Source organism: Mucilaginibacter sp. PAMB04168 (assembly GCF_039634365.2).
In the GTDB taxonomy this organism is placed as follows: Bacteria; Bacteroidota; Bacteroidia; order Sphingobacteriales; family Sphingobacteriaceae; genus Mucilaginibacter.
In genome coordinates this window covers 2,941,245-3,402,617 of sequence record NZ_CP155079.2, presented here as the reverse complement: position 1 = coordinate 3,402,617, position 461,373 = coordinate 2,941,245, and the positions used below count along the sequence as shown (strand labels likewise).

395 protein-coding genes, 3 tRNA genes, 3 rRNA genes and 1 other RNA gene (2 of these 402 running past the window's edge) are annotated in these 461,373 nt (G+C 42.6%); 208 read left to right on the top strand and 194 right to left on the bottom strand.

Features of this window, described 5'->3' with window-relative positions; genetic code table 11:
• Positions 1-639, top strand: the 3' portion of a protein-coding gene (locus ABDD94_RS14485) for a sensor protein KdpD (RefSeq protein ID WP_345952833.1). 495 nt of this gene lie to the left of the window's left edge; only the last 639 of its 1,134 coding nucleotides appear in the window; its start codon lies off the left edge, out of view; it ends in the stop codon at positions 637-639.
• The gene (locus ABDD94_RS14480) at positions 636-2,384 is read left to right on the top strand and encodes an ATP-binding protein (RefSeq protein ID WP_345952832.1); all 1,749 of its coding nucleotides are present in this window, start codon (positions 636-638) and stop codon (positions 2,382-2,384) included. The genes ABDD94_RS14485 and ABDD94_RS14480 overlap by 4 nt, the downstream gene beginning before the upstream one ends.
• Positions 2,385-2,439: 55 nt before the next feature.
• Here ABDD94_RS14480 and ABDD94_RS14475 read toward each other — a convergent pair whose 3' ends face one another.
• From ABDD94_RS14475 to pfkA, 3 genes are all read right to left on the bottom strand, one after another.
• The gene (locus ABDD94_RS14475; protein WP_345952831.1) at positions 2,440-4,020 is read right to left on the bottom strand and encodes a Na+/H+ antiporter; all 1,581 of its coding nucleotides are present in this window, start codon (positions 4,018-4,020) and stop codon (positions 2,440-2,442) included.
• 128 nt (positions 4,021-4,148) lie between these two features.
• Positions 4,149-5,594 carry an NAD(P)/FAD-dependent oxidoreductase gene (locus ABDD94_RS14470; protein ID WP_345952830.1) on the bottom strand — a complete coding sequence of 482 codons (1,446 nt, stop codon included), beginning with the start codon at positions 5,592-5,594 and terminating at the stop codon, positions 4,149-4,151.
• 120 nt (positions 5,595-5,714) lie between these two features.
• Positions 5,715-6,689: a 6-phosphofructokinase gene (gene pfkA, locus ABDD94_RS14465; protein WP_345951374.1), complete on the bottom strand. Its 975-nt coding sequence runs from the start codon at positions 6,687-6,689 to the stop codon at positions 5,715-5,717.
• A gap of 505 nt (positions 6,690-7,194) precedes the next feature.
• Here pfkA and ABDD94_RS14460 point away from each other — a divergent pair.
• Positions 7,195-7,659 carry a response regulator gene (locus tag ABDD94_RS14460; protein WP_345951375.1) on the top strand — a complete coding sequence of 155 codons (465 nt, stop codon included), beginning with the start codon at positions 7,195-7,197 and terminating at the stop codon, positions 7,657-7,659.
• 3 nt (positions 7,660-7,662) lie between these two features.
• Here ABDD94_RS14460 and ABDD94_RS14455 read toward each other — a convergent pair whose 3' ends face one another.
• From ABDD94_RS14455 to ABDD94_RS14425, 7 genes are all read right to left on the bottom strand, one after another.
• Positions 7,663-8,064, bottom strand: a complete 402-nt coding sequence (locus tag ABDD94_RS14455) for a response regulator (RefSeq protein WP_345952829.1) — start codon at positions 8,062-8,064, stop codon at positions 7,663-7,665.
• 5 nt (positions 8,065-8,069) lie between these two features.
• The gene (locus ABDD94_RS14450; protein ID WP_345951377.1) at positions 8,070-9,134 is read right to left on the bottom strand and encodes a hybrid sensor histidine kinase/response regulator; all 1,065 of its coding nucleotides are present in this window, start codon (positions 9,132-9,134) and stop codon (positions 8,070-8,072) included.
• Between the two features lie 117 nt (positions 9,135-9,251).
• Positions 9,252-11,426, bottom strand: a complete 2,175-nt coding sequence (locus tag ABDD94_RS14445) for a 7TM diverse intracellular signaling domain-containing protein (RefSeq protein WP_345952828.1) — start codon at positions 11,424-11,426, stop codon at positions 9,252-9,254.
• 17 nt (positions 11,427-11,443) lie between these two features.
• Positions 11,444-13,753 carry an Rv1355c family protein gene (locus ABDD94_RS14440; protein ID WP_345952827.1) on the bottom strand — a complete coding sequence of 770 codons (2,310 nt, stop codon included), beginning with the start codon at positions 13,751-13,753 and terminating at the stop codon, positions 11,444-11,446.
• 95 nt (positions 13,754-13,848) lie between these two features.
• Complete coding sequence (locus tag ABDD94_RS14435; protein ID WP_345951380.1) at positions 13,849-14,658, bottom strand: hypothetical protein; 810 nt, start codon at positions 14,656-14,658, stop codon at positions 13,849-13,851.
• Positions 14,659-15,260: 602 nt separating this feature from the next.
• On the bottom strand, positions 15,261-16,583 hold the full coding sequence (locus tag ABDD94_RS14430) for a HAMP domain-containing sensor histidine kinase (protein ID WP_345952826.1): 1,323 nt from the start codon (positions 16,581-16,583) through the stop codon (positions 15,261-15,263).
• Between the two features lie 121 nt (positions 16,584-16,704).
• Positions 16,705-19,716, bottom strand: a complete 3,012-nt coding sequence (locus tag ABDD94_RS14425; protein WP_345952825.1) for a DUF2723 domain-containing protein — start codon at positions 19,714-19,716, stop codon at positions 16,705-16,707.
• Between the two features lie 460 nt (positions 19,717-20,176).
• Between ABDD94_RS14425 and ABDD94_RS14420 the strand changes: the two genes are divergently transcribed.
• From ABDD94_RS14420 to ABDD94_RS14385, 8 genes are all read left to right on the top strand, one after another.
• Positions 20,177-20,250, top strand: a tRNA-Pro gene (locus ABDD94_RS14420).
• A gap of 471 nt (positions 20,251-20,721) precedes the next feature.
• Positions 20,722-21,843, top strand: coding sequence for an SPFH domain-containing protein (locus ABDD94_RS14415; protein WP_345951383.1), 1,122 nt, complete (start codon positions 20,722-20,724; stop codon positions 21,841-21,843).
• A 12-nt stretch (positions 21,844-21,855) separates the two neighbouring features.
• Positions 21,856-23,031 (top strand): hypothetical protein, encoded by a 1,176-nt coding sequence (locus ABDD94_RS14410; RefSeq protein WP_345952824.1) that lies wholly within the window; start codon positions 21,856-21,858, stop codon positions 23,029-23,031.
• Between the two features lie 439 nt (positions 23,032-23,470).
• Positions 23,471-24,175, top strand: coding sequence for an RNA polymerase sigma-70 factor (locus ABDD94_RS14405; RefSeq protein ID WP_345952823.1), 705 nt, complete (start codon positions 23,471-23,473; stop codon positions 24,173-24,175).
• A gap of 44 nt (positions 24,176-24,219) precedes the next feature.
• Positions 24,220-25,395, top strand: coding sequence for a FecR domain-containing protein (locus tag ABDD94_RS14400; RefSeq protein ID WP_345952822.1), 1,176 nt, complete (start codon positions 24,220-24,222; stop codon positions 25,393-25,395).
• A 210-nt stretch (positions 25,396-25,605) separates the two neighbouring features.
• Positions 25,606-29,142 (top strand): SusC/RagA family TonB-linked outer membrane protein, encoded by a 3,537-nt coding sequence (locus ABDD94_RS14395; protein ID WP_345952821.1) that lies wholly within the window; start codon positions 25,606-25,608, stop codon positions 29,140-29,142.
• A gap of 14 nt (positions 29,143-29,156) precedes the next feature.
• Positions 29,157-30,524, top strand: coding sequence for a RagB/SusD family nutrient uptake outer membrane protein (locus tag ABDD94_RS14390; protein WP_345952820.1), 1,368 nt, complete (start codon positions 29,157-29,159; stop codon positions 30,522-30,524).
• A 9-nt stretch (positions 30,525-30,533) separates the two neighbouring features.
• Positions 30,534-33,074, top strand: a complete 2,541-nt coding sequence (locus tag ABDD94_RS14385; protein WP_345952819.1) for a zinc-dependent metalloprotease — start codon at positions 30,534-30,536, stop codon at positions 33,072-33,074.
• Positions 33,075-33,294: 220 nt separating this feature from the next.
• Here ABDD94_RS14385 and ABDD94_RS14380 read toward each other — a convergent pair whose 3' ends face one another.
• The gene (locus tag ABDD94_RS14380; protein ID WP_345951390.1) at positions 33,295-34,254 is read right to left on the bottom strand and encodes a manganese catalase family protein; all 960 of its coding nucleotides are present in this window, start codon (positions 34,252-34,254) and stop codon (positions 33,295-33,297) included.
• 329 nt (positions 34,255-34,583) lie between these two features.
• Between ABDD94_RS14380 and ABDD94_RS14375 the strand changes: the two genes are divergently transcribed.
• From ABDD94_RS14375 to ABDD94_RS14335, 9 genes are all read left to right on the top strand, one after another.
• On the top strand, positions 34,584-38,999 hold the full coding sequence (locus tag ABDD94_RS14375) for a two-component regulator propeller domain-containing protein (RefSeq protein WP_345952818.1): 4,416 nt from the start codon (positions 34,584-34,586) through the stop codon (positions 38,997-38,999).
• 286 nt (positions 39,000-39,285) lie between these two features.
• Positions 39,286-41,478 carry a fasciclin domain-containing protein gene (locus ABDD94_RS14370; protein WP_345952817.1) on the top strand — a complete coding sequence of 731 codons (2,193 nt, stop codon included), beginning with the start codon at positions 39,286-39,288 and terminating at the stop codon, positions 41,476-41,478.
• Between the two features lie 82 nt (positions 41,479-41,560).
• Positions 41,561-44,818, top strand: a complete 3,258-nt coding sequence (locus tag ABDD94_RS14365; RefSeq protein ID WP_345952816.1) for a SusC/RagA family TonB-linked outer membrane protein — start codon at positions 41,561-41,563, stop codon at positions 44,816-44,818.
• Between the two features lie 21 nt (positions 44,819-44,839).
• Positions 44,840-46,318: a RagB/SusD family nutrient uptake outer membrane protein gene (locus ABDD94_RS14360; protein WP_345951394.1), complete on the top strand. Its 1,479-nt coding sequence runs from the start codon at positions 44,840-44,842 to the stop codon at positions 46,316-46,318.
• 21 nt (positions 46,319-46,339) lie between these two features.
• Positions 46,340-48,094 carry a fasciclin domain-containing protein gene (locus ABDD94_RS14355; RefSeq protein WP_345951395.1) on the top strand — a complete coding sequence of 585 codons (1,755 nt, stop codon included), beginning with the start codon at positions 46,340-46,342 and terminating at the stop codon, positions 48,092-48,094.
• A gap of 10 nt (positions 48,095-48,104) precedes the next feature.
• Positions 48,105-49,535: a fasciclin domain-containing protein gene (locus tag ABDD94_RS14350; RefSeq protein ID WP_345952815.1), complete on the top strand. Its 1,431-nt coding sequence runs from the start codon at positions 48,105-48,107 to the stop codon at positions 49,533-49,535.
• Between the two features lie 33 nt (positions 49,536-49,568).
• Complete coding sequence (locus ABDD94_RS14345; protein WP_345952814.1) at positions 49,569-52,751, top strand: SusC/RagA family TonB-linked outer membrane protein; 3,183 nt, start codon at positions 49,569-49,571, stop codon at positions 52,749-52,751.
• A gap of 12 nt (positions 52,752-52,763) precedes the next feature.
• Positions 52,764-54,455: a RagB/SusD family nutrient uptake outer membrane protein gene (locus tag ABDD94_RS14340; RefSeq protein WP_345952813.1), complete on the top strand. Its 1,692-nt coding sequence runs from the start codon at positions 52,764-52,766 to the stop codon at positions 54,453-54,455.
• A 26-nt stretch (positions 54,456-54,481) separates the two neighbouring features.
• Positions 54,482-55,774 carry a hypothetical protein gene (locus ABDD94_RS14335; RefSeq protein WP_345952812.1) on the top strand — a complete coding sequence of 431 codons (1,293 nt, stop codon included), beginning with the start codon at positions 54,482-54,484 and terminating at the stop codon, positions 55,772-55,774.
• Positions 55,775-55,881: 107 nt separating this feature from the next.
• Here ABDD94_RS14335 and ABDD94_RS14330 read toward each other — a convergent pair whose 3' ends face one another.
• Positions 55,882-56,865: an SDR family oxidoreductase gene (locus ABDD94_RS14330; RefSeq protein WP_345952811.1), complete on the bottom strand. Its 984-nt coding sequence runs from the start codon at positions 56,863-56,865 to the stop codon at positions 55,882-55,884.
• A 223-nt stretch (positions 56,866-57,088) separates the two neighbouring features.
• On the opposite strand from ABDD94_RS14330, the gene ABDD94_RS14325 reads away from it, so the two are divergent.
• The 5 genes from ABDD94_RS14325 to ABDD94_RS14305 all read left to right on the top strand — a co-directional run bounded on the left by ABDD94_RS14325 (position 57,089) and on the right by ABDD94_RS14305 (position 63,440).
• On the top strand, positions 57,089-57,853 hold the full coding sequence (locus ABDD94_RS14325) for an SDR family oxidoreductase (protein ID WP_345952810.1): 765 nt from the start codon (positions 57,089-57,091) through the stop codon (positions 57,851-57,853).
• An 89-nt stretch (positions 57,854-57,942) separates the two neighbouring features.
• Entirely contained in the window at positions 57,943-58,614 is a 672-nt protein-coding gene (locus ABDD94_RS14320) for a MarR family winged helix-turn-helix transcriptional regulator (protein ID WP_345951402.1), read from the top strand.
• Between the two features lie 72 nt (positions 58,615-58,686).
• Positions 58,687-59,532, top strand: coding sequence for a 4-hydroxy-3-methylbut-2-enyl diphosphate reductase (locus ABDD94_RS14315; protein WP_345952809.1), 846 nt, complete (start codon positions 58,687-58,689; stop codon positions 59,530-59,532).
• Between the two features lie 73 nt (positions 59,533-59,605).
• Complete coding sequence (locus ABDD94_RS14310; protein ID WP_345952808.1) at positions 59,606-60,511, top strand: DUF1338 domain-containing protein; 906 nt, start codon at positions 59,606-59,608, stop codon at positions 60,509-60,511.
• A 4-nt stretch (positions 60,512-60,515) separates the two neighbouring features.
• Positions 60,516-63,440: an FAD-linked oxidase C-terminal domain-containing protein gene (locus ABDD94_RS14305; protein WP_345955988.1), complete on the top strand. Its 2,925-nt coding sequence runs from the start codon at positions 60,516-60,518 to the stop codon at positions 63,438-63,440.
• 55 nt (positions 63,441-63,495) lie between these two features.
• Here the strand turns inward: ABDD94_RS14305 and ABDD94_RS14300 are convergent, their stop codons facing one another.
• A complete protein-coding gene (locus tag ABDD94_RS14300) occupies positions 63,496-64,638 on the bottom strand; it encodes a putative sensor domain DACNV-containing protein (RefSeq protein WP_345952807.1) in 1,143 nt (380 codons plus the stop codon).
• Positions 64,639-65,157: 519 nt separating this feature from the next.
• Here ABDD94_RS14300 and ABDD94_RS14295 point away from each other — a divergent pair.
• The 5 genes from ABDD94_RS14295 to ABDD94_RS14275 all read left to right on the top strand — a co-directional run bounded on the left by ABDD94_RS14295 (position 65,158) and on the right by ABDD94_RS14275 (position 70,354).
• Positions 65,158-66,711 carry a serine hydrolase gene (locus ABDD94_RS14295; RefSeq protein ID WP_345952806.1) on the top strand — a complete coding sequence of 518 codons (1,554 nt, stop codon included), beginning with the start codon at positions 65,158-65,160 and terminating at the stop codon, positions 66,709-66,711.
• 37 nt (positions 66,712-66,748) lie between these two features.
• On the top strand, positions 66,749-67,615 hold the full coding sequence (locus tag ABDD94_RS14290) for a polysaccharide lyase (protein WP_345952805.1): 867 nt from the start codon (positions 66,749-66,751) through the stop codon (positions 67,613-67,615).
• Between the two features lie 67 nt (positions 67,616-67,682).
• Positions 67,683-68,537: a polysaccharide lyase gene (locus tag ABDD94_RS14285; RefSeq protein WP_345952804.1), complete on the top strand. Its 855-nt coding sequence runs from the start codon at positions 67,683-67,685 to the stop codon at positions 68,535-68,537.
• 328 nt (positions 68,538-68,865) lie between these two features.
• Positions 68,866-69,435 carry a 5'-nucleotidase gene (locus tag ABDD94_RS14280; RefSeq protein ID WP_345952803.1) on the top strand — a complete coding sequence of 190 codons (570 nt, stop codon included), beginning with the start codon at positions 68,866-68,868 and terminating at the stop codon, positions 69,433-69,435.
• Positions 69,413-70,354, top strand: coding sequence for a metallophosphatase (locus ABDD94_RS14275; protein ID WP_345952802.1), 942 nt, complete (start codon positions 69,413-69,415; stop codon positions 70,352-70,354). Before ABDD94_RS14280 ends, ABDD94_RS14275 begins: the two co-directional genes overlap by 23 nt.
• Before the next feature lie 104 nt (positions 70,355-70,458).
• On the opposite strand, the gene ABDD94_RS14270 is transcribed toward ABDD94_RS14275, so the two are convergent.
• The 5 genes from ABDD94_RS14270 to ABDD94_RS14250 all read right to left on the bottom strand — a co-directional run bounded on the left by ABDD94_RS14270 (position 70,459) and on the right by ABDD94_RS14250 (position 74,894).
• The gene (locus tag ABDD94_RS14270) at positions 70,459-71,223 is read right to left on the bottom strand and encodes an SDR family oxidoreductase (RefSeq protein WP_345952801.1); all 765 of its coding nucleotides are present in this window, start codon (positions 71,221-71,223) and stop codon (positions 70,459-70,461) included.
• Between the two features lie 78 nt (positions 71,224-71,301).
• Positions 71,302-71,685 carry an AraC family transcriptional regulator gene (locus tag ABDD94_RS14265; protein ID WP_345952800.1) on the bottom strand — a complete coding sequence of 128 codons (384 nt, stop codon included), beginning with the start codon at positions 71,683-71,685 and terminating at the stop codon, positions 71,302-71,304.
• Positions 71,686-71,732: 47 nt separating this feature from the next.
• Positions 71,733-72,164, bottom strand: a complete 432-nt coding sequence (locus ABDD94_RS14260; RefSeq protein ID WP_345952799.1) for a hypothetical protein — start codon at positions 72,162-72,164, stop codon at positions 71,733-71,735.
• 82 nt (positions 72,165-72,246) lie between these two features.
• Complete coding sequence (locus ABDD94_RS14255) at positions 72,247-72,663, bottom strand: response regulator (protein WP_345951415.1); 417 nt, start codon at positions 72,661-72,663, stop codon at positions 72,247-72,249.
• Positions 72,663-74,894: an ATP-binding protein gene (locus ABDD94_RS14250; RefSeq protein ID WP_345952798.1), complete on the bottom strand. Its 2,232-nt coding sequence runs from the start codon at positions 74,892-74,894 to the stop codon at positions 72,663-72,665. The genes ABDD94_RS14255 and ABDD94_RS14250 overlap by 1 nt, the downstream gene beginning before the upstream one ends.
• Positions 74,895-75,168: 274 nt before the next feature.
• Here ABDD94_RS14250 and ABDD94_RS14245 point away from each other — a divergent pair, with 274 nt between their 5' ends.
• Positions 75,169-77,040 carry a PAS domain S-box protein gene (locus tag ABDD94_RS14245; protein WP_345952797.1) on the top strand — a complete coding sequence of 624 codons (1,872 nt, stop codon included), beginning with the start codon at positions 75,169-75,171 and terminating at the stop codon, positions 77,038-77,040.
• 102 nt (positions 77,041-77,142) lie between these two features.
• On the top strand, positions 77,143-77,517 hold the full coding sequence (locus ABDD94_RS14240; RefSeq protein ID WP_345951418.1) for a YtxH domain-containing protein: 375 nt from the start codon (positions 77,143-77,145) through the stop codon (positions 77,515-77,517).
• 73 nt (positions 77,518-77,590) lie between these two features.
• On the opposite strand, the gene ABDD94_RS14235 is transcribed toward ABDD94_RS14240, so the two are convergent.
• Complete coding sequence (locus ABDD94_RS14235) at positions 77,591-78,097, bottom strand: DUF892 family protein (protein ID WP_345952796.1); 507 nt, start codon at positions 78,095-78,097, stop codon at positions 77,591-77,593.
• A gap of 124 nt (positions 78,098-78,221) precedes the next feature.
• On the opposite strand from ABDD94_RS14235, the gene ABDD94_RS14230 reads away from it, so the two are divergent.
• Positions 78,222-78,542: a hypothetical protein gene (locus ABDD94_RS14230; protein ID WP_345952795.1), complete on the top strand. Its 321-nt coding sequence runs from the start codon at positions 78,222-78,224 to the stop codon at positions 78,540-78,542.
• Between the two features lie 74 nt (positions 78,543-78,616).
• Here the strand turns inward: ABDD94_RS14230 and rpoN are convergent, their stop codons facing one another.
• Complete coding sequence (gene rpoN, locus ABDD94_RS14225; protein WP_345951421.1) at positions 78,617-80,089, bottom strand: RNA polymerase factor sigma-54; 1,473 nt, start codon at positions 80,087-80,089, stop codon at positions 78,617-78,619.
• A 165-nt stretch (positions 80,090-80,254) separates the two neighbouring features.
• Between rpoN and mscL the strand changes: the two genes are divergently transcribed.
• Positions 80,255-80,644, top strand: coding sequence for a large-conductance mechanosensitive channel protein MscL (gene mscL / locus ABDD94_RS14220; RefSeq protein ID WP_345952794.1), 390 nt, complete (start codon positions 80,255-80,257; stop codon positions 80,642-80,644).
• On the opposite strand, the gene ABDD94_RS14215 is transcribed toward mscL, so the two are convergent.
• Entirely contained in the window at positions 80,645-81,508 is an 864-nt protein-coding gene (locus ABDD94_RS14215; RefSeq protein WP_345951423.1) for a ChaN family lipoprotein, read from the bottom strand. It abuts the gene before it with no gap.
• Positions 81,509-81,648: 140 nt separating this feature from the next.
• Between ABDD94_RS14215 and rpmH the strand changes: the two genes are divergently transcribed.
• From rpmH to tsaB, 4 genes are all read left to right on the top strand, one after another.
• Positions 81,649-81,807 (top strand): 50S ribosomal protein L34, encoded by a 159-nt coding sequence (rpmH, locus tag ABDD94_RS14210; RefSeq protein ID WP_158827814.1) that lies wholly within the window; start codon positions 81,649-81,651, stop codon positions 81,805-81,807.
• Between the two features lie 72 nt (positions 81,808-81,879).
• Entirely contained in the window at positions 81,880-82,281 is a 402-nt protein-coding gene (rnpA, locus tag ABDD94_RS14205; RefSeq protein WP_345951424.1) for a ribonuclease P protein component, read from the top strand.
• Positions 82,256-82,498, top strand: a complete 243-nt coding sequence (yidD, locus tag ABDD94_RS14200; RefSeq protein WP_345951425.1) for a membrane protein insertion efficiency factor YidD — start codon at positions 82,256-82,258, stop codon at positions 82,496-82,498. Before rnpA ends, yidD begins: the two co-directional genes overlap by 26 nt.
• Positions 82,499-82,507: 9 nt before the next feature.
• Positions 82,508-83,194 carry a tRNA (adenosine(37)-N6)-threonylcarbamoyltransferase complex dimerization subunit type 1 TsaB gene (gene tsaB, locus ABDD94_RS14195; protein WP_345951426.1) on the top strand — a complete coding sequence of 229 codons (687 nt, stop codon included), beginning with the start codon at positions 82,508-82,510 and terminating at the stop codon, positions 83,192-83,194.
• Between the two features lie 2 nt (positions 83,195-83,196).
• On the opposite strand, the gene ABDD94_RS14190 is transcribed toward tsaB, so the two are convergent.
• Positions 83,197-84,639: a DUF5723 family protein gene (locus ABDD94_RS14190; protein WP_345951427.1), complete on the bottom strand. Its 1,443-nt coding sequence runs from the start codon at positions 84,637-84,639 to the stop codon at positions 83,197-83,199.
• 84 nt (positions 84,640-84,723) lie between these two features.
• A complete protein-coding gene (locus tag ABDD94_RS14185; protein WP_345952793.1) occupies positions 84,724-86,310 on the bottom strand; it encodes a hypothetical protein in 1,587 nt (528 codons plus the stop codon).
• Between the two features lie 90 nt (positions 86,311-86,400).
• Between ABDD94_RS14185 and ABDD94_RS14180 the strand changes: the two genes are divergently transcribed.
• Together ABDD94_RS14180 and priA are read left to right on the top strand one after the other, a co-directional pair.
• Positions 86,401-86,787, top strand: a complete 387-nt coding sequence (locus ABDD94_RS14180; protein ID WP_345951429.1) for a DUF423 domain-containing protein — start codon at positions 86,401-86,403, stop codon at positions 86,785-86,787.
• Positions 86,788-86,790: 3 nt separating this feature from the next.
• On the top strand, positions 86,791-89,277 hold the full coding sequence (gene priA, locus ABDD94_RS14175) for a primosomal protein N' (protein ID WP_345952792.1): 2,487 nt from the start codon (positions 86,791-86,793) through the stop codon (positions 89,275-89,277).
• Between the two features lie 6 nt (positions 89,278-89,283).
• Here the strand turns inward: priA and ABDD94_RS14170 are convergent, their stop codons facing one another.
• Positions 89,284-89,616: a hypothetical protein gene (locus tag ABDD94_RS14170; RefSeq protein ID WP_345952791.1), complete on the bottom strand. Its 333-nt coding sequence runs from the start codon at positions 89,614-89,616 to the stop codon at positions 89,284-89,286.
• A gap of 206 nt (positions 89,617-89,822) precedes the next feature.
• Here ABDD94_RS14170 and ABDD94_RS14165 point away from each other — a divergent pair, with 206 nt between their 5' ends.
• Positions 89,823-90,479 (top strand): protein-L-isoaspartate(D-aspartate) O-methyltransferase, encoded by a 657-nt coding sequence (locus tag ABDD94_RS14165; RefSeq protein ID WP_345951432.1) that lies wholly within the window; start codon positions 89,823-89,825, stop codon positions 90,477-90,479.
• 87 nt (positions 90,480-90,566) lie between these two features.
• Here the strand turns inward: ABDD94_RS14165 and smpB are convergent, their stop codons facing one another.
• Genes smpB through ABDD94_RS14150 form a run of 3 tightly spaced genes read right to left on the bottom strand, consistent with a single transcriptional unit; the run spans position 90,567 to position 93,573 of the window.
• On the bottom strand, positions 90,567-91,016 hold the full coding sequence (gene smpB / locus ABDD94_RS14160; protein WP_345952790.1) for an SsrA-binding protein SmpB: 450 nt from the start codon (positions 91,014-91,016) through the stop codon (positions 90,567-90,569).
• Between the two features lie 26 nt (positions 91,017-91,042).
• Positions 91,043-92,926: an Nramp family divalent metal transporter gene (locus ABDD94_RS14155; protein WP_345952789.1), complete on the bottom strand. Its 1,884-nt coding sequence runs from the start codon at positions 92,924-92,926 to the stop codon at positions 91,043-91,045.
• Positions 92,923-93,573: a metal-dependent transcriptional regulator gene (locus ABDD94_RS14150; RefSeq protein ID WP_345952788.1), complete on the bottom strand. Its 651-nt coding sequence runs from the start codon at positions 93,571-93,573 to the stop codon at positions 92,923-92,925. Before ABDD94_RS14150 ends, ABDD94_RS14155 begins: the two co-directional genes overlap by 4 nt.
• 121 nt (positions 93,574-93,694) lie before the next feature.
• Here ABDD94_RS14150 and ABDD94_RS14145 point away from each other — a divergent pair, with 121 nt between their 5' ends.
• Complete coding sequence (locus tag ABDD94_RS14145) at positions 93,695-94,165, top strand: Lrp/AsnC family transcriptional regulator (protein WP_345951436.1); 471 nt, start codon at positions 93,695-93,697, stop codon at positions 94,163-94,165.
• 102 nt (positions 94,166-94,267) lie between these two features.
• Here the strand turns inward: ABDD94_RS14145 and ung are convergent, their stop codons facing one another.
• Complete coding sequence (ung, locus tag ABDD94_RS14140) at positions 94,268-94,945, bottom strand: uracil-DNA glycosylase (RefSeq protein WP_345952787.1); 678 nt, start codon at positions 94,943-94,945, stop codon at positions 94,268-94,270.
• Between the two features lie 77 nt (positions 94,946-95,022).
• Here ung and ABDD94_RS14135 point away from each other — a divergent pair, with 77 nt between their 5' ends.
• A complete protein-coding gene (locus tag ABDD94_RS14135) occupies positions 95,023-95,574 on the top strand; it encodes a DUF2892 domain-containing protein (RefSeq protein ID WP_345952786.1) in 552 nt (183 codons plus the stop codon).
• A gap of 51 nt (positions 95,575-95,625) precedes the next feature.
• Here the strand turns inward: ABDD94_RS14135 and ABDD94_RS14130 are convergent, their stop codons facing one another.
• The 10 genes from ABDD94_RS14130 to ABDD94_RS14085 form a co-directional block, all read right to left on the bottom strand.
• A complete protein-coding gene (locus ABDD94_RS14130; RefSeq protein WP_345952785.1) occupies positions 95,626-95,832 on the bottom strand; it encodes a hypothetical protein in 207 nt (68 codons plus the stop codon).
• A 125-nt stretch (positions 95,833-95,957) separates the two neighbouring features.
• Entirely contained in the window at positions 95,958-96,272 is a 315-nt protein-coding gene (locus ABDD94_RS14125; protein WP_345952784.1) for a hypothetical protein, read from the bottom strand.
• 11 nt (positions 96,273-96,283) lie between these two features.
• Positions 96,284-98,008, bottom strand: a complete 1,725-nt coding sequence (gene lysS, locus ABDD94_RS14120; protein ID WP_345952783.1) for a lysine--tRNA ligase — start codon at positions 98,006-98,008, stop codon at positions 96,284-96,286.
• A 155-nt stretch (positions 98,009-98,163) separates the two neighbouring features.
• Complete coding sequence (locus ABDD94_RS14115) at positions 98,164-98,889, bottom strand: DUF4397 domain-containing protein (RefSeq protein WP_345951441.1); 726 nt, start codon at positions 98,887-98,889, stop codon at positions 98,164-98,166.
• A gap of 127 nt (positions 98,890-99,016) precedes the next feature.
• Positions 99,017-99,817: a sterol desaturase family protein gene (locus ABDD94_RS14110; RefSeq protein ID WP_345952782.1), complete on the bottom strand. Its 801-nt coding sequence runs from the start codon at positions 99,815-99,817 to the stop codon at positions 99,017-99,019.
• A gap of 64 nt (positions 99,818-99,881) precedes the next feature.
• Entirely contained in the window at positions 99,882-100,475 is a 594-nt protein-coding gene (locus ABDD94_RS14105; protein WP_345952781.1) for a Crp/Fnr family transcriptional regulator, read from the bottom strand.
• Positions 100,476-100,515: 40 nt separating this feature from the next.
• Positions 100,516-102,429 (bottom strand): long-chain fatty acid--CoA ligase, encoded by a 1,914-nt coding sequence (locus ABDD94_RS14100; RefSeq protein WP_345952780.1) that lies wholly within the window; start codon positions 102,427-102,429, stop codon positions 100,516-100,518.
• 253 nt (positions 102,430-102,682) lie between these two features.
• Entirely contained in the window at positions 102,683-103,009 is a 327-nt protein-coding gene (locus ABDD94_RS14095; RefSeq protein ID WP_345951445.1) for an iron-sulfur cluster assembly accessory protein, read from the bottom strand.
• Positions 103,010-103,103: 94 nt separating this feature from the next.
• A complete protein-coding gene (gene iscU / locus ABDD94_RS14090) occupies positions 103,104-103,517 on the bottom strand; it encodes a Fe-S cluster assembly scaffold IscU (protein ID WP_345952779.1) in 414 nt (137 codons plus the stop codon).
• A gap of 116 nt (positions 103,518-103,633) precedes the next feature.
• A complete protein-coding gene (locus ABDD94_RS14085) occupies positions 103,634-104,845 on the bottom strand; it encodes an IscS subfamily cysteine desulfurase (protein WP_345951447.1) in 1,212 nt (403 codons plus the stop codon).
• 259 nt (positions 104,846-105,104) lie between these two features.
• On the opposite strand from ABDD94_RS14085, the gene ABDD94_RS14080 reads away from it, so the two are divergent.
• The 4 genes from ABDD94_RS14080 (at position 105,105) to prmA (ending at position 108,305) form a co-directional block, all read left to right on the top strand.
• Entirely contained in the window at positions 105,105-105,353 is a 249-nt protein-coding gene (locus ABDD94_RS14080; protein WP_345951448.1) for a type B 50S ribosomal protein L31, read from the top strand.
• A 64-nt stretch (positions 105,354-105,417) separates the two neighbouring features.
• Positions 105,418-106,599 (top strand): putative sugar nucleotidyl transferase, encoded by a 1,182-nt coding sequence (locus ABDD94_RS14075; protein ID WP_345952778.1) that lies wholly within the window; start codon positions 105,418-105,420, stop codon positions 106,597-106,599.
• 4 nt (positions 106,600-106,603) lie between these two features.
• On the top strand, positions 106,604-107,368 hold the full coding sequence (gene tpiA / locus ABDD94_RS14070) for a triose-phosphate isomerase (RefSeq protein WP_345952777.1): 765 nt from the start codon (positions 106,604-106,606) through the stop codon (positions 107,366-107,368).
• Between the two features lie 97 nt (positions 107,369-107,465).
• Positions 107,466-108,305: a 50S ribosomal protein L11 methyltransferase gene (prmA, locus tag ABDD94_RS14065; protein ID WP_345952776.1), complete on the top strand. Its 840-nt coding sequence runs from the start codon at positions 107,466-107,468 to the stop codon at positions 108,303-108,305.
• 69 nt (positions 108,306-108,374) lie between these two features.
• Here the strand turns inward: prmA and ABDD94_RS14060 are convergent, their stop codons facing one another.
• Both ABDD94_RS14060 and ABDD94_RS14055 read right to left on the bottom strand, forming a co-directional pair.
• On the bottom strand, positions 108,375-109,019 hold the full coding sequence (locus ABDD94_RS14060) for an NAD(P)-dependent oxidoreductase (protein ID WP_345952775.1): 645 nt from the start codon (positions 109,017-109,019) through the stop codon (positions 108,375-108,377).
• A 44-nt stretch (positions 109,020-109,063) separates the two neighbouring features.
• Positions 109,064-109,471, bottom strand: a complete 408-nt coding sequence (locus tag ABDD94_RS14055) for an Rrf2 family transcriptional regulator (RefSeq protein ID WP_345952774.1) — start codon at positions 109,469-109,471, stop codon at positions 109,064-109,066.
• A 201-nt stretch (positions 109,472-109,672) separates the two neighbouring features.
• Here ABDD94_RS14055 and ABDD94_RS14050 point away from each other — a divergent pair, with 201 nt between their 5' ends.
• From ABDD94_RS14050 to ABDD94_RS14040, 3 genes are all read left to right on the top strand, one after another.
• Positions 109,673-111,031 carry a Mur ligase family protein gene (locus ABDD94_RS14050; protein WP_345952773.1) on the top strand — a complete coding sequence of 453 codons (1,359 nt, stop codon included), beginning with the start codon at positions 109,673-109,675 and terminating at the stop codon, positions 111,029-111,031.
• 76 nt (positions 111,032-111,107) lie between these two features.
• Complete coding sequence (locus tag ABDD94_RS14045) at positions 111,108-111,449, top strand: helix-turn-helix transcriptional regulator (RefSeq protein WP_345951455.1); 342 nt, start codon at positions 111,108-111,110, stop codon at positions 111,447-111,449.
• Positions 111,415-112,230 (top strand): DUF1570 domain-containing protein, encoded by an 816-nt coding sequence (locus ABDD94_RS14040; protein ID WP_345952772.1) that lies wholly within the window; start codon positions 111,415-111,417, stop codon positions 112,228-112,230. Before ABDD94_RS14045 ends, ABDD94_RS14040 begins: the two co-directional genes overlap by 35 nt.
• Here the strand turns inward: ABDD94_RS14040 and ABDD94_RS14035 are convergent.
• From ABDD94_RS14035 to scpB, 3 genes are all read right to left on the bottom strand, one after another.
• Positions 112,211-113,344, bottom strand: a complete 1,134-nt coding sequence (locus ABDD94_RS14035; protein WP_345952771.1) for a GNAT family N-acetyltransferase — start codon at positions 113,342-113,344, stop codon at positions 112,211-112,213. The two genes, ABDD94_RS14040 and ABDD94_RS14035, sit on opposite strands and share 20 nt — an antisense overlap.
• Before the next feature lie 78 nt (positions 113,345-113,422).
• On the bottom strand, positions 113,423-113,617 hold the full coding sequence (locus ABDD94_RS14030) for a hypothetical protein (RefSeq protein WP_345951458.1): 195 nt from the start codon (positions 113,615-113,617) through the stop codon (positions 113,423-113,425).
• Between the two features lie 120 nt (positions 113,618-113,737).
• Positions 113,738-114,298, bottom strand: a complete 561-nt coding sequence (gene scpB, locus ABDD94_RS14025; protein WP_345952770.1) for an SMC-Scp complex subunit ScpB — start codon at positions 114,296-114,298, stop codon at positions 113,738-113,740.
• Positions 114,299-114,398: 100 nt separating this feature from the next.
• On the opposite strand from scpB, the gene ABDD94_RS14020 reads away from it, so the two are divergent.
• Positions 114,399-115,094 carry a ferritin-like domain-containing protein gene (locus ABDD94_RS14020; RefSeq protein WP_345952769.1) on the top strand — a complete coding sequence of 232 codons (696 nt, stop codon included), beginning with the start codon at positions 114,399-114,401 and terminating at the stop codon, positions 115,092-115,094.
• Positions 115,095-115,120: 26 nt separating this feature from the next.
• The gene (locus tag ABDD94_RS14015; protein ID WP_345952768.1) at positions 115,121-116,020 is read left to right on the top strand and encodes a ferritin-like domain-containing protein; all 900 of its coding nucleotides are present in this window, start codon (positions 115,121-115,123) and stop codon (positions 116,018-116,020) included.
• Positions 116,021-116,086: 66 nt separating this feature from the next.
• On the opposite strand, the gene mqnC is transcribed toward ABDD94_RS14015, so the two are convergent.
• Both mqnC and ABDD94_RS14005 read right to left on the bottom strand, forming a co-directional pair.
• Entirely contained in the window at positions 116,087-117,211 is a 1,125-nt protein-coding gene (gene mqnC / locus ABDD94_RS14010) for a cyclic dehypoxanthinyl futalosine synthase (RefSeq protein ID WP_345952767.1), read from the bottom strand.
• Positions 117,212-117,292: 81 nt separating this feature from the next.
• Positions 117,293-118,672 (bottom strand): ATP-binding cassette domain-containing protein, encoded by a 1,380-nt coding sequence (locus ABDD94_RS14005; RefSeq protein ID WP_345952766.1) that lies wholly within the window; start codon positions 118,670-118,672, stop codon positions 117,293-117,295.
• 162 nt (positions 118,673-118,834) lie between these two features.
• Here ABDD94_RS14005 and ABDD94_RS14000 point away from each other — a divergent pair, with 162 nt between their 5' ends.
• The 5 genes from ABDD94_RS14000 (at position 118,835) to ABDD94_RS13980 (ending at position 121,869) form a co-directional block, all read left to right on the top strand.
• Positions 118,835-119,332, top strand: coding sequence for a hypothetical protein (locus ABDD94_RS14000; RefSeq protein WP_345952765.1), 498 nt, complete (start codon positions 118,835-118,837; stop codon positions 119,330-119,332).
• Positions 119,333-119,418: 86 nt separating this feature from the next.
• Positions 119,419-120,594 (top strand): alpha/beta hydrolase, encoded by a 1,176-nt coding sequence (locus tag ABDD94_RS13995; protein ID WP_345952764.1) that lies wholly within the window; start codon positions 119,419-119,421, stop codon positions 120,592-120,594.
• Positions 120,595-120,686: 92 nt separating this feature from the next.
• Positions 120,687-120,854: a hypothetical protein gene (locus ABDD94_RS13990; protein WP_345951466.1), complete on the top strand. Its 168-nt coding sequence runs from the start codon at positions 120,687-120,689 to the stop codon at positions 120,852-120,854.
• A gap of 73 nt (positions 120,855-120,927) precedes the next feature.
• Positions 120,928-121,392, top strand: coding sequence for a PA2169 family four-helix-bundle protein (locus tag ABDD94_RS13985; RefSeq protein WP_345951467.1), 465 nt, complete (start codon positions 120,928-120,930; stop codon positions 121,390-121,392).
• 162 nt (positions 121,393-121,554) lie between these two features.
• Positions 121,555-121,869: a hypothetical protein gene (locus ABDD94_RS13980; RefSeq protein ID WP_345951468.1), complete on the top strand. Its 315-nt coding sequence runs from the start codon at positions 121,555-121,557 to the stop codon at positions 121,867-121,869.
• A 159-nt stretch (positions 121,870-122,028) separates the two neighbouring features.
• Here the strand turns inward: ABDD94_RS13980 and ABDD94_RS13975 are convergent, their stop codons facing one another.
• From ABDD94_RS13975 to ABDD94_RS13965, 3 genes are all read right to left on the bottom strand, one after another.
• A complete protein-coding gene (locus tag ABDD94_RS13975; protein WP_345951469.1) occupies positions 122,029-122,229 on the bottom strand; it encodes a hypothetical protein in 201 nt (66 codons plus the stop codon).
• Between the two features lie 119 nt (positions 122,230-122,348).
• Positions 122,349-122,627 carry a hypothetical protein gene (locus ABDD94_RS13970; protein ID WP_345952763.1) on the bottom strand — a complete coding sequence of 93 codons (279 nt, stop codon included), beginning with the start codon at positions 122,625-122,627 and terminating at the stop codon, positions 122,349-122,351.
• Between the two features lie 66 nt (positions 122,628-122,693).
• Positions 122,694-122,879, bottom strand: coding sequence for a hypothetical protein (locus ABDD94_RS13965; protein WP_345951471.1), 186 nt, complete (start codon positions 122,877-122,879; stop codon positions 122,694-122,696).
• Positions 122,880-123,004: 125 nt separating this feature from the next.
• Between ABDD94_RS13965 and ABDD94_RS13960 the strand changes: the two genes are divergently transcribed.
• Complete coding sequence (locus ABDD94_RS13960; RefSeq protein WP_345951472.1) at positions 123,005-123,574, top strand: sigma-70 family RNA polymerase sigma factor; 570 nt, start codon at positions 123,005-123,007, stop codon at positions 123,572-123,574.
• 10 nt (positions 123,575-123,584) lie between these two features.
• Positions 123,585-124,688 carry a S1C family serine protease gene (locus tag ABDD94_RS13955; RefSeq protein ID WP_345952762.1) on the top strand — a complete coding sequence of 368 codons (1,104 nt, stop codon included), beginning with the start codon at positions 123,585-123,587 and terminating at the stop codon, positions 124,686-124,688.
• Between the two features lie 90 nt (positions 124,689-124,778).
• Here ABDD94_RS13955 and ABDD94_RS13950 read toward each other — a convergent pair whose 3' ends face one another.
• A complete protein-coding gene (locus ABDD94_RS13950; RefSeq protein WP_345952761.1) occupies positions 124,779-125,342 on the bottom strand; it encodes a YqgE/AlgH family protein in 564 nt (187 codons plus the stop codon).
• A 97-nt stretch (positions 125,343-125,439) separates the two neighbouring features.
• Between ABDD94_RS13950 and pdxH the strand changes: the two genes are divergently transcribed.
• Genes pdxH through ABDD94_RS13935 form a run of 3 tightly spaced genes read left to right on the top strand, consistent with a single transcriptional unit; the run spans position 125,440 to position 127,798 of the window.
• Positions 125,440-126,087: a pyridoxamine 5'-phosphate oxidase gene (pdxH, locus tag ABDD94_RS13945; protein WP_345952760.1), complete on the top strand. Its 648-nt coding sequence runs from the start codon at positions 125,440-125,442 to the stop codon at positions 126,085-126,087.
• Positions 126,084-126,581, top strand: a complete 498-nt coding sequence (locus ABDD94_RS13940; protein ID WP_345952759.1) for an NADH-quinone oxidoreductase subunit C — start codon at positions 126,084-126,086, stop codon at positions 126,579-126,581. The genes pdxH and ABDD94_RS13940 overlap by 4 nt, the downstream gene beginning before the upstream one ends.
• 32 nt (positions 126,582-126,613) lie before the next feature.
• A complete protein-coding gene (locus ABDD94_RS13935; protein WP_345951477.1) occupies positions 126,614-127,798 on the top strand; it encodes an NADH-quinone oxidoreductase subunit D in 1,185 nt (394 codons plus the stop codon).
• Positions 127,799-127,858: 60 nt separating this feature from the next.
• Here the strand turns inward: ABDD94_RS13935 and purE are convergent, their stop codons facing one another.
• Together purE and ABDD94_RS13925 are read right to left on the bottom strand one after the other, a co-directional pair.
• On the bottom strand, positions 127,859-128,377 hold the full coding sequence (purE, locus tag ABDD94_RS13930) for a 5-(carboxyamino)imidazole ribonucleotide mutase (protein WP_345952758.1): 519 nt from the start codon (positions 128,375-128,377) through the stop codon (positions 127,859-127,861).
• A 13-nt stretch (positions 128,378-128,390) separates the two neighbouring features.
• Entirely contained in the window at positions 128,391-129,530 is a 1,140-nt protein-coding gene (locus tag ABDD94_RS13925; RefSeq protein ID WP_345951479.1) for a 5-(carboxyamino)imidazole ribonucleotide synthase, read from the bottom strand.
• Between the two features lie 301 nt (positions 129,531-129,831).
• Between ABDD94_RS13925 and ABDD94_RS13920 the strand changes: the two genes are divergently transcribed.
• Positions 129,832-130,659: an alpha/beta hydrolase gene (locus tag ABDD94_RS13920; protein ID WP_345952757.1), complete on the top strand. Its 828-nt coding sequence runs from the start codon at positions 129,832-129,834 to the stop codon at positions 130,657-130,659.
• Between the two features lie 78 nt (positions 130,660-130,737).
• On the opposite strand, the gene ABDD94_RS13915 is transcribed toward ABDD94_RS13920, so the two are convergent.
• The 3 genes from ABDD94_RS13915 to ABDD94_RS13905 all read right to left on the bottom strand — a co-directional run bounded on the left by ABDD94_RS13915 (position 130,738) and on the right by ABDD94_RS13905 (position 132,730).
• Positions 130,738-131,505, bottom strand: a complete 768-nt coding sequence (locus ABDD94_RS13915) for a hypothetical protein (protein ID WP_345952756.1) — start codon at positions 131,503-131,505, stop codon at positions 130,738-130,740.
• A gap of 147 nt (positions 131,506-131,652) precedes the next feature.
• Entirely contained in the window at positions 131,653-132,132 is a 480-nt protein-coding gene (locus tag ABDD94_RS13910; RefSeq protein ID WP_345951482.1) for an NADH-quinone oxidoreductase subunit B family protein, read from the bottom strand.
• Complete coding sequence (locus tag ABDD94_RS13905; RefSeq protein WP_345952755.1) at positions 132,113-132,730, bottom strand: NADH-quinone oxidoreductase subunit A; 618 nt, start codon at positions 132,728-132,730, stop codon at positions 132,113-132,115. Before ABDD94_RS13905 ends, ABDD94_RS13910 begins: the two co-directional genes overlap by 20 nt.
• Here ABDD94_RS13905 and ABDD94_RS13900 point away from each other — a divergent pair.
• The gene (locus ABDD94_RS13900; protein WP_345952754.1) at positions 132,729-133,943 is read left to right on the top strand and encodes an NAD(P)/FAD-dependent oxidoreductase; all 1,215 of its coding nucleotides are present in this window, start codon (positions 132,729-132,731) and stop codon (positions 133,941-133,943) included. The two genes, ABDD94_RS13905 and ABDD94_RS13900, sit on opposite strands and share 2 nt — an antisense overlap.
• A 61-nt stretch (positions 133,944-134,004) precedes the next feature.
• The gene (locus tag ABDD94_RS13895; RefSeq protein ID WP_345952753.1) at positions 134,005-135,228 is read left to right on the top strand and encodes a glycosyltransferase family 87 protein; all 1,224 of its coding nucleotides are present in this window, start codon (positions 134,005-134,007) and stop codon (positions 135,226-135,228) included.
• On the opposite strand, the gene ABDD94_RS13890 is transcribed toward ABDD94_RS13895, so the two are convergent.
• Both ABDD94_RS13890 and ABDD94_RS13885 read right to left on the bottom strand, forming a co-directional pair.
• Positions 135,225-135,902 carry a hypothetical protein gene (locus tag ABDD94_RS13890; protein ID WP_345952752.1) on the bottom strand — a complete coding sequence of 226 codons (678 nt, stop codon included), beginning with the start codon at positions 135,900-135,902 and terminating at the stop codon, positions 135,225-135,227. The genes ABDD94_RS13895 and ABDD94_RS13890 overlap by 4 nt on opposite strands.
• A 6-nt stretch (positions 135,903-135,908) precedes the next feature.
• Positions 135,909-136,541, bottom strand: coding sequence for a hypothetical protein (locus ABDD94_RS13885; RefSeq protein WP_345952751.1), 633 nt, complete (start codon positions 136,539-136,541; stop codon positions 135,909-135,911).
• Positions 136,542-136,581: 40 nt separating this feature from the next.
• On the opposite strand from ABDD94_RS13885, the gene ABDD94_RS13880 reads away from it, so the two are divergent.
• The gene (locus ABDD94_RS13880; protein WP_345952750.1) at positions 136,582-137,598 is read left to right on the top strand and encodes a GntG family PLP-dependent aldolase; all 1,017 of its coding nucleotides are present in this window, start codon (positions 136,582-136,584) and stop codon (positions 137,596-137,598) included.
• A gap of 84 nt (positions 137,599-137,682) precedes the next feature.
• On the opposite strand, the gene ABDD94_RS13875 is transcribed toward ABDD94_RS13880, so the two are convergent.
• Both ABDD94_RS13875 and ABDD94_RS13870 read right to left on the bottom strand, forming a co-directional pair.
• Positions 137,683-138,696, bottom strand: coding sequence for an aldo/keto reductase (locus ABDD94_RS13875; RefSeq protein WP_345951489.1), 1,014 nt, complete (start codon positions 138,694-138,696; stop codon positions 137,683-137,685).
• A 94-nt stretch (positions 138,697-138,790) separates the two neighbouring features.
• Positions 138,791-139,372: a hypothetical protein gene (locus ABDD94_RS13870; protein WP_345952749.1), complete on the bottom strand. Its 582-nt coding sequence runs from the start codon at positions 139,370-139,372 to the stop codon at positions 138,791-138,793.
• A gap of 66 nt (positions 139,373-139,438) precedes the next feature.
• Here ABDD94_RS13870 and ABDD94_RS13865 point away from each other — a divergent pair, with 66 nt between their 5' ends.
• A complete protein-coding gene (locus ABDD94_RS13865; RefSeq protein ID WP_345952748.1) occupies positions 139,439-140,524 on the top strand; it encodes a DNA topoisomerase IB in 1,086 nt (361 codons plus the stop codon).
• Between the two features lie 36 nt (positions 140,525-140,560).
• Here ABDD94_RS13865 and ABDD94_RS13860 read toward each other — a convergent pair whose 3' ends face one another.
• Positions 140,561-142,378, bottom strand: a complete 1,818-nt coding sequence (locus ABDD94_RS13860; protein WP_345952747.1) for a M56 family metallopeptidase — start codon at positions 142,376-142,378, stop codon at positions 140,561-140,563.
• Between the two features lie 4 nt (positions 142,379-142,382).
• A complete protein-coding gene (locus tag ABDD94_RS13855) occupies positions 142,383-142,745 on the bottom strand; it encodes a BlaI/MecI/CopY family transcriptional regulator (protein WP_345952746.1) in 363 nt (120 codons plus the stop codon).
• A 219-nt stretch (positions 142,746-142,964) separates the two neighbouring features.
• On the opposite strand from ABDD94_RS13855, the gene ABDD94_RS13850 reads away from it, so the two are divergent.
• Entirely contained in the window at positions 142,965-143,813 is an 849-nt protein-coding gene (locus tag ABDD94_RS13850) for an SDR family NAD(P)-dependent oxidoreductase (RefSeq protein ID WP_345952745.1), read from the top strand.
• A gap of 90 nt (positions 143,814-143,903) precedes the next feature.
• Entirely contained in the window at positions 143,904-144,395 is a 492-nt protein-coding gene (locus tag ABDD94_RS13845; RefSeq protein ID WP_345951495.1) for a c-type cytochrome, read from the top strand.
• A gap of 11 nt (positions 144,396-144,406) precedes the next feature.
• Here the strand turns inward: ABDD94_RS13845 and ABDD94_RS13840 are convergent, their stop codons facing one another.
• The 5 genes from ABDD94_RS13840 to ABDD94_RS13820 all read right to left on the bottom strand — a co-directional run bounded on the left by ABDD94_RS13840 (position 144,407) and on the right by ABDD94_RS13820 (position 147,703).
• Positions 144,407-144,874 (bottom strand): NUDIX domain-containing protein, encoded by a 468-nt coding sequence (locus ABDD94_RS13840; RefSeq protein WP_345952744.1) that lies wholly within the window; start codon positions 144,872-144,874, stop codon positions 144,407-144,409.
• Between the two features lie 374 nt (positions 144,875-145,248).
• On the bottom strand, positions 145,249-145,857 hold the full coding sequence (locus ABDD94_RS13835; protein ID WP_345952743.1) for an alpha-ketoglutarate-dependent dioxygenase AlkB: 609 nt from the start codon (positions 145,855-145,857) through the stop codon (positions 145,249-145,251).
• A gap of 6 nt (positions 145,858-145,863) precedes the next feature.
• Positions 145,864-146,577 carry a 2OG-Fe(II) oxygenase gene (locus ABDD94_RS13830; RefSeq protein ID WP_345952742.1) on the bottom strand — a complete coding sequence of 238 codons (714 nt, stop codon included), beginning with the start codon at positions 146,575-146,577 and terminating at the stop codon, positions 145,864-145,866.
• A 3-nt stretch (positions 146,578-146,580) separates the two neighbouring features.
• Positions 146,581-146,847, bottom strand: coding sequence for an Ada metal-binding domain-containing protein (locus ABDD94_RS13825; RefSeq protein WP_345952741.1), 267 nt, complete (start codon positions 146,845-146,847; stop codon positions 146,581-146,583).
• Between the two features lies 1 nt (position 146,848).
• Complete coding sequence (locus ABDD94_RS13820) at positions 146,849-147,703, bottom strand: methylated-DNA--[protein]-cysteine S-methyltransferase (RefSeq protein ID WP_345952740.1); 855 nt, start codon at positions 147,701-147,703, stop codon at positions 146,849-146,851.
• 177 nt (positions 147,704-147,880) lie between these two features.
• Between ABDD94_RS13820 and ABDD94_RS13815 the strand changes: the two genes are divergently transcribed.
• Entirely contained in the window at positions 147,881-148,465 is a 585-nt protein-coding gene (locus ABDD94_RS13815; RefSeq protein WP_345952738.1) for a riboflavin synthase, read from the top strand.
• Here ABDD94_RS13815 and ABDD94_RS13810 read toward each other — a convergent pair.
• A complete protein-coding gene (locus ABDD94_RS13810) occupies positions 148,462-149,616 on the bottom strand; it encodes a hypothetical protein (RefSeq protein WP_345952737.1) in 1,155 nt (384 codons plus the stop codon). The two genes, ABDD94_RS13815 and ABDD94_RS13810, sit on opposite strands and share 4 nt — an antisense overlap.
• A gap of 96 nt (positions 149,617-149,712) precedes the next feature.
• On the opposite strand from ABDD94_RS13810, the gene ABDD94_RS13805 reads away from it, so the two are divergent.
• Positions 149,713-150,003, top strand: a complete 291-nt coding sequence (locus tag ABDD94_RS13805) for a hypothetical protein (RefSeq protein ID WP_345951504.1) — start codon at positions 149,713-149,715, stop codon at positions 150,001-150,003.
• Positions 150,004-150,055: 52 nt separating this feature from the next.
• Here the strand turns inward: ABDD94_RS13805 and hscA are convergent, their stop codons facing one another.
• Positions 150,056-151,912, bottom strand: coding sequence for a Fe-S protein assembly chaperone HscA (hscA, locus tag ABDD94_RS13800; protein WP_345952736.1), 1,857 nt, complete (start codon positions 151,910-151,912; stop codon positions 150,056-150,058).
• 111 nt (positions 151,913-152,023) lie between these two features.
• Here hscA and ABDD94_RS13795 point away from each other — a divergent pair, with 111 nt between their 5' ends.
• Entirely contained in the window at positions 152,024-154,858 is a 2,835-nt protein-coding gene (locus ABDD94_RS13795) for a hypothetical protein (protein WP_345952735.1), read from the top strand.
• Here the strand turns inward: ABDD94_RS13795 and ABDD94_RS13790 are convergent.
• From ABDD94_RS13790 to ABDD94_RS13755, 8 genes are all read right to left on the bottom strand, one after another.
• A complete protein-coding gene (locus tag ABDD94_RS13790) occupies positions 154,844-155,611 on the bottom strand; it encodes a copper homeostasis protein CutC (protein WP_345952734.1) in 768 nt (255 codons plus the stop codon). The two genes, ABDD94_RS13795 and ABDD94_RS13790, sit on opposite strands and share 15 nt — an antisense overlap.
• 98 nt (positions 155,612-155,709) lie before the next feature.
• The gene (locus tag ABDD94_RS13785; protein ID WP_345952733.1) at positions 155,710-156,717 is read right to left on the bottom strand and encodes a N(4)-(beta-N-acetylglucosaminyl)-L-asparaginase; all 1,008 of its coding nucleotides are present in this window, start codon (positions 156,715-156,717) and stop codon (positions 155,710-155,712) included.
• Positions 156,718-156,753: 36 nt separating this feature from the next.
• Complete coding sequence (locus tag ABDD94_RS13780) at positions 156,754-158,088, bottom strand: dihydroorotase (protein ID WP_345952732.1); 1,335 nt, start codon at positions 158,086-158,088, stop codon at positions 156,754-156,756.
• A gap of 351 nt (positions 158,089-158,439) precedes the next feature.
• A complete protein-coding gene (locus tag ABDD94_RS13775) occupies positions 158,440-159,240 on the bottom strand; it encodes a murein L,D-transpeptidase catalytic domain family protein (protein ID WP_345952731.1) in 801 nt (266 codons plus the stop codon).
• A gap of 172 nt (positions 159,241-159,412) precedes the next feature.
• Positions 159,413-159,997 carry a nitroreductase gene (locus ABDD94_RS13770; RefSeq protein ID WP_345951511.1) on the bottom strand — a complete coding sequence of 195 codons (585 nt, stop codon included), beginning with the start codon at positions 159,995-159,997 and terminating at the stop codon, positions 159,413-159,415.
• A gap of 269 nt (positions 159,998-160,266) precedes the next feature.
• On the bottom strand, positions 160,267-161,115 hold the full coding sequence (locus ABDD94_RS13765) for an NAD(P)-dependent oxidoreductase (RefSeq protein WP_345952730.1): 849 nt from the start codon (positions 161,113-161,115) through the stop codon (positions 160,267-160,269).
• Positions 161,116-161,307: 192 nt separating this feature from the next.
• Complete coding sequence (locus ABDD94_RS13760) at positions 161,308-162,048, bottom strand: TlpA disulfide reductase family protein (RefSeq protein WP_345952729.1); 741 nt, start codon at positions 162,046-162,048, stop codon at positions 161,308-161,310.
• Positions 162,049-162,116: 68 nt separating this feature from the next.
• A complete protein-coding gene (locus ABDD94_RS13755; protein WP_345951514.1) occupies positions 162,117-164,546 on the bottom strand; it encodes a thiamine pyrophosphate-dependent enzyme in 2,430 nt (809 codons plus the stop codon).
• Positions 164,547-164,694: 148 nt separating this feature from the next.
• Here ABDD94_RS13755 and ABDD94_RS13750 point away from each other — a divergent pair, with 148 nt between their 5' ends.
• Both ABDD94_RS13750 and ABDD94_RS13745 read left to right on the top strand, forming a co-directional pair.
• A complete protein-coding gene (locus ABDD94_RS13750) occupies positions 164,695-165,093 on the top strand; it encodes a DUF1573 domain-containing protein (RefSeq protein ID WP_345951515.1) in 399 nt (132 codons plus the stop codon).
• Positions 165,094-165,176: 83 nt separating this feature from the next.
• Positions 165,177-166,385 carry a pyridoxal phosphate-dependent aminotransferase gene (locus tag ABDD94_RS13745; RefSeq protein ID WP_345952728.1) on the top strand — a complete coding sequence of 403 codons (1,209 nt, stop codon included), beginning with the start codon at positions 165,177-165,179 and terminating at the stop codon, positions 166,383-166,385.
• 86 nt (positions 166,386-166,471) lie between these two features.
• On the opposite strand, the gene ssb (ABDD94_RS13740) is transcribed toward ABDD94_RS13745, so the two are convergent.
• A complete protein-coding gene (ssb, locus tag ABDD94_RS13740) occupies positions 166,472-166,828 on the bottom strand; it encodes a single-stranded DNA-binding protein (RefSeq protein ID WP_345952727.1) in 357 nt (118 codons plus the stop codon).
• A 101-nt stretch (positions 166,829-166,929) separates the two neighbouring features.
• A complete protein-coding gene (locus ABDD94_RS13735; protein ID WP_345952726.1) occupies positions 166,930-168,027 on the bottom strand; it encodes a glycosyltransferase in 1,098 nt (365 codons plus the stop codon).
• Positions 168,028-168,763: 736 nt separating this feature from the next.
• Here ABDD94_RS13735 and ssb (ABDD94_RS13730) point away from each other — a divergent pair.
• Both ssb (ABDD94_RS13730) and ABDD94_RS13725 read left to right on the top strand, forming a co-directional pair.
• On the top strand, positions 168,764-169,117 hold the full coding sequence (gene ssb / locus ABDD94_RS13730; protein ID WP_345952725.1) for a single-stranded DNA-binding protein: 354 nt from the start codon (positions 168,764-168,766) through the stop codon (positions 169,115-169,117).
• Between the two features lie 213 nt (positions 169,118-169,330).
• On the top strand, positions 169,331-170,050 hold the full coding sequence (locus tag ABDD94_RS13725; RefSeq protein WP_345952724.1) for a helix-turn-helix transcriptional regulator: 720 nt from the start codon (positions 169,331-169,333) through the stop codon (positions 170,048-170,050).
• Positions 170,051-170,056: 6 nt separating this feature from the next.
• On the opposite strand, the gene ABDD94_RS13720 is transcribed toward ABDD94_RS13725, so the two are convergent.
• The 3 genes from ABDD94_RS13720 to ABDD94_RS13710 all read right to left on the bottom strand — a co-directional run bounded on the left by ABDD94_RS13720 (position 170,057) and on the right by ABDD94_RS13710 (position 172,195).
• Positions 170,057-170,893, bottom strand: coding sequence for an N-acetylmuramoyl-L-alanine amidase (locus ABDD94_RS13720; protein ID WP_345952723.1), 837 nt, complete (start codon positions 170,891-170,893; stop codon positions 170,057-170,059).
• A gap of 331 nt (positions 170,894-171,224) precedes the next feature.
• Entirely contained in the window at positions 171,225-171,596 is a 372-nt protein-coding gene (locus ABDD94_RS13715; RefSeq protein WP_345952722.1) for a helix-turn-helix transcriptional regulator, read from the bottom strand.
• A gap of 77 nt (positions 171,597-171,673) precedes the next feature.
• On the bottom strand, positions 171,674-172,195 hold the full coding sequence (locus tag ABDD94_RS13710) for a UpxY family transcription antiterminator (RefSeq protein ID WP_345951523.1): 522 nt from the start codon (positions 172,193-172,195) through the stop codon (positions 171,674-171,676).
• A gap of 838 nt (positions 172,196-173,033) precedes the next feature.
• On the opposite strand from ABDD94_RS13710, the gene ABDD94_RS13705 reads away from it, so the two are divergent.
• From ABDD94_RS13705 to ABDD94_RS13580, 26 genes are all read left to right on the top strand, one after another.
• Complete coding sequence (locus tag ABDD94_RS13705) at positions 173,034-173,822, top strand: polysaccharide biosynthesis/export family protein (protein ID WP_345951524.1); 789 nt, start codon at positions 173,034-173,036, stop codon at positions 173,820-173,822.
• A gap of 9 nt (positions 173,823-173,831) precedes the next feature.
• Positions 173,832-176,198 carry a polysaccharide biosynthesis tyrosine autokinase gene (locus ABDD94_RS13700; protein WP_345952721.1) on the top strand — a complete coding sequence of 789 codons (2,367 nt, stop codon included), beginning with the start codon at positions 173,832-173,834 and terminating at the stop codon, positions 176,196-176,198.
• A 23-nt stretch (positions 176,199-176,221) separates the two neighbouring features.
• The gene (locus tag ABDD94_RS13695; RefSeq protein ID WP_345951526.1) at positions 176,222-177,070 is read left to right on the top strand and encodes a hypothetical protein; all 849 of its coding nucleotides are present in this window, start codon (positions 176,222-176,224) and stop codon (positions 177,068-177,070) included.
• Between the two features lies 1 nt (position 177,071).
• Entirely contained in the window at positions 177,072-178,376 is a 1,305-nt protein-coding gene (locus ABDD94_RS13690; RefSeq protein ID WP_345952720.1) for an oligosaccharide flippase family protein, read from the top strand.
• A gap of 21 nt (positions 178,377-178,397) precedes the next feature.
• A complete protein-coding gene (locus ABDD94_RS13685; RefSeq protein ID WP_345952719.1) occupies positions 178,398-179,354 on the top strand; it encodes a hypothetical protein in 957 nt (318 codons plus the stop codon).
• 13 nt (positions 179,355-179,367) lie between these two features.
• Entirely contained in the window at positions 179,368-180,861 is a 1,494-nt protein-coding gene (locus ABDD94_RS13680) for an O-antigen ligase family protein (RefSeq protein ID WP_345952718.1), read from the top strand.
• 37 nt (positions 180,862-180,898) lie between these two features.
• Positions 180,899-181,741 (top strand): alpha-1,2-fucosyltransferase, encoded by an 843-nt coding sequence (locus ABDD94_RS13675; RefSeq protein ID WP_345952717.1) that lies wholly within the window; start codon positions 180,899-180,901, stop codon positions 181,739-181,741.
• An 83-nt stretch (positions 181,742-181,824) separates the two neighbouring features.
• The gene (locus ABDD94_RS13670; protein WP_345952716.1) at positions 181,825-182,991 is read left to right on the top strand and encodes a glycosyltransferase family 4 protein; all 1,167 of its coding nucleotides are present in this window, start codon (positions 181,825-181,827) and stop codon (positions 182,989-182,991) included.
• Positions 182,988-184,073 (top strand): glycosyltransferase, encoded by a 1,086-nt coding sequence (locus tag ABDD94_RS13665; protein ID WP_345952715.1) that lies wholly within the window; start codon positions 182,988-182,990, stop codon positions 184,071-184,073. The genes ABDD94_RS13670 and ABDD94_RS13665 overlap by 4 nt, the downstream gene beginning before the upstream one ends.
• Before the next feature lie 64 nt (positions 184,074-184,137).
• The gene (locus tag ABDD94_RS13660; RefSeq protein ID WP_345951533.1) at positions 184,138-184,536 is read left to right on the top strand and encodes a hypothetical protein; all 399 of its coding nucleotides are present in this window, start codon (positions 184,138-184,140) and stop codon (positions 184,534-184,536) included.
• Between the two features lie 45 nt (positions 184,537-184,581).
• On the top strand, positions 184,582-185,436 hold the full coding sequence (locus tag ABDD94_RS13655) for a glycosyltransferase family 2 protein (RefSeq protein WP_345952714.1): 855 nt from the start codon (positions 184,582-184,584) through the stop codon (positions 185,434-185,436).
• 24 nt (positions 185,437-185,460) lie between these two features.
• Positions 185,461-186,540 (top strand): acyltransferase, encoded by a 1,080-nt coding sequence (locus ABDD94_RS13650; protein WP_345952713.1) that lies wholly within the window; start codon positions 185,461-185,463, stop codon positions 186,538-186,540.
• A 106-nt stretch (positions 186,541-186,646) separates the two neighbouring features.
• Positions 186,647-187,732 (top strand): glycosyltransferase family 4 protein, encoded by a 1,086-nt coding sequence (locus tag ABDD94_RS13645; RefSeq protein ID WP_345952712.1) that lies wholly within the window; start codon positions 186,647-186,649, stop codon positions 187,730-187,732.
• A gap of 53 nt (positions 187,733-187,785) precedes the next feature.
• Positions 187,786-188,946, top strand: a complete 1,161-nt coding sequence (locus tag ABDD94_RS13640) for a glycosyltransferase (protein ID WP_345952711.1) — start codon at positions 187,786-187,788, stop codon at positions 188,944-188,946.
• A 52-nt stretch (positions 188,947-188,998) separates the two neighbouring features.
• On the top strand, positions 188,999-189,832 hold the full coding sequence (locus ABDD94_RS13635) for a phytanoyl-CoA dioxygenase family protein (RefSeq protein ID WP_345952710.1): 834 nt from the start codon (positions 188,999-189,001) through the stop codon (positions 189,830-189,832).
• 128 nt (positions 189,833-189,960) lie between these two features.
• The gene (locus ABDD94_RS13630; RefSeq protein ID WP_345952709.1) at positions 189,961-190,752 is read left to right on the top strand and encodes a WecB/TagA/CpsF family glycosyltransferase; all 792 of its coding nucleotides are present in this window, start codon (positions 189,961-189,963) and stop codon (positions 190,750-190,752) included.
• A 120-nt stretch (positions 190,753-190,872) separates the two neighbouring features.
• Entirely contained in the window at positions 190,873-191,988 is a 1,116-nt protein-coding gene (gene gmd / locus ABDD94_RS13625) for a GDP-mannose 4,6-dehydratase (RefSeq protein WP_345952708.1), read from the top strand.
• Between the two features lie 9 nt (positions 191,989-191,997).
• A complete protein-coding gene (locus ABDD94_RS13620) occupies positions 191,998-192,948 on the top strand; it encodes a GDP-L-fucose synthase (protein WP_345952707.1) in 951 nt (316 codons plus the stop codon).
• Positions 192,949-193,022: 74 nt separating this feature from the next.
• Positions 193,023-194,414: an undecaprenyl-phosphate glucose phosphotransferase gene (locus ABDD94_RS13615; protein ID WP_345952706.1), complete on the top strand. Its 1,392-nt coding sequence runs from the start codon at positions 193,023-193,025 to the stop codon at positions 194,412-194,414.
• A gap of 121 nt (positions 194,415-194,535) precedes the next feature.
• Positions 194,536-195,711 carry an acyltransferase gene (locus ABDD94_RS13610; RefSeq protein ID WP_345952705.1) on the top strand — a complete coding sequence of 392 codons (1,176 nt, stop codon included), beginning with the start codon at positions 194,536-194,538 and terminating at the stop codon, positions 195,709-195,711.
• 125 nt (positions 195,712-195,836) lie between these two features.
• Positions 195,837-196,298 carry a hypothetical protein gene (locus tag ABDD94_RS13605; RefSeq protein WP_345951544.1) on the top strand — a complete coding sequence of 154 codons (462 nt, stop codon included), beginning with the start codon at positions 195,837-195,839 and terminating at the stop codon, positions 196,296-196,298.
• 163 nt (positions 196,299-196,461) lie between these two features.
• Positions 196,462-197,298 carry a glucose-1-phosphate cytidylyltransferase gene (gene rfbF / locus ABDD94_RS13600; protein WP_345951545.1) on the top strand — a complete coding sequence of 279 codons (837 nt, stop codon included), beginning with the start codon at positions 196,462-196,464 and terminating at the stop codon, positions 197,296-197,298.
• 1 nt (position 197,299) lies between these two features.
• Entirely contained in the window at positions 197,300-198,385 is a 1,086-nt protein-coding gene (locus ABDD94_RS13595) for an SDR family oxidoreductase (protein WP_345952704.1), read from the top strand.
• Positions 198,386-198,387: 2 nt separating this feature from the next.
• Positions 198,388-198,942 (top strand): dTDP-4-dehydrorhamnose 3,5-epimerase, encoded by a 555-nt coding sequence (gene rfbC / locus ABDD94_RS13590; RefSeq protein ID WP_345951547.1) that lies wholly within the window; start codon positions 198,388-198,390, stop codon positions 198,940-198,942.
• A gap of 33 nt (positions 198,943-198,975) precedes the next feature.
• Positions 198,976-200,295, top strand: coding sequence for a Gfo/Idh/MocA family oxidoreductase (locus ABDD94_RS13585; protein WP_345952703.1), 1,320 nt, complete (start codon positions 198,976-198,978; stop codon positions 200,293-200,295).
• Between the two features lie 431 nt (positions 200,296-200,726).
• Positions 200,727-201,977 (top strand): class I SAM-dependent methyltransferase, encoded by a 1,251-nt coding sequence (locus ABDD94_RS13580; RefSeq protein ID WP_345952702.1) that lies wholly within the window; start codon positions 200,727-200,729, stop codon positions 201,975-201,977.
• A 302-nt stretch (positions 201,978-202,279) separates the two neighbouring features.
• Here the strand turns inward: ABDD94_RS13580 and ABDD94_RS13575 are convergent, their stop codons facing one another.
• Positions 202,280-202,657 carry a hypothetical protein gene (locus ABDD94_RS13575; RefSeq protein WP_345952701.1) on the bottom strand — a complete coding sequence of 126 codons (378 nt, stop codon included), beginning with the start codon at positions 202,655-202,657 and terminating at the stop codon, positions 202,280-202,282.
• Positions 202,658-202,662: 5 nt separating this feature from the next.
• The gene (locus ABDD94_RS13570; protein WP_345952700.1) at positions 202,663-203,376 is read right to left on the bottom strand and encodes a RibD family protein; all 714 of its coding nucleotides are present in this window, start codon (positions 203,374-203,376) and stop codon (positions 202,663-202,665) included.
• Between the two features lie 115 nt (positions 203,377-203,491).
• On the opposite strand from ABDD94_RS13570, the gene ABDD94_RS13565 reads away from it, so the two are divergent.
• Positions 203,492-203,878 (top strand): response regulator, encoded by a 387-nt coding sequence (locus ABDD94_RS13565; protein ID WP_345951552.1) that lies wholly within the window; start codon positions 203,492-203,494, stop codon positions 203,876-203,878.
• 76 nt (positions 203,879-203,954) lie between these two features.
• On the opposite strand, the gene ABDD94_RS13560 is transcribed toward ABDD94_RS13565, so the two are convergent.
• On the bottom strand, positions 203,955-205,022 hold the full coding sequence (locus ABDD94_RS13560; RefSeq protein ID WP_345952699.1) for a PAS domain-containing protein: 1,068 nt from the start codon (positions 205,020-205,022) through the stop codon (positions 203,955-203,957).
• Between the two features lie 877 nt (positions 205,023-205,899).
• Here ABDD94_RS13560 and ABDD94_RS13555 point away from each other — a divergent pair.
• From ABDD94_RS13555 to ABDD94_RS13520, 8 genes are all read left to right on the top strand, one after another.
• Positions 205,900-207,420, top strand: a 16S ribosomal RNA gene (locus tag ABDD94_RS13555).
• 178 nt (positions 207,421-207,598) lie between these two features.
• A tRNA-Ile gene (locus ABDD94_RS13550) sits at positions 207,599-207,673 on the top strand.
• A 21-nt stretch (positions 207,674-207,694) separates the two neighbouring features.
• A tRNA-Ala gene (locus ABDD94_RS13545) sits at positions 207,695-207,768 on the top strand.
• A 242-nt stretch (positions 207,769-208,010) separates the two neighbouring features.
• Positions 208,011-210,893 (top strand): 23S ribosomal RNA (locus tag ABDD94_RS13540).
• A gap of 155 nt (positions 210,894-211,048) precedes the next feature.
• A 5S ribosomal RNA gene (gene rrf, locus ABDD94_RS13535) occupies positions 211,049-211,160 on the top strand.
• Together the 16S, 23S and 5S rRNA genes with 2 tRNA genes alongside form the textbook arrangement of a ribosomal RNA operon.
• Positions 211,161-211,564: 404 nt before the next feature.
• Positions 211,565-211,921, top strand: a complete 357-nt coding sequence (locus ABDD94_RS13530) for an isomerase (protein WP_345952698.1) — start codon at positions 211,565-211,567, stop codon at positions 211,919-211,921.
• Between the two features lie 10 nt (positions 211,922-211,931).
• Positions 211,932-212,285: a DUF1330 domain-containing protein gene (locus ABDD94_RS13525; protein ID WP_345952697.1), complete on the top strand. Its 354-nt coding sequence runs from the start codon at positions 211,932-211,934 to the stop codon at positions 212,283-212,285.
• Positions 212,286-212,301: 16 nt separating this feature from the next.
• Positions 212,302-212,877 carry a Crp/Fnr family transcriptional regulator gene (locus ABDD94_RS13520; RefSeq protein WP_345952696.1) on the top strand — a complete coding sequence of 192 codons (576 nt, stop codon included), beginning with the start codon at positions 212,302-212,304 and terminating at the stop codon, positions 212,875-212,877.
• A gap of 36 nt (positions 212,878-212,913) precedes the next feature.
• Here the strand turns inward: ABDD94_RS13520 and ABDD94_RS13515 are convergent, their stop codons facing one another.
• Both ABDD94_RS13515 and ABDD94_RS13510 read right to left on the bottom strand, forming a co-directional pair.
• Positions 212,914-213,822 carry an AraC family transcriptional regulator gene (locus ABDD94_RS13515; RefSeq protein ID WP_345952695.1) on the bottom strand — a complete coding sequence of 303 codons (909 nt, stop codon included), beginning with the start codon at positions 213,820-213,822 and terminating at the stop codon, positions 212,914-212,916.
• 48 nt (positions 213,823-213,870) lie between these two features.
• A complete protein-coding gene (locus ABDD94_RS13510) occupies positions 213,871-214,611 on the bottom strand; it encodes an SDR family oxidoreductase (RefSeq protein WP_345952694.1) in 741 nt (246 codons plus the stop codon).
• A gap of 223 nt (positions 214,612-214,834) precedes the next feature.
• Here ABDD94_RS13510 and ABDD94_RS13505 point away from each other — a divergent pair, with 223 nt between their 5' ends.
• Both ABDD94_RS13505 and ABDD94_RS13500 read left to right on the top strand, forming a co-directional pair.
• Positions 214,835-215,602: an SDR family NAD(P)-dependent oxidoreductase gene (locus tag ABDD94_RS13505; RefSeq protein ID WP_345952693.1), complete on the top strand. Its 768-nt coding sequence runs from the start codon at positions 214,835-214,837 to the stop codon at positions 215,600-215,602.
• A 95-nt stretch (positions 215,603-215,697) separates the two neighbouring features.
• Positions 215,698-216,615: a helix-turn-helix transcriptional regulator gene (locus tag ABDD94_RS13500; RefSeq protein ID WP_345952692.1), complete on the top strand. Its 918-nt coding sequence runs from the start codon at positions 215,698-215,700 to the stop codon at positions 216,613-216,615.
• Positions 216,616-216,734: 119 nt separating this feature from the next.
• Here ABDD94_RS13500 and ABDD94_RS13495 read toward each other — a convergent pair whose 3' ends face one another.
• From ABDD94_RS13495 to ABDD94_RS13460, 8 genes are all read right to left on the bottom strand, one after another.
• On the bottom strand, positions 216,735-217,085 hold the full coding sequence (locus ABDD94_RS13495; RefSeq protein WP_345952691.1) for a nuclear transport factor 2 family protein: 351 nt from the start codon (positions 217,083-217,085) through the stop codon (positions 216,735-216,737).
• Positions 217,063-217,656 carry a DUF1572 domain-containing protein gene (locus ABDD94_RS13490; RefSeq protein ID WP_345952690.1) on the bottom strand — a complete coding sequence of 198 codons (594 nt, stop codon included), beginning with the start codon at positions 217,654-217,656 and terminating at the stop codon, positions 217,063-217,065. The genes ABDD94_RS13495 and ABDD94_RS13490 overlap by 23 nt, the downstream gene beginning before the upstream one ends.
• 84 nt (positions 217,657-217,740) lie before the next feature.
• The gene (locus ABDD94_RS13485; RefSeq protein ID WP_345952689.1) at positions 217,741-218,661 is read right to left on the bottom strand and encodes a ketopantoate reductase C-terminal domain-containing protein; all 921 of its coding nucleotides are present in this window, start codon (positions 218,659-218,661) and stop codon (positions 217,741-217,743) included.
• Between the two features lies 1 nt (position 218,662).
• Entirely contained in the window at positions 218,663-219,202 is a 540-nt protein-coding gene (locus tag ABDD94_RS13480) for a YbhB/YbcL family Raf kinase inhibitor-like protein (protein WP_345952688.1), read from the bottom strand.
• Between the two features lie 73 nt (positions 219,203-219,275).
• Positions 219,276-220,112 carry an AraC family transcriptional regulator gene (locus ABDD94_RS13475; protein ID WP_345952687.1) on the bottom strand — a complete coding sequence of 279 codons (837 nt, stop codon included), beginning with the start codon at positions 220,110-220,112 and terminating at the stop codon, positions 219,276-219,278.
• Positions 220,113-220,252: 140 nt separating this feature from the next.
• Positions 220,253-220,984 (bottom strand): TonB-dependent receptor, encoded by a 732-nt coding sequence (locus tag ABDD94_RS13470; protein ID WP_345955987.1) that lies wholly within the window; start codon positions 220,982-220,984, stop codon positions 220,253-220,255.
• A gap of 345 nt (positions 220,985-221,329) precedes the next feature.
• Positions 221,330-222,157 (bottom strand): AraC family transcriptional regulator, encoded by an 828-nt coding sequence (locus tag ABDD94_RS13465; RefSeq protein ID WP_345952686.1) that lies wholly within the window; start codon positions 222,155-222,157, stop codon positions 221,330-221,332.
• 24 nt (positions 222,158-222,181) lie between these two features.
• Positions 222,182-223,195 (bottom strand): SDR family NAD(P)-dependent oxidoreductase, encoded by a 1,014-nt coding sequence (locus ABDD94_RS13460; RefSeq protein ID WP_345952685.1) that lies wholly within the window; start codon positions 223,193-223,195, stop codon positions 222,182-222,184.
• A 465-nt stretch (positions 223,196-223,660) separates the two neighbouring features.
• Here ABDD94_RS13460 and ABDD94_RS13455 point away from each other — a divergent pair, with 465 nt between their 5' ends.
• From ABDD94_RS13455 to ABDD94_RS13430, 6 genes are all read left to right on the top strand, one after another.
• Complete coding sequence (locus tag ABDD94_RS13455) at positions 223,661-225,076, top strand: alpha/beta hydrolase (RefSeq protein WP_345952684.1); 1,416 nt, start codon at positions 223,661-223,663, stop codon at positions 225,074-225,076.
• Positions 225,073-226,110 carry a histidine kinase gene (locus ABDD94_RS13450; RefSeq protein ID WP_345952683.1) on the top strand — a complete coding sequence of 346 codons (1,038 nt, stop codon included), beginning with the start codon at positions 225,073-225,075 and terminating at the stop codon, positions 226,108-226,110. Before ABDD94_RS13455 ends, ABDD94_RS13450 begins: the two co-directional genes overlap by 4 nt.
• Positions 226,107-226,829: a LytTR family DNA-binding domain-containing protein gene (locus ABDD94_RS13445; RefSeq protein ID WP_345952682.1), complete on the top strand. Its 723-nt coding sequence runs from the start codon at positions 226,107-226,109 to the stop codon at positions 226,827-226,829. The genes ABDD94_RS13450 and ABDD94_RS13445 overlap by 4 nt, the downstream gene beginning before the upstream one ends.
• A gap of 551 nt (positions 226,830-227,380) precedes the next feature.
• Positions 227,381-228,364 (top strand): AraC family transcriptional regulator, encoded by a 984-nt coding sequence (locus ABDD94_RS13440; RefSeq protein ID WP_345952681.1) that lies wholly within the window; start codon positions 227,381-227,383, stop codon positions 228,362-228,364.
• A gap of 79 nt (positions 228,365-228,443) precedes the next feature.
• Positions 228,444-229,508 (top strand): alkene reductase, encoded by a 1,065-nt coding sequence (locus tag ABDD94_RS13435; RefSeq protein ID WP_345952680.1) that lies wholly within the window; start codon positions 228,444-228,446, stop codon positions 229,506-229,508.
• Positions 229,509-229,535: 27 nt separating this feature from the next.
• Positions 229,536-230,423: an NAD(P)H-binding protein gene (locus ABDD94_RS13430; protein WP_345952679.1), complete on the top strand. Its 888-nt coding sequence runs from the start codon at positions 229,536-229,538 to the stop codon at positions 230,421-230,423.
• Between the two features lie 334 nt (positions 230,424-230,757).
• On the opposite strand, the gene ABDD94_RS13425 is transcribed toward ABDD94_RS13430, so the two are convergent.
• The 5 genes from ABDD94_RS13425 to ABDD94_RS13405 are packed head-to-tail and all read right to left on the bottom strand — an operon-like array spanning position 230,758 to position 233,418.
• Entirely contained in the window at positions 230,758-231,390 is a 633-nt protein-coding gene (locus ABDD94_RS13425; protein ID WP_345952678.1) for an NAD(P)H-dependent oxidoreductase, read from the bottom strand.
• A gap of 57 nt (positions 231,391-231,447) precedes the next feature.
• Positions 231,448-231,870, bottom strand: a complete 423-nt coding sequence (locus ABDD94_RS13420; protein ID WP_345951575.1) for an organic hydroperoxide resistance protein — start codon at positions 231,868-231,870, stop codon at positions 231,448-231,450.
• 25 nt (positions 231,871-231,895) lie between these two features.
• Complete coding sequence (locus tag ABDD94_RS13415) at positions 231,896-232,573, bottom strand: type 1 glutamine amidotransferase domain-containing protein (RefSeq protein ID WP_345952677.1); 678 nt, start codon at positions 232,571-232,573, stop codon at positions 231,896-231,898.
• 26 nt (positions 232,574-232,599) lie between these two features.
• A complete protein-coding gene (locus ABDD94_RS13410; RefSeq protein ID WP_345952676.1) occupies positions 232,600-232,998 on the bottom strand; it encodes a DoxX family membrane protein in 399 nt (132 codons plus the stop codon).
• The gene (locus ABDD94_RS13405; RefSeq protein ID WP_345952675.1) at positions 232,999-233,418 is read right to left on the bottom strand and encodes a MarR family transcriptional regulator; all 420 of its coding nucleotides are present in this window, start codon (positions 233,416-233,418) and stop codon (positions 232,999-233,001) included. It abuts the gene before it with no gap.
• A 186-nt stretch (positions 233,419-233,604) separates the two neighbouring features.
• Between ABDD94_RS13405 and uvrA the strand changes: the two genes are divergently transcribed.
• A complete protein-coding gene (gene uvrA, locus ABDD94_RS13400) occupies positions 233,605-236,130 on the top strand; it encodes an excinuclease ABC subunit UvrA (RefSeq protein WP_345952674.1) in 2,526 nt (841 codons plus the stop codon).
• Here the strand turns inward: uvrA and ABDD94_RS13395 are convergent.
• A complete protein-coding gene (locus tag ABDD94_RS13395; protein ID WP_345952673.1) occupies positions 236,122-237,093 on the bottom strand; it encodes an AraC family transcriptional regulator in 972 nt (323 codons plus the stop codon). The two genes, uvrA and ABDD94_RS13395, sit on opposite strands and share 9 nt — an antisense overlap.
• A gap of 99 nt (positions 237,094-237,192) precedes the next feature.
• On the opposite strand from ABDD94_RS13395, the gene ABDD94_RS13390 reads away from it, so the two are divergent.
• On the top strand, positions 237,193-238,302 hold the full coding sequence (locus ABDD94_RS13390) for an FAD-dependent monooxygenase (protein WP_345952672.1): 1,110 nt from the start codon (positions 237,193-237,195) through the stop codon (positions 238,300-238,302).
• Between the two features lie 85 nt (positions 238,303-238,387).
• Here ABDD94_RS13390 and ABDD94_RS13385 read toward each other — a convergent pair whose 3' ends face one another.
• Both ABDD94_RS13385 and ABDD94_RS13380 read right to left on the bottom strand, forming a co-directional pair.
• Positions 238,388-239,164 carry an SDR family oxidoreductase gene (locus ABDD94_RS13385; RefSeq protein ID WP_345952671.1) on the bottom strand — a complete coding sequence of 259 codons (777 nt, stop codon included), beginning with the start codon at positions 239,162-239,164 and terminating at the stop codon, positions 238,388-238,390.
• Positions 239,165-239,215: 51 nt separating this feature from the next.
• Positions 239,216-239,794: a TetR/AcrR family transcriptional regulator gene (locus tag ABDD94_RS13380; protein ID WP_345952670.1), complete on the bottom strand. Its 579-nt coding sequence runs from the start codon at positions 239,792-239,794 to the stop codon at positions 239,216-239,218.
• Between the two features lie 340 nt (positions 239,795-240,134).
• On the opposite strand from ABDD94_RS13380, the gene ABDD94_RS13375 reads away from it, so the two are divergent.
• Positions 240,135-241,064 carry an alpha/beta fold hydrolase gene (locus ABDD94_RS13375; RefSeq protein WP_345952669.1) on the top strand — a complete coding sequence of 310 codons (930 nt, stop codon included), beginning with the start codon at positions 240,135-240,137 and terminating at the stop codon, positions 241,062-241,064.
• Positions 241,065-241,073: 9 nt separating this feature from the next.
• Entirely contained in the window at positions 241,074-241,988 is a 915-nt protein-coding gene (locus ABDD94_RS13370) for an AraC family transcriptional regulator (protein WP_345952668.1), read from the top strand.
• A gap of 666 nt (positions 241,989-242,654) precedes the next feature.
• On the opposite strand, the gene ABDD94_RS13365 is transcribed toward ABDD94_RS13370, so the two are convergent.
• Genes ABDD94_RS13365 through ABDD94_RS13355 form a run of 3 tightly spaced genes read right to left on the bottom strand, consistent with a single transcriptional unit; the run spans position 242,655 to position 244,492 of the window.
• Positions 242,655-243,389 carry a response regulator gene (locus ABDD94_RS13365; protein ID WP_345952667.1) on the bottom strand — a complete coding sequence of 245 codons (735 nt, stop codon included), beginning with the start codon at positions 243,387-243,389 and terminating at the stop codon, positions 242,655-242,657.
• Positions 243,352-244,314: a histidine kinase gene (locus ABDD94_RS13360; protein WP_345952666.1), complete on the bottom strand. Its 963-nt coding sequence runs from the start codon at positions 244,312-244,314 to the stop codon at positions 243,352-243,354. Before ABDD94_RS13360 ends, ABDD94_RS13365 begins: the two co-directional genes overlap by 38 nt.
• The gene (locus tag ABDD94_RS13355; protein WP_345952665.1) at positions 244,295-244,492 is read right to left on the bottom strand and encodes a hypothetical protein; all 198 of its coding nucleotides are present in this window, start codon (positions 244,490-244,492) and stop codon (positions 244,295-244,297) included. The genes ABDD94_RS13360 and ABDD94_RS13355 overlap by 20 nt, the downstream gene beginning before the upstream one ends.
• Before the next feature lie 259 nt (positions 244,493-244,751).
• On the opposite strand from ABDD94_RS13355, the gene ABDD94_RS13350 reads away from it, so the two are divergent.
• From ABDD94_RS13350 to ABDD94_RS13300, 11 genes are all read left to right on the top strand, one after another.
• A complete protein-coding gene (locus ABDD94_RS13350) occupies positions 244,752-245,210 on the top strand; it encodes a nuclear transport factor 2 family protein (protein ID WP_345952664.1) in 459 nt (152 codons plus the stop codon).
• A gap of 19 nt (positions 245,211-245,229) precedes the next feature.
• A complete protein-coding gene (locus ABDD94_RS13345; protein WP_345952663.1) occupies positions 245,230-245,667 on the top strand; it encodes a nuclear transport factor 2 family protein in 438 nt (145 codons plus the stop codon).
• 28 nt (positions 245,668-245,695) lie between these two features.
• Positions 245,696-246,526 carry a hypothetical protein gene (locus ABDD94_RS13340; RefSeq protein ID WP_345952662.1) on the top strand — a complete coding sequence of 277 codons (831 nt, stop codon included), beginning with the start codon at positions 245,696-245,698 and terminating at the stop codon, positions 246,524-246,526.
• A gap of 513 nt (positions 246,527-247,039) precedes the next feature.
• On the top strand, positions 247,040-247,387 hold the full coding sequence (locus ABDD94_RS13335) for a hypothetical protein (protein WP_345952661.1): 348 nt from the start codon (positions 247,040-247,042) through the stop codon (positions 247,385-247,387).
• A 256-nt stretch (positions 247,388-247,643) separates the two neighbouring features.
• The gene (locus ABDD94_RS13330) at positions 247,644-250,058 is read left to right on the top strand and encodes a TonB-dependent receptor (RefSeq protein ID WP_345952660.1); all 2,415 of its coding nucleotides are present in this window, start codon (positions 247,644-247,646) and stop codon (positions 250,056-250,058) included.
• A gap of 28 nt (positions 250,059-250,086) precedes the next feature.
• Entirely contained in the window at positions 250,087-251,022 is a 936-nt protein-coding gene (locus ABDD94_RS13325) for a DUF4625 domain-containing protein (protein WP_345952659.1), read from the top strand.
• A 13-nt stretch (positions 251,023-251,035) separates the two neighbouring features.
• Positions 251,036-251,515 carry a DUF4625 domain-containing protein gene (locus ABDD94_RS13320; RefSeq protein WP_345952658.1) on the top strand — a complete coding sequence of 160 codons (480 nt, stop codon included), beginning with the start codon at positions 251,036-251,038 and terminating at the stop codon, positions 251,513-251,515.
• Between the two features lie 31 nt (positions 251,516-251,546).
• On the top strand, positions 251,547-252,236 hold the full coding sequence (locus tag ABDD94_RS13315; RefSeq protein ID WP_345952657.1) for a hypothetical protein: 690 nt from the start codon (positions 251,547-251,549) through the stop codon (positions 252,234-252,236).
• An 11-nt stretch (positions 252,237-252,247) separates the two neighbouring features.
• Positions 252,248-252,961, top strand: a complete 714-nt coding sequence (locus ABDD94_RS13310) for a DUF4625 domain-containing protein (protein WP_345952656.1) — start codon at positions 252,248-252,250, stop codon at positions 252,959-252,961.
• A 24-nt stretch (positions 252,962-252,985) separates the two neighbouring features.
• Complete coding sequence (locus ABDD94_RS13305; RefSeq protein ID WP_345952655.1) at positions 252,986-253,549, top strand: redoxin domain-containing protein; 564 nt, start codon at positions 252,986-252,988, stop codon at positions 253,547-253,549.
• Positions 253,550-253,745: 196 nt separating this feature from the next.
• Positions 253,746-254,984, top strand: coding sequence for a hypothetical protein (locus ABDD94_RS13300; protein WP_345952654.1), 1,239 nt, complete (start codon positions 253,746-253,748; stop codon positions 254,982-254,984).
• A gap of 244 nt (positions 254,985-255,228) precedes the next feature.
• Here ABDD94_RS13300 and ssrA read toward each other — a convergent pair.
• Positions 255,229-255,596: a transfer-messenger RNA gene (gene ssrA / locus ABDD94_RS13295) on the bottom strand.
• A 245-nt stretch (positions 255,597-255,841) separates the two neighbouring features.
• Complete coding sequence (locus ABDD94_RS13290) at positions 255,842-256,975, bottom strand: glycosyltransferase family 1 protein (protein ID WP_345952653.1); 1,134 nt, start codon at positions 256,973-256,975, stop codon at positions 255,842-255,844.
• Between the two features lie 279 nt (positions 256,976-257,254).
• On the opposite strand from ABDD94_RS13290, the gene ABDD94_RS13285 reads away from it, so the two are divergent.
• The 3 genes from ABDD94_RS13285 to ABDD94_RS13275 all read left to right on the top strand — a co-directional run bounded on the left by ABDD94_RS13285 (position 257,255) and on the right by ABDD94_RS13275 (position 261,239).
• On the top strand, positions 257,255-257,515 hold the full coding sequence (locus ABDD94_RS13285) for a hypothetical protein (protein ID WP_345952652.1): 261 nt from the start codon (positions 257,255-257,257) through the stop codon (positions 257,513-257,515).
• A gap of 193 nt (positions 257,516-257,708) precedes the next feature.
• The gene (locus ABDD94_RS13280; RefSeq protein ID WP_345952651.1) at positions 257,709-258,590 is read left to right on the top strand and encodes a manganese catalase family protein; all 882 of its coding nucleotides are present in this window, start codon (positions 257,709-257,711) and stop codon (positions 258,588-258,590) included.
• 777 nt (positions 258,591-259,367) lie between these two features.
• The gene (locus ABDD94_RS13275) at positions 259,368-261,239 is read left to right on the top strand and encodes a sugar-binding domain-containing protein (RefSeq protein WP_345951602.1); all 1,872 of its coding nucleotides are present in this window, start codon (positions 259,368-259,370) and stop codon (positions 261,237-261,239) included.
• A 42-nt stretch (positions 261,240-261,281) separates the two neighbouring features.
• On the opposite strand, the gene ABDD94_RS13270 is transcribed toward ABDD94_RS13275, so the two are convergent.
• Complete coding sequence (locus ABDD94_RS13270) at positions 261,282-261,932, bottom strand: response regulator transcription factor (RefSeq protein ID WP_345952650.1); 651 nt, start codon at positions 261,930-261,932, stop codon at positions 261,282-261,284.
• A 499-nt stretch (positions 261,933-262,431) separates the two neighbouring features.
• On the opposite strand from ABDD94_RS13270, the gene ABDD94_RS13265 reads away from it, so the two are divergent.
• Together ABDD94_RS13265 and ABDD94_RS13260 are read left to right on the top strand one after the other, a co-directional pair.
• Positions 262,432-263,907: a flippase gene (locus ABDD94_RS13265; RefSeq protein ID WP_345952649.1), complete on the top strand. Its 1,476-nt coding sequence runs from the start codon at positions 262,432-262,434 to the stop codon at positions 263,905-263,907.
• Complete coding sequence (locus tag ABDD94_RS13260) at positions 263,900-264,838, top strand: glycosyltransferase family A protein (RefSeq protein WP_345952648.1); 939 nt, start codon at positions 263,900-263,902, stop codon at positions 264,836-264,838. Before ABDD94_RS13265 ends, ABDD94_RS13260 begins: the two co-directional genes overlap by 8 nt.
• Before the next feature lie 4 nt (positions 264,839-264,842).
• On the opposite strand, the gene ABDD94_RS13255 is transcribed toward ABDD94_RS13260, so the two are convergent.
• The 11 genes from ABDD94_RS13255 to ABDD94_RS13205 form a co-directional block, all read right to left on the bottom strand.
• A complete protein-coding gene (locus ABDD94_RS13255) occupies positions 264,843-266,480 on the bottom strand; it encodes a hypothetical protein (RefSeq protein WP_352432871.1) in 1,638 nt (545 codons plus the stop codon).
• 52 nt (positions 266,481-266,532) lie between these two features.
• A complete protein-coding gene (locus ABDD94_RS13250; protein ID WP_345952646.1) occupies positions 266,533-267,435 on the bottom strand; it encodes a beta-1,6-N-acetylglucosaminyltransferase in 903 nt (300 codons plus the stop codon).
• Between the two features lie 48 nt (positions 267,436-267,483).
• Positions 267,484-268,728, bottom strand: a complete 1,245-nt coding sequence (locus tag ABDD94_RS13245; RefSeq protein ID WP_345952645.1) for a glycosyltransferase — start codon at positions 268,726-268,728, stop codon at positions 267,484-267,486.
• Complete coding sequence (locus tag ABDD94_RS13240; RefSeq protein ID WP_345952644.1) at positions 268,725-270,206, bottom strand: O-antigen ligase family protein; 1,482 nt, start codon at positions 270,204-270,206, stop codon at positions 268,725-268,727. Before ABDD94_RS13240 ends, ABDD94_RS13245 begins: the two co-directional genes overlap by 4 nt.
• 157 nt (positions 270,207-270,363) lie before the next feature.
• Positions 270,364-272,646 (bottom strand): Wzz/FepE/Etk N-terminal domain-containing protein, encoded by a 2,283-nt coding sequence (locus ABDD94_RS13235; RefSeq protein ID WP_345952643.1) that lies wholly within the window; start codon positions 272,644-272,646, stop codon positions 270,364-270,366.
• On the bottom strand, positions 272,646-273,329 hold the full coding sequence (locus tag ABDD94_RS13230) for a TolC family protein (RefSeq protein WP_345951611.1): 684 nt from the start codon (positions 273,327-273,329) through the stop codon (positions 272,646-272,648). The genes ABDD94_RS13235 and ABDD94_RS13230 overlap by 1 nt, the downstream gene beginning before the upstream one ends.
• A 19-nt stretch (positions 273,330-273,348) precedes the next feature.
• The gene (locus ABDD94_RS13225) at positions 273,349-274,458 is read right to left on the bottom strand and encodes a sugar transferase (protein ID WP_345952642.1); all 1,110 of its coding nucleotides are present in this window, start codon (positions 274,456-274,458) and stop codon (positions 273,349-273,351) included.
• Positions 274,433-274,858: a response regulator gene (locus ABDD94_RS13220; protein WP_345951613.1), complete on the bottom strand. Its 426-nt coding sequence runs from the start codon at positions 274,856-274,858 to the stop codon at positions 274,433-274,435. The genes ABDD94_RS13225 and ABDD94_RS13220 overlap by 26 nt, the downstream gene beginning before the upstream one ends.
• A gap of 828 nt (positions 274,859-275,686) precedes the next feature.
• Complete coding sequence (gene ssb / locus ABDD94_RS13215; RefSeq protein ID WP_345951614.1) at positions 275,687-276,022, bottom strand: single-stranded DNA-binding protein; 336 nt, start codon at positions 276,020-276,022, stop codon at positions 275,687-275,689.
• Positions 276,023-276,192: 170 nt separating this feature from the next.
• Positions 276,193-277,626: a L,D-transpeptidase family protein gene (locus ABDD94_RS13210; RefSeq protein WP_345952641.1), complete on the bottom strand. Its 1,434-nt coding sequence runs from the start codon at positions 277,624-277,626 to the stop codon at positions 276,193-276,195.
• Positions 277,627-277,805: 179 nt separating this feature from the next.
• Entirely contained in the window at positions 277,806-279,383 is a 1,578-nt protein-coding gene (locus ABDD94_RS13205; RefSeq protein WP_345952640.1) for a PQQ-dependent sugar dehydrogenase, read from the bottom strand.
• Positions 279,384-279,466: 83 nt separating this feature from the next.
• Between ABDD94_RS13205 and ABDD94_RS13200 the strand changes: the two genes are divergently transcribed.
• Entirely contained in the window at positions 279,467-279,982 is a 516-nt protein-coding gene (locus tag ABDD94_RS13200; RefSeq protein WP_345952639.1) for a DinB family protein, read from the top strand.
• Here ABDD94_RS13200 and ABDD94_RS13195 read toward each other — a convergent pair.
• From ABDD94_RS13195 to ABDD94_RS13160, 8 genes are all read right to left on the bottom strand, one after another.
• Positions 279,976-280,617 carry an HAD family hydrolase gene (locus ABDD94_RS13195; RefSeq protein WP_345952638.1) on the bottom strand — a complete coding sequence of 214 codons (642 nt, stop codon included), beginning with the start codon at positions 280,615-280,617 and terminating at the stop codon, positions 279,976-279,978. The two genes, ABDD94_RS13200 and ABDD94_RS13195, sit on opposite strands and share 7 nt — an antisense overlap.
• A 79-nt stretch (positions 280,618-280,696) precedes the next feature.
• Positions 280,697-281,932, bottom strand: a complete 1,236-nt coding sequence (locus tag ABDD94_RS13190; protein WP_345952637.1) for an MFS transporter — start codon at positions 281,930-281,932, stop codon at positions 280,697-280,699.
• A 120-nt stretch (positions 281,933-282,052) separates the two neighbouring features.
• Positions 282,053-283,360 (bottom strand): UDP-N-acetylglucosamine 1-carboxyvinyltransferase, encoded by a 1,308-nt coding sequence (gene murA, locus ABDD94_RS13185; RefSeq protein ID WP_345952636.1) that lies wholly within the window; start codon positions 283,358-283,360, stop codon positions 282,053-282,055.
• Between the two features lie 223 nt (positions 283,361-283,583).
• The gene (locus ABDD94_RS13180) at positions 283,584-284,321 is read right to left on the bottom strand and encodes a DUF4290 domain-containing protein (protein ID WP_345951621.1); all 738 of its coding nucleotides are present in this window, start codon (positions 284,319-284,321) and stop codon (positions 283,584-283,586) included.
• Between the two features lie 178 nt (positions 284,322-284,499).
• On the bottom strand, positions 284,500-285,846 hold the full coding sequence (locus ABDD94_RS13175; protein WP_345955986.1) for a deoxyguanosinetriphosphate triphosphohydrolase: 1,347 nt from the start codon (positions 285,844-285,846) through the stop codon (positions 284,500-284,502).
• Between the two features lie 116 nt (positions 285,847-285,962).
• Positions 285,963-287,336 carry a dipeptidase gene (locus ABDD94_RS13170; protein ID WP_345952635.1) on the bottom strand — a complete coding sequence of 458 codons (1,374 nt, stop codon included), beginning with the start codon at positions 287,334-287,336 and terminating at the stop codon, positions 285,963-285,965.
• Positions 287,337-287,641: 305 nt separating this feature from the next.
• Positions 287,642-287,848, bottom strand: coding sequence for a hypothetical protein (locus ABDD94_RS13165; protein ID WP_345952634.1), 207 nt, complete (start codon positions 287,846-287,848; stop codon positions 287,642-287,644).
• Between the two features lie 36 nt (positions 287,849-287,884).
• Positions 287,885-288,088: a hypothetical protein gene (locus tag ABDD94_RS13160; protein ID WP_345951624.1), complete on the bottom strand. Its 204-nt coding sequence runs from the start codon at positions 288,086-288,088 to the stop codon at positions 287,885-287,887.
• Between the two features lie 170 nt (positions 288,089-288,258).
• On the opposite strand from ABDD94_RS13160, the gene ABDD94_RS13155 reads away from it, so the two are divergent.
• Positions 288,259-289,716: a tetratricopeptide repeat protein gene (locus ABDD94_RS13155; protein WP_345952633.1), complete on the top strand. Its 1,458-nt coding sequence runs from the start codon at positions 288,259-288,261 to the stop codon at positions 289,714-289,716.
• A 25-nt stretch (positions 289,717-289,741) separates the two neighbouring features.
• Here ABDD94_RS13155 and ABDD94_RS13150 read toward each other — a convergent pair whose 3' ends face one another.
• The 3 genes from ABDD94_RS13150 to ABDD94_RS13140 all read right to left on the bottom strand — a co-directional run bounded on the left by ABDD94_RS13150 (position 289,742) and on the right by ABDD94_RS13140 (position 293,228).
• Complete coding sequence (locus tag ABDD94_RS13150) at positions 289,742-290,041, bottom strand: hypothetical protein (RefSeq protein ID WP_345951626.1); 300 nt, start codon at positions 290,039-290,041, stop codon at positions 289,742-289,744.
• Between the two features lie 208 nt (positions 290,042-290,249).
• A complete protein-coding gene (locus tag ABDD94_RS13145; RefSeq protein ID WP_345951627.1) occupies positions 290,250-290,618 on the bottom strand; it encodes a helix-turn-helix transcriptional regulator in 369 nt (122 codons plus the stop codon).
• A gap of 339 nt (positions 290,619-290,957) precedes the next feature.
• Complete coding sequence (locus ABDD94_RS13140; protein ID WP_345952632.1) at positions 290,958-293,228, bottom strand: UvrD-helicase domain-containing protein; 2,271 nt, start codon at positions 293,226-293,228, stop codon at positions 290,958-290,960.
• Between the two features lie 217 nt (positions 293,229-293,445).
• Between ABDD94_RS13140 and ABDD94_RS13135 the strand changes: the two genes are divergently transcribed.
• The 3 genes from ABDD94_RS13135 to ABDD94_RS13125 all read left to right on the top strand — a co-directional run bounded on the left by ABDD94_RS13135 (position 293,446) and on the right by ABDD94_RS13125 (position 297,018).
• Positions 293,446-294,354, top strand: a complete 909-nt coding sequence (locus tag ABDD94_RS13135) for an SDR family oxidoreductase (protein WP_345952631.1) — start codon at positions 293,446-293,448, stop codon at positions 294,352-294,354.
• Positions 294,355-294,478: 124 nt separating this feature from the next.
• Positions 294,479-296,494 (top strand): thioredoxin domain-containing protein, encoded by a 2,016-nt coding sequence (locus ABDD94_RS13130; protein WP_345952630.1) that lies wholly within the window; start codon positions 294,479-294,481, stop codon positions 296,492-296,494.
• 23 nt (positions 296,495-296,517) lie between these two features.
• Positions 296,518-297,018 (top strand): peptidylprolyl isomerase, encoded by a 501-nt coding sequence (locus tag ABDD94_RS13125; protein WP_345952629.1) that lies wholly within the window; start codon positions 296,518-296,520, stop codon positions 297,016-297,018.
• Between the two features lie 51 nt (positions 297,019-297,069).
• On the opposite strand, the gene ABDD94_RS13120 is transcribed toward ABDD94_RS13125, so the two are convergent.
• Positions 297,070-297,717, bottom strand: a complete 648-nt coding sequence (locus ABDD94_RS13120; protein ID WP_345952628.1) for a hypothetical protein — start codon at positions 297,715-297,717, stop codon at positions 297,070-297,072.
• Positions 297,718-298,114: 397 nt separating this feature from the next.
• Between ABDD94_RS13120 and ABDD94_RS13115 the strand changes: the two genes are divergently transcribed.
• On the top strand, positions 298,115-298,951 hold the full coding sequence (locus ABDD94_RS13115; RefSeq protein WP_345952627.1) for a hypothetical protein: 837 nt from the start codon (positions 298,115-298,117) through the stop codon (positions 298,949-298,951).
• Between the two features lie 28 nt (positions 298,952-298,979).
• The gene (locus ABDD94_RS13110; protein ID WP_345952626.1) at positions 298,980-301,814 is read left to right on the top strand and encodes a TonB-dependent receptor; all 2,835 of its coding nucleotides are present in this window, start codon (positions 298,980-298,982) and stop codon (positions 301,812-301,814) included.
• Between the two features lie 54 nt (positions 301,815-301,868).
• Here ABDD94_RS13110 and ABDD94_RS13105 read toward each other — a convergent pair whose 3' ends face one another.
• Entirely contained in the window at positions 301,869-302,087 is a 219-nt protein-coding gene (locus ABDD94_RS13105; protein ID WP_345951635.1) for a hypothetical protein, read from the bottom strand.
• Positions 302,088-302,200: 113 nt separating this feature from the next.
• Between ABDD94_RS13105 and ABDD94_RS13100 the strand changes: the two genes are divergently transcribed.
• Complete coding sequence (locus ABDD94_RS13100) at positions 302,201-303,256, top strand: fatty acid desaturase (RefSeq protein ID WP_345952625.1); 1,056 nt, start codon at positions 302,201-302,203, stop codon at positions 303,254-303,256.
• 98 nt (positions 303,257-303,354) lie between these two features.
• On the opposite strand, the gene treY is transcribed toward ABDD94_RS13100, so the two are convergent.
• Genes treY through glgX form a run of 3 tightly spaced genes read right to left on the bottom strand, consistent with a single transcriptional unit; the run spans position 303,355 to position 311,537 of the window.
• A complete protein-coding gene (treY, locus tag ABDD94_RS13095) occupies positions 303,355-307,587 on the bottom strand; it encodes a malto-oligosyltrehalose synthase (protein ID WP_345952624.1) in 4,233 nt (1,410 codons plus the stop codon).
• Entirely contained in the window at positions 307,580-309,421 is a 1,842-nt protein-coding gene (gene treZ, locus ABDD94_RS13090; RefSeq protein WP_345952623.1) for a malto-oligosyltrehalose trehalohydrolase, read from the bottom strand. Before treZ ends, treY begins: the two co-directional genes overlap by 8 nt.
• Positions 309,405-311,537 (bottom strand): glycogen debranching protein GlgX, encoded by a 2,133-nt coding sequence (gene glgX, locus ABDD94_RS13085; RefSeq protein WP_345952622.1) that lies wholly within the window; start codon positions 311,535-311,537, stop codon positions 309,405-309,407. Before glgX ends, treZ begins: the two co-directional genes overlap by 17 nt.
• Positions 311,538-311,919: 382 nt before the next feature.
• On the opposite strand from glgX, the gene ABDD94_RS13080 reads away from it, so the two are divergent.
• The 4 genes from ABDD94_RS13080 (at position 311,920) to ABDD94_RS13065 (ending at position 317,422) form a co-directional block, all read left to right on the top strand.
• Entirely contained in the window at positions 311,920-313,431 is a 1,512-nt protein-coding gene (locus ABDD94_RS13080) for an FGGY family carbohydrate kinase (protein ID WP_345952621.1), read from the top strand.
• Positions 313,432-313,560: 129 nt separating this feature from the next.
• Positions 313,561-314,892: a xylose isomerase gene (gene xylA, locus ABDD94_RS13075; protein WP_345952620.1), complete on the top strand. Its 1,332-nt coding sequence runs from the start codon at positions 313,561-313,563 to the stop codon at positions 314,890-314,892.
• 50 nt (positions 314,893-314,942) lie between these two features.
• Entirely contained in the window at positions 314,943-316,613 is a 1,671-nt protein-coding gene (locus ABDD94_RS13070) for a sodium/solute symporter (RefSeq protein WP_345952619.1), read from the top strand.
• A 125-nt stretch (positions 316,614-316,738) separates the two neighbouring features.
• The gene (locus ABDD94_RS13065; RefSeq protein ID WP_345952618.1) at positions 316,739-317,422 is read left to right on the top strand and encodes a hypothetical protein; all 684 of its coding nucleotides are present in this window, start codon (positions 316,739-316,741) and stop codon (positions 317,420-317,422) included.
• Positions 317,423-317,430: 8 nt separating this feature from the next.
• On the opposite strand, the gene ABDD94_RS13060 is transcribed toward ABDD94_RS13065, so the two are convergent.
• The 3 genes from ABDD94_RS13060 to ABDD94_RS13050 all read right to left on the bottom strand — a co-directional run bounded on the left by ABDD94_RS13060 (position 317,431) and on the right by ABDD94_RS13050 (position 321,993).
• Entirely contained in the window at positions 317,431-318,579 is a 1,149-nt protein-coding gene (locus ABDD94_RS13060) for an MFS transporter (protein ID WP_345952617.1), read from the bottom strand.
• A 185-nt stretch (positions 318,580-318,764) separates the two neighbouring features.
• Complete coding sequence (locus ABDD94_RS13055; RefSeq protein WP_345952616.1) at positions 318,765-320,930, bottom strand: alpha-glucuronidase family glycosyl hydrolase; 2,166 nt, start codon at positions 320,928-320,930, stop codon at positions 318,765-318,767.
• Between the two features lie 4 nt (positions 320,931-320,934).
• Positions 320,935-321,993, bottom strand: a complete 1,059-nt coding sequence (locus ABDD94_RS13050) for a LacI family DNA-binding transcriptional regulator (RefSeq protein WP_345952615.1) — start codon at positions 321,991-321,993, stop codon at positions 320,935-320,937.
• A 468-nt stretch (positions 321,994-322,461) separates the two neighbouring features.
• On the opposite strand from ABDD94_RS13050, the gene uxuA (ABDD94_RS13045) reads away from it, so the two are divergent.
• A complete protein-coding gene (gene uxuA, locus ABDD94_RS13045; protein WP_345952614.1) occupies positions 322,462-323,658 on the top strand; it encodes a mannonate dehydratase in 1,197 nt (398 codons plus the stop codon).
• A gap of 123 nt (positions 323,659-323,781) precedes the next feature.
• On the opposite strand, the gene ABDD94_RS13040 is transcribed toward uxuA (ABDD94_RS13045), so the two are convergent.
• The 10 genes from ABDD94_RS13040 to ABDD94_RS12995 all read right to left on the bottom strand — a co-directional run bounded on the left by ABDD94_RS13040 (position 323,782) and on the right by ABDD94_RS12995 (position 334,802).
• Positions 323,782-324,738: a transketolase C-terminal domain-containing protein gene (locus ABDD94_RS13040; RefSeq protein ID WP_345952613.1), complete on the bottom strand. Its 957-nt coding sequence runs from the start codon at positions 324,736-324,738 to the stop codon at positions 323,782-323,784.
• 94 nt (positions 324,739-324,832) lie between these two features.
• Positions 324,833-325,678 carry a transketolase gene (locus tag ABDD94_RS13035; protein ID WP_345952612.1) on the bottom strand — a complete coding sequence of 282 codons (846 nt, stop codon included), beginning with the start codon at positions 325,676-325,678 and terminating at the stop codon, positions 324,833-324,835.
• A 122-nt stretch (positions 325,679-325,800) separates the two neighbouring features.
• Complete coding sequence (fsa, locus tag ABDD94_RS13030) at positions 325,801-326,478, bottom strand: fructose-6-phosphate aldolase (RefSeq protein WP_345951650.1); 678 nt, start codon at positions 326,476-326,478, stop codon at positions 325,801-325,803.
• A gap of 283 nt (positions 326,479-326,761) precedes the next feature.
• The gene (locus tag ABDD94_RS13025; RefSeq protein ID WP_345952611.1) at positions 326,762-329,659 is read right to left on the bottom strand and encodes a glycosyl hydrolase 115 family protein; all 2,898 of its coding nucleotides are present in this window, start codon (positions 329,657-329,659) and stop codon (positions 326,762-326,764) included.
• 20 nt (positions 329,660-329,679) lie between these two features.
• Positions 329,680-330,774: an endo-1,4-beta-xylanase gene (locus ABDD94_RS13020; RefSeq protein ID WP_345952610.1), complete on the bottom strand. Its 1,095-nt coding sequence runs from the start codon at positions 330,772-330,774 to the stop codon at positions 329,680-329,682.
• Between the two features lie 102 nt (positions 330,775-330,876).
• Positions 330,877-332,121 (bottom strand): BamA/TamA family outer membrane protein, encoded by a 1,245-nt coding sequence (locus tag ABDD94_RS13015; RefSeq protein ID WP_345952609.1) that lies wholly within the window; start codon positions 332,119-332,121, stop codon positions 330,877-330,879.
• A 91-nt stretch (positions 332,122-332,212) separates the two neighbouring features.
• Positions 332,213-332,785 carry an NUDIX domain-containing protein gene (locus ABDD94_RS13010; protein WP_345952608.1) on the bottom strand — a complete coding sequence of 191 codons (573 nt, stop codon included), beginning with the start codon at positions 332,783-332,785 and terminating at the stop codon, positions 332,213-332,215.
• A 120-nt stretch (positions 332,786-332,905) separates the two neighbouring features.
• On the bottom strand, positions 332,906-333,223 hold the full coding sequence (locus ABDD94_RS13005; protein WP_345952607.1) for a glycine zipper domain-containing protein: 318 nt from the start codon (positions 333,221-333,223) through the stop codon (positions 332,906-332,908).
• Between the two features lie 94 nt (positions 333,224-333,317).
• Entirely contained in the window at positions 333,318-334,058 is a 741-nt protein-coding gene (locus tag ABDD94_RS13000) for a metallophosphoesterase (protein WP_345952606.1), read from the bottom strand.
• Between the two features lie 6 nt (positions 334,059-334,064).
• Positions 334,065-334,802: a nucleotidyltransferase gene (locus ABDD94_RS12995; RefSeq protein WP_345951657.1), complete on the bottom strand. Its 738-nt coding sequence runs from the start codon at positions 334,800-334,802 to the stop codon at positions 334,065-334,067.
• A 202-nt stretch (positions 334,803-335,004) separates the two neighbouring features.
• On the opposite strand from ABDD94_RS12995, the gene ABDD94_RS12990 reads away from it, so the two are divergent.
• The 4 genes from ABDD94_RS12990 to ABDD94_RS12975 all read left to right on the top strand — a co-directional run bounded on the left by ABDD94_RS12990 (position 335,005) and on the right by ABDD94_RS12975 (position 338,149).
• Positions 335,005-335,496 (top strand): hypothetical protein, encoded by a 492-nt coding sequence (locus tag ABDD94_RS12990; protein ID WP_345951658.1) that lies wholly within the window; start codon positions 335,005-335,007, stop codon positions 335,494-335,496.
• A 12-nt stretch (positions 335,497-335,508) separates the two neighbouring features.
• Positions 335,509-335,961: a YetF domain-containing protein gene (locus ABDD94_RS12985; RefSeq protein WP_345952605.1), complete on the top strand. Its 453-nt coding sequence runs from the start codon at positions 335,509-335,511 to the stop codon at positions 335,959-335,961.
• 137 nt (positions 335,962-336,098) lie between these two features.
• Positions 336,099-337,637, top strand: a complete 1,539-nt coding sequence (locus ABDD94_RS12980) for an alpha-L-arabinofuranosidase C-terminal domain-containing protein (RefSeq protein ID WP_345952604.1) — start codon at positions 336,099-336,101, stop codon at positions 337,635-337,637.
• A gap of 59 nt (positions 337,638-337,696) precedes the next feature.
• Positions 337,697-338,149: a 3-oxoacyl-ACP synthase gene (locus tag ABDD94_RS12975; RefSeq protein WP_345952603.1), complete on the top strand. Its 453-nt coding sequence runs from the start codon at positions 337,697-337,699 to the stop codon at positions 338,147-338,149.
• Between the two features lie 49 nt (positions 338,150-338,198).
• Here ABDD94_RS12975 and fmt read toward each other — a convergent pair whose 3' ends face one another.
• Positions 338,199-339,116, bottom strand: a complete 918-nt coding sequence (fmt, locus tag ABDD94_RS12970; protein ID WP_345952602.1) for a methionyl-tRNA formyltransferase — start codon at positions 339,114-339,116, stop codon at positions 338,199-338,201.
• A 90-nt stretch (positions 339,117-339,206) separates the two neighbouring features.
• Positions 339,207-340,409 carry a DUF1343 domain-containing protein gene (locus ABDD94_RS12965; protein ID WP_345952601.1) on the bottom strand — a complete coding sequence of 401 codons (1,203 nt, stop codon included), beginning with the start codon at positions 340,407-340,409 and terminating at the stop codon, positions 339,207-339,209.
• A gap of 145 nt (positions 340,410-340,554) precedes the next feature.
• Here ABDD94_RS12965 and ABDD94_RS12960 point away from each other — a divergent pair, with 145 nt between their 5' ends.
• Positions 340,555-341,775, top strand: coding sequence for an FtsX-like permease family protein (locus ABDD94_RS12960; RefSeq protein WP_345952600.1), 1,221 nt, complete (start codon positions 340,555-340,557; stop codon positions 341,773-341,775).
• Between the two features lie 2 nt (positions 341,776-341,777).
• Here ABDD94_RS12960 and ABDD94_RS12955 read toward each other — a convergent pair whose 3' ends face one another.
• The 6 genes from ABDD94_RS12955 to ABDD94_RS12930 form a co-directional block, all read right to left on the bottom strand.
• On the bottom strand, positions 341,778-343,253 hold the full coding sequence (locus ABDD94_RS12955; protein WP_345952599.1) for a hypothetical protein: 1,476 nt from the start codon (positions 343,251-343,253) through the stop codon (positions 341,778-341,780).
• Positions 343,246-343,800, bottom strand: a complete 555-nt coding sequence (locus tag ABDD94_RS12950; RefSeq protein ID WP_345951666.1) for an RNA polymerase sigma factor — start codon at positions 343,798-343,800, stop codon at positions 343,246-343,248. The genes ABDD94_RS12955 and ABDD94_RS12950 overlap by 8 nt, the downstream gene beginning before the upstream one ends.
• Positions 343,801-343,848: 48 nt before the next feature.
• On the bottom strand, positions 343,849-344,286 hold the full coding sequence (locus tag ABDD94_RS12945) for a hypothetical protein (protein ID WP_345952598.1): 438 nt from the start codon (positions 344,284-344,286) through the stop codon (positions 343,849-343,851).
• Between the two features lie 66 nt (positions 344,287-344,352).
• Entirely contained in the window at positions 344,353-345,156 is an 804-nt protein-coding gene (gene mazG / locus ABDD94_RS12940) for a nucleoside triphosphate pyrophosphohydrolase (protein ID WP_345952597.1), read from the bottom strand.
• Positions 345,157-345,267: 111 nt separating this feature from the next.
• On the bottom strand, positions 345,268-345,948 hold the full coding sequence (gene mnmD, locus ABDD94_RS12935) for a tRNA (5-methylaminomethyl-2-thiouridine)(34)-methyltransferase MnmD (RefSeq protein WP_345952596.1): 681 nt from the start codon (positions 345,946-345,948) through the stop codon (positions 345,268-345,270).
• A 54-nt stretch (positions 345,949-346,002) separates the two neighbouring features.
• Complete coding sequence (locus tag ABDD94_RS12930) at positions 346,003-347,355, bottom strand: rhodanese-like domain-containing protein (RefSeq protein WP_345952595.1); 1,353 nt, start codon at positions 347,353-347,355, stop codon at positions 346,003-346,005.
• Positions 347,356-347,582: 227 nt separating this feature from the next.
• Between ABDD94_RS12930 and ABDD94_RS12925 the strand changes: the two genes are divergently transcribed.
• The 3 genes from ABDD94_RS12925 to ABDD94_RS12915 all read left to right on the top strand — a co-directional run bounded on the left by ABDD94_RS12925 (position 347,583) and on the right by ABDD94_RS12915 (position 351,978).
• Positions 347,583-348,095 (top strand): hypothetical protein, encoded by a 513-nt coding sequence (locus ABDD94_RS12925; protein WP_345952594.1) that lies wholly within the window; start codon positions 347,583-347,585, stop codon positions 348,093-348,095.
• A gap of 187 nt (positions 348,096-348,282) precedes the next feature.
• Positions 348,283-349,665, top strand: a complete 1,383-nt coding sequence (locus ABDD94_RS12920; RefSeq protein WP_345952593.1) for an exonuclease domain-containing protein — start codon at positions 348,283-348,285, stop codon at positions 349,663-349,665.
• A gap of 246 nt (positions 349,666-349,911) precedes the next feature.
• A complete protein-coding gene (locus tag ABDD94_RS12915) occupies positions 349,912-351,978 on the top strand; it encodes a M13 family metallopeptidase (RefSeq protein ID WP_345952592.1) in 2,067 nt (688 codons plus the stop codon).
• A 389-nt stretch (positions 351,979-352,367) separates the two neighbouring features.
• Here ABDD94_RS12915 and ABDD94_RS12910 read toward each other — a convergent pair whose 3' ends face one another.
• Together ABDD94_RS12910 and ABDD94_RS12905 are read right to left on the bottom strand one after the other, a co-directional pair.
• Complete coding sequence (locus tag ABDD94_RS12910; RefSeq protein WP_345952591.1) at positions 352,368-353,177, bottom strand: DUF4249 domain-containing protein; 810 nt, start codon at positions 353,175-353,177, stop codon at positions 352,368-352,370.
• Between the two features lie 12 nt (positions 353,178-353,189).
• The gene (locus ABDD94_RS12905) at positions 353,190-355,526 is read right to left on the bottom strand and encodes a TonB-dependent receptor (RefSeq protein ID WP_345952590.1); all 2,337 of its coding nucleotides are present in this window, start codon (positions 355,524-355,526) and stop codon (positions 353,190-353,192) included.
• A gap of 172 nt (positions 355,527-355,698) precedes the next feature.
• Here ABDD94_RS12905 and ABDD94_RS12900 point away from each other — a divergent pair, with 172 nt between their 5' ends.
• Both ABDD94_RS12900 and ABDD94_RS12895 read left to right on the top strand, forming a co-directional pair.
• The gene (locus ABDD94_RS12900) at positions 355,699-356,553 is read left to right on the top strand and encodes a pirin family protein (protein ID WP_345952589.1); all 855 of its coding nucleotides are present in this window, start codon (positions 355,699-355,701) and stop codon (positions 356,551-356,553) included.
• Between the two features lie 190 nt (positions 356,554-356,743).
• Complete coding sequence (locus tag ABDD94_RS12895) at positions 356,744-357,736, top strand: SDR family oxidoreductase (protein ID WP_345952588.1); 993 nt, start codon at positions 356,744-356,746, stop codon at positions 357,734-357,736.
• A 2-nt stretch (positions 357,737-357,738) separates the two neighbouring features.
• Here the strand turns inward: ABDD94_RS12895 and ABDD94_RS12890 are convergent, their stop codons facing one another.
• Complete coding sequence (locus ABDD94_RS12890) at positions 357,739-357,972, bottom strand: hypothetical protein (protein ID WP_345952587.1); 234 nt, start codon at positions 357,970-357,972, stop codon at positions 357,739-357,741.
• Positions 357,973-358,113: 141 nt separating this feature from the next.
• Here ABDD94_RS12890 and ABDD94_RS12885 point away from each other — a divergent pair, with 141 nt between their 5' ends.
• Positions 358,114-358,758 carry a DUF47 family protein gene (locus ABDD94_RS12885; RefSeq protein WP_345951679.1) on the top strand — a complete coding sequence of 215 codons (645 nt, stop codon included), beginning with the start codon at positions 358,114-358,116 and terminating at the stop codon, positions 358,756-358,758.
• 104 nt (positions 358,759-358,862) lie between these two features.
• On the opposite strand, the gene ABDD94_RS12880 is transcribed toward ABDD94_RS12885, so the two are convergent.
• Positions 358,863-359,948 (bottom strand): DUF3810 domain-containing protein, encoded by a 1,086-nt coding sequence (locus ABDD94_RS12880; protein ID WP_345952585.1) that lies wholly within the window; start codon positions 359,946-359,948, stop codon positions 358,863-358,865.
• Between the two features lie 49 nt (positions 359,949-359,997).
• Positions 359,998-360,201, bottom strand: coding sequence for a hypothetical protein (locus ABDD94_RS12875; RefSeq protein WP_345951681.1), 204 nt, complete (start codon positions 360,199-360,201; stop codon positions 359,998-360,000).
• A gap of 222 nt (positions 360,202-360,423) precedes the next feature.
• Between ABDD94_RS12875 and ABDD94_RS12870 the strand changes: the two genes are divergently transcribed.
• Positions 360,424-361,332, top strand: coding sequence for a hypothetical protein (locus tag ABDD94_RS12870; RefSeq protein ID WP_345952584.1), 909 nt, complete (start codon positions 360,424-360,426; stop codon positions 361,330-361,332).
• Between the two features lie 91 nt (positions 361,333-361,423).
• Positions 361,424-362,122 (top strand): DsbA family oxidoreductase, encoded by a 699-nt coding sequence (locus ABDD94_RS12865; protein ID WP_345952583.1) that lies wholly within the window; start codon positions 361,424-361,426, stop codon positions 362,120-362,122.
• Positions 362,123-362,192: 70 nt separating this feature from the next.
• Here ABDD94_RS12865 and ABDD94_RS12860 read toward each other — a convergent pair whose 3' ends face one another.
• From ABDD94_RS12860 to ABDD94_RS12850, 3 genes are all read right to left on the bottom strand, one after another.
• On the bottom strand, positions 362,193-363,200 hold the full coding sequence (locus ABDD94_RS12860; protein ID WP_345951684.1) for a fatty acid desaturase: 1,008 nt from the start codon (positions 363,198-363,200) through the stop codon (positions 362,193-362,195).
• A 180-nt stretch (positions 363,201-363,380) separates the two neighbouring features.
• Positions 363,381-364,169 carry an alpha/beta hydrolase gene (locus ABDD94_RS12855; RefSeq protein WP_345952582.1) on the bottom strand — a complete coding sequence of 263 codons (789 nt, stop codon included), beginning with the start codon at positions 364,167-364,169 and terminating at the stop codon, positions 363,381-363,383.
• Between the two features lie 120 nt (positions 364,170-364,289).
• Positions 364,290-365,342 (bottom strand): NAD-dependent epimerase, encoded by a 1,053-nt coding sequence (locus tag ABDD94_RS12850; protein ID WP_345952581.1) that lies wholly within the window; start codon positions 365,340-365,342, stop codon positions 364,290-364,292.
• Positions 365,343-365,503: 161 nt separating this feature from the next.
• On the opposite strand from ABDD94_RS12850, the gene ABDD94_RS12845 reads away from it, so the two are divergent.
• From ABDD94_RS12845 to ABDD94_RS12830, 4 genes are all read left to right on the top strand, one after another.
• Positions 365,504-366,982, top strand: a complete 1,479-nt coding sequence (locus tag ABDD94_RS12845; RefSeq protein ID WP_345952580.1) for a M28 family peptidase — start codon at positions 365,504-365,506, stop codon at positions 366,980-366,982.
• A gap of 139 nt (positions 366,983-367,121) precedes the next feature.
• Positions 367,122-368,459 carry a cytochrome ubiquinol oxidase subunit I gene (locus ABDD94_RS12840; RefSeq protein ID WP_345952579.1) on the top strand — a complete coding sequence of 446 codons (1,338 nt, stop codon included), beginning with the start codon at positions 367,122-367,124 and terminating at the stop codon, positions 368,457-368,459.
• Positions 368,460-368,461: 2 nt separating this feature from the next.
• Positions 368,462-369,490, top strand: a complete 1,029-nt coding sequence (locus tag ABDD94_RS12835; RefSeq protein WP_345952578.1) for a cytochrome d ubiquinol oxidase subunit II — start codon at positions 368,462-368,464, stop codon at positions 369,488-369,490.
• Positions 369,491-369,576: 86 nt separating this feature from the next.
• Positions 369,577-370,683 carry a spore photoproduct lyase family protein gene (locus ABDD94_RS12830; protein WP_345952577.1) on the top strand — a complete coding sequence of 369 codons (1,107 nt, stop codon included), beginning with the start codon at positions 369,577-369,579 and terminating at the stop codon, positions 370,681-370,683.
• 186 nt (positions 370,684-370,869) lie between these two features.
• On the opposite strand, the gene ABDD94_RS12825 is transcribed toward ABDD94_RS12830, so the two are convergent.
• Entirely contained in the window at positions 370,870-372,369 is a 1,500-nt protein-coding gene (locus ABDD94_RS12825; RefSeq protein ID WP_345952576.1) for a malate:quinone oxidoreductase, read from the bottom strand.
• Between the two features lie 450 nt (positions 372,370-372,819).
• On the opposite strand from ABDD94_RS12825, the gene ABDD94_RS12820 reads away from it, so the two are divergent.
• Entirely contained in the window at positions 372,820-373,179 is a 360-nt protein-coding gene (locus ABDD94_RS12820) for a hypothetical protein (protein ID WP_345952575.1), read from the top strand.
• Between the two features lie 45 nt (positions 373,180-373,224).
• Here ABDD94_RS12820 and ABDD94_RS12815 read toward each other — a convergent pair whose 3' ends face one another.
• A complete protein-coding gene (locus tag ABDD94_RS12815) occupies positions 373,225-373,890 on the bottom strand; it encodes a phosphatase PAP2-related protein (RefSeq protein WP_345952574.1) in 666 nt (221 codons plus the stop codon).
• Positions 373,891-374,034: 144 nt separating this feature from the next.
• Between ABDD94_RS12815 and ABDD94_RS12810 the strand changes: the two genes are divergently transcribed.
• Entirely contained in the window at positions 374,035-374,982 is a 948-nt protein-coding gene (locus ABDD94_RS12810) for a Smr/MutS family protein (protein ID WP_345952573.1), read from the top strand.
• Between the two features lie 100 nt (positions 374,983-375,082).
• A complete protein-coding gene (fabF, locus tag ABDD94_RS12805) occupies positions 375,083-376,324 on the top strand; it encodes a beta-ketoacyl-ACP synthase II (protein WP_345952572.1) in 1,242 nt (413 codons plus the stop codon).
• Here fabF and pbpC read toward each other — a convergent pair.
• Positions 376,321-378,783, bottom strand: a complete 2,463-nt coding sequence (pbpC, locus tag ABDD94_RS12800) for a penicillin-binding protein 1C (protein ID WP_345952571.1) — start codon at positions 378,781-378,783, stop codon at positions 376,321-376,323. The two genes, fabF and pbpC, sit on opposite strands and share 4 nt — an antisense overlap.
• Positions 378,784-378,845: 62 nt before the next feature.
• Complete coding sequence (locus tag ABDD94_RS12795) at positions 378,846-384,452, bottom strand: MG2 domain-containing protein (RefSeq protein ID WP_345952570.1); 5,607 nt, start codon at positions 384,450-384,452, stop codon at positions 378,846-378,848.
• 807 nt (positions 384,453-385,259) lie between these two features.
• On the opposite strand from ABDD94_RS12795, the gene ABDD94_RS12790 reads away from it, so the two are divergent.
• From ABDD94_RS12790 to ABDD94_RS12760, 7 genes are all read left to right on the top strand, one after another.
• On the top strand, positions 385,260-388,481 hold the full coding sequence (locus tag ABDD94_RS12790) for a TonB-dependent receptor (RefSeq protein ID WP_352432870.1): 3,222 nt from the start codon (positions 385,260-385,262) through the stop codon (positions 388,479-388,481).
• Between the two features lie 13 nt (positions 388,482-388,494).
• Positions 388,495-390,144: a RagB/SusD family nutrient uptake outer membrane protein gene (locus ABDD94_RS12785; protein ID WP_345952568.1), complete on the top strand. Its 1,650-nt coding sequence runs from the start codon at positions 388,495-388,497 to the stop codon at positions 390,142-390,144.
• Positions 390,145-390,155: 11 nt separating this feature from the next.
• Positions 390,156-391,007: a hypothetical protein gene (locus tag ABDD94_RS12780; protein ID WP_345951700.1), complete on the top strand. Its 852-nt coding sequence runs from the start codon at positions 390,156-390,158 to the stop codon at positions 391,005-391,007.
• A 98-nt stretch (positions 391,008-391,105) separates the two neighbouring features.
• Complete coding sequence (locus ABDD94_RS12775; protein ID WP_345951701.1) at positions 391,106-393,346, top strand: glycoside hydrolase family 3 N-terminal domain-containing protein; 2,241 nt, start codon at positions 391,106-391,108, stop codon at positions 393,344-393,346.
• A gap of 26 nt (positions 393,347-393,372) precedes the next feature.
• Complete coding sequence (locus ABDD94_RS12770; RefSeq protein WP_345952567.1) at positions 393,373-394,461, top strand: alginate lyase family protein; 1,089 nt, start codon at positions 393,373-393,375, stop codon at positions 394,459-394,461.
• A gap of 9 nt (positions 394,462-394,470) precedes the next feature.
• Positions 394,471-395,646, top strand: coding sequence for an alginate lyase family protein (locus ABDD94_RS12765; RefSeq protein ID WP_345952566.1), 1,176 nt, complete (start codon positions 394,471-394,473; stop codon positions 395,644-395,646).
• 2 nt (positions 395,647-395,648) lie between these two features.
• Positions 395,649-396,848 (top strand): glycoside hydrolase family 88 protein, encoded by a 1,200-nt coding sequence (locus ABDD94_RS12760; protein WP_345952565.1) that lies wholly within the window; start codon positions 395,649-395,651, stop codon positions 396,846-396,848.
• Between the two features lie 68 nt (positions 396,849-396,916).
• Here ABDD94_RS12760 and uxuA (ABDD94_RS12755) read toward each other — a convergent pair whose 3' ends face one another.
• The 4 genes from uxuA (ABDD94_RS12755) to ABDD94_RS12740 form a co-directional block, all read right to left on the bottom strand.
• Complete coding sequence (gene uxuA, locus ABDD94_RS12755; RefSeq protein ID WP_345952564.1) at positions 396,917-398,104, bottom strand: mannonate dehydratase; 1,188 nt, start codon at positions 398,102-398,104, stop codon at positions 396,917-396,919.
• A 22-nt stretch (positions 398,105-398,126) separates the two neighbouring features.
• Positions 398,127-400,592, bottom strand: coding sequence for a glycoside hydrolase family 2 TIM barrel-domain containing protein (locus tag ABDD94_RS12750; protein ID WP_352432869.1), 2,466 nt, complete (start codon positions 400,590-400,592; stop codon positions 398,127-398,129).
• Between the two features lie 323 nt (positions 400,593-400,915).
• Positions 400,916-402,865, bottom strand: coding sequence for a 7TM diverse intracellular signaling domain-containing protein (locus ABDD94_RS12745; RefSeq protein ID WP_345952562.1), 1,950 nt, complete (start codon positions 402,863-402,865; stop codon positions 400,916-400,918).
• 192 nt (positions 402,866-403,057) lie between these two features.
• Positions 403,058-404,230, bottom strand: a complete 1,173-nt coding sequence (locus ABDD94_RS12740) for a chondroitinase-B domain-containing protein (RefSeq protein WP_345952561.1) — start codon at positions 404,228-404,230, stop codon at positions 403,058-403,060.
• Positions 404,231-404,588: 358 nt separating this feature from the next.
• Between ABDD94_RS12740 and ABDD94_RS12735 the strand changes: the two genes are divergently transcribed.
• Entirely contained in the window at positions 404,589-406,361 is a 1,773-nt protein-coding gene (locus ABDD94_RS12735) for a cellulase family glycosylhydrolase (RefSeq protein WP_345952560.1), read from the top strand.
• Between the two features lie 104 nt (positions 406,362-406,465).
• Here the strand turns inward: ABDD94_RS12735 and ABDD94_RS12730 are convergent, their stop codons facing one another.
• Positions 406,466-408,844 (bottom strand): ABC transporter permease, encoded by a 2,379-nt coding sequence (locus ABDD94_RS12730; RefSeq protein ID WP_345952559.1) that lies wholly within the window; start codon positions 408,842-408,844, stop codon positions 406,466-406,468.
• 145 nt (positions 408,845-408,989) lie between these two features.
• Positions 408,990-410,072, bottom strand: a complete 1,083-nt coding sequence (locus ABDD94_RS12725; protein WP_345952558.1) for an acyltransferase — start codon at positions 410,070-410,072, stop codon at positions 408,990-408,992.
• Positions 410,073-410,250: 178 nt separating this feature from the next.
• Between ABDD94_RS12725 and ABDD94_RS12720 the strand changes: the two genes are divergently transcribed.
• The 9 genes from ABDD94_RS12720 to ABDD94_RS12680 all read left to right on the top strand — a co-directional run bounded on the left by ABDD94_RS12720 (position 410,251) and on the right by ABDD94_RS12680 (position 420,096).
• Positions 410,251-411,594, top strand: coding sequence for a DEAD/DEAH box helicase (locus ABDD94_RS12720; RefSeq protein ID WP_345952557.1), 1,344 nt, complete (start codon positions 410,251-410,253; stop codon positions 411,592-411,594).
• 3 nt (positions 411,595-411,597) lie between these two features.
• Complete coding sequence (locus ABDD94_RS12715; RefSeq protein ID WP_345951713.1) at positions 411,598-411,870, top strand: hypothetical protein; 273 nt, start codon at positions 411,598-411,600, stop codon at positions 411,868-411,870.
• A 5-nt stretch (positions 411,871-411,875) separates the two neighbouring features.
• The gene (gene gldC / locus ABDD94_RS12710) at positions 411,876-412,205 is read left to right on the top strand and encodes a gliding motility protein GldC (protein ID WP_345952556.1); all 330 of its coding nucleotides are present in this window, start codon (positions 411,876-411,878) and stop codon (positions 412,203-412,205) included.
• Between the two features lie 118 nt (positions 412,206-412,323).
• The gene (locus ABDD94_RS12705) at positions 412,324-412,740 is read left to right on the top strand and encodes a hypothetical protein (RefSeq protein ID WP_345952555.1); all 417 of its coding nucleotides are present in this window, start codon (positions 412,324-412,326) and stop codon (positions 412,738-412,740) included.
• Positions 412,741-412,819: 79 nt separating this feature from the next.
• On the top strand, positions 412,820-413,143 hold the full coding sequence (locus ABDD94_RS12700; protein WP_345951716.1) for a DMT family protein: 324 nt from the start codon (positions 412,820-412,822) through the stop codon (positions 413,141-413,143).
• 138 nt (positions 413,144-413,281) lie between these two features.
• Positions 413,282-416,719, top strand: coding sequence for a response regulator (locus ABDD94_RS12695; protein WP_345952554.1), 3,438 nt, complete (start codon positions 413,282-413,284; stop codon positions 416,717-416,719).
• A 3-nt stretch (positions 416,720-416,722) separates the two neighbouring features.
• Positions 416,723-417,562 carry a protein-glutamate O-methyltransferase CheR gene (locus ABDD94_RS12690; RefSeq protein ID WP_345951718.1) on the top strand — a complete coding sequence of 280 codons (840 nt, stop codon included), beginning with the start codon at positions 416,723-416,725 and terminating at the stop codon, positions 417,560-417,562.
• The gene (locus ABDD94_RS12685; protein WP_345951719.1) at positions 417,552-418,139 is read left to right on the top strand and encodes a chemotaxis protein CheB; all 588 of its coding nucleotides are present in this window, start codon (positions 417,552-417,554) and stop codon (positions 418,137-418,139) included. The genes ABDD94_RS12690 and ABDD94_RS12685 overlap by 11 nt, the downstream gene beginning before the upstream one ends.
• A gap of 31 nt (positions 418,140-418,170) precedes the next feature.
• A complete protein-coding gene (locus tag ABDD94_RS12680; protein ID WP_345952553.1) occupies positions 418,171-420,096 on the top strand; it encodes a response regulator in 1,926 nt (641 codons plus the stop codon).
• A gap of 10 nt (positions 420,097-420,106) precedes the next feature.
• On the opposite strand, the gene ABDD94_RS12675 is transcribed toward ABDD94_RS12680, so the two are convergent.
• Positions 420,107-420,646, bottom strand: a complete 540-nt coding sequence (locus ABDD94_RS12675; protein WP_345952552.1) for a methylated-DNA--[protein]-cysteine S-methyltransferase — start codon at positions 420,644-420,646, stop codon at positions 420,107-420,109.
• 44 nt (positions 420,647-420,690) lie between these two features.
• Between ABDD94_RS12675 and ABDD94_RS12670 the strand changes: the two genes are divergently transcribed.
• From ABDD94_RS12670 to ABDD94_RS12610, 13 genes are all read left to right on the top strand, one after another.
• Positions 420,691-421,374, top strand: coding sequence for a heme exporter protein CcmB (locus tag ABDD94_RS12670; protein WP_345952101.1), 684 nt, complete (start codon positions 420,691-420,693; stop codon positions 421,372-421,374).
• Positions 421,375-421,450: 76 nt separating this feature from the next.
• Positions 421,451-422,656 (top strand): carboxypeptidase-like regulatory domain-containing protein, encoded by a 1,206-nt coding sequence (locus ABDD94_RS12665; protein WP_345952551.1) that lies wholly within the window; start codon positions 421,451-421,453, stop codon positions 422,654-422,656.
• A gap of 88 nt (positions 422,657-422,744) precedes the next feature.
• A complete protein-coding gene (ccsA, locus tag ABDD94_RS12660; protein ID WP_345952102.1) occupies positions 422,745-423,407 on the top strand; it encodes a cytochrome c biogenesis protein CcsA in 663 nt (220 codons plus the stop codon).
• 4 nt (positions 423,408-423,411) lie between these two features.
• A complete protein-coding gene (locus ABDD94_RS12655; protein ID WP_345951723.1) occupies positions 423,412-423,615 on the top strand; it encodes a CcmD family protein in 204 nt (67 codons plus the stop codon).
• Positions 423,616-423,709: 94 nt separating this feature from the next.
• Positions 423,710-425,143: a Glu/Leu/Phe/Val dehydrogenase gene (locus tag ABDD94_RS12650; RefSeq protein ID WP_345952550.1), complete on the top strand. Its 1,434-nt coding sequence runs from the start codon at positions 423,710-423,712 to the stop codon at positions 425,141-425,143.
• A 286-nt stretch (positions 425,144-425,429) separates the two neighbouring features.
• Positions 425,430-425,840, top strand: a complete 411-nt coding sequence (locus tag ABDD94_RS12645) for a cytochrome c maturation protein CcmE (RefSeq protein WP_345951725.1) — start codon at positions 425,430-425,432, stop codon at positions 425,838-425,840.
• 9 nt (positions 425,841-425,849) lie between these two features.
• Positions 425,850-428,366 (top strand): cytochrome c biogenesis protein CcsA, encoded by a 2,517-nt coding sequence (ccsA, locus tag ABDD94_RS12640; protein WP_345952549.1) that lies wholly within the window; start codon positions 425,850-425,852, stop codon positions 428,364-428,366.
• A 26-nt stretch (positions 428,367-428,392) separates the two neighbouring features.
• Complete coding sequence (locus ABDD94_RS12635; RefSeq protein WP_345952548.1) at positions 428,393-429,127, top strand: phytanoyl-CoA dioxygenase family protein; 735 nt, start codon at positions 428,393-428,395, stop codon at positions 429,125-429,127.
• Positions 429,128-429,130: 3 nt separating this feature from the next.
• Positions 429,131-429,913, top strand: a complete 783-nt coding sequence (locus ABDD94_RS12630) for a DUF2520 domain-containing protein (protein ID WP_345952547.1) — start codon at positions 429,131-429,133, stop codon at positions 429,911-429,913.
• 19 nt (positions 429,914-429,932) lie between these two features.
• Positions 429,933-430,265 carry a 2Fe-2S iron-sulfur cluster-binding protein gene (locus tag ABDD94_RS12625; protein WP_345951729.1) on the top strand — a complete coding sequence of 111 codons (333 nt, stop codon included), beginning with the start codon at positions 429,933-429,935 and terminating at the stop codon, positions 430,263-430,265.
• A gap of 89 nt (positions 430,266-430,354) precedes the next feature.
• Entirely contained in the window at positions 430,355-430,597 is a 243-nt protein-coding gene (gene iscX, locus ABDD94_RS12620) for a Fe-S cluster assembly protein IscX (protein WP_345951730.1), read from the top strand.
• A 66-nt stretch (positions 430,598-430,663) separates the two neighbouring features.
• Positions 430,664-431,176, top strand: coding sequence for an HAD-IIIA family hydrolase (locus ABDD94_RS12615; protein ID WP_345951731.1), 513 nt, complete (start codon positions 430,664-430,666; stop codon positions 431,174-431,176).
• Positions 431,177-431,255: 79 nt separating this feature from the next.
• Positions 431,256-431,831, top strand: coding sequence for a Maf family nucleotide pyrophosphatase (locus tag ABDD94_RS12610; RefSeq protein ID WP_345952546.1), 576 nt, complete (start codon positions 431,256-431,258; stop codon positions 431,829-431,831).
• A gap of 44 nt (positions 431,832-431,875) precedes the next feature.
• Here the strand turns inward: ABDD94_RS12610 and ABDD94_RS12605 are convergent, their stop codons facing one another.
• The 8 genes from ABDD94_RS12605 to ABDD94_RS12570 form a co-directional block, all read right to left on the bottom strand.
• Positions 431,876-432,805: an exopolyphosphatase gene (locus ABDD94_RS12605; RefSeq protein ID WP_345952545.1), complete on the bottom strand. Its 930-nt coding sequence runs from the start codon at positions 432,803-432,805 to the stop codon at positions 431,876-431,878.
• A 71-nt stretch (positions 432,806-432,876) separates the two neighbouring features.
• Positions 432,877-434,127: an ABC transporter permease gene (locus ABDD94_RS12600; protein WP_345952544.1), complete on the bottom strand. Its 1,251-nt coding sequence runs from the start codon at positions 434,125-434,127 to the stop codon at positions 432,877-432,879.
• A gap of 3 nt (positions 434,128-434,130) precedes the next feature.
• Complete coding sequence (locus ABDD94_RS12595; protein WP_345952543.1) at positions 434,131-435,039, bottom strand: ABC transporter ATP-binding protein; 909 nt, start codon at positions 435,037-435,039, stop codon at positions 434,131-434,133.
• A gap of 189 nt (positions 435,040-435,228) precedes the next feature.
• Positions 435,229-436,398, bottom strand: a complete 1,170-nt coding sequence (gene dnaJ / locus ABDD94_RS12590; protein ID WP_345951736.1) for a molecular chaperone DnaJ — start codon at positions 436,396-436,398, stop codon at positions 435,229-435,231.
• A 113-nt stretch (positions 436,399-436,511) separates the two neighbouring features.
• The gene (locus ABDD94_RS12585) at positions 436,512-437,108 is read right to left on the bottom strand and encodes a nucleotide exchange factor GrpE (RefSeq protein WP_345955985.1); all 597 of its coding nucleotides are present in this window, start codon (positions 437,106-437,108) and stop codon (positions 436,512-436,514) included.
• A 238-nt stretch (positions 437,109-437,346) separates the two neighbouring features.
• Positions 437,347-438,030 (bottom strand): ATP-binding cassette domain-containing protein, encoded by a 684-nt coding sequence (locus ABDD94_RS12580; protein WP_345951738.1) that lies wholly within the window; start codon positions 438,028-438,030, stop codon positions 437,347-437,349.
• Between the two features lie 6 nt (positions 438,031-438,036).
• The gene (locus ABDD94_RS12575) at positions 438,037-438,240 is read right to left on the bottom strand and encodes a fructose-6-phosphate aldolase (protein ID WP_169610682.1); all 204 of its coding nucleotides are present in this window, start codon (positions 438,238-438,240) and stop codon (positions 438,037-438,039) included.
• A gap of 21 nt (positions 438,241-438,261) precedes the next feature.
• Positions 438,262-439,284 carry an acyl-CoA reductase gene (locus ABDD94_RS12570; protein WP_345952542.1) on the bottom strand — a complete coding sequence of 341 codons (1,023 nt, stop codon included), beginning with the start codon at positions 439,282-439,284 and terminating at the stop codon, positions 438,262-438,264.
• Positions 439,285-439,392: 108 nt separating this feature from the next.
• On the opposite strand from ABDD94_RS12570, the gene ABDD94_RS12565 reads away from it, so the two are divergent.
• Positions 439,393-439,746, top strand: a complete 354-nt coding sequence (locus tag ABDD94_RS12565; RefSeq protein WP_345951740.1) for a 4Fe-4S dicluster domain-containing protein — start codon at positions 439,393-439,395, stop codon at positions 439,744-439,746.
• Between the two features lie 82 nt (positions 439,747-439,828).
• Positions 439,829-440,590 carry a C40 family peptidase gene (locus ABDD94_RS12560; protein WP_345952541.1) on the top strand — a complete coding sequence of 254 codons (762 nt, stop codon included), beginning with the start codon at positions 439,829-439,831 and terminating at the stop codon, positions 440,588-440,590.
• Here ABDD94_RS12560 and ABDD94_RS12555 read toward each other — a convergent pair whose 3' ends face one another.
• The 10 genes from ABDD94_RS12555 to ABDD94_RS12510 all read right to left on the bottom strand — a co-directional run bounded on the left by ABDD94_RS12555 (position 440,591) and on the right by ABDD94_RS12510 (position 449,843).
• Complete coding sequence (locus tag ABDD94_RS12555) at positions 440,591-441,493, bottom strand: WD40 repeat domain-containing protein (protein WP_345952540.1); 903 nt, start codon at positions 441,491-441,493, stop codon at positions 440,591-440,593. It lies immediately after the preceding gene.
• Between the two features lie 91 nt (positions 441,494-441,584).
• The gene (gene hisIE, locus ABDD94_RS12550) at positions 441,585-442,175 is read right to left on the bottom strand and encodes a bifunctional phosphoribosyl-AMP cyclohydrolase/phosphoribosyl-ATP diphosphatase HisIE (RefSeq protein WP_345952539.1); all 591 of its coding nucleotides are present in this window, start codon (positions 442,173-442,175) and stop codon (positions 441,585-441,587) included.
• Between the two features lie 110 nt (positions 442,176-442,285).
• Positions 442,286-443,047 carry an imidazole glycerol phosphate synthase subunit HisF gene (hisF, locus tag ABDD94_RS12545; RefSeq protein WP_345952538.1) on the bottom strand — a complete coding sequence of 254 codons (762 nt, stop codon included), beginning with the start codon at positions 443,045-443,047 and terminating at the stop codon, positions 442,286-442,288.
• 173 nt (positions 443,048-443,220) lie between these two features.
• Positions 443,221-443,970, bottom strand: coding sequence for a 1-(5-phosphoribosyl)-5-[(5-phosphoribosylamino)methylideneamino] imidazole-4-carboxamide isomerase (locus ABDD94_RS12540; protein ID WP_345952537.1), 750 nt, complete (start codon positions 443,968-443,970; stop codon positions 443,221-443,223).
• Positions 443,971-443,974: 4 nt separating this feature from the next.
• Positions 443,975-444,631, bottom strand: coding sequence for an imidazole glycerol phosphate synthase subunit HisH (hisH, locus tag ABDD94_RS12535; protein ID WP_345952536.1), 657 nt, complete (start codon positions 444,629-444,631; stop codon positions 443,975-443,977).
• Between the two features lie 23 nt (positions 444,632-444,654).
• Positions 444,655-445,803: a bifunctional histidinol-phosphatase/imidazoleglycerol-phosphate dehydratase HisB gene (gene hisB, locus ABDD94_RS12530; RefSeq protein WP_345952535.1), complete on the bottom strand. Its 1,149-nt coding sequence runs from the start codon at positions 445,801-445,803 to the stop codon at positions 444,655-444,657.
• Positions 445,800-446,855: a histidinol-phosphate transaminase gene (hisC, locus tag ABDD94_RS12525; protein ID WP_345952534.1), complete on the bottom strand. Its 1,056-nt coding sequence runs from the start codon at positions 446,853-446,855 to the stop codon at positions 445,800-445,802. Before hisC ends, hisB begins: the two co-directional genes overlap by 4 nt.
• Before the next feature lie 37 nt (positions 446,856-446,892).
• Positions 446,893-448,191, bottom strand: coding sequence for a histidinol dehydrogenase (gene hisD, locus ABDD94_RS12520; RefSeq protein ID WP_345952533.1), 1,299 nt, complete (start codon positions 448,189-448,191; stop codon positions 446,893-446,895).
• Between the two features lie 40 nt (positions 448,192-448,231).
• On the bottom strand, positions 448,232-449,083 hold the full coding sequence (hisG, locus tag ABDD94_RS12515) for an ATP phosphoribosyltransferase (protein WP_345952532.1): 852 nt from the start codon (positions 449,081-449,083) through the stop codon (positions 448,232-448,234).
• Positions 449,084-449,348: 265 nt separating this feature from the next.
• On the bottom strand, positions 449,349-449,843 hold the full coding sequence (locus ABDD94_RS12510) for an HAD family hydrolase (RefSeq protein ID WP_345952531.1): 495 nt from the start codon (positions 449,841-449,843) through the stop codon (positions 449,349-449,351).
• A 227-nt stretch (positions 449,844-450,070) separates the two neighbouring features.
• Here ABDD94_RS12510 and gltB point away from each other — a divergent pair, with 227 nt between their 5' ends.
• A complete protein-coding gene (gene gltB, locus ABDD94_RS12505) occupies positions 450,071-454,597 on the top strand; it encodes a glutamate synthase large subunit (RefSeq protein ID WP_345952530.1) in 4,527 nt (1,508 codons plus the stop codon).
• A gap of 3 nt (positions 454,598-454,600) precedes the next feature.
• The gene (locus tag ABDD94_RS12500; RefSeq protein ID WP_345952529.1) at positions 454,601-456,073 is read left to right on the top strand and encodes a glutamate synthase subunit beta; all 1,473 of its coding nucleotides are present in this window, start codon (positions 454,601-454,603) and stop codon (positions 456,071-456,073) included.
• A 178-nt stretch (positions 456,074-456,251) separates the two neighbouring features.
• Here ABDD94_RS12500 and ctlX read toward each other — a convergent pair whose 3' ends face one another.
• Both ctlX and ABDD94_RS12490 read right to left on the bottom strand, forming a co-directional pair.
• Positions 456,252-457,172 carry a citrulline utilization hydrolase CtlX gene (gene ctlX / locus ABDD94_RS12495; protein ID WP_345952528.1) on the bottom strand — a complete coding sequence of 307 codons (921 nt, stop codon included), beginning with the start codon at positions 457,170-457,172 and terminating at the stop codon, positions 456,252-456,254.
• 125 nt (positions 457,173-457,297) lie between these two features.
• Positions 457,298-458,746 (bottom strand): arginine deiminase family protein, encoded by a 1,449-nt coding sequence (locus ABDD94_RS12490; protein WP_345952527.1) that lies wholly within the window; start codon positions 458,744-458,746, stop codon positions 457,298-457,300.
• A gap of 88 nt (positions 458,747-458,834) precedes the next feature.
• Between ABDD94_RS12490 and argS the strand changes: the two genes are divergently transcribed.
• Together argS and ABDD94_RS12480 are read left to right on the top strand one after the other, a co-directional pair.
• Complete coding sequence (gene argS / locus ABDD94_RS12485; RefSeq protein ID WP_345952526.1) at positions 458,835-460,598, top strand: arginine--tRNA ligase; 1,764 nt, start codon at positions 458,835-458,837, stop codon at positions 460,596-460,598.
• A 271-nt stretch (positions 460,599-460,869) separates the two neighbouring features.
• Positions 460,870-461,373: the 5' end (the start) of a SusC/RagA family TonB-linked outer membrane protein gene (locus ABDD94_RS12480; RefSeq protein WP_345952525.1), read on the top strand. The gene runs 2,574 nt beyond the window's last position; only the first 504 of its 3,078 coding nucleotides appear in the window; it begins with the start codon at positions 460,870-460,872; its stop codon lies beyond the right edge, outside the window.

The following is a 461,373-nucleotide window of genomic DNA, read 5'->3' as shown; positions in this document are numbered from 1 at the left end:
CGCATCCCCGATAAGATATTGCAACTGGCTGATGAGATTGTAAACATTGACCTTACCGCCGACGAACTCATAGACCGGCTTAAGGAAGGGAAAATTTACGAGCAGGGCAAGATAGCACTGGCATTGCAGAACTTTTTTCAGAGCGATAAGATATTGCAGTTGCGCGAGATGGCATTGAAAGAAGTAGCACATCACCTGGAACGTAAAATTGACAACGAAATACCTAAGCAGATCAAACTCCGCCCCGAGAAATTTTTGGCCTGTATTTCGTCAAACTCAGTTACGGCCAAAATAGTGATCCGCAAAACCGCCAGGCTGGCTTCTTACTACCGGTCGCCCTGGGTGGTATTGTACGTGCAAAGCAGCAGCGAAAGTCTCGACAAAATTAAGCTCGACAAGCAGCGGCATTTAATTAATAACTTTAAACTGGCTACCGAATTAGGCGCCGAGGTGGTGAAAATTAAAAGCGACCAGATCACCCAAACCATTATGCAAATAGCCGAAGAGCGCGAAGTAACCACCATTTGTATTGGCAAGCCGCACTTAAGCTTATTTCAGGTAATTTTACGCACTGCAGTGTTTAACGAGCTGCTTAAAAAAATAGCCGCTACAGAAACCGATTTAGTGATACTCTCATGAAAATTAAAACCAAACTCAGACTAGGATTCGGCTTTTTGTTTGTCGTGGTCCTGTTCTTTGGTGCTATCTCCCTTTATTATATTCAGGATATCTCCAACAATGCCAAAGTAATTTTAAAAGACAATTATGAAACCCTGAGCTACACCCGCGAGATGCGTACCCTGCTGGATGAGAACAACTTGCCCCTTGCACCAGCAGTTGCAGCGCAGTTTGATAAGCAGTTGGGTAAAGAGGAACACAATGTAACCGAGAAAGGCGAGCAGCAAGCGGTAGCCCAACTACGCGTAGCTTTTGATCAGCTTAACCACCAACACACGCCCCTTAATCAGCAAGTGGCCCAAAGAGAGGTCCGTTCGCATTTACGGCAAATTGAGTTGTTAAACATGCAGGCTATTGTGCGCAAAAATGACGCTGCAAGGGCATCGGTAAACCAGGCTAGTTTAATGCTGGGTATTGCCGGTGCCTTTACTTTTCTGGTACTATTTAGTTTTAGTGTTAATTTCCCGGGTTTTATTGCCAACCCTTTGCGTGCACTGCTGGAGGGTATCCGCGAGATTAGCGAGCGTAATTACAGCAAACGATTGCATTTTGACCAGGGCGATGAGTTTGCCGAAGTGGCCGGCGCCTTTAACAACATGGCGGCCCGGCTCAATGAGTGGGAAAACAGCAACCTGGCCACCGTTTTATCCGAAAAGCGGCGAATCGAAACCATCATTGAGCAAATGCAGGATGCCATTGTAGGTGTAGACGAAAAGCAGGAGGTGTTATTTATGAATGATACGGCGCGCAAAGTACTCAACATTACTGAGGATAAGGTGATTGGCCAAAACACCCAAAAGCTGGTTCAGAACAACGACCTGTTTCGGTCTATCATCACAAATGATTCGGCTGTTAAGGCACTGAAGATTGTGCTCGATAGCAAGGAATTGCATTTTCAGCTGCAAAGCCGTGATATCTTTGTGCCTAACCTGGATAAGCAGAGTGATGCAATTAAAATTGCTACCAAATCGGCTGGCAAAGTTTATGTGTTGCGCAATATTACCGAGTTTAAGGAGCGTGATGAGGCTAAGACAAACTTTATTGCAACCATATCGCATGAGCTAAAAACGCCGATATCTTCTATTAAGATGAGCCTAAAATTGCTGAAGGACGAAAGGGTAGGAGCCATGAACACTGAACAACAGCAACTGGTAGAACACATTGCCGATGATAGCGCCCGTTTGCTCAAAATTACCAGCGAATTGCTGGAGCTATCGCAAGTTGAAACCGGAAACATTCAATTAAATTTTGTGCCGGTTGACCCAATGCAGATAGTGGATTATGCAATTAATTCGGTCAATTTTCAGGCGGGGCAAAAGGGGATAGCTATAGATGTGGTTAGCGATGGGCATTTACCCAAAGTGCAGGCTGATGTAGAAAAAACGGCCTGGGTGCTGGTTAACTTTTTATCAAACGCATTGCGATACAGTGCCGAAAAATCGAAGATCATCGTCAAGTTGGCCGTAGGTCATAAACAAGTTGAGTTTTCGGTGCGCGATTTCGGTAAGGGTATAGATGAGCAGTACCAGAAGCGCTTGTTCGATCGTTATTTTCAGGTACCTACAGATGGACAGAATAAATCGGGATCGGGCCTGGGGCTTGCCATATCAAAAGACTTTATAGAAGCGCAGCAAGGTAAAATATGGGTTGAAAGCGCTATAGGTGAAGGTAGTAGGTTTGTTTTTAGTTTGCCAGCTTCCTATTAATGATAGTAGTTCTTTTACCATTTACAGCAATGGGGGCCGTTTTACTTTGATAGTGTTAAAGCGACCTGATTTTTTCTTCCTCAATATCAATCAAGCGCAAATGCTTCCTGATTATGTCTTCGTCAAAATGCTCATCGTGATCGTTCTTTTGAATGAGCCAGTTCCGTTGCTTATCCAGCAGGTCCAGGTAAATAGACCTGTATTCCAATGAAATAGCCACTTCAGCATCATCGTTAACCTTACCTTGCCATTTGGCTGCCATTTGCTGTAGTAAAGGCGAATTTTCCCATTGCCCGGTGTACTTACTGTCAAGGTGTTGCAAGGCATGTTTGGCCAGTTCGCGGTGTATGTAGTTTTCGGCTTCGCCTTCGGGTGGGTAGTCATGAAAGTCAGGTATTTTGATTCTTTTGATCAGCGCAGGCAAAGTAAGACCCTGAAGCAGTAATGTACCCAGGATAACAACAAAAGTAATGAACAGAATGAGGCTCCGCTGCGGAAACGCAGCGCCATTGCTCATTTGCACTGGTATGGATAAGGCGGCCGCAAGTGAAACTACTCCACGCATGCCGGTCCATCCCAATATTAACGGCGTTTGAAAACCGGGGTTGCGTGGGTCTGCAACTTTGATAAAATTTCTGGCAATCAGCGTTACAAACACCGCACCGTAGGCAGACATAATTCTGGTTACAATAAGTACGCCTGTAACCAGCAAGCCGTAACCAATAGCTCCAGAGATACTGGCCCCTTCCTGCTTAAGCCCGGCCGTAATTTCGGGCAGTTCGAGCCCTATCAGTAAAAAAACAAGTCCGTTAAGTACAAAGGCTAAGCTCTCCCATACGTTTACGCCCCTTAAACGAGAGCTGCCGCTTAAAAACGAATGCCGGTTGCTGGACAGCAGCAAGCCGCCGCTTACCACAGCCAACACGCCCGAGCTATGTATTTCCTCGGCAATAATGTACATTACGTAAGGCGTTACCAGGGTTAAAACAGTATCGATATTGGCATTGGTAGGTAAATGCCGGTGTGCCTTCATAAACAACCAGCCTACAATCAAACCTACACCTAAACCACCCAGTAGCATCCAGCCAAAACTCAAAGCGGCGCTGTACCAAATGAACTGGCCGGTAGCCAATGCAATCATGGCAAAACGAAAAATGATTAATGACGAAGCATCGTTAAGTAAACTCTCACCTTCCAAAATAGAGGACACCCGTTTGGGTACCTTTACAAATTTTATAATAGCGCCAGCGCTTACAGCATCAGGTGGCGACACAATGCCGCCCAGCAAAAAGCCGAGAGCGAGTGAAAACCCGGGAATGAACCGGTTGGCTATAAACGCAACAGACAAGGCCGTTAAAAAAACAACCACAAATGCAAAACTACCTACAATGCGCCGCCAGCGCCAAAGTTCTTTCCAGGAAATAGCCCAGGCAGCCTCATATAGCAGCGGCGGCAGGAAAACGACAAAAATCAAGTCGGGATTCATGCGCACAGCCGGCATAAACGGCATAAAACTAATGCCCAACCCAGCAACAACTAACACTACCGGATAGGCTACCTTTACCTTATCTGCAATCATCACCAGTATAACAATGGCAATAACAAGACTTATATAGAAAGGGAACTGCTCTGTCATGAACTAAAAGTAGCATTATCTGCTCAAATCTTGCTTATATCATACCGTAACTTAATGCCTTATGCGTCTTTTCATCGCGTCACGGTCTGGCACTTACAATACTCGAAGTATTTTTTTCTGGCTTATTATTATGGGGTGATGATATGAAACAGATCCTTCAAGACCCTTTTGGCTGCATGGTAACCACACATACCATGCACACCACCACCAGGTGGAGTGGATGAAGAGCAGATATACAAACCCTTTGCCGAGGTTTTGTAAGGAGACCAGCGCAAAGCAGGGCGGGTAAACAATTGTGCTATATTTAACCTGCCGCCGTTAATATCGCCGCCTATATAGTTGGCGTTATGTTCTTCGATTTGTTGTGTGTTGAATGTGTGCCGGGCTAAAACGCGGTCGCGAAAGCCAGGTGCGAAGCGTTCTACCTGCTGTTCTATACTAACCGTCATATCTTTAGTGGAACCGTTTGGTACGTGGCAGTAAGCCCAGGCCGTGTGCTTGCCCTCGGGCGCCCGGGTATTGTCAAATAAACTTTGCTGGGCCAGCAGTACATAAGGCTTGTCCGCATGCCTGCCTTTAGCCGATGCATTTTCGGCCATAACAATTTCCTCAAGCGTGCCTCCTAAATGTATAGTTCCGGCTTTGCGGCACTCCTGAGCCTTAAATGGGATGGGAGCGTCCAGCGCCCAATCTATCTTAAAAACGCCATCTCCGTAACGGTAGCGTTCTAACTGCCACTTGTAAAGTGACGAAAATTGATGACCAGCTATTTGCAAAAGCTGTTTAGGTGTTACATCAAACAGCACGGCATGTGCTGATGGTAACTGTGCCAGCGAAGTAACATGGTTACCGGTTTGTATGTTACCGCCTAACGATAAGAAATAACCGGCCAATGCATTAGCGATAGCTTGCGAGCCGCCCCTTGGAATAGGCCACCCGCCCAAATGGCCATTAGCCAGCAGTACCAAAGCAACAGCCGATGTGGCTAGATTGCCCAATGGCTGTATGGCATGGGCAGCCATGCCGGCAAATAGTGCCCGTGCCTCTGCAGTTTTAAAGTTTTTAGCTAGCAGAGTGGCCGGTTGCAAGGCCAATAAACCAAACCGGGCAAAGTCAAGCGGGTGCTTAGGGAATTGAAGAGGCCCTAATATATTAGGCGATAAACCAGCCCAGCTTTTTACAAGAGGCGCTAATAGTTTGAGATAAGTATTTTGATCGGCCTTCAGCAGTGCTGCCGTTTCATGTATGGAGCGTTTAAGCACAGCTGCTTTACCGTTATCAAAAGGATGTGCGGCATCTATTTCAGGCAAAACATACTGCAGACCATGTTGCTGAAGTGGCAGCGTTTTAAAAAATGGTGAACCCAGCGCTAAAGGATGAATGGCTGAGCAAATATCATGCTTGAAACCGGGTAATGTAAGCTCTGCAGTGCGCAAACCGCCTCCTATAGTGCTTTTGCTTTCTACTACTAAAACCTGGAGGCCGTGTTGCTGTAATAAGATGGCCGCAGAAAGGCCGTTAGGCCCTGAACCTACCACAATGGCATCGTAATCCCGCTTTTCCAGTTTTTTCATATACTGCCCAATAGAGGAGCCGGGCCAAAGTTACAATTACCTTGAGCCTCTGTACAATTTAAGTTAGGGCATCTGTAATTTGCAGGCCTTAGGTACAAATGTCTCCGGTAAGCGGCTATATCAGGCCAGCACGTCAATGATCTTCAGCATGTTTAAGTCCAGTTCTGAAGGTTGTAAAATAGCTTCTTTTAAGGGTACATATACAATGTCATGGTGCCTTACGCCAACCATCTCCTGGCTTCGACCCTGAAGCAAGCCTTCAACTGCTGCAACTCCAAAGCGGCTTGCCAATACCCTGTCTGTACAACTGGGGTGGCCACCACGCTGCATATGGCCTAAAACTGAAACCCGAGTATCATACTGAGGAAATCTCTCTTTAATTATACGTCCTATCTCAAATCCTCCGCCTATTTCCTGGCCTTCAGCAACAATTAAAATTTTAGAGCTTTTATGATGACGCGAATCTTCCAGTTTTTGAAAAACAGGCTCCAGGTTGTTCTTAATTTCAGGCAACATTACCGCCTCTGCGCCAGCAGCAATACCTGCCCGCATGGCTATCATACCTGAGTCGCGGCCCATTACCTCTACAATAAACAAGCGGTCATGAGATTCGGCTGTGTCCCTGATCTGGTCAACAGACTTTAACACCGTATTTAACGCCGTATCATAACCTATTGTAAAATCTGTTCCTTTCAAATCGTTATCTATAGTAGCCGGTATGCCTATAACCGGAACATCAAACAGTTCACTGAACATATTAGCACCGGTAAAAGTGCCATCGCCGCCAATAGCAACCAGCGCATCGATACCAAAGCGCTTTAGCTGTTTGTAAGCCTTTTGCTTTCCCGCTTCGGTTCTAAACTCTTCGCTTCTGGCTGTTTTAAGTATAGTGCCCCCGCGATGGATAATATTACCAACCGATTTTGGCGTCATAGCGTGCATATCGCCGGTAATCATCCCCTCATAACCCAAACGAATACCTGTAACTTCTATTTTATTAAACAGGGCTGTTTTAACCACAGCACGGATGGCTGCATTCATGCCGGGCGCATCGCCCCCGGAGGTGTAAACCCCTATATTTGAAATGTTATTCATTTTACTGTTCTTAAAATTGGCGGCTTAATGGCCCCTGCAAAACTTATGCATTGGACCTGTTGCTTTGAAAACCAGCCATGCTCTGTGCACCGGCGAAAGATAGGAAATCTTAGTGTATACCTGACACTTAGATTTGAAAAAATATTTTTATGTATAAACGTAAGTAAACAGTGCGGTAAATAACCAACGCAACAATGTGCAGGCCGCAATGGCGGTAAAATATCTTGTCACTTACTTCTATAATAAACCCTTAAAAGTTATGCTACAAAGCACCAAATATGCGCTCTGGCCTATAACATATTTTAACTAAAACACGTAAGCAGATGTAATCTTAATAAGAAAAGTTGAAAACTACTTTTTGTAAACAGCACTGTCTTTGCTATCTTTATGATAACCAATTAGTAAGCTTACAACAGTTTCAAAACCGATACCACTTACATCTTATCAAATGAATGTTTGGGGTTTTATTAAGTTACTTTAACTTTGCTTTGAATTTATACGTGTTATGTCGTCCGAAAAAATTTCAGTATTATATGTAGATGATGAGGAAAATAATTTGTTTTCCTTTAAAGCGACCTTTAGAATAAAGTACCAGGTTTGGACTGCCATTAGCGGTGACGAAGCCTTGAAAATACTTGCGGCGCGTAAAATTCAAATCATCATAACCGATCAGCGTATGCCCGAAATGACCGGCGTTGAGTTTTTAGAGAAAGTGTTAGAAATTTATCCGGCACCTATGCGCATTCTTTTAACCGGTTATGCCGATATGGGAGCGGTAGTAGATGCGGTAAACAAGGGCAAGATATTTCATTATTTAGCAAAGCCCTGGAATGAGGAAGAACTGGATATGACAATCAATCGTGCTTACGAAAAATATCTGGAGAACGATCAGCTAAAGGAAATGAACGAGAAGCTTGAAGATTCTAACAACCAGCTGGAGTTTTTACTAAGGCAGAAACTGCTGTCTTAAGCATTAGGCTTCGACGTCGGTTCGCGCCAAAAGTGCGTAAAGTTTTTCTTTAGTAATGGGTTTGTCGATAAAGCTTTCTACAGATTTATAACTTGAAAGCCTGGCTATATCGCCAGGATTTCTAGTGCTGGAAAGGACAACGATCCTATACTTATCCTTTATGTCGGAAGGAAGCTTTTCAAATGCTTCAATAAATTCAAATCCATTCATCATCGGCATATTAATATCCAGCACAATCAGTCCAAACACATAATCCTCTTCGGTAACTTTTTTAAGGGCATCTAATGCTTTTTGGGCACTACGGTATATTTTAAAGTTGAAGTTGCTATCTATGTGCTGAATTATTTTCTGAATAATGAAGCAATCAAGTTCACTATCATCAATAATTATGAATGCTGGTTTCATGCCGATTAAATTGAGGGGATAACAACCTTAAATGTAGTGCCCTTATCCATAATCGAATTAACTTCTATATGCCCATTTAATTTTAACAAGGCGCTTTTAGCATTATATAAGCCAAAGCCCGATCCTGACCCTTGTGCAGTTGCACGATAGAATAAGTTGAATATTTCTCCTATATGGTTGCCTAATATACCAATTCCGGTATCCATAATGGTTATAGTGGCTACCCCTTTTTTAACTTCGATATGTAAATTTACCGCTTTTTCTGTCTTGTTCTTATCCTGGTACTTAAAGGCATTGGAAAGAAGATTATTTAAAATAAGCTTCAATGGTCTGTCATCACTTCTAAACGGCTCGCTTTGGTTTACGGTAACTTTAAAATCTATATTATCTAAAGTTGAAATGACGTTATAAAATGCCTGTAGTTCTTCTACTAATAATTTAAAGTCAACATCCTTTAATTTAAGCTCTCCTCTCTGAATCGCATAATAGTCGTGCATACTTACAATGTACGTATCCAGTTTCTTTAAGGATTTTTCCATCAATACCAGCATCTCCTTCATTTCATCGATACTGTCAATCTCCCGCACCACATTAATGGCACCTAACAAACCCGCTATTGGGCCCCTGATGTCATGACTCACGCTATAAGCAAACTTATTCAGTTCATTATAAGCGGTATTGAGTTCCTCGTTCTTTACCGAGAGCATTGAGCTGGCCAGGTAAAACTTGTTAGCCTCTTCAATAGCCGAAAGTAAGTCGGCCTCATTCCACGGTTTGTTTAAGTACCTGAATATATTGCCTTTATTAATGGCATTAATAATGGAGTCGACATCCGTGTAAGCGGTTAAGAGGATGCGGATAGGATGGGGGTGAGTAGGTCTGATACTCTCAAAAAACTCTACACCAGTCATTCCGGGCATCCGTTGATCACAAAATATGACCCTGATGTCTGGATTTTTATCAAGAATACCTGCCGCCAATTTTACATCAACAGTGGTAAACACCTGATAGCTCATACGTAGCGATGCTTTGAAACCAACAAGGTTATCCTGCTCATCGTCGATGTACAAAATCTTAATTTTTTCTGAATTCGGGATCAATGCCTGAGAAATTTTATTGAAAGATAATATCGTAGGGAAGAAGGCTATATTATTATAAATAACCTCTTTGTACGAATATAGTTTACATTAGGTTTGTCTCGGATCAAAATTTATTGGTATAACCAGTGTAAACTCTGTGCCCTCATTCAAAACACTCTCAACCCGTATTTGTCCCTGATGCTTTTTAATGGTGTTATAGGCAATAGACATACCCAAACCAGTGCCTTCGCCTACGTCTTTTGTGGTAAAAAACGGATCAAACATTTTTCGTTGTGTTTCAACGCTCATGCCGGTACCATTGTCTTTTATCTTGATGTAAACATTTTGCTGATCGTGTGTAGTAATGATTTCTAACTTGCCATCTGCACTGTCTCCAAATCTTTTCTTCACCGCATAAACTGCGTTTGAAATGATATTAAGGAATACCTGGTTTAGCTTACCGGCATAGCATTCAATAAACGGCAAGTCACCGTACTGTTTTTCAACCCTTATTTTTCCTATTAAATTGTTGGCAATAACCAGTGTCGAATCAAGACCCTCATTAACATCTGCACGCTTCAGGTCGTCTTCATCCAGGCGCGAAAAAATTCGGAGACCTTTAACAATTTCGGCAGTGCGGTTGGCACCCTCCGTAATTCCTTTCATCAGGTGGTTGATCTCAAGCGTCAGGTAATCAAAATCCAACTCGTCTTTGTAATCCTGTATCTGCTTTTGTTTTTCAGCTATGGGTAATTCTGATATGCCAATTTCCTCAACTGTTTTCAGCGTATCCAATACCATTTCAATATCGCGCCTTAAAGGGTTGATGTTGGATGTGACAAAGTTGATAGGGTTGTTGATCTCGTGCGCAATGCCCGCCGTTAACTGACCAAGTGAGGCCATTTTTTCGGCTTCAACTAACTGGGTTTGTGCTTGTTTCAGTTCTTCCAGGGTTTGGTTGAGCTCTTGGTTCGATTGCCGGAGCTCCAGGGTGCGTTCGCTTACCCGTGCTTCTAATACTACATTTTGCTCGCGTACAATGCGTTCGTTTTCCTTTACCGCTAATAGCGTCTCTTCCTGCGATTTTTCTTTTTCGGCTTTGAAAATATTGATCTTATCGGCGAGTGCTAAAGAAAGCAGCGTAATCTCGAATGCGGTACCCACCTGCATAGTATAATTGGTGTATACATTGTACGGTAACACGCCCAGATTGCGCAGCACGAACAGCACCAGACCACCCAAAAATATAGTCCAGGCCAGCAGGAAAAAGCGAGCCGGACGATATCCCTGCGCGGATGTGATTAAGGCTGCCGCATATATACTGCCTGTAACGCATAAAGCAGAAATGTCAATCATCCGATAACTGGCGTGATTGTACCCAAGCAGTCTTAAAACGATGGCAGTGCTGTAAAGAATTATTACGACACCCAAAAATTTATGAAGCTTGGGCGTGCGCTGCTTGGTATGCAAGAACTTGCTTACAAACAATACGGCTGCCACACCGGCAAGGCCCGGAAAAACAACTATCGCTTTTTTGAAAAGCCAGGGGTGGTTGTAAAACAAGTAATGAAAAGTATAGCCCGATAAGGTAGTTTGGGTAAGGCCAATAAAGGTTGTATACAAAACGTAATACAGGTAGCTTACATCTTTGGTAGACAGATAGACAAACAAATTGTACAATATCATCACTAGTATAAGTCCTATCAGGATACCCCAAAAGAGGTTCTTAGCCAATAAAGATTCGGCTGTTTGCTGCTCGGTGCTTAAAATTAATGGCAATATCATCTGCTCGCTGCTTTCTACTTTAATGTAGTAAGTGGCCGCGCTGTCTTTTGGCAAATTGATGTCGAAAATAAAATCCTGATGTTTGTATTTCCTTTTATAGAACCCTGATGTGTCTGTGAACCGCGTAAGTTTATAGGTGTGATTTTCAGGATGGTAAAAATCACACACACTCAACGTAGGATACTCTAGCGACAGTAAGAGGTGATTGTACGCTGATTGATTTTTGATAGAAAACCGTAACCAGAAACTCGACTTACTTAACTTAAGGTTAGGGACTTCATTGCCAGAAGCTGCAAAGTTTTTATTTGTTAATACCTCGTTGATGGTTAAACGGTTGGTAGAATCCTCCAATATCGCAACATGCTCTCCAAGCACTACATTACCACCGTTTTTGTAAATTACCGGCTGCTGCGCTACCGCTTTATGCACAAAAGCTACATGTGCCAATATTAAAACGCAGATGTATCTGATAAGCTTAACACGTATATCTGTATTCATTGCTGTATTTGGTGCAATTAATCAATAAAAAGAGTTTGATGAATAGGCAGTCTGAAACTCTTTAAATCTGGTTCGTTCGCAATAGCTATTTTTGTTAAAAATACCTCGGCCTGGTTATTGTCTATACCGGTTAGCGCTATAAAGCGCTCCCTTAGTTGTTGTAGTTCCTGCTGGTTTTGCTCACTCAAGCCTTCGCCATTACCATATACTATCCTCGGGAAAATATATAATGGGGATATAACCGGATGTACAGCTATGTTGAGTTGGGTAGCAGCCAGCCAAAAACGCTCCATAGCCCGGCCACCATCAAAAAAGCTTTGCAGGCCGTGTTGCGGTAGCGTAATAAAACAAAGGGCTGATGCTGCCGCTACTGTACGGGTTGCCAGCATATCCAGTGCCTTGCCACCACCAAAATCATTAATGGATTGCACAACCTCTGCGCCTTTAATAACGCCTAATGCAGCAAGCTGCGAGTTGCTCAATCCTAACGTCTTAACATCAATGCCATCTTTTGTGGCTTCGGCATCTTCACTTGTCCAGCGCATTTCGTGGTGTACAAAATCATGGTGGCCTTCTTTGTTCAGTAAACGTATCCGATCACAGGCCCCTATAATTTCCCCAAGCTCGCGTAGGGTATCGGCTTCGGTAAAGCAATGCAGCTTTGCACCAGGGATAGATTCGGTTAGTAGTGATAATTGATCGAAGATGGGCTGCTGCAGTTCTACACGGCCGGCAAGGTTACGGTTGGTGTGCCTTGTAAAAATACTGCCTTGCAGCGGTGTCAGCAGGTCCGCCTGTTGCTCGTTAATGGCAGGTCCGAAGCTAATGGCGGCTACCAGCCGCTCACTGTTGTTATTGGGCATGAAATGAAGATGAGGCTGCAAACCCATGCTGAGTGCCTGAATGTTTAAATTCTCATAAGCGGCACCGAAACTAATAAATGAAGCCATCTTCCTAAAATCGCCAAAGGAGTAGGAGCGGTGTTCATCGTGGTACAAAAACAATGTTCCGTTGGTGTAAAGCCACTTCCATGGCTGGTCGTTCCCCGTTGAGGGAGCAGCACAGGCGGCCTGCACCAAAGTTTCTATAGTGTGAGCATCAGGCTTAATAGCTTGCGCATTATGATAAGTTGCCGGCGTTTGCTGAGCCAGCAGTTTCATCTCACCAACTGCAAGGGGTGTAAAAGGGTTACTGCGTACATAAGCTGGTGATGCAGTTTTTTTATCGGCTACCAATTCCTCCAGATCAACATAATAACGGCCCGACTCATGAAATTCATTTAACAAGATACGGCGGCAAACATCTGTTGTAAGTGCACCACCCAATACCACCGATGATGCCAGCTGAGGCCATGTGTTAATGGATTGCTGTACCTCCATCATTGAAACCTTCATACGGGTTGATATGGTTTCGGCACCTACCATTTTTAAAATGTAAGGTATTTTGTCCTCGTTTGAGAGGCTTTTTATATTATTGGGATCTAAGCCCTCGGTTAAACCATGGAGGATAGGGCGGTCAGGTTCCAGGTCAAAGCGCTCCACATCCAGCATGCCGCGGTCGTTCGTATCCATTACCACCGGTATGTTCAGTTCACGCGCTTTAAAGCGGCTTTCTATTTTAATGTCTAGCCCATCGCATACTTCAATGAAAAGGTCAAGCTTGCCATCGCCGGTAAAAAAAGCGTCAATATTACCTTGATGTAACCCTTCGTGAAAAAGCTTTACCTTTAGGAATGGGTCTATCTCTGCAATTTCACGTGCGGCAATAACGGTTTTATTTAAACCCATATTATGAACGCCGGTACGCAGGCGATTAAGATTACTTAATTCTGCCGTATCAAAATCTGCAAGCCGTAATTCGCCGCAGGTACGCTCCATAGCTAACGTTAGTGCAATAGACTGACCGACCGACAGACCGACTATGCCGATCTTTTTCTCTCTTAACTGCTGCTGCTCCTGCTGGGTAATTTTGAGCTGGTTCCGGTTAGTTCTTACTTCAATAAACTCTTCTTCTTCAACTAAATGCACCAGGCTTCGGCTCCAGGGATAAAAAACCCATAGTCCGTAATCTTCCAAAGGTCGGCCTGCTAAATGCGCCTCAATTAAATTTCTATAATCATCCGGACCGATCTTCGCTGCGGGGTTCCTGCTTTTTATAAGCTCTTGAAGCTGGGTTTGGATGGAGTCGTGTATGCGTAAAACCCTGCCTTGTGCCAGCAGGTCATTAAGCTGTGATTTTTGATCCTCGTAAGCACAATTAAAAAATTGAGGCTGATAGACCAGGTTGTCTTCAGGAGATGTGTAGAGTGTGGAGTAGTTGTTGATCATAATAAACGTAGAGCCATTATACGACTGCTACCAGGAAAACGTTTTAACAATCGGCAAATTGTTAATCGTGTTGCTGTTTATTACTGGCCGTTCAACTACAAAATCTCCGGATCGTCGTCATTAAGTTTAATCTGCGAATAGGTTTTTTGAGCGTTGGCTATAACGGAGCTTAAATCCCACTGCTGTAAATTTGGTATTTCAATTTCGTAATGGATAGTAATCTCCTTTTTTCTGAGTACTTCGGTGCGGATAATATTCAGGTTTTCCCTTATTTTAAGAATCGCTGCCTTGTCTTCCTCATAAGCTCTGGCTAGCGTAGGTACATCTTTTAATACCATTGTAGTGGCTACGAGGTCTAGTTTAGGATAATAAAATGTACCATTATTACCAACGGTAGGTTCAATTTCCATGCCTACGGCCTCACCAGGGGGGATGGTATAAGGTGCGCACAACGCAAAAAGCGATTGGATGCCAATTTGATAAGAAATAGCTACGGCCGTACGTATCAAAAAAATGCTGCCAATGCCGTATCCCGCAATTTCGCGGGAGTTCCACAGGCCGCATAATTCGCCTGTTCCGTGTTGTGCAAAGTGCCAAACTAAATCAAATATGCTCGGGTCCATGCGCCCTGTAGCCTGTTCAATAGGTAAAAGCTGCGATCCTCCGGCTACATGTACCCGTGCGCCGCCGTAAACTTTTTTCCCGTCTAATGATTCAACAACCATTACAAAAGCTGCCGGGTTTTCGGTCCATTCGTCTTTTGACGATGTGACTTTGGTTACACCTATACTTGTTAAGACGTGCGTATGTCCTTCAATAAACAGTCGGCAGGTTTCAGGCTCGTCAATGGCTCTAAAAGCACGTAGTCTTACTTCAGGATTCTCTTTATTTAAACTCGATTCCATTTAACCAATAGTTATAAATAGTGCACTTAACAGCTAATATAGGGGTACAAATTAAGCAGTAAAAGTAAAATCAAAGCTATAAAGATGCAAGACAATAAAGCAGCCCGCATTTTAATAAGCGCATAAAAACAGGTTATAAATGTACCAGATGAGAAGTGCATCAATTTAACACATTAATCTACAGGATGTTCGTTAATTCTTAGTCATAAATTATTTTACATTATTAACAGATACTTAATGGCAATTTTAGCTGATCAGAATGCGTAACAGGTGCAATTACAGCGTATTTTGTGTTGGTTTTTGAATTGAGAACACTTGTAGCAGGCAAATTCAATGCATGATGTGCTTAATTGTTTGTCAGTATCAATACTTGTAGGTTTGTGACAAGTTTAAAAATCTTACGCGTTACAGTAATGATTGCCGTGCCGAAAATTACAATAGAATAAGTGTTAAGCCATGGCATGGGCACTACCAAGCAAACCGGTATCTTTTGTTTTGACACCGAATGTGGTGATGGGTAACGCGCTTGGGTAATTATGGAAGAGGGGGGGCTACGGAATAAAAATACCGGTAGCAATAAGCATGCTTACCAGCAACCAACGTTAAATAACCGCTAAGTTTAACTGTGATACAGGTAATTCTATAAAAAAGCTAACGCCGCTTACCGAGTCGCATTCAAACCAAACTTCGCCGTTTTGTACCTCGGCAAATTCCCGGCATAATACCAGGCCTAATCCAACGCCTTTTTCGTCAGCTGTCCCCCTGGTCGATTCGCCGTTCAGGTAAAATATCTGGTTGGACAGCTTTGCTGGTTTGCCATTACCGCTATCTTTAATCTGGATTAACGCGTACTGATCATCCTGTTTTGCACTCACAGTGATGTGGCCACCGGGCGCTGTAAACTTTATAGCGTTATTAATAAGGTTGCGTACCATAAGTTGCAGCATATCGCCATTGGCAAGTACTTGTAGCTCATGATCAATCGACACCTCAATTTTTATCTTCTTGTTTTCGGCAATATGCGTAAAGAGTAACAATTGTGGCAGCAGTAACTCATGCACCGCTATGTCTGATAACTTAAACTTCAAGCCTTCCATTTGCGATTTGGACCACGACAATACATTATTCATCATATCTAATGTACTGCGGGTGGAATAGAGCAGTTTCTTTTGAATATCATGCTGTTCTTTGGCACTCAAGTCAACCTCTGTAAGCAACTCTAAATAATTTTGGACATTGGTGAGCGGTGCTCTTAAATCATGCGAAATGATAGAAAATAATTTGTTCTTTTCTTCATTGAGCAACTTCATCACGGCAGTCTTATGTTCTGCTGATTTACGTTCAGCCTCATAGTTGCGTCTGATAAAGTAATAATTAAACAAAGCAACGGCTACAACAACTACGTAGGCCGATGTTATGTCGGTGAACCTTGACAATTCGCTTCGGTAAGTATAAGGCACCCAATGGGGGTTGGTGTATTGTATGTAATGCAGCCACAGAACAATGGCTATATTACTGATGATTAGATACCAGTAATGCCTAACCGGAATAACGGCTATCATAACCGACATGGTGACCACAAAAAACAGGTCGGTAGGTCCGTTGATACCCGAATTTAGAAAGAAATTGCTTATAAACAGCGCGTTGCCGCTTGCACAGAAGAGTATTAACGATGCTGAACGATTTTTACGGAACCTTGAGAGGTAATAAATCAACGTAAACATAGCAAAGCTCGCTGCGCTCAACAAAGCTATGCGCTTTAAGCCTACAATGTAATTAAACGGAATGTTATAGCCAAGCGCCAGTATAATAAACAAACATATAGAGTGAAAAACGCGTGTTGTTAGATCGAACTCCGTAACAGAACCGGTTAACCAACGCCATAATGGTGTTAGCTTTCGTTTAAATTTGATAAAGGGTCTCAAAAGTCTTGCTGTGGTGAAGTTAAGAAATTATTCACCTTTTATCATACTAGAAAAGCTAAATTAAGTAAAAAGAAAAGCCTGTAAGTTTAACTTACAGGCTTTTTAATTATGGCATTAAATATCATTGCTGCATGAGTGCAGCAAACTTGTTTTGGTATTCGGTAAGGTGTTTTTGCAAGCGGTTGTTCACAGCTAACTGTTTGTGTTTATTGCCTAACATTGCCATTTCATTAAGTAATGACACGCCCATTTGCACATCATGTAGATTTACAGTATCAGCGTCCTGTTTTAATTGGTGGTAGTTGTAATCTAATATATCCTTTATATAGCTATCAACGCTGGTAAGTATCTTATTCGCCAGTTTAAAATCTTTTAAATAGCAGGCGGTGTCTGCTATGTAAAACTTGCGGGCAGCAACATTCATATAGGGATAAAGGTCGGGCATAACCTGGTCGTACTTATGTAGTGCTTTCACGGCAAGCTCGGGCCGGCCTTCGTTAACCAGGTTTTGGCTCAAGTTCATAAAGGTGGTAGCTATAAATGGGTAAAATAATGCGGTCGACTGCTGGTCTAAGTATCGTGCATGTTTCATGTTTCCCCATTTAAATTTGTTCATCACATTGTTGTACATGACCATGGTATTGGTTTTATCTTTGTACTGCTCAGTAGCTGTATCACGTTTTAGTGGTAACAGACGATACGCAAAGCCTTCATTGTACAAATATGGTCGTAGCCCTAAAATGCTTTCATCTGGTGCCGAGTTGGTGAAGTAAACAGGCCTCTTCCAGTGGTTATGTACCAAAATGTCTATCATAGCCAAGTGGTCTTTGGTTAAAAAGTTACCTGGAAATTTCCATTCCATTGCACTTGCAATCTGGTTGCGCTGACCGGCAGGTACGGTGGCAGATTTTATCACCTCATCAGCATTAATGCTCAGTTTGAAATTTTTTGTTGGCAGGTAATTACTGGTAGTCCCATTTTCATACTGGAGCTTAGCTGCGCTGTCGTCAGAAGTGATGAAGTCGAATATTTCTTTCAGTTCTACCGAGTCGGGTATTTTAGCGTCCTGAAAAGTTAAGTAATCGCGCACGCCATCTTTAAACTTATCGTTGTTCATGGTTATGGGCAACGGTGCCGATTTATTCATTTGCTTTTTCATTTGCCGTATATACCAGTCGGTACCGAATAAGCTGAGGTTTACCAACCTCACATCGGGCCGTATGCCTTCTACCTCCTGAGCATACCACAACGAATAGGTGTCGTTATCACCGTATGTAAACAGGATGGCATTAGGTGCGCAGGAATTAAGGTAATTGCTAGCCATGTCATGCGCCGTTGTTTTGGTCGACCGGTCATGGGCGCTCCATTCCTGGGTGGCCATTAAAACGGGTGCTGCCAGTAAGCATATTCCTGTTGCTGCTAGGGTGGCATACCTTACATTAATCTTTTGCTTTAAAAATTGTACTATGCCTATAACACCCAGTCCAATCCATATAGCAAATGCGTAGAACGACCCCACATAAGAATAATCACGCTCGCGCGGCTGAATGCTGGGTTGGTTCACATATAAAACAATGGCAATGCCCATAAAAAAGTAAAGGAGGGCTATTACAGATGCATCGTTTTTACTGCGTTTAAAGTGGTAAAACATACCAAACAAACCAATAATAAGCGGCAACGCATAAAGCGGCGTGTAGGTAACATTTTGGGTGATGCTTTTTGGCAAATGTTTGCCGTCAAACCAACCCGACGTCCAGTTGCCATCCAGATCAGCAGTACTTGCTTGGCCATCCTGGTCGTTGTAGCGGCCAACAAAGTTCCACAAGAAGTAACGAAAATACATTTGATATAGCTGCCAGCTAAACATAAACTTCAGGTTGTCACTAAAATTTGGCGATTGTCCTTCGCCCAAACGTAACCACTGTTTATAAAACTGCGGATCATTATCATTGCTGCTGTAAATACGTGGCAGGATGGTGTTACGGTCATAGACAAGGGATTGCTTTTTACCGACCACCTCGTATTGTGTTTTCCCTTTACGGTATATGGTAGCACCTTCTTTTTGCTCAATGGCTTGCGAGTCGAAGTATGGGCCGTACACCAGGGGCGGAGCAATGTATTGCTCGCGGTTTAAATAGCTTTGTAATTTAAAAGCATTATCCGGATGACTGTTGTTTAGATTGGTGCCGGCGTGAGCCCTGATCGGTATCATAGCAAACGATCCATACCCCAGGTAAATAAAAGTAAGGCAAACCAGTGCCAGGTTAAGAGCCGGTTTGTTTTTACGGATGCTGTAGAAAAGTCCGGTAACCAGCAGGCTTATCAAGGTAATTAAGAAAACGAATACACCGCTGCCAAAACCCATTCTCAAGCTGTTCACAAAGAACAGATCAAAGTAAGCAGCAATTTTAACCGTATATTGAATAATTCCAAACTGTACAAGGGCAAGTAAAGCCACACCGGTAAATAAGGCAATGAGGGTGCCTTTAATACTCGTTTGCGAAGAGCGCCTGAAGTAATACACCATGGTTAGCGCCGGTATGGTAAGCAGGTTGAGCAAATGGATACCAATAGACAATCCCATTACATAGGCTATCAAAACAAGATAACGGTCGGCACCGGGTTCATCGGCGCGTGCTTCCCACTTCAAAATTGCCCAAAACACCACCGACACGCACAAAGCTGCTTGTGCAAATACAATTGTTTCCACTGCAGAGTACCAAAAGGTGTCAGTAAATGTAAAAGCCAGCGCCCCCACCACGCCAGCGCACATAACAAGCAGTTGGTTGTTTCCGGTTGGTATTTCCCCCCGTTTAACTAATAGCTTTCGCGCCAGTGCGGTTATTGTCCAAAACAAGAACATAACTGTAGCAGCACTTGCCAATGCCGAAGCCATGTTGGTGAAGTAAGGCACTTTGGCATTATTGCCCATTGAAAGGAGGGAGAAAGCTTTGCCAATCATGGCAAATAGGGGGTAGCCTGGCTGGTGCGATACCTGCAAGCGGAAAGCACAGGAAATAAATTCGCCGCAGTCCCAAAAACTTACGGAAGGTTCGAGGGTAAGGATGTAGGTGGTTGCCGCAATAGCAAAGCATGCCCAGCCTAAAAGATTGTTGATCCGGTTGTAATGCATGAGATAATTAGTAAAGGTGTTACCATATTGTAATAAGCACCAAGGTCAGCGTAAATACTTAAAATGCCATGAACCTTAACATTCTTTAACATTGAGGTATTTATCCGCTACCATAATTTTTAAAAAAAAAATTATGATAGCGGATGTATGCTGTTTACTAAGCGTTATGTCTGTCTATCAGTTGTGTACAACTTTTGAAATTTGTAGCCGCCCAATTTAACAGCCATATACACCTTGGCAATAGAATTAAATAATTTGCAAATGAAGTGAATGACGTTATATTTGCAGCAGATTTACGGTAAAGACGATCTAAGTCTTATTAAAAATAAGAAGACTTAAAATTAATTTGTTGTAAATCAATCGCATAATTAAGCTGCTTTTTAAAGTAGCGTGAAAACGCGAAAGTTCTTTAAAAAATATTTGCAAACGTGTTTTAAAATCTTACCTTTGCAAACCCTTTCGGGATGTAGCGTAGCCCGGTATCGCGCCACATTTGGGATGTGGAGGCCGCAGGTTCGAATCCTGCCATCCCGACAGATAGCGATATCAAACCAAATCAAAACCCTGTAAATCATCGGATTTACAGGGTTTTGTGCTTTATAGCACTTTCCTCAAACACCAAAGTAAACCAAAGTTTTCCGTTTATATTTCCCCTATCCGAACACCTGTTGGGGTTTTTTACCTTTAAAGGTGTTCCGGGGTGTTGTATTTCTAGTATGCTGGTTAAGGCCATTGAGGCTGCTTATGCGGAAGGGCTGATTTATCGAGGCAATTAAGATGACCATAAATAATCATAGATTGAATTATCACTCCCGTTATTCCCAACACCTAAGCAAGGATTAATTCTTATAAATATTGATTAAAAAATTTTCTGTTTGTTTGCTGCTATACAGAGTATTATATACCGACTGGAAAGGCAAATTTATAATTTTCCGAAGATATTTGTTTTATGGGCGTTAATCAGCATTTTAGCACCTGCACATTTTTGTACTTAATTACCAAAACATGGGACTTTTAAGCAACTTATTCAGTGAGTTTATTGATATAATTGAGTGGGTGGATAATACCAAAGACACACTCGTATGGAAGTTTGAGCGGCATAACAACGCCATCAAGATGGGTGCTAAGCTGACCGTTCGGGAGTCCCAGGTAGCGATCTTTCTAAATGAAGGAAAAATTGCGGACGTCTTCAAACCGGGCATGTATGAACTGACTACCCAGAACCTGCCCATACTTTCTACCCTGCAAGGGTGGAAGTACGGCTTAGAAAGTCCGTTCAAAGTAGATGTGTTTTTTGTGAGTACACGGCAGTTCACTAATCAAAAATGGGGCACTAAAAATCCCGTTATGATTAGGGATGCTGAATTTGGCCCGGTACGCCTCCGCGCCTTTGGTACTTTCAGCTTCCGAATAAATAACGCAGTCACTTTCTTGCAGGAAGTAGCAGCTACCAACCCTGATTTTAGCGTAGAGGACATCAACGAGCAGTTGCGCAACACTATTGTATCAAGGGGCATGGATGAAGTTGCTGCCTCCAAAATACCGGTCTTGGATCTGGCTGCCAATTATGACGAGGTATCGCAACTTATTAAAAATAAAATACAGGATGACTATGGCCGTTTAGGCCTTGAACTCACTACGCTTCTGGTAGAAAATATTTCACTGCCGCCCGAAGTAGAAACAGCGCTTGACAAGCGGAGTCAAATGGGCATCATCGGTAATCTGGGTGCATATTCACAGTTTCAGGCAGCTAATGCGATTGAAAAATCTGCCGAGAATACGATAGGCGGCAACCTGGGTGCTGCCGGGATGGGTTTGGGTGTGGGCGCTGCCATAATGGGACAGGTGGGTCAAATCTTTCAGCCTAACCACTTCGATGCCACCGGCAATAATGATGCAGGTGCTCCGCCACCGTTGCCGAAGATGGGTGAGTTTTTTATTGCAATTGACGGAAAATCAGATGGCCCACATGATTTGGCTGCGCTTACCCAAATGGCAGCAACGCAAAAAATCAGCGCCACTACCATGGTCTGGAAGAAGGGTATGGCCTCATGGATGGCAGCAGGTAACGCGCCCGAACTAGCCGATCTGTTTAATAATATGCCGCCTCCAATACCCCAAGCCTGATAATTCGAGTATATGAATTCGACAAGTGAGGCTGTTGCCCATGGTTCGCTGAAATGCAACGGCTGTGGCGCTGTACTGCATTACGTGCCCGGTACGCGGGAACTCCAATGCGCATATTGCGGGGAAAGTAATCCTATTATATCTGCTGTTCCGCATACTGCTATTACCGCTATTGAATATACTTCGTTTCTGAAAGCGGTTAACGAACTGCCTCAAGCCACTGACATTAAAATTGTAAAGTGTAGCAGTTGTGGTTCCGAAACAAATTTTAGCGGCAATGAAGCGGCAGGCAAGTGTGGCTTTTGTGCCTCTCCACTAATTATTCAGTTGGGTAAGGGTTATCATTCGTTAAAGCCTCATTACATTTTGCCGTTCAGGCTGAATGAGCAGGAGGCCGGGCAAAAGTTCAGAGACTGGCTGGCGGATCTTTGGTTTGCCCCCAACGATATTGTAAAGGAAGCGAAGGCAAATGTATCCTTGAAAGGTATTTACCTGCCATACTGGACCTACGACTGTAACACCGTTAGTCAATATACCGGTGAGCGTGGTGAATATTATTATACCAAAGAATCGTATACTGTAACTGTAAACGGTAAAACCGAAACCCGTACCCGCGAGGTAAGGCATACGCGCTGGTACAGCGCTAGCGGAACTGTGTATTGCGACTTTGAGGATGTTACTATACCGGCCAGCAAGTCTTTGCCGGCAGAAACGCTGGAAGCGCTTAATCCATGGGATTTTGCAGACCTTCAAATTTATGATGAGCGCTACCTGAGCGGGCTTAGCGCAGAAACTTTCCAGATAAAACCGGACGACGGGTTAGAGGCCGCAAAGATAGTGATGGATTCAACAATTGAGTCAGCCATACGGAATGATATCGGCGGAGATGAACAGCGCATTTTCGGTTATCAAAATCAGTACCTTAACCTGGCCATCAAGTATGTACTGTTGCCGGTTTGGGTGAGCGCATACACTTATGATCGCAAAGTGTTTCAGTTCTCGGTCAATGCCTGCACCGGCGAGGTGATCGGCAAGCGTCCCTATAGCGCCATAAAGATCATTCTGGCAGTGATCTTGGGTTTGATAGTAGTTGCTGCAATTATCTTGTTCATTGCGTATGTTAAAGCACAGAACGAAATGCGCGAAACAGAAGCAGCGTTGCAGTCAATCGGCATGCTTTGTTTGTAGATGCTGCCGAACCGCTTTAGCCGTTTATCGGCTTACGCGGAAATACGTTAGCGTAGCTGCCTCCCTCTAACAGAAGATGCTTATAATATCAGATAAGGCGCTAACTGTTCGACTTGGGTAAAGGATTGTATGCTGATCATTGGCAGTCCGGGTGATTGAAATTTAATGGGTGCCATCATGCAGTATATACTGGGTTTATGTCATTGCCCGCTCAGCAATTTCCCCAATCATTACTATTTCTAGTTACAGTCATGTAGCTAATTAGCCTGATTGTTGTCACATATCAATATTTCAAGCTATTTGCAGACAGAAGCAATCAAAATCTAGACAAACTTGCTGCTTAAATTTCCTGTAAAACAATTTTATTGTTAGCTTTAAACTCTGTCTATTTACCGATGAAAAATATGCTTGAGTTAGTGATTGATTTAATTAGGTAATAATGATGGTTATAAAAAGCCCAAACTGGTGGACTTTATTTGATTTGTTATTTGCCGGTTCATACCGGTTAATGTCAGAGCAAAGCGATTATTTCAATTCAAATCTCATACATAAATTTAAAGCTGGCGATGAAGCCGCATTTAAGCTGGTTTTTGACCAAAACTTTAAAAAGCTGTATGTCTTTGCTTTCAAAATGCTCAAAAGCCGCGAGCATGCAGAGGAAGTTGTTAATGATGCTTTTCTAAATGTATGGTCAAACCGTGATAGGATGGACGATTCGTTGTCGATTACACCTTATCTGTTTACGGTAACCAAGCGGCTTGCACTCAACGCACTCAGGCAAACTGCAAGCTCGCAGAAAGCAATTGACAATCTTTGGAACCGAATAGAGAATATTTCTAACCAAACGGAAGAAGCTATTTTACTGAACGACTTGCAGCGCTTTACAGAGAGTAAAATAGCGATTCTGCCTCCTCAGCAACAACAGATCTTTAAATTAAGTAGAAACGAGGGATTGAGTTACGAAGAAATTGCGGAACAGCTGGGCATTTCTAAAAATACGGTAAGAAATCACCTGTCATCAGCGTTAAAAACGTTGCGCAAGCACTTAATCGATCCAAACATTTTCATTTTGGCAAGTTTTTTTGGCTTCTTTGAAAAAAATCCTAATATTTTTCACATCTCACTAGTACATCTTAGGTTTTAAAGTGTAATGTTAGTATTAAGGCTTTGTTAAGGCCGTATTAATACATGACAGATAAAACTATTGCCAACTTACTTGAGCAGTTTGCAGACAACACCATAAGTCGCGAAGATTTTCAAATCTTAATCCATCACTTTAAGCTATCAGGTAATGATGAGGAGATATGGTCTGCCATGGAAAAAATTTGGCAGGATTTAAAGACAGATGAATTTGCTTATCCAGACGAGGCAAAAAGTGCATTTTACCAACGTTTAGTAGCCAACAAAAAGTTCAGGCAATCATCCAAGCTTAGATCTATAACACCCTGGTATAGGTATGCAGCGGCAGCTGTGCTAGTCTTAATAGGGGCGACGGGTTTGTACCTGTTAAAGCACACTTCTGAAAATAGCGTTGCCAAACGTTATAAAAATGATATAAAACCCGGCTACACTCAGGCCACACTAACACTGGCCAACGGCCGGATAATTGATTTAAGCCGAACCAATGACAAAGCTGTGGCCCAGGAACAGGGGGTTATTATTAAAAAAACAGCTGATGGCGCATTACTATACGATTTTCAGTCTCGTGGTTCTGCTGTCGGTACCGACACTGCAGTAAACATTTTAAAAACACCCAAAGGAGGGCAGTTTCAAGTTACGCTTTCGGATGGCAGCCATGTTTGGCTGAACACAGCTTCAGCATTAACCTTCCCGGTAAGATTTAAAGGAACCGAACGCGCCGTAAAACTCACGGGTGAAGCTTATTTCGAAGTGGCCAAAAATGAAAAAAGCCCTTTTAGGGTCATTACAGCTAACCAGCAAATTAAAGTACTGGGAACTCATTTTGATGTAAATGCTTATGATGATGAACCTGTTAGTAGTACCACCTTGTTGGAAGGCCGTGTTAAGATTATTACACCAGCGCATAGTATAAATATTAAGCCAGGCCAGCAAGCTGTATTAGCCAATAATCACATTGATGTGCAACCTGCAGATATGGAAGAGGCAATGGCATGGAAAAACGGCTTGTTCTTATACAATCAACAAAGCTTAGAAACTATTATGAGGCAGGTTTCAAGGTGGTATAACGTAGAGGTTGTATTTGAGGACAAGGAGTTGAAAAAACAGCTATTTAGCGGGGCTTTATCACGCTTTAAGAATATATCCGAACTGCTTGAGGTTTTGGAAACAACCGGTTCTGTTCACTTTAAAATTGAAGGAAGGAGAGTAACTGCTATGCAATAAGTTTTATCCAGCCTGATAAACACATAAAAAAGCCGGGAATGGTGGAACATCCCCGGCCAAAATGATCAGTGTTTAGCCGAGACATATTCACACATTCAACTAAATCACTAACAAACAAATGTAATGAAATTTCAAGATCTAAATAGATCGGGGCATTCCGCCTGCAATAACATCTCAGTCATTCGCATCGTGAAACTTACTGTATTTTTTATGACTGCCTTCCTTATCCAGGTTAGCGCCGCCGGATTTGCACAGAAGGTCACTTTCGTCAAACAAAACGCTTCTTTCAAAGAATTGTTTACAGAAATTCGAAAACAGACAGGGTATAATGTTTTTTGGCAAGACAGCAAAGTAAATGAGCAGCAAAAACTCAATGTGAATTATAAAGGAGAAACACTGCAAAAAGTACTTGACCAAACACTCATACCCCATGCGCTTACTTATACCATTGTGAACAAAACGGTAGTGATAAAGCCGCAGGAGAAAACCTTGCTCCAAAAGGTAGTGAGCTTATTGAGCAACATTGATGCTAATGGCAAAGTGCTAGATGCCGAGACGGGTTTACCTCTAACAAACGTGAATGTGACACTTAAAGGCACCACGCGCCGGGTTTTTACTAATGAGAAAGGTACATTCCTTTTCAAAGACATAAAGGATAACGATGTGCTGGTTTTCTCTTACATAGGCTATGCTAATATTGAAAAGACTGCATCTGAAACTATGGTGGTCCAGCTGTCGCCTAAGCCGCAAAATCTGGAGGACGTAGTGGTATCTACCGGTTATCAGCAAGTACGCAAAGGAGCTACAACCGGCTCATACAGCGTATTAACGGATAAAGATATTGAGGCTACCCCAAGCGTAAACCTGTTGGAACGTATGGTAGGTAAAGTGCCCGGTGTGCGTTTCGATGTGCGTAACAATACTATTCAGATGCGCAGCACAAATAGCTTATCAAGTGGTAACACTCCGCCTTTGATAGTGATCGATGGTTTTCCGGCGGCGAATCAAAACCTGGTGACTATCAGCACAGGATTTGCTGATAACAGCGCTAACCCTAATAGACCCAACAGTCCAACAACGGTTACAAAGCCCAATACATCGGTTAATGCTGTAATGAACACCATCAACCCGAACGATATCGAGAGCATTACATTTTTGAAAGATGCGGCGGCTGCATCTATCTGGGGCGCTTCTGCGGCCAACGGCGTTATTGTAATTACTACCAAAAGAGGCCAGCGTTCGGCGCCAACCATCAACTACAACACTACGTTAAGTACTTCGGCTACTGCAAACTTTTCGAATGCAAAAGCCATGACAAATGCCGAGTATATTGACTTGGAACAGGAAATGTTCGACAAGAACTTTTTTACCGACCCCAATTCAAATAGGAGGGCTGGCCCCGTAACCGAAGCGCAGGAATGGATGTTTAGGGTAAAAAGAGGTACCGCCACTGTTGCTCAACGCGACTCAGCACTAAACGTGTTAGGCAACCGCTCAAACCGCGACCAACTGCGCGAATATCTGCTGCAACGTGCAACAACCCAGCAGCACAACCTGTCAATATCTGGCGGCGGTATCAATAGCAGCTATTATTTATCAGCTAACTATTCAAAGGACGTTCCTGTTTATCGCAGTAATTACGGCCAAACGTACTCGCTTACCTCTAACTTAAACAATGATTTCCTGAACCGTCACATCATGGTGGCTACCAACATTAACTATGTAAATTCAAAAAGCCAGATAAACGGAGCTGCAAGTCAGGCCCTAAGTACAGGTTCTAGGGGTTTTGCGCCTTATGAAATGCTGGTTAATGCCAACGGGAATGCGATCAGCAAACCAATTGCCTATAACCAGCGCACAGCTGATAGTTTACAACGCATAGGTTACCTGCCATTTGGTTATAACGCTATAGATGAGCTGAATTATAACAACACCATCTTATCCAAAAATTCGCTGCGCTTAGGCACTTCCATTAAGGGCATAATTACCTCATGGCTGACGTTAAGTGTTCAAGGGCAGTTCCAAAAGGTATTAACGAATGAATACTATCTGCAAAATCAAAACAGTTATGATACACGCTTGCTAATTAACAATGGTACTACTTATACAGGCGCCATTGCAACATATGGTGTACCTAAAGGCGGTATTTACAAAACAACCAATGGCACTTACGATGATTACAGCGTTCGCGGTCAGCTAAATATTAACAAAAGCTGGAAAGATCACCACATTGATTTTTTAGGTGGTACCGAGATCAGGCAGTATAAATATAATGGTGGTCAGCAAACCCGCTATGGATACAATGAAGAAACATCAACCTCGGTAGCGGTTAACCCAACCGTTTCTTATGCTACCCTTTTTGGCGGCTCATCAAGTCTCGGCTATTCTGACGGTACCCTTTTTAAAGACACCAAACGCTATCTTTCCTATTTTGGTTTAGCTACCTACTCTTTCCAAAACAAGTATTACGCCAGCGGTAGTATTCGTTTTGATGATTACACTAACCAGGGCCTTGACCGTCGGCAACGTGCTATTCCACTGTACTCGGCAGGCTTACGCTGGAATGCCAAACGTGAAGATTTTTTGAAAGATGTGAGCTGGATAAGCAGCCTTAACGTGCGTGCTACTCTAGGTACAGGTGGTTCTATTCCAAACACAGGCAACTCTTATGCAGTTGTAAGTCTTGGTTCAAACGATTCTTATACCGGTCAGCCAACTGCCTCTATTGTAGTGCCGGCCAACAGCCAGCTTACCTGGGAAACTTCTCGCACTATCAATGAAGGGATTGATGTTGGTTTTTTTAATGATAGGTTGTCATTATCAGCAGATGTTTATCAGAAACGCAACTATAATTTGCTGGTTAATCTACCTTATAATGCTACCTACGGTTATACTTCATTACAGTATAATGCGGGTAATGCTAAAGGCCGCGGCGTAGAATTCATGGTTACCGGCGTGCCTGTTGCTACGAAAGATTGGAACTGGAATTCATCGTTCAACTTCTCCTACGCCACCAATACGATTACCGATCAGCGCTTGAAAAGTACTTTCGGCATAGCTGGTTTAAGTCAGGTTACTGATGGTTATCCCAGCGATAACATTTTTGTATATCGTTGGGCCGGGTTGGACAATAAAGGCCTGTCGCGCATTTATGGTGCTGATGGGGCCATTTTAAACGTTAACGGTTCGCGCAGCGTAACCAACGCCGACCTGATTTATGGCGGACGTACAACTCCGCCTTACTTTGGCGGCTGGACTAATACCGTGCGTTATCAAAATCTTACCCTTATCGTGAGGGCCAGCTACAGCCTTGGTTATAAGTTCCTGATGAAAGATATTAATGCCGAATCGTTCCCAACCGGCACCAGCTACTCTGGGCTTGTTGCCAACAGCGCCCGTTTGGTAAACCGTTGGCGTAACCCAGGTGATGAAGCTAACACTAACATTCCCGGCTTAGGTAACAACACCTTTAACAACGTGCCCTGGTTTGTTAATTCAGATTATAATTTGAGAGATGCCGGCAATGTACGCTTGCAACAGCTGTCCCTTAACTATAACCTGCCACAGACAATACTTCGTAAGGCACCTTTTCTTAAAGCAGTTAATGTGGGCTTCTCGGTTACTAACCTGGGTCTTATCTGGCGGGCCAATAAAGATGGTGTAGATCCGGATTACCAGGTAACCGGCCAGTATACCAACCTGCCGCCAAGTGCAACCTACCTGTTCAATCTCAATGTTTCACTCTAACGCTAATCATTATCATGAATAAAGTTAATTTATTGATTTTAAGCTGCCTGTTGCTTTGTGCCAGCGCCTGCCGTAAATATGTGGAAATTCCGCCCGAGTCGGTAAGGGCCTTAAAATACACATCTGATTATCAAGCGCTATTAAATGCAGGCTTAACCATTGAGCCTGGTTACTACTATCCCGTTTTAATGGCCGATGATTATGGCGTTGAAGACAATACCTGGTACACTCGCCTAACCCCAAGTGCCGCTGCAAATGCCTATATCTGGGCCGATAAAATATATACCTCTACAGAAGAAGATATTGACTGGAGCAATCTGTATAAAAGCATCAATATTTTTAATACGGTTGTGGCCGGCGTTATGACTAGCGAACAAGGTACCGACGATCAAAAGAAAGCCATTGAGGCCTGGGCCATGGTGCATCGTGCTTATGCCTATTTTACGCTGGTAAACATGTACGGCAAGCAATATGATGCGGCTACTTCTGCCTCAGATCCGGGTGTGCCGTTACTACTAACGCCCAACCTGTTTGCTGACCTTACCCGTGCATCGGTAAAACAGGTGTATGATCAGGTTAGAGCAGATTTGATGAATGCGTTGCCCTACCTGCCTGATGTGCCAATTTATAATGTCAACCCATCAAAAATGGCGGTTTATGCGCTAATGGCCCGCCTATGCCTTAACACACGCGAGTTTGCCGAAGCTGAGCGTTATGCTAACCTTGCGCTTTCATTAAAAAACGGCTTGCTGGACCTGAATAATTACCTAGCAGCAAACCCAGTGTTGCCACTTAAACTGGCCAACCCCGAAGAGATGTTTTTTAAACGTACTAGTCAGTTCATTACTAACCTTCCGCTTAACCCTAATTCTGTAAGCTTATACGATCCTAAAGACCTGCGCTATGTGGTTTTCACTAGAGACGCTGCTTTAATAGGCGGAACGAACTTTACAGTAGGGAGGGGGCTATTCCGTCAGCGTTTACTTTCCGACGGGCTTTATATTGGCCCGAGCGTGCCCGAAATGCTGTTGATTAAAGCTGAGTGCGAAGCGCGTGCCGGCAACACCGCCAATGCAATGGATGCCGTGAATACGCTGCGTAAAAAGCGCTTTAAGCCTGCCGAATATTATGACCTGGCTGCTGCTAACGCCAACGCCGCTTTACATGTGGTAATTGATGAGCGTCAGCGCGAATTTATGGGCCGCGGTTACCGCTGGTTTGATCAGCGCCGTTTGAGTAAAGATGCTGGTTTTATTTCAACTGTTACCCGCAAATTTAAAGATGCCACCTATACACTTGAGCCTGGTAGTAACCGGTATACCTTCCCAATTGCCGAAAAGTATATTTTATTAAACCCTGAAATTACACAGAATCCGAGATAACAAACTACAATGAATTTTAACAAAAACATGCTTCTCGTGGCATTTGCAACTGGCACGGTATTACTTGCGCCGGCTTGTAGATTGCTGCATAAAAAGAAGGCGGCGCCCGTACGCCCGCTAACAGCTGTAGATGCAGCGCAAAGACGGGCTGATAGTCTGAAAAGAGCAACGGCCCTAAAACCTTATGCAACTATAGTAACTAAGGGCACCAAAACAAACCGAGGATTTATAACTGTACATAAAACCGATGCAAAATATTATTTTGAAGTTCCTAAGAATATATTAGGCCGGGAAATTCTTACTGTAAGCCGCATTTCCAAAGCATCATCAGACATGCGAAATGGAAGTATGGGCTACGCAGGTGATCAAATTGGCGAAAGTGTTTATACTTTTGAAAAAGGGCCAGACAATAAACTGTTTATGCGCCGCCAGTCATTCAGGGAATACGCAAAGGATAGTACGTCTAGTATGTACGCAAGCGTAGTAAAGAATAATGTGAGTACCATTATGGCAGCTTTTCCAGTGGTTTCATATACGCCCGATTCAACAGCTATGGTGGTAGATGTTACCGAGTTTTTAAATACGGATAATGACGTAATTTATTTCCAAAGAAAAGAATTCAAAGATAAAGCTGGTATGGGCGGGCAGCAAAACGACAAAAGCTATGTCGATTACATCCACACCTTCCCAACCAATGTTGAAATCCATACGGTTAAAACCTATGCCGCCGGGATGAATCCAACCAATTCAAGTTACACGGTAGAGTTAAATACCTCGCTGGTATTACTCCCCATTAAAGCTATGCGCCCCAGGCTGCAGGATGAGCGGGTAGGATATTTTACCACGTCTTTCAGAGACTTTGACGTAAAGCCACAAGGTGTAGGCACTACCACTTATATTAAAAGATGGCGTTTAAATCCGAAGCCAGGCGACGAAGAAAAATATAAGCGGGGCGAACTGGTTGAGCCTGAAAAACCTATTGTGTTTTACATAGACCCGGTAACACCACGCAAATGGATACCTTATTTAATGCAAGGCGTTAACGACTGGCAAAAGGCCTTTGAAGCAGCCGGTTTTAAAAATGCAGTGATAGCTAAAGAAGCACCCACCAAGGCACAAGATAGCACCTGGAGCATTGATGATGCCAATCACTCGGCAATCATTTACCGGCCATCTGTTGTAGCCAATGCAATGGGTCCAAGCATTTCAGACCCACGTAGCGGCGAAATTATCGAAAGTCACATTTTCTGGTATCACAATGTAATGTCGCTTTTACAGCAGTGGTACAGATTACAGACCGGCGCTGTTGATGCACGTGTGCGCAAGCCCGAATTGGATGATAAGCTGATGGGGTCACTTATCCGCTTCGTTTCATCGCACGAAGTTGGCCATACGCTGGGGTTATTACACAATTTCGGTTCCAGTTCAACTGTACCGGTCGAGAACTTACGTAACAAAGCATGGGTGGAGGCACACGGTCATACCCCATCAATCATGGATTATGCACGGTTTAATTATGTGGCCCAACCCGAAGATAATATTGGTGAAAAGGGTTTGTTCCCACGCATAGGCGACTATGACAGATGGGCTATTAAATTTGGCTATACCTGGCGTCCCGAATTCGCTAATGAGGCAGAAGAACATAAAAGCATGGTTAAGGTGGTAACCGACTCGTTGGCTAAAAATCATCGCTTATGGTTTGGTAACGAGATGGAACCATTTGACCCCCGTTCACAAAACGAGGACCTAGGCAACAATTCGGTATTAGCAAGCGAATATGGTATTAAGAACCTTAAACGCATTGTGCCCCAGTTAAAACAATGGCTCAATAAACCGGAAGAAGACCAGGAAAATCTCCTTGAAGGATATAACGGCGTATGGGGGCAATTGTCGATGTACATCGGTCATGTGATAAAGAACGTGGGCGGCACTTACCATACCGTGCGTTTAAATGGCGAACATTTGCCAAGCTACGAACCGGTACCTTACAATCGTCAAAAACAAGCTGTAGCTTTTTTGAACAGACAGGTGTTTAACACACCTACGTGGCTTAATACTCCTGATCTGCAGTCATCTTTTGCTTTAAGCTTTCCGTTAGAGTTGAGCCGTTTGCAAGAGAATGCACTGAATTCGCTGATTACACGTATGCGGTTAAGTCATATGTACACCGACCAACTGGAAAGCAAAGTTAAAGTTTACACTTTAAATAACTTGCTGACAGATCTTCGTCAAGGTATATTTAAAGAGGTGTATGCTGGTGGAAATGTTGATGTTTACCGCCGTACTGTGCAAAAGCTGTACATATATCGGTTAACCGAACAGGCGTTTCTTGCAAATGAGATGAGCACCATTTTTATGGGAAACACGTATCATTTCACGATAACTGATATTAATGCTATGCTAAAAGCCGAGTTGCAGCAATTGCAATCCTTGTTTAGGCAAAGGTCAAAAGCAACAAAACTTAACCAACTGACGCGTTTGCATTTACAGGAAATGGATGCAATGATCACTAAGAAGTTTGCTGCCGATAGGACAGGCCTTGTAAAATAACAAATGACTTAATTAAAAAGCTACCTTATTTATAACAAGGTAGCTTTTTTCATGTAGTGTTAGCGAGGGGCAATCTATTCAATGCAGATTAGCGCTTGTATCCATATTATAACTTTGCCCCATTTTTAACTCATTCCCTTTTTAATTGGAAATCATTTCAGCAAGGCAGCTAAAATAAATTATGCAATAACAAAAAAGGAGGCGAAAGCCTCCTTTTTTGTTATTGTTTCTTTTTTCGTGGGTTTGGTCCCGCTTTTTCTTCCATATTTTTTAGGGTTTTCTCCTTAAACTCATTTAAGGCGTCAGCTAAATCCTGCATTTCCGGATCAAGTCCAGGTGCAAATTCTTCTGGTCTTTCTGGTGCCACCGGTATATCGTAAGAGTTGTCGGGTTCTTTTTTAGTAACCAGTTCTGTGCCATCGTTAGCAGGCGCACTGCCACTAAATATTTTCTCCATCTCCGAAGAATCTAAACGGAAGTGGTATTGCTCACGGTGTAATCCTGCATCCAATAGTTTTTTTACTTCCGGGTACTGAGACGAGTCAAATTTTGGAACTGGTAATACCTTAGCCCAATCTACACCCAGTGTTTCTAGCGCTTTAGCGAAAGCCATTTGGTGTGCCTCGTCACGAACGATCAGGAACGAGACGGTTGCACGTAGTGTTTTGTTTGAAGACATCTGGTAGATGCGGGATTTTTGCAAACGACCCGTAGCCTCTAATACCAGGTTGTCCATCAGGTCGAGCACTAGGTTGCCGTGGTTATGTACATAAGATCCGCTCCATGGATTGCCGGCAGCATCAACAGGTAATGCCCCTTGTGCACCATGAATAAAGTGATGCGGGTTTTTAGCAAGTTTACCGATATCAAGCGTTGCTTCGCCACCTTTACCCGGGGTGTCAAATTTGTCTCCATTGTAACCCGGTGCACCGTCAAGCAGTTGAGCGATGGTTTTAGAAATCAGCTCTACGTGGCTAATCTCTTCAATGCCTATACCCTGAATAAGATCGAGGTAAGGAATGCCGTCGCCCCTAAAGTTGAAACTTTGAAACAGAAACTGCATCATGGTACGCATTTCACCAAACTGCCCGCCTAGGCCCTCTTGTAAAGCATTAGCAGCGGCCGGATCTGGTTCGTCGGCAACGATAGGGTTGATTAATTTTTGAAGGTGGTAAAACATATAATAATAGCTAAGTTAAATGATCAATACGTTGTCGAAGTTTTAATATTAACCAGAAATTAATAATATTGTTTGTTTTATAATATAGTTTTAAGATATATAAAAAAATTATCCTTTGTATTAAACTGGGTTGTTTCGTAGTTATACATTCCGGCCTCTGGTTTAGGTTATATTTTGCATTCCGGCCTAAATGATTTCACTTCATAATATAATTTACTGTGCGGAAGTTGGAGTGGTTAAACAATTTCCTTTTGTTTGCTGGCTTACGTAAATATTGTCGATATTTACGTTTTAAACCAATTATAAACTTTTCTTGCTACGGTGTTGTAATGCTTAAACGGATAGCAATCTGCTCTAATGCCTTAGTTTTACTTATTGCGATAGGTGCGCTGTTTTTTAGCGCACAGGCGCAGCCGCATTATAATTTAAAGCATTACTCTACAGAAGAGGGCCTGTCACATGACAGGGTATCCTGCATTATGAAGGACCGCCAAGGATTTATGTGGTTTGGCACATGGGATGGCATTAACCGGTTTGACGGGCATAATTTTGTTACTTACAAGGGCAGGGCAGGAGATAGTTCAAACCTGGAAAATAATAAAATCAGAATTATAGTTGAAGATAAGCAGGGCTACCTTTGGGTGAAAACTTTCGATAACAAAATTTACCGCTTTGATAAAAAGACCGAAGGCTTTTTATCAATTCCGGAGCGCGGGTCGCCTGCATACCTGGGTAAGTTATTGGTTGATCGCATCGTACCTGTTTCAAATGGAGACACCTGGCTGTTAACTGCAAGGCAAGGTGTGCTTTGTGCGTTTGCAAAGAAGCATGGACACGGTATGCCCCTGGTTAAATCGTATCATCAAAAAGCTATCGGCCAGTTTAAAATCCCAAGTAACCGCGTAGCTTTTTTTTATGAAGACAAAAATCACTTGATTTGGCTAGGCACCTCCAAGGGTGTAATTTGCCTGAGTAAAACAACCGCCGGCGAATACCAAAAAGTAAACTTAGTTAATAAACAGGGCATGCTGGGTAGTCAGTATGCGTTCACCTGCATAAGGTTTTATGAAAATGAGATATATTTTGGTACAACACAAGGCGTGGTGCTGGTTTATGACATTAAAACCAAGTCGGTAAAAACGTTACGCATAGTATCGGGCACGCCCATAAACGATATTTTGGTTAGTAAGAATAAACTTTACCTAACCACTAGTGGCAGGGGCCTGATTGAGTATAACCTAACTGAACAAAGTCTTAGCTATCATGTACCCGGCTTTGCCACGCTACGCAAAATTTATAAGGATAAAACAGGGCTGTTATGGCTTGAACCGGGCAACGGTGTAGTTAAATTCGACCCACAGCATGCCACGTTTAAGTGGTTCACGCAAAAAAAGGATGCTGAAGCATTAACTATTCATACTACTTACCAGGTGTTTGAAGATGCTTACAACATGTTGTGGGTTTGTATGGCCGGAGGTGGATTTGGTTACTATGATCAACGAGCTGACGAGGTCAAGTATTTTCATGACGAACCGGGCAAGCCAGATCAGCAATTTTCAAACGTAGTAACTGCACTATACCAAGATCCAGCTGGCATCATGTGGTTTAGCGGATATGATAGGGGAATAAACAAGCTTATTTTACAACCCCACGTTTTTAAGCACAACGTGATGTACCCTAATGCCACAGCCAAAACAGAAAATGAGGTGAGGGCACTGTGCGAAGACCATACTGGCCGGTTATGGGTAGGTACTAAAGCAGGGGAGGTAATTTTATATAAAAACGGCGTGAGGCAAGGCAATCCCTTTGTTAACCTGCAGCCAAAAGCCATCGGCAAAGTATATACAATTTTTGAAAGCCGGAACCATACCATATGGCTTGGCACAAAAGGAAGTGGTTTGATTGAAGCGCATCCATTACCAAACGACTCCTTGCATTATGAAACAACCCGGTATGTTGCTGATAAAAATACCCCCAATAGCATAAGCAGTAACACCATTTATACAGTGTATGAAGATAAGAACGGGCGCATTTGGGTGGGTACGTTTGGCGGTGGTTTAAACCTGCTTCAGCGGGCAGGCAGCAAAACCCTTTTTAAAAATGCCAATAATGCCTTCAAAAATTATTCGGCTGCCAGGGCAAATGGTATAAGGCATATCCAGGAAGACATTAAGGGAAATATCTGGATTGCAACCACCAACGGATTGGTGATATTTAATCCGAATAACGGTATAAATTATTTTCGTTTTCGGAGGTATACAAAGGTTCGGGGAGATGAGAACTCCTTAGGCGGCAATGACGTGCAATTTATTCACCGCGATAGAGCAGGCACAATGTGGCTCGGCACTTTCGGCGGCGGTCTGCAAAAAGCAATCACCAACTTTAGCACAAGCCAAAAGGTTAAATTTAAAGTTTATACCACAGCTAACGGCCTACCCAATGATATCATACTCAGTATGAGCAGCGACAATAAGCAACGGCTTTGGATTGCAACCGAAAACGGTTTATCGGAATTTAACCCGGCTACCGAAACTTTTAAAAACTATAACAGTGATGATGGTTTGCCCAAAACTCAATTTTCAGAGTCGGCTTTTATAAAGTCGAAGTCGGGAGATCTTTATCTGGGGTGTATAAGTGGGTATATTAACTTCAACCCAATGGCTGTTGGAACCATAAAACAAAGTGCAAACATTGCATTGACCAGGTTTCAGGTTTTTAATAAGGATATTTTGCCGGGCGCGCCCGATTCTATCTTGAGATATGCGATTGACCAGACCAACGATATTCGGTTAGCTTATAACCAAAATTTGATAAGTATAAATTATACTGTACTTAATTATAAAACTGCGCACAAAGTATGGTACGCCTACAAACTTGAAGGATACGATAAACAATGGAACCTGGTGAAAAATGCACGCCAGGCAACTTACACCAACTTGCCGCCCGGTAAGTATGTTTTTAGAGTGAAGAGTGTTAGTGGCTACTTATTTAACAACACCCCTCAAAAAAGCGTAGCTATCAACATATTGCCACCACCCTGGAAAACGTGGTGGGCTTACTGCATTTACCTAATAATTGGAGCGGCATTAATGGAAACCGCACGGCGAATCATCCTAACCATGGTGAAATTGCGTAACCGTATAGTAGTAGAGCAAAAGGTTGCCGAATTAAAGCTGGGCTTTTTTACCAATATATCGCACGAACTGCGTACACCATTAACACTCATCGTAAATCCCCTTAAGGCAATTGCCCATCAGGAGACCTTAACAGCAAAAGGTAGAGAGCATATTAATTTGGCTACCAAAAATGCCGATCGTATGGTTAGGTTTATTAACCAGCTTCTTGATTTCAGAAAGCTACAAAGCGGTAAAATCCGTTTAAAAATTGCTGAGACAGATGTTGTAGCCCTGGTTAAAAATACAACTACCTATTTTACAGAACTTGCACATGAAAAAGGCATAAGCTTCAATTTTCAAACGCATGCGCCGTTTTATTACACCTGGGTTGATGAAGATAAGATAGACATAGTTATTTATAATTTACTGGCCAACGCATTCAAATACACGCCGGAGGGTAAAGCTATCAACGTACTTCTGGAGCCCGATATTCATACAGGCCATTTATGTATTAAGATAATTGATGAAGGCACGGGCGTGCCTGAAGATAAGCTTAAGCAAATTTTTGAGCTTTACTACGAAGCGGCTAATAATTTAGGCCAGCCAACTAAAGGAACGGGAATAGGTTTGGCCTTTTCCAAAGAGCTTATCAGCGGCCACCATGGAACAATAAGTGCGGCTAACAATCCCGCCGGGGGCATGACATTTACCGTGAGATTGAAATCGGGCAAAGCTCATTTTGCTGATGATGATGTTGACTTTGTTACACCGCTTGCACCGGCACCAAACAACTTGGTTAGTGAACCTGACACCACAATGTTAAGTGGCGGTGAAACGGTAGTTCAGAATGAGACACATCCTTTGGTCTTAATAGTTGAAGATAATACGGAGTTGCGTAAGTTTTTGGCAGATCAGTTAGGCCGTTATTACCGCGTAGCGACCGCCGCCGACGGCGTAATTGGCTTACAGAAAGCCACAGAACTCATTCCGGAATTAATTATAAGTGATGTAATGATGCCTAATATGGATGGCATTGCTATGTTGGATGCTATTAAACACAATATGATTACCAGCCATATACCGGTGGTGCTGCTTACGGCAAAATCGTCGGTAGAGCATCAGATCGAAGGGATGCGTTATGGCGCTGATTTTTATGTTACTAAACCTTTTAACACTGAATACCTGTTGGTACTGGTTGAAAACTTGATTAAACAACGTAAGCAGCTTGTTGATGGTTTATTAGGCAGCAAAAACCTTATTCAACTCTCGCCCGGCGAAATATTGATCACCTCGAAAGATGAACAGTTGTTGAAACAAGTTATTGAAACGGTTGAAAAAGGCATGGCAGACCCTGAATTCAATATTGATGATGTAGCCCGAACTGTTGGCTTAGGAAGAACCACTTTTTACAAAAAAATGAAAAGCTTTACCGGCTTGGCTCCGGTTGAGTTTGTAAAAGAGATGCGTTTAAAACGCAGTAAGCAACTCATCGATTCTGGTGAGTATACTATGGCCGAAATAGCTTATCAGGTGGGCTTCAGCAGCTCAGGATATTTTAGCACTTGCTTTAAAGAAAAGTATAATCAATCTCCATCGCAGTATTTAAAGTCTATCAAACAACTGCATTGATAACAGAGCGAACAAGAGGGCTAAATGCTCATTAAAAGTGCTTTTTAACGAATTTTAGAAGCATTTTGTCAATTTTTAAAACCTTTGGAACCTCCTCCATTAGTAGGTTTGCTTTACAATTATAACCAGCATATCTCCCGGTTTATTAAAAGTTCAGGGTTTATAGGCGTCAAAGCCTATGTCTGACCTTTAGTTGCCCTCCGGGAATAAATGCTCATTTTTTTTAGTATTCATGGAAAGCTGTCTGCCTTACAAAGGGTTGGCAATTCACTATTAATGCATTTATATGAGGAGAATTTTACAAAGTGCATCTGTTTTTATATTAAGCCTTGTTATTTTAACGGGTTGCAGTAAAAAGGAGTTCAACGAGCGGTACGATCGTCCGGAAACCCTGGCCGATCCTATTTACCAGCAGCTGCAGCAGCGCGGAAATTTTACCAGCTTACTGGTTTGTATTGAAAAAGCTGGATATAAGGACATTCTAAGTAAAGCCGGGTTTTGGACAATGTTTGCTCCAAATGATGCCGCTTTCGCTGCGTACTTTAAAGAGAAAGGTATTAGCAGCGCGGCTGATATTGATGCGGCAACTGCCCAAAAGATAGTGAAGTACGCCCTTGTGTTTAACGCTTTTAAAACAGACCGCTTACCTGATTTTCAATCAAGTGCGGGCTGGATGCCTAATACAGCATTCAAACGTCGCACGGCCTATTATGATGGTCCGCAGCCCATAAATTACAACGGTAAAGATATTTTGTATTTAAACTCTAACCGCAATAACCGTGGTAGCACAACCTACTTTAGCGTAACCGATAATAACAACAAGTACGTACCTTACTTACTTGACCGGTTCCTGGCACCCAAAAATCTTACCTCTGCCGATTACAATTACTTCTATAATCAGAACCCTTACATCGGCTTCAACGTAGCCGATGCGCAAGTGGTAAATAGCAACATTATTGCCGAGAATGGAGTAATTCATGAAATTAACCGGGTCATATTGCCCTTGCCTAATATTGATCAGTACCTTGCTGCCACTCCACAGTACAGCAAGTTCAAATCGCTGTTTGATAGTTATATGGTGTCATACCTGATTAGTGAGGCTGCAACGGCAAAAAATCTGGAAAATACCGGTAAACAACAGGACATATACATCAAAACGTATGATGCTGGACTGGCCTACTCACCGAATAACGAAAATTATCTTAAACTGGATGATAACGACGGTCAAATGGAAGGCTACTCCATGTTTGCACCTACCAATGATGCATTGGATGCCTATATAAAAAATGTGTTGCTTGAATATTATCCGTCACTTGACGCCTTACCGAAGGATATACTGTTCGACTTTTTAAACGCGCACATGTTTTTAACTACCGTGTGGCCGAGCAAGTTTGCTACAACAACAAACGGGCAGGGACAAGGCGCATTGTTTAATAGTGCTACCGACGTGGTTGATAAAAAGTTATTGAGTAACGGTGTATTTTATGGAACCAATAAAGTACAGAACGCCAACGTGTTCAGCACTGTTTTTGGCCGAGCTTATTTGAATCCCAATTACTCGTTGATGACCAGGGCCTTAACAGCCTCGCTCAAAACCAACATTATCAATACCAGTTTCAAGTACACACTTTTTCTAACTTCTGATGCCACCATACGTGCCTTAGGGTTCACTTATGATTTGGATGCTAATACCTGGCGTTATACACCGCCGGGTGGAGGTACAGCACTATCCGGCTCATCGGCGTTAGATAAACTGAACCGCATTATTAACACCCAGGTTGTACGTTCGGATGAGCAGAGTTTAGGTGGTAATGGCATTTTAGAAACTTACGGCGGCGAGTATATCAGGTATAGCAATAACACAGTTTACTCTGCGGGTACCCGCGATGCTGGTGTTACGTTAAATGTAACCGGAACGCGCAAAGCGGAAAATGGTACCGTATATTTTATTGATGGGCTATTATCAGAACCCAGCCTTTCGGTAGGTAAACACCTCGAAGCATTAGCTGCACCTGCTGGCTCCAACTACAAAAAGTTTGTAGATTATGTTAAAAACTCCACCATATATAACACTAGTAATGGTGAAATATTAGGTATTACTGCCGGTTCGTTCTATACAGTGTTGGCCCCAACCAATGCCGCCATAGATGCTGCTGTGGCACAGGGATACTTGCCTGCCTCTATAACACCCACCGATCAGCCGGGTAAGGATAAGGTAGCCAATTTTATCCGCTATCATATTATACAAAAAGCAACCATTGTACCCGACGGAAAAAAAGACGGCGGTTATTTAACGCTGTTACAGAGAAGCAACGGCGACCCCACATCGGTTACCGTTACCAATGTTGGCGTAAATAACATGCAGGTAAAGGACATGTTGGGTGGTTCGGCCAGCGTAGTGCCGGCAAGTAGTAATAACCTCTCAAACCGTACGGTTATACACCTTTTAAACACATTCCTGAAATTCAACGCCAATTAATAACTGGCAAACCTATAACCAATTACAATAGATATGCACCGGTTAATATGCCGGTGCATTAACCTGAATAAAAATATAGTTAATGGAAAAAATATTTACCCATCTTTTTTTCTTCTGCTCCATATTTACAGCGGCTTTGGTATGTAGCACCACCGTTAACGCGCAAACTACTGCTGCCCCTGTAACAACTCTGCGTGGAAAGGTAACTGATAAAAAGGACCGCGCGCCACTGGTAGGGGTAACCGTAGTTGAAGTAGATAAAGAAAAACGTACCATTGGCGGCGTTACTACCGACATTGGCGGCAACTTTGCGTTGCGGGTTAAAAGTCCGCAAAACAGGATATCAGTCTCTTTAATAGGCTACAAAACCGTTGTGCTGGATATAAACAACCGCACAACTGTTACTGTACAACTTGAGCAAAGCACAAACACACTAGCCGATGTAGCTATCACCGCTAACAGGACATCGAGCAATGGTTTGCTGCAAATAGATCAGCGCAACTCAACAACTGCTGTTGCCAAATTAAGTGCTAAAGATATTGAAGAGCTTTCGGCATCCTCTATCGATCAGGCTATACAGGGGCGTTTACCGGGTGTAGACATTGCCGCAAACTCAGGCGATCCGGGTGCAGGTATGCAGATACGTATCCGCGGAACCTCTACCATTAATGGTTCAACCAATCCACTTATTGTATTGGATGGTATGCCTTATGAAACCAACATACCTTCCGATTTTAATTTTGGTACGGCCGATGAACAGGGCTACGCCTCCTTACTTAACATTGCACCATCGGATATTCAGGATATATCTGTATTAAAAGATGCTGCTGCAACAGCCGTTTGGGGATCCAGAGCGGCAAATGGTGTGTTAATTATAAACACTAAACGGGGTAGAGTTGGAGCTCCGCAGGTTACTTACACCGTTAAGGCAACCGCTTCAAGGCAACCCAACGCCATACCCATGCTTTCCGGCGATCAATATTCCCAATTAATACCCGAGGAAGTAATGAACCGTACCGGTACGCCGCTGAATACTGAAACGGTTAAAGAGTTTTTATACGACCCCAGCGACCGTTATTACTACAACAACTACAGCAACAATACTAACTGGATTAATGCTATAACACGTACCGGTTATATGCAGGATCATTCCTTGTCATTATCTGGTGGTGGAGAGAAGGCGCGTTATTTTGCCTCAGTAAGTTACCTTAACCAAAAGGGCACAACTATTGGTACAGGCCTAAACCGTATAACAACCCGCCTTAACCTTGATTACAACGTATCAGACCGAATTCGGTTCCGTACTGATGTTTCTTACACGCGTTCAAATACAGACCGGGTTTATGATGACGATACCCGCAGCATTGCTTACCAGAAAATGCCTAACATGAGTATTTATGAGTTCAATAGTGCGGGTAATAACACAGGTAATTATTTATCGCCTATACAAAATATACAGGGCAGTTATCCGGGCACCTTTAACCCGGTAGCCATGCTAAACGCTGGTAAAAACAACGTAATTGGCCAGCGTATAGTGCCGCACTTTAACCTGCAGTATGATATACTGCCCAGCTTATTCAGAGCTACTTTTGATGTACAGTTTGACATCAACAATACTAAAAACAAAACCTTTTTACCTCAGATAGCTACCGGTCGCCCTATAAGCGATGTAAATGTGAATAATGCTTTTGATGGTGATGCAGATCAGTTTGGCATTATTACCAAAACTAACTTCATATATACTCCCCGTTTAAACGATAAGCACAGCTTAATGGGGCTGGTATCTTTTATCACCAACGACAATAAGACAACTACATTACAAGCACAATCATCAAACTCAGCATCGGTAAATCTTCAAGATCCGTCGGTAGATGGTCGTGTGCGCAATCTGAGTTCTGGCTTTACACAATCGCGCAGTTTGGCCGCATTGATGAATGCGCAGTATGGGTTTCTGGACCGCTATATTGTTAATATGGCTTTACGTGCCGACGGTAACTCTAAATTCGGTCCTGAAAATCGCTGGGGTTTGTTTCCATCCGTATCCACACGGTGGAGAATATCCGGCGAACCTTTTATGAAAAAGTTAACGGTTTTTGATGATCTGAGCTTACGTTTAAGCTATGGAAAGAGCGGTAATGATCCTAAAAACAATTATTCGTTCTATAACATCTATGGAAATTATGCTTATGATTATTTAGGCTCATCGGCTGTTTATTCGCAAAATATCGAATTACGCAACCTGCGTTATGAGACAGTAACTGGTCAGGATATAGGTTTAACCTTTGCCATGCTGAAAAATCGCATCAACGTAGATGTGGATGTGTATCGTAACCGTACCACCGATTTGTTCTTTAACGGGCTAAGATTGCCTGGTATATCTGGCTTCGGCAATATAAACCTCAACGTGGGGACCATGGATAACCAGGGTTGGGAGATAAACTTAGGTGCTGTGGCGGTAAAAAGCAAAAAAGTTATTGTTGAAATGAACTTTAACATTGCCAATAACACTAACGTTATACGTAGCATATCAGAATTTTACCCGAGTACTAAGGGCGACATTACCACCAACGGGCAGTATAAAACGTTACTGCAAACCAATAATCCATTCGGGTCTTTTTATGGGTTCCGCTTTAAAGGGGTATACAAAGATCAGGCCGCTACCACAGCCATTAATGCAAACGGACAACCTATAGTAGGCCTGGACGGGCAGCCGCTGCAAATGCGCTTTAATTATCCGGCAACCGACTACCTTTTTAAACCCGGCGATGCTATATACGAAGATGTGAACCATGATGGTAACATTAATTACCAGGACGTAGTTTACCTGGGTAACGGTAACCCTAAGTTTACCGGTGGTTTTGGGCCAACAATTACCTATAAGGGCAACTTGAAAATTAACGCTTTCTTCAGTTTCAGAACCGGTTACCAGCTCGTTAACGGCACCCGCATGCTTACCAGTAACATGTACAATTTTAACAATCAAAGTACCGAGGTATTGCAAAGATGGCGTAACGAAGGCGATGTAACTAATGTTCCGCGGGCGTTATGGAATGATGGATATAACTGGCTAGGCTCGGACCGGTATGTGGAAGACGGCTCTTTTATACGCTTACGCTCGGTAACAGTTAGGTATAATTTAACCAAAAACCTCCTTAACCGAATTGGCATACGTAGTGCAAGCATTTACGTAACCGGCGAAAACCTGATAACCTTTACCAAATACACTGGTCAGGATCCTGAAGTTTCTGTAAAAGGCAGTGATCCGTTCAGGGTAGCTACCGATAATTCGATGACGCCGCCAACCCGCAATTTTGTAACGGGTTTAGTGGTAGGTTTTTAAGTATGAATGATAAGTACTGGCATGAATAAAAAAATTAAATATCCGGTTATATTATTGCTGTTGATGCTTTGCTCCACATCATGTAATAAGTACCTGTCGCTTGAGCCACAGGATGGCATCATCCGGCAAAACTTTTGGAAGACAAAGGAGCAGCTCAAGGCTGCGGTTATGGGCTGTTATGCTGCAATGCTGACTGATCCGCTAGTAGAAGACTTGTTTTTATGGGGCGAATTGAGAGCTGATATGCTTTCACCCGGCTCGGGCATCAGGAACCCAGAACTAAATGTGATTAACGTTAACATTACCTCTACCAATACCATAACCGATTGGTCTGTAATATATAAAGCGATAAACAATTGCAACACGGTATTGGATTTTGCTCCGCAGGTTATGGAGTCAGATAACACACTCACCCAAGCCACTTTAAACGGTTATATGGGCGAGGCGCTGGCTTTACGCGGCCTGCTATACTTTTACCTGGCCCGCAGTTTTGGCGATGTGCCACTCAAACTCAAATCCACAACCAGTGATGATGATGTGTTGCAGATAGCCAAAAGTACGCAGCAGGAAGTGTTTAACCAGGTTTTAGCCGATTTAAAACAGGCCGAACAATATGTTGCAACAACCTACGGTAACCGTAACGACGATAAGGGGCGGATAACAAGGTACACGGTAAACGCTACCCTGGCTGATCTTTATTTATGGATGGACAGGTATGACGATTGCGTTAAAGCTTGCGATTACATTATCAATTCAAATCAGTTCATCTTAATACCCGGCGATAACAACTGGTTTACAACCCTTTTCTTTCAGGGCAACTCCAATGAAAGTTTGTTTGAGCTGCAGTTTAGCCAAAATAAACTTAACCCGTTTAACGACATGCTGGCTGTGGCAAATAAACGCTTTAGGGCTGCACTAAAAGTAGCTCCCGAGCTTTACACTGTCGATAATATTGATATTACCAATCAGGACATACGCGGTAACGGTGCGTCAGTAAGATTTAATGATGGTAGCATTTACAAGTATCAGGGCATAAGCGGCAGCTCAACCCGTACCTCGGCTACTTCATATGCACACTGGTTTGTTTACCGCTATGCTGATGTATTGCTTATGAAAGCTGAGGCGCTTAATCAGTTAAATAACGGACAAGGCGCGCTGGACATTATTCAGATTATACGTGAAAGGGGCAATGCGCTGCCAACATCGGCAGCTATTGTGCAGCCCGACGACAAATCGGGTATAACCGATTATTTGCTTAATGAGCGTGCCCGTGAGTTTGCCTATGAAGGTAAACGCTGGTATGATTTGCTCCGCAACGCCCGCCGCAATAACTACGAAAGAATTGACCTGTTGCTTGATATCGTAAGCACAACAGCCAGCCCGGAATATCAGCAGGCAGCTATTGTTAAATACCGCGATAAACGCAGCCATTATTTCCCCATCTTTTTGGGAGAGTTGCAAACTAACAAAGCCTTGGTTCAAAATCCTTTTTATCAATAAGTACTACTAAATAAAGTGTTTATGAAGACATTAATAAAGCACAAATGGATAGCATCAATAACCCTGGTTTGGATATTGATAACCGTTTTGTCGGCCTGTAAACGCGAGGAATTTACAGTGAGCACAACCGGCGATGTAAACATAACCGAATACCTGAAGAACAACCCTGGCAGCTTCTCTCTATTGTCTAAAATATTAGAGATAACAGGCAGCGATAACTCCTTGGGCGGCTATGGAACTTATACCCTGTTTGCTCCAAATAATGAGGCAATAACCAAGTATCTTGCCGAGATTGGCAAAGCCTCTGTAGAGCAGGTTGGTGTTGAGGACTTGAAGGACCTAGTTAAGTTTCACCTCATTAGAGATACCATTACCACCGACAAGTTTACCGATGGTAAATTACGTACCGTAACCATGTATGGTCAGTCTCTACTAACAGGAGCACAAAACATAAATGGGGTAACAACGCTAACCATAAACAGGCAGGCTACACTTTTGCAGGCCAACATACGTACAGGTAATGGCATCATCCATGTTATTGATAGGGTACTAAAACCGTCGAGACTTACGCTGGCGCAAACTATTGAACAAAACCCGGCCTACTCCATATTTACCGAGGCATTAAAGGCAACCAAGCTGTACGACACGTTGAATATACTGCCAACCAATAACCCCGACACCACAAGGCGGTTCCTGACCGTACTGGCCGAATCGGATGCGGTGTTAAAGGCAGCCGGTATAAGTTCATACAGTGCTCTGAAGGCTAAATACAGTAACACCGGTAATCCGCAACTGGCAAATGATAGCCTGCATCTTTTCATTAACTATCACATCTTGCCTGGCTTAAAATATTTACCGGATATTTTCAATGCATCTTCACACACTACATTGTCGCCGCTTGATGTAGTTACTTCCAAGCTTGTTAACAAGAGCGTCTTAATTAATGACGACACCTTTAATGGCATCTACGAGCCAGGTGCTGCTATTGATAGGGCATCGAGCGATAATACCACATCAAATGGCGTGCTGCATTTTATGGCTAGTCATTACGCCATAAAGGTAAGATTTCCAATACCGGTATACTGGGAGGTAACCGACCAGCCTGAATTTAAAGCGCTTACTGGTGTCTATCGTGTTACTAATAAGAACAGTCCTAGTTATTCGAACGGCGATTTGAAGGATATAAGCTGGCAAACCGGTTCTGTAAGTTATCGGGTGGCACCAGAGGCACGTCAGTTTTACGTGTATAATAACGATTATTTGTTTATAGCTGCGTTAAGAACTGCCGCAACCGCCAACAGCTTTGTTGAATTTAAAACACCATTGCTGGTTAAAGGCCGGTATAAGGTGTGGGTAAGCTTTGTAAGACGCGGTGGTGGCAGAGGCGTTTCAGTATTGTTCGATGGACAACCTTTGTCGCGGGTGCTTAACCTGACCGAAAGCTTGCCTGCCCAAGTGTTAGTGGGTAACAAATGGACGTACCCTGCCGGCACAACTCCGGAGTCACTGGAGGCATTGGGTAAAAAAATGACTTTCGGGGGTAATGTACCTTATTACAACAACCCCGCCCAAACTATTGATTACTATCGTGACAGCTACGCTTTATTGGCTGGTACGATTGACGTGACCAAAACCGACCGTCATTTGCTAAGGCTGCAAGCAGTAGCCGATGTATCTGGTGACGTACAGATAGATATGATCCACTTCATTCCCGAAAATATGGACCAGCTTTATCCAAAGTTTAACCCCGATGGCTCAATAGTTTATAAACAGTAACAAGCCTAGCATGACATTAAAAAACTTATTCAGATTTATAGCATCAATTATATTCATTGCAACGCTGGCAGCCTGCAATAAATATAATGAGCAAACTAAAGCTAACAGCGAGGCTTTGGAGCAATCGCTTGCGCAGCTAATACAGCAAACGCCATCCATTAGCCGTTTTAATGAGCTTTTAGTAAAAACCGGATATGACAAGTTGCTGGCTACATCAAAAATGTACACGGTTTGGGCTCCGGATAATCAAACACTGCAATCGCTTGATGCTGCTATTACAAACGATGGTGAACGCCTGAAGCAATTTGTAGGTAATCACATTGTTAATCTGGCTTACTATACTAACAGCCCCAATCCAAGCCTGCGTATTAAAACGCTCAATGGTAAGTATATCAAACTTACATCAACGCAGTTTGAAGATGCTACTATTACACAAGGCAATCAGTATGTTGGTAATGGTGTACTGCACATTATTAATAAAATAGTGTTACCTAAACCTAATGTTTGGGAATACATTACCGGCACAGCGTATAAACAGAAAGATTATATAAAAGCGTTAGACTTTACCGCAATTGATTCTTCTAAAGCGGTGCAAACCGGCCTTGATCCGGCTACCGGAAAGCCCATTTACCAGGCGGGCACAGGGTTGATTACCAAGAACTATTTGTTTGACCGCGTTGGCGATCTGCGTAATGAGGATCAGGAATACACATTTATTTTGCTAACCGATGATGCACTCGACGCCGAAAAAAATAAAATTAAGCCTTATGTGCAAAGCACAACAGAGGCCGAAACAGATAAGCTCAGCTCTTTGCATGTGATAAAGGATCTGGTAATAAAAGGTGTTTATGCCCCTCAAGACTTACCTGCTACGCTTGTATCTGCCGATGGGGTAGTTGTGCCCATTAATAAAAATGCTATACTCGAAACGCGCGTTACCAGCAATGGCATAGTGTATGTAATGAGTGAGGCAAATGTAAAGCTCTCTGATAAGATCAGACTGGTAAAGCGGGAAGGAGAAAAACCTGACGGCTTTAGCCGAAACGACAAAAGTGGTAACATAGCTTATCGGCTAAGGGTAAACCCCAACAACGGGCAGCAGTTTAATGACATTTATATTTTTAACCACAAAATACCGCTGTTTAATGTAAGATATAACCTGAAAGAGCTTTACAAGGTTAAATACAAGGTGTACTGGGTAGCTCCGAATGATGTACAAACATTAACATTTAAACAGCGCTTTGCGGTAAACGATCCAAACTCAACTGCGTTTGCCGAAACACAGGTCAACTTAAAAGACTATAGTGAAATTTATGTGGGTGATTATTCTCCGGCAACATTTGGCGGCATAACAGCCTATGTTATAGCGGCCAACAATGGCGTAGATCAAACCAACTCTATAAACCTCGATTATTTCATACTGGTGCCGCAAATACCCTAACTAATTGATAAGATTTTTATACAACCTATAAACATGCGCATATTTACCAAAATACCTGTATTGGCTATATGCGGCACACTGTGCTTGTGTACGGCAGCTTATGCCCAGCAAACCAGCGCTCCGCAGACAGCTACTGCAGTTAAAAATAAGAATATAACCGGGTTAGAAGTAACTGGTCAGGTTACCGACGCTGCAACTAAAAAACCGCTGCCCGGCATAAATGTAGTTATTGAAGATGTATCGGCAGCAATTACCGATGACAGGGGTAATTTTAAAATTACCGCACCTTCGCGCAATAGCTTGCTTCAGGTATCGGGCCAGGGTTACCAGTACAAAGAAGTGTCTGTAAATAACCGTAAAACCATTAACGTAGCACTTTATGAGGATAGTTTTGCCTCGGTTTATGATCAGGTAACACTTCCATTCAGGCAGGTAGCAAAATCGCAGATCAACTATTCGGTTGCTTCTGTTAATACCGACGGCAGCTGGAACCGCCCTAAAGAAACGCCGGATAATTTTTTGCAGGGGCAGGTAAGCGGCCTCAATGTAACACGGCGTTCGGGAACGCCAGGGGTTGGCGCGAATCTTTTTTTACATGGTTTTAACTCTTTAAATGCCAGTAACCAACCATTATATGTAATTGACGGAATGATATATGATGCCAGTACTTATGGTAACTCTATCATAAGTGGTCATGTTACTAATCCACTTTCTAATATCGACATTAAAGATATTGATAACATAACTGTTGTAAAGGATGGTGCCTCTTATTATGGAAGCCGGGGCGCAAACGGCATAGTATTCATCAATACAGCGCATGCAAAAGAGCTAAGCACACGTATAGACTTTGCTGTTTATGGTGGCATGAATTTTACTCCCAAAAATGTCCCGCTTCTAAAAAGCAATGATTACCGCTTGTACTTATCTGATGTTTTGAGGAGTGCCGGGCAAACCGATGCGCAAATTCAAGCGCAACCCTACATGAATGATAATCCGGCTACCAACCCGGCCTATTATCAGTATCATAACGAAACAGATTGGCAAAAGAAGGTATTCAGCACCAGCTACAGCCAAAATTATTACCTTAAAGTAACCGGTGGCGATAATATAGCTAAGTATGCGCTATCGGTAGGCTACTTAAACAATAGTGGTATTATTGACAGTACCAGCCTGCTGCGTTACAGCACCCGTTTTAATGCCGATTTAAACTTAACAGCCAAGCTAACGGCTAATACTAACTTGTCATTTTCATCGTCCGAACAAAACCTGCGCGATCAGGGATTAAGTACTTCTAACCCTATGTTGGTTAGCTTGGTAAAAGCGCCGTTCTTGTCAATTAACCAGATATCTGAAACCGGCGTACAATCGCCCAATTTGGCCGATGTTGATGTGTTTAACGTAAGCAATCCGGTCTCGTTAATTAAGAACGCACAGCAAACCAACAAGTACTACCGGTTCTTCGGCTCTGTAAAATTCAATTACCAATTTAATAAACATCACAGCCTGAGTTCTTTAACTGGCTTGGTTTATGATAAAGTGCGTGAAAATACCTTTATACCACGGTTAGGTGTAGCACCAGACACGCTTAGAAACGCGGTAGCTTACAGTCGCCTGGGTGCATCTATTCAGCGTTATAATTCATTTTATAATGACACCTGGTACAGCTACAAAAGGTCATTTACCGGTGAGCACGATCTTATGTTTAACGCCGGATTCCGGTATCATGATAGTGAAAGCGAGCAGGATTATGCCCAGGGATATAACTCGCCAACAGATGATTTTGTAAGCATAGGCACCGGTGTAAGCAGTTTACGCCGTCTTAGCGGAGATTATGGAAAATGGCGATGGCTAAACACTTACGCAGCAGCTAATTATAGTTTTCAGCACAAGTACTTCGTCTCGGCTAATCTTTCAATTGATGGCTCATCACGCTTCGGTAAGGAAATTCCGGGGGCGTTAAGTATAGCCGGCAACAAGTATGCGGTACTGCCATCAGTAGCGGCTGGCTGGCTCGTCTCGTCGGAAGAGTTTATGTCGGGTTTGAGCGCCGTTGATTTGTTTAAGGTGAGAGTGAGCTACGGCTTAACCGGTAATGATGATATTGGCAATTACAGTACCAAATCTTATTACGTTTCACAAAACTTGTTGGGCTCACAAGGTTTAGTACTGGGCAATATTGCCAACTCGCAACTACAGTGGGAGTTGAGCAAAAAAGCCAATTTGGGTTTGGATATTGCTCTATTTAATGAGCGTCTGTCTTTAAGCATTGATGCTTACCATAACGTAACATCAAAAATGATAACCTTTGACCCGGTTAGCAGTGCTGCGGGTATGCGCTATGTAATAGCTAATAGCGGTGGCATGCGCACCAACGGAGTAGATCTGGCTTTAAATAGCCGCATTATTAACAGCGCCATTAAGCTCGATGTGGGTGTTAACCTGTCAACCTATAGTAATCGCATTACAGCCTTACCATCTAACAACACTGTTACCAACTATGGCGGTGCTACAGTTGTTACGCAAATAGGGCAGCCTGCTGCTATGTTTTATGGCTATAAAACCAGTGGGATATACGCGTCAAATGCAGAGGCTGCAACCGCAAATTTAAGTATAAGAGGCACCGATGGTGGTTTAATTCCTTTTAGAGGGGGAGATGTGCGTTTTGTTGATGCCAATGGCGACCGCGTTATTGATGATAACGACCGGACTATAATCGGGAACCCTAACCCCGACTTTTTTGGAAGCTTTAATGGGCGTTTAAGCTATAAAAATATATCTATAGCTGCATTATTTACGTTCAGCAGCGGTAATCAGCTTTATAACGGCCCAAGAGCTATCCTGCAGTCACTGTCATCACCAGCCAATCAGTTTGCAAACGTTATAAACCGTTGGCGTTTTGACGGGCAGGCAACCGACGTACCGAGGGCAGCCTACAGGGACCCTATGGGTAACGCCCGCTTTTCGGACCGGTTTATTGAAGACGGCTCGTACCTGCGCTTAAGAACACTGGCTATAAACTATAACCTGCCGGTTAAACCTAAGTTCATGAAGTACGCAACCATTTATTTAACAGCCGATAATTTATTTACGGTTACTAAGTATTTAGGCTACGATCCGGAATTCAGCGGATCGGGTAGCGCCTTAGCACAAGGTATTGATACGGCTTTAGAACCCAACTTCAGATCGGCGCAATTAGGCGTACGTATTGGACTTTAATAAGAACACAACATGAAACTTAAAATATCTTCTGTTATAAAAAGTGCAGCGTTAGTTGTATTGTTGTCGGGCTCATACTCATGCCGCAATATGTATGATGTAGAGCCTCAAAACCAAATTGAGTACAAAAACACATTTCAGAATATATACGATGCCGACGCAGCCGTTATTGGCATATACGGTAAAATGCTTGGGCTGGCCAGGCAGTATGAAGTACTCAATGAGTTACGTGCCGATTTAATGGACGTAACCCCTAATGCAGGTGCCGAACTGCAGCAAATTAACACGCACAGCGTTCAGGCGGGTAATACTTATGCCGACCCGCAGCCTTTTTATACCGTTATACTCAACTGTAACGATGTAATGAAGAACTTGAAAGTAATGTACGATACTAAAAAGCTAACCAGCAACGATTTTAACCAGCGTTGGAGTGATGTTGCCGCCCTGCGTTCGTGGTTATACTTTCAGTTGGGTTTACAGTTTGGCGAGGTGCCCTATGTTACAGAGAGCCTGGCTAATGCGGCCGATGTGAAGGATGAAAGTAAATATCCGAAGTTAAAGCTCGATGCATTAGTAAAAACACTTATTGCCTTTATGGAGGCATTACCGTATAAAGATCCTTACCCGGCAGCCAACTCACTGGTTACTCAAATAGACGGCTATCCATCAAAGATTTTCTTTATCAACAAGAAATGTTTACTGGGCGATTTGTATTTGTGGAATAACGACTATCATAATGCTGCAGTAGTTTATAAACAAGTACTGGAAACATCGACACCTGCAGGACCGAGTGATAGTTACAATTACTTTAATACCTACACGCTTAATAGCGGCTCAGACAATGATGCTGTTACGGCAAGCGCCTGGCAAACATTTTTCTCGCGCTCTACACAAGATCGTGAATATCAAACCGAGTGGATATGGTCTATGGTGTTCGACAAAAACTTTGCTCCGGAAAATCCATTTGTTGATCTTTTTGCAAATTCAGGCGGCAGGTACTTGGTTAAACCATCACAAACAGCAATTGATAATTGGAACGCCCAGCAGCAAAGTGACGGCACACCATTTGATTTAAGAGGACCTAACAATACATATAGGATTATAAATGGACAGCCGGTAATTGTTAAATTTTTATACAACTACTTAAGCACGTCTACAGGCTTGCCTATAAACCAGCTTGAAAAAAATGGCAAATGGTTCTTGTATCGTACGGCAACCCTGCACTTGCGTTATGCAGAAGCCGCTAACCGCGATGGTCAAACCAAAATTGCCTGGGCGCTGGTAAATGCTGGTATAAAAAGCGCGTATGATGATTTAACGCAGCCTGATGCAACTAAACGAAGAATAACGCTATTGCCTGAGCCTTATGCGTTTGATGCACGCAAACTTGATGCGCCCTCAATTCGTGGAAAGTATCACCGCAATTTGGGTATTCGTGCGCGTGTTAACACCACGCTGCTTAACGTAAACCTGCAACAGGATATGCTCGGCATGGAAGACAAGCTAATGGAGGAAGCCGCCCTGGAGTTAGCGTACGAGGGTAACCGGTGGCAAGATCTGATGCGTATAGCGCAACGCCGTAACAATCCGGCTTTCCTGGCCGATAAGGTATACAATAAGCTTTTGAAAGATGGCAACCCTGCAGCTTCGGCGGTAAGGGCGCGCCTGATGAATACAAGCAACTGGTTTTTACCTTTTAAATAACAAAAACAAAAATTAACTTCTCTAATATGTTTTCAATACCATCTCTAAAATTAAGCCTTCAAAAAGCAGCGCAAGGTATTTGTGCAACCATTGCTTTAGGGGTATGCCTTGCATCAACTACGGTTGAGGCGCAACAGCTGGCTTTTCCGGGTGCCGAAGGTTTTGGCCGCTTTGCAACCGGCGGGAGGGGAGGCAGCGTATATCACGTTACTAATTTAAATGATAAAGGCGAAGGTTCTTTCCGCGATGCAGTTAGCAAACCCAGCCGTATTGTGGTGTTTGATGTAACTGGTGTAATCAAAATTACCGATAAAATAGCCGCCGCATCCAAAATTACTATTGCCGGACAAACCGCACCGGGACAAGGGATTGTAGTTTACGGCAACGGTGTGTCATTTTCAGACAGTACCATTGTGCGTTATATGCGTTTTAGAGGCAGCATCAACATGCCACGCGGCGCCTGCACTGTAGTGGCTGATGATTGTAAAGATGTAATATTTGATCACGTAAGTATTGAGTGGGGAAGATGGGATAATTTGCACATCAAAAACAGCTCAAACATCACATTACAATACTGTCTCGTAGGTGAAGCCATTGACCCGCAAAGATTCGGAGCCTTGTTCGAGAACCCAACTAATGTAACCGTGCACCACTGTTTGTGGATTGACAACCAAAGCCGTAACCCCAAAGGTAAGGCCGGTTTAGAGTATGTGAACAACGTGGTGTATAATTGGGGAGTAAACGGATTTGTAGGCGGGCACTCAGCTGCTGTGCACACACAAGATATTATAAATAATTACTTTATTGCCGGTCCTAATTCAGGCCATGCTTTTATTGGCATGTTTTCGGCAACTGATAAGGTTTACCATAAGGGTAACTATGTAGATATGAACAAAGACGGCAAACTGAATGGCCGTTTAACAGTAGACTCAGATTTTGTAAAACGTGGCTTAACCATGTTGCCGCGCTCTACTTACAAAGCCAATGTCAAAGCCGAAAGTGCCACAGAGGCTTACCAAAAAGTATTGGCCGAAGCAGGCGCATCCCTGTCACGTGATGCCGTCGATACACGCATTATTGGCTACCTCCGGAGTTTAGGCAAGTTGGGCATTATATTTAAAAGCGAAGTTGATGCCGGCGGCCAGCCGGAATTACCTGTTGCGCAAAAGTTAGCCGACACAAACGGCAACGGTATACCCGATAAATGGGAGTCGACTCACCTAAGTGATACAGCTAACCTGGCAGATACCAGTAAAGTAGGCAAAGACGGCTATACGCTAATAGAAAAGTACGTAAACGAATTAGCTAAAATCAGATAGTTGATAGTAAGTAATATGATTTAAAAAACTTCAAACCTCATTACATATCAAAAGAAAGCCTGCAGAGGAATAATCTACAGGCTTTTCTTTTGTTACTTAAATATCAATTATTTCTTTAAGCCAATAACCAGTGCGCTTGTAAGCAAGCCGGCCAATAAAGCTCCTGCTAAATACTTACGGTGTGCTCGTGGCTTCCCGGGTAGTCCAAAACCGCCATGCGTGCTCATTCCATACTTTACGGTGGTAAACAAGTTGCCATCCGTTAAAGGAAGGTTATCGGCTACTTTGAAATATCTCCGCATTACAAATCCGGTAGCTTTAGCCGTAAGCTCCGGAAATAAGGCGTGTGATAATTTAAGCAAAAGCGACAAGCTCCCTACATAAGTATTAGACCGTGGATCTTTGATCACGTTTGCCATGGTTTGAGCAAGCCGCTTCGGATCGTAAACAGGTGGCGCAGGCCTCAGCACCTTGCCTGTGTAATTACCTGCATGATGAATGCCGGGTGTGTCCAAGAAAGCCGGGAACAGATCACAAACATGAATATCAGGCCATGCCGTCAATTCGGCCTTAAGCGCCTCTGAAAAGCCTCTTAAGCCAAATTTGCTTGCAGTATAACCAGCTCCAAAAGGCACTGGTAAAAATCCGCCGATAGAGATGTTATTAATAATAGTGCCCTGTTGCTGTGCTTTGAAAATAGGTAATATGGCATGGGCTCCATTCATGTAGCCCAACAAATTAGTTTCGATAATTTGCTGATGCACTTCCATTGGTGTTTTATCAAAATCGCCGGCTGCTAACACGCCGGCATTATTTATCCAAACGTCTACTTTGCCTTGCCACGCTTGTGCCGCGTTGGCCAGGTTTATCATGGCTTTGGCATCAGTTACATCTACGGGCACAACCAGGGTTTGTGCGCCTAATTGCCTGCACTCGTCTGATAGTTCATTTAATGCATTTTCATTACGGGCAGCTAAAACCAAATTAGGACTAAATGGAGCAAACTCAAGCGCAGCTGCACGGCCGGCACCACTTGATGCCCCTGTTATAACAATTGTCTTACCTGTTAAATGGTTGTTTTGTAGTTCCATCTTTTTTTAACCATTGGTAACACTAAGTGTTTTGCATAACAATCACCATCATTGCCTATAAGTCAGGAAGCAATAAGGGGCAGACCTGCCAGTAAAGTGATAAATAGGCGAAATAATCAAACAAAAAAGTTTTATGCATATCACAAAATGATACCTTTGAAGCTGTGCATATTACACAGATGTGTTAAATGCTTAATGAGTATTACACTAATAACAACTACAGATGTTTAGTTTAAGAGATAAAATCGCTGTTGTAACCGGCGGTGGTAGTGGTATAGGAAAAGCCATATCCAAATTATTTGCACAGCAAGGTGCAACCGTTCATGTCATAGAACTTAATGCTGATGCGGCGCAGCAAACGATTGATGAAATACAGTCATCTGGCGGGCATGCTTTTGCGCATAGCGGCGATGTAACTAATCAACAACAGATACTACAGGTCTTCCAATCTATAAGTAAAATAGATGTTTTAGTTAATAATGCAGGTATTGCCCATGTTGGCAACGTTGAAAAAACCGAAGAGGCCGATTTTGAAAGGGTATATAATGTTAACGTAAAAGGTGCATATAATTGCCTGTATGCAGTTGTGCCGATTATGAAAAGCAACGGAGGTGGTGTTATCGTTAGTATGGCTTCCATTGCATCATCTGTGGGTATTGCCGATCGTTTTGCCTATTCTATGAGTAAAGGTGCAATTCATGCCATGAGCATGTCTGTAGCACGCGATTACCTGGGTGATAACATACGTAGCAACAGCATATCGCCGGCCAGAGTTCATACACCATTTGTTGATGGCTTTATTGCAAAGAACTATGCTGGTCGTGAGGCAGAGATGTTTGAAAAGCTATCGCAAAGCCAACCTATAGGCCGTATGGCTAAGCCCGAAGAGGTAGCCGCCTTAGCGCTTTATTTATGTTCTGACGAGGCCGGCTTTATAACAGGATGTGATTATCCTATTGATGGAGGCTTTATTAAATTAAATAACTAGTTCTGCCTATAACAATATGGTTAAGAAGACAGTATAACGCTGTATTCCTTTTAACTTAAACAAAATGAACATAATATGGTTCAATTGACATGAAATCGTACGGACTGGTACACCAATTATTGAACCTTGTTGAACAGTTTGAAAAGGAGAGTAACGGATCGGAAATATCGATGCAGGGCTTTGCTGGTTTCTTAGTTAATCATTTGCAAGATTCGGCTCCGAACGAAACAACACCAGATATTCGCTTTGGTGAAAATGAGAAAGAGGCTCAATCACAGGCTTATCAAATTGATAATAGCATTGCACGCTTGTTTATTTACATGAGCCGCTATGCCAAATATTATATCAAAAAGGCTTTAGAAGGCACTCCTTTGCAAACAGGTGAAGACTTTACCTGTCTTGCCATTCTGCTTACTCACGATAATATGTCTAAAGGCGATCTGATTAGCCGTAACTTGCAGGAGAAGACATCAGGCACAGAAGTAATCAGACGTTTAATTACAGCCGGGTTAGTTGAGCAGTGGAACGATGACAAAGATAAGCGGGGAAAACGTATTTGCATTACTGATGCCGGACGCGAGTTACTTTATGATGTGTTTAAAGAAATGAACAACGTGGGTAAAATAGTTACAGGCGAACTAAACTTGTCCGAAAAACTGGTTTTGCAACACCTGCTACAAAAATTGGAATCGTTCCACTATCATCATCACGAAAAGAAGACCATCAATTCAAAGAGGGATTTGCAAGAATTCAACAGTTAAGCGGTTAGTACAATATTTAACTTCTTCAAACAGTTTTGGTTCAAAGTTGTATTTATTATAACTTTGAATACTATGCTGAACTTATCAGTTGATATTGATGCCAATTCTGGTTTTTGTTTTGGAGTTGTTTACGCCATTGAGATGGCCGAACAAATTTTAGAAGAACAGGGTTATCTTTATTGCCTGGGCGATATTGTGCACAACGACGAAGAAGTGCAGCGCTTGCAGCACAAAGGTTTACGGATAATTGATAACGATTCATTCAGCGTATTGCGTAACGAGAAAGTGCTGATACGTGCACATGGCGAGCCCCCTTCTACTTATCAGTTGGCCTTGGCTAATAACATACAGCTCATAGATGCATCATGCCCTGTGGTGCTTAAACTGCAAAACCGAATTAAACGAAGTTATGACAACGGGGAGCCGATATTTATATTCGGTAAAGAAGGCCATGCCGAGGTAATTGGGTTAAAGGGTCAAACCAACAACAATGCCGTGGTTTTTGGTAGTTACACAGAACTGCAAACAGAGCTTCTCCCAGCGCAGATTACCTTATACAGCCAAACTACTAAAAGCACTGCAGAACTTTATAACATCAAAGATACCCTGGAGGCATCCGGAGCAAAGGTAGACTTAAAAGATACTATTTGCAGACAGGTATCCAATCGTGATCTGGAACTGCGGGAATTTGCTGCCCATTATGATACGGTTATCTTCGTTTCAGGAAAAAAATCATCTAATGGCAAAATGCTTTACCAGGTTTGCAAAGAGGCTAATTCAAAAACCCATTTTGTTTCAGGATTAAGCGACTTGCAGCCGGAATGGTTTAAGCAAAATGACCGTGTTGGCATTTGCGGTGCAACATCTAGCCCTATGTGGCTTATGGAAGAAGTAAGGGACCGGATAATCAATCTTTAGCAACTGGAATTTTACTTGCAGAAGTTTGTATAAAGGGCGTTATTTGAGCAATAATCCTTTAGCTAAACAACTTATGTATTTTGGTGACGAAACTCCGCTGAATATATTTCTTAATATTCTTTTTGAGCGCTATAGTAACAAGGTACCTGCGGTAAATAAAATTACGAATTCCCTCGTTGCGCAAGACGTAGTCCAATCACAGGACGAGATTGTAAACGATCATATTGCCTTTCGTACATTAGGCGTTCCACATTTGGGTATACAGTCTTTCGAAAAGATATTTCTGCATCATGGCTATCAAAAAAGAGATTATTATTATTTTGAAGGTAAAAAGCTGAATGCTTACTGGTATGCGCCACCCGCCGATAAGTATCCCCGCATTTTTATGAGCGAGTTAGTTGTAGATCAACTATCAGAACACGCGCAGCAAATCATTCACCAATATACCGACTCCATAATTGCCGATCCTGTCGATTCAGTTAACTTAAACGACGGAGCGCAGATTGGCGAGTTTCTGCATCAATCACTTTGGGCATTGCCAACCAAAGCAGACTACGAAAACCTATTGCAAGAAAGCGAGTATGCAGCCTGGGTAATTTATAACCGCTATTACCTTAACCATTATACGATAAGTGTACATGCCTTAAAAGAGGGCTATAACCGGCTCGAAGAATTCGATGCGTTTGTGGAGAGTTTAGGAATAAAATTAAATACTGCGGGTGGAAAAGTCAAAATTAGTGGTGATGGCCTACTGAAACAAAGTAGTACGGTAGCCGAAATGCAGGATGCCTTATTTGCTGACGGGCAAACCATGAGTATTGCGGGCAGCTATGTGGAGTTTGCCGAACGTCTTCCTTTGCCTGAATTTGCGCATTTAAAACCGGATGAATTGTTGACCCGGCACCGCCGCGACGGTTTTGAGACGAACAATGCAGATAAAATTTTTGAAAGCACTTACACAGGGCAAACCAAGGCTTAGCAGTATGGATAAAAAGCTGCAGCAATTGGCCGGGCAGCTAGAGGGAGAGCTGTTTTGTGATGATACTATGCGTGTTCTGTACGCTACAGACGCTTCTGCTTATGCGGAAATGCCTTTGGCTGTGGCTATGCCTGCTAGTGTTGTTGATATAAGAAGGCTGATTGAATTTGCCCGAACTGAAGGTACTTCTCTTATTCCACGTACGGCTGGTACATCGCTTGCAGGTCAGGTTGTGGGTAAGGGTATAGTAGTAGATGTATCTAAACACTTCACTAAAATTCTCGAAATAAATGCTGCTGAACGTTGGGTGCGCGTTGAGCCAGGTGTGGTGCGTGATGAACTTAATCTGTTCTTAAAGCCTTATAATCTATTTTTTGGACCTGAGACCTCTACGGCTAACCGAGCTATGATAGGAGGAATGGTAGGGAATAACTCCTGTGGATCAAACTCTATCATTTACCGGAGTACTCGTGAACATACTATTGAGATAAAGGCGTTATTAAGCGATAGTTCGGAGGTTGAATTTAAAGCTTTGTCTTTTGATGACTTTATTTCAAAATGCGCTGGAGATACGTTGGAAGCCAGAGTGTACCAAGGTATACGCAGCCAACTAAGTAATTATGAGAATCAAGTAGAAATTAGAAGTGAGTTTCCGAAGCAAAGCATAGCACGGCGTAACACGGGCTATGCAATAGATATAATGCTGCAAAGTGCGCCCTTTACAGCAGGTGGCGAAGATTTTAATTTTTGCAAGCTACTGGCCGGTTCAGAAGGCACACTGGCATTTATAACCGAGATCAAACTAAACCTTGAGCCATTGCCGCCCCGGGAGAATGGTTTGCTGTGTGTGCATTTCAATTCTGTTAACGAAGCTTTACGAGCAAACCTCATTGCTTTAAAGTATCGCCCCAGCGCAAGTGAACTAATAGACCATTACATTCTGGAATGTACCAAAGATAACATAGAACAAAGCCAGAACCGCTTTTTTGTTAAAGGTGATCCTGGTGCTATACTCGTTATAGAATATGCGCGAGAAACACGCGATGAAGTTTTAGCTATAGCGTCCCAGGTAGAGGCCGAAATGCGGGCGGCTGGTCTGGGTTATCATTTTCCGCTATTATTTGGAACCGATACGCAACGCATTTGGACCTTAAGAAAGGCCGGCCTGGGCTTATTAAGTAACTTGCCCGGTGATGAAAAGGCTGTTCCGGTTATAGAAGATACTGCTGTAGATGTACAGGATTTGCCAGCCTACATTCAGGACTTTAACGAAATTTTAAAAAAGTACGGCTTGTATGCCGTGCATTATGCACATGCCGGGTCGGGTGAACTGCATTTAAGGCCTATAATCAACTTAAAAACTGCCGAAGGAAATCGTCTGTTTAGGGTGATTGCACAGGAAATTGCAGCCTTAGTGAAAAAATATAAAGGTTCATTAAGCGGCGAACATGGCGACGGACGCCTTCGCGGCGAATTCGTAGAGCAGATGATAGGCAGACGCAATTATGAGTTATTGCGAGAAATTAAAAGCACCTGGGATCCAAATAATCTCTTTAACCCTGGTAAGATAGTGGACACACCGCCCATGAACACTATGCTACGTTACCAACCCGGGCAGCAGAGCCCGGCATTCCGAACGGTATTTCGCTACCCCAATCAGGATGTACTGCAACATGCCGAGCAATGCAACGGATCGGGAGATTGCCGCAAATCGCATTTAATAGGGGGTACGATGTGTCCGTCGTACATGGCCACCTTAAACGAAAAAGATACCACACGCGCGAGGGCCAATATATTAAGGACATTTTTGACTAATTCTGACAAACCTAATCGCTTTGACCATGAGGAGATCAAAGAGGTAATGGACCTTTGCATTAGCTGTAAAGGCTGCAAATCTGAATGTCCCTCTAATGTGGACATGGCTAAGCTTAAGGCTGAGTTTTTGCAGCACTATCAGGATGCCAATGGTGTTCCTTTCCGTTCCCGGTTAATAGCAAACTATGCCGCATCCGCTAGATTAGGTTCGGTTGTGCCTGGCTTATATAATTTTATAATGACGAATGCGTTAACAGCTAGGTTGGTTAAATCCTTAGCCGGCTTTGCGCAAAAACGTTCAATACCAACGCTTGGTAAGTTAACGCTGAAAAAATGGTTTGCTCAGCATAAAGGCAGCAACTCATTTGCTAGTAAAAAAACCATAGGCAGGGTATACCTTTTTTGCGATGAGTTTACGAATTATCAGGATACCGACATTGGCGTTAAAGCCATTATGTTACTGGAGCGCTTAGGTTACGAGGTGATACTACCGCAACATACTGAAAGCGGAAGAGCACACTTATCAAAAGGTTTACTACGAGAGGCTAAGAAGATAGCACATATTAACGTTCAGATCCTTAGTAAGTTAATTTCAGCAGATGAGCCTTTGATTGGGATCGAACCATCGGCCATACTTACTTTTCGTGACGAGTACGTTGATCTGATAGATGATGATCTTTTACCGGCTGCTAAACATCTCGCATCAAACAGTTTCCTAATAGACGAGTTTATTGCTGCAGAGATAATTAAGGGGAATATAAAGCAAAAGAGCTTTACCAACGCACAGCAGTTAATTAAGCTGCATGGCCATTGCCAGCAAAAGGCTTGGTCGGCCTTAGGCGCTACAAGTCGGATATTGTCTTTTCCCAAACATTATACCGTAGAAACGATACCTTCCGGTTGCTGCGGAATGGCAGGCTCGTTCGGGTATGAGAAAGAACATTACAACATTTCTATGCAAATCGGCGAACTGATTTTGTTGCCAACGGTTCGTAAGCAGCCGCACGATGTAATCATAGCGGCCCCTGGTACCAGTTGCCGTCATCAAATAAAGGATGGAACAGGCCGAAGAGCATTACACCCGGTAGAAATACTTTATAATGCCTTGCTATAACCTGCATCACTTCATTAAACCTTATTTCGTAGATAGTTGCCGTGGCAGATTTAGCTTATAATAGTAAAACGTCAATGCGGTGAGCATGAACCATCTTTAACTTTTCTGACCATGCGAATACCGTGAACTGGCCATCCTGCGAGGCCACCAGGGCAACCGCATCATGCTGGTCGTGTACAAATTGTGCTGCAGCAAGATGACGTGTGCCGCCATTTTGTGCCGGATGAATGCGTGTGGCTTGGGCGCCTGCTATAGGTTCGGTAAGTATAATTTCTTCAACAGGTACGCTGGTGGCAGAGCGGGCCACTTTAGCACCAAATGCTAACAGATCATAATGTTGTGTAATCACAGTTGCGCCATCAACCGCTGTAAATCCGCCAATAATATCAATGGCTTGCAGCAGGGCTTCTTTCCATTCAAACTTATTACGCTCCTGCTCTTTTTGCAGCATCAAATCGGCAATTACGGTATAAGGCGGCGTTACAGCATATTTAATGGGATGAACGATAGATTCGTGCCAGCCAGTTGATGCGCGCGGAACAATCAAGACCAATCCGCCGCGGCGATGTATACGTATGGATGATGCCAACTGTACCAGCACATTAAATTTTTCGCCCATAAACGAAGGCAGGGACATATTCATCAGCGAGGCATGCAAAGCAGGACAATCTGCAATGCCCATTGATTTTTCGTCGAGCACCTTAATCTGATCGCCATGTAAAACGGCAATATTTACAAACTTGCCAAAGCCTGCCAGGCGGCGGTGTTTAATAACCAGTAACCCCGGTTCAACCACTTCCAGCACAAAGCAAATTCCCGGTACCGTGTGTGTAGTGCCCCAAATGTACAACTCGTCGTTTTCGTGCCATACGCCCAGGTGAATGCCCGGTTGCTCTACAGCTGGGGCCAGTTTAACCAAATTATGTGGTGTAAGCCTTAGGCGGTCACCAAATACCAGGGGCTTGCCAGCCTGTTCTGGTTTTAACAAAGCCATGGAGATACTTACCGAACGGCCTTCCTCCCGGCGCAAACTGGCCCAAAAAGCAGTGTCAATAACAGCTTCGATAATGTTTGCGCTGCAAGCTGTGGCCAGATCCTGCTCGCCTAGTTCCTGAGCCTGAGACAAATGCTCGGCAAAATGAACTTCAATGGTTTCGGCTACCATTCGCGCTGCCAGATAGGAGGGTTCGGAAAACATAAGGTTGACGAATTTTGAAACAATGATAGTGATGAAGCGCGGGATAACAAAAGATATAACGCAATGCTTATGTAAAATAAAACGCCTGTCCCGTAATCGAGGCTATGGCGAATAGCATTAAAGGGGGCTAATCAACTTGAACCTGCAGATTTAACAAAAATTTTATATTGTTTTTTTAACGTATCGCTAAGTAATGTACTTGCATTTGGCAAAGGTCAATTTGAAGTTATAATTAAATCAATAACGCTTTGTCTGTTTGCTATTGAAGCGTATCATCGTTGGCTCAACTGTCTGATTTTTAGTATTTTGTTGGTGTTTTAATATTGACAGTAAGATAAATTCTCCCTTAATTTGGTCTAACCAATTAGTCAAAGCACACGCCTTATTTAACTATTATTTGAATTGCAACGCAATGGCTTATTGCTGCACTGTGCAAACCAATAGCTTAATTAAAGGATCTGCTACTTTAAGGGTATAACCTTTTAAACCAATTTTTAACCTCTCAACAACCTGATTTGTATGACCACAAAAGTGAATAAGTATGCCATTTTGGAACGTAACATTTTTTTTGTGTTTAACCTACTGGTTGCAGTTTTAAGCAGCCAGTGCACAAAGCCGCAACTGAAGACTGAGGAGCCGTTTGCTAAAGCCCGCACACAGCAAGTCGATCAGTTAATTAAAACCTTTCAAAGCGACTTTTCTATACCAGGAATTTCCCTGGCTATGGTTAGCGGCGATTCTGTTTATTGTACTACTATGGGGGGTGCTAACGCTGCAAACAAGCCTTTTACAGTAAATACGCCCTTTTTAGCAGGTAGCATCTCAGAACCTATGTTGGCTACTGCCGTATTAAAACTGGCCGATGATGGAAAGCTCGACCTTGATGAACCGATAGTAAATTACTTACCATACTTTAAAATGGGGGGAAACAGTTATCAGAAAATAACCATCCGGCATTTGCTAACCCACACATCTGGCATACCCCATTACAACATTATGTGGGATATGCCCAATTATAACCCCAATGCGTTGGAGGTGACCACTCGAAGCATTGGTAGCCAACTCCCTGAATTTAAGGAACCCGGTACACAGGTAAAACGTTCGCCTTACAACTACGATATACTGGCAGATGTAATTTGCAAAGTAACTCACAAGCCGTTTGAGGATTATATGAAGACTAATGTATTTGGAGCCTTAGGGATGAAAAGTTCATCCTTTATTAAGGTTAAAGGTACAGCTATGCCGTTTAAAACAAGTAACTGGCTTACTCACACCACAAAGCAGGATACGCTTTACCCTTATAACCGGGAGAACGGTGGCAGCGGCGGTTTCCATACTACCGCAACGGATATAGCCAGCTGGATGTTTACCTTGCTAAACAAAGGCCGTGCTAGAAGAGCTGAATTATTCGGTTCGGGTTTTTACGATGAAGTATTATCAACCCGGTTTAAAACAGGTAAAAGTACTGCTATCGGGTATGGGTGGGAAATTACAGAAGAAAAAGGCCAGCGTATTTTTCTAAAGGGTAGCCAGTACGGTGGCTTCAGCAATTTGGTTGTGCTAATACCCGAAAAGAGGATCGGCGTGGCTGTAAGCAGTAACATAGCGGGTGAATTTAACCCTGCTAATTTGGGTAAACTTGTTGCACAATGGCTCACCGGTAGCGCCTTAACACAGCCCAAAATGCCCATAAGCCTGGCTATGAGCAAAGCACTTGCCCGTACCGGCGAGATAAGTGATGCTTTTAAAACTTTTTCTGCCTTGAAAAAAACAGAGCCTAACAGCTATGATTTTAGTGCACAGGCCTTAACACAATTCGGCATTAACCTTTTGCACCGTGTGCATAATAAGCAACAAGCGCTGCAGGCATTTCAATTCTGTGTGCAGCAATATCCTAATTCTGCGTTTGCCTACCTCAATTTGGCAGAGGCTTATGTTGTTGCTAAAGACGCTCGCAATACTCGCTTAGCCATCAGTAAGGCACAAGTGTTGCCCGACGATTCGGGCTCAAAAGCCAGTTACCTGTCATACCTGAAAGAGAACCTTGAGATTTTAGAGGAAAAGAAAAGCTAATCAAGTACTCAACCAATCCACATAAAACCAATCAATTATGAATTTTAAGAAAAACATGACCAGAATGCTGGCAGCTACCTTATTGTTGCCTGCAGTGTTTAGTGCCTGCAAAAAGGAAACGGGCAATGTGCAGCAAGAAGCCATTGTTGACAATGATGCCGTTGCAACACAAGCCATTTACGCCAGCAAATCAACCAGTTTTGCCCGCCCGGATGGTACTTATTCGCAATCGTCTGCCGAAGCTGATATGGGGCAGTTAGCCAGCGGCACCTGGAAAAATGCCGACATTTTTAGCGAGCAGGCCCGCATTCGTATCCCTGCCAATTCATTATCTAACGGTAACATCGTCAATATCGACGTATCTGACGGTACAGAGTACGAACTAACTTTCAGAGTAAGGTTCGGGCCGAATTTTTACTGGAGCCGTGGTGGTAAACTTGGTTTTGGTTTTCACATTGGTAACGGCTTTACCGGCTGTAACAAGGCTGATGACGGCACCGGCGGTACTGCACGCTTAATGTGGTACAATCCTAACGGTACAAAAACCAGCAGCAGCAGCGATGCTCCATATTTCCGCCCGTATGTCTACTATAAAGATATGCCTGAAAACTGCGGTAACAATTTTGGCAAGCAAAGTAAAACCCTGAATAAAAATCAGTGGTATACGGTCAGGATCAGAGTTAAGAGTAACTCAGGAACCAGCACCAACGGCAGTGTACTGTACCAAATTGATGGTGTAACCTTACTAAGCCAAACCTTGCGGTGGACAACTGATGATAATTACCGCAAAATTAAAAACATTACGTTCCACACGTTCCGCGGCGGTAGTGAAGAATACTGGGAAGCTACTACTGATGGTTTAATCTACTATGATGATTTAAGCTATACCCGCATAGCCAGTTAAATACTGATTTAAAGGGTTGCTGTGGTTGAGGGCAACCCTTTGTTTTTAAAACAATATAAATAAATATATGCTTCGCAATCTTACTCATACACTTGTTACAATGTTGGTTGCCAACGCACTATTGTCGTGCGGTAAACAAAAGCCAATTGCCCCGTCAAACCAAAATAACGGTGTTTTACCGCCGCAAGTTACCGTGGCTTCAAAATCAGTAAACTGGAACTCTAATGCCGATGGTGTTTATACCGTTGCCTCCGCAAAGAGCGACATGGGCGATATCATTGGCACTTGGCGCAATGCTGATATCTTTAGTAATACAGTAAAAATTAAAATTCCTTCAAACACCTTATCGAGCGGAAATATTGTAAATATTGATGTTGCCGATGGAACGGAATACGAATTAAGCTTTAAGGTTCGTTTCGGATCTACATTTGAATGGAGCAGGGGAGGGAAAGTAGGATTTGGCTTTCATATTGGAAATGGATTTACCGGTTGCAATAAAGCCGATGATGGTACCGGCGGTACGGCGCGTTTAATGTGGTATAACCCCAATGGTACTAAAACCAGTAATAGCGTTAATGATGCACCGTATTTTCGTCCGTATGTTTACTATAAAGACATGCCCGAAGACTGTGGCAATAGCTTTGGTAAACAGAGTGTAAGACTCAATAAAAATCAGTGGTACACGGTTAAAATAAGGGTGAAAAGTAATTCAGGTACCGCTACTGATGGTAACGTGCTTTATGAAATTGATGGCGTGCCACTGCTAAGCCAGGCTATTAGATGGACAACCAATGACGCATACCGGAAGATTAAAGAAATTACCTTTCATACTTTTAGAGGCGGGAGTGATGAATATTGGCAATCCACAACCGATGGTGATATTTATTATGACGATCTGACCTGGACAAAGATAGCCGACTAATTACCGCGCTAACAGCAACTAAAGTGGGCTGAAATTAGCATGACATTCATTATAACAATCTTGTTCATATTAGTGAGTTTAGGACGCTAAGGGTATATTTGTGGTGCAGATGCTGATGTAAGGCACCTGCTAAATTATTTCTTATATGCTTTTAAAGCCTCACCAGCTTTTTCTTTTTCTCCTGCCTTTTTTTAGCTGGGTTTCCTGCCAGTCACATTATCAACTGGTAAAAAGTAATCGTTCAGAATACAATATAAATGATCGTCTTGCCGTAGATTCTGGCGTTATAAAAACTTATTTGCCATACAAGCAAAAAATGGATGCGCAGATGAATCGTGTAATAGGTCAAAGTGCACAGGCGCTTACTAAAAGCGATGACCCCGAAACTTTGTTGGGTAATTTCTATGCTGATGCTGTATTAGCAGAGGCTAAAAAGATTGAGCCGAATATTGATTTTGCCGTTCCGACTACAAAAGGAGGGCTGCGCAACGATTTAGCCCAGGGCAATATCAACTTGAGTACCATGTTCGAGATGATGCCGTTTGAAAACGAATTGGTTACGTTGAAATTAAAAGGGACTGATGTAGAAGCACTGCTTAATTTTATCGCTGTAACTAATGGACAGCCGGTTAGTGCTATAAGGCTTAAGATAAAAGATAAACAGCCCGTTAATGTGCTGGTTAAAGGCCAGCCATTCGACCGTATGAAAACATACATTGTGCTAACCTCGGATTACTTAGCTAATGGTGGTGATAACATTGCTGGATTTAGTACCCCACTGGAAAGAAAGGTACTCGGCTTACGTGTACGGGATGCTTTAATTAATTATGTAAAACTGCAAACTGCAGCAGGCAAAACTGTTAACGCTCAATTAGATGGACGAGTTACAAAATTATAATCGCCGAAAGTTTCTTAAAACCACAAGCTTGTTAGGGGCTTCTGCCGCCTTGAGCGCATACTCGTTTGATGCCTTGGCCGCCGGCGACTTGCAGCATCTTACTATATTACACACCAACGATGTGCATAGTCGTATTGAGCCTTTCCCAATGGATGGATCCCGTAACCAGGGCTTAGGTGGTGCAGCCCGGCGGGCTGCACTGATTAAAAAGATCAGAGCAGAGCATGAAAACGTATTGTTGCTTGATGCAGGCGATATTTTTCAAGGCACGCCATATTTTAATTTATTTGGCGGTGAGCTGGAGCTAAAGCTTATGAGCGATATGGGTTATGATGCAGCCACTATGGGTAACCATGATTTTGATAACGGCATAGACGGGTTTTACAAGCAATTGCCTAATGCTAACTTCCCGATACTGATGAGTAACTACGATTTCAGCAATACTGTTATGCACCAATCAACTAAGCCCTATAAAATATTTAATAAAAAAGGTTTAAAAATTGGGGTGTTTGGTTTAGGTATTGAATTGGCCGGATTGGTTGACCCGCGAAACTATAAAGAAACAGTTTATCTGGACCCAATCAAAAAAGGAAATGAGATGGCCTCACTGTTGAAAAAGGATTTAAAATGCGACCTGGTTGTCTGTTTATCGCATTTAGGTTATCAATATAAAGAGAATAAAGTTTCTGATCAGGTGTTGGCCAAAAGCACCCGCAATATCGATTTAATTATAGGTGGGCATACGCATACATTTTTAGACCAGCCCGAAGATGTACAAAACCTTGATGGCCATATCACTACTATTAACCAAGTAGGCTGGGCCGGCATAAACCTGGGCCGAATTGATTACTACTTCGAGAAACGTTCGGGTAAGAAATCTAAAGCAGCGTTTCAGTATAGTATATCAAATACAATATAATGCTTTATTAACAATAAGTCGTAAATACTTGCTTCGAATTTGTTGTGCGAACATAACAAAAAGCAGGGCGCATAGGCACCCTGCTTTTTTGCTTCTGAAGCTTATTATAAAAACATACCGCCTGATGCTTCGAGGCGCTGGGCGTTTACCCATTTGGCATCATCACTGCATAAAAAGGCAACTACGCTGCCAATGTCATCAGCTTTACCTACACGGCCTAAAGCTGTTTGCGAAGCAATGAAATTATTGAGCTGATCATTGTCGCGTACAACACCACCTCCAAAGTCGGTTTCTATAGCACCCGGAGCCACCGCGTTCACCCTAATGCCTCGGCTGCCTAATTCTTTAGCCTGGTACTTGGTAAGCGTTTCTATAGCACCCTTCATGGCTGCGTAAGCCGCGTAACCAGGTAAAGTAAAACGCGCTAAACCGGTTGAAATATTTACAATGCCACCACCGTTGGCCAACAACCCTAATGCTTTTTGAGTAAGAAAGAAAACTCCTTTAAACTGAATATTAAGCAGGGTGTCAAATTGCTCTTCAGTAGTTTCGGCAAATGGTACATGTATGCCTATACCTGCATTGTTGACAAGGTAATTAAAACTGTCGGTAGCAAAGGTTTGCTGCAAGGCGCTGCCAACCTCAGCAAAAAATGAATCGAAGCTTTTTACATCAGCAACATTGAGCTGTAGCGCTATTGCTTTTCGTCCAAGTAACTCAATCTCTTTTACTGTATCCAGCGCTTCCTCTTGTTTACTGTTATAGGTAAGAATAATATCTAACCCTTTTTGTGCAAGGCTTAGTGCCATGTTTTTGCCCAGGCCACGGCTACCACCGGTAACCAAGGCTATTTTATTGGTGTTTATCATAAGTGTTGTTCAGTATTTGTTGACAAGACAAAGTTAGCCTGGCTACGCTGACAAAAAAGGTGTACTCTTCAGAATCTGTCAGGCAGTTAATCTTACTTTCTTGCGGTATTGTAAAGGCGTAATGCCAGCCATACCTTTAAAAAATTTGGTAAAATTAGTCGGGTCGTTATAAGCAAACTTATAGCCTATCTCTGCAACAGATAAGTTGGTTTCCTGCAACATTTTCTGCGCTTCCAGCAGCAAGCGCTCTTCCATAAAATCGCAAGGGGATTTGCCGGTAGTGAGTTTGATTGTATTAGTAAGGTGGCCCGGAGCAATAAATAGCAGGCTGGCAAATTTGCTTGCCGAATAGCGCTCCTGAACCTGGCCACTCATTAGGGCGCTAATATGCTCCTCAAACAACTGCAGGAAATCCTTGGTGATTTCATCTTTCCGAGTAAGTAATTTAGCAGGGATAGGCACGTAATAAACTATGGTAATTAATGGCTGTACAATACTTGTTTTCTTGCTTACAAGCTATCTATATCAACCTGGTCTGGGCCGTTAAGTTTGGCAACATGGCATGCACATTTACCGCCAGATATTTTAAATGCTACCTTAATTATCTTATCATCGCTACGGGTAATTTGTAACTGCAGGTCGGTGCCTCTTTCGGCAAATTCCTTGCGGTGACTATCGTCGGCTACAATTAGGGTATTGGTATTTTCGCTGGTGTTAGGCAATTCGGCGTTGTTCTTGATTTCTTTGCCTGTAGCGGTCTCAATAATTTTGTACGACTTGAAGCTAACTTCTTTACCAGATGTGCTGATCAGTTTAACCGGTATCATCTGAAACTCCTCGGTGCACATTATATCGGCACAGCCGTTGTTCGAATTTTGCTTTTGTGATTTACAAGCGGTAATTGCAAACAGGCATAACAGTATTAAGCGTATATCTTTCATAGATCGGAAATTTAAAAGGCCAACCAATGGTCAGCCTTTTTATGTATACTTTAAAAGAATGCTTTTTGTTTGCAATAGCAGCTTAAGCAACACAATTGGTTTTAATCCAAAATTGGTGCATGGCGCCCAGGCACTTAATCAGGTTGTTGTATCCAAGCGGCTTGGTTACATAGGCGTTTGCCCCAAAATCCAGCGATGCCCTAATATCTTTCGGATTGTCGGACGTTGAAAACATGATGGTAGGTACGTAGCGTAAGGCCGTACTTTCCCTGATTTTTCGGAGTAACTCCAGGCCAGAGAGACCAGGCAAATTCAAATCAATCAGTATCAATCGGGGCGGGGCTTTATCCTCCACTAATTTATCAAGTGTAGACAAGGCAAGAGCGCCATCCTCGATGGTGTGCATAACGGTTTGTTGATCTATTTGACTCAAAGCACGCTCAACAACGTCGATAAAATCTTCATTGTCTTCGATATATAAAATGTCAGGTGCTCCCATTATAGGTTTTTTCTAAATGCTATATAAAATACCGTGCCAACACCCAGCTCACTCTCCATCCAAATACGGGCGTTATGTTTTTCAATTATACGTTTAACAATGGCTAAGCCTACGCCTGTACCCTCGTAGTTTCGCACATTGTCCATGCGCTTAAACAGATCAAAGATACGGTTATAGTAATTTATATCAATTCCAACGCCGTTGTCAGTGATCGAGTATATCACTTCCGTCTGGGTTTCTTTTCCTTCAACCTTTACGTGTGGAGGGGCCGAACGGCTGGAATATTTAATGGCGTTATTTAATAAATTTGCGAAAACTTGCGTAACCATGGTTCTATCGCCATAGACAGACGGTGTGTTTCCAACCTCAAAAACTAAATTGTGGGTATTAAATGCTACAACTAAATCATTTTTTAAATCATTGATGATACTCGCCATTTCCAAGTCAGTATTCTGTAACTCTGCACGGCCAACGCGCGAGTAATTTAACACTTCTTTAATAAGGAAATTGAGTTTGTCGGCACCGCCAATTACTTTGTTCAGAATGCGTTTAGCATCTTCATCTAAACTGGAGTTCGATTCCAACAACAGTTCCGAATAGTTTTTTATAGTTGATAAAGGCGTACGCAAGTCATGGGAAATTGTAAAACTGAAAGTATCCAATTCCTCATACGCCTGTTTCAGTTTCTCATTAAGTATCCTAATCTCGTTTGCCTGGCGGTTTATGGCAAAAACCACCTCATCACGTAGCTTAAGTACATTGCTAATTTCCGCCTTGCTCCATCGTTGTGAGGTGTGTTTAACTGTTTCTTCCCACACGTCAAATGATCGCCTTGGTGACAAGCTCATCAAACCATCCTCATTAATTTCAACAGGTTTGTTGGGATTACCAGCCCAGTTAACAGTAGATATCTGTTCGGGCTTTAGCCATACAATCATTTCACCTAATTCTTTAGAAAGCGTGCACGCTAGTGCACCGCTGGCAACCGTGCTAAAAGCCTTGGCTGGTTGGTAAACGTCAGGTAATTTATGCGTATGGTATATGCGGTCTTCCATATTGGTTTTAAGCCAATCTACCAATGGTGTCATTTGTTCGGTGCTTGGAGTTACGCCAAGCATAATCAACTGATCTTCGAATGCCAGTACGGCGCCGCTGGCATCAGTTACATCTAAAATACTGGTGGTATGCTTGGTTATGGCATCGGCAACATTGCCGCCTTTGCGCAATATGCCCGTAAGTTCATCGTACGCAGCTTTATACTGGTTATTTTTACTGCTGTTCTCTTCGTCTTGTTTATATTCAAGCGCCGATGAAATTATCTGCCCGATTAACTTGGATGCTTCACGTGCTTTGAAATTGATGAAACGCGGTGTATAATTATGGCAGGCAATTAAACCCCACAGTTCATCCTGGTAAAGTAATGAAATGCTAAAGCTTGATGCCACACCCATATTTTTGAGGTACTGAATATGTATAGGCGAAACCGCACGCAGGGCCGAATGCGTAAGGTTTAAGGCTAATGTTTCGCCCTCGGTTGCAAGGGTTAAAATTGCAGAAGCTTCAGCATTTACATCCGTAATGATACGGGTTAAATTTACTTTATAAAGTTCGCGTGCTTGCTTAGGAATATCGGTTGCAGGGTAGTGCAAACCTATGAATGGTTCAAGGTGCTCCTCTTTCACTTCTGCAATTACCTCGCCATGTCCATCATCTAAAAACTTATAAATCATCACCCTGTCATAGCCAATCAGATTTTTAATTTGCTCGGCCGCGTTATCAAGTAAATGTTTTAAGCTTTTGCCGGTCAGCATTTCTGAAACCGATCTACCTATAGTCTTTTGAATATCAAACTCAGTAGCGGTACTGTCAGGCTCAAACTCGAGCAAATAATTAGTGCCAGCTTGCGATAAGATGAGATTAAAGCTCTCGTTGCTTATGCTGAGCCGGTAAGGATTAATGGTTTCAAAAGACTTAGTATGCTTGCCCAGCAGCAGCAGTTGAGTTATAAATCCTGCGTCTTCCTGGCTTAATAACAGCCTTTCAAGATCAGCGATTTTTTTCCCTAACAGGCTGTTCGCATCTGTTGCTAAAAACTTTGAAATATTTTCACTGACGTAGTTAATAGCAAAGCTGCTGTCAACAGCTACTAAAAAGCCATGTGCCTGTACTTTGCCCGGAATGTGAATGGGCTCTCTATCGCAATTGGTTAAATCTACCTGGTAGTTAGTCATCGGGTTGTAATATGGGCCATGATGCCAGTGGCCTATCACAACCTGTAAGTATCAGTTTGGTTTGCGCGAACATATGATATTCGAACATTACCTAAAAGGCAAAATTATTAAATAGATATAGATTAACCTCGATTTTTTCTTAAAATTCTCGTTGTTCTTCAAAATTGTTACTTCCTGTACTTTGCCAACTTGTGAAAAGTGAAACTCATACAATTTGGAAAATTAAGCTTGCTATTTCGCAATTAAATCTGGAAATTAGATTAACATCTATTATATGCTATCCGAAACAGAAGAGACCGGTTTTTCTGCCGGCAGCTTTTATCAGTCAGATAACCAACTCAGGCAAGCATTTATGCAGGCTCCTGGTGCGCTAGCTATTTTGCGCGGACCTGAGAGTTTATGTGAATTTAACAACCTTTTGTTTCAGAAGATATGTGGAGGCAGAGACCTGTTAAACAAACCCTTACGGCAGGCATGGCATGACCCGGAAGGGGGCGAATGGTTCCGGATGTTAGAAGAGGTGTATAAAACCGGCGAAACCGCTCATACATATGAGTATGCGGTAACAGCAGACTGGGACAGTGATGGTAATTTATCTGAACGCTTCTTCGACTTTGCATGCTCTCCTCATAGAAGTGCCGGAAATGATATTGACGGATTAATCTTATTTGGGCATGATGTTACCGTTAAGGTACAAGCACGGCAGCAATTTGCAGAACAACAACTACTATTCAAAGATATAACTGATGCAGCCGCAACAGCGTTGTGGACTGTTGACACCAAAGGCGATATAATTTTTGTAAACCAAACCTGGATTGACTGGACCGGCGAACCGTACGATGTTCACCTGGGCCGCGGCTGGATTGAGTTTGTAGTACCGCAAGACCGTGAGCAGGTCATCAATAATTTTAGGCGGGATGTTAACCTTAAAAGCCAGTATCAGGTTGATTTTAGGGTTTTAAGAAAGGATGGATGTACCCAGTGGGTAGCGGCAACAGGAAAACCGCGTTATTTATCAAATGGTGAATTTGCAGGTTATGTAGGCTCATGTATGGATATCACGGAGCGTAAAAAATCTGAGCAAATGCTTAGAGACAGCGAGGAGCGTTTCAGAAACATTGCCGACTCTGCTCCGGTACTCATCTGGATGACGGGTGTTGATAAACGTACTACTTTTTTGAATAAGAACTGGACGCAATTTGCCAACGTGGCCGAGTTGCTGTCAGATAATGGGCATCTGCAGAGCAGCCTTATGCATCCTAACGATAAGGAAATGGTTATAACCAGCTACAACCAGGCGTTTGATAACCGCGAAGAATTTTACCTGGAGTACCGGATGAAGAGTGGCGAAGACTTCAGGTGGATTGGTATGAAGGGAGTTCCGCGGATCAATGCTGGTGTGTTTGAAGGCTATATAGGCTCGGGTATGGATATTACCGACATGAAAGAACATGAGCAAGTTAAAAACGATTTTATCGGCATGGCCAGTCACGAGCTAAAAACACCAATTACATCAATAAAGGCGTATATACAACTGTTACTTTCCATTTATAAAGATCGTAGTGAGGATGAATTTCTGTTGAAATCCTTAAACACCGTTAATAAGCAAATTAATAAGCTAACACGTTTAATTACCGATTTACTTGACGTGTCGAAAATGGAAAGCGGCAGGCTAAGCCTTAATTGCGAGCCGTTTGTGTTAAATGATGTTTTAAACGAAACGATAGAGGAAGTGCAGCATACAGCCACACACCATGACATCGTTTTTACGCCAGCGCCATCTTATACCGTTAACGCCGACCGCGACCGTATTGCCCAGGTAGTGACCAATTTTTTGACTAATGCCATCAAATACTCGCCCGAAAGTGACCGTATAGATGTTAAAGTAAGCGCTACTGAGCATGAAGTAAAGATTGCGGTTCAGGATTATGGCATAGGGATTAATCCGGAGGAGCAAGCAAAAATATTTAACCGGTTTTACCGGGTTGAAGGGAAAAATGAGCAAACGTTCTCTGGCTTTGGAATTGGCCTGTATGTAGCTGCCGAAATCATTAAAAGGCACAGCGGGCATGTTTGGGTTCAAAGTGAAAAAAGCAATGGCTCTGCCTTCTACTTTTCGTTACCGTTGTACAGATATGAGGCTTAGCTTGTTGCTAATCTGCCTAATTACACTTTTTTGCAAATTATTTAAACAGTAGTGTTCATAAAACGTTATGCATTTATATCATCTGCTAAAAAGAACAAAGACATGAAAGATCAAACTAAAATTATTGCAGCACTTTTAGTAGGTGCTGCAGCTGGTGCAGCAATAGGTTTACTGTTAGCGCCTGAGAGTGGCTCAGAGTTGCGCGAAGACATTGCCGATTACGTAAATGACTTAGTTGAAAAAACTAAAGACAAAGCCAAAATTACCGGTGATGACCTAAAAGAATATGGCAATACACTGGTTGATAAAGCAAAGTCAAAATTTAACGGCGTATTGGGTAACTTATCAGACTACAAAGACGAGGCTGAAGCTAAGTTTGATGATGCAAAATCATATGCAAGTGATTCTGTTGACAGAGCCAAATCAGCCTTCAAAGGTGAAGCTGACGATCTGAACACTTCAGTTCAAAACGCATAATTTAAAGCAATTTATATAAACTAAAAAAGCCTTTAGCTTAACGCTAAAGGCTTTTTTAGTTTATCAGTAAGCGTTAACGTCTAACATATTCGTCCGCAATCATCGCAAATAGTTTGTCGTTATCTATCGCTTCATCAAAGCTTTCAAGCAGTAGTTGTTCCGCTTCTTTATAATTTAGTGCGGCGGCCAATACTTTTAACAGCCTGTATGAGGTTAAATTAATATGCTCTAAAAGCTGCAAATAGAGTATAATATCCACATCATTGATCAGGTTGGTATCAGCACCATAATCCTGTGGTTCAAAAGCATCTTTAAATACAGCAATTATAGGAACGCAATTTTCGTTAGCAGGCTGTTCATCAATAAGCACATATATTTCTTGCAGCCGCTTCACTTGGTTGCAAATATCTTCCCAAGTCTCATGTATAGCTAATTGTAGCTTACGAAGAGAGGATATACCGATTAGATTAGGAACATGTTCCTGTAGGTATTTTTTGCCGAAATAAACTCTGTTTAAGTGATGCACAAAGTGCAGTTTGAGCATCTCGGGGCTTGTTGAGTTGGCGAGGTTGAGTTCCATATAGTAAAGTAACTCATTAAAATGCGGCTTAGCAATTAGTTTAGTGAAAATTAATCTATAATTAATATTACGATTGCTTCATCATTTTCAGAAAACCATCCGGAACCAAGTTTGTATTTTAAACATGCAACAAGAAAATTTCGACGAGCTTGACTTCAACGAGCAAAACAGCGAAGAGTCATTTAAAATTGAAGTTGATTTTTATGATACTGGCGATTTAAGCAACATGTTAGTCATACCTTGTAATGATACTTACATTGTTGTGGCTAACGACGAGCATTTGTGTACGCTGGTTCACACATGTAAAGAAATTGAATGCTGGGAACAGCAAGATGGCGCTTTGGATGACGACCTGGTTGAACGAATTGGTGCCGCCATACAAAGTGTGCGCCCTGAAGCATTCAACAACGACAGCCAGGAAGAGCCTGATTTTGATAAAGAGTAATTAAATAAGAATTGGAGAGAAGTTAAAAGGACCTGGTTTTGCCAGGTCATCAATTCTGCTTCCAGTTTATACTCTTAAAGTTCCTTACGCAGGCGGGCTACTGGTATATTCATTTGCTCACGATATTTAGCTACGGTGCGGCGGGCAATGTTATAGCCCCTTTCTTTTAATATATCGGTAAGTTTTTCATCGGCCAGTGGGTGGCGTTTATCTTCGCCACCAATACACTCTTCCAAAATCTTCTTAACCTCTTTATTGGATACCTCTTCGCCGCTTTCAGTTTGGATAGCTTCAGAAAAGAAAGACTTAAGCAGGTAAGTTCCATGTTCGGTTTGCACGTACTTAGAGTTTGCCACGCGCGATACCGTAGAAATATCCATACCGATACGGTCTGCAATATCTTTTAATATCATAGGGCGCAAATTCTTTTCATCGCCGGTTAAAAAGAATTCATACTGATACTGCATAATAGCGTTCATTGTTTTTAACAATGTTTGCTGCCGTTGCTTAATAGCATCTATGAACCACTTGGCTGAGTCGAGTTTTTGCTTTACAAACTGTACCGCCTCTTTCATTTTTTTATCGCGCTGCGAAGCCTTATCATAATGCTCAAACATTTCCTGGTAAGAGCGGCTTACACGCAACTCGGGAGCGTTCTTGGCATTAAGGGTAAGTATCAGCACGCCATCATTATTGCTGATATGGAAATCAGGAATAACTTGCTGTTGTTTGGTATTAACCTCATTAGAGTCGCCCGGTTTAGGGTTGAGCTTCAAAATTTCGTTAACAACGCCACGTAACTCAATAGAGTTCATGTTCAACGATTTCTCCAGCTTGTCGTAGTGCTTGCGGGTAAACTCGTCCAAATAGTGCTCAACTACCAGTATGGCTTTAACAATAATAGGATCAGTAACGTCTTTGCGCCGTAACTGAATGAGCAAACACTCCTGCAAACTGCGTGCACCAACGCCCGGAGGATCGAAGCTTTGAATCACTTTTAACATTTCTTCCACTTCTTCATCCTCGGCCATTACATTTTGTGAAAATGCCAGGTCATCAGTTAGCGACATGATAGGGCGGCGTAAATAACCATCATCATCTAAACTGCCTATAATTTGCTGCCCTATACGGAAATCTTTATCGCTCAATGGTACTAAATCCAATTGCGATTGCAGGTTTTCGAAAAATGAGCTTTGTATAGCTATAGGCATTTCCTTACGTTCCTCGTCGTCATCACCGTTTTGGTCATATCGGGAGCCGTAATCGTTTACGTTGTCGTCCTGCAGGTAGTCGTCAATATTAAACTCATCATACTCATTGCTTTCTTCGTTGCCTGAGTAATCTTCATCTGGGTCGCGGTCGGGATATTGTTCTTCCGGCTCGCTCATATTAGTTAAGCTTAAATCTTCAAGAGCCGGATTTTCTTCTAATTCTTCCTTAATACGGGTATCGAGCGATACCGTAGGTACTTGCAACAGCTTAATAAACTGAATTTGCTGCGGTGAAAGCTTTTGTAAGAGTTTTTGTTGAAGATTCTGTTTTAACATAATATAGACTACGCCAAAAATACATCAATAGGCGTTATTAAACAAAAAGTAAGTTTATAGATTAATGGGTAAATATCAAAAGCGGGGTTTTGTTTGTGCTGACATTGAATTTTGATATGCTAATATTATTGTAAATTAGCCTGCGTACAACTAATTATTCGCCTTATGTCGATTTTAAAAGAGTTTAAAGAGTTTGCCGTTAAAGGCAATGTGTTAGATTTAGCTGTTGCAGTAGTTATAGGCGCCGCTTTTTTAAAAATTGTTAGCTCGCTTGTGGAGGATATAATTACTCCGGCTATATTAACGCCGGCACTAAAAGTGGCTAATTTATCAAACCTGGGCCAGTTGGTGGTGCCCGGTACGGCCATTAAGTACGGCAATTTCTTGTCACAAATTATTTCTTTCGTTATCGTTGCCTTTGCTTTATTTTTATTTATAAAAGCAATCAACAGGTTCAAAAAGAAAGAAGCTGTGGCGCCCACAGTGGTTCCGGCACCAAGCAAAGAAGAGGTTTTATTAACTGAGATAAGAGATATTCTGGCTCGTAAGGCTTAACTAAAAGCTTTTCTGCAATTTAATGTCGGTTACAATTATATAATTGTTGGCTTTGTTGTATTTGCTCCAGTCAACCGTTTCTATATTGTCAATAGCATATGCCGCCACGTTTATTATGCGTGCTGTTGGTGCATACTTTTTAAGTTTTTCTACAGCGCCTAACTTATCCTCGCTGTGAAAGCCTCCATTGATTTGCATAATTTTGCAGCCGGCGTGTGCCTTAAGATGCTTGGTAATTGACCAGGCCATTGTGGCATCCCAAAGGTTTTGTGATTGGTACACTTGCATGCCCGGCATCCCGTGCCCTCCCATTAAAGCGGCAAACTTTTTAGCGTAGGCACCAGTTGCTGTATCAACAGGCAGGGGAGGAAGCCAAGTTTTTGCGGTGGAGCTCAAATCGTTTAAGCTGTTTAAGCCCAAGCGGGTTACCCGGTTGGTATATCGGCCGGGTGAGTTAGCAGCAATAACAGGTATGTGCTGCTGTTTAGCCAATTCTACCATCGGGCGGTAGTCTGTGTAATTAGGCCATGCACGTGCGTCGCTAATCATATTTTTTTCGCGTATCAAACCGTTGAGGTATTCATTTAGCACAGGCTGTGTATCTGTCTCAAACATCTCGAGCGATAAAGTAGCTTTGCCTGGATATTTTTCAATAAGTTTGGTAAACAACGCTAGCTCTAATGTGTGGCCAACCGAATCGTTATGTTCTTCACCATAAAACAACACATCCGCGTTAGCCATCTCCTTTGCAATATCATCAAGCGTGGCCAGCTTTTGTGTAGTGGTGTTAAACACTTTGTAGTTGTTTTGCGCTGGCGCCAGAAAGGGTATAAGTAGCAGTACATATACAAGACCTAATTTCATAATTACCTGTTTAGAATCGTAATTTACTGCCAATAAGCCATAATTTTAAATAGTAATAATTATATTTGATAACTAACAGAAAAACACTAAATTTGCGCTCCCGTTTTTTAGGAATATAACGAATATAAGAATATACAATCATGAAAAGAACGTTTCAGCCGTCTCAACGTAAAAGAAGAAACAAACACGGTTTCCGTGAGCGCATGGCAACTGCTAACGGCAGAAGGATATTAGCAGCCAGAAGAGCAAAAGGCAGAAAGAGATTATCAGTGTCTGACGAGCGTCGTCATAAGGCATAATACAGGTTGCTTGCTCCTATAACTGGGGTTGGTGCCGTTATTTATTAATCTCCGGTTAACCATATAAGCAATATGTATACTTTTAAAAAGGAAGAGCGGCTATGCAATAAAAGGCTTTTAGATGAGCTTTTTCGTAGCGGCTCTTCCTTTTTGTGTTATCCATTCCGTGTATCATGGTTGCAGGCATCAGTACAGCAGCCGGCTACTGTGCAGGTTGTTTTTGCAGTATCTAAGAAGCGCTATCGCCGTGCGGTTGATCGGAATTTGATTAAGAGGCGCATGCGTGAGGTGTACCGGCTACACAAACAACTGTTACTCTACCAACCGTTGCAAGAGCAAGGCACGCAAATCCTTTTATCCCTTAACTACATTGGTAAAGAGATAAACGATTTTACTTTTATGGATAAAAAGATGGTTAAACTATTGTCGCAACTGTGCGAGCAGGCTTATGCAAACCATCCTAAAGCTGTTTAATAACGTTATAAGCCGGTTATTTATCCTGCTCATAAGAGGTTATCAAATTGTGCTTTCGCCAATATTGGGCGCATCTTGCCGCTACACGCCTACCTGTTCGCATTATGGTTTGCAGGCTATAAAAAAACATGGTCCCTTTAAAGGTGGTTGGCTTACAATAAAGCGTATAATCCGTTGTAATCCTTGGGGAGGCCATGGGCATGATCCGGTACCTTAACTAAAACCAATGAGTTTAATTCTTCAAATAGAAACAGCCACTACAGCGTGTTCGGTAGCGTTAGTGGATAATGGAAATGTTTTAGCGTTAAAAGAACTCAACCAGCGAAACGTACACGCCGAAGTAATTACAATATTTATTGAAGACGTCTTCAAAACGGCCCAAAAAACTTACCAGGATATTGATGCCGTTGCAGTAAGCAGTGGGCCCGGTTCATACACGGGTTTACGGATAGGTGTATCAACAGCCAAAGGTATGTGCTATGCTTTGGATAAACCATTGATTGCTGTTGAAACTTTACAAGCTATGGCTGATGGTATGGCTAAGCAGGTAACGGATAAAAGCCTGTTATTATGCCCTATGATTGACGCCCGACGAATGGAGGTTTATACGGCCTTATTTGATGTTAACGGAAACCGTTTGCAAAATACCACTGCAGAAATTATTGATGAAAATAGTTTTGCTACTGTGCTGGCGAGTCAAAAAGTACTATTTTTTGGAGATGGTGCAGCTAAGTGCCAGTCCGTTTTAGAAGCACACGGCAACGCTTTATTTCATACCAACTTTATAAATTCTGCCGCTCATTTGGCATTCCGTGCAGGTGCAGCCTTTGAAGCTAGGCTGTTTGAGGACGTTGCTTACTTTGAGCCTTTTTATTTGAAGGAGTTTATTGCCGGCAAAAAGGCAGGTGCTTAAGCTTATTTATTAAACCACCGGTTCCAGGCCTGGCCAAGCGGTCCTTGTTCTGCTCCGTTGTAATGGTATCCTTCGCCCTTCCAGCGTTCTATAAGTTTACCAAACTTAAAGGAGAAGCCAAAGTAGATATTTCCACCCGAATGTGACATCGGTTTGAGTATAGCATCCTCGTTTTTTCCGCTTGCACTATTAAGGTTCATTGTTTTGCCGAGTTGCTCGCTGCCAACAAAAATCTCAAAGTTCGGTGATTTATACATGAATTGAAGGCCTAGATCAAAGCGCTTTTCTTCATTGGAAATACCGCTTAAAGAGGCACCAAATCCACCGAAATCTATTTGATTCACCAATGCGAGGGCAGTGCCAGATCCGTAAAGTTGCTTAGAAACTATAGCCGTAGGTAAATAGGTAGTTTTACCAAACATGAATTTCTTAGCCATCGAAAATTCGGCCCTACCCACAATAGGTTTAACAAAAGGTTTTTGTTCTGGTAATCGTTCTACTAATTTAGTTAAAGCATTGCTCACATTTTTTTCGCGTTGCGGTGTAGATAGACCCTCGATACGTGCAGGTGGTACACCATTGCCAAAGGTATAAGTTGTTGCGTCGCCTCCCCATCTTATAAAGCCAAGGTCTTTAATATTACCCTGCATAATGATGCCGGCTAAGCCTGTATACGTAGCACCTAAACCAATAGCTGCGCCTGGATTATTTATATTAGGAAGCAAATCCCGTTTTCGAAAGGTGCCAAGCTCATAAGTGCTTTGAAATGTACCGGCTAATGCGAGGACGGCAGCATCTTGTTGCCGGAAAAAGTCTATGTTCGATTGCGTAATGTTGATTTTGTTGTAAGCTATTCCTGATAAAGCACTTAACTTAACGCCAACTGCAAATGTTTGCGTTACCTTTTCACGGTAGGTGATACTAAACTGATGATAGGCTTCATAGAAGGCCTTGCTGTTAAATATATTTGCATAGCTTATAACAGGAGAGGGGTTGTTTCCAATAAAGGGGCCGGCTCCGTTAAAAAGGGCCATCGTTTCATCGGTAACCATACCGCGTCCATAACCCTTAACTTGCCATGACACGCCAACTTCCTGTTTGCCGCTTAAACTGGTAAACATTTTAAGCATTCCAATATACCCGTTAACATTAGCCATTACATTGTTATTCTGGTTTTGGCCTACAGTAATCGCTTCACTATTATATCGGCCCAAAAAAAGTCTCGATTTTAAGGTGTATTGACCGTTACCTTGTAAAAACGCATTTACACTTATGTTGGGTAACAAACTAAAAGCAAACTGCCGGCTCGAGTCGGGTATAAAAGCAGCCTGCGATGGGTTTTCAAAAGAGTCGTACAACGTGCCGGTATTATAGTGGGCAAAACGTTGAGCGTAACTTTTAGTACTTATGCCAATTAATAGTAAACCAATTAAAAACTTATTCATTCAGACGTTAAAGCAAGTATTAGTAGCATAGACGCAGAATATTGCCTTTTATTACAGCGCCAGCCACAAATTGTAAAAATAATGTTACCTGGATAAAGAAACGCTGTCGGGCGTGTTTAGTTTGAAACAAAGGTTGGTGTAATATTGATTTTCAGAAGCAGAAAGTTGATAGGATGCGGCGTAATAATCTTTTAGTCCGGGCTGCTGCTGGTAAGCTTTTGCATATGGCGATTTAAGCGTGCGCTTAAAAACGTAGCCGGCATTCTTAAAGTGCACGAAGTAACTTACATTACAACGTTGCGCCAACAAGTTGTTAAAAGCCACATAGTCGGCACTGTTGTTTAAAAATTCATTGTTCAGATAATTCTGTTTAAAGTTGGCTAAATCATGCGACGAGTTAGCCAGTACCAGATAATTATCTAAAATTATAAAATAGGGCCGGCGAAACGGTGTTAGGGCATCGCCTAATAAAAATAAGAAAACCTGGTTATAATTAAGCTGCCCGCTTTCCTCATCTGGTGTGAGTGTACTAATGTTGTTAAGGTATGGCCTAAGTGCTGTACCGTTTTTCACTTTAATAATGGCTAGCTTTTCTTGAAAACGGGTGGTAATTACGGCAAACTCATTATCGAGTAAATTGTCAAATTCCTTGTTGAATTGCACGCCGGTTTCGTTCTTTATCTTTTTAAAAAGCGATGATTTGTCTGCTTCTAAACCTGCCTTGTGTTGCCAGCTATTCAACAACTTTTTAAATAACTTTACATCCGGTGTTGCATAGCTACAGCCATAGGCAGTTGTGGAGGGAAACAAATTCTTCAGGTCCATTGCAACCGGGGCCATCTTTCTGAAAATGTCAACATAACTAATGTGCTGAGCGCTTTTAAACGTTGTAAACCCATTAAACATTAAGGCGTCGCTCTTATAATTTAGGCTTAAAGTAGCGGTAGCGGGGAGCATAGGCAAACCCTTCCAAAAATCTACATTTTCTCCTTTGTATAATTGGTTAAGTAAAGGTCCAACTTGCTTGTAATTGACGTAAAGGGTGCCTAAAGAAGTTGCATTTTGCTGATCAGGTAATAAAACAAATTGGCTTGTTTGCTCATTAGCAGCATACTTCAAGCTTTCCTCTACTAGGTCTTTCGAAAAACTACCCAGCCAAATACCACTACCTTTGTTAGCCAGATAAAAGTCTGAATCAAGCGAATCGGTTTTTAGTGCATAGCCTGCTTTTTTACCAAATTTAACAGCTTTTAATTTAACGTTGGGCTGGTGCACTGCCTGTGCTATAACATTATTGCCTAGCTCTGTTGTGGTAGATATGGTTATTAAAAATGCCAGGCTGTCATCACGTTGTGGGTGTATGGAGACGAAGATATTTTGATCAGAAAAGAAAGGCTTTAACAAATTGTTGCCCAATACAGATTGACGTAGCGCGTGTAACTGCGCCATTTTGTTTTTGCCTGTTACAGCACTAAATAGGCTGCTTTTTTGGTAAATGTCATAAAAGCTGTCATCATTGTTAAACTCAAAAATTAAGGCTGCTGACGGCGGTATGGTATTGATTACTTGAGTGGCTCGTTGACCCGGCGGGTTCAGGTGTTTAAAATATGCAACTGTTACCACCGCGGTTGCTATCAATAAAAGTATGGTGATGATAATCAGTTTCTTCATAATGCTTTACAATAGGCAAATGTAGATTTTTACCTTGTGCCAATAAAGGAATACTTGCAATTGGTTAATTTAGCATGAATTTACATCTGAATGAATAAAAGAATAATTGTTACTGCAGCGTTATTAGGCGCACTGGCTGTTATTACGGGCGCTTTTGGCGCCCATGGATTGAAGGCCCGGCTCGAACCACAGCAACTGCAAGTATGGGGTACTGCCGTTCAGTATCATTTTTACCATGTTTTTGCGTTATTGTTTCTGGCAGCATTTAACCGCAGCAATAATAATTTTACCTATGCCAGTTACTGGCTGTTTACGTTGGGTATATTATTTTTTTCCGGTTCATTATACTTGCTGGCCTGTAATAGTATACTGCAATGGAGCTGGCTCCACGTGTTGGGGCCAATCACACCAGTAGGCGGACTGTTGTTTATAGCCGGCTGGATTACACTGGCATTAGGCGCCGGGAAAGAAAAATAAATCATGTTAGAATTTGCTGAAACACACCACACCGACCGTGTTACTCTTTTTGCAGAGGTAATACTGCCGCTGGCTATTTCTAAAAATTACACGTACCGTGTGCCATTTGAACTTAATGATGCCGTTGCCATAGGTAAACGGGTGGTAGTACAGTTTGGTAAAAGCAAATTATACACTGCGATAATTAAAGAGATTACAAACGAAGCGCCTGGTAGGTATGAGGCCAAATATCTAATGGATGTGTTAGATAAAGAGCCTGTTGTTACGCCACAGCAGTTGGAATTTTGGAAGTGGCTGGCCGATTATTATTTATGCAACATAGGCGAAGTGATGGCTGCGGCGCTACCATCGGCCCTAAAGCTGGCCAGTGAAACCCGCATTATGCTCAACCCCGACGAACATGTTGACCGTTCTCAATTGCATGATAAGGAATTTTTAATTGTAGATGCACTTGACCTGCAACCTGTGCTCACGGTAAGTGATATTGTAAAGCTGCTGGGCCAAAAAACGGTAATGCCGGTGCTCAAATCCATGTTTGATAAGAACATCATCCACATATCGGAAGAGGTGAGTGAGCGTTATAAACCCCGTAAGCGTACTTACATCCGATTAAATCCGATTTACGATGATCCGGACCAGTTGAAGGCCTTGTTTGTACAACTCGAACGCCGGGCACCTAAACAGGCAGATGCCGTTTTAGCTTACATCAAATTGTCGCGCGAGAAAAAGCTGGTATCTAAAAACGACCTTACTGATGCAAGTGATGCAAGTTCATCTATCATTAAAGCATTAACAGATAAGCAGATATTGATAGCAGAAGATAAAAATGTAAGCCGGCTTTATTATGAAGATTATGAATCATTTGCAACCTTCAACTTAAATGAGGCACAGCAAGGGGCGTTAGAAGATATACAACAGCAATTTCATGAAAAGGAAGTGATATTACTGCATGGTGTGACATCATCCGGGAAAACGCAAATATATATCAGGCTGGTAGAAGAAGCTATACGGGCCGGCAAACAGGTTTTATATCTATTACCAGAGATTGCCTTAACCACGCACGTTATTGAGCGTTTACGTAAATATTTCGGTAATGATATAGGTGTTTACCATTCCCGTTTTAATGACAATGAACGCGTAGAGGTGTGGCAAAAGGTACTAAAGCATGAATACAAAGTGGTACTTGGCGCACGTTCATCGGTATTTTTGCCGTTTGATAATTTGGGCCTTATTATCATTGATGAAGAGCACGAAACTTCTTACAAGCAGTTTGAGCCAGCTCCGCGGTACAATGCTCGCGATGCCGCCATTTATCTGGCGGGCCGTTATCAAGCTAAAGTATTGTTGGGGTCGGCCACACCATCATTCGAATCTTACTTTAATGCCCGTACTAAAAAGTATGGTTTGGCCGAGTTAACAGAACGCTTTGGTGGCGTAAGCCTGCCGCAAATTGAGGTTGTGAGTATTACAGAGGAAACCAAGCGCAAAACCATGCAATCGCACTTTACGAGTGTGCTGATGAAGGATATGCAAAATGCTATAGCCAATAAAGAACAGGTTATTCTTTTCCAGAACAGGCGCGGTTACGCACCTGTATTGGTTTGCCGTGTTTGCGCCTTTACACCGCGTTGTATCAATTGTGATGTAAGTTTAACTTACCATAAAAGTAGTAGCCACTTACATTGCCATTATTGTGGTTATAAAGAGGAATCACTCAATACCTGCCCGGCATGCGGTTCAACCCACTTGGAGTATAAAGGCTTTGGTACGGAAAAAATAGAAGACGAGCTGCAGGTTTTGCTACCCGATGCACGCATAGCCCGTATGGACCTGGACACTACCCGCACACGCAATGCTTACCAAAACATGCTGAACGACCTTGAGGAAAAACGTATAGACATACTGGTAGGTACGCAAATGGTGGCCAAGGGACTGGATTTTTCCGATGTAACCGTTATTGGTATCATCAATGCAGATAGTTTGCTAAAGTATCCTGATTATCGTGCCAACGAGCGTAGTTTTCAGATGTTGGCACAGGTGAGTGGAAGAGCCGGAAGACGGGGCAAGCAAGGTAAGGTGGTTATACAAACATACAATCCGCATCACCGGGTTGTTGACCAAGTAATACGGAATGATTATAAGGAACTTTATTTGACTGAGATAGAGGAACGTAAGAGCTTTAAGTATCCGCCGTTTTATCGCATCATACAAATGGACGTAAAACACAAAGATGCGGAACGATTATTTCATCAGGCCGAGTACCTGGCTAATGAACTTCGTAAGCACTTTGGCGACCGTGTGATAGGGCCAGAGTTTCCGTTGATAAGCCGGATACGTAACTTTTATATCAAATCTATCATGCTAAAATTCGAGAAGGACAGTGTTTCTATTGCTAAGGTTAAAACCGTAATTCGCGATGTGATTTTGCAGTTTCAGACTACCAAATTAAGTAAAGGGTGCTTGGTACAGCCCAATGTAGATCCTTACTAAGGCGGGCTATCTTTTAATATCGTACAAATGGATAAAATTCGGACCACTGTTGTTAAAACCACATTGAAATTTAGCTTCTGATATAGTGTAAATAATTTTTACTTGAATATTATTCAGTTTAAAAGCCTCAGGCAAATTATCGGGGCTGTAAGTTGTTCCGTTTGTTCTGATCAGCCATCCACAACCATCCAGGGCCGGGCTTCCACTATCAATAATGGTTGCAGTGGCTTCCAAGCGATCGTCTTCAATTTCTTCACAATCGTGTTTATTGCAAGCTATTGTTGATATGATCAACAGACAAGCCGCGAACCACGCTTTTGTTGGTGCAAATTTTGTCATTTAGTTATTGTTTAAATAAGTACGTGCAGCATTGCATAAATGCAACAACGTTGATTGTTATCAAATTGTGAAGTTTAGCTTCGATGCCAAACATCTTAGAACAATTTTTTACTGTGCTTACACCCAATAGCTTAAACGCCAATCACGCCCAAACTTTTTACAGTATCATCAAAAAGCGCCCGTTTTAACGTAGATTTGCAGAACAAATGGCTTACAAGTTTATTGATAATTACCGCGAGAAGGGTGCCCGTAAAAGGTTGGTTGAAGTTTTAAAAAAGAAGGGTATTGAAGATGAACAAGTGTTGGCCGCTATTGGTAAAGTACCCCGCCATTTCTTTTTTGATGAAACCTTTTGGAATCAGGCTTACAAAGATATTGCCTTTCCGATAGGGGCGGGGCAAACTATTTCACAGCCCTATACCGTAGCTTACCAGTCTGAGTTATTGCATATTCATAAAGGGCAAAAGGTGCTGGAAATAGGCACCGGCTGTGGTTATCAAACCTGCGTATTGATGGAATTAGGTGCGCAGGTTTATACCATTGAGCGGCAGGAGAAACTTTATGAGCGTACCATACAGGTGTTGCCATACATGGGTTACAAACCGCATTTCTTTTTAGGCGATGGCTCTAAGGGCATTGAAGCCCATGCACCTTATGATAAAATTATTGTTACTGCAGGTGCACCCACGGTGCCCGAAATTTTGTTGCGACAATTAAATGTGGGCGGCTTACTGGTTATTCCGGTTGGCGACGAGAACGAGCAAAAAATGGTAACTATTTTAAAAGTAGCTGAAAATGACTACGAAAAGGTAGTATTGGATACCTTTAGATTTGTACCACTGGTAGGCGACAAGGCATGGTAAGCATTTAATAGGTAAACGATGTTATGCCGACCCCGGTGTAGTACTGTATATATAATAACTTCCCATCACACCCTTCCTAAATCAAGGTTATCTTTTCATTACCCGGCTTAATTCAATCTTGGTGTCGCGCTCCTTCATGGTTTCGCGTTTGTCGTAAGTCTTCTTTCCCTGGGCCAGGCCAATTTTTAATTTGGCGAAGCCGCGCTCACTGATAAACAGGGCAAGTGGTACTATAGTAAATCCTTTTTCTTCAGATCGGGTACGAAGTTTTTTTAGCTCTTTTTTATTCAGCAGCAAAACCCTGTCGCGCTTGGCCTCGTGGTTATAAAATGAGCCGTGCGAGTATTCGGATATGTGCAGGTTGCGAACGTACAACTGGTCGCTGATGAATGTACAAAAGGCATCGTTTAGATTAGCCTTTCCATCACGGATAGATTTAATTTCGGTACCCAGCAATTTTATGCCGGCAGTATACTCGTCGAGTATATGATATTCAAAATACGCTTTTTTATTTTTTATATAGAGTTGTTCGTTCATGATGGCTGAGCATGCAAATATGCAAATTATTTTTTGGCTGGTTTTACCACCAGCACAGGCACATTTACCAGGTGCCTTACCGTATCAACAGTAGTGCCATAAATTAAATCTTTCATGGCCTTATGGCCGTGCGATCCCATTACCAAAAAGTCAACACTTTCGTCGCGTACAACCTTGGCTATGGCGTTTGCCCTATTTCCATAACCAATTCGCGTTACCGATTGGTAGCCTAATTGCTCAAGCGCCGTTACGTATTGTTCCATATTGGCAAAATCGCTTTGGGTTTCATAATCCATTACTTGTGTGCCGTGATAACGGGCGCCTGCAGTTTCAACAACATGTATAAGCGTATACATAGCCTTTTTGCCGCCTTGCGTTATGGCGTGCTTTATGGCTATTTGGTCATTGTTCGAAAAATCTATAGCAATGCCAATGCGGTTGTAGCTCACCTCATCCAACTCCTGGATAGCTACTGCGATGCCGTGCGGCACGGCAGCTGTGCTTTTTGTTGTTTTGCTAATTAATGGCTTGATGAATACATACAGCAGTAAGACGCCTACAGCTATAGCTATAGGAGTAATTACGTAATGCACAATATAGCGGGATTGGGGGTTGGCATCACTCCACTTATTAATTTCTTCAATAACCAAGCGTGCATTTAAACCTACGATCAAAATTGCAAATATCCAGGCCAATATTTTTATCCACGGCTTTATCACAAACTTGCCCATGGTTTGCTTGTCTGAAGTAAAATGTATCAGTGGTATTACGGCAAAGCCGAGCTGTAAGCTCAAAACCACCTGACTTAAAACCAGCAAACGACCTAGTCCGTTCTCGCCGGCGTACAGCAAGGTGAGGTATGCCGGTAGTATAGCCAGCAAACGGGTCAGCAAACGGCGCAACCAAGGCGCTATGCGCAGATTGAGGTGGCCTTCCATTATAATTTGGCCTGCCAGCGTGCCGGTTACAGTTGAGCTTTGACCAGCCGCAATTAAGGCAATGGCAAACAGTTTAGGTGCCATTGAGCCAAAGATATTACTTAACAATTTGTGCGCATCCTGAATTTCGGCAACCTGATGGTAGCCGTTACGGAAAAATGCACTGGCTGCTAAAATCAATATGGCTGCGTTTACAAAAAAGGCAAGATTTAAAGCTATAGTTGTATCCCAAAAGTTAAATTTTAAGGCACTGCGTATACCAGCGTCACTCCGGTCTATTTTTCTGGTTTGCACCAGGGACGAATGTAGATACAAGTTGTGTGGCATTACTGTTGCGCCGATAATACCAATTGCAATGTATAACGCATCGTGATTTAGGGGGGATGGAATAAAGCCCTTGGCTAGTTCCGGCAAATCGGGCTTTACAATAATCATCTCTATAAGAAACGAAAACCCAACAATAAAAATCAGCGAAACAATGAAACCTTCAAGCCGTCGCATACCTTTGTTGAGCAGGAAAAGTAGCAGTATCGTATCCAGCATGGTGATAGATACACCCCAAATAAGCGGCAGGCCAAATAACAACTGCAAGCCAATGGCCATACCAATAATTTCGGCCAGATCACATGCTATAATAGCAATCTGAGCCAAAACGTATAAACAGAAATTTATAAATCGTGGATAGGTGTTTTTTGAGGCCTGGGCTATATCCAAACCTCTTACAATGCCTAACCGCGCGCTTAATGATTGTAGCAACAGCGCAATTAGGTTCGACATCAAAAGCACCCACACCAATTTATAACCAAACTGGCTACCCGCCTGTAAATCGGTTGCCCAATTGCCCGGGTCCATATAACCTACACTAATCAGGTAAGCGGGGCCAATGAAAGCCAGTATTTTACGCCAGCCGGTTTTATTTTGGGTTTCAACCGAACTGTGTACGCTGCTGAGCGATTCACTGTTAGTACTCATATAATTATTAATAAATTTTTAGCCACTTCATGGCTTATATTAAATTCCTTGTTGTTTGTATGTAATTGCACCGAAAGGTCATAATCTGTAACTTCCTTTACAGTTATAGTTTGGCCAATTGTAAGCTGTGTCTTTTCCAGATACTGCAAAAAAGCAGGGGAGTGGTTGGCTACACCTGCAATGGTGCCGCTTTGATCCTTACAAAGCACTAACATTGGCTGCATTTGCTGCTGGATTATCCGGCCGTCTGCATCTGGTATTGGGTCGCCATGCGGATCAAATTGCGGACATCCCATAAACTCATCCAGCCTGTCAATTAATTTTGTCGAAGTAATATGCTCCAGTTCCTCGGCCATTTCGTGTACTTCATCCCATTTAAAGTTTAATTTTTCTACTAAAAAATATTCCCACAGGCGGTGCTTGCGTACAACAGCTAATGCAACCTGCTCACCACTTTCGGTTAAACTAACGCCTTGGTAGCGTGTGTAGTTGATGAGCTTTTTATCAGCCAGCTTTTTAAGCATATCTGTAACAGAGGCAGCTTTGGTGCCAAGCACCGCCGCAATATCATTTGTTGTAGCGCTTTGTGTGCGTACAAGTAAATGATAAATGCTTTTTATATAGTTTTCTTCTGTAAATGAGTGCATTTATACAAATCTAATATTAAATTTAGGCTTGTCTAAATTTTAAAACTTATAAAATTAACTTTTGTTTATCAAACTGAATAAAAAATTTTATTTTGTGCTGTACTGATATATCTTTGCAAACATGGGTGCTGAATTAGATAAGATAGACTTACAAATACTTAAAATACTTCAAGAGAACGGACGTATCACCAACCTGCAACTATCCAACGAAATTGGGTTATCGCCGGCACCTACCTTAGAACGTGTACGTAAGCTGGAGAATGCGGAATACATTAAAAGCTACCATGCGTTAGTAGATGAAGAGAAACTGGGATTAGGCATAAAAACGTTTATACAGGTCTCTCTGGACTTTCATAAAAGCAACACAATAGATGTTTTTTTAAAAGAAATTCAGAAAATAAAAGAGGTAACGGAGTGTCACCATGTGACCGGGCAATGCGATTTTTTGCTGAAAGTGTATGTACGCGATATAAAGCTTTACGAGCAATTAATTATGGATAAGATAAGCCGCATACCCGTAGTAAAAACATTCCAAACTATGATGATTATGTCGACCAGTAAGAAAGAGCCTACTGTGCCTTTAGAATATTAGTAATTTAAATTTACAAGTAAAAACTGAAACGGCTGCATGTATAACACTTGCAGCCGTTCTCGTTTAAATAAAACCTTACTTTACAGTGCCTGGCTTTATAGTTCAGTCAATTTGCCAGTCGATAGGTGTTTTTCCGTCGGAAGTCAGTATACCATTTGTTTTTGAGAAATGATGACAGCCAAAAAAGCCGTTATCGGCAGAGTAGGGCGATGGGTGAGCAGCTTTAAGCACATGATGCCTTTCGGTATTAATAAGCTCGGTTTTTGCTTGTGCAAATTTGCCCCATAGCAAAAATACAATGCCTTCTTTCTGTTCCGAGATGGTACGAATTACCGTATCAGTAAAAATCTCCCAGCCTTTCTTTTGATGTGAACCTGGTTTGCCCGCCTGTACAGTAAGTGTGGCGTTCAACAGCAATATACCTTGGTTGGCCCATTTGGTAAGATCGCCATGATTAGGAATTGTAAAGCCCGGGATATCCGTAGCTAACTCTTTGTAAATGTTTTTGAGGGATGGCGGCACTGTTATGCCTTTTTGTACGGCGAATGACAGACCAAAGGCCTGATTTGCCCCATGATATGGATCCTGGCCTAAAATAACTGCTTTTAATTTGTTAAAAGGCGTATGGTTGAAGGCATTAAAAATATCGCTTCCTTTAGGATATACTTTATGGCCGGCATCTTTCTCCTGTTTTAAAAATTCTTTGAGCTTAATCATATAGTCTTTCTCAAACTCATTATGAAGTACTTTTAGCCAGGATGGTTCCAATTCTATTGCCATATAAATATTTGTGCGGTTAATTGCTTAAACGTATAAATAAACGGATATTTGCACTTTAATACAACAAAGTACAAACGATGTCTAATATTGTTCGGTTAATAATAGCCTGTGTGGTAATGGGTGCAGGCGTTACCCTGTGTGCCTTTGGTTTTTGGGGCTGGGGCATTTTGGTGTTCCTGATTGGTGGTTTGGTATTACTTACTTTCTTTTTTAACGAAAATATGCTGGTTGCCCAGTATTACCTGCGCAAAGAGAATTCTGAAGAAGCTGAAAAGTGGTTAATGAAGATTACTGATTACGAAAAACAATTATTTAAAGGACAACATGGTTACTATAACCTTTTAATAGGTCTAATAGAATCTCGCAAGGCGCCTTTAAAATCAGAGAAATACTTTAAGAAAGCTATATCATTAGGTATGACCATGTCGCACAATATAGCGCTGGCCAAATTAAGTTTGGCTGGCATATCAATGGCTAAACGTAACAAACGTGAGGCGCAGCAATACCTGCAGGAAGCTGCTAAAGAAGACAAAAATAAATTGCTGGCAGAGCAAATCAAAATGATGAAGGGCCAGATGGCTCAAATGGATAAGCAACAAGTACAGCGTGGCGGTTACCGCAACTTTTAATTAGTTTACAAGAATAAAAAAAGGCTTGAATGATAAACATTCAGGCCTTTTTTATTTTTCATCGATGCTGCCAAAGTAGTTGGGCTCGGCGTTGCGGTAGCTCGGTTGTATATTACGGTCGGGCATTATAAAGCTATCATCAGATGGGTTCGAAAATTCAACCAGTTTCAGCAAAGAACGTACAAAGGATACATTAAACTTTTTACGGTCTAGCTTAATTAAAAATTCTTGTTCTGTTATTTCAAGTGTAGAGTTCATATAATTCTCATTTTTATAAAAGTAAATGAGTATTATGAACACGAAGTTATTGTTATTTTAAGTTTTGGTTAAGGATGTGTCTTAAATAGAAAAGACTGTAGTAATGCAGCCTTTTCTATTATTTATTAATGTGAAAAGCATTTATACTTTAAGTAGGGCATGTGGCGAATGGTCATCCAATACTCTTCCCTGATATCCTCATCAATTAGAACAGGACGTTGAGCGTAAAGTGAATCACAACCGTTCTTTTTGCACCCGCTAATCCAATATGCTTCACCCGTTTCCTCTTCAATGCAATTGTATTTATACCCAATTACCTTTATAAAGCTTTTGCCACCATAGTACATCGAGCGGCCTGTCTTAGAAAATTTTACTTTTCCAATCCGGGCATTGCCAGTTACATCGCCGGCTTTTCTTTCAATGTACATAATGTGGGTCATAGTTATAATGATTATTCAAACCAAGCCATTACACTTTCTTTTGATGGTATGGTTAAATCAAGCTTTAACTTTTTGCGCATGCCGCCTAAATCGTTGAATACCTTGTTAGGATTGGCTGCCTTTAAGTCCTCAACAGTGTTAAAGCCCATCTTATTGATAACCGGTACCCACTCGGCCGGAACGCCTATGTTTACAAAATCATCTATAGTAACCACTTTAGCTTTTTTCTCGGGGCGCATTTGCGGAAAGAACAAAACTTCCTGAATAGTGCTTTGATTAGTCATTAGCATCACCAGGCGGTCTATACCTATACCCAAACCCGACGTTGGCGGCATGCCGTACTCCAGCGAGCGAAGGAAGTCTTCGTCCATCGCCATAGCCTCCTCATCACCACGGCCGGCTAACAGTAGCTGCTCTTCGAAGCGCTCACGCTGATCTATAGGGTCATTCAATTCACTGTAAGCATTAGCAATTTCTTTACCATTTATAAATAGCTCAAAACGCTCTACCAAGCCGTCTTGGGTACGGTGTTTTTTTGCCAACGGCGTCATTTCAATCGGGTAGTCGGTTATATAGGTAGGCTGTATCAGATTTGCCTCCACTTTGGCACCAAAAATCTCATCAATTAATTTGCCTTTACCCATCGTAGCATCTACCTCAATAGCCAAATCGCGACAGGTTTGACGCAATTGTGGCTCATCCATTTGAGATACGTCTATATCCGTATACTTCAAAATTGATTCATACATAGATAATTTCTCGTAAGGACCAGCAAAGTTTATATCATTACTGCCTACTTTTACAATTGGTGTTCCATGTACTGCAACAGCCACTTTTTCCAGGCACTCTTCTACCATCGCCATCATCCATATATAATCTTTGTAGGCTACGTAAATTTCCATAGCGGTATATTCCGGGTTGTGGGTACGGTCCATACCCTCGTTACGGAACATTTTGCCAAACTCGTACACACCATCAAAGCCAGCTACTATCAGTCTTTTCAAATACAATTCATTAGCTATGCGCAAGTAAAGGGGCATATCCAACGTGTTGTGATGCGTGTTGAACGGACGAGCTGCTGCGCCGCCGTGTATGGCTTGTAAAATAGGAGTTTCTACCTCCATCCAACCTTGCTCGTTAAAGTAATTACGCATGGTGCTTACCACTTTTGAGCGGTTGATGAAGATCTGTTTGTACTCGGGGTTAACTGTCAAATCCACATAACGCTGGCGGTAGCGTAGCTCAGGGTCTGTAAAGCCATCGTAGATGTTACCGTCATCATCACGTTTTACAACCGGAAGCGGTTTTAATGATTTGGCTAATACGTTTAATTCCTGTACGTGTACAGAAATCTCGCCGGTTTGAGTTAAAAAAACATAACCTTTAATGCCAATGTAATCGCCAATATCCAACAGTTTTTTAAATACGGTATTGTAAAGCGTTTTATCCTCACCAGGGCATATGTCATCGCGCTTAATGTAAACCTGTAAGCGGCCGGTCGAATCCTGTATTTCAGCAAAAGAAGCGCTGCCCATAATGCGGCGCGTCATGATACGGCCTGCAATGGTTACTTCTTTATATTTATCAGGGTTAGTGTTAAAGTTGGTAATAATGTCATTTGCCCACGCGTTCACAGGGTAGGCCTCGGCAGGATAAGGGTTTATACCCAGCGCCCTAAGCTCCTGTAAAGACTTGCGACGTAATATTTCTTGCTCAGATAAAGCTGCAATACTCATAATAATAAACGGTATTTTTAAAGCTGCAAAGATAGGGATTTTTACTCAGTGGTTTACAGCGAATAGGTATACATGGTAGGTGCGGATAGGCAGGAAAAAAGAAAGGCTAATCATTTTTAAAATGATTAGCCTTTCAGAAGGTTAGCGCAACGCTGTTATTGGTTATAATAGGCGTTGGTTTGTATTTGAGCAGTAAGCTTTTTAGCATCGGTGGCCGCAGCCAAACCTTGTAACCATACTGTATAAACGGCATTTGATTTTAAGTTTGCGTTGGGTATAGATGCTAATACTGTATTTGTGCCTGTTTGGCGGATCTCAAGCGTGTACGTGCCATTGCCTTGAACAGGTACAAACGTCGAGAAGCCTTTGTAAGCTTTATTGTTTACTAACACTGCACCATCTTTAATGGCCAGATCAACAGCTGGGGCAGTTGGGCTTACGTTCACCAAACGAATAGCAGCCTGACCTGCAGCCGGCTTTTCAATAGCGTCTTGTAACAAAACAAAATCTGGTGTCGCAGTTAAATTGGTTAAGTATAACGTGTACGCCCTGTCAACATTCAGGGTCATCGTATCCGACTTAATTTTAGTCTGCGTGCCAGCTACGTAAAAAGAGGCAGTTCTTTTACCGGTGTAAGCGTTAATGTAGTCGAGCCCGTTGCCATAGCTAATAGGGTAATTATTGCCACGGTTCTGATCTAGATAAAAATCAAGCGGCTGAGAATCGGGTGAGGCGTTAATTACCGAAATTAAGGCGGACTTAGGTGCTACGTAACCGTCATTATCATTGTCTTTTAAACAGGAAGTAAGTGTTGTTGACACTAAAAACAAAAGGCCTAAAATCTTCACACTCCCTTTAACCATTTGTGTAATGTTTTTCATTGCTGTACGTATTAATTAAACTTTATAAAACCTTTACGCAGGGTTTTATAAAAACGCTACTGGCGGTTAAAAATTTTAATCATCATTACTTTAAAGGCGGTAAATTTGACTGAAGATACAGGTATGATTAAGCTTCTGACTGGTCGGCTGCCTGTTGCAAATTAGTGCCAAATCGATTTTGCTGAATGCGGTCGTATTCCTTCACATAATCCGGGTGTTCTGTACCCATCAACCTATCCCACACACGAAAATATAAGCCGTAATTTCCTTTAAACTTGCTGTGATGTAAATTGTGGTGAACCGAAGTGTTAAGCACCTCGAACAAAAATGAATTACGCAATTGTTTAGGGGCAATCTCATAGCCAAGGTGGCCGTAAACGTTGATCATAAAACCAATTACCGTAAAAAGCATTACTGTAAGCGGATGAACGGGTATCAGGAAGATGATTATGAACAAAACAGCACCTTCTGTCCAAGCCTCAATAAAGTGGAATGAATAGGACGACCATGGCGAAGGATTAGTTGATTGATGGTGAACTAAATGTGCTAACTTAAAAAGCTTTTTATGGTGTAATAAACGGTGCATCCAGTAAAAATAGGTGTCATGAATAACCAAACTAATGACAAGACTGGCGGTTATCCACCAAGAAGGATAAGCATTTAAATCGGTGTAAATAAGCGTGTGGTTTTTTAGTGGGGTGTAAAGGGCCAGATATCCGATAACAACCAGCACAGCTGTGGTTTGCATAGAGTGCAGTATCTCCCGCTTAAAATCTTTTATATCTGCCTCCCGTTTTTGAATCTTGTTATTGGCAAACCAGTTGGTTAAAAATTTATAGAACACAAAAAACGGCACACCCGCAATTACAAAGTAGCGGACAGCCGATACGCTGAATATTTTAATGAATATTTCTAAAATAGGGTGCATAACAATAATTCTTTCGAACTCAAAATTACACAGCGGTTAATAACCGGCAATTAACAAAAGATAATTATCGTTTATGGGTTTGTGCAATTCGCTTGCGGATGCGGCTTAGTGATACTGGTGTTACGCCAAGTAGGGTAGCCAGATATTTGTTATGTACCCGGTTGAAAATATTAGGCTTTTCTTTCATCAATTGCAAATATCTCTCCTCGGGCGTATACAGTACAAATGACTCCATTCTTTCCAACGCTTCGGCCAGCATACGCAATAAAAATAAATTGCGATGAGATGAAAGCTTAGGGTTATTATCTAGAATCGCCTGTATGCGCTCATAATCAAACTCCAGTAACGACGTGTCTTCAAGTGCCTCGTAAATGAAGCGGGAAGGCTGATTGAGGATGATATTATCATGGGAGGCTACAAACTGGTTTTCCCAACGCAACATTAGCGTAATATCATCACCATTTTCCTTAATACAATAAGCGCGTATTAAACCACTACGTATTAAGCCGAGCTTTTTAGAGGCAGCGCCTTGCTCAATGTATACATTACCAGCTTTTAAATTACGAGAATGAGCCATTTTAAACAGCTCATTCAGGTCGGATAAACTCAGACCTTTAAAAATGCCGAGATAGAACTTTATGTCTTCGGGTGTGAGCATGTGCTAATTAGTAACCATTACCTGTTAATGTATTGGTTAATTAATCTGCATCAACTTCCTGCATGTACATCTCATCAATGGCCTGAGCGTATTTTTTCTCGATTACCTTGCGTTTAGCTTTTAAGGTTACAGTCATTTCGCCCTCTTCCATACTAAAAGGATTACGCTTTACTTTGAAGCTTTTAATGCGCTCAAATTTGGCCAGATCATTACTTAGCTTACGTATGTCCTGATTAATCCAGTCGATAATTTGCTTGTCATCAACAAAAGCTTCGGACTGCTCAAACCAGGCTTCGTTCAAGTTAAACGTCTCCTGCAATAGCTCTTTTGGCGGAACAATAATGGCAGTTACATACTCGCGGCGGTCGCCCACTAAAAATATCTGCTCTATTTTAGGGCTTTTTAGATAGGTGTTTTCTACCGGTGTGGGATATATGTTTTTACCGTAAGCATTAATGAGCATATTTTTTAGGCGGTCGGTAATTTGTAGATAACCTTTGTAAAACCGGCCAATATCGCCGCTGTGAAACCATCCATCTGCATCAATTGCAGCCTTGGTTTCTTCTGGCTTGTTCCAATAACCTTTCATTACAGCTACACCACGGATAATAATTTCACCCTCTTCCGAAATAAGGGTAGGATCCATAGAAGTATGCGTTTGTACAGTATAAATTTTTCCTGTTTCGATGTTTTGAATGGCGATTTCTGACCCTGGTAAAACTAAACCGGCCGTGCCATACACCTGGCGGTCAAACTCTGTAACACATACCGGCCCGGTGGTTTCCGTAAGTCCGTAACCTTCCAAAACAGGTATACCCACATTGCCAAAAAACTCGCCTACATTTTTAGGTAAAGCGCCACCACCAGAGATCAGGAACTTTAGGCGGCCGCCGGTTTTTTCTTTAATTTTGCTAAATACCAGTTTATCGGCCAGTTTATACTGGTTACGTAATATTAAACCAGGCTGTATTCCTTTTTCAAAAGTCTCCCGGCGTTGCTTGCCAATTTCAAATGCCCAATTAAAGATTTTGGTTTTTATGCCACCGGCTGTTGTACCGTTTTTCATGGCCTTATCATGTATACGCTCCAACAAACGAGGCACACAATTCATAATAGTAGGTTTAACTTCTATCATGTTCTTGGCCAGTAGCTCTAAGCTTTGCGCAAACGCTATTGTACAACCAGCACCCATGCATATATAATAAGTGGCGGCGCGCTCAAAAACGTGGGAGAGGGGCAGGAAAGACAAAAAAGTATCGTGTTTATCAACAATTGATATTTGCTCCAGGCCAGCCCAAACGGTTTGCACAAAGTTGCTGTGCATCAGCATAACACCTTTAGGTGTGCCTGTTGTTCCTGAAGTGTATATCAGGCACGATAAGTCTGACGGCAGGATAGCTTCACGGGCAATATCAATCGTTGTGCTATATTGGTTAACAATCTGTAAGCCTTCTTTGATCAAGTTATCGAAACTGATGACGCCGGCATTCAAATTTACCTTGTCGGTATACTTTTCATAGTCATCAAAAGCAGGTATAATACGGAGCAGGGTAGGGCAGTTATTAGCAACCTTTATAATTTTCCTTAATAAAAAAGGATTACCTACTAGTATGGCTTTCATGCCCGAATCATTGATGATGTATTCGGTTTCTGCTTCGGTTAGCGTTGGATATATGGAGGCATTAACAGCTCCTATTTGCTGAAGTGCCTGGTCAAAATAAATGTAATCTGGCCCATTTTCAATCACCAAACCTAAACGATCACCTTTCTGAATTCCCATATTCAGGAACCAGGCCGATATAGCGTCAATATTTTCGATAGCTTCGCGATAAGAAATTTCCACCCAAGTATCTTTTACTTTATGGGTAAGAAAAGTATGCGTGTCGGGATGCAGGTTGGCTACAATATTACGAATGAGTGCAGGAACAGTAGTGGGTTTTTTAACCGTATCCATTAAGTTTAAATTTGGCTTATATTAGTTTAACAAACTTAGGCAAATAACCATAAATACAAAAGCACGCTAATGCCTAATTGTTTGCATCATTACATGAACATTATGGTTAGTAATTTACTTAGGCGTATCAGTATTTAACTACAGTTACCAACATTGATTTATAGCCTGGATGGAGCGCGTTAAGCGATCTGGTAGATGATCATAAAAAAAGGCGCCTAGCGGCGCCTAAATATTCTATTTAACAGTATAATAATTACACCGAGAAGCTTTCGCCGCAACCGCAGGTGCGGCTGGCATTAGGGTTAATAAAATTAAAGCCCTTGCCATTCAGCCCGTCCGAAAAATCGAGCTCAGTACCTGCCAGGTATAAAAAAGATTTCATATCCAAAGCTATGCGGATGCCTCTGTCTTCGAAAAATTGGTCGCCCTTTTTCTCTTCGTTGTCAAAGTCCATATTATATGATAAACCCGAACAGCCACCGCCCTGAACCGAAACCCGTAAAAAATACGAGGCATCAAGCCCGGCATCCTGCATCAAGTTATCAATTTTGCTTTTTGCTTTATCTGTTATGGTAACCATATTTATTATATTAGAGCCAAAAGTCGAGAAACAATAACCAGGTAGAAAAAGTTGAAAATCTTTTTTCCTTGATTTTGTTTCTTACCCTCAAAAATTAATGATGTGATTTTTCAAGCTCAATAGGAGCTAAGCCGTTTTTAATACGGTAATCGTTAATAGCGGCTTTGATAGCGTCTTCGGCCAGTACCGAACAGTGTATTTTAACCGGTGGTAATGCAAGTTCCTCTACAATGTCCATGTTGTCGATAGCCATTGCATCATCGATGCTTTTACCTTTCAACCATTCGGTTGCCAGTGATGAAGAGGCAATTGCCGAACCGCAGCCAAAGGTTTTAAATTTAGCATCAGTGATTACGTTGTTGTCATCTACTTCAATTTGCAAACGCATTACGTCGCCGCACTCAGGAGCACCTACTAAGCCAGTACCTACTTTAGTACTGCTTTTATCTAATGTACCTACGTTGCGCGGGTTAGTGTAATGGTCAATTACTTTATCTGAATAAGCCATAGCTTTATGTGTTTAGTTATCAGTTATAGTGTTTTGCCGCGTTTGGGTTGCCGGCTATTTATTATCGTCTAAATGTATGCCAAAGTAATGAGTACAATACTCATTCGCACACTTGCTTAGTGTTCAGCCCACTCAATTGAGTTAAGGTCTATACCTTCTTTAAACATCTCCCACAGCGGAGAAAGCTCACGAAGGTGATTAACAGCCTTTTTGGTCACCTCAATAGCATAATCAACTTCTTCTTCGGTAGTGAAACGACCTAAACCGAAGCGGATTGAGGAATGCGCCAAATCGTCAGACAAGCCTAAGCTTTTTAATACATATGATGGCTCTAATGAAGCTGAAGTACAAGCTGAACCAGATGATACAGCTAAGTCTTTCATTGCCATCATTAAACCTTCGCCTTCAACATATTTAAAAGAAATGTTAGCTACGTGCGGTAAGCGATGTTCCTGGTTGCCGTTAACATAGCTTTCTTCAAGCACGGTTAAAGCAGCTTGCAGCTTATTGCGCAATGCTGATAAACGTGCTGCTTCTGCTTCCATTTCGTTGTAAGCTATTTCGCAGGCTTTACCTAGACCAACAATACCAGGTACATTTAAGGTGCCTGAACGCATACCGCGTTCGTGACCACCACCATCCATTTGGGCGGTAACTTTAACACGTGGACCTTTACGGCGTACGTATAAAGCACCTACACCTTTAGGGCCGTACATTTTATGTGCTGACAGCGCAAGCAGGTCAATACCATCACGGTTTACATCAACCGATATTTTACCTACAGCTTGTGTAGCATCTGTCATAAACAAAGCACCATATTTATGAGCTATGTCAGCAATTGCTTTAACCGGTTGTATTACACCAATCTCGTTATTGCCGTACATAATTGAAACCAAAATGGTTTCTTTGGTCATAGCAGCTTCTAGCTGCGCAAGGTCAACCAACCCGTCTTCTTTAACCGGTAAGTAAGTAACCTTGCCGCCTAGTTTTTCAACGTGTTTGCAGGCATCAAGCACAGCCTTGTGCTCAGTTACAGCGGTAATGATATGGTTGCCTTTATCTTTATACATCTCAAACACCCCTTTAATAGCCAGGTTATCTGACTCGGTAGCGCCTGATGTGAAGATGATCTCTTTTTCGTTTGCGCCAATTATTTTGGCCACCTGCTCGCGAGCGTAATCTACGCCCTCTTCAGCCACCCAGCCAAAATGGTGATTGCGGCTGGCCGCGTTACCAAATTTTTGGGTAAAGTAAGGAATCATCGCTTCCAGCACCCGTGGATCCATAGGCGTGGTTGCGTTGTTATCTAAATATATAGGAAGGTTCATATCCGTTTTATTAATAGTACAAAGATAAGTAAATGTTTTATAGTAAAGTTATACTAAACAGGTAGAGTACGTCATGTTTTTGCCATTTTAGAGCAGTTAATTTATCTGAAATAAATATGTTTTTGATGGTTAGTTAATTTTAACGCCGTTGCTGATTTAAAAAGGGCCATCAAATAATGTTGAAAATTAATTAAGTAGCGTATTTTTATAAGTGAAATATTTACTATATTTGCACCTCTTTTGAAAGGAAAGTATATAAATGAAAAAAGATCTGCATCCAGCAAACTATAGATTAGTGGTTTTTAAAGATATGTCTAACGACTACTCTTTCATCACTAAATCATGCATTGATACCCGTGAAACCGTAAAATGGGAAGACGGCAATGAGTACCCATTGGTGAAATTAGAAATTTCGCACACCTCGCATCCATTCTATACCGGTAAAATGAAACTGGTTGACACTGCAGGTCGTATCGATAAATTCCGTACGCGTTACAACAAAAAGTAATAGCTTTAGAAACAAATATTTGAAAGTCTCCCATTACATCGGGAGACTTTTTTATTTTTGGCCCATGGCTATCATTTTGTTCGACGATAATGCACATTATACTTTACGGCCGTTAACGTTCACCCGGCCGGTAGCCAATTTACGCATAGGTATTTTAACCATTGCCGAGAAATGGGCCAAGTACCTCAACGCCGACTATTCTTATCTTACTCTACCTTACCTGCAAGGCAAGTTTCCTGTAAACATCTCAGCTCATAACGTCTTTATCAATGGTTCCGTGTGCCCAGATGAGGATCTGGTGGAAGCCATTGACAAATTGCAAACAGGTGAAGGTTTATACCATGCCGATTCCCTGATAGCGGTTAAACTAAATGAAGGCGATGCACGCATGTTTACCCTCGACATGCGTTTGGACCGCATAGTGCAGTATGATACTTCTTTTGTTCAGCTGCGATATCCGGAAGATATTTTTAGGAAGAACGATACAGAACTACGGCGCGATTTTAAGCTGCTAACCAAAGGGCGTAGTAGCGCAGCCATTAGTAATAGTAACACTGTTATAGGCAACGACTTTTTTGCTGAGGAAGATGCCGTGGCCGAGTGCTCAACGTTTAACACGAAAAACGGCCCTATATACCTCGGCAGGACTACAGAGGTTTGGGAAGGAACGCATATACGCGGTGCATTAGCATTATGTAACGACTCGCAGATAAAAATGGGTGCCAAAATATACGGCGCAACTACAATTGGTCCAAAATGCAGAGTAGGGGGCGAGATTAACAATGCAGTATTGTGGGGGCATTCTTCGAAAGGGCATGAGGGGTACCTGGGTAATGCAGTGCTGGGCGAGTGGTGTAACATTGGCGCAGATTCTAACAATTCAAATCTTAAGAATAATTATACTGAAGTGAAGCTATGGGATTATACAACCCATCACTTCCGTAAAACAGGTTTGCAGTTTTGCGGCTTGGTAATGGCCGACCATTCGAAATGTGGCATCAATACTATGTTTAATACCGGTACCGTAGTAGGTGTAAGTGCTAACGTTTTCGGCGCCGGCTACCCCCGGAACTTTGTACCTGACTTTGCCTGGGGAGGAGCCCACGGCTTCGAGGTTTACAAAATGGATAAGGTTTTTGAGACCGTAAAACTGGTTTATGACCGTCGGAATAAAGAGCTTGATGAGGTAGAAAAGCAGTTACTGCTGGATATATTTAACTTAACCCAACCATACAGAATATTTTAAAATTATGAGAAAAAAAATAGTTGCCGGCAATTGGAAAATGAACCTTGATTATAACGAAGGCTTAGCTTTGTTTTCTGAAATTGTAAACATGGTAAAAGACGAAGTGACCGGCTCACAGCAGGCGGTTATCTGCTCACCGTATATTCATTTAAACAGCTTAGCACAATTAGCTAAAGGGTATGATAAAGTGGCCATAGGAGCGCAAAACGCTCATCAAAATGAATCGGGTGCCTACACGGGCGAGATATCCGCTAAAATGGTAAAATCAACCGGTGCGACTTATGTGATTTTAGGTCACTCGGAGCGTCGTCAGTACTTTGGCGAAGATAATAAGTTGCTTTCTGTAAAGGCAGATACCGCTTTAAAAAACGGCTTAAAACCTGTTTTTTGTATTGGCGAAACATTGGATGAGCGTGAAGCCGAGCAGCATTTTGACATTATTAAAACACAGTTGCAGGAAGGGATTTTTCACTTGCCTACTGAACAATTTGAGCAAGTGGTTTTAGCTTATGAACCCGTTTGGGCAATTGGTACAGGTAAAACTGCAAGTGCTGAGCAGGCGCAGGAAGTACATGCTTTTATTCGTGAAGAAATTGCTAACACTTATAACCAGGAAGTGGCAGATAACACCACCATTTTATACGGCGGCAGTTGCAATCCTAAGAATGCAGCTGAGTTGTTTGCCCAACCCGACATTGACGGTGGCCTGATTGGCGGCGCTTCTCTAAAATCACGCGACTTTTTAGATATCGTAAAAGTGTTTAATTAGTCAGGGCACTTGAGATATGAGATTTGAGTGTTTAAACAAAACGTTAAAGTTCAAGTTGAGCACTCATCTCTATTTCTAACATATTATATCTAAACAGATGAATTATTACGAGCTGTTATTTACCGTAATGAGTGCGGAAAATCATCATCAGGATTTACTTATTGATGAACTGGCCGACTTGGGCTTTGATACATTTGAGGAGACTGATTTTGGTTTTAAGGCCTATATACCTTCAGAGGACTTTGACAAGGCGCAGGTGGATGACCGGTTATCGTTTTATAACGATATGGTTTCGTTTTCGTACGAGGTGAACCTGATACCGCAAAAAAACTGGAACGAGGTATGGGAAAGTAATTTTAAGCCCATTACCGTAGGCGATCAAATTTACGTACGCGCTACTTTCCATGAGGCTAAGCCGGAGTTTCCTTACGAAATCATTATAGATCCGAAGATGGCTTTCGGTACCGGTCACCATGATACCACTTGCCTGATGATGTCAAGTATGCTGGAAACCGATTTTACCGGTAAAAGCGTGCTTGACATGGGCTGCGGTACCGGTATATTAGCTATACTGGCGAGCAAACTAGGAGCAGGTAAGTTAACTGCAATAGACTATGATATGCTGTGCTACAAAAGTACTTTTGAGAACACGGCACTCAATCATGTAAAAGGTGTGCATGTCATTTGCGGCTCAAAAGAAGATATACCAGACGAAGAGTTTGATATTATATTGGCCAATATAAACCGTAATATTTTAATCGATCAGATGCCACGCTATAGTGAAGTGCTTAAAGCTGGCGGACAGATCTTTTTCAGCGGCTTTTATCAATCACCTGATCTGGACATTATAAAAGAAGAAGCACACCAATGCGGCTTTCAATATCAAGGTCATAAAGTAAGTAACGAATGGGTTGCGGCTAAATTTGTGAAAGCATAATTCAGCGTTATGTATTTCAAACGGAGGCGGGTTTACTAAATGCCCCGTCTCCGCTTGATTAGCAATTAGTTAGTACCCCAAAGTAAACCGCTTTTTTACAAACCGGTTTTGCTCCACTTCATCTAATAATGCTACGGCTAAATCATCAACCGATATATCGTTTTTACCGGCTTCGTTAAATACGGGTGTATCAGTACCTAAACGGTACACGCCTGTGCGGTTTCCGGGGTGCAGGTTTATAGCTGGGCTTAAAAAGGTCCAGTCGAGTTCCTGTTCATTTTTAAGTTCGGTTAAGTAATCACGGGCCGATGTTGCACCTGGTTTATACTCAGCCGGAAAGTTAGGGGTATCTACTAACTGTACACCTGGTTCAATTTCCAGACTTCCGGCCCCTCCTACAAATATATAGCGCTTTATGCCTGCCTTTTTAGTGGCCTCCTGTATGGATCTGGCACCATTTAAGAAATCGTTATACAGGTTAGGGTTAGTCCATCCTGCATTAAAGGTGCTTATAACCACATCATGGCCAACCATTAAGTTGGCTAAGATATCTGTGTCTGTCACATCAACCGACTGCTTTGTCAGCATTTCGTTTTCAATGTCAAGTTTTTCCGGCTGACGCGCAAAGGCAGTAACCTCGTGCCCGCGGCTTAGCGCTTCATTTACTACTTTAGGGCCAACAAAGCCAGTTGCTCCAATAATTGCAATCTTCATGTTTAATGTAATTTAAATTGTTACAGTTTTGTTTAAAAAATATATTATTTAAAATTTTTATAGAATTCCTCAAGTGATGTTTTGTTCAGTTGCTTTACCAATAACTCGCTTAAGCTGTTGTCTAAATGGTTCAGGTGCGCGCTTATTTGCCGGCCTACAGGGCATTTTGGGTTAGGAATATTACGGGCTTTGCCTAATACCTGCGCTTGTTGCACTGCTTCATATACATCCGCCATAGAAATAGCGTTAGCAGGTTTCCCTAAGCTGTAGCCACCGTTTTTACCTTCTTTGCTGGCTACAAGTCCGGCGTTACGCAAAGTGCTTAGTTCCTTGCGTATTAGTACCGGGTTAACATTTACGCTGCCTGCTATATATTCAGAAGACAGCATAGCGTCTCCGGCTGAATGTAAAAGGGTGAGTATGTGGACCGCTATCTGGAATCTTCCGTTCATCTGTAATGCTTATTATTACAGTACAATGGTAGGATAATTTTGAGTAGGGTGAAAGCTTTTCCTTAATAATGACAATAAGTAAACAATTGCTGATTATTGTCATTTAAGATCTTTATGATGAAATTGCGTATATCGTAATAATCACAAATAGCTGATTTTTGCTTTTCTTTGCACCCGGTTGCTCAATTGCTAACAATTTACATGAAAGTACATTTTATAGCCATAGGTGGCAGTGCTATGCATAACCTGGCTATCGCCTTACATAAAAAGGGATTTATCGTATCAGGCTCGGATGATGCCATTTACGAACCATCAGTGTCGCGGCTATCCAGGTACGGTTTGTTGCCAGAGCAAAATGGCTGGTATCCTGAAAAAATTACACCCGATTTGGACGCAGTGATTTTAGGAATGCACGCCCGGCCAGATAATCCAGAACTATTGGAAGCGCAGCAAAAGGGCCTCAAGATTTTTTCGTACCCAGAATATGTGTATGAACAATCTAAAGACAAACTGCGTGTGGTGGTAGGAGGAAGCCATGGAAAAACAACTATTACCTCAATGATTTTGCACGCTTTGCAAGCTGCCGGTAAAGATTTTGACTACCTGGTAGGCGCGCAATTGCAAGGTTTTGATACAATGGTGAAACTAAGCGATGCGCCACTTATCGTTATTGAAGGCGATGAATATCTTTCGTCGCCTATAGACCGCCGCCCCAAGTTTCATTTATATAAAGCCAACTTGGCCGTTTTGAGCGGCATAGCGTGGGATCACATCAATGTGTTTCCTACATTCGAAAATTATACAGAGCAGTTTGAAATATTTATTCAAACTATGGTTCCTGGAGGCACTGTTTTTTACGCCGGTAACGATGAAGCCTTGCAAAAAGTAATTGCAGCTAACACGTCAAAAATCAACAAGATAAAATACCAATTACCACAATACGAAGTTGTTAATGGCATAACCATTATTACTTATAAAGAAAAGCAATACCCGTTAGAAGTATTTGGTGAACACAATCTGCTCAATATAGAAGCCGCCCGTAACATATGCGGAGAGTTGGGTATAAGTACTGATGATTTTTACAGCAGTATGGTAACCTTTAAAGGAGCCGCACGCAGGTTGGAGTTGCTCGGAAAAAATGAAGCAACCAACATTTATAAAGATTTTGCACATTCTCCGTCAAAGTTAAAGGCTACCATAAATGCAGTTAAATCGCAGTTTCCGGACCGTAAGCTCATTGCCTGTATGGAGCTGCATACATTTAGCAGCTTAAATAAGGAATTTTTGCATGAGTACGCAGGTTGTATGAATGAGGCCGACCATGCCATTGTTTTTATTGATGCACACACGTTTATTCAAAAAAAGATGGAACCTTATGGCGAAGATTTCGTAAAAGAAGCATTCGACATGCCTACGCTTCAATTTTATAATCAGCCGGAGGTTTTAGAGGCTTTTTTACAACAACAGGATTATACCGATAAAAACTTGTTATTAATGAGCTCCGGAAACTTTGGAGGTGTTGATTTAAACGATTTAGCTGTGAAAATATTAAATAAATGAACTTGGATTTTTAATATTTAAATATTTTATTGTAACTTTATTAACTATTGAGAAATCCTTATCCAAAAACAAAAAAATGAAAACACTGGGCAAAAAAATTAGATTATTAAGACATCAAAAAGGTTGGAGTCAGGAAGATGTGGCCAAGAGGCTAGACATCTCGATCCCTGCATTTTCAAAAATTGAAACAGGTATCACAGATATCAACCTATCGCGATTAGAGCAAATAGCTAATTTGTTTGAAATGTCAGTGGTTCAGTTACTTACATTTAACGATGCCGAGTACGAACAAAAATATGTAAACGAGCTGGAGAACGTTAATAAAAAGTTAATGGATAGAGAGACGGAAGTTATTGACCTTCAGAAGAAAGTAATAGAGCTGTTTGAGGAGCTTAGACAGACCAAAGCAACTGCTTAATTATTTAACGGCCAGTAAAGATTTTAACAGATTTTCACTGGCCGTAACACTTTTATTCCTTTTTCTCTCATTAGCCGCCCAAGCCCAAAAAATCTCCATCAATACAATAGGCGGCAAGTTATCTCAGCAAGATACCATTTCGCTTAGCCGCTTGATAAAATATCAGGCTAACATCTACAACGGCTTATTCGCCAAGTCCATACCCGACTCTTTACCTGTTGTTATAAATCTGTTCAGTAAGCGTAGCCAGTTTAATCAGGCAAAAAAAGAAGCTAATGTAACTGTTACGCACACCGGGTTTTACAGTCCTGCTACTAAGGAGTGTTTCGTATTTAAAGGTGAAGGTTTTCAGCACGTCATTAATCATGAGGTCAGTCACCTTTTTATGCACTTTCAGAATGTAAAACGAATGCCAAGGTGGGTAGACGAAGGTTTGGCTGAGTTTTTTGAAGAGATATATGTAGGTGATAACGGTGCCATTTACATAAATGCGCAACCCGGCCGCTTACAACGCATGAAGGAATACGTGCGAGACGGAAAGCTTGACCTGTATGATTTTCTTAGCGAACAAACCAATGCAGGCTGGAATAAGAAAGAAGAACTAACTTTTCGTTATGACGTTGCTTATGCTTTGGTTTACTATATTGTTAAAACGAATCCGCAGTTTATAAACCATATCTTCAGTGCACTGCAGGATGATAAATCATCAGTTGATGCCTTAGGTTTGGTGTACAGCAATCTGGAAATATTGCAGAACCGGCTTAAGCTTTATTATCGTTAAATAAGCAGCGCATAGTTGCATGCTTTTTTCCGAATACGCCGCCCATCGCCTCATGCAAGGCAATCATCTTATCGTTAAAATCGCCCACCCACGAAAGTTCCATCTCGTCGTATTGATTAAGCGGCAGTACGTATTCTTTTAGTTTGATGAATAAAACAGATTCAAGGCCATGTTTCTGAAACTTTGTTTTGGTACCCATTACAATTGCACGCATACGGTTAACACCCTTCCATTTATAATATAAAAACTTCAGTTTGCCTATCAGGTCTAACTTTCCATTCAGGGTTTTTATCATTTGGTTGGCGTCAGGCAATACAACAACGAACGCAGCCGGCTCATTATCTACGTAAGCAAACCAAATAAGATTTTCGTCCATAATCACCTTCATCTTCCGGAAGCTCTCTAAAATAGTGGCACGTTCTATAGGCACAAAGTTTTCAAAGTCTTTCCAGGCGTCATTATAAATCTCCATAAAATCTGCCGCAAAGCGGTCAATTTGAGATGCTTTTAAGTGTTTAAAAGTATAACCCGGTTTTTGAGCTACCCAATTAGCAATTTTGGTAAAGCGTTCGGGGAAGGGCTTGTGTGCACTGATGTGATTGGTTATCTGTTCGTACAGTGTTTTAAAACCATAGTTGTCAAAATACTGCTTATAGTAAGGCGGGTTATAGTTCATGCCGTACGACTGTGGTACAAAGCCATCAATCAGTAAGCCCCAGAACATGTCGTTTTCGCCAAAGTTGATAGGGCCATCCATTGCTTGCATGCCGTTTTGCTGTAGCCAATTTTTGGCCGTGTCAAACAGTAAAACAGCTGCTTTTTCATTTTCAATACATTCAAAAAATCCCATGCCGCCGGTGGGTTGCTCATAATTAAAAGCCTTTTTGTTATTAATAAAAGCGGCAACCCGCCCGGCGGGCTTTCCATCATCATCTGTCAGGATCCAGCGGCAGGCTTTTCCGAAATTAAAGAAAACGTTTTTAGACGGATCAAACACTGCTTCAATATCGTTATCAAGCGGACATATCCAGTGGGAATCATGCTGATAAATGTAACGTGCGGTATCTAAAAAAGCCTGACGTGTTTGTTTGTTGCTAACTTCAGTTATGGTCATGAAATATTTAAAAGGCAGATAAAATAAAAAAGCATCCGATTTAAGCCGGATGCTAAATATAAAGCTTAATTATACAGATTAATAATCGTCGTCTTCATCGTCATAACGGTTTGCGCCGTCGTAATCTAAATCATCTAACGGTTCGTCATTAAAGTCGTTATCAAAATCATCTTCGTCATCAAATCTTTTTTGCTCTGCCGGCTTTTCGGCGGTGTTAACAGCGGCACTTTTAAAAGAAGCGCTATTGCTTACGGTTTTTTTTGGCGTTTGCATGATGAATGGTAATTAGTGGTTTTTGTTTCTAAATCCAGTAGTTTAAAATTAGCGTTTATCACAATTGCTGTACATCAAAAATAATTAAAAAACAGTTTCGTTAAAAATTAGCCCCGAAATTTATTCCTGCTGATTACCAATAGTATTTGCCGGGTCGTTTAGTTCGTTCATAGCGGGCAGGTCTTTCAAACTGTTTATTCCCATGTAATCGGCAAACAGGTTACTCGTAGCGTACAATAGGGGCTTGCCCACGGTTTCGGCTTTCCCGGTAATAGTAATTAGCTCCTTTTCCAGTAACTTCTGAATTGAATAATCGCAATTAACGCCTCGTATCTGCTCAACTTCCAGCTTAGTAACCGGCTGCTTGTAGGCAATAATAGCTAAAGTTTCTAAAGCCGCCTGGCTAAGCTTTTTCTTGGAGCGTTGCAGCTGTAACTGGCTAATAACCGGGTGAAACATTTTTTTTGTTAGAAATTGATAACCGTTATTAATCTTAACCAGTTCAATAGCAAAAGCATCAGCCTCATACTTTTTGGTAACATTGCTGATAGCCTTTATCACTGCCGATTCGTCGATCTCTGTGTTTAAAGCTGCCTGCAAGCAATACATGATTTCTTCCATGCGGATGCCTTGCTCCGATGCGAAAATTAACGCTTCAATATTCTGTTCAAATTGTGCCACCTCAGCAAATGTAAAAGAAAACGTGTAGTTGTGAGAACCGTAAAACTAAAACCTGCGTACGTTGTAGTAACTGTAATCTAATAATAAACATTTTTTACTTATGAAAACAACAACACAAGAAACCTTTGTGGCTGATTCAAGAATGGCCAGACGGTCGTTCCTGAAGTATGCGGGCGCTGGCGCTGTAGCAGCCGGTGTGCTGGCAACTGCAGCATCATGCCAAAAACATGGTGGCGTAGTAAGCGACCCTCAAGTAGTAGATTTAGGTACCGGTGATATTGCCGTTTTAAATTATGCTTATGCTTTAGAGCAATTGGAAGCAGCATTTTATAAGCGAGTTATAGACTCAAAGTATTCTGGCATGAACGCCGATGAAACGGCTTTACTGACCGATATTCGCGATCACGAAGTTATCCACGCAGCATTTTTTAAAGCTGCCCTTGGTGGTAATGCTATACCAGATTTAACAGCAAATTTCGCTACTATCAACTTCAACGACAGAACCGCAGTGTTAACGGCTGCCAAAACTTTTGAAGATTTAGGTGTAGCTGCTTACAACGGCGCTGGTGCTTTAATTCAAACAACCGAATATTTGGTGTTAGCGGGTAAAATTGTATCAGTTGAAGCTCGTCATGCTGCTTTAATTCGCAACCTGTTAAACCAAAACCTGGCTGATGAAAGCATTTTAGATTTAAGCACTGGTTTGGAAAAACATAAAGCTCCAAGTCAGGTATTGCCAATAGCAAATTCCTTTATTACTGGTAAACCACTATCTGCTCCTGCATTAGGCGCTTAATTATCACCTATCAAAAACAAACGAAAATGGATTTTTTAAATTTATTTAACGAGATACAAGCAGCCGACCCAGAATTTGCCGACAGAATTAGTCCGCGCAGAGCTGCCATAAGAAATATTACAAGCTTTGGTTCAAAAGTAGCGGTTGCTGCTTTGCCATTTGCTTTTAGTACACTGTTCAAAAAAGCCTATGGCCAAACAGCTATTCCATCAGTAACCGATGTATTAAACTTTGCCTTAACTGCTGAGTTAACAGAGGCTTGCTTTTACAACACCGCAATAGCAAGAAACATTGTTCCGGCTGGTACAGCGCGTGATGCGATTACGCTAATTAGAAACGACGAAAATAATCACGTTAAGTTTCTTAAAGATCAGTTGAAAACAGCCATCAGCCCAGAAAATGCTGCACGTGTAACCGACCCGATTCTTGTTGGTAACACAAACGCGTTTTTTGACTACTCTGGCGGAAAAAGCACAGCAGGTACGGGTCCGTTTTCTTCAGTGTTTACTGATTACGACGTGTTTTTAGCGGTTGCGCAAGCTTTTGAGGATACCGGTGTGAGAGCTTACAAAGGCCAGGCTGGATTTTTGAAAGGTAACGCGGTAGTTTTAACTGCAGCTTTAGACATCCATTCTGTTGAAGCGCGTCATGCTTCATACCTGCGTCGTCTACGTATGTTGCGTCCCTCAGGTGTACCAACAACTTTCCGTCCATGGGTTACTCAGGATGGTACAACAGCAAGTGGAATTTCTGTAGCTCCGTCAGTAGTTAACTTAATTTATCAAAATGAAGCTAACGTGTCACAAGGAGGAAAAGATTTAACCACTATTTCTGGTGTCACTGTAAAAGCAGCAACCGAATCATTTGATGAGCCGTTGACTAAAGAACAGACATTAGCAATTTTAAGCAACTTTGTAATTAAATAGGTTATAAATAGCTTGTTAAGCAAAAAGCAACTCAATTAGAGTTGCTTTTTTTTATTGCTGTAGCTTTTAGTAATTTATTACCTGTTCTTCCAATTGCTCAGGCATTTCTCGCCATTCATACTTTTGATTGCGTAATTGTGGCTCGAAACCGGCTTCTTTAATTGAGTTTTGTATGCCTTGTGCCGTAAAACGGTGAGGCGCACCAGCGGCTGATACTACGTTCTCCTCAATCATAATCGAGCCAAAGTCGTTAGCTCCGGCGTGCAAACAAAGCTGCGCCACCTGCTTGCCTACAGTAAGCCATGAGGCCTGGATGTTTTTAACGTTAGGTAACATAATACGGCTTAGCGCTATCATACGTAAGTATTCATCACCGGTAACGTTGTTGGTAATGCCACGTACTTTTCTCAGCAAAGTGCCGTCATCCTGAAAAGGCCAGGGAATAAAGGCGGTAAAGCCATAGTGGCCTTCCGGCTTTTCGGCCTGTACTTCGCGTATCCAAACCAAGTGCTCAAAGCGCTCGTAGATGGTTTCCACATGGCCAAACATCATTGTAGCCGACGTAGGTAAATTAACTTTATGTGCAGCACGCATCACATCCAGCCATTCCTGACCGCCGCATTTGCCTTTTGAGATTAAACGGCGTACGCGGTCGTTTAAAATTTCGGCCCCGGCGCCGGGTAGGGAGTCAAGTCCAGCCGCTTTCATTGCCGTTAAAACGTCAATATGGCTCATGCTTTCCAACTTAGCCACGTGTGCAATTTCGGGCGGGCCTAATGAATGCAATTTTAATGCAGGGTATAACTCCTTCAACTTTGCAAACAGTTCGGTATAAAAAGACAGGCCCAGGTCGGGATGGTGGCCGCCTTGCAGTAAAAGCTGGTCGCCGCCTAAGCGAAACGTTTCTTCTATCTTTTGCTTGTAGGTTTCAAGGTCGGTAATGTAACTGTCTTCATGGCCCGGACGGCGAAAGAAATTACAAAACTTACAGTTGGCTATACAAACATTAGTTGTATTAACATTACGATCAATTTGCCAGGTAACCTTACCATGCGGAACCTGAACTTTACGCAGCTCATTAGCCACATACATCAGCTCTGGGGTAGAGGCATTGTGATACAGATAAACGCCTTCATCAATACTCAAAAAATCGAAGTTGAGAGCGCGTTGTAACAGATCGGCAGTATTCATGCACAAAGATAACCTGTATTTATGACAAAGCCAATTACGGCCAACTGTACCCAATAATATGATAGAATACTGATACTGGTTTTAGCTTTTAACAACCTTTCCTTTGTCAAGTTTAAGTGTTTGATTAATGCACAATGGTAATTCATTCAGATAATGTGTGACATAAATCAGCGTAACGCCGGTAGCCTCAACAATAGCATCAACCAGTTGATTAAAAAGTACTCGTTGCTGCTGATCTAAACCCTGGCAAGGCTCATCCAAAATCAATAAGTAAGGATTTTTAATAACAGCTCTTGCCAGCAGGCATAAACGCTGGGCGCTGGCTGGCAAGTTTTTGAGTAGCTGCGTGGCATATTGGTCTATGTTCAGGGCTTTAAGCCACTGCAAAGCCTTTTCAGCTTTGGCCGCACTACTTGGCCTAAACAAGCCTTGGGTATCATAAAAACCCGATTCTATTACTTGTAGGGCCGATTGATCGGCTGGGAAATATTGGTATAGCTCGGGTGAAAGAAATCCTATATTCTGCTTAATATCCCAAATGCTTTCGCCAGTACCGCGTTTTTTGTCGAACAAAACTATGTCATTAGCGTAAGCTTGCGGGTTGTCACCATTTATCAAACTCAATAGCGTTGATTTGCCAGCTCCGTTATGGCCAAACAATGCCCACTTTTCGCCTGGTCTAACAAGCCAGTCAACATCGTTCAAAATAACGTGTTTATCGTATTTGACGTTTACATGGCTCATTTTGATAATCCATTCAAACGGCGCTTCAACATAGCCCGAAGTTAGCGCCTCTATGGCCTCCGGTTTGATTGTAAGGGTTGGTTTGGTCATTAAAGGACTGAACTCCTCTACCGGCATGGTCTGAGTTATGGTGCCATGTTCCAAAACTGCTACATGTGTAATAGGGGTAGGTATTTCTTGTCCGCTTCCCGACATTACAATGGTAATGCCTGTTTCAATAATTTTAGTTAAAATGCCACTGAAGCTGCGTTGTGTTTGCTGATCCAATCCCGATAGTGGGTCGTCCAGTAATAATACTTTGGGTTGGGCAAGCAATGCCGAAGCAATTCTTAATCGCTTGGTTTCGCCGTTTGATAGTTTGATGAGCTCTTTACTTAACAGATGTTCGAGTTGGAACAAGGATACCACTTTGTCAACGGTCCAATGTGTTGAACCCAGTAGGGTAGGCTGCTTGCTTTCCAGGTATTCAGCTACAATGAGCGCTTGGTCAGAGTCTGATGAATTATAGCGTTGCTGGTAATAGAGATTGCTGCTTGTGTTGGTTTTATCTTTAAAATGATGTTTGGAGGTAACGAGCGTTATCCTGTTCTTAACATCGGGCCCGTAATTTAGTATACCGGCCGTTGGCGGCATAACACCTGCAATAGCGTTAAGCAGCACTGTTTTACCAGAGCCGCTCTGGCCTACTAACAACCAATGCTCACTCGGTTTAACCATAAAGCCGACGTTATTAAGTAATAAATGCTGTCGGTTTTTAATACTAATATTTTGAAGAGACAGAATAGACATATACAAAGCTTGTGTTGCAATATTAAAAATTATAACGCAGGTACGAACAAAAACGCACCTTTAAACCTTTTACTTACAAAATTGCTGCTTATGAAATTATTACATGCGTTGATAGGCGGTTTTGCCGGTGCTTGCGCTGTTACGGTCTTACATCAGGTAATTAAAAAGAATGATGAAGATGCTCCCCGTATGGATTTGCTGGGAATGGAATCTATAACCAAATTGCTACAAAAAGCAGGTGTTGAGCCACCTGAGGGCGACAAGCTTTATTATATGACCATGGGTGGAGATATAGTAAGCAACACCATTTTTTATAGCTTAACAGGCGTAGGCGACAAAAAAACCTGGCTTAAAGGGACAGCCCTTGGCCTGGCCGCTGGTTTAGGCGCAGTGTTACTGCCAAAACCACTTGGACTTAACGAAAAGCACAGTAACCGGACCGCGCAAACACAGTTGTTGTCGGTCTTGTATTACTTTACAGGAGGCTTAGTATCATCAGCCATAATAAAGCTGTTAGATAGAAAGAATGCAGGGGTATTACAACAGGTAGCTAGCAAAGTGAAAGAGCAGCACATTGTAAAACTATAGTGTTTTAAGACTATCAGGGTGTTGATCAACAAATTAAGAATTGATTGGTTGATAAGGTGTACATTAACAATACATCTACAATACTTATGAAAAAAACTAATTTTAAAAGCAGCCTCGTTATGAAGGGGCTTTTTTTATGCGGCATTGCAGTGGTTTCGGCCTGCAGCAACCCCAAGAGCAGTAGCGAAAGCACTACAACAGTAACCGACAGCTCTACAACTACGGTTACCCAAGCGATGGGTGACAGTACACAAAGTGCAAATTTGGATAGTGTTAAACCAAAAGGGCCTAAGCCTGCTTGGGGGCCTGATATTAAACCTCAGATGGCCGTTGTGCTGGAGAAGCTGGCTAGCTATGGTGATAAACCTATTCCACAATTAACGGCCGCACAGGCCCGTAAAAACCACACCGCTACCGACGCTGTAATGGATGTGATGAAAGATTATAACATTGCTACACCTGCAATGAAAGTTGATACCGTAGGTAAAGATATACCCGTAACAGGTGGTAACATTCATTTACGCGTATATACACCGCAAGGCGCCAATGGCCCGTTACCGGTTATTGTATATTATCATGGCGGTGGTTTTGTAATTGCTAACATTGATGTGTATGACGCTTCTGCCAAATCGCTGGCCGATCAAACTAAAGCTGTTGTTGTATCAGTTGCTTATCGTTTAGCGCCGGAACATAAGTTTCCAACCGCTCATAACGACTCATTTGAAGCCTATCAATGGGTAGTTAAAAACGCAGCGTCTATTAAAGGCAATCCGGAAAAAATTGCTGTAGTTGGAGAGAGCGCCGGCGGAAATCTGGCAACTAACATGGCAATTATGGCCCGTGATAAAAAGGTGCAAGCCCCCGTGCATGTGGTAAGTGTTTACCCAATTGCAAGTGCCGACATGTTTAGCCCGTCATATAACAAATATATTCAGGCAAGGCCACTTGATAAAAGCATGATGATGTGGTTCACGAAAAATTATACCAACACTGTGGCCGAAGCAAAAGACCCCAGATTAAACCTGGTTGCTGCTAACCTGAAAGGCTTGCCGCCGTTTACTATTATTAACGCCGAGTTAGACCCTCTTTTAAGTGATGGCGAAAAGTTGGAAAGTAAACTTAAAGCAGCAGGGGTAACGGTTGACCGTAAGGTGTATAACGGTGTTACGCACGAGTTTTTTGGTATGGCAGCGTTAGTACCCGATGCTAAGGAGGCCCAGGCTTATGCTGTGAGCCAGTTAAAAAGCGCCTTTAATAAGTAAAAAAGCTTTTTTATAACGCTTTATACAAACCTGCAAAACAAAAATTGCAGGTTTTTTATTTAATAAGCATCTATCTATTTAAAACATTTATCATGAAAAAATTAAATCTGTTATTATTAACTGCCTTGGTTATGACTTTGAGCAGTTGCGATGCCATAGCCGGTATATTTAAAGCTGGTGCTTATGTAGGCATCATTGCCGTAATTATTGTTATCGCCATCATTTGGTGGATACTTTCTTTATTCAGAGGCAGGTCATAGTAACCATTTCACAAGCAATAGTAAAGTTAAAACAAACGCATTTATAATTTATTAAAAAGCAAAAGCCGAAACGATGGAATACACAGAGCAAACCGTAGAGATATTAAACGACTTAGTGAAGATTCATAACGACCGTATACAGGGTTATGAACGCGCTATTAAAGAAACACCTGAAGAGGATGCTGATTTGAAAAAGCTTTTTACAAGCTTTATTGGCGATAGTCACCAATTTAAGTTAGCCATAGCTACCGAAGTACAAACTTATGCACGCGATGTAGAAAACACTACATCGAGCAGTGGTGATATACACCGTACCTGGATTAATGTTAAGGCGTTCTTTACAGGCCATAATCCTAAAAGTGTGCTTGAAGAATGTGAGTTTGGTGAGGATGCTACGCAGAAGGCTTATAAATCTGCCACAGAAAACGAGCACCTGCCGGCTTACTTAATAGATTTGCTTACCGAACAGAACATTACTTTAAAGGCAGCGCACGATAAGGTGAAAGCCTTGCGTGATGCTAAAAGAGCCGAGCAATAAAATAGAGCCAATCCAATCAATCATTAAAGCATGCTGATTTGTTTTCGGCATGCTTTTTTGTTACTGTTAAGCCGCATAAGCGAAGGCATCTTTGTATATTGGCAGCAGAAAACAACATTCAGCTTTTAAAGCTGTTAAACAATCACTACAACAAGCATATTGATGAAAAAAGTAATTTTATTTATGATGCTTGCCGGCAGCGTTTCTGTGTTCGAAGCGTGCAACGTCGGCAATGCCAGCAAAGATGCTGCTGACTCGGTAAAGGATATAAATAACTACGATGTGTCGAACAAAGATACCTCTAAAACAGTAACCAGCACAGGCGGAGCTACTTTGTTAGATTACTCCGGCTCAGGTGGTATGACCATCCCTAAAGGCAAGCCTAGTGCGCGCACTACTATGGCTGCACCAACAGCTGCAGCACCTACGCCGGTTGCCGCAACCGACACAGCAAAAAAAGATTCCACAAAGAAATAAAGTCTTCCGGAGAAGTAAAGCTTCCTAAAAAGAACAATTGAATAATCCTTGCCATTAAATTGGTGAGGATTTTTTTTGAGTGCTAATACGGGAAATTTAAGCAAATAAAAAACCCCAATGCTTAATGCACTGGGGTTTTTTATTTGCTTAAAGCAGAAATTACATTTTTTTAGTAGTATCGGCAGCAGCAGTATCAACAGCAGCAGTATCAGTAACAGTTGAATCAACTTTTACAGTTGTGTCAACAGCAGCAGCAGTAGTATCAGAATCAGCAGATGAACCTGAACCAGAACCTTTACAAGCAACCATTGATACAGAGATAGCAAGGGCTAAAAAGCCGAATTTGAATGCATTTTTCATTTTAATTTCTTTTAATAAGTGATTAATAGTTTCTCTTTAATACCGGTAATTGCAAAAGGTAACCCGCTTAATTGAAAAAAAATTAAAAAAGTTTTTCAACCGCTATAAAACCCTCAGTATTACTGCTTTTTACTTACTGTTTTTTTAACAACAGTTTTTTTGGTGATGGTTTTACTAACAGTATCACCTGCTGCTGCAGTTGCCGACGAATCGCCAAGAGCAGATGTGTCAACTTTCGTTGAATCGACCTTGTAAGTTGTGTCGGTGGTGGATTGTGCAGATGATGACGAATCAACCAATGTTGTGTCGCCGGTATTTTTGTTGCCATTTGCATCGCAAGCTACCAGCATATTGGCCAAAGCTACCAGGGCCAATACAATTTTTAAATTTTTTTTCATGGGTATAAAATTTGAGTTGTGTTAGCAAGATTCTCAAATAGTGAGTATCTTCAAGATTTCACGTGTTTATTTGGTTGAATCAGTAGTAGCAGTATCCGGACTTGTGCTCATGGTATCAACGGTGACAGAAGTACCAGTATCACTTGGATGGTTTGCAACCGAATCGGTAGTGCCTTTAGGTGTACCGCTTTGGCATGAGGTTAAGGCTGCAATTACCACTGCTAAGCCCAAAGCTTTCATTGTGTTCTTCATAGTTGTAGTTGTTTTTATTTACCCTTAATCCGGGCTGTGCAAGAAAGGTAACCCATAATTTTATTTGCTTAATTATTTTTTTTTATCAATAATGGGTTACAATTTCGCATAAACAGTATTAAATAGTGAGTAAAGCGTTAAATAGTTCAGCACCAACAGATAGTGAAGTAGTGTTCGGAATCTTAAACAATTCAGAAACTATCTTGAAACGACTGTACGTGGCTTATTTCCCGATGGTGTTGCAGCTAATCATTAATAATAATGGCACGGCCGATGATGCAAAAGATGTTTATCAGGAGGCCATCATTGTTCTTTATAACAAAGTTAAAAGCGGAAAATTTGAGCTTAGCAGCAAATTGAAAACCTTTTTATACTCGGTTTGTCGTAAACTTTGGCTTAAAAGGTTACACCAAATGAGCCGTTACGGTGGTGATATAAAAGATTTTCAGGAGCACCTGGTGATGGAAGATGACAGCGAACTGCATACCGAAAAGGATATTCAGTTTGCCAAGATGGAAGGTGCACTCAAGCTGTTAGGTGAGCCGTGTAAAACTATTATTGAAGATTTTTACATTCACAACCATTCCATGCAGGATATATGTGAAAGGTTTGGATATACAAATGCAGATAACGCCAAAACTCAAAAATACAAATGCCTGCAACGGCTGAAAAAGTTATTTTTTCAGCAAACATAAGCGTAATACGATGAGTGAGTTACAACTAACAGAATTAATAGAGCGGTACCTTAACGGTGAGCTGAACGACGAGGAAAAGCAACGTTTTGAAGCTTTGCGTCGCGAAAATGCCACCGTTGATAGCCGTATTACTGATCATGCCCACTTTGTTGGTTTGATTAAGCAATATGGCGAGCGTGTTGAGCTGGAAAAACGATTAAACGCTATACACCACGAAATTGATGTGCATACGCTTACTGAAGAGTTAACTGTTCATCCAAACTGGGTGGTTAAAATGTGGCGCAACCATCATTCAAAAATATCGGTGGCTGCCTCTATCGCTATATTTGCAATTTTAAGCACACTCTACCTGAGCGGTTATTTTAATAAGCCAACTACCAATTTCACAGCCCTGCGTCGCGAAATGCAAAGCATAAAGCGCACAGCCGAAAATGCTGAGCGCAGCAATAAAGCCTTACTGCATGATATTAAATCGGGTAAGCGGGTGGTTAGTGCAGGTACCTTTGCGGGTTCGGGTTTTGCTTTAACATCAAACGGCTACATTATTACCAATTTCCATGTGATCCGCAATGCCGACTCTGTATATGTTCAAAATTCAGCCGGCGATTCTTATCATACAAAGCTAATTTTTACTGAACCAGCATACGATATAGCTGTACTTAAAATCGATGATTCGGCTTTTACTGCCTTAGGCAACATACCCTATAATTTTCGCAAGGGCCGGAGTGATGTAGGAGAAGACCTTTATACCGTTGGTTTTCCTGGCGACTCATTGGTGTTAGGCCGTGGCTATTTAAGCTCTGCAAATGGCTTAAATGGTGATACAGTGGCTTACCAGGTTTCATTGCCGGTTAATCCGGGCAACAGCGGCGGCCCAGTGCTTGATGGAAAAGGGAATATTATAGGTATCATAAGCGGTAAGCAAACCCAGGTGGAAGGCGCTGCTTACGCCATTAAATCAAAATACCTGTTTAAAATTGCCCGCGAAATAACTAAAGATTCTACTAACAATAAGATAACCTTAAACAGCAAGAGCAGTTTAACTGGCTTAAACCAGTCTCAGCAGTTTAAAAAGCTTAAGGATTATGTATTTATGGTGAAGGTGTACAATTAATTACATCGTTTATTAAAATAAAAAGGGCCCTTCTTTATTCTGAGAAGGCCCTTTTTTTATTTAAGCTTTTTGAGTGTTACTTATATCTACTTAGTTCAGTGTTGGGTTCTCCGGAAAATTAGCGATGTGGGCATAGCGCTGTCCCAGGCTTATTACTACCTCGCGCCATAAATTTTGCTCATCATGCGTAAAAAGAATTTCAGGGTTAAATTTATTAGCCACAATCCAGGTGTCTTCCAGTATCTCAGCGTCTAGCTGGCCGGTTGTCCAGCCCGAGTAGCCGGCAAAAAACTTAATCTCATCTTCAGTAATTTGGTAGGTGGAGAGCAGTTCCTTCACCTGTTCAAAGCTTCCACCCCAATATATGCCGTCCCAAATTTCAACGCCGCCTTCAATTTTATCGGGGCAACGGTGTATAAAGTGCAGGGTGTTGTTGGCCACTGGTCCGCCTACATAAACCGGCATTTCTGAGTAAGCAACATCAGGTAACACATCCCCAAGTTTATACTCACTGAGCTGGTTAAGTACATAACCCAATGTGCCTTCTTCGGAATGTTCAGCCAGCAGTATAACCGAACGCTTAAAATTAGGATCCATCATAAAAGGTTCAGAAATTAACAGGCGGCCTGATGCGGGTGTTATAGTACTTAACATAGTTTACAATTTATTAAGATAACATGAACAGTTGAAATATGTTCATTTTAGCATTTCACTGATAAATGATTAATAGCAATTAGTAAGTTTGCATAAAATGGACAAAATAGATTTACAAAACCTAAGGCAGGACTACCGCGCCAGTACTTTATCTGAAGCTGCCGTTAAAGGTAACCCCCTAAAGCAGTTTGAAAGCTGGTTTAATGATGCAGTTGCTGCCGAAATACACGAGCCCAACGCTATGACGCTGGCCACTGCAACTACTAACGGATTACCCTCGGCCCGTATTGTGCTGCTTAAAGGTGTTGATGAACAAGGGTTTTCGTTTTATACCAACTACCTGAGCCGTAAAGGCAAAGAAATTGCGAAAAACCCACATGCAGCACTGGTGTTTTTCTGGGGCCCGCTCGAACGGCAGGTGCGCATTGAAGGTACACTCGAAAAGCTGAGCAAGGAAAAATCTGAACAATATTTTCATTCCCGTCCGTTTGGTAGTCAGATTGGTGCTGTGGCATCGCCGCAAAGCCAGGAAATACCTAACCGCGGAAGTTTGGAAAGTAAATGGCAGCAGTTGGAGAAAGAATATGAAGGTAAAGAAGTGCCTAAGCCTGCTTATTGGGGTGGCTATATATTAAAACCTCAGCTGGTAGAGTTTTGGCAAGGTGGGTCGAGCCGTTTGCATGACCGTATTTTGTACAAGAAAGCTGGCAAAAGCGACTGGAAAATTGTGAGATTAGCGCCATGATGTTTGAAGAAGTTAAACAACTGCTCGTTGAGCGTTTAGGCAATAATGTAATTATTGGTGAAGAAGTGGGCGGTTTACAGCCTGCCCTAATAATTGCGCCTGAACGTATTGTAGATGTTTGCCTTGAGCTTCGTAACAATCCGGCAACCTATTTCGATTACTTATCGTGCCTTTCTGGCGTGGATTATGGCATAACGGCTAATCGCTTTGGGGTAGTGTACCACTTGGCTTCCATACCGTACCAAACACAACTAACGCTAAAGATAAGTAAAGAACACGGCCGCGAAATTGAAGACTTACCAGTATTTCCCAGCGTTTCATCAGTTTACCGCACTGCCGACTGGCATGAGCGTGAGGCTTATGATTTGTTAGGAATTTTCTTTGAAAATCACCCTGATTTAAGGCGCATTTTACTGCCCGATGATTGGGAGGGTTATCCGGTTAGGAAAGATTACAAAGCGGCCGAATATTATAAAGGCATAAAAATAGATTGATTTCGACTTTTGGAGGTTGAAAATCCACAATCATGAAAAACGACGCACTCGAACGTTACCATCATAAAATAGCTCAGGCGGCCACACAGGATATGATTCTGAATATGGGGCCTCAGCACCCGTCTACACATGGGGTGTTACGGTTGGAACTGATTACCGATGGTGAGATTGTTAAAGAGGTGATACCGCATGCCGGTTACCTGCACCGGTGCTTTGAAAAGCACGCCGAATCGCTTACCTACCAGCAAACCATTCCGTTTACCGACCGTATGGATTACCTGGCCTCTATGAATAATAGCCACGTTTGGGTAATGGGCGTTGAGCGCATGATGGGCATTGATAAAGACATACCCAAGCGGGTAGAGTATATACGCGTTCTGGTATGCGAACTTAACCGCATTGCAGCGCACTTGATTGCTATTGGTACTTACGGAATAGATATTGGCGCTTTTACGCCTTTTTTGTGGTGTTTTAGAGATCGTGAGCACATCATGGGAATGCTGGAATGGGCGTCGGGCTCACGTATGCTATATAATTATATATGGATTGGTGGTTTATTTTTTGATTTGCCGGTGGGCTTTGAAGAGCGATGCCGCGAATTTGTTGACTACTTTAAACCTAAAATGGTTGAGCTTAACGGATTGTTGACCGATAACCAAATCTTTATTAGTCGTACAGCTAATGTGGGGATCTTACCACTCGACGTTGCGATAAATTACGGCTGCTCCGGGCCGATGTTACGCGGATCGGGGTTGAAGTGGGATTTAAGACGGATTGATAATTATTCAGTTTATCCTGAAATAGATTTTGACATACCTGCCGGGACCGGTGAAATGGGTACCAAAGGTGATTGCTGGGACCGTTATAAAGTACGTGTTGATGAGATAGAAGAGTCGCTGAAAATCATTGAGCAATGCCTTGATCGTCTGCAAAAAGAACTTAAGCGTACCCCCGACTTTGACCCAAGGGCAAAGCTGCCACGTAAAATAATTCCGAAAGCTCAGGACTATTACATGCGTGGCGAGGGCTCTAAAGGCGAATTAGGCTATTACTTTATTGCAGACGGTAAGTCGGAAGTGCCATTTCGTGTAAAAGCACGGGGTCCGAGCTTTAACAATTTGCACGTATTATCCGAAATATCTAAAGGTGTAATGATCGCAGACCTTATTGCTATTGTAGGTTCGATAGATTTTGTACTAGGCGAAGTTGATAGGTAACAGGTTGCGGTCCATACGCATTAGTTATATGACAGTGTTTAAAGCAATTTCAACCATTACCTAATCGTCGTACCCTGAAGGGTAGCCTTGTTGTTTCATCTCCAAAGCCGAGTTGGTTACCTTCTTGGCCAAATCCTGTTTATAAGCTATTAATCGGTGCCCAAGCTCTTCATCTGCAGTAGAAAGTATTTGTGCGGCCAATAATCCCGCATTTTTGGCTGCATTGAGCGCTACAGTAGCCACCGGAATGCCATTTGGCATCTGCAGGATGGAAAGTACAGAATCCCAACCATCAATAGAGTTGCTGGATTTAACCGGCACACCAATAACAGGCAGATGCGTTAACGAGGCTACCATGCCGGGTAAATGGGCTGCACCGCCTGCACCGGCAATCACCACTTTTAATCCGCGGCCTGCGGCCGATTTAGCGTATTCAAACAACCTGTCGGGCGTGCGGTGTGCCGACACTACGGTTATTTCATATTCTACACCTAGTTCGCTTAATACATCGGCAGCATCTTGCATAATATTAAGGTCAGACTTGCTGCCCATGATGATGCCTATTTTAAATTGGTTCATTCTTTAAATAAGTTTAGCTGATCACCTTCAGTGTTTGCTGAACGTAACGTGCCTTTTCAATAGCTTTTTCGCGGTCTGTGTCTACTATGGTAACGTGGCCCATTTTACGGAATGGCTTGGTTAGCGCCTTGCCGTATAAATGGATGTACACCCCAGGGCATTTCAACGCTTTCTCAATACCTTGATATATAGCAGGCCCTTCGTACCCTTCTTCCCCCAAAACATTTATCATAATGGCATTGCTCAGGCTGTCGGTATTGCCGAGAGGCTGGTTAAATATGGCTCGCAGGTGCTGTTCAAATTGCGATACCGTGTTGCCCTCAATAGTTTGGTGGCCGCTGTTATGCGGACGCGGTGCCAATTCATTCACCAGTATTTTGCCGTTTTTGTCTAAAAACATTTCAACAGCTAATAAGCCTACAATTTTTAGGCTTTCGGCAATTCTTTTAGCAATTTCAGCTGCATCCTGCTGCACTTCAAATGGCAGCGTTGAAGGGGATATCAAAAACTCTACGAGGTTGGCTTGTGGGTTAAACTCCATTTCTACCAATGGGAAAGTGCTCAACTCGCCGTTTTCGTTACGAGCCACAATTACCGCAATTTCTTTTTCAAAATCAACCCAACGCTCTATAAGACTAGGCTGCGTAAACGCATTGGCCAGGTATGACTCATCAACCACCTTGTAAACACCCTTGCCGTCATAACCATCACGGCGTAACTTTTGTATATAAGGAAAGGGGATGCTAGCTTGCTGCAAGTCTTTTGCCGATGAGATGATCTGAAATTCGGCTGTCGGAATGTCGTTCTCTTTAAAGAACTGCTTTTGTAAGCCCTTATCCTGTATCAATCGGATAACGCGGGGTTGCGGATATACAATTACACCTTCACGTTCCAACTGCTCAAGCGCATCAACGTTTACCTTTTCAATTTCGATGGTAAGCAGATCAACCTTTTTTCCAAAATTGTATACGGTTTCATAGTCGCTTAGTGAGCCAACTACAAATTCGTCACATAATTTACGGCAAGGTGCCTCCCGGTCTGGATCCAACACTTTTACCGTAACGTTATAGTTTATAGCTTGCTGTATCAGCATGCGGCCCAGTTGTCCACCACCTAAAATGCCAAGCTTTAAATCACCATAAAATGCTTTCATATTTCGATGTACAATTTTACCCCAAATCTTTCAAAAAGCCTAAATCATTTTAACCAAATCATTCCACAGGTCTAGGTTTGTAATCTGGAATTCTATTTGATAAACCTGCAGGTAATAGCTGCTGTGCAAATTAATTACAAACTTTGTACGGCTCTTTCTTATTATAACCTTAAAATTAATTTTAAGTTAATAGCTAGAATAAATGAATAACTCAAAAAGCCAACAAGAATATTATCATAAAGGGCAAAGTATTCAGAGCAGATTATTGCGGTTTATTTTAAGAGCCTTAAACATAAAAGGCATGCTTAGCAAAACGACTGATGTTTTCTCCAGCAATCGCTTGCATAAGATAAATATGCCTGACCCGCCTAAAAGCACTTTGAAAGATATTGATTTAAAAATTACAGAAATTGACGGACGAAAAGTTTATACCCTCAGCCCGAAAAAAAATAAAGCAGATAAATATATCTTGTTTTTTCATGGTGGAGCTTATGTTATCAATTTTACGCTGTATCACTGGCGTATGCTGGCTCAACTTGTGAGAGAAACAGGATTTACCATTACCGCACCCGATTACCCGTTGCTGCCCGATTATACGTACAAAGAGCGTATTGCAATGGCGCAAAAGCTTTATAATAGTCTTTTAAATCATGCGTCTCCACGCAATATCTTTTTTATGGGCGATTCGTCTGGCGGAAACTTAGCCTTATCATTAGCGCAAAAGCTCCTGTACGACGGAATATCCCAACCAAGGCATATTGTATTGCTATCGCCATGGCTCGATGTGTCAATGAGTAATCCGAAAATTAAGGAGGTTGACAAACGGGACCCTTATCTGGCAACCAATGGCGACCAATTAGGCCGTATGCACGCTGGAGACCGTGATATGAAAGACTACTTAGTGAGCCCTATGTATGGGCCGGTTAAAGGTTTAGTCGAAATAAGCTTATTTACCGGTACGGATGAAATTCTGAATCCCGATGCCCATAAGTTTAAGGATTTAGCAAATACGCAAGGGGTAACTATCAACTTTTATGAGTATGAACATATGATTCACGACTGGATATTATTTCCTATACCGGAGGCTAAAAAAGCTTTTAAGCAAGTTATAGCAATTATAAAAAGATAATGAGATGATAGGTGTTAATTCATAAAAAAAGCCGCTTTCCTTAAGAAAAGCGGCTTTTTTTGATATTGTAATATTTAATTAGTCGTTATAAGCAACTTTAGGTGTGCTTGCCGTAGTTGAAGAATAAAACAACGCTTTGTTAGTTGACTCTGCAAATATTAAGCACTCGCGGAATCCGCGGCCACTAACAGCTAAAGTGCTGGCGCTACCCTTCATTAACGGAGAAAGTATAACCTGATAGCTTTGGAACGGCTGGGTGTATTGTTTGCCCATTGTAGCCCAGGCAGCGTTCATGTTTAACTGCTGGCCTTGTTCTTTAATAATCTTAGTGTACAGGTTATTATGCTCTGCATAAAAGCTGCGGAAGTTTGTTTTCTCTATAAAATCTTCAATAGCACCAACATAACGTCTAAAATCAACACGGTTTAAATCAACACGGTATTCGGTTTTAAGAACCATATTATTATGCTTATTAAATTTGTAAGCATAAAGGCCGTTACGGAAGTGGGAAAAATTATTACCGTTAGCTAATAAATCACTGTTCAGTAATTTTACAGCTTTGTGGTTTTTGAATGCAGCAAACTGCTTCATAACGTCTTTATAGTAAGCGCTCTCTTTATTAATAAGGGTAGTGTCATTACTACCTGTTTCCGTTAAAGATAAAAGGATATAGCCTAATTCGCCAGTTTCCGGTATTTGAGCAGTAACTTGGTTGGTATTTGCTTTGATGTGTTTAGAGCTGTAATGTCCGGCGAGATCGTTGTAGCTTTTACAGCCGGTGCTAAGCATTACGGCAGCACCCAATAACATCGCACAAACCATAGGGGCTTTGTAAAATAATTTCATATCAATAGTTGTTTTAGTCCTTAGACGTAATTAGGGGATGAATAGTTACGTTAAGTAATAATATTATGATATAAAAATAAGATAAATATTTAATATCTATAAGAAGGTAGAAAGTTATTTTTTAAATTAATTATTAATTAACGCTACTTAGACAGTAATTAAAGATTCCCCTTCAATTTTCTTTTGCAGTTCTATTATCGCGCCTATTAAAGCCTCCGGGCGGGGCGGGCATCCCTGCACATATACGTCTACCGGAATAATACGATCAACGCCTTTAACAACATGGTAACCATGTTGCCAATAGGGGCCCCCGCAGTTGGAGCATGATCCCATTGATATGACATAGCGTGGCTCGGGCATTTGCTCATATAAACGTTTAATGCGTTCGGCCATTTTAAAGGTTACCGTTCCGGCAATAATAATAACATCTGCCTGGCGGGCCGAGGGGCGTGGAAACACGCCCATGCGGTCAACATCATAAGTTGAGGCATACATGCCCATCATTTCAATGGCGCAGCAAGCTATGCCGAAGCTTAGCGGCCAAATAGATGATAGACGCGCCCAGTTAAGCAGATCATTTAATTTAGTGACAATTACACCACCCTCTTCATTCATTTCCTGACTCATCTGTGGTTTTTTTAAATGATGGTTTAAATATAGGCTTTCGGGCAACCGGTGCAGAAGTGCTTGCAAAAGTAGCAGTAACCAAAACCGGCTCCGGTTCAGCCGAAAAGCTTTTTACTTTGAACGTTTTTTGCTGCTCATTTAGTGCGTCATAAACAGCTAATGGTATAACGGTATTTACCTCAGGAATAACCGGTTTAGGCTTAATCCATTCCAGATCGCCTTTGCGCCACACGTATAGCAAACCCAATATTAGTATCCCGGCAAAAACAAACATTTCTATCAGCGTAAATACGCCCCATCTGGCATCGGCGGCAATCAGATCGGCGTTGGCATATATGGTACACCACGGGAAAATAAATACCATTTCTACATCAAAAAGCAAAAATATGAGCGCTATAACATAAAAGCGGGTATTAAAAGGAATCCATGCGCTGCCTACCGGTTCTTCGCCGCACTCGTATGAGGTAAGCTTTTCGGGGTTGGGTTTGTTGGGTGAAATAAGCTTACTTAAAAACAAAGTCATGCCAACCAGCACAAAGCCGATAATCAGGAAGATAAATATCTTTCCAAATTCCGATATTTGCGAAACCTCATTCATGTCTGCAAATTTAACAAAACAAACAACTTTTGATGCTATAATTATAGGTGCCGGTGCCTGTGGTTTAATGTGTGCTGTTCAGGCTGGTTTTTTAGGCAAGCGTACCTTGATACTGGAAAAGAACAACCGGGCAGGAGCTAAGATATTGATAAGTGGCGGCGGCCGTTGTAATTATACAAATTTGCACACCTCTGCCCAGCAGTTTATTTCTGCTAATCCGCACTTCTGCAAATCGGCGTTTGCCCAGTGGACGGTTGATGATACTATCAGCTTTTTTGAAGCTTACGGCATACAGGGCCAGGAAAAAACCCTGGGGCAACTTTTTCCTACAACTAACAAGGCAAAGGATATAGTTGAAGTGTTTACCCAACTATGCCAGGATTTAGATCAGCCTGTTTGGCTTAACACCAATGTAAACGCTGTTGAACAGAGCGACGAAGGTTTTACTGTGAGCTATGAGCGCGACGGAAAATTGGGCAGATTAACGGCGCCTAAGGTGGTAATTACTACCGGTGGCTTACCTGTACAAAAACTGGGAGCAACAGATTTTGGAATGCGCATTGCCCGGCAATTTGGGATGAACGTTGTAAAACCAATGCCTGCACTGGTTCCTCTTACTATTACGGGTAAAGACCGGCCATGGTATGAGCAGTTATCGGGTAACAGTATTTTTTGCAGCGTCTCTAACGACAAGATAAGCTTCGAAGAAAATATACTCTTTACGCACTGGGGATTAAGCGGTCCTGCCATATTACAGCTTTCCTCTTACTGGCAGGCAGGTGAGGTGTTTTATATAGACCTGTTACCGCATCGGGATGTGGCGGAGCTTATTCAGAACGAGCGACTCATAAATCCGAAGAAAACGCTGGGCTTATTACTGGCTGGCTTGTACACCCGCAAGTTCGCCGATGCGTTGAGCGGACAATTGCCCGTTCAGAAAAATTTGGCATCTTTAAGTAAGGAAGACCTGGATGCAATTAAACAACAGATACATCACTTTAAAGTGAAACCGGCCGGCGACAAAGGTTACGACAAAGCAGAAGTGATGCGGGGCGGTATTGACACCAATGAATTGTCATCGAAAACAATGGAAGCTAAGAAGGTGCCGGGCCTTTTCTTTGGCGGCGAGTGTGTGGATGTAACCGGTTGGTTAGGAGGCTATAATTTTCAGTGGGCATGGGCTTGCGGGTTTGTTATAGCACAAAACTTATAGTGGTTTCTATTATTTTGTAAATAATTATCTTAAATGTATTTTTGTAACTCCCCTGTTACAAATGATTAAAAGATTAAACCTAACAAACAGTTACAAACCTGTTGTTTTCCTGTGGCTTGCCGTAAGTATCTTTTGTTGGCAGTACAAGTACTTTAATAACCGTTACAACAATTACAGCATCTTTGACGGAGTATACCATCATACCGTCGCGCAAACCAACTTATATGCGCCTTATCCCGCCGAGTATTACGATACTAATCACTATGGGCCATTTTTTAGTTTAGTGGTAGCGCCTTTTGCGGTGTTACCTACAGGCTTAGGCTTTTTTTTATGGAACCTGATGAACGCTGGCGTTCTGATCTGGGCCGTTACGCTTTTGCCCTTGGCAAATAAGCGTAAGATACTGCTATTGTTGCTTTGCTCAATCGAGTTTGCTAATACGCAACACTCTATTCAATTTAATCCGGTAATTGCGGCTTTCTTAATATTCAGCTTTTACTTTTTAGAGAAGAAGCGCGAAGAATGGGCTACGCTATTTATTGTGATTGGTGCTTTAATTAAGCTGTACCCTATAATTGGACTGGCTTTCTTCATGTTCTCGAAAAGGAAAGGAGCATTTGCATTGTGGTGTGTTATATGGGCAATTGTGGGTGTGTGCTTACCTATGCTTATTTCAAGTCCGCATTTTATTTTGCAGTCACACCTGGACTGGTATCACTCATTGAGCGACAAAAACATAGTGAACATTGGCTTAAATTCGGCTCAGGACCTTTCGGTTATGGGCGTTGTAAGGCGTATCACCAGTAACCTAACTATTCCTAATATTCCATTTTTAGCTGTAGGAGCTATTACCCTGGGATTAGCTGTTTTAAGGGTTAAACAATTTAGTTACCAAAGCTTTAAGCTACAAGTGCTCGCTTTGTGTTTAATGATTGTTGTATTGTTTAGTACAGGTTCTGAACCGCCTACTTACATAATAGCCATTATTGGCGCTATGATTTATTTATTGGCACAGCAAAGTCCGTTCAGTAACGGTAATCTGGCGTTTATTATACTAATTGCGTTGCTGGCCGGTTTAGCTTCTACCGATGCCATACCGGCGTTTATACGTAAGCCCTATGTAAGCCGCTACGCCATGAAGGTTTGGCCTTATATAGCCCTATGGGCTAAAATGGTTTATGAACTCTTGATGTCTGATTTTGGCAATAAGGAAAAGCAGCTTAAAGCTGCTAATATTCTACATCCTATTGGTACGCCAGAACAGCCTTTGCAAACTGCCAGTTAGTTTTTGTGTGATGTTTTTACATCCTTGTAGTACTTAATAAGATTATCCATCTTATTGATGCTGAATTTGCCTTTCTGAATGGCCTCTACAACCTGTGGCTCATCACCCATTATGTCGCTCATAACATCAACAAAATTCATGGGGGTAACCTGGCTCATTTCACCCACGCTGGCACCAAAGTAATAGGTGATTCGGGTGCTGTAGCCGCCATTACCGCCTCCGCCGCCCAAGCTTATGCCAACACCGCCACCGCCATAGCCGCCGGTACCAAAGCCTCCAGAAAAGCTCGGGCTCAGTTTAAAACCGCCACCTCCACTGCTGCCCCCCTGGTAAACATATAGCTTTAAGGGTTCATCCAGTTCTACCCGTACAAAATCCAATTCGGCTTTTGGCCACGTTTCATAAGAGGGGGGATGGGCTACAATAAAGCTGTCTTTACCGGCTACGTAGTACTTAATATCGCTGGCACTTAATTTTATTTCGTTGGCTTTGGGATTGTCTTTATAGATAATAAATCCCTCGTTTTTTATAGGGCCTTTGCCGGTTTGGCCGGTCTGTATTAGTCCGGGTACCTTGTTGCCCTTGGTATCAAAAAAATAGCCAGGCTGCCACTTTTGAGCAAAAGCAGACAGATTTAGTAATAGTGCAGCTGTAAAGGTTAGATTGCGAAACATAGTTAATTAATGATACACGTCATCGTCAGGTGGTACTGGCATTTTGCCCGTACGGTAATATACCAGTAAATCCTGCATATCTTCCAAACGGAGTATTTTACTCTTTATTTTATCTTGAATATCGGGTTTGTTAGCCATAACCAGGCTCATCATTTCAATAAAGTTCTTTTTGGTTAGCAAGGTTAAATTTTCAACATTGGAGCCAACATAATATTCCAGGTTAGTACTACTACCATAGCCCGCAGGTACAGCGCCGAAGCCCATGCTACCTCCACCTAAACGTAAAGAACCATTGCTTACTAACAACTTATACAATTTTACATTTTCGTTAGCTAACACTTGCAATACAGGCGCAAAATGAGTTTCCTTGGATTTTGATACCACAAAGCTGTCGGTGCCAAATGTAAAAGCTCTAATATTTTGCGTGCTAATTTTTGCCTCATCCGTATGTTCGTTGGGTTTAAACCGAATGAAATTTTGCTTTGGTGATTTCGCATTAACGATATACCAGGAAATTAACCCGTTTTTTTTCTTATTAAGCGTGTCGTAATAACTACCGGATTTCCAATCGCGGAACAACTGCGCTTTACTTGGCACTGTAACAGTCAAAATACACAATAGCAGCAAAATTGTACGCATAAGATTTAGATATTTGAAACGAATATAGTATTAAAATAAAATGATGACTGTTGATTTACGAAGCGACACCGTAACCAAACCAACGCCAGGTATGCTCGAAGCCATGTGGAGCGCTAAGGTTGGTGATGACGTTTTTGGCGAGGATGAGAGTGTGAATGAATTGGAAGCCAAAGCTGCCGCCATGTTCGGCATGGAAGCCGCAATTTTTTGCCCGTCGGGTACCATGACCAACCAAATCGCAATAAAGTGTTTTACGCAACCGCTCGATGAACTGATTGCCGACCAAACTGCGCATGTGTATCGTTATGAGGGCGGGGGGATTGCTTTCAACTCTGCCGTTTCTACCCGTTTGCTGAACGGTTACCGTGGCATATTAACAGCTGAAATGATAGAGCCTGAAATTAACGCCGTAGGCAACATACACTATCCTAACACCAGTTTAGTTGTACTGGAAAATACAGTAAATAAAGGAGGCGGGAGCTGCTATACATTGGATCAGATTGAACCTATTGCAGCGTTGTGCAAACGCCGCAACTTGAAATTGCATTTAGATGGCGCCCGGATATTTAATGCGCTGGCACATACTGGTGATAAAGCTGTTGATTATGGTAAGTATTTTGATGGTATATCGGTTTGCTTGTCTAAGGGATTAGGTACACCGGTAGGCTCGGTATTGCTGGCCAGTAAGAACACCATTACTTATGCACGCCGTATACGCAAGGTGTTAGGCGGTGGTATGCGGCAGGCCGGCTTTTTAGCAGCAGCCGGTAGCTATGCTTTAGACCATCACGTAGAGCGTTTGAAAATAGACCATATACATGCTCAGATACTGGCCGACGAATTGGCTAAATGTACATGGGTAACCAATGTGATGCCGACCGAAACCAATATAGTATTATTTGATACAGAAGGGCCGGCGGATGCCGTTGTAGCCAAACTACTTTCAAAAGGCATTAAGGCAGGCTGTACCGATACCAAACGTATCCGCTTTGTAACTCACCTAGATATACACCCTGAGCAGATTGAGTATACCGTTCAGGTGTTGAAGAACCTTTAGCCAGTAAGTTTGTGTAAGGCCCGCTAGTTGGTAAGTTGGCAGATAGATGCTGACTTACCAACTAGCGGACTTATTAACTCACAATTATCTATCAGCTCCCTGTCTTTCAACCATCCAGCCCGGATATTCTTTGTTGAGGGCGCTTACTTCATCAATCTTTTTCAGGTCATCAGCCGAGAGTTCAAGCCCGGTTGATTTGATATTGTCGTGGAGTTGATCGATCCGCTTTGCACCGATGATAGTGCTCGTAATGCCTGGTTGCTGCCTTACCCATGCCAGTGCTACTGTAGCAGCAGAGGCATCATAACGCTTGCCAATTTCGCTTATCACGTCAATAATGTCATACGTTTTTTCCTTGTTAATGGGCGGGAAGTCGAAGGTTGCCCGGCGGCCGTCACCCGTCTTTTCATCATCCCTGGTATACTTGCCCGAAAGGAAACCTCCTGCAAGTGGGCTCCATGGCATTACTGCCAAATTTTGGTCTTGCGCTAATGGCAATATTTCCCGCTCAATATCTCTGCCTGCTAACGAGTAAAAGTATTGCAAGCCAGCAAATTTATTCCAGCCATGCTTTTCGGCAATACCCTGTGCTTTCATTACCATCCATGCTGGCCAGTTACAGCAGGCTATGTAACGTACTTTGCCGCTTAGTACAACATCGTTTAAGGCCCGCATGGTTTCTTCAACCGGAGTGCGTTGATCTACGCCATGCACATATAGAATATCTATATGATCTAACTGTAAACGTTGCAGACTTTCATCAACAGAATTAAAAATATGATAACGTGAAAGACCTACGTTGTTGATACCATCGCCCATTTTACCGCGAACCTTGGTGGCAATCACCAGATCGTTACGGCTGAGGCCTAAATCTACAATAGACTGGCCAAGCAGCTTCTCAGATTCGCCGAAAGAATACACGTTGGCCGTATCTATAAAGTTAATGCCGGCGTCAATCACCGTCTTCATCAACTCGTTTACCTCTTGCTGTTGTATTTTACCTATGGCTTCCCAAATACCCTTTCCGCCAAAGGTCATGGTACCAAAGCAAATCTCGGAAACCAGCAGCCCGGTTCCGCCTAAAAAGTTGTACTTCATGTTAGTGTTGTTTAGAAATTTTAACTACAGCGGCAGCGCTTTTGTTTATGTAGCATGGTCAGCCAATAGTCATACCTCAACACCAGTGCATGCCTTAGCCATACACGAAATAAACAGTCTTTGTGCCACGTTCCTTAGCGTACTCTAAAAAGCGTTTAAAGTTCCGCAGGTCATGTCCAAGATTGTTGTCAATGTAGCCATCGCCCAGGTCGGTATTAAAGTCAGAAAAGTAGAAGTTTCTGTTTAGAATATCTTCTTCATTTACATCGGGTAAAAGTAACGCCGGTATATCGGCTACGGTTGATAGCTTCTCTATTAATTGTGTTATCAATACGCTAACTTTATCAATATTTCCCCTTAAAGCGCTCCTTCGTGCTTCTACTTTTTGTAAAATCTCTTCTCTTTCAATATCCGACTTTGCATATTCAAGCAGAAATTGAATTTCGCTTTCATCCCCATAATTATTCATGTCATACAGCGGAGAAATATCTGTTCCGGCCATTCTTGCTATTTGATCCAGTTCGGGCTCACCTTCTATCAGGTCTCTTCTGGACATTAAATCACAAAAAGTCCTGCTTAAGCTGTGCCGTTTAAAGTTATTGTCATCCTGGTCGTAATAAGTTGCGTCGAAGACATCAACAGGGTTATCTACGTGGATGTGAATGTCTAAGCCCATAGTTATTTATTGCATGTGTAGGCTAATATAAAAACATTAATGATGTTTCTTGTTTTATATGGTATAATGAACCGCCTCCTTAAAAAACTTGAAAAAATTGGCCGCGACCCAAAGATAACTGCTAAGGCAGCGGGGTTAAGATACGTGTCTGACACCTCGCCGGGTTATACACGCAAACCCTCAGGCAAGGGCTTCGCTTTTTATGACGCGGATGGGGGGCTGGTAAAAGATAAAGAACTTATACAAAGATTTAACAAGCTCATTATTCCGCCGGCTTATACCAAAGTTTGGATATCTCCTTACGAGAACAGCCACTTGCAGTTTACCGGTACTGATGCTGCCGGCCGCAAGCAATATCGTTACCATGCCGATTGGAATAAAATCCGTAACCAATCTAAATATCACCGCCTGCAGGCGTTTGCCGCTCATTTACCGGCTATTCGCCAGCAGGTTGATCAGGATTTGCTGCGCCGTAATCTGGATCATGATAAAGTTTTAGCGCTGGTTGTTAGGTTAATGGAACTAACCAGTATACGTATAGGCAACGAGTCGTACAAAAAGCTGTATGGCTCTTACGGTTTAACCACCATGCAGGATAAGCATGTAAAGGTAGATGGGTCCAAAATCAATTTTGAGTTTAAAGGCAAAAAAGGAGTTTATCATAAGATAGACTTGCAAAGCAAAAGACTGGCCCGTTTGGTTAAGCAATGCCGTGATATACCCGGTAAGGAGTTGTTTCAGTATTATGATGATGAAGGAAAACGCTGTACCATCGATTCGGGTGATGTAAACGGTTACTTGAAGCAAATTACCGGCGAGGATTTTACTGCCAAAGATTTTCGTACCTGGGCTGGCAGTGTAAGCGCTCTATATGCCTTTAAGGAAGCGGGCGAATTTGAAAACCAGACCCAATGCAAAAAAAATATCATCAGTGTGCTGGACGAAGTAGCCATTAACCTGGGCAACACCCGCACGGTATGTAAAAAGTATTACGTGCACCCAACCGTAATTAAAAGTTACGAGGAGGGCACGCTTTTTAAATACATCCAGAACCTGGACGAGGATAAGGATATCAGGGCTTCGGAGCTTAATACTGCAGAGAAAGCCTTGCTCGAGATACTGGAAAAAGAAAAGCTGGCCGAGGCCAGCTGATCTATAAAGAACGGGAAACTATATTAACACAAAAAATTATTTCTTCGGGGTGCTCTTGGTGCTTTCTTGAGTAGTTATTTTTATAATCCCATACGATGCTTTTGCTCCGTATTGCGTGGTAATAGCAGAATCTTTAATTATATCAATACTCTTAATACTGTTGGGGCTTAAGCCTTTCATGTCCTCATTAGTGGCTTCTTTGCCATTAATTAAAATTAACGGATTGGCAGCGGAGTTTGGGTTTTTAAAAGATAAGGTTAGTGGCTCACGCGAGCGGGGGGTAGCGTATCCCACAACGGCTACTTCTTTTAACTGGCCTTTGGGCGATGACTTATGAAGACTGTCGAGCATTTTTTGGGAGGCAGCAGACGTCACACGTGTAAGGCTTAGTCTGCTGGTGTCATGTTTCGTAGTTACACCTATAACGCCGGCTGTTCTGGTTGCTGAACCGCTATTGTAAGAGCTTTTTAAAATAGCAGAATTCGGGCTGGTGACTTTTTCCAGCATCTCTTTCGTTTCAGGGTTATTAATGCCGTCTTTGGTTACAATAAGTACAGCTCCGTTTTTTGCCTTTTCGCCAAACAGGCTGGTTGCTGCTGTACCGTGAAGCACATTAACGCTATGGATAGCATTGGGGTTAAGGCTGCCCAGAGCTGTTTTAGAAGAGATAGGCTTACCGTTTATGAGGTAATAGGCCGAATCGACTCCAACGGAACCTATAACAAGTTTGCCCTTTACTTTTGGCGTGTCATTGCTAATGTTTATTTGATTAACTACATCATTAAAGTTGGTATCAACCGTCTGGTTAAGCTCTGTTCTGTAGCCCTTAAGTTCCGAGGTGTTAGTGCGTATGGTTACCGGTTTAAGTACTGGCTTAATAACAATCTGGTTGCTTGCCGTTGCATGAGTTGTGGCTTCAGTTGCTATTGCTATAATTTTGTTAGATGCTGCTTTGACAGCATGATAACCTTTTCTTATGAGTGCAGCCTTAGATGTTCCAAAGGCTAATAACAGCACTAACACAGCTGGTGCTATAAAGCTATAGCGGGTGAGGCTAAAAGCCGAAGATCTTTTTGAGTTCATCATCATAATTCTTTTTTTAATTGTTGAAATATTGAAGTGGTTCACCATGGCATTAGGAGAGGTGTCGAAACTGGCGTATAGTAAACTGTATTGGTAACTTTTTACGTCAGTGCCTTTTTGCAGTACATTGCGGTCGGTAATAAATTCAAGGTTCTCGCTTACCGCTTTTTTCATTAACCATACGCCTGGGTTAAACCAGTAAAACATCAAGCTCAGTTCTGCTAATAAGATATCCAGCGTATGCCATTGCTTAATGTGCACTTGCTCATGAGCAATAATTGAATGCAGTTCTTCGGCGGCATGATGCCTTGGGTTGATAAATATACTTTGCCAAAAAGAGAAGGGATTAACCTCATCTGCAATAACTCTTACCTTTTGGTTATATAAGTTAGCTGGTTTAGAATTGTGGTAAATGCGGTAAAGCGACAAAAATTGGATTGCTAAACGCAAAGCCATAACAGATACGCCAATCCAAAAAACTACAATCACCCATTCCCAATAATTGGCATGTGCAATAGGTTTTGCCAATACTGCTGCACGGCTGTTTAGGTTAATTACAACAATCTGCAACGGTTCCACCAGTTTTTGGTGGTGCTGCATCATGTTGCTCAAATCAATTTGCGGGTAAATGCTTGAAAATAAGATTGCCGTTATGAGGTAAACGCGGTTTAATGTATAAAAAGTTAGTTTACGTAGCACAGCATAATAGCCAAGGCAAAACAGCAGCAGGGCAATATTCACTTTAAGTAGATATATTAACAATGCAGGCATGGCGTTACTTTTTATGATTTTCAATTAGTTTTATAATCTCTTGTAATTCATCGGCGCTTATCTTTTGGTCTTTTGCAAAAAATGTAACCAATTCTTTATAGGAGTTTTTAAAGTAATTATTTACAAACCCGCTCATAAAGCGCTTCTTGTAATCTTCTTCCTTTATTAAGGCCGAGTATTGATAGCTATTGCCAATCTTTTCACCTTTCACAAATCCTTTGCGTTCTAAATTTTTTACAGTGGAGGCAAGGGTAGTATAAGGCGGCTTTGGTTCGGGCATGGCATCCAAAAAGTCTTTAATGAAACCTTTTGTGTTTTGCCATATCACCTGCATGGCGTCCTCTTCTTGCTGCGTTAATTTTTCCATCTTTCTACGATAACTTCGTAAATCTACGAAAGTTTCGTAAATAAAGAAAATTATTTTAAAATATATTGTGGCTTATAAACACTTTCATCGCGTAATGGGTCATAAGTTGGTAGATTAATTAGAAGCAGGCCAGGCCGTAAATGGTATAATTTACCATGGAGAAACAATTGCAGTTCTAAATCTTAATAACTTAGCAACTTGTAATTCAAATAAAATAAAATGCCTTTTAGAACAACAGTTATTACGGGTGCAACATCGGGTATAGGTAAAGAAACTGCTTTAGCACTGGCTAAAATAGACCATGCGTTGTACCTGTTGGTACGTAATGTTGACAAAGGCGAGGCCCTAAAAAAGGAACTGGTAGCACAATCCGGCAACCGTAGTATTTTTGTAGTGCACTGCAATTTGGCAGATATGGAGTCTGTACAGCGGGCGGCTACCGAGTTAAAGGGAAAGCTTTTTGCTATCAATACGTTAATCAACAATGCTGGTGGTATTAACCAAACCCGTAAGTTAAGTAAAGACGGTTATGAGTTAACTTTTGCTATGAACCACCTGGGGCACTTTTTGCTAACGATGAGCCTGATGCCTTTGTTACAAAAAGGGCAGGCCCGCATTGTTAATATCAGCTCAGAGGCGCACAAAATTGCAAGACCGCAGTTGTTAAACGATTTTCAGTTCGAACGCGATTACTCATCGTTTAAGGCTTATGGTTTGGCCAAGCTGTGTAATATTTATTTCACTAAATCGCTTGCTGAAAAATATGTTCAGGCTGGCATAACTGCATACGCTGTACACCCGGGCATTGTAAGCACGGGCTTTGGCACTGAGCTGGGTGGATTTGGTAAAGTGCTGATGATGCTGGCTAAGCCTTTTATGATTACACCACGGCAAGGTGCAGAAACCAGCATTTACCTGGCCGGCGCTGCAAAATTAAATCCTAAATTAAGCGGTCAGTACTTTAAAAAAGGCAGTGTGGCACAAACTAATCTGGCGGCACAAAATGCATCAGCACGTAACAAGCTATGGCAGATTAGCGAGCAGTTAGCGGCACCTTTTTTAATATAAGCGTAACAATGTTGTAACATGTAATAATGTCATGGTTTTGTAAATAAGTTTTATTATCTATGCTTACTCAACCATAACGCTAATTAATATATGCTACTGAACAGAAAGCTCATCGTCACTATTGGCTTAGTATCTGCCGTAATTTTCGTCTCTACCACATCTATGCAGCAGCAGTCGAAAACTGTTGATGAAAAAAAGTTTCAGAATCTCAAAGTTCTGCCGAAAGACATTTCAGAAAAAGAGCTGCACAACGTAATGGACGAGTGGGGCGCGGCTTTGGGCGTACGGTGCAATTTCTGCCATTCGCGTAACGAAGAAACCAAGAAAATGGATTGGGCGCTTGATGGTAAACCCGAGAAACAAATGGCCCGCGAGATGTACCGCATGACAGCCAACATTAACAAAAAATATTTTAAAGCCGGCAAGGATTCACTAGGACGCATTATGGAAATGGGGGTTAACTGTAATACCTGTCATAAAGGGTCAGCACATCCCGAAGTAAAGGCCGCTCACGTTGCCCGCATGCCGCGCCAGCAAGGTGCACCTGCTACACCGCAACCTGCCGCAACACCAGCGCAATAAACTTTTCAATTTTAGCTTTGGTTGAATAGCAACTCTGTTAGCTCTTCAATCAAAGCTGCTTGTGCCCCGATAATTTTTTCTTTTGCTTCTTCAGCCGTAAACCAGGCCGCCTTGTCAATTTCGGGTACCGTAATCCATTTGCCCGATTTGTAGGGATATTCCATTTTGAAGGTATTGCTCACTGCTACTTTATGGTCAATGTCACCCTTAACTGCCCAGGCCTGCACCAGCTTGCCACCTTTTTGTTTAATGGTTTGCAAAGGTGTAAACGTACCCTGTACAGGTTGACCTGTCTCTTCCTCAAACTCGCGCTTGGCAGCAGTTAGTGCATCTTCATGCTCATCAAATTCTCCTTTCGGGATGCTCCATACACCAACATCCTTATTTACAAAGTAAGGGCCCCCGGGATGTACCAGGAATACCTCTAACTGATGGTCAACCAATCTGTACAATAATATTCCTGCGCTTTTTCGAACCATAGTTATTAAGCTGTGATGTAAGTTGCATTTTCATATTCGTGCCGATGAATAGACTTATACTACTAATAGTGTTAAGATATGTTAAAGATTAACCTACAGGAAAATTAGCATTTATCTTTATATCGTGATCCAAGCAAATGGGACATGAGAACACAACGGTTATCACCATAATATGTTTAGCTTACCTTTTAGTTAATATAGTAGTGTGTAAAATCATAATCAACAACCAGCAAATTTCCTTTGCTACGTTGAATTCTTATTATTGATCATAACCCATTTGAAAAGTTTAGTAAGACTTTCGCCCTACATACCTAATCACAATCTACAACGCTAAAAGGCTGTTTCAAACAGCCTTTTTTTATTAATTTAAAACGTTAATGACTGATAGTGCGAAAAGTAAGATTAATTCTTGGTTGCTTAACTTTGGTGGTCTTTGGCAAAGCGTGCAACCAGTTGGTTTGTGTAGCGCCTTTCATAACCAGTAGGCTGCCGGCTTGTAAAATAACAGCAGTAGTGTACTTGCTGATTTTGTGCTTAAAAGCAAACTTACGCTCCGCGCCTAAGCTTAGCGATGCTATAGTGGTATTTTGTCCAAGAGACTTTTCATCATCGCTATGCCATGCCATACCTTCGTTACCATCGTGGTAAAGGTTAAGCAGGCACGAGTTAAACTGGTGATTGCTGTGTTGCTCAACCAATGCTTTTAATTCCAGCAGTTGGGGTGTCCATATCAACGCTTGTTTGGTGGTATTAGAGTAGGTATAAGCATAGTTTTCATCACCGTACCAGGCTGCCTTGCGCTTGGTGATAAAGTGTTTTCCGAAAATGATAGCTTCGTCATTCTTCCAGGCAATAGTGCTTAAAAAAGCGTCTAAATAAAAATTTGCTTGATTAAGGTTTAAGATAGGGCCATAATAATTCACCTCCCCATCATAAGGCAGTAAATTAGTTCTAATATCAATATCGGCACTAAACAAATCCATTTTACATTAACTCAAAGCATCATGAAAAATTATGCCAAGCGTATACCGTTCGCCGGTATTTACTGTGCTTACGCCATGTTTCATGTTTACACGGTAATAGCCTTTGGTGCCTTTAACCGGCCGAAAGCTAGTGGTGAAAATAAGCATATCGCCACGTTTAGGCTGTAAAACTATAGCTCTTGATTGAGCACGTGGTATTTGTTCTGTAAGAACAAATACGCCGCCGGTGTAATCGGTGCCGGGTTCATTCAAAAAAAGTACTGCCTGCATAGGGAAGTAAATGTCGCCGTATAAATCCTGATGCAGTGTATTAAAGCCACCCGGACCATACTTCAAAATAAGTGCTGTTGGTTTTGTTTGATCTGCCTTGTGACACCGTCGCTTCAACTCATCATGTGTTAACGGATAAATGATGCCGGTGCCCAAAACATCCATCCATAAGTTGGCAACTTTAGCCAGATAGGGATAAGCAGCTTGTCTGATTTTAGTAATCAGGTCAGGCAAAGGATAGTTGAAGTATTTGTATTCACCCAGCCCAAAACGGTAACGTTCCATTACTACGGTTTTACGGTAGGCGCTGGTGTCTCCGTAATTTACAATAAGCTGTTGGCATTGTTCGGCGCTCAATATGTTTTTTACAACGGCATAACCAGTAGTGTTCAGGCTGTTGGCTATAAATTCCCAATCCTTGCTTTGCAAGTTATATTCAATGCTATTCATCACTTATTTATCAGAAGATATTTTCCATTGTCTGTATTTTTCAGGCATGCAGTTTCCGCAGGGGCGGTAGCCTGCCTTGAGAGCTTCCTGTTCGTTCTGGAAAAACACTCTGTTTTCGGCTTTCATCAGTTTACCGGATGCACACGAAAGTGTACCATATACCTTGTTCTTAGTGTAGCCTGCTAAACTGACTTCGTTAGAATTAATTAAGGTATAAAGTCTCCTGGTACGCGCGTAAACTGTAATGCCTAATTCAGTATGCCGGTACATATTAGCCAGCTACAACTAACAACTTTGCTGCTTCCCAGCCAATTATGGCATTTTTGCGCACGCTTCCCCAATGGTACTGCCCAATCTCACCGGTTGAGCGTATCACTCTGTGGCAGGGAATAAGGAATGCCACCGGGTTATTTCCCACAGCCGAACCTACCGCACGGCAGGCATTAGGGTTATTAAGAATGCTGGCCAGGCCAGCGTAGGTAGATAGGCCACCCATTGGCACCTTAAGTAAAGCTTCCCATACCTTAAGTTGAAATGCGGTACCTTTTAAATGTAGTTTAACATTATCAAGTTGGCTCCAGTCTTGCGTAAAGATTTGCAACGCGTTCTGCTGTATCTGATCAAGCAATTGATGGTAAGTAGCATTTGGGAAATTGTGGCGAAGCTTGGCCAAAGCATCCGGCTCCGGCTCATCAACAAAGGCCATATAACAAACTCCTTTTGGTGTTGCGGCTGCCAGTAAGGTTCCGAACGGACTTTCGGTAAAGCTGTAATTAATATGCAGCTGCTCACCGCCATTTTTATATTCGCCGGGTGTCATGCCTTCTATCTTAACAAATAGATCATGCAGCCTGCCTGTGCCCGACAAGCCGGCTTCAAAAGCCGCATTGAAAAGCGAAGTTTGCTTTTCGCGCAAGATGGATTTGGCATGCTCAATGCTCAAGTACTGCAAAAACTGTTTTGGACTTATCCCGGCCCAGTCCTTAAACATGCGCTGAAAATGGAAAGGGCTTAAGTGTACATGTGCGGCCGCCTCATCCAGCGTGGGCTGGCGTTTATAATTGAGCTTTAAATACTCAATGGCCTGCGCTATCCTTTTGTAATCTATTTCGTTCTGCGTTTCCATGTTATGCTAATCTTTCTACAAAAGTAGCCCGCCTGCCAGTGCCACAAAACCCGATTCTTGCTGTAATTTGTTAACGTTACAGTAATGATAATGATTTACAACTGATAAACGCACCAAACATTATACTTAGTTTTGCTGCTTAACAATATCCCTCCGGCAGGAGGATTAGGGGGTTAAATGTTTACCGGAATTATAGAGACCTTAGGCCGCGTGGCCGAACTTAAGCATGAACAAGGCAATGTTCATCTTACCATAGAATCTGAAATATCAGCCGAGCTAAAAATCGACCAATCGGTAGCGCATAACGGCGTTTGTCTTACGGTGGTAGCTGTAGACGGAAACCGGCACACGGTTACTGCTATTGAAGAAACGCTGAACAAAACCAACATTGGTCAGCTTGAATTAGGTGGCTTGGTAAATTTAGAACGTTGTATGCAAATGAACGCTCGTTTAGACGGCCACATTGTACAAGGGCATGTGGACCAAACCGCTGTTTGCACTATGTACAAGGCGCTTGAAGGTAGTTGGGAATACACTTTTCAGTACGATACCACCAAGGGTAATGTAACAGTGGAAAAAGGTTCTATATGTATAAATGGCATCAGTTTAACCGTTGTTAACTCAAAGGATGACAGCTTTTCTGTTGCTATTATACCCTATACTTATGAGCATACCAACTTGCAAAGTGTGCGCGAAGGTTCGGTTGTAAACCTGGAGTTTGATATTATAGGCAAATACGTGGCCCGCTTAATGCAGCGCTAAAGTCGGCTGGCTAAGGCGCTGATACGGCTCTTGGTATAATCTACATACACCTGCTGCACAGCCGGCGGATTAGTGCCTAAGTACCGTTTGTAGTACCTTACCGCCTTGGCCTTGTCTTTCAAATCGCTATCATATAAGGTAGCTAACGAGTAAAGGAGCAGTGGCCGTTCCTCAAACTGCAAACCCTTCTCGTAGCTGTACACTGCTTTTTTAAACCGCTTATGTTCCTGGTAACTGCCAGCCATTTCTCCGTAATAGGTTGGTATGGCAGGTGATATGCCTTCGGTAATGGCCCGCTCAAAGTATACAATAGACTTCGGATAGTTTTTAAGGGCTTTGTAACTTAATGCCATATAATAAAAGGAAGTTTCTGTTTGCTGTATATCTTCCATCCCAGCCAGCGTTTCGAGGCAACACATGTAGTTTTTAAGTTTATAGTACGCTTGCCCTAGCTTAAGCGCGGTAGGGTAGGTGCCGTCGCCCAGTTGCAACAGTTTCATGCCCACTTTAACAGTTTCAGCCCAGTTTGATTGTGCATGTACCAGCTTCAGAAGGCTTTGTAGCAGCACCACATTTTCAGGATCAGCAGTTATAGCCGTGTTTAACACAGCCTGGGCCAGTGCATATTTTTTTACGTTCACATACCAGTTGCTCAAGTCCGACGCCACATCGGCGTCGTCTCCGTTAACCGCGTTAGCTTTGCTTAGGTATTTGACATAGCCGGTAGTGTCATTATTGCGTGAGCTAATATCGGCCATTTGTTTGAGGACATAAAAGTTGGTTGAATCGACCGAAATAATATGCAAATAGTAGGTTTGAGCCTTTTGCAGGTTGCCCCTTCGCAAATTGATGCCCGCTATACTATTCAAAACGGAAAGCTTGGTAGTATCTAATTGAAACAGGCGTTGATAATAGGCTTCGGCCTCAACCAATTTGCCCGCCATTTGCGTGGTGTAAGCCAAATTACGTAATGCATTAGGATCGCTTACAGGTTCCTTATAAACGCTTTTTAGATAGGTTGCCGCTTCAACATATTTTTGCGCCTGGTAGTATTCCAGCAGTGTACGGTCACTTACTGTGCTGAATTGTGCTGCTGCTGACGAGCTAACAGCTAATAGAGAAACAAATATGAGGAAGAATTTAGTGGTCATACATCTGATTAATATCAACTAAGTTATTAGTTAATATTCACACATCAAACTTTTTTTAAAAATTATGCTTGTAAGTAAATACTAAAACATACTCAAATGGATAAGATCAGAAAGTTTGAACTAATGGAAAAGATTGTCCATGAGTTAGAGGACCTAAAAAATAGCCAGCAGGCTATCATACAAAAATTAGGGAAAATTGAAGTGGACAATATAGATTTGGGCGACAAACGGCTCGAGAAAGATTTGCCCGATATGCACCAGCGTGTTGCCGACAATCTGGATACAATTGCGTCTATTCTGGAAGATTTTGCTGATCAAACCAGCGATTACAACAGCAAGAATAATATTCAGGCGCTCAAAGAGCAAGAAGCAATCGATAAACTGTAAAAAAGAAAAGCCCTCAATTATGAGGGCTTTTTATTATTGTGCTTGTAGATTATTAATCGATGCTTTTGCCCTTCATGGCCGTACTAATGGCTTGATCCATCACACGCTCTGCATAGGGGCGGGTTAGCTCATTAAGTTCATCAACCTTTTTCAGTATCAGATCCTTATCGCCGCTGGTCAAAACTTCTTTAAGTGCTTGTATATGCTGATGGGTACTGGCCACTTCTGCAATGCTGAGTAACTCGCCATGTTTTTCAATAAAGCGTTCAGCAGTATATACCATCTGCTCGCCCTCGGTACGAGCTTCAATCACCATACGTTGACTAACATCGTCTTTAGCATGGGTGATGCTATCCATTAACATTTGTTCTACCTGCTCATTAGTAATACCGTAAGCCGGCGTTACCTCTACTTCTTGCTTGGTACCCGAGCGTAACTCGATAGCCTGAACTTTTAAAATTCCATCAGCATTCAGCAAAAAGTTGATGTCGACTTTTGGAAAGCCTGCCGGCATAGCAGGAATGCCCTTTAAATCGAACTCAGCCAATTTCCGGTTCTCTTTCACCAAATCGCGCTCACCTTGGAAAACTGATATTTTCATATTCACCTGTCCGTCAACCGAGGTTGTATACTGTCGGCCAGCTTTGGTGGGCACCTTAGAGTTTCGTGGGATAATTACATCCATCAGGCCGCCCATGGTTTCAATACCGAGTGAAAGGGGCGTAACGTCCAGTAACAGTATATCTTTGCGATTACCGGCCAATATATCAGCTTGTATAGCAGCACCCAAAGCTACCACCTCGTCCGGGTTCATCTCGTTATGCACGGGTTTGCCAAAAAATTCGGCTACTTTGTTTTGTACGAGTGCAGTACGGGTTGAGCCGCCTACCATAATCACTTCATCGATATCAGCTGTAGTTAAGTTGGCATCTTTCAATGCGTTGGTACAGGCTGTTATGGTTTGCGCAACTTTAGGAGTAATTAGTTCTTCAAATGTATTGCGATCAATGGTACACCAAATGTCGCCTATTTTTTCATTGAACAAACTTTGATGGGCAAATGCTTTTTTTGCCTCTTCGGCTTTCAAGCGCAGTTGTTGTGTGAGTTCGCGGTTATTGGCCAGTTCATTTTTATCAAGCTGGTTTTTTTCAATCCAGTACTGCAATATGGCGCGGTCAAAATCATCGCCACCTAAAAACGTATCGCCATTAGTGGAAAGCACTTCAAATATACCGTTCTGTATTTGCAGTATAGATACATCAAACGTGCCGCCGCCTAAATCATAAACTGCAATAGTTTTGGTCTCTTCAGGGTTTAAGCCAATGCCATAAGCTAAACTTGCCGCTGTTGGTTCGTTTACAATGCGTAATACATCTAAGCCTGCCAATTTGCCGGCATCACGCGTGGCCTGGCGCTGCGAGTCATTAAAATAAGCAGGTACGGTAATTACAGCTCGGTTAACTGGTGTTTTCAACGCATGTTCGGCACGTTCTTTCAGCTCCTTAAGTATAAGCCCCGATAGCTCTATAGGTGTGTAAAAGCGGTCGCCCACTTTAACCTTAACCAGGCTTTCGCTGTTGTCATCAATTACTTTATAAGAAAAGAAATCCTTATAATTTTCAATATCGTTATAAGAACGGCCTAATAACCGTTTCACTGAAAATATAGTGTTTTGCGGATCGGTTATCAAATAGTTTTTAGCTTCGTTACCTACCGTTATGCTTCCGGCAGTATCAAAGTGCAATACAGAGGGTACCAACACACCTTTGCCGGCATCATTAATCACCTTCGGGTTTTTATCCGGATCAATAAAGGCTACCAACGAATTGGTAGTACCCAAATCTATACCTACAATAATATCTTCCTTTTGTAACGAACCTGTAGCCAGGTTAATGGAAACTTTAGCCATAGTACTTGCTTAACAAGCGGCAAATGTAGGTAGTTTTAGCTTAACCCATGTCATGCTTATGTGAATTGCTTTGCATTGCTTAACCAATATTTTCTGTATATTTTCAGCACAATGTTTAAGCCTACTTTTTGGGGCGTGCTAACCACAAGCCTATTGTTATTTACCGGTGCTGTGAAAGCGCAGCAGTTTGGTGGTAATCCGCCATCTGTAAAATGGAAAGAGATTAACACGCCTGCCGCGCGGGTTATCTATCCTGTGGGAATGGATTCGGCCGGGCAGCGGGTAAACAGTATCATACAGCAGGCCAATAACGCTATAAAGCCAACTATTGGCTTTAAGCAAAGGCAAATTAATATAGTATTACAAAACCAGCTTATAAATACCAATGGCTATGTGGGCCTGGCGCCGTTTAGGAGTGAGTTTTATTTGACGCCGGCGCAAAACAGTTTTGGCTTAGGCACCATACTGCCGGTAGATCAGCTCACCTTGCATGAGTTTAGGCACGTACAGCAATATAATAACTCCGATGTTGGACTTACCCGCTTACTGCATACTCTTTTTGGCGAAGGCGGACAGGTGCTCGCTTATGGCCTTGCTGTGCCTAACTGGTTTGCCGAGGGAGATGCCGTATATAACGAAACTCTTTTAACTACGCAGGGGCGCGGGCGTTTACCTTATTTTTTTAACGGCTACCGAAGCTTGTGGGCTGCAGGCAAGAACTATAGCTGGATGAAGCTGCGCAATGGTTCTTATCGTGACTATGTACCCGATTGGTACCCGCTGGGCTACATGCTTATCTCGTACGGGCGGGACAGTTATGGTAGTGATATATGGCGGAAAGTTAATCATGACGCCGCTGCTTACAAGTCGTTAATTTATCCTTTTCAAAACGCGCTTAAAAAGCATACCGGTCAGGAGTATATTGCTTTTCGTACGGCAGCTTTAAATCATTTTAAATCGCAGTTGCTTACACCCGGGTTGCAAAAAGGTGCGCAGCAGTATAAAAACAGTCAGCACTTTATAGGTAACCAGGAGTTTCCGGCTTTTGCAAATGATAACACTGTAATTTACCGGAGATCATCCTATACGCAACGGCCAGCGTTTGTGATGCGCAAAGGTGACAATGAGCGTATAATCCGCCTGAGTGACTTTACCGTTGACAGTTATTTCCATTACAATAACGGACAGATTGTATATGCCTCCCGCCGGCCGGATGCACGCTGGAGTTACCGGGAATATAATGAACTGAAAGTTATCGATGTAAAAACAGGCTCACAACGGCAACTCACTGCCAAAACAAAATATTTTGCACCAGCCTTTAATGCCGATAATAGCCGCATTGTAGCTGTCGATGTACCAGCATCGGGTAGGTATAGCTTACATATCCTAAACGCCAATAATGGCAAGCTCATTACAGCAGTACCTAATCCGGCAAACCTCTTATATACGTATCCTAAGTTTTACAACAATGACCAAATCATATCGGCCGTACGAAGGCAAGATGGAAAGACATCAATTGCCCTGGTTAATATTAGCTCAGGTAAGGTTGATGAGCTTACAACTGCTGATATGGCACCGAAAGCTTTCCCGGTTGTTAGAGGCGACACCGTTTATTTTTCGGCTACATCAGGTATCAACGATAAGCTGTTTGCGCTAACTATAAACAACCGCAAACTGTATGAGATGCAAGGTGACTCTTTGATGAACTACATTGGTAATTACCAGCCTGCTGTAGGAAACAAAAAGCTGGCTTGGATTAGTTTCAGTGCATTTGGCTACCAGTTACATCAGGCAGACAAAAAGAATTTGGCATTTAACCCGGTTGATGCTTTGCCGCCCTTACCGGATTTTCAGGTGGCTTCGTTGAAACAGGATTCAAGCACTAATTTGCTGGCGTCAATCCATACGCAGGTATTGCCCGCCAAAAAGTATCCAAAGTTTACGCGGCCTTTTAACTTTCACAGCCTGGTGCCGTACTTGGACGACCCGGAGTATTCGTTCTCCTTATTGGGAGAAAACATCCTAAACACTTTTCAAAGTGAACTATCGTTCAATTATAACCGAAACGAGGGTTATAAGCAGTTCGGTTTCAACACAATTTATGGCGCGCTGTTCCCTTACCTGTTTGGCAGTGTAAATTACACACTCGATAGGCGGGACTTTGGCTTCGATCAAAATCGGAATGCTGTAGAAGTGAACTGGAACGAGACCAATTTGCAAGCTGGTTTGCAAATACCTCTAAGTTTTGCTGGCGGACGTAATACTACGCGGTTTACCTATACCAGCAGTATTAACTACAGTATTAATGACGTTAAGCAGGTTGCGTTTAAAAATGCTTTGCCGAACAATACTTATTTAAATAACTCTATAACCATCAGCAATCAGGTTGCTAAGCCGTACCAGCTTATAAATCCGCAGTTGGCTCAAAGCCTAACGCTAACTTACCGTAATACCATCAACAATTTAGGTGCGCATCAGTTGCTGGCATCGGGCACCTTTTACTTTCCGGGCTTGGTCAAAACACACAGCCTCGTTTTTAACGTGGCCCACCAGCGGCGCGACCGCAACTATAGCATTTTTTCGAACCAGCTGCCTTTTTCCAGAGGGTACACTTCCGACAACCTATACAGGTTATACAAAGCTGGGGTAAACTATCATTTCCCGATAGCTTATCCAGATGCCGGTGTTGCCAACCTGGTTTACCTTATGCGTTTAAGAGGGAACTTGTTTTATGATTATACACATGGTAAGGATTTTTACCGGAGCGGCGCTGCGTTTAAGGCTGATTTTAGGTCGGCAGGGGCAGAGCTTTATTTTGATACACAATGGTTTAATGAAAGCTCCATAACTTTTGGTTTACGGTATACCTATTTGCTTGATAACGATATTTTTGGTGGTAGGGGGCGCAATCGCTTCACACTGATATTGCCGTTAAGTATCTTTTGAGCCGAGGCAGGCTTCATTGGCTTTTTGTATGATGTTACGTACACGATCCGCATCAGTTTCGTCTATACCATACTCACTGGCAGACGTTCCCATAATGATTTGAGTGTTACGGTAAACCATAGCGCTATCACGGCGTACACGGGCTGAGGAATGTATTTCGGAAGCGCCGGTAAAATGAACCAGGTCTGCTGCGTTGTACTCACTCACGCCACCACCTGGAATGATGTCTATACGGCCATTTGCCCGTTGAATAAGCTGAGCTATTTTGCTGGCGCCTTCCATAGCACTGGTTTTACCGCCTGATGTTAAAATGTAGTCGAACCCTAACTCAATAATGTCTTCCATAGCAGCAAAAACATCGGCGCATAAGTCAATAGCACGATGAAAAGTAGTGCGCATACCTGCTTTTTTCGCCATTTGCACCAGCTCGGCGCATCGGGGTTTGTCAACGGTGCCGTCGGCGTTCAAAATTCCAATTACTACCGCATCACAGCCATTTTGCCCGCAAAATTCCAGATCTGCTTTTATAATTTCGAACTCGTGCCTGGTATATAAAAAATCGCCCGCCCGCGGACGCAGCAGCACATGAATTGGAATTTGAAGAAGTTGACGAGTAATTTTAATGTGTCCGTAAGAAGGAGTAGTGCCGCCTTCGTGCAGGTTATCGCACAATTCTATGCGTTTGGCACCACCCTCTTGTGCTGCAATTGCCGATTGTACAGAGTTGGCGCAAACTTCGAGCGATATAGTCATGATATAAGTAAGTATCGTGTTTACGGTAAGCTAAGTCAAATAGGTTGTCGAAATATTTTATTGAATCCTCAACATAATTAAAATAGAAAGCATGCCATTTAGTAAAAGCTTTTCCCGTCAATTAAAAGATCTTGTTTTTCTTTATCGCAAACTGCAAAAGAAAAACCCTTTTGAATGGCATAGGCGCCATACTCGCCTTTTTTATTAATTGCCAAGAACCCAACCTGTATTTGTTTAGCTGTGTCGGGTTTCTTTTTAATAATGCGCTGTACGGCCTCTTTACAGGCAGCTTCGGGCGAGTAGCCCTGGCGCATAAGTTCGACTACCAAAAAGCTGCCTACGTTACGAATTACTTCTTCACCAACGCCGGTGGAGGTTGCGCCACCCACTTCATTATCTACGTATAAGCCAGCGCCAATGATGGGGCTGTCGCCCACACGGCCATGCATTTTGAAAGCCATACCGCTAGTAGTGCACGCGCCTGAGATGTTCCCTTTGGCATCAATTGCCAGCATGCCTATGGTATCGTGGTTATACTGATTACCGGGTAAGCCTTTGCTATTTTCGATATTGATAATAGGTTTGTACTCGGCTTTTTTGAGCCACTGTTTCCAGGCTCTTTCCGATTCAGGCAGCAATAATTTTTCTTTTTTAAAGCCTTGTTCAACCGCAAACTGGGTGGCACCTTCGCCAACCAGAAATACGTGCGGAGTTTTTTCCATTACCAATCGTGCTATTGTAATGGGGTGCGCAATGTATTCCATGGCTGCCACGGCGCCGCAGTTGCCGTTTTCGTCCATAATGCAGGCGTCCAGCGTAACATGGCCGTCACGGTCGGGATAACCCGATCGACCAACGGTGTGGTTAGTTAAGTCGGCTTCCGGTATCTTAACACCGGCCTCTACAGCATCCAATGCCCGACCGCCTTTAGAAAGTGTTTTCCAGGCCTCCTTATTTGCATCAACGCCAAAGCCCCAGGTAGAGATAACAATGGGATAGCCGGCGGCTTGCGGTGGGGCTAAGGGTTTTGCCGCAGCAATTTTATCTAACAATGACAAAGATGCTCCTGTGGCGGAGAGCTTCACAAACTTACGGCGGTTATACATAGGGGCTGAAGTAGTTGAAAGTGGTTAATATAGCAATTAACGTATAAATGTTAACCTTTGGCCAGGTAATGTCTCGTTAAAATTACCGTCGGTATAAGCCAAATGGCCCGATACCAACGTATGCCTGATAGAGGCTGGAAACGTTGTTCCTTCAAATGGGCTCCAACCGCATTTGTATAGGATGTTTTGTTTGGCAACCTGCCATGGCTTGTTCAAATCAACCAAGACAAGGTCGGCCCAATAGCCTTCACGGATGAACCCGCGCTTTTCAATCTGGAACAAGGTAGCCACATTGTGGGCTGTTTTCTCGGCTACTTGCTCTAAAGTGATTTTGCCTTGTTTATACATGGCCAACAGGGCCGGTAACGCGTGCTGCACCAGCGGGCCACCCGAAGGGGCTTGCAGGTAAGGTTGTGCTTTTTCATCGGCGGTGTGCGGTGCATGGTCGGTTGCTATTACATCTATACGGCCATCCAGTACGGCTTGTAATATGGCATCACGATCCTGCGCGGTTTTAACGGCTGGGTTCCACTTAATAAGGTTGCCTTTCGTGGCATAGTCCCCGTCACTAAACCAAAGGTGGTGTACACAGGCCTCAGCGGTTATCTTCTTGTCTTTAAGCGGTATTGTATTGTCAAACAGCTCAGTTTCCTTAGCTGTGGAAATATGTAGGATATGTAATCGTGCACCATGCTTTTTAGCCAGCTCTATGGCCATAGATGATGACAAGTAGCAAGCCTCAGCGCTGCGTATCTTGGGATGATATTCAATGGTGATGTTCTCGCCCATTAACTGTTTGAAATGCGCCAGGTTGTCTTTAATGGTCTGTTCGTCTTCGCAATGTGCAGCAATTAACATGGGCGATTGTGAAAACAGGTTCTCGAGTGTTTTAGGATTATCCACCAGCATATTACCGGTTGATGAACCCATAAAAACTTTAACACCACATACATTCAATACATCGGTCTGCAACACCTCGTCCAGGTTATCGTTAGAGGCGCCCATATAGAACGAGTAATTGGCCAATGATTTTTGGGCTGCTATATCATATTTATCTTGCAATAGTTGCTGTGTTATGGTGTTGGGCACAGTGTTGGGCATTTCCATAAAGGAAGTAATGCCACCTGCCACCGCAGCTCGCGATTCGGTATAAATATTGCCTTTAGCGGTCAACCCCGGTTCGCGGAAGTGCACCTGGTCATCAATACAGCCGGGTAGGAGGTAGAGCCCTTCGGCGTTAATCTCTTGGGTAGCCGCAGTATTGATGGTAGCATCAATGCGTTCAATATGGCCGTCTTTAACCAGCACATCGGCAACAGTTTGCCGGTTTTCGTTTACTATAGTTGCAGATTTAATAAGGATGGAAGACATGGCGTAAAGGTAACAACAAATGCGCACATGTAGTGAGTGAGTGCTGAAGCAGAATCCTGAGGTCCTAATAATCAAACCCCTCTTTCATCTGGTGCGCGGCTGTTGTAAAACATTCCCACAGTCAGTATTGTAAAAAGTTATTTAGCTTTTTGTTAGTAAGGTGAATGTTGTTAAGTGGCTTACTTACTGAAAGTTAATTTTTCGGAATCTCATTCAAGAGATTTAAGATAGAACTTGCGAACGCCCCTCTTGTAACTGGTTTTATGGTGAGTAGCGAAGATTGGGCGAACACACTAACAAAAAAAAGGCGCTCATGATTTTCATGAGCGCCTTTTTTTGTTAATTATTTTCTTATAAACCTGCTTTGGTAATGGCCATCGAGCTATCGGCAGGGTTGGCAAAATCAGCCACAAAATTTTCGTTCAGGTATTTGGATGTGTAGCCGTTTACATCGGCGTTTACGTAAAGCATGTTTTTGCCTTTTATTAAATCAATAATTTTATTTGATACCTCAGGCGATACTGCAGGGCAACCAAAGCTGCGGCCTAAACGGCCTAATTGTTTAATGGTGTTCTCGCAAACATAATCGGCAGCATGTAATACAACAGCGCGGGAGCGGGCATGTGAGTTAAATCCGGAATCCATGCCATCCAGGCGTAACGAACGGCCATGTTTACCGTAATATACGTCGTCGGTTACATAAAAGCCCAAACTGCTCTGGTGCGATTCATTACGATCCGAAAACTGAGTGGGCATATCTCCGCCGCTACCTTGTCCGTGAGCTACCCATGTGTTTAGCAACAGTTGTTTTTTAACCAAATCAACTATCCACATTCGTTTCTGAGTGCTTGCCTTATTGAAATCAACAATGGCAACCACGCTGCTTGATGTTGCCAGCTTACGGTTTTGCTTTAAATTATAGTATCCGGTAACCGCCTTTTGAAAAACAGGGTAATCTAACCCTGTGGTTTTTAAACCTGCAGATTGATAAATGTCAGATACGTAGCCTGCATAAGCACTGGTTACAGCGTTTGCTTTGGCTTCTTTTTTAGTTAATACAACTGCTTTTTTTACTGTAGCCGAACGCGAGCTCAAAATAGCGCTGGTTAAAATAACAAGCAAAGTGATGGCTAACCAAAATCTTCTTTTCATATGTCCGTTGATAGTTTTAATCATGGTAGTGCTTAAAAAGTCAACAGGCTTAAGTTGGAGGTTATAATTGTTTGTGATGTATTACAAATATAATCGAAACGCAGCCTTAATACGTCATCGTATTTTCATTTATATTAACCGGCGGTTAAGCAAAATGTTTAAAAATGAGTGCTTATTGCACCCACTTTACTTTTTCCTCCAGTGGTGTTTTACGTACGCCTTCGGGTTTTGTTTCGCTATAACCAAGGTACAGTATACCTAACACCTGGTCTTCGGCACCTAAACCCAAGTACTCTTTCATAATAGGTTTTAAAGTAGCACCTCCAGTGCTCCAAAAAGAGCCAATGTTTAAAGATGCTGCGGCTAACAAAATGTTTTGTATGGCACATGATGCCGCTGCAACCTCTTCCACAACCGGAATTTTAGACAACTCGCTGCGGTGCATAATAGCTACTACTACGTGCGATACATTGTTGCCCAGATTAGCCAGGTTAGTGTACGTAGCGGGGTTGAAGTTTCCGGCCTGTTCAGCAGCCTGCTTGTATAATTCGGCGTGTTGTTGAGTAAAGGTTAAAGGGTTTTCATATACCACAAAGCGCCATGGCTCAGTATAAGCATGGGTAGGGGCCCAATCGGCCAGTTCTAACAAGGCGGCTACCTGAGCATTGGGTATTTTCTGACCATTCATCGTACCTGGTTTAATGGTACGACGGTTTTTAATGGTTTCGGCTATAATAGTGAAATTTTGATCGCTCATAAAAATTCAATTTTGCTGTAAGGCAGCAAAAATAAGCGAATAAATGAAAAGCATAACACCTTTTATGGAAAGTACAAAATTTAATGGCACAGCTAAAGTGCTGACCCAAATATTGAGGAAATACGGCAGGCCTAAGAGATAACCAGTTCAGCATGTTTTTACAGAACAGGCTATTACGCGCAGATCATACTGGCACTGCCATAGGTAGGAGTCTGCTGAGAATCATGACGCAGCAGTCTGTTTCAGTTATCCGCAAGCAACCCTGCCTGTTAAGAGCCATTGTTTAATAAAGAGTTGAAGGTATACTTAGGGGTATAACCCAGCATAGTTTTAGCCTTATCGGTCACATACACCCGGTCAATGCTTTCCGGAAATTTCCATCCATTTTTTTTATAAAAGTCTTCGGCTTCTGGGTAGTGTTTTAGGATTATTTCGGTAGGGTTATGCTTCAACGTTATCAGTTCATTCTTCGAGAATGATGAACTGCTTGCTATATTAAAGACTTCGAATTCTTGGAAAGTATGCTGTAAAGCTAAATATAAAGCTTCTGCGCTATCACGTTCGTCCAGACCGCGATAAAGTCGGTGATTAGCCTCCAGGTTAGCTTCTTCGGGCAAAAAGCGGCCAACCCTGTATGCGGATGCTTGTACGCCCTCTCTGTAAAAGAAATCTTTGCACAACTGTTCAGCGGTCTGTTTGGTAATGTCATAAATATCGCGCGGTTGTTCGATCAATAATTCATCAACCCACACCGCCTGGTGAGGGCTAACCATCGCGTTGCCGTATATTGATGTTGTGCTGATATACAAAAATTTATTGATGCCCTGCTTGGTACAAGCGTTCAACAAATTGAGCGTTCCGTAAATATTGGTGTCTATAAATGCTTCCCTGGAGTAACCCAGATCATAGTGTCGGCCATGAATGGCTGCGGTATGGATAATAGCATCTATATGGCGTGTTGCCTCATGTACTTGTTCTTTAAGGTTTACATTTAGTAAAATGTCAGTCTTGACGCCAGGAACCAAGTCGGCACCAATTGCGTTATATCCGGCAGCTTTTAAACGTTGCATCACCACCGTACCCAATTTGCCTGATGAACCGGTGACTAAAATGTTCATTTCTTAACTTTTATAAGTGTATTTGGAAGCCAACAATATCTTGTGCTTTGCAAGGATAGTTGTGTTTAGCGCCAATTTAATTCTAGCATACATTACATATCTTTTCTAGGTGAGTAGGCTAAAGTTATTATTTGAAAAGGCGTATCTCTGTTTTGGGATAACAATTCTTTGTTTGGGAGGGCCTTAATGAAGTTACTGTTGTAATACTGCCTTTATGGTGCTCTTAAAAGATGGTAGCGTTGTTTGCCCCGTGCCAGTGGCTGAGTAGCGGATGATATGGCTTTTATCGGCCACCACGTATGATGGCATGTGATTAAGCTGGTAAGCATTGTATGCAGCGCTTGCCTGATTTAAAAATTGGGCGTATAAAAGGGGCTTCTCTTTCAGCTTGGCTTGTGCTACTTGCTTGCTGTCTCTGCTTATGGCTAAAACCACCAGCTCTTCTGGATTATGTATCTGTTTCAGAAAATCGTTAATATCGGCAAAACTTTCGGTGCAGGGCGGGCAGCCTGCACTCCAGAATATTAAAACGATTACCTTATTGTTCAGCTCGGCAGGTTTCATTACCTGCAATAACGGCATTACGTCCAGTTCCATGCCCTCCTGCAATTGCGGACTTTTAATAATAGTGAACTTCTTCATCATTGTGTACTGCCTGTTCTGCTCTTCAACGCTCAGGCGTTTTAAAAACTTTTTAGCAGCCGGGTCGCCAGGCATGCCGCCCTTAATTGTAACGGTATACTCGCCTGAGTTAAGTAGCCGCAGGTATTGATAATAATGTAAAGCCTTACCTTGCTCATCATAAACAACCTCGTTGGTATCCAAGCGTGTGCTGCTTTGAATGGTGCGTGTATAAGTACGGCGTACGGTATCCTGACCATAGGCACAAACAGTCATCATTGTTACCATACATAAAATGCTAAATACTTTCATGTGTGTTTGGCAGTAGGGTTATAATAAAAAAGGCCCTTATTTTAAGAAGGGCCTGTGCATTGTTTATTTTAATAAATAGCCGGATACTTAGCCGGGTTGGTGTCATGCATCATGGCATATACTACCTCTATTATGTCATCAACCGATGGTTTGGTGAAATAGTCGCCATCTGAGCCATAAGGGGGGCGGTGGGCCTTGGCGCATAGGGTTTTTGGTGCTGCATCCAGGTAATTATAACCGCCCTGGTTTTCCAATATATTTTGCAGTATATAAGCTGAGCCACCGCCCGGAACGTCTTCATCTACCACCAAAAGCCTGTTGGTTTTTTGCAATGACTTTACGCAGGCTTTATCCAGGTCAAAAGGGTAGAGGGTTTGCGGGTCAACCACTTCTATGTTAATGCCCAAGGTTTGCAGCTCAACAGCGGCTTCTTCCACAATACGCAACGTAGAGCCGTAAGATACTACTGTTACATCGGTACCATTTACTAAAACTTCCGCCTTACCCAGCGGCACGGTAAAATCGCCTATGTTTAACGGCAATTTTTCTTTTAAGCGATAGCCGTTCAGGCTCTCGATTACCATAGCCGGTTCATCACCCTGCAACAGGGTATTGTACATGCCGGCAGCCTGTGTCATATTGCGTGGAACACAAATGTGTATGCCGCGCAGGTTAGCCAGTAATGCGGCCATTGGTGATCCCGAATGCCATATACCTTCCAGCCGGTGCCCGCGTGTGCGTATAATGAGCGGCGCTTTTTGACCACCGCGGGTACGGTAGCTTAAGCTGGCTAAATCATCACTCAATACGGTTATAGCCCAAATCCAGTAATCGAGGTACTGAATTTCGGCAATTGGTTTAAGTCCGCGCATAGCCAGTCCCATACCCTGGCCAATGATGGTTGCCTCACGTATGCCGGTATCGGTGATGCGCAGGTCGCCGTATTTGGCTTGCAAGCCGGCAAAACCCTGGTTTACATCGCCAATGGCGCCAACATCTTCGCCAAATGCTACAATACGTTCATCACGCTCAAAAGCGGCGTCAAAGCAGGCATTTAGTATTTCGCGCCCGTCGAGCAGTTTTGCATCGGGCGAGAATTTAGCCGGTACCTCGGGCACATGCAGCGGAGATAGTGGGGTATCGGTAAACAGTTTAGAATTGAAACGCTCGCGGTTCAGCTCGTTCTCGCCGTTCAGCCAGTCAATCAAAGACTGCCTTTCGGGTGTGGTTTCGCGAGTGGTTAAACGAAGCACTTTGCGTACAGAGTTCACAATATCGCGCCGCCCCGGATCAACGCAGGCGCGCAAGCCGGTTGCAATAGCCGAAAGTTGTTGCACGCTGGAGTGCTGGGCAAGCTGTTCGATCAAAGCTGCGGCTTCTTCCAGTTCAGCCTTTATTTCGGCAGATAATTCGTTCCAGGCTTCGCGCTGACAGTTACGCACGTGCTTTTTAGCGGCCTCTTCTAACTCATCAAGTTCCTGATCATTTATAATGGCCGAATTGATCATCCATTTGCGCATTTGCAGCAGGCAATCGTGCTCAGCTTCCCAGGCCAAACGTTCGGCCGGTTTATAACGCTCATGCGAGCCCGAGGTGGAATGACCCTGCGGCTGGGTTATTTCGGTAACGTGTATAAGTACCGGTACGTGTTGTGTACGGCAAAGCTCAATGGCTATGGTATAAGTTTCGCACAGGGCAGGGTAATCCCAGCCGCGTACTTTAAATATTTCGTACCCGTTGGTGCCGTCTTCGCGCTGAAAACCTTTTAGCGCTTCGGATATGTCTTCTTTTGTGGTTTGCAAACTTGCAGGTACAGAAATAGCATAGGCATCATCCCAAATGGAGATAGCCATAGGCACTTGCAATACACCGGCTGCGTTGAAGGTTTCTAAAAATATACCTTCGGAAGTTGAGCCGTTGCCAATAGTACCAAAAGCAACCTCGTTACCATTAACTGAAAATTGCTTTAGCTCTTCGAGCTCCTTATTTTGACGATATAGTTTCGAAGCATAAGCCAAACCCAGCAAGCGGGGCATATGGCCGCCGGTAGTCGATATGTCGGCCGAGCAATTCATGGTTTCGGCCTGGTTTACCCAGGTGCCGTCGGGGTTGGCAAAGCGGGTGGCGTAATGGCAATTCATTTGCCTGCCTGCCGATGCCGGATCCTTTTCAATATCGGGGTGGGCATATAACTGCGCAAAAAATTCTTTAAGCGTGCTCATGCCGGTGGCAAACATAAAAGTCTGGTCGCGGTAGTAGCCGGCGCGCCAGTCGCCTTTTTTAAAGGCCTTAGCCATTGCCAGCTGCGCTACTTCCTTTCCATCTCCAAAAATCCCGAACTTGGCTTTTCCGGTTAACACCTCGCGGCGGCCCAGCAAGCTTGCCTGCCTGCTTTCATAGCCAATACGATAGTCTTCAATAACAATTTTTTTAAAATCGTTAAAGCTCAACTCGTGTTCCGTAAAATTGCCCGTAGCCGGTAGTGTGCTTTCTGGCATACATAATTTGTTTAGGCGGTAAAAATAAAAAATAATTGCATAGCTAATATGCGTAAAGCCCCTGCCTATTGTAACTTTTAAAACTATGCACGATTTTTGTTACTTGTTAAACTATTAAATTATATTTGTGTCTATAACCACAACACATATGAAAAAGATAATCATACTATTTGCCGTAATTCTGGGTTTGGGTATTACTGCATTTGCTCAGGACAGTCAAAAGGCTGAGTTTAAATTTAACGAAGAAAAACACGATTTCGGTAAAATTGCCAAAGGCAAACCGGTTACTACAGTTTTTTCTTTCACTAATGTAGGCGTTGAGCCGCTTATTTTGACGGATGTTAGACCAACCTGCGGCTGTACCATTGCCGATTATACCAAAGCACCGGTTAAAAAAGGTGAGAAGGGTACTATCTCCATCACTTACAATGCTGCAGTTGCTTCTCCATTCAGTAAAACCATTGTGGTTACCTCAAATGCCAAAACACCGGTAAAAAATCTGATCATTTTAGGTGAAGTGGTAGAGAGCGTTACCAACAGTAAATAATACATTATTACATAGTTTTAATAGCAGAGGCGCAAATTTTTGCGCCTCTGCTTGTTTACGGCCCTTTTTTGTAATTTTGCCCAATGCCAAGTATCTCTTTAAAGGGGCAGCATATGCCGGCCTCGCCCATACGTAAACTCACGCCATTTGCCGAAAAGGCTAAACAGGAAGGTAAAATAGTATACCATCTGAACATTGGTCAGCCGGATATTGAAACGCCCGAGGGCATGTTGAATGCGGTTAAGAACATCGACTTTAAAGTTTGGGCTTATACCGCATCTGAAGGTACGTTATCTTACCGAAAAAAACTTACCGAATACTATAACAAGCTCAACTACAGTATAGCTCCCGAGAACATTATTGTAACCACCGGTGGCTCGGAGGCTATTACTATTGCCATGATGGCCTGCCTTAACCCGGGCGACGAGGTGATTATTCCGGAGCCGTTTTATGCCAATTACAACGGTTTTGCCTGTCAGAGCGATATTGTGGTGAAGCCCATTTTGTCTTATATCGAGAATGGTTTTGCGCTCCCGTCTATTGCGGAGTTCGAGAAACTGATTACAGATAAGACTAAGGCAATCATCATTTGCAATCCTAATAATCCTACCGGTTATTTATACTCTAACGAGGAGATGCAAGCGTTGAAGGAATTGGTATTGAAGTATGATCTTTACTTGTTTTCGGACGAGGCCTACCGTGAGTTTTGTTATGATGGACGGGAATTTACTTCGCCCATGCACCTGAGCGGGCTAGAAGAGAACGTAATTGTGATGGATACTGTAAGTAAGCGCTACAGCGCCTGTGGAGCACGTTTAGGTTGCTTGATTACCAAAAACAAAGAAGTACTTAAGGCAGGTTTAAAATTTGCCCAAGCGCGCTTAAGTCCGGGTTTGGTAGAGCAAATAGCCGGAGAGGCTGCTGTGGATACACCCGATGCTTACTTTGAAACCGTAAATGAGGAATATACCCACCGACGCGATGTATTGGTAAATGCACTGAACCAAATGGACGGTGTGTTTTGTCCTAACCCGGGTGGTGCATTTTATGTAGTGGCTAAATTCCCGATTGATAATGCCGACAAGTTTTGCCAGTGGATGCTGGAGAGCTTTAGTCACAATAACGCAACCGTAATGATGGCCCCTGCAACCGGCTTTTATAGCACACCAGGTGCCGGCCAAAACGAGGTGCGCATGGCTTATGTACTTAACCGTGCCGATTTACAAAGCGCCATGATTTGCTTACAAGAAGCCCTAAAAGTTTACCCGGGCAGGGTAGAGGTGCAAGCGTAACAGAGAATTCACGACGCACGACTGCACAATTTTTACTACAAATAAATAAAAGCCACCTTTAGAGTGGCTTTTATTTATTTGTGAGGCTATTCTTCAGCTATCTCAGCAAGGTCTGTGGTTTTGCTGAGCGCCACAAAGTTTTCGGTCATAATTTCGGTAACAGCTTTTCTAACACCTGCTTTGTCCACAAAAGACCGGGTACGTAACTTGCCCTCAATGTAAACAAGGTCGCCTTTATGGAGCAACCTGCCGGCGCTCTCGGCCATTCCGCGCCACATTACAATATTGTGCCATTCGGTTACTTCAACCCGCTCACCATCCTTAGTTTGCATTTCTGTTGTTGCTAACGGAAAGCTTGATACGGTAATATTGTCGGCCAGGCGCCTTAAATCGGGGTTCTCACCCAAATGCCCTATTAAAATTACTTTATTTATTCCTGACATGTTGCCTTTTGCTGATGACGATAAATCTTATTAGTAAACAAAATGCAAGTGCCTGCAGAGGTGTGCATCAAAACACTTAAAGTAGTGTTTTTCAAAGGTGATTAATATGATGCTGTTGGTGTACTGTATTGCGGCGTTTTAGACACTGCCCTTAATGTAGTTGCCACATCGTAGGCCAGTGAATCGAGATTATAATGCTGTTCAACAAACCTTCTGGCCTTCCTTCCCATTTCTGCAGCGACCTCCTTGTTTTCCGATAAATAGTTTACGGCTTTTATACAGTCATCACTATTGCCGTATCCAATTTTAATTCCGAGCCCTTCTTTTTCAACATCAATAGGAAAGTATGGGTTATTGGAAGTGATTACTGCTTTTCCCAAAGCCATTGCTTCATATAAAGAGGTAAGGCCAACCGTATAGTTATGCTCGTTAGTACAAATGATTGTACAAAAGCTGTGATAGATCTCTTTAGATAGAAAGTTGTTTTGTGTTGCCAACCCATCTACAATTGATACTTTGATATTCGGTGCATCTTTACAGGCATCGGCCAATATTTGCTCATTGTTCATGTTGCCGTGCTGCCTTGTAGTGTAAATTCTCAACTTAGAGTTTGGCAGCTTTTCAAACGCCTTAATTAACGTCGGGAAGTCGCGGTTCTCTCTACCTGTAGAGCAGAAATAAGCTTCGTTTGCTGCGTTTGAGCTTTCCTGCTCTTTATTTATAATATTGTCATAATACTTTAAATCAGGTCCCCATTTTAGGCAGGTAAGTTTGTCGGGTGCTATTACGCCAGCTGCTTCAGACTCATTTACATGTTTTTCGGTAAACATCAGCATTTTATCAAAACCGCGGTAGTAAAACTGGAGCAGTTTTTTAACTATAAACTTATCTGTATTTTTCAGTGCACGGTGCTGCCATACCACTATCGGCTTGCTATACAGTCCCATACTTCTGAGCAGTACCAACAGTTCGAGTCCGTTAGCAGTTGCAGCGTACAGAGCATCGTAAGGTTTACTGGTGAAAATCAACTTTAAAGCAAGTTTCATTCCCCTGATCAGTCTGTTACCCATGGATGAGTCTTCGCAAATTGAAACATTGATGTTGTGCTTTTCCAATTCTGTTGCACCATAAAAATAGTGGTGTGGCAGGTTATCAATATCAGATGGCTTAAAAAAGCGATGGTAAAATTTAATGTTCATTGAGGGGTTCGATGTAATGGTTAACGTAATAGCATAAATGGAATGTAAGGCGGCAATTGTAAGACAAAAACGGCCCAAGTTTTTATATGAAGTTAGTGCGTTGAATCGTTCAACTTTTCGTTTGTAAAGTACTCTTTAACCAGTAGCAGCAGCGCCGTCACAACTGTATAAAACATTTTCATAACCGAAATGACTTTTCTAACGCCATTACTTCAAATTAAAGCAATAAGCTTATCACTCAGGTATACAGTTTAATTCACAATATACTTATGTGGGCCTTATACAGAGCACTTTGTGGGTAACAACCATAACACTTTACTACTTTAATTGATGTGATGCGCGAGGTGCATATAATTAAATTACTACCTATAATATTTCGCAGCACATGTATTGGGCCACTTAAATGTTTAGCAGATATTATTACCTGTAAGTACACAAGCTCATAAGGTATAGTACATAGTGTGTTTGCCTATTATGAAAAACTTGCTTGGTTTGAGTTGAACCTGTGTGTAGCTAAGCGAGAATATACATTATATCTGTACACATATTATTCGCAAGTACCTTAACCTATAACAACGTGTGTAGTTTAAGCTGTATTTTGTTCCATATACAAGTATAGCTTACTATATGTAAAAGCACAGCCGGATAGCCGGTATGATACGAAGAAGTCTTAATTACTATTATATGCAGATATCTAAAAACAATACTTCACTATTTAAATGCGATAATAACAGAAATGTATAGGAACGCAGGAATAAACCGGGTCTTTCTTACCGGTGTCATTGAAAATGATGTAAACTTGGACATGTTAAGAAATAACCCTGATAACATATATTTTTCGATACTTACATCAGAAACATTTGTTAAAAACGGCAAACAGGTTGAACACCTTGAGCATCACAAGATCGTAATGCCTACCTACATTGCCAAACCTGATCTTCAGTATTTTAAGAAAGGCGCATTAATATCTATTGAGGGAAAAATGACTACCTACTTATTTACTGATGACGAAAATATTAAAAGATACAATGTGGAAATATTGGTTACCCGATACCACTGGTTAACAGGGCTGAATGTAAATAAAAACTAAAAGTACGAGCTGATACTCTATACGTTACACTGTCAAAGTACCCGCTGAGTTGTCTTATTGGCAACTTTAAATAAGCGCAATCCTTTTGGACAGATATACCCGCACGATTTTTACGATCCTTAATTTTATAATTTGTTGACCTTGATTGTTGGCCAATAGATTATGGTTTATGCCGAAGCGATATGTTAAGATTTGTATCTGTCACAATTGTTTATGAAAGCGCATACGCAATCAGAACACATTAATAACTGCCGCGCGCAGTTACATGTTTTGGGGGTGAATATTAACAAAAACATACTGCGTATAGAAGACGTAGGAGATTATATTCCGGGTAGTATTATGGTTCAGGACTTTGGTATAATGGCCAATACCTACATGAACAAAAATGGTTGTGACTTTTTAAGGCATAGCAGCGAAGAATTGCGGAATTTGGGAAGTGGTTACTTTAGCCGTTTTTTTCCGGCACAAGAGATTGAAATTTTAAAGGAAGATCTCAAACACTTTATTGCTCTTAGAGATTACAACAAGTCGCAATCAGTTTTTCAGCGTGTAAGACCGGATAGTGACACGGATTATAAATGGTATTTAACTACTTCGAAATTATATCCCATTCAAGACCTGGCAGAATCACCTAAGCTTATTCATATAGCGGTTGAAGCTGATTCATTAAGCTTTGCAGGCAAGAAGTTAGGAAACTTAATTGCTGATGATATTTTTGTACGACGGAATTACCACCTGTTCAATTTGTTAACCGCTCGCGAAAAGGAAATTATTTGTTTAATAGCAAAGGGTGTAAGCAGTATGGTGATTGCCGACACGCTTTTTTTGTCGATACACACAGTAAACAATCACCGAAAGAATATTATACATAAGCTAGGGATTACCTCACTTTCGCAGTTAGTTAAGTTTGCCGTCTCTTTTGGAATAATATAAGTAATGTTAGCTATTTACTCCTTGCTCCAAAACAATAAATCGGGAAGCAATCCAACCTTCTAAGTCCATGATTCCATTCACCGATTTTAGAACTTCTACAAAGCTCCAGTTGGCGTTTGTTTTTAGCACCCTCACTGGTGTGCCACCAGGTACAGGTGGGGCAACAGTGGCAAAAGCAGTGCCTGCGCCGGCTCGTATGTTTACATCGGCTGAGGTTACAAAATCTTCATCAAAATCATTTTCTCTGCCCATAACCTTGGACTTGAAACTGGCCATTGGAAATGCCGGGCCTGGATCCGACTTACGTATGGGGGCAATGTCCTCATGGCCTACCACATCTTTTAAATTATAAGTTTTAACCAGTAAAGCCGATATTTCTATTGCTGCCTTTAATTGTTTCTCGGTGTAATCATGCCATGCGGCCTTGCTGCTCTCATTTTTATGGATTGCTATAACCACCTCGTCATCGGGTACCCTTTTGGCATCAACCGGGCATATCCATTTTCCTATGCTTTTTGTTAAACGCCCGCCATTTACCATTTCAATGCCAATTGAAAACTGATTCAGCCCTACTAACCCTTTCCATTGACTTTTGCCGGCATGCCATGTAATAACATTAAACGGAGCAAACTGTGTAACAGTGCCATCACGGGCAATAAGTAAATGGGCCGAAGCCTTAGCTAAAGTGCTTTGGAACCAGCTAACGGTAGACAAGGTTGTAGTTGCTGCCGTGTAGTGCATTACAAGGTATTGAGGGGTGTAAATACCACCATGATTAGGTGTGGCTTTGAACGTAACAGGTGTGTCATCATCGTTAACAAGCAGGTGATCTATTATTTTCATCGTTTTTAAATTTTAGGATGATAGAATAGTAAGCAGTACAATGAGGCATTCTGCCGTACTGAAAAAGGGCCTTTATTAGCAAAGGCCCTTTTAAATAAAGATAAATGATTGAAATGTGTATGTGCAATAGCTACTAGTAGCTATTATGTTGCTTGAGGAGAGGCAGACTTATAAGGTAGAGCGTTGTATTGCAACGTTAAGTTTAAATCTACAATGGCAAGGAAGCAGAATAAAACGCCAACCTTTGCCAAGGACAAGCTTGAGTGCTGAGGCTTAGCAACAAAAATATAGGAACAGCATAGTACATGGTTTTGAACTAGCTGTGTACAAATTAATGGCGGGCATTAACTTGTATACTTTGCGTAAGCAATTCATTGTATTTTTCAAGTAATACAATATACTTATCTTTCCATTGTTTGTCAAAAGTAGGCTCCGTCTGCACCTCATCATGTGCCATTTGCACGGGAGCGTTATCACTTAAATAACCAAATTCGTTAGCCCTGAACAGTTCAGGGAATTCGGTTGAAAAATCATAGTTTAGCACGCCGCCTATCCTGAACACGATATCGGTTTTCAAACGCTTTTTATTGAACCAGTTGTATACAGAGCGTCTGTTTACATTCATCAGGCGTGCAAGTTCACTTATGCTGTAACCATCTCGCCTTATTACTTTTTCCACTATCTGACCGTAATGCTTATTCATATATGTACCTAAGGAAATAACTGTTGACATAATAATTTTATTAATTGCAGAGTTTGTTTTTATAGTGAGGCATCAGCTTAATTAATGCTTTTTTGATCGACTTTGATGACTACTGCACATCCCAGTTTTTCAAGCACCATCAGCACTGATTTGCCTTGAATTTGCAATATCTCGCCTTGGCAATCAACCAATGGCCCTTCGTTAATTTTAACCACATCACCAACCGAATAGCGTCCAACGCCTATCGTTTCTAAATTGGAGTGGGAGGCCAGTAAGGTATGTATGCGGTTAATCTCCTGATCTTCTAACACTACAGGTTTGTTGCAGTGCTTAACAAAGTTTACAACACCTGGCGTTTGTTGTACACTGTCATGTTCAAAATGGTTAATATGGACAAACAGATAGGAGTTAAAGAGTGGGGTTTCAACAATCTTAGTCCGGTCGCTCCAGTTGCTTTTTACCTTTATTAAAGGGCAAAAACTGGTAACTCCCTGGTTTTCGAGTAGCCTGTTAGCTTTTTTTTCCCACTTAGAGCGGGTGTAAACAACCATCCAGCGCTTCGCCGCAGATGATCTTGCGTTAGGTTGTGTTGTTATCATAGTGTATAATTAATTATTAAGTAGCGGTACAAACAAGTAAACTATAAAATGCAGTTGTAACTATCAGCTAAATACAGCCATCTGTTATGCTGTATTATAATCCTTTTTCAGTTCAATAACTTATCTCCCGGTTATTCAATGTGTATATATGTATAAGCGCATGAGAAAAACTGAGCATTTATATATCGAACAGATATGTTTTCTTATTAATTAATAAAACATTTGCTTGGATTATATCGTAAAATTATACTTAGAGATTTATACCGTCATGCAACAAATCGCCTAATCTTTAAATATTTGTTATTATTTTTTTCGTTACAGTTATTTATGGCTCTAAAGGCCATTTCTAAGACGAAATTTTTATTGAAAATTTTTAAGCGACACGCTTTTTTTATCACTTCTATACAACAGGCCGTTAAAAGGTTCGCATTTTATACGGTCTTTGTCACAAATCACACCTCAATTGCGTTTAGTTCGTGAGGTGTAAAGTATTATTACCGTATTATTTGTGGAATCACGCATTTTTTTCTCAGTCAACTGCGCTGTTTCCCAAGTTTCGTATCTCGTTTCCCAGTTGATTTCACGTTTAACGTACATCCATCTTAGCGCTATTTTATTTGCTACTGGCTTGCCTTATGTTTGTCGGTAAGTAATCAGTGCGCAGCTTTAGTTTTAAAAAGCGTTAGCATTTAAAGATTACTTCTTCAACAAAAAATAGCCGGTGTGACCGGAGTGGCGAAGCTATTCTCGATTGCAAAAAAACACCCTCTACGCCTAAGGTTATCAGGCTCAAATCAAAGTATCCATCTTTTATTCAGTTACATAAACAAATATTATCGTGATAAAATCAATCTTCCAGCTCAGAGGAGTAATTTCTGTTGTGCTCATTTCTATTATGGTGGCTTACTCTTCCTGTAACTCATACAAGAAGATCCCGTACTTTCAAAATTTAGATAAATCGAGAAATACGAAACAAAGCATAACTAATTACACACCACTCACCATCCAGCCGGCCGACATTCTGGGTATTAACATCAGCAGTTCCAACCCCGAAGCAAGCGCTGTATTTAATTACAATCTATCTTCTATTAATGGTACCTCTAACGTTAGCTCCAATAACCCGGTAATAGGATATTTGGTAAACACACAAGGCGAAATAGTTTTGCCACTGTTAGGCAGTATAAAGGTTGCTGGAAGCACCGTATCGCAGCTTGAGGTGAGACTCAAGAAAGAGCTTACACCTTTTCTTAAATACTGTATAGTTAATGTGCGGATGATCAACTTCAAAATCTCAGTGATAGGCGATGTTGAGCACCCGGGTGTTTTTCAAATACCGAGTGAGCGCGTAACACTTAATGAAGCCATTGGTTTAGCCGGCGACTTGAACATCACAGCATTACGTAAAGTACTATTGATTAGAGAAATTAACGGCGAACGTGAGTTTATACCAATCGATCTTACTTCAAAAGATATATTTGATTCACCCTATTATTACTTAAAAAGTAATGATGTGATCTACGTGCAACCTGGTAAAAACAAGTTTGCCAGCGTAGATAATAATTACCGCACCATTAGTTTAGTATTATCGGCACTCTCTATTATAGCCATTATACTCACACGTAAATAAAATACCCATATGAATAACGAAAAAATTGTTATTGCTCCGTTTGAGTATACGCAGGATAGCGCCAAAACGAACTCGTTTAAGGTAACGTTCAACAAGTACTTTTATCACTGGCCATTATTTGTGCTGGGTGTAGCGTTGGCGTTGGTTTGTGCTTTCTTTTATACCAAGTATACAGATCCTATTTATACCATAACAGCCAAGCTGCTCATTGAGGAAAATAAGGAACAGAATTCGGTTGATAAGATGATGCAAAAAATGGACGTTTTTGAATCATCGAAGGTGATCGACAACGAGAGCGAAATACTGCAGTCCAGAAACCTTATTGCACGAGTAATTAAAGACTTAAATCTTTATGCAACTTATAGTAAACCATCAAAGTTCAGGGATGTAGATATTTATAGCAGCACACCTGTTCATTTAGTAGTAACTAAGCAAACCAGCGATAAGTTTGCTAAGTCGCTTGCTATACATATCAAAAATCAGAACGAGTTTGTGTTAAAGAACTCCATCGGAGGCAACAAGACGTTTAAATTTACAGACAATATCAAAAACAAGTTTGGTATATGGCACCTGAATAAGACGGCTAATCTTAATAAATACATTGGTAAAGATATAATTGTAGGTATTAGAGACACCGAGCAGGTAATAAACGGTTATGTTAACAAAATTAAATCAAGCCGGTTAAATAAGCTGGCCTCCGTTATTGAATTGTCTTTACAAGACAATGTATTGCAAAGAGGAAGAGATATACTGATCCACACAGTGTCTTCTTACAATGATCAATCAGTTAGGCAGAAGAAACGCGCTGCCGAAAATGCTTTATTATTTATAGATGGCAGGCTAAAGGATGTTACACGTGAGCTTTCGTCGGTTGAGAAAGACTTTGAAGGATTCAGGAGTGACAAAGGCTTAATTGATGTATCATCAGAAGCTAAGCTCTATTTAGATAACGTAAAAAATAACGATACACAACTAAATGAAATTGCCTTACAGCTTGACATTATAGGTGGCGTTGAACGCTACGTAAAATCATCAATGAGCGTAAACAGCGCGCCTGCCACTATCGGTATATCTGATCCGGGTTTGAGTGGCTTGATACGCCAGTTAATGGATTTGCAAGTACAGCGCGATAAAATGCTGGCTACAACACCTGAACGTAATCCTATTTTTGAAGCCGTAGATAAACAAATTGCCTCAACCAAGTCGTCAATCCTAAACAACATTTCAGGGATAAAGGCATCTTTAAAGGCAAGCCAGCGTCAACTTTTATCAAACAGCAATCGCTTTGAGTCGTCTATAAAGAATATTCCGGGGCAAGAGCGCCAGTTTATTAACATTAAGCGCCAGCAAACCAACAAGGAAAACTTATACGTATACCTGCTGCAAAAACGTGAGGAAGCGGCGCTGAGTTATGCATCCACTATTAATGATAGCCGGTTAATTGATTACAATTACGTAGTGTCATCAAGCAAACGCATCATTTATATCATTGCGTTTATGCTGGGCATCTTTATACCCCTTGGTGTAATTTATTGCCGCGATAGTTTAAATGATCGGATAAACACCCGCGATGATATTGCGAGTAAAACAACGGTGCCTGTTTTAGGTGAGCTTGTTTTTCATGAGGGTAAGCAAGCTATGGTTATTGGCGGCAAAGACGATAACTTTGTAATTGGCGAACAGTTTAGGCTGTTAAGAACAAATCTTCATTTTGCGCACGCCACCCGGCAAAGAGGCAGGGTTACCATGCTTACTTCAAGTATTGCAAATGAAGGTAAAAGCTTTGTAACCAGTAACTTGGGCGCCACCTTGGCTGCGTCGGGCCGTAAAACTATTATACTGGAGCTCGATTTACGTAAGCCTCAGATATATAAAAACTTTAAACTGGCTGTTAACCACAAGGGCTTAAGCGACTATATTAATGGAACTGCGAGTGTTGATGAAATTATCCAGCCCTCAAATTATGATGACAACCTGTTTGTCATAACTGCCGGAACATCGACCTTTAATCCTTCAGAAATGCTGGAGCAAGAGCAGATAGATGTGTTATTGGATGAACTGCGCAGTAGTTACGATGATATTTTATTGGATACTCCACCCATAAATATTGTTACCGACGCCATGGTATTATCGCGTGTTAGTGATGTTACCCTTTATGTAATCAGGCAGGGTTTGACCAAGTCATGGGAATTAGACGTTACCGAAAAACTGTTCAAACAGCAGCAGGTGCCTAAAATGAATATCATATTCAATGGTATACGTAAAGATAAGTACAGCTATACTTATAATCAGGGATACTCGAGCTACGGTTACGGTAAATATGCTACCGAGTACGCTTCTGGCAGTACGATGAAATCCTTTTTAAGAAGATTCTAACTTCAGCCTTAAACAGAATTGATATGAAGTTGCTCTTAGTGCGGCCTGTAGGTGGCATAGCCAACCGCATGCGTGTACTCGAATCAGCGTACAAGTTTTCAAAAGCTGCCTCTTTAAAGCTTGTAGTTCTTTGGGAGAGAAACGGCAATCTGAATGCGAAATATTCGGAGTGTTTTGAACCAGTGCCCAACATGACTGTGATTGAATTGAATCTGCATGGCAGTAATTCTTTTGCAAAAGTAAAACGCAGGCTGCTAACAATTGCAATTGACGGAGTGGTAAACACGTTAACCAGCTTTTCGGTAACAGATGTAGCTATCGAAAATGAAATTAGGCAACATGGATGGGGGCAGGGTGCCTTAAACAGCTATTTTGACAATCTGGTTCATAACCACAGCGGCATTTATATAGATACATGCTACGAGTTTTATACCGATAGTAGTAACTTTCAGGTACAGATTGCCCAAAGTATACAGCGTGAGAGCCAGCAGATTTTATTGAATCTGAGCTCGGTTACAGGAGTACACATCAGGAGGTCAGATAACATTAATGCTATCGAAAAATCGCCACTGGATGCCTTTGTCAATGAAATAAGCTGCACAATTGCTATCAATCCCGAAGCAAAGTTCTATCTGTCTACAGATTCGCAAGAGGTTACTAATATCCTTACCGCTATGTTTCCCGGCAATATCATAACCGGCATATCGGTAAGAACCCGCGACTCGAAAGCAGGGATCATAGCAGCGCTAACAGATCTGTGCTGTTTAAGTATGTGCCGCGAGATTTGGGGATCGCATGATAGTAGTTTCTCGGGCAGGGCTGCCAAAATAAATAACATACCGCTACGCATTATCTTACAATATGCCGAATAACATGCCCGAAGCATTCATTAGTTCCAAGCTCCTTTTTCTAAGAAATTTAATTTTAAATCAAAATGTCATCAATAAGATCAGGTCAACCGGCATTTATTTGCTGGTACCTATCATAAACTTTGGCGTTTCGTTCATCACATCGCCAATTTTTGCGAAGCATTTATCGGCCGAAGAATATGGTTACTATGGCTATTATTCAACGCTGGCTTCGTTCCTGCTGGTTTTTTCCAGCCTGTCATTGCAAACGTACTATATGTCGGTCTTTTTTAAAGAGACCGAAGAACAGCGCAGAGCTATACAAACCACGCTTATTATATTTACGCTGGTTTGGAACCTCCTGTTTTTTCCAATTGCTTACCTGGGTATTTATGTTTACTTAAAGTATTCGCACTCACAAATACCTTTTTACCCATTTGCGTTACTAGCGCTCGCTACCAGTGTAGTGGGCATATTTAAAGGCTTTGTCCAGGTAAATTACCGTTTGGGTAATCAGCCAGTAAAATATCTGCTTATTGTAGCCGGCTACAGAGTGTTGGGCATATTACTGTCTTTATACTTCATTATATCGGCAGATATGGGTTTAAAGGGCCGTATGCTGGGCGTATTTGTAGTCGAGATATTGTTCTTCATCATTTCTTTGTATACTATATTGAAAGGGCAAAGCTTAAGGCTCGATAAGGCAACGGTAAAGATAGCCATGCGCAAAGTGCTGCCTTTAATACCGGCTTCCTTTTTGTTTTGGCCGCTAATGAGTTTTGATAACATTGCTGTTGAAAAACTTAACCAGCCTGTGCAAATGGGTTTGTACAACATAGGTAAAGGCATTGCTAATTACTTATTCATAGCTCTACAATCCTTTTTTCAGGCATTTGAACCCGATATTTATAAATATGCTTCTACCTACAATATAAAAGGCCTTAAAAAAACGGGTATGATGGTTGTGGCACTTGTCATTGTTACCACCATTGTTTTTGTATTTGTATCGCCGTACTTAATGCATTATTTAACGGCCGGTAGATTTACCGAGGCAATCCGGTACTCCAACATATTAGCCATTACGTATGGCTTAATCATTATATACTCGCTTTTAGATGCCATTATTTTAGCATGGCAAAAGACCAAGATTAATTTGGCCTTAAATATACTGGGCGCAACTTTAAGCATTACAACTTACACATTGGCCGCTTACTATTTCAGGCAAACAGGTGTTGCTATGGCCACAGCTTTTACACACCTGGTACTGGTGACTGTGCTGCTCTTCTTTATCGCAAAAAAGCTCAGGGAGCACCGTTTAGCACAATTATAACTATACGCTACTATTTAAATTATGAGAGAGCAACCGTTCGATATTCCTGTTCTATTAATCACATTTAACAGGCCGGATTCTGCTTTACAAGTGTTTGAGAGGATTAAAGAACTGCAACCAAGTAAACTCTACGTTTTTTCTGACGCTGCACGTGATGGAAGAGATGAGGAAGCAAAGGCTGTACAAAAGTGCAGGTCTATTTTTGACGAAGAGAACATTACATGGGATTGTAAAATAGAAAAGTGGTTTTGTGATTCGAATATGGGTTGTGGCAGGGCGGTGAGCTCTGCAATAAGCTGGATGTTCAAGACGGAGCAAAGCGGTATTATACTCGAGGATGATTGCCTGCCCGATATAACCTTTTTTAAGTATTGCGCCCATATGCTAAATAAATATGCTAACAATACTGCAGTAATGCATGTCGCCGGTACTCGCTGGAACGATGAGTTTGAAACTGGCGCCTCCAGTTATTTTTTTAGCCGAATTGGACATGTGTGGGGTTGGGCTACCTGGAAACGTGCATGGGACCTGTATGATTTTGAAATGCAGACCTGGAACCCAGTAAAAGACGGGCAGATGCTCTACCAGCAGTTAAAAAGCCGGGTTCAGGCCCAATTCTGGATCGATAATTTCCAGCGTATGTATCAGAAAGATACTTTCGCTAAAGATACCTGGGACTACCAATGGCAATATACCTTGTTTAAACATCAGGGCTTGTCGGTTGTACCTTGGGGCAACCTCATTACCAATATAGGCATTGAGGGGGCACATGCTGATAATAGTGAAGATCAAAGTTCATTTTATCGCAAAACTATCCCTTGGGGTAACGTAATAGATATATCGGCCAACCAGCCAGTTAAAGCCAACGCCGATTTTGATTCTTATCACATAGCACATTATTTTTTAAAAGCCAATACACCTATCCTGCGTTTAAAATGGCATCTGAAAAGCCTTTATCATTTAACCAGGACTTACTAAATTTTGTTATCATATGGTAATTAAACTACCCGCGTGGTTCTTTGACAATACGGTTAACCCTAAAGAGCATGAATCTGTTATACATGTTGGTGCAAAGGTGTTTGGCGTTTGCTTTTTAGGTACGCTTTGTTTAACAGCATATTCGCCTGTTGTAAATCTGGCCGCTTTCGGCGCTATAGTTCTTGTGTTTTTGAACACATTGCTTAAGAAGGATAATTTCTCCTTACTGATACAGCTGTTTTTTGCTAACCATTATGTTTTCGGTAATGATAAAGGCGGCGTTTTTAATATTGCTGCGTTACTTGCTTTAGGCTTTTTTGGTCTTTCAGGACATCAGGTGTTTAAAGGAACATCCTCCTTTAGCCGCTCTTTTAAAGGTTTGCTGTTAATACTTTTTGCCTTTCAGTTGCTTAGCTTAACGGCTAATGTACATGCGAGCATACTAGGCAAATTAGGTGGTTTAATGAGTTTCTCGGGCATCATATTGCTTATATATCAACTCTCAAAAATTCCGGTTCGTAAATCAGACATAATCAGATTTGTTACCATTCTGTTCTTTTTCAGTATGTTCGAGCTTGTTGTATCGCTTAACCAAAAATATGGGTTAATCGGCTTGTCAACACCGCTTTTGCCAATGGAAAAGAATATTGAGTATGAGAACGATATATTCAGATGCGTGGGCACTTTCGTGAACTTTGAAGCATATGCTGAGTACTCACTTTCAATGGTTGCTTTGCTGCTGCCGGGTATTATATCCGGATCGTTTAGAGAGGTTAGCAAAAAATTCTATTACATGACTGTTGGTATCACCATTATGTCAGTGTTATCAATCATCTTAACCGTAACCCGTTCTTCATTATTTCTGTTGCCGTTTGTAATCTTAGTGATATTGCTTAGCCAGTATAAACGGATGAAATTGAAAGCAATCGTGCCTTATTTGCTGATTATAGCATTGGGTGTTGGTATTAATTTCAAAATTAAAATATTCGATATTTCATCTTTTATTGAGCGTAGCCAGGAGATGAAGATAAAAAGCGTATCTGACGTAGCCTCAGGTAATGAAATAAGCAGAGGCGGACTGTTTGCTTATGCTTTTGAAAAAATCAAGCGGTCGAAGGGATTGATAGGAGAGGGGTATTTTGCTCACCCTGATGACTATAACACTGCTCACTTTGGCGTTCCGAATCCGCCAATTGGAGATTACCATAATTTGTATTTGAGCATTGCTGTGTTTTGGGGAATACCCGGGGCTGTAGCTTTCATCCTGATATTTATTCTCACCATATACCGGGGCATTATTGCACGGCGTATTAAAAACATAGCACCATTTGATGCTGATTTGCTGTTGGGTTTCACCACGCTGTTCTTGTTCTTCCTGCTCAATCAATATAAGATCATTTTTTTGCGGGAGTCTAATTACACAGTTGTTATTTTGATTTTGCTGGTTATTTATAATGGTATTATCCGAAAAGTGAAATCGCCTGATCTGGAGCTGATCATTAAATAACGATAGCGTTTGCTGTTCTTTAACGTACTTATTTAGCATGACTAAGAAAATATATTACTTGCCTAATTTTGGTCAGTTAGGTAATCAGCTGGCTATATTGGCGCATCTGATTGCATTTGCCAACAAGTACGATTACCAAATCATTTATCCATATTCAGAACAGCTTAAAAAGTGTCTGGACGATCAAAAAATTAAAAACACACGGCTTACTTTTAGCAAAACTTTAGGTAAAAAGTGGTTCTCATACTGTGTTATAAAGTTCATTAAATACCTCACCTTTAATCGCAACCTGCAGTTCTTGGGAGCGCTTGTGATTAATAAACGGTATGTGATTGATGAGCAGGAGGCCGGTAAAAGCTTTCCTTACTCAATTTTTATAACCGATTGGATGTTCAGGTTTTATGCCGGAGTGGAAGATCAACAAGACGAGATCAAGAATGTGCTTTCATTCCATGGACAGCACTCGTCGCGCCCACACAGCTTTATACAAAATATACACCATGAACTTGCACCTGCCGCCCTGGTTGGTATCCATGTACGCCGCGGTGATTACGCCACCTGGCACGGTGGTAAATTTTACTTCGATTTGAGTTTTTATTATGCTCAAATGGTGCAGATAGCTGCGCAAATCAGCAACTGTGTATTCATCATATGTTCTAACGAAAAAATAGCATTTGACAATACGCATGATCTGCACCTGGTTTACGCCAAAGGTTCGGACATTGAAGATTTGTGTGTGCTATCCAGTTGCGACTATATTATTGGTCCGCCAAGTACATTTTCGGGTTGGGCTGCATTCTTAGGCCGAAGGCCAATATTTTTTATGCAGAATAACAAAGACACGGTTTCTATGGATAAGTTCTTCACTTATCAGGTATAAAACGTACCACAGCAAATAGAAAGCAGTACTGCATACTGCGAATCTAATTAAGAAAACCTTTTTACTAACTATATACAGATATAATGAAAATTGGAATCTGCGGACCCATATTTTTGCCCCTCTTAGCGAAGCATTTAGCGTCAGACAGTGTAATTGATATTAAAGGTATGGGCGGCACACCCGTTAACCATCAAATTACAGCCTTGTTAGAAAAAGGATTTGAAGTACATGTTTATTCCATTACTCCTGAACTGAACGTAGGCGAAGAGCGGGAATGGCACGGCGAAAAACTACACGTTTATGTAGGTTGTTCGCGCAAAAGGGCCCGGCATTGCTGTAAAGATCTTTTTCAGGCCGAACGAAGGTATCTAAAAAATGCCATCCTGAAATCAAAGCCTGATATTGTACATGCGCACTGGCAATACGAATGGGGCTGGGCTGCTTTAGATTCAGGAGTGCCTACGCTTTTAACATGTCATGATTCGCCTATTGAAGTGCTGAAGTCGCAAACAGATCTGTATCGTTTAATCAGGCTTGTTGTAGCTGCAATATGCCTCAGAAAGGCTAAACATTTAACTGCTGTATCACCATACACGGCAAAGGGTTTAACTTTCTTTACAAAACTAAAGGCCGCCGTAATACCCAATTTTGAGCCGGCCGGCGTTTTTTCACTTTATGATGCCAATAAAACTGTAGGTAACGAAATAAATGTTACGATGATTAACAACGGCTTTCATAAACGGAAAAACGTGGCCAAGGGCGTCAAAGCATTTGTAGAATACAGCAAAAAACACCCGAATGCACAATTGAATTTATACGGCACCGAACACGGCATCGGTGAGGATGCATATAAATGGTGTGAGGAAAACAACATTAAGGGTAATATTCATTTCCATGGCGAAAAACCATTTGCTGAATTAATGACTGCCTTATCTGAAGCGCATATTTTCATGCATACCTCGCTTGAAGAATCTTGCCCTATGGTATTAATTGAAGCTATGGCCATGGGCATCCCGGTAATTGCCGGCGAAGAAGCAGGTGGGATACCCTGGATGCTGGAAAATGGCGGTGGTAAACTGGTAGACATCAATAATGAACATAAGATAGCAGCCGAACTGTTACACCTGTCATCACCCGAATTTAACCACAAGGTATCGAACACGGCCCGCGAAGTAGCCTTAAAAATGTTCTCTACAGAAGTGGTCATCAATCAGTATTTAACAGCCTATAAAGAAGTACTAAGCGCATGAAAGTGTTACACATACTTGCCGAACTGCAATTTTCAGGAGCTGAGTTAATGTTGCACACTGCTTCTGAAAAGTTTGAAGCTTCCGGCCTTGAAATAACCATTTTAGCTACCGGGCAAGTGGAAGGTATTTACGCCGATTATTTCAGAAAGCTGGGTTGGACGGTTGTGCATATTCCGTTTAAGAAGAGTCTGTCTTTTTTCTCAAAGCTTTATTCGCTCATTAAAAACGGCGGTTTTGATGTAGTACACATACATACCGAAGGTGCATTTATATACAAAGCCTTTATTACCAATTGGGCAGGCGTAAAAAAGGTTGTAGCCACTGTACATAACAACTTTTTGTTTACCGGATACCTGCAACGTCGGCGGCGGTTTCACCACCTCCTTGCTTTGAAGCTCCTAAAAGTGAAGTTTATTTCTATAAGCGAGAGCGTTAAGGAAACAGAGAAAGTTATTTACAATACCAATACAACACTTATTCACAACTGGATAAACGTTGACAGTTTTAGCAAAACCAGGCAGTTAGACAATCAGGCTGCCGGTCACGGCAGAAATGTGTACCCCATAAAGATCATAAGCGTAGGTAAGTGCCTTTTTGAGAAACAGCATCAAAAAGTGCTGGAACTGGTAAAGGTGTTGATTGACAAAGGCGTCGATTGCCACTATACGCACATTGGTTGCGGTGAGCTTGAAGATAAAGAGAAAACGTGGGCTTATGAGAACGGTCTGCGCGAACATGTAACATTTATTAGCCATACCCATAACGTTGCTCAATTCCTGTCGGGCTGTAATTATTACGTCATGCCTTCCTTATTTGAAGGTGTTGGTAACGCCTGCCTGGAGGCAATGGCTGCCGGCCTGCTGTGTATTGTAAATGATGCTCCGGGGTTGAACACCCTGATAAAAAATGATCACACCGGCATCATTACCGATTTCTCGGATGTAAGCCTGGTTGCCAGCCAAATTATGGCAATAAGCCAGGACGAAGAGCGATATAATCATCTAACCACTAACGCCCAGCAATATGTAGCTCAAAAGCATGGCGTAGCCAATGTAGAGCAGATGATAGAAATGTACTATTGAGGTAATTCCGTTCTGCGTTAAACTTTCACCCTTGCCAATTTTAATCACTTAAACATTAAAGAATATGAAAACGATCTCGACTAAAAAATTGATTCCGTCATTTATGCTGGCCGCTTTGCTCACACTATTTGTCATAAACGCTCAGGCGCAAAATTTGACAGCTACAAACCTGCACACCGGCAAGGCTCTGAACATTTCTAGAGATAAAATAACAGGCACAGACAGTGTAGCCACTTTGGACACTATGCTTTGTATGTTTCACCAGGTTATGACTAACAGTGCTCATCTTTCATGGCGCAAAGGTTATATCGTGCTTGAGAACGACAAGATCATGATCGGCAATGTATCATATCCTACACTTAACGCTTCGCATCTTACCGGCTTAATACAAAACAAGTTTTTATCAAGTAACAGAAAAAAAGTAGTAAAAAGCCAGGTAATACAGGTAGTGCTATTACAATAACAGCATTTTAACCGTATCTCCTGAGCGTATCATTCCTTACCAATAATGACAAAGATTGCTGTATTACTCACCACTTTTAACCGTAAAGACAAGACTATTACTTGCCTGCAAAGTCTGAAAGTGCAAAAACTGCCTGCTGATGTACACATCGACATATATTTAACCGATGATGCCTCGGCCGACGATACGGTGGATGCTGTAAAGGGAATATTTCCGGATAGTTATATTCTGCATGGAACTGGCCAATTGTTTTGGGCAGGCGGTATGAGGAACTCATGGAATGAAGCCCGAAAAGGTAACTATGACTATTACCTGCTCCTGAATGATGACACTACGCTAATTGATAATGCTGTTGCCAACCTGTTGGCTTGCAGCAAAGAAGTTTTAGCCCAAAAGCAAACGCATTGCGTATGCATTGGAAGTACCCAGGACGTTTTCACTGGCGGAATTTCATATGGTGGTAAAAAGCTCACCTCCAAGTACTACCTTAAAAGTGCTTTGGTGTATGATAATGACGACTATCAAAAATGCGATTTAGGTAATGCGAACATTATGCTTGTACCTGATGCCATTGTGAAGTCTGTAGGTATTCTGTCAGATCATTATACGCATGGTATTGCCGATTATGATTACACACTTAAGGTTAAGAAGGCCGGCTTTGAGGTAATAGTGGCACCAGCGGTTTTAGGCTACTGCACGGATGATCACGGCAAAAGCTGGAAATCGCAAACATCGCGGTTATCAGATCGCATTAAATACTTAAAAAGCCCGAAGGGATTAGCTTACAAAGAATATTTGCTGTTCATAAAAACCCATTTTCCGCTTTATTATCCTTTTGCGTTTACAAAATTGTGGATGAAAACCTTACTGCCCGTTCTGTGGCAGGTTTTCAAAAAATAGACATTGCACCTATACACTTTTAGCATGGTAAAAATATCTGCAACAATTGATAGCGTACAAGTAATGCGTGCCTTTGCCGCTGTCTCTGTGTTATTTTTTCATGGTACGCACATCATTGATAACAAGCTTAATTTCCTCTTCTTAAATAACTTCTTCGATGCAGGTTATTCAGGAGTAGACGTTTTTTTCGTAATCAGTGGCTTCATTATATTGCATACCTGCATGGGTAAAGATTTTAACGCGTTTACGTTTCTAAAAAAACGTTTTGTAAGGATATACCCTGTGTACTGGGTAGTTACTCTGGCTGTTATCATCGCATACCAAATAGCGCCCGAAGGTGTGCAGCCTTATAAAGAAGATTGGCGTATCATTTTAGGCTCATTGGCTTTAGTGCCGCAAAAGATTTACATCATCGGCATAGCCTGGACACTCACTTTTGAGTTATTGTTCTACGTTGTATTTGCTGTTGCTTATTCTATAGGAAAGAAGTTTTTGTTTGCCGTGTTATTTGTTTGGGCTGCTGTAATACTTGCTTTGTACGCAGCAGATGTAAAACCAGCAAGTGTTGCACTAAACATGTTGGTTAACCCCATTATTATTGAATTTTTCTTCGGTTGCCTAATCGCTTACTTTTACAACCGTTATCGTGAATTTAAGTACCACTACATACTATCAACGATTGGCTTTATATGGTTTGCTGTTAATTGGGTGATATACTGGACGGCCAAAAACAATGATGCCGATGCATTTAGCACCTACATCAGTCGTGTTTACCTTTTTGGCGTGCCTGCAGCAATTTTAATCAGCGGGATTGTTTTTTACAAAAAATCCATTGCTCCCTTGTTTGTTTACATAGGCAATGCGTCATACTCATTATACCTAATACACGGAACCGTAATTTCTATACTGATAAAGATCCTATTCGTATTAAAGATACAAACTTACTTTGCCAACAACATCGGTTCAGTTGCCATCTTACTTGCAACCGTTCTTATTGGTTGTGCTTTTTACCGCTTTGTAGAGGCGCCTATCATCGGCTTATTTAAAAGTAAAAAAGGAGATAAGCCTGCAAGTGCAACCTCGGTAACATCAGCAACTGTTTAACGATCTATAGCCCTAGGCTAATCTGCTATTAGCACATCCGCTTGTACAAATAAGGGGGGCCTTACTGTCGTACTCTGCTTTCGGCATTTCTATTATACCATCAATCATGACCAATGAATCTAAAACGGGCGTGGTGTATTTAACTAATATACCAGCACCGTACAGGGAAAAAATGCATGAGATACTTTCTGCAAGTACTCAAATTAAATACACTGTTTTTTATTGCTCGGAGTTAGAACCTAACAGGCAATGGAAATTTGATAAAGGCAATTATCAGATGGTATATCTGAGCAATACAGCCGATAAAATGATACATAATAATGTTAGTGTTATCAAATTCCTCAATCAGCACAATCCGGATGTGGTCATATCAACCGGCTTCAATCCGACCATGTTGTATGGCTTTTTATGGTGCATGATCAAGGGCAAAAAATTTATACCGTTTACCGATGGTACCTATAATTCAGAGAAAAGCTTGTCTGCAGTTCACAAACTGGTACGCCGAATCGTTTTTAAATTCTCAGCTTCTTTTATAGGAGCTAGTGCCGGTAGTTCCAAGCTGTATGAAAGCTATGAGATACCAAAGAAAAAAGTATTTACATCCTGTCTTTGTATCGAAAACGGCGATTTTAACTCAAATACCGAGCAGAAGAAATATGACCTGATGTTTTCGGGCCAATTAATTGAGCGAAAAATGCCTATGTTTTTTGCAGAAGTAGCCCGGCAGGTAAAGGAGAAGATGGGTAAGTGCACTGTACTAATCTTAGGCGACGGGCCGCTTAGGAATAATCTGATATCCTTATTAATAAAATACGGAGTTGATTATGATTACGCTGGCTTTGTACAACCCAAACGCCTGCCATGGTACTATGCTCAGTCTAAAATATTTCTTTTCCCTACACTTAATGATCCGTGGGGTATTGTTGCCAATGAGGCTTGTGCATCGGGTTTGCCCGTAATTACCTGTGAAAACGCAGGAGTAGCTAATGATTTAATACTTCATGATGTTAACGGATACGTATTGCCGTTAGACACAGATACATGGGTAAAGCATATTTGCGACTTACTGCAAACGCCCTCTAAACTAAAAAAGTTTTCTATAAACGCTGCCGAGAAAGTGCAGCACTATAACCACCAGCTGTCTGCCGAAGGTATACTGGCATCGGTAAATTTTGCTATAGCAGGAAACTGAAGCAGAAACTGCTGGCAAGAGAATTACATCCGGATTAACTCCAAAACACACATATGCGCATTTTATTGATTCATTGTGCCTACCATTACCTGGGAGGCGAAGATGTTACGGTTGCCAAAGAACTCGATTTGCTGCGCTCAAAGGGCAATGAGGTAGAGCTTTTGCTTTTTTCAAATAACTCGGTACCGCTGTTTAATTTGCTGCAGTTGCCGTTCAATATCAAATCATACCTCGCAACAGAGAAAAAAATCAGCGAGTTTAAGCCAGATATTGTTCACATTCACAACTTGCATTTTACAGGATCTACATCGGTACTGTATGCAGTAAAGAAGCGTGCCGCAGTAGTTTACACGCTGCACAACTATCGCTTAATATGCCCGTCGGGTACGCTTTTTAGCAAAGGTAAGTTGTACCTGCGCAGTCTTAAAACAACATTTCCGTTAAATGCGGTTTTTAATAGGGTTTATAAAGGCTCGGCACTGTTAACCATGTGGTTATCAGCTACCATATGGCTAAACCATACCTTAGGCGTGTGGAAATTGGTTAACCGTTTTATTGTGTTGACCGACTATTCTAAAAAACTAATAGAAGAAAGTCAGTTATCAGTTAAACAAGCTCAACTGGTTATTAAGCCCAACTTTACGGAGCATAACGAATCGGCTCATAGTATCAGAAACAATGAGTTTTTATACGTAGGGCGCCTGAGTGATGAAAAGGGTATACAGGTATTAATGGATGCCTTTACTAATTCGTCACTTTCATTAAACATCATCGGCGATGGTCCTTATAAAGAACAGGTGTTAGCGGCAACAAAAGTGAATGCTAATATCAAATACATTGGCTTTCAGGATAAAGAAAATATTTCAAAAGCCATGAGCGAATGTACCGCTTTAATATTCCCATCAATATGGTACGAAACTTTTGGGCTTACTATTATCGAAGCTTTTGCGGTATCAACCCCGGTTATTGCTGCTAATATTGGTGCTGCATCCTCTCTTATAAGCCATGGTGTAAACGGGCTTCATTTTGAACCTGGCAATGCCGAAAGCCTGAGGAAAACTATAAACCTTTGGGATAAATATGCAGAGAGCGAGAAACATAAGTTTCGCGAAAATGCCGTCAACACGTACATGAAATATTATACGCCCGACAATAACTACGAACAACTGATCGATATTTATAATCAGGCAATTAGCGAAAATCAAAGCTCTTGATACACCATTATTATTGGCCGCCCGAAATGTACTCACACTAATTAATTCAGTCATGTCGTACTTAGATGATATCCTGGAACAAGGGTACGCGGGCCCATATCCGCTACTAAAAAAAGGGGAAGGCGAACGTTTATTCCCGTTAGACAATATATCACTCGAGCTGCAATACTCAGAAAACAGACAGCGGCATGTAACCAACCAAACAATAGCCAGCGTTGCGCTTCGCGATGAGATATTAGAAAAAATGAAGCCCCTGCTTGGTGATAATATCTTGCTGTCTGGCAGTCAGTTGATAGGCCATGCGGATAAAGCACACGATTGGCATGTTGACGTTGAACATACAGGTTGGGAAGGGCTGACCGTATGGATAGGCTTAAGCAGTGCAGAGTGTAAGAAATGTATAAAAGTTATTTCGTCATCTCACAAGTTTAAGCTGACCCCTCAGGACCTTAGGCACCGAGGTGTTGATATTTATAATGACAGTGAAGTGTTGGCTTCTGCCCAAGAGATTTCTGCTGATGCAAAGCTTGTTGAGATTGACTTGTTTGAAGGAGAATTCATTATTCTTGACAGCCTTACATGGCACGCTTCCGGCAACATTTCTAATTTTAGAAGACACGCACTCGTTCTAAGATACCGCAATACAAATTTGCAGCAAAGACCGCCAAGCGGTTTTCAGTCCAATTCTGTGAATATAGACGAACACATTAAAAAGCTCATACTAATTAATAGTGAAAGGTTTGATGTGATGAACTTTACTTCTACAAAAAGAGTTGCCGAACACCATAGAGGATTACTTAAACATTTAGCAAAATACCTGTTTAGATACCTGCAGGCAAAAAACTTTATCGCGCTTTTAAAATCTCAAGCAGCAAGGTTATTATAAGCCATTTGTACCAGGGTCTCGGTTTAGAGACCATTAAGGCAGTTGGCTTTTTATAAGAACACTGTAAGCCTTCTTATTCCCTTAACCGTTGTCAATAAACACCTATTATAAACCTAACAAATATTGCTATGAATAATTCTTCCACTCCTTGCATGGGTTATCCGCTATTTAATGGTTCCTTGATGGATCTTTCTTTTCAAGATAAGACTATTGTAAATACGATAAATCAATATTCATTTTGCATTGCAGAAGAGGACGATGAGTTTAAAGAAGCTTTAATGGGATCGGACATGTTATTGCCCGACGGAGTAGGGATGGTTTTCGCATCGTTCTTTCTAGAAAATGTAAAAATCCAAAAGATTGCTGGTGCTGATTTACACCAGCATTTACTGACTAAACTTAACGAGGAATGCGGCTCATGCTTTTACCTTGGATCTTCTGAAGCTACGCTGAAGAAAATCGAGGACCGCATTCAAAAGGAGTACCCTAACATAAGTGTACATACTTACGCTCCGCCCTATAAGGCGGTGTTTGATGAACAAGACAGCGAAAAAATGATTGCTGCGGTTAATCAGCATGCTCCTGATGTTTTGTTTATTGGTATGACTGCACCGAAGCAGGAGAAGTGGATACACACCAACAAGCAGCTGCTTAATACAAAGGTAATAGGCTCGATAGGAGCAGTGTTCGACTTTTATGCAGGTACCGTTAAACGCCCCGCCAGAATGTGGATATCGTTAGGTTTGGAATGGTTTGGCCGTCTTATTTTGGAGCCTCGCAGGATGTGGAGAAGGTACTTATACTACGGGCCGGTATTCACAATGCATTTGCTGGGCAAAAAAATAAAGCTGGCTAACAGATACAAAAGAGTTTTCAGCTCAGGAACTAACGTTTCTAAACATCCTTTATCTAAACATTAATGAGCCAACACAGGTGCTTAACCCACCAAAGCACCGATACGATTTTTGACGCCTCGGCTGTAGTATTTGCTTGCGGCGCTTTATACAACATTCTCAAAAAATAAAAATCCCCTATAATTTATGAAAAAGAAAGCGCTGATAACAGGCATTACAGGTCAGGACGGAGCCTACCTAACGGAGTTACTATTGGAAAAAGGCTATGAGGTACACGGCATCAAACGCCGTTCATCGTTGTTCAACACCGATAGGATAGACCACCTGTACCAGGATCCGCATGAACCACATCCCAGCCTGGTTTTGCACTACGGCGATTTGTCTGACTCCACCAACCTGATCCGCATCATCCAGCAGGTACAGCCCGATGAGATCTATAACCTGGGTGCGATGAGCCATGTTAAGGTAAGCTTTGATACGCCCGAGTATACAGCCAATGCCGATGGTATAGGCACCCTGCGTTTACTGGAGGCTATCCGTATTTTAGGATTAGAGAAAAAGACCCGCATCTACCAGGCTTCCACCTCCGAGCTTTACGGTTTGGTACAAGCCGTTCCGCAAAGTGAAACCACGCCTTTCTATCCCAGAAGCCCTTATGCCGTAGCCAAGCTGTATGCTTACTGGATTACGGTCAACTACCGGGAAGCCTACGGCATTTATGCCTGTAACGGCATCCTGTTCAACCATGAGAGCCCGCTCAGGGGCGAGACCTTCGTAACGCGTAAGATCACCCGTGCGGTAGCCAAGATAGCCATGGGTTTGCAAGACAAGCTTTACCTGGGTAACCTGGATGCACAGCGCGACTGGGGACATGCCAAAGACTATGTGGAGGCAATGTACCTGATCCTGCAGCAGGAAACACCTGAAGACTTTGTTATTGCCACCGGTGTAACCACTTATGTACGCGACTTTGTGCGCATGGCTTTTGCCGAAGTGGGTATCGAGGTTGAATTCAAAGGCGAAGGTGTGGAGGAAAAAGGTTACGTGGTAAGCTGCTCAAACCCAGACTACCAGTTGCCTGAAGGCCTTGAAGTAGTTTGTGTAGATCCTAAGTATTTCCGTCCTACGGAGGTAGAATTACTGATTGGCGATCCAATTAAATCAATGACCAAGCTAGGCTGGAAACCGAAGTATGACCTGCAAGGTTTGGTGGCTGAGATGGTGGCTATGGACGTAGACCTGTTCCAACGTGAAAAACTACTGAAAGACTCAGGCTACGTTATCAAAAACCAATACGAATAATTTAAGCATATGCAAAAAGCATCAAAAATTTTTATAGCGGGCCATAGAGGCATGGTAGGATCTGCCATCCATCGTAAATTAGAAAAGGAAGGGTTCACTAACATTGTTACCCGTACATCGTCCGAGTTAGATCTCAGACGGCAGGGTGATGTTGAAGCGTTTTTTGAAGAGCAACAGTTTGACTACGTATTTTTAGCGGCCGCAAAAGTGGGTGGCATAGTAGCCAATAACATTTACCGCGCCGATTTTTTATACGAAAATCTGCAAATTCAAAATAACGTTATTCATAGCGCATACGTTACCGGCGTAAAGAAACTCCTTTTTTTAGGATCGAGCTGTATTTATCCAAAGCTTGCTCCGCAGCCGTTGAGTGAAGATAGCTTACTGACTGGTCCGCTCGAGATCACTAACGAGCCTTATGCCATTGCGAAAATAGCAGGCGTAAAAATGTGCGATGCGTACCGGGCTCAATATCAGTGCAACTTCATATCGGCAATGCCCACTAATTTGTATGGGCTTAATGACAACTACCATCCTGAAAATTCGCACGTGTTACCAGCTATGATCCGCAGGTTTCATGAGGCTAAACAAAACGATGCTCAGTCAGTAACCATATGGGGTTCTGGCACACCCAAACGCGAGTTTTTATTTGCCGATGACCTGGCGGATGCCTGCTACTATCTGATGGAAAATTACAATGAGCCTGGTGTTATCAATATAGGCGTGGGAGAGGATCTGTCTATCAAAGAACTCGCCGAAATGATCAAGGAAATTGTAGGTTTTGAAGGAGACATCACCTATGATACTTCCAAGCCCGACGGTACCCCCCGTAAACTCATGGACGTATCCAAACTTGCCAACAGCGGGTGGAAGCATACTGTTGAGTTGCCAGATGGTATCAGGGTAGCGTACAACGACTTTTTAAGCAAATATCAGCAACCGCAAGCACTTGAGGCTTAGCGGTTGCTAAATGCAATACATTGAACAGTTGGATAGTAGATAATTGAATTGCTTACAATTTAAATTCAAATTTAATGCAGAACCGTTATTTATACTCACTACGTATTATCTTAGCTGCTGTTGATTTTGTATGTATTAACATTGCTTTTATAATTGCTTACCACATTACCGTTTCAATACACTACAATTTTTCGGCCGACTATTATTTGCAACTATTATTTGTAAATAACCTGCTGTGGGTTTTAAATGCAAACTTTATGCATTTATACCACAAAAAAACAGTTTACAGCTCCAAATTACTATTTGCCTTAAGGTGGAAATGTGGCTTGGTACACCTTACTTTTTTTGCAGCTTACATACTAATAACCAGCCAGGTAAAGGTTTCTGTTGCGCTTTATTTGCTGTTTTATTTACTGCTAAACATACACTTATTGTGCAGTCAGCTTACGTACCGTTTAGTAGAGCCCATATTAAAGCTGAAATTTAGGTTTAAAAAACCGATAGCCTTAGTTGGTATATCTGAAACGAGTGATCAACTAGCTAATTTTTTGCGTAGAACTCACGCCAGGTACGATTTAAAAAGCTTTTTAGACCAGCATGATTGCCTAATAGTCAACGAAACTCCAATGAGTTTGGTAGCAACATGTGAGCAAATTAAAAATGCAGCTGATAATGGCATAAACGATGTCTATGTAGCAGTATCGCCAGAGAAGACAAGTGAAATAGATACGTTATTGGTGGAAGCGCATAACCAATGCGTTAGGTTAAAACTGGTTCCGCATTTTAACGAATCACTTCCACAGCTTCAACGATACAACCACATCAGTAATCTGTCGGTTATAAACGCCAACACCGAACCATTTGAGGAAATGAACAGCCGTTTTGTTAAACGGGTGTTTGATTTGGTTTTTAGCGCTCTTGTAATTGTTTTTATTCTGAGCTGGCTGTATCCGTTATTAGCTATTATAATTAAAATACAAAGTCCCGGTCCTGTGTTGTTCAGGCAGTTGCGAAGCGGAAAAAATAACCGTGAATTTTGGTGTTATAAGTTTCGCAGTATGAGGGTTAATGACGAGGCTGACCATAAACAAGCCAGCAGAGACGACAGTCGGGTAACTGCCATAGGCAAATTTATGCGCAGAACCAGTTTGGATGAGTTTCCGCAATTTTTTAACGTATTACTTGGTAATATGAGCATTGTGGGGCCGCGGCCACATATGGTTAAACATACGCAGCACTACCGCAATGTAATAGACAAGTATATGGTTAGGCACTACCTCAAACCTGGTATAACCGGATGGGCGCAGGTAAATGGCTTCAGAGGCGAAACGCGTGAAACCGAATCAATGGCTAAGCGGGTAGAGCATGATATATGGTACCTGGAAAACTGGTCCGTAAGTCTTGATCTTAGGATTATTTTTTATACCGTAGCCAATATTTTTAAAAGCGAACAAAATGCTTTTTAGCATGTCCACAAAGTTGCTTTTTCTATCGAGATTAAATAGAGTTGCCTGATACAAAAATGCGGTTTATGCATTACTGTACCCAATAAGGTAACCTCATAACAGTCAAATACAAATAAATATCATGTTGAATACCTTAGGTGAAGTACAAGCAGCACCTCATGAAGGCAGGATCAAAACACTTGATTCTATGCGCGGATTAGCGTCGCTCACAGTGTTGCTGGGCCATGTTTTGGCTAGTATTTTCCCAAATGGTAATTTTTGGCTTGACAAAACTCCTTTGCACATTATAAGCTCGTCGCATGAGGCTGTTGTGTTTTTCTTTTTGCTAAGCGGCTATGTGCTAACTTACCAGTATGCAAACAAAAGTTTTGAGTACAAGTCTTTCCTCATTGGGAGGGTAGCTCGTATATATATTCCGTACATAGTAGCGGTATTATTAAGCTTAGTGCTCTACACATTTTTTAAAGACAATGCACCTGTGCATTACAACAACTTTTTGAAGTCGCAGTGGCAATTTACTTACTCAAACAGTTTATTAGTTGACCATATACTTTTGGTCGGAAACTTTAAAACCGATACTATAAATACCGTTATTTGGTCATTGGTGCATGAAATGAGGGTGGCCATCTTATTTCCGGTGTTGTTACTGATCTTAAAGCTTAACTGGCGTATCGTAATTTGCCTTAGTTTGTTGGTAAGTGTGTTAGCTGGTTTTGCAATAGTACATGGTGTTAATCCTTCGGCTGGTTACAACAATAGTTATGTGTACACCTGTCATTATTTCTCCATGTTTTTAATAGGGGCATTGCTAGCCCGTTACCAATCGTTTATCATTAGTAGGTATCGGTCTATACCCAAGCTAATAAGGAATGCTATGTTAGTTACAGCTTTGCTAGTTTACACTACATCGCACCTAACTTTCAGTGTACTGCATGTGTTGGGAGCTGGTGCCATACTCAAATACAGTTTCCTGATTAGTGACTGGTTAACCAGTATCGCTTCTTTTTATTTAATGGTGGCAGCTATTGCTGTTGCCGGTACAAAACATTGGGTAGAGTCAAAGCCGCTGGTAAAACTTGGTAAGGTATCTTACAGTTTATACCTCGTTCATTTACCCGTGTTGTACGTAGTATACAAATTGATGCCGACAGCGCCTTTTGAGCTTGCTTTAGGTATTGGTACGGTGCTTTCGCTTTATTTATCAACCATTTTTAATAAGTTGGTAGAGTTGCCTGCCGCCAAACTCGGCAAAAAGGCAATCCATTTGCTATCCAGGTACACTATAAGGGTTGCTTAAAGGCAGTCTCACTGCCTTTAAGTCTATACTATAGCCCAATTATAATGCTTTGATATCGCTAGCCGCTCAGGCTGCGCCCCAATCATTGCAGATACAGCCGATCTCCTTAACCTTAAATAGCCAAAATGAAAACGTTGATTTTAGTACTGATTGCTAATTTATTTGCGGGTATTTGCCTGGCGCAAACCGTGCTATATAAAAAAGATGGTATTGCAGTTTTGTATAAAAATGAAACCCTTAAAAAAGTTTATTGCAGCGATGCCAAAAAAGACATTTACCTGGTGGAGTCTTCGGTTTATATATTAAATGCCACCGGAAGGAGCGCTTACTTCAGTGGGGCTGTATTTACACCAGAAGAAGCAATGATAAGTGGAAACTGTGTATCACAGGGCGATGTAGATTCTTTAGGCGAATATTTAACTTATTTTGATGCCGCCTTGGTAAAAGGTAAAAATAAAATAGTTAAGGTTTCCCGATCGTGGGTTTTAACCCCCGATTATACACCCGACTGGAGCATTAGCAAGATCGATTTCGGTAAAATTGAGCCCTATAGCTTTGTAAATAAATCAGGGCTTAAAAATCTATAGTAAGTGGCCGACCCAGTTGTTTCAAATCCCTTTAAAGCATATAATAATACAGTTAATATCCGCTGTATTACTTCAAAATATAATTGCGCTCACAGCGCTCTATCCTGAAAGCCCATACATTCTTATACAGAAAACCATTTATAAAACCACTTAACCTTAAATTATGAAAGCAGTAATACTTGCGGGAGGTTTAGGAACAAGAATAAGCGAAGAAACAGGCGTCCTTCCCAAACCCATGGTCACTATTGGTGGCAAGCCAATACTCTGGCACATCATGAAAATCTATTCTTACCATGGCATTAACGATTTTATTATTTGCACCGGCTATAAAGCCCACGTTATAAAAGAATATTTTGCCCAGTACTGCCTCAATAATTCAGATGTGACATTTGATATGGCTGCAAATACAGTGCAGGTGCACAACAACAAAACGGAGCCATGGCGTGTAACAGTTGTATACACCGGACATAACACGCTTACCGGCGGTAGGCTGAAAAGAATCAGAGATTATGTGGGCGACGAAACCTTCTGTATGACTTATGGCGATGGCGTAAGCAACATAAATATTGCTGAATCAATACAATTTCACAAAGCACAAGGCAGATTAGCGACGTTAACCGCCGTGCAGCAGCCCGGCAGATTTGGAGTTTTTAACCTGCAGCCCGGCGAAAACCAGATTAACCGTTTTCATGAAAAGCCCAATCACTCTGATATGCCCTGGATTAACGGAGGTTACTTTGTTTTGGAGCCTGAAGTGTTTGATTACATACCAGCAGAAGATGTGATGTGGGAACATGAACCGCTTGAATATCTTGCTCAGCATCACGAGTTATCGGCTTATCGGCATACCGGTTTCTGGCAACCTATGGATACTTTAAGAGACAAATCCATCTTGGAGGAACTTTGGCAATCTGGTAAAGCCCCTTGGTTCCATATGCTTAAAGCCCAAATGCAAAAAGTTTTCTATTTAACATTAGTCTTAGATACAATCCTTAACTAAAATGAAAATACTGATTACAGGTAACATGGGCTATATCGGTCCCGCTGTGGTAAGTCAGCTGCGGGAAACCTATCCGAGTGCAATGTTAATTGGATGTGATATGGGATATTTTGGTTCTTGTTTAACTAACACAACCACATTACCCGAAAATAAATTGGATATGCAGGTATTTGGCGATGTAAGGAAATTGTCGCCGGAGGTTTTGCATAATGTAGATGTAATTGTCCACTTGGCAGCCATCTCTAATGACCCAATGGGTACCCGATACGAAGAAGTGACTATGGATGTGAACCATAAGTCTAGCGTTGCCATAGCTAAGGCGGCAAAAGCTGCTGGTGTGAAGGCATTCATATTTGCGTCGAGCTGCAGCATGTACGGCGCTGCAGAAGGCGGCCCCCGAACCGAGCAATCGGCACTAAATCCACTCACTGCATATGCACGTTCAAAAGCGCTGACCGAGCAGGACTTGAAACCCTTAGCCGATGACAGTTTCACTGTTACATGCCTGCGCTTTGCCACTGCTTGTGGCATGAGCAGCCGTTTGAGGTTAGATTTAGTATTAAATGATTTTGTGGCCGGAGCTGTAGCGGGAGGCAAAATAAGTATTTTGAGTGATGGCAGCCCTTGGAGACCACTGATACATATCAAAGATATGGCCCGTGCAATTGATTGGGCTGTGAGTAGAAATCCGGATAGCAGCGGAACGTTTTTAGCTGTTAATGCCGGTTGCAATGAGTGGAACTACCAGGTAAGACAAATTGCGTATACAGTTGCAGAAGTAATTCCTGAAACTACAGTAACCTTTAATCCGGATACACTGCCAGATAAAAGATCTTATAAGGTAGATTTTAATTTATTTAAGTTGTTAGCGCCCCATCATCAGCCGCGTTATACACTTCAACAAACGATACAAGAGCTGCATGAGGGATTACTTGCCATGAACTTTGCTGATAATAATTTTAGAAACTCATTATCAATGAGGTTGAAGGTCCTAACGCATCTTCAGGATCAGGATCTGATAAATCACAAACTGGAATGGACCTGCAAGACAGCTGAATCTTCATCATCTAAAGTTAAAGCAGCTTAATTATGATTTTTACTGAAACGAAATTAAAAGGTGCATTTGTAGTAGATATAAATCGTTTGGAGGATGAACGTGGTTTTTTTGCACGGTCGTACTGTAAAACCGAGTTTGAAGCACATGCTTTGAATACAAACCTGGTGCAATCTAACGTCAGCTTCAACAAAATAAGCGGCACCTTACGTGGCATGCACATGCAGAATGAGCCTCATGCCGAGACCAAGCTTGTGAGATGTACAAGCGGTTCGATATTCGATGTTATAGTAGATCTGCGTCCCGAATCAAACACTTTTAAGGAATGGATAGGGGTGGAATTAAGTGCAGAGAATTACCGTATGCTTTACGTACCCGAAGGTTTTGCGCACGGTTTTTTAACCCTTGAAGATTGTACAGCGGTTGCTTATCAGGTAACCCAGTTTTACCACAACACTGCCGAACGGGCCTACCGTTGGGATGATCCTGCATTCGGTATTTCCTGGCCCTTTAAGCCGGTACTCGTTTCGGAGAAAGACAAGGCTCATGCACGGTTTGATGAGAGGGTACTCGCATGGGGTTCACAATAGAATTCCATCAGTTATTAAAAATACAAGGTTTAAATGATAATAGTTGATACGGCGCTGGCAAAGCGCCAGGCCGAAAACAACCCTATAAAGGTTGCTATGGTTGGGGCCGGTTTTATGGCCAAGGGCATAGCGCTCCAAATTTGTAATTATTCGCCCGGTATAGTGCTGGTAGCAATCTCAAACCGTAATCCGGAAAAAGCGAAGCAGATTTACGAGCAAGCAGGCGTATTGGATGCACAGGAGGTAAATACAGTATCGGAGCTGGAAGCAAATGTACGTAACGGCGTATGCAGCACAACCGATAATGCTATGTTGCTTTGCCAGGCCGAAGGCATTGATGCTATAATAGAAGTTACAGGAGCCGTAGAATTTGGTGTTAACGTGGCGTTATGCGCTATCGAGAACAAAAAGCATTTGATTTTGATGGATGCCGAAGTGGACGGAACCGTTGGCCCGATACTTAAAGTATATGCCGACAAAGCCGGCGTGGTGTACACCAATGCCGATGGCGACCAGCCCGGTGTTCAAATGAATTTATACCGGTTTGTAAAGTCCATAGGGGTGAAGCCCATTTTATGCGGCAATATCAAGGGGCTTCATGATCCGTACCGTAACCCAACTACACAAGAGGGCTTTGCCAAAAAATGGGGGCAAAAACCAGCAATGGTTTCTTCATTTGCCGATGGTAGCAAAATTTCGTTTGAACAGGCCATTGTAGCTAATGGTACTGGTATGCAGGTTGCCAGGCGCGGTATGCTTGGCCCTACAGTACCAACTGGCACCCCGCTAAAGGATATTGCGAATGTTTACCCCATTGAAAAACTACTGGAAGGTGCGGGTATTGTGGATTATGTTGTTGGCGCTGAGCCTGGTCCGGGTGTATTTGTTTTAGGAACACATGATGATCCGGTACAACGTCATTATCTTAACTTGTATAAATTGGGTGAAGGCCCGTTGTACTTGTTTTATACGCCTTACCATTTATGCCATTTCGAAGTTCCGCAAACGGTTGCACGGGCTGTACTTTTTAACGACGCTGCCTTAACACCTATTGGAAAGCCTTACGTGGAAGTTGTGGCCGCTGCAAAACAGGATCTGAAAGCCGGTGATATAATTGACGGAATAGGACATTATATGACATACGGTTTATGTGAAAATGCTGATGTCGTGGAACTGGAGGACTTGCTACCAATAGGTGTAGCAGAGAATTGCATATTAAAAAACGATGTGCCTAAAGATCGGGTTCTTACTTACAAAGATGTTATTCTACCTGTCGGCAGAACTGTTGACCGACTTAGAAGCGAACAGAAAAAATACTTCCAACATGAATTAATAAATCATGTTAACAGCTAAAAGTTAACAGCATGGGCATGAGTTGTTATGAATGCCGAACGTGTTAGTAACAAATGCTTGATCTTAATACGTTGTGGATTTGTAATGATCTCTTCTCACATATGCTCAATCTATTACACAATGAATTAAAAGGGCAATAATTTTCAAATATGTATGTAATTTTAGGTAGCCAAGACATGGGTAATAATTTTTCAGCCCCATGCTCTTCCTAAAACCAATTAGTTCGAATAGCCTTTAAAGTCTTTCAATACATTTCCGCCTCCATGGGTTAATAAGTGATTAGCTCGAATACCTCAGTAACTTTATACGAAGACGTCATATTTAGCTGGAATCGCAAAAAGGTTTCCCTATTTTGATAAGCCTTTCTGCAGTGTAGTTTTATTTGAATGGTTAAGTAATCCTTATTTGTTTAACAACAAACAATCCAAATCATGAAATGCAGATTTTGTAAAACAAAGCTTTCACACGTTTTTATCGATCTTCAGCAATCCCCTGCTTCTAACTCGTTTCTTACACAAGAGCAGCTTGGCCAGCCCGAAGCGTTTTATCCACTAAAGGTATACACTTGTCACCATTGTTTTTTAGTGCAAATAGCAGAGTACAAAAAATTTGACACCATATTTGATAATCAGTATGTCTACTTCTCTTCATATTCGTCCAGCTGGTTAAAGCATGCAGAGCAATATACAGAGAGCATGATTGACCGATTTGGATTTAACGCTGCTTCTCAGGTTGTTGAAATTGCTTCGAATGATGGGTATCTGCTGCAGTATTTTAAAGAACACAACATACCTGTTTTAGGTATCGAACCAACCGGCAACACTGCCCAGGTAGCCATAAGTAAAGGCATTGAAACTATTATAGAGTTTTTTGGGACAGAGCTGGCCCGAGAGATGGTAAAAGATGGAAGAAAAGCCGATTTGTTGATTGGAAATAACGTATTGGCACATGTGCCCAACATATTAGACTTTGTTGCCGGATTGAAGTTGGTTTTAAAAGACGACGGCGTGCTTACCATGGAGTTTCCTCACCTCATGCAGTTGGTTGAAAACAATCAATTCGACACCATATATCATGAGCATTTTTCCTACTTGTCGTTTCATACCGTAAAGCAAATATTTGAATCGCAGGGATTTGAATTGTTTGATGTGGATGAGATACCAACCCATGGAGGCTCATTGAGGATCTATGCCAAGCACAATTATGATAAAAGCAAGGCAATATCAGCCAACGTCCGTACGCTGCTACAAAAGGAAGCGAGTAAAGGCATGACCACGCTTGAGTATTATAATAATTTCCAGGAGAAAGCCATTAGGGCGAAAAGCCTGTTCAATAACTTTTTGTTGCAGCAGAAAATTGCCGGTAAAACAGTTGCCGGTTACGGTGCAGCAGCAAAAGGAAACACGTTTCTAAATTATTGCGGCGTAGGCGATAATCAAATATCCTTTGTAGTTGATGCCAATCCGTATAAGCAAAACAAATATCTGCCGGCCAGCCACATCAAGGTTGTCGACGAAAATTATCTGGAAGATCAGAAACCCAATTATATTGTGATCTTCCCATGGAATATAAAAGAAGAGATTGTAAAAAACTTAAGTTATGTTGAACGGTGGAACTGCAAGTTTGTAGTGGCCATACCATTTCTAACAATATTAGATGAAGTGCAGTCAATGCTGATTTAACCTATATAAGCAGATCTTTAAGCACAATCTTCCGCATTTACTTAAAAATACCCACCACCAATTCTCAAGTGAAAACATATCGTCTTGACGCTTGATACTATTAGCCGAGTACGCGAGCAGGGGAGGTAGTGCTGTCTATAAAGCATACGGTAGCCCCGTTTCGGCAATTATGCGATAACATAGTCCTCGTTGCTGCCATCCGGAAAGATATTACCTAGTTAAACAATAGTACCACTTTTCAGGGTGTCAATGTGTCGGTTCGAGTTACGATTTAACAAGAAATCCGGGCTTGCGCAAAAAGATCAAAATTCGTCGGCTGTGCTTCTGCTGTCCACATAAGGGGAGCCTTTAAAATGAATTACCTGGTTAGCAGCATTTATGGCAAAGGTCCATTCAGATGTCTGATCCTCTTTCTCAGTTTTTATGTCTTCGCAACCAAATGTAAAATTGATATCCAGCACCACTCTAAAACTGCCTTCACCCGAATTGCGGTCATAAATCACCCTGTCGAATTTCATGGAAGTAACCTCAGGCGATCCACTAAAACGATACTCACGTTGAATCTCATACTTAAGCTCGTTATAGGGCGAGGAGCTTTGAGCAAACAGGTCGGCTAGATACTTAGCCATGTTTGTATCTGCATCAGGTAAAGTGATAATGTTAACGTCGAAGCCGTTCATGGTTTTTATTTATCGTCTTTCTTTTTAAACCGGTACTTTAACCATATTACATCATTTTCCAATTGTTCAGCTTTTTGAAGTTGCATTAAAGCGGCCGGACTTTTCTGCAAGAACTCACTTACCTCAAATGTTGTGGGCGATTTTAGCGTACCGTCTGCAATTGGGAGCAGTAATAAGCTTAGCTCATCAATCAATCCTGCGTTTAATAAAGAACCGTTCAAATGGCCTCCGCCTTCTGCCATCAGCGTTTTTATAGGGAACAATTCTCCCAGTTGATCTAACGCCAACTCGAAATCAAGTTCTTTCTCGCCCGCAAAAATGTACGAAATGCTTTTTCGTTGCAGGTAGTACAGATATTCATCGCTAACCTTTTCTGTAAGTACTTGAACAATATGGTCGCCTCCGGTTGTGTTGCTGTCCCATCCTAATTTTCCATGGGCATCTATTGCTATGGCAAATGAAGTCGCGTTCTTATCCCCAATAAATGATATTCTGGAAATAGGTTGGTCGGGCGTTATAAGCTCGGGTTTAACTCCTCCCGAAAAATCTCTCTCCATTGTCACACGACCACACATCCAGGCCTCGCTTTCAAAAGTATCGTGATATTTCTCAAAAAAGCCTGAATAAGTGTCAATAAGTTGTTGATCTCCCCAATTGGCCGAGATAATCCTACCATCCACGGTAGACATCATGTGGCAAATTACATATGGTTTTTTCATTTGTTTAGTGCGTATTAGTGCTAACAACACGGCTCATGTATTACTTGTGTGTATGACGAAGTAATATTTTTATCTTTGCATACAATTTTCCTAATTAAATACGAGCGGTTAAACCATGGCAAAGAAACGTATACTTTTAATTGAAGACAGTGACGACATCCAGGCAATTGTACAACTTATACTTGAAGACGAAGGTTACGAAGTAGTTGCAGCAAACCCACGCCCTGTAACTGAATGGATAAATGACAATGCCGATTTAATTGTATTAGATGAATGGATTAATGAACAGGAAGGCCATATGCTTTGCCGTGAGATAAAAAAGATGCAGATACTGAAGCATGTGCCGGTTATTATTTTTTCGACTGCACCCAACATTGAAGCCATTGTAGAAACCTGTGGAGCCGAAGGCTTTGTACGTAAGCCATTTGATATTGATGACTTGTTAAAAGAAATTAACCGCTGCCTTTATAAAAAAGGTTCATCTAAAGTTACGCTTATATAAACAATAGATTATGGCCGCTTATAATAGGTGGTTAAATTAACGGTTACTTGTTCCAACATATAGCAACCAATCAATTTTAGTTAGAGCTTTTACCATCAAAATTATCAGCCTCGCTTTTTGCCACAATCTCCCGGATAATGCAGTCCAGATCGGCAGCAGATTTATTTAAGCACGATAATAGTCTGCTTCTTGTACACTCCTCGGTTTCCGGCTCATTAAATAAATTTATTAGTCCCATAATTCGGGCAACGGGAGCCCGAACCAAATGTGCCTGCGTCCAGGCGATTTCCTTAAGCTGTACGTTTTGTGCTTCAATTTGTCGCACATACTGCGTGCTTTCGGTAACATCTCGTAATACACCAATCATCCGCACCGCCTGGTTTACTTCATTCCGTATAATGTAACCGTTCTCTTCCACGTAAGCATAATCGCCATTAAGCCTTTTTAGCCGGTAAGCTGCTTTCCAATTATTTTGACTGCTGGCAAGCAATGCCTCATGCAAGTCCTTTTCTAATAAAGTAACATCTGCCGGATGCACCAGGCTCGACCACTTAGACAGTGGAAAATTTGCAACTTCCTCATAGCCAAATAGGCGAAAAAAAGCATCACCCCATCCAATATGGTCGTTTTCTATATCCCAGTCATAAATAACATCGTTGGTTGCTTTGTTAACATAAGCGTAAAGTTCATTGCTTAGTTTAAGTTGCTGGTGCTTTTGCCTTAGTTCTATTTCAGCTATATGCAGCGCTGTAATATCTACAGACCCTTGTACAATATACTGTACCGTTTCATCATCATTTAATAGGGGGTAGGTGTCTACACTCCAATATCGGGCAGCAATCGGATTGTCTTCACACAAAGAAAGATCATACCTATGCTTTTCTATCCGGTGTGGCTTTTTGTGTTGTAATACATAGGTAAACGCATTCCGTATATTCATAGTCCGGCTACCGTCATCCTCGTTATTGGGCGGAAACGCCTCGAAAAAACCTTGCCCAATCAGGTAGGAGCGAGTGGTACCCGTGCCAGCTAAAAAAGCATCGTTTACTGCTTCAATGGTAAAACGGGGTTCATCAGGCCGTAAAATAAGGCTTGCAGTAGGTAAGAAATTGTAAAATGATGCGATGTCTACCAGAGTATCCATTAATTATAGCACAAAAAAGAGGTTGATGCTAAGTTTTATAACTGCCTGGTTATACGGAAAATTCCGGCGAAGGTTATGATATAGATATCTTATTATATATATAAGGATAGATTATGTAATAAACAGAATGGGATGTGCTTTATAAGATCAAAAACTAATGACCGACTTTACTGAAAGCAGCGTTTTAGAAAAAGAAAGGGGTTGAAGGGTAGGGAGTTAAGGGGGATGTAACACAAAAAGAGAAGAAAGGTTTTATAAAAAGGAAAAAAGCGCTACCTTTGCAACCCGCAAACGAAGGAATGCGGTCAGTACATTGAAAAAGGGCGAAGGGATGTTGAAGCATTGAAAGATGCGTCAGCAGGAGATCAGGAGAGAGGCGGATAGCCAATCGGGGCATCACAAAAAACTTTAAAAAAAGTTTTGGGGATGTCAAAAAGATTTCTACCTTTGCACTCCCAATCGCAATGATCGGGAATAGATTGAAAAGCGGCACAGGGATAAGAAAAACGGCGAAAAGCGGTTTAAGGAGTCTCAAAAAAATTTAGAAATAAATTTTGGAGAAATCAAAAACTTAGTTACCTTTGCACTCCCAAACGGAACGAAAGCGAAAGCGGACGGAAAGCGAGGGGAAACAAAAAGCAAAATCACTCATCGCTAGGATGAGCAGATATAAAAAGCGGAACCGTGACGGGGAAGCGATAAAGTTCTTTTAAGAAGTAACATGTAGCGTAGCGGGAGCGATAACTTAAGGTTATCGACTCTATCAAAAAAAAGAAAACCTTTCGAAATTGGAGTTACACTGAATACTGTATAAAGATATACAAATAATCAGATTTCTATTTTGAGTAATAGGGTCTGGATACAAACAAAACATTTTACAATGGAGAGTTTGATCCTGGCTCAGGATGAACGCTAGCGGCAGGCCTAATACATGCAAGTCGGACGGGATTGGGGAGCTTGCTCCCCATGAGAGTGGCGCACGGGTGCGTAACACGTATGTAACCTACCGTTGTCAGGGGGATAGCCTCTCGAAAGAGAGATTAACACCGCATAAAATCACAGTGCAGCATTGCATAATGATCAAATATTTATAGGACAACGATGGGCATGCGGGACATTAGCTAGTTGGCGGGGTAACGGCCCACCAAGGCGACGATGTCTAGGGGATCTGAGAGGATGACCCCCCACACTGGTACTGAGACACGGACCAGACTCCTACGGGAGGCAGCAGTAAGGAATATTGGTCAATGGAGGCAACTCTGAACCAGCCATGCCGCGTGCAGGAAGACGGCCCTACGGGTTGTAAACTGCTTTTGTACCGGAATAAACCTTTCTTCGTGAAGAGAGCTGAATGTACGGTAAGAATAAGGATCGGCTAACTCCGTGCCAGCAGCCGCGGTAATACGGAGGATCCAAGCGTTATCCGGATTTATTGGGTTTAAAGGGTGCGTAGGTGGCCTATTAAGTCAGGGGTGAAAGACGGTAGCTTAACTATCGCAGTGCCTTTGATACTGATGGGCTTGAATACAGTTGAAGTAGGCGGAATGTGACAAGTAGCGGTGAAATGCATAGATATGTCACAGAACACCGATTGCGAAGGCAGCTTACTAAAGTGTGATTGACACTGAGGCACGAAAGCGTGGGGATCAAACAGGATTAGATACCCTGGTAGTCCACGCCCTAAACGATGAATACTCGATGTTGGCGATATACGGTCAGCGTCTAAGCGAAAGCGTTAAGTATTCCACCTGGGGAGTACGCCCGCAAGGGTGAAACTCAAAGGAATTGACGGGGGCCCGCACAAGCGGAGGAGCATGTGGTTTAATTCGATGATACGCGAGGAACCTTACCCGGGCTTGAAAGTTAGTGAATGATCCAGAGACGGATCAGTCCTTCGGGACACGAAACTAGGTGCTGCATGGCTGTCGTCAGCTCGTGCCGTGAGGTGTTGGGTTAAGTCCCGCAACGAGCGCAACCCCTATGTTTAGTTGCCAGCATTTAAGGTGGGGACTCTAAACAGACTGCCTACGCAAGTAGAGAGGAAGGAGGGGACGACGTCAAGTCATCATGGCCCTTACGTCCGGGGCTACACACGTGCTACAATGGATGGTACAGAGGGCTGCTACCTGGCAACAGGATGCCAATCTCTAAAAGCCATTCACAGTTCGGATCGGGGTCTGCAACTCGACCCCGTGAAGTTGGATTCGCTAGTAATCGCGTATCAGCAATGACGCGGTGAATACGTTCCCGGGCCTTGTACACACCGCCCGTCAAGCCATGGAAGCTGGGGGTACCTGAAGTATGTAACCGCAAGGAGCGTCCTAGGGTAAAACCGGTAACTGGGGCTAAGTCGTAACAAGGTAGCCGTACCGGAAGGTGCGGCTGGAATACCTCCTTTCTGGAGCAGTATTCAGTACCAAGTAACACGAGCCGAAAAAGAGAGGTAAGTAAAAAGACAGAATCCTGCTACGCACATGTATTTCTTAAGATTAGAAGAAAAAAGAAGAAACCCAGAAAAGAAAAGCCATATCAGTACTATATAGGTAATATATAGAGTGGCTGTAACCATTAAACAAAGTCTCGTAGCTCAGTTTGGTTAGAGCACTACACTGATAATGTAGGGGTCAGCAGTTCAAATCTGCTCGAGACTACTACAAAGGGAAATCTTTTATGGGGAATTAGCTCAGCTGGCTAGAGCACCTGCCTTGCACGCAGGGGGTCAACGGTTCGAATCCGTTATTCTCCACACAGATGTGATAAGCAAATGAGCAATCATCTGCCTATCTAATTCGAAAGTTCTTTGACATATTGGAAGAAGTAATTGTAAAACTGAGAAAACAACAGTGAAGGACGTTGTGAGTAAGAGTAGAAAGTACAAGGTAAAAAGTAAAAAGGCTTTCGGGTCTTGATACTGTATACTAACTACCGGATACTGCTAAAACAACTCTAAATAAAGCATACCATGCCGAGCAAAAGCGGCATGTGTAGAAGAAAGTAAGAAAGGGCACACGGGGGATGCCTTGGCTCTCAGAGGCGATGAAGGACGTGATAAGCTGCGATAAGCTACGGGGATTAGCAAATATGAATTGATCCGTAGATTTCCGAATGGGGAAACCTAATCCATTGAAGATGGATTGCAATAATGCGCAAACCTGCTGAACTGAAACATCTAAGTAAGCAGAGGAAGAGAAAACAATAGTGATTTCCTGAGTAGTGGCGAGCGAAAGGGAAACAGCCCAAACCCACCATGTTACGGCATAGTGGGGGTTGTAGGACTACGATGTGGTATATTAAACTGAAGCGGAAGGGCATGGGAAGGCCCGCCATAGAGCATGAGAGCTGCGTACGCGTAAGGAATAATAACCTAGTAGAATCCTGAGTACTGCGGGGTCGGAGACGCCCTGTAGGAATCTGCCGGCACCATCCGGTAAGGCTAAATACTACTGAGAGACCGATAGTGAACCAGTACCGTGAGGGAAAGGTGAAAAGAACCCCGAACAGGGGAGTGAAATAGAACCTGAAACCGTGTGCTTACAAGCGGTCGGAGCAGACTTGTTCTGTGACGGCGTGCCTTTTGCATAATGAGCCTACGAGTTACTCTTCTCTGGCAAGGTTAAGTGTTTAAGACACGAAGCCGAAGCGAAAGCGAGTCTGAATAGGGCGTGCAGTCAGAGGAGGTAGACGCGAAACCTTGTGATCTACCCATGGACAGGTTGAAGGTGCCGTAACAGGTACTGGAGGACCGAACCGATAAACGTTGAAAAGTTTCCGGATGATTTGTGGGTAGGGGTGAAAGGCTAATCAAACTGGGAAATAGCTCGTACTCCCCGAAATGTTTTTAGGAACAGCGTGGCGGTAAAGTTATACAGAGGTAGAGCTACTGATTGGGTGCGGGGGAGTCAAATCCTACCAAATCCAGACAAACTCCGAATGCTGAATAATATACGCTGCAGTGAGGCTCTGGGTGCTAAGGTCCAGGGCCGAGAGGGAAAGAACCCAGACCATCAGCTAAGGTCCCCAAATTACTATTAAGTTGAACTAACGAGGTCCGACTGCACAGACAGCTAGGATGTTGGCTTGGAAGCAGCCATTCATTTAAAGAGTGCGTAACAGCTCACTAGTCGAGCGGTCGGGCATGGATAATAAACGGGCATTAAATAGTATACCGAAGCTATGGATTGTATATTTATATACACTGGTAGGGGAGCATTCTATCGCCGGCGAAGCATGACACGACAAGTGCATGTGGAGGTTATAGAAAAGCAAATGTAGGCATAAGTAACGATAAGGCGGGAGAGAAACCCGCCCACCGAAAGACTAAGGTTTCCTGATCAACGCTAATCGGATCAGGGTTAGTCGGGGCCTAAGGATAATCCGAGTGGAGATTCCGATGGACAACTGGTTAATATTCCAGTACTTTTGATAACTGCGATGCAGTGACGGAGTAGTGACACATCCGCGTTCTGACGGAATAGAACGTTAAAGGCCGTAGGTATAGGCGATGTAGTAAAGTACGCATTGTTTGCTGAAAGCTGATAGTACACAAAGCCTTCGGGTGGCGTGATAGTGATGGTAATCAGACTTCCAAGAAAACCTGCTAAGCTTCAGGTTATCAAAACCCGTACCGTAAACCGACACAGGTAGTCGAGGAGAGAATCCTAAGGTGCTCGAGTGATTCATGGCTAAGGAACTCGGCAAAATGGCCCTGTAACTTCGGGAGAAGGGGCGCTGTCAGCAATGGCAGCCGCAGTGAAAAGGCCCAGGCGACTGTTTAACAAAAACACATGGCTTTGCAAAATCGAAAGATGACGTATAAGGCCTGACACCTGCCCGGTGCCGGAAGGTTAAGAGGGGATGTTAGTCGCAAGGCGAAGCATTGAATCGAAGCCCCGGTAAACGGCGGCCGTAACTATAACGGTCCTAAGGTAGCGAAATTCCTTGTCGGGTAAGTTCCGACCTGCACGAATGGTGTAACGATCTGGGCGCTGTCTCAGCCATGAGCTCGGTGAAATTGTGGTATCGGTGAAGACGCCGGTTACCCGCAACGGGACGGAAAGACCCCATGCACCTTCACTACAACTTAACATTGATATCGGATACAGGATGTGTAGGATAGGTGGGAGACTGTGATCCGGCTTCGCTAGGAGTCGGTTAGTCAACGTTGAAATACCACCCTTTCTGTATTTGGTGTCTAACTCTGCACGGCAGAGGACATTGTTTGGCGGGTAGTTTGACTGGGGTGGTCGCCTCCAAAAAGGTAACGGAGGCTTTCAAAGGTAAGCTCAGTACGCTTGGTAACCGTACGTGGAGTGCAATAGCATAAGCTTGCTTGACTGTGAGGCAGACAAGCCGAGCAGGGTCGAAAGACGGATATAGTGATCCGGTGGTTCTGCATGGAAGGGCCATCGCTCAAAGGATAAAAGGTACGCTGGGGATAACAGGCTGATCTCCCCCAAGAGCTCATATCGACGGGGAGGTTTGGCACCTCGATGTCGGCTCGTCACATCCTGGGGCTGGAGAAGGTCCCAAGGGTTCGGCTGTTCGCCGATTAAAGTGGCACGCGAGCTGGGTTCAGAACGTCGCGAGACAGTTCGGTCCCTATCTGTTGTGGGCGTTGGAAGTTTGAGTGGGGCTGACCTTAGTACGAGAGGACCGGGTTGGACTAACCTCTAGTGAATCTGTTATGGCGCCAGCTGTACTGCAGAGTAGCTACGTTGGGAATAGATAAGCGCTGAAAGCATCTAAGTGCGAAACTAGCCACAAGATGAGACTTCCATTGAGGGTCGTAGTAGACTACTACGTTGATAGGTTACAGGTGTAAAGGTGGTGACATCATAGCCGAGTAATACTAATTGCCCGAAGCTTTCTTCGTCAACAGATAAGTGGTGTGATCTTTCCGGTCACACCACACCATCAAAAACAACATGTGCTGTTGTTTACTCAGAACTAACATTACTTCTTTCAATTATTGTCATTGTTTAAGGTAGTCCGTTTAATAAAGGGCTGCTAAAAAACATTAAAAATATTCAGGTGCCTATATCGGCGGTGTCCACCTCTTCCCATTCCGAACAGAGAAGTTAAGCCCGCCAGAGCCAATGGTACTGCAGTAAAATGTGGGAGAGTAGGTCGGCGCCAAACCTTTTCAGTTAACCCCCTGTAACTAATCATTACAGGGGTTTTCTGCTTTTATAACCCGCCTAACACGCCTCGCTGATTGTTTCAAAACAGCCTCCACTCAACTTATTCCCCGCTTACACCATAGCTTCCCAGCCTTCCAGGCAGCATGTTCAACCCTATAGATTGTCTGCAGTACAGCAGCACGGAGATAAGGGCAAACGGATATAGTCAATCACTGCGTTGTGGACTTAACTTAATGGAGCTAAGCTTAATGATACGTTCCGCTGTTTAAACTTTTGTGGTGAAACGCTAAAAAATAAAACTGTTCGCGAACAATCATTAAAGCCTACAATTTAAAGGCACTATCATTCAAACTCTTCAACTACCTAAACTTTTTTCCGGCACAGGCCCCCGACCTTTGCTTTATGGAAAACATCAAAAGTATCGAAGAAACCATTCTCACTTACACGAGTGCATGGAATGAGACCAAACATGAAGCCATCCTGGAGAAGATCAGCAAGTGCTGGGCGCCGGAGGGCACTTATACTGATCGCTTAACGGATACCATTGCCGGACCAAACGCGATCACCGACCTGATCATTAGTTCGTACAGACAGATGGGGCCAAGAAAGTTTCAGGTACTGACTGAGCCGCAAATACATCATCAAAGCGGCCGATTCCGTTGGCTGGCCATCCGTCCCGAAGGATACCCGGTTGAGGGTATGGATTACTTTGAATTTGATAGCGAGAACCGCATTACCCGCATCGTAGGCTTTTTTTAAACAGGAGATCATGATTATCACATTACCGAATACTGAACCGGGCCAAGGGCCTGTGTTGATGCTGAACATGATCAGGTTTAAGGATAAGAAGGTCTACTTTGAACAGTATATACCGGCATTTAACCAAGTGGTGCAGCAACTGGGTATTGAAGGTGTTAACGTAAAGTTGGTGAGCGAGGTCGTCGCCAATATTATGGCCGACCAAGACGAGCAATGGGACGAAATAGTATTGGTGGAATATCCCAGTGCTGAAGCATTCGTAACTATTGCGCAGAGCGAAATCTATCACCAGATAGCTAACCCGCTTCGTGAGGCTGGAACAGCGGAGTTGAAATTGTTCATGACGAGCAAAACTGACTTTTAAGAATTATACTTGCTACATGTCTGAGTTGATCCTGTCCAACTTTGCTTTACATATAGCACTTGCACCTGATGAACAGGAGCAAGTGCTTGCCTTATTGCAAATTAAGAAAGTGGCCAAACGCAGCATCATGCTGCGCCCCGGCGAGATCGAACGGCATATCTATTTTGTTAACGAGGGTTGCCTGCGCATGTACCATACCGATAAGGATGGGCAGGAACATAACCTTTGCTTTTACCCCGAAAATTGGTGGGCTTGCGATATTGTAAGTTTTTTTAAAGCGAAACGGGCCACCAACTCCATCCAGGCATTGGAAGATACGGAAGTGTGTTACTTTAGCTTGCCTGCACTCGAACGATTATTCACCGAGGTGCCCAGGTTCGAGCGTTTTTTCCGCATCCTCACGCAAAATGGATTTGATATGTTCCAGCGGCGGGTTACTTCAAACCTGTCAAAAACCGCCGAGCAGCGTTACCGCGAATTCCGCAGGCATTACCCGGGACTCGAACAGCGCATATCCCAAAAGCATATTGCTAGTTACCTCGGCATAACCGCGGCGTTCCTAAGTATGATGCGCAAAGAAAAAGATTTGTGACTTAAACCTGTTGACTTGCAAATAACCGCTTTGAATTTAGTTTAGCTGGTCATGCCGGAACTGTACGGGCGAAACACTGGTGCGCTGTTTAAATAATTTATTAAATGACTGTGGATGCTCAAATCCTAATTGGTAAGCGATTTCTGCTGTGGTCAAATTGGTTTGATTCAATAATACTTTTGCTTTCTCAATCAGCGCCAAATGAATATGCTGCTGGGGGGTTTTACCGGTGAGTGTTTTAAGCATATCTGAAAGGTAGCGCTGTGACACATTCAAATGCGCTGCGATATCCTGTGGTGAAGGTAGACCGTTGATCAACGGATCTGTACCGTTAAAATGTTCGTTCAACCAAATGTTCATGCGGCCGATCAGGTCATGGTGCATGTTCTTCCGCGTCAGAAACTGTCGGTTATAGAAACGGTCACTATGGTTGAGCAACAATTCGAGTTGTGATACTAGTACATTCTCGCTGTACTGATCAACAGAGTTATCCAGTTCAATTGCGATAGCCTTGAAAAGCGTTTCCATAATCTGCTTTTCTTTCTCAGACAGGAACAATGCCTCAGCTACTGCATAATCAAAGAATCCATAGTTGTGAATACCGTTTGCCAGTGAATGACCGTCTAACATTCCAGGATGAAAATATAACGCGTAACCCTCATAGTCCTCGGGATTGGCAGTCATTTGTACAACTTGGCCCGGTGCTAAGAAAGCCATGCCACCTTCTTTAAAATCATAGGTGCCCGGCCCGTATTTAACACTACCATGAAAATCTTTTTTGAAAGTGATCTTGTAAAAGTCGAGCATGAACCAGCTGCCGGCGTCACGCAGGTCAATCTTTACCTGATCATAGTTGACTAGGGTCATCATCGGATGTGCAGGCGGATTTAAACTCAGCCTGCGCATCAGGTCGCTTATGTTGTTAAATTTTAACGGCTTGTCCATTCAGGCTTTGTATTTTGTCATCTTAGCAATCACTATAAAGATACTGGTTTAACCTTGAACGGACGGGCGGATAACAATATCACTTATGTCAACATTGTCTGGTTGCTTAATGGCGTAGGCTATGGCATTTGCAACGGCTTCGGCAGGGATGGCCATCTGATCTGCATTCTGCTGAATGGTGTCCCTAATTTCCTCGTTCTTTATGTTACTCGCAAATTCGGTAGCCACATAACCCGGCGAGATACCGGTTACCCGCCAGCGGCCCTGCGATTCCTGGCGTAATGCTTCGGTAATAGTACGTACCGCATTTTTGGTACCGGCGTAAACGCCCATGGTGGGTACAATGCTGATACCAGCGGTTGAGATCACATTGATGATGTGTCCGGTACCCTGTCCCTTAAAAATGGGCAATGCCGCAGCGATACCATACAAGGTGCCTTTTAAGTTAACGTCGATCATTTGTTCCCAGCCTTCCACATCCAGGTCTTCCATCTTGTATAATTGGCTGATCCCTGCATTGTTAATCATGACATCAAGCCTGCCAAACTTCTCTACAGCTAATGCCGTCAGTTTAACGAGATCTTTACGGTTGGTCACGTCTATTTCCAAAAAGGCAGCTTTACCGCCGTTTTGGTCAATAATTTCAACAATCGTTTTAAGCCGGTCTGCCCGGCGAGCGCCCAAAACTAATTTTGCACCCTGGGCGGCCAATAACTCTGCAGTTGCTTTGCCTATACCGCTGCTGGCGCCGGTTATTGCGATTACTTTATTCTGAATTCCGTTGTTCATAAGCATCTTATATAAAGCAAATTTCAAAAAACGGATAGAGCTTCGTGTAGCCGAAATTGCCAGATGTGTAGTCGTTTTGGTGAAGTGCGCAAAGATTTACCTTTTATGGTAATGATGTTGATGAACTCCTCGTTTTTCATTTAGGTTACAAATGTCCTTGATTTGGTTACAGTGTGGCCACAATGAATACCCACCTTTGCTTATATCTTATTCATTTCTTCTTATGGAAAATCAAACAACATCAACAGAACAACCCGTTGCACTGGTAACGGGGGCCAACCAGGGTGTGGGCAACGAGATTGCAAAAGCGCTAGTTGCTAATGGTTATGTGGTTTACCTGGGTTCCCGTAAATTGGAGAACGGTGAAAAGGCAGCCGCCGAAATAGGCGAGAATGCGAAAGCAATTCAACTGGACGTTACGGATCAGCAAACTATCAATGCAGCAGTGGAACGTATCGAAAAGGAATATGGCCGGCTGGACCTGCTGGTCAATAACGCTGGTATCGCGCATGCTGGTGAGCCCGGCCGTACGGTGGAAGAGGTTATGGCATCCGGTAGGGCAGTTAATGTGTCATTAGATGAAGTGCGCACCGTGTGGGAAACTAACGTGTTCGGCGTTATCGCCGTTACCCAGGCTGCTTTGCCTTTGTTGCGCAAGTCATCAGCGGCACGCATCGTTAATGTATCAAGCGGGCTAGGTTCATTGACCTGGATATCTGACCCGGCATGTTGGGCAAGAGAGAATTTCGGCATTGTCTATGCCGCCTCCAAGACCGCCCTGAATGCTGTTACGCTGGCTTTTGCCTTGGAGTTGGAAAAAGAAGGCATCAAGGTGAACGCTACCAGCCCCGGCTATACAGCTACCGCGTTAAATAATTTTCAGGGTACGGACAGTTTGGAAGTTGGCTCACGTGAACCGATACGGGTAGCCCTGCAAACAGACGGCCCTACCGGCAGCTTTACCGGCCCTGAAGGTCCGTTGCCTTGGTAGTACTGCTTAAGGGTAGCGCGTAAACGTACATCTATCTACTTTAAATATGACCGGTAGCTGAAATAGGCTCCGGTCGTATTTTATTATCTTACAGCATGAAAAACAACACATCAAAAGTTGTTAAACTGAAATCGATCACTGAGATACACCGTATGCTCGACATTCCGGGACCGGCTCATCCCTTAATTACTCTGCTAGATACCAGGGAAGAGCAGATTAACCTGAGCCGGCTGCCAGTAAGCTACGTAACTACGCTTTACAAGATTTCTTTTGTAAATAAGTTAGGCGGTAAATTCAGGTATGGACAGGGCTATTATGACTTTGATGAAGGAAGCATGGTTTTCACTGCTCCTAATCAAGTTGTAGGTAGTACGGCGATTTACAAGGGAAACGAGGGCTATTCACTAATCTTACATCAGGATTTTCTGCAGGGCTATCCGCTTGCCTCAAAGATTAAACAATATGGATTCTTCTCTTACTCCTCGAATGAAGCCCTGCACCTCTCGGAGCAGGAAAGAACTACGGTGTCGGCAATCTTTACAATCATTCAGGAAGAACTGAACAGTCGCATAGATGATTACAGCCATGAAGTGGTAATTGCGCAGATCGAGTTGCTGTTAAGCTATGCCAAGCGGTTTTACAAGCGTCAGTTCCTTACGCGGCAGGCAGCCACCAGCAACCTGCTCCAGCAGGTAGAACACAAACTCGATACTTACTTCAAGGAAGGCGGGCCCGTTAATCACGGTGTGCCAACTGTACAACAACTGGCTGAGCAGTTAAACTATACGCCAAACTATTTAAGTGATATGCTCCGTTCGCTCACCGGTTTGAACGCACAGCAGCATATTCATGAAAAGTTGATCGAGCGGTCAAAAGAATTGCTGACTACTACCAACCTCACTGTAAGTGAAGTGGCCTTTCAGTTAGGCTTTGAGCATTCCCAATCTTTTAGCAGGTTGTTCAAGATAAAAACACTGGTATCACCTTTGCAGTTCAGATCATCTTTTAATTAATCATTTAAGATTTTCGTTCGAAGGTACTCTGTAACGACTTAATTACCGGTGCTGGCTTAAACGAACATTAGTGTTTTTAATGAAAAGTGTTTTTACCGTTGTACCGAACAGTGAGTGGTTTAATAATGGCACATTACGCAGGCGGCTTTTGATTGTTCATTTAACTGCATTAATTCGGACGCCAGCTTTTTATTTACGCTTTGATAGTGAATTACGAGCGAATTAATACCGCAAAGCACATGGTGGAGTTGAAAGCTAAGGCTGGGGTAGGCAGTTAAACCTATCTGGAAATATTGCTGTAATAAGGATTTGCCATTGATCTTGCCGTTGCTGTCAAAACCGAGCTGGATAATCATCGGAGAATAAAATTCAACATCATCGGCATAGTGTTCCATGATCTGATCAATGTTATGACTGTTCCAGGCGCCTATCCATTGCCTGGCAAACTCATTTGCCTGTTGCTGTGTCATCGTTTTGCTTTCCATCGCTTAGTATCTCGTCTGTAAAATGTTGCCGTCTTTTTGGCTTACTGAATTTATCGGTGTTATAGCCTACCGATTTACCCCTTGGTATCGACAATGAAGTCCATTGGCCGGCAAGCTTTTTTCCGATGAAAACGATTTGACCAATATGATATGGATAATGTGCAAGTTGCCGGTTAATGGCTTCCAGTACGGAGTGGCCCTGGTTACGGATGTAAATAATTTTTTCCAGATCGCCGGGTTGTAATGCGTAAAGTGCATCCAGGAGCGTTTGCCACCCCTCGTTCCAGCAATTCAGCATGTCACTTCGTGATATCATGTCATTGTTAAACTCTGCGTCGCGATTGCGCCACGGTTTCTCACCGTCTGTGGTCAAAAGGTCCGTCCACCGGCTTAGCATATTTCCCGATAGGTGCTTAACGATAACAGCAATGCTGTTACTTTCCACATTGGCCTGCCAAAACAGTTGATCATCGGTCAACTGCTCAAATGTTTTTTCACCAAGCATTTTGTAATATTCAAACTGCTTAATGGCGCTTTGCAGGTATTCATTGTTCATATATAAGTATTTTAAAAAAGCAATTTAGTTTTTTTACGGCTATAGCTAAAGTGAAAAAGGTGCTGATGAACTGTCGAAGTTGCTTCAGCGATTTAAAATTGACTTAAGCGCTGTGAGCTCACCCAGCGTGCGGGTGATGTTCACCTTGTTTTCAAGACCACCTGAAAGCGCAATGGCTGCAACTTCCACGTTTAAACTTTCTATTTCGGTTGGCCGTTTATTACGGATATCCTGCAAAGTTGAAATAATCTGTCCGTCAGCAGCGCGGCTTACCAATAGAAAGGCCGCTCTCACTTCTTCAATCTTGAGTTCTATTCCTGAATGGGCACTTACTTCAATACACTCTTTAATGATGCGGTCTGCTATCTGCATGGCCGCCGGCTCCCGATGAAAAACACCGTTATCCGTCTCCAGCAAAGGACAAACAGAATTAAAAATGCAGTTAATGATGACTTTTTGCCAAACAAACTTGTTAATCTGAGCTTCGAACCGAAAAGGAAACCACGATGTATGCAGACGCTCCACGATATGAGCACTAAGATCCTGGTTGCCTGCAACTATCCCTATCGGACAAGCAGCTACCGGCCGGAAGCGTAGTTCGCTCTCGCCTTCAAATTGGCTGGTTACCATTAATATACAGCGATATAATTGGGTAAACCCTTTGTTTACGAAAGCACGTTCAACGTTCAGGCCGTTTTGAAGTAAGATCACCGGTGCATTCAGGGCGAAATTCGCCAGCTTTCGGGCGATCATTTCATTCACGAACGATTTACTACACACTATGAAGATGCCGTGGGCCATATCAAGCGAACTGAACGTTTTAATCGTCACATTGGCAAACAATCTACCGTTATTAGGAAGGTTCAATCTGATAGTTTCCGTTTTGTCTGGCTCGCCGTCTACACTGGTTCTAATTAATACGGCATCTTTCCCGGCGTTCAGCAGGCATACAGCAAGTGCTTTACCTATTGCACCGGATCCTACGATATGTATACGCCCGGCCATCCTATTTTTTACAGTAAATGATCAGCGATGCTTTTGCAATTGCCGCCTTATTTAACATAAAGCCAGTTAGTGCAGCCGTAGCATTTGATGGTGCAGCCAGCTTATTGGTGTTTAACGCATAAACGGTTATCAGATACCGATGTGGTGTATCACCATCGGGACAAGGGCCCTGGTAACCGGGTGCACCAGTATCGTTTTGGCTTTGCAGACTACCGGTGGGGGATACTTTCAGGTCAGGGCTACCGGCACCTTGCTTTAACTGGTTAACCGAAGCAGGTATGTTGATGACCACCCAATGCCAGAACCCGCTGCCCGTAGGTGCGTCGGGATCATACATGGTAACGGCAAAGCTTTTGGTTCCGGCCGGCGCGTTGAACCAGTGTAGTTCCGGAGAACGGTTAGCACCGTTACAACCAAAATTGCCCGCCACAAATTCGTTTGTGAACTGCCCGCCAAGATCTTTACTGGCCAGTGTAAATGTTTGTGCAAAAAGACTGCTATAAATGGCAACCGAGAAAATGAAAGCCATGATTTTTTTCATGGCTCAAATATCGGCGCTAATGGTACCGACCGGTTATTGCGAAAAGTTCAAAGCTTTTTGCAAAAAGTTCAGATTACGACGAGCTGCGGTAATGCGATGGTGTAACCCCAAACTTCTTTTTGAATGCTGTAGTAAAGTTAGATAAATGCTGGTATCCATAGTCCAGGTAAAGTTCGCTTGCTAATCTTCCTTTTAATAGTTCCTTGCCTGCAATTTCCAATTTACGATCACGGATGTACTGCTGCGGCGGCAAGCCGTACGTTTTTATGAAATCGCGCCTAAAGGATGAAAGACTACGGTTTGCGAGGAAGGCAAGTTCGTCAATACTAAGTTCTTTGAACAAGTTTTGTTCGATGAGGTCCATTAGCGACAAATTATGCTGATCATTAAACAGGGAAGTGAGCAGTTCGGGATGAAGATCATATAAAGCGGTCAGCAATTCGTGGACTTTAATACTACCTAATTCTGAAGAAAGTTTTCGACCTATGGTAATCAGTGCCTTCAGGCTTCGTATATATTCATCAATATAACTATCGACGTCAAAATGTATGTAAGGGACAAGATTTGTTTTGCGGTTGTTCTTTTGTTGCCGGGACGATATGAACTCTTTACCCAACGTGGCCGGAAAAAATATAATGATACTGTTATAGGGTTCATTTGAATCGCTGTGTTCGGCTATAATAGAATGCCCTTCAGGTATCAGCATTCCCTGTCCTGATTTTAAAATGGTGCTTCCCTCCGCACGGTAAATTTGCTTTTGCCCGTTTTGGACAAAACTGAAGGCATACTGCTTAAAAAGCACACGGTTTCTGAACGGACCGCCCATATCCTTGTAATCTACAAATCGCACCTCACCAGCGGTAATTTGCGGTTGGTTTATGGTAACGTCAGGCACCTGAAAAATTTCCATATGGTTACGTACAGACAAGATTTTACTTAGAACGGCAAAATAATAAAAACAGTCATTACCATTAGATTTGTAAGCCAATTAATGCAACAATAGCTACAATACTGGCTACGCTTATAGTGCAACTTCCATAAGTGAAACGATTAAAACTCCTTATCTCCAAATTCGCTGTTCGGCAGCTTTGCTTTTCCGGTAAATTTGTTAAGATTCAAGCTGAAATTAAGCAGGAATACGTTCGTTTCGTAAATGTAGTTGGTTGTAGTATAAAAGTCGCGTCTCCTGGTGGTGATGCGCTGTTTGTTTGAGGTATTCCAGCCCAGATCCATATTCTGCCATTGAAGCGTGGCAGCGAAACGGCCGTTTAGGAACGTTTTTTTAAGGGACGTATTGGGCACCAAGAACCGTGAATCTTCACCTTGGGCCGTTGCCCTGCGCGATAGATAATTAACATTACCTTGCAGGTTCCAGGCGGCACCGAGCTTAAAGTTAGTGTTGGCGTTAACAGAATACACCCAATTAGCATTGGAGACGTAAGAGCTTACACCAACTATGTTAAGCGTACCATTAATCTTATAATTATAAACGTTGCTGCCCAAGTATAAGCTCCACCATTTTAGCGGTTGCACATTGGTTCCAATCTTCAACCCGATAGATCTTGCCCGATCTGCATTAGTAAGCACACGGTTCAGAATGGTATCGGCATATACGCTGTTTACCCGCTGGATAGGATTTTTGATGTTTTGATAATACAGCGTTGTAAAGAATGAACCTTTAGTGAATGTTCTGATTAGCCCCAATTCCGCCAGGTCTACAAACTCTGGCTTCAGGTCCGGGTCACCTTGTTCAAGGGTTTCCGAGTGTTCGCGTTCAGGTATGTGGTTCAGCTCAAAGTTAGTAGGGTAACCGCTTCCCAGCTTACCCTTACCTATGGTGTCAACCCGTCCAACATAATGCCCTTAACGGAAGCGTTCTGCCCAAACAGTGCTGATGTGGATAGTATGCAAATAATGCAATTAATAGTGTACCCCTTATGACGGTAGTGACAGAAATTTACTTGATGCGGCAGCATGCCCGAGAACTTTAAGCGAAAACTGGAAACTACCAGCTTTTTAAAAACCTACGCGTAGCACTTCACTACTGTGAAAGGAAGTAGTTTTAATTAATTAAAAGGCGTAAAGTGGAACAGGCGTCTATTATCCGTCATGACTTCTTTCAAGTTATCACGATCGTGTTCCGTCACCACCTAAAAGCAGCTGATTGGGTGGAACGCCGTACTTCTTTTTGAAAATAAATGAAAAATGAGATAAATCTTCAAAGCCAACTTCAAGATAAACCTCGGTAGGTTTCCTCTTCTTTTCAGTTAGATGATAGTACGCGAGCTCGAGCCTTTTTTCAGTTAGCCATTTTTGCGGTGTTGTGTTAAAAAGCTTTTTGAAATCTCGGTTAAAGGTTGATAAGCTGCGCCCGGTAAGATAGCCCAATTTTTCGAGCGACATGTTGAACATGAAGTTGCGCTGCATAAAACTAATGAGGTCAACCTTGCCTGGCACGTCGAAATTGGCCAGTACGCTGTCAACCCCCGGATCTATCATCCGCAGGATGCTGATAGCTTCGGTGATCTTTAACGAGGCCAGGCTCTCAGGAAATGCACCTTTCACATCAAAATAAGGGATTAACGAGGCGAGGCAGCTTTTCAATAAGGGATGGTTACTGAAGCTGTATATCTTTTGTTCAGGCTGTGACGCCTTTTTAACGTCGGCATGTTCATAGAATTTCTTCAACCGTTCGGTGGAAAGATGCATTACCACCGTTTTATGCGGCTGTCCGTTTTTCGGATAATTGATGATGGTTGCCAGCTGGTTTCTCGGGATTAGAAAAATATCTCCAGTCTTAAAAAAGAAGGTGGTGTCCCATTGAATGATCTTTGTTTCACCGGAAATGAACCAAACGAGCATATGATCATCAAACATCAGGTCTGATTTAAACAGCGTGTCTTCATATGACGAAAGCTTAATCTCTTGGGTAAGGTATCTGGATATATGTTCCATTTTGATAAAGTTATCAAATCAAGATTAAATTACCTTAAAGTCGATGCCCGTCATTTCACGGCTGAGGTCCCAAAGCCTCTTGGCATTGCTTTCATCCAGCGAGTAAGGCTGCACGCCTCTTGTCCCTAAACCATTATTTTGACCGAAGTTTCCGAGGTCTAATTCGGCGATGTCGCAGTCCTCGCAATACACCCCACCAATGTTATCCAGTAAAGGACTGGTAGCACACCACACCGTAGTGGCGGCACCTTGCTGAATGGTTTTTAATCTGGCCAGAATTTCAGGACGCATGTTGCCAAGTTCGTCAAAGAAGCCCATTTGCTTATATAATTCCATATCAGCATCCCTGGCCAGTTCTGTGCCTGCAATAGAACCAGGATGCAGGGAATATGCTCTGACATTGAATGATCTGGCGCGATTGTCCAATTCAAGCGCAAACAGATTGCTAGCTGTTTTTGATTGTCCGTACCCCAAAAGTGTCTGGTATTCTCTGTGCTCGAAATTAGGGTCATCAAAATGGAAAGGGGCCATCTGGTGACCGTAAGAAGATACATTGACTACTCTTGCACCATTGGCCTTCTTCAGCGCCGGCCATAGCCTTGCCACAAGTTGGTATTGTCCCAAATAATTTGTCGCCAGTTGTGATTCAATGCCGCGGCTGTCTCTTTGTAAAGGCACCCACATTATTCCGGCGTTATTAATAAGCAGGTGCAGCAGTCTGCCAGAAGCAAGGAATTTTTCAGCAAATGCGTCGATGGTATCAGGATTGATCAAATCCATTGCCTCTATTTCTACATTTGGAATACCACGCAAATTTTTCCTGGCTTTTTCTGTATCCCTTGCCGGTACGATCACGGTTGCGCCCGCTTCTGCAAGTACCCTTGTCGTTTCTAGACCAATGCCTGTATTGCCGCCTGTTACGATGGCTATCCTGCCGTTAAGGTCAATGCCATTGATCACTTCGCTTGCTGTCGTTGTTCCGTTAAATCCCGATTCTATCGGTTTCTGTAATAAGCCCTGATAATTATTCTTTTCCATTTTATTATGATTAAATGTATGGAACAAATGTAGGCGGATCGGAAAAGGCGGATTTTGTTTAGACGGTCAATTTACTTTGTTGAGAGCGTCAAATGACTAAGTACTACGGAAATTTAATAGAGAAAGTGCAATCATCAATCAAAAAAGTATTCTATTCCTTTACCCCGTCAATGAAATATTTAGCGATCATATTATGTGTCTACATGACCGTGCTCATGAGCTACAATTTAGAAAATTTGCCTTTTGCTGTTGCATAGGTCGTAGTACACGGCCGATTATCAAACAAAACCTATTGATCAGTTTGGGATGGAAGCGGTACTCATGCGCTTAACTAGCTAGATTCAGGCTTGCCATTACATATTGTCCTAAAAAATACGACCACTCATCATTTTATCGGACCGTTCAACATAATTCCCTAACAGGTGACGCCCGATTCGAGCATATTTGGCTCAAATATTAAAATAAATGAAAAAAATACTATCAACCTGCCTCGTAATTTTCGGTGCAATGTTTACACATGCGCAAACCATTACCGGCACCTGGTACGGTACGTTAAAAATACCTGGTTCGCCGCTTCATGTGGTCTTTCATATTAAGCAGAATGGTGGCGGGTTTTCAACCACAATGGATAGCCCAGATCAGGGAGCGTCTGGGATAGCTACCGACAAAACATCACTAATTGAAAACCAACTCACCATTGAAGCTCTTAAGTTTGCAATGAGTTACACCGGCCGGTTTAAGGCAGATAGCAATAAGATAACCGGCACTTTCACACAAGGGGCATCAAGCTTTCCGTTGGAATTAACAACAAGCAAGCCTGTCGACAATAAGGCCGCACCTGCCAGGCGTCCGCAGGACCCTGAATTATTTCCTTACCGCCAGGAAGAAGTTACTTTTAAAAATCAAAAAGCCGGAAACGTTCTAGCCGGAACGTTGACCCTGCCCCCGGGCGCTAAGCCCAAAAAGGTAGTGATCCTCATCAGTGGCTCCGGTCCGCAGGACCGCAATGAGGAAGTAGCACAGTTTAATCATCGTCCCTTCCTGGTTTGGAGCGATTGGCTGACCAGGAAAGGTATCGCGGTATTGCGATACGATGACAGGGGCATTGGGAAATCAACCGGCAGGTTTAATTTAGCTACCAGCGCGGATTTTGCGGATGATGTTGAAGCGGCCATTGCCTATTTGCAGTCCAGGCCCGACCTTAAAGGCACCGCTATAGGTTTAATGGGGCATAGCGAGGGGGGGATGATTGCGCCCATGGTTGCAGCGCGCAATCCGGTGGTAAAATTTGTGGTTTTACTGGCAGCGCCGGGTGTACCCATCACTGAGCTCATGGTGCAACAAAGCAAGGACCAGATGCGCTTATCAAGCGCTCCCGACAATGTCATTAAACAATCAATATCCAGCAATACAAAATTATTTGCGGCGATGAACCGATATAAGAATCTTCCTGATGCTGCGTTCAAAATTAAAATGGACACGGTGATCTACCAACAATTACGGGCCACACCCAAAGATGCGCTTGGTGGCCAAAGCATAGAAGAAATTGTAAAAAGAACAGCTAGCCAGCTATATGCGCCGTGGTTCCGCTATTTTATATCCTACCGCCCAGCCAGCAACCTGGAAAAACTGCGTTGCCCGGTACTGGCGCTCAACGGGACACTGGATATGCAGGTGCAAAGTGCTGCAAATCTCGCCGGCATTAAAGCTGCGCTGACAAAAGGTGGGAACAAACACTTTGAAATAGTACCTTTAGCCGGCTTAAATCATCTTTTGCAGCAGGCTACCACCGGTGCCGGAAGCGAATATGCTCAGATCGATGAAACAGTTAACCTGTCTGCATTGACCAAGGCGAGCGACTGGATAAATCAAGTGAAATGATCAAACACAAACGATCCTGGTTCTGGCCGGTTCAAATTACCTCCTGGTTACTCGTAGGTTTTTTAAACTGGCTCGTCCAGTATTCCAGCGGGTCGTTCAGTAACTTAAATTTGTATCTGAACCTAGCTGGCATGTGTGCCGGCGGTTTCCTGGTAACCAGCCTTTACCGTGTATATTTTAAAAAACGCAAAGCAAACCTCGAGATAGATGCTCCCAAGCTGATTGCTTTTTTATTTGCATCGGCTTTTGTGCAGGCATTAGGGTGGCTCTTCATTCTCATCCTGATGATGCTGGCTTTCCTTGGGCAAAGGACAATTGCCATAGCACCGATCTTGTTTCAGATTGTTCCGCTGATGGGCATCATGTTGGCCTGGGATTCGGTTTATCTCGGTTATTACCTCATCAGGCGTTATCATTCAACGGAAGTGGAGAAGTGGCAACTGGAGGCTGAAGTGCGGCAAGCGCAGCTTGGAACGTTAAGGGCGCAGATTAATCCCCATTTTTTGTTTAATGCGCTGAACAACATACGGGCCCTGATCCTTGAAGATCCGCACCTAGCCAGGCAAACCCTCACCCGGTTTTCGGAGATTTTCAGACATGCTCTTCAGCACACAGACGGCCGGGAGATAAGTTTAACCGAAGAAGTAAATATACTTACCCAGTATCTTGAACTGATTAAAATACAGTACGAAGAAAGGTTAACCTATGAAATTCAAGTAGATGAAGATTGCCTGGGAGAGTCAATCCCTCCCATGATATTGCAATTATTAGTTGAAAACGCTATCAAACATGGCATTGCTTTGCAAAGCAGGGGAGGCCACATCCTGATTGATGTTCGCCATGAAAATGATGAGCTTATACTGGTTATAAAAAACACGGGTACCCTGATCGAAAGAAACCGGTTGGAAGAAAATCTCGGTATCGGTTTGCAGAATATAAAAGAACGGCTTCGGCTGCTCTACGCAGAAAATGCAACATTGCACATTGAAGAGCTGCCACCTAATGTTGTGGTCACTATAAAAATTCAAAAATGATTAAAGCAGTCATTGTAGAAGATTCAAGGTTAGCCCGTATAGAGATCAAAGAATTGCTGCGGGCGCATAATGATGTCCTGTTGGTTGGGGAAGCTGATTCGGCCGACAAAGCTTTAGAGTTGATCCGGCTGGTGAAGCCAGACCTGGTTTTTCTCGATATCCATCTGCCGGGCGCAAGCGGCTTCGAAATCCTCGAAAGGCTTGAACATTTACCGGCGGTGATCTTCACTACTGCGTTCGAGCACTATGCTTTTCAGTCTTATGATTACCATGCTATTGATTATTTGTTAAAGCCCATTGTTCCGGAGCGACTGGCAAGGGCTATACGGAAAGCGTGCACGCATTTTGGCGTCAACACCACTTCTCCGGCAGGGGATGACTTACAGCACCGCATCTTTATTAAGGATCAGCACAAAACCTGGCTGGTGCCACTAGGTAATGTACGTTTGTTTGAATCAAAAGGAAACTATGTCCAGGTTTTCTTCGATGATCAAAACCCGCTTATGCTGCGGTCGCTCCAGCAACTCGAAGATACCCTTGATCCGAAACAATTCATGCGGATAAACCGTCAGCAAATCATCAACCTGAAGCATATCTTGAAAGTGGGCCGGACCTTTGGCAACCGGCTTAAGGTGACACTCAGCGATGGGGCCACAGCTGAGGTGTCACGAAGACAGGTTGCTAAATTTAGGGAGAGGGTTGAACTGGATAAAAATTAACGCTTTGCACGGAAATGAAATATGAACTCTTAGCAGAAAATTCACTTTGAGAAATTAGTAGACAGCCTTGAATGGCTTTCCTTTAGATCCGCTGAAATATTTTATGGCGTAAGTCTCCAAAATTTCCCATCAGGTTTTAATCCGTAAATGGTTATTGAGCTTTTACCTGCGGGTCTGTGATATTAAGCCATTCAATATTTGCTGACTTCGATCGACCTGCTCGTTGCTTGCAATTGTACTTCAATATCAGTAAAAGCAATACTGTATCATGGCTGTGTTCAAGACGTTTGTTCATCGTTCAACCGGCATGTACAATAATAGTTTCTGCTGTATCAGGTCTATAATCTTCCTTGTAACAAAAAGATAGCGTCGGAAACATCATCTTTATTATCGATAATGAACTATCCGTTTTCATCAACAAAATCTGCCGGCGACCGTACTTAACCACAACATTTTTACGGAACATATCTTTCCTTGTCATAACGTAACCTTAATATTCACACTTGCATTAGCTATTATCTTTGTATTTTTAAAGGCAAACCATACGCACATTGATCTTCAGCTTTAACGCTACACCGGATTTCGACTTCATGATCTACTTCGCGCGGCACATCGGCGCAACAGTAGAGAATGACCTGATGCTTATTCCTGCACAATTAGGGGATGGATCTATCCGCAAACTTTCGTTTGGGCCAGAATTTAAAATCACCCAGCACCATTATGTGCTGAAAGAGGACCTGATCATCAAGCGCAATGCTTCGGGTCAGGGAAATGAATTGATCACAATTTTCTTTTATAGTAACGAACAACCGCTGGGTATCAGTTATGGTACCGATCCACATATTCAGTTCTCCGAGCGGGACGAATCGGCGATTCAGGTCACCTCCAACGATCTGAATTCTACCATTCGCTTTCCGGCAGGTTATATGATCCATTACATGGTCATTGCTGTTTCTCCGGCATACTTGAAAAGCCTGCTCGCCTTAAAGGAGCAGAACACTACTATTGAAACCATTACAGGCAGTGGAAATTCGTTTCTTTTCCTGGAAAAGATGACGGCAGAGATCCGCCTGCTACAAAAGAATTTAGGTGCAGTGGATATAAGTAATAGTTTAAGCCAATTTTATATGCACGTTAAGGTGCAGGAGCTGCTCTACCTGTTATTTGAAAGATTATCAAAACGCGAAAGCATACCGCACAAGAACATCAACAGCGCCGATGCTGCCAGGTTGCTGCATATCCGAAATGAGGTGTTAAGTGACCTAAGCACGCCACCTGTACTGTCTGAACTAGCCGGGATCGCCGCCATGAGTGAAACTAAGCTAAAACAGCTCTTTAAACAGGCCTTTGGCGATACCATCTATAATTATTTTCAACAGGCGCGCATGGAGGAAGCGGCTTTCTTGCTTAAACAGGGCAAGCGCTCGGTTGCCGAAGTTGGTTACGAGTTAGGTTTTACCAATCTCAGTCATTTCAGCCGCTTGTTTGAAAGGTATTACGGCCTAAAGCCGAAAAGATACGGTTCTACCGGATAGGACTGTTTTTATGTCTTCTGCTGCTATTATGAGGCGGCAGTTAGCGGCAACTTTGTAGTGTAAACAAACACACTGCAAAATGAAAAAGTTATTCAAGCCTTATAACAAAGGCGCCTTACAATTAAAGAACCATGTGGTGATGGCACCCATGACCCGTAGCCGTGCCATCAATAACATTCCCAATCAATTAATGGCTACTTACTATAAGCAGCGGTCTGGTGCCGGACTTATAGTTACTGAAGGTACATCACCCAGCCCCGAGGGTTTAGGCTATCCCCGCATTCCGGGAATTTTTAACGATGCCCAGGTGGAAGGTTGGAAACTGGTGACCGAAGCCGTGCACGAAGGCGGTTCTAAAATATTTTTGCAACTGATGCATACCGGCAGAATAGCTCATAGCTCTAATTTGCCAGAGGGACATCATGTGGTGGGTTTGTCAACGGTTAAAGCAACAGGCGAAATTTATACCGATACCGGTATGTTGGAGTACTCCGCCCCAACAGCCCTGGATAAAGAAGGTATTGGCCGTATAATAAACGACCATGTGAAAGCAGCTGAAAATGCCATAGCGGCAGGTTTTGATGGTGTGGAATTACACGGCGCGCATGGCTATCTATTGGAGCAATCTTTAAATCCGCACATCAATAACCGGACGGATAATTATAGCGGATCCACAGAGAACCGCAGCCGCCTTACATTGGAGATTGTACAAAAAATAGTAGCTTCTATTGGAGCAGATAAGGTCGGGCTGCGCATATCACCGTTTTTAACATCCAACGATATGCCTGCCTATGAAGAAGCCGAAGTACATGAAACTTACGTTCACCTAGCCCGGAAAGTAAACCAGTTGGGCATCGCATACCTGCACATTTCAAATAATCCAGGCATTCCGGAAAAAACACATCAGGATATCCGTAAGTCCTTCGCCAATACTATTATCTATTGCAATGGATTTACGGCAGAAACTGCTGAAGCCAAATTACAGGAAGAATCAGCAGATCTGGTCGCTTTTGGCAGAAGCTTTTTGGCCAATCCTGATTTTATGAGGAGGATCGAGAAAAACGCCCCCCTAAATGAGCCGGATTATAATACACTTTATACTCCCGGCGAAGAAGGCTACACGGATTATCCCGAATTAAATTAATTATCAACTACTAATAAAACATAAAAAATGAAAATTACAACCACAGGGTCATTAGGAAATGTAGCTCAACCATTAGTAAGAAAGCTGATCGCAGCCGGACACGAAGTAACCGTGATCAGCACCAAAGATGATCGTACAAGCGAAATTGAGGCTTTGGGGGCAAAGGCTGCGGTCGGCTCTATAAGCGATGAACTATTTTTGACTGAGGCCTTTAAAGGTGCAGACGCCGTATATACCATGATGCCGCCATCAATGGGGCCGGGTAACATGATAGAGAACATAGCTAAAGCGGGGCAGGCTTATGCAAATGCTATTAAAGCGGCAGGCGTAACGCGCGTGGTTATGCTGAGCAGCGTTGGCGCAGACGCTGCTCAGGGTACCGGCCCGGTACAAGGTGTACACCGTGTAGAGAGGATATTACAGGGTTTAGACGGCGTAAATGTAACTATTTTGAGGTCAGGATTTTTCTTCATTAACTTTTTGAGAGATATACCTTTGATCAAAAGCCAGGGCATCTTCGGTAACAATTATGACGGTGACGACCAGCTAGCCCTTACACATCCAGAGGATCTTTCGACAGCCCTTGCGGATGAGTTACAAGCTAAAGGAAACGGCTTTGAAGTGAAGTACGTGGTAAGTGATGTTTCGACGGGAGCAGAGATAGCACGAGTATTTGGTCAGGCTATCGGAAAACCTGAAATGGTTTGGACAAATATTCCTGATGAACAACTAAAACAGGGCATGCTTGCCGGAGGATTACCCGAGGAACTAGTGGGGCTAATTGTTGAAATGGGACAAGGTGTAAGGGCAGGTATAATCACCAGAGACTTTTTTGCCAGCGGTGCTAATGTGACCGGGCAGATCAAACTGGAAAAGTTTGCTGAAGAGTTCAAAGCTGCGTATTTACGCAATTAAATTCAGTTGATCTATATCAACAATGCATAGTGAAAGCAAATAATCTATTTGAAGCCTTAAGAGATAAATACGTTGGACGTTACCTGAAATATACAAAAACTGCTTACCGGGACCGCTTTATGTAGAACACAAGGCAGATTATTTTCCAGCACGTGCCCAATGGTTCCTGCAACTTGGCCTTCATTCAAAGGGCAGAGGGGCAAGGCGTTCAACTCCTGTGTCTTAATACGCTATTAAAGATAGATCATCATCGTTTATAAAGATAAACCGGCTTTCAATTAAGGATTGATTCTTGATTTCTATCAAAGAATCAATCCTTTATAACAGGCAAAAATCACTTGTACTCGATGACAAATTCTTCAACCGGATTGCGTACTTTTTTCATCGGTGCTAACCAATCCGTTTCATCACGGTATCCTAAATATAATAAGGTTACACTTTTTAACCCTAACGATTTAAGGTCAAGCAATTCATCAACCAGGGCATTGTCAAAACCTTCTGCAGGAGTGCTGTCAATCTTTAGTTCGGCAGCTTGCGCAATGGCCATTGAAAACCCGATGTATGACTGCCGGGCAGTGTGCACAAAGTTCTCCTCCGGAGTTTCGTTCAGATAAATATTTTTGATCTTATCTGTATAGCTGTTAAATCTTCCACGCGGCAGCCCTCTTTCGTCGGTAATGCGATCGTAAATAGTATCTATACGCTCAGCGGTATACCTATCCCAGGCAGCAAAAACCAGCACATGCGAACAATCTACCATTGCCTCTTGGTTAAGCGAACTTGGCGCAAGTTTTTCCTTGATCTCCTGGCTTGAAACTACCAGCACCCGAAACTGCTGCAAGCCCGAAGAAGTAGGTGCCAACCGTGCGGCTTCTACAATTTTGTCTATATCTTCCTGGCTTACTTTTTTACTAGGATCGTATTTCTTAGTGGCATATCGCCACTTTAAATCTTCTATTAATGACATTAGATAACAATTTTATAAACAACGGGCCTAAGTAATTTTAAGCCCGCTGTTGGATTTTTAAATATTGGTAACCGCTAATTTTACCTCGATATTACCACGGGTGGCATTTGAGTATGGGCACACCTGATGTGCTTTGGTTACCAATTCATTCGCCTTGTCCAGATCGATATCCTTAATGTTTACATCTAGTTCAACAGCTAAACCGAAACCTCCGGCATCATTTTGCCCTATACTTACTTTAGCGGTTACGGTGGTGCCACCTGTGGAAACCTTCTCCTGTTTGATCACCAAATTCAATGCACTATCAAAACAGGCGGCATAACCTGCAGCGAACAATTGTTCGGGATTAGTATAGTCATCATTGGCGCCGCCAAGTGCTTTAGGCATTCTAACCTCCAGGTCTAATACGCCGTTACTGCTTTTTACATGGCCATTACGGCCTCCGGTAGCGGTTGCATCCGCGGTATATAACGTTTTCATTTTTTGTAATTTTTACAGTTGATAATTATTTTAAACGGGTGATCATTTTTTCGGCAACACTTTCAGACGAGGCCGGATTTTGCCCGGTAATCAATAAACCGTCTTCAACCACATATATGCCCCAGTCATCAACCTTGCTATAGTTAGCGCCTAAATTTTGCAGTTCAGTTTCAACTAAAAAGGGCACCACATCGGTTAATTTAACCGCAGCTTCTTCTGTGTTTGAAAATCCGGTTACTTTTTTGCCTTTTACAAACGATTCGCCATTGTCAAACTTTACGTTCTTGAACGCGCCCGGCGCATGGCAAACCGCGCCTACTAATTTGCCGCTATTGTAAAAATCCAAAATCAGTTGTGCTGATCTTGGGTCGTTAGCCAGATCCCAAAGCGGACCGTGGCCGCCTGGATAAAAAACGGCATCAAAATCAGACGCGTTCACATCAGTAAGCTTGTGGGTGTGGGCAATAACATCCTGCACTTTGGCATCATCATAATAGCGTTTAGTAGCATCGGTTTGTGCTGAGGGTGCTTCGCTGTTAGGGTCAATAGGTGCCTGCCCGCCTTTAGGTGTGGCAACTACTACCTCGTAACCTGCATCAGTAAACTTATAATATGGCGCGGCAAATTCTTCAACCCAAAAACCTGTTTTGTGGCCTGTATTGCCCAATTCATCGTGTGAGGTAACTACAAATAAAATTTTCATTGTTTAGTTTTTTAATGATATAACTATTAATTTTTCTTTTTGAGCGCATTGGTACTCCAAAGCGCCCACAGGATAAGGACAGGCTGAAAAAACAATCGTATTAACCTTGCCTTATCGGTATCAAGGCCAAATGCATCAACTTTATTAATGTACTGTGAAATGTTGCCCGGGAAGATCAGCACAAAGAACACGGCGGCAATTATGCCCACCCATTTTTTGTTTTTAACCATAAAAATGAGCGCCAGGCCCAAACTAATTTCTACTATTCCTGATAGGATAACGGTCAGATCTGGATTAACAGGAAGCCATTTGGGCACCTGTGCTAAAAATTCAGAGCGGTTGAAAGTAAGATGGCTTACACCGGCGAAGGTTAGAAAAGCACCCAGTAAGATCCGGGCAACATTTTGAGTTTTGGAGGTATGCATTTATTTACTTAAAACTTTATTTAAAAGTGCTTTTAGTTGCAGAAGTTCATCGATAGACATATTGGTACATTTAAGCAACTCCAATGGGATGTGCTTCGCTCTTTCTTTCAGTTGAATACCTGAGGTGGTCAAAGAGATCATAACGATACGCTCGTCTTGTTTACTTCTAATCCTGCTTACTATTCCCTTTTGTTCCATCCTTTTTAAAAGCGGCGTAAGCGTTCCGGTGTCCAAGTATAGCTTTTCGCCCAGTTGATTTACGGTTTGCTGCTTATGTTCCCATAGTACCATTAATACCAGATATTGTGGGTAGGTAATATCTAGCTCAGCCAGCAAGGGCCTGTATAAATTGGTCAGATTTCTTGAAAACGCATATGCCGGAAAACAGATCTGATTTTCGAGTTTAAGTAAATCTTCCATGCTTCTTAAACGTCGCTTCTAAATAAATGTTTTGCACAATATAATTTTGTCCAATATATTCAGCTCAAAGTAATTTGCTACGGGTAGCAAAGTAATATTCGTTTGGAGAGCGGAAGGCGGAATGCCGTATTTTTAAGCGCTGGGACTAGGCTGCAAACTTAGCAACCCATTTACCGTTTAAAAGCAATGGCTAAACCCAATAAAGACTTTCCTGGCTTCGTTAAGGTGCGTGGCGCACGTGAGCATAATCTTAAGAATGTCGATCTTGACATTCCACGTAATGCCTTAGTGGTATTTACCGGCATTTCCGGTTCGGGCAAATCTTCCCTGGCTTTCGGAACGCTATATGCCGAGGCGCAGCGGCGCTACCTCGAATCGGTTTCACCCTACGCCCGGCGTCTGTTCAATCAAATGGCTATCCCCGAGGTGGACGAAATTGAGGGACTGCCGCCTGCTGTTGCCTTGCAGCAACAGCGCGGGGCCGTTAGCACCCGCTCGTCGGTGGGTAGCGTCACCACCTTATCTAACTTACTGCGCATGCTGTATTCACGTGCCGGAGATTATCCTGATGGGCAGGGCATCATTTATGCAGAGTCTTTTTCGCCTAATACACCAGAAGGTGCCTGTACCGAATGCCATGGCTTAGGCCGTGTTTATGAGATCACCGAAAAGACGATGGTTCCCGATGATACGCTTACCATCCGTGAAAAAGCCATCGCTGCCTGGCCCTCGGCTTGGCAGGGGCAAAACCAGCGGGATATCCTGACCACTATGGGTTATGATATTGATGTGCCATGGAAGGACATCCCCAAAAAGGACCGGGAATGGATCCTGTTTACAGAAGAACAGCCCGTAGTACCGGTTTATTCCGGCTATTCGCACGAGGAGATCAAACGCTTTATAAGGAACAAACGTCAGCCGGATTACATGGGCACTTTTACCGGTGCCCGCCGGTATGTGCGACACACGTTTGCCAACTCCCAGAGCGCACTGATGAAGAAGCGTGTAAGCCAGTATATGATCAGCAGCGAATGCCCGCTTTGTAAGGGTAAGCGTCTGCGCCAGGAATCCTTATCGGTAAAGTTTGCGGGTTATGATATTGCCGAACTGTCACGGCTTGCACTGGATAAGCTGGCAACAATATTCGCACCTTATGGAACCGGCGAAGCCGCAGCATTAAAAAAGATCCAGTCAGTTTCTCCCGAAAAAGTTGAGGTAGCTAAACGCATAGCCGAAGACTTGGTTGCACGGCTGCAAGTAATGCTGGACCTGGGCTTGGGTTACCTAACCATTGAAAGAAGCACCCCAACCTTGTCTCCAGGTGAGTTACAACGACTGCGACTGGCAACACAGGTACGCTCCAATCTGTTCGGGGTAGTTTATGTTTTGGACGAACCTTCAGCCGGGCTTCACCCTGCGGATACCGAGGCTCTTTTACGGGCATTGGATAAACTGAAAGCTGCAGGTAATTCTTTGTTCGTAGTTGAACATGAGATCGATGTGATCCGCCATGCAGACTGGATAGTTGATGTTGGCCCGGCCGCGGGCGAGCAAGGCGGACATATCTTATATAGCGGAGTGCCCGAAGGTTTACGGGAGGTGAAAGAATCTCTAACCAGGCATTATATATATAATAACGTTAATAAGAAAAGTATTGGGCCAAGAACACCGAAAGACTGGCTGAAGCTGGAAGGCATCACCCGAAACAACCTCTCCGACTTGAACGCAGCCTTTCCATTAGGCGTATTAACGAGTGTGACCGGTGTATCCGGTTCAGGTAAAAGCAGCCTGGTAAGCCAGGTACTGGTAGAACTGGTAGCAGAACAGTTAGGCTTAAAAATTGAATTGACCGATGATACAGAGGGAGACCCGCTTGAACAAACAGAAGTACAGACGCTGGGCGGCCGGATCATTAGTGGAATGAAAGGCATTAAAAGGTTAGTGGTGGTGGACCAAAAGCCTATTGGCCGTACCCCGCGATCTAACCTGGCCACCTATACTGGCTTGTTCGACCATGTACGCAAATTATTTGCAGCTACAAAGGCGGCCAAATCCCGTAAGTTCGATGCAGGGCAATTTTCCTTTAACGTGGCCAAGGGCCGTTGTCCGCATTGCGAAGGGGAGGGGATGGTGATGGTTGAACTGTTGTTCCTGCCGAGTGTTTATACACCTTGTCCAACTTGCGGCGGTACCCGCTACAACCCCAAAACGCTGGAAGTAAAATATAAAGACAAGAATATTGCCGAGGTTTTGGGACTGACCGTTAGCGAGGCCGCAACCTTTTTTGATGAGGAGCCGGCTATCAGCAGGGCACTTGATGTAGTTGTTGAAGTTGGCTTGGGGTATCTGCGGCTGGGTCAGCCAGCTACCGAGCTGAGTGGTGGTGAGGCGCAGCGCATTAAACTGGCAACGGAACTACAGCGAGCCCAGCATGGCCAAACCCTTTACATCTTAGATGAACCTACCACTGGCCTGCATCCATCTGATGTGGAACGTTTGCTTACTCAGTTAAACCGGTTGGTTGATGCCGGAAATACGGTAATCCTGGTAGAGCATGATATGGACGTTATTGCAGCCAGTGATTGGGTGATCGATATTGGACCAGGTGCTGGTGATGCCGGTGGTCGTATTGTAGGGGAGGGCAGGCCAGCAGACATCGTTAAGAATCAGCAGAGCCGGACAGCGCCCTATCTTGCCAAACACTTACTTTAAGGCGTTCATTGTGCTTTGAATGTATTTTTTAGGCTTTTTACCCATATGCTTTTCAAACACTTTGGTAAAATGCCCAAGGTTTTCAAATCCCATTTCGTAGCCCGCTTCTGATACCGAAAATCTTTCTTCGCGCATCAGCCGCGCGGCTTCTTTCATGCGTAAATGCTGGTAATAGTCATAAATACCCATGCCAAATACCTGTGTAAAAATTTTGCGTAGCTTCAATTCGTTCATGCCTGCAATTTGCTTTAAGATATCGATGCTTTTGGGCTCACTTAGGGAAGAAACAATCTTGTCGCGAACGAGATAAATAGCTTCGACGTCCTTCGCGCTCAGTTTTACACCCTTTGCACCATCGCGCTTTTTTAAACTGGTGAACAAATGGTAAAGCAATTCCATCGCCTTTGTTTTGTAATAAAAACTCTTCATGGCACCCGGCTCTTCCTTTTTTACAATATCGTTTACTGTGCGTAGAATATCATCTGTCATCAATTCTTCTATCCAGAAATTATTGGCGCTGTCAAAAAGGTAATTAAAATGCTCTGCTTCTTCCTTTAAAAAGTTTATCAGATACCCGGCGCTGATGCTGATAGAGACATGAGAAACATGGGTGTTCTTCTTAAAATCTAAAGATTGACGGAGGGTATATGGGAAGATGCGTACATAAGGCGGTTCCATTGGCACCGTGTTTCTCTGCTTATTTGATCCGTTATCTGCGTTGCTCTCAAAAATGTTGTGGAAGACAATGCCTATACCATCTAATATATCCGATTGTCCCGTTACACGGGTAAAGTCGTCTAATACGTAAAACGAGCCAAAGTGCATGGCCATCTCGGGTAAAAAAGTAAGCCCTTTAAACAACGTAACCTGAACGTGTTGCAACACATCTTCCAAAACCACCCCTAATTTATTTGTGAACTCGAGTATGCTCTTGGGATTATCAGCAGTGATGTTCAAATTCATCTTTTCGATTAAAAATATTAGTTTATGGAATATTTTACTTGTAAAGCTACAATTAGTTTTGCCTTATCAACGATGTGTTATTACAAAATAATTGAAGCAATGAAAAAACAAGTCTTAATATCCGGAGCCAGCTTTGCGGGGTTAACGCTGGCCTATTGGTTAAATAAATTTGGTTACGGCGTAACTGTAGTAGAATTAGGCAAAGACCTGAGAACAGCCGGGTCACCGATTGATGTACGTGGCGACGCCCTAAACGTAGCGATAGAAATGGGCATCTATGACCAAATAAAAGCCAATGAGTTTATACACACCGATGAGATTGTGGATGCAGAGGATCAAACACTTGCCAGGTTTGCCATTAATAGTTTGCCGGAGTATTTGGGTGATATTGAAATACACCGTGGCGACCTCGTGAAAATTATTTATGAGTCCATCGCAAAAAATGAGGTGCAGATAGTTTTTGGCAATAGTATATCCAAATTAACCCAGCATGATGATCGTGTGGAAGTATCCTTCGAAAACGGCGAAAGCAATGCTTACGACTATGTATTCGGCGCCGATGGTACCCATTCTACTGTGAGGAGGCTTGTATTCGGTCCCGAAAATGACTTTAAGAAATTTTTGGGAGTTTACTTTGCATTTGCTGCTGCGGATCATATCCAAACCGGTCGGCCAAAATCTACGGGTATTGTGTATCGCGAACTGGGTAAGCAGGCAGTGATCTTTCAGTTTAAAGATGCGGCGAATGCCATCCTTGTATTCCGTGCACCCAAACTCGATTGGCATTACCGTGATCGCGAGCGGCCAAAGCAAATTTTAAGGGAATACTTTGCAGGAAACACCAATTGGAAGATGCCGGAAATATTAGAAGCCATGCTTAAAGCCAATGATCTTTATTTTGATGAGGCCTGCCAGATCCAAATGCCAACCTGGACAAAAGGTAGGGTGGCATTGATTGGCGATGCCGCTTATGCGCCAAGCTTTTTCACCGGCATGGGTACCAGTTTGGCTATGCAGGGCGCAACGTTATTGGCCAAAGAGCTGCACGCCAACGAAGATCACCAAATTGCGTTTAAAAAGTATAACGAAGTCTTCAGGCCGTTTGTAGAAAGTGTTCATGCGCGTGTGGACAGTTCGCTACGGGTACAGTTGCCCGAAACGCTGGAGGAGCTACAGGCATCTTTTGAGGCTTGGACTAATCGACAGTAGTGATTAATAAGGTCCGGTCATTACGACCGGACCTTATTATATACTTCGAAAATTTGTGAAGACTTCGAATTTGGTTTAAGGTTGGCTATCCTACCACAGGTAACGAACCGCCATCAATAGCGTATATAGTTCCTGTCAGGTAAGCAGCAGATGGTGACACCAAAAAGTGCACTAGTTGAGCCACTTCTACCGGCTCGGCCATACGGCCCATCGGTATTCCGCCGGTTTGTGCCATCAGTTGTTTCATTCCCTCTTCCGGTGTAATTCCAGCTGAAGTTGCGTAGTCGTTCAAGAATTTGACCATCGGTTCTGTTCTGGTAGCGCCAGGTGAGACCGTAAGCACCCGTATGCCTTTGTCGGCCAGTTCGGTGGCCAAAGCTTTACTGTAACTGTTCAGCGCGGCTTTCGAAACAGCATAAGCCAAGTTCAGGTTCCATAATGCTTGTTTACCGGCAACAGATGATATATGTATGATCACGCCGCTTTTTTGTTCTATCATTTGTGGTAGCAATATTCTGTCGAGCCTGATGGCAGAGATCAGATTCAGATCCAACTCCTGTTGCCAGTGTGCATCGGTAAGTGTGCTATGCCCGCCACCTGGTGTGGTTAGCCCGCCTACGTTATTGATCAATATATCAATGCCGCCAAAAGTATTTTTTATTTCGTTAGCAAGCGCCGTTACCTGATCTGCATTTGTTAGGTCCGCCGCGATAAAGTGATGAGTTGTATCCTCGGGCTTCGCTCGGGCACTAATAATAACTGTTGCACCTACTTGTGCTAATTGGTCGGCAATTGCTTTACCGATACCTTTTGTACCACCGGTTACAAGTGCTCTTTTTCCTTTCAAATCTTTTAATTCCATGTTGCTGTTGTGTAAATTCTGAAACATTTGTTTCAGAATGGGTTAAAAAAATTATTTGGTTAATTGTTTAATAAAGTATTCCGCCATGCGCTTGATCTTGACCGGGTCTTTGTGCAGGATGTAAGATTCGTACCAGCCCGTCCAAGTGCTGTTGAAATAATCGGCCAGCAAAGCCGGATCTTCATCATTGCGGATCTCGCCTTTATCCATCGCTTTTTGGATGAGGTCATGTAAAAACTGGTAAGAACGCTGATCATCAGCTACCAATATCTGCTTAACGCGCTCGTCATTCGTAGCTACCTCAAACGCACTTTTCACCGCCATGCAGCCATCTTCACCGTTTATAATGATATTTACTGCTTCATGAATGTAATCTACTAACACTGACAATGGCGACCTTTTACTCATTAAGCGCTTGTCCCAATCCTGTTTCCTGATATTGGTGTAGTGCTGCACACAACGCACAAATAGTTCCTGCTTGTCGCCAATGGTGTTATAAAGGCTGCTGCTGTTGATCTGCATGGCATCGGTAAGGTCGCGTAGCGAGGTAGCATTATAGCCTTTCTTCCAGAAAACTTCCATTGCTTTCTGGATCGCTACAGCTTCGTTAAATTCTACATTCCTGGCCATGAGGTTACAAAGGTACTCAAATCTGAAACAAGTGTTTCAGATTTGAGTCATAATCATGGGATTGTCAGCCTGCTTTGCGAATGTCTCAAGGAGATTTGATTAGTAAGATCGGTCATCTTCGCGGTGAATAGTTTTAATCGTGTCTCTGTAAGTAATAGAAGCAAAACACGGCAAGTGTGTTCAGACCTTGTATCGTTGGTAATGCCGTCACTGTCGCTTTAACATTCTTCACCTGGCCATCGCTACCTTTTCCGGAGTTTGGCTAAGTAATGCCCCGATTTCACTACGCCCGGGAGCTGAAAGCTGATGACCTTTGACTATATCAAAAAATTAATAAAAAATGAAACAGTCACAAACTCCAATCATCAGTTTTAGTCCCGTTGTGTTACTTGTCTCCGGCCGTCACGTGGACCTGGAAATGAAAGTTTCGGCTCCGGCCAGCGGAAACAACCTGCCGGTTATTCTTCTTTCGCATGGGCATGGTGCGTCTAACTTTCTTTCATCTTACCGAGGTTATGGCCCTGTTGCTGATTTTTTTGCCGCACAAGGGTTTGTGGTCATCCAACCTACGCATCAAAATTCTAAAGCACTTGGGCTTCCCGCATCCCTTCCCGAAGCACCCTTGTTTTGGAGTTCGCGGCCGGCCGACCTAAAATTTATCCTGGATCATCTGGACCAAATCATAGCCACTGTACCCGGTTTAGCCGGTAGGGTTGATCAGGAAAACATTGCGGCTATTGGCCATTCATTAGGCGGCCATACGGTTGCTATGCTGGCCGGTATGGAAGTTACTGACCCTTTAACCGGCAACATTGTGAATTTAACCGAACCGCGGATAAAAGCGCCCGTAATGATTGGCCTGCCTGGCGGTCCGGAAGGATTGACCGGCGCAGTGAGGCATCATTATCCGGTATTGGCAGCTTCTAATTTTGGCTCGATGACTTTACCGGCGCTTATTGTAAACGGCGACAAAGACAAAAACCCGATGTTCTCTGATCTGGACAACTGGCGTGCCGACGCTTATTACCAAAGCCCGGGCCCGAAGGATCTGCTGACTGTGTTTGGCGCCGAGCACATCTTTGGTGGCATATCAGGGTATGATGCCCTTGAGGCAAGTGATGAAAATCCCGAGCGTGTTGCCTTTGTATGTGAAAGCATTTTGGCATATATTCGGAGTGCATTTGATACGAACGACGCAAGTTGGGAGGACGCCAAGAAAAGCCTTAACGGTGTACAGGGAGCATTTGGCAGCATTGAAAGTAAATTATAAATAGACAATATGAAGGATGAAATGTCTAATCATAGATTCGATTCTTTATCAAGGTTGCATAAGGCGCTGGACATGCCGGTGCCTATGCACCCCCTGGTAAGTTTGATCAATAACGCCACAGGTAACGTTCCGTTGGAAAGGCTTCCGGACCCGCACATATTAAATTTTTACAAGATCTCTTATAAGATGAATCTCCAGGGAAAGTTCAAATATGGGCAGCATTACTACGATTTCGATGAGGGGGGAATGTTTTTCGTATCGCCGAACCAGATCACAGGAGGCCATGAACCACTCAGTGATCAATCAGGTTATACTTTACTTTTTCACCCGGATTTTTTATTGGGTTACGAACTTGGCAGGAAGATTAAAGCGTATGGATTTTTTTCCTATTCTACCCATGAAGCTTTACATCTGTCCGAAAAGGAAAAATCCATTGTCATTTCTGTTTTTCAAAGTATTGAAGAAGAATTAAAAGGCAGAATTGATAATTTCAGCCAGGATGTTGTAATCTCTCAGATCGAATTGCTGCTGAATCACTCCAACCGGTTCTACAGCCGGCAATTCATTACCCGTAAGGCGGTAAGCAGTGATTTGCTTCAAAGGGCAGAAGAGATTTTGCAAACCTACTTCCAGTCACCACACACCGCCAAGCACGGACTTCCGACTGTTCAATTTCTTTCAGCGCAATTAAACGTCAGTGCCAGTTATTTAAGTGATATGCTACGATCACTTACCGGGCAAAATACACAACAACACATTCATAACTACTTGATCGAGAAGGCAAAGGAGCAGTTATCGACGAGCCAGGCTTCGATAAGCGAGATAGCCTATCAACTAGGATTCGAACATCCCCAGTCCTTTAGTAAACTCTTCAAGCTCAAAACCAATATGTCGCCTTTGGACTTTCGACGTTCTTTCAATTAAGCATACCGAGATATACGATCATCCTTAACAAACTATAGCGAATGTTAGATTACTTAACAAGCATTGGTTAGTAAACTAAAAGCAGATACCAGAAATCAAAAAGGATAGTGGGAAAATTTTGAATTTCAAATTAGGGCCACTACAAGTGGGCAAACAATGTAAAGATGACTACGATTTTGATCTGAAATTTCAATACCAACTTCATTCGCATTGACAATTCTGTTTATTTAGGAAACCGCCATATTGTAACTGGCGGTTTCCTGCCGACAGAAATTACTATTGCAATAGACCGGTAATTACCCGGTCACTTTTAAAGAATCAATGAAACCATCCTTTAGTCCATAAAGCTCGCGATGTTGAGGTTCACATTACAATAATACCGATGTTTGGCTGAAAATAGCAAAACACGACTGAACCAGATAAGGTGTTTAGGATCAAGAATATGACGAGGCAGAGATCATCTTACTGAGTTTGGCTATGCACTCACACCGCTGACCGGTCTGTAGGCCTTCGAGCGATGGACACCTGGATCGGCTACGAAAGGTCATTTTTTAAGTTGTTCTAAGTGAAAGGCAGTTTTTTCCTAAAACCAAGAAGTATAATATCAGATCTATGAAATGTGCGTAATGATTAAGCTTTTATAATTTTCTTGAAATCCCGAATGTGTCAGCCGTTAGCTTCTGCCAAAATATTCAATACCTGCAACCGGTAAATCTTACCAATAGGAATCACGTTGTTTGAAATGGTTATTTCATCTTGGGTATAAGAATCTATCTTATCGAGTGCTACCAAATAAGAACGATGGACTCTTATAAATGAGGACGATGGAAGCATAGCCTCAAGCGAAGTTATCGCGTATTTGGTAATGACCGGTTCTTTAGTTGTGTTTATTCTTACATAATCCTTTAAGCTCTCAATGTATTGAATATCCTTCAGCATGACCTTCGTCATTTTACGGTCAGCTCGAAAGTACAGGAAAGCTTGATCCGCAGTATCCTGATTTTTACCTGATGTTTGGATTCCATAGCGGGCCTCCTGCTCGGGCAGCGCTTTGAATACCGCTTTTAGGAGACGTTCAAAACGTATAGGCTTGACCAGGTAATCTGTAACATCTAATTCAAAGGCCTTGACCGCGTATTGTTCAAAAGCGGTCGTCAGGATGATCTTTGGCGGATTAACCAATGTGCCGACCAAATCCAGCCCTGTGATCTGTGGCATCTGGATATCCAAGAACAACAGATCGATATGGTGTTGTTTGAGCTTGCTGATGGCCTGCACTGCATTACCGCATTCCCCGATGAGGTCAAGCATCGGTATCTGCGTAATATAACGTCGCAATACTTCTCTCGCAGGCGGCTCGTCATCAATGATGAGGCAGTTGTATTTTTTGATCGGTTCCATGATAAACAGTTTCGACCCCCTCAGCAAAGCCGGTTGCCAACGTGATCCTCAAGTTAACAATGTACATCTCTTCTTCATCATTGATCACCAGTTCATGTTGACCGGGATACAATAGCTCCAGACGTTTACGAACATTGGCGATTCCGATTCCCGGGTTCAGGTTTTTGCCGGTGACCGGTTTTCCATTGATCAGTTTCATGGAAAGTTCGTCGTTGTCAAGTGAGATTGTAAGACTGATCCAGGGGCTCTCCGTTACCTGGCTTGCACCGTGTTTGAAGGCATTTTCGATGAAGGGCAAAAGCATTAAGGGAGCAATAAAATGGTCAGTTGCTTTCGGCATCTGAACGGATATATCTAAACCCTGGTCATACCGTGCTGATTCCAGCGCGAAATAATCTTTGATCATTTTCAGCTCTTTATCAAGCGGCACTAATGGTTGGCTGCAATCATAAAGGATATAGCGAAGTAATTGAGATAGTCCCATGATCATTCCCGATGCCTTTTCAGAAACTTCTTGTGTGAACGAGTATATATTATTGAGTGTATTGAATAGAAAATGCGGATGCAACTGCGCCTTTAACATTTGCAGCTCGGCATTTGCTTTCTCCTTCTCCAGCATGAGTGCGGCTTGTTGCCTTTCATAAAAGCACTTCATTAGCTTGATCGCAGCGGCTACACCGCCTACTGTGATACTACCCCGTAGACCGGCGAGCAGAGCTACGCCGAATTGCACATAAAATGCCGGATGAGGCTCACGTGCAATAATTAGTGAAATCTTATCCGCATTGAGATGACGTATGTAGTCGATCACTGTCATAGACAAGGCCGCTGACAGAGCCGCGGTTAGAAACACCAACACAATCGCGCTTAAAGTAGCCCAGGCATACTTTCCAGGCAACACCAGCTTAGGAATTACTAGATACATCAGCGTGTAAGCTAAAAATATACTTGGGATCAAATACATCAAGGTTTCTGGTGATGTAATAATGAGCCGGTGCAGAAAGGGCTGTCGCTGCAACGCTGGTGATGGCGAGAACGAATACAGCATTAGCTGAAACAGGAACCAGAGCAGCCAAAAGCACCAATGCCGTGAAAGGCGCCATTTAGCGCTATTGGAATAAATGAATGGTATCTGCTGCATCGAACTTCATTATCACACTAAGATACATATTGGCTATCAAAGCCTGCTATCATAGCTCACTTATTCGACAAACGTAATTAAGCAGCCCACCAAATCATTTCGTCGACGACGAAATGATTTGATCGACAAAGATCAAGTGTATGTTTTCGTAATGGCTACGTCGGGCTACTTTCTCAATTGCGTATTACTAACGCCGGTAGATTTGAATAAAAACGATCACTATGAAAGCATTATTCACCTTAATTTTTTTGACCTCCTTATCGCTTGGTGTGTTCGCACAGACCGATACAACCAGCTATCCAAAGGAGCGCCAGGAGATCCGGCAACTTCTGGGTACCCAGGGACCCGGAACAAACTTAGATTGCGCAGACATGATCGCCGTTGGGCCCAAAGGCGACATTTCTTTTACTCGTCAACAGTGGATTGAAGCGCAGAAAAAAGAAAAGCTGGTGTTTAAGTCCGTTAGACCAGTACCTGGTAACGAATTCATCCGCATTTATGAAGGCACCACCGCCGTGGTCAACCTGCTGATCAACGTAAATATCGTTGTTGATGGCCGTGATCTGAATATCAAGGTCCGCCGTTTAGAAGTATATCACAAGACCGCTGGTAATTGGTGCCGTGTGGCCGGCCAGGGTACGCAGGTAGACGAGAACTTATTTCCGGTAAACAGTAAATAAACTAAATACGACCAGGATCATGAAAGTAAGCATCTTGACTTTTTCGCTATTACTCGCCATAAAATTCACGTTAGCTCAAAGTACCGAGAACGAGATCCGCAAGCTGGATCAACTGGAAGCACAAGCAACCATTAGTGGCGATACCCTTACCCTCAAAAAGCTGTGGTCACCCGGTTTTGTGGTGAATAACCCTGCGAATGCAATTGTAAACGTTACGCAAATACGGCAGCTGATGAAGGAAGGTAAGATCGCCTATACAACTTTCAGCCGTGTCATAGAAAAGATAACGATCACCGGCCCGGTGGCGGTAACAATGGGCTATGAAGAAAATGAGCCCGAGAAAGCAACGGATAACGCTGGGAGAAAAGTAACTCGCCGGTACACGAATGTCTGGCTAAAAGAAAAGGAAGGCTGGCGAATCATTGCCCGACAGGCGACCATCATTGATGTAAAGTAGCAAAGGTTTGACCATAATTTTCTCCACTATGAAAAAAACAATTCACCTGCTGATAGCTCTATTAGTATTGCACCTACTTTTGTTAAGTATAGGTTGCAAAAAAGATAAAACACAGAAAGATCCGGATAAAAACACAACAGGCTTGTACGGCTTTTCAAACACAGAATATACCGGCTTGGCGAACGTTGGCAATCATTATTTCCCCAGACCGCTTTCTTTAAGATTTGGAGAGGGTAACGATGTAACGGCCTGGTCGCATTTGACACTTACCGTATGGCGCCGTGGCGATGTTCACGGAAAGATAACAAAGGTCGAAGAGGGTGCTCAGGGGCAGACCTCGGTGACGATCTTATTCGACCTGCCCGGCGATGAACAATTCAATTCGCCTCAGGTGTATACAATTTCTGCCGACAAGAAAAGCATCACCGGTGGCTCTTCACCGATCATTTCCATGGTCGATATGAAACTCTTTCCCAAAGATGCACCCAGCATTGTTGGTACTTGGGCACAGCCTGATCATCCTGAATGGTTTCCTGACGTAAACGCCATTGCATTCCTTCAAAATGGGAAAACCATTTATACGCAGGGTGGCAAAGCTCTGTACTACGTATATGACGAGGGGATCCGGTGGGAAGAGAAATATAAGCAGGACGGCTCGCGTATTACGTTCACTGGCGTTAATCCGGATGTTGCCAGGCCGTTAATTACATCTATTCCGTATTATGGTGTACTTTCCAGCGATGGAAAGATACTATACGTTGATGCCTACGAGTTTTCTGCGGCCCGGGTATCAACTGCATTAAGTACATTTCCATGGTATGGTCCGAAAGGTGTTACACCATGGTTGATCAGGCAATAGTCTAATTGGATCGGTGTGGGCAGAGTTGTTCAAACCAGTTGTTCTATTATAGGCATGGCTTTATATTGGCGCTACTGCGTTCGGCTATTTGTTGATCCCGCAAATAAAATAAAACTAAAAACCTTCCATTGCCAATTTTAGAATGATCATAAGCTTTAAGTTCCAAAGAAGGCGCATATCAGGAAACACCAGCAATCCGAGCAGTTAATCTTAAAGAAACGATTATGAACTACCAACGGATAAAGTCAAACATAAAGTTACTCGCATACAATCTATGGTTAAATATGTAATACTTTTTGTTATTTAAATTAAGGAGTTATGGCAAAAGTTGTCTAACGATTTAACACGACAATTTTAGTCGTTTTTGGATTGACCTTCAACATATTAACTCTAAAATTTTTCAATTAAATTATGCTTTACAAGAACATATTTTTACGAAATTTTTAAAATTTCTGAATCAAAATTAATTTGATTTCTTGTTTTCAATTAAATAAATGCCAACTTTGTGTAATTGTGAAACAAGAAAAGACAACCATAATGACCCAATGCTGCCGGATGATGTCCTGCTTGCTGGTCATTGTTTTTCTTGGTATTTCAGTTGGGCAACTTTTCCACAGTCACAAATCAGGTATTAAGACAGAGCAGTCTGCGGATGAAGATGCCAGTTATCTTACGGAAAAGTGTAAAGTGTGCGAGTTTTACGCGCATAAACACAGCAAAGTAATCAATCTTTCTTATCCACCCGTATTTACAGTACCCATTCCTGAACCGGTAACCTATACCAGTCATTACTTTATCGGGAATTACAAATTCACACTTCAGGGCTTTACAAACAAAGGTCCGCCTGCTGCTACCTGCTAAGTACAGGTATGCCCCAAACCTAAGTATTATTTAACGTATTTAGCCTTGAGCTGACAGTGCGTTATTGTACCTTGAGGTACGGTTGTTTTACTATCTGTCTTCGCATTCCCCCTTACGCCTGACTGGCATCAGGCTTCCAATTTCACATTGATTTTTCATCGCATGCCCCCAGCGGTTATGCCCATTTTTCTACGTTTTGAATTTGATCGTCTCCTGTCTTGGTGGCTGGTTGCGCCGTAATCAATCCGGCCTTTTCGTGTGCATTACCTTAGGTTTCGTACTGATAGGGCAATCATCTATTGCACAACAGTCCCGTCTTACCGGCAAAGTGCTGGATCATCATGGCCATGCCTTGCCCGGTGCGCATGTAACGCTGGTCAATGTACAATTAAGCACCGTAACCGATCCATCAGGGCAATTCAGCTTCCAGATGGTGCGCGCGGACGACTATACAATCAAAGTCTCTCATGTGGGCTATCGAGAGGTCGTTCGCCAGCTCTCGGTATCTGACCTGAACGCGCCCTTAGACATCAAAATCTACCCGCTTAATCAGGCCTTGGATGAGGTGACAGTTGTAGATAAGCATGTTGAAGCGCGTAAGCAGACGGAATCGCTGAACGTTGAAATAGTCGATCAGCGCTTCATCCAACGTAACCTCGGTGGCAGTTTGATGTCAACGTTATCACGCTTGCCCGGCGTTAAAACAATCGGTATCGGGTCGGGACAGTCAAAACCGCTTATTCGCGGCCTTGGCTTCAACCGTGTAGTTGTCGTGGATAAGGGCATCAAACACGAAGGGCAACAATGGGGAGCCGACCATGGCCTGGAGATCGACCAGTTTGCAGTTGGCGAAATAGAACTGATCAAAGGTGCCGCCTCCTTCATATACGGATCGGACGCTATTGCCGGCGTTGTCGATCTGAAACCAGTACCACCGCCGCCACCTTACACGGTGGGCGGCTCTGTGGACCTGATCGGTAAGACCAACAATCAGCTTTGGGGAAACACGGTCAATATCTTCGGCCGCAGCAAACGATGGTTCTTCGACTCCCGGTTCACTTACCAGAATTACGGCGATTACCGCGTACCTATCGACAGGATCTATGTTTACGACTATGCCGTTGACCTGTATAAGAACCAACTGCGCAATACGGCGGGTAGGGAAACCGGATTGCATTTCAACACCGGTTACTTAGGAGATCGTCTTCGCTCCATTTTTTACCTCAGTAACACCTTCAGCAACAGCGGCTTTTTTGCCAATGCTCACGGTCTGGAGCCGAGGATGGTGAATACCGCATTACATGATGCTTCCTCGCGGGATATTCAAATGCCCAGTCAGCAAGTAAACCATTTTAAGATCATCAACCGCACTTACTACCAAACCGGCGATCATATGCTGGAAACGGAACTAGGTTACCAGCACAATTTTCGTCAGGAGTTTAGCCAGTACGTCAATCACGGCTACATGCCGCCGGTATATCCGGATACCATGCGAATACCCGCCAATCTGGAAAGAGAGTATGATAAGCACGTCTATTCAGCCAATCTTCGTGACCGCATCAGCTTCGGCAAACATGAGCTAACCATTGGATTGAACGGTGAACACCAGGATAACGCCATTAATGGATGGACGTTTTTGGTGCCGGGTTATAAGCAGACAACAGCGGGAGGCTTCGTGTACAACAAAATGAAACTAAGTGAGCAGCTTCTTCTACATGGGGCAATTCGTTATGATCATGGAAGCGTTCGGATGTTTAAGTATACCGACTGGTTTGAATCTCCGGTAACGGAGAATGGGGTAACAACCTTGAAAAAATTAGTCAGGGCAAACGACCTGACCAGGAACTTCAACAGCTTTGTTTGGTCCTTGGGGTTAAATTACAACGCAGACCAATTTTCACTTAAATTTAATATCGGCAAGAGCTTTCGGATGCCGATCACCAAGGAGTTTGGCGCGAACGGCGTGAACTATCATTATTTCAGTTATGAACGTGGTGAACCAACATTGAACCCGGAACGATCCTATCAGGCTGATCTGTCTGTAGGTTGGAACAAAGCGAAATGGTCTGTACAGATCAGTCCTTTCTATAACTATTTTCCGAACTACATTTACCTGAACCCAACGCCCGATCACAGTCCGGGTGCAGGTGGTGGAAATCAGATATTTCAATATGCCCAAAGCCGTGTAGTGCGGTACGGCGGGGAACTTCAGGTGAAATATCAATTCCTGAAACATTTGAGCACCGAAATACTGGCTGAATACCTATACGCGAAACAGCTTTCAGGTGCCAAGAAGGGCTTTACGCTGCCATTTTCGCCACCGCCGTCTGCGCTCTTTAATGTCACTTGGTCGCCAAAATTAAACACCCGTTTACAAGGCACTTACCTGTCGTTAGACTATCGCATCACCGCTGCACAGAATAACATTGTACCGCCTGAAAAAAAGACAGCTGACTACCGAGTGATCAACCTGCAGGCCGGAACGAAACTACACTTATACAAACAGCCTGTGGTGATCAGTCTGCAAGCGCAAAACCTGCTGAATACCCGGTACCTGAACCATACCAGTTTTTACCGGCTCATTGAGCTTCCTGAAGCCGGCAGAAATATCATCCTTTCACTTAAAGTGCCTTTCTTGATTAAATCGTCACAGCCCAAGCAAGCAATTTAAAAATCAAATGATACAACAAAAACTACCAATGATGAGATCCACGAAGATCATGGCCGCAGTGCTGCTATTGATGGCGACTTTTTCGGCCTGTAAGAAAGACAAAAACGAAGAGCCCGAGCTGGCTAAGCCAACCATAGACCATATTGAGGTTGGTCTAAACAACAACGAACTGGGCGTCATTGACAAAGACTTCCATTTCAATGCTGAGGTGCTGGCTGCCACTAAGATCGAAAATGTACAGATCAAGATCATGCCAAGGGCCGGAGAAACTTATAGCAAAGCTTGGAAGCATGAGATCACATGGGACCAGTATAAAGATGCAAAGAACGCCACAGTGCATAAACACTTCAATATACCGGCGGACGCGGCCGAAGGCAAGTACGATTTCCTCATTGTCGTTAACGATCAAAACGGGACCAAATTAGAGGTCAAGAAAGCCATTACAATCTACTTGGCGGCTAATGTGCCGGTAAATCCAAACGCCGGTATATTCAATATTTTTTCTAACGACGCCCGTTATTTCAGAAATGGGCAATTTACTGTCGCTGGAACAAAGCTTAAGAAAGGCGATGTGATCAAATCTCAGGTAACCATCACTGATGTAAAAGGCGATGGCAAAATGTACATCCTGATGATCAACAAAAAACATAATCATCGCCCCGAGGCGATAGATAAGATCGACTTCAGCAAAGCGATTGTTTACGATGTCTTAGAGCATAAAGGCTGGGACAAATCTGACTCGTTTTCCAACTCCACAGTTGATCCGGTAACCTTCCTGCCCATCCGCATATTTCCGGCGTTTACCATCGGAGCAACCGTGGACAACAACACACCTACAGCCAACCCCATCAGTGGAGCTAAAGCCTGGGAAAGCGGCACGTATTACTTCGGCGTAATCTATAAGAACACCACCTACAACATTGGCTACTTCCAGTATATCGAGGTGCCGGTGGAGATAAATTAACTATTAATAAAGAATGAGAAAAGAACTACTCGGAGGCCTTATGCTCCTCATTTTGAGCATTAGTGCCTGTAAAAAAGACGGAACACAGGAAGCGATTGACACCGAATATCCGATAATTAATGTGACCGGCACCAGTGCATTTCCCAAACAATGCAGCACCGTAAAGCGCGGTGAGAAATTTACGTTCAGGGCGCTGCTCAGTGATAATATTCAGCTCGGATCAGTAAGTGTAGACATTCATCACAACTTCGATCACCATACGCATAGTACAGAAGTAGAAAGCTGCAACATGGATGCGATCAAAACGCCCGTAAAGCCTTTCCTGCTTATCCAAGCTTATCCTATACCCACCGGTCAGAAAACCTACGAGGTGCAGCAGGAGATCACCGTACCTGCCAACATAGATCCGGGTGATTACCATTTCATGATCCGCCTTACCGATAAGGAAGGCTGGCAGACCATTAAAGGCTTAAGCATCAAGATCACAAACTAGAACAATGAACATTAATATAACAAACCATAAAATGAAATTCCTCCAAAGAACCGTTCTCGCGCTTACCGCTTGCCTGCTCATTTTTAGCAGCTGTAAAAAAAATAACGATGAAGCGCCAGCGCCAGCTAAGCCGTTTGCGATCACCGATAACTTTATAGCCGGAACACTAACTTCAAGAAGCGGAACTAAGTCTACCAGCGTCTTTTTCATCCAATTACTGGAAGACAATAAAGCGCTCTTTATCAATTCCTCTTCAACTAACCTGACCGGTACTTACACGCTTACCGATACGGAGCTGACATTCGAGGTGACCGGCGGCAATGCACGCATAGCCAGGTTCGCGCTGGATAAGGACAAGAAGGTCACTTCGGCTTACTACAAAGCCTTGACCATGGAGTATGATGCAACAGGTGAACTGTTACCTGTTAAAACAACGAATGAACTCGCCGGCAAAGTATTTAAAGGTGATGAGTACAAAATGGGCGATTTACTTTTCAGGTCGGCGTTAGTATACAACTTTGCCAACACCAGTACGTCTTACGGTTCTGGAACTGATGTCGGCACGATCGTGAACACCGCTAACACTTATACGCTGATCGGTGGGTCTGGCTTTAAATATCAAAGTGGCAGCACTACCGAGCTTGGCTTTGTATCCGGCAAGCGATTGACCGTGTTCCGCTCCAGCGGTTTGTCTTATTACGGAAAATACGATCAACAATAACCTTTCTGCTGATGAAAGTCAAATACTTACAGCTATGGATGATGACCTTGTTGATCATCATCCTGCATGCCTGCCAAAAAGATGCAGCAGTGGTTTTAGATAAACCGTCTATAGCGATTGATGAGGTAGGACTCAATAATTCCAAGGTGGCCTACACCGGCAATGACCTGCATGTGGATGCAGCGGTGACAGGTCCGGCTAAGATCGCCAGTATCAAAGTGCAGATCACGCTTGCGGAGACAAACTATGGATGGGATTTCGTCAAAACTTATACAACACCTTATGCAGGGAGCAAAAGCGCCGACTTTCATGAGCATATTGATATTCCTGAAACGGCGAAAGCTGGAAAATATACCCTACTGATCGTTGTCACCGATGAGGCGGGTAATAAAACGCAAGCGAAGGTCGATTTCGAGGTGATCAAGGATCTGTCACTGCCCCGCATCACAGAGGCATCCTTAAAAACGGTATCTGCTTCAACGCTGAATTTTTCCGGAATGATCCAGGCGGCTAATAAGATCGCCAAACTGGTCGTGGAGGTTCAGTCCAGTGCATGGACCAAAACTTTTACTAATACGGATCAGGAAATGGTAGACCAGACCTCTTATCGTTTAAGCAAAGACATCGATCTGAGCGGTGCGCCTGCCGGACACTATCACGTCAACATCACTGTATTCGATAAAGCTGGTAAGCAAGCGCTGTATGCCTATCATTTGGACAAATAGTATCACCTGTAAAATATAACGGCTATGACAAAAGAATTAAAGTCAGCTATACGTGTCGGAAAGCGCCGGCAAATTAACCTGGCAAAAATGCTGGCACTATGGGGCACCTTGTTTGGGCTTACTGCCCATCATCCGGTAAAAGCGCAGAGCAATGACTATGACAAAGCCATCGCCAAGTTCACCGGTGAGCACAAATATGATATCGAACGCCCGGGTGCGCTGGATGGTATCACCGCTCCCAACTTCTCGGGCCAAACTTTGGACGGCACCAACTTCCACCTGGCAGACCTGAAAGGAAAGGTGGTGGTACTCAACTTCTGGTTTATCGCCTGTGCACCTTGCCGGATGGAGGTTACACCCCTAAATGAAGTTGTTAAGCAGTTCGCCGGCAAAGACGTCTTGTTCATGTCGATCGCCCGTGATCCTGAACCAGACCTGGTAAAGCATCTCCGCGGTGCCATTTTCCATCCAGGTGATTGCAGACCCTGCCGCCGGCATCAGCAGAGATGTGTACCACTTGTTCGGCTACCCGACGACGATCGTTATCGACAAACAGGGAAAGATCAGGTATTATACGCTGGGTGGTAAAATTAATGAAGAAGCGGTTCGGAAAGAGCTCAGCCAAAAGTTGGTACCTGTGATTACCGATCTATTGTAAAAAGCTGAACCACTGCCATACATTTTTTATATCAAATTATCATAACATCAGATGGGCAAAAATGTATTTGCACCATCGATTTAGCAAAACATCAAATCAATTCATTATTAATAAAAAATCTACAACATGAACAAAAAACACTTAAGAAACCTAGGCCTTCTGTTAACTGTTACGCTTGCATTTGCCGCCTGTAAAAAAGACAACAATGAGCCGGAGCCGGAACAACCCGGTCAAGTTAACAAGGAACAGAAATACGTCAGGGTGCTGGTGAGTGACGAACTGAGCACGCAGTTAAGCTTTATCGATCCATTCAATACTAAGGTAACTGCGATCACTGCCAAGTACCCGCTCGCTAATCTTTACGGCACAGCCTCCGGCCGCTACGCCGCTGTTTTGTATCAAAACCAAAACCTGGTGGAGGTATTTGACAGTGGACTTGCCTCGCATGTGGATCATGTGGACGAGGTAGGTAACGCTAAATGGGCTGCCATTACAGCCACTGGATTGAAGCCTACCCATTTCAAAAGTATAGGAACAGAGTCACTGATCTTTAATGATAACGATGGAACATTGAGCTTGGGTTATGATGCTGATTTCAACACCCCAGGTGCAAAGTTCAAAACCGTTAATGCCGGCCTGTTACCGCACCATGGCGCGATGGCACAGTTCGCTAACGGCAATTATGCCGTAACTGTTGCGCCAACCAGTGGCGCATCTCCAAACCGTGTACAGATCATCAATAAAAGTGGAAACCTAGTACAGACATCAAACCTGGAGATCGGCGCTATACACGGCAATGCCAGTGATGGAAATATTGCCGTTTTTGGCGGATTTACCAATGCTTCAGCAACTGCAGGCGGTGTACTGGTGGTCAGCGCTTCTGGCGAACAGAAATTGATTCCCAACCCGGAGAACTTCGGGGCGTTTAGGTTAGCCAACGTTTATTATGCTGAGTCGGCTAAAAAATTTATTGGTTATGTAGCCACTAAAGGTGCTTACCTCATCGATGTTACCGGTAATAAGATCACGCCCATTTATGCCGGCAGCGATGCATTCCAATGCAAGGTGGACTATGCGGGTAAGAACCTGATGGTGTTGACCCTCGATGGCAAACTGCGGATCTATGACCTGTCAACCGGGGCATTGAAAAAAGAAGGCAATGTGATCTCATCAGTAGCATCTGCTGATACCTATAAACCCGTACTGGAAGCAACAACCAAATTCGCTTACATCGCCGTTCCTGCATCAGGTGAAGTATATCAGGTTGACCTGGCCGATTTCAACAAAGTAATCAAACACAAAGTAAGTTCAAAACCGGTGCGGCTCACCCTCTTCGGTTTTGAGAGCAGTGCCGGGCACGAATAAAAAAGAAAGTGGCGGGTGCTGATCAGATCGGCACCCGCCAGCTTTAGAAAATTCAGGCGCAAAGCATTAAGTATGATTCAGCAATTTTAACTACCAGATCAAGTGTGCACATAAATATTAATTATGGAATTGGTATTAGAAGCAAAGAGCCTCAGCAAGAATTACCCTCTATTAGACTGGAATCCATAAAGAAAAGGCTATAAATCATCGATTTATAGCCTTTTTTTTACATTTAGACCTTAATTCGTGGAGCCGGAGGGATTCGAACCCTCGTCCAAACATGGTATAAGGTAAGCTTTCTACATGCTTAGCTCTGTTAATTTGTCGGGAAGGGGAAGGTCAGTTGCTCACCTATACCGTCTTCCGTAGGTGCTTTATCTCGCTCGCTTATCACACCTTAAGCAAGCCAGTTTCATCTGTCGATGCCCCGTATGCCAATCCGATGAAACGGAAAACCGGCGGGACAAAAGCTATGCTAATTCTAAATTAGGCAGCTAAGGCGTAGTTATTTTCGCCATTTGTAAGTTTGAGCGTTCAGATTATAGCGCTAATTCACACAACGCGCTGCATGCTTACTTACTTATCTCCATCCTGTCAATTCCGGTCGACCCCATTTTTGGTCTGCGTTATGCAGGGTGAATAAAGTAACCACAAATGTACAAAATTCGCGCCAGATAACTAACATTCCGTAGTTGTTTAATAATGTTGTCAGATTGTAGGCGGAATATCTTGAAAGTTAAAGATTAAATACACCTTAAGTAAGCTTGGTCTAGATACAATAGCATTACTATCTAGAGTACTAACAAAAAAGCCGTTGCAATTAGGCAACGGCTTTCATATATAACGTAAGTTTATCGTTAACTCGCTATTGACAGATCGTTATTAATGCAATTATTGATATGACGCATCATTTCGTTTGCAGTCATATCCCAAGAGTTAAGGGCAAGGAAAGTATCGACTTTTTTGAGCCATTGTTTTCTGTCAGCAACGGCCAGTTCCTGATCAATAGCCTGCACAAACTCCTGGGCCGTTGCGCCGATGTGCACCAGGTTTTTGGTGCCATAAGGGTTCACCACATCTTTGATAGGAGTGGATACCACTGGTATGCCTGCTGCCAGGTACTCAGGCGTTTTAGTTGGACTGATAAAGCGGGTGGACTCATTTAGCGCAAAAGGAATCAGGGCTACATCCCAGCCCGACAGGTAAGCCGGCAGTTCCTTGTAGGTCTTTTGTCCCAGATAATGGATGTTGGCATTCTTGGGCAAAGTGGCCGGGTCGATTTTTACAACCGGGCCTATGAGCATGATCTGCCAATCGGGTCTGGCATCAGCAATACCGCGAATGAGTTCGATGTCAAAGCGCTCATCAATCACCCCGTAAAAGCCCAGCTTAGGACCTTTAATCCCTGCCTGGTCTTGCGGCTCTGCTTTGGCTTTGCGGGCCTTGGCAAAGTGTTCCTTTTCAATGCTGGAAGGGAAGGGGTAGATGTTGGCATGCTGATTCTTTTTAGCCTCGTACAGTGAGTGCCCACCGGTAAAGACCACATCAGCATACTTCATGAGCTTCTTTTCCATGTCTTTAAGCGCTTTAGGGGCGTTCTTAAAGGCAGAGAGTTCGTCCATGCAATCATATATGGTCACCTTAGGCGTATGTTTTTCGGAGAAAGACATGGCCATGGGTGAGTAGTACCAGAAGGCAAAGTCTTCTAAGTCTTTGTCTTGTAAAAACTGATTAAGCAGGCTGCCCACCGTGCTGGTCACTTCCTGTTCAGAAAGGCCGTGCGGCAGGTGAGGTACGCCTACAAAAATGTTGCCCTCGCGTGGTGAAAAAGAAAGGCTGGCCTCGGAGCAGTCCTCAAAAAGCGGCTCTTCTAAAAAGTAAACTTTAAAGTAGGCAGCAAAACGGCTCAGCAAATGTTGTGGACGCTGGTACACAAAGTCCCAGCGCAAATGTGAAAAGCATAGCAGGTTACGAGGGGCAGTCTTAATCATTTTTTTCATAGGAGTAAAAGGCATTAAAATCAATCTGTTAATACTACAATTAAACTGCCTTTTTGGTTTAGTACCTAATTGAAAATTGTATTTATTTCCTAAAAGTTAAGTGTTTTATAGGTAAAAACGCAGGTATTTATACGCCGTGGTGAAAAAATGAATCTGGTAAGTTTGCTGTAAATATGAGATGTTTTGCGCATCCGCCTTTACAACTTGTATTGGTTTGGTAGCCTGTACTGATAAACTGTATTGTTTCTAAATTAAAACATATTAACTAATATGGCAGCTAATAAAGCTCTTAAACTTAAATTCACTTACCTACATCAGTTGTTTACCAGTACTGTATTGCAACAGTATTATCCTAATGGATACGTTCTGTACAAAGTTAGCCTTAAAGCAGGCAAATATTGGTTTTTAAAATATGATGGTCAGTGGAAGGTATTTGGTGATTTTAAATTAGGAAAAAGTCTTAAAGAGCTGATCATTACCAATATTGAACAGGCGGTTCAACAACAGCAGAAAACTACTGCACCGAGTTGATTAAATTGATAAAGAAGTAAAATAATTAATTATAAAGAAAACATGCTTAGCTGATTGTTGTTAAAACATTTGTACTTTAAGATGCGTGGACTCTTAATGTTGTTGTAATTTAAATAGATAAGATAACAGCTGATAGGTTCGATACTCGCCGGTTTAAATAATGTGAATTAACTTAAATTAAACTAAGCAAAGTATGTTTTATCATGACAAGAAGCTACAGTACGAGGTACGTGTAGAAAAACCAAACCCCGCATTCGCTAAACTACTCCAACAGGCCATAGGTGGAATTGAAGGTGAGATTAGAGTGTGTTTACAGTACTTATTTCAGGCCTGGGGTAGCCGTGGCCCAAATAAATACCGGGATATGCTTCTAGACACCGGTACCGAAGAGATTTCCCACATTGAAATGCTTAGCACCGCTGTTGCTCTTAATCTTGAAGGGGCAACTACTGAGCTTAAAGATAAGATTGTTGGCGAAAATGCTATTGTTGGTAGCATTTTAGGAGGTATGGATCCCCGTCACGTATTATCATCAGGCCTTGCAGCCATGGCAGTTGACGCAAATGGTGTTCCTTTCAACGGTTCGTGGGTGGTAGGTAGCGGCAATATTGCGGCTGATATGTACGCCAATGTTATGGCCGAATCAACAGGTCGCGTTTTAGCCACACGTTTATGGCAATTAACTGATGACCCGGGCATGAAAGACATGCTCGCCTTTTTAATAGCGCGCGATTCTATGCACCAGAACCAATGGTTGGCCGTGCTTGAAGACTTAGGCGGTTTGAACGTTAATCTACCAATTCCTAACTCTTTTCCCGAGAGCGAGCAGGTAAATGAGTTTGCTTATGCTTTCGTTTCAACCAATATTGAGAAACCTGAGCCACCAAATGCACGTTGGGCCAGCGGCCCTTCAATTGATGGTAAAGGCGAGTTCAAATATGTATATGCCCAGCCTTTGGGCCAAGAACCTAAACTGGCACCACCCGATCCACAAGGGTTTGCCCAGGCCCAGCAAATGACTGGTGGTGCAGACAAAGGTATCCTCGAAAACATAAAAGATACCATTTTGCCTTAAATAGTAGATGATTGCCAGCCTGGAGCAACTATTGCTGCAGGCTGGTTTTTGTTAATACCATTTTAATCATATTAAAATGAAGGTTATTTCGATTAACTTTCACGGATTTCTGGACTATCTGTTGGTGATCTGATGACGGCTTAGGCGTTATATTTTGCTTTGAGCCTGTTAGCGTTGCCGCACTATTTACGCCTGTGTTTTTTGTATGACGCTTAAACGGGAGCATTGATATGAACTGCCCAATCAGAAACGTATAATCTTCCGCTTAACATCGCGTATGGACCAATGTATGCCATATTCATGAAGGTGTTAGTCAAACCTTCGGCTGATGGCAAGTAAAATCGGCAAGACGAAAAAATGTTTAGACCATTAACGTCACATTCATGTTGTGTTAGCTTATTTGTGCTATACCATTATGAAAGTGCACTTTTTGAAACGTAACGATACAGCCGATACAAAAAACGTGGTTTTGCATCCATTAGTTGCAAACACTTTTACGCCTAATAATAAGCCCGGAAAAATGCAAGATCAGAGAACGCTGTAATAATTCTACTCGAGTGCCACGCGATTTACTTTTTTGAATTGCTTTGGAAATGTACGCTCGGCGAAATGTCATCGGCAATGACGGGTTTAAATCAGCAAAAAAGGAAAAACCTATTGAAAATATTTTCGTTAAAGTGTTTAAGAAAGTTATTGAGCTGCAGAAAGAGGTTAATAAGCCCATAAACTAATCAGTAGGGATACTTTAGCCGATAGAGTAGCGTTTTTTTAGATACTATGATTGAAGAGATAGCACACCCTAATTATAGCTTAACCAAAAGCAAAGAAGAAATAATTGCCGACGAAGGATATATTAATCCACTACCTCGTGCAGTTATCCGTCCCAACTCCTTTTTATTACTGGATGGCGATTGGAAATTTGCCGTCGACCCTGAAAATAAAGGCTTGACCGAAGGTTGGTATGTTGCACACCAATATAACGACACTGCACAGTGGCCGGGCAGTGTGGAAATGCACATGGCTAAGTCACATCCACTTCAATCGCAGCAATGGCATGATAATATCGTGGTGTGGTATGAAAAGGAATTTCCGATGCCTGAGCTGGAGGTTGATGCCCACTCACCGCAATCATTGCTGCAGTTAACATTTGGCGCATGCGGGTACGAGACGCGCGTTTGGCTTAATGGTTTACCACTCAAAACAATCGAAGGTGAGGAGCTGCATATTGGTGAAACCACATCATTTTCGTTTGAGTTGGATGCAGCCATTCTTCACAAAAATAACCGCTTAACCGTGCGCATTGCCAGTACTATGGATGCAGATACGCCCCGTGGCAAGCAGGAGTCATCAGTTTATAAGCGCGGCGGCATTTGGTACCAGACGTACACAGGCGCAGTTCGCAGCATTTGGCTTGAAACCGTAGAGCGCAACCGTTTACGCTCCAGAGTTGGGGTTGTTAGTTTTGTGGAAGATAACCTGGTACGGTTTAACTTTACTACACGCATACACGACCCAGGTTTGTATACCATCAGGCTAAAGGTTTTTAACCGAAAGCAGGAATCGCCAGACCCTATAACCACAGATGAGTACCAGTTAGCACTTGAGGCCGGTGAGAAGCAGCAGAGGCTGGTTATTGAGATACCTGACGCCAGGTTGTGGTCGCCTGAGGATCCGCATTTATACCGTCTTGTAGCGCAACTGATTGACTCTGATGGTTATATTGCCGAAATAGAGACAAATTTTGGTTTACGTAAAATTGAATCGAGAGGGAGCCGAATTTACCTGAACAATAAATCGATCTACCTGGATGGCATACTTTATCAACCCGGGGTGGCTACTTACGAGCAGATAAAAAAACATATGTATGCCATGAAAAAGCTGGGTTGTAACCTGGTGCGCATACATATTGCAGGGGTAGACCCACGTATTTATAACCTGGCCGACAAGTTGGGCATGTTATTGTGGGTGGAAGTACCCAGTCCACATAGGTCTACGCCCAAAAGCCGTGCAAACCACCATGATGAGTTGATGCGTATGCTAGCGCTGATATCAACACACCCATCAGTTATAATCTGGAGCTTGTACAACGAGGACTGGGGTGCGCAAGATATTGCAACAAACCCCGAAACTCGCCAGTATATTATAGACATGTATCATTACATGCAAATTAGTCAACCTCAGTTTTTGGTGGTTGACAATGATGGATGGCAACATATATCTTACCAGGGCAAACTAAAAAGCGATTTGCTTACCGCACACTTATACACGCCCGAGCGTGAGAAATGGTGCCAGGTATTAGATGAATTGGTTGCCGGTAAGCAGGTGGGTGTAGCTGCGTTTCCACTCGTTGTGGGCGATCCGTTCTTTTTCCGTAAGCAAGTTCCGCTAATTGTTAGCGAATGGGGCGGCTTTGGTTTTGTTGACTACGGTGGCCCTGCTAACGACCAGGAACGTACCGAGCAGATAGCTTTCTTTAAAAAAGAATTACGTAAACGGCCTATAGCAGGCGACGTGTATACACAGGCCACCAATATTGAAGATGAAGTAAACGGAATTATAGATTTTGAAACAGGTGATCTAAAAGTGCCCGAAGGTTTACTTAAATCAAGCCAAGAGGGTGATGCAGATACGCTACCTCAAAAATCATAACTTTTAATCCTATTATCAGTTTTGCTATCAGTCTGGTACTTGTTATTTAACAATACCATGATTGATAGCAAATTTTATTAATGCTGCAGTGTTACGTGAACCGGTCTTGTTCAGCATGTTCTGTCGGTAATTTTCAACTGTACGTTTGCTTGTAAATAGCTTTTCTGCAATTTCATAATTAGTATAGCCTTCTGCCATAAGCGTAAGTATTTCAATTTCACGCACTGAAAATTCTGTGTCCGGACTAATTTCTACAGGTGTTATCTGCGGCATTTGCTGCATCTTGTTAAGCAACGCCATAGATGATGAAGTACAGATGTACTGACCATTATTGTAAATATGTCTTACTGCAAACAGTAGTTCAAATACATCAATAGTTTTGTTAAGGTAACCTTTTGCTCCGGCTTGTATGGCTTGTAAAATACTTTTCTCATTATCCATCATAGAAAGGAACGCTATCTTACTGTTTGGTGCCATTTCCTTTAATACTCCAAGCATTTCCATAGCATCCATTCCAGGCATATTAATTTCTGCTAAAATAATATCAGCCTGAACCTTATTTTTGATGAGTTCAACTACCTGTTCGCCATTATCGGCTTCACCCGTAACAGTTATGTCAGCCTCAGCTTCTAACAGTGTTTTGATTGCTTTTCTGACCAGAACATGGTCTTCCGCTAGTATGACATTTATCATAAAGTTTTTCTTAGTATAAAACGTGGTAAAAAACGTGGTTAGATATTATTACAATTATAACCAAAGGGAAAATTATTTCTTTAATGGTAAACACCTGTTTAGTTAATATAAACCCTCAAATCACCATGTGGTTATTACTCGAAATGATTGGTGAAATACTTGTTTTTAAAAACCACAACCGGGGCTTTACGCATTAACTACCTGTTAGTTACAAAGGTATACCGGCTTATTTTTATATAAGCAGCTCAAAATCAGGAAATAAAACTGCTTGGAATATTAATATTTGTTAATAGTTACTTCAGAGTGAAATAATGAGGAGGTTTAAGCCAAATATTAACTAATACTGAAGTATTGTTGCTTTTTGATACTTATACATTGGGCGTTCAGTATTAATACTGAACGGTGTATTTTTTATTGAAGTTAAATTTGCTTACGCTTAACGCAAATAGCGTTGGGTAAGCTGGATATTGGTCCTGCAAAATTTATTTAGCTGTTTTACATGAAAAAGAATTATTTTTTTAATTTGCTGCTGTCCCTTTCCAATATCTTATTTCCTATTATCAGTTTCCCTTATGTATCAAAAGTTGTTGGGCCTTCCGGAGTAGGCAAAGTACAATTTATTACCTCATATGCACAATACTTTGGATTAATCGCTGCTCTGGGCATACCCGTGTATGGCATACGCGAGATCGCTAAAGCAAAACATGACCGTAGTAAGCTTAACAATGTATTTTCCGAACTGTCGGTTATTTATTTTGGAACAAGCTTAATGTTGGCGGTAGTTTATTTAGCCAGCTTATTTTTCATAGCAGATTTCAAATCCAACCCCGATCTGTATTTATGGTCTGTTTTATTGGTGTTATTAAGTTTCACCTCAATCGACTGGTTTTACGAAGGATTAGAACAGTTTCGAACAGTAGCCATCCGTTCTATTATTATAAGGGTATTTTCGTTGATAGCCATGTTTGTTTTGATTCATTCGGGCAAGGATTATCACTGGTACCTGCTCATCATCATATTCACAACGCTGTCTAATAATGCGGTAAATATGGTAAGGCTACATAAAAGTGTATCGGTTAAACTAAAAGGACTTGATTTAAAGCGGCACCTTAAACCATTATTTCTTATATTTAGTACTACAATAGCTACCAGCATGTATACTATGCTGGATACAGTTTTGCTTGGCTTTTTAGCTAATACGCATGCAGTTGGCTTATATACGGCTGCTGTAAAACTTTCTAAAATTGCCCTACCTATAGTAACCTCCTTAGGAATGGTGCTCATACCTGGTTTGGCCAAAAACCTGTCATTGCGAAATTATAGCGATGTGCAAGTTACTTTAAACCGCTCATTTGCGTTTACGGCGTTCTTTTCTATTCCAATAGGATTTGGGTTGGCGTTATTGGCTCCTGAATTTATAGTTGCTTTCTCAAGTGCAAAATTCCTGGATGCTACACAAGCCATGCAAATACTTGCTATACTGCCGCTCACTATAGGTTTTGGTTATTTGTTCGGGTTCCAGATTTTGGTTCCGGATGGCAAGGACAAGCAAATGCTGTTTTCTGTATTAGGGGGCGTAGTTACCGGTTTGGTGCTCAATTTTACGCTCGTGCCAAGATTAGAGCATGTAGGCGCAGCCATTGCTAATGTGGTTTCGGAAATGGTAGTAACCGGGTTCTTTATTTATTTTGTTAAAAAGCTATATACATTTACTTTTTCGCTTCGTCCGCTTATAACAGCTGCGGCAAGTTCATTGGTATTTATCCCCATCATTTTATTTTGTCGTGCGCAGTATCACAATGTATATTACCTGATACTTACTGCGGTACCCGCATGTGCGCTATTCTACATCTTATTTCAAAAGCTGTTATTTAAAGAACAGTTGATCAATGAGGTTATACAGCCTTTTGTCACCAACAAGTTCTTATCTGTTAAACGCAGTTTATCTGCTAAAAATCCTCAAATTTATGGTTAAGGTTTCAGTAATAATACCCAATTATAATCACGCTTGTTATTTGAAGCAGCGTATAGATTCTATCCTGAAGCAAACATACCAGGACTTTGAAATTATTATACTTGACGACTGTTCACCTGACAATAGCCGGGAAGTAATAGAAACGTATCGCGCCAATCCTAAGGTTAGTAATATAGTTTTTAACGAAGTAAACAGCGGTAGTACGTTTAAGCAGTGGCAAAAAGGTGTTATGCTAGCCAAAGGTGATTTTATTTGGTTGGCAGAAAGTGATGATTGGTGCGAGCCAACTTTGCTGGAAACCTTGATGGAAGGACTGTTGGCCAATCCAAATGTTGGGCTTGCATTTTGCCAGTCATGCTATTATTATGAGCCTAATATAGTAAAGGAAACCACTTATTATCCTTTCTATGCCAATACCGAGAATGGCCGTGAGTTTATCCAAAAATACATGCTTAATGGCAACAACGTAGTAAACGCCAGTATGGCCGTATGGCGTAAAGAGCTGTTTAACCGTGTAAATACGGAGTACACCCAGTTTAAGTTTAGCGGCGACTGGCTTTTTTGGGTATCACTGTTACAGATATCAGATGTATTTGTATCAGGTAAGATACTAAATTACTTCCGCAACCATAATAAAGATGTAAGCAGCCGCTTTTACAGTACAGGTAACAACTTTATTGAAAACGTGCGCTTGTATAAGGTGTTACATCAACGTAACATCATTGATAAATCGCAGCTTACAACATTAGTTAAAAGACAATACACTATATTTTTGAGTGTAAAGCATTCTGTAAACCGAGATAATCTTCCAAATATATATCGTGCTTTTGGGGAGGCAATGGGATTAAACGAAGTTACCAAAACATATTATTCGTTACGGCAACGGCTTTATTTAATTAAACAAGCTTTATTGCCAAAGCCGGCCCATTAATAATCTATTTATTAACCTCTACAAACAAAGGCGTTTCTGTTACGGTGAGCGCTACGGTATTGTTGCCAACGCTTTGTTGGTGGCTCTCCATAGCATCGGTACCGGCATGCAGTTGATGTACAGTCACTTGTTTTACGCCGGGTAAAGAAAGATTATAAGCGACGTTTTTCCCAGTTTGGTCGGGGATAGTTAACACATAGATAACCTTGTTGCCGTTTCGATATACATCAACTAATGGTGTTTTCGATATGGTTTCACGGTAACTGTAATTGCCTAACAAATTTTTGGTTTGCAGTATGTAATCGGCGGCCGGCCTTCTCTTCAGGTCGTTTGTAACCAGTCCGGATGAAGCGTACTGTGTAGGATTGGCCAGGTTGTCGTCAAAGAGTTCATAAAAGAACACTTTTTTAATGCCAAAGCGAGCGTACAGCAGCGATGTACGAATGGTCCAGTCGGCCTGGGTTTTCAGTTCATCTTTGTTGCCAACCTTTACAGCGCGTTGGGGGCTTTGCTGGTTTATATCATATCCAGCTTCTGTAACCCAAACCGGTAACTTGTAAGTTTGAGCTAAGGTTACAAAATCGGCCGCTACCTTACCCGCTTCAGACAGTTCAGGCGCTATTCCCTGAGTGGCTTTGCCGTTGTTAGATTGGTGGTCATTGGAATACAGGTGGAAATTGATCACATCAAAACATAGATTGACAGAACCATCGGTTTTATAACCCCTGTTCTGCTTGCACCAGTCTATCATTTTAGCTACATATTGCGCATCGGTTGCGGCCAAACCGGCCATTACAACTTGCATTTTAGGATCTGCGTTTTTTACGCCCACTCCTTTACCTAACGTGCCTTTATGTCCATCGTAAAAAGCTGATAAATTAGCGGCGTACTCTTCAGCGCTTTGGTGTGCTTTATCGCCTTTCCACCATTTGTCGCGCTCGTTATCACATTCAATGTACTTAATTAAGCCTAAGCCTGTTTTAACCTCATTAGCTTGGTCGCCGGTCCACCGCGGAGTAGTATTTACGGTTAGGAGCGCTTTTTCAACATTTAAGTTGCTGCCATACCTGGCCGCAAACTGAAAGCCCGCCTTAGCCTGCAATACATAGCTTTTAGGTTGTAACTTGTCAGAGCCATAAGGCATCGGCACGTTTTCGGCATCGCGCTCGTTACCGGGGTAAGTTTGTAACAGCCAGTCAGGACAGGTTTTCAAGCATACCAGCACGTCTATATTTTCGGTTTTGCATCGCTGGTACATGGCATCCAGGTTCCAACCACCGCTATGGGTTGGGCTAAAGGTGAACTGCCCTTGTTTGCTTTCTATACGTCCCCAATCCAGGTAGTGCCTTACACCGGCAAAAGTTTTAATCACCTGCATTTTAGGCTCATAAATCTGCATGCCATTATTTACATCGGCCGGGTTTTGCAAAAAATTCCATTCAAAGGCATTAACGCCCAGCAAATTCTTAAAAGCTGTAGTGTCGCCTTGTGCAAGCGGCGTACTAACCACACTAATTGCTTCCTCGGTGTGGTTAAATTTGCGACAGTCTATTAAAGAAGGGATAGTTAATAAAAAAAGAAAAGCAACTTTACGGGTAACAGCCATCATCACCAATACAATATCAAATATGTAAAACTGCATCAGCATACGTTATGGCTTTAATTTAGGTTATAGTTGCGCTAGCCTTTTATTCTTATGAGTTGAAGATATATTTTAAACACTTAAATTCCTGCGAGTCGAGATCTATCCCAAATTGGGCTACCCAGTCCAGATAATTCAATATAACGCCGTCAGTTCTCGGGTCGAATTTTCGGGCATATAACTTTCCACAAGTGGTTAATGCCACCGCATCTGCCGTGGTTATAGTTGTGGGGTGCAAATGGCCAGCCGGAAAATTAATGTAGCGTAAATTGTCGTTTACTAAAGTATCCTTAAGAGGTGAGTTACCCAAAATAGTTTGAAAGATAAATTCATCTGGCGCAAAACTCATTCTGAAGTAGCGTTTAACATCCGGATGTGACTCGAGGTAGTTAATCATATACTCGGCACATTGCGGCGTGATAGTAAACCACTGCGAACGGCCATAAGGTTTCAGGCCAGCAGGAACCCTTTTTTTTATCCTTAAAAAGTTAACAGCATATTGCAGAAGGTAATGACCCGGGAATTTATAATCTCCAAAATTAAAATTTTCAACACGGTGAACACCATCCATCCATCCTTCGCCAATTACCGGCGAATCTAAAAATGATTTGTCAGCGTTATCCTGAAAAAAGCGCTGTATCTCATCTGCTGATTTTAACGGATAATCCTGCGCACTTAACAAGTTAATATGGCTGTAAGATCTTTGAGCATGTAAGATTTCATACATGCCGTCTAATGTAGCTTGCACCAAACTATAAGTTCCCCAAACCACCGAGGTACGCTTTTTTACAAAAAAAACATTACTACACTGCAGGTGTATAAAATCTTTTATTTTGGATTTAGCATCCAGGTGTATATAAATATCGGCATCAGCATGCTGCAGGCGATTAATCAGGCGTTCGAGTTGTTTTGGATAGGCATGGGCCAGAATTAAGTGTGCTAATTTAGAAGGCATGTTTTTAGATAAGATGTTTAACTATAGTGGTTAGATGATGACTATAAGTTAGGGTATAGGTTGGTGAGAAGTTGTTTTCTTCTGCGTGTTATAAGCGTTAATATCAATGGCTTTTATAATGGCTTCGTATATCTCATTTACGTTGTTGGTCCAGGTGTGGCCTGCAGCAAACCCTTTGCGGTTAATACGTGCTTGTGGGCTGTCTTCAACCAGTGCTTTTCTAATTAATGCAGGGTATTCCTCTTTAGTAGATGCCGTATAAGTGTGTTTTTCGAACACTTTCATGGCTTGTGTTTTTGTTGCTACTACCGGTTTACCCATGGCCAGGTATTCATCTATCTTACGTGGGTAATTGCCAATGGTAAGTTCATTCAGTACCTGCGGATTTATACATACATCAAAAGCGTTAATATAAGCAGGTAATTCTGCCGGAGCTTTAGCGCCTAAGAAGTGTACATTATCTAACTGGTGTAGTTTACTGTTAATGAAGCTTTCGTCCTCCGGCCCAATAAGTACTAAGTTCCAGTCGGGGTTGTTTAGCGCTATGTGTACCAGTATGTTGATATCAAGTCTTGCAGAAAACAACACACCTACGTAACCAATAACAGGATTGCCAATACGCGCTATATCAGCCGGAACTAAGTTAGTATCCACGTCAGTAAAAGTAGTTAAGTCGCAACCCTGGCCAACGTAATAGGAGTGAGGGTTATATTTTTTGCAGTAATCCGTCAAATATTCCGAGTTAGCTACGCATAAGTCGCTCTTGCTAATTAACATAGGTTCCAGCTTTTTACCATGATGGCGGTAATAATCGGTAGCCAGCAAGTAGTCGCGCGAGTAATAGATGCTTAAGTCTGGCTGGAGTAATTCTTTCAAATAGAAGCTTCTGAACATATCACTGTCGTTAAAAATGATGATGTTTTCAAACCCTAAAACATGTAAAGCCTTTTTTATGGCGCTTGCAAAAAGTTTGTTGTTACGTTTATTTAACAGATCGAAAAGCCAGTGAGCTTTAATCCAGTTGATCGACTCAATTAATTTATCTGGATAAAGATTCCATAAGTTAGGGCCAAGCTGTACCAGGTCTTCTTGCTCATGCCTTATAACAGCCATACGTTTCTGAACCTTCTCATCGTGGCGTTGCCTTAACATGGTAATACGGTCCAGCGGTGGGTTTACGTAAAGCACCCGGTTATATTTACTAAACTCGAGTGCAATGTTCTTACAATTGCTACCTATCTCAATATCCCAGGCTTGCTGGCCAACTACCAAAATATCTCTGTTTTTAATCATAGGGTTATGTTTTTAAGGTGGTGATGGTTTTGTTGATTTTGCTGCAGCTGTTTGTCGAGCTTAAGCGTAGTGCCAATTAAGGCTATAGCCAAGTAGAAATAGATATTTATGGGAAACTGTACCAGTGCCTCCTGTGGGTAATTGCCTATGCTCAGCGCAAATACAACCAGCACCATAGCCAGGCAGTAATGTTTTAACTCATTGTTCTGGATAGCAAAGTAATTAGTGATGCCTTTTTGCAAAATCACAAAGAACAATGCACATAACAGCGCCAGGCCAATCCAGCCGCTTTCTACAGCTACACGTACATAGCCGCTATCTGGTGGAAAAGATGCCAGGTAAGTGCCGGGCGAAAAACGTTGCCCCCAAGTACCGGTGGAGCCAAGGCCCCCGCCAATTGGATGCGTTTGTATGTAGGGTTGTATACGTTTTTGGTTGTTCTTTCTTACGTTGAACGAAGCATCATCTGATGGCCGGAAAGCTGTTTGGAACCGCCATAGTGCCGTGTTAGTTGTAGGTACACGTATAAGCACGGCAAATCCCATAGCAAAGATGATTCCCAGTATCAGTGTTTTGGCGTTAAGCTTGAGCAGGAAGAACAAGAACAGCCCAGCCGGAAGGAGAATAAATGCACCCCTGATGCCAGCGTACAGCGTTGCCATAGCAAAGAGCATCATGAGCAGCACTAACGTTATCTTTTTTAATACTGATTTGGTAACAAAAATGAGCACAAAACAGAGTAAGCTGCTGATTGCCATGTTATAAGCAGCGGCAACCGGATCTGAAAAAATGCCAAATCTGCGCCAGCGTCCTGCCTGGAAGTACAAACTGGATGCACTTGGATCAGCGTCGAGCCATTTCTGCTCAAACGGCAAAAAGCCATGAAACTCTTGAAAGATGGCATAAACCGCGGCAAATGCCGATAAGCCAATCCAGGTTTTGAATATAAGCCTTATAAAACCTGCTGACTTTATATGAAATGCAAACAGGTAGTATGTAAGTGCCACAATGCCTATAGTACGTATGGTAAATAACCAGGCCACACGTGATTGTGCGTAAGGGTTAAACAGTTCCAGGGTGTTGTATAAAATCCACACCATCATCATTATGCTTACCGAATCATCAAGGAAGCGCCATTTCTTATCGTACTTATGCTTGATAATAAAGCCCACAACCAAAAGAATGAGCAAGCCATCCATAACGGTACCCATAGGATAGTTGAGTACCATACGGTTAATCCACATGATGAGGTATGAGCTAATCAACAGCGTCATAATACCAAACTTCGGATAGGCAACTATGGCATACACCATTGGTAAGCCTATAACCAAGCCGAGTATGGTAAGTGCTGCTGGAACGCCCCAATGTATAATTGCAGCGCTCAGAATCAGCGCTACAAGCGACATAATCAGGTATCCCGCCGGTTGGTAAAACAGGTCGGTCCAGCTATATGTCTTTATTTTCTTAGTTAACATCATTCCGTATCTTTAAAACAAAACGATTTTAAGCAGGAACCCAGACATGATTAAAAATGCTATTGCAGTTGCAATTAACTTTAATGCTTTTTGCCTTGGGTTTAGTTGCGCCTGCGAATCGTCCTCCAAACTTTTATAATGCTTGTCCATTTGCGTTGCCTTAAGAGTTAACGGCTTCTTTATAGGTAACAGGTACTTTGTTTAGTACCCAACCCAGCATTTTGCCGTTAAGGCTGTGCAGGTATTTAACTCCTGCCTTAGCACCGTTCTTGATACTTTGATTGTTTTCAAAAATGGCTATGGTTTTGTCCGAAAACTGCATCCATTCTTTCGATTTAGATAAAGTATCTAGTGAGCCAGTCTCGATAATGATGACATCGAATTTTGACTTCAGATCATCAAGGCGTTTGCGGATGCTGGATTGATTGCTGATCTCGAATAGTGAAGTATCGCCGCCACGGTTGCCTATAATGCTGATACGGTCCATGCCGCCTTGTACCTGAGGTGTTTGTGTGCTCAGGCGTTGAATGGTGGTGGTAATGCTATTATTGGCGTCTATATCCTGCAGCCTGATGAGTTTGTCGCTCTCTGCGGCGTCGGCAATTTGTGTGTAAATAGTGCTGTTTTCAAACTCTGCGCCGCGCAAGTAATCTTCCAGGTAAAGCTTAGGCTTAGCTGTCTCGCTAATAAGCGGGTTACTGAAATTACCGTCAACCAACAGTACTTTTTTGTTGCTTATAGCGTATGCATAAGCTAAACTGAAGGAAAAGAGTGTTTTGCCTTGAGTGCCGTTTAAACTGGTTATGGCAAATATTTTATCTTTCGAGGCTACGCGGTCAATCTCAAACCTGATGTTGCGCAATAAGTTCCGGAACAGTGTGATGCTGCCACTAACGTATTTTTCTTGTTTGGGCTGTATCTTCTTTCCTGCCATTTCGGGTACCAGGTTCAGTTCGCCTATTACCGGCATTTTCGTAATGCGTTCCAGATCTTCACGGTTGCGTACACAATCGTCTATGTAGAAAAGCAAGAGCACGATCACCATGCACAAGGCAAAGCTCACTACGCCGCTTACTGCAACTAAAAATATTTTTTTAGACGGTTGCTTGGCACCCGGCAATGCTGAATGTAATTGACGCAGTTGAACGGGCATTATGTTGGCAACATTGGCTTGGTTGTACTTGTCCTGCACATCCAGGTACTCTTTGGTAGCCACGTCTATATCCCGCTCTAACGAGTTTACTACGGCTTCGGCAGGCACCAGCGAATTTAGGCGTCCTTTTAGCTGACTAAGTTGGCGGTTTAGAGAGCCTGAACTGTAACGGGCCAGCTCAAGGCTATTCTCCATTTTTAGTTTCTCCTGCACCAGGTTGTCTTTAGCGGCTAAAGGGTTAGATATATATTTATCAGTTGATTCGTTAATTTGCTCAGAAAGCACATCTTGAAGGGAGTCAACACTCTTTTTATAGCGCTGATCAAAGTTGTTCTCTAAGTATTTATTATTCATAACCCGTAATCGCTCGCGGGTGGAAAGAATGCTGCTGTTTACCTTAGCAGTTGTTGATTCCAGGTACCGGCGATCTCTCGGGTTAAAGCGACCGTCTATGCTTTTCAATGCACCTCTGTAAGCAATAACATCCTTATCTGCCTGCTGACGGTAACTTTCAAGACTGCTAATCTGTCCGTAAACATCCTTCGCCTCGTTTGTCATGTCGAGGATGTTGTGTTTGATCTTATAATTCTGCAGTTCGTCAATTTTTGCGCGCATTGCCGTTTTCTTCTCGTTGAGCAGGCTTGCCAAAAATTCGGTAGATTTATACCTGCCCTGACCAACATAGTTGGTATAGTAGGTAATAAACTTGTTTGATAACTGGTTGATAATAAAGGCCGATAGAGCAGCGTTTTCGGTTTCACATTCCAGGATGATGAAATCACTGCCATCAAAATGGTAAATTTTGAGGTTCTTTTTTAACAATTGGCCAGCATCATAACCCATCGAAGCCGTGAGCGAGTCTATATTCTTTTCTAACGGGTTAGAGGGATTGAGCAAGCCAAACGATTGCTGCTTTTCTTTCAAGGCCGACACGATCTTTTTGCCCATAGCAGGGCTAAAGTCTTCTGCCTTATTCATTTTACGAAACGGTTTGCCGCTGGTAAGATCATGAATAACTAATTGGTAAGAAACCTGACTCATTACCTTATCGAGTTGCATGGTTTCGATCAGGTTTGTAAATTCATCATTGCGCCTGTTATCGTTACGGTTATTGTTATCCAGCACTTGTTGTGATTGATCGATGAGACCTGTTACGATTTGCGTTTTGGCCACGTAGGTATCAGGCAGGTAACGTACAAAAGCATATGCAGCAATCATGGCAATTACTGGTATGATGATGAGCATCAATTTGTGCCTTTTTAGCAGTAAAAAATAATTTCTGATTTCCATTACTTCACATTTTCTAATTTATCGCCCAGTAATTCTTCCAGAGCCGATTTGGTGGTAAATACACCAGCTTCGGCATGTATAAGTTGCTGATTTTGCTCTGCAGACAGGATTAAAGCTCGTTGATAATCATCAAACTGAGCTTCGCCTTTCTCAAACTTATACCTTAGCTGTTTAACCAGGGCCTCGGCATCGGTGTAAGATTTGGTACGCAGCCTTAGCTGCCCCATTTGCTCTAAGTAGGCAAAGTATCTTTCCTTTACCAGGGCGGTGATAGTTAGGTTATATTGCCTTTCTTGTAATTGGGCAACTTTATATTCTAGTTTGGCTTCTTTGGTGGCAAAGGGTTTTTGAAACAAACTGCCCAGATTGAGGCTAACACCTAATTGGTATCCGTTAAATAAGTTGGGGTCAACAATATCAACTGTACGGTTTGGCCTGTAAAAGTAAGATACGTTAAAGGCGTCGAGCCAACTTACCTGGGTTTGAGTAATCTTGTTTTTAGCGATAGCTGTTTGCTGGCTTCGTGCTGTTACCTCAGGGTAATTTTTTTGTGCAACACGCACCAGTTTATCGACGTATTCGCCGGATACCCGCGGGACTATGCTTTCCTGCGATTTCACGATGAGTGTTTTAGTGGAAAAGAGCAGGAGTAGTAGAGGCAATTTAAATTTTTGAATGTTCATGGTATGTTTGACGTTTAAGCTATACTTGTTCCTTTTGTATGAGCGCCGGGAACGTTTTGAGAATTATCTTTAGATCGAGCCAGAAAGAGCACCTTTGCGCATAGTAGTTGTCCAGTTCTTTGCGTTCCTGCTCTGAGACATCACGTTTACCGCGTTTGGTTATTTGCCACAGTCCGGTTAAGCCGGCCGGACCCAAAAAACGCATGGACCACTCATTTGAAGTCAGCAGCTCAGCCTCATAAAGCGGCAGTGGACGATTACCTACAAAAGACATATCACCCAGCAGGATGTTAAAAAGCTGCGGTAATTCATCAATACTGGTGTTGCGTATAAACTGGCCAACTTTGGTTATACGTGGGTCATTAGCTACCTTAAAAAAAACAGCCTTATCAGTTGAGTTACTGTTTTGGCTGTACATATTTACTTTTTGAAATTCTGTCACTTTACTATCTGCATCAGTTTGCATGCTGCGGAATTTGTAAAAGTCGAACACTTTATAACCAGTGCCTACGCGTTTGCTACGATAGATAATCGGCCCCGGAGACTCCAGTTTAACCAGCAATGCAACAACACACAACAGTGGCGCCAAAAACAAAAGCGTTAACGCCGAGCACACAATATCAAAAAGGCGCTTGCTTGGCGGCATGCGGTAAATAAACTCCTTTTGATAATCAAGAATTTGATGATTGTTATTGTAAGGTTTGAGTATCCTTAACTTAAGCAGTAGTTTAACGCGCTCATGCAAGTGCACAATGCTAAAAGGATATACATAAAAGTCATGAACTTTTAAAGCTGCAGCCCTTTTTTTCCATTCTTCATTATCAAATTTTGAAAGTAATACGATCAAAATATCCTGCAAATGCTCGTCCTTACGTAACGCTTCAATAAAGCTAAAGCATTGTTCGGCATCATCCACCTCCATCATCAAAACATCAGGCATTTCCAATACCGATAAGTGGCGAATAGAGTTGCTCAGCTCATCAATAGTTTCAAAGCAATTTATCAGATAAGCGTCGGGCATTTCGGCCTGCACCATCTCTTTGAAATCTTTTCCTGCGTAGCCAATATTTATCTGCCAGGCAGATATCTGGTTTTGGGGCATTTCAAGCCATTGCAGATTTGTATTCATGTAGCAGCGTATTAATTTTAAAAATGAGGTAAGATGGATTGAAGGGCTTAGAGATAATGGCGCCCACTTGGAAAGCAACGTTCTTGATTTTAGCCTCTATATCATTAGCATGAGAAAGGACTATAACTGGCGTGCTGTTAAAAATGCCGCTGTACTTAAGGTGCCTGATGAAGGAAGCACCATCCAGATAAGGGAGTTGGAATTCGGTAATGATCAGAGCTGGCTTGTTGCCACTTTCTAACCACTGCAGGGCATCAACCGAACTATTTTTTGTTACAAGATCAAATTGATCGGACAAAACAGCATATAGTAGTTTAAGCATGTTCCATTCACTGTCCACAATCAAAATCTGCTCTTTTAGCTTCGTTTTCTTGGTTATACTTGGGTAAAGTCTCATCATTATTAATATTTAATTGTTATGACCTTTTAAGTATTTTTTCGAATGGGTTAATATTCGTATACTATTTGCCTTTCGTTTACAAATTGATCACATGTTAGGGGAGAGATGTTTAACCAATAGTTTACGTAACAAAGGTAGTTGGACATATTTTTGCCCACGGAGTATATTTACCTGAGTAGTATATGTTTTAATACCTGTTTTTAAACAGGTATTTATTTTAATGTTAATTAGCGATGATTTTAATTGCGACTTTTATAAACAAAAGCTCAAATATTTAAAACTTTTAGCGATTAGATTGGTATACCGGCTCGTAACAAGTCATTCATTTAGCCTTATTATTTGAAGTATCATAATGCATATTGCCAATAAAAACTGCTTTATAGATGTAGGATAGTTAGGGAAAGATGTGCTTTAAGCAGTAGTTAAAAGTACTTTAGTAGGTGTGCAGTTTTTTGGAAACAACTGTGATAGGCATGGTCAGTAAATAATATATTTAAGTTAGATATCTATTCTCAACTTTGTTAAAGCGTGTTAGTTGATTGGAAAGATTAGCGCAATGTTAAATTAAAAACACTGAAGACGTGATAGATCCGAACTTCCAATTATTAAATGTAGCCTCTAAAAAAAAGCCATTATAAACGTGTGTGCACTTCATAATGGCTTGTTACAGAAAAAACAGTTAATGTAAAGGAGTGCTAGTATCAACTACTAACAAAGCATACAATTCGGGCCTTAAATTAATTTGGAATTAGCTGATTACCACGATAAATAACCTACGATGGCCTTGCATTTAGGTCTGGGGAAAACGATACCTTAGCGTATTACCACCTAAGCCGCCTCAAAATCGGTTGTGCGCCCAAGTATGGTAAAGCTTTCGGCCAATACTTCAGTGGTTTGTTTTTTGTTTCCGTAGCTGTCTATGAAGTCGCGTTTGCGTAATTTACCTTCAATGTATACCAGTTTGCCTTGTTGCAAAAGCCGGGCCGCCACATCAGCAAGGCCACGCCACATTATGATATTATGCCACTCAGTTTCTACGCCTTTTTGATGATTTTCTGATGTGGCCAACGGGAAGCTGGCTACAGAAATGCCCCCATCTAATTGTCTGATGAATGGGTCTTGACCTAAGTGGCCAACCAGAATGACCTTGTTAATTCCTACCATGGGTATTTTGCTTAAATAATACTGCGCAAAAATGAACATTCGGATTTTCACGCTCTTGTATAAATACCTCAAAAACACTTCTGTAAATACCCAATATGGTTGCGGAAAAATGCACAAAAAAAAGCGGGATAAGCATTGTGGCTTATCCCGCTTTTTATTCCTTAAAAGGATTATGCCGTTAAATATTTGTTCATATGAGCAAATAATACGATATCTAAGCCGTAAACGTCTGGCCTAAACTGTAATGTACCAGTTTCATCAAGCCAGCAAGTCATGTACGTTAAGTAGACACCTACTTTGTTCGGCAATTGAATATCTTCCGGATTTGGATTATCCATACCCATGTCAGTTTTAATGGTTTGGAATTTATTGCTGTCGCCAAACAGCGCATGTGCCAAATCCAACGGACGTTCAACACGTACGCAGCCGTGGCTCACCGCACGCATTGGCTTGTCAAAAGCTAGTTTGGCAGGGGTATCGTGCAAGTAAACGCTACTGTTGTTTTTAAACAGGAACTTAATTTTACCTAATGCATTGTCATCACCAGGACGTTGTTTAAAATCATACTCATCTTTATTGGCTGATGCCCAGTCAATGGTTTCCGGATCTTCAACAACCTGTCCGCCTTTGTAAGCATCAATATTGTTATTGGCCAGGTAATAAGGGTCTTGTGCAGCCCGAACCATAATTTCTTTACTAGCGATACTTTTAGGTATGTTCCAAACCGGGTTAACCTGCACCGAATAGATCATGCTATTTAACTGTGGTGTTTCCCGCGAAAACGGACGGTCTACCTTATCGCTTTCATCATACTCAACCAAGTTGTCGGCACGATCAATGTTACGGCCTTCGCCCACACAAACTTTCATATTCATAACCGACTTGCCATTCTCCACTACGTCCAGGCGATAGTCAGGGATGTTCACCAGTACAAATTTCTTTTCTGTCGGTTTGTTTTTCCAGCGCAAGCGCTCCAGGTTTACTTTCAATATGCGGTCAGTCTCTTCAGGAGTCTTGCCAGGCACTTGTACATTACTCATTAAAGCTTTCTGTAGTGCTATATACTGCGGGTTTTTAGGCTGAATACTATCCAGAAAATGCTTCATATCTGCAATACCGAATACTTTACTCATCGATACACTATCAGGACGTAATGTTTTGGTAAAGTAACGGGCGTAAATTTTACGCGGACTAATTACGCCGTATTGCAAGGCATTGGTGTAATTAATAAGTGAATTGGCTAATAGCACCTCAAGCTCCGCCATGTTTTGGTAGGCTTCTTCGGTAGTTTTAATAGCGTCTTTGCTATAAAATTTATTAACCAGGTTATTCACCTCATCTGCCTGAAACATTTTTGGATCCAGGCCGTGCTCGCCGGAGCGTTTTAGGTAAGTACCTAAAGTTTTTAAATCTTCACCAGCCATATGGTCAAGCACTAAGGCAGGGTCATAACCATTCTGCTCATAGAAGGTGGTTATAAGTACTGGGTTTTTAAGTTTGCTTTTTTTTGCGGCCAGTACCTGTTTAAATACCGGCTCGAAGCCCTCGGGTGTAACTTTGTTGAAAGCCTTGTTCTTATTTACTTTGTAAATAGTTTGGGCCATATCAGAGCGCTTAGTTTTATGGCAGCTCTCGAGTACAACCAGTAGCGTGGCACAAACCGCTGTAATAAGCAAAGGCCACCTTGCTATTTTGTTTTTTTGGATAATTGATATCATAGGTAAGTTCGATGTATGTGTTCATCTGTAAGCAATCACTATACCACAAGTGCTATTGTATCGAATTACCTGTACTTTGGGTTATTCGCAGCACTTCTTTTGCGCTTAATAGTGCCTTCGGGCAGTTTTGATGGCTTGGCTGGAACTGATTTGGAATCGGCTTGTCCTACATAAGTAAACTCTAGTATACAGCCTCTGTAGCTTACACTATGCGGGTCTTGCGCAGAAGGGCCCGACGATATGGCGTTGCTATCAACCGCCAGGTAAATGCTTTTTCCGCCTGGGGATACAGCTATATCCCTGTAACGTACGTTGCCTTTAAAATAATTTAAGGTATCGCTAATAATTTGGTTGCCTTCAGCGTCCAATTTTAAACGTAACAGTTTACTGCCCTTTAAAGCAGGCAGTAGCAGCGAATTTTGCCAGCCTGGTATAGCCGCCGATGTATAAACTTCTATACTGCTTGGTGCTTCAGATGGCCACTCGGTGTCCTTCCCGGTCTTGTTTTTTACACCTTCAAAAAGATTTTGTAAAAAGTTATGGCTATTGGGGTAAAGTGTTTTGATTGGATTGCGATATAATGCTAAGCCAATTTCTGCTGCATTTTTCTTTTCATCAGTAATTAACGGATACGTTGTGTGCCATGTACCGGGAAGTATTTCTTTATCTGAAACACTGGCCGCTAATCCGTTGTAGTTGCCATCCGCATAGCCAATAATAAGGGGATGCCCGTAATTTTTTCCCTTCTCCACAATATTAATCTCATCATCAGAATAGGGCCCATGTTCAGACGAATAGATTCGACCTTTACCGCCAATAACGGCGTAGCTTAAACCTTGGGCATTACGGTGCCCGTAGCTCCATACTGCGTTTTGCCGGCTATTGTTAAACGGATTGTCGTTAGGTATCCAACAATCAAACTTACCTGCGTCTGTATCGGGCTCAACATTAAAGCGCAGTATTTTGCCTTCGTAGTAGTGCGTATCCTGTGCATGATTAGGGCGACCGCCATTATTAAATTGCCCGGCGCCTAAATCGCCAACGGTATAAAAAAGATAATCTTTACCGTTAATAGGTGCTATCATCAACCTGCCACCATTATGATCATTACTACCGGGTATGCTGTCACAAAGTATTATGGGATTAGTAAGCTTTTGTTCGGCTGCCTGGTACTCGTATCTAACAATGCGGGTTGTGAAATAACATCCTCGTTCACCAATCTTACATCCATTGCCAGTACTATCGGCACCTGCAAAGTCGTATATATAGGCCAGGTAAACATAGGGCTTACCTTTAAGTATGCCGGGATGCAGAGCCATACCCATAAGCCCGCCTTGGGGCCATGGCTTGCCACCACTAACCTCTTTTTTCATTTTATCATATCGTGGGAAATTCTTTTCCCGGCTCAGATCCAGCAATACAGTTTTGGTGCCGTTTGCCGGGTCGATTCGGCTTACCCTGTAGCCGCGGGCCTCGGTTACCCATAGCTGGCCGTCGGGACCATAAGTTATCTCCCATGGATCGCTTAACTTATCGGCCACAATGCGTACCGCAAATTTTTCATGCATGGGGCCTTCAATCACTTGAGCATTTGCATTAGCCATACAACTAATTGTAAGTATTAGGGTAAATAATTTCTTCATGGTTAATTTTTAGACAATTAAAAGCGCGTAGTTGTTCTGAATACCACCATGTAATAAGCGGGTATTTTTTTAAGTTTGCTGATATGGTTAATAAACTACCTGAGGTTTGGCTGCGTGGACCGCTTCCTGATATGCCTGCGTTGCTGCAGCCTGTTGCTCACGCCTTGTTACAGGCACGTGAAGAAGTGGAAGAGTTAATGAATGATTTTCCTGCGGAGCTGCTGTGGTTAAAACCTGCCGGTATGGCTTCACCTGGGTTCCATTTGCAACACCTGGCCGGAGTGTTAGACAGGTTATTTACCTATGCACGTGCAGAAAGTTTAAACCATGCACAACTTAGCGCTTTAGCCGCCGAAGGTAAGCCTTCGGCGGAAACTTATAACACCTGGGAACTGGTTGAGCGATTTAACCAGCAGGTAGACATTGCCATAGCGCAGCTTAAAAGCGCCAGTGAGCTTGAACTGACCGACGTTAGGGGCGTTGGCCGTGCGCAGGTACCTTCTACCGTTATAGGGTTATATATTCACTCGGCCGAGCATACCATGAGGCATGTAGGGCAATTACTGGTAACGGTAAAGGTTTTACTGGCTGGTTACTGATGATTGTATTGTGCTACTATCGCCTCAAGCTCCGCAAAATTTTGAATGCGGTGGCTGGCCTGCTCATCTTTAAACTCGTTTTGACGGTCATACAGCACAGTAGGCGTGCCCAGGTCCTTTCCGGCTTTTATTTCCGAGTCAGGGTCGTCGCCAATCACTAGTACTTCCTCTGGCTTATACCCATGTCTTTTTAAAATACTTTCAAAAACCTCTTTTTTGGTATCTTCAGATTTTTCAGGGTCGTTAACAGATGTTTCTTTGAAGTCCTGATCAAGGTTCAGCATTTTGATTTTGCCTTCCTGCATTTTTGTAAAGCCCATTGTGACCAAAAATTTGTCTACCTCAAACGGCTTTACCAGCTCGTAGTCGCTAAACGCTTGCATAGGTATGTCCACTTCAGTTTCGCGAAGTATGTCTGCGCCCTTTTTGGTCAGCTCATCATTAAAGCCATGTTCTTCGGCAATTTTTTGCCAGGCTTTCTTATTCATCTGCATTTTAATTTCCGGCAGCTTGTTCTTGCCAATTTCCTGCTGGTGCTCCTCGAGTAATTGGTATATTGGCTTAAATACAATATGTGCAATAGAGGGAGCCGGGTATATGGTGTTATCCAAATCCAGAATAAATGCTTTGATCATCGTTAAATATTTAGAACTTCAACAAACGCATTAAGTAAGAGTTTAAGATACTTTCATAAAACACGCTCTGATAACAACATTACGCACTGCCAAGAGCGGTTTGCGATGGTGTTTTAAATTTATACCGATACAATAGCAGGTATCCGGCAGCAGATATCATGCACAGGCCGCTAGTTACCCACCATAAAAATGCATAGCCATTATAGTTAATTAACACGCTGCCTAAAGCGGGAGCTATAATTTGTGCTGTTGACCACGACATGCTATACAGCGCAGCGTATTGGCCTGTATTTTCGCTCGTTGCGCGGGATATCCAAAAAGCGTTAGTGAAAGGCATACTCATAATCTCACCCATTGTTATAAACAGCACAACTATCAGCGCCGACCATAAAAAGCCAGGCAATAAGTTTGTTATTGCAAAGCCAATACCCGTTAGCATTACGCCCAGGGCAATGTAAGTAAGTGCGTGCTTTTTTCCATCCAGTTTATGTACCAGCACCATTTCAACAGCGATAATAAGCAATCCATTAACCGACATGAGCATGCCTATAATGGTTTCGTTAAAATGCCACTGTGTTTTATAAAAAACCGGTTGCATAGTAAACAATTGAAAGAAGGAGATAGAAAATAGCACCGTTAATAAAAGGAAAAGTAAATATATGCCATCCTTGTAAGCAGAAGTACCTTTGGTGTAGCCTTTAACTTTGGCCGTTATAGATTTAACTACAGCCGTTCTTGGCATTAGCTTTAGCAAAAGTAACCCTGATAATATATTAGTGCAGCCATCTACCCAAAAAAGCAGGTGATAGTTTACTGACGCTAAAAACCCGCCTAAGGCGCCGCCGAACGCCCAGCCCAAATTAACGGCAAGCCGGTTTAATGAATAGGAGCGGGTGCGTGTTTGGGGCGTGCTGTAATGTGCTACAGCGGTTGAGTTGGCCGGTCTGAACGCATCATTACAAACGCTTAATATAAAGGTAATTATACAGACCGACCAAAAACCGGTTTGGAATCCCAATAGAAGAAAAAGTAAGCCGCCGCTAATGAGTGCGCTAAACTGCACGTCGTAAAAGCCATACTTGTCGGTTATTTTGCCGCCCAGGAAAGCTCCAACCAAAGAGCCTACACCAAACATAGACATTACTACGCCGGCTTGTGCTATGGTAAAGTGCAGTTGCTGCGTGCAATAGATTGTCATGAAGGGCAGCACCATAGTACCACTGCGGTTTACCAGTAAAACTAAAGCCAGAAACCAGCTATTGCGCGATAAGCCGCTATAAGCGTTTCTGTACAATTGAGCGGTGTAAGCTAACATAGTGTAAGTAGAGGTTGAATCTTTGTTTTGAATTTAGTGTCAGACTGGCTTATAGCAAAAAACCCACTGCCTTTAACGTAAAAGCAGTGGGTTTTGTAACAGTATCGGTTATCTAGTAAATCAGATCCGTGTTATGTCTGCACCTAAAGCTTTTAGTCGTTCGTCAATATGTTGGTAGCCGCGCTCAATTTGCTCAATGTTGTAAATTGTTGATTGGCCCTGAGCTGAAAGCGCTGCAATTAGCAACGATACTCCGGCACGAATATCAGGCGATGTCATTGAAATACCGCGCAGTTGTACTTGCTTATCCAAGCCAATTACCGTTGCACGGTGCGGATCGCACAAAATAATTTGCGCACCCATATCCAGTAACTTGTCTACAAAGAACAAGCGGCTTTCAAACATCTTTTGATGGATTAAGACAGAACCTTTAGCCTGTGTGGCCACAACCAGCACAATACTTAACAAATCGGGGGTAAAGCCAGGCCAAGGGGCATCTGCAATAGTCATGATGGAACCGTCGATGAAGGTTTCTATTTCATAATGGTCCTGAGCGGGAATGAAAATATCATCACCGCGAAGCTCCAACTTAATACCCAGGCGTCTGAAAGTGTCGGGAATGATACCCAGCTCTTTGTACTGAACATCCTTAATAGTTATTTCTGAACCTGTCATGGCAGCCAAACCAATAAACGAGCCTATCTCGATCATATCGGGCAGCATGCGGTGCTCGGTGCCATGTAGTTCGGTTACACCCTCAATGGTTAGCAGGTTAGAGCCTATACCGGTAATTTTTGCGCCCATGCGGTTCAGCATTTTGCAAAGTTGTTGTAGGTAGGGCTCGCATGCCGCGTTATAAATAGTGGTGATGCCTTTTGCCAGCACGGCAGCCATAACTATATTGGCAGTACCAGTAACTGATGCTTCGTCTAGTAAGATATAAGTACCCTTAAGGTCAGATGCATCTACCTTAAAGAAACCGTCCTCCGGATTATAATTGAACTGTGCGCCCAATTTTTCAAATCCCAGGAAGTGGGTATCTAAACGGCGGCGGCCAATTTTATCGCCACCCGGTTTTGGAATTGATGCTTTACCGAAACGAGCCAGCAGTGGACCAACAATCATGATTGAACCACGCAGGCTTCCGCCTTTGGCCTTAAAAGCTTCTGACTGGAAAAAGTCGAGGTCGATGTCTTTAGCTTCAAAGCTATAGGTATCGGCAGAGAGGTGTTCAACAATAACACCCATATCACCTAATAGCTCAATTAGCTTGTTAACATCCTTTATGTCCGGAATATTGCTGATTGTTATCTTTTCGCTAGTTAAAAGTACAGCCGATAATATCTGTAGGGCTTCATTTTTAGCGCCCTGAGGTATAATTTCGCCTTTCAAAGGTTTACCACCCTGAATTACAAAAGCATTCTTCATAATAATACTATAGTGTTTAACAGACACTATGGCCGGTTTAATTTCTGCAAAGATGAAATAATAAATGCAAAAAACGATAATTGGTTTGCGCAGGCCAAATTGTATTCAATATAGCTCACTGCCATTTTTGAGCAATAATGGCCTGCTTAGGTAAATAACAAAAGCTTCTCTAAAAGCGGCTTTCTGCTTGAGCTCAAAACAAAAAGATCAGAAGCTCGATCAATTAATATTTGCGCTGGCCACCGCCGCCACGATTTTGGTTGTTACTGCGCTGGTTGTTGTTGCGGTTTTGATTATTATTGCGATTTTGCTGCCCGCCGCCGCCATTGCTGCGGTTTTGGTTGTTGCTGCGGCTCTGGTTATTGCCGCGTGTGTTTTGAACCGGTGCGCGGTAGTCAACCTTGTTCAAATTAACATTTTCTTCTAACCGCAACTCGCCGTTTGACAGTTCGCGTAAATCGGCCAGGATGCTTTCGTCAGTTACTGAATCTTTGTTCCATTGAACGTAAGCCATTTTCATAAAATTGGCTATTGCCTGTACCATGTGTTGCTTGCGCGCCGGTTCATCAATACTTTTGGCTTTAGCTATCATCAGCTCAATGGTTTTTCCATAGTGCTTGTATTTGATACGTTGATTGGGGTACCCAAGCGGCTCTGGCCTTAAGTGAATGGCTTCCGGCGACGGCAATGGGTAAGGTGAATCAACGTCTATTTTGTAGTCGGATATAATGTGCAGGTGATCCCAAAGCTTGTGTTTAAAATCGGCTACGTCGCGCAAGTGCGGGTTTAAAAAGCCCATCAGTTCAATAACAACGTTAGCATATTTGTTGCGCTCTTCTTTAGTGGGCAGTGCAACTATATATTTGACCATGTTTTGCACATTGCGGCCATATTCGGTTAAAAGGAGTTTACTGCGGGTTGAGTTATAATCAAATTCTCCAGGCGTAAGTTTTGCAGCCATGTAATTGTTTAAATAAAAAAATTAGTTCCGTGCCTGTGCCTCAATAAGTATTCGGAGAGGATGGGAGCAACAGTGTTTTGATAAGTTAATGTAATTTTAACAGAGTAACGCAAATATAAACTAAATTGTGTTAGTTATACCTATATAAATTTGACCTGATTGTAATAATTACACCTTTTTAATGAATTGCCGGAAACGATATACCTTTTATATTGCGATAAAGCTCTACAGCATACAAATCCGTCATCCCCGAAACGAAATCTAACACGCTTTGAATTTTTGAGTACAGATCGGCATTAGGAGTGATGAACTGCTTGGGTATTAACTTAACCAGCTTATTATGGTAGCTAGTACTATTGTGAAGTACGGCTGGTATAAACTCTTCAAGTAAACCGCCCATAACCTTGTATCCGGCTACCTCAATTTGCACCACCGATTGATAGTTGTATATCTTTTGAACTGAAATCTTACTGATAGCGTTCCATGGCGTCAAAAACGGTTCCTCTAACGCGTCGGTAAGGCCCTGGTTAAAATTGCCACTTAAGATACTGTCTTGATTGTCCATGAAAATTTTAGAGCAGGCGGTAATAAGGTTGTTGATCGCCTTGGCACGCATGATGCTTACTTTGGCGTCTTCGTCCTCAAATTCAGTTTCGAGCCAGTTTGCCATGCGTGTACTGTTACAAATGGGCATTAGCAGTTCCTTAATCTGAGCGTAAGATAGTATCTTAAGCCGGTGTGCATCTTCCAAATCAATGATGCTGTAGCAGATGTCATCAGCCGCTTCAACCAAATAAACCAGCGGATGGCGTTTGTAAATCAGTGGGCTGCCCTGTACCTTAACAAGCCCCAAATCTTCGGCAATTGCCTGGAATGACGTTTGTTCGGATTGAAAGAAGCCATACTTCTTTTGATGGATATTGCCCTTCACGTGGCCGGCAATGGCAGCACAAGGGTATTTTACAATTGATGCAAGCGTTGTGTAGGTTAGGGCAAAAGCGCCGTTACCTTTACCGGTAAAAGGATGGGTGAGCAGTCTAAAAGCATTCGCATTTCCTTCAAAGTGCGTAAAATCCTGCCATTGTTCGTCGGTTAATTTGGGCTTAAAAGCTAAACCATCACCATCGGTGAAGTACCGGGACAATGCTGATTCGCCAGAGTGGCCGAATGCAGGATTACCCATGTCGTGAGCCAAACAGGCTGCAGCTACCATATTGCCTACCTCGCTGATGAGGGGCAGGCGCTGGTCCAAATCAGATTCTTGCTTTTTAAGATTTTGATAAAATATTGTACCCAGAGACCGACCAACACTGGCCACCTCCAGGCTATGCGTAAGCCGGTTGTGCACAAACACACTTCCGGGCAAAGGGAATACTTGCGTTTTATTTTGTAAGCGCCTAAAAGGTGATGAAAATATAAGGCGGTCATAATCTTTTTGAAACTGCGACCTGGCTTTGTCATGATCCTGCGCTTCGTTATTTTCAACTCCCCAGCGCTTGGCCGAAATAAGCTTTTCCCATTGCATCATATAGCGGGCAAGTTACAATGAAATTTGTACGTGTGAAAGTTTTGCTCTATCCACAAAAAAAGCCGGCTATTAGCCGGCTTATATGGTATTGTTTTTAATTACTGTTAAAGCAATTAACTATTACTCAGTTCTGCGTAGTGTTTATAAAAAAGCGGAATAGTTTCAATGCCCTTGTAGTAATTATATATATCGTATTTTTCGTTTGGAGAGTGCAGTGCATCACTGTCTAAACCAAAACCCATTAGTACGGTTTTAATGCCCAGTTCTGCTTCAAACAATGCCACAATTGGAATGCTGCCACCCCCGCGGGTTGGTATAGGTTCTACACCGAATGCTTCGGTTATAGCTTTTTGGGCAGCCTGGTAGGCTACACTATTGGTAGGAGTAACCACAGGTTCGCCGCCATGGTGTGGCGTTACTTTTACTTTAACGTAAGGCGGTGCTATACGATTAAAGTGATCGGTAAAGAGTTGCGTTATCTTATCGGAACTTTGGTTAGGCACCAAGCGCATTGATATTTTTGCGTTAGCTTTTGATGGTAATACTGTTTTAGCACCCTCACCAATATATCCACCCCAAATGCCGTTTACCTCAAGAGTAGGACGTGTTCCTGTACGTTCAAGGGTTGAATAGCCTTTTTCGCCCCAAACTTCGGCGATATCCAGATCTTTCTTGTATTCTTCCTCATTATAAGGCGCTGCGTTCAAAGCGTTGCGCTCGTCACCAGTTAGCTCAACAACATCATCGTAGAAACCAGGTATAGCAATGTGATTGTTTTCGTCGTGGAGAGAAGCAATCATTTTAGCCAGTATGGTTGCCGGATTAGCCACTGCACCGCCGTACACGCCTGAGTGCAAATCGCGGTTAGGGCCAACCACTTCCACCTCAAGGTAGGAAAGTCCGCGCAAACCGGTTTCTAATGACGGTGTTTCCATGCTCAGCATTGAAGTGTCAGAAATAAGCACCACATCTGCTTTGAGTCTTTCTTTATTTGCTTTTACAAATAGGCCAAGGTTATTTGAACCAACTTCTTCCTCGCCCTCAATCATAAATTTGATGTTACAAGGCAGGGTGTTGGTTTGCATCATCAACTCAAAGGCTTTTACGTGCATGTAAAATTGGCCTTTGTCATCACATGCACCGCGGGCATATATTTTACCATCGCGAACGGTTGGTTCAAACGGTGGCGTTTTCCATAACTCCAGCGGATCCGGCGGCTGTACGTCATAATGGCCGTAAACCAAAACTGTTGGTTTAGAAGCGTCAATAATTTTTTCCCCATAAACAATGGGGTAGCCGGCCGTTTGGCAAACCTCAACATTATCAGCGCCGGCCTCTTGTAATTTGGCCGCAGTATAATCGGCTGTTTTTAAAACATCGTCTTTATACTTCGGGTCGGCACTAACCGACGGGAAACGCAGCAGGTCAAACAACTCGTCGAGCAAGCGCTGTTTGTTGTCCTCTATGTACTGTTTAATAATTTGCATACTTACTTTACTAAAAAAGCAAATATATAATTATATACATGCTAACAGTATATAAATTAAACCAGTGATTATCTCAACGTTAATAAAACCGGGCAGTAAACAATAGCGAGAACATGTTACAAAATCTATGCTGTAAGTGTGAATTGAATTCACATTCTACTCACAAAAGTTGTACAGCCGTTGCGCAATAATTAAATAATATATAGTTTTAAAGCTATTATTATATTATGCAAAGAGCTTACTGCCTTCACTTATCATATAATACTACTTTTAGGAAGTATTATAATATATCAAGTATTGTTATTTTAAATACCACCGTCGGCAGTACCTAAATTGCTTTTAATGTTTTTAGTATTAGCCTTGCTTAAAGCCGCTTTTGCTTCAGCTAATTTGATTGCAGTTACAGTACTATTTGTCAATACGTTAGTTGGCTTAACCTGATTGCCGTGACCCCAAGTATATACGCTACCCGATGCAATAAACATTGCTGATAAGATTAATATTTTTTTCATGGTAAATGTAAATAGTAAGTTGAGCTGAGATGCTTATTATCTAGGTTTTTTGGTTGGTGGGTAATCAACGCCGCCATCTCCAACGCCAAGTTTACCATCAACGTTTGTTTCGCTGTCTAAGGTTTCTTCTGTAGCAACTTTTTTATTTAGACTGGCTGGTGCAACGTCGCTCTCTTTAGTACATGAAGAGATAACTCCTGTAGAAACAAGTAATGCAGCAATAACGAAAATCTTTTTCATATCAGTTTGTTTAGTAGTTAATTATGTCTGTTATATAAAGTAACACTGCAAATGTAAAGAAGTTTTTACACATTCAAAAAAAAATTAAAAAAATATTTTTTTCGCACTTTGTGCCGCGCATTCTAGTATATTTATGACATTTGATGCGTGTTAGTGAAATACAACCTTTAATGAAGAAGATTTTTACTTTTCTAGTCTTGATTCTTGTTTCATCATTAGCCTCAGCGACGCTAATTAACAGGGCGCAGGATACTACAGAAGTGGTAAATCTTTACATACGCGGCTACGAAATGCGCATGACTGATGCAAGGCAAACCATCAAGTATGCAGATCGTGCGTTAAGCATTGCTAAGAAGTTAAACTACTCTAAAGGTGTAGCTAATGCATACCGTGTAAGAGGTATTGGGGAGTATTATATAGGACATAGTGAAAAAGCTATCGAAAACTACCTCTCGTCACTGGCTGCGTTTCAAAAATCAAACGATGCACTAGGTGAAGCTCGTATTTACTTGAATATTAGCTCTTTATATCTTGACGTAGACTATGATAAATGCCTGGAGTATTTAAATGCCGCTGTAAATTTATACCATACAAAACATATTGATAACAAAAATATTTTAGCGTCAATTTATCTGAATTTTGGTAACGTTTACCAATTGCAAACTAATTACAGTAAAGCTTTGGTTAGCTATACAAAAAGCTACGATATTATTCGGCAGATAAATAATCCGGCTTTAAGTATTACAGTTATGCAAAATCTGGGTGTTATTTATTCAGCTACGGCTAATTATAGTAAAGCCAAAGAGTATTTATTCAAAGCTATTGAGCAAGCCAAGATTCTTGATTTGAACCAGCCTGTAGCACAGATTAACTTGACTTTAGCTGAAATATATATAGCAGAGGGAGATTTTAAGAAAGCAGAGGAGTGCTTAACTGAGGGCAAAGCTTACTCTGCGCTAAGTAAAAATGAAAAGATAGATCATAGCTATCAGATTACTTCTTACTTACTCGAATTAAAACGTAAAAATTTCGAGAAGGCGCTAAACTATCTGCAAAGCATTTACAGGCAGGATAGCATTGATTACAAGTCGCGCAACTCAGCAGCGTTAAGCTTGTACCAGGCTAATTACCGGCAAGAAGAACTTAAACGTAAAAATGAACAGATGATGCTCAAGAATGAGCAAATTATGCTTAAGCAGGAATATGCCAGAAATACCATGATTGGTACGGTTATACTGGCTGCCTTTTTAACCCTTGTAATCGTTTTACTTGTTAGCAACGTTAAGCGTAAGGCCGAAACTAATAAAAAGCTTACCGAATTAAATACTGAAATTTCTAATCAAAAAGATAATCTGGACAGGATCAATCATCACCTTGAAGAGATTATAGACGAGCGCACCAAAGACCTTCAATTAAAGAACAGGAAGTTGTCTGATTATTCTTCACACTTGTCTCACCAGATACGTGGCCCTATAGCTACACTTAAAGGTTTAATGAACCTTGAACGCGAGGGTTTGGTAAGTCAGGAAGAATGTATTCAAATGATGATTAAATGTGTATCTGAGATCGACGACAAGATCATCGACATGAGCGATATGTTGCACAATCCTCAGCGTGCCGGCATGTAGGTTGGCTTATGTTGGGGCTAGTAGATTAAGCTATTCTTAATAGCGGCAAACTTGAATGAATTTGTGCTTCCAATAATCCTAAATATACACAATACCAGGCCACCATTTGCAGTATAAGCAGTTTGCGATGACGGCGATAGCCTTGTGTCTCAAAAGCCAATTTCTTATTCCCTGCAGTTACATAAAAGCTTACCTCTCCTTTACGAGGCTTATATGTAGAACTAAGTAAATCTATTACGGTTACTTTAAGTTTAGTATCCGGGTCGTGGATGGTACCTAATTTTAAAGCTGCATCAGTGGACGTGGATAATAGATAATTTCTCATTACAACTTAGTATTGTTCTAAGCTGTACTTACAATTATTACTCCAAATACTATTAAAAAACTTTTTTAGAAGAAAATGCCGCAATAATTGATTTTAAGTAAACGTATTTAACCTAACGTTTAATCAATTTTGCGGCACAACTTACCTTACTAGGTTACTATCTTATTTACGCAACAGAAGTGTCACATAAAGCAAACAAAGCACGTATTTATACGGCGATTGATTTTTTATTGTGTAACTCTTCGTACAGCTCAATTACTTTGCGTTGCAAGTCTGCAATCTCCGCTTCACGGTCGGTTAGCTTTTTTTGTGCTACGCTCATGCTTGTGTACTGCTTTTCGGTATCGGTTAAGCCTAAACCTAATAATTGTACCACGCTGATTTCGTAAATGCTGGCTATTTGCTCCAGGCGCGAGAGGTTGACATCGGTTATACCGGTTTCAATTTTTGAAAAGGCGGGTATTGAAATACCTAAACGGTTTGCTACATCTTCTTGGCTCCAGCCGCGTTGATGGCGCAGTGTGCGAATGTTGTTGCCAACAGAATTTACTGCTTTGTTGTTGATTAACGGACTCATAATTTTTGTTTAAACACCTATTAGGGAAAAGGGGTGTTTAAACATTAATTCAAACCAGATGCCATCAATTGGAAAAGCCCATAACAGTGCGTTAAAGAGGGTTTTTAATTCTTATTAGTTAAAAGTGTTGATTAAATTCCCCACAAAATGGGTAATTGATTTAATTATTTACTCACTTTGAGGCAATATTTACCTTTTAAGTTATATCAATTACTTAATTATTAATGATTTTAGTCAATTAGGCACATTAATGTTTCTTGTACATCATCATTTAAAAAAATTAACTAAACACAAAAGGCAGTCCAAACGGACTGCCTTTAAAATAATCTAATGATGATGCTACTCTACAATGCGCAGTTTTGCAAATTTTAGCAATAGCTGTTTGTTGCCTATTTCTTTAAAAAAGATGGTTGCTTTTACATCTGGCTTATTACCCTCCAAATTGATCACTTTGCCGTAACCAAAACGCTCGTGTTCAACTTCCATTCCAACTTGTAGTTTAGAAGTGTCAGAAGGGGCGAAACCTGCAGAGGGCACGTGTGCCTTTGCCAAAAGCGAGGTAGTTTTAACAGTGGCTGGTGGTTTAGGCTTTGAGAATGTATCGGCATTACGGCTCCATGCTTTGCGATCGTCATCAAAGAAGGGGTTGCCGGTTTGCGGTTTGGCCTTAAAGTCGAGCTCCAAATATTGAGCATCTATTTCATCTAAAAAGCGGCTTGGCTCGCAGTTTATTAATGTGCCAAATTTAAAGCGCGAAGTTGCGTAGCTTATTGTAAGCTTATTTTCAGCACGGGTTACAGCCACATAAAACAGGCGGCGCTCTTCTTCAAGGTCGCTGCGCGAATTAAGCGACATTTGCGAAGGGAACAGGTTCTCCTCCAAGCCTACTACAAATACATGCGGAAACTCCAACCCTTTGGAGGAGTGGATGGTCATTAAAGATACGGTGTCAGCGTCCGGGTTCTTGTCGTTATCATCGTTAGTAAGCAAGGCCACATCCTGCATGAAAATATCCAGGCTGCGGTCTTCAATATCTTCACGTTCCGAAAACTCTTTGATACCATTCAATAACTCCTGTATATTTTCATACCGGTTCAAGCCCTCTACTGATTTATCTTCATAAAGGTCTTTCAACACGCCCGAATGCTGTGCAATGTGCAGGGCGGCATCATAAGCCGATAAAGTTTGCGTTATAACCTGGAAGCTTTGTATAAGCGTAGAAAACACACCAACAGCACCCGCACTGCGGCCATCCAGGTATTTAGAAGGTTCCTTTACAACCTCCCAAAGCGTGGTGTCGTTTTGCCCGGCGCTTAGGATGATGCGATCAATTGTAGTATCGCCAATGCCACGGCGGGGATAATTAATTACACGTTTAAGTGCCTCCTCGTCATTAGGGTTAAAAGTAAGCCTGAAATAGGCAATTAAGTCTTTAATCTCTTTACGCTGATAAAAAGAAAGGCCACCGTATATCTTGTAAGGAATATTCAGCTTTCGCAAACCTTCTTCCATTGAACGAGACTGGGCGTTGGTACGGTATAAGATAGCGAAGTCGTGCCATTTTAGGCCCTTCGTGGTGCGCTCCTGCATAATGGTTTCGGCAATGGTCTTGCCTTCCTCATTATCGCTAAAAGCCCGAATTACTTTTATCTTATCTCCATGATCTTTTTCGGAGAAAACGTTTTTCTTAAGCTGTTCCTTGTTATTAGAAATGATGCTGTTGGCAACATTTACAATATTTTGCGTAGAGCGGTAATTCTGCTCCAGTTTAAACACCTTCAGATCCGGGTAATCCTTCTCAAAGTTTAATATGTTTTGAATGTTGGCACCACGAAAGGCATAAATACTTTGCGCATCATCACCCACTACACACAAGTTTTCATTAATGGCAGCAAGCTTCTTTACAATCAAATATTGCGAAAAGTTGGTATCCTGATACTCATCTACCATCAAGTACTTAAACTTGTTCTGGTATTTGTAAAGTACATCTGTATGCTCTTTAAGCAGGCGGTTGGTTTGAAACAGTAGGTCGTCAAAATCCATAGCGCCAGATTTAAAGCAGCGGGTGGCGTACATTTCATAAACCTTACCTAAATGGCCACGGCCGTTCGAAAAATCGTCAGCTTGTATTTGCTCATTTTGCTGGTACTCCTGCCACGATACCAAATTGTTTTTAGCAGCCGATATGCGGTTGTACACATAGTTGGGGCTGTACAATTTATCATCAAGGTTCATTTCTTTCAAAACGGCCCTTAACACGCTCTTACTATCGTCTGTATCGTAAATGGTGAAATTGCTTGGGTAGCCAATCTTTGTAGCCTCAACCCTTAAAATTTTGGCAAATACCGAGTGAAAGGTACCCATCCAAATGTTTTTAGCTTCAGCACCAACAACCTTACTAATACGCTCCCGCATTTCTTTGGCGGCCTTGTTGGTAAAAGTAAGCACCAATATGTTAAAAGGGTCAACACCTTTATGTATAAGATGGGCAACACGGTAGGTAATTACCCGGGTTTTACCCGAGCCGGCACCGGCAATAATCATCACAGGGCCTTGTATTTGCTCTGCGGCAGCCCTTTGCTGCGGATTTAATCCCTGTAAGTAATCCAAAATCTTCTCCTCGTTTTCTTAAACTGCGAAATTAAAGTTTTGGTGCGAAAGCCCGAAAGATAATATCAGATAAGCGGCCACCGATCTACTGCTGGCTACTTGCCATCAGTATAAAACCTCTTGAAAGCTATCAACAAGCTGGTAATTAAAAATATATTAAAATGCTATACAATTTGCTCGTGCCATTGTTAACTATAGTAATCAAACAACTTTACCTATGAAAAGCAACAACAAATATGCGCTGATTACCGGCGGTACCAGTGGAATTGGATACGAGTTATCAAAATTATTTGCCATGGACGGCTACAACCTTATTATAGTAAGCCGGAGCGATGAACGCCTTGAAGAAGTAGCACGCGAACTGGAGCAACAGTGCGATATAGAAGTTAAAACCATAGCGCAGGATTTGTTCAAACCCGGTGCGGCTAAAGCCATTTACGAACAAACGCAGCAATGGGGTATAACTGTTGATGCCTTGGTAAATAACGCCGGGCAAGCGGAGTATGGCGCTTTTATAGATACCGACCTTAACCGTGATATTGACATCATTCATCTGGACGTAATCGCATTGGTTAGTTTAACCAAATATTACCTTAAAGACATGGTAGCCCGTAATGATGGCAAAATATTGAATGTGTCATCATCATTGGCAAAGTCAGCTACGCCATTAATGGCGGTTTATGCTGCTGCTAAATCATTTGTACTGTCATTTACCGAAGCGCTGATACAGGAAGTAAAAGATACCAATGTGACTTTAACTGCACTGTTGCCAAATGCTACCGATACTGATTTCTTTCACAAAGCAAAAGCAACCAATACGGTGGCCTACAAAAAAATGACCTTTTACAAACCTGAGGAAGTAGCGGCTGCTGCTTTTGAAGGCCTAAAGGCAGGGAGTGATAAAGTAGTACCAGGTATAATGAATAAAGCGAATATGCTGTTTAATAACTTACTTACCGATAATGCCGCAGCAGCGGTTACAGCAAGTATTACCGCACCAAGTACCAGCGGTAAACAGCATACTGAGCATGCGGCATCAGCCGAAGAGCGGGTAACCATCAACAACCAGATTGGCAGCACCGAAGGCGATTTCCCTTCGCATGAAGGGCACGACCACAAGGAATAAGCTTTTCTACCCCATATTTAATAATGCCGTATAGGAGTAGCTGTACGGCATTATTGCTTATATATAAAACCATAAGTTTCATCTGCTGGTTCATTCTAAGAATACAGGAAAAATTTAAATCGTTATGAATCGTCTTGCCAATGCTGCATCACCATACTTACTGCAACATGCCAACAACCCGGTGGATTGGTACCCATGGGGAACCGAGGCCCTTCAAAAAGCGAGGGATGAAAGCAAGCTGATCATTGTAAGCATTGGTTACTCGGCTTGCCACTGGTGCCATGTTATGGAACATGAAAGCTTTGAGGACGAGCAGGTAGCTACGCTGATGAACGAACATTTTGTTTGTATTAAGGTAGACAGAGAAGAACGGCCCGATGTTGACCAAATTTATATGAGCGCCGTACAGCTCATGACCAACCGCGGCGGCTGGCCCCTTAACTGTATTTGTTTGCCTGATCAGCGTCCAATTTACGGTGGTACCTATTACCCCAAGCAAGACTGGATAAATATCCTCACCAGCCTGGCAGATTTTTACGGAACCCGACCCAAGGAAGCTGTGGAATATGCTGAGCGCTTAACCGAGGGCATCCAGCAGTTTGAGTCGGTAGATCTGATTACCGAACAACCTCAGTATACAGCTGCCGATTTGAAGACCATTATCACAAACTGGAAGAAACATTTCGATGCCACCGAAGGAGGTACAGGCAGGTCGCCTAAATTTCCGATGCCTAACAACTGGTTAACGCTCATGCGCTTTGCTCACCTCATGCAGGATGAAAGCGTAGCCCGCCAGGTTAAACTTACGCTGAATAAAATGGCATGTGGGGGCATTTATGATCATATAGGAGGCGGTTTTGCCCGCTATTCGGTTGATGGGCGCTGGCATGTGCCGCACTTTGAAAAAATGCTTTATGACAATGCCCAACTGGTGGGCTTATATGCCGAGGCCTATGTTTGGAATAAGGATGAGTTATACAAAAAGGTGGTTGAGGAAACGATTGAATTTGTAAAGCGTGAATTAACCTCGCCAGGCTTTGGCTTTTACTCAGCACTTGATGCAGATAGTGAGGGGATAGAAGGCAAGTTTTACACCTTCACGAAGGCGGAAATTGAAAATATCTTGGGCGATGAAGCAGATTTGTTCTGTACCTACTATCACATTACCGATGATGGTAACTGGGAAGAAGAACAAACCAACGTGCTACACCGAAACGAGCGGGACGAATTATTAGCCCATAAACTGGGCATGGAAACCGGTGCTTTGCAAAGCGCCATTGCAGGTGCAAAAGCCAGGGTTTTTGAAGCCAGGAGCCGCCGTATACGGCCAGGATTGGATAATAAAATTTTAGCATCATGGAATGGCTTAATGTTGAATGGGATTTGTGAAGCTTACCGTACATTTAACAGCGAAAGCTACTTGGCATTAGCTATTCAAAACGGCACATTTATTCATCAAAATCTCATTACCGAAAAATACAGGCTGGCCCGTATCTTTAGGCCTGGTGTTAATAGAGAAGAAAAGGTTATAGCCTTTTTAGATGATTACGCCAACGTTATAGAGGCCTTCATTGCCTTATATGAGGTTACCTTCAACAAACAGTGGCTTGATGTTGCGCAAAAACTCGCCGATAATGCTATTGCATATTACTATGATGAAGGCGAAGGGATGTTTTTTTATACCGCTGCGGATGATGAGCAGCTTATAGCCCGGAAAACGGAAATTATGGATGGTGTTATTTCATCATCCAATTCAGTAATGGCGCGTAATTTAAAAAAAATATCTCTGTTTCTTGACCACCAGCGTTATCAGGAAATATCAGCGCAGTTGTTGCGCAATGTAATGCCTTATATGGCCAATTATGGTTCATCTTACGCCAACTGGACCTTGTTGTTATTGGAGGAAATAGCTGGCTTATATGAGGTTGCTATAACTGGTAATGATGCACATGCCGTACGCCAGGAGTGGGAAAAGCACTATATACCTAACAAAATAATCTTGGGCGGTACGCAAGAAAACTTACCTTTACTGCAAAACAGGGTAGCTGCCCAAAGCCGTATATTTATCTGTAAAGACAAAACTTGCGGAATACCGGCTTACTCGGTAACGGAGGCTTTAAAACAAATTTTGCTTTCGTAGCTTATTAATTAAAAATTTATCTAATGAAAATTGAATCACAACACGTCGTATCGTTAACCTACGATTTGTATGTTAACCAGGAAGACGGCTCAGAAGCTTTGGTTGAAAGTGCAACCCAGGAGCAGCCATTAACTTTTTTGTATGGCGCAGGTCAGATGCTGCCAAGGTTCGAAGAAAACCTGAGCACACTTTCAACCGGCGATAGCTTTGATTTTAAATTGAGCGCCGAAGATGCTTACGGTGAATATAACGATGAAGCTGTAGCTAATTTGCCTAAAGAAATGTTTGACGGTACAGATATGCCAGAAGTGGGTGCAGTTTTGCCTTTGCAAGATAACCAAGGCAACCGTTTTCAAGGTCAGGTGGTATCAGTAGTTGAAGACTCAGTTATTGTAGACCTCAACCATCCAATGGCGGGTCAGGAATTGCACTTTAAAGGTGAGATCATTAACGTGCGCCCGGCCAATGCTGAGGAATTGTCGCACGGGCATGCTCATGGTCCCGATGGCCATCATCAGCACTAAGAAAACGAGACATACCATAAAAAAGCCGCCGGAACTTCTCCGGCGGCTTTTTTATGGTAATCTTATTCTGTCGGTTCTGTAAAATTGACAAGGAATTAGTATGCGTACTGGTACTGGATTGTCGTTCAGCTTGCCGGCCATATATATTTTGTCTTCATCGGCCAGCAGGTTAACATTTACATTCAAAAGTACATCATCTCCATCATCCACTGCATTAACAGAGCGTATGCGTAATTTAAATTCGGCAAGCCTGCCACCCGGACTTACTAAGAGCTCCATTCTTACCTTCTCCGTTTCATTTTGGAGGTTTTTTAGCTCGGCGGGCAGTCGCACCAGATTAATATAAGGTAAATAGCCGTAATAGTTACCCCCAATTCTGATCGGACGCAAAAACTTGTAATCGTTTTTTAAGGAATCATCTACAACATATGTGATCTGGCTGCCTTGCTCTTGCGGGGCTTCATAGGTTAAGGACATGTCGTCGTAATTAAAGCGTTGCTTTACTACGCCTTTACTATCAAAAAAAGACCATGTACCAACTTTCTTATTGTTGTTGTAACGGCCCGCCGCAATGAGCGTCTTTTTTAAATAAGCAGCATAGGTGCCTTGCATTACATCATAATTGCTTTTTAAAACCGTGTACTCCTCAACAACCTCCGGGGTTAGTTTACGCTCACGCGCAACAGTCTCCTGGGCCATGCAACAGCTGGTAGCAAATAAGAAAATAAGGCATAAATTGATATGTTTTACCATGGCTCGCTTATTACGCAATAATAAACAATGGGTGTGATGTTTGGTTGTAAACGCCAAGAAGTTAATTGTCATAACTGATGATAGAGTGTATTGACGGATGTTGGTTTAACCGGTTTAAAAAATATTTTTCCTACGTGAATTTTAGTGTAACAAGTTTATAATTTATGCTTTTGTATTCAATTTATTACTTAGTAATTTTTAATACTTAGTGTATTTACCGTTAAATTTGGTAAGCGCAATAATTAAAATATGCAATGTTTTTAAAATAGCGCATCATATTATAAACCTAAGGTCAGTTCGGCGTATATACAAAACCGGCTCATCTGTACATACATAAATACTTATGTCGCTAAACAACACTTATAATAAGTCGTGGAAAATCATAGGCCTTTGCCTGTTGCTTGGAGGCAGCGTTTCGGCCCAAAAGAAACCGGATATGGCCGAGGGCGTTAAAGCGCCTGCAGCTGTTAAGATAGATGGCAAACATAACGAGTGGGGAACTTTACCCGAGTATAACAAAAGTACATCGTTAAGATACACACTTGCTAATGACGCTAACAATCTTTATCTGGCCATTACTTCTACCGATCAACTTAATATAAATAAGCTATTGGGCGGTGGGTTAACCTTTACTATTAACAAAGACGGAAAGAAGAAGGAGAAAGATGCCGCTACCTTTGTTTATCCGTTTGTAACCCGTGGCCGCGGTTTTCGCATGGGCGGGGGCGGTAGAGGCCGCCAGGGTGGAGGCGACGTTGATACCGTTGCCTTAGTAGCATCGCGTAAGCAAGCAGTTGCCGGAATGAAAGAACTCAGCGTAACCGGGGTTAAAGAAATTACTGACACATTAGTTTCTATTTATAATACTTACGGTTTTAAAACGGCCATAAACTTCGATACAAAGGGCAATTTGTTTTACGAACTGGCCATTCCGCTAAAGTTGCTTGAACTTGATGCATCAAAGCAAACGGAGCTGGCTTACAATGTTAAGCTGAATGGCATACAAATGGGCAACGGCGGCGGTATGCGCATCGCTAACCGCCAGGGTGGCGGAGACGGCGGTGGTGGGAACGGCGGCGGAAATGGTGGCGGCTTCGGCGGTGGCGGTTTTGGAGGCCAGATGATGGATATGATGACAGCTACCGATTTTTGGGGCAAATACAAACTGGCTAAGCCTTAATACCTTACTACAACTTTAAACCTTACACATGAAACAAACCTTACTGATAATTACCTTTATTTTATTCGCGGCCAAACTGTTTGCGCAGGTGCCAGCCCGTGGTGGCAATGCCCGGCCGCCCTTGCCTGTTCGCGAGGTCAGCGGTATTGTCAAAGACAGTACTGACGAAGCCATAATAGGTGCTACCGTAAAATTAAAAACAGCTACCGATAGCACCGTAACGACCACAAATGCCGATGGCATTTTTGTATTTAAAAATATAAAGTCGGCTACGTTTGTGCTGAGCATCACAAGTATTGGCTTTAAGCCACTGGTGAGGCGCATGCTTAATAACGATGCCGTGGCCCGCCTGGTACTCGATCCTATAATTCTGGGAGCTCAATCCAATCAGTTAGCGGCAGTAGTAGTTAACGCACCCAGCATCACTTACAAAACCGATACCGTTGAGTACCGTGCAAGCGATTACAAAGTAAGGCCTAATGCTACAGTCGACGAGTTATTAAAGAAGATGGAAGGTATGGAAGTGGGCAGCGATGGCTCGGTAACGCATCAAGGTCAGCAAATTACTAAAGCTAAACTAAATGGAAAGGATTATGCCGGCGGCGATTTAGCCAGGGCTATCCAATCGTTAGGAGCAGACGTGGTGGAAAAAATACAGGTTGTGGATGATTATGGCGACCAAGCCGCTCGTACCGGTATTAAGGATGGAGATCCACAAAAAGTATTAAACATAACAACCCGCGCTGACCGGTCTGTAGGTAATACGGCGCGGATAAATGCCGGCGGAGGCAACAACAGCAGGTACGAAAGCCGTGTTGCACTCGAAAGACGGGATGGTAATAAGGTGTTGAATATAAATGGCAACTTCAGAAACACCGTAAATGGCGTGGCCTCAAGTGGCATAGCCGGTGGAGCAGGTGGTGGTGGCAATAACGGTGCTCCCGGCGCTACAGGATCTGGCGGAACGACGACATCAGGAAGCCCGAGCATTACCTACCGCGATCAGTGGACCCCTAAAATTGAGGTGAACATGAATTATCGTTATAACTATACTAACGTAAATTCTGTAAATAACAGTTACGGTCAGAGCTATTATCAAAGCCGTTTACCCAATGGAACGGCTCAATCAGATACACTTTTTTTTGTTAGAAACAGCAATCAGCTTAATAACAACAAACAGCACAACTTCAGTTTTGAGTTTGAGTACAGCCCCGATAGCGCTAACTTTTTAAGGGTTACTCCAACTATTAACATCAACAGTAGTAGTGCCAGCAGCAACTCAAGCAGGGCTGATAGCGGCTTGCGGTTTCAGAACAATAATGGAAGCAACATCAGCTCCAACACGACACCTAATTTTGGAGGAATAATTTTTTATCAGCATATATTTAAGAAACCACGGCGTAATGCGTCAATCCAATTAAGCTATAACCACACCAATCAGCAGCAAGATAATGAGCAAAACACGCTTATTGGCTATAAAAACAATCTGGGTTTAGTTACTGGAAATTTAAATACACACCGGCTTATTACACGTGACAATCTCACGCGTAATTTTAGAACGAGCGTAACTTACGTTGAGCCCTTGTCTTTAATATCACAGTTTGAATTTAATGCCCAAATTAATTACCGCGGATATGACAACAATGCTTTAACAGATAGTATAGCACCCAGCGGTTTACGACTGCCCATGGGCGAAGGCTTAAACAATGTATATAATTATGCCTTTACAGAATCGCGTTTAGCTTTCAACTATCGGCTTAATCAAACAAAATATAACTTGTCGTTCGGTGTTACTGCGGTGCCTACCAGCCTTACCGGCGACAATGTAAGCAGGGGCAATATCAGAACAACAAGAAATAATTTTTTTGTAATTCCCATTGCACGTTTTCAATACCAGTGGTCAAGGCAGCATAGGGCGTCCATCAACTATTCGGGCAGCCCGGTTGAGCCATCATTTACACAAATACAACCCATCATAGATACATCTAACAGGCAAAATCCTATTGTGGGTAACCCCAACTTGAAGGTCTCTTTCAGGCATAATGTAAATGCACAGTATAACAACTACCTCTCTAATTCAAAGTTTAACATATCAGTTAATTTGTACGGAAGTACCGTTCGCAATCAAATTGCAACCAATAACGTAAGGATACTCGACCCTGCCGATCCTAACAAAAGAGCATACATTAACCAAACTAATTACGTTAACCTTAGCGGTTCTTATAGTGCCGGGGGTAACTATAATTTAGCTAAGCAACTGGCCGATCGTAAGTATAACTTATCATTAAATGGCAGTGTAACTTTTAACCACAGCCTGGCTATGGTTGATAACTTACCTACCACAACCAATGCATGGCGTTTAAACCAGCGCTTTGGCCCGCGCATTAACCCCAACGAATCAATAGAGGTTAATCCGTTTATTTCTTATGATTATACCAAAACGTTTCTTACAGTGGGCAGCACATCAACAACAACGTTGCAGCGTACGGCACTCGCTATAGACGGACGCTTCTTTTTAATGAAAGAAAGGTCTTTGACTATTGGCTACGAAGCAAGTAAAAACTTCATCGGAGGTAATATTCAGCAAAGTGTTTCAAGTAATCCGCTGGTTATAAACGGGTATATCGAAAAAGATTTTCTAGCGCGCCGTAACCTTACTTTCAGGATACAAGTATTCGATATTTTAAAGCAAAATAACTTTACCAACCAGGTTATTAATGATAACGGCTATACAAATACATTATCAAATGCCCTTAGTCGTTATTTTATGTTTAGCGTGCGCACCAACCTTCAAAAATGGTCGGGCTCGCCAAGCCGTAACGGCCGGCCAATGCGTAGAAGGGGAGATGGCAGCTTTTATTAAAAGCATATAATCAATATAAAAAATGGCTTCTGTGAGAACAGAATCCATTTTTTATTAATAATCGTTCAGCTGCTCGCCAATGGTTTGTATTTCCTCATTGCTGAAGCCTGCATTCACATCGGCAGCCCAGGTGTACATGGTATCTTTGTAAATGCTGATGGTAAAATCATCAGTTACAATATCATAATAAGTGCTTTCGCCTTCAATATGCGGATGCACGGTAGCTGCTATTTGCTGGCCGTTTACAGCCAGTGTTATTCCAAAGTCTTCCATAATGCTAAATAACGCTTAATACCGCGCAAGGTTGTAAACAAATTTAGAAATAGTCCAAATAATTTACCTACCTTACAGACCACTAATTAGTTTAAAACAGATACCCAGGATTTATGGCATTTATAGATAGTGTGTTAGAACAGCCTTCTTATGGTTGGACAGACGGAGACGGAAATTTATCAAAGCCAAAAGCCGGAGATATATTCAGGGAGTTTTTTAAAAGATTAAACATCTTTAAGACGAAGAAGAACTGGTTGTCTTTTACCAGTTGGATGATGATTGTTTGCCTGGCGGTGCCGCTTTTTCTTTTTATCTTTAAGTTTTTTAGCCTTAAAATATTAGCCGTAGCCGCAGTTTACAGCATGGTGGTAATGGGTTCGCATGGCACAGTTTGGTACCACCGCTATTGTACCCACAGGGCCTTTAAGTTTCGTAACCCGGTTTGGCGTTTCATTACGCAGAATATTACTCTTAAAATTATTCCCGAAGAAATATATGTGATCTCGCACCACGTGCATCATGCCAAATCAGACCAGCCAGGTGATCCTTACAATGCGCAGGGCGGGTTTTTGTATTGTTTTTTGGCCGACGTAAATCACCAGCCTATTGCCCGTAATATGGACGAAAACGCGTACAATCGTTGCGTTAAATTAATGCAGCACACCGGGCAAATATCTAATACTTATACGCAATATCAAAAGTGGGGTACTTTGGCTAATCCTATGCGTACTATTGGCGGTATACTGCTTAACTGGGGATTTTGGTACTTCGTGTTTTATATGATTGGCGGACACCCGCTTGCCTGTACTTTATTTGGTGCTGCCGGCTTTTGGGCTGTAGGCGTACGTACCTTTAATTATGAAGGCCACGGTAAAGGCGAAGATAAGCGCCGCGAAGGAACAGATTATAACCGCAGTGATATGTCTATTAACCAGATCTGGCCTGGTATTGTAGCCGGCGAATGGCATAACAACCATCATTTATACCCTAAAAGCGCCCGTTCCGGATTTTTACCGCATCAGGTAGATTTGGCGTGGTGTTACATCAAACTCCTTAGTTTAATGGGCGGTATTACAGAGTATCACGATTCTAAAAAGAAGTTTTTAAAAGAATATTACCATCCACTAAAAAAGGCTAAAGACGTAGTACTGGATAAAGTAATAGGCTAAGAAAAGTAAACCAAACAAAGGATGTGAATTTTCACATCCTTTGTTGTTAATGCTGATTGCTGATTTGCAGTTTATATCTGCACGCATCCAATAAACCTTTATAGGCGGTTGTACAGCTTCGCCCATTCCCGTAAGCGCTCTTCTTCATCGGGCTTTAGGTAGGCCGGTAGTAAACGCCAGCCCCAGTTATCTTTCGCCGATGACGGGTTGTTCATACGGGCGCTTTCGTCAAGTCCTATTACATCCTGTATGGGCAGTATGGCTATTTTAGCTGTTGAAGCATAAGCGGTGCGAGCCAGTACTGCATGAATGTTTTTAGCTTTAACCGATTGACCCGTATACTGCTCTATTTGCTTACGTACGTTCTTATTAGCATCCTGGTTATACCAACCTACCGTTGTGTTATTATCATGTGTACCGGTATAAACCAAATAGTTCTCCTGGTAATTATGCGGAATGTACAACGAGTCTGGCAGTTCATCGCCAAAGGCAAATTGTAGCACTTTCATACCCGGAAATGCAAACTCATCACGCAATTCAAAAACAGGAGCGTCAATATCCCCCAGGTCTTCTGCCACGAACGGTAAACTGCCTAATGCTTCTTTAACAACTCTAAAAAAGTCGCTTGCAGGACCGGTTCTCCATTTGCCGTTTTTGGCCGTTTCCTCACCGGCGGGCACATCCCAGTAGGCCGAAAATGCACGGAAGTGATCGAGCCTTATGAGGTCAAACTGCTCCATGTTTTTGCGTAGGCGCTTAATCCACCAGTCGTAGTTGCGCGCCTTCATAACATCCCAACGGTAAACAGGCATGCCCCACAGTTGGCCATCCGCATTAAAGTAGTCGGGCGGAACGCCGGCTATACCTATCATTTGACCTTCAGCATCGAGGCTAAAGCTTTCGGGGTTAGCCCAAACATCAACCGAATCATGACTTACGTAAAATGGCAGATCGCCAAATAGCTTGATGTTTTGTATATGACAGTAATTTTTTAAAGCCAGCCATTGCTCATTAAAAATGAACTGTATCCATTTCACCTGCTCAATTTCGGCGTCATTTTGTACGGCGTAGCGTTTAAGCGCAGCAGTTTTGCGCTGGCGCAAATCTATAGGCCACTCATACCATGCTTTGTTATCATGATGCTGTTTAATGGCTATGTACAAGGCAAAGTCATTTAACCAGTAAGCCTCGCGTTCACAAAACTTTTGAAATTGCTGGTTTAAGACGCTGAAATTTCCGCTTTTGAAATTTTGATACGCCTGGCTAAGCAATTCGCTCTTGTGTTTCAAAGCTTTGCGGAAATCTACTTGCTCTTTTACGTCCAAATGCGAATCCTTCAGATCTCCATCGGTAAGTAAACCGGCTTGTAGCAATAGTTCTGGACTGATAAGCAATGGATTTCCGGCCATGCTGCTTACCGAACTGTACGGCGAAAAGTTTTGCTCGGGCCCTGTGGGATTAAGCGGCAGCAATTGCCAGTACTTTTGCGCCGCCCTGCTTAAAAAGTCGGCAAAGTTATAAGCCTCTGGCCCCATGTCTCCAATACCGAAAGGTGATGGGAGCGAAGTGATATGCATCAGTATACCAGCGCCTCTTGTGTTTTCCTGATGTTCGAGTTTAAGTAGAGCTATAGGCAACTCACCGAATACATCTTTAATGCGGATGCTGCTACTGTCTATTTTCCCTTCAGCGCCCGACAGGACGTTTTTCCAGGATGATGGCGCTTCTTCGGGTAATAATATGCGTGTGTTTTTCCACTTCAGGTTCTTCAGGTCGCGGTCTTGCTCGCGGCATAATTCGGCCAGGTGGAGCGGTACAACAGTAACGTACCATTGTTGCTGGTAACGGCGTGCAAAGGCCATTACATAATCCTGGTAGGCACCTTTTACACGCAGTGGTATGTAACTACCCTGTGCAAACAAATCGGCCGACTGCTGCCTTTTAATAAATAATTTATAAGTAAGCCATTGCTTAATTTGGCCGTTGTACCGGTTTTGCCAAAGCTGTTCTACCTGGTCTTCGTTATGAATGTTACTGATAATGTCATTTAAAAATTCACCACGCTTTTCATAGTCAACTGGTCTGCGGTTATCCGGGTCAACCAAACTAAAATCCCACAACTCACAGCCCTGGTAAACATCAGGTATGCCAGGGCAGGTAAACTTAAGCAAAACCTGTGAGAGTGAGTTGATGATGCCATGGTCGGCTATCTTTTCCTGCAGTTTCTCAAATGAGGCCCAAAATTCGCTGTCGGTATCCAGCAATGCTGCTGCAAAATTGAGCGTAGCCTGTTCGTAAGCTTCGTTAGGATTAGCCCAGTCTGAGTGTGCTTTAGCCTCACGTAACGCCTTCGTCAAATACTCCTGTAGTCGGTTGGCAAAGTCATCATCCGGTTCGCCGGGCATGGGGTAGGCGCCTGCAATTGTTTGATAGATGAAATATTCGTCATTGGCATCAGGTGCGTTGTCGTGCTTTAAGCCAGCATTGAGTTCCTGCCATTGCTTAACCGTTTTAAACCAGGTTTTGGATAGATCGGTCAATACGTTTAAACGGGCGCGTACATCTTCGCCGCGTTTAGTATCATGGGTGGAGGTGCCGTTTATTGCCAGTGGCCAAAGCTTTTGCCGCTGTGTCATGAGCTGATGGAAGTGCTTAACACTCACACCAAAAGCATCGGGCGCATCGCCAACCTCGTTATGCCCAATAAAGCGGTTATAGGTGTACATTAATGTATCCTCAACGCCTTTAGCCATTAAGGGACCGCTAAACTGTGTTAGCCGCTGATAAAATTGTAACGCTCGTTTGTTGTAATCGTTATTGCCCAGCTTTGGTTTTTCCAGCAAAACTACCTCCAGCAGGTTCAACGCAGCCTTCAATTCTGGCTGCTGCTTTTTTGCTTGCTTAAACAGCGATTTTACAGCGCTGTATTCTTTGCCTTGCAGCGGTAACTGGTTACCGTAATAACGATAGATAGGGCAGTAGATCAACAGCTGACCGATTGCATCTTTTATGCTTTTTCCGTCAAGTCCGGTTAAAAGCTTTTTATCGGCTAATTTAAGTTTGTTAAACAGCTGATACAAGTTTTCCAACTCACCGCCCATATGTTGCGATAAGATGTAAGCTTTCTTTTCGGCAATTTGTTCGGGTACGGGTTGCTCGCTGCCAACCAAGTGTCTGTAAAATGCAGTGAAGCGCTTTTCGGCCGTTTGGTTGGTTAGTACATTGTTTACCTGTGCTAAAAAGTCGTAGCCGGACGTACCTTGAATAGGCCAATGTTCGGGCAGTTCTTCGCCTTCTTCTAGTATTTTTTCGGCTACAATGTAAGTATCTTCGCCCGCCAGCTCGCGCAGGCGTTCCAGGTATTGGGTAGGGTCGTACAAGCCGTCAATGTGGTCGATACGCAACCCTTGGAATGTTCCGTTCTCTACCAGGTTTTTGATCTGGCGATGAAAGTGGTCAAATACGGCCTTGTCCTGAATGTTAAGACATATAAGGCTGTTTACTGTAAAGAATCGGCGAAAGTTAATGCTCTTATCTGTTTCCTGCCAGCTACACAGCCGGTAAGCCTGGCTGTTAGCCAACTGATTTAACTTTTCCTTATCGTTATTAACAGCTGATAAGCATTGATCAAAGTATCGCTTTACTTCTTCATCTTTTAAAGCCTTAATCAATCGCTGTTTCCAGGCCGACCATTTTAGTGCGCAGCTTCCGGCCTCGGTAATTTGCTGTACACCGCTTACCTGCTTTACTAGAGTTTGAAGTGCTTGCGGCACTTCTGCACCGGTTGCTTGTAAAATTTGTGGATAGGATGCCGGACTTAGAGGATAATAATTGTCATAATATTGCAGCACAAGTCCCTGCTGTGGCTGGAAATCAACCGTAATCTCATTATTTTTGATAACTTCTTCAAGCGGGCTGCCCAAAAAAGGAACCATTAAAGGTTCATCTCTGAATAAGGCACTGGTCCAAACGGCATCAAAAAAATTAGCATATAAGGACATTTTGCCTTTTTCGAGCAGATCCATTAACCAAGGGTTGTTTTGATGAAACCCCATATGATTAGGCACAATATCTTGCAGCCAGCCGATGTTATTTTGCTTTAGCTTTTGGCTAATGGTTTTGAGTTGCTTTTCGGTACCCACCTCTGGATTGATGTGGTGCGGGTTTACGCCATCGTAGCCATGCGTGCTGCCTGGCGCCGCTTCAAAAACTGGTGAAGCATAAATAGTACTTACGCCAAGCTTTTGCAGGTAAGGAATGATGCGTTCAAATTCATCAAACGTAAATGCCGAATGAAACTGAATTCGATAGGTAGCAACAGGGTTATTCATTGATATATATTAAAAAAGACTCGGGTTGTAACTGAACGCTTGTGCCTGCGGCCAATGTATTGGCTGCCGGTTTTGGTCCGTTCCATTGTGCGTCTGCTGAGTCAAATTGTTTGTTCCAGGATGATGTTGTATCGGGTAAATATACAGTCTGTATGTTAACAGAAAAGTTCATGAGAATGACAGCTTCCTGCGAGTGGTGTTTACGGTGCAAAATCAGCGTTTTTTGTTCCTCATTAGCTGTCGCATTTAACCGCTTGCGGTCTAAAATATGTAATACCGGCAGCTGTTTGCGTAAAGCTATCAGTTGGCGGTAAAAGTTGAGCATAATTTGGTGCTGCCCCCCCTCGGTTAAATTCCATTGCAGCTTCGAATTATTAAAAGTTTCCTCGGCCACAGGATCGGGCGCTTCGCCCTGAGCATGAAATGCTGCAAACTCAGCTTTACGGCCTTTGCGTACCGCCTCTGCCAGTTCAGCATCAGTATGGCTTACAAAGTACATAAAGCGGTTTGGCTCGCTCCATTCTTCACCCATAAACAGCATAGGCAGGTAGGGCGCAGTCAATACGGCACCGGCCATCAGTTTTTGCATCTCGAAGCTGAACAACTCGCTGCTGCGTTCGCCAAGCATGCGGTTGCCCACCTGGTCATGATTTTGTGAGAAAACGATGAATTGCTGTCCCGGATTATCTGTCGCTTTTATACCGAAATGTTTATCGCGGTGCGGCGAATACTGCCCATCGTACACATAAGCATCATTGTATGACTTAGCCAGATCGGCAATGCCGTTAAAATCGCTGTAGTAGCCCGTTTGCTCTCCGCCAGCTGTAATGCGCAGAGCATGATGAAATTCATCGATCCACTGGCTGTCCATACCAAACCCGGCCTTATCAAGCGGGTTGATAAAGCGGGTGTCGTTCAAATCACATTCTATAATGAGGTAGTGCCGTTTGCCGGTTTGCGCCATCAGTTCGTCAACACGGCTTTTAATTTCGGCCAAAATATGTTGCGCTCCGAAATCTTTGATGGCGTGCACGGCATCCATCCGCAAGGCATCAATGTGAAAATCGCGGAACCACATCAGTACGTTTTCGATAAAATAATGCCTTACAGCATCACTACCTGCATCGTCGAAATTTACGGCGTTGCCCCAAGGCGTATTATATTTATCAGTAAAGTAGGGCCCGTATTCGTTAAAGTAATTACCCTCGGGGCCTAAGTGATTATAAACTACGTCTAACACTACAGCCAGTCCTTTACTATGGCAAGCATTCACCAGCTTTTGTAAGCCCTTGGCGCCACCGTACGAATTTTGAACTGCGTACGGAAACACACCATCGTATCCCCAGTTGCGATTGCCGGGGAACTGCGCCACCGGCATAATCTCAATGGCGTTAATGCCCAGGCTTACCAGGTAATCCAGCTTTTGTTCAATGCCTTCAAAATTGCCTTCGTTGCTAAACGTACCGGTGTGTAGTTCGTATATGATATAGTCTGACAGGTTTACGTTATTCCAGCTGCCGTCGGTCCATTGCTGTGCGTTCAGATCAACCACGGCCGATGCACCGTGTACACCTTCCGGCTGGTGCAAAGATGCAGGGTCGGGCAAGGGGTCCTGGCCATCGAGCACAATTTGGTACAAACTGCCATCTTTGAGCTGATTGGTGCTTATATGCCAGTAACCATATTCTTGAGGCGTTAAAGGTAAATTACCGCCTGTTTCGTGTATTTTAACACTTGCACTTTTGGCCTTAGGCGCCCATAACCACACGTTGGCCTCGCCACCGTTTACGCTAATACCAGGGCGTATATCAATTACTTTAGTTGCTTTGGTCATAAATTACCGGATGGTGTAATACAACAATGGAACGGCCCTTAACCGTAATTACAGATTCGGCTTCGTAAGTTTCATCATCGGCCACTTCATTCTCGGTTGTGTCAATGATCTTCGTCCAGTTTTTGGCGTATAATGTTTCAGGCAATTTGTAATCCACTGATTCCCAGTGAGCATTAAATATTACATAGAACCCATCGTCAATTAAAGCTTCACCAACCTCGTTACGTGTGCGTAGCGCCCTGCCGTTTATAAACACAGCCAGCGATTTGGCGAAGTCATTATTCCAGTGATCGTCACTCAACTGGCTTCCCTCAGGCAAAAACCAGGCAATGTCTTCCACTCCTTTAATAGGTGTTCCTCTGAACCAGCGCTTACGAGCGAAAGCCGGGTGCTTACGGCGGAAATGTATGAGCTTAGAAGTAAAATCGAACAGCTCCATGTCGGCATTGGCCCAATCAAGCCAAGATATTTCATTGTCTTGGCAATAGGCATTGTTATTACCCCCCTGTGTGCGGCTTATTTCATCGCCGGCTACCAGCATGGGCACACCCTGCGACAGGAACAACGTGGTAATGAAATTCCTTTTTTGTTGTTCGCGGATCTGATTAATCTCCTGATCATTAGTCGGACCTTCTACACCGTAATTATTTGAGCGGTTGTGGCTCTCGCCATCGTTATTATCCTCGCCGTTAGCTTCGTTATGTTTTTCGTTATAGCATACCAGGTCGTTTAGCGTGAAGCCGTCATGTGCGGTTACAAAGTTGATACTGGCTGTAGGGTTTCTTAAATCTTCCTGATATAAATCGGCGCTGCCGGTAAAACGTGATGCAAATTCGGCCAGGGTGCTGTTCTCACCACGCCAGTAATCACGCACACAATCGCGGTACTTACCGTTCCACTCACCCCATCCCTGCGGGAATTTACCAACCTGATAGCCACCCTCACCAATATCCCATGGCTCGGCAATTAACTTTACCTGTGATATAATAGGATCCTGGTGGATAATGTCAAAGAAAGCGCTCAAACGGTTTACCTCGTGCAACTCGCGCGCCAGGGTAGAGGCAAGGTCAAACCTGAAGCCGTCCACGTGCATTTCGGTAATCCAGTAGCGTAGGCTGTCCATAATTAAACGGAGTACGTTGGGCAGGTTGGCATTTAGCGTGTTGCCCGTGCCGGTATAGTCCATGTAGTAGCGCTTATCCTCGGTAAGGCGGTAGTAGCCTTCGTTATCAATGCCTTTAAATGACAAGGTTGGACCTAACTGGTTACCTTCGGCAGTGTGGTTATATACCACGTCGAGTATTACTTCAATACCAGCTTTGTGCAGTTCCTTTACCATTTGCTTAAACTCGGTAACCTGCTCGCCGCAGTTGCCACTGCTGGCATAACGTACATCAGGCGCAAAAAAGCCGATAGTGTTGTAACCCCAGTAATTAGTAAGGCCCTGCTCAACCAAATGCCTGTCGGCCACAAACTGATGTACCGGCATCAACTCAATAGCGGTTATACCCAGCTTTTTTAAATACTCAATAGTAACCGGATGACCAATAGCCGCGTAGCTACCCCTGATCTCTTCCGGAATTTCAGGATGTAATTTGGTGAATCCCTTAACGTGCGTTTCGTAGATGATGGTGCTGTGGTAAGGTGTTTTTGGCGGACAATCGCCTTCCCAGTCAAACTTAGGATCAACTACCACACTTTTTGGAATAAAAGGCGCGCTGTCTGTTTCACTAAAGCTTAAGTCTTTCTCTTCGCTGTAAACATCATAATTGAATAGCGCATCGTGCCAGTTAATAACACCCGATATGGCTTTTGCATAGGGATCTATAAGTAACTTGTTCGCATTAAAGCGTAAGCCATTTTCAGGCTCATACGGGCCATGTACACGGTAGCCATACAGTTGTCCCGGTTTTAAGTGGGGTATATAAGTATGCCAAATATAGTGTGAACGTTCGGTGAGCTCTATTTTAGTATATTCTATTTCATCATCGGCTGTTTTAAATAAACATAATTCAATTTTAGTGGCATTGCTGGCATAAATGGCAAAATTTACTCCCTTGCTATCTGGTGTGGCACCCAACGGAAATGGCTTGCCCGGAAAACTATTTACTTTCATAAAGCAATGAAGGTTTTGCCGTAAAAAATGTTTGGGCTTACACAAAAAAAATACACAACAAAGTTGTAACTGGAGTTGACGAAAGCATCGATAGTTAACAGGTAACAATCAGAATAATTGGCCCAGAGGGTAAATTGAACCGAGAGCTGACTTGTAAGGGAGCCGATGCTAGGGACGGCACTTACGTCTAGTTACAAAAATTATCCTGAATTTGAAGAATACTGATGTGTTTTTTTTACACTAACTCTTGCTTGGTAACAAAATCAAACTATCTTTGACAATCGATTGCAAAAGGCAAAAATTTTAGATTACCTTCGTTTTTGTAAGCCCCAATTGATACACTAACCACTGTTTTTGAATTTAAATTACATATACATAAACCATGTTACTATTAGGTATTGATATCGGCACGTCATCCGTAAAGGTATCGGTGGTTGATGCTGATTCGCAAAAGGCCCTGGCATCGGCGCAATATCCGGATACGGAATCACCCATTATTTCCCTTCAGTTGGGTTGGGCCGAGCAATCGCCAGATATGTGGTGGGAGCAGGCTCAGCAGGCTCTTCAACGGTGCCATGCTACCGGCTTATACAATCCGCAGGATATAGCTGCGATAGGTATAGCCTACCAGATGCATGGCCTGGTACTGGTTGATAAAAACCAGGAGGTTTTGCGTAACAGTATTATTTGGTGCGATAGCCGTGCGGTTGAATACGGAGATAAAGCCTTTGAAGCCATAGGTGAGGAAAGAAGCCTGTCGCACTTGCTCAATTCACCCGGTAACTTTACGGCGGCCAAGCTGGCTTGGGTAAAAGAGAATGAACCGGAGCTTTACGCCCGCATAGACAAAATTATGCTGCCCGGTGATTTTATTGCCATGAAGTTAACCGGCGAGATCACTACATCGGTATCTGCCTTATCTGAGGGGATATTTTACGATTTCCTAGAAAATGGCCTTTCTGATGATGTAATGCGTTTCTTTGATTTTGCTGATGACTTAATACCAACAGTAAACCCGGTTTTCTCTGCTCATGGTACCTTAACATCATCTGTAGCTTCTCAGCTTAGACTTAAAGCCGGTATACCGGTGGCTTACAAAGCTGGCGATCAGCCCAATAACGCACTTTCCCTAAATGTTTTAAACCCTGGCGAGGTGGCTGCTACAGCCGGAACTTCGGGTGTTATTTACGGTGTAAGCAACCAACTGGCGTACGACCCGCAATCGCGTGTAAATACTTTTGCGCATGTTAATTATGCGGAAGAGCAAAAGCGGTTAGGCATACTGTTATGCATCAATGGCACCGGTAGTTTAAACCGTTGGGCTAAAAACCTGTTCGGCGCTAATATTGGATACGGCCAAATGAATGAGCTTGCCCGGCAAGCCCCTGTTGGCAGTAACGGCTTACGCATTTTGCCTTTTGGTAACGGTGCCGAACGCATGCTCAACAACAAGCTGGTAGGTGTACACTTTCATCATATTGATTTAAACCTGCATGGCCAGTCTCACATATTCAGGGCGGTGCAGGAGGGGATAGCCTGCGCTTTCCGTTATGGATTGGATATAATGCGCGAAAATGGCATGAACCCTACGGTAATACGCGCCGGCAAAGCAAACCTCTTTTTAAGTGATTTATTTGCCGAAACGTTTGTAAACGTAACCGGCGTACCGGTTGAATTGTATAACAACGACGGCAGCGTAGGTGCTGCGTTAGGTGCGGGTATTGGCGCAGGTATATTCACCTCACCGGCCGAAGCCTTTACCGGTATGGAAAAGGTGCAGGTAATAGAACCGCAAGCGGGTAACAAAATTGAAGAGGTATACCAGCAATGGAAGTTACTGCTCGAAAAGCAACTTATTGCAGAACAAGCCATTGAGACAGAAAGCCTCAAGTAATTCAAGCTTAGTAGCTATGCATTCGATTAATGTGTAATGTTACAATCATTTTGCCAGGTAATTGGCTCTTATACAATTCGATATATCAAAATTAACTGAATATAAAACAAACACTTAATAACAATTATAATGGCAAGCATTTTAACAGGCGACCGCGAGTATTTCCAAGGTATTGATCAGATCAAATACGAAGGTCCGGAGAGCGATAATCCATTGGCTTACCGCTGGTATGACGAAAACCGTATTGTAGCAGGCAAATCTTTAAAAGACCATTTCAAGTTTGCCGTTTCGTACTGGCATTCTTTTAACGGTAATGGTAGTGATCCTTTTGGCGGCGCAACGCATGATTTCGCCTGGGATGAAAAAGCTGATGCGGTAGAACGTGCTAAAGATAAGATGGATGCAGCATTTGAGTTTTTTACCAAATTGGGCCTGCCATACTATTGCTTTCATGACGTAGATGTGGTTGATTATACCAACGATGTTAACGAAAACGACCGCAGGCTGCAAACCCTGGTTGATTACGCCAAAGAGAAGCAAGCAGCCAGTGGCATTAAATTACTGTGGGGAACGGCAAATTTGTTTTCGCACAAGCGTTATATGAACGGTGCAGCTACCAATCCCGATTTTCATGTGTTAACGCATGGCGCTGCGCAAGTAAAGGCGGCCCTGGATGCAACCATTGCCTTGGGCGGCGAGAACTATGTGTTTTGGGGTGGCAGAGAAGGCTACATGAGCCTGCTAAACACCAACATGCAACGTGAGCAGGAACACCTGGCCAAGTTTTTACATGCGGCTAAAGATTACGCCCGCAAGAACGGTTTCACCGGTAATTTCTTTTTAGAGCCAAAACCATGTGAGCCAACCAAGCATCAGTATGATTATGATGCGGCAACCTGCTTAAGCTTTTTGCAGAAATACGATTTGATGAACGACTTTAAGTTGAATTTGGAAGTAAACCACGCTACGCTGGCCGGTCACACCTTTCAGCATGAGATGCAGGTAGCTGCTGATGCTGGCTTACTGGGTTCACTGGATGCAAATCGCGGCGATTACCAGAACGGCTGGGATACCGATCAGTTCCCGAATGATATAACCGAGGTAACTGAGTATATGATGGTATTGCTGCGTGCCGGCGGCTTAAAAGGTGGTGGTATTAATTTTGATGCCAAGATACGCCGTAACTCAACTGATCCGGCCGATTTGTTTTATGCGCACATTGGTGGAGCCGACGTGTTTGCAAGGGCATTGATCATTGCCGATAACATTCTGCAAAAATCAGATTATACCAAAATTGTTACCGACCGCTATGCCTCTTTCGACAGTGGAAAAGGTAAGGAATTTGAGGAAGGCAAGCTTACTTTAGAAGATTTGAGAGCTTACGCCATTGAAAACGGCGAACCTGCCACCATTAGTGGAAAACAGGAGTATCTCGAAAATTTGATTAACCGGTATATTTAATTATACTTGTTGCCAGTTAAACCAATTAATCCAAAGTATACATTTAAAAAATGAAAGAATTAACCACGGGAGACTACGCTGTATTCCTGATTTACTTCCTGATTGTAGCCGTTTATGGTTTGTGGGTATATCGCCGCAAGCGTAATGCTGATGCAACATCTAAAGATTACTTTTTAGCGGAGGGGTCGTTAACCTGGTGGGCCATAGGTTCATCGCTGATTGCTTCTAACATATCCGCCGAGCAGTTTGTGGCCATGAGCGGTAACGGCTTTACAATGGGGTTAGCAGTATCAGCTTACGAGCTGATGGCGGCAATTACATTGGTAATCGTGGCAATATTCTTCATTCCGGTTTATCTGCGCAATAAAATCTTTACCATGCCGCAGTTTTTGCATCAGCGCTACAACAGCACTGTTGCTATGATTATGGCTGTGTTTTGGTTGTTGCTGTATGTAATTGTGAATCTTACCTCTATTTTGTACTTGGGTGCAATTGCAGTTAACGGTATCTCAGGCATCAACTTTACCGTGTGTTTAATTGCGCTTGCATTCTTTGCCGTAATTATTACACTGGGCGGTATGAAGGTAATTGGCTTTACTGACGTAATACAGGTGTTCTTCCTCATACTAGGCGGTTTGGTAACCACCTATATTGCGGTTACGCTGGTTGCCGAGCATAATGGTACTACAGGTATATTTAACGGGTTGAAGGTGATGAGCGAAAAGGCTAACGACCACTTCCACATGATCTTAAAACGTGATAATCCTAAATATATTGACCTGCCGGGCTTAACTGTACTTTTAGGCGGTATGTGGATCGTGAACTTAAATTATTGGGGATGTAACCAATACATTACCCAACGTGCACTGGGTGCTAACCTAAAAACGGCTCGTGGCGGTATCTTGTTTGCAGCTTTCCTGAAACTACTGATGCCATTAATTGTGGTGTTGCCTGGTATTGCGGCTTACGTGCTATACAAAGATCAAGTGTTTGCAGGCGATGCGCAGAATAGCTTAAAAGCTAATCCCGATAACGCCTATCCGGTGTTGTTAAACTTACTGCCAACCGGCTTTAAAGGCTTATCATTTGCGGCGTTAACAGCGGCAGTAGTGGCTTCTTTGGCAGGTAAAGCAAACAGTATTGCAACCATATTTACGCTTGATATTTTCAAAAAGCTGAAGCCTGAAACGCCGGATTATAAATTGGTAACGGTAGGTAAAATAACCGTTGTTGTGGCCATGATATTAGGTGTGGTTATCTCTCCATTCCTGGGTATTGACAAAAAAGGTGGCTTTACCTTTATTCAGGAGTATACAGGATTTGTATCCCCGGGTATCTTTGCCATGTTTATCCTAGGCTTCTTTTGGAAAAAAGCAACATCAAATGCAGCCCTCTTCGCAACTATAGGCGGTTTCATATTCTCGGTATTATTTAAATTTTTACCAGAGTTTATGGATCTGTCATTCTTAGAACCGATTGGTTTTGCTGTAAAAAGTGCCGACAGTGGTTTATACGAGATACCGTTCCTTGACCGTATGGGCTTTGTGTTTATCATCTGTATTATTGGTATGTGGATCATTAGCACCATCGAAACATCTCGTGGCGTTAAAACCAACGGCTTGGATGTGGATGCTTCAATGTTCAAAACCTCTAACTCATTTGCTATCGGTTCATTGATCATTTGTGGTATCTTAGTAGCTATTTATACCTTACTTTGGTAAGCCCTAATTGACAAAATGATATAAGGCGGCTTACCTCTCCAGATAGCCGCCTTTTTTGTGGTACCTGGATAATAAATTGAAAATCCGTCTATTCCTCTAAATTACTATGTGATAGACCATCCTCTATGAAATTAAACAAAGCGTGTCTACTTAAATCAACTAAAACCGGATTGGAAGAATTAGGTTATAGAGAGTTGCCTGACACCATTACACCTGCACAAGGACTTTTTATCAAGATAATTCAAGAACAGTATTACCTAACCTTGGGATTCACAATCTCTAGGTACTATGATAATTTATTTACAGCATCATTTTATATATCACGGACGACAACGTGGGGCCTTGTAGGATTAGATATACCCAGGCAGATTTACAAAAGAGTTGGTTCGTTCCTCACATTGGAAGAACGACAGCAGCTATTAAAAGGTGAGTATGCGGAGCAATCTAAAGGTGATGCTTGGTGGTGTTCTGAAAATGAAGGAGCCGTTACAGATTTTATTGACGTAGTAAGAATGGCCGAACCAAGATTTCTTAATCAGCCGTCTTTGCTTTTGGACATCGATAACAGTCAGTTTTTTAAGGAGTTCGCTGAATTGGTAAAAGAGACTACAAAAGCTGTAAAAATCGTTGAGAAGGGCGATGATGTAGGATATCAATTTATTCCCCAAAAAATTATTGACGGAATACCAGTTGCATGGTTTAAAGCTGCAGAAAAAGTAATTCAAGCAAATAATTTAATCCTGAATGTGAATACAGTTAAAAGATTAGGCGCAGACGCGTATAGACAGCATCTGCTTTCTAAAACATAATTGAAATTTTACTCTTCCTCAATTTTTCTAACCATCAACACAATCAGCCCACCCAATAAGGCAATCAATCCGAACGACCACCGCATACCAAAAGCTTGCGCCATGTAACCAATAACAGGCGGCACCAGTAAAAAACCAAAATAACCGATGGTAGATATAGACGCAATAGCGGCACCGCTGCTTAGTTTAGCCGATTTGCCTGCAATACTGAAAACCAGCGGCACAACGCATGATACACCCAAACCAACCAGTATAAATCCCAAACCAGCGGTAACAGGGTGGGGAAGGGCAACAGCTAATGTAAGTCCGCAAAAAATAAACCAGCCACTGTAATTTAAAAGGTTTTTAATGCCAGTAAGTACTACTAATTTGTCGCCAGCAAAACGGCCGGTGGTCATGGCTACCATGTAAACAACAAAGGCTGCCGTTGAAGCTGATTGACCAGCATGTATGGCCTTATCAAAATAAATAGCGCTCCAATCATACATCGTATTCTCACAGGCCATACAAGCAAAAGAGATGATGGCAAATTTAAGCATGTAACGGTCGGGCAGTATCAGAAATGGCTTGCGCTCAACCGGCTTGGGCTTTTCGTAAAAGCTATATGAATAAAAATATAAGGATGTAATACAAAGCAAAATACTAACTGCGCCCAAGTGGTAAAACAAACCAATATTAAAGCGAACCATGAGGTAGCCAACAGCAGCCCCGGCAAAGCCAGCCAGGCTCCATATACCATGAAAGGTGGTGATTACAGATTTGGTATATAACGATTGTACACCTACCGATTGTGCATTAACCGACAAGTTTAACAGGTTGCGCGCAGCACCAAAGGCAAATAAAATGATATAGAATTGCCATACCTCGGTTCCTAAGCCTAAAAAGAATAACACAATGTTGAAAAGCAGTGCACCCATCATCATGATGGTGCGGCTGGCATAATGGCTTAACAAACGCCCGGTAACCGGCAGGGTTAACATAAGGCCTATAGGCAAAGCAAATAATAAGGTTCCTAATTGCGCCTCAGACAAATTTAGGTGTTGCTGCACCGATGGTATACGCGAGGCCCAGGAAGAGTAGCCAAAGCCTGAAATAAAAAAAAATACCGCACATCCTATCCGCAACTCCCGCGGCGACCTGTTCCTAACCTCTGTCATTGCCGGCAAAAATAAGATTATACCGGGGTGATGGTGTAAAGAATTTCAGAATTGTGGAACGTGCTGTATAAAGGTATTTTTATCGCGCGCTGGGACTGGTTTTGCAGAACGTCCCTTAAAAACTATTAAAGGAGAGTTCTCGCTGGATGAAACACCCCTGTTCTGCTAGCTTTTACCTTCATGTATTACTGCACACCACCTGTGCCAGGCAGAAAGAAATATTTTTTGTTGCGGTAATACGCCAGGTCATGTTCAGGCTTTTCGTAACCGGCAGGTATAGGTTGTTTAGAAAAGCTCTGAAAGTATAACACGCAGGCATCACGCCAAAATACGGCTTCCTGCTCCTGTATGGCCAGGAGCTGTTTCACCTCGTTAAAACGCGAATTGTCGATTTTGCCTTGCATCAGGCTCCACGTTTTTTGCATGCTGCGAACAGAATCCACACCCCGGTAATAATGATGAACTAAATCCTGCCACAAGGTTCTGCCCGATGGCATAGGATAGTTCCAACTCACGTGATGGAACCAGAGCATGTATTTTTCAGGAGTGGTCTGTATGTTCTCAAATTGCTCGCGCACCTCGGGGAAATACTGGCCAACAGCATTGCTGCCTTTTGAGGTGCGGTCAAAACCTACCCCAGCCGAATCGGCTTTGTGATAATACACAGGGTTCCAGTCAGGGCGGCTTAAATCGCTAACCCACGGCCCTGGGCCATAGTGCGCGCCGGTGCCCATAATATGGTGTAAGCCCAACGGGGTCATGTAGTCAACCGCAGTTTCGCGTGAGCTGAGCATGAGTCGTTTTACCGGGGCTATGAAGGTGTTGTCGTTACTGAACGTCATGCGCAGCCATTCATCAGCTATCGCATCTGAGCTCAATGCCGGGTTCCAGGCCAGGCGGCCGAATGCATACCAGTTAGCCTGGGCAAAAGGATGACCGGTCCAGTTCACATCTGAGCCAATATTTGCTACACCGGCCATACCCGTAAGTGCATGGTTATCTACTTTCCCTTCTATCACTTTAGCCACGGTTGAACCTTTGCCCTTTGCATAGGTATCCGATTCAAGACATTCTTTAAACAACGGCGCCAGGTAAACCAGGTGAGTAGAAAATCCCAAGTATTCTTGCGTAACCTGGTATTCCATCATAAGCGGCGTTTTGCGCATAGCACCAAAAAGTGGATGAAAAGGTTCGCGCGGCTGAAAATCAATAGCACCATTTTTTACCTGCACAATAACATTGCTGCGAAATTGCCCGTCGAGCGGTTTAAACTCATTATAAGCCTGTTTTGCACGGTCGTCCGGCACCTTATCGTCATAGACAAACGCGCGCCACATTACTATGCCGTTATGTGGTTTTAAGGCATCGGCTAACATGTTGGCACCATCAACATGGTTTCGGTTATAAGTTTGCGGGCCGGGCTGGCCTTCGGAATTAGCTTTTACAATAAAGCCTCCAAAATCGGGTATATACGTGTAAATCTCATCAGCTTTATCTTTCCACCATTTTTGTACGCCTGCATCCAGCGGGTCTGCAGTTTTGAGACCGCCAATTTCGATAGGCGCACTGAAACGTGCGGTCAGGTAAATTTTCATACCATAAGTGCGAAACACATTGGCTAATGCTGTCGCTTTAATTAGGTAGTCTTTAGTTAAAGATACCGCACTTGCATTTACATTATTAACTACTGCACCATTGATTCCAATAGAAGCATTGGCACGAGCGTAATCAAGATACCGGGGATCGATATATCCGGGCAGCTTATGCCATTTCCAAATGGAAGAGCCTGCATACCCTCGTTCTACCGTACGGTCGAGGTTGTCCCAATGATTTAGTAAACGGTACTTAATTTTTGGACTTTCATTGATGGATACTTGCTGTAGGCTTTGACCGGTTTGCAGCAGTCTTAAGAAGTTAAATACGCCGTATAAAATACCTTTATCTGTGTTGCCGCCAATTAAGAGGCAACTTTTACCAGCTATCGTTGCTGATTTTAGGAAATAGCCTTCATCGCCCGACTCATGAAGTTCCTGGCTATAAGTAGCAATAACTTTCGAACTTTTGGGCGTGCCAATAATCAGCGTTCCATTTGCGGTTATGTTACTTACCTGTGCAGGTTGCAAATTCAGTATTTGCTGCAAGCCATCTAACAATTCTTTTTTTGCGGCCTGTGCAGTTGCTGATGAACCAGTAAACACTATTTGTTTAACCGACTGCCGGTAGCCGTTATATAAAGCGGTGCTTTTAACCTTATCATAACGCAGCCACAGGCGATATCCATCTTCGGCTTTAGTGTTGGTGATGTTGAACAAAAAGAGAAACAGGATAACGCAGGCAGATGGTCTGGTCATGGTTTTATTTTTTTTTAAGAGACGAGTCGCGTATAATCAACTCAGACTTTTGTATCAGTCGGTTGTCGGCGGCTACATGGTGTTTGTTATTATGCAATCGGTTAACTAATATTTTTGCAGCCACTTCGCCCATATCATACCCCTTGTAGTTTACAGTAGTTAAATTAGGCTCGATAATGCTGGCTTCTGTATCATTATTAAAACCGGCGAAGGCAATATCTTCCGGAATGCGGATACCATGCCGTTTAAGCTCCTGCATACATGCAACCGCACAGGCATCGTTCGTTACAAAAACGCCGTCAGGGCGCTCAGGCATAGCCAGTATTGTATGAGCTGCCTCCCGGCCAGCTTGCAGTGTAAGCTGCGTGAGCAAAACCAGGTCTTCGTCAAAAGTTATACTATGGTCGTCCAGCGCTTGCTTAAAGCCTTTAAAACGATCGGCCGCCACGGCACTTAATTTATAGGCGGTAACGTGAGCTATACGTTTGCAACCTTGATTTATCAAGTGTTCCGTAATTTCATAAGCCGCCTTAACGTTATCAATTTCAATACCCGGGCACTGTGGGTGGGGCCATACACGATCAAAATAAACCAGTGGAATACCTCGCTTAACAAAGCTCTCAAAGTGATCTGCATTCTCAGTATCATAAGCCAGTGATACCAGCAAACCATCAACACGGTTGTTATACATTGCTTGAGCAATATTTACCTCTTTGGCAATATTATCCAGCGATTGGCTAATGATCAGGTTATAGCCTGCATCGCTCAGTACTTTTTCAACACCCGAAATTACATTCGACATAAAGCTACTGTTAAGGTTACCCACAATTATTCCTACAATGTTACTCTTCTTCTTCCGCAGGTTACTTGCTAAGTGATTAGACCGGTAACCCATACTTTGAGCGGCCTCCAGTACCCTTTGTTTGGTGTTGATGTTTACCGATGGATGATCCATCAAACCACGGCTAACTGTAGCGGCCGATATATTTAATTTTTTAGCTATGTCGTATATAGTAACTTCTTTTTCCGGATTACTCATGTCAGTATCAGTGTTTAACAGCATAAAGTTAGTATTAATAGCTATTAATTGTCATTTAATACTCAATAAGCACCGTTAGCATTCACAAGGTCTCCCCACATTAAGCCGTTTGTTGTCTGAAAATTAGTTAATCATTAAATTGGTTTTCGCGTTATTGAAACGCTATTAGCGAAAGTACAAAATAATCAATACAATCGATTGCAATTGTAAATAAATGTTTGCAGTTTTAAAAACCGAAACACAAATTACGTTCTGCATTGTAAATTGCGCCTTGTTCTGTTAGGATACTTACCAGTCACTGGTCAGTAGCAATGCGTCTTATAAGTAATTATTTAACAGGCTTGTTAAAATCGGCAGTGGCATTTTGCTGGTAGTTGCTATGTTTACAAATAGGAAGGAAAAATATTTTCGGCAAGCATTTTAGAAAGCTACCTTGCTGTGGTTCGGAAAATAGATTAGTGATTTCATACGGGTCTGATAATTTAAAGAAATATGATAAACAACCTTGAACAAACTTTCCGCTGGTTTGGTCCGTCTGATCCGGTTACGTTACAAGCCATTACACAAACCGGGGCAACCGGCATTGTAAATGCGCTGCATCATATACCTGCAGGCGAGGAGTGGAGCCTGGAAGAAATCAATAAACGTAAAGCTGAAATTGAAGCAGCGGGTTTGCGCTGGTCGGTGGTGGAAAGTGTGAATATACATGAGAGTATCCGCATAGCCAGTGCCGAACGAGATGAATATATTGACAAGTATATCAAAACGCTTAAAAACCTGGCTGAGGCCGGCCTGAGTACAGTGTGCTACAATTTTATGCCCGTGCTGGATTGGACACGTACCAACCTTGATTATCGTTTACCAAACAATGCATCCGCCTTACGCTATGATGCACCTGCACTTGCCGCGTTTGATCTTTTCATATTACAGCGGCCCGAAGCCTACCAGGAGTTTACACCCGCCCAGCAAGAAGCAGCTAAAAAGTATTTCGACAGCTTAAGCGCAGAGGAAAAAACCAAGCTTACCAATATCATAATGGCCGGTTTGCCCGGTACCGACGATGTGTTTACGATTGATGAATTTAAGGTGTATCTTAAAAAATATGAACACATAGATTCGCAAGTATTAAAGCAGCACATGGCCTACTTTTTAAAAGCTATTATCCCTGATGCTGAAAAACTGGGCGTTAAGATGTGTGTGCATCCAGACGATCCACCATTCTCTATCTTAGGTTTGCCTCGTGTAGTATCTACTGAGCAGGATTTGGTTGACGTTGTTAACGCTTGTCCATCGCCAAGTAATGGCCTCACATTTTGTACCGGTTCTTTAGGCGCTAATCCAGCCAATGATTTGCCTGGTATTGTGACCCGTTTGGGTGAGCATTTTCATTTTCTGCATCTGCGCAATGTGCAACGCGAGGCAGACGGCAGCTTTTATGAAGCCGATCATCTGGAGGGTAGCACGGATATGTATGCGGTAATGAAGAACATTATACTGGAACAAAAGAAGCGCCTCGACAGCGGCCGTACGGATGTTGCCATGCCTATGCGCCCGGATCATGGTCACAAATTACTCGACGATTACAATTACAATACGTATCCCGGATATTCAGTTATTGGCCGCTTAAAAGGGCTGGCCGAGCTGCGCGGACTGGAGATGGGTATTAAACGTACGTTATTTGCAGATTAACAGTCGGTGATTCACTCAGCCGGTCGACAACGCCTGGGTTAACCTGAAAAAAACGGCTAATTATAAACCCCCAAGGCCATCAGTATTGTGACGGCCTTGGGGGTTTACGTATTTTGTAAATGATTATCCTTTACGCTGTATAGCTTTTTGCGCAGCTGCTACAATAGCAGGAGCATTTAGCTTATACTTTTCCATCAGTTGCTCAGGCGTACCCGACTCGCCGAATGAATCGTTAACAGCTACATACTCTTGTGGTACGGGGATGTTTTTAACAAGTACCTGTGCTACCGAGTCGCCCAGACCACCTAAACGGTTATGCTCTTCGGCAGTTACCACGCAACGTGTTTTGCTTACCGATTTAAGGATGGCTTCTTCGTCCAGCGGTTTAATAGTATGAATGTTGATTACTTCAGCAGAAATACCCATAGCTTCCAGTTGCTCGCCGGCTTGTATGGCTTCCCATACCAGGTGGCCGGTTGCAATAATGGTAACATCGGTACCTTCGCTTACCATCCATGCTTTACCTATCTCAAAAACCTGATCGGCAGGGGTGAAGATAGGGACTACCGGGCGGCCAAAACGCAGGTAAACCGGGCCATGATGCTCAGCAATGGCAATAGTGGCAGCTTTGGTTTGGTTATAATCGCACGGGTTGATAACGGTCATACCCGGCAGCATTTTCATCATACCCAAGTCTTCCAATATTTGGTGGGTAGCGCCATCTTCGCCCAGGGTTAAGCCGGCGTGAGAGGCACAAATTTTTACGTTCTTATCAGAATACGCAATAGACTGGCGGATTTGATCATAAACGCGGCCTGTCGAAAAGTTGGCAAACGTGCCGGTAAAAGGTACATGGCCACCAATGGTTAAACCGGCAGCAATGCCCATCATATTGGCTTCGGCAATACCTACCTGTACAAAGCGTTCAGGAAAAGCATTGATAAAATCTTGCATTTTAAGCGAACCTACAAGGTCGGCGCACAAGGCAACCACTTTAGGATTACGTTTACCAGCTTCTAGCAAACCAGCACCAAAGCCCGAACGGGTATCTTTTTTTTCTGTATATGTATACTTGGTCACAGTGTAGTTATTGAAATAATGAGTGATTGAGTGAATTGTTGAATGAGCAAATAAGTCAAGCAGTGACTCTTGGTTTTTGAGTCCTGTTCTTTCCTTAATAGTCTCCCAGTGTTTCTTCCAGTTGATTTAAGGCTTGCTCCAGTTGGGCATCGTTAGGGGCAACGCCGTGCCATTTGTGGCTACCCATCATAAAGTCTACACCGGCACCCATCTCAGTTTGCATTAATATAACTACTGGCTTGCCTTTGCCGCTTAGGCTAATGGCTTTTTGTAAGCCTTCAACAACCTGTGCCATATCATTACCTTTCATCTCCATAACTTCCCAGCCAAAAGCCAGGAACTTAGCATGCAAATCGCCCAATGATAATACCACTTTGGTAGGGCCATCAATCTGCTGGCCATTTACATCGATGGTCATGATCATTTTATCTACCCGGTTATGTGGTGCAAACATGGCAGCTTCCCAAATCTGGCCTTCCTGCAATTCACCATCACCGTGCAGGGTAAACACCAAACGATCATCACCATTTAGTTTTTTACTAAGCGCCGCGCCGATACCTACTGATAAGCCCTGACCTAAAGAGCCAGAGGCGATGCGTACACCCGGTAATCCTTCGTGTGTAGTAGGGTGGCCCTGCAAGCGTGAATCCAATTTACGGAAAGTGGCCATTTCGGCTTTATCGAAGTAACCGGAATGTGATAAAACTGAATAGAATACAGGCGAAATATGGCCGTTTGATAAAAAGAAAAGATCTTCACCTTCACCATCCATATTAAAGGATGGGTCGTGTTTCATTATTGAAAAATAGAGGGCTACCAAAAAATCGGTACAACCCAACGAGCCGCCCGGGTGGCCGCTCTGGCAGCCGTGCACCATGCGCACCACATCGCGGCGCACTTGTGAGGCAATGCTTTTAAGCTCTTGTATATCTTGTGTCATTCTCTGTGATAGTAAAAGTTGATTTGTTGGGTATTTGATGAGTAAAGCAGTAAGTAGGCTATGTTGTGAGGGTTGGACGTGTCCAATCGTCAATTATTTAAACCACTACAATTTACTGGTAATTACTTAACCGGGGGAACGCCAGCAGCGGCTGCTTTGGCATGGTCGGCAAGGAACTGAGCCAAACCATTATCAGTTAATGGGTGTTTCAATAGTGCTGTAATAGCTGATAATGGACCGGTAATTACATCGGCACCTAATTTAGCACAGTTGATAATATGCATAGCATGGCGAACTGAGGCAGCCAAAATTTGCGTTTCGTAACCGTAGTTATCGTAAATTAAACGAATGTCTTCAATAAGTTGTAAACCATCGGTTGAGACATCATCCAAACGGCCAATAAAAGGTGATACATATGTGGCACCGGCTTTTGCAGCCAATAACGCCTGACCAGCAGAAAATACCAGCGTACAATTGGTTTTGATACCCTGTTGTGTAAAGTATTTAATAGCTTTTACACCATCTTTAATCATCGGCACTTTTACTACAATACGCTCGTGCAGTTTAGCAAGGGCCAAGCCTTCTTCAACCATCTCGTTGTAAGTAGTAGAAATAACCTCGGCGCTAACGTCGCCATCGGTAATATCGCAAATGGCTTTGTAGTGTGCAATAACATTGTCTTGGCCTGTGATACCTTCTTTGGCCATTAGGGAAGGATTAGTGGTTACCCCGTCTAAAATACCCATATCATGGGCTTCGCTAATTTGTGACAGGTTAGCCGTGTCGATGAAAAATTTCATAATATATTAATGTATGTAATTGAAGAACTATTAGTAAAAATAAGCTTAAAAGAGCCGATTTTGTACTGCCCGGTAAAAATGCAATAAATTTTAAAGCTAACCTAATATATTTTTGCAATCGATTGTATTTTTAATTGTCAAATACACATTTATAGAGATTGCGCTTTTCTCAGCATAAGTGTACAAACGCCAACACGAGCTTACTTTCAGTTAAGTATTTATTATTTTATAAGCATAACTTAAAAACCTCGCTAACTCAACAGCGATGTACTTAAGTTGCTTCTTACTGAGCAGTGGTATAATAACTCTCAGGGGGGCCTAAATAACTTGGCTTAACACTTTTATCAAAATCCAGTACAAGTTTCTGCAATACTACAGCCGGACTAATCATCCAAAATTTGATCACGTGTACGCCGGGCTTTTTAAGGTAGTGTTGTGATGTTTGGATGTTAATGGCATCGGCAACCACTTTGTTCCATAAAGGCTGAGTGGCTTCTGCGTTAACATGAAACACCTGTGGCTTCTCGTCATCAATAGACACAGCATATTGCAAGCTTTTACTGCCCGTAAAATCTATAGTAGGAGAAAGGTATACATGAAGGTCTGCCAAACCTGTATCAATTGTATTGATCTGGTACTGCAAATGCGCACCACTACCACCAGGCTTTTGCAAGGGTGCAGTAGAAGGCGAGATTGTAACGGCAGAAAGCGTACGGCCATAATCGGGTAGAACCAGCCATTGTGCCGCTGCACTGCTAACCGCTTTAGTGTAATGAACAGCTTCGATCGAAACATAGCGGCTGTGTTCAACGAAGCCCTTTATTGGAGTTTTGTTGTTAACCGCGTTATAAATGTTAGCGTTTACAACTACCTTGCTTCCATCTGATGATGTAATGGTAATTGGCGTAACTTGCGAACCAGCCGGCACTTTTGCCCAATTTACATTTACCAAAATACGTTGTTGTTTGCTTACTAAACCATTTGCCGGTGTTACGGTTACCCACGGTGCAGTTTGTGTTGTAAACTTGAATGATGACTGCCCACGATTGAACACTTCGATATAGTATGGCGACTTTTGGTGCTTATTAAATTCAGGCAGTACAGCCTCATGGGTTTCCTGAGGCCACCAAGCCGTTGAACCTTCGACCGCAACACCCATTGAAGGTGCAGCAGGTAATTGTATTTCAGTTACCTCCGGCATTTTGTCTACCGGTGGTTGCTGCCAGTATGTATAACCAATGTGTGTTTGATCCATCATATGGTTCCATTTGCCACCAGCCAATTGTGTATTGTAGTATTTAGATATCTCGGCATCTTTAGCAAACAGCGTTTTAACAGCAGCGGCCTTATCATTAGCTGCTGCCCGGCCTTGCTGGGTATACCACTTGTTTAATGCAGCGTTGTAATACATCTCATTCAAATTTGAACAGGCTTGTACAGGGTGTAATACCAGTTGATAATAAGCATCTTTGTAAGCAGCAGGCATTTTTTTGTACAATTCTTCTGCTTGTGCTTGCAGCTGGTTATAATCATTTACAACATTCTCAAACTCGCTATAATTAGTGATGCTGTAAGTGTTTTGATTGAGTAATTCGGGTTTACGACGCCCGTTGTATTTAGTGTACCTGCTAATGATACTGGCTATTTCGCTGGCACGTTCAGGTCCAAATTGTTGCAAGGCCCATAAGCGGGTATATTCCTGCACACGGTTAACAGGCCATTTGTTAGGATTCCAGGCATAATCCAGAAAGAACTCTAGCGGAAACTCCATAGGCTTAAGATCACCTACGTTTACAATCCATACCTGCCGGGCATTGTACTCATATGCTAGGTGCATTTGTTCCCAAACCTTAACAATAGGATTTGTATTAAGCCATTTATAATTGCGCGGACCGCCCACATAATCATAATGATAATAAATGCCATAACCGCCTTTACGGGGCTTTTCGCCAAGCTTGGGTAACTTACGTATGTTTCCCCAATTGTCGTCGCAAAGCAGTAAGGTAACGTCATCTGGCACGCGCATACCCTTGTCATAATAGTCTTGCACCTCCTTATACAGCGCCCACATTTGCGGTGTCTGATCGGCCGGCTTCTTAGTCACATCAGCTATAATTTTACGCTGATCGGCTACAATTTTTTCGAGCAAGGCAATGTTAGTGCCTTGCTCCATGGCCATGTCACCATCGCCACGCATACCTACGGTAACAATGGTTTCGGCAGTGCCCATGTTTTCAATGCCTTTGCGCCAAAAGTCTCGCAAAACATCACCGTTGGTATTGTAATTCCACTCACCTTTGCCATAAATTTTCCATTCCTGTTGGGCACGGTCCATAGGCTCATGGTGTGAGGTTCCCATCACAATGCCATACTCATCGGCAGTGGCCCGGTTAGCTGGATCATCCACATTGAAGGCATTGCCCCACATGGCAGGCCAAAGGTAATTTCCTTTCATACGCAAAATAAGCTCAAACATTTTGGCGTACATTTTACTATTTACGCCGCCAAACTTCTCTTTGGTCCAGCCCGAAAAAGCGGGTGCTTCATCGTTAATAAATATGCCCCGATACTTAACCGTGGGTTCGCCCTGGGTGTAACGGCCGGGTATTATATACAAACTTTTCTGCTCCCTAATCGGTACATCAGCCCACCAGTACCAGGGTGATACACCAATACGGGCAGATAAGTCATACACGCCATATATGGTGCCACGTTTATCGCTGCCCGCAATTACCAATGCTTGGTCTACCCCCGGCATAGGCTTGCTTACCGTCTGTAACACGAAAGTTTCCCATTTGCCGGTAACACCGCTTACGTTTATCTTTTTGTTTTTTATAAGCTGATCTATAACCGTGCTTTTGCCAATAGTGCCTATGATAACCAGTTGCTTGCCTGCTGCTGTGCCGTTTAGTAAGTGGGGTTTTTGATGCGTCACAGCATCAATGTCATTTTGCAAATCTTTTACGGCACGTATAACGCCAGCATAATCATCGGTGCTAACCCATAAAGGCGCCGATTTACCCGCTGCACTTAATGCAAAGCTATTAGCAACGGGCTTAGCACTAACGTAACTATCATCATGTGTAGCATTGGCCTGTTGCGCACAGATTACCATGACGATAAATATGGCTGCTAGTCGTTTAAAAGAAACGAATAGACTGATAGGCGAGGAGTTCTTCATTGTTAACGCAGATAAGGAAATTATTTTTTGAAGTTTATTACCTCATAGTATGCTTTTTTAGGGAGCAGATTGGCATCAAATAGTAACGGGAAGTTTTTGCGGCCACGTACAGGGTATTCGTCAAGCCAGGTGTAGCGGTCAGACACATTCCAGAAGGTAACACCGGTTATAACCCTTTTATACTGGCGCAGTACCTCAAAAACCTCTTTATACTTAGCTATTTGTTTTTGCTCCAAATCGGGCGTTAATTCGCCTTTTTCGCCTGGGCGTAGTGGGCGGCGTTCTTTTTCCCAAGGATATATTGATACGTCGAGCTCAGTTATCTGTACCTTAAGACCTAATGATGCAAACTTTTGTATTGTATTGCGGAGTTCTGTTGCAGATGGTTCCTGTAACGACCAGTGCGCCTGCAAGCCTACTGCTTGAACCGGAACTTTAGCATCAACCAGTTTTTTGAGCAGTTTATATACACGCTTCGTTTTCTCAGGGCGTTCAGTATTATAATCATTATAAAAAAGCACTGCTTTCGGATCTGCCTCATGCGCATACTCAAAGGCTTTCACAATAAAATCTTCTCCGCATATCTGATACCATAGGGAATTGCGAAGGAAGTTTTTCGGATCATCATCAATGGCCTCATTAACTACATCCCACGCGTAAATCTTTCCTTTGTATCGGTTAACTACTGTAAAAATATGGTCGTGTAATCGTTTAAGAAGTAATTTTTTACTCACTTGTTTGCCTGTACTGTCTTTAAACAGCCAATTAGGTGTCTGTTCGTGCCAGCATAAGTTATGACCACGCACCCGCAGCCCATGTTTCTGCGCAAAATTTACTATGGAATCGGCATCACGCCAAAAATAGCGGTCCTCTTGAGGATGGATAGGTCCCATTTTCATGGCGTTCTCAGGCGTAACACTGTTGAACTGTTGCAGTATAAATTTGCCCTCATCTCCCTGCAAATGGCGGGGGGCAACAGCAACACCTATAGGGAAGTAGTTTTTATAATAATCTTTTAAGCCTTTACCCACCTTAGTGCCTGCGGTAGTTTGAGCCTGAGCTATTTGTAATGCCATGCTGCCAGTTAACAGCAATGCTGTAAGCCTTATTTTCATGAATGGATGTTTATAAATGGTGTTTTACCGATAGGAATGCAATCGATTGCAAATATAACGGTTAGAAACAATTTTGCAACTTGATAAAGACAATAATTGGGATTAAAAGGCTTCTCCTAAATTTAGCCTGATTGATGAATATCCTTTGCTGAATCCGTAATCGATAGCGATATTGGTGTTGGATGCCTTATTAAATTTGATACGCAAACCGCCGCCGCCAGCAGGATGGAAATAATTAAACTGCCTTGTATCGGGTTCGCTAACAGTGGTCATATTGGCAAATAATACAAAGCCTAAAAGACCATTGCGTGTTATACTGCGGCGATATTCAGCTTCGGTATACCATAAGCTTTGCCCACGGTAACGATTTTGTTCAATGCCCCGGCCCGAGCGGTTGTAAAGGTCCCAGCCAATACTGGGCAAGCTTAAATAAGGCGCTCCCCTGTCAAGCGTAGTCCAATAATAGGTCCATAAGGCCAGGGTATTTTGCCGCGTAGTGTTATGCGGACTCAAAGATATGTATTTGCGCATGTCCGCATACAAGGAATGCCATACCCGGTTGCTACCCAAAACCGGCGTATTTAACCTATAAACCAGATTAGAATAACAACCCGGCAAAGAGTTGATGGAATTGTTACGGGTATCGTAAAGCAAGTTAAGCGATATGCCGGAGGAGAGTGAGTTTTGACCATATTCCGTCCCGAAGGCATAGTCTGACAGGTCTTGAAGATTGGTGCCCTCCTGCCGCGTTTTAATACGCATGTGGTAATCCATGTTATAACCTACACCCGCAAAAAAGTAGGAGGTAACGCGCCGCAACAAACTCTGGTAAAACCTTACGTATTTGTAATCAACCCGCATGCGGTTTTCTTCGGGCTGGTTACCGCCAAGTCCCCATGTATCTTGTGGATAAACCATAAACCGGGTATCGCCCGATAAAAACCACTGATTGTTTTTAAACCATATACTGGAACGTAACGGCAAACCAAATCGACCTTTAAAATTAAAATATGGAGTGAACGTAAAGCTCGATAAATTGGTTGTTTGCTGATCGCCTAGATAAAAGCCAGCTGTAGTGGAGGTGATAAACATTTTGCCACCCCCATCGGGTATTGTTGATGCTGTTGGCAGGAATGAGAAGAATACTTTGTCTTGTGCCGGGTTGAGGCTTACTGAAGATCTGGTTTTTGGCTTGAAAACAGCTTTAAAAACATCAAGTAGATCCTTTTGGCCTGTTGTATCGGTACGTACTTGTTTAAACGTAGACACCATAGCGGTATCCTGTGCAATTAATGCTCCTGGTATAAAAAAACATAACGCTGATATAATTAAGTACGTTTTTATCATCCCCTAATTGAAGCAGCAGTAATTGAAATAAGCCAGTTGCAGTTTATGTGCATAAAGTAACTGATGTTGCCGATTGTTTAATTGATTGTAATTAACAAAATAAAAAGTAATATTGCAATAGCATGACAGTTTTTGCGTCATTTAATTTTCCTTCTCTGAGCGAGTCGCGTGCTTCCTCATAAGTCATTTCTGTTATTTGTATTGCTTCGCCTTCATCAGGTAAGCCACCGCCATCGCCGCGCTCGTCGTTGTCATTATATGGCGCTATAAACAGATGCACAAACTCTGTAATGCCACCGGCTGATGTGTATACGCCACCAACCCTTTTTAAGTTGGTCACTTTGCAGCCTAATTCTTCTTCGGCCTCGCGTATTGCTGTGTATTCCGGGGTTTCACCCTCGTCAATCAATCCGGCACAAGCTTCTACCAAGTAGCCGGTTTCGTTATTATTTAAAAAAGTAGGTAATCGAAACTGTTTAGTGAAGAGGAATTTTTGCTGCGCTGCGTTATAGAGTAGTACAGCCGCTGCATCAGGCCTGTGATACACTTCGGCCTTCATATCTATCAGCTTTCCGCTGTTATCTGGCTTTTTATAGTCAACGTTTTCTAGCAAAAATTTGCGTTCTGATAGTTTTTCCCTGTTAATAATTTGAATCGCTGTCATGGTAAAAATTTAAATAAAAACAGAGGTGCTATACTTTAAGTTTCAACAACGGCATGTTATGCACAAAAAAAGCTATCATCTAACTGATGATAGCTTTTGAAGTTTTTGTTGGTTACCAGATTATTTGTAAGTTCCGTATTTTTTGTAGTACTGTTTTTTGGTGTGATGAGCACGATAGTAAGCCCGCTTTCTTTTTTCTTCATTACGACGGTGTTCATTGCCTATAATGTATCCACCGCCAGCACCAATGGCACCACCTATCAGCGCACCTTTAACATTATGACCTATCAGGGTACCAGCAACCGCACCACCTGCACCACCTATCAAGGCACCTTTAGCTTGCGAGCTCATGCCTTTCTTTTGTTGAGCGAAAGAAACATTAGCAGCGCTAATTATAAAAGTGAATATCAATCCGAATAACAAAATGGTCTTTTTCATAAGTGTATTTATTAAGTATCTCTTGTATATATATGATGCAAACTGTAAGCCAAGGTTTAATTTTAAAGTGGTCTGCACAAAACAGCAGATTATTTTATACCTCAAATAAGTAGTATGGACACGAGTAACCAGCTTTAACTAAAACAGGTTTAGCAACGTTAAAAACTTTGATATTGATGTTGTTAATCTGTCCTTCGAGGGTTCCAGCGTGAGCATGCCCATGAAAGGCAGCCGCTACATTATTACGTATAAGCGTCTCTGCCAACCGCGATGAACCTAAGAAGGGAAAAATCTCCTCCGGTTCGCCTACTACGGTCGCCTTAATTGGCGAATAGTGTAAAACAGCTATTTTTTTGTCGACCTGGTGGTCTGAGTCTAATTTTTGCAAAGCGCGCTCCAAGTGCAAAGCCTCGTCTACAGACTCTTGCACATAAGCCTTGTTTGCATCCTCGCCAAACATAGTAAGCAAATAGCGGTCAAATCCGCCGCCAAAGCCTTTTACGCCGGCAAATCCAATACCACCAATAACAATGGCTTCGCCATCAAGCACATGTACATTATGATTTTGTATGGCCTGCCGTATCAATTTATGACGGCCCTTTTCATAGTCATGATTGCCTAACACACAAATCACCGGAATGGTGCAGGCCCTAAGCTCGTTAGCTAATATCTGAGCTTCGTCTTCGTCCCCTGTATCGGTAAGGTCGCCGCAAATAAGCAGTACGTCGGCGTTGGTTGATACCTCCTTAAAATAGTCTACCCATTTGCCGTGGTCTGTTTCTTTAACGTGGATGTCGCCAACAGCAGCTATGCGGGTTATTTTATGCTCTTCCATAAAGTATTAAACAGTCTTTATCGTATACGATTTATAGTCCCAGTCTTTTATGTCAACACTGTATTGTGTTTGGTCAATCATCGGGCCACGGCATACTTTTTCCTCCGGCGATGGTAAGTCGAATTGCTCGGCGGCCCGGCGTAGCAACTCATCATACAGCCAGCGAGGCACAATCTCCTGGTAATCGGCCGGATAAACGAACTGGAACATCACTAACTGTGCAAGTAGCAATTGCCAGTGCTGGTCCAGTCTGAACAAAAGATGATGCCAGTCCAGATTTTTGCCATATTGTACAAGCAGGTGGTTAATATCAGCGCCATCAAAACGTTCGCGGTTTTGAACATATATCTTGCTCCATATCAACTCTTCCGGACCAAGTAATTTCAAATTGCGGTCAAAAAAGCTGGCGTCTACGGCACGTTCAAACCAAGTGTCATCAACCTTACATATATTGTTTACAGTATCAAAAATAAGGTCAATAAAATACTCACCTTTGTAAATTTTGGCCAGCCAGCGCGCATCTGTAAATTGGGTTTCGTAACCACGGTCGCCAAAGTATTTTAATATACGCGGACAGTCAGATGACTTGCAATACACATCAATATCTTTCGTGTCGCGGTATATTCCGCTGTAATGAAATATGGCAAAAGCGCCTCCCAGCAAAAATTCAATTCCGCTATCCTTTAAATGGTCAAGCGCTTCCTGGTAAAAAGCAATCGCTTCTTCGTCTTCGTTAATTCTCATATTTTAGTGTTGGTAGCAAGTTAGCCGGTTAAATTAACGGGCGGTTAACTGTGTGTTACCCTCTACAACTTTAAAACCTATTATTGTGTTTGCAATAGAATCTTCAAAGCGCTAAGTTTTCATTGTATGGTTAAACAAGTATTTCAAAACAGCTTGATTCATTTGGCGTTATGTTATTATACAAGCGCACAAGATACTGTAGATGGATATTTTCAAGGCCGAGAAAGTTAACGCCAGCATAGAGATACAAGAAGAGATTGCACATACACAAGTAAGCTGGCTGTTACAGAAGGTAGCGTGGGTGTCATTGTTTGTGATAGTAGCACTGGTAATTGCCGGGTTATTTGGTGATGGGGCGGCCAGTTATAAATCAGTAAACCAAGGCCACTTTAACGTACAATACGATCAATTATTTAGGTATCAGGCCGAAAAAATGATCAGGATTTCATCAAAGAGTCAAACCATAAAAACGGTTGCCATTGCGCAATCCCTAATGAATTACTTCAAGATTTCGCAAATAATTCCGGAACCAACCCGCAGCTACATCGTGAAAGACAAGCGTGTTTACGAGTTTTATGCAGACCGGAATTTTACGATTGCTTTTTATTTAACTCCAATGGAACACGGGTCTGTTAGCGGTAAAATTGAAGTAAATGATGAGGTATTCGATATCAAGCATTTTATTTATCCATAATACAAAGCAGCAATGGAGTTAGTTATCAGGGGTGTGTTTATGTATTTGTTCTTAATGGTTATAGTGCGTGTCATGGGTAAAAGAACCATGGCTCAGGCCAGTACCTTTGATTTCGTGCTGCTATTAACCATTAGCCAGGTCACGCAACAGGCTTTAGTTGGAATGGATTACTCATTAACAGGCGCTGTAATTTTAATTATCGTCTTTGTAGCCGTAAATGTTATTTTTTCGGTTATCAAAGGGAAGTGGCCGTTCTTTTCCAAAATGATGGAAGGCACATCGCTCATATTAGTTGATAATGGAAAAATGCTGCCTATACGCATGAAGCATTCGCAGGTTGCGGAGGACGATATTATGCTGGCGGCAAGATCTACACATGGCCTAGAACGTGTAGAGGAAATAAAATATGCCGTTTTGGAAAAGGATGGCACCATATCTATTATACCTTATAAGTCTGAAAGCTGATTTGCTCTAGCACCGTTTAGGTAAGATAATGGAATTTTAAGATAATATTGTGGAATACTTTTTATTGAAATGATAGGTATTTAAATTGGTAAATTGTATAATTGTACATCTGACAATTAAAACCAATTTTCCTGATTTTGAAAAAATACGTCTTACTCTTATTAGCGGGCATGAGCTATAACAGCTTTGCCCAAAAAACGGCAAGTATTACAGTAAGTAATAACTCTAAAGATACCATCAGCCGTCACATTTACGGGCAGTTTGCCGAACACCTCGGCCACGGCATTTACGGCGGTTTTTGGGTTGATAAAAGTTTGCCCGTACAAAAGCAGGATCGTATCCGTTTGGATATTGTTAACGCGCTTAAGAAGATTAAAATTCCAAACCTGCGTTGGCCGGGCGGATGTTTTGCCGATGAATACCATTGGCGCGATGGTATTGGTTTGCGCGCACAACGTCCCAAAATGATTAATACTAATTGGGGCGGGGTAGTAGAAGACAATAGTTTTGGTACGCACGAGTTTCTGGAGCTTTGTAAGTTGCTGGATACAGAGCCCTATATATCAGCTAATGTGGGCAGCGGTACGGTTGAAGAGATGTCGAAGTGGGTGGAGTATTTAAACTTTGACGGTTTAAGTCCGCTCACAACCTTGCGTAAGCAAAACGGGCACCCTGAATCTTACAAAGTAAAGTTTTGGGGAGTTGGTAACGAGAGCTGGGGCTGTGGTGGCAGTATGACTGCAGAGCACTACGCCGACGAGTACCGCCGTTATGCTACTTACTCGCGTGATTATCCTAACGCGCGGCTTCGCAAAATAGCTTGTGGCGCTAGCGACGGCGACTACAACTGGACGGAAACCATGATGAAAAACGTTGGTCCGGGTCGTATGTGGGGTTTGTCATTACACAGCTACACCTTACCAACAGGAAAGTGGGGCGACAAAGGCCCGGCTACCGGCTTTGGCGAAAAGGAATATTTCAACACCATTAACAATACCTTGCGCATGGAGGAATTTGTTACCAAGCATTCCGCTATTATGGACAAGTACGATCCTAAAAAGCGTGTGGCTTTAGTTGTGGATGAATGGGGTGTATGGACTAATGTTGAACCCGGTACTAACCCAGGCTTCCTGTATCAGCAAAATAGCTTGCGTGACGCACTGGTAGCCGGTACCAATCTTAACATTTTTAATAATCACTGCGATCGTGTAAAGATGGCCAACCTGGCACAAGCAGTAAACGTGCTGCAATCATTAATATTAACCGATAAGGAAAAGATGTTGCTAACACCAACGTATTACATATTTGATATGTATAAAGTGCATCAGGATGCAAAATACCTGCCTATACAACTCAATACGCCCGACTACGAGTTTGACGGCAAAAAGCTGCCGGCGGTAAACGTATCTGCTTCACAGGACAAGGCCGGCAAAATCCATATTACACTGGTGAACCTCGATGCACATAACACTATTGAAGTAAGCACCGAGTTGAAGGACATAATGTGGAAAAATGTAAGCGGACAGGTATTAACTTCTGGCAGCACGGCCGATATAAATACGTTCGCCAAGCCGCTAAACATTGTTCCTAAACAGTTTAATGCTGCAAAACGTAACGGCGACAAACTAGTTGTAAGCCTGCCTGCAAAATCAGTAGTTGCATTGGAGTTGTTTTAAAAATACATACTTTTACAACAAGCCCTGTTTGAGTCATCAAACGGGGCTTTATTTTGCCCATGAATAATATAAAGATACAACTGCATCAACTATGTGTTGAGGTGGTACAGCAACGAATGAACGCTGCACAAATGGCGATAGCCGAGGCACAACAAGCAGCTAACGATGACACTAAAAGCAGTGCCGGCGATAAATATGAAACCGGAAGAGAAATGGCGCAGCAGGAGACCAACCGCAACCTTACGCAACTAAACGAGGCCAACAAGTTGATGGTAGCACTTAATCAAATTGGCACCAGCGGCAAATCTGCAACTGCTGAGGCAGGAAGCGTCGTGATAACCAATAACGGCAAATTCTATCTTTCCATCAGCGCTGGTACATTAAATCTAAATAATGAAACTTATTTCGCTATATCACCCGCGTCTCCGATAGGTATAAAGATGAAGGCGTGCAAGAAAGGAGATGAGTTTATTTTAAACGGTAAGTCTTATAAAATAGAAGAGATTATTTAATGCAATGTTCTGAGCCGGAACTACCCGGTTCAGAACGTTGATGGTAAGATTATAATTTTACACCCCGCAAAAACTCTTCAACTCCCATACGCTTTTTACCCTCAAGCTGCACATCGGTTACTTGCACATAACCGTCGGTGCAGGCAAATTTAAGATAGGTCTTACTATCAGTTAAATAGCTGGCTGGCTGGCCTTGGGGCTGCACTTGTTCCTTTACACTTTTATAAATTTTAAACACTTTTCCATTCAGTTCGGTATAAGCTGCGGGGTAGGGGCTTAAGCCACGTATAAGGTTGTGTACCTGGTTAACAGGGTGGTTCCAATCTATGCGACAATCTTCTTTGAAAATTTTAGGGGCGTGTTTTAGTTCTTGTCCCTCCACCAGTTGCTCCTGAGGCTGTTCTGTATAACGGCCGCTTTCAATAGCTTTCACTGTTTTTACCAGCAAGCCAGCACCTTTATTCATCAGCCTGTCGTGATATTCGCCTGCCGTTATTTCATCGTCAATCGTTATTTTCTCTACAAACAGGATATCGCCGGTATCAATCTCTTGTTTCAGAAAAAATGTAGTAACGCCGCTTTCCTTTTCGCCGTTGATGATAGCCCAGTTAATTGGAGCAGCACCGCGGTATTGCGGCAGCAGAGAGGCGTGTAGGTTAATTGTGCCCTTGGACGGCATATTCCAAACCACTTCTGGCAGCATACGGAAAGCCACTACCACTTGCAAGTCAGCATTCAGCGATTTCAGTTCGGATAAAAAATCCGGATCTTTAAGTTTTACTGGCTGAAGTACTTTGAGGCCTTTTGAAACGGCATATTGTTTCACGGCCGATTCGCTAAGCTTTTGACCACGCCCTGCAGGTTTATCGGGTGCGGTAATAACGCCTACAATTTCGCTTCCTGCATCAAGCAATGCTTCAAGTGATGCTACAGCAAACTCGGGCGTACCCATAAAAACTATTCTCATTTTGTGCAGATGTGTATGTTGGATTTTAAGTTATAGGTTCCGGTGTCAAATACTGAGATCAGGCTATAAATCTGATCGTGAACATGCCGTTTATTGATATAACAGATATTTTTTTCTTACTTCTTTAAATTTGCTTAATGCCGGCTCCCAACTTTGACGTATTTGTTGTTCCGTTAGGCCTGCTTCAATTTGCTTTTGCAGCTTATCGGTACCTGCCAGTCTGGTAAAGTAGGCAATAAAGAACTTCGATTTTTCAGGAAAGTTTTGATAAAAGGATAATAACCATGATAGGTTTAGCTTTTTATCTTCTCGTATTTTATTGGTATCATAATTACGGTAATCAACACCAAAGCACTCCACATTTTTTTGAGGTGGGTTGTCGCTAACTCCTGGTATGCTTACTGGTGTAAAAGAAAAGTTGTACTTTCCTTTAAGCGCCGGATGGCCTACCACCTGGAAAGGGAAAGGGGTACCCCGCCCTAAGCTTAAAGTAGTGCCTTCAAAAAAGCAGATGCCGGGATAAAGCAGTATAGACTGTGCTGTGTTTAAATTAGGTGAAGGATTTACGGGTAGCGTATAAGGCAGGTTATGCTGGTAATTAAGCATCTTAACTACCTTTAGTTTGCATTTTATCCGGCCTTTCAACCAGCCCTCGCCGTTTATCATTTGGGCATATTCGGCAATGGTCATACCATGAACCACAGGTATAGGGTGCATGCCCACAAATGATTTAAACGCCGTATCCAGCACCGGTCCGTCAACATAAAAGCCATTGGGATTAGGGCGGTCCAACACCATTAGTTCAATGTTGTTTTCTGCACAAGCTTCCATCACATAATGCAGGGTAGAAATGTAAGTATAAAAGCGTGCACCTACATCCTGTATATCAAACACCATCAGGTTTATGCCTTTTAGATCGGCGGGGGTAGGCTTGTTATTTTTGCCATATAAAGAAACCACCGGAATTTTGGTCTTGGCATCTACCTCATTGCTTACAGTGGCACCGTCACTTGCGTTGCCTCTAAAGCCATGCTCCGGGCCGTATATCTTGGTAATTTGTATACCCACCTTTACCAGGCTATCTACCAAAGCAATTTTTTTTGCACCAATAATTGAAGTGGGATTAACCACCATACCTATCTTTTTACCCTTTAAGTAAGACAAGTAAAGCTGTGTTTCATTAGCCGCCGGGTTTGCCGCAACGTAACTACCAGAACCTGCCTTACCTGCAGCCGGTTTTTTTGCTGTATTTGCTAAGTTAGCTGTTAGCGGTTTTTGAGCGCATGTTGGCATCAAATTAATAAATAGCAAACTTATTGCGAGGCTGATGTTTTTAATGTAGGTTATCATAAGTTGTGATGCTTTGCGGTGCAAGGCAGATGCTTAAACATCGGTCTTAAATACGCATATTTGCGAAAGTACAAAAAAACTGTTTGCCTTGAATTTTTCATCCTTTATTGCTTCGCGGCTTACGTTCCAAAGCAAGCGCACATTTTCCAAGCTAATCGTGCGCATTGCCATTGTAGGCATTATGCTTGGTTTGGGCGTAATGATACTTTCTATTGCTATTGTTAAGGGCTTTAAACGCGAGATACGCGAAAAAATAAGAGGATTTGCCGGCGATATCCAGGTCACAAAATTTGATAATAATTTCTCTTACGAGAATTCGCCGTTTATGATCGATCCGGCTTTTGCAGCAAAAGCGAAAGCGGACCCCTACATTAAAGGGATTATGCCTTACGCTACCAAACCGGCCATTATAAAAGCCAATGATGAGATTGAAGGCGTTGTATTAAAAGGGGTTGATAAGAGCTATGATTGGACGATCTTTAAAAACACTCTTGTTGAAGGCAAGGTGATCAACTTTGCCGATTCGGCCGAGGCGCAAAAGCAGATCATGGTGTCCAGTCATACGGCCTCAAGGCTAAAACTGAAAGTTGGAGACGACTTTTTGATGTACTTTATACAGGAACCCATGCGTAAGCGCAAGTTTACCATTGTTGGTATTTTTAATGTAGGGGTAGAAGAGGTTGACAAAACTTTCGTAATTGGCAGCTTGTCGGTAATTCAGCGACTAAACGACTGGACTTACCGCGAAGCAGGTGGTTACGAAATGCAAGTAAAGGATTTTGACCAGCTAACTGAAGCTAACGAAAAATTAAGCGCTTACTTGCCAACTTACCTCCGGTCATACACGGTTGATCAAACTTATCCCACAATATTTGAATGGCTTAGCCTGCTTGATGTAAATACAAGAGTGATGTTGATACTAATGACTATTGTAGCAGTCATTAACATGATATCGGCTTTGTTGATTATGATTTTGGAGCGCACATCCATGATAGGAATGTTCAAAGCATTAGGCGCAACAAACTGGCGTATACAGTCCATTTTTTTATATAACGCCACTTACCTTATTGGGATGGGTTTATTTCTGGGTAATTTATTCGGTTTAGGCTTTAGCTGGTTTCAGCACCGTACACACTTCTTAAAGCTCGACCAGGCATCTTACTATATGAATTTTGTACCTATTGAGCTGAGTGCATGGGACGTAGTTTGGCTTAACGTGGGTACCCTGGTTATTTGCTTGCTGGTTTTACTGCTACCCTCTATGCTGGTTAGTAAAATATCGCCGGTTAGGGCAATACGCTTTAAGTAAGCTTATTTTTTTGCCCCCTGAAACTTTAGCCTTAGGTTAATGCCACCCGCGCCAAAACGTATTTGCTGCGAACCCAAGCCACTAAGCGGATAATTAAAAAATGGTTCGATCACCAAACGATTGCTACTGGTAATTTGGTAACCCATTCCCATCGAGATGTTTAACATACGGCCAAAGCCAAACTGCGTGAAGCTTTTTCGGGTGGATGCGTCAGGAATTTCAGGTGAAAATCCTAACACGTTAGCACTGTTATCATATTGATAACGATAGGTTTCAGTAATAAATGTACCTGAACTCAAACCGGCCGATATATAGCTATCCGATTTTTTTGGATTAAATTCATACTTAATATTTACGGGTACATCTAATCCAGTTAAACTCACATTGTATCCCGTTACAACCGGGTCGGGAGCTACTCTTTGACCTACAAAGCCCAGTACCGGTGCTGCAGAAGCGGCCGGGTAGTCACTTGCTTTAGCCCGGCTAACACCTATGGCCTCGTTTAATATGCCCGTTTTAGCCGGTTGGCCGTTATAATTTAAAGTGTTTTTGCCTATGGCTATGCCGGTACTTAATTTGAAGTTGCCTGCCAATTTTATATCAGTAGTAAAACCTGCGCCTGTATTTATTTGGCTTTTGCTGCCTTCGGCGTAATTGAAATACGTAGCAGCATATACACTGTAAAGCACTTTTTTATCGGCGGGTGAATTGTTGTCTTTCGCCTTTTTACCGGCGTCCTTATTTTGCTCATTAGCCAGGTAAACACTCATAGCCGATTTACTTACGTCGGCCGAATCTTTAATATCGGCAGCATTTATTTTATTGCTATGCGTTGGCACATTGTTTTGTTGGGCAGCAAGTATGTTGGAGCTTACTGTTTGTAAACTATCCGGCTTTTTAACAGGAACTAAGGCTATTGCAGTACTAGTGGTTTTGTTTAACTGCTTTTCGTTAACTAAGCCTTCATTGTACCGCAGGCTGTTACCGGATACTGGTTGCTGCGCCAATTTATCTGGCTCGTTCAAATGCTTATCCGGTGCAGGAACAGAAGTGGGCGAGGTAGACAGCTTGTTGCCATTTGTAAAATAATTACGCTTTACAGGCCCTAAATTGTGTTTTTGCAAACCGGCATATTTTTTTTGTGCTGAATCTTTTGCAGCGGCACGATACTGATCCGTTTGTTCAGGTGTTATGTTTGTCTGTGAAATGGAATCTTTAGTAGTACGTGGCTTGCGTTGTGTTTTAACAAAGCTTTGATCTGCTTTTTGGGGCTCATTATAAAACCATAACCCAAACAGGCATAGTATGAGCAAGGTAGCGGCAGCGCTCCACCATATAGGTGCCATGCGGCGTTTCTTTTCTAATGGAAGCTTTTCGCGCAGCAACTGCCAGCCTGCTTCGGCAGGGGCGGTATCTTCGTAATTGTCAAATACCTCGCTAATGCGTTTCCTCAATTCATTATCCAAAGGCTCACTCATGGTTATGTGCTTCTGTGGTTAATGCCTTTCTTAATTTCTCTTTGGCCCGGCTCAAGTATACTCTTGATGAGCTGGAGGGGATGTTCAACATTTCGGCAATTTCATCATGGTTGTACCCATCAATTTCATACATATTAAATATGGCACGTTGCAGGGTGGGTAAACCATCCATTAGTTTTAAAATATCTTTTGCGTTCAACTCCTGTATAGCTGTATGATTATGACCAATATGGTTGGCATATTCCATATCGGTATGCAGCTGATATTTTAAATCCTTGCGCCGCCTGTCAATAGCTGTATTAATGATAATTCGTCGCAACCAAGCCTTAAATGACCGGTCGGGGTTATAGGTTTTGATGGTGTTAAACACCTTAATAAACGAGTCGTTTACTACTTCCAATGCATCATCCCGACTATCGCAATAGCGTAGCCCAACGCCCATGGCATAGCCATAGAACTGCTTATATAACCGTTCCTGGTACTTTATGGCGCCTGTAATGCAATGCTGTATCAGTTCATGCTCAGCATTGCTGTTGGGGTCGAGCATTCAGCAATGTATAGTTGACAAGTCTTTACGTGAAAGACTTTTTGTAATTTATTTTTTTAGTTTATAGAGATAGATCAGCGTATCTACTGGATAGGTACTCGCAGCAAATTCCAAATTGGTGCCATTATAAACATACTGATAAAGACCATGCAAATGGTATTTAGGTAAATTTAAACTGTTTGAGCCAATTGGAACAGTGCTGTCAATCCACTCCATATACGATTGGTTATAATTAAACTTGCCGATGCTGCCGGCATGTTTGGTGGTGTCACCTGTCACCTTAAAAGTGTTGCTTACCAAATCAAGCACTATCTCTGCTTTTACCGTATCTTTTACCTGAGTGTTAGCGTTTCTATGTATCCTGTAAAACTGACCTGTAAATTTACCTTGAGGTTGTACCACAGGTGTAGTATCGGAGTTGTCTTTCATACAACCCGAGCTGATAAAGATTACCCCTGATAATACTTGTAGTAGTAGTTTTTTCATAACGTTTGCTCGTATATATAGCCATTACGATAAAACATCATGAAGTGTAACACCTGTACTCGAAAATTATAACTGCTTTGCTTCGTTCCAATAAACATCCATTTCGGCCAGGGTCATATCCTGTAACTTTTTGCCCTTGGCAGCAGCCTGGCTTTCCAGGTGCTGAAAACGTTTTATGAATTTCCGGTTGGTTTTTTCGAGTGCATTCTCAGGGTTTATGTTAACAAAGCGGGCGTAATTTATAAGGGAAAAAAGGAGATCCCCAAACTCGCTTTCGGCACGGTCCTGGTCTATAACGGTGTTGTCCTCTGCGTTATATTCGTTCCGGAACTCGTGCATTTCTTCTTCCACCTTTTCCCAAACCTGGCTTTTGTCCTCCCAATCAAATCCAACACCGCGGGCTTTTTCTTGTATACGTGCTGCTTTTACCAGTGCCGGCAATGAGGCGGGCACACCACCCAGCACCGATTTATTGCCTTCTTTAAGTTTAATTTGTTCCCAATTGCGCTTTACATCCTCTTCATCATTTACATCTACATCACCATAAATATGCGGGTGGCGGTTAATAAGCTTGTCGCAAATGCCGTTCAGCACGTCGGTTATGGTAAACGAATTTGTTTCGGATGCAATACGTGCATAAAATACCAGGTGTAGCATAATATCACCCAACTCTTTCCTGATCTCATCCATATCGTTACCTAAAATGGCGTCCGACAATTCATAAGTTTCCTCAATGGTAAGATGACGGAGGCTTTCGATTGTTTGTATTTTATCCCACGGGCAGTTCTCGCGCAAATCATTCATAATCGTGAGCAGGCGGTCGAATGCAGAAAGCGGATTATTAGCGGTATCGGGAGGTGTTATTGGCATAATGCAGTTTTTTACAAAAGTACATATTGCCGGTTAAGATAAGCCTTTGGCAAAGCAATAAAACTCCTGGTATATGAGATAAGCAATTGCTGATTTAAGTAGGAAAAGTTTTTATGTAGGGCTTACAGCGCGTAGCATTTCGCGTTTACCTGGTGCGCCAGGGGCCTTCTCTACTTTAAAGCCTAAAGATTTGAATTGCCTTTTCAGGTTGCCGGTAATGGCGTAGGTTACAAACACGCCACCGGGCTTTAAAAACTTAATGGTGTGGTCAATTGCCGCCTCATCCCACATTTCGGGCTGATGTACAGCCGCAAATGCGTCGAAGTAAATAACGTCAAACAGTTGTGTAGTGGAGAAAGTAAGCAGTTGGCTATGCGCTATTTCAAGTACTGTTGAGTTATTAATTGGGACTGCTTCTTTTAATGCTTGAGCATAATGCGTTTTAAAGCTTTCCCACAGCGCCGGCGATATATACGCATCATAACCGGTATCAGCAATCATGGTTGTACTTAGTGGGTAGGCTTCGATGCCGGTATATTTAAGCGGTATTTGTTCAGCGATACAAAAATCTGCACTGAGCAAAAAGTTTAACCCTGTGCCAAAGCCTACTTCAAGCACTGATGCAACGTTTTTGCCGCTATTGTCTAAAAAATAGCGCAAACCTGAGTTAAGAAACACGTGCTGGCTCTCCTGTAAAGCACCGTGCCGCGAATGGTAATTTTCGCCAACTTCGGCATTGTAGATTGTCTTGGAGCCATCGGCAGTGGTAACTATAGTTAGATGATCACTCATGCAGTTGTTCTCTAAAGTTTCATTGGTTGTGATGCTTTCGAATAAATAGTTTGGTTAAGTGTTACTAGTAACGCTTCTAAACGCGGTCACGGCTTCACCTAAGTCATAAACCACCACGGTGGTAATCTTGGCAGCAATAATGCTTTGTGCAGCAGCGGAGCGGTAACCAGCGGCACAATGAACTACTATAGGTTTATCGGCTGGTATTTCATTTAAGCGCTTACGTAGCTCAGGTAAAGGAATGGTAAGCCCGTTCTTAAATAGCAGGCCAGCGTCTATCTCATTCCAGTTACGTGTGTCAATAATAGTATAATTATTGGGGTTGGCTTTAAAATCATCTAAATCTAATTCGGGAGAGGTCTCAACAGCTGCAGCCGGCGTGATTAAAGCGCCTTTTATTTGCTGTTCATAACCAATTTTGGCTGCCCGGCTTAATGCTGCATCCAGCTTTGCTTCGTCAGCAGCAATGAGGTAGAAAGGCTCTCCTGGTTCAATCACTGCGCCCAGCCAGGTTTCAAATTTGCCTTGTAATTGAAGGTTTATAGCATTTTTGATATGACCTTTATTAAAATCGGCCTTGTTGCGTGTGTCCACAACCAGCACTCCTGCATCCAGATTTGTGTCAGGCAATAACTTAGGCACATTCGCTAAACTTTGTGCGTATGCAGGTGCTCCGGTTTTATTCAGCTCAACATCGTAGCCAAAATACAGGGGCATAAAAGGCTGATCTGCAATTAAGTCATTAACAAATTTCAATTCATCCATCAACTGCAAGGCAGAATTCTCCCGCAGCTCACGTCCTATAGTGCTTTGCAAGTCCTGACTCATGCTTTTACCACACAATGAACCCGGACCGTGGGCCGGATATACTACTACCTGCTTAGGTAGTTTCATTAGCTTTTGGCGGGTAGTGCGGTACATCTGCCGGGCTAAATCATCTTTTTTAGCGGTGATATTGCCAGCTTCTTCGCGCAGGTCGGGTCTGCCAACATCGCCTACAAACAAGGTGTCGCCACTGAACAGGGTAGTGGTCTGGCCGTTCTCATCTTCTACCAGAACGCAAATAGAATCGGGTGAGTGACCGGGCGTATTCAATGCCCTTAATTTAATATCGGCCAGCGTTATTTCATCGCCTTCATCGAATGTTTGGTGCGGATAAGTTGCGCCCAACAAGTGACTTACATATATGGTAGCTCCGGTGGTTTCGTGTATCTCCAAGTGAGAGCTTACAAAATCGGCGTGGGGGTGCGTTTCAATCACGCCTACAACATTGGCTTCATGCAGTTCTGCAAAATCATAATACGGCTGCGGATTGCGCGCCGGATCAATAACAATTACCTGGCCTGCACGCAAAATTGCATAAGAAGCATGCGCAAGGTCGGTGTCGTAAAATTGATGTATCAGCATAGGTGCGCAAAGATAAGTTTTACAAGTAATTATGAAATATGCAAGACTAATGGTTTGGTCAGTAAAGTGCCATGATATGTGGTAGTTGTGCGGCCGTTTAAAAAAACAGGCGTAACCATGCACACACAATGGCTGGTTTTGCGTTTATGAATAGAATTTATTTAAAGGCCACGCCGCACATTTCTTACGTTCGGCTTAGATGATTTCGGCTTTAATTATTGAAGAAAATGACTAGATACATTGCTATAACTCTCAGCCTTGCCGCTTTATTGTTCTCATCGTGCAGTCAAAAAATGAAGATGGTAAAAACACCCAAAGCCGATTCATTAGCGGTTGAAGCCGTTTGGAAACAATATGTAAAGGCTTTGTCTGGCAAAAATGCAGGCACATTAAAGCGGTTGTCGCTAAAACAGGTGTATTGCCAGCCATGCGCCATACAGGCCGGTACAGGAGACCTGGTAAGTGCCGATGCTTTTGTTAAAAATATTCTGGCTAGTTTGCCCAAAACCCAATTGTGGACCGCCATCAAAACCTCGCGACACTTAATTGTAACCGAAAAAATAAAGAATTACAAGCCGCTTAATATAAACGTAAACGACGAGATACTGGACGTGTATGACATTTGGTATGTAACTAATAAGCCCGGAAAAGTTAAAGGGTATGAAAGCCAGCGTTATGCTTTTCAGTTTGTAAAAGATAGGGGACAGTACAAATTTTTTGGTTTGACTGCTGTGCAATAGACCATTACAGGTAAGGTTATCACTAATGTGCGAGGCAAAGTTTGCACGCGTAGTTTAACTAATTTGCGGGCAATGGCAGTTGCGTTTATCAAGAGCTGCTTGTTTCTTTAAGACAATAGATCTTGTTGGAAAATTATTTTTAAGCTAACATTATTAGCATCATTTATTTTTTTAATTTTGATGTAAGATGTATGCGATTGTTGATATTGAGACCACGGGCGGGCATGCCAGCGCTAACGGTATAACCGAAATAGCTATTTGTATTCATGATGGTAATGAGGTGGTGCAACGTTATGAAACACTGGTTAACCCTGGTAAGGATATTCCGGTATACATACAAGCCCTAACAGGTATCAGCAATGAGATGGTGCAACAGGCACCTTATTTTAAGGATGTAGCTTACGACATTTACAACCTGTTACAAGGCCAGATATTTGTGGCCCATAACGTCAACTTCGATTATTCATTTGTAAAATACCACCTGGGTGCAGCCGGGTACGATTTGCAGTGCAACAAACTGTGCACTGTTCGTTTAAGCCGCAAAATTATGCCGGGTATGCCATCGTACAGCCTGGGTAAGTTATGTCATCATATTGGTATTGGCAACTCGGCCCGCCACCGTGCAGCCGGGGATGCGGACGCTACCGCTGAGTTGTTCACTATGTTGCTCAACAGCGATAAAGACAATCATATTCCTGAAGCGCTTAAACAGCGCTCGAAAGAACAGGTATTGCCTCCCAACCTGCATCGCCGGTTCATCGAAAAGCTACCACCAACACCGGGTGTTTACTACTTTCATGATAATAAGGGTAAAGTTGTGTACGTGGGTAAGGCAGTAAATATTAAAAAGAGGGTGGCCAGTCATTTTAGTGGCAACAACTCTGGCGCTCAGCGGCAGGAGTTTATGCGCAATATACACCAAATCAGTTATCAGGAGTGCGGCACAGAGCTTATGGCGTTGCTAACAGAAGCTGTTGAAATTAAGCGTCTGTGGCCCAAATTTAACCGTTCGCAAAAGAAGCTGGAATTTAACTTTGGTTTATACACCTATGAAGACCAGCGTGGTTACCTGCGTATGGCTGTCGATAAACGTAGGAAATACTCCACCCCGGTACACACCTGCAGCTCGCTGCTCGAAGGGCATAATATTATGCTTAAGCTGATTGAAACCTACCAACTGTGTCCTAAGTTTTGCTTTATTCAAAAAAATAATGACACCTGTACCGGAGCAGGGCAAGAATATTGTGCTTGTACCGGCCATGAAAGTGCAGAAGCCTACAATTATAAAATTCAGCAAGCTATTGAAGGCTTAAAACAAGCCTTGCCAACATTTGCTATTAGAGACGAAGGCCGCACCAATGATGAGCACAGCTGTATATTAATAGAAAAAGGCCGGTTGTATGGGATGGGCTATATTTCACATTACTTTGATGCTAACAACATATCTCAGTTAAAAAATTACTTAACTCCATACCCGGGTAATGACTATATGCACAACATGATCATCAACCATGCCGACCGCTATCCATGGAAAAAGGTAGATTTTGCTGAGATTGCCCGGATGGCTTAATTGAGGGATTATTTTTATGGCAACGCCATCTTTTGATTATGCCTACCTATTAACTAATACACCACAAGGCAACTACCATTTGGTCTTTTAACAGCTTTCTTTTTATAAACAGCTTATTTTTAACATTGATGAAAGTACCCTTTAAGTACTGAAACAAGCGTAAGTATTTACATTTGTAATAAAACCCTCACAACTGTTTGCAAATGCCCAAAATTGCTTACATTTAGCACTCGATATTGATTAAAAATGAAATTGAATTTTAGTAATTTAGTGCTTGCAGCAGCAGTTTGCCTATCGGCTAATGCCTATGCTGCGGATGGCGGCAAAACCGGCAAAGTTAAGCCGGCCCCGCCGAGAAAGTTTATTGATCCTGCCAACATTGACCCATCGGTTAAACCTGGCGACGACTTTTTTGAGTACGCCAATGGCGGCTGGCTAAAGAGTAACACCATCCCTGCTAAAGAAACCCGCTGGGGGAGCTTCAACATTCTGAATGATGATAACAAAAAGAAATTACAAGCCATTGTTCAGGAAGTAAGTAAAACATCAGCTACAGCGCCTAAGGGCAGCATCAAACAACGTGTTGGCGATATGTACGCTAGTGCTATGGATACAATGGCTATCGAAAAACGTGGCTACGATCCTATCAAAGCCGATTTGAAACGCATTGATGCTATTGCAGACATCAACGGTGTTGTGAACGAGATTGTTTACGAGCGTGCTAATGCCATTGGTAGCCCGTTGTTTAGCTTTGGCATACGTCAGGATCCTAAAAATGTGAGTAAATACGTAGTTGGCTTAGGTCAGGGTGGTACAAGTTTACCAGATCGCGACTATTACTTAAAGTCTGATCCTCGTACTAAACGCATACAGGATGCTTACAAACAATATATAGTTGATCTGTATACCTTAACCGGTAGCAGCGCAGAGGTTGCCGCCAAAAATGCCGCTACAATTTTTGCTTTAGAAACCAAGTTGGCCGAAGCACAAATGACCCGTGTAGCCATGCGCGATCCAAACAAAACTTACAATAAGTTTGCTATTGCTGATCTGAGCAAAACTACACCTCACTTAAATTGGGCGCAATTACTGCCTAAGCTAAAGGTGAATGGCCAGGATACTGTATTGGTTTCTTCTCCATCTTTTTTAACCGCAGCTGATGGTTTATTGGCATCTACCCCGGTTGAAGATTGGAAAACGTATTTGAAATGGGGCATTTTACGCGGTTCAGCTGGTTCATTAAGCTCTCCGTTCGTACAATCTCAATTCAAATTCAGCAGTGTATTAAGCGGACAGCAGGTACAAGCGCCACGTTACGAGCGCATGACATCGTTAGTTGATGGCAGTTTGGGCGAACTGCTGGGCCAGCTTTATGTAGAGAAATACTTTACGCCACAAGCTAAAGCTTCAATGCTGGCTTTGGTAAATAACCTTAAATCTACATTGGGCGATCGTATTAAGCGCCTGGAGTGGATGACACCTGAGACCAAACAGCGTGCGTTGCGCAAACTAAACGCTTTTACTGTTAAAATTGGCTATACTGATAAATGGGAAACTTACGCTGGTTTAACTGTTGACCGTAGTGATTACTTTGGCAACCTGCGCCGCGTAAGCACCTGGAGTTATAATGATATGGTTGGTCGTTTAGGCAAACCAGTTGATAAAACTGAGTGGGGTATGACGCCTCCAACGGTGAACGCTTACTACAATCCGGTAAATAACGAGATTGTGTTCCCTGCCGGTATTTTGCAGTTTCCTTTTTATGACTTTAAAGCTGATGATGCTGTAAATTACGGTGGTATTGGCGCAGTTATAGGCCACGAGATGACGCATGGTTTTGATGACCAAGGCCGCCAGTATGATGCTGACGGAACTTTGCGCGACTGGTGGAAGAAAGACGATGCCGATAAGTTTAAATCCCGTGCTGACATGGTGGTAAATCAGTTTAATAATTTTGTGGCTGTGGATACCATGCATGTAAACGGCAAACTGACATTGGGTGAAAACCTTGCTGATTTGGGCGGTATCAATATTGCTTACGAGGCATTTAAGAAAACAAAACAAGGCCAGTCAAACACAAAAATTGATGGCTTTACGCCAGACCAACGCTTCTTCCTGTCATACGCGCAGGTGTGGAGAGGCTTACAACGTCCGGAGGCATTGGCGTTGCAGGTGCAAACGGACCCACACTCACCTGGGCAGTTCCGTACCAATGCGCCTATTACTAACGTAGATGCCTGGTATAAAGCATTTAATGTACAACCCGGCGATAAAATGTATAAAAAACCTGAGGATCGCATCAGGATTTGGTAAGGTTAAAGGCCAAACCATTTTAATATTTGTTCAAGCCCTGCTTCATATGAAGCAGGGCTTTTTTATGGTCGAAAAATAAATAACAGAATACTTAATAGGAGTAAGTTAGCGTTTGTGGTGCAGGAGTATTTTACAAGAGAGGCCTCACGAATGAACCGGAACGGACAAGGCTAACGGGTTGGCGTGAAGTTAGTTTTATCAGATCAAAGCGCAGCATCCGGACAGTTTTATTTAGCCCAACGCAAAGATTCACGAACTACTGCATTGGGAGAGTGTTATGTTATGGTTAAACACTCATGCCTAATAACAATAAAGCGTTCAACTCGGATTTCAGCAGTTGCTGCACTTATAGGAGTAATGAATGCAGCGCTTACTTACTTATGGCAATGCTACGGTACGCTAATAGCGAGTGAATAATAGGTATGTGCACTGAAATAACCTAACGCGTTGTTACTGATGTTAGATGGCGGATTGCCTGGCGTTACACCTCCACCTGGTCCGCCCCGCCTTTGTTGCCGCAAGGTAAACCAGTAAGTAAATACATCTTTATCAATATTTTGCGTTTCTACTTCCACTTGGTCGCCAGTTTTCAGATCGTCATCTTCATCGTCATCATTGGTATCCGGGTACAAATCTTCTTTGCGTATATTGCCATCCGTAAGGCGGTCGTCTGTTACATACACACGATTGCTCTGCTTGCCGTTAATGCGCATAATGTAACGGTATTGGTTTGGTTGACCTTTAGGGTCAGTATAATTTACAGATACCAATTTGCGTGTAGTGCTACCAAAAGTAACATTTGATAAACTGAGCGAGTCTATCTTTACAGCGGTAGGCATAACCGAAGTTGCCGCATAATCTTGCCCGTCAACCACTACTTTCATTTTGTAAGTTCTGCCGGTTACACCGCGCATAATCACAGCATACTGGCCCGGTGCTGTCTCAACAAACTTCCACGAATTGCCCAGGTTGTCGGTTACCCTAACGTCCGCACCTGATACGGCGGGGTAAACGTTTTTTTCTGTATAGGCTACGGAGCGGCTTATTTTAATGACCTGGTTCTCCCGCACATTGGAGATGTTACCCTCAATAACTAATTGTGACGTGGAGGTGTTGACATCAATATCAATAACCTTTTGACAAGCGCTCAGCAGTGCACCGCACAGTATGAATAAAAGCAGGTAGTATTTCAATTTCATTATCAACTTGCGTTAAAATTTAAAATTCCAGGTTACCGATGGTATTATACCAAAAAGCGAGGTTTGTACAGCTTCTGTTCTTGATGGATCGCTTGCTACATCTCTAAAATCCACAGAATAAGGGTTTTTACGGTTTAAAGCGTTATACAGCCCAAACGACCAACTCGAATGGAACCTCTTACCAGTGTCTTTACCCTCCAGTGTAGCGCTTACATCAAGTCTGCTGGTATAAGGCAGCCGGTTGGCATTACGTTCGGTGTAAAAAAAAGTAGTCATGTTACCAACCTGGTACTTGCCGGCCGGGTAGGTTACGGCATTACCGGTGTTATATATATAATTGGCCGATAAAGTCCAGTGCTTACTCATTTTGTAAATACCAACTAGTGCCACGTCATGCGTGCGGTCTTGCCTGGCCGGAAAGTAACTGCCATTGTTCAACTCATTAAATTTACGTTCTGTACGCGATAAGGTGTAGCTAATCCAGCCGCTTAGCTTGCCTATGCGTTTCTTTGCATACAATTCGAGCCCGTATGCACGACCATCACCAAACAACAATTGCGACTCTACGTTGGCATTAGCAATTAACCTTGCTGCATTTTTGTATTCGATCTGGTTTTGCATCCGTTTGTAATACACCTCTGCCGAAAATTCATAGGTATTGTCTTTTGCGTTTTTAAAGTACCCCAAAGCTACTTGGTCTGCCACTTCAGGCCTGATGTTGTTGCTGCTCATTACATACTGATCGGTAGGGGAGCTGGAGCCGGAATTGGAAAGTATATGTATATTTTGCGTATTGCGGTTATAGGATGCCTTAACCGAATTTTGCTCATTAATGGTATAACTAGCCGAAAAGCGCGGTTCGAGGTTGAAATAGCTTTGCACAAATTTACCGCCGCCATAAGTATCTGAGGAGGTAATATCTCCAATGTTGTTGTAAGTATTAAAAGTTCCAGGCCCGAGCAAGCTAAACCAACTGGCGCGCAAGCCATATAAAAGGTTAAGCCGCTGGCTAACCGCATATTCGTCTGACAGGTAAGCCGATGATTCCAGTCCGTAACGGTTCTCTATTGATAATGCGTTAAAACTTGATGTGCTGCTGGTTGATATGTCAGACGGAGCTATACGGTGATGTGTGGCTTGCAGGCCGAAGCGGAGCGTGTGCTGATTGCTAAAATACTGGAAATCTTGTTTTAGATTATAGTCGCGAATAAGAGAGGTTACCTCAAAGTTGTTGACGTCGTCAAGCAATTTTATAGCGTAGTTGTATTTGTTGTAAATGAGTGAAGTATTAGAGAAAAGGCGACTAGTGAAAACATGGTTTAAACGCAATGTGGCGGTGCTATTTCCCCAGTTATTATCAAACAGATCTTTAATGCCAATGTTATCCTGCCCAAAATAACCCGAAAGGAACACCGTATTCTTGTCGTTGAACTTATAATTCACCTTCATGTTCAAATCATAAAAGTTGAGCGTATTGCCTTTAATGGCAGTATCGGGAGATGCCTTAAGCAAAAAGTCAATATAGGTTCGTCGGGCGCTCACCATGAAAGAGCCTCTGTCTTTCACTATTGGTCCCTCCAGCTTTAACCTCGATGAAATAAGGCCGATGCCACCCTGCATTGAGAAATTCTTGTTATTGCCATCGTCCATCTTCACATCTAACACAGATGACAAACGGCCGCCGTACTGCGCAGGCATGCCCCCTTTATAAAGGTCAACGTTTTTAATAGCATCGGCATTAAAGGTGGAAAAAAAGCCTAGCAAATGAGAGGAATTGTATACCGTTGCTTCGTCAAGCAGTATTAGGTTTTGATCTGAAGCGCCACCACGTACAAAGAAGCCCGTGTTGCCTTCGCCGCCCGATTTTACACCCGGCAAAAGCTGAATAGTTTTTAATACATCTTTTTCGCCAAACAAAACGGGCAGGTTATCGAGTAATTTAATATCTATTTTTTCGACACCCATCTGTGGGCTGCGCACGTTTTCGTCTTTACGTTCCCCGGCTCTCACCACAACTTCCTGCAACTCTGACCCTGCTTTAAGCTCAAGGTTAAGCGTTGTGTTTTGATTTAATGTGATGCTTTTGGTTGTAGCTTGGTAGCTGATGTAACTTACACTTAGCGTATAGGTACCTTCGGTTCCTGTTAAAGAATAAAAGCCGTAGGCGTTGGTGGCTGTGCCCAACCGGCCGGCTGGCGATTGCAGAATAACCGATGCGCCAATTAGCGTTTCGCCGGTTGCTGCGTCGCGTACGGTGCCGCTCAAGGTGAACCGTTTTTGTGCCGAAGCAGACAGTGCTCCTAAGAGCAGGATGGTGAAAGTTAAAATGTGTAAAGGTTTAATATACATGCTTTGTAGTTGGCCGGGCAAAGGTAGTAAATTTAGTTTCAACGCATTTCGGCTTCATTTTCTTAAATACTAAACCGGGTATGTGCAGTTTTATTGTGATAATTGCAGTCCGAAATCAAAAACCAGACAACGACTGAAACATTGTACCCAGTGGAATATGTTATCAACTAACATGAGAACTATTAAGAAGATACATGCGGCGGTTTATTCGCCCATTGCCGATTTAGTGACTTACCGGGCATTGCCTACGGCCTCAGTTGAGTATATTGATCCGTTTTTATTTTTAAACCATCATGGCCCGCAGGTATACCCGGCCCGGAATAGTGGTTTGCCTTTTGGCCCGCATCCGCATAGGGGAATGGAGACCGTAACCTTCATACTAAAAGGTGATATTGCTCACAAGGATAGCAGCGGGCACGAAAGCGTTATAAAAGCAGGAGGAGTACAATGGATGCGTGCCGGAAGGGGTTTAATACATGCCGAGGTATCATCAGATGAATTTAAGCGTGACGGGGGCGACCTGGAAATATTGCAGCTTTGGGTAAACCTGCCAGCCCGATTAAAAATGGCTGATCCTTACTATATAGGTAAACAACAGCAGGATATACCCGTTTTGCAATTTGATGAAGGCAAGGTTACAGTTAACCTAATTACGGGGGAATGGAAGGACGTGAAAGGCGCTTTCGAATCGTCGACCGGTATATTTCTGAGCACGATAAACTTGAAAGCCGGGGCTGAATTGGAAGTGGCTATACCCGAAGCGCATAACATATTTTTTTATGTGATCAGCGGAGAAATTAATGTAAACGGCGCTACCGTCCGCTCGTTAAACCTGGCCGAGTTTAACCACGATAATGACTTGTTGAAAATGAGCGTTAATATTGACAGTATCTTATTATTAGGCCATGCCATGCCCTTTAATGAGCCTGTGGTGTCGCAAGGGCCGTTTGTAATGAATACCGAGCAAGAAATTATGGATGCCTATCAGGATTACAGAACAGGAAAATTTGGGTCATGGAAACATTAGCCAGCCTAAAGATTATTAAATTAGGTTAAAGGGTGTTACTGATCACTTTTATTGTAATTAATAGTAAACAAGCTCATTGCTGAGTTGTAGCTAAATTTATATCTTCAGCTTTAATATCCATTTTTAAATTAAACTTTTAATTAAGTGCGGGGTTGTATATGTTTGACAGCTCTGCACTTAAAAACTATTTATGACAGCCTCCAAATACCTGCCAACATCGCCATTAAATAAAAAAACAGTTGTAATTACCGGAGCCACTAGTGGTATTGGTAGGGCTACAGCCTTAGAGTTTGCCCGCCATGGTGCTAAAGTAGTACTGGCTGCCAGGCAAAAAGATGTTTTAGATGAAATGGTTGATCTATGTGACCGTTTGGGAGGCAAGGCGATTGCCGTAGTAACCGATGTTACCGACCCAGAATCGGTAATGCAGTTAGCAAAAGATGCCTGCATTTTTGGAGGGAGTTTAGATGTTTGGGTTAATGTGGCAGGTTTAGGCGCCTTAGGCGAGTTTACAACTATTCCTATTGAAGTGCATAACCAGGTGGTTAAGGTTAATTTACTAGGTTATATTAACGGTGCACATGCTGCGCTGACGCATTTTAAAAAGCAAAAACGAGGCATTCTTATCAATTTAAATTCAGTAGGCGGCTTTGTGGCTTTCCCTTATTCAGTATCTTATACAGCTAGTAAGTTTGGTTTGCGAGGCTATTCGGAAGCATTGCGTGCGGAGTTACAGGATTGCCCTGGTATCCACATTTGTGACGTTTTTCCGGGTTTTGTGGATACGCCTGGTCCAAGTCATGCGGCCAATTATACCGGTAAAATCTTAAAACCCGCGCCCCCCGTTGTTCCTACTTACAAAGTAGCGCACACCGTGGTATCTTTAGCGCAAAAGCCTAAAGATTCTGTTACTTTGGGAAGTGCTGCATACCTGGCAAGGTTTAGCCAATGGTTGTCGCCTAAACTAACACGTTGGTCTACTACCAAGTTTATCAAAATGTATTTAAAGAATGCCGAACCGGCCCCGGTTACTAACGGCAGCATTTTTGAATCAACCGGTGCAAACAATCAAATATCGGGCGGCTTTACTTCCAAAAAAGTAAGTAACAAAAAAGTAGCCCGCGCAGCCGGTGTAGCCGGCGTTTTATTCGGGGCACTTTATGTACTTAAAAAGTTGAGCTAAACTCATTCTAATTCTTGAGCAACTTTGTTCAGGTTATCTGCTGTAATTAGCTCGGGGGCATTAAATTGCTGAAACACAAGTTGTGATGGGAAGCGGACAAAGCCAGTACTGGTTTTAACCATAACCACACCATCTACATAGAAGTGGTCTTTATAATTACCTATTGATGGGTTCAAATCGCCCAGGCGAATCAATAACTCTACAATAGCATAAGTGGGGAGGTCATCTTCAGACATGCTGCAAAATTAACTTAACCGTTTAATAATGCAGTATTAACATTGTGTTAACATTAAATTGCTTACTTAACATTGGCGTTATAAATCAATAATCTTACTTTTATAGCGCTCTATTAAAGGCAAACATACAGTACGCTCCTTATGACAAATTTCTTAAGCCGGTTTATGCCGAAGAACGATGCGGTTTTTTTTAATTTATTTAACCGCGCCTCGGCCAATAGTGCAGCCATGGCTAAGTTGTTAAACGATGCCGTGAACGGTGAGTGGATTCCTGAACAGAAGACAGAATTTGCTCAAATTAGCCGGCTTAAAGCCCAATCGAGCGATATTAAACGTCAAGTATATGCCGTGTCTGGCAAAGCATTGGTGTCACCTTTTGAACGTAATGATATGTACGCCCTGGTTTCGGCTATCAACGCCGTTTCTGATTATATCGACTCATCTGCGCGCCGTATTAACTTATATTCACTCGATGTGATAACCGCACCCATACGCGAGTTATGTGCCATTATTTTGGAAGCAAGCCAGCACATGGACAGATGCATCAGAGCCCTTAACAAGATCAGTGATTCTGAAACAATTTTGGGGATTTGCAACCAAATTAAGCAGCTAGAGCACAAAGCGGACCAAGTTTATGATAAGGCCTTTGCACTGCTAAATGCTAAAGAAACCGACACATTTCAACTTATAAAATACAGTGAAATTTTAGGTGCCCTGGAGCGTACTACAGACAAATGTGAACAGGTAACTTACATTGTAGAAAGCATTCTGATAAAGAACAGCTAAAGTTAAATTAAATTTATTTTGATCACTATAGGCTATTACAAAGCTTAATGAGCCGGAAATAAAAGACATGTAATTGTAGGGCTTAACACTAGCGTAAATAGTAACTATCGGCTGTAATAAGCCATGGTTAGGTTAATCATACGGTTGTAAGTACGCAGGCCTTCGGGTTGGTTATTAGCCTTTAAAAAATTGTCGTAAAATAGGCTGGTTATATATCCGAGCTGATTTTCATAGTGCTGCCAATAAAGGTGCTCCACTTTCAAATCTGTTTTCACAGTTGGTGATATCTCTTTCTTGAAATTATTAAATACTACCGTATCCTGGCGGCGTACTTGTTGCATAAATTCTTGCATAGCCATGTAATACGCAGAATACCTGAGCAGCTTTTTATTGGATTTTATACCAGCCAGAAAACCGATAAAGTTAGCCTCATCCTCCCGCGCAAAGCCTATTTGATGAGCCATTTCATGGCATGATGTTATGGGCCTGTCAACTATGGGCATAGCATAATTTACTTGTGCCTCACCGGTGAAAGGGTTAAAGTAGCCCGCCGTGGTCATATAATTAATTACGGGAGTGAACAACGAAGGTTTTGCCGATGGAAAAGTGCTTTGCAGTTTATTGCTAAATTTCCCTAAATTTTGTACGGCCTGCTTCGAAATATCAAATATTGCTTTGTTATCAGTTAGAGTGTCTGCCCGTCGTATGCTGCTCCGCAAACTGTTGGTGCTATCTATTAATAGCCGGGTAACCTTTTGCAGCTGGTTTGATGAATACGTGTTGTTAGGTAAATTTAAAATACCAGCAGCCGGTGGACGGAAGTAATTAAGCCCCCACATCAAGTAAAACAAACCAATAAAGAGCTGCAGTTTAATGATAAATTTGAGCGTTTCGCTCCATAATAACCTGAAATTTTTTCGCGGAATTTTTCGAAAACAACGCAACAAACTGTAAAGTAAGTAGGAGATGATGTAAAAGTAAAACAAGTCGCCTAAACTAAATGGCACCCAACCCAACAGGGAGTGGGCTACATAACCAATAAACTGGTAAAGGCCTGTGCTGTAATAACGCTCAATAAAGTTAGGAAAGTAACCTGCAGTAAACAATAGCGCAAGCAACACACCTAAACCGGCTATTAATGCATAAGCTTTCTTATTTGAAAATGCTTTGACCGGGGCAGGTTCAATCATGCAGCAAATTAAGCAGCATACAAACACATATCCAACATGAAGTTGCAGATTAATTGTTTTTTTCTTCTTCTCTTACTTCTTCCCAATACAGTGTATTTATATCGAGGCCGTTACTGGTGGCCACCTGGGCCTTTATGGCGTTTAACGTTTCTTTTAAATTTTCACTGCTCGAAGCATAATCTACGGAGTAGTAATAAATTACGTTGTCGGTTTTAGTGTTTACAAACCTAAAGTGTTTTGCTGAAGTTTCCATACAGAAAAGTTTAAGGTGTCGCTCAATCTCACAATCCTATAATTAAACGCTTACTTTACCGTAAGATTGTAAGTGGACTATGGTTAACCACGTCAAAAAATGTAGGCCAATATTTCAATATTTTTATCAAAATGGTATTAAATTTAAGAGGTGTCGTTAATTCTTACGTTATTAATTAAATAGTTACAAGAATTGATTTACTTTGCCGTTAATATGCGTAGGGTGAAGAACTTTAAAAAAAGGCGTATACTATGGCCAGTACTTATTTTTGTATTGGAACTGGCAGCCTATGCACAAAACAAGCGCGACGACACCAACTATATATCGGGTTACTTACAAAGTGATTTAAACGGTGAAACGTCGGGCATTGCTGCATCCGGTAAGCATAGTGATGTGTATTATATACATAATGATAGTGGTGATAACAATCGTTTTTTCGCAATTGACAGGCAAGGGAAACTATTGGGCACTTATTACTATGTAACAGATAAAGGCGCAGTAAACGTTAAGGATTGCGAAGACATAGCAGTTGGCCCGGGCCCATTGCCAAATAAGAGTTATGTGTATATAGGTGATATTGGCGATAATGGCGCTTCCAATCGATCTGTTAATATATACCGTATAGCCGAGCCCGATCTGCCTGCCGTGGCCGATAGTGCACAAACGTTGCAGTGCAGTGTTCTGTCAGTTACCTATCCCGATGGGCCGAAGGATGCCGAGACGTTGATGATAGATCCTACGGAGAAGCTCCTGTACATTGTAACCAAGAGGCACAGTATGGTGAGCGTTTACACCGCACCTTTAAATTTTAAGGCCAATGACACGGTAACACTTACCAAGCGCTGCCAGCTACATTTCAAAGGATTACAGCCATTCAAATGGATAGTAAGCGGCGATATTTCAAAGGATGGCAACCAAGTTGTATTAAAGAGCTACAGCCGTGTTTACTATTGGCGACGGCACGATAAAGAGGCTGTTTGGCAGACTTTACAGCGTAAGCCCGTTCAGCCTGCATATGAACAGGAAAAACTGGGCGAAGCCATCGGCTTTGCAGCAAACGGTAACAGCTATTACACCGTTAGCGAAGGTAAAAGGCAGCCCATTTATCACTATACTATACCCAAGTTATAGAATTGGCGGCAGTGTCATTGGCCGGTAATAGCTAGAAAAGCAGATACATAAACTTAAATGGCATTCTTATATTTGACTAAAATCAGTTAAGATGAAAGTACAAATATGGTCGGATGTGATGTGTCCGTTCTGTTATATAGGTAAGCGCCATTTTGAAGAAGCCTTATCCGCCTTTGAGCATAGCGATGTGGTAGAGGTGGAGTGGAAAAGCTTTCAGCTCAATCCTGCCTTAAAAACAAACCCCAATATAAGTGTTTACCAATCTTTGGCCGATAGCAAAGGCTGGAACCTGGATTATGCTAAACAGCTCAGTAACCAGGTAACAGAAATGGCCCAACAAGCAGGCTTACAGTATAATTTTGACCGTGCCGTGGTGGCCAATAGCTTTAATGCACACCGTTTAAGTCATTTGGCTAAGAAACACGGGTTGGGTGATGCGTTAGAAGAGCGCTTGTTTAAAGCCTACTTTACAGATGGCCTTAACATTGACGATAAGGAAGCGTTGGTTAACATAAGCACAGAAATCGGATTAAAAGCAGAAGAAGTGACAGCCGTTCTGGATAGTAACGTTTACGCAGATGAGGTGTACCAAGATATTCATGAGGCTGAAACATTGAATATTCGTGGTGTGCCGTTTTTTGTGATAAACAACCGTTATGCAGTATCGGGCGCTCAGGCTACAGAAGTATTTCTGAATACTATAAAGACAGCTTACAGCGAATGGCAGCAACAGCCAAAAACCCTGGAGATAACTGATGGCCCAAGCTGCGACGCAAACGGTAACTGTTAAACCCCAACAATAATAAAAGAAAAGGCCTGTATGTTAATACAGGCCTTTTCTTTTATGTCGACTATTTATCTTAAGCTACTTGCGCATTTGCAGAGTCACTTGGGGCAGGTTTAGGCACAGGTGCCGTAATCTTGCCACCACGATTTGAACGGGCCGTACGTGAAAATACAGACAACTCGCGATCGAACAAAAACTCAAACAGCAAGCGTGTGTATGAGGTGTGGTGACCTAACTCATCATAATGCCTGCCTGCCAGTGCTTTCACTTTTGGCAGATTGTTCCAGGGTACTGATGGGAAATCATGATGCTCATTGTGATAACCTACATTCAGGTTAGGGAAGTTTAAGCGGCCATAATAACTTTTAGTTTCTTGCTCACCGTGCGTTAAGAAATGCTCCTGTACCCAGCGTGCGCCAAGTGGATGCAAACCAACCGAGAAGAAGAAGCTTAATGCCAGGTATAGCACAGCACCCCATCCTAAAAAATAAATTACAGCACCTGTAAAAGTAATTTGCACTAACCAGTTCACTGCAGTCCAACCATCAAAAAGGTTTATTTCTTTTAAGCGGAAGGGACGAAGTGCCTGAAAAATCGGATAAAATAACAGCCACATAGCTTTTCCAAAGGTGTAGTTGTTTATTAATCTGGCCTCCCAGTGGAAAGGCATATCAGCATCCAGCGCTTCAACGCCCTGGTAAGAATGGTGCTTTAAGTGATATTTTTGAAAAGAAACGGCACTAGGTAATAGCGTTGGCAAATTCGCAAAAATACCCGACCAGGTATTGGCCAGTTTATTTTTAAAAATTAAATTATGGGCACATTCGTGTATACACACAAACAGGGTATGGCAGGCAAAAGCACCAACGCCGTATGCTGCCAGGGCTATCCAATACCAAGCAGCATCCCTAAGTAAGTAAGCTGCGGCTATCTGCACGCCTACACATAAAGTGATTACTAAAAAGGTGTACGGATTACGGCCTATCAGCTGGCGTAATTCAGGGTGTTCTTTAATGATGGCTTTTGTGCGTTGTTTGTGCGGTTCACTCTCGTCAGACCATCTAAAGCTTTTTTTCTTCATACGTTGATATAGCTGGTTTCAATAATTTAAAAGTAACCTAAAGGTAAAACATTTAATTAAAAAACTGCCAAATTATCTTAAGAAAGCCTTCCTTACGCGTAAAGGCCATAAACATTTGACAGTACAATGTTTATGGCCTTTTAATTAATTAAGTAATCTATGGTAACGATTAACTGCAAATTATACAGCAGAAGGAGGCATATCCTCCTTCTGCTGTATCCAGTTGTAAACTGTCTCAATTACTGTTTCATAGCCAGGCTCACAGCAAATAAAGTGGCTCTTACCTGCAAATTTGCGAAACTCAGTTGAGCTTAATTCATCATCGTATGCTTTTGCATTCTTTTCACAAAGTTCATAAGGTATTATTTCATCCTCTTCGCCGGCAATAAATAATAAAGGTACATGTGGTAATTCCAAGTCTACCTTGCCGTCTTCACCAAGACAATCGCGCAGTACATTACGGCTATCATTTGTAGCAGTACGTTCATACGGTTCTTTTACCGCTTCTATACTCATGGTGTTGGCAAAAGACCCTTGAAAGCTTTCCAGATCCATTATAAAAGGATCATCGCCCTTTAATGGGTTAGTAATCAGCGCGCTATTCTTGGTAAATCCCCAATCCAGTGTAATCATGGCATTAGGAGCTACAGAGCTGATAGCAACGCCTAATTTGGCCAGACCTTCATTAACTAATATTTGTGTAATCAGGCCGCCTACAGAGTGACCAATCAGTATTGGTTTTTCGGTTTGGGAAGTTGCTAACTGCCTATATTTCTCAATAATAGCAGCCAGCCGTAATTCGCCTAAACCAGCAGGTATATTTGCGCGTAAATCGGCAGGCTCGCCTTCATGCAGCGGCCATGATTCGGCAATGCAGTTATAACCTTTTTCAGTAAAATGTTTTACCCATGGTTCCCAGCTTTTGGCGTTCTGGAACATGCCATGAATAAGGATGATCGTGCTTTTCATAGGTCCGTATTCTTAAAAGTAAAAATGAATTACTTTTAATTACAGACAGTTCCATTGATTGTTGAAAAGTTGCTACAATCAGCGGTTGTATAGAGCATATAATCAATTTAAAACAAGTGGTTATACCTTATAAAAGTCCTTAAACCAAGTTACAAATCGGTTAATACCTGCCTGTATATCCGTTTGCGGATGATAGTTAAATTCTTTTTCCAGGTCGCTCATATCAGCATCGGTAGATAGCACATCGCCGGCCTGCATAGGCAGTAAATTAATTACAGCTTTTTTGCCTATTGCATTTTCGAGCGCTTCAATAAACTTCATTAACTTAACCGGGGAGGAGTTGCCAATATTATATAACCTGTATGGTGCACTTGAAGTGGCAGGATCAGGTTGCTGGCTGTTCCATTTTGGGTTGGCAGTAGCAGGCTTGTCTAACACTCGAATAATCCCTTCTACTATATCGTCAACATAAGTGAAATCGCGCTGCATTTCGCCATTATTATACACATCAATAGGATTACCTTTTATTATGGCATCGGCAAATTTAAAATAAGCCATATCCGGCCGTCCCCAGGGTCCGTATACCGTAAAAAACCGCAAACCGGTGGTAGGTATCTGGTATAGATGGCTGTAGCTGTGCGCCATCATTTCGTTGCTTTTTTTGCTGGCTGCATACAAACTAACCGGATGCGCTGCCCCGTCGTGAACTGAAAATGGCGTGTTGCTGTTCAGTCCGTAAACGCTCGAGCTGCTGGCGTAAACCAAATGCTTCACCTGTACACTGCGGCAGCCTTCCAGTATGTTTAAAAAACCCGAAAGATTGCTCAGTGCATAATCGTGCGGATTGGTAATAGAATAACGCACACCTGCTTGTGCGGCCAGGTGGCAAACTACATCAAATTTATAAGTATTAAACAGGCTTTCCATCTGCGCCCGGTCTGAGATATCGAGCTTTATAAAGCAGTAATTGGGGTAAAGCGTGCTGCAAACCGGTTCATTGTCTCGCAAGCTTGCCGTTGCAATGCCCGATGCCTCCAGCCGACCATGTTTTAGTTCAGTATCGTAATAGGTATTTATGTTATCAACGCCCACTATATCAAAACCTAAACGGGCAAGCCTTTGGGCTACATAAAAACCAATAAAACCAGCTGTACCGGTAACTAAAATCTTCATATAAATATTAAACAGGCCAGGGCCACAAGGGCACAAAGGTAAATTTATTTTTACGAATTAACGTTTGCATTAACCGCCGCTTATATGTGCAATGTAATACAGATGTTATAAACGTTACAGCCCGAAAAAACATATCTTGGGCGTAACAAAAGGTTATGGATATGCGAAGAATATTTACCCTTACTACACTACTTGGTATCGTATTGAATAGTTATGGCCAAAGTAAAACGGCAACAGCTAATCTACCCGGCTTGGCGTCCATCAAAGAAGCGGACTTAAAACGCGATATTTTTGAGCTGGCCGGCGATGCATTTAGAGGACGACGAGCTGGCTCTGAAGATGAAATGCGGGCTGCCGCCTGGGTAGCGCAAAAAGCTCAACAGGCCGGATTGAAACCTGCCGGTGATGACGGCACTTATTTTCAGTACTTCAATATGCGCCGTACCCGAACTGCCGACCGGAGCACTATGCAAGTAGGCGATCAGAATTTTAAAATGGGTAATGATTTTTGGATAACCCAGCCGGTGGATGCCCACCTGGATGGTGCTGTCACCTGGCTTAACTCCATGGCCGATACCTCAGCCAATTTACAAGGCAAAATCGTAGCAGTTAAAATTGAGGCGCCTAAACCCTTACCGGCTGCTGGCATGAGCTTGTGGGAATATCGTTACACGGCATCAGCTATACGCCAGCAAGGCATGGCGTTACGCCGTAGAGGAGTGGCTGCTGTAATTTTTGTAGCAAATGAAATTACTGAGAAAGGAATTGCTTTTATTGGCCATAATTATGAGGACGGTTCTTACCAAAACGTAGGCCTGACTACCACAACGCGCACTAATCTTAGTAACGGAAGAGCTGTACCCGTTATACTGGTACGTTCAGGATTAGAAAGCGCTATTAAACAAGGCAGCAATATGCGTGCTGACATTGTCATGGAAACCTTTTTATATCCATCGGTAAACGTGGTTGCCAAGGCAGGCGGTACAGATGCAAATCTGCGCAATGAATACGTGCTATTTAGCGGTCACCATGATCATGATGGCATTGGCAACCCCGTTGGGCAGGATTCTATTTGGAACGGGGCAGATGATAATGCTTCGGTAACTGTAGGTATGCTGGCCATTGGTAAGGCATGGGTGGCAAAGCCAGGTAGACGCTCGGCATTATTTGTGTGGCATGGGGCGGAGGAGCGGGGGCTGCTCGGTTCTCGCTGGTTTGCAGTGCATCCAACTGTTAAGAAGGAAAGTATTATAGCCGTTTTGAATGGCGATATGATTGGCCGTAATTCCATTGATTCAGCGGCTTTATTAGGTTCAATACCTCCACATCGCAATTCTACGGCATTGGTTGATATGGCTATGCAGGCTAACAGGCAGCTAACCAAATTTAAGATAGATACCTCATGGGATGACGCAAAGCATCCTGAGAACTGGTACTTCCGGAGTGATCATGCACCTTATGCCCAAGCCGGAATTCCTGCTATATTCTTCACCAGCTTATTACACCCCGATTATCATACGCCAAAAGATGAGCCGCAATTCATCAACATACCTAAGTTGGCTAAAATGACACGCTGGATGTATGCTACCGGCTGGGCGGTATCGCAAACCATGATCAAGCCCGTGCTAGATACGAAGTGATTTCGAGTAGAGTATGGCTCTTGTGCCAAACTCTTTCCAGTTTGTAATTATTTGCAATATATAATCAATATAATTAAAAAAAAGTAGCGGCACTGATATTGATTGCCAGTAATTTAGCTGTACATAAATCGCTTATTAAATGGATGATTTTTTAGCAGCCCGCTCACAAATGGCCCTTTCGCTGGGGTTTCACATTATTTACGCCTGTATTGGTATGGTTATGCCGTTTTTTATGGCGGTTGCCCATTACCGGTGGCTAAAAACCAAAGATGTTAATCACAAAAATATAGCGAAGGCCTGGAGCAAAGGCGTTGCAATTTTCTTTGCCACAGGAGCAGTGTCGGGCACTATTTTGTCGTTTGAGTTGGGTTTGCTATGGCCTAAATTTATGCAGCATGCAGGCCCCATTTTCGGTATGCCGTTCTCGCTTGAGGGCACAGCTTTTTTTATAGAAGCTATTGCGCTTGGGTTCTTTTTATATGGATGGGAACGGCTAAATCCATTATTCCATTGGTTTACAGGCGTAGTTGTAGGCGTTAGCGGATTGGCCTCAGGTATTTTGGTAGTAGCCGCTAATGCCTGGATGAACAGCCCCGCCGGGTTTGATTATATAAATGGGCAATACACCAACATCGATCCTATGAAAGCCATGTTTAACCAGGCATGGTTGCCCGAAGCTTTGCATATGACATTAGCCGCCTTTGCCTCAACCGGTTTTGCGGTAGCAGGTGTGCATGCGTTAATGATTGTACGTAAACGCAATGTGGTTTTTCATCAGCAGGCATTTAAAATTGCCGCCGGCTTTGCTGCGGTTGCAGCCCTTTTACAACCCTTAGCCGGCGACGTGGCTGCTAAAAGCGTAGCTAAACGTCAGCCCGCAAAACTGGCTGCTATGGAAGCATACTTTCATACACAGCCCGCATCGCCACTGGTAATAGGAGGTATTCCAGATGTAAAGGCTAAAAAAGTAAATTATGGACTGGAAATTCCGGGCATGCTCAGTTTCCTGGTGTATGATAATTTTCATCAGCCGGTAAAGGGATTAGATCAAATACCGGAGAAAGATCAGCCACCCATAGCCGTCACACATTATTCGTTTCAGGTAATGGTGGGGTTGGGCATGTTTATGATGCTGGTTGGTGTATTGTATTTAATAGCCGTATGGTTTAAAAAGCACTGGTTAAATAGCAACTGGCTGTTGCGTTTATTTATTATTGCAATACCAACAGGCTTTATTGCGGTTGAAGCGGGTTGGATGGTTACTGAAATTGGACGCCAGCCGTGGATTATTCATGGTGTTATGCGTACTGCCGATGCTGTTACGCCAATGCCTGGTATAGCATGGTCTTTTTACGTTTTTACAGCTATTTACATTTCGCTAAGTATTGTGGTAGTTTTTCTGTTGTACCGCCAAATTAAAATGGTGCCGCAGTTATATGACAAACAACCCGAAAATCTAACTTTAAGCCAGTCATAATTATGGAATACGTTATCATCGGCTTTTTGTGGCTTGCTATTTTGCTTTACCTGGTGTTGGGTGGTGCCGATTTTGGTGCTGGTATTATTGAGCTGTTTAGTACGCCCGCTAATCGTAGCCGTACCCGCAAAGCAGCTTACCAGGCAATAGGCCCTATTTGGGAAGCTAATCACATGTGGTTAATCATTGCTGTGGTTATCTTGTTTGTTGGTTTTCCGCTCATTTACAGTACCATGTCTATCTATCTGCATATACCGCTTGTTATTATGCTTATTGGCATTACGGCGCGGGGCACGGCATTCGTATTCCGAAATTACGATGCTGTAGTTGACAATATGCAGGGCATTTATAATCGTATTTTTTTATTATCAAGCTTTATCACACCGCTATTTTTAGGCATCATTGCAGGTAGCGCTATCTCAGGGCAAATCAACCCGTCCTCGACCAACTTCCTGTCTGCCTATGTGTTCGTTTGGCTTAATTGGTTTTCGGTTGCTATTGGTTTATTTACCGTAGCTTTATGTGGGTTTCTGGCTTCTATTTATCTCATTGGTGAAGCCAAGAATGACGAGGATAAACGCGATTTTATCCGGAAAGCCAGAAACTGGAATATTATTGCGGTTGTATGTGGTGCGCTAGTATTTACAGCTGCCTGGCATGACAATATTCCGCTTATACGTTGGATTTTGGGCAACACGATAGGCCTAACAGCTGTTATTGCAGCATCTATATCCCTCTTGGTTTTGTGGATACTGGTTGGTAGGGGTAAAACAATAATGCCCAGGATTTTAGCTGGCTTTCAGGCCAGCATGATTTTGCTGGCAATCACTTATGTTCACTTTCCCGACTTTCTGATTCTCAAAGATGGCGAACACCTGTCACTATTTAAGCACCAAGCACCCAATGCTACTATGCAAGCACTGGGTTGGGCTTTGATAATTGGTAGTTTGTTTATATTGCCCGCCTTATTTTACTTGTATTATAGCTTTCAAAAGGATCGCTTTGTTGAGGATGGACACTTGAAATCTTAATTGTAATTAGTACGACATCTTTATTAATTGCTTGATAAAATACAGTTACGCACTAATTGTGGAATGCTATTTGTGAAAAGCATACCATGGAATTACTAAACGTGCTTGAGCAAATAGACGAGGAAGCTAAAGTAATACAAACAACTAACGTAAAAGGCCATAAAGCCTGGATGCCTAAGCGTGTGGTGTTCACACCCGATGCGATGGACGAGCCATACGGCCAACAAATATTTAAGCGTGCGCAGGCTTTAAATCTTAATGTTGAGTTGTTGAAGAACAACCGCATTACAGGCTTACGTGGCGCGACAGACAAGGAAACATATAAAATAGCCAAAAATACCTTAGCTATCGTAAACGCACCGAAAAGCGCGTTTAATTTAAGACCCATTCCACCATCGGCTGATTGGCAATTTCACCTGGCCGAGGGTTGCCCTGCTCATTGCCAGTATTGTTACCTGGCTGGCAGTTTACAAGGGCCGCCGGCCATCAGAGTATTTGCCAACTTGCCCGCTATTCTTGAAAACACTATTAAGTTTGAGCGGCTAAACCAAATTACTTCGTTTGAAGCCAGCTGCTATACCGATCCGTTAAGCATAGAGCATATAACCGGTGGTTTGGCCAAAACCATCAGGTTTTTTGGCCAGCGCGCTATGAGTCATCTGCGCTTTGTAACTAAGTTTGATGCGGTAGACCATTTAATCAATTTGGAACATAACGGGCGAACGCGTTTCAGGTGCAGCCTAAATGCTGATGCCGTGGCCCGCCGGTTAGAAGGCGGTACGCCTGGTGTTGCAGACCGGGTACAAGCTTTACGCAAAATGGCTTTGCCCAAAGAGCTGGGTGGTGGCGGTTATCCGGTTGGCGTGGTACTTGCGCCAATTATGCCAATACCTAACTGGGAAGAAGCGTACACTGACTTGTTTGAACATTTACAACAAAACTTGAACTTTGAAACAGATTTAACTTTTGAGTTGATTACTCACCGTTTTACCCCCGGCTCTAAGGATATATTAATGAGCTGGTACCCTAACACCGGCCTGGATATGGAAGAATCTACCCGCTCTACCAAGCGTAACAAGTTCGGTGGCATAAAGTACGTGTATACCCGCGAGCAAATGGGATATCTGAAAAGTTTCTTTGAGCATGAGATTAACACCCGGTTCCCGCAAGCCAAAATATTGTATTGGACATAGGTGAATGAAGTGTAGGAGCAAAGGCACTGGACTCAATCAAAAATAAAAAGCGCCGTTTAGGATATTAGCAATAAATCGTGTCAGATCATGCATTTAATATAAGAGCATGATCTGACACGATTTCCGACAGTCGTTTAAGACGAGATAAAAGATGTTGTGTAAGTTATCAAGTGTATTTGAAGATAACTAGATTAACTCCAGTATTTTACTTGTCCGTTCGCGTGTTTCATTAGCCAGTTGTGCATTTTTAGATAGAGATTGTCCGTATGAAGGAATCATGCCTCTCAACTTTTCCTGCCATTCAGGTGTTTTTGCCTGATCTTTAAAGCAACGCTCTATTAATTGCACCATGATGGATACAGAAGTTGATGCTCCCGGTGATGCGCCAAGCAAGGCTGCAATACTACCATCTGCTGCTGTAACAACCTCGGTGCCGAATTCGAGCACACCGCCACGTTTAGGGTCTTTTTTGATTACCTGCACACGCTGTCCGGCAATGTCTAGGTCCCAGTCTTCTTTTCTGGCATTGGGGAAATAGTCTCGCAAAGCGGCCAAACGGTCATCTTGAGACTGCGTAACCTGGCTAATCAGATAACGAGTTAACGGGATGTTGTCGATACCAGCCTTCATCATCGGGAAGATGTTGCCCGGTTTAATAGATCCGAATAAGTCCCACAGCGATCCCTTTTTTAGGAAACGGGTGGAAAAACCTGCATAAGGGCCAAATAACAATGACTTCTTACCATTAATCATTCTGGTATCCAGGTGAGGTACCGACATCGGCGGCGAACCTACCGACGCTTTACCATAAACCTTCGCCTGATGGCGCTCAATTACTTCCTGGTTATGGCAAACAAGCCATTGTCCGCTAACAGGGAAACCACCAAAACCTCTACTCTCGGGAATGCCCGACTTTTGCAGCAGGTGAATGGCACCACCACCAGCGCCTACGAACACAAATTTTGCTTTAAGCTTACGGTTTGCGCCTGTAGCCAGGTCTTTTACGCTTACACGCCAGCTTTGATCTTTTTCGCGAGACAAGTCTCGCACTTCATGCTGCAAGTGAAGGTTAACGCCAGGTTGTTGTTTTAAGTAATTAAACAAGCTGTTAGTTAATGCACCAAAGTTTACATCGGTGCCTAAATCCATCCGGTTAGCTGATACCTTCTCGCCGTTCTGGCGGCCTTCCATTACTAAGGGTATCCAGTTCTGCAGTAATTGTGCATCTTCTGAATACTCCATGCCAGCAAAAAAATGATGCTTTACAAGAGCTTCATAACGCTTTTTAAGGTACGATACATTGGCATCGCCCCAAACAAAGCTCATGTGTGGAACCGGGTATATGAAGTTTTTAGGAGATTGTATAATCTGCTGCTCTATTAAAAACGACCAGAATTCCTTAGAAACCTCAAATTGTTCGGCGATCTTTATAGCCTTTGATATGTCAACAGTTCCATCCTGCAGTTGCGGAGTGTAATTAAGCTCGCAAAAAGCAGAATGTCCGGTGCCGGCGTTGTTCATAGCATCCGAGCTTTCGGCAGCCATTACATCCAGCCTTTCAAAAATTTCTATAGTAAGATTGGGCTGGAGATGTTTAAGCATCAGCCCTAATGTGGCGCTCATGATGCCGGCGCCAATCAGTACTACATCAGTCTCAGGTTTCTGTGTATATTCGGTGTTAGTCATTTTTGGTTTGAACGGTACAAATGTACACGCAATTTGCTTTGTGCCTAATTAAAACGTGTGATATTACGACTTTCAACGTAAAAATTACATTTTTTTTGTCAACAAGATTAGTAGACTTAATTCTCTAGCAACTTACTCCCCTCTGTAATAGGACTCATTTACATCAAAGCACTCTTTGGGTATTTTGTTTTACAGCACTTAAAATCAATTGGGCGGGCCAGCCATTGCTTAAAACCAAACCTCAACTTGTTGCTCATCCACCAGGTCGTTTAGTTATATACTCGGTTACATTCATAGCCTTGCCTCTTTAAATGATTTAATAATTAGTTTTTTGTAAAATATATTTCGATGTGCTACTGTAAGTATAACATCGGGGCAACGGTAAGTTTAAATACATTTAGGATTTTTGATTTTTAGTAATATCTTTATCAAACAACCGGTTAAATGATTATGAATTCAAAAATCTTCAACTCTTTTGTGCTGGCCGTTTGCGGCGTTTTGTTCTGCGTTATATTGGCCGATGTTAGCGGTAAGTGGAGCGGTTATATTGATTACAATGGCAACGATATACCTTTAACCTACAACTTTAAAGCCGACGGCGATAAGCTCACAGGCACATCTGATACACCGCTGGGTACAGCTGATATTACCGATGGGAAGATTGACAAAGACATGATCTCTTTTAAAGTAGACCTTAACGGAAGCACCGCCACGCATATTGGCAAAGTTTACCAGGATTCAATCAAATTAAAAATAACGTATAACGGAGCAGATTTTCTTACTACGTTAAAGCGTAGTAAAACGCAGTAAAAAGGTCCATAAAAAAAGCGGGTTCATTAATTGAACCCGCTTTTTTTATGGCTGTTGTGTCTGATTAAAATTTTGATTGTAAAACAAAGTATTTGTCATAATCCGGTTTAACAGGTAAACAAAAACCGGGGCCGCCAATACATCAATCGTATAATGCACGTGTTGTACCAGCAATAAACAGCCCACCGCTACAGTTGCTATTATGGATAAAATGCGGTCGCTTTTTTTGGTTAAGCAAAAATACATTGTAATTAACGTAGATGTATGACCTGAGTAAAACAAGTCTTTGGTAACAACGGTATGGCCGTAAAATATGCCGGTTATAGGGTCAACAAGCTCAACCAGTCCGGCTGGGGCTGCAAGTGGCACTAACGTTATAGTAAGTAACCGGGTTAGGCATATCACTATATACAACCATATATAACGTACGTAAATAGCAGGCGACTGAATAGCCCGTACCAAAGTTAATAAGCCCATACCCCAAATTATAAGGAATATATAAAGCGATACATCGGTAGGAGGGATTTGAGCTAGCACCCAATCGTGCAGTTGTATGCCCGGGCGTTTTTCAATGTACTGAAAAAAGTGAGGCATGGCCGATAATATAATGGCCACAATCACCGACCCCGTTACCATCAGCGAACGTTGCGATGTACAAGCCCAGGTAGCTTTCCAGTTTTTTCTTAATGATATTGTTGCGTTTCGGCTCACCGTTCAAATTAAATAAGGCTTGCAAAATTAATGCTTTATATGATATGTTAAATCATTTTAATGTGAATATTAATAGGATGTTACTCAAGTTGTGATAAACAATTACTTATTACATTACCTTTGCGCCTGTAAATTTTTTACAATATGAAATATAAGCTTGGAGATTTTGTGCGATTTGTTGATGAAAGGCGAGAAGGATATGTGACCCGCATTTTTGACGAGCAAATGATTGGCGTAACTGGCGATGATGATTTTGAAATACCAGTTTTGGCTAGTAAGGTTACGACGGTGCACGGCCACCAATCTGGCAGCCAGGCGTCTGGCGGTGACGTGCGCGGAACGTTGGCTGTACCGGCTGGTGAATTTAAAACAAATGGTGTTTACCTGGGCGTTGTAAGTGATGTTAAGGCAGCCTCCGTTGTACACTTTCATTTGATTAATGAAACGTCATACCAATTGATGGTTACATTGATTACCGAAAAGCAGCAATTTAAAGGGGAGTTTATCGGTATACTGCAGCCAAAATCCGCTACTGCTATTTACTCCGCTCAATTGGCTGATATACAAGTGTGGCCTAAATTTAACTTGCAGATTTTATTTTATACCCAGCAAGATATGAAGCCTGCGCAGCCTTTAGTTTTCAGCGATAAGTTTAAAGCCAAAGATTTTGCAGGCGCTAAAAAGCCTTTGCCAGTCATCAATCAACAAGGTTGGCTCATACGGCTGGACGAGCCGGAAATGGTTATAGATGCCGAGAAGCTTAAAGAAAGCTTTTTTAAACCTGCTGTCGAGAAACAGGAGGTGGAGAAACCTTTAAGTGAAGTAGATTTACATATAGAAAAGCTGCGCCAGGATCATCACTTTATGGGTAGCCAGGAGATTTTGCGTGTGCAGCTTGAGCATTTCAAAAAGGCGCTTGACGCGGCGATAGTTCATCAATTGCCTGAGATAACATTTATACACGGTGCTGGTAACGGCACGCTTAGAAATGAGTTGCATAAGCAATTGAGCAAGCATCAAAAGGTTCAAACATTTATGGATGCCCGTAAAGAAAAATTTGGATATGGCGCAACCAAGGTTTTGTTGAAGTGATAGACGTTCGTGTTTATAGTAATCGTTTATCAGATAGAATAGGAAGTATAAACCATAATAACGGTGCGTATAAGCTTAATGCGCTACCGGAATAATAAGAATGAAAAGAGTAGTAATTACAGGAATGGGCGTGGTTTCGTCGTTAGGAACTGATGTAGCCACTTTCTGGAACAACATTAAAAATGGAAGAAGCGGCGCAAAAGCAATAACCCGTTTCGATACATCAAAGTTTAAAACACAATTCGCATCACAGCTGCCCGATGATTTTCATACAGCGCAGTATCTGGACAAAGGCGAAGTAAAACGTAATGACCTGTTTACTCAGTACGCCCTCATTGCTGCTAAACAGGCTATCGAAGACTCAGGATTTGACATTAATGCGATGTCACCCTATGATGTGGGTGTAATTTTCGGGTCGGCACAGGGTGGTTTTGAGACTTTCGAGCAGCAGATCAAAGAGTATTCAGCAACCAATCATGAGCCGCATTTTAACCCGTTCTTTATTCCCAAAACGCTGGTTAACATGGCATCAGGGTTAATATCCATAAAGTATGGCTTAATGGGTATTAACTTCACCACAGTATCGGCCTGTGCCAGCGCCAATAGCGCCATTATGGATGCGCTGAACTACATACGTTGGGGAAAAGCCAAAATTGTTGTTACTGGTGGTGCAGATGCGCCTATAACCGAGGGCTCTATTGGCGGGTATAATGCGCTAAAGGCCTTATCAACCCGTAATACCGATCCAGAGGCGGCTTCAAGACCGTTTGATGTTGAGCGCGATGGTTTTGTGATGGGTGAGGGTGCAGGTGTATTGGTATTGGAAGAGTATGAGCATGCGAAACAACGCGGTGCAACCATTTATGCAGAAATTGCAGGGTCGTCGATGACTGGGGATGCTTACCACATTACTGCAACACACCCCGAGGGTAAAGGAGCTATTAAAGCAATGGAGCTGGCTTTGCAAGATGCCGGCTTAACACACAACGACGTAGATTACCTGAATGCCCACGCTACGTCAACCCCGGTTGGTGACATTAGTGAGGCAAAAGCTATCTATTCCGCCTTTGGCGACAGTGCCAAACTCTCGGTTAGTGCTACCAAATCCATGACGGGGCATTTACTGGGTGCTGCCGGTGCGGTGGAGGCTATAATTTCTGTAAAAGCAGTAACCGACAACTTGGTGCCGCCTACTATTAACACCACTACTTTAGACTCCCAATTGCCTGTTGGCCTGCGTATAGTAACCGGCGACGCTGTAGAAAAAACCGTTAATATAGCCATGAGCAATACCTTTGGTTTTGGTGGCCATAATGCTGTAGTGGTATTTAAAAAGGTTTAGGTAATTCGAGATTTGGATTTATTTGAGGAAAAGCCGTAACGCGGCTTTTCCTTGTCCAAAACAGTGAATCTCACTTTAACAGTATTTCCGTTTGCATCTACCAGTGTAAGTATATGCTTGCCGGGCGGCGCTGTTAGGGCCATTTGGTGATAATCATGCGTTACGCCCAGGTATTGGTTATCCAAATGCCAAAACACTTTTATGCCTGGTTGCCTATGTGCAGCGTTACATATCATGCGGCCGCGTGTACCATCAGCCTCTATGGGTATGTATATTTTGGCGTCATCTTTAGGATAAATAATTTCTATAGGCTGGCCTTTATCGGCTACGGCACAATCGCTCCTAAATGGTGGCAAGGTGCGGTACTGATAATTGCGGGCTTTATAATAATATTCCATAGACGGTGGCAGAACAAACCATTTTTGATGCACCATCTGTTCTGGTGATTCGCAATCGGTAGTTACCTGCCACTGCCGGGTGGCATCCAGATGAACTAATTGGTGGTAGGGGCACACCGGCGATTTCAGTCCGCCGGAAGGCACCCACATTTGTGCTATATGTTCGCAGTATTCACCTGCACGGCATCCGCTTTCCTTGCATACATCAATCTTCACCATAGCGTTTACCGGTGCTTTAAACCAATCGCGTGCAACGGGTAAAAGCCTGAAGATCTCGAATAATACAGGTGCGGCAGTGTTAATGCCAGTTAGGTCGGGCCTTCCTTCGCCAGTGGTGTTGCCCACCCAAATACCCACCACATATTTGGGCGTAACACCTATAGCCCAACCATCTCTAAAGCCAAAACTGGTGCCGGTTTTCCAGGCTATACGCTGAGTTGAGGCGAACTGCTGCCAAAGCATTTCTTCGCCCGGTCGCATCACCTCTTCCATCGCTTGAAAAGTGTAGTAAACTGAACCGGCATCCAACAATCCATTTTTTTCGGTTGGTTGGTTTAACGGGGCTGCTTGGTAAACAGGTGCATGATAATCAGCAGCTGAGTAACGATTGTTTTGATTATAATGATTAAGCACCCGGGCCATACTGGCATAAGCACCAGATAATTCCCACAGCGTATTTTCACATCCGCCTAAAATAAGCGATAAGCCATAGTGGTCTGCCGGCTGGTTGAGCGTAGTGATGCTCATTTTTTTAAGCACCTCGTAAAAACGTTCGTACTTGTACTTCTGCAACATTTTTACCGCAGGTACATTCAAGGAACGGGCCAGTGCTCTGGAAGCCGGCACTGCACCATCATAACCCAAATCAAAATTTTCGGGATGGTAACCGGCTATTTGGGTTGGTATATCGGGTACGAGTGTATTAGGCAAAATGAAGCCATCGTGTAACATTGCTGCATATAACATGGGCTTTAGGGTACTGCCCGGGCTACGAGGCGCATTGGCCACATCTACATTGCTCTGCAGACCCTCATCTGCCGGGTGAAAAATGTTGCCGGCATAGGCTAATGCCTTGCCCGTTTCCACATCGAGCACAACAGCTGCCAGGTTATTGATTTCATTGGCTTTCAAAATACGATGATGACGTTCTAAAATGGCCGTTACCTGTTCTTGTAAACCGGCTCTCAAAGTAGTTTTGATACGGGTGTTAAATAATGATTGTGGTGGATGCTCGGCCTTAAAACGTTCTAATAAGTGAGGGGCAATTTGTGGAAGTTTTAAGGGCTTATCGGGCATCGGTTCAAGTTTGGACAACTCGGCAGTGCTTTGGTCGATGATGTGTTTTTGAGCTAGTTTGTCCAGCAAAAGGTTGCGCTTTTTTAATAACAACTTACGGTTTTTACCTGGGTGTACCAGCGAGGGGGCATTAGGCAAAACTGCCATTGCTGCCATCTCTCCCCAGGAGAGCTTATCGGAACTGCGCCCGTAATAACGCCATGCTGCTGCGTTTAATCCAATAACATTGCCGCCAAATGGGGCATTGCTGGCATACAGGGCCAATATTTCTTCTTTACTATAGGTAAGTTCCAAGCGCAGCGCCATTACCATCTCAATCATTTTGTTCCAAATGGTACGACGGTGGTGGGTAGCTAAGCGTATCACCTGCATAGTAAGCGTGCTGCCGCCGCTGCTTACTTTCTGGCTCTTTAAATTTTGACGGATCGCCCTCCCAAAAGCCAGCACGTCTACACCCGGATGGTGCCTGAAGCGCTTGTCTTCGAAAGCAATGATACATTCTTTAAATTTATCGGGTACGGCTTCGTCATACGGAAAACGCCACTGCCCATCGGCCGCTATGGCTGCGCCCAAAAGCTGCCCTTGCTCGTCGTCAATAACATAAGATGTTGGTCGTTTAAAGAGCGGCTTAGGCAGGCAAAACCAAAACGCAGTACAAAGGAATAATATAACAGCCAAAGGTATGTATACCTTTGGCTGCTTAAGCGTATTTTTGAATGCTATGTTGCACCTAACGGAAGTGTGCATTTCTGAATTATTCTTCATTTACTGCGCTATGTCAAAAAATCTCATAGCCGTTCAAAACACAGTTTATAACACTAGTCATGTCATTTTATTACCTCAACCCACTGGCCGCTTTGTAGCGCATTAACAGAAGTGTCATACATAGCTTCACAATAGGTGGCAGGTAGATAGAACCTGCCCGTGTAAGATGCGTTCAACATTACATAATATGTTACCTGCTGGTCTTCCCTCAAGCTAAAATAAGTATTAACCCTGTCGTCCCTAATGTCTCGATAATCAGCCGGAGACGATTTGAATACTTCGTCATTGTTCATCATACGGGTATTTAAAATTTCCCAACCTGATGGAAAGATTTGTGTAAGCGCCATATTAGCGTAAGCACCTCGTTGTCCGGGGTTCTTTATTATTACCTGCGCCGCAAAATCGGTTCCTTGCTTTAGCATGGTCGGATCTATGGGTTTGCCGCTAAGGGTATAGTAATTGACCTGCATCTGCAAAATATCGGGATTAATGTTAGATGCTACCGCCTGGCCCAGTGAAGGCGTGCCTTGTTGTATTAAACGGAGGTATAACAAGTTCTTACCCTTGTTTTTAATAACTGCCCGGCCACCGTTAGCAGCGATAGAAGATTGCCATAAGTAGTTTTGGGCGTTTACAGTATTTTTGATACTTCCGGCTTGTAAATCAAATTGCAAGCGGTTGCCTGTTTTGTTTTGCCCGCAGTATTGCGCTATGGCGAGTAGTGAATAAGCAGTGGTTTGGGTGCTGTACCAACTATCGCGAGATAGTTTGGCGGCAACACTGTAAACCATGCGCGATGCTTTTGCCCGTTGCCCCAGCAGCGTCAATGTCTCCAGTATCATTGCCTCGTCGCGCAGATCGGAACCGTAGGTATAAGCCATTTGCTTGTACGGCTTAACCATTGTTGGTAATCCGGCTATAAGCCGCAGGCCTGCTTCGGGCTGGCCGGCCATCTGGTAAGCTGCTGCCAAACGCCACTTAGCCTCCGGACTAATGTATTTAAACTCTTTAAGCCGGTTCATGGCACCCAGCTCGGGCGCACGAGCCATAGCCAGCAGGTACAAACGATAAGCCTGTATTAAACCCGAGTCGAAGAAATCGTGCGGATCTGGCGACCAGTTTAACGCTTTTTGTTTTTGAAACTTTTTCCACTGTTCTAAAAATCCAACCGGTAGGTTATAGCCCTTTGCTTGGGCCGACAGCATAAAGTGTCCGGCGTAGTTAGTGCCCCACTCATCGGCTTCGCCGCCATCAGGCCAGTAGCTTAGGCCACCGCTTGGTACCTGGAATCCGTTTAACCGGCTGATACCATTTTTGATGTTGCTTTCAGCTTCCGCTTTCTGACGCGGAGTTAAACTAATCAGCTGACTTAAATATAACTGCGGAAAAACTGCGGATGTAGTCTGTTCAACGCAACCATGCGGATACTGCACCAGATAGCTTAAGCGTTTAGTTAGGTTAAGGGCAGGGATGGAGGACACCTCAAGCGTGGCCTTATTAGTGCCGTTCATGCCTATGGCGGTGTAAGTAGTGTTCCATACCTCGCCCGGTTTCAATTCTTTTTCAATAATATGCGTTATAGGCGGGTTGGGGTTTCGTACATTGAGTGCCACATCGTAAGCGGCAGTTTCGCCTCCGCTTTGTGCAATAATTTTTACTTTGCCTACGCCCACAAAATCCTTCACGTTCAAGTCAAATGAAACTAACTGGTCGCCCGGCTTATTGAATGTGACAGTTTTTTGATAGCTACTGCCCGGGTTACTGAATGCATTGGACTGAACTTTAATGCTCACGGTTTTTATATTATTTTCCATGGCAAAAACGGTGATTGGTAACTGAACCTTTTCTAACGGCCCCAGTACACGCGGCAGTGTGGCCAGTATCATCAACGGCTTTTTAACTGCCACTGCCTTTTCGGTAAAACCATATGCACCGTTGTGTCCCGCAATTACCATTGCCCTAACCGAGCCTATATATTGTGGCAGGATAAATCTACGTGTCTGTTTTTCGCCCTTGCCCAAGTGAAAAGGCCCCAGGAACTTAACCACAGGCTTAAAGCGGTTTACCGATACGTTTTTACCATTGCCAACGCCGCTACCATCGCCGCCTATACTTAATATGCGTTCCAGGCCTCCGCCAAAAGCACCAATTACATAATCAAACAGGTCCCACGTTTTTACACCCAGTGCTTCGCGTGCATAAAACGCACTGTGAGGGTCGGGCGTTTTAAAGTTGGTTAAATCAAGCAAGCCTTCATCAACCAAGGCAATGGTATAGGTCATTTCTTTGCCGGACGACTCTGAAACGGTTATTGCCGACTGGGTTTCCGGCCTTAACTTATCTGGCATAGTGATAACCGGCTTCAATATGGTGGCAGGATCTTCTACCTGCAGGCCAATGGTGCCGTACATGCGTATGGGTAAATCGTTTAATGTTTGGGCATGTTTTTGCAACAGCGTAACCGTTGCAAATATGTTAGGTGCCATGCCCGGTTCTAATTTAAACCTGTAGCGCGTTTGGCCCCGCTCGGTGCTTATCCAATCTGTTTTAATAACGTGGCTGCCATTTTCAATACTAATCAAAGCCCTGCCATTGGCACCAGTTGGTATAGTAAGCGTAACCTCTTCGCCAACTTTATAAGTTTGCTTATCGGCCGTGAACGATAACATAGCTGCCTCGGTTGGGTTGCCCTGTTGCAATCGTTCAGACCAGTTTGGCCAATCAACGTAAATTACCTTTCCTGTAGCATGCCCCGTTACGGGGTCTTTTATTCGTACCAGGTAACGGCCCCAGTCATTTTTATCAACTCTTAGGTTCCATTTACCACGGCCGTTGGTAAGCTGCACCGTCTGAGTGGTAACCAATTTGTTATACTGGTCTTGCGTAAAGTTACTTAATTCGTCACCGGTTTCGTCCCACCACCAGCGCCAGTGTATTTTGTAAACCTCAACTTCTACATTGCGCACACCTGCAAACAATAAGCCTTTGCTATTTACATCTACTATATCAATCGTATTATCCTTGTCGGTTTCCAGCATGCCTGTCATAGCACTTCCTTCGGGCGTTTTAATGCCCACGTAGCCGCTATAAACGTTGTAGGGCATGGTTACCTGCTGTATACTGAAATTACCACCAGGCTCAAACACCTTCACCAAAAAGTTAGCCCTTAGCTGCCCGGGTGCTTGCTTTTCTATATTTATATCAGCATTAACAGGCGCGTTACCTTCAGCATCTAAGCGGCCATCAAAAATGGTTTGCGTTTGTGTGTTGAAAGCCAGGGTAGGGTCGTCAAATTCGTAATCTTCCAGCTTTTTAAACCTGGTTTTTTGTGCAGATACAAATGCATCAACCTTGGCTTTCAAGTTTTGAGCAATACCGCCAAACAACCAGCGCGCATTTAATGTGCCGCCAGTGCTGCTACCTTTTGTAAGTTCGCGTTGGTTACCGAATGACAGGTTTAGCTTAAGGCGGTTAGGCATAATGGTCTCTACCTTGATGCTTTTTTCGAACACAGCGCCGCCAACCTTCACTTTTGCTGTCCAATTACCGGTAGGAGAGCTGGTGGCTGTAGCGGTGTGAAAGCTGTAAAATCCATCCAAGGCCTTATTGCGTGTAAACCGGGTATAAAGCTGCCCTAACGGGTTGTATAGCTCAAACTCAACCGGATGATCTTCTGGAATCGTTTTGAGCTTATCTTCTAAGATGAAAGAAACGAAAATAGAATCACCGGGGCGCCAAACGCCGCGCTCACCATAAATAAACCCTTTTAAGCCTTTTTGTACCTGCTCACCACCTACGTTGAAGCGTGTAAGAGGTAAGGCTCCGGCGTCATCAAGCTTCAAGTAGCCGCGCTCGTCGCCATTTTTAGCAACCAGCAAGTACGGCTTGCGTTTTAGATTGAACTTTGCTAAACCGTCTCCGTCTGACGTGGTAGTTGCAATTACCTGTTTCTGGTAATCAAGTAGCTCAAGCGTTACTTTGCTCATAGGCTGGGCATCCATAATATTGGTTACCGCCACAACCATACTGTTATCGCTACCGCGCTTGGCAATCAAACCAATGTTTGAGGCAAGTATGTTTCGGGTAGCCCACCGGTCCTGGTTATAATAAGATGTACTGCAGGGGTCGTCACGCTCATCCCACTTGTAGCCAGTGGGGTAAAAATTATCATACCGGCTCCAAAATTCATCATCCTCGTCAATACCTGAGTTGTTGTTGCCATAGTCACTTTCTTCCTCATATTCCTCATTGGAGTCTTCATCAGCCTGCGTTTTAATTGTTGCCTGGGCGGTTTTGCAATTGTACAATGAATACTCTTGCCTGAAACCTATCACTACACGGTATATGGCTCCCGGCTCCGTACGCATAAGGTGATCCACATCCAGCATAAATCGGTTCTTTTTACCCAGGTTAAGGCCCTTGTCATCGTCCAGTCTGATAGTTTTTTGGAGTACGGGTTTGCCTACCTGCCTTAGCTGGTAATTACCATCAAAGCCATTATTTTGAAAGTATTGCGGAATGTTATTTTCATATATTTTCACAATGCTTACGTCAACCGCCTTGAGGTTAACGGCCTCAAAAGGCATTAACAGGCGTCCTGAATCTGGTAAAATGACGCCCTTGCCCGGAATGGTGACTGAGGGCAGGCGGTTTTCGAAAAACACATTAGCTGTAAAACCTCTGGTGATTTTTTTATGCGTAATGTCTTCAATTCCATCATTGGCAAAAGCGGTGTAATTGCCCTCCAGGCGGTTCGGTGCATATATTTTAATGGTACTGCCATCAATAGTGTAAGCTGCATCTGCAACATTGCTAATACCGGTTAAGCCGTTCAATTCCTGGCCTACCATAATTGGGTTGGATAGTTGGATCAGCACAAACTGTTCCTGATCTTGCAGGGCTTTTATAGCAAGCACTTTAAAATCACCAATTTTGGGTATTTCAAATTCGGTGCTTTGTGTATCGTCAATATCCAGCGGCTGGCCGTCATATTTAATAACTAATTGTGTTGGGTTGCTAGCCGAGCGCTTAATATTATTGATGGTAAATTGATGAATGCGTGTAGCCTCGTTATGCTGCCAGGTAATAGGTGTAGCCGATGGATAATTAACGGAGATCATCTTTTCCACCTTAGCCGGATCTTCCGTATCTGCAGTTTGTATGTTACCTGTGAACTTCATTTTATCTAATGAAGTGTTTGTTGCAGTTTGTAAGCCGTCAAAATCTACTTTAAAATCGGGCTTAATGGTTTCAAAATTGAATTCGAAATCGTCCAGTTCATCGGGTACATCTGTTATTTTACTAAGGGCGAAGGAGACATCATAGCTTTTGTTTGGAATTAACGCTTGTTTTGGCTTAAATTCAATAGTCTGGGCATCAACCCAGTAAGCGTTTCCGTCTACCGATGGCGAAAAATCAAAAATTCCATCCTTAATCTCCTCGTTTTTGGCATGGCTGGTTTGTACTTGGTTGGATAGTTTAATGCGGATGACGCTTTGCCGGGATATGACGCCGGTTGTGTAAGATTCAATATATTTTGAAAACTCAGGATTAATTTTCTTTTTATGCTTTTGCCTGATAACTAAAATACCGGCGATTACCACGGCGAGCACCAGGCCAGCGGCCAGTAATCGCTTAACGAGTGGTGAAAGGTTTAAGCTAAGTTTCATGTAGGTAAGGATGAGAATACGGCTGAAATGTATAAAGTATTTATATGGAAAACAATAGTTGTAAGCTATTGGAACAAATTAATTGTGCACCATAATCTGCAATCGATTACGATTTTTTTGCCCCGTGCCTGAACTTAAATCCCTTGCATGAAATGTATTGAGCTACGCAGAAGAAGAAGATAATAAAAGAGTATTCTCTGTTATCAAAGGTCGCGCAAGCATTACAAACCTGCACAAGTTATATTTCCCTGCCTCTTAACCGTATAGGGCGGCGCAAATAGAGACAACGCATGGGTGCCGGTAAAAAAGTAAAAAAAAGTTCATTGTTAATTAAGCGTATCACCTATTAGTTAAACCCCTCGTTTTGTGCTTAAAATACAGCATAATGCAAGTTATGGCTTGTGATTGAAGTGTATCAAATTATTTATAAGTGTTTGTTTTACAGTATATTATGAGTTATTTTCTCTTGTGGGTTGTGAAAAAAGCTATTATGTTTACATCGCCAATTATGATGATTTAAGCATCAGCTTTCTACCAGATTCAGAAAACAGTAAAGAAATGACAGGACTTGACAGTCGTCTTGTCTTACTGCTATATGTTCTAAAACAGCTTGCTTGAGAATAATAAAACCAATTGCTAACCATTTAAAATGATCGACATGAAAACGCTCACGTGCAACACCGGCTAACGCTTGTATGCTTCCAAAAACCTCCAACCTCAATTAAACCAACCTTCGGAATGCTACAGAAAACATTCACGATAAAAAAATTAAGAGATATGAATAAAAGATGTACTAAAACATTTTTATTGAAAAAACTAAAATTGGTACAGGCAAAAAGCCTCAGCCTGGTAGGGTTCATACTGCTGGTGCAATTGCTCGCCATTACCAATTACACTTTTGCACAAACTGCAATTAAAATAACCGGGACAGTAACAGACAGCAAAGGCGATGCTTTACCTGGTGTTACCGTAAAAGTCAAAGGCTCAAACGGTGGCGGCAACACTGATGGAAATGGTAAGTTCAGTTTAACTGTTCCAAATGCCAATGCCACTTTGGTTTTTACCTATGTAGGCTTTAATACATTAGAACAAGCGCTTAACGGCCGAACTTCCGTAAGCGTAAAACTCCAAGAATCAAGCACGGCATTACAAGAAGTTGTAATATCGACAGGTTATGGCGGCGTACAAAGAAAGCGCGATATAACCAGTGCAATATCTACTGTAACCGACAAGCAAATACAAGAACGTCAGCCGTTAAACCTTTTTGATGCCCTGCAAGGGCAGGCAGCCGGCGTTTTGGTAATTAATGATAACGGCGAGCCAGGCGCAGAAGGTTCAATCACCGTTCGCGGACCGTCTACTTTTTCGTCGGAAGGGCAGGGTACTAACCCATTATATGTTATTGATGGTGTAATTACACAAAATGCATCGTTGTTAAATCCTAATGATATACAAAGCGTTGAGGTGCTTAAAGATGCGGCTTCAGCTGCTATTTACGGTTCACGGGCAGCCAATGGTGTAATACTGATCACCACCAAACGTGGTGTTGAAGGTAAAACCCGAATTGACCTTCAGTACACTTATACTATTGGTAAACTGGCTCACTTTATACAAACCGCCAATGCAGCCGACGTACGTTACTATCGTAGATTGCAAGGTGGCTTAACACCTGGTTACGGAAGTACCTTAGTGGATTCATTGAACCCTGGCCAAAACTCTGATAATGACTTACAGCGTTTAGTATTAGGTAACACCAGTCGCCGCCACGACGTGAAGTTTTCTATAGGTGGTGGTCAGAAAAATCTTACCTATGCCGCCAGCTTCAACTATCTGGACGATGCCGGAACGCTTACCAACACCTATAGTAAGCGAATTCAATCTCGTGTTAACGTGGATTATCAGTTCCTTAAGTTTGTAAAGTATTCAGGTAATATTTCTTTTTACAGGCAAACGGGTAATTACTCAAATTTTGGTAACCAGATCAGACCGGCGTTTGACAGGCCTTCAAACTACCTGCTTTATTATCCAAACGGCGAGTTAACCAGCTATATCAATGGTAAGCGTAATCCTATCGCCAATGCGCTTTATGAGGAAAACACAAGGGAAGAATATCGTACGCAGTTTGTTAATTCTTTAAACTTTGATCTTACAAAAGACTTAAAGTTGACAACAACGCTTAACACGCAGTTGGATAACTCTGAGGGTATAAGCTTTTCGCCCCGTTCCGTAAATTCTCAGGATCAACAAACCAATTCATTGCGAAACAATATTTTTCAAAGATTTTATTACGAGGCACAGGCATACTTAAACTATAATAAAACTATAGCAAAAGATCACAGCATCTCAGCAACACTGGGTGTATCTCGTGACCGTGTGAGAACAGATACTACTAACCTGATAGCGGCTAATATCGTGTTCGAAAATATCCGGACCGTTCCCGGCGCTAACCTTAACGGCCTTCGTTCACAACGTGTGCGTTTCGTACCTGTTTCAACCGGTTCTTACTTTGGCCGCGTAAACTATAGCTACAAAGGTAAATATATTTTACAGGGTGTGTATCGTAATGATGCATCATCAAGATTTGGCCCTGCAAACCGTTCTGGTGGTTTTCCGGCAGCATCAGCAGGATGGCGTTTTACTGATGAAAAATTCTTAGGCTTCACTAAAAAGTTTTTAGATGATGGAAAGATTCGTTTTAGCTATGGCAAGGCAGGAAATGACCCTATAGGGGCTTTTGATGCGGTGCCATTAGTGGACATAGGCAGTGATATTTATAACAAAGTTGCGGGTATTGCACCTACTTATAACCTGGCTAACCCAAGTTTAAGATGGGAAACTACCACAACCAAAGATTTAGGTTTAGACTTAAATTTTCTGAAAGGGCGTCTTACTGCTACTATCGATGCTTACATCAGAACTACTAATGATTTGCTTTACAACCGCCAGGTGCCTAAAGAAACCGGTTTTACGGTACAGCGTGTAAACGTAGGCACCATTCAAAATAAAGGTTTGGAATTTGTATTGAGTGGTAATGCCATCAGAACAAAGAACTTTAACTGGACCATTAACGCTAACGCCTCGCTTGAACGCGGTAAAATTGTAAGTTTAAATAATGGTGAAAGTTTTGTTGCTACCGGTTCTGGCGGTGTAAGCGGTGGTAACGCACGTTATCTTGTAGCCGACGGACTACGTATTGGCAGCTTTTATGGCTGGAAAAACCTTGGTATTTACCAGTATGATGCGTCAAATGCTTATACACCAGATGGGCAACGGTTAACGCCAATAGGCATAACAGCAGTAACCACTACACGCGGCGGGCCTACAGCCACCAGCCCGAATGGTAATGCCGGCGCAACAGTAGCCAGCAGTTATCAGCTTAACGGTCAACCTTATTCCGGACAAGTTGTACGTAAAAAAACCAGCGGCGGCGCTGTGCTGCTTGGTGGTGATACAGAGTGGGAAGACGTGAATAATGATGGTATAATAGATGATAACGACCGCCAGGTAATTGGAAATGCACAGCCAGACATATATCTGGGCTTTGTGAATAACTTTACCTACAAGCAGTTCTCCCTATCTTTTATTATCAATGCTACTTTGGGCGGGCAGGTTTACAACCAGTTTAAACAAAACTTAACCAATTTTGCCAATGCCGGCGGCCCTTCGTTGCCAGAAGCTATTTATGGTGCCTGGACGAAACAAGGCGATATTGCAACCTATCCATATTACCCTGATAAAGACACGCGTGGCAGCCAGCGTATAGGCGGCAACAGCTACTTTTTAGAAAACGGAAGCTTTGTGCGTTTATCAAATGCTCGTTTAACTTACCGTTTCGATTCAAAGTTGGCTAATAAGTTCTTCACCAAAAATCTTTCCCTGTATATGTATGGTATCAACCTGCTTACCTGGACAAACTATAGCGGTTTCGACCCTGAATTTACGCCATCAAGTGGCTTAACTCCAGGAGACGATACAGGAAGATACCCCAAGAGAAGAGAATTTGGATTTGGCCTTAATGTGGCATTTTAAAAAGTAACAGATTATGAAAAAGATATTTTCAATAGCAATAATAAGTGTACTGGTAACTTTCGTAAGTTGTAACAAGCTTGTGGATGAACAGCCAGTGTCTGAAGGTAAACAGGAAGACTTTTTTCGCAGTAAACTGGATGCCGACGCAGCCGTTGCCGCTATGTACGGCGAATTTCAGTCGGCCATGATTAAACAGTCTGCCAATGGGCAAAACCAGAACAACATTACCTGGTGGGGCGAGGCAAGGTCTGATAATTGGGAGGGCCGGAGACCTAACTACGCAACATCCAGCACCAATGAGATCGACTTTAATGGTCTAACTTCAGGAAACGCTTATGCCGACTGGACCATTCTGTACAGCGTTATAGCCCGTGCAAACCTACTTATCAAAAGGCTTCCGGAAATAAAAAACTACGTTGCACCCGGTACAAACGGCGCGTTAAGTCCTGCATTGGAGTCAAGCTACACAGCACAGGCATATGCCATGCGTGCTTTGGCCTACTTTTGGATTGCACGGGTTTGGGGTGATGCAGTAATTCGTACTGAGCCGTACGTTGATCCAACACAACCTGCTACCCAGGCCCGCGACCCTCAGGCAAAAGTTTTGGCACAGGTTAAATCCGACATCCAAAAAGCATACGATCTTACCGCAAAAAATGGTAATCCAGATGTATTTTATCTGGGAGAAGGAGCCATAGCATCAATTGGAGCGGATGTTTACATGTGGGATAAAGATTATAACAATGCTATAGTTTGGTTTAAGCGTCTGTTTGCTGCCAAAGGGCCAACTGGTAAGGTGTACAATACTGCAGGTGTAGCTGCCACAGGTGCGGGTGGTGCCGCTGCTGATTTAGAGCCTGGTATATCATGGAATAAACAATTTGCTACGCCGGCCGGCAGCGTTGAAAGTATTTTTAACATCCATTGGGATTATACAGATAATGGTTGTGCTTGTATGGGCGGTGTGTCACGTACATCAAATGAGCCAATTATCCGTATGGCCGATCCATTGTGGACCAATTGGCCAAAAGCTGCAACTGCAAAATATGGCAATACCACGGCTACAATAGACTTGAGAGTTAAACAAACGTACAATATTTTATCTGCAACCAGTCAACCCATTCGTGACCGCAGTTTCTGGAAGTTCTATCCCGGTACTTATATAGCGCCCACTGCTACAGCTGGTTATAACTTTACCTCAACTAACTATGGTAGTTCTACAGCTAATTTGCCTGCAAATGTCGAAACTAATGTTTACATCCCGCTTTACCGCTTAGGTGGCATGTATCTTCTGTACGCAGAAGCACTAAATAAAGTTGGCGACAGGAGCAACGCGGTTAAGTACCTCAATCTGATCAAAGCACGTGCGGGCGTACCAACCGTATTAACCACGCAGTTTGCTGATGAGAGGGCGTTAGAAAGCGAAATTTTACAAGAAAGACAGTATGAACTTATTGGCGAAGGTGTAAGATGGTTTGACCTGGTACGTACCGATCGTGTGATTGAAGTGATGGATCCAATTCTAATAGCCCGTCAAATATCCATAGGTAATGCACAAGTAGGATGGGGTACAGACAAGCGCCGTTATTACTGGCCACTGAGCAATACAGTGCTTTATTCTAACAATTTATTAGTTCAAAACCCGCCTTATAACGGTTTATAATATTAAACGTCATGAAAAAAAGAAATATACTTTTAGCCGGCTTGTTTTGCGCATCCATAGTAAGCTCTTGTAAAATTGGCGGTTTGGAATTGCAAAAGAATTATGAGTACCAGCCAGGCAGTACAGTAGATCCTAAAATTAACAAAACTGCGTTGCAATATTTGCGCGAACGTGGCAAAGCACCCCTAATTGCAAACGACACGGTTTTTAAGTACATGCAACTGGGTTTAGAGTATGCAGGCATAGATCCTACCGAGTACGAGAAAGCTGGCCGTACCTTTATCTTCCTGGGCAATAACGCTGTTAGGGTTTTACCCACTACAACCACTGCCGGTGTGGTAAAAACAACCAGTAACATTCCTACAGCTGGCTTCTGGTTTGATTTTCCAATAATGGAAAAGAACCCCGACGGGACGCAGAAATATGCAGCCGATGGTGTAACACCGGTAACGCACCCGGCAACATCATGGAACGAATATTCGCCCCAAACTTTAAAAAATTATTTTCTGTACCTGATTGGTGTCGGCGATTTGGGCTTTAATAATTTAAACAGTGTAAACCAATCGTTGCCTACACTATTGCCAGCGGGTGCAACAGCCGGCAAAGAATCAAGATTGGGTTACTTGGTTGTAAATGCAGCGCCTAATTTAAGTTTGAGCGGCACCAGAACTCTCACTTTTGATTTTACGGGCACTAACGGCAAAGGATTTGATTTAGAGGGTAAATTCAATCTCAAACAAAATAACGCTGATTTTTCGCCTATGGTGATGAATGATGGAACCACCGTTGTTACCGGCGGCATCATTGCAACTAACGGGCAAATACATGTTACTAACACGCTAACTGTTCCCAGCAGGTATTAATGTAGTTGTCATACCAGTCGATTTAAAATGAAAATTCCCTGAATGGTTAAAGGCCAAAAGTGCCTTTAACCATTCGTTATACACTCCCTTTTACCTACATGCAAAATAAAATTTTACTTACCTTATGCTCTTTAAGCTTAAGTTTAGGTTTGATGGCCCAACAACCGCTGTTAAACTCAAAAACAGGCATCGATCAAAAGGTAGAGGAATTGTTGGCAAAGATGACGCTTGATGAAAAGATAGGTCAGCTAAATCAATACACCGGCGACCGCCTGGCCACAGGTCCGGTAACGGCAAACACCACCAAATACCAAGATATAAAAGATGGCAAAGTAGGCTCTATGCTGAATGTAAGAGGAGCAAAGGATACCCGCATGGTTCAGGAAATAGCCATGCAGTCACGTCTTAAGATTCCATTATTATTTGGACTGGATATCATACATGGTTATCGCGTTACTTTCCCCGTGCCACTGGCCGAAGCTGCCAGTTGGGATTTGAAAGCCATTGAAACCTCGGCACGCGTGGCGGCTACTGAAGCAGCCGCCTCTGGCCAGCACTGGACTTTTGCACCTATGGTTGATATCTCTCGTGATCCACGCTGGGGGCGCGTTATGGAAGGAGCTGGTGAAGATACATACCTGGGTTCATTAATAGCCAAAGCAAGGGTTAAAGGCTTTCAGGGAAACGGACTGGGTAATTTAGACGCTATAATGGCTTGTGTAAAGCACTTTGCAGCGTATGGCGCTGCCATTGGTGGCCGCGATTATAATACGGTTGATATGAGCGAGCGCATGTTGTGGGAAACCTACCTGCCGCCATTTAAAGCTGCGCTTGATGCAGGTGCTGCCACGTTCATGAATTCTTTTAATGATTTAAACGGCATACCGGCCACGGGCAACGCTTATCTGCAACGAGATATTTTAAAAGGCAAATGGAATTTCCAGGGGTTTGTGGTAAGTGATTGGGGATCCATACGCGAAATGGTGCAGCATGGCTTTGCTAAAGACAACGTAGAGGCATCTGAACTGGCCATTAAAGCTGGCAGCGATATGGACATGGAAGGTCACGCTTATATTGCAAGCCTGGCAAAGCTGGTGCAAGATAAAAAAGTAGATAATGCTTTAATTGATGATGCCGTTAAACGTATCCTTCGTAAAAAATTTGAATTGGGTTTGTTTGATGATCCTTATCGGTTTAGTAATGAGCAGCGCGAAACCCAAACACTAAACTCCGCCGCTAACAGGGCAATGGCTCGCGATGTTGCACGTAAGAGCATTGTACTCCTAAAAAATGATAAACAACTTCTTCCGTTATCAAAAAAAATAAAGACGATAGCTGTGATTGGGCCATTGGCCAAATCCAACAAAGACATGATGGGTTTCTGGTCTGTTAAATGGGATGACGACCACTTAGTTTCCTTGTATGAGGGCTTACAGAATAAGGTAGGCAAAAATACCAAGTTGTTATACGCAGAAGGTTGCGATCTGAAAGATACTGCCAAATGTAACTTTGCAGAAGCAGCAGCTATTGCCCGCAAAGCAGATGTTGTAATTATGGCCGTAGGCGAAGCATTTGATATGAGTGGCGAAGCCAAGAGCAAAGCCAATATACACTTACCGGGCGCGCAGGAAGAATTGATTAAAGCCGTACAACGTACCGGCAAACCCGTAGTGGTACTAACCATGTCGGGCCGTCCGCTTATATTTAATTGGACAGCCGATCGTGCCAATTCCATTTTGCATACCTGGTGGCTGGGTAGTGAAGCTGGCAATGCCATGGCCGATGTACTATTCGGAGATTACAATCCAGCCGGAAAGCTGCCTATGTCATTTCCACGGTCAGAAGGCCAGATACCCGTTTATTACAATTACAAAAGCACCGGTAGGCCATCACCAACTGATGTGGCGGCAACCTATCGCTCAGGGTATTTGGATATGCAGAATAGTCCTCGCTTTGCATTTGGTTATGGCTTAAGTTACACCACATTTAACTTAAGCGATTTAAAACTCGACAAAAACAAGTTTAGTAGCGCCGATTCAGTTACTGTGACTTGCAAATTATCTAATACCGGTAAGTATGATGGAGAAGAGGTAGTGCAACTATATCTGCAAGACATGTTTGCCAGTGTTACACGGCCGGTTAAGGAACTGAAGGGTTTCGAAAAAGTGTTTTTGAAAGCTGGCGAAAGCAAAACGCTTAAGTTTGTAATCAATAGAGAAAAACTGTCTTTTTACGATCAGAAGATGAATTGGACAACTGAGCCTGGCGACTTCAAACTCATGCTTGGTAATTCATCAGACCACATCATGCTTGAAGATAAGTTTGAATTAGTGAATTAGAAAATGACTATTAATTTACCTTTAAATTGAAAAAGATAATAATAACCTGCAGTTTGCTTACCCTCACGTTGGGGGTTAAAGCACAATACGTAAGTTTAACCGCTGCCGAAGTTAAAACGCTTAAAACAGCCGTTGAAAAGGATGCCCGCGTGCAAAAGGAATTTGCAGAGTGGAAACAAGTGGCCGAAAAGGCACTTAATGAAGCACCAAACCCCATTGAAAAGGTAACATCTCAAGGATTACTACAGGGTAATCCGGCCAAAACGGCCAGTTTGAAAGCTGTTGCTGATGCGCCCAAGATATATGCCCTTGCTTTGATCTATCGTCTTTATGGTAACAAAGATTATTTGAACAAGGCGCAGGAATACCTGACAGCTTGGGCCCAAATAAACAAAGCCACCGGCGACCCAATTGACGAAACCAAGCTAGAGGAAATGTTTACCGGTTATGACCTGATACGCGACGAAGTAAGCAAACCAAATAAACAAGCAATTGACACTTGGCTGGAGAGCATTGCCCACGCCGAAATACATAGCGTATCGGCTACGCCAACTAAATCAACTTCAAAAAATAACTGGAATTCACACCGCATCAAAATTATAACGCAGATAGCCTATGCCATACATGCCGATAAGTATCGGGATACAATTACGGCTGAACTGGAAAAGCAGCTGGCTCAAAATTTATATCCGGACGGCTCAAGCTTTGACTTTGCCGAACGGGATGCTTTGCATTACCATATTTATACGCTCGAACCGCTTCTTAAAGCCCTCATAGTGATTAGTAGAGCGAATGGTAAAAATTACTACAGCGTTGAGTCGCCGACCAAATCATCAGTGCAAAAGTCGGTTCAGTTCCTGGTGCCGTTTGTAACAGGGGAGAAGACGCATGGTGAGTTTGCTAACAGTAAAGTTAAATTTGACCGAGACCGTGCGGCCAATGGTGAAAAAGGGTATGTAGCAGGAGCGCCGTTTAAACAGCGTAACGGCATTGTAGTACTCTCATTAGCTGCATATTATGATACATCATTAGTGAAAACAATACAACAGGTTGCAGGGAACGAATACTATGATTGGCAACTGGTGCTTAACCAGGTAAGACAGGCTAAAAAGTAATTAAGGCATATGAGAAATTTTGTCGCTGTATTAATGATAGCCTCATGCCTAACGCTGAGCTGGCGCATAGCTGCCGACGGTACCGTAAAGGATCAGGTGGCAGCCACTTTGCGTCAATCTATTCTGAATGAAGCGGCATGGGCGCTAACGCAGCAACCGGTCACCGTTACGGCAGAAAGCAGTCCGCGCAGTGCAGGGGGCAGACACGACTTTTATTCGGAGGGCGATTACTGGTGGCCCAACCCTGAAAATCCAACCGGACCGTACATTCAAAAAGACGGCTTGACTAACCCACAAAACTTTGTGGCTCACCGTTTAGCCATGATTCGCTTTAGTCGTATTGTTGGCGCGTTAGCCTCAGCCTATCAGCTCACACACGATAAGAAGTATGCGCAGCATGCTTTGTTGCATTTAAAAGCATGGTTTGTTAATCCTCAAACATTGATGAACCCCAACCTACAGTATGCACAGGCTGTCAAAGGCGTAGCCACGGGCAGGGGCATTGGCATTATTGATACCATACAACTAATGGAAGTGGTGCAGGGTGTTGAGGCGATACAGGATTCGAAAGTAATAAGCAAAGAGGATCTTAAAACAATAAAAACTTGGTTTGAGCAGTACCTGGTTTGGCTAACCACGAACCAGTACGGCAAAGACGAAATGAATGCCAAAAATAACCATGGTACCTGCTGGGTAATGCAAACAGCATGCTTTGCCAAATTTACTAAAAACGAGGACTTGCTCGATTCTTGCCGCAATCGTTATAAAAATGTATTGTTGCCAGGCCAAATGGCTGCCGATGGTAGCTTTCCGCTGGAATTGAAACGGACAAAACCTTATGGTTATTCTATTTTTAACCTGGATGCCATGACCACCATTTGCGAATTGTTAAGTACACCAAAAGATAACCTGTTTACTTATCAAACAGTTGATGGTCGTTCTATCAAAAAAGGCATTGAGTTTTTATATCCATATTTGAAAGACAAGAACAAGTGGCCTTATCACAAGGATGTGATGCACTGGGACAGCTGGCCAGCAGCGCAGCCAGCACTAGTTTTTGGCGCCAATGCCTATAAGAACGCTGAATGGCTAAACACCTGGAAGAGACTGGAACATGATCCTGCAAACGAAGAGATAATAAGAAACCTGCCGGTGAGGCATCCGCTTATCTGGCTTAATAAATAACTATGAATAAACTGATTCCTGTTGCGTTGTGCCTTTTAACCACCGCAGGCTACGCACAAAATAATGCCAAAAAAGCAATACCATTTGCCGAAAAGCAAACCGATTTAATGCTAAAAGCCATACCGGCGGCCATAGCAGCGTCAACCAAACCTAATGCGGTTTCACCAAGAACGTTGAGCACCACTGGCGAGCTGGTAATGATCCCTTCTAAAGATTGGGTAAGCGGCTTTTTCCCTGGAGAGCTTTGGTATTTGTATGAGTACACCCATAACAATAAATGGCTTACTGCCGCTAAAGCATATACCACCAACATAGAGCCTGAGCAATTTGATAAAGGTACACATGATGTGGGCTTTAAAATTTATTGCAGTGTGGGCAATGGCTACCGTTTAACTAAAGATGCGCACTATAAGGAGGTTATCATTCAGGCAGCCAAAACCTTGTCGACCCGCTTTAATCCTATCGTAGGTTGCATAAAATCTTGGGATAACCGCAAAAATTGGCCGTTCCCGGTTATTATAGACAATATGATGAATCTGGAACTATTATTTGAGGCAACCAAACTATCCGGTGATTCTACTTTTCATAAAATTGCGGTAAGCCATGCCAATACCACTATGAAGAACCATTTCAGGCCCGATTATAGCTCTTATCATGTGATTGATTATGATCCGCAAACGGGTGCTGTTTTGCACAAGCAAACACACCAGGGATACGCCGATTCATCTGCCTGGGCAAGGGGCCAGGGATGGGGGTTGTATGGATATACGCTATGTTATCGCGAAACCAGGAACAAGGCTTACCTGCAACAGGCCGAAGCAATTGCTAAATTTATTTTTAGCCATCCCAATTTACCGAAGGACAAAGTGCCTTACTGGGATTTTAACGCGCCCGACATTCCAAATGCCCCGCGCGACGCATCGGCAGCTGCTTTGATGGCCTCAGCAATGTATGAGCTAAGTACTTACAGCTCTAATGGCAAACAGTACAAAAAAACAGCCGACGACATCATGAATAGCCTTAGCAAGCGTTACCAGGCCAAACCAGGTGAAAGTAAGGGCTTTATTCTACTGCACAGCACCGGCCATAAGCCAGCTAACAGCGAAATCGATGTGCCCATAAGTTATGCAGATTATTATTACCTGGAAGCGTTGTTACGCCAAAACCGCTTGGCCAACGGGCAATCTGTTATAGTACAATAAGTATTAAAAGCGAAAAGCCGGTTTTCATAATTGAAAACCGGCTTTATTATAGATATCAGTTTTGGTTTCTATCGCTCCATAAACCGTCTGATTCCGAGTTCAAGTCCACGTAATTCGGCAAGGCCTCTTAGGCGGCCAATGGCCGAGTAACCCGGGTTGGTCTTCTTATGTAAATCATCCAGCATCTTGTGCCCATGATCTGGTCTGAAGGGCATGCGCAGGTGCTTCTCACCGGCTGCGCGGCGTTTCTCCTGTTCTGTTACCAGCGCTTTCATTACTGCAAACATGTCTACGTCACCATCCAAATGGTCGGCCTCGTGGAAATTGCCCAGTTCGTCTCGTTTTGTGGCGCGTAAGTGAATAAAATGAATGCGGTTACCCAAACGCTCAACCATTCCGGCCAAATCGTTATCGGCGCGTACGCCAAATGAACCGGTGCAGAAAGTTAAACCGTTGTGATAACTGTCAACTGCGGCATAAAGCTCCTGTATATCAGCCTCGGTACTTACCACCCTTGGTAAGCCCAAAATAGGGTAGGGAGGATCATCGGGGTGAATGCACATTAGTACACCAGCTTGCTCTGCTGCTGGAATTACCTGTTGCAAGAAATGATATAGGTTGGCTTTAAGTGCCTGATCGTCTATATGATTGTATGACGATAGCACATCCAGAAACTGCTCCACCGTATAACCTTCTTCAGCGCCAGGCAAGCCAGCTATAATGTTCTTAACCAGCTTGGTTTTATCCTCGTCAGACAAGCCGTCCAAGTAGGCTTTCGCCGCCGTTTGTTGCTCAGGTGTATATGTCTCTTCTGCGCCCGGGCGTTTCAATAAGTATAGTTCAAACGCGGCAAAGGCCGTTACATCAAACCGTAAAGCCGTTGAGCCATCTGGTTGTGGATAATCCAGATCGGTACGCGTCCAGTCAAGTACCGGCATAAAGTTGTAGCAAACAATATCAATACCGCATTGACCTAAGTTAAGCAGGGATTGCTTATAGTTTTCAATATATTGCTCATAGTTGCCGGTTCTTTTCTTAATGTCTTCGTGTACCGGTACGCTTTCAACTACAGACCAGGTTAAACCGGCCTCTTCTATGATGGCTTTGCGTTTCTGAATCTCGTCTATTGGCCATACCTGCCCGTTTGAAATGTGGTGCAGTGCTGATACCACGCCCGTCGCACCAGCCTGTCGTACATCTGCCAATGAAACCGGATCGTTAGGGCCGTACCAGCGCCATGTTTGTTCTAAACTCATTGTTGTTTATAGGATATTAGTGTTATTTGCCGGCTAAATTTAAGAATACTGTTGGCAATCCGGGTGATTTTACGCTTAAAATACTTTTGCCCTTTTTGGTGTCTAGCTTAATTGTGGCCCTGCCATTGTATGCTTGCACTTTACGCGAGCCGCCTGATGTGCCCATATTGTCTAACATCACGCCATCACCAGCCATGGCAAAGTCTATCCAATTTGCTGCGTCGAGGCATTGTACATTATTGCTGTCCAGCACTTTTACCTGCGCGTTCACAACACCGTTATCATCAGCAATTTGTTCTACAACTAATTTAGCGGGCTTGCCCCATTGCTGGGTTTGGAATGTTTGGGTTATTTGATCAGTTACCGTAACCTTGCCCTTTTTAGCTACCACTTTAAGGGCATTGTTTCCGCTCGCCAGATTAACTTGCCAACGCAATCCTGCAGCCGGAAAGTCTTGGCTGTTGCGTTTTTTAACACCATAGCTTTTGCCGTTTACAAACAACTCGGCTTCATCACAATTAGAATACACCTTTACCGTTTTCTGCTGGGTTGTGGTGCCCCATCTAACTGGCCAGCTATGGCCATATATATGAACCATGGGCTTCTCTGTCCAGTATGATTGAAATACATAATAAGACTCTTTCGGTGTACCATCGCGCTCTACAACGCCTTTTTGATTCATATAGGGTACAGGATTATCCGGTCGAACGGGTGTTGAAAAATCTTTAAAAACCCAAAAGGCTGAGCCGCTTAGCCAAGGCATGGTTTCCTGTTCTTTGAGGTGCCAGTCGAATAAATTAACAATATAGCTTTCGCTCCAATCGCCATCACGTGATACACGTGGGTCGCCACCTTTCAGCGATGCATCCCCAAGTCGCTCGTCGGCACCAACTCCCGATTTTATATCTAAAAAACCTTCCGGATTTTCTGAATGCCGGCCTGCATGGCTATCGCCGCCCCATTCCGCATGGAAAAAGCGATCCACTTTATTAAATTCGTCCTGACTTACCTGTTTATATTCAGCGTACTTGCCGCGGTACCAGCCAGCCCATATTGACGGCGAATATACATCCGGTATATCCTTGCAAAAATCGCAACGGCGTATTGAAGTTAAGCGGGTGGAGTCAAGCCGGTGCGAAAGATCGTTCTGTTCTTTCATAAACGTCCTGATCTTTTGTTTATCAAATTCTGGGAAATCGCCTTCCCAGTCGTTTTCATTGCCTAACCCCCAGAGTATGATGGATGGATGATTGTAATGCTGTTCTATCATATTGGTCATCATTTGCCGGGCCTGGTTCTGATAGGCCGTACCACCTAAACCTCCTCTACACCAAGGTTCTTCTTCCCAAACTAATATGCCCAGGCTATCGCAAAGGTTTAAAATAATGCGTGATTGCTGGTAGTGGCCCAACCTGATGAAGTTGACACCCATATCCTTCATTTGTTGCATCTCCCGCTTCATCATTTCCTCCGTCATCGCTGCAGCCACACCTGCATGATCCTCATGTCTGTGGGTGCCTCGCAGTAATAAGCGCTTTCCATTCAAGTAAAACGGACCATGCTCTTTAAACTCGAAATTGCGAAAGCCTATCTTTTCAGTTTTAGTATATGTCTGGCCGTTTGCTGTGGCAGTTACCTGCAAGGTGTACAAGTACGGATCAGCGGTAGTCCATAAATGAGGCCTGCTTATTTCTAGCTTGCTTAGTGGCTGTTTGTCACTGCCCACCGAATTAATGGAATAATTATCACTCGCAATAGTTTTTCCGGCTGCATCGGTAAGTTTTACCCCTCCGTTTACATGGCCATTTTGCTTAGGCAAATAAAAGTTTCCTTTTACATTTATCCACCCTGTCTTAAAGGTATTGGTTAATGTTGGTGTTGCAAAAATCTTATCAATTGCCACGGCCGGCTGGTAAATCAGATTTAGATACCTGTACAAACCACCATAAACGTTAAAGTCTGATAACTGTGACGGTATGGTCTCCAAATTGCGTGAATTGTCACAACGGATAGACAGCGGTATTTTGCCCTTAAACTGTTTCTGATAAGCCTCTGTCTTTTTAAAGGCTTCAACGGCTTCTGTAATATCTGCAGTCCACTCGTCATAACCGCCTAAATGAGAAGCTACTTTTGTTGTGTACACGTATACATCGGTTTTTTGCCCGGCACCCTCAAAGTGAAGCAGTGTGCGTCCGTCGGCATAAGGGTTCTTAATATCAAGCATTGTACGATACCAACCCGGCCCCTGGTAATAATTTACATCCGGATCAACGGCATCGCTGGCGTTAAAGCAGTGCGGAAGAGTTACTGTTTTCCATAGCGGAACACTTTCGGGATTGCCCTGGGTTACCGGCCTAACCGATTCCCATATGCCGCCTAAATCCTGTCTTAAAAATTCCCAGTTGTTGTTTAGGCGTCTGGCTTGCTGGCCATATCCAACATGTAGTATCATTAAGCAGATGATAGTGGTAAGAAGCTTTTTTATCATAAATGAACGGTATGGAGCAGGCTGACGGTTTAATTGCATAGATTTTACTGATTACCAAGCAGCTGCTGGGTAATAACTTGTTGTTTTGAACCGTAAATGTATTGCATAGCAGGTAGAAATTCAAGCTTTTTAATAACTTAAATTATTGATATATAGTGTATTATATAACGTTTAATACGCTTCGCTCTCATGTACCCAATAAAGATCAATGCGCTGTTAATGAGTGTATAAGCTTTTTCGAGTAATAGAAAAGTTTTAACTCCAAAATACGCTTCAGACACATCGTATAATTGAATATCCAATCTTGTCCATCGGCAAAAAAGCTACAATACTAACGTACTCCATCCTTGCGGTGCATCTTTTTTACGCGAGCGCTTTTGCTCCTGCATAGCTTTTTTAATGCGGATGGCATAGGCCCAGCAAGTGCTTTGCCTTATGCCTAGTTTATCCGACAATTGATGTGATGAGATTGTGCCTTTACTACTGTAGATTAAGTAAACCAGGTAAAAAGCTTTGTTTATAGGAATACGGTTGTTTTGGAAGATAGTATTATGTAAGGCCGATTCCTCATAGCTGCATTTGGTACAACGACGGCTGTAGGGTACCCGGCCTGCGCAATAGGAGGTATGGCTGCAGCGGGTGCATTGATAGCCGTTTTTCCATTTCAATTCAGATAGAAACTTATAACAGGTTTCCTGGTCGGGGTACTTAGCGCTGAACTCCTCGAAATTTAGTTCGGCAGATAGTACTCGTGCATCTGTAACCTTATCTATATTGGTTTTGAGCTGAATGTTGTCTTTCTCGAGCAGTACATTCATTCGCGTTATTTCAGACGCCTGCTGTTCCAGTAAGTGATTGATACTGATCAGCTGCTCGTTTTGCTCTTCGATAACTTTAGATTGCTCCAGTATCTCTTTAGATTTTTCAACCACTTCTCTCGTGCGTACTTTAACCTGACGCTCAAGTTCCTGGTTTATGGAATCCTTCAGCTCACTATTAATGTGCATTTGCTTAATGGTTTCGTCTTGCGCTGCGTCTTTCTCTTTGCGAAGGATGCGTACCTGATCGCCAATTGCAAAGGATAGTAAGACCATCTCAATTACGAAGCAAAAACTAAGGCTGTAATAGCCTACTACCGATGGCATAAGCCATGAATATCCTAACGCCGATACCGCTTTAATTACAAAGCCTGTGAATAGAAAGGCATAAGCTAACACAAAGAACCGAGCGGGCTTAAAGCCGTTACGATAAATGCGTATACCAGTAATAAACGCTATAGAAAGTGGTATAAACTCAACAAACTTATAAATGAATAAACTTTTATCGACAAACAAACACACCAGAAAGAAGGCTGTACGCAAAACCAGTGCATAATTAATGAGCTTGTAAAGACGCCTGGCCCTGTGTTTAACCTGCAACAGCTCTTTGGTGAATATGAGCGCGAACATACTGAGCAGGTACAACGCGGTTCCATAAGCAAAATCGTTTACGGCAGGCGTATTTGGCCAGAGGTACTGGAACGCTATACCATCCACACACATCTCATACAGCCCCACGCTTAAAACATAAAATACGTAGTACAAGTACTGACGGCGTTTTACCGCCATAAACATGAGCAGGTTGTGGAAACAAAAAATGAGCACCATACCATAAAATAGCCCGAAAGTTAGGTACTCGTTTAGTGCATAGTGTATGAAGTAATCGAGTGTGCGGTACACAATAATTACATTGACCAGATTCCGGGATTTGAGTTTAAAGTAATAGGTATACTCGCCCGCCGATGGGTTTTTAATCAGGAACTCGAAGTTTTTGTGCTGATATAAGCGGCTGTCAAAGTCTATTTTTGCACCAGCTTTACTCATAGAATAAAGGCCTTGTGCGTCGGGGATGTAAGCCGTAACTTCATCTGTAGTTTGGTCAAAGAACTCGAACAAGGAGGCTTTGTCTGCTGCCGACCGATCAAAACGTACCTTTACACGGTACCAATAAGTTGATGAGCGGTTTTTGTTGTTTGGATAGTATAAGCTATTAGCTTTAAAACGACTAGCCAAATCAGTTTTTATAACATCTGCAAAGGTTAGCTTATCAGATGCATCTTCCAGGTAATCAACCTCATTTAGTGTGAACTTGTGCTGCCTTATGGTACTGTCTACATTCAGCACTTTTTGGGCAAAAAGCGAAGTGGTAAGTAGTGCCAATAGCATGGTTAGCGCAATGTTTTTTAGCGCTAAGTAAGGGCCGTTACCTATATTTAATGGTAGAAGTTTGATCATATAAATTTCCAGATAGCCGGATCGTTCCACAGTAAATTGACCTATAACGCAGGTGCATTTTCAGGAAAATAAAACTAACAGCGGCTTGGTTATAATTGTATTCAAATATATATAAAACGCCCTACACTTTGCTCTGAGTAGGGTCTCTGCTTTTTCAAAAAAAAACGTCTTAAGTGCCCTTTAAGCGCATTTTTATTTATATACAATAGTCTGTTTAGTGTCGGTAAAATTATTGTTTTTGAACTGGTTGTCAGCCGGAGGTATATCCTGTATTACGCGTGATGGGTACTTATTGGTGTCAAACTTGCCCGTCCAATCTTGGTTCTTATTGTCGCCTACCAAGATGCCCACATCAGCCTTGCTGATGTGATTGTTACTGATTACACAATTAGTAGCAGCCACATAAAATCCAGTTTCCGTTTTTCCTTTTGACATGCCATACATCAGCCTTATTCCGGTTCGCACACCGGAGATAGTGTTATTTGTAATAACATGCCCGCTACCGTTTATGCGTATGCCGCCCGTACCACCTTTTATCTGATTACTGTCAATTACGCAATCATGCCCGCCACGCATAACCAGCTCGCCCTGGCAGTCTTCGAAATAATTGTTTGTATAGTTGTTGCCACTGCTTTTGTTGCTTATTACTTCGCCTTCGCCATTACAGCGTATGAACCGGTTGTTACGTACGGTTGCCTTAGCCATTGCCGTTCCCTTTAAAACCGGATCCTGACCAATTTGCACACATTCACCGCCGTTAAAAACTTTCCAGCTTACCTTATACTTATCGCTGAATAAGTTGTCGTTTATAAGGGTATATGTTGGGAATTTGGGACTATTGATTTGTACCTGCAGATCCTGTTCATCCTGGTTGCTGATGAAGCTGCAATGATCAACCTGATTGTGCTCTCCTTCGCCAGATATAATGACCAGCGGCATAAATTGGACCTTAGCGCTGTTCTTTTGGAAAGTGCAGTTGGTGATTCGTGAATGCTTGGTGTTGTTTAAGTCAATAAGCAGTCCGTTTTTGCCATTAGCTTTATTTAAAATACAGTTATTGAAGTTTAGACCCTGCAAATGCATGTAATTTCCGGTGATTTTAAATATGGTTTGTGTAACCTCTCCGCTAAATATAACCTTTCCGGCATCCTGAGCTTTGATAACAATTGGCCGCAAAGCACTACCATTGGCTGTAGATTTTACGGCCCAAGGCGCATAGCTCCCATTAGCTATGATAATGTTATCGCCCGCAATAGCGTGTTTATCAGCTTCGGTAAACTCTTTTTCACTTTTAACAAAATAATCAGCAGCAAAGCCCGCATAGCCGGTTAACAGCATGGCTATGCCGGTAACTAATTTCTTCATAAATATTGATTGATTGTTATAATTGGATAGGTAAATATAACAGCAAAATGGTTTATACAGCAAGAAAATTTGCATAAATAACATGCTTTTTGAGAACAAAAACAGCTAAAGGAATACAAGACTACACATATGATGTACAACAAAATTTATTTTGCTTGTGCATGAACCGTATTGCTTTTACGCGCTGATTTTCTAAATTAAAATGTAATCAGTTGAATGTCAGTTCGCCACCTTTTTAATTTCGATTTACAAAGCGTATCTATTTATTTGTAATTGCCTATCAGGCAGTTATTTATGCAGATTTTTACCGCGGTAATGTTATAGCTTTTTTTATTTTTGGCTCACCAATTACTCAATTATGAACATCAGAGCCAAACGTTTCATCCGGTTAAAAGCGTATCGCCAATTAGTTCTATCCTTACTTACTATATTTTTATTGTTATCTGTAAAAGGTAATGGGCAAACCTTTCTGAAAGCGCAAGGCCAGTTCATTACCGACGCAAATGGCAAGAAAGTTTTACTTAGAGGAATGGGTTTAGGCGGATGGATGTTGCAGGAGGGATACATGTTCAGGCTTGGTAACGTAGGTCAGCAGTACCGCATAAAAGCAAAAATAGAAGAAGTGACCAGCCCGGCATATGCGCAGAAATTTTATGATAAATGGCTTACCAATCACACCCGTAAAATCGATGTTGACTCCATGGCGTCATGGGGTTTCAACTCCATCAGGCTACCTATGCATTATGGCTTGTATACTTTACCGGTTGAGCAAGAGCCGGTAACGGGTCAAAATACCTGGATTGAAAAGGGATTTGCTTTAACTGACAGCTTGTTAAAGTGGTGTAAAGCCAATCACATGTATTTGATACTCGACTTACATGCTGCTCCGGGCGGGCAAGGTAATGACCTGGCTATATCTGATCGGGACGCTGCAAAGCCCTCTTTGTGGGACAGCCCGGCCAATCAGCAAAAAATGATTGCGCTTTGGAAAAAATTGGCTCAGCGTTATGCCAACGAACCCTACATTGGCGGCTACGATATCATTAATGAACCAAACTGGGGTTTTGAAAAGGCAGATGATAAACGGGGGACAGCAGAAACCAAGAATGTTCAGCTACGGCAGCTGATGGTCAACATCACTAATGCTATACGCGAAGTAGATAAAAAACACATTATCATTATTGAAGGGAATGGCTTTGGTAACAATTATAATGGCATCTTTCCGCTATGGGATAATAACATGGTGCTGAGTTTTCATAAATATGGCAATTTCAATAATGACGGCTCAATTCAAAACTTCCTCAAAATGAGTAAGGAACACAATGTGCCCCTTTGGTTGGGCGAATCGGGCGAAAATTCGAATACTTGGTTTACCGAGGCTATCAAATTAGTGGAAGGCCATAACATAGGCTGGAGCTGGTGGCAGGAAAAGAAAATCGGCATCAATAATCCGCTCGAAATTAAATTGACGCCGTCGTATCAAAAACTGCTTAATTACTGGAACGGTAAGGGAGATAAACCTGCCCAACAAGAAGCCATTGCCGCGTTAGACGAATTCCTGGAGAATATAAAATTAGAAAACACCACTTATCACCGTGATGTGACTGACGCGATGTTCAGGCAAGTACAGAGCTCGGCAACGGTGCCTTTCAAAAAACACATCGTAACCAAAAACGCTACTATCAACGCAGTAGATTACGACCTTGGGAGTCAGCGTATGGCCTATTACGACAAAGATACTTCAAGTTACCAGTACACACCGGGTGTACGCACACAAGGTAACCGCGGACGTGCTTATCGTAATGATGGGGTAGATATTGAGGCGGATGATACCGGCTATCACATATTTAGCATTGAAGACAGCGAATGGTTGCAGTATACCATCGACGTAAAAGCCAAGGGGACTTATACTGTAAAACTAACCGTTTCATCCGAAGTCGGAAAAGGAAAGGTTTCTGTGATTACTGGTGGGAAATCAACCAGCATTCCCCTTGCCATAACAGTACCATCTAAAGCTTGGCATGAAGTTGTGGTGAAAGGGATTAAGCTTGATAAAGGCTCCAACAAAATTAAAGTGATTGCTGACGAGGGTGGATTTAATTTTAAGTCACTTGAAATATCCAAGAATTGAATATAGAGCATATCATGCTTTAAGGCGAGCAAAAATTGTTTCGAGGAACAATGTTATCGACAGCCTTTTGAATTGATTAACCCTGTTTACACAAATAACGCAAGCTATTCTGTTTTTAAGCTCTTCACCGGATTTACAATGGCAGCCTTAACGGCCTGAGAACTTACTGTAATTATGGCAAGTAATAGTGAAAAAAAACCGGCTATGACGAATATATACCAGCTAATTTCGGTACGATAGGTAAACTCCTGCATCCATTGGTGCATGATGTACCAGGCAATAGGCCAGGCTATAAGGTTGGCTATTATGACGAGTCCGGTAAATTCTTTTGAAATCAAAAACGAGATGCTTTGTACGCTGGCACCTAAAACCTTACGTATGCCAATCTCCTTAGTGCGGCGTTCTGCTGTAAACACCGCCAACCCAAATAGTCCTAAACAACTCAGTAATATAGCAACACCGGCAAAAGCTTTAAATAGCTTTGCAGTCTGTATATCTTTACGGTACATGGCGTCAAAATCCTCATCCAAAAAGCGGTATTCAAACGGACGTATATTGTCAATCGATTTATAAAGTTCTTCTGTTTTGGCAATAGCTTGCTTTGCAGCTTCGGCCCGTGCCCTTATATACAAATAACCGCCAAATTCACTCGCCTGTACAGCACTGAAGATGGTTGGCTTTATCTCTTCTTTCAACGATGCGTTGTTGAAGTCTTTTATTACGCCTTTTATCTCGCCCTGCTTACCCCAAAGGTTAATTATCGTGCCTACGGGATGTTTTAGCGCCATCATACGTGCGGCCGATTCATTGATGAGATAGTAGGCGCTATCTGCAGGGGAGCCAGTAAAACCTTGTCCATCTGCAAACTTCATTTGCATTGCCGTTGTAAAGTTAGCTGCTATTTGCATAGGGCTAATGTGTGCCTGGTTGTTCACCTTACCCGGCCAGTTAATGTTATCGGTAGATCCGCCCATGGCCAGCAAAAAGCCCGATGCAAAGCTTACGTCCCTGATGCTTTTGTCGGATTTCAGTTCATGCATTACTCTTTGCAGCTGCGAGCTTACTTTACCATTAAGAGGCACCATCAATACGTTTTCGCGATCATAACCTAAGTTTTTGGTTTGTATAAAATTAAGCTGCTTGGTTATTACAATAGTGCAGATAATCAGCAATACGGAAAAAGTAAATTGCATAATAACTAATCCTTTACGCAGCCAGCCGCCTCGAGCCGCTTTATTAAAATTAGCTTTCAATACATCGTTAGGGTTAAATGAAGATAAAATCCAGGCAGGGTACACACTGGCCAGTATAATCGTGCCTAACGCAACCCAGCCCACAATTTTAATAGTTGACAGCTTCCAGTAATCTATGGTATACAGCTTGCCGCTTATTTCCTGGTAAAATGGAGTTAGCACGGGCATCAATGCTGCGGCCAGTAGTAATGCTGCAATAAAAATTAGTATAAACTCAGTTACAAACTGTATAAGTAATTGTTGGCGGCTTGCTCCAATGGTACGACGTAAACCAACTTCTTTTGCCCGTTTGGTGGCGCGTGCTGTGGAAAGGTTGATGTAATTAATAACTGCTATCAATAAAATAAGCACACCTATAATCATGAAGAAACGTACAATCTTTATACCCGATGGCGAGAGGTCGGCGTTATATAAACGCAGCATATTCAAGGGTTGGCATATGTAGGTCACATCGCCTGCTTTTACATAACCATTGTTTTTTACATGTATGGCAGACAGCTGCTTTGCAAGTTGATTAACGTTGGTGCCAGGTTTAAGACGTAAAAAGGTAGTAAAATAGAAGTTTCCCCAATCCTCATCTATAGTTTTCCAGTTGCCGTTACCGCCATAATTTTTTCGAACCATGTCTAACGACAGCAGCATATCCATGCGTACCGTACTGCGCTCAGGCATGTTTTCCATAATGGCCGATACTGTATAAGGCTCAAGCTTTTCGCTCAAAGTAAGTGTTTTACCCACAGCATTGTTTATAGAGCCGAAGTATTTTACAGCGGCGTCACGGCTGAGTACTACGTTGTTAATAGCGCTCAGGGCCACCTGCTCGGATCCCCTCAATAACTTCACATGAAACATCTTGAAGAATGATGGCTCGGTGTAGGCCACGTTCTTTTCCATGATATGTTCTTCGCCCTGGCTAACCAGCATTTGCTCGCGATTATAACGAACGGCCATTTCTACACCGGGGAAGGTGCGAAGTGCTGTAGCAGCAATAGGAGCGGGAGTATTTGTCCAGGTATTGTACACATCATCGCTCATTTTTATCCTGGCGTTTAAACGATATATGTTTGCCGCGTCAGGCCATGCGGTATCATACTGCAGTTCGTCATCAACTCCCCAAAACAATAAGGTACTTACTGATAAGCCAATGGCCAAACCAATAACCGCTATAAGTGAGTACACTTTGCTGCGTAACAGATTACGCCAGGCAGTTTTAAGGTAGTTTTTAATCATGATGCTGCAGTTAAGGTAATACGCAGCAATTGTGGCTAATTACATACCATATATGTAAGGTGTTTGTTTTCAGTTCTTTACTGTAGATTAATGCAGTTCAGTGTTCGATTCTGATACAATTCCTGTTCGCTATTGGTCAGTGTGTTCAGGCCAAAGTAAGCCGTTGCTTGGCGCGGTAACGAGTACGGAGCTTGGCAAAAGGTTTTTCTATAAATTGATAACTGAACACTGATAAAGCTGCGGTAAGCAGTATAACCAGGACGTAAAACAACAACGGATGCCCGTTTTTACGGATGAATGCCAGCGAACCAATGGCGGTCATATGCGTTAGGTAAATGGAATAACTCAGCTTACCTACAAAAACCAATGCCCGGTTGGATAGTAGTGTCCTTAGGTTTTGATAAACTGGAATATTTACCACTGCTGGTATTAACACTAAAAGGGAAAGGCCTTGTATGGAATATCTGATGGTGTTTCTAAAAGCCCCGTTCCTTACAACCAGGCAGGCCACAATGGTAAGTGCCGCAGCTGCAAATACCCATTTGTTAGAGATGATTTTTACATAAACAGCAGAGTTGTATATATGAAGAAGTACGCTGGCTAAGCACCCGTATATAATTGAATCAAACCGGGTATGGGTAAGCAAGTAAGTGTAGCGTTCTGTAATATCTCCCGTACTTCCATACATCATAATGCCCCACAAGCGAAAAACAAGTGGTACAAAAAGTAACACAATCAGCATGGTCATTAAAGCTTTTGGCGATTTATATATCAGCCAGAATAAGGCAGGAAAAACTAAATAAAAATGCTCTTCTACCACCAAAGACCAAAGCACCTTACAAATATCCGAGCTGTGTGCAGGGTCGGGGTGATAATAGAAGTAATAATTTTCATAGTAAAATAACGATGCCAGTACCTCGTATACATTAATACCCTGATTAGTAAAAAACAGATATAGGTAGAAAAGGCAGATCATGAACAACAGCGGCGGATAAAGCCGCATAAGCCGCCGAATAAAAAATAGCTTAAAATGGATCGACCCTGTATTGTTTATCTCACTGATAAGCAGCGAGGTAATTAAATAACCGCTGATAAAGAAAAATATGGTTACACCCAGCCCACCTGGCACAATCTTTTCAAATCCGATGTGCGCAACAAATACTAATAAGATAGAAATACCGCGTAATCCATCCAACGATGGTATATATGATGAGGAGGGTAATGACATGTGATAGAGTGGGGACAGAAAATTTAAGGTATAATGCCTTTTGAAATATTTTGTTTTACTATTTAAGGTTATTAAGTTAAATATTTATTTTCAAATAAACGTCAAAAACCAGCTCATTATCAAGCTTGGCCGCTCGCTTGCTTCCCTACTAAAAAAGTAAAACGTATCTTTGCCGGCTATGGGCGTACCTTTCGATGAATTTAATTTTAACCGGCAAATACTAAATGCTGTTGCCGATGCCGGCTATACTGAGGCTACGCCTATACAGCAAAAAGCTATACCTCCTATATTAAATGGCCAGGATGTATTAGGTATTGCCCAAACCGGAACCGGCAAAACTGCAGCGTATGTGCTGCCAATGCTCATGAAGCTTAAGTATGCGCAGGGGAATGATGCACGTGCACTTATTTTGGCGCCTACCCGCGAACTGGCTATGCAAATTGAAGAAAACATCCGCAGCTTTGCTGTAAACACCGATTTGCGGACTGTTATTATATATGGTGGTCTTGGCCCCAAAACGCAAATAGAAACGATCAATAAGGGTGTGGATATTATCGTAGCCACTCCAGGCAGATTTTTGGATATCTATTTAGCGGGACACATTAATACCAAGCCATTGCAATTTTTGGTGTTAGACGAAGCCGACAAGATGATGGACATGGGCTTTATGCCACAGATAAACCGCATTTTGGAAGTGGTACCACGCAAGCGTCAAAACCTGCTGTTTTCGGCCACCATGTCTGATAAGGTGCAGATACTCTCGGGCAATTTTTTGGAGTTTCCAACAGTGATTGAGATTACACCGCAGGCAACGCCGGCACAAACTATTAGCCAGTACCTGTATTATGTGCCTAATATTAAAACTAAAATAAACTTGCTGCGCAAACTGCTGGATAGGGACGAGGAGCTTAAAAAGCTTATTGTATTTTGCAAAACCCGCGCCGCTGCCGAAGACGTTTATAAGTTTTTAGTGCGCAAGTTTGACGATAAGCAGGTAAAAGTACTGCATGCCAACAAAGGTCAAAATACCCGTATAAATTCAATTAATGCTTTTAAGGAGGATGAGGTAAAAATATTGGTAGCCACCGATGTAGCTTCGCGCGGTATTGATGTGAGCAATGTAAGCCATGTAATTAATTTTGATGTGCCTATAGTTATTGAAGATTATGTGCATAGAATTGGTCGTACCGGTCGTGCTTTACAATCAGGCGAAGCAATTACCTTTTGTAATCCGGCCGAGGAATATTACCTGGAGCAGGTAGAAAAGCTAATTAGGCAACCTATACAAGTTTTGCCTTTACCGCAAGACGTTTTTGTAGAAGAAACACCTTATGAAGAGCGGCAGGACCAAGCGCGGGAAATTGACATGCAAAAGCGCCGTCATGATCCGGAGTTTAAAGGTGCATTTCATGAGAAAAAAGAACGCGTTGAAAAAAAGCCATCCTTGGGCCACAAACAAACGCTTGCCAAAAAGCATGGTAAACCCAAAACTACGCGCGGTAAATCATTCCGAAAAAAATAGTCAATGAAACTTCGATTAACACCTTTAAACTTTGCAACGGCATTTTTAATTGTATTGGCTGCTATTACCTGGTTTTTTAAACCGGTGAGTGTAACCGGCAGTGAGTTTAAGCAATGGACCGGTACTATTGCGCTGATTTATTTGCTGTTCGGTATGATTTTGTGGTTTTTGGATATGATTTTCCGGAATTTCTTTTTAAACACTAAAACATTATGGATGGTGGAGCTTAGCTTCATCATACTTACCGTTGTTATATATTTATTTGTAAGACAGTAATTTAAATGAAAAGAGCTGAAATAAAACTGATAGTAGATCTGGACGATAACAATGTTCCTCAAAACATTACCTGGGAATCTACCGACGCTGAAAATAAAGATGCAGTACCCGCCAAGGCATTTATGCTGAGCGTGTGGGACCATAATTATAAGAACACGTTAAGCATTAACCTGTGGACTAACGATATGCCGGTTGATGAAATGAAACGTTTCTTTTTTGAAACCCTGCAAACCCAGGGAGACAGCTTTTTGCGTGCCACCAACGAGAAAAACATTGTCGAAGACCTGCGCGATTACTGCGTCCACTTCGCCGAGAAGATGGAGATTGTAAAGTAGTGAACAATTTAATTGTTGTTCCGAGCAGTAGTGAAAAATAATATACATAAGATATTGTCGGCTGTATATTATTTTTCATTATCTTCCTTTCATCAGAATATCCTAATCATTAAACCTAATGTCGCCCAAAGCATTTATAGCATTTGCCGGTTTTGTGCTGCTTATGGCAGCCACATGGTGCCCGTTACTACGTCCGTTTGGTGTAGTTAGCTGGGATTTGTACGATTTGAACAAACCTTACGGTATGGTGGTACTGCTGGTTGCCATTGTAGGCATTGCAGGCATTGTGCTCAAACAATACAAAGTTTCACGCATAGCCGCATGGGCTGGCCTTGTATTGGTTGTACTTGTGTACATCGCAGCTCAACTAAAAGTTCACAACACATTCAGTTTTATACCTTTTAAAGGTATGGCTGGCTTTTTAACTAAGCTTATTAAGTTTAAGTGGGGTTGGTACCTGCTGTTTGCAGGAGCTATACTTAGTGTCTTAGCCGTGCCAAAGCCAGCTATCCAATTTGAGCAAGGTATTAAGTGATTACTCAGACTAAGCTATTATTTTGATTGGCATGCGTGGTTTAAAAACGATAATCTTTCTTATTATATCTAATACATTTATGACTTTTGCCTGGTACGGGCATCTGCGTTTTAAGGATTTTCAATGGTCAAAGAACTTGCCGCTTATAGCTATAATCCTTATTAGTTGGGGGCTTGCTTTTTTCGAGTATCTGTTTCAGGTACCAGCCAACAAGGCTGGTTACAATGCTGAGGGCGGCCCTTTTAGTTTACTACAGCTTAAAGTGCTGCAGGAAGCGCTCACCATCACTATCTTTATAATCTTCACTACAGTTTTTTTTAAAACGGAACGCCTGGCATGGAACCACTTTGTAGGTTTTGCACTTATAATTTTAGCAGTGTTCGTGGTGTTTAAAAAGTGGTAGCAGCTGGTTAAGGCGGTCTGTTAAACATAACAGGAGTATGAACGCCTTTTTCATTTAACCTTATTTATTATTAGCTTTGACTTGTGGTGTGTAGCAAAGTATTGACCATACCATAAGTATACATACTTAGCCTATAACATGTTCAAACTAAACTTTCGTACCCAGGTGTTAACTGGGTTTGCCATTTCTATTTTACTTGTTTTTATAGTAGGTATCTTCTCTTTCCGCAGCATCAGGCAACTGCAAGACAATCAGGAACAGGTTGAGCATAGCCAGCAAATCATCAATACATCCCGTGGCATATTGCAACTTTTGGTTGATGCTGAAACCGGCATGCGTGGTTACGCCGCCACAGGTAAACCCAAATTTTTAGACCCCTATAATGCAGCGCTGCCTCGCATTAATCAGAATTTGAACCGGTTGGAGAACATGGTAAGTGCCGATCCGGATCAGCAAAGTAACGTTTCAACACTAATATCGTTATCAAATAGCGCATTGGCCATGATGCGCACTAACATAGAAACCCGTCAGGACCTGGGCCTTGAGTATATGGTATCGCGCGATATGCTTATTAATGGCAAAGGCGTAATGGATAACGTACGCGTTACCATTGAAAAGATTAATATTGTCGAAACTAAATCGCTTCAAACAGGCAAAGCGCAAACGCAAGAAGCATCTGATGCTACTATACTGACTATCTCCGTAGGTTCGGCCATATTTCTGGTTATCATAATAGTGCTGTTCATCTATATTCAAAAAACGTTTGCCCAGCAAAAGAAAATTGAAGCCGAAATTAAGGAAGCTAACACCGAACTGGCCCAGGTATTAGCTGAAAATGAAAATAAAAACTGGCTGCTAACAGGTATCGGTATCCTTAATGAAAAAATGCAGGGGCAGCAAAGTGAGAAGGAATTGTCTGAAAATGTGCTGACAGAGGTTTGTCGTTACACTAATGCACTATCGGGCACTTTTTACCTTTATAATGATGATGATAAGCAGCTGGATCTGTATTCTTACTATGCATTTCACGATCTTGGCGCTGTAAAAAATAAAATAAAGCTATCTGAAGGATGGCTGGGCCAAGTAGCCCAAGACCAGAAAGCCGCAACCATAAAAGGTCATCTAAACGATAAATTACAACTCGAAACTTCTATAATTAGCCAGGAACTGGCTGAAATACTGATTGTGCCGTTCTTCTTTGATAAGAAGTTGATGGGCGTTATGGAAGTAGCCTTTCAGCAAGAGTTGAAGGACAGCGACCGCGAGTATATACTAGCAGCTGCAGATGATATTGGCATTGCCATTAATACAGCCCAGGCGCGTACTATAATGCACGATTTGTTCGAGGAAACACAACAGCAAGCCGAAGAGCTGGAAGCCCAGCAGGAAGAAATGCGTGTTACCAACGAGGAACTGCTGAACAAGACAGAGATGCTGCAAGCTTCAGAGGAGGAATTACGGGTACAGCAGGAAGAACTGCGCACCATTAATGCTGAGTTGGAAGAGAAGGCCAGTTTACTTGAAGAAAAGAACCAGGCTATTGAAGAAGCCCGGGCAGCCATTAACCTGAAAGTAACCGAACTGGAAACTACGGGAAAATATAAATCGGAGTTTTTGGCCAACATGAGCCACGAGCTGCGTACACCTTTAAATAGTATTTTGGTATTAGCGCGTATTCTGAAAGATAATAAAACCGATAATCTAAGTGAAGATCAGATAAAATATGCCAGCGTGATATTTAATGCAGGTAACGATCTGCTAACGCTTATTAACGACATTTTAGACCTTTCGAAAATTGAATCGGGCAAGCTGGAGATGCAGAACGATGATGTGAAGGTTTCTGAAATAGTAAACGATATTGAGCAGCTGTTTGCCGAGGTTGCACGTAACAAAAAGATTAACTTCACAAGTAACGTGAGTGGTTTGCCCGGCCTGATCTACACTGATAAGGTTAGGGTGGAGCAGGTAATTAAAAATCTCTTATCAAACGCATTCAAATTTACGCCAGAAGGTGGCCATATCTCTATAAACGCTACACCGGGCACTAAACCTAACACCATTAGCTTTAAGGTTAAAGATTCGGGTATAGGCATAGCGCCCGAGAAGCAAAAAGTGATTTTTGAAGCCTTTCAACAGGCAGATGGTTCTACAAGCCGTAAATACGGTGGAACTGGGCTAGGATTATCAATTAGCCGTGAACTGGCCACTTTATTAGGTGGGCAAATTACCCTCACCAGCGAGGTAAACCAGGGTAGCGAGTTTACGCTTACCATACCTTTAGAAGCCACCCAGACAGTTGCTAAGGCCGACGAGGAACCAACTTTGCCAACGGTAGAAAGCTTTAAACCGCTTAACGATTTTCTGCAGCCGGCCAACATACAACCGAAAGCCGGCCGGAGTACGCCGCTGGTTGTAATTGTTGAAGATGACCGTAATTTTGCTGATATATTACATGATTATGCGAAAGAGCATGGTTATGAATCTATAATGGTAAACGAGGGTACCAACGCTGCACAGGTAATTAAAGATAACATGCCTGACGCCGTTATACTTGACATTATGCTACCTGGGAAAGATGGCTGGCAGATATTAAAAGAATTGAAGGCCGATGATGTTACTAAAAACATACCGGTGCATCTTATGTCAGCTGGTGAAGCCGCTGCTAATAAGGTTCGTCGTGAGGGCGCCATCAGTTTTTTGAAAAAGCCAATCAACACCGAAACGTTAGACAAACTCTTTGCCGACATGATGAGTCAAAGCGGCGTGCAGTTTAAACAAATATTGCTGGTTGAAGATCATGAAGCACAGAGCCAGGCACTTAAAGACTTAATGCAAAAGCAAGGTATTACGGTTGATCAGGCCTTTACCGGCGAACAAGCCTTTACAATGCTTAATCAAAACGATTATCAATGCGTTATATTGGATTTAAACCTACCCGATATTTCGGGGTTGGACTTGCTGGATAAAATTAAAGCTATTGATCGCTTTGCCGAACTACCGGTAATTGTGAATACGGCTATGGAACTGGATAAAAACTCAGTTAACCGGTTAATGCAGTATGCCAATGCCATGGTCATGAAAACCAACAAGTCTGCCGATAGGCTGATTGACGAGGTAAATTTGTTCTTACATAAAGTAAGTTCTGGGCCTGCATCTGCTGCGGCCAAACCACCTGTTGTTGCATCAAAAGGCAAGGAGATTTTAAAAGGCAAAAAAGTGTTGGTTGTTGATGATGATATGCGTAATATATTTGCTTTAAGCAGCGCATTGCAACAATACGATTTAGTAGTAGAGATAGCTAACGACGGTGATGAAGCTCTCGAAAAATTGGAGAGGGTAGAGGGCATAGATATTGTTTTGATGGATATCATGATGCCTAAGATGGATGGCTACGAAGCTACCAGGCATATTCGAAAACAAAACAAATGGAACAAGTTGCCTGTAATAGCGTTAACAGCAAAAGCCATGAAAGAAGACCGCGAAAAGTGTTTGGCTGCCGGCGCTAATGATTACATTACCAAGCCGATTGATATGGACAGGCTAATTTCGCTGATGCAGTTGTGGCTAGAGGGGTAATATATGATTAACGGAACTACAGAAGCACCATCGTTAACACCGCTTGAACTCAATGATCTGGTAAACCTGGTAAAGAAAATCCACGGGTTTGACTTTTCCGGCTATTCTAAAGCGTCATTGAAAAGGCGTATATCCAGAGTTATGCAGCTCAAGCGACTAGGGTATTATGACTTGAAGCATCTCCTGGTAAATGACCTGAGCTTTTTTCAGCATTTTTTAGAGGAGGTTACCGTTAACGTAACCGAGATGTTTCGCGACCCGCTTTTTTATAAAGCGCTTAACAACCAGGTACTGCCTTATCTCTCTACATTTCAGCATATAAAGGTGTGGAGTGCCGGCTGCTCATCTGGTGAAGAGGTTTATTCTATGGCTATTCTGTTAAAAGAAGCCGGCTTGCGTAATAAATCATTTGTTTACGGCACTGATATAAATACAGAAGTTCTTAAAGAAGCTAAAAAAGGCATTTACAGCTTGCGTAAAATTAAGTCGTACGCCGAAAATTACCAGTACTCGGGTTTGCCTGGTACGATAACCGATCACTTCACCATTCTTTATGATGCGGCCACCATACACACTGAGCTTAAGCAGAACACACTCTTCTCGGTACATAATTTAATTTCTGATAACGTATTTAACGAATTTCAACTCATAAGTTGCCGTAACGTTTTCATTTACTTTGAATCAGCTTTGCAAGAAAAGATTTTAGACATATTTTACCGCAGCTTATGCCCGCTTGGCTTTTTGTGCCTGGGCAGCAAAGAGGCCATACGGTCTGATGCGTTTAAAAAAAGATTCAAAACGGTCAATTCTAAAGAAAACATCTACCAAAAGATTGGCACTTAATGATGAGATTAAAAAGCGGTGGCAGCAATCAAAAGTGCTGTTGCTTGGTGGTTCGGCAGGATCATTCAAGATACTTTTTCGTGCCGTAAAACATTTGCCGCCCAGCCTCAACAAAACGGTTATTATCATCATTCACCGTAAAAAGAACTTTTTTAGCGAAATAGAAAAACTCTTCGGTGAAAATAGTCGTATGTACCTCCGCGAAGTATGTGATAAGGATATTATTGAAAATAATACTATATACATAGCGCCGGCAAATTATCATACCCTGATTGAGAACGAAAACCAGTTTAGCCTGGATGTTTCAGAATCGGTATGGTATTCCAAACCCTCAATTGACGTGACTTTTGACAGCGCGGCCGACGTTTTTAAAGAACAGTGTACTGCTATACTGCTGTCGGGCGCTAATCAGGATGGAGCTGAAGGTTTGTTAAAACTGCGTAGAAATGGGTCATTAACGATAGTGCAGAATCCCGCAGAAGCTGAAATGGCCGATATGCCTAATGCAGCTATTCATATCAACGCCGCCGACTATGTTCTAAGTATTGATGAAATATTCGAACTATTACAGATTTAGCTGATACTTTTTATAACTTTATCGCACATTTATGAGTGTTGTTAATATATTATTAGTTGACGACAGGGAAGAAAATATTATAGCGTTAGAAGCCTTGCTAAAACGTGATGATATAAACATCCTATCAACCACATCACCTAACGAAGCATTACGAATTGCCTGGGAAAACCCGGTAAGCATAGCACTCGTAGATGTACAAATGCCCGAAATTGACGGTTTTGAATTAGTGGAGATGCTTAAAGCTAATCCGCGTACAAAGGATATTTTGGTCATTTTCGTAACAGCCATCTCTAAAGAAGCTAAATACGCAGTTAAAGGTTTTGGCACCGGTGCTGTTGACTATTTGTATAAACCGCTCGATCCGTTCATCACATCGGCTAAGGTGGATGCCTTTATACAACTGGCGCAACATCAAAAAGATATTAAAGCCAAAAACGAGGAGTTGCAGAACTATGCCATCATGGTTAAAAACTCTGCAGATATTATTGCTACTGTTGATGCCCACTCATTTCGCATACAATCTGTTAACCCTGCCGTTACAAAAATTTTAGGCTTTCAGCCTAATGAAGTGATTCAGAAGAGTGTTGTTAATCTGGCCGCTGCGGTTAATCAGGATGCGTTCCGGAAGAAGCTTTTAGAGATTATTAATAATAATCTGAGTTATGCTATAGCCGAATACCAGTTCGAGACGTTTGATAAGCGCATAATTTGGGCGGAGTGCCGGGTGACTTATAGTAATAAAGTGCTTTTTCTCAACATTAGCGATGTTTCTCCTCAAAAAAGTTATCAGCAGGAACTCATCAGATCTAAAGAAGCAGCAGAACATTCTAAGAAAATAAAGGAAAATTTTTTGGCTAATATGAGCCATGAGCTGCGCACACCCGTTAATGGAATTATAGGCCTTACCGGTATGCTACGTAAAAGCGACCTGGACGATCACCAAAAGAATATCGTAGATCTGTTAGATGTTTCGTCGCAATCTTTGCTAGGCGTAATTAACGATGTGCTCGATATATCCAAAATTGAGGCAGGTAAGTTTAGCATTATTCGCAAGCCAAATAATATACGTCAGGTTGTAAAATCGGCTTTTGATTTACTGAAATATAAAGCCGATGAAAAGAAAGTTGACCTGGTTTTGGAAATAGACCCCGAAATACCTGAAACACTTTTGTTCGACTCTTTACGGCTCAATCAGATACTGATGAACTTGCTGAGCAACGCAATTAAGTTTACAGATAGGGGATATGTAAAGCTACAGTTAACGTTACTTCAAAAATTAAATGAGAACGTTAAACTTAAATTCAGCATTATAGATAGTGGCATTGGTATTCCGGCCGATAGGCTGAATAAAATATTTGAATCATTTGAACAGGCCGATCAGGACACTAACGTAAAGTACGGCGGAACCGGTTTGGGCCTTGCTATTGTTAAGAAACTTATTGAGTTAAAAGGGGGCGAACTAACCGTAAGCAGCCAATTAGGCTTAGGCAGTACATTTAATTTTATTAATTGGTACAGTACAGCACAAAAATCACAAGACGAAGTTAAAACAGATGCCGGGCCAAGAGTGCTGGTGCCTTTCGAAAATATTAGTATACTGGTTGCAGAAGATAACCTGGTAAACCAGTTCATGCTAACCAAGATGTTGAGGGACTGGAACGTTAAAGTTGAAATTGCAGATAACGGCCATAAAGTGATTGATAAGCTGCTGGCTAATGATTATAATTTAATATTGATGGACACCCATATGCCCGAGATGAATGGCTATGACGCAGCTAAGAACATCAGGGTGAATTTTTCGGAACCTAAAAGAAGCATTCCTATCATATCTCTTTCGGCAGCCACGTTTGAGCACGAGCAGCAACAAGCACTTTCGGCAGGTATGAATGATATTTTGGCCAAGCCGTTCCAGCCGCATCAACTGCATGAGAAAATAAAGCGACTGCTTTTTAAGTAAACGAGCTTACTTATAGTCCTAAGCTTATCTGGCCCGAGCCTATTATTTTGGCTTCGTGTTCTAAAAGCCACTTTTTTCGCCATAAGCCGCCTGCATAGCCAGTTAGTTTTCCGCTGCTGCCAATTACCCGGTGGCAAGGTACCACAATCCATATTTTATTTTTACCATTGGCGGCTGCAATGGCACGTATGGCCAGCGGGTTGTTCATTAACCTTGCTTGATGTAGGTAGGTAATGCATTTACCATATGGTATTGCTTGCAATTGCTGCCACACTAATTGCTGAAAAGTTGTGCCCTCCGGTTTTAACGGCAGATCGAATGATAAGCGTTTGCCTTCAAAATACTCATCAAGTTGCTTGATTGCCGATTGAGTGGCTGTGCCTGCAATGTGATGACTTGGTTCACCTTCATCCATAATTAAAATCGACACGATAAAGCCATCTTGTTCAGTAATACGCGCTATACCCAATGGGGTAACATGATTATACATTAAACCTGTTGGTTTGTCGAAAGTATGAGATGCTGAAGTTTTAATCTTGTTTGCGGGCATGGTATCGCACTTACACAAACTTAATAAATTCTATATTTGCAATGATGGAATTGTTAAACCAAACCGGTTATTTGCTAAAGAAAGAGATACTGCTGGAGTGGCGTTCCAAATATGCTTTTAACGGTGTACTACTTTATATCGTATCAACCGTTTTTGTATGCTACATTTCGTTCAACCTTTCGCCTGGTTTTACTAAAAGCCCTGGATATCCACTGGTTTGGAACGTGTTGTTTTGGATTATCATCCTGTTTGCATCAGTAAATGCAATAGCCAAAAGCTTCTTACAGGAAAGTCGTAGCCGCTTACTGTACTATTATACTATAGCTAGTCCGCACGCCATTATACTATCAAAAACTATTTACAACGCCTTGCTCATGACGCTTTTGAGTATATTGGCGTTAATTGTTTATTCACTTTTTTTTTCGAATAGGTTAGGAGATGGCCTGTGGTACTTTTTGGTAGTTATTACCGGTAGCATTACCTTTTCAACCGTGTTTACCATGGTGTCGGCAATTGCAGCCAAGGCAGGTAATAACGGAACGCTTATGGCTATCTTAAGCTTTCCGGTGATCATTCCTGTAATTATGCTACTGGTAAAAATCAGTAAAAGCGCAATGGACGGGGTAGACCGTAGTTTAACTTATGGCAATTTTGGTGTACTGGCGGCCATTAACGTAATTGTAATAGCAGTTTCACTCATATTATTCCCATTTCTGTGGCGCGACTAAATTTTTCGTTTGGTTTTTACAAATGCCCTTATAACGACTTTGATTGCCCGTTTAAAATATATTGATTAAGCTTATTATGCGGTACATTGCGGTAGCATTTCTTTTCTTTTTACTGCCCATGTTAGGGCTTGCGCAAACTGGCAGCATCACCGGGAAAGTAATTAACGCCGACACTAAAAATCCCCTTGCAAAAGTAAGCGTGTTTTTAAGTAACGCCACCTACGGTACCACAACAGCTGAAGACGGTACTTTTATGCTTAGAGGCGTAAAACCCGGGCAGTATGAGTTAATCATCACTTCGGTAGGATATGAAGACTTTTCACAATCGGTATTGGTAGGTGCTGAGCCCGTTAAAATAGAAGCTGCTTTAAAGGCCAGGGTTTTAGAACTGAGAGAGGTTGTTGTTACAACGCCTGCCGACTGGAAGCGCAATTATCAAATGTTCTTAACAGAATTTTTCGGTACATCGGCCTATGCCAAGCAATGTAAGATATCTAATCCAGAAGAATTAACGCTTATTTACAAAAAGTCAAAGAAAACGCTGGAAGCTTACTCTTACGATTTTGTGAACATTGAGAATAAAGCTTTAGGTTATCGAATCAAATTCCTTCTCAAGTCGTTTAAAAGCGATAAAATAAATAATATCATTTCCTGGCAAGGCCGCATTTTGTATGAAGAACTACCCGGCAGCGAAAGCCAGAAAAAAAAATGGGAAATTCGGCGACAGGATATCTACTACGGCTCGAACCTTCATTTTTTCCGTTCGCTGGTTAGTGGAACTTATGATAAAGAAGGATTTGTTATGCGCTTGCTCTACCGCAGGCCAAACACCGAACGCCCACCCGAAGAAGTAATACAACGTAAGCTGGATAAGTTTCAAATGGTTAACCGCGACTCGATGCAGTACTGGCTAAAGTTGTATAACCTCCCTAAGTACCACGAAACGCTGTACCGGCAGCCTGTAAATCCTGATCAGGTAATTCGGAATACCGACCAAAAGGGGCTTTTTGCCATTACTTTTCCGGGGTACCTGTATGTGGTTTACACCAAGAAGCGTGAAATGCAAGACTTTAAAGATGTATACCGCCCGCTTGATATGGAAAATTTCGAAACCAGCATCATAACTCTTTATAAGCCGTATGCACTTTTTGACAGTAATGGAGCTGTGGTATCATCTCAAACTACTTTGTATGAAGGCACCTGGTCTAAAAATAAGATTGCCGAACTGCTGCCGGTGGACTATGTACCCTCGGCCTCTTACACGCCGCCGTACCTCAAATGACGTGTTGCTGCTCAATGTAAATACTATGTACGCATAGTATTTAAAGTAATTTGTTATACCTTTGCGCGTTAAAATCAATATGAAATTTATATATAAATCTTGGTGGAAAGTACTGGGCATATTGCTGGTTCTATACTCACTCATAGCCGGGCTTTTAGTTCCGGTACCCATGAAGTTTATTGTAAATGAAACTATAAGGAACGTTTTCTTTCACGTGCCTATGTGGATGGCTATGTTCGTGTTGTTTGGCATTTCGGTTTTCTACAGTATTAAGTACCTGGCTAACCCGAAAGAAGAATATGACCTTGTAGCGGTTGAATCAATAAACACAGGTGTATTTTTTTATGTACTGGGTTTATTAAGTGGAATGCTTTGGGCAAATTATACCTGGGGTGAGTTTTGGAGCAATGATCCTAAACAAAATAGCGCGGCAATTGCGTTTCTGTTATATTGTGCCTACCTGGTGCTACGCAACTCTATTGAAGAGGAGCAAAAGCGAGCACGTGTTTCGGCCATTTATAACATTTTCGCGTTTCCTATAATGTTTGTGTTGTTAATCATCCTTCCACGATTAACAGACTCCCTGCATCCTGGCAACGGAGGAAACCCTGCTTTTGGTCCGGACGATACCACGAACACTATGCGTATGGTATTATATCCTGCTTTTATTGGTTGGATACTGGTATCCATTTGGGTTGCAACCTTGCGCTACAGAATCCGTTTAATTGAAAATAAAAACAACTCGCTATAAACGCATGAAAAAAATACTTTGCTTATTACTACTGATGGCCGGTTTTACCAGTGCCTTTGCTCAGCAGCCCGAAATGGCTGACGCCATGCGCAGCTCAGGCAAAATTTATGTAGTTATTGCTACCATTGCCATAGTATTTGTGGGGCTGGCCATTTATTTGTTTGTTATGGACAGGCGTTTAAGTCGTTTGGAAAAGCACAACAACTAAAACTTTTTAGGTTAAAAGCCATTTTAATCATAAACTTAATCATCTGTCATTATTTGCAGGATACTATACCAATTATTTAAATCAATATAATAACATGAGTAACTTAATAATAGCTGATCAGGACACGCATTTCTTTGGTGATGTGTGCACAAACTTTGATCATGCTGCACAATTTACCAAGCATGATGCGGGTTTGCTAGATCAGATCAAATCATGTAACAGTGTTTACCGTTTCCGTTTCCCTATACGTAAAGGCAATGGTTTTGAAGTAATAGATGCCTGGCGCGTTGAGCACTCGCACCACCAATCGCCAACAAAAGGTGGTATTCGCTACAGCGAGATGGTGAACGAAGACGAAGTAATGGCGCTGGCTGCATTGATGACGTATAAGTGTGCTATTGTAAACGTTCCGTTTGGTGGCGCAAAGGGTGGAATTAAAATTAACCCCAAAAACTACACCGTTCAGGAATTGGAGAATATTACCCGTCGTTATACGGTAGAGCTGATAAAAAAGAATTTTATAGGCCCAAGTATTGACGTACCTGCACCGGATTATGGATCGGGTGAGCGTGAAATGAGCTGGATTGCTGATACGTATGCTACCATGAACCCTGGTCAGGGTGATGCACTAGGCTGCGTTACCGGTAAACCGATTGCCTTGCATGGCATTGCCGGCCGCAGGGAAGCTACCGGTCGTGGTGTGGCTATTGCCGCGCGTGAATGTGTTAGCGTAGGAGAAGATATGCAACGAATTGGCTTAATGCCCGGTTTGGCTGGTAAAAGGGTAATTGTACAAGGCTTAGGTAACGTAGGGTACTACTCGGCAAAATTCCTGTCTGAATTTGGCGCTATCATTGTTGGTTTGTGTGAATTTGAAGGTGCTATCTATAACGAGAACGGTTTAGATTACGACGCCGTATTCCAACATCGTAAAGCCACAGGTTCCATTCTTGGTTTCCCGGGCGCTGCTCAGGAATTCACAAACTCCGGCCAAGGCTTAGAGCAGCCTTGTGATATACTGGTGCCTGCTGCATTGGAAAATCAGATTACTGCAGATAACGTTCGCAACATACAGGCAAAAATTATTGTTGAAGGTGCAAACGGACCAACTACGCCTGAGGCTGAAACCATTTTTTATGAAGGTGGTGGTATCATCGTTCCGGACATGTATGCGAATGCCGGCGGTGTAACCGTATCTTACTTTGAGTGGTTGAAAAACCTTTCGCACGTATCTTTTGGTCGTATGAACCGTAGGTTTGAAGAAAACTCAAACCTTAACCTGGTTAATATGGTGGAGGGCATTACCGGTGTTTCGTTAACACCGCTGCAACGTTCAACCATTATTAAAGGTGCGTCTGAGCTGGAACTGGTTAACTCTGGTTTAGAGGATACCATGATCCGTTCATACCACGAAATACGAGAGACTTTCAAAAATAACCCCGGTATAGGCACATTACGCGTAGCTGCCTTTGTTGGCGCTATCAATAAAATAGCAGTTTCATACCAAAATTTAGGTGTTTGGCCATAAGCAATACCGGCTAAAACCCATTCAATGTTCTATAAAAGGCGGTACCCAAAAGGTGCCGCTTTTTGTATTTTAATGTAGATACGGTAATTGTACCATCCTCGTTGCCCCTCAAAGTGAAGATCGAAAATCGTTAATCGTTCTATAAATCAATAAAACCATCTTTGTTACACAATGGCTATAAGTGATTTTGTCAAGAATAATTCTAAATAAGATATATCTGTTGTAATAAAGCGTAATCGCTATCCGTTTTGTATTTTTGTAGATTGTTTTACAGCAGGTAAAATTCATGAAAAAAAGTTCAATATTAGGTATTATCGTTATTGCAGTTGCCATAGCAGTAATTATCAGCACTTACTCAAATACAAGCACTTACGGTTCGTTTAAAGATGCCGAGCAAACTAAAGATGAGCTACACATTGTAGGTCACCTTAATAAAGACAAGCAATTGTATTATGAGCCAACAAAGGATGCTAATTATTTTTCATTCTACATGCGTGATAATAAGGGCGAAGAGTGTAAAGTTGTATTTACAGGTACAAAGCCGCAAGACTTTGAGCGCTCAGAGCAGATTGTACTCACCGGACAAATGCGTGGTAAAGAATTTCATGCGTCCAAGATCCTGATGAAGTGCCCTTCTAAATATACGCAAGACAAATTAGAAGTAACCGAAGCTAAAGCCAAACAGGCAAACATATAAATTCCTTTAATGAGCACAGATTTTCAAGGGGAGCACCTCATGCCAGGCCACCTAGGGCAGTTTTTTATCATTCTGTCTTTTGGTTCAGCCTTGCTTTCGACTATAAGTTACTTTTTTGCTACTACGCAAAGCAATAAGCTCGATCAATCTTGGTTTCGTTTAGGGCGCTGGAGCTTTTATGTGAATACCTTTTCGGTAGTGGCTATCGGCTGCTGTCTTTTTTATATTATTTACAATCATCTTTTCGAATATCATTATGCCTGGGCTCACTCATCGAGCACCTTGCCGGTATACTATATCATTTCGAGTTACTGGGAAGGGCAGGAAGGCAGCTTTTGGCTTTGGACCTTTTGGCAGGCCGTTTTAGGTAATGTACTTATATGGCGCGCCAAGTCATGGGAAAAGCCTGTGATGGTAGTGGTTGGCTTATCACAGGTGTTATTAAGCTCTATGCTTATTGGTGTGGAAATACTGGGTTCTCGCCTCGGTAGCTCCCCATTTATTCTATTACGCGATGCTATTGAGGGGCCTATATTCAGCCGTCCTGATTATATGCAATACGTAAAGGATGGCAATGGCCTGAATCCGCTACTGCAAAACTACTGGATGGTTATACACCCGCCAACATTGTTCTTAGGGTTCGCATCTATGATTATTCCATTTGCTTATGCGGTTGCCGGTTTGTGGCAACGCCGTTATAAGGAATGGGTAGCAGCAGCCATACCGTATGCACTGTTTGCCGTGATGATTTTGGGTACTGGCATTATAATGGGGTCGTTTTGGGCCTATGAGTCGCTCAACTTTGGTGGTTTCTGGAACTGGGATCCTGTTGAGAATGCCTCTTTAATTCCATGGCTGGTACTTATAGCGGCGGTACATGTATTAATAGTATTTAAAAACACAGGCCATTCTTACTTTACAGCCACCTTGCTAACCTTACTTAGCTTTGTGCTCGTTCTTTATGCATCATTCTTAACCCGTAGCGGTATCCTGGGCGAAACATCAGTGCATGCCTTTACTGATTTAGGTATGTTTTGGCACCTGGTGGTTGATGTATTGGTATTTTTAGGCATCACCGTTGGTTTGTTAATTTGGCGATGGAAAGAATTGCCTTTCTCAAAAAAGGAAGAAGAAACTTATTCGCGTGAGTTTTGGGTGTTTGTGGGCTCGGCCTTCCTGGCTTTGTCTTGTTTGCAATTAGTCATCGTAACCTCGGTTCCGGTATGGAATGCTATCTTTAAAACCAATATAGCGCCGCCAACTAACCCTATAACATTGTATAATATTTTTCAGGCCGGCTTTGCTGTAGTAGTAACTTTCTTTTTAGGTTTTACGCAGTTTTTAAAATATAAAAAGACCGATGCAACCCGGTTTTACATCACTACGTTGTTATACTTATTTGTAGCTGCGCTGTTAACCGCTGTTGTGGTTTATATAACCGGTTTATACAAGCTTAAGCTGGTGTTTATGCTTGCCATGTTTGGCGCTATTTATGGCATATTGGCCAACTCTAAAATACTGGCTGATGCATTTAAAGGTAAATTCAAGCTGGCCGGATCGGCTGTAGCGCACATCGGCTTTGCATTGTTACTGGTGGGTGCTTTAATTGCTGCCGGTACAAGCAAAGTAGTATCGCAAAACGAAACTGGTATTATACAAGTTAAAGATTTTGACAAGGCTGGCGATGCGCGTGAGAACATCATGTTGTACAAGAACCAGCCGGTTGACATGGGTGGTTACAAAGTTACCTACATTGGCGACTCTCTTGTTGCGCCAAATCATTATTTTAAGGTTGACTATAAAAAATACAACGAAGCAGGCAAGCTAACTGAGCATTTCGTGTTAACGCCAAACTCACAGGCCAATGCCAAGATGGGGTTGGTTTCGTCTCCAGATACCAAGCATTATCTGCTGCATGACTTGTACACACACATCACTGCGGCACCTATTAAAGAAGAGGAGGGTCTTGCTGCCGGTTCTACTGAGATAGGGCATGACGAGCATGATGCAACTGAAGATGACAAGCATTACAATCCGCCTGTAGTTTACGAAGCTAGCCTGGGTGACACTATCCGTTTCCGTGAAGGCTACATGGTTCTGACAGGATTAAATAAAGCACCTAAACTGCAAAATATACCTTTAGGAAAAAATGACGTAGCTGTTGGTGCTCAGCTCCAAATTGTATCGCACGGTATTACTTATAAGGCCGAGCCCGTGTTTATGATTAAAGGTGGCAACACATTTGATTTTGCCCGCAAGGTAGACGATGTGGGCTTAAAGCTCCGTTTTTCAAAAATTATTCCGGAAAAGAACAAGTTCGAGTTAACCATTTACCAACAGCCCGAAAGCCAAAAGCCGTATATAGTGATGCGGGCTATAAATTTCCCTTACATCAACTTTTTCTGGTCGGGTACCATCATTATGGTTATTGGTTTCTTAATGTCGATATTCAGAAGGAGCAGCGAATTAAAAGTGGTGGAGGTTAAAGGCAAACCAGCAAAAACTAAAGCAGGCACTTTGGTGTAAAATCCTGGCTAATTCTGGTAATTATAATGAACGATGCCCCCACAGATATAGACACTACCACTATTTATATAGATGAGATAGCCACTAAAGGGTACACCATCGTACACAGTGTTTTTAGTCATGAAGAAATAGATTTCATGCACAAGGCTTTAAGTAGCGCTGATACGTCAAGATTAACTTTTCGAAAAAGTGCTGATCTTTTTGCTATCAGGCAGTTTTTAAAAGAACTACCTGAAATTAAGTCTCTGATCTTTACTAGAAGCTTTGAACAACTGCTAACTAGTATTTTTGGAGATAGTTATTTTGTAGTTAAGTCTATCTATTTCGACAAGCCTGAAGATTCTAACTGGTTCGTCGCCTATCATCAAGACTTGACAATTTCTGTAAAAAGCAGACAAGATATTGCAGGATTTGGACCATGGACGGTTAAGCAAGACCAGTTTGCTGTTCAGCCTCCTCTTGAAATATTGCAACAAAATTTTACCGTTCGTATTCATTTAGATAATACAGATGAACACAATGGCGCACTACGGGTGGTGCCGGGTTCACACCGTAAAGGTATTTATAGACCAGAAACTATTGACTGGAGCAAAGAAACTGAAGAAGTTTGCCCAGTATCAAAAGGCGGCATCATGGTTATGCGTCCACTGTTGTTACATTCATCAAGCCGCACAACCAGTAAGCATAGGAGGCGGGTAATACATATCGAGTTCAGTAACGTGAGTTTACCAGAACCGTTAAAATGGTCAGAAATAAGTTAATATATGCGTATTACACTCATTGGTTCAGGTAATGTAGCCACTCATTTAGGTGCTGCTCTTAAAAACGCAGGACATTACATTTTACAGGTGTACAGCCCAAATTACCAGAACGCTGCGCTGCTAGCTTATCATGTAAAAGCAGAGGCTATTAATAATTTGCAACAAATCATTCCTGACATTGATCTGTTTATCATCAGTATAAAAGATGATGCCATTGACGATGTTGCCCAAGCATTGGCACCACACCAAAAGCCTATAGTGCATACATCGGGGGCTACACCTATGCAAACGCTGTTAAAGTATACTGAGCATGCCGGCGTATTTTATCCGCTGCAAACGTTCAGTAAAACCAAAGAGGTCGATTTTAGGCAGGTGCCAATGTGTATAGAGGCCGCTTACGAGTATCTGAACTTTGACCTTAAACAGTTAGCGCAAAGTATAAGCAATAACGTTTACCAGGTAAGTTCCGATCAGCGTAAAATACTGCACCTGGCAGCTGTGTTTGCCTGCAATTTCCCAAATTATCTTTATAGCATTGCCCAACAATTACTGCAAAAGCACGACCTGGATTTCAATTTAATAAGGCCACTTATAACCGAAACAGCAGAGAAGGTACAAAGCAAATTACCTAATAAAGTGCAAACCGGCCCGGCTGTGCGTAATGACCAAAAAACAATGGCAGCGCATATAGAGTTGTTGAAAGAGGAACAGGGGCTTGGCCAGATATACCATATATTAAGTCAGGCTATCATCAAAATGGGCGAAGGCCCGCTCGGGGTTAAGTAATTTTTTTACTTTTGCCAAAATGGATATTTTTAAAGTTAAGATAAGCTTTGAGGAACCGGATCACGCGCCGGTAGAGCTGCCTATAGCCGAAGGAGAATCGGTATTGGATGTTTGCCTGGAAAACGGCATTGAACTACAGCATAACTGCGGTGGTGTTTGCGGCTGCAGCACCTGCCACGTATACATAACCAGCGGCATGGACAATATTCAGGAGATTTCGGACAAAGAGGAAGACTTTATTGATCGTGCTGTTAGCCCCCGTATTAACTCACGCCTGGGCTGCCAGTGTGTGGTTATAGACGGCGACATACAAGTCTTGATTCCTGACCAGTCTCAATTTATGGGGCACTAATAAATTTTAGGGTTATTTGGATTTTGTACACCACTTCCATAACCTGCATATTGCATAGAACACACAACCTCCCACATACATTAATTTACATGAACGACGATAAATTTGCTTTACCCATCCATTGGAATGATTATGAAGATATTGCCATGGGTTTATATGAAAAGTTTGGCGACGATTTTAGTGAATCTAAAATATACCGTATTCGCTTTACCGATTTGTTAGAGTGGGTATTAACCCTGCCAAACTTTGTAGGTACGCGTGAAGAAGCAAATGAAGGCCACTTGGAGCAGATACAATCGGCCTGGGTATATGAGTGGCGGGATAATCAATAATTTTTTGTAGGAATAGTTATATATTTTTCTTAAAATTGTTTGATTTGATATAAACTTTACAAAATCTTGTTAAATAAATTTAAAGATATCACCACGTTTATTTTTGATGTGGATGGTGTACTAACAGACGGCTCTGTATACGTTAATGATGCAGGCGAACAAACCCGTTCCTTCAATATTAAGGACGGTTACGCTCTTCAATTAGCCGTTAAATGCGGGTATAATGTATGCGCCATATCTGGTAGCCGCTCAAAAATAGCTATGCATCGCTTAAATAGCTTAGGTATAAAGGACGTATTTTTAGGCTCAGGCGTTAAAACCGAAACCTTCAAGGTTTATATTAACGAAAGAGGCATAAGCCCCATGAATGTGATGTACATGGGTGATGATATACCTGATCTGGAAGTAATGCGCCAGGTAGGAATGCCTGTTTGCCCTGCAGATGCTGCAGAAGAAATTAAAGAGCTTTGCGAGTATGTATCTCCTATTTCGGGCGGGAAGGGCTGTGCGCGTGACGTTATTGAAAAAGCGCTCAAAATTCAAGGTAAATGGATGGGCGCCGAAGCTTATAGCTGGTAGCTTTTAAGCAAATGGTTGGTGGTCTTCTGTTCATGGTACCATCAGCTGTGAACTTGTTTTTGACCATGAACTGCCATTTATGAATACTAAAATTCCTAAAATAATTCTCGCATCTAAATCGCCGCGTCGACAGGAACTGTTGCGATTGATGGACGTATACTATGAAGTTGTACTAAAGGAAGTAGACGAATCTTACCCTGAGCATTTAAGCCCGGAGGAAGTGGCCGTTTATATTGCCGAAAAAAAAGCAAAAGCTTATGATGCTACATCCGGTGACGAGATTGTACTTACAGCTGATACCATTGTAGCTATTGACGGGCTAATATTAGGCAAGCCCGAAAATGAGGCCCATGCAATAGAAATGTTGCAGCGCCTGTCGGGCCGCGTGCATAAGGTTGTAACCGGCGTATGTATCTTATATAAGCACGAGTATAATCTGTTCCATGATGTATCTGAGGTTTTCTTCCGCACCTTGTCTGACGAAGAAATTAAAACGTACGTGAGCAAATATAAACCTTATGACAAAGCTGGCGCCTACGGTATACAGGAGTGGGTTGGCATTACCGCTATTAAACGTATAGAAGGGTCTTATACCAACGTAGTTGGCCTTCCTACCGAAAAGGTATATCAGCAATTACTCAGGTTGGCCAGGTAGATTTGTCCAGGCGCTTGTAACCAATCATAATATAGCGACCCTTACTATTTAAACATTTCTGCCAATACGCCTTCTTTTAACGAATAGGCAGACATCACTACCTGATGCAGATTCAGCTTATGCATCACATATTGCATAAGTAATGATGACACCACAATCATATCCACGCGTACGGGGAGAATGCCCGGCATAGCAGCCCGCTCTTCATGATTAGAATGTATAATTTTACGTGTAATTTCTAACAGATTACCTTCTTTAAAGGCGTAAGTTGGCGTTTGTTTCAAATCAAACGAATGCCCATTGTGCCGCTCTGCCAGTTCAGCAAATGTCTCGAACGCACCAGACGAGCCAATTAAGCTTTGAACATTATGTTTCTTAACGGCGTCACACATCGGTGCTAATTGCAAATCCAGGTAATCATTCAAAGCAGCCACTTCGTCAACTGATATAGGATCTGTTTGATGAAACTTGGCCATTAGCCGGGCAGCACCTATTTCAAAACTTTGCTTGTAGATAATTTCGCGCTGGTTACCCAATATGAATTCTACACTGCCGCCGCCAATATCAACAATTAGGCTATTGGCTTCCTGCAAGCACCTGGAGGCCTTTACACCAGCATAAATGTAACCAGCCTCGCGGTCACCATTTATGGTTTCAATAACTATGCCTGTGTGCTGCTTTACCTCATCAATAAATTGCTGCCCGTTAGATGCGCTGCGCATGGCCGAGGTGGCAATAGCTTTTATGCTATGCACATTATGCTGCCTAATAAACTGATGAAAGCTTACGAGCGTATCAATGCCTCTTTGGTAAGCGTCAGCTTTAATAGTACCTTCATTTATACCGCCTTCGCCTAATTTAACGCCAACATGCTCATGAAGTACTTCTTTAAAAAAACGAGTAGGGTCGGACTCAGCAATCAGTAAATGAAATGTATTTGTGCCGAGGTCCATAACGGCAACGCGGTTAGTCATACCTCTAAAATAAAAAATCCCTGTAAAAGTTTTAACGTTTTACAGGGATTAACAAAAAGTTGAAATTAAGATTATTCTTTATAGAAGAACCATTTTACCAGTTCACTGTAGCTTGCTTTTTTGCCATACATTAAAATACCAACACGGTAAATGCGCGCAGCTACCCAGGTAGTAAATATAAAGCCAATCACCATCATACACATGGAAATAGCGATTTGCCAGCCCGGAGGATCGAATGGAATGCGTACCATCATGGCCACAGGTGCAGTGAACGGTACAACAGAAAGCCAGAAGGCCAAAGAGCTATCAGGATTTTGCGCTAGGAAGGATACGGAAATTAAATAAGTGAACAGTAGCGGCATGGTAATAGGAAACATAAACTGCTGTGTTTCTGTCTCACTATCAACGGCCGATCCCACGGCGGCAAACAGCGCACTGTAAAGAAAGAATCCGGTTAAAAAGTAGAATAGGAAGTAACCAATAATGCTGGCAACCGGCACGTTCTTTACCGTATCTAAAAAGCCCAGCATCGGGCTTTGTGGCGCATTAAAGTTTTTGCTTGCAATGTAACTCACCACCAGCGATAATACAATCCATAAAACAAATTGCGTAATACTTACCAAGCCTACACCAATTATTTTACCCAGCATTAATTGAAACGGCTTTACTGATGATACAATAACTTCAATAATGCGATTGGTCTTCTCTTCGATTACCCCACGCATCACCTGAGCCCCGTAAATAAATAACGATAAGTATATCATAACAGCACAGGCGATGCCTATAATGGTGAGTGCGCCTATGTTTGAGTCTTTCTCGCCGTCATCAGTAACTTCAAGGGCGCTAACGTCAATATTGCTGTGAATGCCTTTTAGTCGGGCAGTATCAATACCGGCAGCCACCATCTTGTTGTTAGTTGATATTTCATTCATCTGGTGCTCAATTGCTGTAGTCACCATAATGCTTGGTTTCTTCTCCGATAAAATTTGTACACCTTTTGCCTCCTCGTAATTTTTAGGAATATACAGCAGTATTTGCTCGTGATCTTTCTTTAGTGCTTTCTTGGCTGCTGCTAAAGGCAATGTCGAGCGTTGGAATTTGATGTTTTTACCAGCGTGTAGTTTATCGGCAAAAACACCGGTATCATCAACTACCTTTACTACCCGTGTGGTATTCAGTTCGCTGCTGTTTTTGTAAATAAGGTACATTACAGCGTACATAGCCAATAAAAGTGCCGGCACTAAAAATACGGTCACCAAAAAGGCTTTTTTGCGAACGCGTGATATATATTCTCTTTGTATGATAAGGAAAACTTTGTTCATAGCTTAGCCAATTTGATTTACGTTTTTAATAAAGATTTCGTTAACGCTCGGAATAACCTCTTGCAAACGGATTACACTAACTTTTGAAATAAGGTACTGCAGTACGTCATTTGAGCTGGTGCTCTCGTTTAACTTAAGCCGGATGATGTGACTGTCATCTTCGGTAGTTGTTTCATCAACCAGGGCAAATGGCTCTGTACCGTTTAAAGCAAGTTTTTCACCGTTATATTCGATCAAAAAGGTGTTGCTGCGATAAGAGTTACGGATGTCTTTCACGCGACCGTCCAGTATCTTGTTAGATTTATGGATCAGGGCAATAGAATTACAAAGTTCCTCAACCGATTCCATACGGTGCGTAGAGAACAAGATGGTAGCACCTTTGCGGTTTAGCTCCAGTATTTCATCTTTAATTAATTCTGCATTTACCGGGTCAAAACCACTGAACGGCTCATCCAGGATAATCAAATCGGGCTCGTGCAAAACTGTGGCTACAAACTGTGCTTTTTGTTGCATACCTTTTGATAGCTCCTCGACCTTTTTGTTCCACCAGCTTTCAATTTCCAGTTTCTCGAACCAATACTTTATACGTTTGGTTGCTTCGGCATGGCTCAATCCTTTCAGTCGGGCCAGGTATACAATTTGTTCGCCAATGGCCATTTTTTTATAAAGGCCACGTTCTTCGGGCATGTAGCCTATACGTTCAATATGCGATTGGTTTAATTTTTCACCGTCGAAGTAAATTTCACCTGAGTCGGGCGCAGTGATTTGATTAATGATACGGATGAGCGAAGTTTTGCCTGCGCCATTTGGACCTAAAAGACCAAATATTTGCCCGCTGGTAACTTCCAGGCTCACATCGTTCAACGCCTTATGACCGGCGTATTGTTTCACAATGTTTCTGATGCTAAGCATGTGTGTTGGGGTCAGTATAGTTTAAGTTTATGAAGATAAGATTAATGTTTAGATAATAAGATGACTATTTTGTTACAATCTGTGACCATTTATAAATAAGAAAGCCCGAAGAAAAATTCTTCAGGCTTTCTGTCGTTCAACCACGACTTATAGTTTTAGATTCGAACTTTCAATTCTTGTTTCTAAAGCTTACTCGAAGTATTCCTTCATCCGTTCGAAAAAGCTTTTCTCATTTTTGCCCGGATTGGGTTTAAAATTAGGAGAGTTTTGCAGCTTTTCTAGCAGATCGCGTTCTTCACGGCTCAAAGCTTTGGGTGTCCAGATGTTGATATGCACCAACTGATCGCCACGGTGATAGGAATTTACTTCAGGCACGCCTTTACCCTTCAAGCGCAGGATTTTCCCACCCTGAGTACCAGGCTCTATTTTAATTTTGGCTTTTCCATCAATGGTTGGCACTTCAACACTAGTACCTAGTGCGGCGTCAACAAAGTTGATGTGCATATCATAGATCACATTGTGGCCATCGCGTTTTAGTGTCTCGTGCTGTACTTCCTCAATCAGTATGATCAGGTCGCCGGGTACACCGCCGCGTGGCGCTGCGTTACCTTTGCCACTCATGCTCAATTGCATGCCTTCACTCACGCCGGCAGGTATGTTAATGCTGATGGTTTCTTCTCCTCTAACTACACCATCGCCATGGCAAACGTTGCATTTTGAGGTGATGGTTGAGCCTTCGCCATTACAGGTAGGGCAGGTGCTGGTAGTCTGCATCTGACCCAAAATGGTATTGGTTACCCGGCGTACTGCACCTGAGCCGCCACATGTTTTACAAGTTTGAAAAGACGATTTGTCTTTAGCACCTGTACCATCGCAGGTATTACATAAAACCTGTTTGTTTACTTTTATCTTTTTTTCAACCCCATTTGCAATTTCTTCAAGGGTTAAACGAACTTTAATGCGCAGGTTGCTGCCACGGGCTACACGCCTGCCTCCACCACCTTGCTGACGACCGCCGCCTCCACCGAAAAAACCTTCAAATGGACTGCCGCCGCCAAATATATCGCCAAACTGACTGAATATGTCATCCATATTCATGCCTCCACCGCCGTAACCACCGCCATTAGGCGATTGTGCATTAGCTGCATGGCCAAACTGGTCGTAACGCTGGCGCTTGTCGGGCTTGCTCAATACCTCATAAGCTTCGGCTGCTTCTTTAAAAGCTTCCTCTGCGGCCTTATCACCCGGGTTTTTATCCGGGTGATACTTAATGGCCATCTTACGGTAGGCTTTCTTGATCTCGTCCTCACTGGCCCCGCGTGAAACCCCAAGTACGTCGTAATAATCTCTTTTTGACATAATATTTTGGTTATTACGTTATTGAATTATTAAGCAAGTGCCAGCAATTAGTAACATAAAAGCTCAGGCAGCAACCTCCTAATAACAAAATAACCTAACTACTTACTAACTAATTAAGCGCCCACTACTACTTTAGCAAAACGTACTACCTTATCATTTAGGTAGTAACCTTTTTCTAGTTGATCAACTACTTTACCTTTAAGGTCATCGGTAGGTGCAGGTATATTGGTAATTGCTTCATGAATGTCAGCATCAAAGGTGGTTCCTGTAGCTTCCATTTCCTTAAGACCTTTTTGAGTCAGAATATTTTTAAGCTTAGACTGTACCAGGAGTACGCCTTCTTTTACAGCGTTTACATCCTGTGCGTTTTCCATTGCTTTAATAGCTCTTTCAAAATCATCCAGCACAGGTAGCATAGATACAATTACTTCTTTACCAGCAGTTTGTAATAGCTCCACACGCTCTTTAGTAGTGCGGCGCTTAAAATTGTCAAACTCAGCGTACAAGCGTAAATATTTATCATTAGCTTGTGCCAGGTCTTCCTTTAGCTTTGCCTCTGCCGATAGTTCAGCTTTAACTTCTTCAGCATTTACGTTTAATTCATCAGCCAATGGATTTTCGGCTTGTTCTTCAGGTGTGGTATTCTCCGTGTTCACTTCGTTTAAATCTTCTGTATCAGGTGTATCCTGCTTCTTATTCTTGTTAAACATGTCTTTAAAGTTCATGATAATGTTGCAAATCAAGTACCTTGCCATAGCCGCAAAGCGGTCAGCCTGTCAGTAGGTATTCGACAAATTGGGTAGAAATGTCTCTCCGGATTCTGCCAGCGGCCATAATCCGTTGTGTGTTGTCAGTTATATAACAGGGGTTGTCAGTAGCATGTTACAACTTGCGAAGGAGAGCTTGCAAGGGAATGCAACGCTTATTAACCTTAAACTAGCCCCTAAATTATGCTATCTGAACGTCCTCCAGTACTTTGCCTGATTCGCATTTGATAATGCGAGATGGAAAAGTACGGATGATATGGTAATCATGCGTTGCAACGACCACCGCAGTGCCTGATAGGCTGATCTGTTTCAGGAGCATTACAATTTCCTCGGATGTGTCCGGATCCAGGTTGCCGGTTGGCTCATCAGCCAATATAATTTCAGGATCGTTTAGTAAAGCTCGCGCAATTACTACACGTTGCTGCTCGCCGCCCGAAAGTTCATGCGGCATCTTTTTTATTTTTGAACGCAGGCCTACTTTTTCCAGTACATCACGGATACGGTCTGCAATTAGCTTTTTATCTTTCCAACCGGTGGCTTTCATTACAAAGTGTAAGTTTTGCTCTATAGTTCGGTCGGTTAATAATTGAAAATCCTGAAATACAATGCCCAGCTTACGGCGTAGGTAAGGAACATCCCTGGTAGCCAGCTTCTTTAAATCGTAACCCCCGGCATGTCCTTCACCAGTAGTAATATTTAAATCGCCATAAATTACTTTAAGTAAACTGCTTTTACCCGAGCCGGTCTGACCGATAAGCCAAACAAAATCGCCTTTATCGATATGCAGGTTTACATCAGACAATACCAGGTGCTTTTGCTGAAAAATATCAACGCCTTGCAGTTTTATAACGGAATTTCCAATCATTTACTTTTATAATTCAAGTTTCAATATCTGGCCAAAAGGCAGGTCTTTTATCAGGTTCATAATGTAATCGGCCTTATCGCCCAACCCAACCTTGTCCAGCGATTTATCAGGTCTGTCTACCCTAAAATAGGCCAGGAGTGTAAATTGCTCATCGCGTAACTGCACATAGTCGGGTATTTTGGCAACGCCTTTTACTTTGATGATATACATGCCCTTCAAAAGTACGTATTTTTAAAGATTAGACAAGAACTCCATTGTATCAATTCCGTCGGCATAATCCCAAAGCGCAGGCTGCTGGCTCTTACCAAAATCAACCACCTGTACTTTAACAGGCAAATTTACCGTACTCACTATACATTGTATCTGTTCCCTCTGTTCCCTTAAAAGTGCTTCTGCTGCATCTAAGTCCTCATACTCTTCGTAATAAAGTACGGCCAGGGGAGAGGCTAAGCGGGTGTCTTCCTTTACCAATAAAAAACCATTGTCGAGGTGCTTATCTCTGTTTACCAGGTATATTGCTTTGTTATAATCGTAGTTGTTGTGGTACTTGTGATGCTGTGCAATGTGGTGATAATCTTCAATGGCTTCAAAAAACGGGATGAAGTTATAGCCTTTAGGCACCAAAAGTTTTGATACGTTACGGCAACCTAAGCCGTAGTAATCAAAAATATCTTTTCCAAGCTCATGTAGCTGTTCAGTACTTTCCTGGCCAGTTAAAAATGCGATACTGTTCCGGTTCTTGCGTATAATGTTAGGCACTTTGCCAAAGTAGTATTCAAAATATCTAGAAGTGTTGTTGCTTCCTGTAGCTATAATAGCATCAAAACCTTCCAGGCGTTCAATAAACTGGTAGCTGCCGGCTAATTGCGGTTCAATATTTACCAGCAATTGTAAAACATACTTAATTAATCGTGCATCTTGTGATGACGCTTTTATAAGCGCAATATTGCCGCTTGCAAATACACAAAGCACATCATGAAAACCCACCAATGGGATGTTGCCTGCAAGTATTAACCCAACTTTTTTAGAAGCATGTTCTTTAAGCTGATAGTGGTTCAGCCATTGCCCAAGGTTATTTTCGGTTAAAGATAAGCCTGTTGCCTGTATGGCCTGCTGCACACTCTCAGGCGTGAACCAGGGGTTTATATTGCGTTCACTTTCTACCAGCTGCTGCAATGTAGCATCGGGATTAAGCAATTGCCTGCCCAAATTGGCCAGTATTTGGATTAAATATGACTTGTTGAAAATTGACATATATACTATACAGATGTGGAAACCAGCAAACGTTTTTTTTGTTATATTTGCAAGCCTTTTCAAAAAGGCAAAGGTAAACAGAATAATAAGATATAGAGCTAAAGATATATGGCAATTGTAATCACAGACGAATGTATTAACTGCGGAGCATGTGAGCCGGAATGCCCAAATAACGCAATTTACGATGCCGGAGCCAGCTGGCGTTTTTCGGACGGTACTGAGCTTAAAGGTGTTATTGATTTTGGTGATGGAAACACGCTAAGCGCTGATGAAGCGCAAGCCGCAATATCGGATGATATATATTATATCGTTCCAGACAAATGTACCGAATGCGTAGGTTTTCATGACGAGCCACAATGTGCTGCTGTTTGCCCGGTAGATTGCTGCGTAGACGACGAAAATGTTCGTGAGACTCAAGAGGAGCTGATTGCTAAAAAGCAGTGGCTACACATGGAAGGTTAAACACAACAAAATTTATTTTTAAAAGGGATACTCAAACAGTGTCCCTTTTTTGTTTACCGGGAAGTAATTATAAATTAGCAGCATGGAATACGGCATAAGTAAGTTAGCAATAATACCCATAAGGGCTGAGGGCAGCGATAGAAGCGAAATGGTGTCGCAGTTGTTATTCGGTGAAACTTACGAGTTATTAGAACGGCAGGATAAGTGGGTGAAAATTGTAACCGCCCATGATGCTTATGAAGGTTGGATTAGCAGCAATCAGGTATCACTGTTAAATTATGAGGATTACCTTTCTCTGCAGCAAACTGATGTTATATTTACTACACAGCCTGTAACCATAGCTAATAAGCAAAGCGATAACAGCTTATTGTACCTGCCTGCGGGCAGTAACTTGCCTTTTTACGAAAATGGCAGTAGCTGGATAAATAACGAAGTGTTTGGTATAAATGACCCGGGTGACCGGGAGGCGGATCTGATTGCTACTGCCAAGACTTATTTAAACACGCCTTATTTATGGGCCGGCCGTACCCATTTTGGCATTGACTGCTCGGGCTTTGTGCAGGCAGTATACAAGCAACATGGTATACAGTTAAGGCGAGATGCCAGTCAGCAGGTAGAGCAGGGCACGGCCGTTGACTTTTTGCCATCGGCACAAGCCGGCGATCTGGCCTTTTTTGATAACGACGAAGGGCGGATTGTGCATGTTGGTATAATGCTCAACAGCGAGCAAATTATCCATTCATCGGGCCGGGTTAAAATAGAAGCTATAGACGGTCAAGGGATATATTCGGAAGAGTTTAAAAAGCATACGCACAAGCTGCGCATTATCAAGCGAATACTTTAGTTAGAAAGCAATATCCCAGGCAATAATGCGCTTGTCATCGCCGGTTGAAATTAGTTGGTTACCGTTCCAAGCTAATTTATTGACAGACAACTGGTGGCTGGCGTAGCCTTTCTCCCGGCTGATGATTTTGTAAAGTTTAAAGTCATCAGCGCCCCAAATTTTAATGCTTTTATCCATACTGGCGGATGCAAAATAAGGCTCCGTAGGATGAAAGACGATATGGTTTACGGCAAATAGGTGTGCTGCAATGCTTTGTTGTAAGGTAAGATCTGAAGCGTTCCAAATCTTTATTTGTGCATCACGTGCTCCCGATACAAGGTGCTGGCCATCGGGCGAATGCTGAACTGTGAACACTGCCATGGTATGATCACTTAATGTGCTGATAAAGCCATAATCATGCAGGCTATAAATCTTTATCGAACTATCCCTGCATCCAAAGGCAACCTGCGTTTCATCGGGCGAAATGCTGATGCTCCGAACTGTATCAGTTGATATCTGTATGGTATGTATCAGTTCAAAGGTATTCAAGTTCCAAATGCTTACCGTGCCATCTTCAGATGCCACAAGCAGTTCTTGCTTTCCTTTAACAGATTTAATATCAAATATAGGTTTGGTATGCTGTTTTAGTATACCGGTAATCTTCTGCTCAATAAAATCGAAAACTAATACTTGACCGTTACGTAGACCGGCAAACATTAACGGAAAGCCGGTAGGGCAATGAATAGCATACACCGAAGCTACTACCGGGAACATAACTTTAATGAAGGTCTGTTTTTCCAAGCCCCACTCCACTAAACCTTTATCATTCCCCGCGCTGAACAAAATTCCAGACTTTTGCGAAAGTTCTAACGCAAAAATGGGGTTCTGATGTCCGGATAATTCAAATGACTTTTCTACTTTCATTTAATTTGTTCATTAGCGTGTTTGGTTCGTTAGTAACTCAGAAAGGGCTATAAAAAATAGTGAACGGATGCACTAATGAAACACTAAACAGTTATTTATGCCTTTGCTCCAGATTTTTGGCAATAGTTTCTAACTTCAAACCCTTTTCGCGAAGCAACACCAGTAGGTGGAATACAAGGTCTGATGCCTCATTAATCAAGTCGGTTTCGGTTTCTGCCAGGGCAGCTATAACGGTTTCTACACCTTCTTCGCCTACTTTTTGAGCTATTTTATTAAGACCTTTGCCTCGCAGTTTGTTGATGTACGAACCTTCTTGCGGATTAGTGTAACGGTCCTCAATAATATTTTCCAGTTCCAAAATGAAATTTTGGTTATAGGTGGTTTGGAAGCAGCTGCGTGCGCCGGTATGACAGGTAGGCCCATCGGCTTTAGCTTTTATCAGGATGGTGTCGTTATCACAATCGAGATGAATGCTTACGACATGCAAAAAGTTATTGCTGGTTTCGCCTTTAGTCCATAAACGGTTCTTTGAGCGGGAGTAGAACGTGACAATGTTTTCTTGCACTGTTTTATTATAGGCATCCTTGTTCATGTAGCCCAGCATCAGCACTTCTAACGTCTGTACGTCCTGTATAACCACCGGCACTAAGCCATCGGGTGATTTGGTGAAATCTATTTGCATTATTGATTCTTAAGTATTGCAGGAATAAGCGTTGCCTTCTTGCATTTGTCATCAGTTAAACATGTTGAAAGAGAGCAATCACTCACGTTCCGCATGATCTAAGTTATGTTTTATCTTACTTCTATTTGACGCGTTCTTAAACTCTCTTTTAAATCCGGTATCAAAATTTCGCCGTAATGGAAAACTGAAGCGGCCAAGGCAGCATCTACATTTGTTTGTTCAAACACATCTATGAAGTGCTGCACGTTACCTGCACCACCAGATGCAATAACCGGGATACGCACGGCATCATTTACCACTTTTAAAAGAGTGTTATCAAAACCAGCCTTTGTTCCATCATGATCCATAGAAGTAAGCAAAATTTCACCTGCTCCACGGCTTTCAGCCTCCTTAATCCAGCTTAGCGTTTCCTTATCTGTGGCTATGCGGCCACCGTTCAGGTGTACAATATTGGTATTGCCAATATGACGTGTATCTACCGCTACAATAACAAACTGCACACCAAAAGCTGCTGCCAGTTCATCAATCAGCGCTGAGTTACGTACAGCGGCCGAGTTGATTGATATTTTATCGGCACCGGCGTTTAACAGTGCGTCGGCGTCAGCAATTTCGTTAATGCCACCGCCTATCGTAAATGGGATGTTAATTTGGCGGGCCACAGCTTTAACCAGTTCTATCAGGGTTTTGCGTTTTTCGTGCGTAGCTGTAATGTCCAAAAAAACCAGTTCGTCAGCACCTTGCTGGGAGTAGTTCCAGGCCAGCTCAACAGGGTCGCCGGCATCACGTAGGTCAACAAAGTTTACGCCTTTAACCGTGCGTCCGTCCTTAACGTCAAGGCAGGGAATAATGCGTTTGGCGAGGCTAGATGCCATCGGCTTTGTAAAGGGCGAGTTTAGATTTTCTTTTATCTCTTGCAAAGCAAAATGCTATTATAACCTGCCATCAAATTAAGTAACGAGCCTTTCTTTTCTTGCTGATTAACTTAGCACTTAAAAAAGTTCTCACACTCGAAATGACAGGTTGGTTGGTATTTTCAGGTTGTGCTTTATATCGATATTAACGATTTTAAGTTCCAGTTTTTCACATCGTCAATGGTGATGCGATTTTCATAGATGGCTTTTCCAACCACACAGCTTTCTACTTTTATCTTGTTAAGTTGCTCAATGTCTTTCATGGAGCTAACGCCACCAGACGCTATAAGCTTAATAAAAGGAGAGTGGCTCAATAATTTTTTGTACAGCTCTACACCTGCACCACCTAGTTTACCGTCTTTGTTAATATCCGTACACAAAAAACGGTAAAAGCCCAGGTGCAGGCAGCGGTCAACATAATCAATCAGTTTAATAGGCGAGCTTTCCATCCAACCCGAGTATTTGATTACTTCATCAAGCACATCAATAGCTACCACAATTTTGTCAGAACACTTGCTTTGGCCACACATGGCTTTGCTCAGTTCATCTAAAAAAGTTGGATTACTGATAGCTTGCGTGCCTACTATTACACGGGCTATGCCTGCATCTGTGAGCTCCTGAACTTTTTCAATACTGCGGATGCCACCACCATATTGAATTTTCATATCTGTTTTTTTAATTACATCAAACAGATATTGTTGGTTACTGAAATCGCCTTTGGCGCCATTCAAATCAATAATATGGATGAGTTCGGTACCGATAGACTGGTAGCGCTCAATCATTTCTTCAAGGCTCACATCATACTGCGTTACCTGTTCATAATCGCCTTCACGTAACCGAACAACTTTTTTGTTCAGAATGTCAATAGCAGGAATAATATACATGCCTTTATATTTTTGAAAAGTTTGCTAATAATTTTTCCCCAAACACACCCGATTTTTCGGGGTGAAATTGTACGCCATAAAAGTTGTCATGCCAAATTGATGCCGAATACTTTAAGGTGTAATTAGTTGAAGCCAAGGTAAATAAATTACTGTGCTCAATGTAGTAGGAGTGCACAAAATAAAAATGTGCGCCATTGGGTATGCCGTTGAATAACGGGTTCTCTTTATCTTGTAATACGCGGTTCCAGCCGGTATGCGGCACTTTATAGTGCTCGTTATCTTTAAAACGCAATGTCTTGTTCGGAAAAATATTCAGTAAATCGGCATTACCTTCTTCAGAATAAGCTGTCATTAACTGCATGCCCACGCAGATGCCCAGTGTTGGTTTTTTAAGGGCTTTAATAGCTGGCACAAGACCGGTTTGCTCCAACTTGTTCATGGCTGCTCCGGCATGGCCTACACCCGGAATGATGTATCGCTCGTAGTGTTCAAAGTCGGCTTCGGTGTGTATCATGCCATACGGAATATTCAATCTGTCGAGCGCAGACGTAAGCGAAAAAATATTTCCTGCACCATACCTAACGATGCCTATGCTGTTGGAGGCATTTGGCCGGGAAGGTGAACTTTGTATTTCGGAGTCTTGTTTTTCCGTAACTTCCATTATTTAATATTCTCCTTAGCCGATTACAGTACGCCCTTGGTACTGGGTAGAACCATATTATTTACATCTCTGCGCACAGCCATTTTAATGGCTTTGGCAAAAGCTTTAAATATAGCTTCTATTTTATGATGTTCGTTATACCCTTCAGCTTTTATATTTAAATTGCATTTAGCAGCGTCGGTAAACGATTTAAAGAAATGATAAAACATCTCGGTAGGCATATCGCCCACTTTTTCACGCTTAAAGTCCGCTTCCCACATCAGCCAGTTACGGCCGCCAAAATCAATAGCAGCTTGTGCCAGGCAATCGTCCATAGGTAAACAGAAGCCGTAACGCTCAATACCCCGCTTGTTGCCCAATGCAGTTGCCATAGCTTCTCCTAAGGCAATACCGGTATCTTCAATAGTATGATGCTCATCGATATGCAAATCTCCTTTAGCCACTACTTCCAGATCAACACTACCATGACGGGCAATCTGATCAAGCATGTGGTCGAAGAAGTGGAGGCCGGTATTTACTTTAGCCTCGCCCGTGCCATCTAAATCTATTTTAATGTATATATCGGTCTCCTTGGTGGTACGGCGGTGCTCAATAACACGTTTGCCCACTTTTAAAAACTCATATACTTTTTGCCACTCGGTAGTTTTAATACCGATAGTAGCGTTTATAGCGGCTATTTCTTCTGTGGTAAATTCTTTAGCACCCATACCTATGCCATCGTTTATCCAAATGGCTTTAGCGCCCAGGTTTTTTGCCAGCAGTACATCGTTCAGCCGATCGCCTATTACAAAAGAGTTAGCCAGGTCATACTTCTCGGTGTCGAGATATTGAGTAAGCATGCCTGTGCCAGGCTTGCGGGTAGGCGCATTATCGGCTGCAAAAGTGCGGTCAATAAAAGTGGCCTCAAAGTTAACACCCTCGTTCGCGAAAGTTTTCATTATAAGCTCATGCACAGGGAAGAAGTTCTCATCCGGATGAGCAGTCGTACCCAAGCCATCCTGATTAGTTACCATCACCAGCTCGTAATCCAGCTCTTTAGCTATGCGGGGCAAGTAGGTAAGCGCACCAGGATAGAACGTCAATTTATCAAAAGAGTCGATCTGCTCATCGGCACACTCGCTAATCATGGTGCCATCGCGGTCTATAAACAACACTTTTTTAAGATTGCTCATTTAAAGTTTTGTAAAGTGTTAATGAGGGTAATGTTTTCCTGTGGGGTACCTACTGTAATGCGCAACGAGCCTTCGCATAATTCTACCTTAGAGCGGTCGCGCACAATGATGCCGTTTTGTACCAGGAAATTGTATATGCCTTTGGCGTCGGTGGTTTTAACTAATATAAAGTTAGCATCTGAGGGATAAATATCCACCACAAAATCAAGGTCTTTCAGTTGGAGTACCAGTTTATCACGCTCGGCCAAAGTTTCTTTGATCCAGCTGTTTACCTGCTCGGTGTTTTGCAAGGCTTGCAAAGCCAATTGCTGCGAAGCCTCGTTGATGTTGTACGGTGGCTTAACGCGGTTCATTACCTCAATAATTTCTTCGCTGGCAAAGGCCATGCCTACACGTAAACCGGCCAGTCCCCAGGCTTTAGACAGGGTTTGCAAAACAATGAGGTTAGCATATTCCGTTAGTTCCTGTATAAATGTTTTTTGACGGCTAAAGTTGATATAAGCTTCATCAACCACTACCAGGCCGTTAAAGTTAGATAGCAGCGTTTCAATGTCATCGCGGTTAATAGAATTACCGGTTGGGTTGTTAGGTGAGCAAACAAAGATAATTTTGGTTTGGCCATCAATTGCCTCGGCTATGCCATCTAAATTTAACTGGTAATCATCAGTTAAGTTAACCTTCCGGGTTGCAACGTCATTAATATTAGCCGATACCTCGTACATGCCGTAGGTTGGGGGTACCAATATTACGTTGTCGGTACCTGGGTTGCAAAAGCTTCGGAATAGAATGTCGATAGCTTCGTCGCTGCCGTTCCCTAAAAAGATGTTACGCGGTGGTACGCCTTTAATTTCGCTTAAGCGCTTTTTTACGGCATACTGTAGCGGGTCGGGATAGCGGTTGTAGTTCTGGTCCAAAGGCGATCCGAATGCATTTTCATTGGCATCAAGGTATACGCTGGCCTCGCCCTGAAATTCATCACGAGCTGATGAATAAGGCTTCAAGTTCTTTATATTTTCTCTTAAGATATTATTGATGTCGAACATGGTAGTCATGATTTGCTCATTATGGCTCCGTTCATTGCCATAGTGTTTAGTTAACTTCTGATTGCATCCTTACACTTACCGCATTTCTATGTGCATGCAGGCCTTCCAAATCGGCCAGTATCTCCACATGCGGACCGATGGCTTTTAAACCCTCGGGTGTTAGGTGTTGAAAGGTAATCTTCTTCACAAACGAATCAACGGAAACCCCTGAGTAGGCCTTGGCGTAAGCACTGGTTGGCAGCGTATGGTTAGTGCCCGATGCATAATCACCCACACTTTCAGGCGTTTGGTTGCCTAAAAATACTGAGCCAGCGTTAATAATGCTTTCCGTTATCTGCTGCCAGCTTTCAGTGGCGAGTATCAGGTGTTCGGGGGCGTATTGATTGCTGAATTGCATTGCCTCGCTCAAATCGTTTACCAAAAGGGCATAAGAATTAGCAATAGCTTGTGCGGCAATTTCGGCACGTGGCAATATGGGTAGCTGCTTTTCCAGCTCGGCAATAGTCTGCTCAATAATATGGGTTGATGTGGCTACCAATATACTCTGACTATCGATACCATGTTCGGCCTGAGCTAATAGATCAGCTGCTATATACGCCGGGTTTGCAGTTTCGTCGGCAATCACTAAAACCTCCGACGGGCCCGCTGGCATATCAATAGCAGTTACGGTAGTTGATTGAATAATGGTTTTAGCTTTGGTTACAAATTGATTGCCAGGGCCAAAAATCTTATCAACTTTGGTTATTGTAGAAGTTCCGTAAGCCATCGCTGCAATAGCTTGTGCACCACCCGCCAAGTATATGCGGTCAATATCTAACAGTTCGGCCACATAAGCTATAAAGGCATTGAGCTTTCCATTTTTGCCCGGAGGCGAACATACCACAATTTCTTTGCAGCCGGCAATACGAGCAGGTATACCCAGCATTAAAAAAGTGCTTGGCAAAACGGCAGATCCACCGGGTATGTACAAACCTACTTTTTCAATAGGCCGCAATTCGCGCCAGCAGGTTACGCCCGGCATGGTCTCGATCTTGTTTTCCGATTTTAACTGGCTCTCATGAAATTTGTAAATGTTTTGATAAGCCACCTCGAGCGCTGTTTTTTGCTCTGGAAGCAGGGCGGTAGCTATTTCGGCCAGTTCTGCTTTGTCGAGATAAAGTTTATCCAGCACAACTTTATCAAATTGGCGGGCATAGTCCAGCAAAGCCAGGTCGCCCTGCTGTTGTACGTTGCCAATTATAGTTTCTACAACCGTACGTATCTCGTTGGCCGGGTCAATGTTGCGTTGCACCAGGTCGTTGACCTGAGCTTTGCTTAATTCGGCGTAATTATAAACCTTTAGCATATTAAACTTATTAATAGCTCCCCTGATGGGGACTGGGGTTTTACAATATTATTTTTTCGATAGGCATTACCACAATGCCTTGTGCGCCGGCTTGTTTTAGCTGGCTAATGCGATCCCAAAAATCGCGCTCGGGTATCACTGTATGTACGGCAACCCACTCAGACTCGGCCAGTGGTACTACCGACGGACTTTTAACGCCAGGTAACAGCGATAACACTGTATCAAGGTTGGTGCGCTCTACATTTAAAACCACATACTTGGTTTCTTTAGCCCTCAACACCGATTGGATACGCTGAATAAGTTCCTGTATAAGATCTTCACTTTCAGAGCCTTGGCGACCAATAAGCACCGCCTCGCTCGACATTACATCGGCAAAAGGCTTTAATCCGTTGCTTTTTAAAGTGCCACCGGTTGATACTAAGTCACAAATGGCATCACTTAAGCCCAAACCCGGCGATATTTCAACCGAACCAGATATGGTGCGGATATCGGCACTGATGTTTAGGCTGTCTAAATGTTTTTTAAGGATAACAGGGTAGGTGGTAGCTATAGAACGTCCGTTTAAGTCGGCAACATCCTGAATGCTGGTGTTATTGGGAACAGCAATCTTTAGTGAGCACTTGCCAAATCCAAGTTTTTGCAAATAGCGAACTTTAACTTCTGTCTCTTGTATTACGTTTTCGCCTACTATCCCTAAGTCGGCAATGCCATCCTGCACGTATTCAGGAATGTCGTCGTCACGCAGAAAGAGAATTTCGAGCGGGAAATTCGAAACAGGGGATATCAGTGAGCTTTTGTAATTTTCAAAATTTAAGCCGCAGTTTTTAAGCAGCTCTACTGATTTTTCATTGAGCCGTCCAGATTTTTGGATAGCTATTTTAAGTGTTTTCACAAGTTGGGGGTATTATACTATAAATAAAACGGGGTTTGTTATTTCGCGTAGAAACATACATCATTATTATCGCCACAGGGGGCGATGGTGCATATGCAAATGATGTAAATTGAAACCGTTCATTTAATAGCTAACTTTTTGATGAGCTGCGGCAAATATAATTAAAAAGAGTTTAGCGTCAAGAGTAAAGAACGAAGACTTGGTTACATTTTTCAATATAGTTATACACCAAGTCTGTATCATTAACTCTCTATTCTTTACTCTTTCACTTAATTAAGTCGAGCACGTCACTTATTGGTTGATCGCTGTTGATGAGGATGCCGGTAACACCCGCAGCCTCGCCGGCTTCAACGTCGCGCTCGCGGTCGCCTATAAAATAAGATAGTGTTGGATCAATGTTGTGTTGGGCTATACCTTTCAACAACATGCCAGGTTTGGGTTTACGGCAATCGCAATCGCCGGTAAACAGTGGGTGGTGTGGGCAAAAGTATATATCGGTAAAGGTAACGCCATGTTGGGCATAAGTATCCTTAAGGTGCTGGTGCATTTCGGCCAGCTGTTCTTCGGTATACCAGCCTTTGGCTAAACCGCCCTGGTTGGTAGCTACAATTAACAGGTATCCGCTGTCTTGCAATTCCTTTAAAGGTGCAAAGTTATGTTCAAGTACCTTGAAATTTTCAAGGCGGCAAACGTAGTCACCTAATTCTTTATTTAAGACGCCGTCGCGATCTAAAAAAACGGCTTTATTTTTTTGCTCCATTATATTTTATTGAGCCAAAGGTAACCAAACTTTAATAATGCCCTTACTTTAGAATGAGTATAAATTACCGTATGCTTTGATTGTTCCTGGTTGCGAAATTTGAAATAAAGGGTTACTGGGGCTTATTAAATTTTGAATTATCGCAAAAAAGCAATTTTTATTTTGTGTAAAATCTAAAAACAGTATATTCGTGATAGTAGCCCAATTTACAATATCTTAATTTAAACATGGATCAAACAGAATGTGAACAGCAAGGCCTATACAGGTCTGAATTTGAGCACGACTCCTGCGGAACTGGATTTATTGCTAATATAAACGGCATTAAGTCTAACCAGATTATTCATGATGCGCTAACTATGCTCGAAAATATGGAGCACAGAGGAGCCTGTGGTTGTGACCCCGAATCGGGAGACGGCGCGGGCATTCTTATACAATTGCCGCATGAATTTTTAATGGAGGAGTGTTCGGATATAGAGGTGAGTTTGCCCCAGCCAGGCGAGTATGGAGTAGGTATGTTATTTTTTCCTAAAGACTCTGCCCTGAAGAAAGCTTGTCGTAACGTAATTTATAGTGCGGTTGAAAAATTAGGATTAACCATTCTTGGTTTCCGTAAGCTCCCGGTTAATTCATCGGTAATTGGCGAAACTGCCCGTACTGCTGAACCCGATGTGGAGCAGGTATTCGTATTAAGACCTTCGGCCATAAATAACACCGAAGATTTTGAGCGTAAGCTTTATGTGCTTCGCCGCTTCATAAACAAAACCGTTAATGAAACCATTGCTGGAGCTGGTGAGCATTTTTACTTCACCTCGTTTTCTTGTAAAACTATTATCTACAAAGGTCAGGTAACTACGTATCAATTACGCCAGTACTTTACAGATCTGGCAGATCCCCGTTTGGTATCGGGCTTTGCCATGATACACTCGCGTTTTTCTACTAATACTTTCCCATCATGGAAACTGGCTCAGCCTTTCCGCTTAATTGCGCATAACGGCGAGATCAATACCCTTACCGGTAACTTAAACTGGTTCTTCTCGAGTGTAAAGTCTTTAGCTTCGGCATACTTTAGCCGCGAAGAAATGGAGATGCTGTTGCCTGTTATTGATAATAACCAGTCCGACTCCGCTTGCTTAGATAACATTATAGAGATACTGCAGCACTCAGGTCGTTCATTACCGCATGTAATGATGATGCTGATACCAGAGGCTTGGGATGGTAATGAACAAATGGACCCGCTTAAAAAAGCGTTCTATGAGTATCATGCCACTATTATGCAGCCTTGGGATGGCCCGGCAGCTATTTGTTTTACCGATGGTAAACTGGTAGGTGCTTTGCTTGACCGTAATGGTTTGCGTCCGTTGCGTTATACGGTTACCAATGATGGTAGAGTTATAGCAGCGTCAGAAACTGGTGTTTTGGCCATTGATGAAGCTACCGTAGTAAGCAAGGGCCGTTTACAGCCAGGCAAAATGCTTTTGATTGATACGGTGCAGCATAAAATTATTACTGACGAAGAAATTAAAAGTGAAATGGCGGCTCGCCAGCCGTACGACCGTTGGCTGGAAAACTACAAAATACGCTTAGAAGATCTGCCCGATCCGCGCGTTACATTTACCAGCTTATCGCCCGATTCGGTTTTTAAGTACCAACAGGTATTTGGTTACACACGCGAGGATATAGACGGCATCATCAAGCCAATGGCATTAGATGCTATGGAACCTATTGGCTCCATGGGAACGGATGTGCCATTAGCTATATTATCTGATAAACCTCAGCATCTGGCAAGCTACTTTAAGCAGTTCTTTGCCCAGGTAACCAACCCGCCAATAGACCCTATTCGCGAGCGTTTAGTGATGAGTTTGGCTACCTTTATAGGTAACAACGGTAACTTGCTTGATGAGGACAAAATGCACTGCCACTGCGTAGCGCTTAAACACCCCATCTTACGTAATCACCAACTGGAAAAACTCCGTAGTATCGATACAGGGTTATTCCACGCTAAAACACTACAAACTTACTTTAAGGCTGATGGCCAACCCGGCTCACTTCAAAAAGGTATTGAGCGTTTGTGCCGGTATGCCGAAGATGCGGTGGATGATGGTTTTGAAGTATTAATACTGAGTGACCGCGCTTTGGATTCAGAGCACGCCGCCATTCCATCTTTGCTAGCTGTTTCAGCAGTTCACCACCACCTTGTTAAAATTGGCCGCAGAGGTGCTGTAGGTTTGGTTGTTGAAGCAGGGGATGTTTGGGAGGTGCACCATTTTGCATGCCTGCTGGCGTTCGGTGCAACTGCAATTAATCCGTACCTGGCGCTTTCTACCATCGAGACCATGAAGAACAATGGTAGCATTGCCAGTGAGCTTGATATTAAATCACTATCTAAAAACTATGTAAAAGCCGTAAACTACGGATTGCTTAAGATCTTCTCTAAAATGGGCATATCTACATTGCAGTCTTATCACGGTTCGCAACAGTTTGAAATACTGGGTTTAAATAAGGAGGTGGTTGATCGTTATTTCACTGGCGCTGTTACCCGTATTGGTGGTTTAGGCCTCGATGAAATAGCCCGTGAATCTTTAAGCAAACATAAGTTTGGTTTTACCACATCAAAGGGTGAGGTTAAATTGCTGCCGGAAGGTGGTATTTATCAGTGGAAACGCCGTGGCGAAGCTCACTTGTTTAACCCACAAACGGTACACTTGCTGCAACACGCCACCAGTACCAATAATTTTGAGGTTTATAAAACCTACGCCCGTTTAGTAAACGAACAAACTGAAAAGCACTTTACCATACGCGGCTTATTAGACTTTACACATCATCGCGAGTCAATCTCTGTTGATGAGGTTGAACCTATAGAAAGCATCATGAAGCGTTTTGCTACCGGTGCCATGTCATTCGGTTCTATTTCGCATGAGGCTCATAGTACGCTGGCTATTGCCATGAACCGCATTGGCGGCAAGAGTAACACCGGTGAAGGTGGAGAGGATGAAATGCGTTATGAAAAATTGCCTAACGGCGATTCTATGCGTTCGGCAATTAAGCAAATTGCCTCTGCACGTTTCGGGGTTACTTCTAATTACCTCACTAATGCCGATGAACTGCAAATTAAAATGGCGCAAGGCGCTAAACCGGGCGAGGGCGGACAATTACCTGGTCACAAGGTGGATGCCTGGATTGCCAAAACTCGTCACTCTACACCTGGCGTAGGTTTAATATCGCCGCCACCACACCACGATATTTATTCCATTGAGGATTTGGCGCAATTAATATTCGATTTAAAGAATGCTAACCGTGCTGCGCGTATAAACGTTAAGCTGGTATCGAAAGCCGGCGTAGGTACCATTGCAGCAGGTGTAGCCAAAGCCCATGCCGATGTGGTACTGATTGCTGGTTATGATGGCGGTACAGGTGCGTCACCAATAAGTTCAATTAAACATGCTGGCTTGCCTTGGGAACTTGGCTTGGCCGAGGCACACCAAACTTTGGTACGCAGTAAATTACGCAGCCGTGTGGTTTTACAGGCCGATGGGCAGATGAAAACCGGTCGTGATTTGGTGATAGCAGCCTTGTTGGGTGCCGAGGAGTGGGGCGTTGCTACCGCAGCTTTAGTTGCCAGTGGTTGTATTATGATGCGTAAATGTCATCTAAATACCTGCCCTGTAGGTGTGGCCACGCAAGACCCTGATCTGCGCCGCTTATTTAGCGGCAAGCCCGAGCATGTGGTTAACCTGTTCCGTTTCCTTGCCGAGGATATGCGCGAAATTATGGCCGAGCTGGGCTTCCGTACTATTAATGAAATGGTAGGACGCGTACAATTTCTGCGTGTTAAGGATAACATACAGAGCTGGAAAGCTAAGAAAGTTGATTTGTCTGGCATACTGCATCCAGTGACCAATGCTAAGGGTAACACCTTGCATAACAGTCAGCAACAAGATCATGGTATGGACAATATCATTGACTGGAAACTTTTGGAAGCTGCCCAGCCTGCGCTGGCAGACCGGACACCTGTTTTCGCATCATTTGACTTGAAGAATATAGACCGCACGGTAGGTACGCTACTTTCAAATGAGATATCCAAGAAATATGGTTCCGCGGGCTTGCCTGAAAATACTATAAACTTTAAATTTAAAGGTTCTGCCGGTCAGAGCTTTGGCGCATTTGCTGCTAAAGGGATAGCCTTTGAGCTGGAAGGTGAGGCCAATGACTATGTAGGCAAGGGCTTGTCTGGTGCTCAGTTAGCTATCTATCCAAAAGGTGATGCAAGTTATGTGCCTGAAGATAACATCATTGTGGGCAATGTGGCTATGTATGGTGCCACATCAGGCGAACTATTTGTGCGTGGTATGGCTGGTGAACGTTTTGCTGTTCGTAATTCTGGTGCCACAGTGGTGGTAGAAGGAGTGGGTGACCACGGCTGCGAGTACATGACCGGCGGACGTGCACTTATTTTAGGTAAAACAGGCCGCAACTTTGCAGCAGGTATGAGCGGTGGCATTGCCTGGATTTACAACCCTCAAGGCGATTTTGCAAGCAACTGCAATACCGAGATGGTTGACCTGGATCCACTAACTAAACAAGACGAAGAACAAATTACAACACTGTTAAAAAAGCATGTGCACTTAACCAACAGTAAGCTGGCGGAGCATTTATTGAACAACTGGCAGTCGGTTGCTTTAAATTTTGTGAAGGTGTTTCCTAAGGAGTACAAGAGAGTTTTGTTGCAACAAGAATATCAAACATCAGCTAATTAAGAAATGGGAAAACCTACCGGATTTCAAGAATATAACAGAGAGCTTCCTGGCAAATTAGCGCCCGAGGAGCGTGTGAAGAACTATAACGAGTTTGTTGGTTTATATAGCGATGATAAACTCAATGAGCAATCGGCACGGTGTATGAACTGTGGCATTCCTTTTTGCCATTCGGGCTGTCCGCTTGGTAACGTAATACCCGAGTTTAACGATGCCGTTTACCGTAAAAGTTGGGATGAGGCATACGAAATATTATCTACAACGAATAACTTCCCGGAATTTACCGGCCGTATTTGCCCGGCGCCATGTGAGTCCGCCTGCGTGTTAGGTATTAATAAACCGCCGGTTGTTATTGAAGAAATTGAGAAGCATATTATTGAGATTGCTTACCAGCGTAACCTTGTTAAGCCAAGCGCACCCTTTATCAAAACCGGTAAAAAGGTTGCTGTTGTTGGTGGTGGCCCTGCCGGATTAGCCGCTGCTGCGCAGTTGAGTAAAGCCGGCCACTCGGTAACCGTTTACGAGCGCGATGACCGCCCGGGTGGTTTATTACGCTATGGCATTCCAGACTTTAAGTTGGAAAAATGGGTAATTGACCGCCGCTTAAAAGTAATGGAAGATGAAGGTATTGTATTTAAATGCAATACTGAGGTAGGCAAAGACATATCAATGGATGAACTTACCCGCAACAACGATGCAGTAATACTGGCCGGAGGTTCAACGATACCTCGTAACCTGCCTATTCCCGGGCGCGATTTAAAGGGCGTTTACTTTGCAATGGAGTTTTTAAAACAGCAGAATAAACGCGTTAGTGGAACGGAGTTTGCAGGCGAAGAAATTCTGGCAACTGGTAAAGATGTAATTGTAATTGGCGGTGGCGATACCGGATCTGACTGCGTGGGTACATCTAACCGCCATGGTGCCAATTCGGTTCACCAGTTTGAGGTGAGCTTAAAACCACCGCGCGAGCGTACACCGCATATGCCTTGGCCAAACTATCCCATGGTGCTTAAAACAACCAGTTCGCATGAGGAAGGTTGTCAGCGATACTGGGGCGTGAACACCAAAGAGTTTTTGGGTGACGAGAACGGTAATCTGCGTGCATTAAAAGTGGCAGATATAACTTGGGAAACCGATGTAACCGGCCGACCTATCAAATTTGTGGAGATAGAAGGATCCGAACGCGAGATGCCTTGCCAACTGGTGTTTTTAGCTATGGGCTTTTTGCACCCGCAGCATAATGGCATGATTGAGCAGGCTGGTGTTGAACTGGATGAGCGCAAGAATGTAAAAGCTAAAGAAGGTGTTTACCGTACTAACGTAAGCAAGGTGTTTGCTTGCGGTGATATGCGCCGCGGACAATCGCTGGTGGTTTGGGCGATATCTGAAGGCCGCGAAACAGCCCGCAAAGTAGACGAGTTTTTAATGGGACATACTATGCTGGAAAGCAAGGACGCTGTTAGCGCCTTTGCTTACTAGCTTTTGTTTAGTAAATAGTTAATTAAAGGTTGATTGGGTTGATTGAAGTTTAAGTGTTTTAATTGTAAGGAGCCCGTAGTTGGTTAGTATTTGGGTTGAGAATAAATAGTTTTCAAGAAAAAATTCAAACAAGCTCCTGCAAAGCACTTAAATGACAATCAACTTCAATCAGCAAACCCTATTCTGCTTCTGGGAGGTGGATTTCAGCCAGCATACAACGGGCACTGCCACCACCAATAGTTTCAATTGTGGTTAAGTTGGCAGACACAATTTCGGTGTACTTTTCTAAAGTTTTTACTTGGTCGTCGGTAAGTGAATGATGTGCGCTTTTTGACATTACCAAAAGGCTTTTCCCGTCTTTACTTTGTACTTCCAGCATGTTGCCGGCAAAGCTGTTCATCTGCTCTAAGGTGATCGCAATAATTTCTTTATGCGTATTTTTAAGGGAATCAACAACTACTTGCTTTTCGTTGTCGTTTGCTAAACTATCCAGGCATATAACAGCAAAATTGTTGCCCACACACATCATCACGTTAGTATGATAAATGGCTTGCTGCTTGCCGTCTACTGCATTGAACGTAACGGCTGTAAAGCCGAGGTGCTTGCAGAAAGTTTCTAATACATCTGCATCAGTTCGGGGCGATAAACAGGCATAAGCTACCTTATTCTCACGATCGAGCACTATACTGCCGGTACCTTCCAAAAACTTGTTCTCTAGCTCAAAACGGCTTAAATCGATGATATGGTTTACCTTAAACTTGTCCTCGAGTTTGCGTATCACGTCTTCACGGCGCTCCAGGCGTCGGTTTTCGGCGTGCATTGGGTAAAGCAATACATCGCCATTATCATGAAACGAAACCCAATTGTTAGGGAAAACAGCATCAGGCTTTTGTGGCTCTGTGGTATCTTTTAAAACGGTTATGTTAACCCCTTTACTTACTAAAAGATTTACAAATGCGTCAAATTCTTCTAACGCTTTTTCGGCAACTTGTTGTAGTTCCCGGTTGTTTTGCTGAAAGGCATTGCTTTCTGCTGTTTGTTCGTTAAAGCCAAAATTGGCTGGCCGAATCATTAATATTTTGGAGGTGGTTTGACTCATTGCTTATAAGAAGTTCAATGTTTTAGTAATAGGCTAAATAAAATTTAACACCTGGCATTACGATGTGTTTTGTGTTTGATTTGCGAAATAAGATGAAACACTATAACAGTATGCAACGTCGGTTTCTAAATAATATCATCACGTAGCAACGGTAAACTCATACAATGAAAACCACCCCTTGCGCGCGATAGCTCTGATGATGGCATCAAAATTAAGGTGTTCTGCAAACCCTCCGGAGATTGTTCTCCGTTTTCAAATTGCTGCAAAAGTTCTGCAACCTTTACCACGCTAAAACCTGCATCTTTAAAAGCTTCAACTGTTTTATCGTTGCGGTCATATCCTAAAACAACACCTTCTTTAAGAGCCAGCAGGTTGCACGAGTCTGTCCACTGCTCACGGGCATCAAACGGGAAGTTATTATTGCCCGAATAGATAAATCTGGTGCGTTCTAAACTGTTTAAATCATTCAGGCTAACATCATCCAGTAATTCCTCAATGCAGCTGAAATGCCGGGGCTTGTCTTTTCCGTATATAAATTGTACGATCTCGGTCTTGTCTTTCGGCTTTTTATCTCCAAACCAACTCAGTGGATCAGACGCGGTAATAGCGGCATCTGCTTTAGCCAGCGAGCCTAACAAAACCCAAACATTGCGTTTTACTTGTGTAAAAACCGTATCAATATGCATGTAATCCCGCTTATGCGGTATTTTCAATACAGTTACTTTATTAACCACCTTATTATCAAACAGCAATTTGATGGCTTCATATGCGCCGCTAAGTGACGTACGCTCGCTGCAGCCAATAATAACATGGTTTTTACTTACCACCATTACATCGCCGCCTTCAAGCGTAGTTTTTTCTTCCTGGTCTTTGCCCGGGCGTAAGAAGTTTTGTATAGGTTCAGTTATCTCCAAGATATTGTCGCGGTAAGCAGCAAACATGGGGTGATTAAAGAAGATATACCTTGCAAGCAGTGTTTCCCTTGAGCGGGCTTTTTTAGCAGGCTTATTAATAAGGATATAATTATTAATGGTTATGCCAATATCACGAGAGAAGATCAGATTAGGTATTGGCGCAAATATCATATGGTCTTTATGCAGAGAGCCTGAAATGAAGATTTTAGCCAATTCAATAGGTGGAGTATTATACAGCTGCTGCTGCAGTCTGTAATTGCAGCTTTCAATGGCACAAACCGATGCCGTCAGCTTCTCGCGGATAACATCATCTTGCAAAATGTCGGCCAGTAAGGTTTGAATCTCGATAACTTTATCAGAAGCATAAAAGGCCGAATGATCAGGTTTGAAAAAGTTGCGTTGGGCCTGTGGTGCGTCTATTCCTTGTAATTTGCCTTTAATTTTGTTGGTGTCTAAAAAGTAAAGCAGCAGTTTTACATAATAGTCATACTCATTTCGGCGCATGGTATCTAAATGCACAATATCCTCAAACAACCAGTCTTGCGCTTTTGAGGGTACAACTTTACCTAAGCCGCTATCCGGGCTGTGTATGAGGAGCGCTCTAAGGGTGCCTATTTCAGAATTTACGTTTAATTTTAACTGTTCAGCGAATGATGTCATAAAGTAGTACAGAAGAACTCAAAGTTATTGATTTATTAATCAATTCAATTAATGGCGTTAGGTTAAGTCAATTTATTAATTTTGCCGGATGGATTTTATCATTGACGCTACTATAAAAGCTGTTGAGCAATTATATCAAACAAATATAACCGCACAGGATGTTAACCTACAGCAAACCCGCAAAGAGTTTGAAGGGCAGGTAACCATTGTAACATTTCCTTTTACCAAGTTTTCCCGTAAATCGCCCGAGCAAACTGGTCAGGACATTGGCGCATACCTGCAAGCCAACTTACCTGAGGTTGCTGGCTTTAATATAGTAAAAGGGTTTCTGAATATTTCAATCGCCGATGTTTACTGGCTGGCTATATATAATAATGTAGTATGTAGAGAGGAGTATGGCGTAGCCGCCCGCAATGGTAAAAAAGTAATGGTAGAGTACTCATCGCCGAATACTAATAAGCCGCTGCATTTGGGCCATGTGCGTAACAACCTGTTGGGCTATTCGGTAGCGGCTATTTTACACGCTGCCGGTTATGAGGTAATTAAAACGAACCTTGTTAATGACAGGGGTATCCATATATGCAAATCTATGCTGGCCTGGCAAATGTTTGGTGATGGGGAAACACCACAATCATCCGGCTTGAAAGGCGACCACTTGGTGGGTAAGTATTATGTTATTTTCGACAAGGAGTATAAAAAGCAAATAGATCAGCTAAAGATTAACGGCAAAACCGAGGAAGAGGCGAAAAAAGAAGCGCCACTCATGTTGCAAGCGCAGCAGATGCTACAAAAATGGGAGGGAGGCGATGAAGATGTGATAGGCCTTTGGAAAACGATGAACGGATGGGTTTACGAAGGCTTTGCTACTACATATAAAAAGCTGGGTGTAGATTTTGACAAATACTACTACGAGTCGAATACCTATTTATTAGGTAAGGATATTATTGAAGAAGGCCTTACAAGGGGTGTTTTCTTCAAAAAAGAGGACGGCTCTGTTTGGATCGACCTGACTGAAGAAGGCCTCGATCAAAAGCTTGTTTTGCGTGCCGACGGAACATCGGTATATATCACACAAGATTTAGGCACCGCACAGCTTAAATACAATGATTTTGGGATGGATGAATCGATATACGTGGTGGGCAACGAACAAGACTACCACTTTAAGGTGCTCTTCCTTATTTTACAAAAGCTGGGTAAAACATGGGCTAAAGGATTATTTCACCTGTCCTACGGTATGGTCGATTTGCCATCGGGCAAGATGAAATCGCGAGAAGGTACAGTAGTCGACGCCGATGATCTTATCGCCGAAATGGAGGCTACCGCTAAAGAACAAACCGAGGCTTTAGGCAAAACAGAAGGCTTAAGCGATGCTGACAAACAGCACTTATATTATATTATAGGTATGGGGGCCCTTAAATATTTCCTTTTAAAGGTCGATCCACGTAAGCGTTTGCTGTTCGATCCGAACGAATCCGTAGATTTTCAAGGCCATACTGGGCCGTTTATTCAGTATACTCACGCCCGTATCAAGTCTGTTTTAAGTAGGGTAGGAGATATCGGTTCTACAGCAAGTATAAAAACGCTCGATCCGGTAGAGCGCGATTTGGTTATAACCTTATCGCAATATCAGGAAACAGTAACGCAGGCAGCGAAAGACTTTAATCCGGCCGCTATAGCCAACTATATATATGAGCTTGCTAAAGCTTATAACAAATTCTATCACGAAAAGTCGATTCTTCAGGCAGAAACAGAAGAGTTGAAGCGTTTCCGTTCACAATTATCTGCATCAACTGCCAATGTTATTGCACAAGGCATGCGTTTGTTAGGAATTGAGGTGCCAGAACGTATGTAAGCTTGTAAATTTTCTTTGAAATTAAAGAGGGGTAGTTGGCTTAAGTGCCAGCTATCCCTTTTTTTGTTACCGAATGTTTAATCAAATTTTAATAAAGTGTAAGTGCTTTCGCACAGCCGCTATTATTTTGTTGCCAGAAAGGGGTTTTTTTTGACATTTTTAACAAAGTGAGGCTTAGTAGCGAAAAATGTTTCAATTTCTTGGTGTTTATTGAAAATTATTTATAATTTTCACTCCTGAAAACTATTTTATTAACTCAAACAATTAACAAATGAAGAAAATTTTACTTATTCTTCTTGTTTTGGCCGTATGCGTGGTTGAATCTGCATTGGCTCAAACCAGGAAAATTACAGGTAAGGTAACTAGTAGTGATGATGGTTTACCCATTATTGGTGCTAGTATCAAAGTCTCTAATTCCACTTTAGGCACTCAATCTGACGCAAACGGAAACTTTTCCATTGACGTTCCTACAGGTGCTTCTAACCTAATTGTTGCTTATGTTGGTTATTCACCGCAAACTATAGCAATCGGTAACCGCACATCGATCAATGTAGTTCTAGTGGGCGATATTCGTCAGATGAACGAAGTTGTTGTGAATGGTTCATACAGTGCAACATCAAGAGAGAGATCTACAAGTGCTACAACAAAAGTTAGTTCTGACAAGATTAACGACGTTCCAATTGGGTCTTTTGATCAAATTTTACAAGGCCGTGTTCCGGGCTTATCTGTTTTAGCAGGTACTGGTCAGCCGGGAGCTGTAGCTAACGTGTACATC

Excerpts from the sequence above, each read along its gene's own strand:
- ABDD94_RS13820 (WP_345952740.1), bottom strand. The coding sequence starts at position 147,703 with ATGGAAACGCAGAACGAAATAGATTACAAAAGGATAGCGCAGGCCATT.
- ABDD94_RS13950 (WP_345952761.1), bottom strand. The coding sequence starts at position 125,342 with ATGTTAAGTACTATAACACCCGCATCAGGCCGCCTGTTAATTTCTGAA.
- ABDD94_RS14180 (WP_345951429.1), top strand. The coding sequence starts at position 86,401 with ATGAATAAAAGAATAATTGTTACTGCAGCGTTATTAGGCGCACTGGCT.
- ABDD94_RS12500 (WP_345952529.1), top strand. The coding sequence starts at position 454,601 with ATGGGAAAACCTACCGGATTTCAAGAATATAACAGAGAGCTTCCTGGC.
- ABDD94_RS13510 (WP_345952694.1), bottom strand. The coding sequence starts at position 214,611 with ATGAACAACGGAATTCAGAATAAAGTAATCGCAATAACCGGCGCCAGC.
- ABDD94_RS13830 (WP_345952742.1), bottom strand. The coding sequence starts at position 146,577 with ATGAATAGCATTGAATATAACTTGCAAAGCAAGGATTGGGAATTTATA.
- ssb (WP_345952727.1), bottom strand. The coding sequence starts at position 166,828 with ATGTCAGGAATAAATAAAGTAATTTTAATAGGGCATTTGGGTGAGAAC.
- ABDD94_RS12745 (WP_345952562.1), bottom strand. The coding sequence starts at position 402,865 with ATGATCAAACTTCTACCATTAAATATAGGTAACGGCCCTTACTTAGCG.
- ABDD94_RS13630 (WP_345952709.1), top strand. The coding sequence starts at position 189,961 with ATGAATAATTCTTCCACTCCTTGCATGGGTTATCCGCTATTTAATGGT.
- ABDD94_RS13485 (WP_345952689.1), bottom strand. The coding sequence starts at position 218,661 with ATGGCCGGGCGTATACATATCGTAGGATCCGGTGCAATAGGTAAAGCA.
- ABDD94_RS12965 (WP_345952601.1), bottom strand. The coding sequence starts at position 340,409 with ATGCCAACATGCGCTCAAAAACCGCTAACAGCTAACTTAGCAAATACA.
- ABDD94_RS14190 (WP_345951427.1), bottom strand. The coding sequence starts at position 84,639 with ATGAATAAGTTTTTAATTGGTTTACTATTAATTGGCATAAGTACTAAA.
- ABDD94_RS14410 (WP_345952824.1), top strand. The coding sequence starts at position 21,856 with ATGAATTCGACAAGTGAGGCTGTTGCCCATGGTTCGCTGAAATGCAAC.
- argS (WP_345952526.1), top strand. The coding sequence starts at position 458,835 with ATGGATTTTATCATTGACGCTACTATAAAAGCTGTTGAGCAATTATAT.
- ABDD94_RS13100 (WP_345952625.1), top strand. The coding sequence starts at position 302,201 with ATGGCATTTATAGATAGTGTGTTAGAACAGCCTTCTTATGGTTGGACA.
- ABDD94_RS14355 (WP_345951395.1), top strand. The coding sequence starts at position 46,340 with ATGAAGACATTAATAAAGCACAAATGGATAGCATCAATAACCCTGGTT.
- ABDD94_RS14425 (WP_345952825.1), bottom strand. The coding sequence starts at position 19,716 with ATGCATTACAACCGGATCAACAATCTTTTAGGCTGGGCATGCTTTGCT.
- ung (WP_345952787.1), bottom strand. The coding sequence starts at position 94,945 with ATGGCAATAGAATTGGAACCATCCTGGCTAAAAGTACTTCATAATGAG.
- ABDD94_RS14260 (WP_345952799.1), bottom strand. The coding sequence starts at position 72,164 with ATGAAAGATATACGCTTAATACTGTTATGCCTGTTTGCAATTACCGCT.
- ABDD94_RS13915 (WP_345952756.1), bottom strand. The coding sequence starts at position 131,505 with ATGAAATTATTTTACAAAGCCCCTATGGTTTGTGCGATGTTATTGGGT.
- ABDD94_RS14405 (WP_345952823.1), top strand. The coding sequence starts at position 23,471 with ATGATGGTTATAAAAAGCCCAAACTGGTGGACTTTATTTGATTTGTTA.
- ABDD94_RS13380 (WP_345952670.1), bottom strand. The coding sequence starts at position 239,794 with ATGGCCAGGAATGTAGAATTTAACGAAGCTGTAGCGATCCAGAAAGCA.
- ABDD94_RS13645 (WP_345952712.1), top strand. The coding sequence starts at position 186,647 with ATGACCAATGAATCTAAAACGGGCGTGGTGTATTTAACTAATATACCA.
- ABDD94_RS12865 (WP_345952583.1), top strand. The coding sequence starts at position 361,424 with ATGAAAGTACAAATATGGTCGGATGTGATGTGTCCGTTCTGTTATATA.
- ABDD94_RS12995 (WP_345951657.1), bottom strand. The coding sequence starts at position 334,802 with ATGAGAATTAACGAAGACGAAGAAGCGATTGCTTTTTACCAGGAAGCG.
- ABDD94_RS13720 (WP_345952723.1), bottom strand. The coding sequence starts at position 170,893 with ATGAAAATAATAGATCACCTGCTTGTTAACGATGATGACACACCTGTT.
- ABDD94_RS13595 (WP_345952704.1), top strand. The coding sequence starts at position 197,300 with ATGAAAATACTGATTACAGGTAACATGGGCTATATCGGTCCCGCTGTG.
- ABDD94_RS12625 (WP_345951729.1), top strand. The coding sequence starts at position 429,933 with ATGGATATTTTTAAAGTTAAGATAAGCTTTGAGGAACCGGATCACGCG.
- ABDD94_RS12635 (WP_345952548.1), top strand. The coding sequence starts at position 428,393 with ATGAACGATGCCCCCACAGATATAGACACTACCACTATTTATATAGAT.
- fsa (WP_345951650.1), bottom strand. The coding sequence starts at position 326,478 with ATGAAATTTTTCATCGACACGGCTAACCTGTCACAAATTAGCGAAGCC.
- ABDD94_RS13205 (WP_345952640.1), bottom strand. The coding sequence starts at position 279,383 with ATGAAGAAATTATTTACCCTAATACTTACAATTAGTTGTATGGCTAAT.
- ABDD94_RS14075 (WP_345952778.1), top strand. The coding sequence starts at position 105,418 with ATGGCTATCATTTTGTTCGACGATAATGCACATTATACTTTACGGCCG.
- ABDD94_RS13715 (WP_345952722.1), bottom strand. The coding sequence starts at position 171,596 with ATGAATAAGCATTACGGTCAGATAGTGGAAAAAGTAATAAGGCGAGAT.
- ABDD94_RS14080 (WP_345951448.1), top strand. The coding sequence starts at position 105,105 with ATGAAAAAAGATCTGCATCCAGCAAACTATAGATTAGTGGTTTTTAAA.
- iscX (WP_345951730.1), top strand. The coding sequence starts at position 430,355 with ATGAACGACGATAAATTTGCTTTACCCATCCATTGGAATGATTATGAA.
- pfkA (WP_345951374.1), bottom strand. The coding sequence starts at position 6,689 with ATGAATAACATTTCAAATATAGGGGTTTACACCTCCGGGGGCGATGCG.
- ABDD94_RS14475 (WP_345952831.1), bottom strand. The coding sequence starts at position 4,020 with ATGACAGAGCAGTTCCCTTTCTATATAAGTCTTGTTATTGCCATTGTT.
- ABDD94_RS14320 (WP_345951402.1), top strand. The coding sequence starts at position 57,943 with ATGAAATCGTACGGACTGGTACACCAATTATTGAACCTTGTTGAACAG.
- ABDD94_RS13575 (WP_345952701.1), bottom strand. The coding sequence starts at position 202,657 with ATGAACGGCTTCGACGTTAACATTATCACTTTACCTGATGCAGATACA.
- ABDD94_RS12570 (WP_345952542.1), bottom strand. The coding sequence starts at position 439,284 with ATGTCAATTTTCAACAAGTCATATTTAATCCAAATACTGGCCAATTTG.
- ABDD94_RS13840 (WP_345952744.1), bottom strand. The coding sequence starts at position 144,874 with ATGGTTCGAAAAAGCGCAGGAATATTATTGTACAGATTGGTTGACCAT.
- ABDD94_RS12835 (WP_345952578.1), top strand. The coding sequence starts at position 368,462 with ATGGAATACGTTATCATCGGCTTTTTGTGGCTTGCTATTTTGCTTTAC.
- ABDD94_RS13145 (WP_345951627.1), bottom strand. The coding sequence starts at position 290,618 with ATGAGTCCGTTAATCAACAACAAAGCAGTAAATTCTGTTGGCAACAAC.
- ABDD94_RS14240 (WP_345951418.1), top strand. The coding sequence starts at position 77,143 with ATGAAAGATCAAACTAAAATTATTGCAGCACTTTTAGTAGGTGCTGCA.
- ABDD94_RS13200 (WP_345952639.1), top strand. The coding sequence starts at position 279,467 with ATGGTTAATAAACTACCTGAGGTTTGGCTGCGTGGACCGCTTCCTGAT.
- ABDD94_RS13505 (WP_345952693.1), top strand. The coding sequence starts at position 214,835 with ATGGAAAATCAAACAACATCAACAGAACAACCCGTTGCACTGGTAACG.
- ABDD94_RS13900 (WP_345952754.1), top strand. The coding sequence starts at position 132,729 with ATGTCTGCAAATTTAACAAAACAAACAACTTTTGATGCTATAATTATA.
- ABDD94_RS13845 (WP_345951495.1), top strand. The coding sequence starts at position 143,904 with ATGCTACTGAACAGAAAGCTCATCGTCACTATTGGCTTAGTATCTGCC.
- ABDD94_RS14245 (WP_345952797.1), top strand. The coding sequence starts at position 75,169 with ATGCTATCCGAAACAGAAGAGACCGGTTTTTCTGCCGGCAGCTTTTAT.
- ABDD94_RS14385 (WP_345952819.1), top strand. The coding sequence starts at position 30,534 with ATGAATTTTAACAAAAACATGCTTCTCGTGGCATTTGCAACTGGCACG.
- ABDD94_RS13305 (WP_345952655.1), top strand. The coding sequence starts at position 252,986 with ATGACAAAAGAATTAAAGTCAGCTATACGTGTCGGAAAGCGCCGGCAA.
- ABDD94_RS13495 (WP_345952691.1), bottom strand. The coding sequence starts at position 217,085 with ATGACACAGCAACAGGCAAATGAGTTTGCCAGGCAATGGATAGGCGCC.
- ABDD94_RS13615 (WP_345952706.1), top strand. The coding sequence starts at position 193,023 with ATGCAGAACCGTTATTTATACTCACTACGTATTATCTTAGCTGCTGTT.
- ABDD94_RS13195 (WP_345952638.1), bottom strand. The coding sequence starts at position 280,617 with ATGATCAAAGCATTTATTCTGGATTTGGATAACACCATATACCCGGCT.
- ABDD94_RS12680 (WP_345952553.1), top strand. The coding sequence starts at position 418,171 with ATGAGTGTTGTTAATATATTATTAGTTGACGACAGGGAAGAAAATATT.
- ABDD94_RS13885 (WP_345952751.1), bottom strand. The coding sequence starts at position 136,541 with ATGCGTACAATTTTGCTGCTATTGTGTATTTTGACTGTTACAGTGCCA.
- ABDD94_RS13460 (WP_345952685.1), bottom strand. The coding sequence starts at position 223,195 with ATGGAAAAGAATAATTATCAGGGCTTATTACAGAAACCGATAGAATCG.
- ABDD94_RS13350 (WP_345952664.1), top strand. The coding sequence starts at position 244,752 with ATGAAAGCATTATTCACCTTAATTTTTTTGACCTCCTTATCGCTTGGT.
- mazG (WP_345952597.1), bottom strand. The coding sequence starts at position 345,156 with ATGCCAATAACACCTCCCGATACCGCTAATAATCCGCTTTCTGCATTC.
- ABDD94_RS12735 (WP_345952560.1), top strand. The coding sequence starts at position 404,589 with ATGAACATCAGAGCCAAACGTTTCATCCGGTTAAAAGCGTATCGCCAA.
- ABDD94_RS14115 (WP_345951441.1), bottom strand. The coding sequence starts at position 98,889 with ATGAAAAACATTACACAAATGGTTAAAGGGAGTGTGAAGATTTTAGGC.
- ABDD94_RS13855 (WP_345952746.1), bottom strand. The coding sequence starts at position 142,745 with ATGGAAAAATTAACGCAGCAAGAAGAGGACGCCATGCAGGTGATATGG.
- ABDD94_RS14380 (WP_345951390.1), bottom strand. The coding sequence starts at position 34,254 with ATGTTTTACCACCTTCAAAAATTAATCAACCCTATCGTTGCCGACGAA.
- ABDD94_RS14400 (WP_345952822.1), top strand. The coding sequence starts at position 24,220 with ATGACAGATAAAACTATTGCCAACTTACTTGAGCAGTTTGCAGACAAC.
- ABDD94_RS13410 (WP_345952676.1), bottom strand. The coding sequence starts at position 232,998 with ATGCATACCTCCAAAACTCAAAATGTTGCCCGGATCTTACTGGGTGCT.
- purE (WP_345952758.1), bottom strand. The coding sequence starts at position 128,377 with ATGAACCAATTTAAAATAGGCATCATCATGGGCAGCAAGTCTGACCTT.
- ABDD94_RS13700 (WP_345952721.1), top strand. The coding sequence starts at position 173,832 with ATGAATAACGAAAAAATTGTTATTGCTCCGTTTGAGTATACGCAGGAT.
- ABDD94_RS13520 (WP_345952696.1), top strand. The coding sequence starts at position 212,302 with ATGTCTGAGTTGATCCTGTCCAACTTTGCTTTACATATAGCACTTGCA.
- ABDD94_RS13935 (WP_345951477.1), top strand. The coding sequence starts at position 126,614 with ATGAAAAACGACGCACTCGAACGTTACCATCATAAAATAGCTCAGGCG.
- ABDD94_RS12725 (WP_345952558.1), bottom strand. The coding sequence starts at position 410,072 with ATGTCATTACCCTCCTCATCATATATACCATCGTTGGATGGATTACGC.
- ABDD94_RS13695 (WP_345951526.1), top strand. The coding sequence starts at position 176,222 with ATGAAGTTGCTCTTAGTGCGGCCTGTAGGTGGCATAGCCAACCGCATG.
- ABDD94_RS13445 (WP_345952682.1), top strand. The coding sequence starts at position 226,107 with ATGATTAAAGCAGTCATTGTAGAAGATTCAAGGTTAGCCCGTATAGAG.
- ABDD94_RS13080 (WP_345952621.1), top strand. The coding sequence starts at position 311,920 with ATGTTACTATTAGGTATTGATATCGGCACGTCATCCGTAAAGGTATCG.
- ABDD94_RS12955 (WP_345952599.1), bottom strand. The coding sequence starts at position 343,253 with ATGAGTGAGCCTTTGGATAATGAATTGAGGAAACGCATTAGCGAGGTA.
- ABDD94_RS13320 (WP_345952658.1), top strand. The coding sequence starts at position 251,036 with ATGAGAAAAGAACTACTCGGAGGCCTTATGCTCCTCATTTTGAGCATT.
- ABDD94_RS14445 (WP_345952828.1), bottom strand. The coding sequence starts at position 11,426 with ATGAATACAGATATACGTGTTAAGCTTATCAGATACATCTGCGTTTTA.
- ABDD94_RS13965 (WP_345951471.1), bottom strand. The coding sequence starts at position 122,879 with ATGAAGAACACAATGAAAGCTTTGGGCTTAGCAGTGGTAATTGCAGCC.
- ABDD94_RS13880 (WP_345952750.1), top strand. The coding sequence starts at position 136,582 with ATGATGACTGTTGATTTACGAAGCGACACCGTAACCAAACCAACGCCA.
- ABDD94_RS13010 (WP_345952608.1), bottom strand. The coding sequence starts at position 332,785 with ATGACAGCGATTCAAATTATTAACAGGGAAAAACTATCAGAACGCAAA.
- ABDD94_RS13370 (WP_345952668.1), top strand. The coding sequence starts at position 241,074 with ATGAAGGATGAAATGTCTAATCATAGATTCGATTCTTTATCAAGGTTG.
- ABDD94_RS13155 (WP_345952633.1), top strand. The coding sequence starts at position 288,259 with ATGAAGAAGATTTTTACTTTTCTAGTCTTGATTCTTGTTTCATCATTA.
- ssb (WP_345951614.1), bottom strand. The coding sequence starts at position 276,022 with ATGGTAGGAATTAACAAGGTCATTCTGGTTGGCCACTTAGGTCAAGAC.
- ABDD94_RS12575 (WP_169610682.1), bottom strand. The coding sequence starts at position 438,240 with ATGTATATCATCAAAGTAAAAGGCGTTGCCAAAATACCCGACTATGTG.
- uvrA (WP_345952674.1), top strand. The coding sequence starts at position 233,605 with ATGGCTAAACCCAATAAAGACTTTCCTGGCTTCGTTAAGGTGCGTGGC.
- ABDD94_RS14015 (WP_345952768.1), top strand. The coding sequence starts at position 115,121 with ATGGATTTTTTAAATTTATTTAACGAGATACAAGCAGCCGACCCAGAA.
- uxuA (WP_345952614.1), top strand. The coding sequence starts at position 322,462 with ATGATAAACAACCTTGAACAAACTTTCCGCTGGTTTGGTCCGTCTGAT.
- ABDD94_RS13130 (WP_345952630.1), top strand. The coding sequence starts at position 294,479 with ATGAATCGTCTTGCCAATGCTGCATCACCATACTTACTGCAACATGCC.
- priA (WP_345952792.1), top strand. The coding sequence starts at position 86,791 with ATGTTAGAATTTGCTGAAACACACCACACCGACCGTGTTACTCTTTTT.
- ABDD94_RS13605 (WP_345951544.1), top strand. The coding sequence starts at position 195,837 with ATGAAAACGTTGATTTTAGTACTGATTGCTAATTTATTTGCGGGTATT.
- hisB (WP_345952535.1), bottom strand. The coding sequence starts at position 445,803 with ATGAGCAATCTTAAAAAAGTGTTGTTTATAGACCGCGATGGCACCATG.
- ABDD94_RS14125 (WP_345952784.1), bottom strand. The coding sequence starts at position 96,272 with ATGACCCACATTATGTACATTGAAAGAAAAGCCGGCGATGTAACTGGC.
- ABDD94_RS13375 (WP_345952669.1), top strand. The coding sequence starts at position 240,135 with ATGAAACAGTCACAAACTCCAATCATCAGTTTTAGTCCCGTTGTGTTA.
- ABDD94_RS14095 (WP_345951445.1), bottom strand. The coding sequence starts at position 103,009 with ATGGTTACCATAACAGATAAAGCAAAAAGCAAAATTGATAACTTGATG.
- ABDD94_RS12645 (WP_345951725.1), top strand. The coding sequence starts at position 425,430 with ATGAAAAAAAGTTCAATATTAGGTATTATCGTTATTGCAGTTGCCATA.
- ABDD94_RS12510 (WP_345952531.1), bottom strand. The coding sequence starts at position 449,843 with ATGGAGCAAAAAAATAAAGCCGTTTTTTTAGATCGCGACGGCGTCTTA.
- ABDD94_RS14185 (WP_345952793.1), bottom strand. The coding sequence starts at position 86,310 with ATGAAGAAACTGATTATCATCACCATACTTTTATTGATAGCAACCGCG.
- ABDD94_RS14295 (WP_345952806.1), top strand. The coding sequence starts at position 65,158 with ATGACCACAAAAGTGAATAAGTATGCCATTTTGGAACGTAACATTTTT.
- ABDD94_RS14415 (WP_345951383.1), top strand. The coding sequence starts at position 20,722 with ATGGGACTTTTAAGCAACTTATTCAGTGAGTTTATTGATATAATTGAG.
- ABDD94_RS13340 (WP_345952662.1), top strand. The coding sequence starts at position 245,696 with ATGAAAAAAACAATTCACCTGCTGATAGCTCTATTAGTATTGCACCTA.
- ABDD94_RS13980 (WP_345951468.1), top strand. The coding sequence starts at position 121,555 with ATGAAAAAAGTAATTTTATTTATGATGCTTGCCGGCAGCGTTTCTGTG.
- prmA (WP_345952776.1), top strand. The coding sequence starts at position 107,466 with ATGAATTATTACGAGCTGTTATTTACCGTAATGAGTGCGGAAAATCAT.
- ABDD94_RS12945 (WP_345952598.1), bottom strand. The coding sequence starts at position 344,286 with ATGAAAAAACTACTACTACAAGTATTATCAGGGGTAATCTTTATCAGC.
- ABDD94_RS14250 (WP_345952798.1), bottom strand. The coding sequence starts at position 74,894 with ATGACTAACTACCAGGTAGATTTAACCAATTGCGATAGAGAGCCCATT.
- rfbC (WP_345951547.1), top strand. The coding sequence starts at position 198,388 with ATGATTTTTACTGAAACGAAATTAAAAGGTGCATTTGTAGTAGATATA.
- xylA (WP_345952620.1), top strand. The coding sequence starts at position 313,561 with ATGGCAAGCATTTTAACAGGCGACCGCGAGTATTTCCAAGGTATTGAT.
- ccsA (WP_345952549.1), top strand. The coding sequence starts at position 425,850 with ATGAGCACAGATTTTCAAGGGGAGCACCTCATGCCAGGCCACCTAGGG.
- ABDD94_RS14335 (WP_345952812.1), top strand. The coding sequence starts at position 54,482 with ATGTTTTCAATACCATCTCTAAAATTAAGCCTTCAAAAAGCAGCGCAA.
- ABDD94_RS13120 (WP_345952628.1), bottom strand. The coding sequence starts at position 297,717 with ATGGCCCAGGAGACTGTTGCGCGTGAGCGTAAACTAACCCCGGAGGTT.
- ABDD94_RS14235 (WP_345952796.1), bottom strand. The coding sequence starts at position 78,097 with ATGGAACTCAACCTCGCCAACTCAACAAGCCCCGAGATGCTCAAACTG.
- ABDD94_RS13325 (WP_345952659.1), top strand. The coding sequence starts at position 250,087 with ATGATGAGATCCACGAAGATCATGGCCGCAGTGCTGCTATTGATGGCG.
- ABDD94_RS13290 (WP_345952653.1), bottom strand. The coding sequence starts at position 256,975 with ATGATTAAGACTGCCCCTCGTAACCTGCTATGCTTTTCACATTTGCGC.
- ABDD94_RS13985 (WP_345951467.1), top strand. The coding sequence starts at position 120,928 with ATGGAATACACAGAGCAAACCGTAGAGATATTAAACGACTTAGTGAAG.
- ABDD94_RS12820 (WP_345952575.1), top strand. The coding sequence starts at position 372,820 with ATGAATTCAAAAATCTTCAACTCTTTTGTGCTGGCCGTTTGCGGCGTT.
- ABDD94_RS13755 (WP_345951514.1), bottom strand. The coding sequence starts at position 164,546 with ATGCCAGAAAGCACACTACCGGCTACGGGCAATTTTACGGAACACGAG.
- ABDD94_RS13815 (WP_345952738.1), top strand. The coding sequence starts at position 147,881 with ATGTTTACCGGAATTATAGAGACCTTAGGCCGCGTGGCCGAACTTAAG.
- ABDD94_RS14255 (WP_345951415.1), bottom strand. The coding sequence starts at position 72,663 with ATGGGAGCACCTGACATTTTATATATCGAAGACAATGAAGATTTTATC.
- ABDD94_RS14000 (WP_345952765.1), top strand. The coding sequence starts at position 118,835 with ATGAAATTATTACATGCGTTGATAGGCGGTTTTGCCGGTGCTTGCGCT.
- ABDD94_RS13230 (WP_345951611.1), bottom strand. The coding sequence starts at position 273,329 with ATGAACATTCAAAAATTTAAATTGCCTCTACTACTCCTGCTCTTTTCC.
- rpoN (WP_345951421.1), bottom strand. The coding sequence starts at position 80,089 with ATGTTAAAACAGAATCTTCAACAAAAACTCTTACAAAAGCTTTCACCG.
- ABDD94_RS13480 (WP_345952688.1), bottom strand. The coding sequence starts at position 219,202 with ATGAAAAAAATCATGGCTTTCATTTTCTCGGTTGCCATTTATAGCAGT.
- ABDD94_RS13275 (WP_345951602.1), top strand. The coding sequence starts at position 259,368 with ATGATTGAAGAGATAGCACACCCTAATTATAGCTTAACCAAAAGCAAA.
- ABDD94_RS13150 (WP_345951626.1), bottom strand. The coding sequence starts at position 290,041 with ATGAGAAATTATCTATTATCCACGTCCACTGATGCAGCTTTAAAATTA.
- ABDD94_RS12740 (WP_345952561.1), bottom strand. The coding sequence starts at position 404,230 with ATGAAGAAATTAGTTACCGGCATAGCCATGCTGTTAACCGGCTATGCG.
- ABDD94_RS13610 (WP_345952705.1), top strand. The coding sequence starts at position 194,536 with ATGTTGAATACCTTAGGTGAAGTACAAGCAGCACCTCATGAAGGCAGG.
- ABDD94_RS14035 (WP_345952771.1), bottom strand. The coding sequence starts at position 113,344 with ATGACCATAACTGAAGTTAGCAACAAACAAACACGTCAGGCTTTTTTA.
- ABDD94_RS14325 (WP_345952810.1), top strand. The coding sequence starts at position 57,089 with ATGTTTAGTTTAAGAGATAAAATCGCTGTTGTAACCGGCGGTGGTAGT.
- ABDD94_RS13395 (WP_345952673.1), bottom strand. The coding sequence starts at position 237,093 with ATGAATTTGAACATCACTGCTGATAATCCCAAGAGCATACTCGAGTTC.
- ABDD94_RS13760 (WP_345952729.1), bottom strand. The coding sequence starts at position 162,048 with ATGAAAGTATTTAGCATTTTATGTATGGTAACAATGATGACTGTTTGT.
- ABDD94_RS13315 (WP_345952657.1), top strand. The coding sequence starts at position 251,547 with ATGAAATTCCTCCAAAGAACCGTTCTCGCGCTTACCGCTTGCCTGCTC.
- ABDD94_RS13355 (WP_345952665.1), bottom strand. The coding sequence starts at position 244,492 with ATGGCGCCTTTCACGGCATTGGTGCTTTTGGCTGCTCTGGTTCCTGTT.
- ABDD94_RS12630 (WP_345952547.1), top strand. The coding sequence starts at position 429,131 with ATGCGTATTACACTCATTGGTTCAGGTAATGTAGCCACTCATTTAGGT.
- ABDD94_RS12785 (WP_345952568.1), top strand. The coding sequence starts at position 388,495 with ATGAAAAAGATATTTTCAATAGCAATAATAAGTGTACTGGTAACTTTC.
- ABDD94_RS13675 (WP_345952717.1), top strand. The coding sequence starts at position 180,899 with ATGACTAAGAAAATATATTACTTGCCTAATTTTGGTCAGTTAGGTAAT.
- ABDD94_RS12910 (WP_345952591.1), bottom strand. The coding sequence starts at position 353,177 with ATGAAATTGAAATACTACCTGCTTTTATTCATACTGTGCGGTGCACTG.
- ABDD94_RS13285 (WP_345952652.1), top strand. The coding sequence starts at position 257,255 with ATGGCAGCTAATAAAGCTCTTAAACTTAAATTCACTTACCTACATCAG.
- fmt (WP_345952602.1), bottom strand. The coding sequence starts at position 339,116 with ATGAGAATAGTTTTTATGGGTACGCCCGAGTTTGCTGTAGCATCACTT.
- ABDD94_RS13365 (WP_345952667.1), bottom strand. The coding sequence starts at position 243,389 with ATGGAACCGATCAAAAAATACAACTGCCTCATCATTGATGACGAGCCG.
- ABDD94_RS12975 (WP_345952603.1), top strand. The coding sequence starts at position 337,697 with ATGAATAATATAAAGATACAACTGCATCAACTATGTGTTGAGGTGGTA.
- ABDD94_RS12760 (WP_345952565.1), top strand. The coding sequence starts at position 395,649 with ATGAATAAACTGATTCCTGTTGCGTTGTGCCTTTTAACCACCGCAGGC.
- ABDD94_RS14455 (WP_345952829.1), bottom strand. The coding sequence starts at position 8,064 with ATGAAACCAGCATTCATAATTATTGATGATAGTGAACTTGATTGCTTC.
- ABDD94_RS12950 (WP_345951666.1), bottom strand. The coding sequence starts at position 343,800 with ATGCTCGACCCCAACAGCAATGCTGAGCATGAACTGATACAGCATTGC.
- ABDD94_RS14285 (WP_345952804.1), top strand. The coding sequence starts at position 67,683 with ATGCTTCGCAATCTTACTCATACACTTGTTACAATGTTGGTTGCCAAC.
- ABDD94_RS12985 (WP_345952605.1), top strand. The coding sequence starts at position 335,509 with ATGGAGTTAGTTATCAGGGGTGTGTTTATGTATTTGTTCTTAATGGTT.
- ABDD94_RS13515 (WP_345952695.1), bottom strand. The coding sequence starts at position 213,822 with ATGGACAAGCCGTTAAAATTTAACAACATAAGCGACCTGATGCGCAGG.
- ABDD94_RS12885 (WP_345951679.1), top strand. The coding sequence starts at position 358,114 with ATGACAAATTTCTTAAGCCGGTTTATGCCGAAGAACGATGCGGTTTTT.
- ABDD94_RS13870 (WP_345952749.1), bottom strand. The coding sequence starts at position 139,372 with ATGGGCTTAGACATTCACATCCACGTAGATAACCCTGTTGATGTCTTC.
- smpB (WP_345952790.1), bottom strand. The coding sequence starts at position 91,016 with ATGAACGAACAACTCTATATAAAAAATAAAAAAGCGTATTTTGAATAT.
- mnmD (WP_345952596.1), bottom strand. The coding sequence starts at position 345,948 with ATGAGTGATCATCTAACTATAGTTACCACTGCCGATGGCTCCAAGACA.
- ABDD94_RS12565 (WP_345951740.1), top strand. The coding sequence starts at position 439,393 with ATGGCAATTGTAATCACAGACGAATGTATTAACTGCGGAGCATGTGAG.
- hisC (WP_345952534.1), bottom strand. The coding sequence starts at position 446,855 with ATGACTACCATGTTCGACATCAATAATATCTTAAGAGAAAATATAAAG.
- ABDD94_RS12830 (WP_345952577.1), top strand. The coding sequence starts at position 369,577 with ATGGAATTACTAAACGTGCTTGAGCAAATAGACGAGGAAGCTAAAGTA.
- ABDD94_RS14345 (WP_345952814.1), top strand. The coding sequence starts at position 49,569 with ATGCGCATATTTACCAAAATACCTGTATTGGCTATATGCGGCACACTG.
- ABDD94_RS14375 (WP_345952818.1), top strand. The coding sequence starts at position 34,584 with ATGCTTAAACGGATAGCAATCTGCTCTAATGCCTTAGTTTTACTTATT.
- ABDD94_RS12920 (WP_345952593.1), top strand. The coding sequence starts at position 348,283 with ATGTATGCGATTGTTGATATTGAGACCACGGGCGGGCATGCCAGCGCT.
- ABDD94_RS12895 (WP_345952588.1), top strand. The coding sequence starts at position 356,744 with ATGACAGCCTCCAAATACCTGCCAACATCGCCATTAAATAAAAAAACA.
- ABDD94_RS13765 (WP_345952730.1), bottom strand. The coding sequence starts at position 161,115 with ATGAACATTTTAGTCACCGGTTCATCAGGCAAATTGGGTACGGTGGTG.
- mscL (WP_345952794.1), top strand. The coding sequence starts at position 80,255 with ATGTCGATTTTAAAAGAGTTTAAAGAGTTTGCCGTTAAAGGCAATGTG.
- pbpC (WP_345952571.1), bottom strand. The coding sequence starts at position 378,783 with ATGAAGAATAATTCAGAAATGCACACTTCCGTTAGGTGCAACATAGCA.
- ABDD94_RS14145 (WP_345951436.1), top strand. The coding sequence starts at position 93,695 with ATGGGTGCTGAATTAGATAAGATAGACTTACAAATACTTAAAATACTT.
- ABDD94_RS13835 (WP_345952743.1), bottom strand. The coding sequence starts at position 145,857 with ATGGATTTGTTTAGTGCCGATATTGATATTAGAACTAATTTACTGCCT.
- ctlX (WP_345952528.1), bottom strand. The coding sequence starts at position 457,172 with ATGAGTCAAACCACCTCCAAAATATTAATGATTCGGCCAGCCAATTTT.
- ABDD94_RS14170 (WP_345952791.1), bottom strand. The coding sequence starts at position 89,616 with ATGACAAAATTTGCACCAACAAAAGCGTGGTTCGCGGCTTGTCTGTTG.
- ABDD94_RS12540 (WP_345952537.1), bottom strand. The coding sequence starts at position 443,970 with ATGTATATTATTCCTGCTATTGACATTCTGAACAAAAAAGTTGTTCGG.
- ABDD94_RS13430 (WP_345952679.1), top strand. The coding sequence starts at position 229,536 with ATGAAAATTACAACCACAGGGTCATTAGGAAATGTAGCTCAACCATTA.
- ABDD94_RS13665 (WP_345952715.1), top strand. The coding sequence starts at position 182,988 with ATGAAAGTGTTACACATACTTGCCGAACTGCAATTTTCAGGAGCTGAG.
- ABDD94_RS13300 (WP_345952654.1), top strand. The coding sequence starts at position 253,746 with ATGAACAAAAAACACTTAAGAAACCTAGGCCTTCTGTTAACTGTTACG.
- ABDD94_RS12775 (WP_345951701.1), top strand. The coding sequence starts at position 391,106 with ATGCAAAATAAAATTTTACTTACCTTATGCTCTTTAAGCTTAAGTTTA.
- ABDD94_RS13890 (WP_345952752.1), bottom strand. The coding sequence starts at position 135,902 with ATGTTTCGCAATCTAACCTTTACAGCTGCACTATTACTAAATCTGTCT.
- ABDD94_RS14460 (WP_345951375.1), top strand. The coding sequence starts at position 7,195 with ATGTCGTCCGAAAAAATTTCAGTATTATATGTAGATGATGAGGAAAAT.
- tsaB (WP_345951426.1), top strand. The coding sequence starts at position 82,508 with ATGAGTTTAATTCTTCAAATAGAAACAGCCACTACAGCGTGTTCGGTA.
- ABDD94_RS12860 (WP_345951684.1), bottom strand. The coding sequence starts at position 363,200 with ATGAAGAAAAAAAGCTTTAGATGGTCTGACGAGAGTGAACCGCACAAA.
- ABDD94_RS12600 (WP_345952544.1), bottom strand. The coding sequence starts at position 434,127 with ATGAACAAAGTTTTCCTTATCATACAAAGAGAATATATATCACGCGTT.
- ABDD94_RS13735 (WP_345952726.1), bottom strand. The coding sequence starts at position 168,027 with ATGAACATTAAATTTTACCATCGCTTTTTTAAGCCATCTGATATTGAT.
- ABDD94_RS13970 (WP_345952763.1), bottom strand. The coding sequence starts at position 122,627 with ATGAAAAAAAATTTAAAAATTGTATTGGCCCTGGTAGCTTTGGCCAAT.
- ABDD94_RS13860 (WP_345952747.1), bottom strand. The coding sequence starts at position 142,378 with ATGCCTGCATTGTTAATATATCTACTTAAAGTGAATATTGCCCTGCTG.
- ABDD94_RS13270 (WP_345952650.1), bottom strand. The coding sequence starts at position 261,932 with ATGATAAATGTCATACTAGCGGAAGACCATGTTCTGGTCAGAAAAGCA.
- ABDD94_RS13260 (WP_345952648.1), top strand. The coding sequence starts at position 263,900 with ATGGTTAAGGTTTCAGTAATAATACCCAATTATAATCACGCTTGTTAT.
- ABDD94_RS12585 (WP_345955985.1), bottom strand. The coding sequence starts at position 437,108 with ATGTTTAACAAGAATAAGAAGCAGGATACACCTGATACAGAAGATTTA.
- pdxH (WP_345952760.1), top strand. The coding sequence starts at position 125,440 with ATGGACAAAATAGATTTACAAAACCTAAGGCAGGACTACCGCGCCAGT.
- ABDD94_RS13160 (WP_345951624.1), bottom strand. The coding sequence starts at position 288,088 with ATGAAAAAGATTTTCGTTATTGCTGCATTACTTGTTTCTACAGGAGTT.
- ABDD94_RS12650 (WP_345952550.1), top strand. The coding sequence starts at position 423,710 with ATGAGTAACTTAATAATAGCTGATCAGGACACGCATTTCTTTGGTGAT.
- ABDD94_RS14060 (WP_345952775.1), bottom strand. The coding sequence starts at position 109,019 with ATGAAGATTGCAATTATTGGAGCAACTGGCTTTGTTGGCCCTAAAGTA.
- ABDD94_RS12930 (WP_345952595.1), bottom strand. The coding sequence starts at position 347,355 with ATGCTGATACATCAATTTTACGACACCGACCTTGCGCATGCTTCTTAT.
- ABDD94_RS12825 (WP_345952576.1), bottom strand. The coding sequence starts at position 372,369 with ATGACTAACACCGAATATACACAGAAACCTGAGACTGATGTAGTACTG.
- ABDD94_RS13240 (WP_345952644.1), bottom strand. The coding sequence starts at position 270,206 with ATGATGTTAACTAAGAAAATAAAGACATATAGCTGGACCGACCTGTTT.
- ABDD94_RS13420 (WP_345951575.1), bottom strand. The coding sequence starts at position 231,870 with ATGAAAACGTTATATACCGCGGATGCAACCGCTACCGGAGGCCGTAAT.
- ABDD94_RS14005 (WP_345952766.1), bottom strand. The coding sequence starts at position 118,672 with ATGGTTAAACCGAGTGAGCATTGGTTGTTAGTAGGCCAGAGCGGCTCT.
- ABDD94_RS13975 (WP_345951469.1), bottom strand. The coding sequence starts at position 122,229 with ATGAAAAATGCATTCAAATTCGGCTTTTTAGCCCTTGCTATCTCTGTA.
- ABDD94_RS13725 (WP_345952724.1), top strand. The coding sequence starts at position 169,331 with ATGAAAGCGCATACGCAATCAGAACACATTAATAACTGCCGCGCGCAG.
- ABDD94_RS13360 (WP_345952666.1), bottom strand. The coding sequence starts at position 244,314 with ATGTATCTAGTAATTCCTAAGCTGGTGTTGCCTGGAAAGTATGCCTGG.
- ABDD94_RS13635 (WP_345952710.1), top strand. The coding sequence starts at position 188,999 with ATGTCGTACTTAGATGATATCCTGGAACAAGGGTACGCGGGCCCATAT.
- ABDD94_RS13220 (WP_345951613.1), bottom strand. The coding sequence starts at position 274,858 with ATGATGAGACTTTACCCAAGTATAACCAAGAAAACGAAGCTAAAAGAG.
- ABDD94_RS13580 (WP_345952702.1), top strand. The coding sequence starts at position 200,727 with ATGAAATGCAGATTTTGTAAAACAAAGCTTTCACACGTTTTTATCGAT.
- ABDD94_RS12560 (WP_345952541.1), top strand. The coding sequence starts at position 439,829 with ATGGAATACGGCATAAGTAAGTTAGCAATAATACCCATAAGGGCTGAG.
- ABDD94_RS12925 (WP_345952594.1), top strand. The coding sequence starts at position 347,583 with ATGACTAGATACATTGCTATAACTCTCAGCCTTGCCGCTTTATTGTTC.
- treY (WP_345952624.1), bottom strand. The coding sequence starts at position 307,587 with ATGAATAACCCTGTTGCTACCTATCGAATTCAGTTTCATTCGGCATTT.
- ABDD94_RS13795 (WP_345952735.1), top strand. The coding sequence starts at position 152,024 with ATGTTTAAGCCTACTTTTTGGGGCGTGCTAACCACAAGCCTATTGTTA.
- yidD (WP_345951425.1), top strand. The coding sequence starts at position 82,256 with ATGCAAACCATCCTAAAGCTGTTTAATAACGTTATAAGCCGGTTATTT.
- ABDD94_RS13640 (WP_345952711.1), top strand. The coding sequence starts at position 187,786 with ATGCGCATTTTATTGATTCATTGTGCCTACCATTACCTGGGAGGCGAA.
- ABDD94_RS14275 (WP_345952802.1), top strand. The coding sequence starts at position 69,413 with ATGGACGAGTTACAAAATTATAATCGCCGAAAGTTTCTTAAAACCACA.
- ABDD94_RS14270 (WP_345952801.1), bottom strand. The coding sequence starts at position 71,223 with ATGATAAACACCAATAAAATAGCCTTGGTTACCGGTGGTAGCCGTGGC.
- ABDD94_RS13250 (WP_345952646.1), bottom strand. The coding sequence starts at position 267,435 with ATGCCTTCTAAATTAGCACACTTAATTCTGGCCCATGCCTATCCAAAA.
- ABDD94_RS13490 (WP_345952690.1), bottom strand. The coding sequence starts at position 217,656 with ATGAACAATGAATACCTGCAAAGCGCCATTAAGCAGTTTGAATATTAC.
- ABDD94_RS13065 (WP_345952618.1), top strand. The coding sequence starts at position 316,739 with ATGAAATTAAACAAAGCGTGTCTACTTAAATCAACTAAAACCGGATTG.
- ABDD94_RS13850 (WP_345952745.1), top strand. The coding sequence starts at position 142,965 with ATGCCTTTTAGAACAACAGTTATTACGGGTGCAACATCGGGTATAGGT.
- ABDD94_RS13415 (WP_345952677.1), bottom strand. The coding sequence starts at position 232,573 with ATGAAAATTTTATTTGTAGTTACCTCACACGATGAATTGGGCAATACA.
- ABDD94_RS14470 (WP_345952830.1), bottom strand. The coding sequence starts at position 5,594 with ATGAAAAAACTGGAAAAGCGGGATTACGATGCCATTGTGGTAGGTTCA.
- ABDD94_RS13570 (WP_345952700.1), bottom strand. The coding sequence starts at position 203,376 with ATGAAAAAACCATATGTAATTTGCCACATGATGTCTACCGTGGATGGT.
- ABDD94_RS13450 (WP_345952683.1), top strand. The coding sequence starts at position 225,073 with ATGATCAAACACAAACGATCCTGGTTCTGGCCGGTTCAAATTACCTCC.
- ABDD94_RS12675 (WP_345952552.1), bottom strand. The coding sequence starts at position 420,646 with ATGCCCGCAAACAAGATTAAAACTTCAGCATCTCATACTTTCGACAAA.
- ABDD94_RS12605 (WP_345952545.1), bottom strand. The coding sequence starts at position 432,805 with ATGACTAACCGCGTTGCCGTTATGGACCTCGGCACAAATACATTTCAT.
- ABDD94_RS13245 (WP_345952645.1), bottom strand. The coding sequence starts at position 268,728 with ATGATTAAAAACAGAGATATTTTGGTAGTTGGCCAGCAAGCCTGGGAT.
- ABDD94_RS13995 (WP_345952764.1), top strand. The coding sequence starts at position 119,419 with ATGAAAAAAACTAATTTTAAAAGCAGCCTCGTTATGAAGGGGCTTTTT.
- ABDD94_RS12490 (WP_345952527.1), bottom strand. The coding sequence starts at position 458,746 with ATGACATCATTCGCTGAACAGTTAAAATTAAACGTAAATTCTGAAATA.
- ABDD94_RS14340 (WP_345952813.1), top strand. The coding sequence starts at position 52,764 with ATGAAACTTAAAATATCTTCTGTTATAAAAAGTGCAGCGTTAGTTGTA.
- ABDD94_RS13660 (WP_345951533.1), top strand. The coding sequence starts at position 184,138 with ATGAAAACGATCTCGACTAAAAAATTGATTCCGTCATTTATGCTGGCC.
- ABDD94_RS14300 (WP_345952807.1), bottom strand. The coding sequence starts at position 64,638 with ATGTTTTCCGAACCCTCCTATCTGGCAGCGCGAATGGTAGCCGAAACC.
- ABDD94_RS13265 (WP_345952649.1), top strand. The coding sequence starts at position 262,432 with ATGAAAAAGAATTATTTTTTTAATTTGCTGCTGTCCCTTTCCAATATC.
- gmd (WP_345952708.1), top strand. The coding sequence starts at position 190,873 with ATGAAAAAGAAAGCGCTGATAACAGGCATTACAGGTCAGGACGGAGCC.
- hisD (WP_345952533.1), bottom strand. The coding sequence starts at position 448,191 with ATGCTAAAGGTTTATAATTACGCCGAATTAAGCAAAGCTCAGGTCAAC.
- ABDD94_RS12700 (WP_345951716.1), top strand. The coding sequence starts at position 412,820 with ATGACTTTTGCCTGGTACGGGCATCTGCGTTTTAAGGATTTTCAATGG.
- ABDD94_RS13620 (WP_345952707.1), top strand. The coding sequence starts at position 191,998 with ATGCAAAAAGCATCAAAAATTTTTATAGCGGGCCATAGAGGCATGGTA.
- ABDD94_RS13015 (WP_345952609.1), bottom strand. The coding sequence starts at position 332,121 with ATGATAAAAACGTACTTAATTATATCAGCGTTATGTTTTTTTATACCA.
- ABDD94_RS12905 (WP_345952590.1), bottom strand. The coding sequence starts at position 355,526 with ATGTATATTAAACCTTTACACATTTTAACTTTCACCATCCTGCTCTTA.
- ABDD94_RS13685 (WP_345952719.1), top strand. The coding sequence starts at position 178,398 with ATGAGAGAGCAACCGTTCGATATTCCTGTTCTATTAATCACATTTAAC.
- ABDD94_RS13525 (WP_345952697.1), top strand. The coding sequence starts at position 211,932 with ATGATTATCACATTACCGAATACTGAACCGGGCCAAGGGCCTGTGTTG.
- ABDD94_RS13060 (WP_345952617.1), bottom strand. The coding sequence starts at position 318,579 with ATGACAGAGGTTAGGAACAGGTCGCCGCGGGAGTTGCGGATAGGATGT.
- ABDD94_RS13255 (WP_352432871.1), bottom strand. The coding sequence starts at position 266,480 with ATGCAGTTTTACATATTTGATATTGTATTGGTGATGATGGCTGTTACC.
- ABDD94_RS14230 (WP_345952795.1), top strand. The coding sequence starts at position 78,222 with ATGCAACAAGAAAATTTCGACGAGCTTGACTTCAACGAGCAAAACAGC.
- fabF (WP_345952572.1), top strand. The coding sequence starts at position 375,083 with ATGAAAAGAGTAGTAATTACAGGAATGGGCGTGGTTTCGTCGTTAGGA.
- ABDD94_RS13110 (WP_345952626.1), top strand. The coding sequence starts at position 298,980 with ATGAAACAAACCTTACTGATAATTACCTTTATTTTATTCGCGGCCAAA.
- ABDD94_RS13790 (WP_345952734.1), bottom strand. The coding sequence starts at position 155,611 with ATGACTATATCGCTCGAAGTTTGCGCCAACTCTGTACAATCGGCAATT.
- gltB (WP_345952530.1), top strand. The coding sequence starts at position 450,071 with ATGGATCAAACAGAATGTGAACAGCAAGGCCTATACAGGTCTGAATTT.
- ABDD94_RS14100 (WP_345952780.1), bottom strand. The coding sequence starts at position 102,429 with ATGGATACGGTTAAAAAACCCACTACTGTTCCTGCACTCATTCGTAAT.
- ABDD94_RS12810 (WP_345952573.1), top strand. The coding sequence starts at position 374,035 with ATGAAATATAAGCTTGGAGATTTTGTGCGATTTGTTGATGAAAGGCGA.
- ABDD94_RS14310 (WP_345952808.1), top strand. The coding sequence starts at position 59,606 with ATGTATTTTGGTGACGAAACTCCGCTGAATATATTTCTTAATATTCTT.
- ABDD94_RS14030 (WP_345951458.1), bottom strand. The coding sequence starts at position 113,617 with ATGCAAACGCCAAAAAAAACCGTAAGCAATAGCGCTTCTTTTAAAAGT.
- ABDD94_RS12655 (WP_345951723.1), top strand. The coding sequence starts at position 423,412 with ATGAAAAAAATACTTTGCTTATTACTACTGATGGCCGGTTTTACCAGT.
- ABDD94_RS13435 (WP_345952680.1), top strand. The coding sequence starts at position 228,444 with ATGAAAAAGTTATTCAAGCCTTATAACAAAGGCGCCTTACAATTAAAG.
- ABDD94_RS13405 (WP_345952675.1), bottom strand. The coding sequence starts at position 233,418 with ATGGAAGATTTACTTAAACTCGAAAATCAGATCTGTTTTCCGGCATAT.
- ABDD94_RS13500 (WP_345952692.1), top strand. The coding sequence starts at position 215,698 with ATGAAAAACAACACATCAAAAGTTGTTAAACTGAAATCGATCACTGAG.
- ABDD94_RS12780 (WP_345951700.1), top strand. The coding sequence starts at position 390,156 with ATGAAAAAAAGAAATATACTTTTAGCCGGCTTGTTTTGCGCATCCATA.
- ABDD94_RS13280 (WP_345952651.1), top strand. The coding sequence starts at position 257,709 with ATGTTTTATCATGACAAGAAGCTACAGTACGAGGTACGTGTAGAAAAA.
- ABDD94_RS12730 (WP_345952559.1), bottom strand. The coding sequence starts at position 408,844 with ATGATTAAAAACTACCTTAAAACTGCCTGGCGTAATCTGTTACGCAGC.
- ABDD94_RS13785 (WP_345952733.1), bottom strand. The coding sequence starts at position 156,717 with ATGTATAACCGCCGTAAGTTTGTGAAGCTCTCCGCCACAGGAGCATCT.
- ABDD94_RS14155 (WP_345952789.1), bottom strand. The coding sequence starts at position 92,926 with ATGAGTACTAACAGTGAATCGCTCAGCAGCGTACACAGTTCGGTTGAA.
- ABDD94_RS13940 (WP_345952759.1), top strand. The coding sequence starts at position 126,084 with ATGATGTTTGAAGAAGTTAAACAACTGCTCGTTGAGCGTTTAGGCAAT.
- ABDD94_RS13750 (WP_345951515.1), top strand. The coding sequence starts at position 164,695 with ATGAAAAAGATAATCATACTATTTGCCGTAATTCTGGGTTTGGGTATT.
- ABDD94_RS12840 (WP_345952579.1), top strand. The coding sequence starts at position 367,122 with ATGGATGATTTTTTAGCAGCCCGCTCACAAATGGCCCTTTCGCTGGGG.
- ABDD94_RS14330 (WP_345952811.1), bottom strand. The coding sequence starts at position 56,865 with ATGGAACTACAAAACAACCATTTAACAGGTAAGACAATTGTTATAACA.
- ABDD94_RS13710 (WP_345951523.1), bottom strand. The coding sequence starts at position 172,195 with ATGATAACAACACAACCTAACGCAAGATCATCTGCGGCGAAGCGCTGG.
- ABDD94_RS13810 (WP_345952737.1), bottom strand. The coding sequence starts at position 149,616 with ATGACCACTAAATTCTTCCTCATATTTGTTTCTCTATTAGCTGTTAGC.
- hisF (WP_345952538.1), bottom strand. The coding sequence starts at position 443,047 with ATGGCATCTAGCCTCGCCAAACGCATTATTCCCTGCCTTGACGTTAAG.
- ABDD94_RS14110 (WP_345952782.1), bottom strand. The coding sequence starts at position 99,817 with ATGCACCCTATTTTAGAAATATTCATTAAAATATTCAGCGTATCGGCT.
- rfbF (WP_345951545.1), top strand. The coding sequence starts at position 196,462 with ATGAAAGCAGTAATACTTGCGGGAGGTTTAGGAACAAGAATAAGCGAA.
- ABDD94_RS14105 (WP_345952781.1), bottom strand. The coding sequence starts at position 100,475 with ATGCTCACACCCGAAGACATAAAGTTCTATCTCGGCATTTTTAAAGGT.
- ABDD94_RS13135 (WP_345952631.1), top strand. The coding sequence starts at position 293,446 with ATGAAAAGCAACAACAAATATGCGCTGATTACCGGCGGTACCAGTGGA.
- ABDD94_RS12900 (WP_345952589.1), top strand. The coding sequence starts at position 355,699 with ATGAGAACTATTAAGAAGATACATGCGGCGGTTTATTCGCCCATTGCC.
- ABDD94_RS13955 (WP_345952762.1), top strand. The coding sequence starts at position 123,585 with ATGAGTGAGTTACAACTAACAGAATTAATAGAGCGGTACCTTAACGGT.
- ABDD94_RS14085 (WP_345951447.1), bottom strand. The coding sequence starts at position 104,845 with ATGAACCTTCCTATATATTTAGATAACAACGCAACCACGCCTATGGAT.
- uxuA (WP_345952564.1), bottom strand. The coding sequence starts at position 398,104 with ATGAGTTTAGAACAAACATGGCGCTGGTACGGCCCTAACGATCCGGTT.
- ABDD94_RS13035 (WP_345952612.1), bottom strand. The coding sequence starts at position 325,678 with ATGACACAAGATATACAAGAGCTTAAAAGCATTGCCTCACAAGTGCGC.
- ABDD94_RS13235 (WP_345952643.1), bottom strand. The coding sequence starts at position 272,646 with ATGGAAATCAGAAATTATTTTTTACTGCTAAAAAGGCACAAATTGATG.
- ABDD94_RS13585 (WP_345952703.1), top strand. The coding sequence starts at position 198,976 with ATGATAATAGTTGATACGGCGCTGGCAAAGCGCCAGGCCGAAAACAAC.
- ABDD94_RS12715 (WP_345951713.1), top strand. The coding sequence starts at position 411,598 with ATGAAACTTCGATTAACACCTTTAAACTTTGCAACGGCATTTTTAATT.
- ABDD94_RS13310 (WP_345952656.1), top strand. The coding sequence starts at position 252,248 with ATGAAAGTCAAATACTTACAGCTATGGATGATGACCTTGTTGATCATC.
- hisH (WP_345952536.1), bottom strand. The coding sequence starts at position 444,631 with ATGGAAGTTACGGAAAAACAAGACTCCGAAATACAAAGTTCACCTTCC.
- ABDD94_RS13175 (WP_345955986.1), bottom strand. The coding sequence starts at position 285,846 with ATGCAATGGGAAAAGCTTATTTCGGCCAAGCGCTGGGGAGTTGAAAAT.
- ABDD94_RS12695 (WP_345952554.1), top strand. The coding sequence starts at position 413,282 with ATGTTCAAACTAAACTTTCGTACCCAGGTGTTAACTGGGTTTGCCATT.
- iscU (WP_345952779.1), bottom strand. The coding sequence starts at position 103,517 with ATGGCTTATTCAGATAAAGTAATTGACCATTACACTAACCCGCGCAAC.
- ABDD94_RS12765 (WP_345952566.1), top strand. The coding sequence starts at position 394,471 with ATGAGAAATTTTGTCGCTGTATTAATGATAGCCTCATGCCTAACGCTG.
- ABDD94_RS14315 (WP_345952809.1), top strand. The coding sequence starts at position 58,687 with ATGCTGAACTTATCAGTTGATATTGATGCCAATTCTGGTTTTTGTTTT.
- ABDD94_RS13425 (WP_345952678.1), bottom strand. The coding sequence starts at position 231,390 with ATGTCATTAATAGAAGATTTAAAGTGGCGATATGCCACTAAGAAATAC.
- ABDD94_RS13225 (WP_345952642.1), bottom strand. The coding sequence starts at position 274,458 with ATGAATACAAATCTGCAATGGCTTGAAATGCCCCAAAACCAGATATCT.
- ABDD94_RS14360 (WP_345951394.1), top strand. The coding sequence starts at position 44,840 with ATGAATAAAAAAATTAAATATCCGGTTATATTATTGCTGTTGATGCTT.
- ABDD94_RS13210 (WP_345952641.1), bottom strand. The coding sequence starts at position 277,626 with ATGGCCCAAACTATTTACAAAGTAAATAAGAACAAGGCTTTCAACAAA.
- ABDD94_RS12915 (WP_345952592.1), top strand. The coding sequence starts at position 349,912 with ATGAAATTGAATTTTAGTAATTTAGTGCTTGCAGCAGCAGTTTGCCTA.
- hscA (WP_345952736.1), bottom strand. The coding sequence starts at position 151,912 with ATGGCTAAAGTTTCCATTAACCTGGCTACAGGTTCGTTACAAAAGGAA.
- ABDD94_RS12610 (WP_345952546.1), top strand. The coding sequence starts at position 431,256 with ATGAATACTAAAATTCCTAAAATAATTCTCGCATCTAAATCGCCGCGT.
- ABDD94_RS13560 (WP_345952699.1), bottom strand. The coding sequence starts at position 205,022 with ATGGATACTCTGGTAGACATCGCATCATTTTACAATTTCTTACCTACT.
- gldC (WP_345952556.1), top strand. The coding sequence starts at position 411,876 with ATGAAAAGAGCTGAAATAAAACTGATAGTAGATCTGGACGATAACAAT.
- ABDD94_RS14165 (WP_345951432.1), top strand. The coding sequence starts at position 89,823 with ATGGCTTACAAGTTTATTGATAATTACCGCGAGAAGGGTGCCCGTAAA.
- ABDD94_RS12880 (WP_345952585.1), bottom strand. The coding sequence starts at position 359,948 with ATGATTGAACCTGCCCCGGTCAAAGCATTTTCAAATAAGAAAGCTTAT.
- ABDD94_RS12665 (WP_345952551.1), top strand. The coding sequence starts at position 421,451 with ATGCGGTACATTGCGGTAGCATTTCTTTTCTTTTTACTGCCCATGTTA.
- ABDD94_RS12990 (WP_345951658.1), top strand. The coding sequence starts at position 335,005 with ATGGATATTTTCAAGGCCGAGAAAGTTAACGCCAGCATAGAGATACAA.
- ABDD94_RS13125 (WP_345952629.1), top strand. The coding sequence starts at position 296,518 with ATGAAAATTGAATCACAACACGTCGTATCGTTAACCTACGATTTGTAT.
- treZ (WP_345952623.1), bottom strand. The coding sequence starts at position 309,421 with ATGACCAAAGCAACTAAAGTAATTGATATACGCCCTGGTATTAGCGTA.
- ABDD94_RS13390 (WP_345952672.1), top strand. The coding sequence starts at position 237,193 with ATGAAAAAACAAGTCTTAATATCCGGAGCCAGCTTTGCGGGGTTAACG.
- ABDD94_RS13655 (WP_345952714.1), top strand. The coding sequence starts at position 184,582 with ATGACAAAGATTGCTGTATTACTCACCACTTTTAACCGTAAAGACAAG.
- ABDD94_RS14020 (WP_345952769.1), top strand. The coding sequence starts at position 114,399 with ATGAAAACAACAACACAAGAAACCTTTGTGGCTGATTCAAGAATGGCC.
- ABDD94_RS12580 (WP_345951738.1), bottom strand. The coding sequence starts at position 438,030 with ATGATTGGAAATTCCGTTATAAAACTGCAAGGCGTTGATATTTTTCAG.
- ABDD94_RS13170 (WP_345952635.1), bottom strand. The coding sequence starts at position 287,336 with ATGCAAATTATTAAACAGTACATAGAGGACAACAAACAGCGCTTGCTC.
- ABDD94_RS13070 (WP_345952619.1), top strand. The coding sequence starts at position 314,943 with ATGAAAGAATTAACCACGGGAGACTACGCTGTATTCCTGATTTACTTC.
- dnaJ (WP_345951736.1), bottom strand. The coding sequence starts at position 436,398 with ATGTCAAAAAGAGATTATTACGACGTACTTGGGGTTTCACGCGGGGCC.
- ABDD94_RS12795 (WP_345952570.1), bottom strand. The coding sequence starts at position 384,452 with ATGAAACTTAGCTTAAACCTTTCACCACTCGTTAAGCGATTACTGGCC.
- ABDD94_RS13680 (WP_345952718.1), top strand. The coding sequence starts at position 179,368 with ATGGTAATTAAACTACCCGCGTGGTTCTTTGACAATACGGTTAACCCT.
- ABDD94_RS13670 (WP_345952716.1), top strand. The coding sequence starts at position 181,825 with ATGAAAATTGGAATCTGCGGACCCATATTTTTGCCCCTCTTAGCGAAG.
- ABDD94_RS13475 (WP_345952687.1), bottom strand. The coding sequence starts at position 220,112 with ATGGAAATTTTTCAGGTGCCTGACGTTACCATAAACCAACCGCAAATT.
- ABDD94_RS14480 (WP_345952832.1), top strand. The coding sequence starts at position 636 with ATGAAAATTAAAACCAAACTCAGACTAGGATTCGGCTTTTTGTTTGTC.
- ABDD94_RS13190 (WP_345952637.1), bottom strand. The coding sequence starts at position 281,932 with ATGTTAGCTTACACCGCTCAATTGTACAGAAACGCTTATAGCGGCTTA.
- ABDD94_RS12890 (WP_345952587.1), bottom strand. The coding sequence starts at position 357,972 with ATGTCTGAAGATGACCTCCCCACTTATGCTATTGTAGAGTTATTGATT.
- ABDD94_RS13805 (WP_345951504.1), top strand. The coding sequence starts at position 149,713 with ATGGATAAGATCAGAAAGTTTGAACTAATGGAAAAGATTGTCCATGAG.
- mqnC (WP_345952767.1), bottom strand. The coding sequence starts at position 117,211 with ATGAATACTGCCGATCTGTTACAACGCGCTCTCAACTTCGATTTTTTG.
- ABDD94_RS13345 (WP_345952663.1), top strand. The coding sequence starts at position 245,230 with ATGAAAGTAAGCATCTTGACTTTTTCGCTATTACTCGCCATAAAATTC.
- lysS (WP_345952783.1), bottom strand. The coding sequence starts at position 98,008 with ATGAGTATTGCAGCTTTATCTGAGCAAGAAATATTACGTCGCAAGTCT.
- ABDD94_RS13565 (WP_345951552.1), top strand. The coding sequence starts at position 203,492 with ATGGCAAAGAAACGTATACTTTTAATTGAAGACAGTGACGACATCCAG.
- ABDD94_RS12875 (WP_345951681.1), bottom strand. The coding sequence starts at position 360,201 with ATGGAAACTTCAGCAAAACACTTTAGGTTTGTAAACACTAAAACCGAC.
- ABDD94_RS14305 (WP_345955988.1), top strand. The coding sequence starts at position 60,516 with ATGGATAAAAAGCTGCAGCAATTGGCCGGGCAGCTAGAGGGAGAGCTG.
- ABDD94_RS13875 (WP_345951489.1), bottom strand. The coding sequence starts at position 138,696 with ATGAAGTACAACTTTTTAGGCGGAACCGGGCTGCTGGTTTCCGAGATT.
- ABDD94_RS14045 (WP_345951455.1), top strand. The coding sequence starts at position 111,108 with ATGAAAACACTGGGCAAAAAAATTAGATTATTAAGACATCAAAAAGGT.
- ABDD94_RS14365 (WP_345952816.1), top strand. The coding sequence starts at position 41,561 with ATGGAAAAAATATTTACCCATCTTTTTTTCTTCTGCTCCATATTTACA.
- ABDD94_RS14350 (WP_345952815.1), top strand. The coding sequence starts at position 48,105 with ATGACATTAAAAAACTTATTCAGATTTATAGCATCAATTATATTCATT.
- ABDD94_RS13650 (WP_345952713.1), top strand. The coding sequence starts at position 185,461 with ATGGTAAAAATATCTGCAACAATTGATAGCGTACAAGTAATGCGTGCC.
- ABDD94_RS14050 (WP_345952773.1), top strand. The coding sequence starts at position 109,673 with ATGAAAGTACATTTTATAGCCATAGGTGGCAGTGCTATGCATAACCTG.
- ABDD94_RS13865 (WP_345952748.1), top strand. The coding sequence starts at position 139,439 with ATGAACCGCCTCCTTAAAAAACTTGAAAAAATTGGCCGCGACCCAAAG.
- ABDD94_RS13825 (WP_345952741.1), bottom strand. The coding sequence starts at position 146,847 with ATGTACCGGCATACTGAATTAGGCATTACAGTTTACGCGCGTACCAGG.
- ABDD94_RS13530 (WP_345952698.1), top strand. The coding sequence starts at position 211,565 with ATGGAAAACATCAAAAGTATCGAAGAAACCATTCTCACTTACACGAGT.
- ABDD94_RS13690 (WP_345952720.1), top strand. The coding sequence starts at position 177,072 with ATGCCCGAAGCATTCATTAGTTCCAAGCTCCTTTTTCTAAGAAATTTA.
- ABDD94_RS14280 (WP_345952803.1), top strand. The coding sequence starts at position 68,866 with ATGAATCGTGTAATAGGTCAAAGTGCACAGGCGCTTACTAAAAGCGAT.
- ABDD94_RS13000 (WP_345952606.1), bottom strand. The coding sequence starts at position 334,058 with ATGGAAGAGCATAAAATAACCCGCATAGCTGCTGTTGGCGACATCCAC.
- ABDD94_RS13780 (WP_345952732.1), bottom strand. The coding sequence starts at position 158,088 with ATGTCTTCCATCCTTATTAAATCTGCAACTATAGTAAACGAAAACCGG.
- ABDD94_RS13905 (WP_345952755.1), bottom strand. The coding sequence starts at position 132,730 with ATGAATGAGGTTTCGCAAATATCGGAATTTGGAAAGATATTTATCTTC.
- ABDD94_RS13165 (WP_345952634.1), bottom strand. The coding sequence starts at position 287,848 with ATGAAAAAAATATTAATCTTATCAGCAATGTTTATTGCATCGGGTAGC.
- ABDD94_RS14440 (WP_345952827.1), bottom strand. The coding sequence starts at position 13,753 with ATGATCAACAACTACTCCACACTCTACACATCTCCTGAAGACAACCTG.
- ABDD94_RS14215 (WP_345951423.1), bottom strand. The coding sequence starts at position 81,508 with ATGAAATTAGGTCTTGTATATGTACTGCTACTTATACCCTTTCTGGCG.
- ABDD94_RS13745 (WP_345952728.1), top strand. The coding sequence starts at position 165,177 with ATGCCAAGTATCTCTTTAAAGGGGCAGCATATGCCGGCCTCGCCCATA.
- ABDD94_RS14435 (WP_345951380.1), bottom strand. The coding sequence starts at position 14,658 with ATGGAATCGAGTTTAAATAAAGAGAATCCTGAAGTAAGACTACGTGCT.
- ABDD94_RS12855 (WP_345952582.1), bottom strand. The coding sequence starts at position 364,169 with ATGAAAAGCACGATCATCCTTATTCATGGCATGTTCCAGAACGCCAAA.
- ABDD94_RS13385 (WP_345952671.1), bottom strand. The coding sequence starts at position 239,164 with ATGGAATTAAAAGATTTGAAAGGAAAAAGAGCACTTGTAACCGGTGGT.
- ABDD94_RS12705 (WP_345952555.1), top strand. The coding sequence starts at position 412,324 with ATGTCGCCCAAAGCATTTATAGCATTTGCCGGTTTTGTGCTGCTTATG.
- ABDD94_RS13770 (WP_345951511.1), bottom strand. The coding sequence starts at position 159,997 with ATGAGCGATCAAAATTTCACTATTATAGCCGAAACCATTAAAAACCGT.
- ABDD94_RS13775 (WP_345952731.1), bottom strand. The coding sequence starts at position 159,240 with ATGAAAAGAAGATTTTGGTTAGCCATCACTTTGCTTGTTATTTTAACC.
- ABDD94_RS13925 (WP_345951479.1), bottom strand. The coding sequence starts at position 129,530 with ATGAAAGCATTTTATGGTGATTTAAAGCTTGGCATTTTAGGTGGTGGA.
- glgX (WP_345952622.1), bottom strand. The coding sequence starts at position 311,537 with ATGAAAGTAAATAGTTTTCCGGGCAAGCCATTTCCGTTGGGTGCCACA.
- ABDD94_RS12595 (WP_345952543.1), bottom strand. The coding sequence starts at position 435,039 with ATGCTTAGCATCAGAAACATTGTGAAACAATACGCCGGTCATAAGGCG.
- ABDD94_RS13055 (WP_345952616.1), bottom strand. The coding sequence starts at position 320,930 with ATGACCAGACCATCTGCCTGCGTTATCCTGTTTCTCTTTTTGTTCAAC.
- ABDD94_RS13105 (WP_345951635.1), bottom strand. The coding sequence starts at position 302,087 with ATGGAAGACTTTGGAATAACACTGGCTGTAAACGGCCAGCAAATAGCA.
- rpmH (WP_158827814.1), top strand. The coding sequence starts at position 81,649 with ATGAAAAGAACGTTTCAGCCGTCTCAACGTAAAAGAAGAAACAAACAC.
- ABDD94_RS14290 (WP_345952805.1), top strand. The coding sequence starts at position 66,749 with ATGAATTTTAAGAAAAACATGACCAGAATGCTGGCAGCTACCTTATTG.
- ABDD94_RS12670 (WP_345952101.1), top strand. The coding sequence starts at position 420,691 with ATGGAATTGTTAAACCAAACCGGTTATTTGCTAAAGAAAGAGATACTG.
- ABDD94_RS14370 (WP_345952817.1), top strand. The coding sequence starts at position 39,286 with ATGAGGAGAATTTTACAAAGTGCATCTGTTTTTATATTAAGCCTTGTT.
- ABDD94_RS13990 (WP_345951466.1), top strand. The coding sequence starts at position 120,687 with ATGAAAAAATTAAATCTGTTATTATTAACTGCCTTGGTTATGACTTTG.
- ABDD94_RS14055 (WP_345952774.1), bottom strand. The coding sequence starts at position 109,471 with ATGAACGGAAGATTCCAGATAGCGGTCCACATACTCACCCTTTTACAT.
- ABDD94_RS12720 (WP_345952557.1), top strand. The coding sequence starts at position 410,251 with ATGGGCGTACCTTTCGATGAATTTAATTTTAACCGGCAAATACTAAAT.
- ABDD94_RS14390 (WP_345952820.1), top strand. The coding sequence starts at position 29,157 with ATGAATAAAGTTAATTTATTGATTTTAAGCTGCCTGTTGCTTTGTGCC.
- ABDD94_RS12850 (WP_345952581.1), bottom strand. The coding sequence starts at position 365,342 with ATGAAGATTTTAGTTACCGGTACAGCTGGTTTTATTGGTTTTTATGTA.
- ABDD94_RS13025 (WP_345952611.1), bottom strand. The coding sequence starts at position 329,659 with ATGAAGAACTCCTCGCCTATCAGTCTATTCGTTTCTTTTAAACGACTA.
- murA (WP_345952636.1), bottom strand. The coding sequence starts at position 283,360 with ATGAAGAATGCTTTTGTAATTCAGGGTGGTAAACCTTTGAAAGGCGAA.
- ssb (WP_345952725.1), top strand. The coding sequence starts at position 168,764 with ATGTATAGGAACGCAGGAATAAACCGGGTCTTTCTTACCGGTGTCATT.
- ABDD94_RS13455 (WP_345952684.1), top strand. The coding sequence starts at position 223,661 with ATGAAAAAAATACTATCAACCTGCCTCGTAATTTTCGGTGCAATGTTT.
- ABDD94_RS13050 (WP_345952615.1), bottom strand. The coding sequence starts at position 321,993 with ATGCTGTTAAACACTGATACTGACATGAGTAATCCGGAAAAAGAAGTT.
- ABDD94_RS14130 (WP_345952785.1), bottom strand. The coding sequence starts at position 95,832 with ATGAACTCTACACTTGAAATAACAGAACAAGAATTTTTAATTAAGCTA.
- ABDD94_RS13020 (WP_345952610.1), bottom strand. The coding sequence starts at position 330,774 with ATGAAAATAAGGCTTACAGCATTGCTGTTAACTGGCAGCATGGCATTA.
- ABDD94_RS13115 (WP_345952627.1), top strand. The coding sequence starts at position 298,115 with ATGTCGCTAAACAACACTTATAATAAGTCGTGGAAAATCATAGGCCTT.
- ABDD94_RS14395 (WP_345952821.1), top strand. The coding sequence starts at position 25,606 with ATGACTGCCTTCCTTATCCAGGTTAGCGCCGCCGGATTTGCACAGAAG.
- rnpA (WP_345951424.1), top strand. The coding sequence starts at position 81,880 with ATGTATACTTTTAAAAAGGAAGAGCGGCTATGCAATAAAAGGCTTTTA.
- ABDD94_RS12555 (WP_345952540.1), bottom strand. The coding sequence starts at position 441,493 with ATGAAAGTAGAAAAGTCATTTGAATTATCCGGACATCAGAACCCCATT.
- ABDD94_RS12750 (WP_352432869.1), bottom strand. The coding sequence starts at position 400,592 with ATGATAAAAAAGCTTCTTACCACTATCATCTGCTTAATGATACTACAT.
- ABDD94_RS13920 (WP_345952757.1), top strand. The coding sequence starts at position 129,832 with ATGCTTAGCAAAACGACTGATGTTTTCTCCAGCAATCGCTTGCATAAG.
- ABDD94_RS12845 (WP_345952580.1), top strand. The coding sequence starts at position 365,504 with ATGCGAAGAATATTTACCCTTACTACACTACTTGGTATCGTATTGAAT.
- ABDD94_RS13180 (WP_345951621.1), bottom strand. The coding sequence starts at position 284,321 with ATGGCTGCAAAACTTACGCCTGGAGAATTTGATTATAACTCAACCCGC.
- ABDD94_RS14150 (WP_345952788.1), bottom strand. The coding sequence starts at position 93,573 with ATGCACTCATTTACAGAAGAAAACTATATAAAAAGCATTTATCATTTA.
- ABDD94_RS13895 (WP_345952753.1), top strand. The coding sequence starts at position 134,005 with ATGATTAAAAGATTAAACCTAACAAACAGTTACAAACCTGTTGTTTTC.
- tpiA (WP_345952777.1), top strand. The coding sequence starts at position 106,604 with ATGAGAAAAAAAATAGTTGCCGGCAATTGGAAAATGAACCTTGATTAT.
- ABDD94_RS12690 (WP_345951718.1), top strand. The coding sequence starts at position 416,723 with ATGATTAACGGAACTACAGAAGCACCATCGTTAACACCGCTTGAACTC.
- ABDD94_RS13910 (WP_345951482.1), bottom strand. The coding sequence starts at position 132,132 with ATGAGTCAGGAAATGAATGAAGAGGGTGGTGTAATTGTCACTAAATTA.
- ABDD94_RS14135 (WP_345952786.1), top strand. The coding sequence starts at position 95,023 with ATGTCTAATATTGTTCGGTTAATAATAGCCTGTGTGGTAATGGGTGCA.
- ABDD94_RS13005 (WP_345952607.1), bottom strand. The coding sequence starts at position 333,223 with ATGAAAAAGACCATTTTGTTATTCGGATTGATATTCACTTTTATAATT.
- ABDD94_RS13465 (WP_345952686.1), bottom strand. The coding sequence starts at position 222,157 with ATGGAACATATATCCAGATACCTTACCCAAGAGATTAAGCTTTCGTCA.
- hisIE (WP_345952539.1), bottom strand. The coding sequence starts at position 442,175 with ATGCAAATAGATTTCACCAAATCACCCGATGGCTTAGTGCCGGTGGTT.